Source organism: Brevibacillus sp. Leaf182 (assembly GCF_001423865.2).
Taxonomy (GTDB): domain Bacteria; phylum Bacillota; class Bacilli; order Brevibacillales; family Brevibacillaceae; genus Brevibacillus; species Brevibacillus brevis_C.
On the sequence record NZ_LMPN02000023.1, the window covers coordinates 286,317 to 615,481 of the forward strand.

At 47.3% G+C, this 329,165-nt stretch carries 291 protein-coding genes, 1 tRNA gene, 4 pseudogenes and 2 other annotated features (1 of these 298 only partly in view); of the genes and pseudogenes, 216 read left to right on the top strand and 80 right to left on the bottom strand.

Annotation, left to right across the window (positions count from 1 at the left end; translation table 11 throughout):
- The 11 genes from icd to ASG16_RS14855 all read left to right on the top strand — a co-directional run.
- A protein-coding gene (gene icd / locus ASG16_RS14795; RefSeq protein WP_048031705.1) for an NADP-dependent isocitrate dehydrogenase crosses the window boundary here: on the top strand, positions 1-1,212 show its 3' portion. Its footprint begins 72 nt before the window's first position; only the last 1,212 of its 1,284 coding nucleotides appear in the window; its start codon lies off the left edge, out of view; it ends in the stop codon at positions 1,210-1,212.
- Positions 1,213-1,264: 52 nt separating this feature from the next.
- The gene (gene mdh / locus ASG16_RS14800; protein ID WP_056496760.1) at positions 1,265-2,203 is read left to right on the top strand and encodes a malate dehydrogenase; all 939 of its coding nucleotides are present in this window, start codon (positions 1,265-1,267) and stop codon (positions 2,201-2,203) included.
- A 720-nt stretch (positions 2,204-2,923) separates the two neighbouring features.
- A complete protein-coding gene (locus tag ASG16_RS14810) occupies positions 2,924-3,619 on the top strand; it encodes a response regulator transcription factor (protein WP_007725334.1) in 696 nt (231 codons plus the stop codon).
- A 13-nt stretch (positions 3,620-3,632) separates the two neighbouring features.
- Complete coding sequence (gene pnpS / locus ASG16_RS14815) at positions 3,633-5,396, top strand: two-component system histidine kinase PnpS (protein WP_056496755.1); 1,764 nt, start codon at positions 3,633-3,635, stop codon at positions 5,394-5,396.
- Between the two features lie 108 nt (positions 5,397-5,504).
- Positions 5,505-6,161, top strand: a complete 657-nt coding sequence (gene phoU, locus ASG16_RS14820; protein ID WP_048031708.1) for a phosphate signaling complex protein PhoU — start codon at positions 5,505-5,507, stop codon at positions 6,159-6,161.
- A 237-nt stretch (positions 6,162-6,398) separates the two neighbouring features.
- Positions 6,399-7,487 carry a PRK06851 family protein gene (locus ASG16_RS14825; protein ID WP_056496752.1) on the top strand — a complete coding sequence of 363 codons (1,089 nt, stop codon included), beginning with the start codon at positions 6,399-6,401 and terminating at the stop codon, positions 7,485-7,487.
- A gap of 92 nt (positions 7,488-7,579) precedes the next feature.
- On the top strand, positions 7,580-8,524 hold the full coding sequence (locus ASG16_RS14830) for a VanW family protein (protein WP_056496750.1): 945 nt from the start codon (positions 7,580-7,582) through the stop codon (positions 8,522-8,524).
- Between the two features lie 807 nt (positions 8,525-9,331).
- Positions 9,332-9,760, top strand: a complete 429-nt coding sequence (locus tag ASG16_RS14840) for a MarR family winged helix-turn-helix transcriptional regulator (protein WP_012685124.1) — start codon at positions 9,332-9,334, stop codon at positions 9,758-9,760.
- Between the two features lie 9 nt (positions 9,761-9,769).
- A complete protein-coding gene (locus ASG16_RS14845; RefSeq protein WP_056496747.1) occupies positions 9,770-10,429 on the top strand; it encodes an HlyD family secretion protein in 660 nt (219 codons plus the stop codon).
- A gap of 6 nt (positions 10,430-10,435) precedes the next feature.
- Positions 10,436-11,665, top strand: coding sequence for an efflux RND transporter periplasmic adaptor subunit (locus ASG16_RS14850; RefSeq protein ID WP_056496744.1), 1,230 nt, complete (start codon positions 10,436-10,438; stop codon positions 11,663-11,665).
- Between the two features lie 15 nt (positions 11,666-11,680).
- Positions 11,681-13,255, top strand: coding sequence for a DHA2 family efflux MFS transporter permease subunit (locus ASG16_RS14855; RefSeq protein ID WP_056496741.1), 1,575 nt, complete (start codon positions 11,681-11,683; stop codon positions 13,253-13,255).
- A 60-nt stretch (positions 13,256-13,315) separates the two neighbouring features.
- On the opposite strand, the gene ASG16_RS30690 is transcribed toward ASG16_RS14855, so the two are convergent.
- Together ASG16_RS30690 and ASG16_RS14860 are read right to left on the bottom strand one after the other, a co-directional pair.
- A complete protein-coding gene (locus ASG16_RS30690; protein WP_157966774.1) occupies positions 13,316-13,456 on the bottom strand; it encodes a hypothetical protein in 141 nt (46 codons plus the stop codon).
- Positions 13,419-14,363: a DMT family transporter gene (locus tag ASG16_RS14860; protein ID WP_048031715.1), complete on the bottom strand. Its 945-nt coding sequence runs from the start codon at positions 14,361-14,363 to the stop codon at positions 13,419-13,421. Before ASG16_RS14860 ends, ASG16_RS30690 begins: the two co-directional genes overlap by 38 nt.
- Before the next feature lie 130 nt (positions 14,364-14,493).
- Here ASG16_RS14860 and ASG16_RS14865 point away from each other — a divergent pair, with 130 nt between their 5' ends.
- The gene (locus ASG16_RS14865; protein ID WP_056496739.1) at positions 14,494-15,237 is read left to right on the top strand and encodes an N-acetylmuramoyl-L-alanine amidase family protein; all 744 of its coding nucleotides are present in this window, start codon (positions 14,494-14,496) and stop codon (positions 15,235-15,237) included.
- Here the strand turns inward: ASG16_RS14865 and ASG16_RS14870 are convergent.
- Entirely contained in the window at positions 15,208-15,990 is a 783-nt protein-coding gene (locus ASG16_RS14870; protein ID WP_241970762.1) for a divergent polysaccharide deacetylase family protein, read from the bottom strand. The two genes, ASG16_RS14865 and ASG16_RS14870, sit on opposite strands and share 30 nt — an antisense overlap.
- A 141-nt stretch (positions 15,991-16,131) precedes the next feature.
- Between ASG16_RS14870 and polA the strand changes: the two genes are divergently transcribed.
- From polA to ASG16_RS14895, 5 genes are all read left to right on the top strand, one after another.
- A complete protein-coding gene (gene polA, locus ASG16_RS14875) occupies positions 16,132-18,780 on the top strand; it encodes a DNA polymerase I (RefSeq protein WP_056496733.1) in 2,649 nt (882 codons plus the stop codon).
- A 48-nt stretch (positions 18,781-18,828) separates the two neighbouring features.
- Positions 18,829-19,659 (top strand): DNA-formamidopyrimidine glycosylase, encoded by an 831-nt coding sequence (gene mutM / locus ASG16_RS14880; protein ID WP_056496729.1) that lies wholly within the window; start codon positions 18,829-18,831, stop codon positions 19,657-19,659.
- Positions 19,660-19,677: 18 nt separating this feature from the next.
- Entirely contained in the window at positions 19,678-20,286 is a 609-nt protein-coding gene (gene coaE / locus ASG16_RS14885; protein ID WP_048031720.1) for a dephospho-CoA kinase, read from the top strand.
- The gene (locus ASG16_RS14890) at positions 20,283-20,846 is read left to right on the top strand and encodes a lytic transglycosylase domain-containing protein (RefSeq protein WP_056496727.1); all 564 of its coding nucleotides are present in this window, start codon (positions 20,283-20,285) and stop codon (positions 20,844-20,846) included. The genes coaE and ASG16_RS14890 overlap by 4 nt, the downstream gene beginning before the upstream one ends.
- Before the next feature lie 174 nt (positions 20,847-21,020).
- Positions 21,021-22,067, top strand: coding sequence for a glyceraldehyde-3-phosphate dehydrogenase (locus ASG16_RS14895; protein WP_056496724.1), 1,047 nt, complete (start codon positions 21,021-21,023; stop codon positions 22,065-22,067).
- A gap of 61 nt (positions 22,068-22,128) precedes the next feature.
- Here the strand turns inward: ASG16_RS14895 and ASG16_RS14900 are convergent, their stop codons facing one another.
- Positions 22,129-23,262 (bottom strand): HD-GYP domain-containing protein, encoded by a 1,134-nt coding sequence (locus ASG16_RS14900; protein ID WP_048031723.1) that lies wholly within the window; start codon positions 23,260-23,262, stop codon positions 22,129-22,131.
- A 137-nt stretch (positions 23,263-23,399) separates the two neighbouring features.
- Here ASG16_RS14900 and nrdR point away from each other — a divergent pair, with 137 nt between their 5' ends.
- The 3 genes from nrdR to dnaI all read left to right on the top strand — a co-directional run bounded on the left by nrdR (position 23,400) and on the right by dnaI (position 26,418).
- Complete coding sequence (gene nrdR / locus ASG16_RS14905) at positions 23,400-23,879, top strand: transcriptional regulator NrdR (RefSeq protein ID WP_048031724.1); 480 nt, start codon at positions 23,400-23,402, stop codon at positions 23,877-23,879.
- A 151-nt stretch (positions 23,880-24,030) separates the two neighbouring features.
- Positions 24,031-25,470: a replication initiation and membrane attachment family protein gene (locus tag ASG16_RS14910; protein WP_056496721.1), complete on the top strand. Its 1,440-nt coding sequence runs from the start codon at positions 24,031-24,033 to the stop codon at positions 25,468-25,470.
- Between the two features lie 15 nt (positions 25,471-25,485).
- On the top strand, positions 25,486-26,418 hold the full coding sequence (gene dnaI, locus ASG16_RS14915) for a primosomal protein DnaI (protein WP_056496720.1): 933 nt from the start codon (positions 25,486-25,488) through the stop codon (positions 26,416-26,418).
- Here the strand turns inward: dnaI and ASG16_RS14920 are convergent.
- Positions 26,395-27,036 carry a YdcF family protein gene (locus tag ASG16_RS14920; RefSeq protein WP_056496717.1) on the bottom strand — a complete coding sequence of 214 codons (642 nt, stop codon included), beginning with the start codon at positions 27,034-27,036 and terminating at the stop codon, positions 26,395-26,397. The two genes, dnaI and ASG16_RS14920, sit on opposite strands and share 24 nt — an antisense overlap.
- Positions 27,037-27,219: 183 nt before the next feature.
- Between ASG16_RS14920 and ASG16_RS14925 the strand changes: the two genes are divergently transcribed.
- The 4 genes from ASG16_RS14925 (at position 27,220) to darG (ending at position 33,718) form a co-directional block, all read left to right on the top strand.
- On the top strand, positions 27,220-29,814 hold the full coding sequence (locus tag ASG16_RS14925) for an Ig-like domain-containing protein (protein ID WP_056496712.1): 2,595 nt from the start codon (positions 27,220-27,222) through the stop codon (positions 29,812-29,814).
- Positions 29,815-29,984: 170 nt separating this feature from the next.
- A tRNA-Ala gene (locus tag ASG16_RS14930) sits at positions 29,985-30,060 on the top strand.
- Between the two features lie 963 nt (positions 30,061-31,023).
- Positions 31,024-32,385, top strand: a complete 1,362-nt coding sequence (gene darT, locus ASG16_RS14935; RefSeq protein WP_056496709.1) for a type II toxin-antitoxin system toxin DNA ADP-ribosyl transferase DarT — start codon at positions 31,024-31,026, stop codon at positions 32,383-32,385.
- A 283-nt stretch (positions 32,386-32,668) separates the two neighbouring features.
- Positions 32,669-33,718, top strand: a complete 1,050-nt coding sequence (gene darG, locus ASG16_RS14940) for a type II toxin-antitoxin system antitoxin DNA ADP-ribosyl glycohydrolase DarG (RefSeq protein ID WP_056496706.1) — start codon at positions 32,669-32,671, stop codon at positions 33,716-33,718.
- Positions 33,719-34,001: 283 nt separating this feature from the next.
- Here the strand turns inward: darG and ASG16_RS14945 are convergent, their stop codons facing one another.
- Positions 34,002-34,745, bottom strand: coding sequence for a LytR/AlgR family response regulator transcription factor (locus ASG16_RS14945; RefSeq protein WP_056496704.1), 744 nt, complete (start codon positions 34,743-34,745; stop codon positions 34,002-34,004).
- Complete coding sequence (locus ASG16_RS14950) at positions 34,720-36,432, bottom strand: LytS/YhcK type 5TM receptor domain-containing protein (protein ID WP_056496701.1); 1,713 nt, start codon at positions 36,430-36,432, stop codon at positions 34,720-34,722. The genes ASG16_RS14945 and ASG16_RS14950 overlap by 26 nt, the downstream gene beginning before the upstream one ends.
- 270 nt (positions 36,433-36,702) lie before the next feature.
- Between ASG16_RS14950 and ASG16_RS14955 the strand changes: the two genes are divergently transcribed.
- The 7 genes from ASG16_RS14955 (at position 36,703) to ASG16_RS14990 (ending at position 47,045) form a co-directional block, all read left to right on the top strand.
- Positions 36,703-38,034 carry an MFS transporter gene (locus ASG16_RS14955; protein ID WP_056496698.1) on the top strand — a complete coding sequence of 444 codons (1,332 nt, stop codon included), beginning with the start codon at positions 36,703-36,705 and terminating at the stop codon, positions 38,032-38,034.
- 1,150 nt (positions 38,035-39,184) lie between these two features.
- Positions 39,185-40,369 carry an ABC-three component system protein gene (locus ASG16_RS14960; protein ID WP_056496695.1) on the top strand — a complete coding sequence of 395 codons (1,185 nt, stop codon included), beginning with the start codon at positions 39,185-39,187 and terminating at the stop codon, positions 40,367-40,369.
- Positions 40,369-40,851, top strand: a complete 483-nt coding sequence (locus ASG16_RS14965; protein ID WP_056496692.1) for a three component ABC system middle component — start codon at positions 40,369-40,371, stop codon at positions 40,849-40,851. The genes ASG16_RS14960 and ASG16_RS14965 overlap by 1 nt, the downstream gene beginning before the upstream one ends.
- A complete protein-coding gene (locus ASG16_RS14970; protein WP_056496689.1) occupies positions 40,848-42,794 on the top strand; it encodes a DUF3732 domain-containing protein in 1,947 nt (648 codons plus the stop codon). The genes ASG16_RS14965 and ASG16_RS14970 overlap by 4 nt, the downstream gene beginning before the upstream one ends.
- Before the next feature lie 594 nt (positions 42,795-43,388).
- Positions 43,389-44,153, top strand: a complete 765-nt coding sequence (locus ASG16_RS14975; RefSeq protein WP_056496686.1) for a hypothetical protein — start codon at positions 43,389-43,391, stop codon at positions 44,151-44,153.
- 348 nt (positions 44,154-44,501) lie between these two features.
- Positions 44,502-45,113, top strand: coding sequence for a GNAT family N-acetyltransferase (locus ASG16_RS14985; protein ID WP_056496683.1), 612 nt, complete (start codon positions 44,502-44,504; stop codon positions 45,111-45,113).
- Between the two features lie 543 nt (positions 45,114-45,656).
- A complete protein-coding gene (locus ASG16_RS14990) occupies positions 45,657-47,045 on the top strand; it encodes an SMEK domain-containing protein (protein ID WP_056496680.1) in 1,389 nt (462 codons plus the stop codon).
- A gap of 416 nt (positions 47,046-47,461) precedes the next feature.
- Here the strand turns inward: ASG16_RS14990 and ASG16_RS14995 are convergent, their stop codons facing one another.
- Both ASG16_RS14995 and ASG16_RS15000 read right to left on the bottom strand, forming a co-directional pair.
- A complete protein-coding gene (locus ASG16_RS14995; RefSeq protein ID WP_056496677.1) occupies positions 47,462-47,992 on the bottom strand; it encodes an ECF transporter S component in 531 nt (176 codons plus the stop codon).
- A gap of 270 nt (positions 47,993-48,262) precedes the next feature.
- Positions 48,263-48,838, bottom strand: coding sequence for an NAD(P)H-dependent oxidoreductase (locus ASG16_RS15000; protein ID WP_082517326.1), 576 nt, complete (start codon positions 48,836-48,838; stop codon positions 48,263-48,265).
- Between the two features lie 142 nt (positions 48,839-48,980).
- Here ASG16_RS15000 and ASG16_RS15005 point away from each other — a divergent pair, with 142 nt between their 5' ends.
- The 6 genes and pseudogenes from ASG16_RS15005 (at position 48,981) to ASG16_RS15030 (ending at position 53,742) form a co-directional block, all read left to right on the top strand.
- On the top strand, positions 48,981-50,000 hold the full coding sequence (locus ASG16_RS15005) for an AraC family transcriptional regulator (RefSeq protein WP_056496670.1): 1,020 nt from the start codon (positions 48,981-48,983) through the stop codon (positions 49,998-50,000).
- 130 nt (positions 50,001-50,130) lie between these two features.
- Positions 50,131-50,787, top strand: a complete 657-nt coding sequence (locus ASG16_RS15010) for a TetR/AcrR family transcriptional regulator (RefSeq protein ID WP_056496667.1) — start codon at positions 50,131-50,133, stop codon at positions 50,785-50,787.
- A gap of 11 nt (positions 50,788-50,798) precedes the next feature.
- Positions 50,799-51,167, top strand: a complete 369-nt coding sequence (locus tag ASG16_RS15015) for a DUF4180 domain-containing protein (protein WP_056496664.1) — start codon at positions 50,799-50,801, stop codon at positions 51,165-51,167.
- 2 nt (positions 51,168-51,169) lie between these two features.
- Positions 51,170-51,833 (top strand): annotated as a pseudogene (locus ASG16_RS15020) (formylglycine-generating enzyme family protein).
- A gap of 77 nt (positions 51,834-51,910) precedes the next feature.
- Entirely contained in the window at positions 51,911-52,462 is a 552-nt protein-coding gene (locus ASG16_RS15025; RefSeq protein ID WP_056496661.1) for a MarR family transcriptional regulator, read from the top strand.
- Positions 52,463-52,536: 74 nt separating this feature from the next.
- A complete protein-coding gene (locus ASG16_RS15030; protein WP_056496658.1) occupies positions 52,537-53,742 on the top strand; it encodes an MFS transporter in 1,206 nt (401 codons plus the stop codon).
- Positions 53,743-53,778: 36 nt separating this feature from the next.
- Here ASG16_RS15030 and ASG16_RS15035 read toward each other — a convergent pair whose 3' ends face one another.
- Positions 53,779-55,251, bottom strand: coding sequence for an MFS transporter (locus ASG16_RS15035; protein ID WP_056496654.1), 1,473 nt, complete (start codon positions 55,249-55,251; stop codon positions 53,779-53,781).
- Positions 55,252-55,467: 216 nt separating this feature from the next.
- Here ASG16_RS15035 and ASG16_RS15040 point away from each other — a divergent pair, with 216 nt between their 5' ends.
- From ASG16_RS15040 to ASG16_RS15050, 3 genes are all read left to right on the top strand, one after another.
- Positions 55,468-55,914 carry an SRPBCC family protein gene (locus ASG16_RS15040; RefSeq protein WP_056497395.1) on the top strand — a complete coding sequence of 149 codons (447 nt, stop codon included), beginning with the start codon at positions 55,468-55,470 and terminating at the stop codon, positions 55,912-55,914.
- Between the two features lie 74 nt (positions 55,915-55,988).
- A complete protein-coding gene (locus ASG16_RS15045; RefSeq protein WP_241970763.1) occupies positions 55,989-56,801 on the top strand; it encodes a DUF4253 domain-containing protein in 813 nt (270 codons plus the stop codon).
- Between the two features lie 87 nt (positions 56,802-56,888).
- The gene (locus ASG16_RS15050; protein ID WP_056496651.1) at positions 56,889-57,338 is read left to right on the top strand and encodes an SRPBCC family protein; all 450 of its coding nucleotides are present in this window, start codon (positions 56,889-56,891) and stop codon (positions 57,336-57,338) included.
- Positions 57,339-57,847: 509 nt separating this feature from the next.
- On the opposite strand, the gene ASG16_RS15055 is transcribed toward ASG16_RS15050, so the two are convergent.
- Positions 57,848-59,203, bottom strand: coding sequence for a sensor histidine kinase (locus ASG16_RS15055; protein WP_056496648.1), 1,356 nt, complete (start codon positions 59,201-59,203; stop codon positions 57,848-57,850).
- Positions 59,193-59,894, bottom strand: a complete 702-nt coding sequence (locus ASG16_RS15060; protein WP_056496645.1) for a response regulator transcription factor — start codon at positions 59,892-59,894, stop codon at positions 59,193-59,195. Before ASG16_RS15060 ends, ASG16_RS15055 begins: the two co-directional genes overlap by 11 nt.
- A gap of 145 nt (positions 59,895-60,039) precedes the next feature.
- Between ASG16_RS15060 and ASG16_RS15065 the strand changes: the two genes are divergently transcribed.
- From ASG16_RS15065 to ASG16_RS15080, 4 genes are all read left to right on the top strand, one after another.
- On the top strand, positions 60,040-60,543 hold the full coding sequence (locus tag ASG16_RS15065; RefSeq protein WP_056496643.1) for a hypothetical protein: 504 nt from the start codon (positions 60,040-60,042) through the stop codon (positions 60,541-60,543).
- Positions 60,544-60,661: 118 nt separating this feature from the next.
- The gene (locus ASG16_RS15070) at positions 60,662-63,322 is read left to right on the top strand and encodes a winged helix-turn-helix domain-containing protein (protein WP_056497390.1); all 2,661 of its coding nucleotides are present in this window, start codon (positions 60,662-60,664) and stop codon (positions 63,320-63,322) included.
- A gap of 81 nt (positions 63,323-63,403) precedes the next feature.
- Positions 63,404-64,330 carry an NAD(P)-dependent alcohol dehydrogenase gene (locus ASG16_RS15075; protein ID WP_056496640.1) on the top strand — a complete coding sequence of 309 codons (927 nt, stop codon included), beginning with the start codon at positions 63,404-63,406 and terminating at the stop codon, positions 64,328-64,330.
- Positions 64,331-64,689: 359 nt separating this feature from the next.
- Entirely contained in the window at positions 64,690-67,254 is a 2,565-nt protein-coding gene (locus tag ASG16_RS15080; RefSeq protein WP_056496637.1) for a KAP family P-loop NTPase fold protein, read from the top strand.
- Between the two features lie 88 nt (positions 67,255-67,342).
- Here the strand turns inward: ASG16_RS15080 and fakB are convergent, their stop codons facing one another.
- From fakB to ASG16_RS15095, 3 genes are all read right to left on the bottom strand, one after another.
- A complete protein-coding gene (gene fakB / locus ASG16_RS15085; protein WP_056496634.1) occupies positions 67,343-68,188 on the bottom strand; it encodes a fatty acid kinase binding subunit FakB in 846 nt (281 codons plus the stop codon).
- A 223-nt stretch (positions 68,189-68,411) separates the two neighbouring features.
- Complete coding sequence (locus ASG16_RS15090; RefSeq protein ID WP_056496630.1) at positions 68,412-69,269, bottom strand: amidohydrolase family protein; 858 nt, start codon at positions 69,267-69,269, stop codon at positions 68,412-68,414.
- Between the two features lie 14 nt (positions 69,270-69,283).
- Positions 69,284-72,379 (bottom strand): GNAT family N-acetyltransferase, encoded by a 3,096-nt coding sequence (locus tag ASG16_RS15095; protein ID WP_056496628.1) that lies wholly within the window; start codon positions 72,377-72,379, stop codon positions 69,284-69,286.
- A 759-nt stretch (positions 72,380-73,138) separates the two neighbouring features.
- Between ASG16_RS15095 and ASG16_RS15100 the strand changes: the two genes are divergently transcribed.
- From ASG16_RS15100 to ASG16_RS15110, 3 genes are all read left to right on the top strand, one after another.
- Positions 73,139-73,828 carry a hypothetical protein gene (locus tag ASG16_RS15100; protein ID WP_133257447.1) on the top strand — a complete coding sequence of 230 codons (690 nt, stop codon included), beginning with the start codon at positions 73,139-73,141 and terminating at the stop codon, positions 73,826-73,828.
- A gap of 64 nt (positions 73,829-73,892) precedes the next feature.
- A complete protein-coding gene (locus ASG16_RS15105) occupies positions 73,893-74,105 on the top strand; it encodes a hypothetical protein (RefSeq protein ID WP_056496623.1) in 213 nt (70 codons plus the stop codon).
- A 172-nt stretch (positions 74,106-74,277) separates the two neighbouring features.
- A complete protein-coding gene (locus ASG16_RS15110; protein WP_056496621.1) occupies positions 74,278-74,538 on the top strand; it encodes a hypothetical protein in 261 nt (86 codons plus the stop codon).
- A gap of 494 nt (positions 74,539-75,032) precedes the next feature.
- On the opposite strand, the gene ASG16_RS15115 is transcribed toward ASG16_RS15110, so the two are convergent.
- A complete protein-coding gene (locus ASG16_RS15115; protein WP_056496619.1) occupies positions 75,033-76,247 on the bottom strand; it encodes a GDSL-type esterase/lipase family protein in 1,215 nt (404 codons plus the stop codon).
- Positions 76,248-76,460: 213 nt separating this feature from the next.
- On the opposite strand from ASG16_RS15115, the gene ASG16_RS15120 reads away from it, so the two are divergent.
- The 11 genes from ASG16_RS15120 to mleBRB all read left to right on the top strand — a co-directional run bounded on the left by ASG16_RS15120 (position 76,461) and on the right by mleBRB (position 86,903).
- On the top strand, positions 76,461-77,657 hold the full coding sequence (locus tag ASG16_RS15120; RefSeq protein ID WP_056496616.1) for a DUF418 domain-containing protein: 1,197 nt from the start codon (positions 76,461-76,463) through the stop codon (positions 77,655-77,657).
- A 241-nt stretch (positions 77,658-77,898) separates the two neighbouring features.
- Positions 77,899-79,290 (top strand): S-layer homology domain-containing protein, encoded by a 1,392-nt coding sequence (locus ASG16_RS15125; RefSeq protein ID WP_241970764.1) that lies wholly within the window; start codon positions 77,899-77,901, stop codon positions 79,288-79,290.
- Between the two features lie 139 nt (positions 79,291-79,429).
- Positions 79,430-80,329 carry a helix-turn-helix transcriptional regulator gene (locus ASG16_RS15130; protein WP_056496610.1) on the top strand — a complete coding sequence of 300 codons (900 nt, stop codon included), beginning with the start codon at positions 79,430-79,432 and terminating at the stop codon, positions 80,327-80,329.
- Positions 80,330-80,348: 19 nt separating this feature from the next.
- The gene (locus ASG16_RS15135) at positions 80,349-81,158 is read left to right on the top strand and encodes an NAD(P)H-binding protein (protein ID WP_056496608.1); all 810 of its coding nucleotides are present in this window, start codon (positions 80,349-80,351) and stop codon (positions 81,156-81,158) included.
- 12 nt (positions 81,159-81,170) lie between these two features.
- Entirely contained in the window at positions 81,171-82,124 is a 954-nt protein-coding gene (locus tag ASG16_RS15140) for an efflux ABC transporter ATPase subunit, DrrA-related (RefSeq protein WP_056496605.1), read from the top strand.
- On the top strand, positions 82,121-82,903 hold the full coding sequence (locus ASG16_RS15145; RefSeq protein ID WP_056496604.1) for an ABC transporter permease: 783 nt from the start codon (positions 82,121-82,123) through the stop codon (positions 82,901-82,903). The genes ASG16_RS15140 and ASG16_RS15145 overlap by 4 nt, the downstream gene beginning before the upstream one ends.
- 134 nt (positions 82,904-83,037) lie before the next feature.
- Positions 83,038-84,420, top strand: a complete 1,383-nt coding sequence (locus tag ASG16_RS15150; RefSeq protein ID WP_056496601.1) for a TraB/GumN family protein — start codon at positions 83,038-83,040, stop codon at positions 84,418-84,420.
- A gap of 142 nt (positions 84,421-84,562) precedes the next feature.
- Positions 84,563-85,066, top strand: coding sequence for a tellurite resistance TerB family protein (locus tag ASG16_RS15155; RefSeq protein WP_048031763.1), 504 nt, complete (start codon positions 84,563-84,565; stop codon positions 85,064-85,066).
- A 149-nt stretch (positions 85,067-85,215) separates the two neighbouring features.
- The gene (locus tag ASG16_RS15160; RefSeq protein WP_056496598.1) at positions 85,216-85,617 is read left to right on the top strand and encodes a DoxX family protein; all 402 of its coding nucleotides are present in this window, start codon (positions 85,216-85,218) and stop codon (positions 85,615-85,617) included.
- Between the two features lie 106 nt (positions 85,618-85,723).
- The gene (locus ASG16_RS15165) at positions 85,724-85,951 is read left to right on the top strand and encodes a hypothetical protein (protein ID WP_056496595.1); all 228 of its coding nucleotides are present in this window, start codon (positions 85,724-85,726) and stop codon (positions 85,949-85,951) included.
- Positions 85,952-86,051: 100 nt separating this feature from the next.
- A complete protein-coding gene (gene mleBRB, locus ASG16_RS15170; protein WP_056496592.1) occupies positions 86,052-86,903 on the top strand; it encodes a BRB family alpha/beta fold macrolide esterase in 852 nt (283 codons plus the stop codon).
- Between the two features lie 168 nt (positions 86,904-87,071).
- On the opposite strand, the gene ASG16_RS15175 is transcribed toward mleBRB, so the two are convergent.
- A complete protein-coding gene (locus tag ASG16_RS15175; protein ID WP_056496589.1) occupies positions 87,072-88,124 on the bottom strand; it encodes a 2,3-butanediol dehydrogenase in 1,053 nt (350 codons plus the stop codon).
- Between the two features lie 336 nt (positions 88,125-88,460).
- On the opposite strand from ASG16_RS15175, the gene ASG16_RS15180 reads away from it, so the two are divergent.
- Positions 88,461-89,492, top strand: coding sequence for a LacI family DNA-binding transcriptional regulator (locus ASG16_RS15180; RefSeq protein WP_056497386.1), 1,032 nt, complete (start codon positions 88,461-88,463; stop codon positions 89,490-89,492).
- 74 nt (positions 89,493-89,566) lie between these two features.
- Here the strand turns inward: ASG16_RS15180 and ASG16_RS15185 are convergent, their stop codons facing one another.
- On the bottom strand, positions 89,567-90,304 hold the full coding sequence (locus ASG16_RS15185; RefSeq protein WP_056496586.1) for a cyclase family protein: 738 nt from the start codon (positions 90,302-90,304) through the stop codon (positions 89,567-89,569).
- Positions 90,305-90,521: 217 nt separating this feature from the next.
- Between ASG16_RS15185 and ASG16_RS15190 the strand changes: the two genes are divergently transcribed.
- The 7 genes and pseudogenes from ASG16_RS15190 to ASG16_RS15225 all read left to right on the top strand — a co-directional run bounded on the left by ASG16_RS15190 (position 90,522) and on the right by ASG16_RS15225 (position 97,628).
- Complete coding sequence (locus tag ASG16_RS15190; RefSeq protein WP_056497383.1) at positions 90,522-90,938, top strand: VOC family protein; 417 nt, start codon at positions 90,522-90,524, stop codon at positions 90,936-90,938.
- Positions 90,939-91,082: 144 nt separating this feature from the next.
- Positions 91,083-93,089: a serine hydrolase domain-containing protein gene (locus tag ASG16_RS15195; RefSeq protein ID WP_056496583.1), complete on the top strand. Its 2,007-nt coding sequence runs from the start codon at positions 91,083-91,085 to the stop codon at positions 93,087-93,089.
- Between the two features lie 50 nt (positions 93,090-93,139).
- Entirely contained in the window at positions 93,140-93,847 is a 708-nt protein-coding gene (locus tag ASG16_RS15200) for a response regulator transcription factor (protein WP_198674226.1), read from the top strand.
- The gene (locus ASG16_RS15205) at positions 93,834-95,213 is read left to right on the top strand and encodes a HAMP domain-containing sensor histidine kinase (protein ID WP_056496576.1); all 1,380 of its coding nucleotides are present in this window, start codon (positions 93,834-93,836) and stop codon (positions 95,211-95,213) included. The genes ASG16_RS15200 and ASG16_RS15205 overlap by 14 nt, the downstream gene beginning before the upstream one ends.
- A 51-nt stretch (positions 95,214-95,264) precedes the next feature.
- Positions 95,265-95,390 (top strand): annotated as a pseudogene (locus ASG16_RS31235) (VOC family protein); the annotation flags it as partial.
- A gap of 333 nt (positions 95,391-95,723) precedes the next feature.
- Complete coding sequence (gene catA / locus ASG16_RS15220) at positions 95,724-96,383, top strand: type A chloramphenicol O-acetyltransferase (RefSeq protein WP_056496573.1); 660 nt, start codon at positions 95,724-95,726, stop codon at positions 96,381-96,383.
- 81 nt (positions 96,384-96,464) lie between these two features.
- Positions 96,465-97,628: a PstS family phosphate ABC transporter substrate-binding protein gene (locus tag ASG16_RS15225; RefSeq protein ID WP_056496571.1), complete on the top strand. Its 1,164-nt coding sequence runs from the start codon at positions 96,465-96,467 to the stop codon at positions 97,626-97,628.
- Positions 97,629-97,711: 83 nt separating this feature from the next.
- On the opposite strand, the pseudogene ASG16_RS15230 reads toward ASG16_RS15225, so the two are convergent.
- Positions 97,712-98,290, bottom strand: a pseudogene (locus tag ASG16_RS15230) (arginase family protein).
- A gap of 230 nt (positions 98,291-98,520) precedes the next feature.
- On the opposite strand from ASG16_RS15230, the gene htpG reads away from it, so the two are divergent.
- Both htpG and ASG16_RS15240 read left to right on the top strand, forming a co-directional pair.
- Positions 98,521-100,401, top strand: coding sequence for a molecular chaperone HtpG (gene htpG, locus ASG16_RS15235; RefSeq protein WP_056496570.1), 1,881 nt, complete (start codon positions 98,521-98,523; stop codon positions 100,399-100,401).
- Positions 100,402-100,515: 114 nt separating this feature from the next.
- Positions 100,516-101,118: an MSMEG_1061 family FMN-dependent PPOX-type flavoprotein gene (locus ASG16_RS15240; protein WP_056496568.1), complete on the top strand. Its 603-nt coding sequence runs from the start codon at positions 100,516-100,518 to the stop codon at positions 101,116-101,118.
- Positions 101,119-101,142: 24 nt separating this feature from the next.
- Here the strand turns inward: ASG16_RS15240 and ASG16_RS15245 are convergent, their stop codons facing one another.
- Positions 101,143-101,778 (bottom strand): DUF5701 family protein, encoded by a 636-nt coding sequence (locus ASG16_RS15245; RefSeq protein ID WP_056496565.1) that lies wholly within the window; start codon positions 101,776-101,778, stop codon positions 101,143-101,145.
- A 162-nt stretch (positions 101,779-101,940) separates the two neighbouring features.
- Here ASG16_RS15245 and ASG16_RS15250 point away from each other — a divergent pair, with 162 nt between their 5' ends.
- Positions 101,941-102,648, top strand: a complete 708-nt coding sequence (locus ASG16_RS15250) for a MerR family DNA-binding transcriptional regulator (RefSeq protein ID WP_056496562.1) — start codon at positions 101,941-101,943, stop codon at positions 102,646-102,648.
- A gap of 55 nt (positions 102,649-102,703) precedes the next feature.
- On the opposite strand, the gene ASG16_RS15255 is transcribed toward ASG16_RS15250, so the two are convergent.
- Both ASG16_RS15255 and ASG16_RS15265 read right to left on the bottom strand, forming a co-directional pair.
- Entirely contained in the window at positions 102,704-104,533 is a 1,830-nt protein-coding gene (locus ASG16_RS15255) for an adenine deaminase (protein ID WP_056496560.1), read from the bottom strand.
- 336 nt (positions 104,534-104,869) lie between these two features.
- The gene (locus ASG16_RS15265; protein ID WP_056496555.1) at positions 104,870-106,240 is read right to left on the bottom strand and encodes an amino acid permease; all 1,371 of its coding nucleotides are present in this window, start codon (positions 106,238-106,240) and stop codon (positions 104,870-104,872) included.
- 418 nt (positions 106,241-106,658) lie between these two features.
- Between ASG16_RS15265 and ASG16_RS15270 the strand changes: the two genes are divergently transcribed.
- The 4 genes from ASG16_RS15270 to ASG16_RS15285 all read left to right on the top strand — a co-directional run bounded on the left by ASG16_RS15270 (position 106,659) and on the right by ASG16_RS15285 (position 110,110).
- Positions 106,659-107,402, top strand: a complete 744-nt coding sequence (locus tag ASG16_RS15270; protein ID WP_048031785.1) for a metal ABC transporter ATP-binding protein — start codon at positions 106,659-106,661, stop codon at positions 107,400-107,402.
- Positions 107,402-108,262, top strand: coding sequence for a metal ABC transporter permease (locus ASG16_RS15275; protein WP_056496552.1), 861 nt, complete (start codon positions 107,402-107,404; stop codon positions 108,260-108,262). Before ASG16_RS15270 ends, ASG16_RS15275 begins: the two co-directional genes overlap by 1 nt.
- Before the next feature lie 14 nt (positions 108,263-108,276).
- The gene (locus ASG16_RS15280) at positions 108,277-109,230 is read left to right on the top strand and encodes a metal ABC transporter substrate-binding protein (RefSeq protein ID WP_056496549.1); all 954 of its coding nucleotides are present in this window, start codon (positions 108,277-108,279) and stop codon (positions 109,228-109,230) included.
- Positions 109,231-109,390: 160 nt separating this feature from the next.
- Positions 109,391-110,110 carry a YebC/PmpR family DNA-binding transcriptional regulator gene (locus ASG16_RS15285; protein ID WP_056496547.1) on the top strand — a complete coding sequence of 240 codons (720 nt, stop codon included), beginning with the start codon at positions 109,391-109,393 and terminating at the stop codon, positions 110,108-110,110.
- 1,334 nt (positions 110,111-111,444) lie between these two features.
- Here ASG16_RS15285 and ASG16_RS15290 read toward each other — a convergent pair.
- A complete protein-coding gene (locus tag ASG16_RS15290) occupies positions 111,445-112,383 on the bottom strand; it encodes an ABC transporter substrate-binding protein (RefSeq protein ID WP_056496546.1) in 939 nt (312 codons plus the stop codon).
- Positions 112,384-112,642: 259 nt separating this feature from the next.
- Between ASG16_RS15290 and ASG16_RS15295 the strand changes: the two are divergent.
- Positions 112,643-113,020, top strand: a pseudogene (locus ASG16_RS15295) (RNA polymerase sigma factor); the annotation flags it as partial.
- Between the two features lie 55 nt (positions 113,021-113,075).
- On the top strand, positions 113,076-113,264 hold the full coding sequence (locus tag ASG16_RS30915; protein ID WP_056496541.1) for a hypothetical protein: 189 nt from the start codon (positions 113,076-113,078) through the stop codon (positions 113,262-113,264).
- Between the two features lie 600 nt (positions 113,265-113,864).
- Here ASG16_RS30915 and ASG16_RS15300 read toward each other — a convergent pair.
- Positions 113,865-114,347 (bottom strand): GyrI-like domain-containing protein, encoded by a 483-nt coding sequence (locus tag ASG16_RS15300; RefSeq protein WP_056496538.1) that lies wholly within the window; start codon positions 114,345-114,347, stop codon positions 113,865-113,867.
- A gap of 51 nt (positions 114,348-114,398) precedes the next feature.
- Positions 114,399-115,658, bottom strand: coding sequence for a hypothetical protein (locus tag ASG16_RS15305; RefSeq protein ID WP_056496536.1), 1,260 nt, complete (start codon positions 115,656-115,658; stop codon positions 114,399-114,401).
- Positions 115,659-115,825: 167 nt separating this feature from the next.
- Here ASG16_RS15305 and ASG16_RS15310 point away from each other — a divergent pair, with 167 nt between their 5' ends.
- From ASG16_RS15310 to ASG16_RS15320, 3 genes are all read left to right on the top strand, one after another.
- A complete protein-coding gene (locus ASG16_RS15310; RefSeq protein WP_056496534.1) occupies positions 115,826-116,158 on the top strand; it encodes a PadR family transcriptional regulator in 333 nt (110 codons plus the stop codon).
- Positions 116,155-117,459 carry an FtsW/RodA/SpoVE family cell cycle protein gene (locus tag ASG16_RS15315; protein WP_056496532.1) on the top strand — a complete coding sequence of 435 codons (1,305 nt, stop codon included), beginning with the start codon at positions 116,155-116,157 and terminating at the stop codon, positions 117,457-117,459. Before ASG16_RS15310 ends, ASG16_RS15315 begins: the two co-directional genes overlap by 4 nt.
- An 80-nt stretch (positions 117,460-117,539) precedes the next feature.
- Entirely contained in the window at positions 117,540-117,956 is a 417-nt protein-coding gene (locus ASG16_RS15320; protein WP_016741012.1) for a VOC family protein, read from the top strand.
- An 83-nt stretch (positions 117,957-118,039) separates the two neighbouring features.
- Here the strand turns inward: ASG16_RS15320 and ASG16_RS15325 are convergent, their stop codons facing one another.
- Positions 118,040-118,420 carry a VOC family protein gene (locus ASG16_RS15325; RefSeq protein ID WP_056496529.1) on the bottom strand — a complete coding sequence of 127 codons (381 nt, stop codon included), beginning with the start codon at positions 118,418-118,420 and terminating at the stop codon, positions 118,040-118,042.
- A gap of 158 nt (positions 118,421-118,578) precedes the next feature.
- Between ASG16_RS15325 and ASG16_RS15330 the strand changes: the two genes are divergently transcribed.
- Complete coding sequence (locus tag ASG16_RS15330; protein ID WP_056496526.1) at positions 118,579-120,309, top strand: ABC transporter ATP-binding protein; 1,731 nt, start codon at positions 118,579-118,581, stop codon at positions 120,307-120,309.
- 1 nt (position 120,310) lies between these two features.
- Positions 120,311-122,152 carry an ABC transporter ATP-binding protein gene (locus ASG16_RS15335; protein ID WP_056496522.1) on the top strand — a complete coding sequence of 614 codons (1,842 nt, stop codon included), beginning with the start codon at positions 120,311-120,313 and terminating at the stop codon, positions 122,150-122,152.
- A 55-nt stretch (positions 122,153-122,207) separates the two neighbouring features.
- Here the strand turns inward: ASG16_RS15335 and ASG16_RS15340 are convergent, their stop codons facing one another.
- The 3 genes from ASG16_RS15340 to ASG16_RS15350 form a co-directional block, all read right to left on the bottom strand.
- Entirely contained in the window at positions 122,208-122,945 is a 738-nt protein-coding gene (locus ASG16_RS15340; RefSeq protein ID WP_056496521.1) for a class I SAM-dependent methyltransferase, read from the bottom strand.
- Positions 122,942-123,700, bottom strand: a complete 759-nt coding sequence (locus ASG16_RS15345) for an MBL fold metallo-hydrolase (protein WP_056496519.1) — start codon at positions 123,698-123,700, stop codon at positions 122,942-122,944. Before ASG16_RS15345 ends, ASG16_RS15340 begins: the two co-directional genes overlap by 4 nt.
- 83 nt (positions 123,701-123,783) lie before the next feature.
- Positions 123,784-124,050: a CD3324 family protein gene (locus ASG16_RS15350; RefSeq protein ID WP_056496518.1), complete on the bottom strand. Its 267-nt coding sequence runs from the start codon at positions 124,048-124,050 to the stop codon at positions 123,784-123,786.
- Between the two features lie 283 nt (positions 124,051-124,333).
- On the opposite strand from ASG16_RS15350, the gene ASG16_RS15355 reads away from it, so the two are divergent.
- Both ASG16_RS15355 and ASG16_RS15360 read left to right on the top strand, forming a co-directional pair.
- A complete protein-coding gene (locus tag ASG16_RS15355) occupies positions 124,334-124,549 on the top strand; it encodes a hypothetical protein (protein WP_007727516.1) in 216 nt (71 codons plus the stop codon).
- Positions 124,550-124,635: 86 nt separating this feature from the next.
- Positions 124,636-125,466, top strand: a complete 831-nt coding sequence (locus tag ASG16_RS15360; protein ID WP_056496517.1) for a prohibitin family protein — start codon at positions 124,636-124,638, stop codon at positions 125,464-125,466.
- Between the two features lie 48 nt (positions 125,467-125,514).
- Here the strand turns inward: ASG16_RS15360 and ahpF are convergent, their stop codons facing one another.
- Both ahpF and ahpC read right to left on the bottom strand, forming a co-directional pair.
- Positions 125,515-127,044 carry an alkyl hydroperoxide reductase subunit F gene (ahpF, locus tag ASG16_RS15365; protein ID WP_056496516.1) on the bottom strand — a complete coding sequence of 510 codons (1,530 nt, stop codon included), beginning with the start codon at positions 127,042-127,044 and terminating at the stop codon, positions 125,515-125,517.
- Positions 127,045-127,057: 13 nt separating this feature from the next.
- On the bottom strand, positions 127,058-127,621 hold the full coding sequence (gene ahpC / locus ASG16_RS15370; protein ID WP_056496515.1) for an alkyl hydroperoxide reductase subunit C: 564 nt from the start codon (positions 127,619-127,621) through the stop codon (positions 127,058-127,060).
- 307 nt (positions 127,622-127,928) lie between these two features.
- Here ahpC and ASG16_RS15375 point away from each other — a divergent pair, with 307 nt between their 5' ends.
- Both ASG16_RS15375 and ASG16_RS15380 read left to right on the top strand, forming a co-directional pair.
- On the top strand, positions 127,929-128,420 hold the full coding sequence (locus ASG16_RS15375; RefSeq protein ID WP_048031805.1) for a PH domain-containing protein: 492 nt from the start codon (positions 127,929-127,931) through the stop codon (positions 128,418-128,420).
- A 2-nt stretch (positions 128,421-128,422) separates the two neighbouring features.
- Positions 128,423-129,943 carry a PH domain-containing protein gene (locus ASG16_RS15380; RefSeq protein ID WP_056496514.1) on the top strand — a complete coding sequence of 507 codons (1,521 nt, stop codon included), beginning with the start codon at positions 128,423-128,425 and terminating at the stop codon, positions 129,941-129,943.
- Positions 129,944-129,984: 41 nt separating this feature from the next.
- Here the strand turns inward: ASG16_RS15380 and ASG16_RS15385 are convergent, their stop codons facing one another.
- Positions 129,985-130,377, bottom strand: coding sequence for a VOC family protein (locus ASG16_RS15385; protein ID WP_056496512.1), 393 nt, complete (start codon positions 130,375-130,377; stop codon positions 129,985-129,987).
- Between the two features lie 153 nt (positions 130,378-130,530).
- Here ASG16_RS15385 and ASG16_RS15390 point away from each other — a divergent pair, with 153 nt between their 5' ends.
- Positions 130,531-131,241, top strand: coding sequence for a YetF domain-containing protein (locus tag ASG16_RS15390; RefSeq protein ID WP_056496509.1), 711 nt, complete (start codon positions 130,531-130,533; stop codon positions 131,239-131,241).
- Positions 131,242-131,275: 34 nt separating this feature from the next.
- On the opposite strand, the gene ASG16_RS15395 is transcribed toward ASG16_RS15390, so the two are convergent.
- Both ASG16_RS15395 and ASG16_RS15400 read right to left on the bottom strand, forming a co-directional pair.
- A complete protein-coding gene (locus tag ASG16_RS15395) occupies positions 131,276-132,136 on the bottom strand; it encodes an S-layer homology domain-containing protein (protein ID WP_056496506.1) in 861 nt (286 codons plus the stop codon).
- A gap of 37 nt (positions 132,137-132,173) precedes the next feature.
- Positions 132,174-133,004, bottom strand: coding sequence for an MBL fold metallo-hydrolase (locus tag ASG16_RS15400; protein ID WP_056496503.1), 831 nt, complete (start codon positions 133,002-133,004; stop codon positions 132,174-132,176).
- Positions 133,005-133,142: 138 nt separating this feature from the next.
- Here ASG16_RS15400 and hrpB point away from each other — a divergent pair, with 138 nt between their 5' ends.
- Positions 133,143-135,647, top strand: a complete 2,505-nt coding sequence (gene hrpB / locus ASG16_RS15405) for an ATP-dependent helicase HrpB (protein WP_056496501.1) — start codon at positions 133,143-133,145, stop codon at positions 135,645-135,647.
- 253 nt (positions 135,648-135,900) lie between these two features.
- On the opposite strand, the gene bluB is transcribed toward hrpB, so the two are convergent.
- The gene (bluB, locus tag ASG16_RS15410) at positions 135,901-136,554 is read right to left on the bottom strand and encodes a 5,6-dimethylbenzimidazole synthase (RefSeq protein WP_048031811.1); all 654 of its coding nucleotides are present in this window, start codon (positions 136,552-136,554) and stop codon (positions 135,901-135,903) included.
- Between the two features lie 137 nt (positions 136,555-136,691).
- On the opposite strand from bluB, the gene ASG16_RS15415 reads away from it, so the two are divergent.
- From ASG16_RS15415 to ASG16_RS15440, 6 genes are all read left to right on the top strand, one after another.
- On the top strand, positions 136,692-137,375 hold the full coding sequence (locus ASG16_RS15415) for a response regulator transcription factor (protein WP_056496498.1): 684 nt from the start codon (positions 136,692-136,694) through the stop codon (positions 137,373-137,375).
- Positions 137,341-138,774: a HAMP domain-containing sensor histidine kinase gene (locus tag ASG16_RS15420; RefSeq protein ID WP_056496497.1), complete on the top strand. Its 1,434-nt coding sequence runs from the start codon at positions 137,341-137,343 to the stop codon at positions 138,772-138,774. Before ASG16_RS15415 ends, ASG16_RS15420 begins: the two co-directional genes overlap by 35 nt.
- Positions 138,775-138,920: 146 nt before the next feature.
- A complete protein-coding gene (locus tag ASG16_RS15425) occupies positions 138,921-140,513 on the top strand; it encodes an efflux RND transporter periplasmic adaptor subunit (RefSeq protein WP_056496496.1) in 1,593 nt (530 codons plus the stop codon).
- A gap of 4 nt (positions 140,514-140,517) precedes the next feature.
- On the top strand, positions 140,518-141,249 hold the full coding sequence (locus ASG16_RS15430; protein WP_056496494.1) for an ABC transporter ATP-binding protein: 732 nt from the start codon (positions 140,518-140,520) through the stop codon (positions 141,247-141,249).
- The gene (locus ASG16_RS15435; RefSeq protein WP_056496492.1) at positions 141,236-142,447 is read left to right on the top strand and encodes an ABC transporter permease; all 1,212 of its coding nucleotides are present in this window, start codon (positions 141,236-141,238) and stop codon (positions 142,445-142,447) included. Before ASG16_RS15430 ends, ASG16_RS15435 begins: the two co-directional genes overlap by 14 nt.
- A 51-nt stretch (positions 142,448-142,498) precedes the next feature.
- Positions 142,499-142,714: a hypothetical protein gene (locus ASG16_RS15440; protein ID WP_017250899.1), complete on the top strand. Its 216-nt coding sequence runs from the start codon at positions 142,499-142,501 to the stop codon at positions 142,712-142,714.
- Between the two features lie 370 nt (positions 142,715-143,084).
- On the opposite strand, the gene ASG16_RS15445 is transcribed toward ASG16_RS15440, so the two are convergent.
- Positions 143,085-143,426, bottom strand: a complete 342-nt coding sequence (locus ASG16_RS15445) for a hypothetical protein (RefSeq protein WP_056496485.1) — start codon at positions 143,424-143,426, stop codon at positions 143,085-143,087.
- Positions 143,427-143,642: 216 nt separating this feature from the next.
- On the opposite strand from ASG16_RS15445, the gene ASG16_RS15450 reads away from it, so the two are divergent.
- The 3 genes from ASG16_RS15450 to mscL are packed head-to-tail and all read left to right on the top strand — an operon-like array spanning position 143,643 to position 145,906.
- Positions 143,643-144,491 (top strand): nucleoside hydrolase, encoded by an 849-nt coding sequence (locus ASG16_RS15450; RefSeq protein ID WP_056496484.1) that lies wholly within the window; start codon positions 143,643-143,645, stop codon positions 144,489-144,491.
- A gap of 4 nt (positions 144,492-144,495) precedes the next feature.
- Positions 144,496-145,428: a nucleoside hydrolase gene (locus ASG16_RS15455; protein ID WP_056496483.1), complete on the top strand. Its 933-nt coding sequence runs from the start codon at positions 144,496-144,498 to the stop codon at positions 145,426-145,428.
- Between the two features lie 13 nt (positions 145,429-145,441).
- Entirely contained in the window at positions 145,442-145,906 is a 465-nt protein-coding gene (mscL, locus tag ASG16_RS15460; protein WP_056496482.1) for a large conductance mechanosensitive channel protein MscL, read from the top strand.
- A 36-nt stretch (positions 145,907-145,942) separates the two neighbouring features.
- Here mscL and ASG16_RS15465 read toward each other — a convergent pair whose 3' ends face one another.
- Positions 145,943-146,716 carry a YheC/YheD family protein gene (locus tag ASG16_RS15465; RefSeq protein WP_056497381.1) on the bottom strand — a complete coding sequence of 258 codons (774 nt, stop codon included), beginning with the start codon at positions 146,714-146,716 and terminating at the stop codon, positions 145,943-145,945.
- Positions 146,717-146,888: 172 nt separating this feature from the next.
- On the opposite strand from ASG16_RS15465, the gene ASG16_RS15470 reads away from it, so the two are divergent.
- The 13 genes from ASG16_RS15470 to ASG16_RS15530 all read left to right on the top strand — a co-directional run bounded on the left by ASG16_RS15470 (position 146,889) and on the right by ASG16_RS15530 (position 160,303).
- Positions 146,889-147,713, top strand: a complete 825-nt coding sequence (locus tag ASG16_RS15470; RefSeq protein WP_056496481.1) for an AraC family transcriptional regulator — start codon at positions 146,889-146,891, stop codon at positions 147,711-147,713.
- A gap of 76 nt (positions 147,714-147,789) precedes the next feature.
- On the top strand, positions 147,790-148,155 hold the full coding sequence (locus ASG16_RS15475; RefSeq protein WP_056496478.1) for an MmcQ/YjbR family DNA-binding protein: 366 nt from the start codon (positions 147,790-147,792) through the stop codon (positions 148,153-148,155).
- Between the two features lie 5 nt (positions 148,156-148,160).
- On the top strand, positions 148,161-148,538 hold the full coding sequence (locus ASG16_RS15480; protein ID WP_056496475.1) for a VOC family protein: 378 nt from the start codon (positions 148,161-148,163) through the stop codon (positions 148,536-148,538).
- A 206-nt stretch (positions 148,539-148,744) separates the two neighbouring features.
- The gene (locus ASG16_RS15485; RefSeq protein WP_056496473.1) at positions 148,745-149,965 is read left to right on the top strand and encodes an anhydro-N-acetylmuramic acid kinase; all 1,221 of its coding nucleotides are present in this window, start codon (positions 148,745-148,747) and stop codon (positions 149,963-149,965) included.
- A 27-nt stretch (positions 149,966-149,992) separates the two neighbouring features.
- Positions 149,993-151,528, top strand: a complete 1,536-nt coding sequence (locus tag ASG16_RS15490) for an ABC transporter substrate-binding protein (protein ID WP_056496471.1) — start codon at positions 149,993-149,995, stop codon at positions 151,526-151,528.
- A gap of 72 nt (positions 151,529-151,600) precedes the next feature.
- Positions 151,601-152,542 carry an ABC transporter permease gene (locus ASG16_RS15495; protein ID WP_056496467.1) on the top strand — a complete coding sequence of 314 codons (942 nt, stop codon included), beginning with the start codon at positions 151,601-151,603 and terminating at the stop codon, positions 152,540-152,542.
- Between the two features lie 15 nt (positions 152,543-152,557).
- Positions 152,558-153,391: an ABC transporter permease gene (locus tag ASG16_RS15500; protein WP_048031827.1), complete on the top strand. Its 834-nt coding sequence runs from the start codon at positions 152,558-152,560 to the stop codon at positions 153,389-153,391.
- Between the two features lie 25 nt (positions 153,392-153,416).
- The gene (locus ASG16_RS15505) at positions 153,417-154,637 is read left to right on the top strand and encodes a serine hydrolase domain-containing protein (RefSeq protein ID WP_056496464.1); all 1,221 of its coding nucleotides are present in this window, start codon (positions 153,417-153,419) and stop codon (positions 154,635-154,637) included.
- Between the two features lie 18 nt (positions 154,638-154,655).
- Complete coding sequence (locus tag ASG16_RS15510; protein ID WP_056496461.1) at positions 154,656-155,630, top strand: ABC transporter ATP-binding protein; 975 nt, start codon at positions 154,656-154,658, stop codon at positions 155,628-155,630.
- Positions 155,627-156,595, top strand: a complete 969-nt coding sequence (locus tag ASG16_RS15515; RefSeq protein ID WP_056496459.1) for an ABC transporter ATP-binding protein — start codon at positions 155,627-155,629, stop codon at positions 156,593-156,595. Before ASG16_RS15510 ends, ASG16_RS15515 begins: the two co-directional genes overlap by 4 nt.
- A gap of 44 nt (positions 156,596-156,639) precedes the next feature.
- On the top strand, positions 156,640-157,548 hold the full coding sequence (gene murQ / locus ASG16_RS15520) for an N-acetylmuramic acid 6-phosphate etherase (RefSeq protein WP_056496456.1): 909 nt from the start codon (positions 156,640-156,642) through the stop codon (positions 157,546-157,548).
- Between the two features lie 27 nt (positions 157,549-157,575).
- On the top strand, positions 157,576-158,991 hold the full coding sequence (locus ASG16_RS15525) for an FAD-binding oxidoreductase (protein ID WP_056496453.1): 1,416 nt from the start codon (positions 157,576-157,578) through the stop codon (positions 158,989-158,991).
- A complete protein-coding gene (locus ASG16_RS15530) occupies positions 158,984-160,303 on the top strand; it encodes a (Fe-S)-binding protein (protein WP_056496450.1) in 1,320 nt (439 codons plus the stop codon). Before ASG16_RS15525 ends, ASG16_RS15530 begins: the two co-directional genes overlap by 8 nt.
- A gap of 36 nt (positions 160,304-160,339) precedes the next feature.
- Here the strand turns inward: ASG16_RS15530 and pucG are convergent, their stop codons facing one another.
- Together pucG and ytvI are read right to left on the bottom strand one after the other, a co-directional pair.
- Entirely contained in the window at positions 160,340-161,584 is a 1,245-nt protein-coding gene (gene pucG / locus ASG16_RS15535) for a (S)-ureidoglycine--glyoxylate transaminase (RefSeq protein WP_056496448.1), read from the bottom strand.
- Between the two features lie 60 nt (positions 161,585-161,644).
- Entirely contained in the window at positions 161,645-162,676 is a 1,032-nt protein-coding gene (gene ytvI / locus ASG16_RS15540) for a sporulation integral membrane protein YtvI (protein WP_056496441.1), read from the bottom strand.
- 262 nt (positions 162,677-162,938) lie between these two features.
- Between ytvI and ASG16_RS15545 the strand changes: the two genes are divergently transcribed.
- From ASG16_RS15545 to ASG16_RS15635, 18 genes are all read left to right on the top strand, one after another.
- Positions 162,939-164,213: a cation:dicarboxylate symporter family transporter gene (locus ASG16_RS15545; protein WP_056496440.1), complete on the top strand. Its 1,275-nt coding sequence runs from the start codon at positions 162,939-162,941 to the stop codon at positions 164,211-164,213.
- A gap of 249 nt (positions 164,214-164,462) precedes the next feature.
- Complete coding sequence (locus tag ASG16_RS15550; protein ID WP_056496439.1) at positions 164,463-165,371, top strand: NUDIX hydrolase; 909 nt, start codon at positions 164,463-164,465, stop codon at positions 165,369-165,371.
- A gap of 24 nt (positions 165,372-165,395) precedes the next feature.
- Positions 165,396-166,256, top strand: a complete 861-nt coding sequence (locus tag ASG16_RS15555) for a TIGR02452 family protein (protein WP_056496438.1) — start codon at positions 165,396-165,398, stop codon at positions 166,254-166,256.
- On the top strand, positions 166,253-166,966 hold the full coding sequence (gene pnuC, locus ASG16_RS15560) for a nicotinamide riboside transporter PnuC (protein ID WP_056496437.1): 714 nt from the start codon (positions 166,253-166,255) through the stop codon (positions 166,964-166,966). Before ASG16_RS15555 ends, pnuC begins: the two co-directional genes overlap by 4 nt.
- A complete protein-coding gene (gene nadR / locus ASG16_RS15565) occupies positions 166,954-168,012 on the top strand; it encodes a multifunctional transcriptional regulator/nicotinamide-nucleotide adenylyltransferase/ribosylnicotinamide kinase NadR (RefSeq protein ID WP_056496436.1) in 1,059 nt (352 codons plus the stop codon). Before pnuC ends, nadR begins: the two co-directional genes overlap by 13 nt.
- Positions 168,013-168,053: 41 nt before the next feature.
- The gene (locus ASG16_RS15570) at positions 168,054-168,641 is read left to right on the top strand and encodes a DUF1802 family protein (RefSeq protein WP_056496434.1); all 588 of its coding nucleotides are present in this window, start codon (positions 168,054-168,056) and stop codon (positions 168,639-168,641) included.
- A gap of 32 nt (positions 168,642-168,673) precedes the next feature.
- Positions 168,674-169,654, top strand: a complete 981-nt coding sequence (locus ASG16_RS15575; RefSeq protein WP_056496432.1) for a quinone oxidoreductase family protein — start codon at positions 168,674-168,676, stop codon at positions 169,652-169,654.
- A gap of 67 nt (positions 169,655-169,721) precedes the next feature.
- Positions 169,722-170,201 (top strand): GNAT family N-acetyltransferase, encoded by a 480-nt coding sequence (locus ASG16_RS15580; protein WP_056496430.1) that lies wholly within the window; start codon positions 169,722-169,724, stop codon positions 170,199-170,201.
- Positions 170,202-170,434: 233 nt separating this feature from the next.
- Entirely contained in the window at positions 170,435-170,872 is a 438-nt protein-coding gene (locus ASG16_RS15590; RefSeq protein WP_048031845.1) for an RrF2 family transcriptional regulator, read from the top strand.
- A gap of 62 nt (positions 170,873-170,934) precedes the next feature.
- Entirely contained in the window at positions 170,935-171,324 is a 390-nt protein-coding gene (locus tag ASG16_RS15595; RefSeq protein ID WP_056496420.1) for an IDEAL domain-containing protein, read from the top strand.
- A gap of 30 nt (positions 171,325-171,354) precedes the next feature.
- The gene (locus ASG16_RS15600; RefSeq protein WP_056496416.1) at positions 171,355-171,918 is read left to right on the top strand and encodes a thioredoxin family protein; all 564 of its coding nucleotides are present in this window, start codon (positions 171,355-171,357) and stop codon (positions 171,916-171,918) included.
- Positions 171,919-171,950: 32 nt separating this feature from the next.
- Entirely contained in the window at positions 171,951-173,156 is a 1,206-nt protein-coding gene (locus ASG16_RS15605) for an MFS transporter (protein WP_082195888.1), read from the top strand.
- Positions 173,157-173,313: 157 nt separating this feature from the next.
- Positions 173,314-174,699 carry a VWA domain-containing protein gene (locus ASG16_RS15610; RefSeq protein ID WP_056496413.1) on the top strand — a complete coding sequence of 462 codons (1,386 nt, stop codon included), beginning with the start codon at positions 173,314-173,316 and terminating at the stop codon, positions 174,697-174,699.
- A gap of 67 nt (positions 174,700-174,766) precedes the next feature.
- Positions 174,767-175,025 (top strand) — a binding site (T-box leader).
- A 69-nt stretch (positions 175,026-175,094) separates the two neighbouring features.
- Positions 175,095-178,175: an isoleucine--tRNA ligase gene (gene ileS / locus ASG16_RS15615; RefSeq protein WP_056496410.1), complete on the top strand. Its 3,081-nt coding sequence runs from the start codon at positions 175,095-175,097 to the stop codon at positions 178,173-178,175.
- A 184-nt stretch (positions 178,176-178,359) separates the two neighbouring features.
- Positions 178,360-178,929 (top strand): TetR/AcrR family transcriptional regulator, encoded by a 570-nt coding sequence (locus ASG16_RS15620; RefSeq protein ID WP_082517325.1) that lies wholly within the window; start codon positions 178,360-178,362, stop codon positions 178,927-178,929.
- 95 nt (positions 178,930-179,024) lie between these two features.
- Entirely contained in the window at positions 179,025-180,287 is a 1,263-nt protein-coding gene (locus ASG16_RS15625) for an efflux RND transporter periplasmic adaptor subunit (protein WP_056496405.1), read from the top strand.
- Positions 180,284-183,382, top strand: coding sequence for an efflux RND transporter permease subunit (locus ASG16_RS15630; RefSeq protein ID WP_056496403.1), 3,099 nt, complete (start codon positions 180,284-180,286; stop codon positions 183,380-183,382). Before ASG16_RS15625 ends, ASG16_RS15630 begins: the two co-directional genes overlap by 4 nt.
- 84 nt (positions 183,383-183,466) lie before the next feature.
- Positions 183,467-184,441, top strand: a complete 975-nt coding sequence (locus ASG16_RS15635) for a Gfo/Idh/MocA family protein (RefSeq protein WP_056497375.1) — start codon at positions 183,467-183,469, stop codon at positions 184,439-184,441.
- Between the two features lie 79 nt (positions 184,442-184,520).
- On the opposite strand, the gene ASG16_RS15640 is transcribed toward ASG16_RS15635, so the two are convergent.
- On the bottom strand, positions 184,521-185,111 hold the full coding sequence (locus tag ASG16_RS15640; RefSeq protein ID WP_056496400.1) for a TetR family transcriptional regulator C-terminal domain-containing protein: 591 nt from the start codon (positions 185,109-185,111) through the stop codon (positions 184,521-184,523).
- Between the two features lie 151 nt (positions 185,112-185,262).
- Here ASG16_RS15640 and ASG16_RS15645 point away from each other — a divergent pair, with 151 nt between their 5' ends.
- Positions 185,263-185,922 carry a DUF2306 domain-containing protein gene (locus tag ASG16_RS15645; RefSeq protein WP_056496399.1) on the top strand — a complete coding sequence of 220 codons (660 nt, stop codon included), beginning with the start codon at positions 185,263-185,265 and terminating at the stop codon, positions 185,920-185,922.
- A gap of 45 nt (positions 185,923-185,967) precedes the next feature.
- On the opposite strand, the gene ASG16_RS15650 is transcribed toward ASG16_RS15645, so the two are convergent.
- Positions 185,968-187,152 (bottom strand): hypothetical protein, encoded by a 1,185-nt coding sequence (locus ASG16_RS15650; protein ID WP_056496398.1) that lies wholly within the window; start codon positions 187,150-187,152, stop codon positions 185,968-185,970.
- Positions 187,153-187,200: 48 nt separating this feature from the next.
- Positions 187,201-188,094: a LysR substrate-binding domain-containing protein gene (locus tag ASG16_RS15655; protein ID WP_056496397.1), complete on the bottom strand. Its 894-nt coding sequence runs from the start codon at positions 188,092-188,094 to the stop codon at positions 187,201-187,203.
- Between the two features lie 247 nt (positions 188,095-188,341).
- Here ASG16_RS15655 and ASG16_RS15660 point away from each other — a divergent pair, with 247 nt between their 5' ends.
- The 9 genes from ASG16_RS15660 (at position 188,342) to ASG16_RS15705 (ending at position 199,337) form a co-directional block, all read left to right on the top strand.
- Positions 188,342-189,277, top strand: coding sequence for a dipeptidase (locus ASG16_RS15660; protein WP_056496396.1), 936 nt, complete (start codon positions 188,342-188,344; stop codon positions 189,275-189,277).
- A 35-nt stretch (positions 189,278-189,312) separates the two neighbouring features.
- The gene (locus ASG16_RS15665; RefSeq protein ID WP_056496393.1) at positions 189,313-190,371 is read left to right on the top strand and encodes a P1 family peptidase; all 1,059 of its coding nucleotides are present in this window, start codon (positions 189,313-189,315) and stop codon (positions 190,369-190,371) included.
- A 72-nt stretch (positions 190,372-190,443) separates the two neighbouring features.
- Complete coding sequence (locus ASG16_RS15670; protein WP_056496391.1) at positions 190,444-191,253, top strand: alpha/beta fold hydrolase; 810 nt, start codon at positions 190,444-190,446, stop codon at positions 191,251-191,253.
- A gap of 113 nt (positions 191,254-191,366) precedes the next feature.
- Positions 191,367-191,852 (top strand): hypothetical protein, encoded by a 486-nt coding sequence (locus tag ASG16_RS15675; RefSeq protein ID WP_056496388.1) that lies wholly within the window; start codon positions 191,367-191,369, stop codon positions 191,850-191,852.
- A complete protein-coding gene (locus ASG16_RS15680) occupies positions 191,849-192,373 on the top strand; it encodes a hypothetical protein (RefSeq protein WP_056496387.1) in 525 nt (174 codons plus the stop codon). Before ASG16_RS15675 ends, ASG16_RS15680 begins: the two co-directional genes overlap by 4 nt.
- A 424-nt stretch (positions 192,374-192,797) precedes the next feature.
- The gene (locus ASG16_RS15685; RefSeq protein ID WP_056496385.1) at positions 192,798-193,895 is read left to right on the top strand and encodes an NAD(P)-dependent alcohol dehydrogenase; all 1,098 of its coding nucleotides are present in this window, start codon (positions 192,798-192,800) and stop codon (positions 193,893-193,895) included.
- Between the two features lie 18 nt (positions 193,896-193,913).
- On the top strand, positions 193,914-195,374 hold the full coding sequence (locus tag ASG16_RS15690; RefSeq protein ID WP_056496380.1) for an aldehyde dehydrogenase family protein: 1,461 nt from the start codon (positions 193,914-193,916) through the stop codon (positions 195,372-195,374).
- A gap of 610 nt (positions 195,375-195,984) precedes the next feature.
- Positions 195,985-197,922 (top strand): sigma-54-dependent Fis family transcriptional regulator, encoded by a 1,938-nt coding sequence (locus ASG16_RS15700; protein WP_056496373.1) that lies wholly within the window; start codon positions 195,985-195,987, stop codon positions 197,920-197,922.
- 89 nt (positions 197,923-198,011) lie between these two features.
- Complete coding sequence (locus tag ASG16_RS15705; RefSeq protein ID WP_056496369.1) at positions 198,012-199,337, top strand: serine hydrolase domain-containing protein; 1,326 nt, start codon at positions 198,012-198,014, stop codon at positions 199,335-199,337.
- Between the two features lie 71 nt (positions 199,338-199,408).
- Here the strand turns inward: ASG16_RS15705 and ASG16_RS15710 are convergent, their stop codons facing one another.
- Complete coding sequence (locus ASG16_RS15710) at positions 199,409-199,744, bottom strand: DoxX family protein (RefSeq protein ID WP_056496366.1); 336 nt, start codon at positions 199,742-199,744, stop codon at positions 199,409-199,411.
- Between the two features lie 84 nt (positions 199,745-199,828).
- Positions 199,829-200,254: a MarR family winged helix-turn-helix transcriptional regulator gene (locus ASG16_RS15715; RefSeq protein WP_048031864.1), complete on the bottom strand. Its 426-nt coding sequence runs from the start codon at positions 200,252-200,254 to the stop codon at positions 199,829-199,831.
- Positions 200,255-200,462: 208 nt separating this feature from the next.
- On the opposite strand from ASG16_RS15715, the gene ASG16_RS15720 reads away from it, so the two are divergent.
- From ASG16_RS15720 to ASG16_RS15730, 3 genes are read left to right on the top strand one after another with little or no spacing between them, the layout of a single operon-like run.
- Positions 200,463-201,782 (top strand): ABC transporter substrate-binding protein, encoded by a 1,320-nt coding sequence (locus ASG16_RS15720; protein WP_056496363.1) that lies wholly within the window; start codon positions 200,463-200,465, stop codon positions 201,780-201,782.
- A gap of 18 nt (positions 201,783-201,800) precedes the next feature.
- A complete protein-coding gene (locus ASG16_RS15725) occupies positions 201,801-202,751 on the top strand; it encodes a carbohydrate ABC transporter permease (RefSeq protein WP_056496360.1) in 951 nt (316 codons plus the stop codon).
- Positions 202,751-203,584, top strand: a complete 834-nt coding sequence (locus ASG16_RS15730; protein WP_056496357.1) for a carbohydrate ABC transporter permease — start codon at positions 202,751-202,753, stop codon at positions 203,582-203,584. The genes ASG16_RS15725 and ASG16_RS15730 overlap by 1 nt, the downstream gene beginning before the upstream one ends.
- Here the strand turns inward: ASG16_RS15730 and ASG16_RS15735 are convergent.
- The 10 genes from ASG16_RS15735 to nikC all read right to left on the bottom strand — a co-directional run bounded on the left by ASG16_RS15735 (position 203,581) and on the right by nikC (position 212,815).
- On the bottom strand, positions 203,581-204,459 hold the full coding sequence (locus tag ASG16_RS15735; RefSeq protein ID WP_082517324.1) for a phosphotransferase family protein: 879 nt from the start codon (positions 204,457-204,459) through the stop codon (positions 203,581-203,583). The two genes, ASG16_RS15730 and ASG16_RS15735, sit on opposite strands and share 4 nt — an antisense overlap.
- A 71-nt stretch (positions 204,460-204,530) precedes the next feature.
- Positions 204,531-204,977, bottom strand: coding sequence for a hypothetical protein (locus ASG16_RS15740; protein WP_056496350.1), 447 nt, complete (start codon positions 204,975-204,977; stop codon positions 204,531-204,533).
- Between the two features lie 131 nt (positions 204,978-205,108).
- Entirely contained in the window at positions 205,109-206,002 is an 894-nt protein-coding gene (locus tag ASG16_RS15745; protein ID WP_056496348.1) for a DMT family transporter, read from the bottom strand.
- 22 nt (positions 206,003-206,024) lie between these two features.
- Positions 206,025-207,353 (bottom strand): sodium:solute symporter family transporter, encoded by a 1,329-nt coding sequence (locus ASG16_RS15750; protein WP_056496345.1) that lies wholly within the window; start codon positions 207,351-207,353, stop codon positions 206,025-206,027.
- Positions 207,350-208,054 (bottom strand): response regulator transcription factor, encoded by a 705-nt coding sequence (locus tag ASG16_RS15755; RefSeq protein WP_017250974.1) that lies wholly within the window; start codon positions 208,052-208,054, stop codon positions 207,350-207,352. The genes ASG16_RS15750 and ASG16_RS15755 overlap by 4 nt, the downstream gene beginning before the upstream one ends.
- 4 nt (positions 208,055-208,058) lie before the next feature.
- Entirely contained in the window at positions 208,059-208,853 is a 795-nt protein-coding gene (locus tag ASG16_RS15760) for a sensor histidine kinase (RefSeq protein WP_048031872.1), read from the bottom strand.
- Between the two features lie 95 nt (positions 208,854-208,948).
- On the bottom strand, positions 208,949-209,944 hold the full coding sequence (locus tag ASG16_RS15765) for an ABC transporter ATP-binding protein (protein WP_056496342.1): 996 nt from the start codon (positions 209,942-209,944) through the stop codon (positions 208,949-208,951).
- A 2-nt stretch (positions 209,945-209,946) separates the two neighbouring features.
- Positions 209,947-210,969 (bottom strand): ABC transporter ATP-binding protein, encoded by a 1,023-nt coding sequence (locus ASG16_RS15770; RefSeq protein WP_056496339.1) that lies wholly within the window; start codon positions 210,967-210,969, stop codon positions 209,947-209,949.
- A gap of 12 nt (positions 210,970-210,981) precedes the next feature.
- Positions 210,982-211,902, bottom strand: coding sequence for a nickel ABC transporter permease (nikB, locus tag ASG16_RS15775; RefSeq protein ID WP_048031875.1), 921 nt, complete (start codon positions 211,900-211,902; stop codon positions 210,982-210,984).
- Between the two features lie 13 nt (positions 211,903-211,915).
- A complete protein-coding gene (nikC, locus tag ASG16_RS15780; protein ID WP_048031876.1) occupies positions 211,916-212,815 on the bottom strand; it encodes a nickel transporter permease in 900 nt (299 codons plus the stop codon).
- A 180-nt stretch (positions 212,816-212,995) separates the two neighbouring features.
- Here nikC and ASG16_RS15785 point away from each other — a divergent pair, with 180 nt between their 5' ends.
- The 3 genes from ASG16_RS15785 to ASG16_RS15795 are packed head-to-tail and all read left to right on the top strand — an operon-like array spanning position 212,996 to position 216,723.
- Positions 212,996-214,231 carry an amidohydrolase gene (locus tag ASG16_RS15785; RefSeq protein WP_056496336.1) on the top strand — a complete coding sequence of 412 codons (1,236 nt, stop codon included), beginning with the start codon at positions 212,996-212,998 and terminating at the stop codon, positions 214,229-214,231.
- 16 nt (positions 214,232-214,247) lie between these two features.
- On the top strand, positions 214,248-215,471 hold the full coding sequence (locus ASG16_RS15790; RefSeq protein WP_056496333.1) for an amidohydrolase: 1,224 nt from the start codon (positions 214,248-214,250) through the stop codon (positions 215,469-215,471).
- A gap of 34 nt (positions 215,472-215,505) precedes the next feature.
- The gene (locus ASG16_RS15795) at positions 215,506-216,723 is read left to right on the top strand and encodes an amidohydrolase family protein (protein ID WP_056496331.1); all 1,218 of its coding nucleotides are present in this window, start codon (positions 215,506-215,508) and stop codon (positions 216,721-216,723) included.
- A 381-nt stretch (positions 216,724-217,104) separates the two neighbouring features.
- Here the strand turns inward: ASG16_RS15795 and ASG16_RS15800 are convergent, their stop codons facing one another.
- Positions 217,105-217,992: a LysR family transcriptional regulator gene (locus tag ASG16_RS15800; protein WP_056496328.1), complete on the bottom strand. Its 888-nt coding sequence runs from the start codon at positions 217,990-217,992 to the stop codon at positions 217,105-217,107.
- Positions 217,993-218,104: 112 nt separating this feature from the next.
- On the opposite strand from ASG16_RS15800, the gene ASG16_RS15805 reads away from it, so the two are divergent.
- Positions 218,105-219,487: an MFS transporter gene (locus tag ASG16_RS15805; protein WP_056496325.1), complete on the top strand. Its 1,383-nt coding sequence runs from the start codon at positions 218,105-218,107 to the stop codon at positions 219,485-219,487.
- A 12-nt stretch (positions 219,488-219,499) separates the two neighbouring features.
- Here the strand turns inward: ASG16_RS15805 and ASG16_RS15810 are convergent, their stop codons facing one another.
- Positions 219,500-220,384 carry a LysR family transcriptional regulator gene (locus ASG16_RS15810; RefSeq protein ID WP_056496321.1) on the bottom strand — a complete coding sequence of 295 codons (885 nt, stop codon included), beginning with the start codon at positions 220,382-220,384 and terminating at the stop codon, positions 219,500-219,502.
- 128 nt (positions 220,385-220,512) lie between these two features.
- Between ASG16_RS15810 and ASG16_RS15815 the strand changes: the two genes are divergently transcribed.
- Positions 220,513-221,721: an MFS transporter gene (locus tag ASG16_RS15815; protein ID WP_483296477.1), complete on the top strand. Its 1,209-nt coding sequence runs from the start codon at positions 220,513-220,515 to the stop codon at positions 221,719-221,721.
- Positions 221,722-221,789: 68 nt separating this feature from the next.
- On the opposite strand, the gene ASG16_RS15820 is transcribed toward ASG16_RS15815, so the two are convergent.
- A complete protein-coding gene (locus tag ASG16_RS15820) occupies positions 221,790-222,632 on the bottom strand; it encodes a DUF92 domain-containing protein (protein WP_056496318.1) in 843 nt (280 codons plus the stop codon).
- 176 nt (positions 222,633-222,808) lie between these two features.
- Here ASG16_RS15820 and ASG16_RS15825 point away from each other — a divergent pair, with 176 nt between their 5' ends.
- Entirely contained in the window at positions 222,809-223,183 is a 375-nt protein-coding gene (locus tag ASG16_RS15825; RefSeq protein ID WP_056496315.1) for a nuclear transport factor 2 family protein, read from the top strand.
- An 86-nt stretch (positions 223,184-223,269) separates the two neighbouring features.
- On the opposite strand, the gene ASG16_RS15830 is transcribed toward ASG16_RS15825, so the two are convergent.
- From ASG16_RS15830 to ASG16_RS15840, 3 genes are read right to left on the bottom strand one after another with little or no spacing between them, the layout of a single operon-like run.
- Positions 223,270-223,980, bottom strand: coding sequence for a B3/B4 domain-containing protein (locus ASG16_RS15830; protein ID WP_056496312.1), 711 nt, complete (start codon positions 223,978-223,980; stop codon positions 223,270-223,272).
- A 28-nt stretch (positions 223,981-224,008) separates the two neighbouring features.
- The gene (locus tag ASG16_RS15835; protein ID WP_056496309.1) at positions 224,009-224,647 is read right to left on the bottom strand and encodes a LysE family translocator; all 639 of its coding nucleotides are present in this window, start codon (positions 224,645-224,647) and stop codon (positions 224,009-224,011) included.
- Between the two features lie 36 nt (positions 224,648-224,683).
- Entirely contained in the window at positions 224,684-225,307 is a 624-nt protein-coding gene (locus tag ASG16_RS15840; protein ID WP_056496306.1) for an FMN-binding negative transcriptional regulator, read from the bottom strand.
- 102 nt (positions 225,308-225,409) lie between these two features.
- Between ASG16_RS15840 and pdxR the strand changes: the two genes are divergently transcribed.
- Together pdxR and ASG16_RS15850 are read left to right on the top strand one after the other, a co-directional pair.
- Positions 225,410-226,789, top strand: coding sequence for a MocR-like pyridoxine biosynthesis transcription factor PdxR (gene pdxR, locus ASG16_RS15845; protein ID WP_056496303.1), 1,380 nt, complete (start codon positions 225,410-225,412; stop codon positions 226,787-226,789).
- 121 nt (positions 226,790-226,910) lie between these two features.
- Positions 226,911-227,687: a MeeY/MeeF family manganese export membrane protein gene (locus tag ASG16_RS15850; protein ID WP_056496300.1), complete on the top strand. Its 777-nt coding sequence runs from the start codon at positions 226,911-226,913 to the stop codon at positions 227,685-227,687.
- A 54-nt stretch (positions 227,688-227,741) separates the two neighbouring features.
- On the opposite strand, the gene ASG16_RS15855 is transcribed toward ASG16_RS15850, so the two are convergent.
- Positions 227,742-228,983, bottom strand: coding sequence for an amidohydrolase family protein (locus ASG16_RS15855; RefSeq protein WP_056496298.1), 1,242 nt, complete (start codon positions 228,981-228,983; stop codon positions 227,742-227,744).
- Between the two features lie 285 nt (positions 228,984-229,268).
- Between ASG16_RS15855 and ASG16_RS15860 the strand changes: the two genes are divergently transcribed.
- Complete coding sequence (locus ASG16_RS15860) at positions 229,269-230,738, top strand: amidohydrolase family protein (RefSeq protein WP_048031895.1); 1,470 nt, start codon at positions 229,269-229,271, stop codon at positions 230,736-230,738.
- A gap of 56 nt (positions 230,739-230,794) precedes the next feature.
- Here the strand turns inward: ASG16_RS15860 and ASG16_RS15865 are convergent, their stop codons facing one another.
- Positions 230,795-231,577 carry an SDR family oxidoreductase gene (locus ASG16_RS15865; protein WP_056496294.1) on the bottom strand — a complete coding sequence of 261 codons (783 nt, stop codon included), beginning with the start codon at positions 231,575-231,577 and terminating at the stop codon, positions 230,795-230,797.
- Positions 231,578-231,809: 232 nt separating this feature from the next.
- On the opposite strand from ASG16_RS15865, the gene ASG16_RS15870 reads away from it, so the two are divergent.
- The 14 genes from ASG16_RS15870 to ASG16_RS15940 all read left to right on the top strand — a co-directional run bounded on the left by ASG16_RS15870 (position 231,810) and on the right by ASG16_RS15940 (position 250,165).
- Positions 231,810-232,883 carry a branched-chain amino acid aminotransferase gene (locus tag ASG16_RS15870; protein WP_056496291.1) on the top strand — a complete coding sequence of 358 codons (1,074 nt, stop codon included), beginning with the start codon at positions 231,810-231,812 and terminating at the stop codon, positions 232,881-232,883.
- Positions 232,884-233,142: 259 nt separating this feature from the next.
- Positions 233,143-233,859, top strand: a complete 717-nt coding sequence (locus ASG16_RS15875) for a GntR family transcriptional regulator (RefSeq protein WP_056496288.1) — start codon at positions 233,143-233,145, stop codon at positions 233,857-233,859.
- A gap of 26 nt (positions 233,860-233,885) precedes the next feature.
- Complete coding sequence (locus ASG16_RS15880) at positions 233,886-234,518, top strand: sterol desaturase family protein (RefSeq protein ID WP_056496286.1); 633 nt, start codon at positions 233,886-233,888, stop codon at positions 234,516-234,518.
- 489 nt (positions 234,519-235,007) lie between these two features.
- Entirely contained in the window at positions 235,008-236,612 is a 1,605-nt protein-coding gene (locus tag ASG16_RS15885; protein WP_056496284.1) for a glutathione ABC transporter substrate-binding protein, read from the top strand.
- A gap of 784 nt (positions 236,613-237,396) precedes the next feature.
- On the top strand, positions 237,397-238,983 hold the full coding sequence (locus ASG16_RS15890) for a glutathione ABC transporter substrate-binding protein (RefSeq protein ID WP_056496282.1): 1,587 nt from the start codon (positions 237,397-237,399) through the stop codon (positions 238,981-238,983).
- A gap of 100 nt (positions 238,984-239,083) precedes the next feature.
- Positions 239,084-240,655, top strand: coding sequence for a glutathione ABC transporter substrate-binding protein (locus tag ASG16_RS15895; RefSeq protein WP_056496279.1), 1,572 nt, complete (start codon positions 239,084-239,086; stop codon positions 240,653-240,655).
- Positions 240,656-240,691: 36 nt separating this feature from the next.
- The gene (locus ASG16_RS15900; RefSeq protein WP_056496276.1) at positions 240,692-241,915 is read left to right on the top strand and encodes an amidohydrolase family protein; all 1,224 of its coding nucleotides are present in this window, start codon (positions 240,692-240,694) and stop codon (positions 241,913-241,915) included.
- A gap of 847 nt (positions 241,916-242,762) precedes the next feature.
- Positions 242,763-244,337, top strand: coding sequence for a glutathione ABC transporter substrate-binding protein (locus ASG16_RS15915; RefSeq protein ID WP_056496269.1), 1,575 nt, complete (start codon positions 242,763-242,765; stop codon positions 244,335-244,337).
- Positions 244,338-244,468: 131 nt separating this feature from the next.
- Positions 244,469-245,098 (top strand): NUDIX hydrolase, encoded by a 630-nt coding sequence (locus ASG16_RS15920; protein ID WP_056497369.1) that lies wholly within the window; start codon positions 244,469-244,471, stop codon positions 245,096-245,098.
- A gap of 154 nt (positions 245,099-245,252) precedes the next feature.
- The gene (locus tag ASG16_RS15925; RefSeq protein ID WP_056496266.1) at positions 245,253-246,689 is read left to right on the top strand and encodes an MDR family MFS transporter; all 1,437 of its coding nucleotides are present in this window, start codon (positions 245,253-245,255) and stop codon (positions 246,687-246,689) included.
- Between the two features lie 147 nt (positions 246,690-246,836).
- Positions 246,837-248,087, top strand: a complete 1,251-nt coding sequence (locus ASG16_RS15930; RefSeq protein ID WP_056496263.1) for a GNAT family N-acetyltransferase — start codon at positions 246,837-246,839, stop codon at positions 248,085-248,087.
- Between the two features lie 90 nt (positions 248,088-248,177).
- The gene (locus ASG16_RS30920; RefSeq protein WP_007728597.1) at positions 248,178-248,351 is read left to right on the top strand and encodes a hypothetical protein; all 174 of its coding nucleotides are present in this window, start codon (positions 248,178-248,180) and stop codon (positions 248,349-248,351) included.
- A gap of 78 nt (positions 248,352-248,429) precedes the next feature.
- A complete protein-coding gene (locus ASG16_RS15935) occupies positions 248,430-248,906 on the top strand; it encodes a PilZ domain-containing protein (RefSeq protein ID WP_048031909.1) in 477 nt (158 codons plus the stop codon).
- A gap of 116 nt (positions 248,907-249,022) precedes the next feature.
- Positions 249,023-250,165: a DUF2087 domain-containing protein gene (locus ASG16_RS15940; protein ID WP_056496262.1), complete on the top strand. Its 1,143-nt coding sequence runs from the start codon at positions 249,023-249,025 to the stop codon at positions 250,163-250,165.
- Here the strand turns inward: ASG16_RS15940 and ASG16_RS15945 are convergent.
- The 3 genes from ASG16_RS15945 to ASG16_RS15955 all read right to left on the bottom strand — a co-directional run bounded on the left by ASG16_RS15945 (position 250,162) and on the right by ASG16_RS15955 (position 251,512).
- On the bottom strand, positions 250,162-250,479 hold the full coding sequence (locus ASG16_RS15945; RefSeq protein ID WP_056496260.1) for a hypothetical protein: 318 nt from the start codon (positions 250,477-250,479) through the stop codon (positions 250,162-250,164). The two genes, ASG16_RS15940 and ASG16_RS15945, sit on opposite strands and share 4 nt — an antisense overlap.
- 125 nt (positions 250,480-250,604) lie before the next feature.
- Positions 250,605-251,057, bottom strand: a complete 453-nt coding sequence (gerQ, locus tag ASG16_RS15950; protein WP_048031912.1) for a spore coat protein GerQ — start codon at positions 251,055-251,057, stop codon at positions 250,605-250,607.
- Between the two features lie 32 nt (positions 251,058-251,089).
- Positions 251,090-251,512 (bottom strand): cell wall hydrolase, encoded by a 423-nt coding sequence (locus tag ASG16_RS15955; RefSeq protein WP_048031913.1) that lies wholly within the window; start codon positions 251,510-251,512, stop codon positions 251,090-251,092.
- Between the two features lie 168 nt (positions 251,513-251,680).
- Between ASG16_RS15955 and ASG16_RS15960 the strand changes: the two genes are divergently transcribed.
- Genes ASG16_RS15960 through ASG16_RS15970 form a run of 3 tightly spaced genes read left to right on the top strand, consistent with a single transcriptional unit; the run spans position 251,681 to position 255,473 of the window.
- Entirely contained in the window at positions 251,681-252,097 is a 417-nt protein-coding gene (locus tag ASG16_RS15960) for a MerR family transcriptional regulator (RefSeq protein WP_007728588.1), read from the top strand.
- Positions 252,094-253,665, top strand: a complete 1,572-nt coding sequence (locus ASG16_RS15965) for a class I adenylate-forming enzyme family protein (protein WP_056496258.1) — start codon at positions 252,094-252,096, stop codon at positions 253,663-253,665. The genes ASG16_RS15960 and ASG16_RS15965 overlap by 4 nt, the downstream gene beginning before the upstream one ends.
- Positions 253,662-255,473, top strand: coding sequence for an acyl-CoA dehydrogenase family protein (locus ASG16_RS15970; protein WP_056496256.1), 1,812 nt, complete (start codon positions 253,662-253,664; stop codon positions 255,471-255,473). The genes ASG16_RS15965 and ASG16_RS15970 overlap by 4 nt, the downstream gene beginning before the upstream one ends.
- A gap of 49 nt (positions 255,474-255,522) precedes the next feature.
- Here the strand turns inward: ASG16_RS15970 and ASG16_RS15975 are convergent, their stop codons facing one another.
- Positions 255,523-256,089 (bottom strand): YqaA family protein, encoded by a 567-nt coding sequence (locus tag ASG16_RS15975; protein ID WP_056496254.1) that lies wholly within the window; start codon positions 256,087-256,089, stop codon positions 255,523-255,525.
- Between the two features lie 301 nt (positions 256,090-256,390).
- On the opposite strand from ASG16_RS15975, the gene ASG16_RS15980 reads away from it, so the two are divergent.
- From ASG16_RS15980 to rplT, 9 genes are all read left to right on the top strand, one after another.
- Positions 256,391-256,615, top strand: a complete 225-nt coding sequence (locus ASG16_RS15980) for a hypothetical protein (protein ID WP_007728577.1) — start codon at positions 256,391-256,393, stop codon at positions 256,613-256,615.
- Between the two features lie 146 nt (positions 256,616-256,761).
- Positions 256,762-257,868 carry a cyclic dehypoxanthinyl futalosine synthase gene (gene mqnC, locus ASG16_RS15985; protein ID WP_048031917.1) on the top strand — a complete coding sequence of 369 codons (1,107 nt, stop codon included), beginning with the start codon at positions 256,762-256,764 and terminating at the stop codon, positions 257,866-257,868.
- A 180-nt stretch (positions 257,869-258,048) separates the two neighbouring features.
- Positions 258,049-258,969, top strand: coding sequence for a putative sporulation protein YtxC (ytxC, locus tag ASG16_RS15990; RefSeq protein ID WP_056496251.1), 921 nt, complete (start codon positions 258,049-258,051; stop codon positions 258,967-258,969).
- A gap of 25 nt (positions 258,970-258,994) precedes the next feature.
- Positions 258,995-259,230 (top strand) — a binding site (T-box leader).
- A 60-nt stretch (positions 259,231-259,290) separates the two neighbouring features.
- Positions 259,291-261,204 (top strand): threonine--tRNA ligase, encoded by a 1,914-nt coding sequence (gene thrS / locus ASG16_RS15995; RefSeq protein WP_012685330.1) that lies wholly within the window; start codon positions 259,291-259,293, stop codon positions 261,202-261,204.
- Positions 261,205-261,338: 134 nt separating this feature from the next.
- Entirely contained in the window at positions 261,339-263,393 is a 2,055-nt protein-coding gene (locus ASG16_RS16000; RefSeq protein ID WP_056496248.1) for a methyl-accepting chemotaxis protein, read from the top strand.
- A 213-nt stretch (positions 263,394-263,606) separates the two neighbouring features.
- Positions 263,607-264,626, top strand: coding sequence for a GTP 3',8-cyclase MoaA (gene moaA, locus ASG16_RS16005; protein WP_048031921.1), 1,020 nt, complete (start codon positions 263,607-263,609; stop codon positions 264,624-264,626).
- Positions 264,627-264,892: 266 nt separating this feature from the next.
- The gene (gene infC, locus ASG16_RS16010) at positions 264,893-265,399 is read left to right on the top strand and encodes a translation initiation factor IF-3 (RefSeq protein WP_056497366.1); all 507 of its coding nucleotides are present in this window, start codon (positions 264,893-264,895) and stop codon (positions 265,397-265,399) included.
- A 30-nt stretch (positions 265,400-265,429) separates the two neighbouring features.
- Positions 265,430-265,627, top strand: coding sequence for a 50S ribosomal protein L35 (gene rpmI / locus ASG16_RS16015; RefSeq protein WP_012685334.1), 198 nt, complete (start codon positions 265,430-265,432; stop codon positions 265,625-265,627).
- Positions 265,628-265,718: 91 nt separating this feature from the next.
- Complete coding sequence (gene rplT / locus ASG16_RS16020; protein WP_047070959.1) at positions 265,719-266,078, top strand: 50S ribosomal protein L20; 360 nt, start codon at positions 265,719-265,721, stop codon at positions 266,076-266,078.
- A 109-nt stretch (positions 266,079-266,187) separates the two neighbouring features.
- Here the strand turns inward: rplT and ASG16_RS16025 are convergent, their stop codons facing one another.
- Positions 266,188-266,874: a helix-turn-helix transcriptional regulator gene (locus ASG16_RS16025; protein WP_056496245.1), complete on the bottom strand. Its 687-nt coding sequence runs from the start codon at positions 266,872-266,874 to the stop codon at positions 266,188-266,190.
- A 219-nt stretch (positions 266,875-267,093) separates the two neighbouring features.
- Here ASG16_RS16025 and ASG16_RS16030 point away from each other — a divergent pair, with 219 nt between their 5' ends.
- The 10 genes from ASG16_RS16030 to leuB all read left to right on the top strand — a co-directional run bounded on the left by ASG16_RS16030 (position 267,094) and on the right by leuB (position 277,589).
- Entirely contained in the window at positions 267,094-267,981 is an 888-nt protein-coding gene (locus tag ASG16_RS16030; protein WP_056497363.1) for a R2-like ligand-binding oxidase, read from the top strand.
- A 161-nt stretch (positions 267,982-268,142) separates the two neighbouring features.
- Positions 268,143-268,379 (top strand): hypothetical protein, encoded by a 237-nt coding sequence (locus ASG16_RS16035; RefSeq protein WP_056496243.1) that lies wholly within the window; start codon positions 268,143-268,145, stop codon positions 268,377-268,379.
- Positions 268,380-268,541: 162 nt separating this feature from the next.
- Entirely contained in the window at positions 268,542-268,784 is a 243-nt protein-coding gene (locus tag ASG16_RS16040) for a hypothetical protein (protein ID WP_056496240.1), read from the top strand.
- A 212-nt stretch (positions 268,785-268,996) separates the two neighbouring features.
- Positions 268,997-269,698, top strand: a complete 702-nt coding sequence (locus ASG16_RS16045) for a phosphoadenylyl-sulfate reductase (RefSeq protein WP_048031926.1) — start codon at positions 268,997-268,999, stop codon at positions 269,696-269,698.
- Positions 269,695-270,819, top strand: coding sequence for a sulfate adenylyltransferase (gene sat / locus ASG16_RS16050; protein WP_056496236.1), 1,125 nt, complete (start codon positions 269,695-269,697; stop codon positions 270,817-270,819). Before ASG16_RS16045 ends, sat begins: the two co-directional genes overlap by 4 nt.
- 676 nt (positions 270,820-271,495) lie before the next feature.
- A complete protein-coding gene (ilvB, locus tag ASG16_RS16055; RefSeq protein ID WP_056496233.1) occupies positions 271,496-273,232 on the top strand; it encodes a biosynthetic-type acetolactate synthase large subunit in 1,737 nt (578 codons plus the stop codon).
- 1 nt (position 273,233) lies between these two features.
- Positions 273,234-273,740, top strand: coding sequence for an acetolactate synthase small subunit (ilvN, locus tag ASG16_RS16060; protein ID WP_048031929.1), 507 nt, complete (start codon positions 273,234-273,236; stop codon positions 273,738-273,740).
- Between the two features lie 56 nt (positions 273,741-273,796).
- Positions 273,797-274,819: a ketol-acid reductoisomerase gene (gene ilvC / locus ASG16_RS16065; RefSeq protein WP_007728552.1), complete on the top strand. Its 1,023-nt coding sequence runs from the start codon at positions 273,797-273,799 to the stop codon at positions 274,817-274,819.
- Positions 274,820-274,877: 58 nt separating this feature from the next.
- The gene (locus ASG16_RS16070) at positions 274,878-276,416 is read left to right on the top strand and encodes a 2-isopropylmalate synthase (protein WP_048031930.1); all 1,539 of its coding nucleotides are present in this window, start codon (positions 274,878-274,880) and stop codon (positions 276,414-276,416) included.
- 78 nt (positions 276,417-276,494) lie between these two features.
- Positions 276,495-277,589 carry a 3-isopropylmalate dehydrogenase gene (leuB, locus tag ASG16_RS16075; protein WP_048031931.1) on the top strand — a complete coding sequence of 365 codons (1,095 nt, stop codon included), beginning with the start codon at positions 276,495-276,497 and terminating at the stop codon, positions 277,587-277,589.
- A 72-nt stretch (positions 277,590-277,661) separates the two neighbouring features.
- Here the strand turns inward: leuB and ASG16_RS16080 are convergent, their stop codons facing one another.
- A complete protein-coding gene (locus tag ASG16_RS16080; RefSeq protein ID WP_056496231.1) occupies positions 277,662-279,008 on the bottom strand; it encodes a TrkH family potassium uptake protein in 1,347 nt (448 codons plus the stop codon).
- Between the two features lie 88 nt (positions 279,009-279,096).
- Positions 279,097-280,539 carry an aminotransferase-like domain-containing protein gene (locus ASG16_RS16085; RefSeq protein WP_056496228.1) on the bottom strand — a complete coding sequence of 481 codons (1,443 nt, stop codon included), beginning with the start codon at positions 280,537-280,539 and terminating at the stop codon, positions 279,097-279,099.
- Between the two features lie 175 nt (positions 280,540-280,714).
- On the opposite strand from ASG16_RS16085, the gene ASG16_RS16090 reads away from it, so the two are divergent.
- From ASG16_RS16090 to ASG16_RS16135, 10 genes are all read left to right on the top strand, one after another.
- A complete protein-coding gene (locus tag ASG16_RS16090; protein ID WP_048031934.1) occupies positions 280,715-281,221 on the top strand; it encodes a MogA/MoaB family molybdenum cofactor biosynthesis protein in 507 nt (168 codons plus the stop codon).
- Positions 281,222-281,343: 122 nt separating this feature from the next.
- Complete coding sequence (locus ASG16_RS16095) at positions 281,344-283,122, top strand: B12-binding domain-containing radical SAM protein (protein WP_048031935.1); 1,779 nt, start codon at positions 281,344-281,346, stop codon at positions 283,120-283,122.
- A 40-nt stretch (positions 283,123-283,162) separates the two neighbouring features.
- On the top strand, positions 283,163-283,831 hold the full coding sequence (locus ASG16_RS16100; protein WP_056496225.1) for a DNA alkylation repair protein: 669 nt from the start codon (positions 283,163-283,165) through the stop codon (positions 283,829-283,831).
- A gap of 173 nt (positions 283,832-284,004) precedes the next feature.
- Complete coding sequence (locus tag ASG16_RS16105) at positions 284,005-284,622, top strand: DedA family protein (RefSeq protein WP_048031937.1); 618 nt, start codon at positions 284,005-284,007, stop codon at positions 284,620-284,622.
- 3 nt (positions 284,623-284,625) lie between these two features.
- Positions 284,626-285,009 (top strand): DUF1294 domain-containing protein, encoded by a 384-nt coding sequence (locus tag ASG16_RS16110; RefSeq protein ID WP_048031938.1) that lies wholly within the window; start codon positions 284,626-284,628, stop codon positions 285,007-285,009.
- Positions 285,010-285,103: 94 nt separating this feature from the next.
- On the top strand, positions 285,104-286,384 hold the full coding sequence (kynU, locus tag ASG16_RS16115; protein WP_056496222.1) for a kynureninase: 1,281 nt from the start codon (positions 285,104-285,106) through the stop codon (positions 286,382-286,384).
- A 125-nt stretch (positions 286,385-286,509) separates the two neighbouring features.
- Positions 286,510-288,051, top strand: a complete 1,542-nt coding sequence (locus tag ASG16_RS16120; RefSeq protein ID WP_056496219.1) for a spore germination protein — start codon at positions 286,510-286,512, stop codon at positions 288,049-288,051.
- Positions 288,048-289,208: a GerAB/ArcD/ProY family transporter gene (locus ASG16_RS16125; RefSeq protein WP_056496216.1), complete on the top strand. Its 1,161-nt coding sequence runs from the start codon at positions 288,048-288,050 to the stop codon at positions 289,206-289,208. The genes ASG16_RS16120 and ASG16_RS16125 overlap by 4 nt, the downstream gene beginning before the upstream one ends.
- Positions 289,201-290,331 (top strand): Ger(x)C family spore germination protein, encoded by a 1,131-nt coding sequence (locus ASG16_RS16130; RefSeq protein WP_056496214.1) that lies wholly within the window; start codon positions 289,201-289,203, stop codon positions 290,329-290,331. Before ASG16_RS16125 ends, ASG16_RS16130 begins: the two co-directional genes overlap by 8 nt.
- A gap of 13 nt (positions 290,332-290,344) precedes the next feature.
- Positions 290,345-291,475: a GerAB/ArcD/ProY family transporter gene (locus ASG16_RS16135; protein WP_056496211.1), complete on the top strand. Its 1,131-nt coding sequence runs from the start codon at positions 290,345-290,347 to the stop codon at positions 291,473-291,475.
- Between the two features lie 43 nt (positions 291,476-291,518).
- Here the strand turns inward: ASG16_RS16135 and sspI are convergent, their stop codons facing one another.
- Positions 291,519-291,755 carry a small acid-soluble spore protein SspI gene (gene sspI, locus ASG16_RS16140; RefSeq protein WP_047070986.1) on the bottom strand — a complete coding sequence of 79 codons (237 nt, stop codon included), beginning with the start codon at positions 291,753-291,755 and terminating at the stop codon, positions 291,519-291,521.
- 174 nt (positions 291,756-291,929) lie between these two features.
- Here sspI and ASG16_RS16145 point away from each other — a divergent pair, with 174 nt between their 5' ends.
- Together ASG16_RS16145 and ASG16_RS16150 are read left to right on the top strand one after the other, a co-directional pair.
- Positions 291,930-292,583 carry a potassium channel family protein gene (locus ASG16_RS16145; RefSeq protein WP_007728524.1) on the top strand — a complete coding sequence of 218 codons (654 nt, stop codon included), beginning with the start codon at positions 291,930-291,932 and terminating at the stop codon, positions 292,581-292,583.
- Between the two features lie 4 nt (positions 292,584-292,587).
- Positions 292,588-293,415, top strand: coding sequence for a TrmH family RNA methyltransferase (locus ASG16_RS16150; protein ID WP_056496208.1), 828 nt, complete (start codon positions 292,588-292,590; stop codon positions 293,413-293,415).
- Here the strand turns inward: ASG16_RS16150 and ASG16_RS16155 are convergent.
- Positions 293,412-294,131 (bottom strand): DUF2225 domain-containing protein, encoded by a 720-nt coding sequence (locus tag ASG16_RS16155; protein ID WP_056496205.1) that lies wholly within the window; start codon positions 294,129-294,131, stop codon positions 293,412-293,414. The genes ASG16_RS16150 and ASG16_RS16155 overlap by 4 nt on opposite strands.
- A 458-nt stretch (positions 294,132-294,589) precedes the next feature.
- Here ASG16_RS16155 and pheS point away from each other — a divergent pair, with 458 nt between their 5' ends.
- The 3 genes from pheS to zapA all read left to right on the top strand — a co-directional run bounded on the left by pheS (position 294,590) and on the right by zapA (position 298,421).
- Complete coding sequence (gene pheS / locus ASG16_RS16160; RefSeq protein WP_007728518.1) at positions 294,590-295,624, top strand: phenylalanine--tRNA ligase subunit alpha; 1,035 nt, start codon at positions 294,590-294,592, stop codon at positions 295,622-295,624.
- A 15-nt stretch (positions 295,625-295,639) separates the two neighbouring features.
- On the top strand, positions 295,640-298,063 hold the full coding sequence (pheT, locus tag ASG16_RS16165) for a phenylalanine--tRNA ligase subunit beta (RefSeq protein ID WP_056496203.1): 2,424 nt from the start codon (positions 295,640-295,642) through the stop codon (positions 298,061-298,063).
- 82 nt (positions 298,064-298,145) lie between these two features.
- A complete protein-coding gene (zapA, locus tag ASG16_RS16170) occupies positions 298,146-298,421 on the top strand; it encodes a cell division protein ZapA (RefSeq protein ID WP_007728510.1) in 276 nt (91 codons plus the stop codon).
- A 99-nt stretch (positions 298,422-298,520) separates the two neighbouring features.
- Here zapA and ASG16_RS16175 read toward each other — a convergent pair whose 3' ends face one another.
- Entirely contained in the window at positions 298,521-298,895 is a 375-nt protein-coding gene (locus ASG16_RS16175; protein ID WP_048031948.1) for a phage holin family protein, read from the bottom strand.
- A gap of 245 nt (positions 298,896-299,140) precedes the next feature.
- Here ASG16_RS16175 and ASG16_RS16180 point away from each other — a divergent pair, with 245 nt between their 5' ends.
- The 6 genes from ASG16_RS16180 to ASG16_RS16205 all read left to right on the top strand — a co-directional run bounded on the left by ASG16_RS16180 (position 299,141) and on the right by ASG16_RS16205 (position 305,283).
- Positions 299,141-301,498, top strand: coding sequence for an endonuclease MutS2 (locus tag ASG16_RS16180; RefSeq protein WP_056496200.1), 2,358 nt, complete (start codon positions 299,141-299,143; stop codon positions 301,496-301,498).
- 17 nt (positions 301,499-301,515) lie between these two features.
- Positions 301,516-301,926 carry a DUF350 domain-containing protein gene (locus ASG16_RS16185; RefSeq protein WP_048031950.1) on the top strand — a complete coding sequence of 137 codons (411 nt, stop codon included), beginning with the start codon at positions 301,516-301,518 and terminating at the stop codon, positions 301,924-301,926.
- A 279-nt stretch (positions 301,927-302,205) separates the two neighbouring features.
- A complete protein-coding gene (locus tag ASG16_RS16190; RefSeq protein WP_056496197.1) occupies positions 302,206-303,504 on the top strand; it encodes a nucleotide sugar dehydrogenase in 1,299 nt (432 codons plus the stop codon).
- A 145-nt stretch (positions 303,505-303,649) separates the two neighbouring features.
- On the top strand, positions 303,650-304,237 hold the full coding sequence (locus tag ASG16_RS16195; RefSeq protein WP_056496194.1) for a sigma-70 family RNA polymerase sigma factor: 588 nt from the start codon (positions 303,650-303,652) through the stop codon (positions 304,235-304,237).
- On the top strand, positions 304,216-304,977 hold the full coding sequence (locus ASG16_RS16200; protein WP_056496191.1) for a DUF4179 domain-containing protein: 762 nt from the start codon (positions 304,216-304,218) through the stop codon (positions 304,975-304,977). The genes ASG16_RS16195 and ASG16_RS16200 overlap by 22 nt, the downstream gene beginning before the upstream one ends.
- A gap of 105 nt (positions 304,978-305,082) precedes the next feature.
- Positions 305,083-305,283 carry a cold-shock protein gene (locus ASG16_RS16205; RefSeq protein WP_012685372.1) on the top strand — a complete coding sequence of 67 codons (201 nt, stop codon included), beginning with the start codon at positions 305,083-305,085 and terminating at the stop codon, positions 305,281-305,283.
- Positions 305,284-305,512: 229 nt separating this feature from the next.
- On the opposite strand, the gene ASG16_RS16210 is transcribed toward ASG16_RS16205, so the two are convergent.
- A complete protein-coding gene (locus tag ASG16_RS16210) occupies positions 305,513-306,340 on the bottom strand; it encodes a M55 family metallopeptidase (protein ID WP_048035739.1) in 828 nt (275 codons plus the stop codon).
- 165 nt (positions 306,341-306,505) lie between these two features.
- Positions 306,506-307,639: a glycosyltransferase gene (locus ASG16_RS16215; protein WP_056496187.1), complete on the bottom strand. Its 1,134-nt coding sequence runs from the start codon at positions 307,637-307,639 to the stop codon at positions 306,506-306,508.
- Positions 307,640-307,849: 210 nt separating this feature from the next.
- Between ASG16_RS16215 and ASG16_RS16220 the strand changes: the two genes are divergently transcribed.
- Positions 307,850-309,199, top strand: a complete 1,350-nt coding sequence (locus ASG16_RS16220; RefSeq protein ID WP_056496183.1) for a glycosyltransferase family 4 protein — start codon at positions 307,850-307,852, stop codon at positions 309,197-309,199.
- Between the two features lie 150 nt (positions 309,200-309,349).
- Here ASG16_RS16220 and ASG16_RS16225 read toward each other — a convergent pair whose 3' ends face one another.
- The 3 genes from ASG16_RS16225 to ASG16_RS16235 are packed head-to-tail and all read right to left on the bottom strand — an operon-like array spanning position 309,350 to position 313,056.
- Complete coding sequence (locus tag ASG16_RS16225) at positions 309,350-310,168, bottom strand: hypothetical protein (RefSeq protein ID WP_056496180.1); 819 nt, start codon at positions 310,166-310,168, stop codon at positions 309,350-309,352.
- A complete protein-coding gene (locus tag ASG16_RS16230; protein ID WP_056496177.1) occupies positions 310,161-311,789 on the bottom strand; it encodes a hypothetical protein in 1,629 nt (542 codons plus the stop codon). Before ASG16_RS16230 ends, ASG16_RS16225 begins: the two co-directional genes overlap by 8 nt.
- A 4-nt stretch (positions 311,790-311,793) precedes the next feature.
- Positions 311,794-313,056, bottom strand: a complete 1,263-nt coding sequence (locus tag ASG16_RS16235; protein ID WP_048031958.1) for an O-antigen ligase family protein — start codon at positions 313,054-313,056, stop codon at positions 311,794-311,796.
- Positions 313,057-313,245: 189 nt separating this feature from the next.
- Here ASG16_RS16235 and murJ point away from each other — a divergent pair, with 189 nt between their 5' ends.
- Positions 313,246-314,772, top strand: coding sequence for a murein biosynthesis integral membrane protein MurJ (gene murJ, locus ASG16_RS16240; RefSeq protein WP_056496174.1), 1,527 nt, complete (start codon positions 313,246-313,248; stop codon positions 314,770-314,772).
- Here the strand turns inward: murJ and ASG16_RS16245 are convergent.
- The gene (locus ASG16_RS16245) at positions 314,747-316,123 is read right to left on the bottom strand and encodes a phenylacetate--CoA ligase family protein (protein ID WP_056496171.1); all 1,377 of its coding nucleotides are present in this window, start codon (positions 316,121-316,123) and stop codon (positions 314,747-314,749) included. The two genes, murJ and ASG16_RS16245, sit on opposite strands and share 26 nt — an antisense overlap.
- A 204-nt stretch (positions 316,124-316,327) precedes the next feature.
- On the opposite strand from ASG16_RS16245, the gene ASG16_RS16250 reads away from it, so the two are divergent.
- Positions 316,328-317,980: a putative polysaccharide biosynthesis protein gene (locus tag ASG16_RS16250; RefSeq protein WP_056496168.1), complete on the top strand. Its 1,653-nt coding sequence runs from the start codon at positions 316,328-316,330 to the stop codon at positions 317,978-317,980.
- A gap of 57 nt (positions 317,981-318,037) precedes the next feature.
- Here ASG16_RS16250 and ASG16_RS16255 read toward each other — a convergent pair whose 3' ends face one another.
- Together ASG16_RS16255 and csaB are read right to left on the bottom strand one after the other, a co-directional pair.
- A complete protein-coding gene (locus tag ASG16_RS16255; protein ID WP_048031962.1) occupies positions 318,038-318,889 on the bottom strand; it encodes a class I SAM-dependent methyltransferase in 852 nt (283 codons plus the stop codon).
- A gap of 24 nt (positions 318,890-318,913) precedes the next feature.
- Positions 318,914-320,011 carry a polysaccharide pyruvyl transferase CsaB gene (csaB, locus tag ASG16_RS16260; protein ID WP_056496165.1) on the bottom strand — a complete coding sequence of 366 codons (1,098 nt, stop codon included), beginning with the start codon at positions 320,009-320,011 and terminating at the stop codon, positions 318,914-318,916.
- Between the two features lie 430 nt (positions 320,012-320,441).
- On the opposite strand from csaB, the gene ASG16_RS16265 reads away from it, so the two are divergent.
- From ASG16_RS16265 to ASG16_RS16300, 8 genes are all read left to right on the top strand, one after another.
- Positions 320,442-321,365 carry a 50S ribosomal protein L11 methyltransferase gene (locus tag ASG16_RS16265; protein WP_056497359.1) on the top strand — a complete coding sequence of 308 codons (924 nt, stop codon included), beginning with the start codon at positions 320,442-320,444 and terminating at the stop codon, positions 321,363-321,365.
- A 65-nt stretch (positions 321,366-321,430) separates the two neighbouring features.
- Positions 321,431-322,606: an acetyl-CoA C-acetyltransferase gene (locus ASG16_RS16270; RefSeq protein ID WP_056496162.1), complete on the top strand. Its 1,176-nt coding sequence runs from the start codon at positions 321,431-321,433 to the stop codon at positions 322,604-322,606.
- 53 nt (positions 322,607-322,659) lie between these two features.
- Positions 322,660-323,649 carry an LCP family protein gene (locus ASG16_RS16275; RefSeq protein WP_056496159.1) on the top strand — a complete coding sequence of 330 codons (990 nt, stop codon included), beginning with the start codon at positions 322,660-322,662 and terminating at the stop codon, positions 323,647-323,649.
- Between the two features lie 203 nt (positions 323,650-323,852).
- Positions 323,853-325,553 carry an AMP-binding protein gene (locus ASG16_RS16280; RefSeq protein WP_056496156.1) on the top strand — a complete coding sequence of 567 codons (1,701 nt, stop codon included), beginning with the start codon at positions 323,853-323,855 and terminating at the stop codon, positions 325,551-325,553.
- A gap of 151 nt (positions 325,554-325,704) precedes the next feature.
- Positions 325,705-326,295 carry a fatty acid metabolism transcriptional regulator FadR gene (fadR, locus tag ASG16_RS16285; protein WP_048031968.1) on the top strand — a complete coding sequence of 197 codons (591 nt, stop codon included), beginning with the start codon at positions 325,705-325,707 and terminating at the stop codon, positions 326,293-326,295.
- A gap of 117 nt (positions 326,296-326,412) precedes the next feature.
- The gene (locus tag ASG16_RS16290; protein WP_056496154.1) at positions 326,413-327,186 is read left to right on the top strand and encodes an enoyl-CoA hydratase; all 774 of its coding nucleotides are present in this window, start codon (positions 326,413-326,415) and stop codon (positions 327,184-327,186) included.
- A 52-nt stretch (positions 327,187-327,238) separates the two neighbouring features.
- Positions 327,239-328,006 (top strand): electron transfer flavoprotein subunit beta/FixA family protein, encoded by a 768-nt coding sequence (locus tag ASG16_RS16295; RefSeq protein WP_056496152.1) that lies wholly within the window; start codon positions 327,239-327,241, stop codon positions 328,004-328,006.
- A 20-nt stretch (positions 328,007-328,026) separates the two neighbouring features.
- Entirely contained in the window at positions 328,027-328,986 is a 960-nt protein-coding gene (locus ASG16_RS16300) for an electron transfer flavoprotein subunit alpha/FixB family protein (protein ID WP_056496148.1), read from the top strand.
- Positions 328,987-329,165: the final 179 nt, after the last annotated feature.

Consider the following 329,165-nt stretch of genomic DNA (forward strand, 5'->3'; position numbering starts at 1 on the left):
AACAATCCGGTCATTCCTTTCATCGAGGGTGACGGTACGGGCCCTGATATCTGGAAAGCTTCTGTTCGCGTTCTGGATGCAGCTGTAGAAAAAGCTTACAAAGGCGAAAAGAAAATCGCTTGGTTCGAAGTATTCGCAGGTGAAAAATCCTTCAACCAATACAGCGAGTGGCTGCCAGAAGATACGCTGACTGCTGTTCGTGAATACCTGATCGCAATCAAAGGTCCTTTGACTACACCAGTAGGCGGCGGTATCCGTTCTATCAACGTAGCACTGCGTCAAGAGCTGGATCTGTATGCTTGCGTACGTCCTGTTCAATACTTCGATGGCGTTCCATCCCCAGTGAAACATCCTGAATTGACTGACATGGTAATCTTCCGCGAGAACACTGAAGACATCTACGCTGGCGTAGAGTGGGCTGAAGGTACTCCAGAAGTGAAAAAAGTAATCGACTTCCTGCAAAACGAAATGGGCGTGAAGAAAATCCGCTTCCCAGAAACTTCTGGTATCGGTATCAAGCCTGTTTCCAAAGATGGTACAGAGCGTCTGGTACGTGCAGCAATCGATTATGCAATTGACAACAAGCGCAAATCCGTTACCCTCGTACACAAAGGTAACATCATGAAGTTCACGGAAGGTGCGTTCAAAAGCTGGGGTTATGCACTGGCTGAAGCAGAATACGGCGACAAAGTGTTCACTTGGGCACAATACGATCGTATCAAAGCTGAAGGCGGAGACGCTGACAAAGCACAAAAAGAAGCAGAAGCAGCTGGCAAAATCATCGTGAAAGATGTTATCGCTGACGCGTTCCTGCAACAAATCCTGACTCGTCCAGCTGAGTACGATGTAGTAGCAACACTCAACCTGAACGGTGACTATGTATCTGACGCACTGGCTGCACAAGTAGGCGGTATCGGTATCGCTCCAGGTGCAAACATCAACTACCTGACTGGTCATGCGATCTTCGAAGCAACTCATGGTACAGCTCCGAAATACGCTGGTCTGGACAAAGTAAACCCATCCTCCGTGATCCTGTCCGGAGAAATGATGCTGCGTCACCTGGGTTGGAACGAAGCAGCTGACCTGATCATCAACTCCATGGAAAAAACCATCTCCGCGAAAACAGTAACATACGATTTCGCTCGTCTGATGGAAGGCGCACAAGAACTGAAATGCTCCGAGTTTGCTGACGCTCTGATTCAAAACATGTAAGATAGATTTGGGTACAAATTTTTACACTTACATTTTTGGAGGGGAATAGTTCATGGCATTCAACCGTAAAAAAATCGCTGTTATCGGTAGTGGCTTCACTGGTGCAACAACTGCATTCATTTTGGGGCAAAAAGAACTGGGCGACATCGTATTGGTTGACATTCCGCAACTGGAAAACCCAACAAAAGGTAAAGCGCTCGACATGATGGAATCCTCGCCAGTATTAGGCTTTGATGCAAGCATCACAGGTACTGCCAACTATGAAGACATCAAAGATGCTGATCTCGTCATCATCACAGCAGGTATTGCCCGCAAGCCTGGCATGTCCCGCGATGACTTGGTTAACACCAATGCTGGTATTATGAAATCTGTTGCAGAGCAAGTAAAAACATATGCACCTAACTCTATCGTGCTCGTACTATCTAACCCAGTTGACGCGATGACGTACACCTTCTTCAAAACGTCCGGCTTCCCGAAAGAGCGCGTAATCGGTCAATCCGGTGTTCTGGATACGGCTCGTTTCCGTACCTTCGTCGCTATGGAGCTGAACGTATCGGTAGAAGACGTAACGGGCTTTGTTCTGGGTGGTCACGGTGATGACATGGTTCCATTGGTTCGCTACTCTTATGCGGGTGGTATCCCATTGGAAAAATTAATCCCGAAAGACCGTTTGGATGCGATCGTAGAGCGTACTCGCAAGGGTGGCGGCGAGATCGTAAACCTTTTGGGGAACGGTTCCGCTTACTACGCACCTGCGGCATCCTTGGTACAAATGGCTGAAGCCATCATCAAGGACAAAAAACGCATTCTGCCATCCATCGCTCTTCTGCAAGGAGAGTATGGCTACAACGATCTCTACCTGGGAGTACCGACTCTGCTCGGCACAAACGGGATTGAGAAAGTGATCGAATTGGATCTGACTGCCGAAGAGAAAGCAGCTCTCGACAAATCTGCTGACTCCGTACGCAGCGTAATGGCTGTTTTGAAATAAGATTAATAGATGTAAGGCGCCTTTCTTTGGGAAGGCGTCTTTTTTTAGGGATAAATGAAAGTTGCTGTGGTGAGGGAAGAAGCGAATTTCCAGTCTACGCTTCGGCCTCCGCCCTGCTAGGAAGATTGACTGTTCGCTTCGGAAAAAATGGCGGGAGCGCTTCAAACGTAGAAGTTTCGAGGAGGTAGTCCATGAGTGAAGCTGAAATTCCCCGCCATTTTTTCCTACGCTGAGATGGGCTCCAGAGGCGCTTGGACTGGAAATTCGCTTCTTCCACGTAGCTTTTCTTCATTTTTTGAAAGTGCTAAAGGAAAAAAGTGTGCTAGCAGTACGTTTCATCTCTCAAAAGCTTCTTTAGGTTAACTTGCATAACGCCTTACATCACGAATGCATCCTTAGCTGTACGGAAGTACTGTCACATGTTTGGAAGGAGACCGCCCGAACGCAGAGAGGATACAGGCGACTGGAAAACATGAGGCAGGGCTTCTCCCGACCACAATGGTTAGAAGACCTTTTTCATGTAGATACCTTTACCTAAAAGAGGAATACTATTGCCAAGCAAGTAAGTTCTATGTGCTCATCAGCATGTCTTTACAAAAAAATTACTTGTTTTCCGCAATGAGCATTGGCAGACTGAGTATTGTAGAGAGAAGCATTTTTCAGGGGACGTAGGTAAGAAAATCGAGCGCAAGCATTGCAACGCTAGGGGGAAACAGACAGATGATCAAAGTGTTGGTAGTGGATGACGAAGCTTCTATTGTAAAGCTATTGCAATTTAATCTTGAAAAATCAGGTTTTCAGGTCGTAACTGCTTTTGACGGTAAACAGGCCTTGGAAATGGTTAAAAGCGAGCAGCCTGATTTTATCATTCTTGATTTGATGCTTCCCAAGATGGATGGAATGGACGTATGCAAAACCTTGCGCCAGGAACGCAATAATACGCCGATCTTGATGCTTACAGCGAAAGATGATGAGCTCGACAAGATTTTGGGGCTTGAGCTTGGTGCCGATGATTATTTGACAAAGCCATTTAGCCCAAGAGAAGTTATTGCCCGCGTGAAAGCCATTCTGCGGCGGTTTCAGAACACGCCAGAAGCGACTACAGCGCCTCAAGAGGTGTTGCTCCAATTTGGGGATATTCGCATCTACCCGGAGAAGTACGAGGTGTTTTGTAAAGACGTGAAGGTTGAGCTGACGCCAAAGGAATTCGAGCTGCTTAACTATTTAGCGAGCCACCAAGGACGTGTACTGACGCGCGATCAATTGTTGAATGCTGTTTGGAACTACGATTTCATCGGGGATTCTCGAATTGTGGACGTGCATGTCAGCCATTTGCGTGAAAAGCTTGAGGATGACACGAAGAACCCGAAATACATCAAAACAGTTCGCGGATTAGGATACAAACTGGAAGGATAACGGAGGATTTACCTTGACTCGCTTTCGAATCAAACTCACTTTGACTATTTTGGGTTTAATCTCCCTCGTACTATTGGTGATGGGGATGTATTTTGCCAAAGTGCTGGAGAATTCCTACCTCCAATCACTGAATGAGCTATTGTCCCGCGAGTCGAAGCTCATCTCTCAGGCAGTCCGTTTCCCAAACGTCTTTACCGATAAGGCGACGTTAGCGGATCGGGTCACACAAGTAGCGCCAACGGATGAAGTACGGATTACCATTATCGACAAGGATGGTCAGGTGATGTACGACAACTCCTCCCACCCGGAAGAGATGGAAAACCACCATGACCGACCGGAGATGAAGGCAGCGTTAAAAGGAGAAACAGGGATTTCCCGCCGTTTCAGTGAGACGCTCGGCTATGACATGATGTACGTTGCAGTACCTGTTGAACTGAACAACGAAATATTCGGTGTTGTTCGTTCAGCGATGTCGATGAAAGATATTACCGATACGATTCACAAAATGTGGTACAGCTTGCTCACCGGTTTATTGGTTACTTTGGTAGTCGGATCGATTGTCGTTTCCCGCATTTCCTTTTCCATTATTCGTCCGATCGAGGAGATCACCCGGGTAGCCCGCAACATTACACAGCGCCAATACGAGAGCCGTGTGAGAATCAAAGCAAAGGATGAGATCGGTCAGCTTGCAGGAGCGATCAACTTCATGGCATCGAGCCTGGAGCAGCAGATGTACGAAATCTCGGAGAATCAGCAGCGCTTAGCAGGTGTGCTGACCAATATGACGAGTGGCGTGATCTTCATTTCAGAGCAACGTCGGATCATGCTGGTCAATCCAGCCGTTGAAAAGCTGTTGGGTACCGCTGGACATGAGATCGTAGGGAAGCTGCATATCGAGGCAGGCAAGAGCTTTGGGCTCAGCCAATACATCGACAGATGCCTGGACAGAAGCGAGAAGTTCCGTCAAGAGGTACACATCTATTACCCGCAGGAACGCATCCTCGACGTGAATTTTGCTCCCTATATTAACTTCAAGGGGGAGTCCAGGGGTGTAGTTGTGGTGCTGCATGACATCACAGACATTCGCCGCCTGGAGAAGATGCGTAGTGAGTTCGTGGCAAACGTATCGCATGAGCTACGCACGCCGATTACCTCGATCAAGGGCTTCACAGAAACCTTGCTTGAAGGGGCGATGCAAGATGAGGAAACATGCCGCAATTTCTTGCAAATCATCTCAGATGAGAGCGAGCGACTCTACCGGATGATCCGCGATATTTTGGACCTGTCCAAAATCGAACAGAAGCGAATCCCGTTGCATCTGAGTCAGGTTCACTTGCAGGATTTGATCAGTTCGGCAGTTGCCATCATGCATGACCAGGCACAGCGAAAGGAATTGACGATCACACTGCCTTCACCGAAGCCAGATATTTGGCTGATGACGGATAAGGATTGCTTGCAGCAGATCATCTTAAATCTGTTGACGAATGCGATTGCCTATACGCCAGAAGGTGGGAAAATCAACGTCAAGACAGAAGCAGACAGCGAAAACATCACCATTCAAGTGATGGATACTGGGATTGGTATTCCGGAAAAGGAACTCACGCGTATCTTTGAGCGGTTTTATCGCGTAGACAAGGCGCGTAGCCGCGATTCAGGTGGAACAGGTTTGGGCCTCGCAATTGTGAAGCATCTCGTGGAAAATTTGCACGGTCATATCAGTGTGGAGAGCAAGGAAGGAAGAGGGACAACCTTCACAGTCACGCTTCCCCTGACCTAAAAAAGCTACTGAAAAAACATTTACACAAACAAAATAGTAGCTTTACTTCTACAATACAATCGCCTTGTACCATTTGACATGTCAGACACTAGAAGGGGGAAGAGGGAAATGTCACGGCACGCTTTTGAAGAACAGCAGGATGTACTGCACCGCAAGCTCATGACGATGGGCACATTGGTGGAAGAAGCTATTCATAAATCCATTAAGAGTCTGGTTGAGCGGGATGCCCAACTAGCTGAACAGGTTATCGCAAGCGATCCTGTGATCAATGAGTTGGAGCAAGAAATACAGAGCGATTGCTTCCGTCTCATTGCATTGCAGCAGCCAGTCGGAGGTGACTTGCGACGCTTGGGAACAATGTTGAAGCTGGTGACGGATTTGGAGCGAATGGGTGATCATGCCGTTTCCATTGCCAAGACGACACGACGCTTAATGGCGGACCCGTACGTGAAACCCCTCATCGATATTCCGATGATGGCTGATCACGTCAAGGCTATGGTGCGCGATTGCTTAAATGCGTATATTGCACGCAATAAAGAAGCGGCAGAAGAGATTGCGGCACGCGACGACATTGTCGATAAACTTTACTCTACGATTTTCCATGATCTGATTGAATTGATGACGAAAAACAGTCAGGCCATTTCGCAAGGAACGCATTTACTTTTGGTTGCGCAATATTTAGAACGGATTGCCGATCATGTTACGAACATCTGCGAATGGATTATCTATATGTCTACTGGTAAAATGACGGATTTGAATAAATAAGACCCGAATGCCAAAAAGCCGCTGTGAGCTATGAAGAATAGCTTGCAGCGGCTTTTATAAACTTCTTCGGGTTTCTTCTCAATATTACGGAAAACATTCCGCTAAAACGCGGTCGCTCATCCTTGAGTAAACCACGATAGAGGTTTTCTTATGGTTGTAGACAGACGCCTATTCTCCCTTTTGTGCATACAATACATCGATTCAATGGCAGTAGAAGAAGTACAGGAGGGAAAGGCAATGACCACAAAAGTGCGCCACATATATGCCGCAGGGAATACTGCGCGAGGATACAAGACTTTTTATGACTCTGTATTGGAAGGCTTGGAGCGCGTTTATATTTTGACAGGGACAGTGGAAGGAATTACATCGCCACTGATCGAGTCGATTGGAAAGCAAATGGCACGAAAAACAGACGAAGTGGAGTGGATTCATTCCCCTTTTGTGAACGGACAGTTTGATGGTGTCATTTTTCCTCGCTATAAAGTAGCGATCATGGACGGAAGTTATCCTCGCATGTGGAGACCGGCTTCCCCAGGCGTAACTGAAATTCAGGTCAATTTGCAGGCGATGGTAGACGTTGATCAGCTCGTGGATGACAAAGACCGGATTGCTGCCTGGTACGAAGAGATTTTTAACAAGAGTGAAGAGGCTTATCAAGCTTTTGGCGAAGCACTGCGGATCCATGATGAGTGGGAAGCCCCTTACATTGAAAACCTGGACAGAGAAGAAGCCAATCGCGTCACGGAAGAAGTCGTTGCGCTATTCTTCGGGGATGAGCAGCTAGAGAAGAAAGCAAAAGTACGTCGTATGTACTTGGGGGCAGCCACTCCACAGGGACCGGTCGATCATATCATGAAGCTGACAGACCAATTGGAGAAGCGCTACTTCATCAAGGGAAGACCAGGCTCTGGCAAGTCAACCATGCTGAAAAAGCTGGTGAAGGAAGCCCAAACACGTGGCTTTGATGTGGAAGTGTACCACTGTGGGTTGGACCCGCACAGTCTCGATATGGTGATTGTACCTGAGAAGAGTCTTGCCATTTTTGACAGCACGGCACCGCATGAGTATTTTCCTAGCAAAGATACGGATGAGGTTATTGATATGTACGAACGCGCGATTACCCCAGGAACTGATGAGAAATATGAAGAAGAATTATTGGATATTAAGGTAAGATACACCCAAAAAATTAAAGAGGCCACAGCCAATCTTGTGGCAGCCAAGGAGCTGCGTGACCAATTAAACATCACGTATCAGGAAGCCGTTGACCAGCAACGTTTAAAGGCTGTCTCGCAAGCTCTCGTAAGCAGACTGACAAAGATGGGCTAATGGCATTCAGATGGTAGAATGAAACCCGTTCGACTGCTTATACTACAATAACAGAAGATGATCGTTGTTGGAGAATGGAGGTGAGCAGCCGGATGGGTTTTGCTATGAAGTTAGCTCTGTTACTGTTAATCAATCCCCTCGACCCAACGAATTTTTTGCAGATAGAGATGGAGAACAAGACGGTAGCTATTCTCAATCGGGCTGATTATTCTCTTCCCTTTGATGGAGTTCCTTTGGTTGATGAAAGCAAGCTTGCGCGAATGGTGGAAGAGTTGGCGAAAAAAGCGCACATTGAGCCCATCAATGCGACGATTAATAACGCCGGAGCCATCGTTCCGGAAACCAGGGGAAGAAGGTTAGATGACCTGACATTTCGCGCACGTTTTTACGATTATTTTTACGGTGCGGGAGCCGCAAGCATAAATGTAAGCTACAAAGAGGTATTCCCAAAGGTAGATACAGCGCTCATGAGTCAGGTTCGTAAAAAAAAGATCGGACAATATGCGACCTACTTCAATGCAGGTAACTGGAATCGAGTACACAACATCAAGCTCGCCTCACAGGCGATTAACAATTACGTCGTATTGCCAGGAGAAATTTTTTCTTTTAATAAGGTAGTGGGCCAGCGTACGAAAGAAAAAGGGTATTTGCAGGCACCCATTATTGTCAGGGGAGAGTTGTCGGAAGGCATTGGGGGAGGAATCTGCCAAGTATCGTCTACTTTGTTCAATGCGGTAGATCAGGCAGGTTTGCATATTATGCAGCGCTATTCTCACAGCCGAAACGTAGCGTACGTACCTCCAGGCCGTGATGCGACCGTGAGCTGGTACGGCCCCGATTTTGTATTTCAAAACAAATACGCTTATCCCGTCTTGATCCGGGCGATTGCGACCAATGGAAGCATGTACGTGACGGTTCACTCTTTTCCAGAAATGGAGCATGAGCCACGAAATGTACCAAGCGTACGCCGCGCGACCCCTGAGGAAACACCGGATGCTCCATCTATTTTGAATGAGAATGGACCGACAATCCCTTGATGGTAGGGAGTGTCGGTTTTTTTACGTCTTGGGTACGAGGCTGCTGTGGGGTGAAGAATATTTCCAGTCTAGGCTCCAGGCTCCATCCTGCTGGGGGTCAATACTGTCCGCAAGTCCCTTCTCCGCTCGGTAGGACTCCACAAGTCGCTACGTCTGTAAATATTCTTCTCTGTCGTAACTTTCTATAGAAGATTTTGAAAAAAATTTACATAACATCATAAAATCGTCTTGTCAGCACTTTTTTGTTGGGGTGATAACATGAAATATATTGTTTATTTTCTTCTAATTACTGTTGCGACGTATCTAATTTTCACTTGGCTTGCAAGTACTGCAGTTTTTATCTGGATAATATCAAGTGTAATTATTACATTGCAATTATTCATTATTGGCTTAATAAAACAGAAATCAAATAAGTAACAAATCTTTTTAGCATCGAACATTACTCAGTCCGTCAAGGAAACAGGAGAAATAAGCGAAGATCTTAGGGACACCGACCGAGGTAATGAAAAAAAGAGAAACAAGCTCTTAGCGTCCACCTCTGAGACACCCCCTGAATGGACGACTTTGGACGCGGGTTTCGCTTTTTTTTCATGGAGCCGGGCAGTCACCCCCCAGCGGGTGGACCTAGAAGCTGAGCGTTTTCTCCTGTTTCCTCCCCACCACTACAGCCCGACCAACGACTGCTTTTAAAAGCTTGCCTAGTTAAAGTTTAACCTAAAGAAATAGTTGCCACGGATAAAAAAACATCGTATAGTTTTCATGTGATAAATTTCGTACACGAAATATTACTTAAGAAAGGAGTGCGCTATGAATAAATCACTGCATATTCGGGACTTGTTAAAACGGTTGAACAAGACATTTGGAACAATGGCCACAAAAGAACTGTCCCAATATGGTGTGACTGTCCCTCAGCTAATGGTCATTCGAGAAATACATCCTGATCCCAAAACGATCGGTCAGATAAGCAAAGCCGTGGATTTATCGTACAGCACCGTTTCTGGCATCATAGATCGTTTGGAACGAGAACAACTCGTAGAGCGCGTACGTGATGAGAATGACCGGCGTGTTGTCTGGATTCGTAAAACACCGAAGATTTCCGAGCTGTTCGCAAAGGTTGATTTTTTCTCAGAGAACTTTTACAAGCGTATTTTCCATGGATTTTCCGATGAGGATTTAGACATCATTATTCAGTCGATGGAAACATTGATTGCGAAACTAGAAGAACGAGAAAGTTGAGGAGAAACCATGAAGCGAAAACTGGTTTTGTATGTCATTTTGCTCCTGTTCGTGGCAGGTGGTGGAGGAATCGGTTACTACTATTGGTATCAAGGTACGCATTATGTGACCACACAAGATGCTCGGATAGCGGGAGACATTTATCGCGTCATGCCAAAAATGACAGGCAAACTGACCGGGCTCGCTGTCAAAGAAGGCGACACCGTTATAGCGGACCAAATCGTAGGGCAGCAAGATACAACTAACGTAGCAACGACGATGCTGGAAAACAGCGTATTGCGTTCTCCTATTACAGGTACCGTGATTAAAACGCAAGCAAAAGAGGGAGAGATTGTTTCGACAGGGCAATCGGTAGCTCTCGTGATTGACGAAAGCAAATTGTACATCTCCGCCAATTTGGAAGAGACTGAGATCGAACGGTTGAAACTCGGCCAAAAAGTCGATTTTACGATTGACGCTTACCCAGGTAAGAAATTGGGCGGTCATTTGATGGAGATCGGAAAGGCGACGAATTCTACATTTTCATTGATGCCAGCGGCTAATACGAGCGGGAACTTCACCAAGGTAACCCAGCGTATCCCGATCAAAATCGCCATAGATGACACAGCAGGTCTGGACCTTGTGGCCGGACTGAACGCCGAGATCAAAGTGCACGTGAAGGAGATGTAATCAAGCATGAAAAAGACAGCACAATGGAAAACAATCGCTGCAGTCATGGCGGCCGTTTCGCTTATTGCGTCGGGCTGTAGCGAGACATCTTCTGCATCGCAAACGAGCGAGAACGTTCCTGTCGTGAAGACGTGGAAGGTGACCTCTGCCTCTACGGGCGTCATCGCCAATGGTAAGGTGGCAGCATCTGAGGAGATCCAAGTCGTTACTAAAGTATCTGGAAAAGCAGCGAGCGTGAAGGTAAAAGAAGGTGCAGTCGTCAAGCAAGGCGATGTTCTGGTCACGCTGGAGGCAGCCGATTATCAGCAGCAGATCAATCAGGCACAGGCCGCCATTTCAGGCGCTCAGGCAAAGCTGAGAGATACGAAAGCAGGTGCACGCAATGAGCAGTTGACGCAGCTTGGAAGTATTGTCACGCAGGCAGAAGCCAGCCTGAAGGTGGTCGAGAGCAATTACAATCGGATGAAAGCACTGTTTGATGCAGGCGCATTGTCCCAAGCTGAGCTGGAGAAATCTTCGCTTGAATTGGAAAAGGCACGCACAGGTCTTGAACAAGCGCAAGCCCAATACGATCTGGCAAAAGCAGGCCCAACTGCCGACACGGTAGCGGCTCTGCAAGCAGAAGTAAGCCGTTTGGGCTCCAATCTGGAGCTGGCGAAAAGCAATTATGACAATACCATTATTCGTGCGCCAATCACAGGTATCGTAGCCAAGCGTTCGGTTGATCCGGGAGAAATGGCAGCAGCCGGGACACCTCTCATGGTGCTAGTGAATATGGCAGATGTCAAAGTAGAAGCAAGCGTACCGGAAACCCAAATCAACCAAGTGAAGGTCGGTTCTACTGTTGATGTGAAGGTAGGCAGTCTCGGTGGGAAGGTGCTGAAAGGCACCGTTGAGTTTGTCTCTCCGATTTCGGATACCAACAGCAGTTCTTTCCCAGTCAAAGTGAAGGTAAATAATCAGGACGGCTTGCTGCGCGCAGGGATGGTAGCAGAGGTCATGCTCCAAGGCCAGGCAACACCAGGAACAAAATTACCGACGTCAGCCGTGCTGGAAAAGGACAGCAAGCATTACGTCTATACCGTAAACGACAATGTTGTACACCAGGTGGAAGTAGCGGTGGAAAACGCAAGCGGCGACTGGACAACTGTCACGAATGGCGTCAAAGACAATGATCAAATTGTACTGAACCCGACAGACAAACTGTCCGAGGGCAGTAAGGTGATCGCAAACTAACGGGGGTGTTGACACATGGCGGAAGCGGTGGCACACCGAGAGGAGAAAAGCGGGAACAGCGGCATGTGGCTGTCTCTTCTCGCCATCCTCTCAGGAACCTTCGTTGCGATTCTGAACAATAGCTTGATTAACGTTGCCCTGCCTGCCATGGTCAATATTTTTGGTTCGACTACTGAGACCATGCAGTGGGTATTGACCGGATATATGCTGGCAAACGCCGTCATGATTCCCATGAGCGGCTCGTTGTCTGCCAAATTCGGGGCGAAAAAAATATTTGTACTCTCCTTATCCGCGTTTACTTTTTCGTCCATTCTGTGTGCCTTGGCGTGGAGTGACTCTTCGCTGATTGCCTTTCGCGTCGTGCAAGGTGTCAGCGGGGGGATGATCATGCCAATCGGGATGTCGATGATTTACATGATCGTTCCGCGTGAAAAGATCGGAATGGCCTTGGGGATATTCGGGATTGCTTCCATGACTGCCCCGGCGTTGGGCCCGACATTGGGTGGATATCTCATCGAATTTTTAAGCTGGCAATTTCTTTTTCTAGTCGGTGTACCCTTTGGTATTTTTGCGGTAATCATGAGTATCGTTCTGCTCAAGGAAACGCCGAAAAAACCAGAGTTAAAGTTCGACTTTCTGGGAGCATTTCTTGCCATCGTCGGTTTCGGGACGCTGTTGCTCGCTTTAAGTAAAGGGCAAGCAGAGGGCTGGACCTCCTTTTTCATCGTCAGTCTGTTTTTCGTTGCCGTGATGAGCTTGATCCTGTTTGTTTGGGTGGAACTGGGGAAAGAAACTCCGCTGCTCGATCTACGGCTTTTGAAGATTCCTACCTTCACCATTAGCATTTTGACTTCTGGCTTCGTCATGATGGGGATGATGGGCGGTATCTTCCTGATGCCGATCTTCCTCCAAAACATTCAGGGATTGACGGCTATGGAGTCTGGAATCCTGTTGATGCCGCAATCGATTGCCATGGCGATCATGATGCCAATCAGCGGGAAGCTGATGGATAAATACGGGATTGGACCAATTGGATTGATCGGCTTGACCATTATGAGCGTCACGACGTTTGAACTGCACAATCTATCTGCTGACAGCATGCACTCGTGGATCGATATGATCTTAACCATTCGCGGGATTGGAATCGGATTGTGCATGATGACGCTGTCTACCGTAGGGATGAACGCCGTTCCGCGTACAAGTGTGGGGGATGCCTCTCCGCTTTCCAACGTATTGCGTCAGGTCATGAGCTCGTTTGCCATTGCGATTTTGACAGTGATCATGCAGGCGCGTCAAAATTTCCACATGGCTTCCATCTCTGACAACTTGAATACGGATATGGCGACGCAGTTTATCAGTGGTATTTCAGGAATGTATGCACAAGTAGGGGTAGATGCGGCGAGTGCGACGGGGGGAGCCAGCGCGATTTTGTACGGAATGATGGCAAAAGAATCGTTGGTCCAAGGCATCGGGGATACTTTCCTCGTCTCAGTGATCCCTATTGTCCTCTCGATTCCACTTCTGTACTTCCTGCATAAAAAGCCGAAAAAAACGCAACAGGTGCCAGCAACCGAAAAGGCAACAGCTTAATAGCAAGGGGCAATTCCGCAAGTCTTATCGAAGACTTCTTAGGAATTGCCCCTTTGCCTGTTAGGACATCATTTTAAATAACCAGTACAGAATCCGTCCTGCGATATAGCCAAGAAGAATTGTCCAGCCAATTTTCGCCCAAATACTCAGTCCCTTGACGAATTCACGCAAGCTTTTTCGGTTCTCCGGTTGCTTGTTCAATGGAGGACACTCCTTTAGCAGGTTGGTTAAAACGAATGAACACATAAATGCCGGCGATAATGATCAAGCCACCGATCCATTGCGGAGGCGTTACCACTTCGCCCAAGATAAAGTAAGCGAGAATCGCAGTCCCGATCGGTTCACCCAAAATTCCCATAGATATCGTCGTCGTATTGAGCCATTTAATGATCCAGTTAAAAATAGAATGTCCAAGCAAGGTCGGGAACAGGGCGAGACAGAAGAACCATCCCCAATCCGCCGCAGGGTAACCGACGAGCGAATACCCGAGAGCCAGATCATAGGCAACCAGTATCACGCTGGTAGCTGTATAAACGACGAGTGTGTAGGCAAAGGAGGACAGATGCTGGCGAACGTACTGCCCGACCAACCAGTAGCCCGTCACGGTGACAGCTCCCATCAATGCGAGGAAATCTCCCCATAAAGCCATGCCGCCTACTTGAAAATCTCCCCAGCCAATCACGAAGCTTCCCACAATCGCCAGCAAGCCGCCGGATAGAGCCAGAAATCGAACTTTTTCTCCAAAAAAGAAATAACCGCCGATGAATGCAAATAATGGCTGCAACGTAACGAGCACCGTAGAACTGGCTACAGACGTGTAGTTCAGCGATTCAAACCACAGCAGAAAGTGGCTTGCCAAAAAGGCCCCGGATAAAATACAGAGTAGCCACACCTTTTTGGACATTTTTCCAATCTCTGCGATGGCACCACGATTCCAGAATAAAAAAGGAAGCGTTAAGAGAACAGAAAAAATCAGGCGATACGTAGCGATAATCGGAGCAGGTGCATCCGATAGCTTTACAAAGATTGCAGAAGAGGAAATGGCGATCACCCCGATTAAGAGAGCCAAATACGGGGGAAATAACGGTTTTTCCAAAGATTGATTCATTAGTACACCTTCTTATGCGGGTAAGATCATGGTTCATTATTGTAATTGTACAGTTGGATTAAAAAATTCACAATGTTATGTGTACCTTGCCACCTGAAAGGTTTCTTTTCAATCCGGTTATCCTACAGGCATGAGAAACTTACAGGCTATCTTCCGAATCGCTGCCTTCATACTTATCCTCATCTGTATCCCGACGCGAAGCGAGGCATTGCCGCTCACGCCATTTCACATTTTGATTGATGTTGGTCATGGGGGCGTAGATTCGGGAACTTCTTATGGGGATTTGTACGAAAAGAACATCAATCTGCAAATTGCCAAACAACTGTACCAAAAGTTGACAGAAGCTGGCTATACGGTGGCCTTGAATCGGAACAAAGATATCGCACTGAGCGATGAGAATCGGTGGTTGGACAACCGATCGAGGCATATTCGGGATTTGGCACAGAGGAAGAATTTGGCAAAGGAGATCGGTCCCCAAATGTTGCTTAGCCTTCATGTAAACTGGGCGTCTAATCCGCGGCGACGGGGTGCCATTCTTTTGTACCAAGATACCGAACAAAGCTATATGCTGGCAGAACTGCTGCAAAACTCGCTGAACAAGCTGACAGGGACGAACAACCAGCCAGTCAGGGGGAAGACGTACTACATGCTGCGTCACAACTACTGTCCGTCTGTCATCGTGGAGATGGGTTTTATCAGCAATGCACATGACCGCGAAATGTTAACGAATCCCAAAGCACAAGAAAAAATCGCTCAGGCCATTACAGAAGCCGTGAGCGAGTACGTAAAGCTGTCGGGAAATCTGGAAACGGAGGCTCGTGTGAAGGAGAGCTGGTGGCGAAAATTAATGGGCAGTTTGCTGGATAAGCTTTGAAATGGTTACAAATTCGGCCTCCTTCTGAATTCGCGGGATGTACTGGCGCAGAACGGAGGCTGTTTTCTTGCCAGGAGGCCCAACATGGCCTATCGCGATACATATGGGATGATTGTGGATTCGTTTGCAGACGAGCTCCATTTGCTTTGTAATATGTGGGACAGAGTATACGTCATCGAGAAAAATTTGATTCACTGCATGGGGCACGCCCATTTCAGCCGCTATTTTCGCAGCCACGCTTTTATCAGTGGTTTTGCTATCCAGGTAAATGAGCCCACGCTCCTTGACGACCTTCATGATGATGCGCATGATTCGCTCGTCAGCCGTTATTTTTGAGCCCATATGGTTGTTCATGCCAATCGCATGTGGCACATCGTCAATCGCTTTTTCCACACGACTGCGAATCTCATCGTCAGACAGATCAGCCGTAATGGCTCCCGGTCCGAGCCAGGAGCGTTTTCCTTTCATCGGCTCCATCGGCATGTGAACGAGTACATCATGTCCTTTTTGATGGGCGAGCTCGGCATCCTGCTTCGTGCTCGGAAGAAACGGCATGACGGCAACGGTCAGAGGGACTGGCATCGATAATATTTCCTCCGTCCCTTGCATGTTGTTCCCGAAGTCATCAATGACAAATGCCATCAGCTTTTTGACAGAGGGCTCAGGGGCTGGATTGGGGGTAGCAGCCACTGGAATCGCCCCAAGGGAAAGAAAAAGCGTGAGCAGGAGCGGAATCAATTTCCTCCCATACATAAGATCACCTTCCTTGTCCATTTTTTTCATAGTCTGTACAATCACCTTGTGCTTTACCCGCCATATCTACAGCTTGGCTTTGATGTTTGCCCTATGTTACGATTAAAGATAGTAGTTTTGTAACGAGAGGGGTCGAATTCCTTGAGTCATTTTGTGTTGATTGATGGAAACAGTGTTGCGAACCGGGCGTTTTATGCGCTCCCTTTATTGTCCACATCGGCAGGACTGCATACGAACGCAGTGCTGGGCTTTACGACTATGCTGTTAAAAGTGTTGGAGGAAATGAAGCCGACGCATATCATGGTTGCTTTTGACGCGGGAAAAGTCGTGTTTCGCCATAGCGAGTATGCAGAGTACAAAGGGGGACGCAGCAAAACTCCGCCGGAGCTGTCTGAACAGTTTCCACTGATTCGGGAGCTGTTGGATGCCTTCTCAATCAAACGCTTCGAGCTGGAAGGCTACGAGGCGGATGACATTATCGGTACGTTGACGAAGCAGGCTGATGAGCAGGCTTGGAAAACGACTGTCATTACCGGAGACAAAGATATGCTCCAGCTCGTGTCTGAGCATGTATCCGTCGCTTTGACGCGCAAGGGTGTCAGCGAAATCGAGCTGTACACTCCGCAAGAAATTAACGAAAAGTACGGCCTTAAGCCGCTGCAAATAATTGATCTGAAAGGCTTGATGGGCGATTCGTCCGACAACATTCCAGGTGTCCCAGGTGTCGGGGAAAAAACAGCGCTGAAGCTGCTGCACGAATACGGCTCTGTCGAGCAAGTACTGGAAAACATCGATAAAATCTCGGGCAAAAAGCTGCAAGAGAACCTGCGTGAGAATGTAGACAAGGCAAACATGAGTAAAGCCTTGGCAACCATTTTGCGTGAAGCGCCAGTGGAGCTGGATGTGCAAGAAACTGGCTATGAAGGCTATGATGGTGTACCTCTTAGCGAATTCTTTAAAAAGATGGAGTTCAAATCGCTCTTGTCCAAGATCAAAGTGGTACAGCCAGCAGATGGAAGCGGACAAGCAGACGCCAAGCCGTTTTCGTTTGAGATGATTTCAGAGGAAAACAAAGCGGCGTACGAGTCCAAGCTGACTTCTCCAATGGCTCTTTACATCGAAATGGATGGGGAAAACTATCACCATGCGCCATTCCTCGGAATTGGACTGGCTGCGGAAGATACGGTGATGTTCGTTCCGTGGGATGTAGCCAAGGAGTGGAAGGTGCTCTGTGAGTGGCTGGCTGATCCGGCGAAGGAGAAGTGGGTATTTGACGGCAAGCGAGATACGGTTGGAACAGCTTGGCATGATTTGACGATAAAAGGCATCAGTTTTGATGTGTACCTCGCTTCTTACCTGCTGAATGCGGCTGAGAGCAACCCGACCCTGGACAGCATTGCGGCCCAATACGCACAGACACGGGTACTGTCAGATGAAGAGGTATACGGAAAGGGTGCCAAACGTCTTGTTCCTGAAATGGACGTGCTGAGCGAGCATGTGGCACATAAAGCGGCAGCCATCTGGCAGAGCGTGCCTGTACTGCGCGAGCAGTTGGCGGAAAACGAAATGGAAAAGCTGCTCGGCGAATTGGAAGCCCCGCTGAGTATGGTACTGGCTCTCATGGAAAAGCAAGGCGTGAAGGTAAACAGTGAGCGCCTCGTGCAAATGGGGGAAGACTTGGACCAAAAGCTCGCGGGTCTGACAGATCAGATTTACGAGCTGGCGGGTGGGGCATTCAACATCAACTCGCCGAAGCAATTGGGTGAAATCTTGTTTGACCGCTTGTCTCTGCCTGTACTGAAAAAGACCAAAACAGGACCTTCGACCAGTGCAGATGTATTGGAGAAACTCGCCCCGTACCATCCGATCATCGATGCGATTCTGACCTTCCGTCAGCTCGGCAAGCTCCGCTCTACGTATATTGAGGGCTTGACCAAGGAAATCCATACGAAGACGAGCAAGGTGCATACGCTTTACAACCAAGCGACTACGGCGACAGGGCGCCTGTCCAGTACGGACCCGAATCTGCAAAATATCCCGATCCGCATGGAAGAAGGACGCAAGATTCGCGAGGCGTTTATCCCGTCAGAGGACGGCTGGTACATGCTGGCGGCCGACTATTCCCAGATTGAGCTGCGGATTTTGGCCCACATTTCGCAAGACGAAAATTTGATTGACGCCTTCCAAAAAGGAATGGATATTCATACCCGCACCGCTATGGACGTATTTGGTGTGAGTGAGGAAGCAGTGACCTCGCTGATGCGCCGTCAGGCCAAAGCGGTCAACTTCGGGATCGTATATGGCATCAGCGATTACGGTCTGTCGCAAAACCTCAATATTACCCGTAAAGAAGCCGGGGACTTCATTGAACGTTACTTTGATGTCTTCTCCGGTGTGAAGCGTTGGATGGACGAGATTGTCCAACAGGCGAAGGCGGATGGCTATGTGACGACCTTGTTGAACCGCCGTCGCTACCTGCCTGATATTCGCAGCAGCAACTTCAACCTGCGTTCGTTTGCCGAGCGTACTGCAATGAACACGCCGATCCAGGGTACTGCTGCCGATGTGATCAAGCTGGCGATGATTCGCATGCAGGAGGCAATCGAGGAGAAAGGTCTCGCTAGCCGCATGCTTTTGCAGGTGCACGATGAGCTTGTATTTGAAGTGCCAGAAAATGAGCTGGAAGTCATGCGCAAGCTGGTACCAGAAGTGATGGAGAGTGCGCTGTCCCTCAATGTGCCACTCAAGGTGGACGTCAGTGACGGACGTACCTGGTACGATGCGAAGTAGGCATGCCTAGAACATAAAGATGGATAGACAACGAGAGGAGGAGGGCATATGCCAGAATTGCCGGAGGTAGAAACCGTCGTACGGACTCTGCGTGGCTTGGTTATGGGAAAAACGATAGAGAAAGTAAGTGTTCATTTGGCGCGTATTGTGCGTCAGCCAGATGACGTGGAAGCTTTCAAATCTCTCTTGGTGGGACAAACCATTCAGGATATCCAACGGCGGGCAAAATTCATTCAGTTTTTCCTAAACGAGGATGTGCTCGTGTCCCATCTGCGTATGGAAGGGCGCTATGGCGTGTATCAAGCGGATGATCCCGTTGAGAAGCATACCCATGTCGTCTTCCATTTTACGGATGGATCGGAGCTGCGTTATCGGGATGTTCGCCAGTTCGGGACGATGGATTTGTTCCCCAAGGGGAAGGAAACAACCGTCGGACCTTTGGCAAAACTGGGGGTAGAACCGCTAGATAAAAGTTTCACTCCTGAAGTTTTGGGGAAATTGTTAAAAGGACGGCCAACAAAAATTAAGCCGCTTCTCCTAAACCAGGAATGTATTGTAGGACTGGGGAATATTTATGTGGACGAGTCACTCTTTAAAGCAGGCATTCATCCGGAGAAACCAGCAGGAAAGCTGACAGATAAAGAAGTTGTCCGACTGCACGAAAGCATCGTCTCTACTTTGCAAGAAGCGGTAGAACAAGGTGGTAGCTCCATCAAGTCGTATGTGAACGGACAAGGCGAGATGGGCATGTTCCAGCAATCTCTATTGGTTTATGGACGAAAAGACGAGTCGTGTACCAAGTGCGGGGCCGAAATCATTCGGTTTGTAGTCGGCGGCAGAGGGACGCATATTTGCCCGGACTGCCAAAAGTTATCGTAGTTCGACCAAGGGAGGAGGATGGGCATGATACTAGGGTTAACAGGCGGAATTGCCACTGGGAAAAGCACAGTGACAGGTATGCTTCGAGAGCGCGGAATTCCTGTCATTGACGCTGACCAAATCGCCAGAGAGGTCGTAGAACCAGGTAAACTGGCCTATGAAGCGATCGTGCGCCATTTTGGAAGAGAAATCCTATTGGAAGATGGTCAAATTGATCGGAAAAAACTAGGTGAAATCGTGTTTTCGGACGAGTCCGAGCGTCAAAAGCTGAACGCCATCGTCCATCCCGAGGTACGCCGCGTCATGCGGGAAGAGGCCGAAGCAGCGGAAGCGAATGGAGCCGAGATCGTCTTTATGGACATCCCTCTGCTGTATGAAAGCAAGCTTACACATATGGTAGAAAAAATCGTGGTCGTCTATGCGCCCTACGAGATGCAATTGGCGAGAATGCTGGAGCGCGACGAATTGGAAGAAGAACAGGCACGAAAAAGACTGCGGGCGCAGTTTCCCATTGATCAAAAGAAGCAAGGCGCAGACTTTTTGATCGATAATTCTGGTTCGCGTGAAGAAACCGAGCGTCAAGTGGAGGCCGTATTGGCCGCGATTCGATCGGAGCGTCAATCATGAGTTTTGGCAAACGTGCAGCATTGATCCTGCTCGTTTTGGCGAGTGTATTTCTGCTGCTAAACACGCCAGTGGTGTGGAAATGGATGTACCCGATCAAATATGAGCAACAGATTGTGACTACTGCACTAAAATATGAGGTGGACCCTCATTTGGTATTGGCCGTCATTCGTTCCGAGAGTGGGTTTGCGACAGATCGCGTATCGAAAAAAGGTGCGGTCGGGCTCATGCAAATTATGCCGGATACAGCGCAGTGGATCGTCAAGGAGGCTGGCTTCCGTCCAAAGGACAGCGAATACTTGTACGACCCTGTCATGAACATCGAGATTGGGACATGGTATCTCGATTTTTTGCTGTCCCGCTATGATGGCGATATCGTCAAAGTCATTGCCGCCTACAATGCCGGTCCGGGCAAAGTGAACGGATGGCTTGCGAGTGAGCAATGGAACGGATCTCGAGACACAATTGAGGACATTCCATATGGGGAGACCCGTCAATATGTCCAGCGAGTGCTCTATTATCATGATCGTTACAAAAATATATACGACTTTCAATTACGTTAAAAATCATGAAAAGCCGCTTTCTTACTGATAAGAGAGCGGCTTTTTCCTCTTTTTTTGGGTAGGGTAAATCGTCCAAATATTTATTTTTCAGTAAAACACATTGATAATTGTGTCATACTTATTATAATAAAAGTATCAGATAAGCGTAACTCAATTCGAAAGGGGTTTCTATATATGACAATTAAAATCGGTATTAATGGTTTCGGACGAATTGGCCGCATGGTATTCCGCCGCGCTATCCAGGACCCCAACATTGAAATCGTTGCAATCAACGCCAGCTATCCAGCGGAGACGCTTGCACATTTGTTGAAATATGACACGATCCACGGACGCCTGCAAAATAAAATAGAAGTCCAAGACAACAAGATTATCGTAGATGGAAAAGCAACAGTTGTCCTGTCTGACCGTGATCCGCTGAAGCTGCCTTGGGGTGACCTCGGAGTAGAAATCGTTGTAGAAGCTACAGGCAAGTTCAACAATCGCGAAGGCGCTGGCAAGCACCTGCAAAGCGGTGCGAAAAAAGTTGTCATTACAGCACCAGCCAAAGAAGAAGACGTGACAATCGTAATGGGTGTAAACGAAGGCACCTACGACCATGCGAATCACCACATTATCTCCAATGCTTCCTGCACGACCAACTGTCTCGCACCTGTGGCAAAAGTACTCAACGATGCATTCGGTATCGAACAAGGTCTCATGACTACCATTCACTCGTTTACAAACGATCAGGTGAATCTCGACAATCCGCATAAAGACCTTCGTCGTGCACGTGCAGCTAGCGAGTCCATCATTCCAACGACGACAGGAGCTGCTCGTGCAGTAGGAATCGTTCTGCCAGAATTGAATGGCAAGCTGAATGGATTTTCACTTCGCGTACCAACTCCAAACGTATCTGTAGTAGACTTGGTGATCAATACGAAGAAGCCTGTTACATTGGACGAAGTAAACCGTGTCCTGCGTGAAGCGAGCGAAGGCAGCATGAAAGGCTACCTCGAGTTCTGCGACGAGCCGCTCGTATCCAGCGATTTCAATGGCAACGACCACTCCTCGATCATCGACGGTCTGTCTACGATGGTAATGGGAGACAATCAGGTGAAAGTGATTGCTTGGTACGATAACGAGTGGGGCTACTCCTGCCGAGTCGTAGACTTGGTTCGCCACGTGTCCGAGCAGCACAATCAAGCTGCAACAAAAGAAGCAGCCGCTGTTGGTGTAAAATAAGTAGCATAAACAAAACCCCTTTGCCGAATTTCGAGCAAAGGGGTTTTTGGTTGCTTCGTATTTACGATGAGGTAGGAGATTCTTCTAATGAGTTCACGTTAAACAGATCATCATCTTCAAAGCCAACAATAAAAAGTCGGATGTTCGCCTTGAGATCGAGGTCATAAGGGCTAGGGACATCGTTTCCTCGGCCGTCCTTTAACACTCGTACAGTGGGACGATGCGAATAGTCTGGGTCAACCCGACTCACTACCCCGACTTCTCCGGTATTCAAAACGACGCTGCTTCCAATCGGGAAGATAGCAATATGCTTGATAAAGGCATTTACGAGATGATGCTCGAACAGCGTACCGCCAGAGCCTAGTAGGTACTCGACAGCATCTTGTGGCATGTACCGCTTGCGCCATGGACGTGGGGAAGTCAATGAGTCATAAATATCACAGAGACCGACGATTTGTGCAAATTCGTGAATTTGTTTGCCGGATAATCCCTGTGGATAGCCGCTTCCATTTAGCCGTTCATGGTGCTGCAAGCAGACGTGTGCTGACAAAAGCGAGATGTCATGCTGCTTTCGCAACAAATTAAAGCCAAGCATCGTGTGCTGTTTGGCGATTTCCTTCTCTTCGTCTGTCCAACGCTCTGTTTTTAGCAACAGCTCTTCAGGCAGGCTCACTTTGCCGATATCGTGCAGCATGGCGCCTACCCCTAAGTTTATGAGCTGTGTGCGATTGTAGCCCAGAGACATGCCCACAGCAGTCGCCAGCACAGCCACATTCACGGAGTGATGGTATAGGGATGGCGAATGAGAAGAGATCGTCGTCAAATGTCCAACCATTTGCTTGTTTTGCATCAGGTCGTCCAAAATAGAACTAAAGGCACGCTGAAAATGAAGGCCCATTTCTTTTAAGGAAATTTTCCGGGCCAGCTTGTTTGAGTTTGTAATTTGTTTGATCGTCTTCTCGATGGCTTCCACAGCTACTTGTCTGGTTTGCGGGCGAATTACTTCTTCCACAACGATGTCATTGGTGCGGGGATCATCGATATACACCGAATCAACACCAGCTCGCTCTAATCCGGAGATGAGTCGCTCCGTTAATTGCATACCGGTTCCAAGTAGCACCTTTCCATCATCTGTGAAGACCGTACGTCCCAATTTCATTCCTGGCTGTAGGTGCTTTAAAGATACTAAACGCATGACTATCCCTCCAACAGTACCATAATTGTACTCCATTCGACTTATGCTTTAAATAGGTACAAGGATTGACTTGACTTCTGACAGGAATATGAGGGACACTGTAGACAAGTATTGTCAGTATTGGAGTTGATTCTGATATGCGTTGTCCATTTTGCGAATATAATGGGACCAGAGTCCTGGATTCACGTCCTTTCAATCATAATAAATCCATTCGTCGTCGCCGTGAGTGCGAAGCCTGCGAGCGCCGTTTTACTACCTTTGAAATGGTAGAAGAAACACCTTTGTTAATTGTAAAAAAGGACGGAACACGCGAGGAATTCAGTCGAGACAAGATATTGCGTGGGTTGGTGCGTGCTTGCGAAAAGCGACCTGTACCGTTGGAAGTGCTTGAAAATGTAGTGAACGACATTGAAAAAGAACTGCGTAGCTGCGGGCAAGCAGAGATCCCGAGCAATGACGTTGGGGAGAAGGTCATGGAGCGTTTATACCATGTCGATGAGGTCGCCTATGTGCGATTCGCCTCTGTATACCGTCAATTCAAAGATATCAATGTATTTATGAAAGAGCTGGAAGAGCTATTGGCACAAGCGCGAAGCAGCTCGTTTCCAAAAGAATAGATAAGCTTTTTCTACCAGACTCGCACCTTCTCTCTCGCTCTTGCGGCCAATCCGCCAGGGCTTCTTTGGCTTTCCAACTGATTTTTCCGCGAATGAATGGGGAGTCGTGCTATAATAAAAGAATCGAATTTTGTCAGGAAGGAAAGATCTGATGCGTCGTTTAGTTTGGAACGAGTTGTTGCCGAAGGATCGTTATCTGGTGCGGATGGCAAGACCGATTGGCTTTGCCGAAATGGGCTTTGTTACGCAGCTATATTTGCCGATCATCGGTGTCGAATCGTACGCTCTCTACCAACTGCTCGTCCATGGCGTGCAGGAAGTGAGCGGAGCCTCCTCGGAGGGGACCCATCGCAGTTTGATGCTGACGACTTCGCTTTCTCTGGATCGGCTATTGGATGCGCGTGAACGTCTGGAGGCTATCGGGCTAGTCGAGGTGCGCCGCAGGGAAAATCAGCAGCGTGACTATTATTACGAGTATTTGATCAAACCGCCGCTTAGTCCGGCTGAGTTTTTTGCAGACTATGTGCTGTCGTTGATGTTGTTAAACAAAATCGAAAACGTTCGTTATTCGCAATTGCGCCAGCATTATGCAGATACGCTTGGCAGTCAGTTGGATCAAGAATACTCCATTGTGGAAAACGTCACGAAAGACTTCCATGATGTGTTCCAGTCGTTGAAACCATCTGAGCTGGAAGTGAAAAAAGGATCGGAGCGCGACCAGTTTTTAACCGAGATGGACACCAGCTTCCCGCAAGCTCCGATGAAATCTGGCTACGAGGCACAAGTCAACCATTCGTTGAGTGTATCTTCACTGCGCCTGTACTTGCCGGATAATGCCGACTCGGTCAAAGTTTTGGAAGGCAAGAGCATGGAGCTGTTGTTCTCGCTTTGCCATTTCTATCAGTTGGACAGTTGGGGGATGGGGCAGGAGCTGCGTGATTGGACGCTATACAAATCGGATCGGAGTTTGGACGGAGAAGTTTTGCGCAAGCGTTTGGTACAACGCTACACAGAAGACAAGCTGTACCGAACGACGCCTGCAACGGACACGACAGGGGATGGCTTTGGACCTGGTCGCTTGCCAGAGCCAGGCAGTGAAGCCTTTATCCGTGCTTGTCGCCAGTTATCTCCGGTGACCCTGCTGGAAAAAGTCGTCGGTGGCAGAATCAGCAAGGTGTTTTTGGAACGGGCTGAAACGCTTGTTTTTGCGGATGGGATGCAGCCGGAAGTCGTCAATGCGCTGCTGCTCCATACGCTAGCCAGCATGCAAATGGAGCTGCCAAAAGCGTACATGGAGACGATTCGTGATAGCTGGAAAGCGAAGCGGATCGCGACAGTTGACGAGGCAGTCAAGCAGATCCTCGAACGTGCGGATCAACGGGCACAAACAGCCGAGAAGGCTAAAACGGGCAAGAAGGAATCTGCCCCTGTCAGACGAAACGGTAGAGCTATCTTGCAGGACAAGCTGCCAGCTTCTGTCGAGTGGCAGTTGTCGCAGGAAAAAACCGCATCCGACGCTGAAAAGAAACAGTCCATTCAGGATTTTCCAGACTTGCAGAAAAGACTGGAAACCTTGCGAAAACGGAAATAAGGAGTGTGAGGGAACGTGGAATCTATCAGTGAGTTCATGCAAGAGCTCGCCAAACGAACGCCGCGTCAGTTGCTGACACCGGATCAGCAGTTAGATAAAATGTTCCGTTCGTCAGCCTATTTAAAAGCATTTCAACAAGAGCATCCCGAATTGACCAGGGACGATTACCTTCGCTCGCTCTCCAACATCTATACGGCAGTCAAGGAGCAGTATTGGTGTGAGCGTTGTCCGGGTCTTGGCGAATGCCCGAATTTGGTCAAGGGACATAGCACGCAATTGGAGCTGGCACACCAACATATTATCAGCTCGATGACGCCCTGTTCCAAGCAACTGTCGCACGAGGAAGAGATTCGCCGCCGCCGACTGATGCGCAGCTATTACGTATCCGAAGAGACCTTGAACGCGAGCTTTGAGGGCTTGGTCATTGACTCCGGGAATTTTGCTACTGTAGATGCCGCGATTCAGTTCTGTGAAAAAGTCGGAACAGGCGAGCGGGTAAAAGGACTTTATCTGCACGGTCCGTTTGGGGTTGGAAAAAGCTACATCATGGGAGCGATCGGTCGTGAGCTCTCGGAGCGCAACGTCGCTTCCTTGCTGGTTTATGTGCCTGACTTTATCCGGGAGATGAAGGATTCCATCTCGGATCAATCGTACGCGGGCAAGCTGGAGCTGCTGAAAGAAGTACCGGTACTGATCCTCGATGATATCGGCGCGGAGAACTTGACGCCATGGGTTCGTGACGAGATTTTGGGGGTTATATTGAATCAGCGGGCAAACAACCATTTGCCTACGCTGTTTACTTCGAATTACTCACTGAGTGAACTGCAAGAGCATTTGTCTATCTCCAACGGAAATCGGATCGAACAAACAAAAGCGGCTCGCATCATGGAGCGAATCCGCCATTTTGTCGACGTTTATGAAATTTTACGCGAGAACCACCGTTCCTAGTACTTGTGTAAAGAGGCGAGAGAGCTCCCAATACGTGAGGGCGAGTACTTCTCTCGCCTTATGATACGGTCCAAACAGGACGTGTGACGTAGTCCCTACAGGTGAGGCGACAATTCCCAGTGAATCAGCCATGACCATTGCACGGGCCAAATGATAGTCGTGGCTGATGATCAGGGCGTCTTGAATATGATGTTCCTCCAAGATCTGCTGGCCGTACAGCAGGTTTTCGTATGTGCTGGTAGACTTGCTTTCTAGCAAAATATCCTCTTCGGGAATTCCTTTGGCCACCAAGTAATTTCTGCTTACAGCAGCTTCCGTGATCGTTTTGCCTTCACCGAGGCCGCCTGTGACCAATAGCTTTGATACATAGCCTTCTTCATACAGGGTCACCGCCTGTTCGAGACGTTCGCGCAGACCAGGACTAGGTCCCTCACCCCAGACTGCTGCACCGAGGACAATGCCAACGGTTGCGTGTCGTGCGTTGGCTTTCTCAATCGTCTGTTCGATACGATACCAGTTGTAGCCCGACCATATCAGACCGAGCAGCATGATACTCCCCAACACTATCCATATCCCGCGCCAGCAAGGACGCTGTGCGTTTATCGTTCGATTTTTCATTCTTTGAATTCTCCCTCGTAGTTGCTCTCTTTATTTAGACGTTTGAAATAAGGTCTAGTTACAAAGCTCGACATATGCCTGACACGAAAAACTAGTAAATTGTTACTTGCTCTTTGCCGATATAGTAATGGTGGAATGGTTTCGAAGAACAGCAAATTTCATACTTGCGAGGGAGGCTAGTTAATGTTCTGGAAAAAAACGATGCTCTTGTTTCTGGCCGTCCTGCTATTAGTGGGGACTGGGAACGCAGGGGTAGGATTGGCTGCCGATGAAATCAGCCGACTCGTTCTGTCAAAGAATGAGGTAACATTGGAAAATGGAGATTCTACCAAGCTGACGGCTACCGCTATTTATGTGAGCGGAAAAACGGAAGACGTCACCGTCAAGACAGAATGGACCACGCAAAATGCGGATGTCGCCTCTGTATATGCGGGGCAGATTACAGCCAAATCGGTAGGGAAATCGACCGTAACGGCTACGTACATGGGTAAGCCTGTTGTAGTAGGTGTAACCGTAACGAAAAAGGTAAAGGCACTGACAACAGAAGATCAATCATTGAACGTACGGATCGGCAACACGGAAAACGTAAAGCTGACAGCTGTATACAGCGATGGGACAACAGAAGACGTAACGACCCAAGCAGACTGGTCCATCGATAATCCGGCGATTGCGACTGTAGTCAACGGTGCAATCAAAGGTTTGAATTCAGGAACTGGTACCGTGACAGCGAAGTTTGGCAGCCAGACGACAACGATCTCTGTGAACGTCGAGATCGCCCACAGACTGGAGCCAAACAAAAACCAGGTTTCACTCTTGCTGAACGGGGAAGAAACAATCAAGCTCAAGGCCATTTTCCCGGATGGAAGTGTAACGGAAGACGTTTCCGACAAGGCTGAATGGTCTTCAGACAATACTGCTGTAGCCGATGCGCTCAAAGGCACAATCAAGGCTTATGGCGCGGGTACCGCAACCATTACGGCGAAGTATGGAACAAAAACAGCGACGATCAAAGTCGATGTGGATACAACGCAAAAGCTGGAACTCAGCAAGCAAAACATTTTCATGAATGTGGGCAAGGCAGAAGACATCGAGCTGAAAGCAACTTATGCTAATGGCGGTGCTTCCACAGTTGTGAATGACAAGGCTGAATGGTCCTCCGATCGCGAGGACGTTGCGTACTACAGCAACGGGAAAATCCACGCGGTGAAGTCCGGTGAAGCGGTTATTACTGCGAAATACGGAAACAAATCCGTTCAGGTACGCGTAGATGTAGAAGTACCTCGTTCCTTGTATATCGTTCCAGCTTTCCTGACGATGAAAAGCGGATCAACGAAAGACGTAGTTGTAAATGCGTCCTTCGCAAACGGAACAAGTGAAGATATCACTTCAAAAGTAGAGTGGTCTTCGGATAATGCAGATGTCGTATTTGCAAGCGGTAAGACGGTATCCGCCTACAAGGCTGGAACGGCGAATGTAACCGCTAAATACGGCGGGAAAACAGCGACACTGGTTGTCGATGTAGATGTACCGCAAAACTTGTCCGCAGATATCACGACAGTAGCGATCCCGGTGGGCGGCGCGAAGCAAGTGAAGGTAACGGCTTCGTATCCAGATGGAAGCACGCCTGCTGAAGATGTCACACAAAAAGTTGTTTGGTCATCCAGTGCACCGAACGTAGCAAGCGTGCGTCAAGGCTTGATCACAGGTGTGTCGACAGGTGCAGCGACAGTAACAGCTACATACGGAACACGCACAGTAAACATTTCCGTATCGGTTGGCGTCATGCAGACATTGACGGTAGACAAGAAAAAAATCGTGCTTGGCAATGGCAAGTCCGAAACTGTTAAGCTGACAGCAGCTTACGCAGATGGAACGACCAAGGATGTAACAGATACAGCGACATGGAGCTCGGCTTCTGCTGCTGTAGCAGAGGTAATGAACGGGAAGATCACAGCGACAGGAGCAGGGAAAACGACCATAACAGGTACCTTCGATGGCAAATCGGTTACGATTGCGGTAGAAGTAGACCAAGCGACGAATCTTTCCGTTGATCCTCGCCTGCTGATCCTGAACGTCAACGAATCAAAAGAGATCAAGCTGAGCGCAACAGACTCCGCTGGCAATTCGGACAATGTGACCAGCGATGCAGAATGGTCCTCGTCCTCGGTTAAAGTAGCAGATGTGGTAAACGGACGCGTAACTGGTCTCTCAAACGGACGTGCGACGATCACCGCGAAATACGGCGGCAAATCGATCAGCATCCCGGTAGAAGTCGGAATCGTGAGCAAGCTGGAAGCCAACAAGCGTTATGTATCTACGAAGTCGAACAGCAACGTACAAGTAACCTTGACAGCTACCTTCTCCGATGGCCGCACCATGGATGTTACCTCCATGGCTGACTGGAAGACAAGCAACTACAAAGTAGCAGACGTAACCAAAGGCCTCATCACAGGACGTACCTACGGAAAAGCAACGGTTACAGCGAGATACAACGACAAAAGCGTATCGATCCCAGTCGATGTTGATACATTGAAATACTTGAAGACAGATGTCGTCCAACTCGTGATGAGCAAGGGCGAAGTGAAACAAGTGAACGCCATCGCTACGTATGCAGATGGCTCTGAGCAAAATGTCACTAAGCCAGCTCTCTGGACCACTTCTCGTCTGTTGGTAGCCGATGTGAAAGACGGCGTGATCAAGGCGACAGGGTCGGGTAAAGCGACGATTTATGTGCAATATGGTGGGAAGAAGACACCGATTGTGGTGACGGTGAGATAGTGGATTGATAGGGAAAAGAGGGAAGCCAACCGGTGGAGATCGGTTGGCTTTTTTTCGTGGTTTTTTCAGTTGGGACGGGGATTTATCAGATTTTTTCGCTTGCAGTGTACGGCGGGCGTATGCTATACTGATTTCACTGAGGCGGTATACGCTGGAAGTACTATACATATGGGCCCTTAGCTCAGCTGGGAGAGCGCTACACTGGCAGTGTAGAGGTCGTCGGTTCGATCCCGATAGGGTCCACCATAAGAACAATTAAGGAAACGGCAGAGATGTCGTTTTTCTTTTTGAATATATGTTCCCGTACACGACAGTTGTGGAGTGCTGTGTGTTGTTGCTTAAGGAGTAGTGCTTAAAGGCACGTTTACCTAATATAGAGAACAGACTGCCCGAATTCTTTTGAGTTCGGGCTATATTTTTAGCTTAAACCAAATTATTGAACTGGAGCAAGGTGTTTAATCAGGCTTCAGCCCAACAAAAGAAATTGATGCTTCGCAAGATCATTGGGGGTATCGAAATCCGTAGGAACGGAATCAAGATTTAACTTCAAATTGCGGATCAGTCAGTTCATTGGTAGGATGGGGGGAGAGGTTGGCGGTCTGGTGGATTCGGATAAGGTGCTTGAGTAAGGTATATAGAACTAGATTGAGATGAGGCTCCTGCTTATAGAAGGTGGTCTTTTTGTTTGTTAAATTTGGAAATAATTTCTGGAATTTGAAATAGGAATAGGCTATTATTACTATAGATATCTTATTTAATCTAGATAATGTGATCGTATAGTTCCAGATGGCTAAGGCTCTTTAAGTGCATTGATTCCTATTCTTTACATGACTTTATAGGTGCTATGGTCGTGGCGTTGTCATATTGTCATCCCCTGCAATCAGAAGCTAAATTTTTAAACTCCCTGTCACGGTGATATGGAACCATTGTACCATAAAAGCGTCCTTTTTCACATCTGCACGATATGATCTCTTGGTTAACTAATCAACCCGTATGCAAATGAAGTGCTTCTGTTTACATATAAAACCATTGCTTTTCTTGATCTGATCGATTCTATGTCTGCAAACCACGAATCTGCATTTCTTTAGCTTGAACTTTCTTGTGCCAAGTTTTCAGTTCTTGTGAGTTTAAATTAAGCGAAATTTGCTCCCTAGCAATTGAATATTGCACTCTGGAAAGAATATTACAATTCCACATGAGGAGAAAAATATGATTCCAGTACAACATAACAATAGATATTTTTATCATTTTACACACATTGAAAATCTAGGGTCAATAATAGAAAATGGTCTAATTTCAACAAATGAAAAGAAGAGAAGAAAGATTACACATGTAAACGTAGCTAATGAAGAAATACAGGAACGAAGAAGTAACTCTAATGTTCCTTGTCACCCGTATGGATCTATACATGATTATGTTCCATTCTATTTTGCGGTTAGAAATCCGATGCTTCTCTCAGTTTTGAATAGAAAGAATATCGATCAGCCTCTTGTAATATTTATTGCTGTATCAGTCAACAAACTAATGGAGCATAATGTGGTTTTTACTGATGCAGCAGCGAACACCGAACTACTCCCTAACTTCTATAGCGATCCGAAAAATCTGGATAAACTGAATTGGAAATTGATTGATAGTAAGAGTTGGGGAAGCGGTACTAAGGGAGAAACGCAAGCAAGAATGGCAGAGGTATTAGTTTTAAATAATGTTCCATTAGAGTGGATAGATAGCTTTATTGTCTTCAATGAACTTTGTAAGGAGAAAATATTAAAACTTTTTAAGGATAATGACTTAAAACCACCTAAGATTAGTTATTCACCTTTTTTCTATTATACGAAATTCTTTTTTAAAGATAGAAAGTTATTTAAACATAGAAAAGATGAAACGCTTATCACAGGTCCACAGTTCTTAAAAGCCCATTTCGAACATATTACCAAGAATATTATTAAAAAACGGTCTGCAGAAGAAGCAAGCAACCCATCGTTCTTAAATGTGAAGGATGCAATTGAAAAAATAAAAAGTAACTTTAGTATTATTCCTGAATTGGATGGTATACATCAATTAGAAACTGATAATAAAGTGCATAGCAATAAAGTTTGTGAGCACACTAGCGAGGTAGTAGAAAATTTAGACACAGTTAGTTTTTATAAAGATCTTAATTCAGTAGATCAGTTAATTGTGAAACTCGCGGCATATTTTCACGATATTGGTAAAGGTCCTCATTCAAAATGGAAGAATGGTATACAAAAAGCCTATGCTGATCATCCAGCTGATTCATTAAAGATGATGGAAAGAATACTAATCGATGAATTTCGGAAATTATCCGACTATGAAATTCGGAAAATATGTTTAATAGTCGCTTACCATGACTTGATTGGTGATATACTTGGACCAGAACAGGGAAGAAGTAAAAAAGAGCTAGTTGATCTTGGTGTAGATAAAAATGAGTTGTTTATGTTAATCGCGATATCATTGGCCGATATTAAGTCAATTGATACAAATTGGTTCTTTAATGTGAAAATGAAACTTCCTAGATTCATAAAGGATATTAGTAGGGAGATTGGACAATACTAGAGCTGAAACTGGTTTTTGTTTAATTATTAAGCTAATATAGGTGTGAATAATGTTAACAGTGTAGGTGTAATGGGTGATGGTGGTGCATTGACAATAAATATCCAGAACTTTCAAGGATTATGCACTCGCTTACAGAAATAAAGAAATTGCTCTGGATAAATTAAGTTTGGGTAATTAACCAGATGATGACAACACCGGTTGAAGTATTTTACCAAACTATTAGATTAATTTACTTACCGCTATTAAAGCAAATTGGTAATACTAATTTAGGGAAGTGCAAGTAATGATAACATTAAAACAAGGCGATCTTTTCGAATCAAATGCTGATGCTATAGTCAATACAGTTAACTGTGTAGGCGTAATGGGGAAGGGAGTAGCACTCGAGGTTAAAAAAAGATATCCTCACGTTTATTCTGAGTATAGAAAAGCATGTGATGCTGGAGTTATAAAACCAGGAGTTATACAATCTATTGCTACAGAAAATCTTTTTGGTCCGAAATACATTATAAATTTCCCCACTAAACGCCATTGGAAAACAAACTCAATTATAGAAGATATAGAAATAGGACTTATCACACTTGTAGACGAAATTAAAAAATTGAAACTCCAATCTATAGCTATTCCTCCGTTAGGATGTGGTAATGGAGGGTTAGATTGGGATGTCGTTAAGCCAAAAATAATAAATGCTCTTTCTGGACTTGATAATATCGACATTACAATTTTTGAGCCAAAAGATAAAACCAGTAGTAGCTCCAATAAGATTAAGAATAATAGCGAAATAAAACCTACATTAAATAAAGAAAGATATTTACTTTTGAGTTTACTTGGTTCATATACATCTGATAATTATGTAATAACCGTAAATGAAATTCAAAAATTAGCCTATCTAATGCAAGTACAAGGACAAAAACTAGGATTAGAGTTTATTCCTTCGAAGAACGGCCCCTTTTCCGAAAAGTTAAATTTGGTACTAAAAAAATTACAAGATCACTATTTGGAAGTATATTCTATTTCGAACAAAAAATCAGTGATTCGGATCAATAATGAGTACTTGTCTTTAGAAAAAATAGCAAATATTCAAAAGCAAATTGACGAAAATACTGCTTCAATAATTAACTTTATTCGTGGATATCGAAGTGAAATTGGGATGGAATTATTTTCTATCGTTTTATGGGAGACGTTGAAAATGTCAGAATCTGATGGGCATGAATATCTTTTGGAGAATATATCAAAATGGAACTCAACTCATCACTACATTTTTAAGAGTTCCGAAATTATTAGTTTGCACGAGAGAATAAAAAGTGAGATGTCAACTTTTGTGAATTACAAATGAATGATGAATGAGAATATAATTGGTTCCGTTTAAGCAATTCATCTCCTATTTACATAAAAGTGGGGATGTTGAATTTCTACTCTCTTCCTCGAACAACTTAACTCGTTTAGGGGAAGGCATGATAGATATAATCTCAAAGTGGTTATACCTAACAAAGAGGGGGGAATTTTAGCCTAAGTGGCAGAGATGCCGTTTTTTCTTTTTTGTAATATACCGCACTTCTGTGAAAAACGGAGCGAAAAGCTAGCCTCTCCCCGCTCCGTCTATCCTTCTTTCCACAAAATTACAAATTCATCAACCCCCGAAACGCTTTCATCCTCCCCCTACTAACAGGAATATCCGTCTGACTATCATCATTCATCTTAATCAAATACGTATTATTAAACCAAGGAATGATTTCTTTAATATGCTTCACATTCAAAATATAGTTCCGATGACTTCGAAAGAAAGAGCGGGACCGATTCAAAATCTCCTCCAGCTCATTTAAGGACAAATCGCACTTGTCGATACTCTCTTTTGTCGCAACATATAAATCTTTCTCCCGTACAAATGCAAAGTAAATCTGCCCTACAGGGATCGGGATGATTTTGTTGGTCTTCCTGATGCAGATATGCTCTTCCATCAGGGGAACTGTCGCGGTGCGGTCATTCATGACCGATCGGTTCCTCAGTGTCCTCACTTTTTGGATCACATCGTCCAATTTCGATTCCATGATCGGTTTGGTCAAATAGCCCACAGCCAGCGTGGAAAAAGCCTCCAGAGCGTGTTCATGATAGGCGGTCGAAAAAACGATCAATGGAGGATTGGACATCTGATTCAATGTTTTGGCAAATTCAAGCCCATTCATCCCGGGCATTTGAATATCTAGCATAAGCAAATCAGGCTCGGAATTGATCATATGAGGCAATGCTTCCAAGGGATTGGTATAGATTGCGTCCACCTGGATATCAATATATTTTTTCAGCAAATATTCCAATTCGGAACAAATGGCTGGCTCGTCATCAATGATGATCGTTTTCAGGAGCATCTGGATGCACTTCCTTTTCAAATACGGATAACGGAGCGACAAAGGATACTACTGTTCCCAAACCAGGCTGGCTTTGAATCGTGAGGCCATATTTTTTGCCATAAATGGATTGCAGCCGTGAATGGACATTGACAAGGCCGATCCCTTTCGATTGGCTGTTCCAGATATCGGCCAAACGCTCTTCACTGATTCCAACTCCATTGTCTTCAATGCTGATTTTCACTTCATGGTCGTACGGTTCCACTCTAATCGTGAGCAGACAGTCACTAACTTTTGGAGAAAGCCCATGGTGAATGGCATTTTCCACGATCGGCTGCAAAGTCAGGACAGGCAATTTGCGTTCCAGCAGAGATTCGTCGATCTCCATGTTCACCTTTAATCGGTTGCTAAATCTGACCTTCTCGATTTCCAAATACGACTTGATTCCGTCCAGTTCTTCCTGCAAGCTGTGATGATTTCCCTTGCTTTTCAAATTGCGCCTGAAGATGTCGCTTAAATGACCGATCAAGTTTCTCGCCTGATCAGGGTCTGTACGACAATAGGACATAATCGTCCCCAAGGTGTTGAACAGAAAATGCGGATTGATTTGTGCTTGCAGGGCGCTCACCTCAGCTTGCTTCCGCATTTTCGCTTGATGCTCGATCTCCGCCAGTTCAATTTGGACCGACAGCAGCTTAGCGAGGCCGTCCACTAGCTTCTCGTTGGTCTGGGACGTCTTGGAGGAAGAGGTTTTATAGTAGAATTGCAACGTCCCGATTTTCTGGTTTTGATGATACAACGATGCGGCGCTGATCGATTTTAGGCGAGGCGGACGCGGAAGAGCAAAATCTTTATCGCACCATACCCCTGTAGGGTGGGTCAAAACAGCCTCCGCTACTTGTGCGCACAGCGTCTCTTTCTGCAAATGTTTCTCCAGTTCATGGCCTTTTGCACTGAGCAGCTTTTCGCGATCGGTAATGGCGACTGCATCCACCCTGGCCATTTCACGGATCAGTTCGGCGGTTTTTTTCGCAGAGTGTTCATTTAGCCCTGTCCGCAGATGAGGCAACGTCTGGCTTGCAATCGACAAGGCCAGGTCTGCCCCCAATGCGCCGGATTGGTCTTGCATCATTTTGAGATTTTGGAAAACGCGCGTGAAAAGCAACAGTCCTGCAATGGTCATAATCGTAGTCGGGATCGCGATTTTTACTTCCAGTTCGAGTGCCGCAGAAAAAGGCTTGGCCATGAGAAGCACCATAACTTTTTGAATGAGCTCGGCTGTAACGCCAATCAGTACGATATGCTGCCATTTCAATCGCAGCATATTCATTTTCGTACTTACGATCCCGGCCAAGTAGCCGTTCATTACGGTCGAGATGGCACAGGCGAATGCGGTAAATCCACCTAGCGAATAGCGATGAATACCTCCTATAAGGCCGGCAAAAAAACCGACGACAGGCCCCCCGATCAATCCGCCAGCGACGGCACCGACAATGCGCGTATTGGCGAGTGCGTCATTGACCCGTAGCCCATTCTCCGTTCCGATAACCGACAGGAACCCGAACAGCGTAGAGAGGATCACGATCCGCATCCAGTTGTTTTTCCCGTACACGATGTTCCGAAAGTAATCTAGTTGGCCGATGATAAGGGCGATGACTGCAATTACAGAGATGTTTTCAAGCAGTCCCAGAAGCATAGTGATTGTCATAACAGCCGCCTCCCTATGGAAAAGGGTAGCCCGATCCGGTCGAAAAATCAATGTAACTCAATTGGGTTTTTCGGCAGTTCGGATACTGTTTTTGCATATTCAGAAGTATTCAATAGATTCTAGCAAAACAAACAACTTAGAATAAAGACAGTTCTTCGAGAATCCATCCGGGTAAATATGTAAACCCTTTCAAAGCATTGTTTCATTTGTAAGCGGTTAAACGATCCCAATTGCGGATGGATTCGGGTCAAACATAAGGAGGGGGCAGCAATGAAGCCATCGAGTGATCGTGAAAATACGCGGCGAATCACAAGCAACATTTTTAAAGGTTCACTGGGGAACCTGATTGAATGGTACGACTGGTACGTATATGCAGCTTTTGCGGTGTATTTCTCGTCTCAGTTTTTTCCAAAAGGAGACGCTACCAGCCAGTTGCTGAATACTGCCGCTGTTTTTGCTATTGGATTTTTAATGAGACCGATCGGGAGCTTGCTCCTGGGCCGATACGCTGACCGTCATGGGCGCCGAGCCGCGTTGACGCTGTCTGTTACCATCATGGCAGGTGGTTCTCTGGTGATTGCAGTAACACCAAACTATGAAACCATCGGCGTGTTTGCTCCTATTATTCTCGTTCTTGCCCGCTTGCTCCAAGGTCTTTCGCTTGGCGGGGAATACGGAACATCTGCCACGTACCTGTCTGAGATGGCTGCTAGTGGTCGCCGAGGGTTCTATTCTAGCTTCCAGTACGTCACGCTGATCAGTGGACAATTGTTGGCATTGGGTGTGCAAATTATCCTGCAGCAAATACTCCCGGAAGAAGCCATGATGGCCTGGGGTTGGCGAATTCCTTTCATCATCGGAGCATTTGGCGCAGTAGCCGTGTTGTGGCTGCGTCGCAGTATGGACGAATCGGAGCAGTATACCAAAATGGAGTCGAAAAACAAAGAGAAGGCGGGTACGCTTCGAGAGCTGATGAAGCATCCGAAGGCAGTGCTGGCAGTCGTCGGCCTTACGCTCGGAGGAACTATCGCCTTTAACACCTATACGACCTATTTGCAAAAATTCATGGTGATTACGGTAGGAATGCCGAAAGAAGTAGTCAGCTGGATTAACTTTACCGCATTGCTCGTATTCGTCGTATTGCAGCCGCTTGCTGGTATGCTGTCCGACCGAATTGGACGGCGCCCGCTGTTGATTGGGTTCGGTATTCTTGGAACATTGTGGACCGTACCGATGTTTTTGCTCCTGGAACAAACAACTAGCCCATATGTCGCTTTCTTGCTGATGCTGTCTGGTCTTATCATTGTTACCGGCTATACGTCCATCAACGCGATCGTAAAAGCCGAGATGTTTCCTACCGCCATTCGCGCGCTGGGCGTAGGCTTTCCATACGGGGTGACCGTTGCGATCTTTGGAGGAACAGCGGAGTTCATCGCGCTATGGTTCAAAAGCATCGGAAACGAGTCTCTCTTCTATTACTATGTAGCAGCTTGTATTGCCATAAGCCTCCTCGTTTACTGGCGTATGGGTGAGTCGTCGAAAAACTCCCAGATCGAAGCTGAGCTGAATACTGCAAAGGACAAGCATGCTTCTAATCAATAGCTAGGGGAACTGACATTTCCAAACTTCGGTGCTAGTAGCGATTGCTTACTGAAAGATGCAAATCAACAACGATCCGTCAACTCGGTACAGAAGTAGATGTGCCGGGGGTCAGCGGTTCGATCCAACTATGCTTCACCATATAGAAGTCGCCAAACGCTTGGGTTTCCAAGCGTTTTTTTAACTGCAAATTGGACTATAGTCACTGTTAATCCTAAAAAATCGGAAAGATCAAGACTATGGGACTAGAAACCATAGTAACGAATCGCGGTGTGAAATCCTAAGACTTGAAGAGCTTTTTTTATATTTATCGTAGTTTATCTCCGCGTTCGATTTTGACCGATGTAAAGCGTATCTACACCTATATTCAAAGTAAACGACTATTGACCATCTCGTCTTCAGCAGATGGAGTCGAATCTCCACTGGGAGGATTGTATGAAATATATGATAGAAGTGCTGCAACGTTAGATTACATACAGTGAGGAAAACTTCTCCTGGATGAACGAGTGTGGCATAGAGGGGGCATATAGACATATTCTCCTTGCGTATGGTTCTTTGTATTTAGGAATAATCAGATAAAATATTCCTGAGTTTGATGTCTTACTTAAGGTTCCAGTAGATTAGATATATCATTTCCATCCCCTTGAAGTTCAAATGAGTAATGGTCGCACAGTGAATAGTAAGAAGCTTTGCAAGTTTAAGTAGTGTAGTAATTTGTCTTACTTTGCCGACTTCAATACCTTTGATGGTTTTTAATGTTGCACGGAAGCCTCCGTTAGTTCTATTGGTATCGGAAATTGGAAAACAGTTCATGGATGATATAGTTATCCTGACGTTCTTTTAATGTCTTGGTAATCAATTTCTTCAGATCTTCATTGTGGTGTGCGTTCATCGATTATTTCTCCTTAAATTAAATAGATGATTGATTAAGAAAGTGCCGAACACATTTGCTTGTGTTTGGTACTTTGCATGTGCACTGATCAAGTAAACAATCTATCATTAATAGGCTTCAGGTATATAATATGTAACTAAAATCAGGGGTATTACGACAAAAAGAACGTTTGTTTGGAAGGATTTGGTGTTATTTTGACGAAACGTGAAAACTAAAGTAGTTCTATAGTCTTGCAACTTAATTAAAAGGTGGCGATTAGTCTTGTCAACAAATATTCACTCCGCGCAAGCACCAATGCTGGGGTATAGATTTCAGCCACTTTACGCTCTATTGGTATTGTGGCGAGAAGCAGGTGATGATTTTGATCAAGTCAGTGTTGAATCTGATGATGATGTTGTACTCAAAGGTAAAGAAATTAAGCTGTATCAATTAAAGCATAGTACTGGTAAAACCGAGCGTCTTACGATAAAGAACGATGGTTTTTGGAAAACTATTAGAATATGGTCACAGTATGCTGACACTGCAAATTATGAGTTGTTCTTTGTTACTGGAGATACTGTTGCCCAAAATGATCCTTTGGTAAAACTGGTAAATGGCGACCCCGATAGAGTAGATATTATTACTTTAATGGAATCTGAAGCGAAAGCTGTTATTTCAGCAAGGAAACAAGCAGTTATTGATCAGAAGAAAAAACTACCATACGAAACAAGATTCCAAGGCTGTGAAGCCTTTTTAAAATTATCTCCCCACCAACGCAAAAAGTTGTTAGACAAAATTACGGTTCGCCCCGATAATTTTAATATTTTTGATATTCATGACCAAGTTATTGATCAACTAAGTCAAATGGTAATAAAAAAAGTGCGACCGCTCATTGCACAGCGATTGCTGGAGTGGTGGGATAATAGGATGCTTAATGCTTCTTCAGGAATTAGCAAAACAGAACTTCTGTTTCAGCTTCAAAGTTTAATAGCTCAATTTCAGGATAACAATGTTCCAGATGATTATTCAAAATTAACTCCAACTTCAATTCAATCGGAGTTAGGTGGTTTTATGGAAAAGCAAATTGATCTAGTCAATGGAGGCGATAGTAGAAAAAAAAGAGCAGCGGTAGCAAGATGGAGGGCCAGAAATCAAAGGGAAAAATGGATTAAGGACGATGTGCTTACTGCGATGGAGCTTGAAGAATACGATTTCCAATTAATAGAAACTTGGGCATATCGACATGAACCAATGAAAGAAGATTTAAAAGGGGAATCAGAAGATCTATGCAAAAAAAAAGGTCTAAAATTGCTTGAATGGATTCATGAGGATTCTCACTTGCACATTCATCCAATTAGAAGTGAATGGAAACAGCACTTTTTAATTCACGGTTCATTCCAGCAACTATCAGAAGATTTGAAAGTTGGTTGGCACCCTAGATATGAAGAATTATTGGGGGATGATTGATGATTTCTACTGACGTATTTTCAATTACTAATCCTGCTCTCGGGTCATTGGTAATATGGTCATTCTTACAAGGATATGAAGAAAACGAGAAAAGTGGCTGCCCTTTCCCTTTGATTTTCTTACCACTCCCATTAATATTATCTAAATCAATACGTGATGAATTCAAAGGAACAAATGTGGGGACTGGATTGTATACTTGGATTGCTAGAAAGCAGAACGTTTTAATCAATCTTGATTTTAGAATAAATAAATGCAGTAATTTAACAAGAAATTCCATTATTTTTGGTTGCACAAATGATATACTAGCCATTCAAGAAAATGGTAAACTCCTTTCTAACAACAGAGGAGTTTATAAAAGTCGGATTAATAGTTCTTCTGATGAGGTTAAAGAAATGATGAATGTCTCCAAGAAGTTAGGGGTTTGGTTATCACAAATTAATTCAACTTCTAGTATTTTAAACAGTTTGGGGTTAACGTTATGAAGAGATGGAATATTCGACAGATACTTTTATATAGTCATGATGGCAGAAGAAATGAAATAACATTTGATCTTGAAAAAGTAAATATAATAACTGGAGATTCACAAACAGGTAAATCAGCAATTCCTGAAATTATTGACTATGTTCTAGGATCAAGTGAGTGTCATATTCCTACATATGTTAGAAGAAGTGTAGCTTGGGTAGGTGTCTTATGGAAGAAAGATGAAACTGAACATGCTATGTTTAGAAAGGTACCAAGAGCTCCTTATGTATCGAGTAGTGAAATGCATTATCTTACAGGGAAAGTAGTGAATATCCCTAACAAAGCAAACGAAATTCCTTCTTCAACAAATTTAGATGGAGCACTTAGTAAATTTGAACGACTAATAGGAATTGGAAATGTTAAAAGTGAAGTTTTTGGATCATTAAGGGAGCGCAAGGCTGTTACTATAAGGAGTGCAATGCCTTTATTATTACAAGACGATAATATTATTATTAATAAAATTTCTCTCTTAAGAGGACTTGATGATTATAAAAAACGACAAACGATTATAGATGCATTACCATATTATCTTGGAATTATTGATGAAGATACTATGAAAAAGGAAGTTGAATTAAAACTATTAAGAAGGCAGCTAAAGCGTATTGAAAAAAACAGTACTGAGGATGAGCAAATTTTAGGAAGTATTAAAGCCCATACTTTATTGTATCAAGCAGCACAGCTAGGCCTTTGTGAAATTCCATCTTTCGGGGCTACTGAAGAAACCGTACTTAGTAAGCTAAATAATATTGCACAATGGAATCCTACATTACAGTCTTCTACTGAAGAAGATAAGTTGTCTGAGTTATATGATCAATTAAGTGTTCAACAGAATGAGGCCATTTCAATTAAAAGACGAATTAATTATGCAAAAAAATCAATACATTTTGCTGATGAGTTCGAAGACACTATTAGTAACCAGAAAAGGCGACTAGATGTCATAAGTATATTTAAAAATCCAATTGAACCAGGTTCATGTCCTCTGTGCCAACAAAATCTCAATGATGAGATTAAACCAATAAAACTGATAAATGAAACTGTAAGTAAAGTCCAAACGGATTTAAATAATATTGAGAAAGAAAGACCTAAGCTTGATGAATACATCAGCTATTTGAAAGAACTTTTAGGCTCTACAGAAGAGAAAATATCAATAATTCAGAATGAGATAGCTTCTCTTATAAAGGAAAACGAAAATATTGAGGCAGGATTAGATTTAAAAGATAGAAGAAATAGATTGGTAGGAGTTGTGAATTTTTATCTTAATTCAGTTAATAAAGTAGCAGTGGAAACTTCATCGACATCTATTTCGAAGATTTCTACATTACGAAGGCGTATAGAGGAACTAACTTTAGAACTAGATATTGAATCGAAAAAAGAAGCGCTTGAAAATGCTGAACGAAGAATAGCAAATACTGCAAAGGAGATCATTTCTAAACTTCCGTTTGAGAATAGGTATAAGGATAATCCAATTTATTTAAACTTTCGTGATCTCAAAGTTGGTGTCTCGTTACCAACTCGTATCGAATACATGAGAGATGTAGGCTCAGATGAAAACTATTTAAGTCTCCATGTTTCAATACTGCTTGCATTACATCGACATTTTGCTGAATTGAATCGACCTGTTCCGGGAGTATTATTATTTGATCAATTAAGTCGTCCTTATTTTCCATCTGAAGATGAGCCTGAGATCATCGAAATTGGAGAAGAGCGTGACAATGATACAAGGGCTTTGTTACAGTATTTTAATTTGCTGTTCGAAGAAGTTAGCCGCGGCGAATCGCTCCAAGTAATAGTAATAGAGCATGCTTATTTTAAAAACCATCCTGAGTACAAAAAAGCAGTTAAAAAGAGATGGAAGAAAGGGATCGATGGGCTGATTCCTATTGGATGGCCAGAGAAGGACTAATCACAATTAAACAGATACACTAGTACTATAGAGGATTTAATATATGAATGTTACTCAATTCAAAAACTCATTGAGGGTTGTATGCTATAGTTCAAGGTTCAGCGGTTTTTGTTCGATGAATTTGCATTTGCTTTTGTGGATAAGCAAGATGAGTATTTTTGGAGTTTAGAGTAGGATTTGTCAGCATTTTAATATTTATTCTAATGATTTTATCGTAGTAGGAGCGGTAAGCTTGGATAGTCACCAATAGTGATTTTACAGAAGTTGTACAAGTTTGATGAATCAAATCGAATGGTGTTAGAGTGATCAACTGTGAGGCACTAGTTGAAATAATTTTGCAAATATCTGTGGTAAAATCTATTCCAAAGCAAGTAATTACACTCTGTCACAATAACAAATGCAATGTAAACGCTGTGGAAACCAAATGATATCACGAAAAGATGATAAAGGAGAATTCTGGGAATACAAAGACAGTATAAATGCATCTGAAGTCACCTTTTAGGTGGCTCTTTTGTTTTCTTGATGTAAAATATAGGTAGTGAAATAATGTGTTGCAAAACTATTATTTAAAATAATTGGTTGGAGAGGGTCGATATGTCAGATCTCTTTATTGGACAAATAGAATCAAAGCTTGCAACTATCGTGAGAATGTTTGCTATGGAAGGCTTAGCCAGAGAGGTAGCTGTATTAGCAAATTCGTCCGCAAGAGTAGAACAAACTGACTATGATAATTGGAATGGTGGTATTTATTACTACACCCTTTTTTTGGAGCTGCCAATTAATTTATATGTTCAAATCAAAGAAAATACTGAGGAAATCGAAAAAAAAATAAAAGATGAGCTGTCATCAGTCATTAATTCTGGGGACTCTTTTTTTGAAAGAGTAACTATTTCACCGATACTATCTGATGATAAAGATTGGCGTTCAAAAGCGAATACTTGGTTAAACGGAAGTAACATATCCAATCAAGGAAGAGTAAGGTCTAGTAATATCGCTTCAAGAAATTGCGATGGATTACTGTTCAGGTCTCAAGCAGAAATAAAATTTTACAAAGCTTTGAAAAAATTAGGGGTATCCTTCGCTCCGCTTCCAGTGTTCATAAAGGGTGGAACTACATACCAAAGAATTGAACCCGATTTTGTAATTATTAAAGATGGCATAGTTGCAGTTGTTGAGGTTGATGGAGACACAGTGCATCAAGAGACTCCAGCTGAAGCACACACTAGAACAACAATGCTTTTACATGAAGGGGTTCACTTTGAAAGGATAAAGGCAAGCGAATGTGATACTGAGGAAAATGCCTTAAGTGCTGCGAAAAGAATAGTTTCCATCATCGAAAAAATTAAGAATGTACGCTAAAAAAATACTAATTGAGAGAGTAGATATAAGTTAGTCGAACCAATTCTTCCGCGAAGTTTGTAAATTTTCGGAATGGCCCAATCGTTTCTATCGGGCGGAGGAACAAGCGTCAAACAAACCGAGGTAGCCCGGCTGAGTGACAACATGTTCCGCGCTACTGCCCAACTTATCAAAAAAGGTCAGGAGCTTGGCGAATTCCGTTCAGGGGACCCAGACGAAATGGTCATATTTTTCTATTCGAGGCTTCACGGCCTAGCTATGATGAAATTGATGCGAAAAAGCAACTTCACGATGCCTTCTCGCTTCATCCTCACTTCTTTTCTATACAAGGAAGGAGAATAACCGGACATGTTTACAGTGATCAGGGCGGATCAAGTAGAATTCGATGCAAGAGAGCAAATGTCTCAGATTTTTGCGGAGGGATTCACGCAGTGGCTTGGCTTTTTTTCCAATGACAAGCAAACCGTTGCAAGAGCTTTTGCTCACATGTTCGTTTTGAAGCAATTTTATGTAGCGGTAACGGATGATCGCAAAGTTGCTGGTATGGCCGCATGTACGGATGGCACTGCAACTTCGGTAAAACTAAATTCAAAAGAGCTGCGAAAGCATCTGGGACTCTATAAAGGCACCCTCGCCGGACTCATTTTAAAAAGAGAATTTGAAGCTACATTGGCAGATCCCTCGCCCGTCAAATGCTCGATCGATTTCGTCGGAACGGCTCCCGAATTCAGAGGGCAGGGAGCGGCAATGGCGATTCTCTGTAATATTATGGAAAATACCCCGTATGAACATTTTCTCATTGAAGAGGTAGCAGATACGAATATTCCCGCTATGAAGCTATACCAAAAGCTAGGGTTCCAAGAATATAAGCGAAAACCTGTCCCTTTAAAAAGAGCTAAAAAAATTGGAATCAATCATTTTCTGTCTTTGAAATACGTAAAGGGTTCATCTAAAGAGTAATATTCTAGGGTTTAATATATATGGAGATTTTAGTAAACATATAGCATATGATATCACGCAAAAAGCTCGATTATGTTTTGGAAGATCGCTCACGAGATTCTATTGAGCGATTTTTATGTTTTAAGCCTTGCCAAATCGGGTTTTACTATGATATTTACTAGCTGCTGTAAGCGAGAATGGTTGCTGATTTAAGGGGACTCAGGAGAATTTTGGGTTGTTACAATTTTATACAGTATTGGCTTACAATAAATGATTTAAGAGGTAACTCGATACCATAACTATATCTTTTTTCTTCGTTATCACTGAAAAGAAAACTGACTTTTGACTTGAGTACAGGGGAATTATATAAATAATGTAATTGAAATAGAACACATCTGTGATACAAAGCAATTAACACATTGGTCTTATGTTGTTTTTACAAACGTAGCCTTTTCACCAGATGTTAAAAAGCGCAATTACACTTACTTAAATATTCATATTATGCTTAATCAGGAAGTGGATTAGATTTAAGTAAAACTAAATTTAATGTCAGGAGCATGAAAAGTGTTGAACAGACAAAAGGAAGATATGCGTATTGCCGAACTTCTCGCAGTATGGGCAGCCAAGATTAAAATAAGTAGTTACTCATCATATTTTGATATTAATAAAGTTTCGGAAGGGCTGGTATTAAAACTATTAAATTTGATATATGAATATGAGCTTGTTGATTTGAATCACAATTCTATAAATTATCCTGGTATTGATTTAGGAGATCAAACAATAGCTGGGATTGCTATTCAAGTAACTTCTCAAATGGATAATAAAAAAATTAAGCATACATTGGCAATGTTTAATAAATACAATTTATTATCATCATATCCAAATGGTTTAATAATATTTGTACTAAGTACCGAGAAGATTAACCGCAAGCGAAAGATTGAAGCCCCTTTCAATCAATTTTTTTCCTACCAAAACGGGCTCATGACTATTAATACCTTAATGAGGGATATTAGCAGAATTAAAGATGAGACAAAAAGATCAAAAATTTTATCGTTATTAGAGCAACAGTTAGGGCATACAAGTTATATGCAAACTGCATTGCAAGATATTATGACTAAAATGTCAACAATAGCAGAGCCGAATCTTCGAGCAATTGGACATTTGCTTGCTGAGAGGACACAGAAACGTATTAAAAAGTTTATTGCACTAGAAGAAGAAAGCTGGCAGCATGGTTATACACGTGGAGGGTTTGCTGGGGAATACATTGTAAAATTCCGGGATTTATATAACATGGAAGAAGATTGTAGTACAAAAATGATTCAATTAATAGCAAGCGTTCAGGAAGGTTCAGCATTAAAAGTTGTTTTCGAAGAATATTTAGAATTGGAAAAATTTCAATTTGATATGCTCGCGGAGATATTCTTTAAAGGGCAGTATGAAATACTTACCTCTACTGGTAAATCGTTTCAATTTATTTTACATTCATTACTTAATGTATTAATTGATAAATATAATGAAAATTTGTTGATTTTGAAAAAGTATTTTCTTGTAGATCTTCCGGAAATAGAAAACCAATACAAGACTGTGAACAAAGTCATTAATTTCGAGAATATTAACGACAAGGAAGATAAATTAATTGAACTACTAAATAATCTTAACGAATCCTTCGGGTTATATGTTTTCGTTGATACTAAAGAAAAGTGGATCATTGAGAGTCTAAAGATAAAGATGATGTCGTTGATTTTCTTTAGTGACCAATTAAATATGGATGAGATAAATGAGATCTTAACTGGAGGACTAGAAACCGTAAGTTTTGATGGTAAAGTATTTGCTGGATTTAAAAATCGATTTCATATTATCTTTTTGAGTAGAGTCGATTGTACAACAAAGAAATCATTATCAATTCTTCAACAAAGGAGTAATATTGAAATCTTTTATTTCGAACAATACTAAATACAACTGCTTCATATAAAAAAACCGATATGATTCAATGTTTATAGTTATTTATAAATAATAAAATATTTTCTCCATAGGTATTATTTGGGAAGGGGAAAAATAGTTTTAATACGATTCATTCTATTAACAAGTAAGGGGAAGTCTTCAGACAATATCATTTCTGCTGTAGTGGCCACTACTCTTCTTGTGCCACTTCTCCCGAAATTAAATGAAAATCTGTCTAAACTCTTGGTTAATTCAAGAATTAATCCGAATAGAAGTAGTTCTTCTAAACTTTCAAAAAACGCTCATAAGCATCTAGGATGCCCTGAGCGTTTTTAATGTTGCTAACACATCTTTAAAATATTTAACGGATTCAATTTAGACCTAAGGTAAAACAAAGCAATACATGTCAGGTGGTACAATAATTCACACTACCCTTGCCCTACAATCTTCTTCAAGCGTCCCACCAGCGGGATGACAATAACCGCTGCTACAACCACCTGCAAAACGTTCCCCGGAATGGAGCCAAACGGCTGAATCCAGTTCCCGTAAAGAATAACCTCAACAAAGTAGTAGCCCACGATCTTAATCACCAATGCAGCGACAACTGCGAGTGCGTACACAAATACCCGATTGCCAGGCATCTTTTCAGCGATGAGGCCAGCTACATAGCCCATTGCACCTACGATTACGAAGGTAAACGGCGCCCACGCTGTCCAACCAGAGATAAGGTCAAAGAGGCCCATACCAAAAGCGCCTGCGATAGCTCCTGTTTTTCTGCCATACACAAAAGCGGCGATTAAAAGAGGCACGTTACCGAGATGGATGAGGCCACCGTTACCCATGATCGGGAGTCTCAGGTTGATAAACATGGTGGCTGCGAGTGTAAAAGCGATAAAGAGTGCGTTAATAACTAAGGTCTTCGTCTTTGTTGCTTTTCTTGGTGAAAAAGTAGAATCCATATGATAGCCTCTTTCTTATAATTTTACTATTATCATACTCAGAATCAGCCACATAATAAATACACTTTGCACGATTTATTTGTCTAGGTAAATCATTCCAACGGGATAAACTAGCGAATCCGCTGCTGGAAGGCGGCCCTGCATATAGCCGCATCAAGTTTCTGGAAAGTGTGCAAAAGCACCTCGAAAAGTAAGGCAACAGGAAAAACTCAAGCAGAAATAGGCTTGAGTTTTTGTTTTGTCGCTCTGGTGCGGCTTTTTCACGTATGCTTAGGCTAGCCTCTCCCCAAGCTGTTTCACTTTCTCCAGCCACTTCTTGCGCTTTTCCTCCGCCGAGGCATTCACCCCACTGATCTCGGTAACCTTCACAGGCTTAATCCCGCAAAACTTCAAAATGTTGCGTTTCATCACGAGGTGCCCGGCTTGCCAGTAGATCAAGCGGTTGTACCAAGATGGGGTATCCATCGTCACAATCACATGCGCGGTTTTACCCGTTAACAGCTTATCCCAGAGTGGCGAACCCTCCCGATATTTATAGGCGAATCCTGGTAACAAGACACGATCGAAAAACCCCTTCAAGATAGCGGGCATCGTGCCCCACCAGGTCGGATAGACAATGACCAGATGATCCGCCCAACGGATGAGGTCCTGCGCTTCTTTTAAGTCATCCTCTAGCTCCGTTCTTTTCCGATATCCGTACTTCAAATTCGGGTCAAAAGAGATTTGGCTCAAATCAATGGTGCGAATCTGTGCTGCTTTGCTTTTAGCTCCTTTCATATAGGCGTGCGCCAACGCAGAGCAATAGCTCTCGGGATCTGGATGTCCGATGATAACGAGAATGTTCATTTTCATATCCCCCTGTAGAGTTGATTCCATAACCGACAGATCGTGGTAAACTGAACTGTATTCAGCATATCGTGTGGAATGGAGCAGATGAATGATCGAAAGCGCATAAATGTTGTGGATTCACGCAAAGGAGGTTCCGTACTTGGAAAATGCGCATGGGTTTGCGATTTCGATGGTGTATCCGATTATGAAAACAATTACTCACAGGAAGCTTGATTTTGAGCGTTTTTGTGATCATATTTCTTTCGACGGTAGCCTGCTAAAAGATGTAGAGGCGCGCATTGATGAAGCGGAGCTTGAGCGTTTGATGAAGGAAGCTGCCATATACACGCAGGATGATCATTTCGGACTGTATCAAGGACAGTTAACCGATATTGCCGATCTGGGCATTCTTGGCTATGTCATGATGCATTCGGAGAGAATCGTCGATGCATTGAAGGCTTATCAGCGGTATCACGTGATTCTTTGCAGCGGATACGAGCTGGATTGGGAAGAGCGGGGGAAGGATGTTTTCCTGCGGTTTCATAGACAAAGCCCGGGGAGCGTTTCTCGACATTGCATGGAGGATATGGTCAGCTCCTTGTACCACTTGATTGTCCATATGAGTCATCGCGCCATTCCGTTACAGGCGATACAATTCACGCACGACGCTCCGGATGATATCGTTCCATATTTGAATTTGTTCGGAATGGAGCCTTACTTTGGTGGAGAAGAAAATGGGCTATTGGTCGGCAAAGAAGTTTTGCAATACCCGATCCTGTATTCAGATGTCAGGCTGCGTAAAGCTTTTGAACCAATCGCGGAAGAAATTAGAGAGAAGCTGATCAGAGGGCGGGAATTTTCGGACCGTGTGTTTCAATGGATGATGGGATGTATGCCTGCGGCTTTTCCGACCTTGCAGCAGACTGCCGCTGCTTTTCATATGAGTACGAGATCCCTGCAAGCAAAACTAAAGGCGGAGGACACTTCCTACCATGAATTGTCCACGAATGTCCGCAAAGAAATGGCGATGGGGTATTTACAGCAAGCGGAGCATTCTATTGGAGAGATTGCGTATTTGCTGCATTTTTCAGATCCAAGCGCCTTTCAAAATGCTTTCAAGAAATGGACGGGGCTGACACCGGGGCAATATCGGATCAGTCGTCAGGCACTTGCCATGTAACGTCATGATGGAACACGCTGCGTAAGCGTGTTTTTTTGTGTTGTCGAGCCTATTTGTTTGACAAACTGGAAAATCATGGTGTACACTTTTTTTATTCCGACCGTACAGTATAAATAAACGAGGTAATATCATGCCCAAATTAGGAATGGAACCAAAGCGCCGAGCAGATGTCATCAATGCGACACTCACTTGTATTAGCAATCACGGGATTGATGGCATGACGCTGGATAAGGTGGCGGAGTATGCGGACTGCTCAAAGGGTGTCGTCACGTATTATTTTAAGAATAAGGATAATTTGACGAGTGAAGCCTTTCAGGCATTCTTGGCCTACTATGGCTTAAAAATCGAATCTGACATTGAGAACACCATGACAGCCCAGGAAATGATGGACGTTACGCTTGCGCACATCTTGCCGCCGTACGTGGACGACAAGGAAAAACGGATCAATGTTTCGCAGTTGGATGGCATCGCTGACATGTACATCCCGCATGAAGATCAAGCAAGACTCTTTGTGCAATTCTTCTCCAGAGCCGCATTGGACCCCAATCTCCAAGAAGTGGTTGCGAAAAGTTATACAAGAGATTTGCAGGGCATCACCAAGATTTTTGATTACGGCAAGCAAACCGGGCTTATGTCTGTAGAGGATTCGCAAAGCGCTGCCTACGGACTTATGGCGATGGTTGTGGGCTTGAGCTTCTTTCGAGTGGCGAGCGTTCAGCCAGCAAACGGCGAAGATAACCGATATATTTGTGAGGATTATGTGAGGCAGATTATCAATAGAAAGTGAGGAGGGTACACATGAATATTACAAAGGTAGAAGCAGCCGTGGGAAACGTTGCGATCGTGAGTGGAAGCGAGGTATTGATTATTGATGTGCAGTCAGCCCTGGATCTGATTGCAACCGTACACTATGAGGCAGACAGTAATCGTATCATTATAAATAAATCATTGATTAACGAAAGCTTTTTCGATTTAAAAACACGCCTTGCTGGCGAGATCCTGCAAAAGTTCATCAATTATCGCGTGAAAGTAGCGATTGTAGGTGATTTTTCGGTGTACACAAGTAAAAGTCTAAAAGACTTCATCTATGAATCCAACAACGGAAACGACATCTTTTTCTTGCCGACCGAAGAACAGGCGATCGAGAAGTTAAGCCAGGTGAAATAGGGATGGAACGGGCGTACACCATGGTGGACATCCCCGCAGGGCAAATTGAATTACGGGACGATCGGATAAAGGCCACATGGACAACTGAGGTGAACGCTTTTTTACTCGCACCGGTTCCTGTTACGAATGCGCTATACTTCTCGGTTGTACAAAAAGCAGTTGGACCGAATGAGCACCCGGAGGCTCCTGTTGTCAATGTCTCGTGGAACGATGCGATTTCGTTTTGCAATCTGTTATCTCAGCAAGCGGGTCTCACGGAATGCTACTCGATAAGTAAAGATGGTGAGCGTGTCGTATGGAACGGGGAAGCGGACGGCTATCGTCTGCCGACAGAGGCGGAATGGCAGTACGCGTGCAAAGCAGGGACGGGTGGTTATCGGTACGGCGAGCTCGATGAGATCGCATGGTACCAAGAGAATGCTAAGGGTACAGCACATCCGGTAGGACAAAAGCTGCCGAATGCGTGGGGGCTCTATGACATGCTGGGAAATGTTTGGGAGTGGTGCTGGGACCTTTACGATGTAAGCGTCTATGGCTCCTACCGAATTTTTCGCGGTGGCAGTTGGGCAGAAGAGGCCAGAGGCCTGTGGGGCGACTTGCCGCCGACGCAGTCACCCCACATTTCGAATTGATGATCTCGGCTTTCGTCTTGCCAGGTCCTTGTGAGATAGGGGGTTGCAAAATCCAAAAAAATCCTTTACATTGATTTTAGTTAGATAATCTAATTATATTTAGGGTGGATCATGAGCAGAAAAAACAAGAGGGAGCATACAGCCGATCAATTGCCGAAGCTTGGTATTCAGCCGTATTTGAATCTGATGGAAAAAACAGCTCTGCAAAATACGGATCGCAAATTGGCTCATTTGGGGTTATTGATGCTATGGCTGGGGGATAACGTCATAGACGTCATTGATTTGAATTTGGAGAAACTCGGCATAACGGAGTGTAAATTGGACGTATTGCTGTTGCTTACGTTACATGAAGGCAGAGAACTTATCACCCCCTCTTCGCTTGCAGACAGGCTGGGCATTCGGCGTGCTTCTGTTACAGCTTTGCTGGACTGGCTGGAAAAAAGGCACTGGATAATCAGGGAGCAAAGCACGCTGGATGGTCGCAGGATTCATGTCAAGATAACACAGGAAGGCAGAGAATTAGTAGCCAGAGCACTGCCAGTTTTCTGGTCTGCCTGCGCCTCCATTATGAGTGAATTAGAAGAGGAAGAACGGATGCTGCTGGAAAAAATCTTGATGAAGTTGAATAGCAGCATGGAAAAGAAACTGGGGGTGGGAAGATAAGATCATATTTTTTTGTGAATATAATTAGATAATCTAACTATAATGTGTGTAACTATTTAAAAAAGAGGTGTGCGATGTCACAGCGAAACTACTCACTCATGACGGCAATCCTATGCTGGTCTGGAATCGTCGTCATGTCGAGCTTATATGTTACGATTCCCCTTATGAGCATATTTTCCGATCTTTTCCATATTACGTTGACACAGGCAGCAGCAGTAGGCAGCGCATTTTCGGTTGGGTTTGCCATTGGGTGCCTGATTTATGGACCGTTGTCTGAAAAGTATGGCCGCAAAAATGTTATTGTGATCGGGCTGATTGCCCTGGCTCTCTTTTCTCTGTTGCTTGGTAGTGCAAATGATTTCGCATGGATCATTGTCCTCAGGAGCTTGCAAGGTGCTGCCGCTGCTACGTTCTCGCCTGTTGCGCTCGCCTATGCTGTGGAAATGTTCCCTGCGGCAAAACGGGTAACGGCAATCGGATTTATCAGCACAGGATTTCTAGCGGCAGGAATCATTGGTCAAGTGATTAGTACCGTAATGAGTGAACAATACAGTTGGCACGCTGTATTCTATGTGCTTGCTGCTATCTATTTCGTGACGCTACTCGTGGTGATGAAGTGGCTGCCAAAAGAAGCGAGTCCCCTTGCTACCGTTCATATTTGGGAGCCGATTAAGCAAATTCCCTCCATGTTCAAACAAAAAAATATCGTCTGGAGCTACATAATCGCTCTTGTATTGCTTATGTCATTCGTTAATATGTATACGGTCTTGGGCGGTTATTTGGCGGGACCTGATTTTGGGCTGAGCAACAAGGATATTCTGCTTGTTCGATCGATTGGTGTAGTGGGCATGCTCATTTCTCCGATGGCGGGCGGGCTGGCAAAACGGTTTGGCTTACGTACCGTGCTACGCTGCGGGTTAGGTCTGGCAGTGGTCAGTATGGCTTCCCTCGGTATGATTTCGAACTTGTCTCTTTTGATCGGTACGAGTGTGCTTTTCGTTGCCGGAATTGCGTTATCCGTTCCTTCCCTGATCACACTTATTGGACAGCTAGGGGGCAAATCGCGGGGAATTGCTGTTTCGGTTTATACGTTTATCCTGTTTTCGGGGACAAGTCTTGGGCCGATCTTGTCCATCCGTTTTATGAATATTGGCAGCTATGAACTTACTTTTGTACTGCTTGCAATCGTACTAGGGATTGGTCTGTTGGCTGCATGCCTGATTCGCAGTGATTCCGCAGTTGAGAGCATAAGCACAAAACCTCCTTCACCACTAGCATAGTGGTTGAGGAGGTTTTGTTGTTACAAATGACGGCTACTATCGATTATTTTGTTGATTCAGCAAGCGTTCTCGCTGCTTGTGCATGGCAATGAAAAGGGCAAACACGAGCAGCAGGCTTCCTGTGAACAGAAACCCTTCCTCGATGGAGAAGGGCAGCCAGCCTAAAAGGCCTGAGCCGACGACCACACCGAGAGAGAAGAAGGCGTATAAGTAACCGTGTGCTTTCCCCCGCAATTCTTGCGGCGTCGATTGAATGAGCATCGTATTGACAGAGGGAAACAAGAGAGCAAAGCCTATCCCATATAGTCCTAACATGCAGTACAATGCCAATGTCGTGTTGGATTGACCAATGAGCAACTGACTCACGCCCATGAAACCAATTCCGATGGACATCGTTTTGGAGGGGGCCACACGATCAAAAATCTGGTTGGTCGGAAGTACAAAAAGCAGGACGGCAATCATCCCAAACGTGCTCATTAATGTACCGCTTAATTTCGAATCGTATCCAAGCGATTGCACATGCAAGGGCAAAAGGTAAGCGATCACACCTTGTGAAAACATGAGCAAAAAGGCACCGCCGTAAGCCTTAATGATCCCAGCATTAAAGATCAGGGCTGAGGTTGGAACATCCTTCGTAAGCTTCTCTTTCTTGCAGGCCTTAGTGGATTGCAAAAAAATGACGGACAGGATGGCTAGGAAAAAGCCCATAACAGCTACACATGTAAAGACAAACGGCACGGAGGTTTTGCTTGCCATGATGCCGCTGAATGCAGGCCCGATAATCGCTGCGAGCCCCACGAAGGTACCGGTGAAAGCAACCTTTCGTCCTTGCTGCTCATGTGCGGTGTTATTCGCAGAGAAAGTAAAAGCAGCAGGAACGATCAAACCGGCAACAAATCCGTGGATGATTCGCACGATAATCAACAGAAACGGCTGATCGACGATGTGATACAGCAGCAAGGCGCAACTTGATAAAACCAATCCAATTAACAGAGGTTTGGATGGACCAACCTTGTCTGTCAGCATGCCAGAGATAATATTGCCAAAGGTATTAGCTAACGAATACAGACCAATGACAAAGCCTATAACAAATGAGCTGGCACCTACGGAAGCAGCAAATGTACTCATGACCGGCAGTTGCGAGAACAAATCAAAGAACGAGAAAAAAACGATGCCGTATACGAGAAGGGCATTATTAAACGGCTTCAGAGGATACACATCCTGTGCCGTTTTCAGTCTGCGATCCAGAAAAAAGTTTCCAAACGGTACAAAAGCGGCGAGTAACGCAGCTAGAGACCAGAGCAGGCTCCATCTCACGCGAATGGCCGCGTAGAGTATCGCCAGAGCATACAAGCAAAATATCCCGCCGTGAATACTTCCAGTGATGGTTACGGCTTTGTCTAAGCCCCACACGTATTTTAACGGCATCGCGATGCCCATCAATACTAATAAGGAAAGGCCATCTAACAGGCCTGTAAGACGTAAAAAGTAAATTGGATGTACCCGCACTTGTGACTCTCCTCATTTTTTATGAAGTGATGCCTCTATCCTAACATTTTTTTTGATGAAGAAAGTGAACAAATTCGGGTCATTCCTGTGTCGATATCATGAGGGTGGTCACTTTTCATTATGTGAAAAGCAAAGAAGTTACCCTATACTGTTGATAGGCGACATGGTATTCGTGAAAAGCTTGTGCTAACAAACAGGATGGGCGAGGTGTTCAAGATGAAGAATCCAAATACCGAATCAGGCAAAATGGTTGGACAAACGGCAGCGACGGGTTTCCAGGTAGGTGTACGCAGGACGATGTCCGTTACCCCGGAACAGGCATGGGCGTTTTTAACCTCGTCCGAAGGGGTGAAATTATGGCTTGGACATGTATCGGACCTTACCTTTAGTGAGGGGGAGTCCTTTACTTCCAGCGATGGAATATCGGGTCAATTTCGTGTTGTAAAGCCGCTCCGGCAGTTTCGTTTAAAGTGGTCGATGAAGGAATGGGAAAAGCCGTCCACATTGCAAATCCGGCTGCTATCCGACAAGCCTGACCGAACGACGATTAGTTTTCATCAAGAGAATTTGGATAATATGAACACAAGGGAACAAATGAAGCTTCATTGGGAAGAAGTTCTGAACGAGATCAGGAAAAATGTCTCCATGATGGAGAGGGAATAAGCATATAAACTGCACCTCCTGTTCCTATGTCTTTTTGTTCATTTCCCCTCTATCTGGAAATGGAAGTAAAATAGATGAGTAATCCTATGATTTTGAACAAAACAACAGAAAAAAGAGGTGTGACGATGGTAGAAGAGTTGTCGAATTACCTAAAGGTATGTGACATAGAAGTAGTTGCTACGGAAGATTTCTCGGTACCTGCTACAAAGGCAGATACGCACAGCATCTTGGTCCTGCCTAGCTATAATATACTTGAGATGATAGAAGAAGCGGTGGACGAAGAGGGATCACTCTCTGCTTATGTACATAACCAGCTAGCGGAAGTTCATAGCTTATCCGTGGAGGATGCTTTTCGGCGAATTGTAAACTCTCGACTTTTGTATACAGACATTTCATCCGAGTTAAAAAATTTGGATGGGAAGAACTTTGAAGAAATCTATAAGGCGTATTCCCTTATATGGGAAGGCCATGAGCTCATCGATGAACAACGCAGTGAAACAGAGACGGAATCTTTTCAAATCAGTGAAAAATGGGTGCAGGATCGATTAGAGGATGAGGCCTTGATTGTCCTGGAATTACCGTTAGCATCTGGTTATGAAGCGCCGTTGTGGGTCCCAATGGGCGGCTATAATGAATGCCCACTACCCGTTTACCAGTCCGTTATCGTAAAGCACTGGCAGGAGGCGTATGGGATCAAGATTCTCGCTGTGACAGAGGATACGTGGACTTTTCAAGCCGGTTCAAGACCTCAGACCTACCAGGATGCCCTAAAGCTGGCACAAGAGCATTTCATCTTTTGTCAGTACGTCTTGGATGAGTTTCCTTCATTAGGGCATTACGCCGATTATTTAATGAAACAGGATGTGTGGTATTTTTGGTGGGATTAACTCGCCATATTCCTGAAATATCTCCCGTGTTTCGACAATACACATAACAAGATACTAAAGAACACTGGGGGAAGGAATGAGCAAATCATGCCTCAAGGAATACATGATGTGGAGCTGAACCTGCCTATCGGGGCGGTATGGCAGTTTGTGAGTATTGTGGAGAACTGGGTTCCACTGGTACCTGGCTACATCAGCCACGAGGTAATCAATGAACGTCGTGTCGCTTGGACGTTTACAGGCGATATCGGCATTATGAAGAAAACGATCAGCCTGCAAGTGGATATCACCGAATGGACGCCTCCGACCGAGGTGAGGTTTACCTTGACGGGGATCAGTGGGAATTTCACCGGGCATGGCTACTTCCAAGCAAAAGCATTGGGGGAGGCGCGGACGAAAATGACGGGGTGTCTCGACATCACTGCACATGGTGTGAAAGGTCCCATGATCAATTCTATTCTGAAATCGAATCTTCCCAAGACAACGAGGGAATTGGTGGAAGCGATCGCAAAGCGCATAAACAAAATTACGTTTAAGTAATGAAAATGTGAATACATCTGTAAGCAGGTCTAGCCGTTAATATTTCGTAATGGCTAGATCTTTCGTTTGTTTTTCAAATCCATCTAAGTTCTACTAATTTACAGCAACGAATTATAGTGTTACATGGATATGCAAAGTAATACAAGTAAACTTGGAGGTAGAAAGTGGGAGGAAACCGGTTCTGGGAATTTTATTTGGTTCGATATTTACTAGGCACTATTTTCGATATCGTTATCTTATTTTTCTTGGTTATGCGAATGTCGTACTAGAAGCATTCCAAGTTGAAGCTTTTTTTCATGATAGCGAGGTGAACCCCCCATCCTGAATTTCGCGGATTGGGCAGAAAAAATTTGACCTTCCAGAATCGCTCCTAACGAGTTTTACGAGGATGGGGAGACATACTTGTACCCCCTAAAATCAAGGGAAAAGTCCCCTTTTTTCGGAAGGGGACTTTCTCTACACTCTGAAGCACGCCACTTAGGCGTGTTTTTATTTTGGAACTTACAAATTTAATTCTTAACAGGAAGTGCTGGCAAAAACACCGAAAACGTAGTACCTTTCCCCACCTCGCTGTAAACTTCAATCCACCCATGATGCACGAAGATATTTTGTTGTGCGATCGCGAGCCCAAGACCTGTACCGCCGCTTGGACGAGCTCTGGAATGGTCTGATCTGTAAAAGCGGTTAAAGATAAGAGCCAGGTCCTCCTCGGGTATGCCCGTTCCGTTATCTTCTATTAGGATTCGGACATACTCATTCTGGCGGTCTTGCCTGTACACCCGGTCAACATGCAGCTTTACGTATCCCCCTTGGTTTGTGTAATGGAGGGCATTGATCAAGAGATTGTAAAGAGCTTGAAGAATACGTTGCTTCTCTACGGACACCTCTATGACTTCCTCTGAGATATGCGTGGTGAGACGGATTTGCTTATCTTCCGCCAAGAATTGGGTCTTTTCCACCAACTGATTCAGAATCATGACGATGTTCTCGGTTTTCGGATACAGTTGCGTGCCCCCAGCTTCCAGCTTGGACAGATCCAAGATTTCATTCACCATGCGCGATAACCGCAACACTTCATCGAGCAGCGACGATTGCTTTTCAAAGGAAAGCGCGGTCCCCGTATCTTGGGCGAGCTCCAACTCCCCCTGAATAATCATGAGCGGTGTTTTTAATTCATGAGTGACATCGGATAGTAACTGCTTTCGGGATCGTTCCAGGCTTGTGAGGCTATCGCTCATCTCCTGTAAAGCTCTCGAAATTGCCCCGAATTCATCCTTTCTGTGAATGGGAAAGGAAACCTCTTGATTCCCGACTTTGATCAAATCGATTCCTTTGATAATCTCGCGTATTGGTCTGGTCAGCCTCCAGGATAAAATGAAAATGGTGACTAAAGCGGCAAGGCAAGTGAAGAGGATCGATACGCGAGCGATGGCAGGTACAATGCTGTACCACATCGTTTTGAATTCGTACGTTTTATATTGGGCGGCATTCATGAGATATAGCCGACCGATTTTCTGCTCGTTGTGGCCGTATAGGGGTAATTTATAGCCTTGGTCCCGGAGGTCACGAAGGCTCAAGCTCCCTTGCTGATAAAGCATCTTATCATCTGCAACTAAAGCAATCTCGACAAATTCACGGCTATGCCCGAATGCTCCGGCCTGAACCTCAATTCCATCCCAGGATTCACCGTGATTCACATAGTATTGCTCGAACTCCTCTCGCAACGAATCAAAAAGCGCTCTTTCTTCCAAATAAACTAGATCGCGATCAATGTAAAACTGGATGTGAGTGACAGCGAGTAGACAGAGCATGATGAAGACGATCAAAATGCTCATCGACAGCATCAGCTTCGTTCTAATTTTCATGGTTTGCTCCGAACCGGTATCCAAACCCGTAAACCGTTTGGATGAACACATTATGGTCGGTATCATCCTCTATTTTCTTGCGCAGCTTGCTAATATGAGAATCAACCGTTCGTTCGTCGATGACGAATTCTTCCTCAAAGGCGTGTTGAAGCAATTGCATTCGACTGTATACCCGACCAGGCTTTGATGCCAGCAGGTGAAGGAGTTTGAATTCGGTTGGAGTTAACCGCAGTTCTTGTTTGCCTTTAAATACTTGCAAGCTTTCCTCGTGAATCGTTAGTTCGCCTCTTCGAAGGACAGAAGGTCGTCCGTGGCCGTTTCCACCTTTGTTCATTCTTCGTAACAAAGAGCGGATTCGGGCGGATAGTTCTCGCAAGCTGAAAGGTTTCGTCAAGTAATCGTCCGCTCCCATTTCCAAGCCGACGATTTTATCTGATTCCTCTGTTTTGGCCGTGACCATGATAATTCCCGGCTCGCCGAGCTGTCTAAAGTGACGACATAGATCCAGACCGTTCATATGGGGGAGCATCCAATCCAGGATGACAATATCCGGCTTGATTTGGGTAAAAAGCTGTATTGCGGTTTTCCCGTCTTGTGCAGGAAAGATATCGTACCCTTCCGACTGAAGGAAGGCTTCCATCAGCGACAAGATCTTCTCCTCATCTTCCACGATCAAAACCTTGATCCCCATTTTCAAACCCCTATCTTTTTCAATTTTTTCCTATTATACAACAGGATAGGAGCGTACATAGAGCCATCATAACCTCTCCAGATCATCACCATAAGTTCGCAACATTTTGGTGGTAGCATCAACAGCAAAAGGGGAGGATGGGAAAATGAAATTCAAATTCTCGATTAAACAAAAGCAATGGATCATTACGATTCATGTTCTGTCAGTTGTATGTTGGCTGGGAGGGGCCATTTGCATGTTTGTACTCGGCTCTTACATGCTATTGTCCGGTAATGGAGAGCAGCTATATTACACACTGGACAATATGCATTTGATCGATGTGGTCTTGATTCGATATACGGCGTTGGTCACTTTACTATCAGGTATTGTCCTTTCCATATGGACACAATGGGGGCTCTTCAAACATTACTGGATTGTCATCAAGCTCATTTTGACGGTTTTCTTGATTTTGTTTGGAATCAAGTTCATGGGCAACTGGTTATCCAATCTCATTCAAGGGGCGGATCAAATGAGAATGGTGGCTCTGAAAGATGCAGGGTTTCTCATGACGAGCTATTCCTTGCTCGGGGGTGCAGTCGCAAATATCGTGGCACTTGTCTTTATGACCGCCATCTCTTATCTCAAACCGTTCGGTAAAATCAAAAAATGATCAACGCTTGAAAGGGACAGTCTGGCCATGAAAGACAACAAAATCTCGTATGCTGAGGCGTGGGGAGTCTGTTGACTCTTTGTTGACGCTGCAAGATTGGGATTATTATAATTCCAGTATGACGATGCCATTGATAACGACAAAACTATACATGCCACCGTTACGATTAAACGTCGTTACCCGTCAACGACTGATTGGACTGCTAAATGAGGGCCTACATCGGAAACTGACATTGATTTCCGCACCCGCTGGATTCGGAAAAACGACGCTGACGAGCGAGTGGCTTATGGGTTGCAATCGCCCTGTCGCATGGATTTCGCTGGACGAAGGGGATCATGGCCCTGCACGATTTCTCTCATACCTCATCGCTGCATTACAAACGATTGAGCGGAATATTGGAGCAGGCTTGTTTCTTTTGCTCCAATCCCCTCAAATACCCCCAATCGAATCGATAGTGACGACACTGCTTCATGAAATGACTGCTATTCCCACCCAATTTGTTCTCGTTCTTGATGATTATCACCTGATTAAGGCTGGCCCGATCGACGAGGCCATCACTTTGCTGCTTGAACGTATGCCTCTACAGATGCATCTGGTCATCTCCACCCGCGAGGAACCACGACTTCCGGTCGCCAGGCTACGTGCTAGGAATCAATTGACTGAAGTACGCGCCTCAGACTTGCGATTTACCTATTCGGAGACAGCAGAATTTTTAGTTAATGTCATGAATCTGCACCTGTCGTCAGAAAACATCGCCCTGCTCGAAGCCCGCACAGAAGGCTGGATTGCCGGTCTACAGTTAGCTGCTCTTTCCATGAAAGAACAAATAGATGTCGCAACCTTCCTTCCAACTTTTTCGGGCAGTCACCATTTTATCCTCGACTATCTGGTGGAAGAAGTACTTACCCAGCAACCTGCAAGGATTCAAACATTCTTGCTGCATACAGCCATCCTGGACCGATTGTCCGGTCCTCTTTGTGACGCTGTTTTGGGCCGAAGCGATATGTGTTCAGGTTCAGGCCAGGAAACGTTAGAATTCCTTGAACGCGCCAATTTGTTTATCGTCCCACTGGACAGCGAGCGGCGTTGGTACCGTTATCACCATCTTTTTGCTGATTTGCTGCGGCATAGGCTCCGTCAGCGTTTTTCATCGACAACAAGCGAAGGCAAGGGAATCGTGGCAGAATTACATACCCGTGCAAGCATTTGGTATGAAGACAATGGTCTTGAGATGGAAGCTTTTCACCATGCAGTGGCAGCCAATGATACATCGCGAGCAGCCCGACTGGTGGAGGGAGAGAGGATGCCGCTGCTCTTTCGTGGAGGGGTAGTTCCTGTACTGAACTGGCTGGAGTTTTTACCACATGAGGAGATGGATGCAAGGCCAGCGCTGTGGGTGATGTACGCCTCAGCCTTGCTGATGACCGGTCAAATGACTGGCGTTGAACCGAAATTGCTAGCCGCAGAAAAAGCACTGCAAGGTTTGGAGCCAGAAGCCAGCTCCAGAGATACTCTTGGGCATATCGCTGCTATACGCGCCACCTTAGCTGTGAGCAAGCACCAATCAGAGATCATCATGGCCGAGGCCAAGCTAGCCTTGGATTACTTGCACCCTGACAACTTGCCTGTCCGCACAGCCACTACTTGGTCACTGGGGTATGCCTATCACCTTCAGGGGAATCGTACCGCAGCCAGCAAGGCTTACCATGAGGCATTATCGAACAGTGAAAGGATTGGCCATGTCGTGATCACCATGATGGCTACGCTTGGACTAGCGAAGCTACAGGAGGCAGATAATCAGCTCCATATGGCGGCTGAGACTTATCAGCATGTACGAAAATTGGCTGGTTCCCCTCCCTTACCCGCTGCTTGTGAAGCGCATCTAGGCTTGGCCCGGATTTTTTATGAATGGAACGACTTGCATACAGCGGAGCATCATGGTCAACAGTCCATTCAATTAGCAGGTCAACTGGAACAAACGGACAGAGTAGTGGCAGCGCAGGTGTTTCTGGCAAGACTGAAGCTAGCACAGGGAGACGTTAGTGGAGCGGCTGCCATGATTGCAAATGCTGAGCATGTTGCTCGAAAGCATTGCTTTGTCATGCAGATGCCCCCTATTGCCGAAGCACAAGTCCTTATATTACTTCAGCAGGACAACCTGACAGCGGCAGCCCGATTGGCACAGAAGCACGGCCTTCCCATACTCCAAGCTCGTGTACTTCTAGCTCAGGGAGATACGTCCGCAGCACTTGCGGTGCTCGAACCATTACTCGAGCAGGCAGAGGCAAAACAAGTAGAGGATGAACGATTCAAGATCATGCTTTTGCTAGCAGTTGTTCTGCATGCGCAGGGTGATCAGGCTAAAGCTGTGCAAATGGTGAAAAACGCTTTGGGAATAGCGGGGCCGGGTGACTTTATTCGCAGTTTCGTCGACGAGGGTATCTCGATGAAAAGATTATTGTGTGATCCGGCAGTCTATGGAACGATGCCACGTTATATAGAAAAGCTGCTTTCGGAATGGAAAGAGGAAGAGCCGAAAAGGGAAGGGGGCAACTCGAATCCGTCCCACCATGCTGATTCCCTGATCGAGCCACTTAGTGAGCGAGAGCTTGAAATTTTGCAGCTCATTGAAAAAGGATTATCGAATCGTGACATTGCCCAGCGGCTGTTTCTTGCACTTAGCACGGTGAAAGGGCATAACCGGAATATCTTTGACAAGCTGCAGGTACAGCGGCGTACGGAAGCAGTCGCACGGGCTCGCCAGTTGGGCTTGTTGTAAATTCCAAAACCATACTTAAGTATCTGTATTTCAATACCGCGCTCCCGCTATACTCATGGCAAAGTAGATAGGAGGATGTCAATGAGAGCCGTAGTATGCACGAAATACGGATCGCCAGACGTTTTGGAGCTAAGAGAAGTAGAGAAGCCTATGCCTAAAGATAATGAAATCCTGATAAACGTTCATGCAACCACTGTTACATCAGGAGACTGCAGAATACGGGCCTTCAAAAGTCCGTTCTTGCTCTGGATTCCCATGCGCCTCGTGCTCGGTCTCACAAAACCGAGAAACCCTATTCTCGGTGTAGAGCTATCTGGGGAAGTCGAAGCGATCGGCAAACATGTCAAACGATTTAAAGAAGGCGACCAAGTCTATGCATTAAGCGGGATGCGATGCGGTGCGCATGCGGAGTACATCTGTCTGCATGAAAACGCAATCGTGGGGGTAAAGCCGACCAATGTAACACATGAAGAAGCCGCCGCGATTCCTTTTGGGGGAACGACCGCCTTGCATTTTTTTCGAAAAGGAAAGCTTCAAAAGGGGCAAAAAGTGCTGATCTACGGGGCTTCTGGATCAGTAGGGACCTCCGCGGTACAGCTTGCCAAGTATTTTGGAGCTGAGGTGACAGCGGTATGTAGTTCTGCCAATTTCGATTTGGTGAAATCGTTGGGGGCCGATACCGTCATTGATTACACGAAAGAGGATTTTACGAAAAAAGAAGAACGGTATGACATTGTATTTGATGCGGTTGGGAAAGCAACGAAATCGGAGTGCGTAAGAGTACTGACACCAAACGGGATATTCCTGACAGTGGATGGGCAAGGGATTGCAAAGGTGCGGACGGAGGATTTGGATTTTCTTAAAGAGTTGACGGAGGCAGGGAAGATGAAAGCGGTTATTGATAGACGTTATTCGCTGGAACAAATACAGGAGGCACATAGGTATGTGGAGACAGGGCGGAAGAAGGGGAATGTCGTGATAATAGTAGGTAACGATAACAAAGTCTAAATTAACTATCAAAATACACATATTTGGAATAAATTGAAGATGTAAAAATTCTGCAAAAATAAAATGATCCTGTGTAGCAACGTTTCCAGAAATTAAAAATACGCCTGGTGGGCGTGTTTTTTTTGCCTCTTTGAAAAAGTCGAATTAAAGAATATAGACTGATCAGGGTCAATAGGCATAATATTGCTAAGTGTTCTTCCTCGTTTAATAATTCTTTTAATTGGGTATTGATTTTTAAAGGCTAGAGTTTACTTAGATCAAGGTTAATTTAAAAATCAGTATTGAAAAAATTAGATATGGCTGGAAGAGTAGTTAAGTATCCATAAAAAACAATAGTATTTAGGGTGGGGTAAAAGTTCATGTTCGGTAAAAAACAATATTACATTATTTTTGTCATTTTAGGGCTCTTTTTCTATGGAATATGTACCTTTTTAAGAATGACTGCCCCGACAATTCTACTCAACAATATAACAAGCCTTCAAATGCAATTTTTTCTTATCTTATATAGCTTGATTGTTTTTACAATCGGGTGGGCCCTGTGGGTTCTCCCTACCAAAGTTCTGTATACGAAGTGGATTTTACATTTTATACTGCCTGCCGCTATCTTAGGGTCGGTCTTGGAATACATTATTAATGATCAAAATAAATGGTTAACGGGTTCATTCTGGTCAAACCTTTATGATATAACAATTTATCTAACTGTTTTTAATTTTTTTGTTTTGTTATTTCGAAATCATCGACAAGATAAAGTTACAGAGAGAACACATATTGTTGTTACTAAAGTGTCAAAAGACGATCATTTTATCTCAAGACCTTCACTAAGGACCGGAGCAGATGAATTAAATCGAGATGGTTTTTCCAGACACTTGGCAGCTATGTTACATGAACGAATCAACACTTCGACAGATCATGCTTTAACAATTGGCTTATATGGTCCGTGGGGATCTGGTAAATCTTCCATTTTCGATATGATTGAGGATAAATACATTGATCGAAACAAAGTGACTGTAATCCGATTTCATCCTTGGTATATGGGAAAAGATCATTACAATATCATACCTGAGTTTCTAAAACTAATGATCCACAACTTAAGAAACAACGATGCTTTAAAGGATGAATCTGATCTAATGAAACACTTAACGGAATATGTAAAGTATCTTACGCCGTTAAGTTTAAGACCACCAGGGATGATTATCAATTTTAAGGAGTTTAATAATAATCCTGAGTTGGCAAAAGAGTATGCGGAAGCCCAAACGATGAGAGAAAGGATTGTGGATTCACTAAAATCACTTCACATCCCTATCTTAGTCTTTATAGATGATTTGGATCGTTTGGATAATAAAGAAATCCAAATGGTTTTCAAATTAGTGAGATTAATTGCGGACTTTCCAAATACGACATATCTAATAGCAATGGATGAAGAAGTTGTTGCGAAATCATTAGCACAGCATTATTCCAAAGATTATGATATCAACACTGGTCTCAAATATATCGAAAAGTTTATTCATGTGCCCGTGTACCTTCCACAAGTAGATCCTGCCAAATTACATAAATTTCTACTGAGGAGAATACAGCCCATTCTTACAGCTAACAATGTTGTTTTGAGTGAAGGATTTATATGGGAAATGCTTATTCAATTTCAATTTTCACCTCGAAACATTGAACGATTAATCAATATCATTCAAGTCCACTTGCCATTGTTGAAGGATGAAACCTATCACGAAGATCTTATTAGTTTATTAGCTATTAAAGTTGATAATCCCGAGCTATTCACTTTCATATATAAACACCCAAAGCTGTTTATAGGTAAGGTAAAAGAAAAATCCAAAGAAGACGAAGCAACACTCGAGCAACTTAGAACACAATACTCTCGCTTATTACCGTGGTTGGAGCGTATGTTTCCCGGTCTAACAGGTAAATCAGCTAGCATAACAGAACACAGGCATAAAAGAATAAGTTCTGAGGTGCATTTTAATACATACTTCATGTATTCTGTTTCAGATCGTAAACTATCACAGAAGATCATAAATGCATTTTATGAGGTACTGCTCACAGGTAATCTAGATATTGCAGCAGATGTCTATAAAGAAATGGTTGTAAGTAGTAATCTTGAAGAAACGAATGTAAAACTCATGTGGGATTTAGATGATAAGCGTGAAGATCTTAATTTTAGGCTATTGACCTTTTTATTAGAACAGTTTGAAGTAGAAAACATTCATTCTTCTGTAAAAGAACTAAGGGAAGAGTTGATTCGTTCTTTACTAAATAGCGAAGTAGCTAACGATGCGCTAAATCTGATTTTTACCCATAAAGACAACCTCATATTAGCAATGCAAGCTTATAGATCCAGAGTAAATGAACTGGAAATCAAACGAATAATTGGTAAATTTATTATGACCAAGATAACTGCTAATGACTGGATAAATATGGATTACCTACACGCTAAAGCTGTATTTGATATATTGAAAGAGGTGGAAGACCTAGAAGACACTAGATTGCGATTTAAGAATTGGTTTGAGCATTTACCAGTTTGGAAGATGGCATCGATTTTGATAAGCACTTCGCTCGATGAGGAGTTAATGTTGTTCAGGCAATATGCTAATTTAATCAGTTTTGTACCTGTTGAATATATTGAACGTGATGTCAAATCATACGGAAAAATTTATGGAAGAAATGAAATAAAGCAAGCCCTAAACAATGAAGAAGATCCAGTCAAAGTTATTTTGTCGTATGTTCATAATTGGAGCTATGATTATGCTGAGTACAGTCTACGTCAAATGGAAGAAATATCTGCTGTGTGGGAAGTTGGACTGATAGTAGCTCTTCAGGAAATATCAGATTACGGACTTCCCGAACGAGCAGCAGCTATTAAACTACGCTTTGAGAATTTCCTAGAGAAAAATAAGAAGGCAATTGCTCAGTAAGATTTCAAGCAGCATAAAAGTCGCTCAGGTAAAGCTGTATTTACCGAGCGACTTTTATTTTTATATTACCTACTACTACTGTAGCCCCTTACTCATTCCGCCAAGCCAACGCCAACGTCCCCATCCCAGCATGCGCACCGATCGTGGAACTGATCGGTCCAACCAACACCTCGACATCGGAGTACTTGCTTTGAATTTTCTCTTTCAGTTCCAGCGCTTTGTCCAAGACGTTGCCATGCAAAATCTGCACGCGCTTCACGGAGTAATTTTGCTTGGCTTTCTCTAGCTGTTCCAGCATGCGCTTGACCGCTTTCCCTTCGGTACGCACCTTTTCATATACTTCAAACAGTCCATCTTTAATTTGAAAAATCGGCTTGATCTGAAGCAAATTGCCGATGAAATATTGTAGTCCGGTCATTCGGCCGCCCTTGTAAAACTGGTCGAGACTGCCTACCAGGATATAGTTCTCAAACTTTTTATATTCCTCGCGCAAGGAAGCCGCAATTTCCTGATAGCTTTTTCCTTCTTTCGCTTGCTCGATGCCATTTAAGATAATCGAGGTAATCGGGTACGACATCAGCTTGGAATCTACCGGCTCGACAGGGAAGTCTGCCATCTTGGCTGCTGTTGCACTTGTATTGTAGGTCCCACTCAGATCAGAGGAGAGGTGGACAGCAATCGCGCATTCATACTCTTCCTTTAATCGTTCGTAGAGTGTCACAAATTTTCCTAAGGAAGGCTGAGACGTTTTGGGAGCATAATTGGCCTGTACAATTTTTTTATAGAGCTGTTCAGGCGTTAAATCAATGCCGTCTTCATAAGTGCCATCTTCAAAGATAATCTCCAGTGGAACGACGTAGATGTCATGCTCTTCCATGATGTGATCAGGTATGAGCGCGGTACTGTCTGTAACCCAGGCAATTTTTTTCTTCAAGGAAACATGTCCTCCCCCAATTTAGTAGAAACCTAGTCTTGCTCTATCTGTACTAGCGAAAGCTTTGGGTCATGGTTGTCCGTTACTAACGATGTATAAGCAAACTCGCATATCTATCATAATACGAATACTGTCGTTTTTTGTCGTAAATAGAAGAAGTTTTATTGAACAAATGAAAAATCCCATGTTTCTTCGAGAGGAAGAGACATGGGATTTGTATCGTCTACTCAATCAGAGGCTTGATTTTGGGAAACACCCTCAATGCTGTCTTGTAAAACACATCCTCGTGATACTCTGCTGGGATGAGGTCTTGTACAAACTGGATATATGGCTTCACTGGCGCCAACGGCCAATCCGTTCCGAACAAAAACTTGTCGTAATGATCACAATAGGTGATCGCGTGTCGCAGATGGGAGAAGAAGAGAGGGGAGTCCGCCAGTCGCTTGCAATTGGCTGCGTCACCGACCATTAAGCCGGAGAGATCTGCAAACATATTGCGGTTTTTATAAACGACTTCTGCCCCATCGAGTACCCATGGATCGCCAAAATGGGCCATCATGAAATTGACATCTCGATGTTTTACCGCCACCTCGTCCAGTGTGAGAGGGTGGGAGTATTTTAAGAGCCCACGCTCTGAGTACGTATCGCCGGTGTGAAAGACGACAGGCACCTGGTATTTGGCTGCGAGTGCATAGGCGGGATCGTAGACGCTATCATAGGCGTAGAAGGGATAGTAGCCCAGATAGATTTTCAGCCCGACCACGTTGGGCTTTTGCAGGTCAGCTTCCAAGCGTGCCACTGCTGCTTCATCCAGTTTGAACGGGTTGATTCCCAGGCAATAGACGAACTGTGGCGGCAACTCGTCTGTCAGGTCTAGTCCCATGGGAGTGACAGCTTCCACATCGGGAAAGCCGTCTGGCTGAGTCTCTGTCAAACCCATGCCTATCCCAAGGACCACGCCATTCTCGGCATATTCTTGCAAGAGACCAGCGACGGAGTAATCGACAAACGACTTTTCTACCGCCGTCCGCTTGAATTCCTCGATATGGGATAAATGCATGTGCGCATCAATGATTTTCAATGTAAAGCCCTCCCTTATTTGGCAAAGCGAATCGCCCGTAAGTCAGATAGGGCATTGGATGGAAGCGTGTTGTCGGCAAACAGGAAAAAGACAGGCGGAGTAAAGGTAGTGCTGTTGTTTGGCAGATTCAGTTCGCGTATGACAGACGCTACGGCCACTTCCTTGTTTGCGTATACTTGGAGATCCGCCGTTTCGAGGTCAGTAACGATATGCATCTGATCCTTGCTGTTAGCTCGGCCGAGGACATAATCGGAGACTTCAAGGACATCCAATTCACCTTGTGCCAGCTTGTAGTTGAGCTCCTCGCCATTCGTACCGACGGTTTTCAGCCATACCACCTCGTCCTCGGCTCCTGGCTGCAAAAAGATGTCAGTGGCTAATTCCTTGCCAGCAAAGTACGTTCCGGTATTTTGCTCGATCGCAACTGTGTGACAGAGGACAGGTACTCCTGGCAACAGCAAGTAATACTGGTGGCAAGTCAACCCGCGATACTTCTCCTGCTTTTTCACATGGTAGCTCACCTTGATTCCTTGCCACGCATTTTGCTTGTTGTCGATTAGCTCAACAAAGGAAGCAGTACGCTCTTCCTTAACCAGTGAAAACGCGCTTAACTCTTCCATATAGTTGCCGATTCCACCTGTCCACGGATTCCACCAAGATTTCGGCTTCCGTTCTGGGAAGGCGCTATCCAGCCACTCCTGTCCATTACTTATAAGCGAGTAGAGAGTCGGAGCAAAATCTGGAGCGGCTTTGATCCGCAATCGTCCATTGTCGGCGATATAGACCTGCTGTCCCTCTTCCACTGTTTGCTCCTGTATGACCTTGCCTTGACCGATTGGGAAAATCGCGCTCTGCAAATGCGACACATGCGTGGCAAAACGTCCCTCTACTTGCACGAGGTCATATGGTTTTTCCGGCGTCTTGAAGGAGAAGCCAGATTCCGTTTCTTCCTCATCTTCTGTAAAGCTCTGCGTTTGTTCGGAAGTTGTCTCGCTCAAAAGAGATGCAGTCAGTTCTCCGTCCAAGTACTGCTGCTTGTATTCTTTCACCTGTACATCCAGTTCATCGCTTGTAACAAACGGATTTTGCCCATTGGCACTTAATTCCAGGTGAGACGTCAAGTTCAGATCTGCTGGCATAGGTTCTTTACGGGCAAAGGCACGGAACTCTTTCCAGTCAGCATAGCCACCATGTGAGAAGTGGAAGGGGCCGAACGATTTTTTTTCATGTGGAGCAAGCATGCCGAGATTGGTTTCAAGTGTGACGTACCAGCCTTGAATGTCAAAACGGTATCCAGGAGGCCAGCACATTCCCCATGGGGCCGTTTCATCCTGTGTAAACAGCCAGTTTTCACTGACTAACTCAGCATCCCAATAATCCATATCACTGCCATAGGAGGATGGTGTTTCAACATAACGCCCTTGGTACGGCACAATAGGGCGATGAAAACTGTGTTGAAAGCCTTGGTTTAGCCACAGCTCAGCAGTCAGCTTGTCAGCAGAGTGGTTTTCGATCTCCAATCCGTGTTCTACGGTGCCATCTCCGAATAGGAGTGTTTTACTGATCAGGACAATTTGCGGGTATGTCCCGGAGCGATACGTCGCCCGGATGCCGATGACTCCCTTTTCTGCGATAAACTCAACTTTCTCGGCACGCTTCTTCGAGAACTCGCTGGAAAACGGTTTGCCGAGCTTGGGATAGAGGAGGTTGGTTTGTTCCCCGCCTGTCCCGCCGACAACGGTCATCTCATTATCTTCTTTGTTCAAGTAGAGCGTATGGCGGCCATGGTAAACTTGCCAAGCTTGTTCCGTTTCTCCCGACACCATCGCACCAAGTCCCGTAAAGGCAGCTCCGATTTTTTTGGCAAAAGAAACCGATCTGCCATCTGCAAGCTTTGCCTCCACCTGCACGTTGGCTTCGTAAAAGCCGTGTTCATACAGATCAGCGTTAAGCGGCAGCGACATGCGCTCTTTGCCAGACAGTTTCAAAGTGTGGCGTTGCTCTTGTAAGCCAAAGAATGAGCAAGCAGGCAGCTCGAATGAAAATTCGGTTTCTTCCGCAAAGTTGTTTTCTACGTCCAAATAAAACAGCTTTGTCTGTCCCGGATAGGAGAGGCCAGGTACATGTAAGGAAAGGGTAGCAGGAAACTTAGGGAGGATTCCGACCTCAAACAGAGCTGCCTTGCCGTTGATCAGCAGGTGGGTACAAACACGCGGATGGGTGCGCCAGATGCTTTGCTCTTCTGTGATTGGATCGACAAAAAAGGTTGCAGACAGCGTGGTTTCACCTGTCACTGTCAGCTCGTTTTGATAATCAAAGCGGATCGTGTCGCTCGGTTGCCCGTTTAACGAAATCTGTAACGGCTTGCCCGATTTGTTGATGATCCGGTAGTGAATTTGATATTCCCGTCCAAAGACCAGCTCCAGTTTTTCCACTTCGGCAGACACGAGATAATCTTCCGTCTCGATGAGGCGCATGCCTCGACCCCGCCGTTCAAACTCCACGCGCAAGCTCTTGCCTCCTTTTGCCCAGGAGTATGTGAAGTAATCAAAGCCGTTTTCCTTGCGGCCATCCGGCTCAACGACGATCTCCCGCGTGGAGTCATGATACCAGTCAAGCTCCTCGAAATAGTGGGCGATTGCTTCGGTACGGAGCACAGAAGGAATCATGTTCATCAGATGGGTGGCGTCGTCCCGGTCTTCCCAGAAAAAGCCGAACTTCTTATACAAGGGAACAGCCTTCGTGTTTCCTGCCCACGTATACAGATCGAGCCGCGGCCAGCCGAGCTCAATCGTTTTCTCCAGTGCGCATGAAAGCAGCATCCTGCCGACCTTTTTTCCGTGATAGTCGGGACGTACATTGAGCAACGGGATGTAGAGGGCACCGGTATCTTCGCGATATTCGGCCAGGCTGCAATAACCAACGACCGTTTCACCTTCCATTGCGAGATAGACAGTGATAGCGTCAGAGGCTGCTTCTTCTTGTCTGATTTGTTCGGCTGTCGTAATCGAATTTCCGCCTCCCCAGCTATCTCGGCTGGCATTCCACATATCTGCAACCGCTGCGGCCAGCTCAGGGCGGTAGGTGACAATTGAAATTGATGCTTCCATGATTGTTAACACCTCGATTGCCTTGTTAAATTATGTATCTTATAAGAGTTGTACGTTTGATTGACAGAATTGTTGCTAGTTTTCGGAAAAAGAATGATTCAGATTGCGTCGAGGCAAACCTTTTGCTAGTCTCCGTATAGTTGTTCATTGAATATAAATAGACTATTGGCAGGATAGTATAGATCAAGAAGGTACAAGGTACAACACTAATGCATAGCTAGCTGAAGTATGCTCTAGAAATCCATTGAAGGGTTTCCGGAGCATGTTTCGTTTTGGAGGTTAAGGTAGAGGAGTGCGGTTCTAGTGCCAAATTGACAAGCCTAAACAGCAATATGTAACGTCTGTACCAATCTAGATCAGTATAATAGGTTAACAAAATAAAATAATATTATGACAAGGAGAATGAATAATATGGCAATAAAAACACTTGAAAATGCAAAGCTGTTTATAGATGAGTTTAAATAAGATGCTGAGTATGGGAAAAAGAAAATCAATCAAATGTAAAATTGCGTTAATAAAGGGGGAAATCTCGAATCACAAGAGTAATTAAATTATTGAGCAACCAGAAAATGAGGGATGATTCGTGTCAATTTTACAAGGGTGATGGAAGATCAGAATAGCCTTCTAATCCTTTAAAAGGCTATTATGAATGCTTTGTAAAATGGTGTACAATCAACAATTTCAATGTGTATAAAAGAGAAAAAGGAAATGAATAGATACTGTCCTTGTCTTCATAACAAATTGGGAAAGGGAAGGTTTATGAGCAAAAATAGTGATGTAAATTTCACCTTTGAAGGATATGTTAAGTTCCATCGTGAGATAGAGAAGCAGATTCAAGAAGTAGTCTCATCTTCTATATCATTTCACGAGACTTCCAAAAAGCTAATGGAGAAAAGAAAAAACACTCCAAAAGCTATGGGATATTTTGAAGGAAAGTATCCAAACAGAAATGCTTTACAGGACGAGTATTCGGAAATCGACATTACAAGTAGAATTTATTTTGATGAAGATAATGCAGTTGGAATATATGCCTTTATTATTTCTAAGGATGATAGGTCTGAAATAAACGAGAAAGAATTCTCAACTAGTTGGTTAAATCATCGACAAAAAAATGCTGATATGAAAATTCCAGCATATTATGAAGAGCGTTTTAACATATCAAAAGTGGCTTCATCAAATCATCAAAAATTTGGTTATAGTAAAATGCTTTATATCGGTAAGCATGAAAGTGACTTAAAAAGTCGTTTATCACAACATATTAGTTACTCATCTAAAACTACATATTCATTGCATTTAGACCTCTTTTTACAAAATAACCCCAATTATAAGATATACTATACAGTCCTTTATTCTACTGCAGAGAAAGCGAAAGACTTGAAAGTTATATTACCTCTTTTAGAGAAGGCTTTACATCGTCAATTTAATCCTCTAGTCGGAACAAGTAGGTAAAGTTATATGAAATTGTAGATTAATGAATAAAAGTATTTCTAGAAAAAATAGAGGGGGAGTAGACATGAACAAAGCTTATAAATTTAGAGTTAGAATTAACGGAGAGTATTTTAAAACATTTTATTATCATAATGCGAATGGTGGTAAAAGCTCAATAAAAAGGAAGTTGAATAGAGTATTAAAAAATCATTCACGAGAGACCGTTGAAATTGAAATATTTGAGAGATTGAGTAAGTATCAAGGTGAAGGAATCAGAAGCATTTGGAGAAAAAAATAAACTGATTTATTGTATTGATAAGTGACAAAGAGGTTCTAGGATGTGCACAGGTGGTCAAGATTTTCGCGATAGCTTGTGCTAAATAGAATGATTGCAAAATCGAATTACAAATGGTGATTAATCAGAAGGTAGAATTATTAATTAAAGTAATATAAATGAAGGAGGTATTACTATGATTGAGGTGGTTTGGAGCAGAATAACAGATTGTGAAGGACAAATATTTCGCCAACTTAGAGGCGGAGAATTTACATATCAAGTCAAAGGCAATGTAATTGAGTTCGATAGAACAAGTCGTTCAGTCTCAAAAAGCACCTTTCAAGAAGCACTAAAATATGTTCCAATTGAGAATACTGTGCCTTTACAAAAACTACAGGCTCCATCGTATTTGTTTGCAATATTAATGGACAATAGAATTAGAAAAAATGATTGGTAGATAGAGGTTACGAAATTGTGTATAAGAATAAAATTAGAGCTACTGAGGTTACGAGATAGCTGTGAAACGGAAACATATTATTGGAGATATCCATAGATATTTTCATGTACTTAAGCAGCTACTTGAAAAAAAAATGATAAGCCTATACGGGATATTTGATTGAATTTTTAGACTCACGGAACCCTTCCTTTGATTTATTTTTGCTACATCAAATGGGTGGATGAACGCAATAGAAAGTTTTCTTCAAGGTATTTGGACATACCCCAACTTCTAGAATAAAATCGAATCCAGAACCCAATCAAATTTGGTATTCAACAGAAGGTGATAAAATAGGAATAGATGGCGGGTGTGGCTATTCTGGTGGACAACTAAATGCGTTGGAAATCAATACGGAAGGATACAGGAACCACTTTGTAAAATGCTAAAATACACAGCCCCTACCTTAATTAAAAGGTGGGGGCTGTTTGATGCTTGCCAAATAATCGGCCATTTCCTTACTGTACAAGCCCCTTCAAGTAGTCCAGGAGCAGCGGATAGAAATGTGGTTTGAAGTGAACGCCGTTGTCCGCGTATTGGATTTTGTTGGCGGCGAAGACGGGTGACAAGTCCACGTAATCGACTTTGACTTCATCGGCCAACTGTTCAAGCGCTTGGTTGAAGTCCGTAATGTTCGCATACTGCGGCACTTGCTTCCGGGCGTCCTCGGCGACTGGCGGGATCGACAGGATGTGGAGCTTGGCCTTCGGCAGCTTGTTCCGGATGCTGCTGATCAGTTGGCGATAGCTCTCGACGAATTCCTGCTTGTCCGACAATGTAATGTCATTGCTGCCCAGCAGAATGAATACATGCTCCGGTGCCCGGCTGGCGAGTTTCTCGACATTCATGAGTGCGAGAGAGAGCGTCGCGCCGCTCGGGGCGATGACATTCGCCGTATCCACTTTGTTCAGATAGGACAACGCCCCCAGGATGGAATCCCCCAGGAAAACACTGTGCTTGAATGCTGCTTTGTAGGCTTCGTTCGTATCGGTGATCGCCGGACCGCGCGCCTGATTGGCCAGATCCGTTCGTTCCTTTAAATAGCTCAGCAGGATTGGGTAGAATGCGTTCGTGAAATGAGAGCCGTCTTCATCGTATTGAATCTTGTGCTGTTGGAAAAGGGGGGCAAGGTCAATGTAGTCTATTCCCTTCTCCTTCGCCATCTTTTGTAGGGCTGCGTTGAATGATTCGATCTGCGGGTTCATGGACGCACCGAACGGTGATGCGGCATCTACCGGCGTAATCGACAGCACGTAGACACGCGTCGCAGGCAGCAGTTCCCTTATACGATCGACCAGTTGAGTGTATTTCTGTACGAACGTCTTCTTCGCTTCCTCCGACGGTTCCCCGAGATCGTTTTGTCCCATTGATAGGAACAAATGCGACGGCTTGCGGCTCGTGATCTCTTCGATGTTGTCCAGTGTAGATTGGACCGTTGCACCCAATCCCCCCATAACGTTCGCTTCAGGCAGCAGGTCATCGTTCGTCAGTCCTCCGATAATGGAGTCGCCTACGAACAAGCTGCTGCCAAACAACTCCTGATCGCTGCCTGCAGGCGCCTGCGTCGTAGCGGGCTGAGTCTGCCCCATGTCGTCGGCTGCACCACAGGCGACGAGGGCCGATAGTATCGCCGCTGACAGAAAAATACATACCCATCGTTGTGCCATTTTCATACGCAATAACTCCTTCTTACAAGATAGCCATATCATAGAATAGAGAAATCAATATCGGGTGCAGATGAGATCAATATCAAGTGCAGACGAGTGATGTTCTCCTAATCGTCCACCATAGACAAGTCGCAATAAATGTAAAATTAAGGTAACGATAAGGTGCGATTTAGAAGCCATTAAGCTTAGCTCGTTACAATCAGGCTTGAGGTGATAGTCATGGAGCTAAAGCAGAATCGCGTTCGCATCATCGATGGCTTGCGAGGATTTAGTTTAGTAGGGATTTTGATGGCGAATATGCTGATTTTCCAGTATGGGATTTGGGGAAGCCAAGAAATGGATTTATACGCCCTCCCCGATTATGAAATGACTGCTTACAAGCTTGTGAAAATATTTGTGGAAGGCAGCTTTATGCCGATTTTTACTTTTATGTTTGGTTTTGGCATGATCAAGATGCAGCAAAGCTTGGCTACCAAAGGCTTGAGGCAAAAACGCTACCTTACCCGCAGGTTTTTGATGCTGATCGGACTTGGTTTCCTTCATTCGTACTTCCTGTGGGAAGGGGATATCTTAGGGTTTTATGGCATAATGGGCTTTTTTCTGTTGTTGTTCATGAACCGCAAACCGAAAACACTGCTCATTTGGGGGATTGTCTTACTCTGCCTCATCAGCTTAATGGGGCTTGCTCCAGAAGATCCGAATGATCCTGCGGGTATTACCGATCCAGCCCGTATGGAAGCGTATGTGGTCAAAACCATGACCGTCTATGGCACGGGTACATACGAGGAGATCGTCCATCACAGAAGCAGTGAAGATCCGCTTGGTTTGCCAGAATACATGATGATTGTTTTATTGTTGATTGCGCCGCTTATGAGCGCACCCATGTTCCTTTTTGGGATGTATGCTGCGAAGCGCCGGTGGTTCGAGAAGCCAGAGGAAGAACGAACCTCATATCTCCGAAACATGCTGATCTTCTTGCCAGCGGGACTTTTGTTAAAAGCGCTCCATGCGTATCTGCCGGGAACTTGGTTGAGTGGCGTCGGTGAGATATCGGGAGGAACCATTCTTGCCATCGGTTACATTTTCGCCTTTGTTTGGTTCTTTTCCAAAAACACGGAATCAACTTGGCTGCCAAGGTTTCAGGCCGTGGGGAAACTCTCCTTAACGAATTACCTTTTGCAAACCGTCATTTGTACGACAATTTTCTATGGCTACGGACTCGGATGGTTCGGAAAGATCGGGGTATTGGCTGGTTGCGGATTGGCGATCGTGATTTATGTGGGACAGCTTTTCGCAAGCCCGTTGTATCTAAAACGGTTCCGTTATGGCCCAGTCGAACGACTACTGCGTATGTGGACGAATTTTTCAATCTCAGGCAAGACAAAGCAACGCCCGGAAAAACCTATTTCTGCTTAGCACCAGAAAATAAAAACCAAGCGGCTGCTCTAATGGCTACTTGGTTTTTTGTTTGGTTTTTGGCCTCTAAAAATATGAATCCTCTTATCGGTCTCCATCATATACTGTAAATAGTTGGAAAAAGATGATCGGATGGGTCATCGTAAAGAACGGAGGATGGGAATTGGGACGTTTTCCAAGAGCAGTAAGGAGTCTTGTTTTCTTTAGCCTCTTTTGCTTGATCTTCCAAGCAGGCATATTCGTGCCTGTAAGCCAAGCAGCAAGTGCAGAGGAAACACCTGCCGCGGTAGAAACCACTGTAGATCTTCGTCACTTACAAGAAAAAGTCAATGAAATTAACGCCGAGAATTTAATCCAGGAAAAATATACACCCGATAGCTGGAGAAAGCTTGCGTATGCGTTGGATGCTGCAAAAGCCGTACTGACGAAGCCAAACGTCACCCAAGCAGAAATCGATGGTGCCTTGTCCGTGTTAGTCCTGGCAAGAGAAGGGCTGAAGAAGCAGGAAGGTACGGTCGACAAGAGCAAACTGCAAACGAAAGTAGAGGAAATTGCAGTGGAAAAGCTGCAAGAAAAAGATTACACGAGGGCCAGTTGGAAAGAGCTACAGAATAGACTGGGGCAGGCTTACTTTGTGCTGGATGATCCGCATGCGAGCCAGCCTGTCGTAGATGTTACCCTTGAGAAACTGATCAAAGCGAGACAAGATTTGAAGATTCAAGATGACGCGGTCTATAAAAGAGAGCTGAGGGCCAAAGCGAGAGAGATCGAGGACAAAGACTTGGATGAAGACGACTACACCAGATCGAGCTGGCGCAAGTTGGAAGATGCGCTTGAACAAGCGTGGGATGTCATTGACGATCCACATGCTACGCAGTCTGAAGTAGATGACGCTCTGTACGATTTGAGAAAAGCATGGAGAAATCTAGAGGATGATGATCGAGACAGAGGCCGGGATCGGGATAAAGACAGTAGAAAGGGTTCCTATAACACGCCGACAACCATCTTTTTCACTGGCGGTAGCCCTACAGATAAGAAAGTGGTTCTCCCTGCAACCAATATAAAAAGTAAGAGCCAACGTGGCTATATCAATGGCTATCCTGACGGAACGTTTCAACCGGATCGTACAGTGACACGCGCGGAGATAGCTGCCATTTTACTGAACGCTGAAATGGTGAGCCAGTCTTCTGTGAGTAAGGGAAGGTTCTTCGATGTAGCCGACAACTACTGGGCAGTGAATCCGATCCATCAAGTAAGTGCAGCGGGTATGATGAACGGCTACCCGGATGGCACATTCCGTCCATCTGCCAACATTACCCGAGCGGAAATAGCCGCGGTCATCTACAAGTATAAGGCCTTGCAAGGTGCGGGCGGGGGTACTGTCTTTTTGGATGTGAGGGGAAATCACTGGTCCTCTCCAATCATTGCAGCGGTTGTTGCAAAAGGCTACATGACAGGTTATCCCGACGGTACCTTCCAGCCAGAGAAAGCGCTGACTCGTGCCGAAGCTGTAACGATTCTCAATCGCGTGCTGAATCGCGTGCCGCAGAATCAAGTTGGCCCGCAAAGATGGCCGGACGTCGTACCTGGTCATTGGGCGTATAAAGAAATTGAAGAAGCATCCATTAAGTAACGATTTCGAAAAAGGACTCACCCTCCTGTAAAATAAGAGGGTGAGTTTTTTTATAATCCTGACACACATGATGTCAGGATTCGTGCATTATGATGATGACAGTTACCGAATAGGTGATGAACATGAGGAGTGTAAACAGATGAAGCTGGATCGATTACTTGCCATCACAATAGAGTTGATGTCGAAAAAACGGGTGACAGCAACAGAGCTTGCCGCCAGGTTTGAGGTCTCTGTTCGAACGATTTATCGTGATGTCGAGTTAATTAATCAAGCTGGCATTCCCGTCGTTTCATTCACGGGAGCAGATGGCGGATTCGAGCTGATGGAAGGTTTCTTCCTAACGAAGCAGCACTTCTCTGTGAAAGACTTTTCGGTCATATACAATCTTTTAAAAAGTACGGAAGGAGCTATCGGAGGAAAATATACAACACTTGTTCAGAAGCTGGGCAGCCTGCAGCCTGCTCTACTGAATGGGGGAAATAACGAATCGATCATTTTTAATCTGAGTACGGTAGAAGATGAAAAGGCCACTATTCACCCGCTTTCAGAGGCGATCCAGCAAAATCGAGTCACGACTTTCTTTTATGTGAGTGCATCAGGTACGGTCTCAGAGAGACGAGTAGAGCCGCTCCGGCTATTTTGGGAGCGTGGAGCGTGGTATCTTCAGGCGTATTGCTTGTTGCGTCAGGCCAATCGAATCTTCCGCCTTTCCAGGATGACCGCTCTTGAGGTGACAGAAATCATTTTTCAACCAAGAAACGACCAGACAAGCCAGGACGAAGAAGAAACGCAAGACTTTGAAGGGACACTCGCGCATCTCCGTTTTGATCCGTCCGTAGGGCTGCGTGTGTTGGAGCAATTCCCGGGAGAATGCACACATCACGGTACGCATATCGATTTGCACAAAGTTTTTTATAAGCGAGACTATGCGGTTTCAGTCGTATTAAGTTATGGATCAAAGGTGGAGATTATTTCCCCTGACGACTTAAAGGAAGACATATTGAAAGAAATCAAAGAGATTCAGCAACGCTACCAATAATTTGAGGAGGATGGATAACATGACGATTTTAGTAACGGGTGCAACAGGGACGGTAGGGAGACATGTGGTGGATCAGCTTTTGAAAAAAGGAGTCAAGGTGCGTGCCATTTCGCGAAATCCGGAAAAAGCCGACCTGTCAGCGGGAGTAGAGGTTGTAGCAGGGGACCTTGCTATACCAGAGAGCTTGGAAGCAGCACTGCAAGGTGTAACGGCTCTGCACTTGCTTGCATCTAGCTACACCTTTCAAACCGATCCGAAGGTAGTCGAAATGGCGGAAAGAGCTGGTGTGAAGCGCGTATCCGTATTGGTGAGTGCCACAGAAGGGCCTTTGGAAGAAGCATTGGCAAACAGTGGGATGGAATGGACTCTCCTGAAGCCTGTGGAATTCATGTCCAATGCGATTGTCGATTGGCAGGAATCGATTCGTTTGGAGGGAGTCGTGCGGGAGCCTTTTGGCAACGCTTTAAGCGCCAAAGTACACGAAGCAGATATCGCGAGTGTTTCTGTGGTGGCATTGCTTGAATCGGGACACCATGCGCAAAGTTATTTTCTTACGGGACCAGAGGCGATTACACGCATTGAATCAGTTCAGATAATTTCGAAAATTTTAGAGAGAGAAATTCGATTTGAAGAGCTTACGGAGGAGCAGGCGCGACAGAATTGGAGAGATCAGGGCTATGAAGAGGGAGATATCGACTTTTTCGTAGCCATGGGCAAAAATCCACCTGAAGTGGGTTACACGGTCTTGCCCACGGTGGAGCAAGTGACCGGAAAGCCTGCGAGAACGTTTGCCGAATGGGCATCCGAACATAAAAGCTATTTTGAATAAGGAGAGGCCGCTATGTCATATGCCATTGAAGTCACGAAGCTCAGGAAAACGTTTGGGGATCAAGAGGTGGTCAAAGGAATTGACTTGCATGTAAAAAAAGGGGAGCTGTTCGCTTTGCTCGGCCCGAATGGCGCTGGAAAAACGACAACCATCCATATGCTTTCCACGCTCCTTGCGCCAGACGGAGGAACAGCGCTGGTAGCCGGATGCGATATCGTGAAAAACGCGCAGGCTGTGCGCAAGAAAATAAGCCTGACGGGACAGTTTGCTGCCCTGGACGAAGGATTAACCGGATTGCAAAATTTGATCCTGATTGGCAGATTGTTTGGCTACTCTGCGAGGGAGGCCCGTACAAAAGCAAGCGAGCTGCTTCATACCTTTGGGCTTGCAGATGCCATGGATCGTACGGTAGAAAACTATTCTGGCGGGATGCGGCGACGATTAGATATCGCCGCTAGCGTCCTCACGCAGCCGGAGCTTATTTTTCTGGATGAGCCTACCACGGGTCTCGACCCGCAAAGTCGGCAACAAGTATGGGAAGTCGTCCGTACGCTTTTGAAATCAGGCACCACTGTGCTATTAACGACCCAATATCTAGAAGAAGCCGATCAATTGGCAGACCGGATCGCGGTGATCGATAAAGGAACGATGATTGCAGAAGGGACACCTGAGCAGTTAAAAGCCTCGGTGGGAGGAAAGACGTTGACGGTTCGATTGACCGAACATCTGAACAAGGAATGGACAAGCCGTCTTGTGGAAGAACATCTTCGATTGCCGATTTATCCAGATCAAGATGACCCGCATGTTTTAAGAATCCCGGTAAAAGAAGCGAGTCTGGCAAACCAAGCAATCGGGATGCTTCTGGCTAATGATGTTTCTATCGAGCATTTTTCCCTGAGTGACCCGAGTCTGGAAGAGGTGTTTTTGGCCCTGACTCATGCCGAAAAGAAGGAGGCCATCCTATGAACGCAAGTCATACGCTTAGTACCTTTGCGGCGATCCGCATCTTTATGTGGCGCACATGGCAAAACACGCAGAACAACCTTTTCATATTTTGTATGGATGCGATCCTCTCACCTGTGATGATGCTGCTTATTTTTACTTATTTGTTCGGCGGAGCCATCGCTGGTTCTACGGCAGCGTATCTCCAGTTTTTTCTGCCAGGTGTACTTGTGTTGACCATCCTTCCGATGACGGTCTATAGCGGGACGACCATCTGTCAGGATATTGCGAAGGGCGTTTATAACCGTTTTCGTACCATGCCCTTTTGGCAGCCAGTGTCTGTCATCGGTCCATTACTGACAGATGGACTACGTTATACGATTGCGATACTCGTCGCCTTTGGGACAGGAATGCTGCTTGGGTTTCGTCCAGAAGGCGGCATAATCGGCGCGACACTTGCGATGTTGTATCTCATTTTCTTCGCCTTTAGTGTGAGCTGGATTTTTTCCATGATCGGTATTTTGGCAAAGCGACCGGAGACGGTATCAGGTTCAAGTATGTTTTTTGTGTACCCATTGCTTTTTGCCAGCACGATCTTCGTAGATTCTTCCACCATGCCAAAATGGATGGGGACAATCGTCAATCTCAACCCGATCAGTATCGCAGTAGGGACGGTTCGAGGATTGATGGGGGGAACAGCTAATCTGTCTGATGTTTTGGTTGGAATCGGATTATGTCTACTTCTGATTGTCATCTTTGCTCCGTTAACAATGCGTCTTTATTTGACTAAACCCAATCGATAACGTGCGGATTCAAAGGAAAAGCGTCGACGATCAATGTCGATGCTTTTTATGTATAGTGAAAATTGTGGTATAATCTACCATTAAGATAGAATGGCATAAAATCATTCAGCTTAGAATCGAGAGGAGAAAGTTTCATGAAAGTAAACAAATGCTGGAGCAAACTGACTCGCTGGGCGGGTACAGGTGCACTCAGTTTGGCGCTTTTACTAGGGTATGTGCTTCCAGTCCACGGGCAGACTCCCGTAGCTCCCATAATCAGTCCTTGGTCGGTAACAACGTTGAACGATGGGGAGAAATACGGAATTTTCCCACTGGCGTGGTATGAAGACGGTTCTTTTCAGCAATCGATTCCTGCTGACAAGTTTCTTACCTTGATGGAAGGAACAGCGAAAAAGCTGGATCTTCTGGGACTGAAGAAGAAGAACGCTTCCTTGTCCACTCCGACAGATAAGGTCATTACGAGAGAAGCAGTCATTACTTCTTTGTACAAACTTTTGGCGAACTACGAACTGCCAGCAGCGTTCGAAATGACCGGGGGTAACCCGATTGACTACATGAAGAAAAAAGGTGTGGTCAAAGGGACAAGCGCAGGTCTCGAGTTGAATCAGCCAAGCACGGTTGAACAAGCGACGGTGATGGCGAGCCGACTGGTCGAGTTCGCATACGATACGGTGGGTGGCGGTGCCGAAGGTCTCATGTGGAAAGTGACCAACGGCAAAAACACCATGTACTTGCTTGGCTCGATTCACATGGGGATCGCAGATATGTACCCGATGCAAAAAGACATCCGGGAAGCGTATGAAGAATCGGATGAACTGTGGGTGGAAGCCGATATTATCAACGGTGACAATGACTATCTAACACAAAAGATGGTATATACGGATGGCACCACATTGAAGGATCATGTATCCGCTGAGACGTACCAAAAGGTGCAAAAATTACTTGCCAAGCTGCAACTGCCAGCCAATTCTTTTGACGCCTACAAGCCGTTTGCTGTTTCGTTGTCTGTGCCAACACTTGGTTACGTAGACAGTGAAACGGATGTTCAGTTTGCGTTGCTAACAGGCATCGACAGGTACTTCCTGACGAAGGCGATGCTGGATGAGAAGCCGATCAATGAGCTGGAAGGCATTAAGCTGCAAGCGGACTTGCTGTCAGGTGTACCAGCAGAACAGCAAGAGAAAGAATTGAACATCGTGTTGGATAGCGCTATGGCTGAAAAAGGGCTGGAGGAAAGCGCAAAACTATTAAAAGACATGCAGACAGAATGGGTAGAAGGAGATCTGAATGGCTTTACCCAGATCATGACGACGCATGGCGATTTCGGTGAAGGCGAAGTGAATCAGCGTCTGCTTGGTGAGCGAGATAAAAACATGGCTATGAAACTGGCAGAAGTGTTGGAAAAAGAAGGGGAAACAACTTCCTTTGTCGTGGTAGGTGCTGCTCACTTCTCAATGAAAGGTATGGTTATCGATCATTTGAAAGCCAAGGGCTATCACGTACAACAATTGCAATAAGAGCTAGAATAGGAAGTGTCGGCGCGCAGGCTGGCACTTCTTTTTTGTTTGCTGAAAAATTGCTTACCCTGACAAGTGTTGCTAACAATATCCAGCGAATAGTAAAATTATACTATCTTGGCATACATAGGAGGTATTTTGCGTGGGCTTGTTTGATATGTTTAAGACAGACAAAGGGGAAGAAATGACCCCTCATTTTGGATTCGCATGTTCCTTGCTCTACATGATGAAATCGGATGGAGAAATGGATCACGAGGAAATCGGTCAATTGCTCGCTGTATTGGGCGGCGAAGAAAGCAACGGCGTGATTGGTGTAGGTGCTAATAACAGACAGTTGCTCGATAACGCAATGAAATATACACGCAATAACTCCATCGAGAAATTCCTGAGCGAAGTAACTCCATTGCTTACAGATGCTCAAAAAATGTGCATCCTGGTTAACCTGATCGATTCCTCCCTGGCAGATGGGCAACCTGAGCGTGAAGAACAAGAGTTGTTTGGCAAGTTCTTGACGGCGTTTGGTATTTCGGAAGATCGTTTCCGTCCATTCTTTGAAGTAATCGTGTTGAAAAATGACCGTGGTGTGTTCGTGAATCAAAACCATCCAAAGAACCAGCCAGGTTACAGAGTTACGCTTCCTGTTTAATCTTTGATACGAATTCAGAACCTTCTCATTTGAGAAGGTTTTTTCGTTTTTAGAAAAAGACAGTTCCCCAAAAGAGCAATATAGAAGAAATGTCGCCGCTTTGATTGTGCTACGATCTGCTTAGGAAAAAAATGAAAGGTGGGACCCCCATGCGGAGTCAAATTTCCAAAACACGTCTTTGGATTGCACGGATTATGAGCGGACTTGTCATTCTTTTTATGCTTTTTGACGGTGTATTCAAACTCATCCAACCTGCTCCTGTCGTAGAGGGAACCCTCGTACTTGGCTATGCGGAGCATCACATTGGCTTAATTGGAATTCTCGCCCTTGTATCAACGGTGTTGTATGCTATTCCCCGTACAGCAGTTTTGGGTGCGCTTCTGTTGACTGGATTTTTCGGTGGGGTCATTGCTACCCAGATCCGTGTAGATGCACCACTCTTTTCCCATACGCTGTTTGCTGTCTACCTTGCTATTTTGATGTGGGGCGGATTGTGGCTGCGGGATGAGCGAGTGCGAAAACTGCTGTTCACGGTCAAAGAAGAAAAGTGATAAACCGCCAGCAAGGGATACGAACAACCATTGAAACTGCCAATCGTTGACAGATAAAATTGCATGTGGTAGGATGGTCACAACTTTATCAGGGACGGAGGGTTACGTGTGGCAAATTAATTTTTCGATACTTTATTCGCACAACACAATCGATGAAATAGTGAGAAAAGGCTATGTTGTGTGCATACGAATCGGAAAATGGATTGCCGCTACGGTAACCCAATTGAATCATGGACAAATGGGAGTGAGGAAGGCAAGCGTGATGACCTCCTTTCTTTGCATGATCTGTGAAGAGAATGGAACCAAGCCTGTACAATCAGATACTGGCATCTGATGTACGTGGTTTTCGTTTCTTCTTCCTTTTTCGATGACGTAAGCACAGGCAGCCTAGCCTGTGTTTTTTTATTTTCGTTCGTTGAGGAGGAAAACTTACAATGGCAGAACAGATTTTAAAAGTAAACGGTGTGGAAATATGTGCGGAAAGCTTTGGAAAGCCGACAGATCCGGCGATTTTGCTGATTATGGGAGCCCAGATGTCCATGCTTTGGTGGGAAGAAGAATTTTGTCAGAGAATAGCCGATGCTGGACGCTTTGTTATTCGTTTTGATAATCGGGATGTCGGACGCTCCACGACCTACGAGGTTGGTCAACCGGGTTATACGTTTGAAGATATGGCGGATGATGCGGTTCACGTCCTTGATGCATTCGGCGTACAGCAGGCGCACTTCGTTGGTATGTCAATGGGCGGAATGTTGACACAAATGATTGCATTGCGGCATCCTGAAAGAGTTCAAACAATCACATTGCACGCAACGTCCAATTTTGCTCCTGGCCTACCACCAATCGATGAGAAGCTGATGGAGTTTTTCAGCAAGATGGGGGAGATCAACTGGGAGGATGAACAAGAGGTTTTAGCAGCGGCAGTGGCGAGTTCGAAAGTTTTGATCGGCTCCAAGCATCCTTTTGACGAGGCCCGTGTTCGTGAATTGGCGCAAATCGATATCGCCAGAAGCAACCATTATGCGAGTAGAAACAATCACGCCTTTGTGACGGCCAGTGAACCGTACTTGTTGCGGACAGCGGAAATCGCTGTACCAGCTCTCGTAATTCACGGTACAGAAGACTTGCTCATCCCTTTCGCGCATGCGCTACATCTTGCGAACACCATTCCGGGAGCAGTCTTGCTCACGTTGGAAGGGACAGGGCATGAGCTTCCACATGGGGATTGGGATGTCGTTATCGAAGCGATTTTGAAACATACGCATACGCAAGAAAAGGAAGCGTAATGACACTCCTTCTCTTCGCAGAGCGCAAGGTTCAAAATCGAAGAGGGGAACGAAAAAAACGGAGCGGAAAACAGGAAGTAACCCTGCTTTCTCTCCGTTTTTTGTAGCGGAATGGGGTATTTCCTTCTGTGGAAGGAAACAGCACGATATTTATGGAATCGTTTTCGCTTATGCTCTCGGGCTAACGAGAATTTTCACCTGGTTTTTCTCTTTCAGCAGGGCTTCAAAACCATGCTCCACGATGTCGTCGAGCTTGATGCGCTGTGTGACCAGCTTGTCTGCTGGGAAAAAGCCTTTTTCCATCAGGCTGATGACGGCAGGGAATACGTCACGGTAGCCGATAATGCCTGTCATATTGCGTTCTTTCATGACGATGTGATTCGGTTTGATTGACGCTTCTCTTTCGAAGATGCTGACGATCATGATTTGTCCAGCGATTTTGGTAGATTCGATGGCTTGCGTGAGGACAGGAGGCACGCCTGTGACTTCAAAGGCGATATCTGCGCCGCCATTTGTCCGGTTGTGAATTTCCTGGACTACGTCGTATTCTTTTGGATCGATGACGATGGCGCCTAGCTCAGTTGCCTTGTTTTTGCGTTCAGGGGACAGCTCCACTGCATAAATCTCAGCCGCACCTGCTGCTTTTAGTGCTTCGATGACAAGCAAGCCGATAGGACCGGCGCCGAATACGACAGCTTTGTCACCAGCTTTCAACTGACTCGAGCGAACTGCATAAAGGGCTACGGCAGATGGCTCCACAAGAGCGCCTTGCTCATAAGAGAGACTGTCTGGGATTTTGTGGACCATGTGCTCATCGCAAGCCACGTATTCCGAGAAGCCGCCACCACCGCCGGCCAAACCAAGGAAGCCCATTTTTTCGCAAAGATTGTATTTGCCTTGTCTGCACGCAGCGCATGTTCCGCAAGCGAAAACCGGCTCGACAACGACGCGATCGCCAACCTTGATAGTGGTTACGCCTTCCCCGATTTCCACTACTTGTCCGGAAAATTCATGCCCCATTACGATCGGGGCTTTTTCGCCTGTAAGAGGATGTTCAGCTCCCTGTGGGATGAAGATCGGGCCAGCTACGTATTCGTGCAAGTCGCTTCCGCAAATACCGCACCACTCGACTCTGATTTTCACTTTACCTTTGGATGCAATCGGTTCCGAAATGGTTTCCAAACGGAGGTCTTTCAAACCGTGCCAACGTAATGCTTTCATATCTGCCATCTCCTCGTTCGATTTGGTTTCTATATGAAATTCAGCAAGTAAAATAGGAAACGTTTCCGAAAACAATATGCCATAGGTTTTGCATCTTGTCAATTTGATTTCCTTGGCAAGAGTTGAGGGTGGTGTGCAATCGTTTGAGGAGAGGATGTTGATTCTGGCTAAGTTGAGAAGATGTACACGTGTTGTGCAACAGGTACGGAGTTGCCTGCCATGTTTTGCTCACGCCTCGTTACCATTGGTTTTGTGTATGCTATAATAGCGGTAGGAAACCATATTTTAGCTCGGAAACATAGAAAACGATTCCGATATGGAAAGGAAAGCAAGGCGTTGGATACCAAAAATAAAGTGACAATAGAAGACGTTGCGAAGAAGGCTGGCGTAGGAATTGCAACGGTATCGAGGGCCATCAATGACAGCGGGGGAATCAGTCCGAAGACGAAAGCGTTGATTCTTGAGGTGATCGATGAGCTGGGTTTTATTCCGAACACTTCTGCACAAAGTCTAAAGGTGCGCCAAACCTATCAAATCGCACTGGCTGTTCCTGACATTCGCAATGCAATTATTCCAGATATCGCCTGGTCAGTCGAGCAAGCGGCCAAGCAGCATGGCTACCGCGTCGTACAAATTAATACAGCAGGAAATGCCCGAATGGAGCTTGAGACTGTGCGTGAGGTCAAAAAGCTGCATGTAGATGGGTTAATTATCATGCCGCTCGCCTATCCGAAGACATTGGTCCAGATGATTAACAAAGCGAGTGTTCCGGTTTCGATTATTAATTATGGAAAAAGGCTCGAGGACAATGTGAAAGCAGATGTGGTCAGCATGGCCCGTCAAGAGGGTCGACTCGTCATGGAGCATCTGATCAAAATTGGCCGTACGCGAATCGCTTACGCAGGTGCGCCGAAGGACAAGATCGAGGAGCGGTATTTTGCCTATGAGGCGTCGCTTCAGCACGTCGATCCTTCGCTAGTGTATTTTGGTGAGGACTTCTCGTTTGAGACGGGGCTTCGCGCTGCGGATTACTTTTATAGCCTGAAAAACATGCCAGACGCTATCTATGCGGTCAATGACATGGTGGCCATCGGGATTGTGAATCGTTTCAAGGAGCTCGGCGTCCGCGTGCCAGAAGATGTCGCGGTCGTGGGAATCGATAACAATGTGTGGACGACAATTACGACTCCGCAGATCAGTTCTGTTTCGATCATGGGGGAAGAGGTGGCACGGCTGGCGACTGAGCTTTTGCTGAAACGGATTCGAGAGCAGGGGGCAGGCGCGTACGAGCGCGTGCAGTTCGAGCCACGGCTGATTGTAAGGGAGTCCAGTGTGGCGGTTATCCGTAAATCCTCGTTGGATACGTAGAGCATTTTCAGAAGAAAAGCCGAGTGAATGACAGGTGATCGGTGATGATACCTGGCGTTTCCTCGGCTTTGTGTTTAAGGCAATATGGCAAACGAACGAACAGGAAATCCGGAGGCTTTTTCAGGCTTTGGTGTAATGTTTACAATGACAGCACCTTTGGCCGGAAGCTTGTCGAGATTTTTGAGCAGCTCAACTTGATAGGTGTCTTGATCGAGCACGAAATATTCACCCAAAAGCGCCCCGTTTTTTCGGTAATCGATCGTCGCATCCGTATCGAAGGTTTCGTGACCGACTGCTTTGATTTGTCTTTCCGTGAATAAAAATTGTAAAGCCTCCAAAGACCAGCCCGGAGCGTGGTTGTTGCCATCTGCATCCTTATTGTTGAAGGTTTCCACATCTGGCCAGCGTTTGCTCCAATCTGTGCGCAAGGCGACGAAGGAACCGCTCTCGATTTGTCCATGCTCGGTTTCAAAACGCAAGATGTCTTCCACGGAAAGCGAATAGTCGTTGTTGGCTTCCGCCTCTTTTGATTTGTCGATGACGACGAGCGGCAATACGAGTTCCTTCAGCTCGATCTCGTCCAGGTAACGCTTGTTGCGCACAAAGTGAATCGGTGCATCCAAGTGCGTACCGTACTGTCCAGGAAAAGAGAAGCGCTGGGCAAAGAAGCCGTCGTCATGTGTGAACAACGTTTGGAATTCGGCGGCGTCAAAGGCATGGAAGTGCGGAGATTCCGGACCGAATGTGTGCGTGAGATCTACCCATTCCTTTTGTTTTAACAGGGTAATTGCTTGAATCAAATCGTTTGCCATGTACCCACCTCGTTAATGATTTTAGAATTTTCGCACTTGTACAACCAAGTTTATCCAATACTTTATCGGTTCTAATTCCGAGTGTCAATATCGCAATAATATGAATGAATGGTTTAACGCAAAATAGCAATCGGGAAGAAGCCTTTGTGCATGATTCTGCTATTCTTAAAGGAGAAGAATGAGTATCATCCAAACAAAACGCGAAGGAGAAATTCCCATGACAAAAGAGCTTTGGATCAATTTGCCCGTCAAGGACCTCGAAAAGTCCAAATCGTTTTTTGCCGCACTCGGATTCTCTTTTCATCCTCGCCATGAGAACAGCAAAGATATGGCGGGCTTGGTGATTGGCGAAAAAAACATGCTCATCATGCTGTTCCCGGAGGCTACCTTCCAAACGTTTACGCAAAATGAGCTGGCAGATACGAAGCGTGGAACAGAAGTGTTGTTTTCGATCGATGCCGAGAGCAGGGAAGAAGTGGATGAGTTGATGCGTCAGGTGGTAGAGGCTGGGGGCACTGTTTTCAGTGAGCCGCGGGAGCATGGTCCGGGGATGTACGGAGCAGGCTTCGCTGATTTGGATGGTCATCGGTGGAATGTGCTGTATATGGATATGAGACTGATATCGACAGAATAGAGAATCGTACCCCTGAGAAATCAGGGGTTTTTGCATGAACAAGTAAAAAATTCATGTTCTATTAAGGTTGTATAGAAATGCGATTAAGATTGGTCGTTTACTCTTTTAGAGAAGGAAATAAGGGTAAAGGAGAGGAGCAATCTTATGAAAATGTTTTCGAAGTTACAGACATTAATGGCGACTGTACTTGTAACTACTATGAGCGTCAGCCTTGTAAGCGGAGTTGTTTCTCCAACCAAAGTGTTCGCATCTTCTGTATCTGGGCCGGATGATCCGAGAGAGGTAGAGCAATTTGCAGATGAATTTTTTAACCAGTCAGAAATTAAGAACAACATGGCAGGAGCTACGTTTGTAGTTGTAAAAGGAGACAAGGTTCTTTTTAAAAAAGGGTATGGATATGCGGATGTAGAGAAGAAGATTCCGGTCGATCCTGATCGGACTGTATTCCGTGTAGCGTCAGTATCCAAGGTTATTACAGCTACAGCCGTTATGCAATTGGCGGAGCAAGGAAAAATAGATTTGAACAAAGATGTATCCGCATATATGGGGGGTGCCCAGATTCCGAATAAGACAGGCACTCCTCTTACAATGAAACATCTGTTAACGAACTCCACTGGATTTGACTTTGGAGACACTTCTGACGGTTCAACAACCGACTTGAAACGGGAGGTTTCTTTAAAGAAATTCGTTATGGACAATCTCCCAAATGTCATTCGCAAGCCAGGAGAGTTTTACAGATATGACAACCTCGGCTTCACCATTCAAGGTTATGTTGTAGAACAAGTAGCAGGAAAACCATTTGGAGAATACGTGCAGGAACGCATCTTTAAGCCACTTGGCATGGAAAATAGTGATTTTCGACTGACGCCATCAATAGTCAAAGAGTTGGCTGTGCCTTATAATCTTATCGGACAGCCGATCCCGACTTATGCAATGGTACCAACTGAGCTTCCTGATGGTGGAATGCTCTCAACTGGTTCTGATATGGCTAAATTCATGATTGCTCATCTCAATAAAGGAAAGCTTGGGAATGCGACGATTATGGAAGAAGAAACGGCGGCAGAAATGCAGAGACCTCATCTTTCCGTGCATCCAAAGCTGAATAACATGGCGCTTGGTTTCGAATATGCCAACCAGCAAAATTACAATGGACAATATGTTATTGAAAAAGCAGGGGATTTACAAGGATACCATACCGGGATGTGGTTGATCCCGGAAGAAAAAGTGGGAGTATTTGTTACAGTCAATAAGGACTACGAAATTCGTATACCTTTGATTAAAGCGTTTATGGATCATTACTACCCGAAAAATGAGCAGAAAAGGGGAGCGTTTGCGTTAGCGAAACAAGAACTCACGAAGTTTGAAGGGACATACAGCGATTTGCGAAACCGGATGTGGACGACTCGTATACGTGCTGAAGGCGGCAAACTCATTGTAAAAGACTCGCTGGGAGAACATGTCCTATATGAGGTGGAGCCACTCTTATTCCAGGATGAACAAGGTAGTAAAGCTGCTTTTAAGCTGAACGATCACGGAGATGTGCAGGCTTTCTATTACGAGTTAAAATCAGATAGTTGGGCAGAAAAAATGCCTGAGTCGCAACGTTATCAGGATGTGGAGAATGACCATCCATATGCGTCCTATATTTATCACCTGAGGCAGATCGGTGTCTTTGCTGATATGGAAGGAGACAATCGCTTTTCGCCCGAACGACAGATAACAAAAGGAGAGTTTGTTGGCTGGTTCATCAAGTGGAGTGGCATTGCCCCATCAAAGCATAAACCGATTTACAAGGATCTTTCAGGTAACAAGTATGCGCGGGAAATTCAAGCAGCTTACGAGTTAGGTTTACTAAAAGCATCTGTTGATGGCAAATTTTATCCGAACGAGCCATTGACGCGTCAAGAAGCAGCAACCATCGTATGGCGCATGGCATTTGGCTATCTTCATGCAGAGCCGAAAAAAGCCAAGTTGAGTGGTAGGACAGATGCTTGGGCTTTAGAGGGAGTCCATTTCGTAGTGGCAAAAGGATTATACGGACCAGAAGTGGTGAAAGGCAGAGATGGCAGTCTCGATTATAAATCAGAGCAGCTGATGGTAAGGAAAGAAGCGGCTGCGTTACTATCTCGGTTCGCAGACCAATTATTTTAGTGTACAACAAGCCGTGATTTCTTGTTTGTGCTTCGTTGAGACATGAGGCGATGGAGGGAAGTACAATCAAAACGATACTGATCATCGACGATGAAGCACAAATTCGTGAACTACTCAGTATTTATTTGAAAAATTACGGGTTTGCTACTTATGAAGCAGGTAATGGGGTTGATGCGCTGGCTGTATTCTCAAACGTGCAAATCGATCTGGTTATTGCTGATATTATGATGCCGATGATGGATGGATACGAGTTATTAAAAAAGATGCGACATATTTCCGAAGTTCCGTTTTTGTTCCTGTCCGCGAAATCGGACGATATGGATAAAATTATTGGACTGCAGCTTGGCGCTGACGACTATGTGGGGAAGCCTTTTAACCCCATAGAAGTCGTCAGCAGAGTTCAAGCGTTATTCAGAAGAATGGATGTATTTTCTAAAGGTGAAAAGCAGAACCATGAAATCATACAAATTGGTGATGTCATGCTCGATTTGGTGAGCTGTAAGCTGTACAAAAGTGGACAGCAGAAAGAAGTGACATCGTACGAGTTCAAGATTTTGTCTTTACTGATGAAGCATGCGGGGAGAGTTTTTACAAAAGCATCCATTTACGAGCATGTTTGGGGGCAGGAATACATAGGGGATGAAAACCTCATCATGGTCTATATCAGCAAACTCAGGGAGAAGATTGAGGATAACCCAAGAAAGCCAGTTTATCTTATTACGATCAGGGGGTTAGGCTACCGTTTTGAAAAAAAATGAGAGCATCCCCGACAAGCGGCCGTTAAAACAACTGTTTTTTCGGCACTATGTTGTGATAAGCGGTTTGTTCTTATGCACGATTATGATTGCTCTTTTGGGGACAGACCTGTTGATGGACAACTATTTTGATAAATCTCCTGATTTGACCCGAGTGGACGGCAGTAAAATATACCAGTACCCTTTTGAAAAGATTGATGGTCGGTTGTTAGACGAGTACGGCGGCTGGTTCGAGATCGTGGATGAATCGGGGACAGTCATCTATGTAAAAGGCAACAAGGAAGACAATATCATGACATATAACGATGGAATGCTGTACGCTAAAGTGGACATACTGCGAAATGATGATTCAATTTTCTACCATGCCTATCAAGCGCAAGGGCCAGAGGGTGAAAACTATGTTCTGTTATGGAAAATTCCTGAGCGGTCGGAAATTATATCATTGGCGCTTGGAATCTTAATAGCGTTGTTTGTCGTTCTGTTGTTCATCGCCCTTTATTTCTACACCCGGTACTCCGTCTTGCAGATGAAGAAGCCTCTCCGGCAAATTGTAGAGGGCATTAAAGAGATGGAAGGCTTCAATTATCAGAAGAGGCTTACATTTTCGGCTGAAATGGAATTTGCAGAAATCCGAGAAGCATTTAACGGAATGGCAGAACGACTACAGCAGACCTCTGCAGAGAAAGAAGCGGTAGCGAACAACAAAAGAAACATGCTGTTGCATTTGTCTCATGATCTGAAAACACCGATTACCTCTGTATTCGGGTATTCTCAGTTGTTGCTGGATAGGCCGGAGCTAGAAGAAGAGCAAAGGCGTCAGTATGTTCAATATATTAACGACAAATCGTCTTATATGGCCCATTTGATTCAAAATTTGTTCGAACTGGCAAAGCTGGAAGACCAGCACGTGAGACTGGATCAAGAAAAGGTGAATATTAGTAAGTGGTTTATGCAACTTGTTGCGGAATTTTATCCGGAAATAGAAGATAGGGGATTTCAGTTGGAAGTGAAAATTCCAGAGGAGCCGCTGTTTGTCATGTTCGACAAAATGCATATGAACCGCGTTATTACGAATTTGATCGGTAACTCGCTAAAACATAATCCGCCGGGAACGCAGCTATTCGTTTCATGCGAGAAAATAGAGACCGGCGTTGTTCTGTGGTTGGGTGATAACGGTACAGGTGTTCAAGAGAATGTTAGGGAACACATTTTTGAAGAGTTCATAAAAGGGAGTAATCCTGTGAAAGATAGCACCGGACTCGGTCTAGCCATTTGTAAAAAAATTATAACGTTACATCAGGGGACCATTCATTTGGAAAGAAATCAACGGTATACGACTCTTTTTAAAATAACTTTGCCTCTTGAATGAGAGGTTGGCTGTCACGACGGTCGTTTTTATCATCTATTAGTGCGTTAGGTGGTACAGGCTGGGTGCTTTGTTTTTAGTGAGCCTCGGGAGCAGTGTCCGGGAATGTATGGGGCGGGGTTCGCTGATTTGGATGGTCATCGCTGGACTGTGCTGTATATGGATATGAGCAAAATATAGATGGAGTAAAGGTACAATGACTGGAAAAGGAGCCTTCCAAATGGGGGCTCCTTTTCCAAAATGAGAGTGTGGGCGCGGATTATTTACTCGTATAAGTTGAGAGAGAACCGTCCGCTAATAAGACGTTGTAAGTACGGTGTAGCATCACCACTGCCTCCGCTCGTGTGAGTGGATCGTGTACAGCTATACACTACACAGGCTGATGTCAGGAAGAGATGCAAATGGTATGCTGGAGGGGTAAGGCAGGATTGGAGAAGGGGATGGTGTTATGAAAAGGACACGCAAAATCACCTCCTAAAATCATCATGTTTTCGATTTTAGGAGGGATACCCAATGAAATTTCAGCGAATCGATCTAAATAATTGGAGCAGAAAGCCTTATTTCGAGCATTATCTGAACCGAGTGAATTGCACCTTCAGTATGACTGCCAATATAGATATAACGGAATTGCTCCCCGCTCTACGGCAAAAGGGGATGAAGCTGTATCCGGCTTTTCTGTATATGGTGACAAATGTTGTCAATGCGCATCGTGAATTTCGAACTTCCTTTCATGCGAATGGCGAGTTGGGCTATTGGGAGAGCATGATACCCAGCTATACTTTTTTTCACCAGGACGATCAAACTTTTTCTACGATGTGGACGGAATTCGCTGACGAGTTCCCTATTTTTTATCAAAATTACGTAGCGGATATGAAACAGTACGGGGACAACAAAGGTCTTGTGGCGAAAGAACTGGAACCGCCTTATACGTTCCCTGTCTCGTGTATTCCCTGGGTTAGCTTCAGTGGATTTAATCTGAATATCTCGGGAGATGGGCGGTATTTGCTTCCAATCATTACAAGTGGAAAGTATTTCGAGCAAGAAGGCAAAACGTTATTGCCTGTTTCTTTACAAGTCCATCATGCGGTTTGTGATGGCTATCACGCCAGTCTGTTCATCAATGACTTGCAAAATTGGGCAACAACTTACAAGGAATGGTTAGGTGTCGAGTGAATTGGCTCGTTTGGTATGCTTCTCCTTCCTAATCTCTTCCAATCATTTATAATAACGATAGGAGAATTGGGAGGAGAAGGAATGAATAAAGAATTGGTAGGGAAAATCTTCGGCTGTATCGTTTTGGGTGCGATTATCACTGTGATCGGAGTCGTGGCGGTGGTGATGACTGCCCTGAACGCAGAGGGAAGAGTTTATTCCCTTCTTGTCGCTGTCACAACAGTTGTTTTTATCATTTACATCATCGGACAAATGTTCGCCCCACAAAAGAGTCGGTTATGGAACCGAGCCCTCTTTGTTTATTTTCTCTTTTGTACGCTGCCCGTTGCAGGATATGAGATCAGCAGCTATTACCATAACAGCATTCCTGTGGTCAGTGAGGCAGAGGTCGATCTGGAACAGTATAAACCGTTTGGTGCAGACTCTAAAATTCAAAAGCTTGATCAACCTGCGACACTGTCGTTACAGTCTGATTTGCCCAAAATAGATGGGGCGACGGCTTTATATCCGCTGTACGCTTCCTTTGTGCAGGCTGTTTATCCCGAGAAAGATTACGACCTTTACGACAGCGAAGTCATGGTAAGTAAGACGCCAAATGCGTACGAAAACTTACTGGATGGAAAAGTCGATATCATCTTTGCAGCAGGTCCTTCTGAGGAACAGCTTTTAGCAGCAAAAGAAAAAGGCGTAGAGCTAAAACTGACACCAATCGGAAGAGAAGCCTTTGTCTTTTTTGTCCATGCAGAGAATTCTGTTCAGGGTCTCACTACCCAGCAGATTCGGGGTATCTATGCGGGAGACATCATTTCCTGGGATGAAGTCGGGGGCGGGTATGAGTTTATTCGCGCCTTTCAGCGTCCTGAAAATAGCGGAAGTCAGACGATGCTCCAGAAGATCATGGGAGATAAAGAGCTCATGACCGCGCCGCAAGAAGACGTGGTAACAGGAATGGGTGGAATCATCGAGCAAACAGCCAACTACAAAAATTATTCGAATGCCATCGGTTACTCGTTCTTGTTTTATGCCACGGAGATGGTGCGAAATGGAAACATTCGTCTACTCGCAATAGATGGGGTAACGCCTAATAAGGAAACGATAAAAAACAGAGCGTATCCGTTTGCGGCCGAGTTTTATGCAGTGACTGCTGGGACGGACAATCCGAATGCAGAGAAACTGATCGAATGGATTTTGTCTCCACAGGGACAAGAATTAGTAGAAAAAACGGGTTATATTCCAGTGAAATAATAAGTAGCAAGTAAAGGAGACCCTTGGGCAATTGACCCGAGGGTTTCTGTTTCTCTCCATCTTCATTCTCAAGCTCTTGAACTTTACTTACTTAACATAGGTATTTCTCCAAGCAGTTTCTTCAAGTTAATAGAATCCCAGGGCATATGCTCAGTAATACCTAATCCAACTACATCTGTTTCTTCAGATAGTTCTTTCATCAGATGAAGTAGTTGAGGGATTTGCATTGTTCCTGCTGTTTTAATACCTAGCCTTTGAATGATTTCTGAATCTTACTCTGTAGGAGCTTCTAATCCCGCCATAAAGATATTTTCAGGCTTTAGAGGGATTTCCACATGTTTTGCGAACTCTTCATCTCCTTCTCCCAAAAGATTCCCAAGAGGTAATGTATGTCCGTAGTCATACCCAACAATCCTAACCAAATCACTGTGAGCATCAATGATATGATGAGCAGCCTCTACTTGTTCAAGTAGTTGTTTTCTCCCATAAATACCGTTCTCGTTTTCAAGCGGAGTTCCATCATAAGCTCGAACTGGTATATGAATAAGCGGTTGATCATTGTCCGGAGCTAGCCACGCAAGCAACTCGGCTCCAAGAGAGTAGTTAGGGTTATTTCCCCCTTGCCATTGCGCCATTAACAGGCGTATTGTTTTTTTCGTAATGGTTGTCTCTCCTTTTCTTCAAAGTAAGGCTAGTATAGACTGACCAAAAATAAATAAGTAGTACGCTCTTTAATGATAGGTACTATCGAAAAGGATAGTGTAACTTGAACAGCTAGTTCATATTGACAGAAAAATCTAAGACTGTTATAAAAATAGTAAATAGCACTCGCGAGACGAGAGTGCTAAAATTGAAGAGGAATACATAAGAAGTCCGGAAGGGTGGGTATTTCATGGAAAAAAAGCAGTTCCAAGCAGAATCTACACGTTTGTTGGAAATGATGATCCATTCTATTTACACACAAAAGGAAATCTTTTTGCGTGAGTTGATTTCCAATTCTAGTGATGCGATTGACAAAATGTACTACAAATCGCTCGTCGATGATCAATTGGTGTTTGATAAAGAGAACTATTTCATCAAAATAGCGGTTAACAAAGATACCAGAACTTTGACCCTGACAGATACCGGGATCGGCATGACGCAGGATGAACTGGAAAATAATCTGGGTGTCATTGCGAAGAGCGGCTCGTTGGCGTTCAAAAAAGAAAACGACGCAAAGGATGGCTACAACATCATTGGTCAATTCGGCGTAGGCTTCTACTCGGCTTTCATGGTTGCCGACAAGGTTACGGTCATCAGTAAGGCACTGGGCAGCGACAGTGGATACAAATGGGAGTCCAGCGGTGCGGATGGCTACACGATCGAGCCTTATCACAAAGATTCTGTCGGGACCGAAATCATTCTCGAAATCAAGGAGAATACAGAAGAAGAGAACTACGATGAGTTTTTGGAAGAGTACCGTTTAAAAGCGATTATCAAAAAGTACTCTGACTTTATTCGTTACCCGATCAAAATGGACGTTACGCAGCATAAGCCAAAAGAGGGCAGCGAAAACGAGTATGAACAAGTGACGGAAGAACAAATTGTGAACAGCATGGTTCCGATTTGGCGAAAAAATAAAAGCGAGCTGACGACTGAGGATTACGAGCAGTTTTATGCGAGCAAGCATTACGGCTTCGACAAGCCGCTGGCGCACATTCACATCAGTGCAGATGGAGCCGTTGTTTATCAGGCGATTTTGTACATCCCGGAGAGCATGCCATTTGATTATTACTCGAAGGAGTACGAAAAAGGTCTGGAGCTGTATGCCAACGGTGTACTGATCATGAACAAATGCGCGGACCTGCTTCCAGACTACTTCAGCTTTGTCAAAGGGATGGTTGACTCCGAGAGCCTGTCGCTCAACATTTCCCGTGAGATGCTCCAGCATGACCGTCAATTGAAGCTGATTGCGAAAAACATCACGAGCAAAATCAAAAGCCAGTTGCAAAGCTTGCTGAAAACAGAGCGGGAAAAATACGAGCTGTTCTACAATTCATTTGGCAGACAGCTAAAATACGGCATGTACAGCGACTACGGAACGCATAAAGAAACGCTGCAAGACCTGTTGATGTTCTACTCTTCCAAAGAGAAAAAGCTGGTGACGCTAGAAGAGTACGTTGAGAGAATGCCAGAAGATCAAAAGTACATCTACTATGCATCCGGCGAGTCGATCGAACGAATCGAAAAGCTGCCGCAAACAGAGCTCGTATCCGAGAAAGGCTACGAAATCCTGTACTTCACAGATGACGTCGATGAGTTCGCGATCAAAATGATGATGAACTACAAGGAAAAAGAATTCAAATCGGTATCGAGCGGCGATTTGGGAATCGAACCGGGCGAAGAAGAAAAAGCAGCCGAAGCCGAAAACGAGAACAACAAAGAGCTGTTCGACTATATGGCATCGCTGCTCGAAGGAAAAGTTAAAGCCGTAAAAGCTTCCAAGCGTTTGAAGTCACACCCTGTCTGCTTGTCGACAGAGGGTGATGTGACGATTGAAATGGAAAAAATCTTGAATGCGATGCCGAACAATCCGAATGTGAAGGCGGACAAGGTACTGGAGATCAATGTGAACCATGCGGTATTCCAGTCATTGAAAGGTGCCTTTGACACGGACAAGGAAAAGGTCAATCTGTATACCGCCCTCCTGTACAATCAGGCTCTCTTGATCGAAGGCTTGCCGATTCAAGACCCGGTGGAGTTTACGAACGACATTTGCAAAGTGATGGTGTAAGGCAAAACAGGGGATGCGATTCCAGCATCCTCTTTTTTTTCGCATTGATTTTCCCAATACAAGAGATTTATGATGGAACGCAAGGATATACATAAAGAGAGGAGAGTAGAACCTATGTGGAATCCGTTGGAAGTAAAAGATCTCATCACCAGTGCAGAAGAGCTGAAAAGCCTTGTAGGAGAACCGCACGAGGCGGTTGTGAAAAAAAGCATCGCGCAGGTAGAGTCGCATGTGATCCATTACGTGTCCATGTCGCCGTTGTTTTTCTTGTCTACAGCAGATTCTTCAGGCAGATGTGACGTTTCCCCGCGAGGCGACGAGCCGGGCTTCGTTAAAGTGCTGGATGAGCACCATATTATTTTTCCAGAGCGAATGGGGAACAGACGGGTCGACTCTTTACTGAATATCATCGCAAATCCGCAGGTGGGTATGATTTTCCTGATTCCTGGTCTGGAAGAAGTGTTGAGAATTAACGGATCAGCCCGGATTACAAAAGATACAGAGCTACTCGCCGCGCAAGAATGGAAGGGCAAAACAAGCGGCATAGGCGTGATCGTGAAGGTAGAGGAGTGCTTCCTCCATTGCCCGCGCGCATTTAAACAAGCAGGCCTGTGGAAGACGGATTCATGGCCAGAAAAAGAGGCGATGCCTTCGATGCTGGAAATGTTTCGCGCTCATTTGAAAATAAATGGCGTTCATTTGAATGAAAAAGAATAAGAAAGAAAAAACCTTGAAAATGCTTCAAGGTTTTTTTTCGTCCAAACGAGCTTGGCAAGAAGCCGAACCGAGCCATGTATGTGGATTGCCGGCCCAGCACCAGCCTAGCTTTGGTTTATTTTCGCTGATCCACATGGCCGTTACGCGTCGGTCGCCACAACGGGAGCCGAGCAGTGAAAAGCCGTTATTTTTCTTTACCCGATCCGGGAAGTGAGTGATCAGGGCAATCCCTTCCTCCAGTGTGAGAGGGGAACGCTGTTGCTCCAAGAGGATGGGCATAGCGTCATTAGGTGTGATGTTCAGCGTCTCTTTTCCCGTATCTATTCCGGTCATCAGGTAAGCCATTCCTGTAGGAATCTCGATGCCCTCGATAGGTGTAAACCGCCGGATTTCTTCTGCATCCATGACACTGAAGCCAGCTTTCTTTTTCCGCTCGATGGCTTGCATCGCTTTTTCTCCGTCGAACCAATCACCTTTCACAACGAGAACAAAGGGGACGAGGCCCTCTTGCTGGTCGTCTTCTCGTATGGGGAGAGCTTCTGCCAGTGGTTGCAGCGGGGCCAGATTTTTCCTAAACTCATCTGCTGTCATGCCCGCCATTTCAGGATAGCCCTTTTGAATGAGCGTTGTCAGTTGCCGTTCGAATTCAGCTTTGTGCATGGGGTAATGCGCCTCCTTCCACTTGTCACATTCATCTTACAACATTGGTGCTAATTAAAAGGTTTACCCAAAAGAAAAGGAATAAAGCAGATTCGGATTGAAGTAACTTTATAACTAAGCTTTAATCTTTATGGAAGAAAATCAGGAAGGAGGCTAGCTGCCATGCGTCCCATTGATATTGCACGTAAGCTAAAGCTGAGTACAAGTGCCTTGCGCAATTATGAAGCGCATGGGCTGGTTCCGCCTGTGGAGCGGTCAGAGAGCGGCTACAGGAAGTATACGGAGGAACACGTCGCTTATTTTACATGTATTCAAGCCATGTCTCCTGGCTTTGGGATGGAAGTTACGGCGCAGGTGGTGCGGCTGATCCAGGATAGACAGTTGCAGGCTGCTATGTGGCGTGTGAATGAGGTACAGGCTCATTTGCAACGGGACAAGCAGTTAGCCGAGCGAAACGTGGCAATGCTTGAAGACAGGCAAGCAGGGAAGGGGGAGGAAGCTGGAAGCAGCGAATGGATGACGATTGGAGAGGTAGCAACTATGACTTCATTGCCCAGCTCAACCATCCGCCACTGGGAGAAGGTTGGACTCATTACGACATCCCGCGATGAGAAAAATGGCTACCGTCTCTTCAATCGCTCGCAAATCCGCAAAATCATGCTGCTGCGTACGCTGCGACCTGCTGTCTATTCCTTATCGGTTGTGGAGCTAAAGGATGCCATCACGAACATGAATGAAGAGGATGTGAGAGAGGCGCGAAACATTGCTTTGGAAACGTTGCGCTATCTGGATCAGATGAATCTCGTACAAACGCGTGGGGTTTTCTATTTCTATCAATTATGCAAAGTGGTTAAGTTGGTCGAAGAATGAGATGCCAAAAGAGAAAACCCTCTCCTGCACATTCGCAAAAGAGGGGATGTCATCGTTATTCCACAAACAGTGATACTCGCTCAAATCCCGCATCTGAAATGCGAATCAAGCCCGTATCCGATATGTGCAAGGTCGGAATGACGACCAGAGCAAGCAAGGACAACGTCATAAAGGCGTAGTTCATCGTGCAGCCCGCCTTCACCAAGGCTTGGCTAATTTCCATGGATTGCTGCACAACTGTTTCATAAGGCTCGGTCGACATCAGTCCAGCTAACCGCAGCGGAAGCTCCACAATTTCGCCGTCTCCAGTTACGACAGCGATACCGCCTTGCATGCTGATCACAGCATTGGCTGCTTGTGCCATCCGCTCATCGTCGTTTCCAATGACAAGCACGTTATGGCAGTCATGGGCGACCGTCATGGCAATCGCTGCTGGCTGGTTAAATCCGACATTGCCGACAATCCCGATGCCAGAGCCACCTGTTTTCCCATGGCGTTCGAAAACAGCCATTTTGCACAAGGTGCTCTCGGGCGTAATCTGTAGCTCGCCATTTGCGACAGCCACATCGACAAACACTTCGTCCGTCTCTACGTGATTTTCGCGGACAACAGCGACGCGCGTCTTGATCGTCCCAGACGGAACAGGGGTCTTGATGATGAAGTCAGATGGAGTGAGCTCAGCCTTGATTTTCACAGAGTTGACAGCAAACGCAGGGTACGGGAACGGAGGAAGTTCCAGCGTCATTTCACCGTTTTCCGCCACTACTTCACCACGCGCGATCGTCGTTACGACATTTACATCAGCTAGATTTCCGTCGAGCAAAATGATATCAGCGATAATACCCGGTGCGATTGAGCCTACATCTCTTGCGACACCGAATCGTTCTGCTGTATTGATGGTCGCCATCTGGAAGGCAGTAACGGGCTTTACCCCTTGCGAGATCGCGTGTCTGACGATGAAGTTCATATGTCCTTCTTCTTTCAACGAATCACAGATGCGGTCATCGGACACGAGCATCATCCGGCGGGAGTCAATGCCCTGTTCAGTGTGTGCTTTGATCGTTGCTGCAACATCGTGCCAGGCAGAGCCGCGGCGCATTTTGGCATACATGCCGAGGCGTACGCGCTGTGCGACATCTTCGCTGGTCACACATTCATGGCAGCCGGTTACACCCGCAGCGGCATAAGCAGCCAGACGCGGGTCACTTGACGGCCACGTATAGTGACCATCCACTACTTTTCCTGCCCGCAGTGTCGCTTGAATCTCTCCAATCATTTTCGGATCTCCGTACACGACACCCGGGAAATTCATGACTTCTCCGAGTGCGATCATATCTGGTCCCCAGCTCAATGCTTCCGCGACCTCCGCTGGCCCGAATTCTGCCCCAGCCGTTTCAAAAGAAGCATCCGTTGAAGGGACGCAGGAAGCGACCTGCATGTAAGCAGCCATCGGAGTTTGTCTCGCCTCGTCCAGCATGATGCGCAAACCAGGTAGACCGAGAACATTCGAGATCTCATGCGCATCGAAAAAGCCGCCTGTCGTTCCGAGCGGCAATACCGCATTGGCGAACTGCGTCACGGACAGCATGCTACTTTCGATATGACAGTGCCCGTCCAACAGTCCTGGAGCCATATACTTTCCTTTTGCATCAATGATCCTGGTGGATTCATCCGTCATCCCTTCCACAAAAGGACCGACATAGGCGATACGGGTGCCAACGACAGCCACGGACATATTCGGCAAGATTTCACCGGAGAGAACATTGACGAGAGTGCCGTTATGGATGAAGAGGGTCGCTTTTTTCTCCCCTCTGGAAAAGGCAACGAGATCAGGAATGCAATCTGCAAGTGGAGGTCTTGCAAAGGACGAATGCTGCTGTGTCATGTTTACTATCACCTCATGCTGGATTTGGTTTTTTACATATCGTACACATCGAAGCGGAAGGAAGCTAGTTTTCTTTTGAAAAAATTGAAAAAGAAGGTGCAGTGGATGACAAGAGTAAAAGTCACATACATAAAAATATCGTCCTACCTAAAGCTGTGCGTGGGAGCTGGTGTTTCAATCGGGGCTTTGGATGGGGCATTCCGTTTATGTACTATCTCAAATGCAAAAAGGGTCTTGTGATCGAAGGGGTATTTGAAGGGGAGCAACGCGAGGACATTTTAAAATAAAGCACCTCCCATTTTCACTGATTTTGAAAGTGAAAACAGGAGGCGCTGCTTAGTGTTCTGCTACTTCTATTTCATTTGTCTTCGTTTTCCGAAGTTTGTAAATCGCAACGAGTAAAATAAACCACACAGGTGTGATGAACAAGGCGACTCGTGTATCTTCCGCTAGAGCCAGCACGACCAGAATGAAGGCAAGGAATGCCAGGATCAGGTAGTTGGCAAAAGGATAGAGCGGCATTTTAAACGAATTCGCTTTTGCTAAATCTGGTCTCGTTTTGCGATATTTCAAATGACAGATGACGGTGATTCCCCAAATAAAGATAAAGCAAACAGTCGAAACGCTAGTGATCAGTGTAAATACGCCCTCAGGCATGACGTAGTTCAATACGACTGCGATCAGAATGACAACCGTCGAAAAGAATAGTGCATTAGCCGGGACCTTGTTGGCAGTCAGTTTCGTAAGGGGCACAGGTGCATTCTTTTCTTTGGCCAAGGAGTAAACCATCCGGCTTGTACTGAAAATGGCGCTATTACATGCGGAAGCGGCGGATGTCAGTACCACGAAGTTGACGATACCGGCAGCGGCTGCAATGCCAATCGCTGCGAAGACCTGCACGAATGGACTCTCCAACGGGTTGATCGCGTTCCAAGGATAAATGCTCATGATGACGATGAGTGCGCCAACGTAGAAAATCAAAATCCGAATCGGGATTTGGTTAATCGCTTTTGGAATGACTCGTTTTGGGTCTTCTGTTTCACCGGCTGTCAGCCCGACGAGCTCGATCCCAACAAATGCGAACACGACCATCTGGAAGGAAAGAAGGAACCCATTAAAGCCGTTCGGGAACATACCACCATGACTCCAGAGATTCGTGAAGCTAGATGCACCTGCATTCGTAGAAAAGCCCTTGATGATCATGAAGATACCGACAAAAATCAGGGCGAGAATCGCGATGACCTTTACGAGCGCGAACCAAAATTCCATTTCTCCAAAAAGCTTCACCGTAGCCAGGTTCATGATTAACAAAATCACGAGGGCAATTAAGCCTGGCATCCACTGCGGTATTTCCGGAAACCAGTATTGCGTATACAGACCAACCGCTGTCAGGTCAGCCATGGCGATCGAAATCCAGCAAAACCAGTAAGTCCAACCCGTGACAAATGCGGCCATATTCCCCAGATAATCTTTGACGAAATCCACAAAAGAATGGTAATTCAAATTGCTCAAGAGGAGCTCCCCGAGTGAGCGCATGATTAAAAAGCAGATGATGCCCGTAATCAAGTAAGCAAATAAGATGGATGGGCCGGCCAAATGAATCGATTTTCCTGCGCCCAAAAATAATCCTGTTCCGATTGCTCCACCGATCGCGATGAGTTGTACGTGTCTGTTTTTTAGACCTCTCTCCAATTTTTGATCCTGCATACGATCCACCTCTTTCTATTTTTAGTTAGTTTTTAATTTTTAGATTTTTATCAAACAGATAATGTTCATATTAACATAACTATAGTTGTTTCACATATGTTTATTTATTTTTATAGAAAAAAAGCTTTTAATTATGAACGAAATAGGGACATTTTGGAAGTGTTGGCTCCTTTGAACAAGGAGCTGCACTTTTTTTGTATTTCAGAAAAAAGAATATATTGACATGAGAATGGAAATCATTTAATTTTGCGTTAGGGCAACTTTTTTATACGAATGCATATTAGTTTGTTCTGGTTAATATTATTGGTACAAGACTACATTGTTGTGTGTGGGCATATGTGCAAGGAGGAATTACCCGTTTCACCATCGGTTTTTGGGCGGGATCATATAACGGGCTATTATTTGGAGGGAAAAAATCATGGATTCTGCTATCGCTGTAAGGGACCTGCATGTCTCTTACTTTGGGAACGAAGTTGTTCGGGATGTTTCGTTTGATGTTGAGCTAGGGAGCATGGTTGGGATCATCGGTCCAAACGGGGCGGGGAAGTCAACCCTGATCAAAGCGCTCTTGGACCTCATTCCGAGAGATAAGGGGAATGTGCGGATTTTTGGGAAAGAGACTAATGAATTCCGGAAGAAAATCGCCTATGTACCACAGCGGAGCATGATTGATTGGACGTTTCCGATCACGGTCATGGATACAGTGCTGATCGGTACGTATCCAAGTGTCGGACTGTTCAAACTTCCGAAAAAAAAGGAAAAAGCGTGGGCGCTGGAATGCCTGAGAAAAGTGGGGCTGGAGGATTTTCGCGACAGGCAGATTGGGGAGCTCTCCGGCGGGCAGCAACAGCGTGTCTTCCTGGCAAGGGCACTTGCGCAAAAACCGGAGCTGCTACTTCTGGACGAGCCGTTTGTGGGGATTGATGTGGCGAGCGAGGACACCATCATTCGTATTTTGAAAGAGCTGCAATTTCAGGACAAAACGATTGTCGTCGTCCATCATGACTTGTCCAAAGCATATGCGTATTTTGATCAGCTTCTTCTAATGAACAAAGAATTGATCAAGTTCGGTACGGTCGATGAAGTGCTGAATCGAGAAGTCATGTCGAGAGCATATTCCTATCAGCTACCATTTCTCGAAAAGACCGAGGTGCTTGCATAATGGATTTCTTGATGGCAATTGGACAGTATGAGTTTTTGCAAAAAGCATTGTTTACATCAGTAGTGGTTGGGTTAATCTGTGGCGTCATAGGAAGCTTTATCATTTTGCGGGGAATGTCCTTGATGGGGGATGCCATCTCACATGCTGTTTTGCCTGGGGTGGCCCTCTCCTATGCTTTTGGAATCAATTTCTTCGTGGGCGCTGTTTTAACGGGTGTACTCACCGCTGTTGGAATTGGCTACGTGAGCCAAAATAGCCGCATCAAGAACGACACGGCGATTGGAATTTTGTTCACGTCGGCCTTTGCGATCGGGATCATTATGGTTACGATGCTGAAAAGCAGTACCGATCTATATCACATTTTGTTCGGGAATGTATTGGCTGTGCGTTCGTCAGACATGTGGGTGACGGTTGGCATCGGGGTCATCGTCATCGTGACAGTCTACGCTTTTTTCAAAGAACTGTTACTGACTTCGTTCGATCCGACCATTGCGGCTGCCTACGGTTTGCGTAACAACCTCATTCACTACTTGCTGATGACATTGCTGACGATGGTAACGGTTGCTTCCTTGCAAACCGTAGGAATCGTATTGGTTGTCGCCATGCTGATTACACCGGCTGCTACCGCTTATCTTTTGACGGACCGTTTGTCGATCATGATCTTTTTGGCCGGCGGTTTTGGGATGCTGTCTTCGGTTATCGGTCTTTATTTTAGCTTTACTTATAATTTGGCCTCTGGTGCCACGATTGTCGTGGTTGCAACTGTGTTCTTCTTCCTGGCCTTTCTCTTCTCCCGAAAACACGGGGTGGTATGGAAATCAATCCGAGCTCGCCAAAAACGAGTCGAGCTCTCAAAGTAAAGGAGAATATCGTCATGAAGAAGTGGAATCTGTTTTTTGTTTTTCTAGTCTCAACCGTATTAATGGCGGCGTGTGGTGCTCCGCAAAGTGCGAACGAGCCCGCACCAGCAAAACAAGACAACAGCGAGAAGCTGCAAGTGGTCACGACGTATTCCATCTTGTATGACATCGTAAAAAACGTTGGGGGAGATCGGGTGGAAATTCACAGCCTTGCTCCGATTGGCTCCAATCCCCATGAATATGATCCATTGCCTGCTGACGTGCAAAAAACGACGGATGCAGACGCGGTTTTCTACAACGGACTGAATTTGGAAGCAGGTAACTCCTGGTTCGATAAACTGATGACCACAGCAGGTAAATCAGGTCCAGATGCACCTGTATTCCGACTCAGTGAGGGTGTAGCGGCCAAGCACTTGACCACCAAAGGCAAAGAGAGCGAAGAAGACCCGCACGCTTGGTTGGATGTACGCAATGGGATCAAGTATGCGGAGAATGCAAAAAATGCCCTGATCAAGGTGGACCCAGCGCACAAGGAAACGTATGAGCAAAACGCCAAGAAGTACATTGAACAGCTAGCTGCTCTGCACGAGGAAGCGGTTAAACAATACAACCAGATTCCGAAAGACCAGCGTTTGCTTGTGACGAGCGAGGGAGCGTTCAAATATTTCAGCGAAGCGTACGATTTTGAAGCGGCATACATTTGGGAAATCAACTCGGAGAACCAAGGAACACCAGAGCAGGTCACGCAGGTGGTCGATACGATCCGAGCGAAAAAAATCCCGGCTCTGTTCGTAGAGACGAGTATCGATCCCCGCAGCATGGAGATGGTATCGAATGAAACGGGTGTACCGATTGTCGGGAAAGTATTTACGGACTCTCTCGGAAAGCCGGGAGAAGATGGCGATACGTACATCAAAATGATGGAATGGAATATCAAAACGATTTACGAAGGATTGACCAAGAAATAAGGTTCGTAAAAGCAAAGCACAGCTCTCCTAATCAAGGGCTGTGCTTTTAAATTCTTCCACTGCTTAACATCTTTCATCAGATTGAGGTATAATAGACTAGTGTGTAAAAGGAATCCGGAGTATTCATATTTAATCTGTCATATTGAAAGAGAGTGGGATTATGGGTCGTAAGTGGAATAATATTAAAGAGAAGAAAGCTTCTAAAGACGCGAGCACCAGTCGTATTTATGCGAAGTTCGGGAAGGAAATTTACGTGGCGGCAAAGCAAGGCGAGCCGGACCCAGAGTCCAACCGTGCTCTGAAGGTCGTCCTGGAGCGTGCTAAAACGTACAGCGTACCGAAAGCGATTATCGACCGCGCGATTGATAAAGCAAAGGGCGGCTCTGATGAAACCTTTAGCGATCTGCGCTATGAAGGCTTCGGGCCAAACGGTTCCATGATCATCGTGGATGCACTGACCAACAATGTAAACCGCACAGCTCCTGAAGTGCGTGCTGCTTTCAACAAAAACGGCGGTAACATGGGCGTATCCGGTTCGGTTGCTTACATGTTTGATCCAACAGCGGTATTTGGTTTGGAAGGCAAAAGCTCTGATGAAGTATTGGAAATCTTGATGGAAGCGGACGTTGACGTGCGCGACATTTTGGAAGAAGACGGTGCTGTCATTGTTTACGCAGATGCCGAACAGTACCACGCTGTACAAGAAGCACTCAAAAACGGCGGCGTCACAGAGTTTACCGTAGCTGAATTGACTATGCTGCCACAAAACGAAGTAACGCTGACTGAAGATGTACAAGCGCAATTCGAAAAGCTGATCGATGCTTTGGAAGACTTGGACGATGTGCAGCAGGTGTATCATAACGTTGATTTAGGTGAATAATGTTTTCTATGGAGAAGACCTTTGTTTTAGGACAGAGGTCTTTTTTTATGTGCTGCGTATTGGCTGCGGTGAAGAGAAGAATATTTCCAGTCTAGGCTCCAGGCTCCGTCCTGCTGAGGGATAAGACTGTTCGCTCCGAAGGGATTTGCGGGGAAACGCAAAAGTGGTAGCCGCTTCGAAGCACGGGCACGGTTGCGTTTCTGTTGCCCGCAAATCCCTTCTCCGCTGGGTAGGACTCCACAAGTCGCTACGTCTAGAAATATTCTTCTCTGTCGGAACTTCTCACATTCTTCAATCTTTTAGGTAGTTAAAAGATCGGTAAACACGGAAGCTCGTAGAGGAAACAGGAGAAAACAGCGAAGATCTTTGGGACACCGACCGAGGCCCAATGCAGAAAGCGAAACACTCTCTTAAGCGTCCACCTCTGAAAAGGCATCTTGAAAGGACCACTTTGGACGTGCTTTTTGCATGGAGTCGGGCAGTGAATCCCCCAGCGGGTGGGACAAGAAGCTGAGCGTTTTCTCCTATTTCCTCCACACCATTACAGCAACTACAAAAGGTTTCTAAAATGTGGCTGCGGTGAAGAGAAGAATATTTCCAGTCTAGGCTCCAGGCTCCGTCCTGCTGAGGGCTAAGACTGTCTGCTCCGAAGGGATTCGTGGCGAAACGCAAAAGTGGTAGCCGCTTCGAAGCACGGGCACGGTTGCGTTTCTGTTGCCCGCAAATCCCTTCTCCGCTCGGTAGGACTCCACAAGTCGCTACGTCTGGAAATATTCTTCTCTGGCGTAACTGATTAAATTCTTTCAACTTTTAAGGCTTTTAAAACCCGTTTAAAATGGAAAGCTCGCAGAGGAAACAGGAGAAAAAAGCGAAGATCTTTGGTACACCGACCGAGACGGAATGCAAAAAGCGAAACACGTCCTTAAGCGTCCACCTCTGAAAAGGCATCCTGAAAGGACCACTTTGGACGCGGTTTCGCTTTTTGCATGGAGTCGGGCAGTGAATCCCCCAGCGGGTGGGACAAGAAGCTGAGCGTTTTCTCCTGTTTCCTCCCCACCACGACAGCTAATCAAACGGGTTGTAAAAAAATAAAACCGCCTCCATAAAGGAGACGGCATATATCGAGCTCGTTAGTTTTGAGGTGTTACCGATCATCACGTGCGACGCATCTACCTCCAGTATGAAGTTAGAAGCTTAAAGCAGTGTACGGTTTCCCTTACTCACTAGGTGATCGTGTAAATCATCCATGGCACATCGCCTCCGTAAAGGACTACAGCCTGATTGAGAACACACCACCGAGCTCGATGAGTATAGTATGAGCAAAGCCCATCTTTTTATTCACCCATCTTCAGCATCTGTTTTCGAATCGCATTTAAAAACGATTGGTTGCTGTAGGCCGTGCCACCAGCCAATCCCGGTTCAACTGCATTCATGTACATTTGATTCGCTTTGACTGCGCTGAGGTTTTTCCATGCAGGCTGCTCTTGCAACTGCTTGAAAGCGGGCTGGTCTTCTTTGTTGACCATCACAAACAAGTAGTGGGGATCTTCTTTCGCCAAAGCATCCATTGAGAGTGCGGTACGCTCCTTTATATTCGCGACGACATCTGGGACAGGCAGGGCCAGGTCCGTATATAACAGGTAATTGTACCGTTCATCCTTTGGATAGGCGTAGAAGGAGCCTTCTTGGAACCACAGCGTCAGCACTTTCTTTTCTGGAAGTGGGGCGAGCTTGTCGCGGAGTTCCTGTGCGTTTTGCTTCACTTTACCTACGAAAGTATCCAAATTGGCATCTTTTCCACGAACATCAGCGAGCAGACGCAAGTTTTCTTGCCAATGAGCTCCGTTCGTTGAGACGGGAATGACGGATGCAGCCGTTTGTAATTTGGCCAAATCTTCCTTGGATGTCTTGTCAGTTGTCATGATGACGTCAGGTTCGAGGGCAACCAGCTCACCTAGGTTATCTGCAATGTTATAAGGAAGATGCTTGGCATTTCTGATCATGGCTTGATATTCCGCAGGAAACTTTCCGTTTTTATCCATTGTTGCTGCGACGGGAGGGATTCCCAGCAAGAAAGAGTCTTCATACGAAGCAGGGAAGCCAACGAAAACAATATCTTTGGTTCTGGCCGGAATTGTATAAGTGTTGCCAAGGTAATTGATCGATCTGGTCGGTTTCGCTGCCGCTGAATCGCCCGTTTGTCCACCATTGCCGCAGGCTGACAGGACGAGGAGCAAAGCGACAATCGGGATAGCTAATAGCCGTTTATACATACAGGTCACTCCGTTCTTACTTCTTGTGTTATCAGGAAAGTAGCAGGACTCATGTAAATTATAGGCTACCCGATCCATCCGTCGCTGTTGCATTCCTGAACATTTTCAAACATTCTGCTGTAACCTTTTTCCTACTCAAGACACTAATTGGTATCCGAGAAAATTTTCGCTATAGAAAAGTAGTTGATCAGCCGACAGCAAGAGAATGGAGGAGGTTTTTTTGCGAGTGATTCGATCGCTTGAATGATTTGAAGAGCGATCTGACGTGAAGACATGGCTGTTTGCGATCGCGAAGCATACAGCGATGAATTACTATCGAAAACGCAAGTGGCAAAAGCTGTTGTCAGGGGACTGGCTGTCTGTCGTGATGCCAGCCTCGGAAGGGAATCTGGCACAGGAAGCGGAAAGCCGGGAGGACGAGCAGGAATTGATTGCCGCGATTAAGGTACTGCCACCGCATTACCGCATGGTTGTCATTCTGCGTGGCATTAAAGAGTACAGCGACAAAGAGACAGCCGAAATACTGGGTTGTTCAGAATCAAATGTGAAAACGACGATGCACCGGGCACTGAAGTTGCTGCATGGCAAACTGTCGAATACGAAGAAGGGGGAGTTGTACAGTGGATTGGCAAAATGAACGAGATATGCTGGAATAAGAAACAATTCGGGTCGGCAAGAGGAGACGGCTGTTCATGAATCTATTGAAAGCGGGGATGACAGCAGTCGTGATCGCTTCTGGCTATAGCCCATTCATTACGCTAACGGGCAGTTATGTTCAACAAAGGCGTTCAGATTCCTATCAAGACATTCTCACAGGATGCTTGCCCAAGCAGTTGAACAAGTTATTGCATACGATACACCATAATCAAATTCGATTATAGGAGGTGTATCACGTTGTCATGTTCGTGTGGACGTGGGGGAAAGTTCCGCAAAAAGAAGCACAACAAATTTGACCCAAATCGCATGATCAGTACACGAATTGGAAATGGCATGCTGTCTGTTCCGGCATTTATATGTAAAGGTCGGAAACGTCGTCGCAGAGCAGGAATAGATTCTGTAAATATATACCATGATCTCCATTTTACGATCACCCAATTCGAAATCTCAGGGAGTGCCGAACCATGCACTTCATTAATTGCTGTAGGAAAAAGCCTTACCGATGCCAGTAATTGTCTGTTGAAAAATCGTTTTGTATTACAGGACGCAACACAAATACGTAAGAGATTTGTAAGATTCTCCTAAATATTTGTCGGAAACATTTGCGATATATCCTACTGCATTCTCATCAATGCCCACTTTCAGGTCCGGTTATCGAACCAAAGGACCCATAACCTTATTACAGTATAGGGTTCGATAGTTGAACTGTTAATAGAATGGCGGACACATATTATACATGTACAATATGTGTCCGCCATTTATTTTACTGTCTTTTTCAATTTAGGTCTTGATAACTAATTGTCCCTGGTTTTTCGCTATCTCTCTTATTTGAAGAGCGGAACGTAAATATCAATTTCATTGTCTTCTTGCTCTGGCTTGTAGCGCTCGTCCCAATACTCAAAATCAAATCCGGCATAATCATATCCTGACTCGCAGAGCCAAGACCCGTAAAGAAAACTATACGTATCGCCCAAGTTTGTCTCAGGTCCCTTGTGTGTTACTTTTGCAAATGTCCCCGCAGGAATCGTGTGACTGACCATCCCTTCAGGAATATCGGCGAGGCTGGAAACTTCGACGCCAATTAGGGTGGTAAAAGGATCTACCGCCGCATCGAAGTCATCTTTGTCAGGATAGATTTGGATCAGGTATTCGCCATCACCAACCTGATTTTGAATCTCGCTTTTTCTAGCTCGCAAAGCTTCAGTCGTAGTAGCGGAGAGTTTTTTGCCCAAGTCTTCTGTCACATTCGCCGTAAAAGTGATACCAATTACGTGTGTTTCCTCGCGGGTGAGAATGGATGGCTCCATGAAACAACATCCTTTCGTGTAGGAGAATAGGGAACAGAGCTAAGCCAGCTGCTATTTCAACTCTCTAGCATATATCTTCGTCCCATCATGCGTAAACGTACCGATATATTTCTTGCCACCTACCGTATATTCCATAGAAACGGTTTCCTTTCTAGGAGGCGTGAGCAGCTTGTGCGGAAACGGGAATGGCTGTTTGTTCGCCACGTCTGCAATGATCTGTGTGTCTGTATGAAAAAGCTTGCCAGTCTGTTTCAATTGCTTGAGTTGCTCTGGTTTATCCAGCTTGTAAGGCAGAGTCGTGGTCGGTTTGTCCATCGCATTGATTTTCTGGAAGAAATACCCGTCCTTTGTTTTCGACACCGCAATAAACTGTCCGTCACTCGTCTCTTTCAGAAAGGCATACTTTTTCGAAGCGAATGTCCCTTTTTTATTCATCAATAAGTAAAATTCTTCGTTGTCCTTTTTCCCGGAAATGATAAAAACTCCCGAATGGATGTTGGATTCCACCTTGTAATTTCGGGATGGCTTCAACACGACTTTTCCTTCGTGCGTAATAAAATGGGTCATGCCATTTATTTTCACGCGATGCAATCCTTCGCTGTATCCCATGTACTCATCAAAGAACGGCTTTGCGTGTATTTTGCTATTCATATCTTTTAAACCAAATTTGTAGGATAAAACCATGCCATCCTTTACGTTACGTTTGACAAAAGGGTAGTGATGAATATCGAAAGTTTTTTCTCCCGTATGCTCACTCGAGATTGGAAATAGTTCCTCATCTGTGATCTGCTTGGATATTTTCGTGCGAGCATTGTACAGATAAGAGGTATAGCTTGTGGGAGAATACAAAAACCACTCTCCGTCTATTTGCGTGAAGTAATCGTTATAGGTGGTTAATTCCTGTGTGTTGCCTTGTTGATCGAAAATAATAAACGAGCTGTTACCAAAGTGGGTAATAATATGAAAAAAGCCATACCCGTTTTGCAATGGACTGATGTAGCCTGGATATAATAACGCTTCCTGCTGATCGATTACTTTCCCGGTAGGAGAAACAAGGGCAAAATGAGGGAACCATTTCTGCTTGAACTCTTTGTAATAGGGATCATTCGGACTCGAGCCTGCAAATGGTACGAAAAATGGTTCCGTTAGTCCAGGTGGTACCTGAATCTCTTTTTCTGTCGGAACGTACTTGAGTACTGTCGTTTCCGGTCTGTCTGAACGGATGGCATTTTCGGAATGTGCGACAGAAGGAACAACTGATAGAGTAAGGCTCAGAGCTAACAGAATGTTGACGTAGTTGGTCTTTTTCATAGGTGGAATCACTTTCTCTTTCCATTTTTGTATGTAGAAGGTAGACGCTTCTCGAAAGATGAATGTCACGTATGTGTTGATCTTACAAGATTTGGATGATAGAATTGTATACATAGATTTATGATGTATTGTTTATCTAGGTATACAGAGTTAAATCGGGAGGCACTATGAAAATCAATAAGGAGCTTTTAAAGGGCAGTACCGTGATCCTGATCTTGACGATGCTGGATCGAAAGGAAATGTACGGGTACGAGATCGCCAAAGCCATCGAGAAAGAGTCAAATGGTCTATTTACGCTAAAAGAAGGGACGTTGTATCCAATCCTGCATGCGCTCGAAGCGGAGCGTTATGTGGAAGCGTACTGGGATGAGAAGGATGGAAGGAAGCGTAAATACTATCGGATTACGGCAGAAGGTCGCGGGCAATTGAAGGAGAAAAAGCTCGAGTGGCATACGTTCCGCGATGGGATTGATCGGGTGCTAGGAGAGGAAAGAGCATGAAGCAGACGAGTACACATCCATTGATTGCCGACTATCTCGATCAAGTATGTCGCCATGTGCGGGCAACGGAAATGCATCGCAGAATTCGGGATGAGCTGGAAAGTCACCTGCTTGATTTGATGGATGAGCAGATGGACGAGGGCGTGGAAGAGGAAGAAGCGGTGAGGCAAGCCATTTTGCAAATGGGGGATGCTGCTGCGGTTGGGAAGCAATTGCATCGGATTTATAAGCCCAGAGTGGAGTGGAGACTTCTAGTGTATGTGGTGGCTTTTCTGGCTGTTGGTCTGTTTACGATGTATGGAACTCCGGTCAATTTCTTTGAGGAAAAGCTGGACAAGTATTGGCTTTCCGCTCTATTGGGTATCGGAGTGATGCTTGTGGTGGCTTTTACAGATTATCGCAAGCTATTGGCATATTCATCGCATGTATACGTGCTGACTGTAGGCGTTTTTCTTTTTGCTTTTTGGTATGAATATTCCGTTTACGGAAGGGTGATTGTGCCTATCTATCGTTTTGGAATTCCTGATTTCGGTACGATTTCCATGTATTTGTTTCTTGTAAGCGTCGCAGGTATGCTACTTACGAGGGCGTGGCGCTTCCGGAGCACTGCTTCTAAGCTGATTGTGTTTGTTTTGCTGCCCACTATATGTTTGCTGCTGACGCAACAGTATTTGAATCTTAAGCTTTACTTATTTGGTTTTGTTGTACTCTTGATGTACACGAAGACAGTTAAGAAAGAAAAGCTCCCCCTTTACATCACGTCTGTTGGTGCTTATGTAGCTACCTTGTTATTGGATTTCCACACTTTTGATAACTTGTTGGACTGGATGCAACCGATGAAAGATCCTGAAGGAGGCGGTTATTATTATCTCCTAGCGATGGATACGATTCGCTCGGCAGGTTTTTGGGGAAAGGGCTTCGGTACGCCTTTACAATTCCCTCGAATAGACTCAGATTTCAAGTTCACGTATTTAATCCATAGCTACGGTTGGATTGCGGGACTCGTGATCTTGTTGTTCGTTACCCTGTTTATGATGAGACTGGCTCGGATTGCCAAGGAAGTGGACGAGCTGTACGGCAAGCATCTCATTGTCAGTATCGTTCCTTTGTTCTCCGTGTACTTCTTATGGCCACTGCTGATGTCAACAGGCATGTTGCCAGCCGCGGATCTTGAAATTCCTTTTCTCAGCTATAGCAGAATAGGAACTGCTTTGGCTCATTTCGCTGCCCTCGGTCTCGTTCTGAGCGTCCATCGGCATAGAAACTCAATAGGAAAGCCACATACCTACATGGTAAAATAGCAATCCATAAGAAGCCTCGGGTAATCGGTAATGCTAGGATATAGACATCAAGGAAAAACAAACCCGAGGAGGAAGTACAGATGGCTTTGCAATCCAAACAAATTTTCGTCAATTTACCAGTGAAGGACCTCAACAAATCCATAGACTTTTTCACGGCAATCGGCTATGAATTTAACCCGCAATTTACGGACCAAAATGCAGCATGCATGGTGATCGGCGAAAACATTTTTGCCATGCTGCTCGTTGAAGAGTTTTTCCAAACGTTTACAAAAAAAGAGCTGACGGATGCAACCAGAAGCACCGAGGTTATTGTCGCGTTGTCGGCTGACAGCAGAGCGCAAGTCGATGAGATCGTAAACAAAGCATTTGCTGCGGGCGCAACTCCATCGAAAGACCCGGTTGACCATGGCTTCATGTACGGCTGGAGCTTTCAAGATTTGGATGGCCATCTGTGGGAGTTCTTGCATATGGATCAAGGCGCTGTTCCACAGGAATAAAAGAAATATAATACGAAATGAGGGCAAAAAGCAGGGGATCGAAAAAGGGATTCCAGCTTTTTGCCCTTTTTGTCAATTTCAATTCAATACTGGCACATCCCAAGCGGATTCCCGTCTGGGTCAAAAAACGTCAGCACCTTCGTAGACCCAAATCCATCAATCGGGGTTACTCGTACTCCACGTTCTGTTAATAGTTGGTGTGCCGCTTCAATGTTTGCGGGAAGAAAATTATAGTATTTGTCGACACCAAAATGATTTTCCGGAAATGTCATAGGCTGATGGTTCTCTACGCGGACGAGACAGATCACGGTGCTTGATTCATCGGAAATCCGCATGGTGACCGCTTCCTCTTCTACAAACAAAGGTCTGCACCCAAGCTTTTCTTCATACCATTTTGCAGAGGCACGCGGGTCCGTCACAGGTATAAAAACCCCTTCCATGCCTTTTAACAGTGATTGAACCATCATTTCATCTCCCATTCGACGAAAAATCTATCGCCTATCATTTCGACGAAGATGGTAGGAAAAACCTGTAAGCCCCACACTTTCCCTTTGACAATCTCTCGTGACATTTCGCTAGCTAAGCGTTATCTTTTACGTAAGAACACAGATGGGGTGAACGGATGCGCTTCTACACAACATACATAAAAAAATACGGCGTAGTCGCCGGGATATCCATGTTTTTTCTGGCTTTGGAGGCGGTATGTGATCTTTTGCAGCCGACGATCCTGTCGCACATTATCGATACGGGTGTAGCAAAACGGGATATGGACTACGTGCTCAAGACAGGCGGGCTGATGCTGCTCGTTACGGCGTTGGGGGCAGTCGCGGCATCGATCCGCAATGTGCTGGCCACATACGTCTCGCAAAATTTCGGTGCACAGTTGCGCGCAGATTTGTTTGCAAAAGTGCAGTCCTTATCCTTTGAAAACTTGAACAAGTTCGACAGAGCCTCGCTCGTGACACGTCTGACCAATGACGTCAATCAAGTGCAGATGTTTGTAAACGGCATGATGCGAATATTCGTCAAAGCGCCGTTGATGTGTATTGGCGGATTGTTTATGGCAACCCAATTGAACGTGGATTTGGCTGTGATTCTCGCAATTGTCGTGCCCGTTGTGGGTCTGTTTATTTTCTTGAATATGAAAATCGGTTTTCCGTTCTTCCTGAAGGTACAGCAAGCACTCGACAGGGTGAACGGTGCGATGCGCGAGTATTTATCTGGCGTACGAGTTGTTAAGGCATTCAATCGCTTTGGTTTTGAACGTGGCAAGTTTACACGGGCAAACGAAGAGCTGCAATCCAAATCCGTATCGGCTACGCGGGTAATGTCTATCTTCAGTCCAGCGATTATGCTGACGATGAACCTCGGAATTGTCGCGGTCCTCTGGCTTGGGGGGCTTGGCGTAGAACAGGGAAGCATCGAGGTCGGTCATATCATCGCGTTTACGAACTACATGACGCAGATTTTGTTTTCACTCATGATGATTTCCCTGGTATTTAACATGTTCGTGCGGGCCAAAGCATCGGCCGGACGCATCGGGGAAGTATTTGCTGAGGAAAACCAAATGAGCTGGAAAGAGGAACAACCTCACGAGTTTTTAGGCCAAAAGGGGCGCATCGACTTCGAAGAGGTCAGCTTCTCGTATGATGGAGAAGGCGGTCAGCAAGTACTCAAGCAGATTTCGTTTACTTGTCTGCCTGGGGAGACAGTCGGGATTATCGGGTCGACAGGCTCTGGAAAAAGCAGTTTGGTAGGCTTGATTCCACGGTTTTATGATGTAACGGAAGGCACGATTCGGGTAGATGGCATCGATGTACGAGACATCGAACCGAAGAGATTGCGTGAAAAAATGGCGATTGTACCGCAAAAAACAATGCTGTTTACAGGTACGGTGATGGAAAACATTCGTTGGGGCAAGGCAGAGGCGACCCACGAGGAGGTCAAGCAAGCAGCACGTATGGCGCAGGCTCACGAGTTCATCTCCACCGCTCCTGAAGGCTATGAGACACGCGTAGGGCAGGGAGGAATCAACTTCTCTGGAGGACAGAAGCAGCGTATTTCCATAGCCAGAGCCTTGGTGAAAAAGCCGGAAATCCTCATTCTCGATGACAGTACAAGCGCGGTAGATGTGGCGACAGAAGGGAAGATTAAGGATGCGCTTCGAGCCTATGCGTCTGGGCTTACCTGCATCTTGATCGCACAGAGAATCACCTCCGTCATGGATGCGGATAAAATCATCGTACTCGACAATGGAGAAGTCGCTGGCAGCGGTACGCATGACGAACTGATGACCTCTTGCCAGGTCTATCAGGAAATCCTTCAGTCACAAATCGGCCGGGAGGTGAAGTAAGGTGAGTCAACAGAAGCAACAACCGGTCTTTTCACCAAGACCTGGCCGAGGGTTTGGACATGGTGCTGCCAGAGGTCCAGTGAGTAAGCCCAAGAATTTTTCGGGTACGCTAAAAAGGCTCTGGGAAGCTTTTGGCAAAGAAAAAAAGCTGCTGCCTATTGTATTTGTCATTGTTTTTGTCGATGCACTACTCATGCTGTCTGCGCCTTATTTGATCGGAAAGTCGATTGATGCGATGACAGGTGGCGAGGAAGCTCTTAGCTTTTTGTCTATCATCATTCTTGCCTTGCTCGGCTCTTACATCTTGGATGGGGCACTGACGTTTTTGCAAAGCTGGTTAATGGCAGGCATCTCGCAACGGATCGTCACGAATCTGAGACAAGCCCTTTTTGACAAGCTGCAAAAGCTGCCGATTGCTTATTTCGATTCGCGAACGCACGGAGAGTTAATGAGCAGGCTCACGAATGATATCGACAACGTCAGCAACTCCATTTCTCAATCCACAACGCAATTGATGTCAGGAGGGATCGTGCTCCTCGGTTCGCTGGTGATGATGCTCGTCTTGTCTCCGATCCTGACACTCGCATGCCTGATCACAGTGCCGCTTGTGTTCCTGCTTACACGCACGATTGCCAAAAGAACGAGCGTCCTGTTCAAAAATCAGCAGATGGAGCTGGGCAAGCTGAACGGGCACATTGAAGAGACGATTTCAGGCATTCAGGTGGTGCAGGCCTTCAATTATGAGCAGAAGGCCATTGAGGACTTTACGACGATCAATGACCGGCTCTGCAAGATCGGGATGAAGGCACAGGTCTGGACTGGCTTTCTCATGCCGATTATGAACGTTATTAACAACCTCGGCTTTGCCATGGTGGCGATTGTCGGAGGCGTTCTCGCTGTAAAAGGATGGATCACAGTAGGTGTGATTGCGAGCTTTCTCAGTTATTCCCGCCAGTTTGTCCGTCCGCTGAACGACCTTGCGAACATTTTCAATGTGCTTCAATCCGGTGTTGCTGGGGCGGAGCGTGTATTTGAAGTATTGGATGAACAAGAGGAGCCGTTGGATTCTCCGGTTGCCACTGTGCTTGCACAGCCAAAGGGCCATGTTGTTTTTGATCAGGTCAGCTTCGGCTATCGTCCAGATCAACCGATTTTGAAAAATATCAGCTTCGAAGCACAGGCAGGGAGCACCATCGCGTTAGTCGGTCCGACAGGTGCAGGCAAGACCACCATCGTGAATTTGCTCACGCGGTTTTACGATGTGACCTCAGGAACGATCTTTTTGGACGGAAAAGACATTCGGGAGTATTCTCGAGATAGCTTGCGGCGCAGCTTTGGCTTTGTTTTGCAGGATACGTACCTGTTTTCCGGTACCATCAAGGAAAATATTATGTACGGCAAGCCAGATGCGACAGATACGGAGGTAGTAACCGCTGCGAAAATGGCGAATGCGGACGTGTTCATCAATCGGCTCCCGATGCGTTATGATACGATGCTGACGGAAAATGGGGGCAACCTGAGTCAGGGACAACGCCAGCTTTTGGCAATTGCCCGTGTCATTCTCGCCAAGCCCTCGCTGCTCATACTTGATGAGGCGACAAGCAGCATCGACACACGGACAGAGCTGAATATCCAGGATGCGCTCCTCACTATTATGGAGGGGCGTACGAGCTTTGTGATTGCACACAGGCTTAATACCATTCGGGATGCCGACACGATTATGGTCGTGGATCGGGGAGAGATTGTGGAGAAAGGCAGCCACGATGAACTTATCGAGCAGCAAGGTACCTATTATCAATTGTTTTACAACCAGTTTAAAAATCTGGAGGCTGCTGGGGAATAACAGAGCACCCCGTTCAAACACGGAAATGACGTGGAGGACGGGGTGCTTTTTTCGGTTAGGATGCTTGCTTTCTGGCGGCGATCAACAAAAAGATCGGCCGACGGACTTCGTCTCGCATCCCGGGTATATCCAGCATTTCTTCAGGAGGACCAGGTTCAGCGACTTTTGTTAGGTGAAATCCGGCAGCAAGGAGATCGTTCATATAGCTCGAAAACGTTCGGTGATACTTGACGACTTCATGATCCAGAAAGGTGGTTTGCCGGATGCCTTCCTGCTGATAGTTGTCCACTGGCCAGTGCAAGCGTTCGCCCCTGGGTCCGTAATGCCAGTCCTGTTCAGCCAGAGCAGTGAAGACGGGATGCTCCACGGAGAAAACGAAGGAACCTCCAGGAGCAAGACAGTGATAAACACGTTGGCAAAGCAAGTCAAAGCGCTCCACATAATGGATGGCCAAGGAGCTGATGACGACGTCGAATTCCTCTGAAGCAAAATTAATGTCTTCTATCGGAAGGCGGAGATACTCGATGGCGGGATCCGTTGTCGTCTCTCTGGCACGAGCCAGCATTTTTTCGGAAAGGTCCACACCCACAACGGAGCGGGCCTGTTGCTCACGCGCATATCGGCAGTGCCAGCCGAAGCCACAGCCTAGATCGAGCACTTTTTTCTCGCGAAGGGAAGGCAGTAGCTCCCGAAACGCGTGCCATTCTCCCGCGGCGTTCAGTCCCTCAACCGAACGAGCCATTTGACTGTATTTGATGAAAAAACCTTGCTCATCGTATTTGTTCTGTTTCATCCGTTCAACACCTCCTGGGTCGGGTCGTAGGCTTGGATTAGTTCCCGCAGCGCTTGTTTGACGTCCCCCTGAAACAATCCACCGTGATAGCAAATTACTTGCTCGATGTCATAATCGAGCAAGAGGCGGACAGAGCGAATCGCTTCCTGCATATCCAGCGTATAGGACGGATTGGCGATGTCGAGTCTACCGTCTTCGATTACAACAGCATCTCCGGCAATCAGCGTTTTGCTTGCGATCACATACAACGAAATATGTCCCGGCATATGTCCAGGTGTGTGAATGATCTCGATGCCACCACACCAAGGAAGGAGTTCGTGATTCGTTACGGTTCGATCAACCGCAGTGGGCTCGATGGACTGCAAAAAGCGAATAAATTCCTTAGCATGCTGTTTTTCACCCGACGACAGATGGTCCAGTGTTGCTTGCGCCTGCTCCAATCGCAAAGAAGTTTTTTGTCCGGCGATGTATGGTGCTTCGGATTCGAAGGCGATGATTTCGAGGTGTGGATAGCTTCTTTTTAACGCTGCCAAAGATCCGATGTGATCCATATCGTGATGTGTCACAATGACCTTCGTAAGGTCGTCGAGCGTAAGCTGTTGCTGGTGTGCGGCCTCCTGAAGCAGTAGCAAAAAATCTGGATAACCACAGTCGACAAGGATCATTTCATGTTCATCCTTCAGCAGCACCGGGGTAATGACCTGTGCAGATCCATTGTACATAAACGAAATGGCGAGAAAGTGAATCTGGTTCATACGTTGTCCCTCCTGACTGACTGATCTTAAAAAGGAGTGTAACGCAATTAGGGAACAGACACACGGTCGACCTTTTCTCTGTCTCATTTATGTCCACGAATAATGCGCCGAATACTGTGTTCGGTCAAGTAATGTTTCTCGGCGAGCATTTTAACAGAAGCCCCTTCGCGATATGCCTGCCAAATCGCTTGATTGCGCTCACTCAGCCATTGCTTTGTGTCTGTGGAGGCGCCCCATTGTCGTTTGTTTTCGTGGTGGATCGGGATGTACAAGTAACTTCCTTGTACATAATGCTGAATTTGGCGCAGCAGTTCGTCTGGCAGTAGGTCTTGTGCATTTTTGTATTTCATGTGCTTTGCTCCTGTCTATATAGCGTGATGGGCGTATATAGATGAGCAAAGAGATCCTCAACTAAATATTGGGAAGGCTCTGAACCAAGAGAAAGGAACTCTTTGCTCAGAGCCGCATTCAGCTCTTCGTACACAAGGGTCTAGCATATGAATCATCTCCCTTCTTGTCTCTATAGTAGTGAGAAAGGGGAGTTCCTTCAATAAACATCTTTTCCTTGATTACGAAAGAAAGGGTAAGATGAGAGGGATGCGTAGATTGTTTTTGGGATGGAGATGAGAAAAAATGAGTCTTGGCGGTTTTCAAAGCGGCTTTTCCGCTCGCAAGGTACCACGTTCGGAAGTGCGCTGGGGACAGTTTTTAATATGCAATCACGGGTGTGAGGAAGTCATCCAATTGATTTCGCATGTATCTGGTGAAGTCGAATTTGAGCTATGCAAAATAGAGGCAGAGCGCATGGCGCATGTCCTTTTGGAAGCTTCGAAAGCAGAGCGCTCCTGACATGTATTTTTCATAAATTTCTTGAAACTTATACCCCACTCCCTCGTATAAATGAAAGAGCATGTATAGATAGAGGGAGGACGAGTATGAGCGACAAAAATGTTGTAAAAATGAGTCCCTTTCAAGCAGGAGGAAAGCTGATCGCCACGATTGTGATACTGGTAGCGTTGGTCTTGCTTGGCACGCAATCTTTTACGATTATTTCCGCTGGGCATAGTGGAGTTGTGCTGCAACTGGGAGCGGTACAGCCAAAAGTGCTGCAAGAGGGTATGCATTTTAAAATTCCGTTCATCCAAACCGTGGTACCGATGGAAGTGCGGGTACAAAAATCAGAAATGAGCCAGACATCCGCTTCACGTGACCTGCAAACCGTATCTACGACGATTGCTGTTAACCATCATTTGGATGCAGAAAATGTCAATAAACTGTATCAGCAAGTGGGATTGGAGTACAATAGCCGAATTGTTGATCCTGCCATTGCCGAATCATTTAAAGCCGTGACCGCTCAATACACAGCAGAAGAACTGGTATCCAAGCGTTCCGAGGTCAGCCAAAAGGTAAAAGAAGTCCTGCATAAAAAGCTGTCAAATTATAACATTATTCTCGACGAAATCAATATTCGCGAGTTTACCTTCAGTGATGAATTCAACCGCGCCATTGAATCCAAGCAGGTGGCCGAGCAGCAAGCGCTCAAATCGAAGCTGGATCTGGAGCGGATCAAGATCGAGAAAGAGCAAGAAATCACGAGAGCAGAAGCACAGGCACAAGCACTGCGGCTGCAAAAGCAAGAGGTTACGCCAGAGCTGATTCAGCTCAGACAGATCGAGGCCCAACTCGAAGCGATCCGCAAATGGGATGGAAAGCTGCCGAACGTAACGGGTGGAGCTACTCCGTTTATCAATGTGGGTACCCCATAACGGAATAAATAAACAAAGCCACTCCCTTGAAGAGGAGTGGCTTTGTTCTTAGTTGCGGATGAGATAATCGAAAGCTCCCAAAGCCGCAGTAGCACCAGATCCCATCGAAATGATGATCTGTTTATAAGCACTGTTCGTGCAATCACCGGCTGCAAAAACACCAGGGATGTTTGTAGAACCATGGCTGTCTACCACGATCTCACCAAAGCGAGTGCGCTCAATCGTGTCGCCCAACCAATCTGTATTCGGTACCAGACCGATCTGTACAAACACACCTTGCAATTCAATGTGCTTGGTTTCACCTGTCTCACGTTCGATGTAAGAAATGCCGTTTACTTTATCGGTACCCGTAATTTCTTTGGTTTGAACGTTTTTGAGTACAGTGACATTCGGCAGACTGTAAAGACGATCTTGCAATACCGCATCAGCTTTCAGCTCTGGCGAGAATTCCAGAACGGTTACATGCTTCACAATACCTGCGAGATCAATCGCTGCTTCCACACCTGAATTACCGCCGCCAACAACTGCGACATCTTTGCCGATGAACAAAGGACCATCGCAGTGAGGGCAATAAGCTACACCCTTGTTCTTGAACTCTGCTTCACCTGGTACACCCAGATTCCGCCAACGAGCACCTGTCGACAAGATGACTGTCTTACTCTTCAGAACAGCTCCGTTTTCGAGTTCAACTTCGATGAGATCCTTCTTCTCTAAACGCTTGGCGCGTTGCAGCTTCATGACATCAATGCCATACTCTTTCACTTGCTTTTCCAAGTTGGCTGCGAGCTGAGGACCTTCAATGTATTTCACACTGATGAAGTTCTCAATGCCCAATGTGTCATTGACTTGACCGCCAAGACGTTCAGCAACGAGACCAGTACGAATCCCTTTGCGTGCTGCATAAATCGCCGCACTAGCACCTGCTGGGCCACCGCCGACAACAAGCACATCATAAGGGTCTTTATTGTCAAACTCAGATGCGTCCGGAGCAGAACCCAGCTTGGCAAGAATTTCTTCCACAGTCATACGGCCGCTTTCGAAAAATTCACCATTGAGGAAAACGCTTGGCACAGCCATCACGTTTTTGCTCTCTACCTCGTCCTTGAATACGGCACCATCAATCATTGTATGAGTAATACCAGGATTGAAGATACTCATCAAGTTCAGAGCTTGGACAACATCTGGACAATTGTGGCAACTCAAGCTGATGTAAGATTCGAACTTATATTCACCACGAAGGTCTTTGATTTGATCAATGACACTTTGCTCAACCTTTGGAGCTCTTCCGCTAACTTGCAAGAGAGCCAATACTAAGGAAGTAAATTCGTGACCCAGTGGAGTACCAGCAAAAACGACGCCAGTATCTTCACCGACACGGTTTACGCTAAAGCTAGGTGTGCGAGTTAGTTCTGCCTTCTCCACACTGATCTTCAACGACATGCTGGCTAACTCATCAACCAGTGCAAGCATCTCAGAAGATGCCTCATCGGTGCCTGCACTGACTTTGAGTACAATATCGCCTTCCAAGAGCTCGAGATATTGTTCTAGTTGCGCTTTGATTTCTTGGTCAAGGGCCATTATCTATCACACCTTAAATTTTGCCTACGAGATCAAGGCTTGGTTTCAGTGTTTTGCCGCCTTCTTGCCATTTTGCTGGGCAAACTTCACCTGGATTGTTGCGAACGTATTGTGCTGCTTTGATTTTGTTGATCAGAGCACTTGCATCACGGCCAATGCCACCTGCAGTAATCTCAACAGCTTGGATGACACCGTCTGGGTCGATGATGAATGTACCGCGATCTGCCAGACCTTCAGCTTCGATCAATACGTCGAAGTTGCGGGAGATCACATGGGAAGGATCGCCGATCATGATGTATTCTACTTTACCGATTGCTTCAGAGCTGGAGTGCCATGCTTTATGAGTGAAGTGAGTATCTGTAGAAACGGAGTATACTTCCACACCGAGTTCTTTCAAAGTTGCATATTGGTTTTGCAGATCTTCGAGTTCAGTAGGGCAAACGAAAGTAAAGTCTGCTGGGTAGAAGCAAACTACGCTCCATTGACCTTTGAAGTTTGCTTCAGTTACTTCGAGGAATTTACCTTTTTGGAATGCTTGTGCTTTAAAAGGCAATACTTCAGTTCCGATGAGTGACATAGTGTTAGCTCCTTTATATGTTTTTTGTATTTACATATTCAGGACATGCGTAACGAGGCATGCTTGAATATAATTTACAATGATTATTATTTAATAAATGATTCAGTAAGTCAAGTTTTTTATAATGATTATAATGTGATAATTTTTACAAGACGTTTTAACCATTATTTAGTATGATTCGAACGGCATCAGAGTATTCGTTTGCTGTGCGAAAAATTGACCATTCGTGCGTAGAAACCGAGTGGATTGTTTTACGTATGAAATAAAGAGCGAATTGACAGCGGAATAAACATACAGGAGTGATGATATGCCATCTCCCATTAGCGCACCGCAAAAATGCTTGTCCAAGGACGCGTTCAAGGTACAGCTTATTACCGAGGGGATTACGGTTGTGATCGGGCTTGTGATTTTGGCCGTTCTTTATTATCTAGATAATCGTTTTGCCTGGAAGGAATGGATCGGATGGAGTTTGCACGGATTGCTCGTTATCGGTGTGATCGCGACGATTTGGTCTTTTGTCGAGCCGTATTTTTTATACAAAAGCTGGCGGTATGATATCGATGAAGATTTCCTGCAAATGAAATTCGGGGTGATCACAGAGAGACATTTCCTTGTCCCCATGACGAAAATCCAAGCAGTCTCAACGAAACAAGGACCGATTTTACGAAAATATGGACTGTACACCATCTCGATAAAAACAATGGGCTCCTCGCACGAAATTCCAGGATTGCCGGGGGATGTCGCTGCTCAATTAAGAGAACAGATTGCACAATACGCCAAATTAAAGGAAGTGGAGTAGCGATGGAAGCAAAACGATACCATCCACTAACTATCCTTTTTGATCTCATCATCCAAGTAAAGCATCTGTTTTTTCCTACGTTGATTTTGTTTGTGTTCAATTATGACTCGACAAACGCATTCATTACATACGGGAGAATTGTTTTTTACTTCTATGTAGGAGGGATGCTGGTCTATCTGCTTTTGAAATGGGTCTCGTACAAGTATAGGCTGGATGAAACGGCTTTCCATCTATACGCAGGGATTTTTACGAAGACAAAGCAGACCATTCCCTTTGCCAAAATCCAAAACGTCAATCGACATACGACGTTGCTGCACCGGATTTTTAAAGTGACCTCTATCCGATTTGAGACAGGGGTGGTTGGCGATGATTCTAGAGTGGAATTCGCGGTGATTTCTCTGAATGAAGCAGATCGACTGGAGGCTTACACGAAACAGGAAATGCGTTTAGAAAAAGAGCCTGAAGCTGAAGCCGAAGGGAAAGAAGGAGACGCGACCTCTTCGGGGGAAATCGGTACGCCGTATGCCACTCCTGAGCGAATCATTCACTTTACGCCAACGAAAAAAGAGATTATCAAGGCTTCCTTCACTTCTCTCAGCTTTCTCGGGATGATTACGCTACTGATATGGGCGTATTTCAAGCTCACCGAATATATCGACGTGGAGGAGCAGGTAGTAGGTATTTATTCGCTGATTACAAGTTCGTGGATATGGATCACGCTGACAGCCGTTGGACTACTCGTCCTATCCATCGTATTCGGCATGGTTACGACCTATATTCGTTATGGAAAATACGAGATTTCGTCGGATCATGAGCGGATTTACATTGCCAAAGGAGTCATCGAAGAAACAGCTTTTTCGATCGCAAAAGAGAGAGTGCAAGCGATTAAAATCAAACAATCCTTGTTAAAGCGCATGCTGGGTCTCGCTGAAGTCAAGCTGACGGTTGTCGGCGGGGATAGTGATTCGGATAAAGATAAGCAGGATGTCAGCTCGCTCTATCCATTTTTACCGGTAAAACGTGCGTATGAAATGATCTCAGAAATATTGCCTGCGTATGAAGTGACGGAAGAAATGACGAGTCTCCCCCAAAAATCGTTATGGGTTCGCTTGGTCAGATCGAGCTGGATTTGGATCATTGGCACAGGTGCGCTTTCTTATTTCAAGCCGAATATGTGGGGGTGGGAGCAAGCGTGGTGGGTCATATCCATTGCGTTGACACTGATCATCCTGGCCTTTGAAGTCATTGAATTCTACAACACCCGATACACCTTGAATGATCACTTTATTCAGTTCCAAACAGGGAGCCTAACTACGACGCTATTTGTCTCCAAACGAGAAAAGATTATTGAGGTCAATGTCAAAAGAGGCATCTTGCAAAAACGGCTAGGGCTTGCTTCGATCAAAACGGTCAATCGCGCCAAACCAGTGAGTCATAAAGGGGTGACAGATGTGCCGTTAGAGTTGGCGGATGGGTTTTATCAGTGGTATATGGGACGTAGAAAAGAGATCAAAGTAGAATAGAAGAAGAAGGGACGTAGAAGGAAAAGGCGAATCTTTTCCCTCTACGTTCTTGTGCTTTCAAACAGCTCCAGCCATTCCCCATCCGGACCTTTGAAGAACATATAACGCGAGCCGTTCGGCAATGTGGTTATTTCCTGATCGATAAAGGATACAGGTAGTTGCTTCAAACGGTCGATTTCAGCTTCGAGGTTGTCCACAGCAAACGCCAGGTGGTGGACCTTGCCCTCTATCGGCAGAGAATCGTTATATCCGTGAATGAGCTCCAGCTCTGTCTCTGTGCTGCCCGGAAATCCAAGCAAAGCAAGGGTAATGACTCCGTTGGAATGAGCGAGCTTGCCTTTTAGCTCCATCCCAATCACTTCGGTGTAAAAGGCAATCGAGGCCTCCAAATCTTTTACCATTAATCCCACATGCTCCAGTTTTTTGATCGCCATATCACTTCATTCCTTTCTACAGGTCTGATTTTTTCTATTGTAGAAGAATTTGAAGAAAAAGTCTGTATGCCCAAGTAGTCATGATAGGTTTTCCAATGATGAACATGGCTATAATTGGGCTATGGTGCAAATTTCGTCATCCCGGGGTGGAGCATGGAATCTATTGTGGAAATGATTGCGAGAGCAGTACTGGCTTTTGCGATCATGATGATCATTACAAGGATGTTGGGCAAGCAGACGATTGCGCAAATGACGTATCATGACTTTGTCGCGGCGATTACTTTGGGGGCGCTGACAGCAAATCTTGCTTTTAACAACATGATCAAAATATCGCATATGATCGTGACGTTACTCACTTTCAGTGGCATCGCCTATTTGCTCATGATCCTTTCTCTGAAAAACCGGAAAATGCGAAAATGGTTTTCGGGTCAACCGACGGTGATTATCCAGGATGGAAGAATTCTGGAAGATAACATGGGCAAGCTAAAGCTGTCTTTGGATACGCTGAATCAAGAGCTGAGGGAAAGAAACATTTTTAATATCGAAGAAGTTCAATATGCAGTGCTGGAGTTGAATGGGGAGATATCCGTTCTAAGAAAACCGCAGTTTTTACCTGTCACTCGTGGGGATTTGCACCTGAAAACGGGGAAGAGACAGACATTCCCGATTGAATTGATCATGGATGGGCAAATCATCCAGGGCAATTTACGCCAACATAGCTTAACCATTGAGTGGCTACTCTCACAGGTGGGCAAAAAAGGCTTAAGTGTCGCAGAAGTGAATTACGCGGTAATTAGCTCCAATGGACAAATTTACTTTGATCCGTATGATGACCATATCAGCAATCCGATCGACAAAGAATAAGGATTCGCAAAAAAACCTCCGTGATGGAGGTTTTTCATTTGCTCGAGTATTGGCTGAGTGTTCCTGATTGCTTCAAATAGGTATAAAATCTGTGCAAAATAGTGACAGCTTCTGCACGAGTCAGCATGTCTCCACCCTCGAACTTGCCGTTCCATGCAGTCATGATCCCTGTTTTTTGCAAGAGGGCGAGATTGGTTCCGAGGATTCCGCTGTAGTCATCCGTAAACAATATTTCATCGCCATTTTGGCCAAAGAGAAGCGGATACAGGATGTTCGTTTGGTCTCTCCCAGCTTCGTTGTACCGACCATCCTGCTTGAAAAAAGCTTCAGGCGAATTTGGGTCAAGCGAATACTGATTCAAGATGATGGGAATATCCCGCATGCCAGAAAGGATTTGTAAGACCTCTGCCGCTGGAATGTCTTGGTTTTCTAACATAAAGACGGGCAGGATGTTTGCCGCACCAATTCGATTTAGTTTCGTGTCTGGGTAAAAAAAGTAGCCGTTGGAAGAATAGTGGACAGCGTTCCACCAGTCTCTTGTGACGATCGAGCTGATCTCTGTGTACGCCCAGTGATTTTTGGGCACGTCGGCAAATCGCTCGATGCGATAGTCGCTGTAATCTGTCTTTTGGTTAGCTTTATACGGTCTGTAACGATCAAACAGGCGATAGATCATGACGGTCAATTCTGCTTTGTCTACCAATCTTTCAGGCTGAAAGCGTCCGTCAGGATAACCGCTAACAACCCCCTTATCTACCATGAAGGAGATCGAATTCATGGCCCAGCCGTATTTCTTCGGATCGACATCATGAAATTTCGGTGCAGCATGTGTAATCGTAGGATAAATACCGGATAACCCCAGAATGAGTGCAAGTAATACCGTGATGACTTTCATATGTTCTCCTCTCTTTTTTCTATGAAAATGGTAAGGATTATCCTTCCAGTATACTATCCGGTGTTGGAAAAGGAAGGTGTTCTGCAAGAACAGATGTGACGATATGCAACGAGTCAAACTCGCCAGATGAAGCCGTAATGATCGGCGGTTTAGAGGTAAACAGTTGCTTGTTAATTGCATGGGGAGAAAGCCCTTTGCTATGGAAATGCAGGATTTCCCCAGACAGATTCTCCAAATACTCCAGCTTTTGTTGCAAGCGTGTTTTCCCGTCTGGATGATATCCGGAATGGGCGCAAAAGATCGACTGGAAGTCACACGCGAGGACCTTACGAAGGGAATTCATCAAGGTGGGGATCGATTCTTCTCGTAATATGACCTTCGTTTTCACACCCATAAAAAGATCACCACAGAACAAGCGACCGGTCCTTTCATCCAATAAGGCTATATGGTCATGGGCATGGCCGGGGGTATCAAGAACTTTCCATTCGATGGAGCGAGAGTGATGGACGTCACCCAAAGGTTGGGCCAGAAACGGATCGCGAATCCCCCAAGTAAGCTTACGGTAGAAAGGATATTGTGCTTTTTGCGAGCAAATGTCCACCCCTTTTTCGTGAATGAAAAGAGGGACCTGCTTGTGCTGGGCAATCCACGAGGCGGTACCGACATGGTCTTCATGGCTGTGCGTCAGTACGACCGAATCAAACGAGGCTTCCTGAAACCTGTGAACGAGAGCTTGCTCGAGTACTTTCGGGCCAGTATCAACCAGCATGCCATCCGTCACATAGACATAAATCCCTGATTCCCAATCCCCTACTCGAACAATCCCTTCCAGACATGCCACGTCTTCCTGATGATGAATGTGAATCATGCCGCACACCTCCCATCGTGATGGAATCATTATACTATTGAATGATTATTCAGTCATTTTTCTTTGCGATCCACACTCATCCTTCATCCCTGTATCATGTATGATGAATAGGGATGATTGCTCGTATGAGGTGAAAACATGAATGCATTGCCAATAAATGAAGTATTGCCAGAGCTGGTAGGCACGCTGTGCAAAGAGACGAATGCAGTATTGGTCGCTGCTCCGGGTGCGGGGAAGACGACGAGGGTACCACTGGCCTTGCGTGAAGAAGCTTGGTTACACAATCGTCGAATTGTAATGCTGGTCCCGCGCCGACTGGCCGCACGTCAAGCTGCTACCTACATGGCTGCCTTGCTGGGGGAAGAAGTTGGACAAACGGTCGGATACCGGGTCAAGCGCGAGTCAAGAGTAGGGCCAGGCACTCGGATTGAAGTGATTACAGAAGGAATTTTAACGAGAATGCTACAGGATGATCCAGAGCTATCTGATGTCGGTCTTGTTATTTTTGACGAGTTCCACGAACGGAATTTGCACGCGGATTTAGGACTGGCCCTAAGTCTTCAAGCACAAAGCTTGTTTCGGGAAGACCTGCGAATTCTCGTGATGTCCGCTACGCTCGATGCCGAGCCTGTGTCAGCCTTGCTGGGGAATGCTCCTGTTATCAGTAGTAAAGGCAGGATGTTTCCGGTGGAGACGCGCTTTTTGACTTCCCCGATGGAGGGGCGTCTGGAGGAAGCGGTGGTCCAGATGATCTTCCAAGCGTTGAGACAAGAAGAGGGAGATATGCTCGTCTTTTTACCAGGAGCCAAAGAAATTCACCGGGTCCAAGGTTTGCTTGAACAAAGCGGTGTGGGCACGAATATCCGGATTGCACCTCTTTACGGAAACTTGTCGCAAGAGGAACAAGATAAGGCGATCCAGCCCGGGAAAACAGGGGAGCGCAAAATTGTCCTCGCCACCTCTATTGCTGAGACGAGCTTGACTGTCGAAGGTGTGCGTATCGTGATTGATAGTGGATTAAAACGGGTCCCGCGCTTTTCTCCACGAACTGGGATGACGAGGCTGGAGACAGCAAAGGTATCAAAGGCATCCGCAGACCAACGCCGAGGAAGGGCTGGACGGCTTACGCCCGGAGTCTGCTATCGACTGTGGACAGAGCAAGAAGATCGCATGCTCATTCCCCAGCAGACACCTGAAATTATGGAAGCGGATCTGGCTGTGCTCGCTTTGGAGCTGGCTCTGTGGGGTGTTGGGTCGTCGGACGAGCTGGATTGGCTGAATCCCCCGCCGAAGCCAGCGATGGCACAGGCTCAAGAGCTGTTGCTTCAGTTGGGCGCATTAGATGAGCGGAAGCAGATCACACCACATGGACGAGTGCTGGCTGGGATGGGTGTGCATCCGAGATTGGGCCACATGATTCAAAAAGCGAATGAGCTGGGGGAAGGGGAACTGGCTTGTGAGCTGGCTGTCCTCTTGGAAGAACGAGATATTGTGCGGGGGCGCCAAGCGTCAGCAGATGCGGATATGCGTTCGCGTGTTGAACTGCTTCGTCAGGTAGCAAACAAACAGAGTGAGGCAGTGGAGCTTCCGATTGATGTAGGAACATGCAAAAGACTTTGGAAGGAGGCAGCGCACTTCAAACGGGGATGGGCAAACAACCAGTCTGGTGACACCTCCACGCGTACAGAAGCGACGGGAAGACTGCTGGCGTTTGCGTACCCGGACCGGATTGCCCAGCGAAGGGCAGATGGACGTTATTTGCTTCGCAATGGGCGCGGGGCGGCTTTTTCCGTGCAGCAACCACTGGCTGCTTCGCCGTATATTGTGGCAGCAGAACTCGATGACCAAGGCGCAGATAGTCGGATATTACTGGCGGCTAGCGTGGAAGAAAGCGAGCTGTTGAAGGATTGTGCGATGCAGATTACCGAACGAATGAACGTATGGTGGGAGCATACAGCGGGGGCAGTTCGCAGCCGCAAGCAAAAGCGGTTGGGGGCGATCTTGTTGGCGGATATAGCTGCGGAGGCTTCCCCAGATGAGGTGTTAACAGCGTTTTTGGACGGAATAAAAGAAGAAGGCTTGGAGATTTTGCCGTGGAATCGGCAGGCGAGACAGTATCGGGAGCGTTTGCTCTTTATGCAACGTCTGGAGGAAGGCTGGCCGAATGTGGAAGATGAGGCACTACTTGTTTCCCTGGAGGAAAGGCTCGCTCCCCATGTATATGGTTTCAAACGAAAGGAAGACCTGCAGTCGCTGTCAGTGGCGACGTTGCTAGAGAGTATGCTGTCATGGGAGCAGCGCAGACAACTAGACGAATACGCTCCGACTCATGTGATCGTCCCGAGTGGCTCCAAAATTCCTGTCGATTACAGCGATCCAGCAGCACCGGTGCTTTCGGTCCGGCTACAGGAGTTGTTTGGTTGGCAAGACTCTCCGCGAATAGGCAGAGGCAGAGTGCCACTGACATTGCACCTGCTTTCGCCGGCTCATCGTCCGGTACAAGTGACACGGGACTTGGCGAGCTTTTGGGCACATGCGTATTTTGAAGTGAAAAAAGATTTAAAGGGCCGTTATCCCAAGCATTATTGGCCGGATGATCCGCTAGCTGCCATTCCAACAAACCGGACGCGACCACGCATATAAATCGATTCGCTAGGTATATTCGGGCATAGAGGGGGGCATCGCGTCAGGTGAAATTTCCCATTTTGCTAGTTCCATGTTCGTGAGTCACGTCAATTGTGAAACCTTCTTCGTGTTCGGGCACGTCAGGAAGATACCGTGAATCACGTACTACCCCCTCTATTTCTTAGGGCTGCCTGTTACAACAGGCGGTCTTTTTTTTGTAAAAAAAAGGTGCCGCAGTTGCAGCGCCCTTTCTTTCGTATGAGGTCAAGGCTTACGCTTTGTTTCCCCACTGCTCCCGATAAATCAACTGTTGCAGGTCCTCGCGTTGTCTCCATTGGTGCAGCTCCAAGAGTGGACGTTCCGGATAATGATCCGTGTAGCCGATCGACAGCAATGCGACAGGATCGATATGCGGCGGTATGTTCAGGATACGACGCACGTCGGCCTTCTTGTAAAAACTGACCCAGCCCATCGCCAAATCTTCTGCGTAGGCTGCCAGCCACATGTTTTGGATCGCACAACTGACAGACATAATATCTGTTTCCGGGATAGAATTGCGACCGAGTACATGGTCTCCGCCACGTGTAGGATCACAAGTGACACAGATCGTGACAGGCGCTTCCTTGATTCCTTGAATTTTCAGCTCTAAAAAGGTCGATTCTCGTCCCGTTCCTTCGTAGTGGATGGCAAGTGCCCGGCGTTCTTTATCCGCACATTCTGCAAGAGCTTGTTTGGTTTCGTCGTCTTCCACCAGGACAAAATTCCAAGGCTGCATGAATCCGACAGAAGGAGCATGGTGGGCAGCAGCCAAGATCATGGCAAGCTTTTCCGGGGCGACAGGGTCTTGACGAAAGGTACGAATATCGCGACGATTGCTGATGGCTTTATACAACCCGTTTTTTTCTTCCGCGGTTAAGCGTTTCATGAGAAAAACCTCCCTATTTGCATTCCGGTCTCTTTATTTTACTTACAAAGTATGCTTCCTTCCAGACATCTACTTGACATATTCATGTCCTACGCTAAAGAGGAGGTTAGTCCGAGCAGAGGGGAGATAGTACGAGCATGCAAAACATCTTAATTGTAGAAGACGAGTTACCCATCTCTCGGGTATTGAAGGCGTATTTGGAAAAAAACAACTTTCAGGTTGAACAGGCATTTAACGGCGAGGAAGCAGAGCGGAAGTTTGATTCACTCAATCCTGCGCTGGTCTTGCTGGATGTGATGCTGCCTGGACGAAGCGGATGGAGTATTCTCGAATATATTCGGGCGAAAAGCTCGTGTCCTGTCATCATGCTGACAGCGTTGGGACAAATCGATAACAAGTTGGCGGGTTTGAACAAAGGCGCCGATGACTATATCACCAAGCCCTTTATTGCCGACGAAGTGGTCGCTCGCGTACATGCAGTATTACGTCGCTCGAAACAATTGTTAGAAGGCAATCATGTGAAGCAGTTTGGCAGTCTGAAAGTCGACTTCAAGGCTTATTCTGTCATGCTGCATGGCATCGAACTGGCGTTTACGCCAAAGGACTTGTGTCTGTTTCTTTTTTTAGCGCAGTACAAAAACCAGACGTTCACCAGAGAACAGCTCATCGAGCAGGTGTGGGGAATGGACTACGAAGGAAGTGATCGCGCAGTAGACCTCGCGATCAAGCGCATCCGGCGATCTTTGGAGAATTGGCCGACATCCGAAGGGGAAATCCGTACTTATCGTGGCTTGGGCTACAAGCTGTGCGTATATGAGTGAGAAAAAACGCACCTCGTTGTTTCGGTATTGGACGACGCGATACTTGATCATCTTGTGTATCGGCCTTTTCGTGATCGGGATTGCATCCAGCTACTGGATTTCTTATAGCGAGACTCAAAAACGCCTTGATTTTATGAGACTGATGGCAGCGGAAGTAGCGGATCGGGTCGTTGATGTGGAAGGCAAGGTGAAAACGGCTCCGTTTTTGTTTCGTATTGTGGACAGTCGCCAGGAGTCACTCGGCGTCAATTACAAGCCAATCATGATGATTTTAGATGAACACAAGCAACCCGTATTTGGCGTACCTGGTCCTTTTTCAGGGGAACTGAAGCGTATCGCGCCTGATCTGGTGGATGCGGATGACAGCCTGTCACAGTTCGAGCTTGCGCGGGGTGACGAAGTGCTTTTCGTGAAGGAAAGCATTAAAGTTGATGAGCGAGTGGTTGGATGGGTCATGCTGTTCACCCCACAAAAACAGGTGATACGCGGCATGACTGAATTCCAATTGCTCGCGATCATGCTTCTGGGTCTCGGCTTACTTGGCTGGCTCGTCATATATTTGCTGACGAAAAAGCTGTCTCAGCCGATTAAGGATGTGGCAGACGCTGCCAAGCAAATCGTACTGGGAAACTACGAGATTCAATTGGATAAAAACAAGCGCGAACAAGAAGTGTATGAGCTGATTCATACCTTTGAAGAAATGGCAGAACGATTGAAGCAGTTGGAAATGATGCGTACCGAGCTTTTGGCAGGGGTGACCCACGAACTCAAAACACCTGTTACGTCCATCAGTGGGCTGGTACAAGCCGTGAGGGAAGAGGTTGTGAGCGGTGAGGAAGCCAAGGAGTTTTTGGATATTTGTACGAAGGAAACAACACGTCTGCAAAAGATGATAGAGGATTTGCTCGATTTTAACTCGTTTGCTGTGGGTGACATTCGTATACGTCGGCAACCCCAAAACATGCAGGAGCTGATTCGGGAAGTTACGCACCAATGGAAGATTGTGCAGGAAGAAGAAAAGCTCAGCTTGCACATCGAAAATACGTCTGAGCCAATGATGATAGAGACCGACCCGTTGCGTGTGCAGCAAATCATGTACAATCTCCTAAACAATGCAGCACAGGCGATGGAATCGGAGGGACGGATTATTGTGTCCCTATCTGCATCAGCAGATGAGATTCGCATTGACGTGAAGGACAATGGACGTGGGATACCGATAGAGGAACAATCTTTGATTTTCGAACGATTCTACCGGGGCGAGGACAAGAAGCACATCGTCCGTGGGTTGGGGCTTGGTTTGTCTTTTAGCAGAATGATTGCCCAAGCATTAGGAGGTATGTTGATCCTGACGGAGAGTACAGCGTCAGGCAGCACCTTCACGTTGATTTTACGCAAATAAAACAGGCATGCTTGAAAAAACGATCTGGTTCACTCCGGTCGTTTTTTTGTGTCTTTATCTGACTTTTCCCTGACGTATTCGTTCCGTATAGTGGTCGCAACCAAAAAGACAAGTCTTCAATCAAGTAGATGGTAGGGGGACTGAGCGTGACTCACACGGAGAAAAAGAGAGAGTTGTTTTCGAAGGCAGGAAGCAACAAGAGAAGGTGGATCGTTGGAGTTTTGGCTGTCGGGGTCGTGCTCGTTTCAGGAGCTATATTCGGCTACCAGTCGTTTTTTACCCCACAAACGGCGCAGGCCGCTTTTCAAGTGGAGACGGTAAAAAGGGGAGACATCTCAGAAGTCGTACAGGCATCAGGCACTGTCCAGGCTTCCAAACGCTCGTCTCTCTCGTTTTCTGATGCAGAAGAAGCCAAGGATGCGATTTCTACCATTCAGGTCGGCGTTGGTGATGCCGTGAAGGCAGGGCAAGTTCTTGCGACGATGGACGATTCCGTAGCGAGAATCCAGGTGACGAATGCGGAAGCAAATCTTTTATCGGCGCAAGCCAAGCTAGAGGAGGCACAAAAGCGCAAGAGTCCCGCAGAAATCACTTCTTTGCAAGCTGCCGTCAATCAGACCAAGAACGAATGGGAGCTCGCCAAGCAAAACATTGACGGGAAAAAAGCGGCGAACGACGTAGAGAAGGCAAAGGCAAACCTGGAGAGTGCCCAGAAGACGTACACTTCCCAGCAGGCCTTATTTGCGGCAGGTGCGATTGCCAAGAGTGAATTCGACAGTGCTCAATCCTCGTTGGATCAGGCTCAGCGTGATTACAACAATGCCATATTGACAGCCGGACAGACGACAGGGCAGGCAAGTGTGAAGGTAGAGCAGGCATTGGCTGCGTATCAAACAGCGCAAGAAGCGTTACAGGAAGCGAATGAAGGCCCTGATGCCGCCACAGTATTATCGGCCAAAGCAGCGGTGGAACAGGCAAAAGCGGGGCTGCAACAAGCACAAAAGGCACTGAGAGCAGTTACCTTGAAAGCACCAATGGACGGAGTGATCGTCCAAGTGAATGGCAATGTAGGCGAAATACCCGGCAATAATTTCATTATCATGGATAATTCGAATAGCGGAGATTTAGAGGTATTGGCCCAGATTAGCCAGAGTGACATCGGAAAAGTACAGGAAGGCTTGCCAGTGACGTTTACGACGAGTTCTTATGCGGATGAGACGTTCCGTGGAAAAGTAAAGCTGATCTATCCAGAAGCGAAAACTGACGCTGGAGTCACCACTTACGATGTGCTTTTGTCTGTGGCAAACCAGGATAATAAATTGAAGATCGGGATGACGATGAACGTCGCGATCGAACGGGGAACTCATAAAAATGTGCTCGTGGTACCTGCGCAAGCGTTGCAAACGCAAAATGGCAAGGATGGCGTGTATGTGCTAAAGGATGCTGCTGCACAACAAGCTGGTGAAGGAGCTGAAGGGAATCAGGCTGAGGCGAAGCAAGCGAATAACATCAGTGGAGGCAAAGAGGGCAGAGCGAATATGCCGTATCGATTTGTTCCGATCAAAATGGGATACTTCACTGCCGATCAGGTAGAAGTGACGGAGGGGCTTACCGAAGGAGAGCGTGTCGTCATCCTCGTGAATACACAGACCTCATCTGGAACGAGTCAAAATGGAAATCGAATGGGCGGCGGTATGCCGGGATTCGGCGGAATGGGCGTCCAGATAAGGGGACGGTAAAAAGATGAAACCGGTCATTCAAATAGAAGAGCTGAGAAAACAGTATGTCATCGGAGATCAGGAGATTTATGCGCTCAGGGGTGTCAGCTTATCGATCGAGGAAGGAGATTTCGTGGCAATCATGGGGCCGTCTGGTTCAGGCAAATCTTCCATGATGAATGTAATTGGCTGTCTGGATAAGCCCACCTCGGGAGAATTTTTTTTAGACGGCTATCCTGTATCACAAGCACATGACGATGAATTGGCGGTCATCCGCAATCAGAAAATCGGCTTTGTTTTTCAAAATTTCAATCTGTTGCCACGTACAACCGCAGTGGAAAATGTAGAACTGCCTCTTTTATATGGAGGCACATCTGCACGGGAACGAAGAGAAAGAGCCATCCGGGCATTAACGAGTGTCGGACTGGCAGAGCGATTAAACAACAAGCCCAATGAGCTGTCAGGTGGGCAGCAGCAGCGCGTGTCAATCGCGAGAGCTCTCGTCAATGATCCCGTCATCCTGTTGGCAGACGAGCCGACAGGAGCGCTGGACACGAAGACGAGTGAAGAGATCATGGGTATCTTTCAAAAGCTGAACGATGCGGGCAAAACGGTTATTTTGGTGACACATGAACCTGATATTGCGGAGTATGCGAAGAGGATCGTCCGGTTTCGTGATGGGCAAATCATTGCGGATGAAGTGGTGGAGGATCGCAGGGGGGTGTCGATGGAGGGTAGAGCAGATGAGCTTTATTGAATGTGTACGCATTTCATTTCGCAGCATCAGGGCAAATGGCTTGCGCTCCGTTCTCACGATGCTGGGAATTATCATCGGTGTAGCAGCTGTTATCGCGATGGTGGCGATCGGAGAAGGGACTTCCACGTCTGTTGCTTCGCAGATCAATGGTTTAGGGAGCAACCTGCTGATTGTCACACCTGGTCAGGCGACACAAGGCAGGGTAAGCCTTGGAGCTGGCTCTCTGAATACGCTGACGATGGCAGATGCAGAAACCCTGATGCAAAAAGAGTCCATTTCGGGTGTGGCTCCCAGCGTCAATGCGCGGGGGCAGATTGTCTGGGGAAGCAATAACTATTCCAGTATGCTCGAGGGGACGTCAGCCGATTTCCCTCAGGTGAGGAATGTAGAAGTTGGACAGGGGCGTTTCTTTAGTAACTTTGAAGTGAAGATGCAATACAACGTGGCAGTCGTGGGGACAGAGGTGGTCAGCAACCTGTTTAAAGGAGCGAATCCAGTAGGGCAAACCGTTCAGATTAACCGGATTCCGTTTACGATCATCGGCGTATTGCAGAGCCAGGGAAGCTCAGGCATGACAAACAACGACGATCGGATCATCATTCCGATTACTACTGCGATGAACAGGTTGACCGGAGGCAAAAATGTGAGCTCGATTTACGTCTCGGCAGCATCGTCAGACTTGATGGAGAAGGCGCAACAAGATGTACAGCAAGCCCTTCGTGCCAATCACAAGCTACGGCCACAAGCAGCCGATGATTTCCGTATAACGTCCCAGTCAGACATTTTAAGCACGGCACAGTCAGTCTCCAGCTCGATGACCGCGCTTTTATCTGGCATTGCAGCCATCTCGCTGATTGTTGGCGGGATTGGCGTAATGAATATTATGCTTGTATCGGTCACGGAGCGGACACGAGAAATCGGGATTCGCAAGGCGATTGGAGCCAAGCGGGGCGATATTCTCCGACAGTTTTTGATCGAAGCGGTTACGCTTAGCCTGATTGGCGGGGTGATTGGTATTGCCTTAGGGGTAGGGGCGGCGTTTTTGGTTAGCAAGCTTGGTCAGATGGCGACTTCAATCAGTCTGTCTCCGATTATGTATGCGTTTTTGACCTCTACATTGGTTGGTGTCATCTTTGGTGTGTATCCGGCGAGAAAAGCAGCACAGCTCAAACCAATTGACGCTCTGCGGTATGAGTGAGTGTGTAATTTTACCAATCCGGGCATACTAGCCGTGAGAGGTGTTGGTCTGATGGAAAAAAGCGTTCAATTTTCCGTACCATGGCGAGAAGCGACACGCATTGTGAAAAGGATCAAAACAAGCAAATTGCGTTATTTTGTCAGACAACAAGAGGGCAAGACCAGTGTTGCGTTCGTCTTTCCTCGAGTTAGCGTCAGCCAATATGTCTATTTGTATATCATTTTTGGACCAAGAGCTGCTGATGTGCTCAATAACGATAGCAAATAGAATGATCCCTGATGGCCTTAAGCAGGCGTCAGGGATTTGTAATAATTCACAGGAAAACAAAACCTGACACTTTTCGATAGGACTGTTTCATAGTACAATTCGAATATGAACGAACTTGGGGAAGTTCGGGATGGCGGCACCCAATCTGTGCAGAAGGGCCGCCTCTTTTTTTACTATTGTACAAATGTTCGTTTTCGACAGCATTTTTGCTCAGAGGATATAATAGGTACAATTACCTGAATATACAACTGGAATGAGTGGGTAGTTAGATATAAACTATGCTTATTCACGTAAATACAACGTACTACTCTCTCCCAAGATTTGATCTTGGGGCTTTTTTTGTTCAAAAACGATGAAAAAAAGCCGTTTCTCATGACGGCTTTGTTATCAATAGGGTAGGTTGAAAGCTTCCTTTCAGCAAGGCATCGATCAATTGCTCCTGTGTGAGAGAAATCGTGATGCCCATTCTAGGCAGATCGACAGAAAAAACATTCTCTCGGTACAAATACCAGAGATCGCCTGTCGGCTCAATAGAATAGACGTGTATATTTTGGTGTGAATGCTGGCCTGCCTTTTGGATTTCCCGCAACGCTGTAAACATTTCTCCCCAAATAGGCAGATAAGGCTTCGTTTGGTGCTGTACAATCGCTTGGATCAGTTGGTTTTTCACGAGAGAAATAGCATCCATGGTTGAGTGGTTCAACGAAAGCATGACCGTTATACTCCTTTTGCATGGCTTGGCGCATTAGTCTTGTGTGATGGCGATTTTTGTCGAAGTTATGAATAAGTGTAAAATAGTTATCCGCTCGATGCAAGAGAAGAGAAGGCAGAGATGAGCATTTGGATATTTGACGGTTGCTGCTGATTTGGATAGCATAGGAAAAGCGGTTTTGACAAATGGCAATAGCGAGAAGCGGGAGATGAGATTGTGGCAAAAAAACACCGGTTGATCATCGAGTTTTGCGGTGGATTTGGTCAAGGGCTGGCCTTGCTGTATGCTTTGCGGTCGCCTGATGTTCAAGTGGCAGGAATCATTTGCAGAGACACGCAGTCAAGCTTGGCTAGGAAGCTGATTGATTTTGCACAGCCAGGCTATGAAATTCCAATCGTAACAGGTGCCAAGCAACCGCTTTTCTCAGGAACGATAGAGACGACCACCTCGGAAGGTGTAAGGCTCCTTGTAGAAAGTACGCAGGATGAGGAAAGTGACTTGACGCTCGTGACGTTTGACCGTTTGACGACGCTAGCTTTGGCTGTCGCGCGTGATCCACTGTTGGCGCGTAAATTTACGCGAATCGTGGTGCAGGGTGGAGCCATACGTGTACCAGGAGATGTTACGGCCATTGCTGAAACAAACATGCATGGTGATCCGGAAGCAGTTGCGCTCGTTTTGGCAGCCGGCTTGCCGCTTGTGCTTGTTCCATTAGATACAACCAGCTTGTTTCGTTTGACGGAAGAGCAAGTACATACACTGGGAAGTCTCGCACAAGCAGTTGGCCTGATCGATAGAACGACGACGTCAGACATACAGTTCGCCGCTTCTGCTCGTGCACTCCATGCATGGGTAGCGATGCTCGCGGCTCTCTCGCCTGAAAAGATGCGGATGGAGCAGATGAAGCTCTCAGTCGAATGCAAAAGCGAATGGTCACGCGGTGCCATTCTAGCCGATCTGCGGGCGAAACCGAGTGTAGGAACCGATACGGCCGTATGCGTTGAGGTTGAGATGGCAGAGGCAGAGCGCTTTTTGCAAACCGTTTTGGATCAGGGAGGGGTATAAGCGCATGGAAAAAATCATTTTGGATGTAGATACCGGGATTGATGATGCGCTGGCGATTGCTTATGCCGTTCACTCGCCTGCTCTTGAAGTGTGTGGGATTACCACGACTTTTGGCAATATTACGGTGGAGGAAGCAACACGCAATACCTTGCAGGTGCTAGAGCTGCTGGATGCCTCTGCGATTCCTGTCTATCAGGGGGCATCGAAGCCGATTGTTCGCGACCTCACAGGAAAAGCAAGGCTGTTCCACGGTGAGAACGGGCTGGGCAATGTCGTCCTTCCTGCGCCATCGACAACGGCTCAGCCACAGTGTGCCACACAATATCTCATCTCTGCAATTAAGGAACATCCGCACGAATTGACACTCGTGACCGTCGGGAGCATGACCAATCTGGCGCAGGCGATAATGGCTGCTCCAGAAATCGTATCCCTTGTCAAACGAGTGGTCGTGATGGGAGGCGCTGTAACAGTGCCGGGCAATCGCACGCCTGTAGCGGAGGCGAATATTTGCGCCGATCCGGAAGCCGCAGCGTATGTCTTCCAGTCTGGTATTCCAGTGACGCTGGTAGGTCTGGATGTGACGATGCAAACGCTGCTCACCCGCGAACACTTGCAGGAGTGGAGAGCGAAGGATACACGCTTGAGTCATGTTTTTGCGGATATGTGCGAGGTGTACATGAATGCCTACGCCACAGTAGGCAATTTGCGCGGCTGCGGTCTGCATGATCCGTTGGCCGTAGGTGTCGTCATCGATCCGACGTTTGTGAAGGCAGTCCCAATGCATGTTGCGGTAGATACGTCCGGGGGAGCCAGTGACGCCCGTACGATTGGGGACAGACGGGAATATCCAGCGCATCCACCGAATGTGGACGTGTGCCTGGAGGTTGACCATGAGCGTTTTGTCGGTCATTTTCTGAAGTACGTACTAGGTAATTAAGGAGGAAGTTATTGTGTTAAAAGAATTTAAAGAGTTTGCGTTAAAAGGAAATGTGATGGATCTCGCAGTCGGTGTGGTCATCGGTGGGGCTTTCGGGAAGATTGTTACCTCGCTTGTTAATGACATCATTACTCCTATGATCGGATTGCTTCTGGGCAAGGTGGATTTCTCCGGCTTGTTCATCAATTTGAGCGGGGTTCCTTATAAGACGATCACCGAAGCAAAAGCAGCAAAAGCTGCGACGCTCAACTACGGATTGTTCCTCAACTCTGTGATTGATTTTGTCATTATCGCCTTTTCTATTTTTATCGTCATCAAGCAGCTCAACCGCTTCAAACGCAAGCAAGAAGTGGAGAAAGCACCTGAGACAACGAAAGAATGCCCACATTGCATCTCTGCGATTCCGATCAAGGCTACACGCTGCCCGAACTGCACGTCCATGCTGGAGACAAAAGGAACGGCATTGGCACACGAATAAGACCCATACACGAATCAAACGAACAGAGGAGGGCGATTATGCCTTCCTCTTTTTTCGTTTCACGCGGTTTTTGTACTGAGAGTGAAGTCTTTTAATCGTATGGTAATAAGTCTTGTCTTTGAGCTTGGCAAACAGCCCGTGGGAAGGAAAGTCGTAATTGACCTCAATAATGGAGAGGTTTCCAGCTTTATCAATGGCAAAATCAACGCCGATTTGCGCACTGTGCCGATATTTATTAAAGTGGGCACATACACGGTGACTGATCTGGATCAACTGAGAGACGACACTTTTCAATTTGGCTGGCTCGACTGCGCCAGATTTTTTCAAGGCATGCGGGACTGTGACGGCATATCCGCCGCCGCGAGCGACATTGGTAATGATACTGTCAGCACCGGCTACCTTGGCTAGCATGCCGGCATATTGCCATTTGCCCAAGCCATTGCGCATCATCATGACGCGAATATCAAAGGGGCGGCCATCGATTTCAGCTAAATCCAGCCCTTTTTGAATCACATAATTTTTTTCCGTACACTGCGCGGCGAGCTGCTGCTTCAAGTCAGCCAAAGAATCTGCCTGCATAGGTTCTCCGCGCTCCTTGACAAATTGATAGCCCCCGCCATCCGTTTTCCAGACACGAATAATGCCTTTCCCCATATGGGTTCTCGTCGGCTTGATATAGACGGTAGAATACTTCGCTACATATGAATCCAAACTGGCGGCCTGATATAGCGAAGTAGGCGGCAGGTAAGGGCGAATGTAAGGACTTTTTGAAAAGAACTGATGAAGGCTCCACTTGGAGGAGGAGATCACATCTTGCACCTCACTTTGCGAAAAATCCATTCGTCCCAGCATATGCAGAAGCGTTCGCGACCGTTTTTATTTTGAAAGGGGACGTTTTTCAAAAATGGCCAAGGACTTAAGGAGGAGTTAAAGAATTATGGGGGAATATATGTTCTAATCATAAGGGAAGGATGGCGAAAATATGCGGCAATTCCGTCCGGTGCAACCTCCGACTCTGCAACGAGCGAGCGCCCAAAATGCCTATCGCTACCAAGAGTACATGCCCAGCAAATGTCTGGTGAACGATATCGCTTGCTACTGGACATCAGAGTACGACGGCAAAGGGATAGCACCTGCAAGCCGAGTCATACCCGATGGATGCATCGATATCATTTTCAATCTCGGCGCCACTTCCTATCAGAAGGGGGCATTTTTAACGGGATTGATGAGGACGTACGAGGTGATCCCATTGACCGAACCACAATCCTTAATCGGCATTCGGTTTTACGCTGAAGGAGCAGCTCGCTTTTTGCGCTACCCTGTCGCCATGATCAACGGACATCATCCCAATCTGGAAGATATCTGGGGCAAAGAGGCAGATGAGGTGATAGAAGGCTTGCTCGAAGCTTCCGACACAGCGGAGCGAATCGCTTGGTTGGAGCAGGAGCTTATCAAACGCTTGTGGATGGATGATCCAGCAGACCAGTTGCTTTTGACGAGCATGAACTATTTATATGAATACAGAGGAAATCTTTCCATGGCCGCGCTTGCCGAGAAAGTGAATTATAGCGAGAGAACCTTGCGCAGGACATTTCAACAACAGTTGGGAATGAGCCCGAAGGAAATGGGCCGAATCATTCAATTTCAAGGGCTGCTGCAAATGCTGGCTAAGGGAACATGCACTTCGTTTACAGATGCAGCTCTCCAATGTGGCTATTACGATCAGTCGCACTTGATCAAGAGCTTCCACACTTTTTACGGTGTAGCTCCAAGTAAAATGGTCTCACCAGATCGTGCGAATCGATAATCTTGAAAGGTTGTCCGTTTTTTACAATCTTCCTTTTGCGAGATGCGTTACCTTAAAGAAAGGATGGTGAATTCATGTGAATGAACAAACATTAGATACATATTGCCGAAAGCAGCCCGGTGCCACCCATGACTATCAGATGGATTGGGAATGCGATCGCTACCATGTCGGAGGCAAAATATTTGCCATGATCGGAGGCGATTCCAAAGGAGTTCGCATCCTCACCTTGAAATGCGATCCGATGCGTGCGGAGGAATTGCGCGAGACCTACGAAGGGATCGTCCCCGGCTATCACATGAATAAATCCCATTGGAATTCTGTCTACTTGGATGCGGACATTCCCGAAGGCTTATGGGAAAGGATGATCGAGCATGCGTACGATACGGTGCTCCAAAAACTGCCTAAGCGCGTCCAGCAAGAAATCAAGAACGAACAGGAGTGAGTAATGTGGGAATCAAGCTTGATATGGTAGGGATAGTCGTACAGGACATGAAAAAAGCGTTGGATTTCTATCGGGTACTCGGCTTCGATATCCCCGAGGGAGCAAATGAAGAGCCGCATGTGGAGGTAGCGCAGGACGGTGTTCGTCTGGCCTTTGATACAATCGAAGTTGCCAAGGGTGTGTATGGGGGATGGGAAGCACCTGTCGGGCATCGGATTGAGCTGGCTTTTTTGTGTGAGGATGCTGCGGCACTTGATGCGTTGTATACGAAAATCGTTTCACATGGCTACGAGAGTCACCGTGAGCCGTGGGATGCGTTCTGGGGCCAGCGGTATGCCATCGTGAAAGACCCGGATGGGAACCTGATCAGTTTGTTTGCGTAATACGATCCTTACATAAGAGGTCAAGCCGAGCCTATGTGAAAAAGGTTCGGCTTGTTTGCGTTTGTGGACGGAATCATTGGTTGTTGTTTCAGGAAATAAAATTTACTAATAATCGATTGACTTGTGTAATTTTGCTACATATAATGAAAGCGATAACAGGAACGAATTTTTCAACGATTCTCGATTCTCAAATGGGGGCTTTTGACATGGATCAACCTGCAAAATTGCTCGATTATCGTGCGAAAAATGAGCATGTACTCATCGGCCTCATGTCGGGTACTTCGCTGGATGGCATTGATGCCGCACTTGTAGCGATCCGCACAGATGAACAGGGCGAGATCGAAAAGGTGACTCTCCGCGACTTTTTTTATATGCCATACTCCGATGACTTGCGTGAGTGGGTCATGAATCTGTGCAGTGTAGAAACAGCGAGAGTGGATCAGTTGACTGCGGTTCATTACGGCTTGTCTGAATGGTATGCGTATGCGGTACAGCAATTGATGCAGAAAGCTGGAGTAACGACAGCCGAAGTAGACGCAGTCTGTATGCACGGACAAACCATTTGGCATATTGCTGGGCGCACACCATTTCCCGGACCACAAGGAATAACAGAGGTCAGGGCGTCCTTGCAAATCGGCGAGCTGTCCACACTGGCAGAACGTACGGGTATTCCGGTAGTGGGAAATTTCCGCGCTCGAGACCTGGCTGCTGATGGAGAAGGAGCACCGCTTGTTCCGTATGCCGACTATATTTTGTTCCGCCATCCGCAAAAAGGCAGACTGCTGCAAAACATCGGTGGAATCGCTAATGTTACATTACTACCTGCAAGTGCAGCTATCGATCAAGTCGTCGCTTTTGACACGGGCCCTGGCAATATGATCATGGATCAAATCGTTCAGCTCATGACCAACGGACAGATGAGGTATGACGAGGGTGGCAAGCTGGCCGCAGGTGGCACCGTCTCTTCAGTGCTACTGGAAAAATGGTTGCAAGACCCGTATTACCAGATCAAGCCACCGAAAAGCACAGGCCGCGAAGTATACGGCAAAGCTTTTGCCCAAGAGCTGTTCCGTGATGCGAATCAACTCGGGATTAGTCAAGCGGATCTGTTGGCAACCGTGACAGCATTGACTGCCACGACAATTGCGAACGCCTATGTGCAATTCGTATTACCAACAACCAAAGTGGAGGAAGTGATCGTCTCAGGGGGAGGCGCTCATAACCAGACGCTTCTCGCCATGCTGCAGCGTCAATTGCCGGTTGGAATGACCGTGATGACAGCGCAGCAGTTTGGGATGCCTGACGATGCGAAGGAAGCCGTCGCTTTTGCCATTTTGGGTCATGAGACACTAATGGGACGACCATCCAATGTGCCATCCGTAACAGGGGCGAAGAGGGCCGTACCGTTAGGAAATATATGCTTCTAACATGAGATCAACAGAGGGGGTAACATCGTGAAAAAACGAGTATTGGCAGGCTTTTTCCTATCATTGTCTCTCGTGCTTTCCGCTTGTTCTGGTGGAGGAACAGCACCCGCAGAGCAAGGCAAGTCAGCAGAAGGACAAGCAAAAACAGAACTGATTGTGGCAGCCGAGCAAGAGCCAGTGGGCTATGACCCGCATAAGGTTCCGGCGGCATCCAGTGTGCGCGTCTATGCGCTCATTTACGATAGCCTGACCAAGTTGGACGAGAACATGAACATCGTACCGAACCTGGCAGAGAAGTGGGAGATTGCGCCAGACGGAAAAACGCTCACGATGTTCCTGCAAAAAGGCGTCAAATTCCACAATGGCAAAGACATGACGGCAGATGACGTAAAATTCAGCTTTGAGCGAATCATGAACCCAGACACGGGTTCGATCGCGAAATCGTATTTTTCCAGCGTAGAAGCAATTGAAGTGAAAGATCCAACGACGGTTGTCTTCAAACTGAAAAATGCGGATGCCTCATTCGTTGCAAATACGGCAAGTGCCTATGCTTCTATCGTGCCAGCAGGCTCCACTGATCTTACCAAGGAAGCAATCGGTACCGGTCCATTCAAAATGGAAAAAAGTGAGTCGGGACAATATGTCCTGCTGAAGAAAAATGCGGATTACTTCAATAAAGAACTGCCAAAGGTAGAGTCCATCAAGTTCCAAATCATGAAAGACGAGGCGGAGCGACTCGCTGCAATTCGCTCCGGTAAAGTTGACATCAGCATGGTGTCTGCTGATTCTGCGAAGCTTTTGGAAGGCAAGCCAGGCGTACAGATCAAGAACTACCAATCCCTGGAGTACAGTTACCTGGGGATTAATGTAAACAAAAAGCCTTTTGACAATCCAAAAGTGCGCGAAGCGATCAGCTATGCCGTTGACCGTAACCAAATTATCCAGACTGTTTGGAAAGGGGAAGCGACTCTGACTGGTCCGATCGCTCCTGCGCTGACCAACTCGGCTTTGGACCCTGCTACTTATCCGACCTACAAAACAGATGTAGAAAAAGCGAAGCAATTGCTGGCAGAAGCGGGCTATCCAAACGGTTTCGAGACCCAAATCGAAACAGCAGCAACTTACCCAGATATGGTAGAAACAGCACAAGTGATTCAACAACAGCTCAAAGCAATCGGCATCAATGCGAAGATCAACCAGCTCGAGTGGGGGAACTACATCGATACGTGGAAATCCAAGGACATGAACTTGATGGTAGGCCGCAACACTTCTGGTGTAGATGCTGACCGTTCCATGCGCTTCTTCTTCTCGACAACTGGTTCTGCCAACGTGTGGAACTACTCCAACCCGGCCTATGATGAGCTGGTACAAAAAGCACTGACGACAATTGATCAAGCAGAGCGCAAAAAGCTGTATGACGAAGCACAAACCATGCTGGTAGCAGATGCACCAAACCTGTTCCTGGCATCTCCGAAAAATTACTACGCGGTTCGTGACAACATCGATTTCATGCCGTCCGCAGCGGGCGAAGTATACTCGCTGATCAAGACTTCGATCAAGTAATGTAGCATACGTGTGATGAAGGCTCCGCCAGAGGTTAGGCGGAGCCAAGTTTCTAAATATGGAGGGAAACTCGTGGGATCTTATCTAATCAAACGTGTCGCCAGCCTGATTCCCATCCTGTTTGGCATATCTGTTTTGATCTTCACGATCCTGCATCTGGTGCCGGGCGATCCAGCTTCCATCATGCTAGGAACGAATGCCACACCGGAAGCAATTGCGGCGTTGAATAAAAGCATGGGGCTGGATCAGCCGTTGATTAACCAGTACCTGCATTGGGTCACAGGAATCCTGCAAGGGAATTTTGGCGTATCGGTCCACACAGGAGAAGAGATTTTGCCCCAAATTCTCAAGCGTTTTGCCATCACCATGCAACTGACTGTATTTGGCGTTCTGATTGGGTGGGTACTCGCGATTCCGTTCGGGATTCTCTCGGCCATTCGCGCTCATTCCAAAACAGACATCGTGGTTCGTGTGTTTACATTGTTAGGCATTTCGGTGCCGAACTTTGCCATCGGGACCTTGCTCTTGCTCGGTTTTTCGCTTTATTTCAATTGGTTCCCGCCCATTGATGTGGTGAACTTCTGGGACGATCCGATCGAGGCGTTCAAAGTATTCATACTGCCTGCAATAACGATGGGGATTGTGGTGGCTGCTGGCGTGATGCGGATGACTCGTTCCGCGTTTTTGGAAACCATGGACAAAGATTTTATTCGGACAGCGCGGGCCAAGGGTAACAGTAAGTGGACAATCGTCATGGGCCATGCGTTCCGCAACTCTTCGATCCCGATCGTTACGATCGCAGGTATGCAGATCGGTTACCTGCTGGGCGGGTCTGTGATCGTCGAGCAGTTGTTCTCGATTCCTGGATTGGGCCAGTACATTCTGGAAGGAATTTATCAGCGGGATTATCCGGTTGTACAGGGAGGCGTTTTGTTCGTCGCTCTGGTGTTTGTCCTGGTCAATCTGCTCATCGACCTGATCTATACCTGGATTGATCCACGTATCAAGTATTGACAAGGGGAATGCGACATGAGCACATTTCGAAAGCGTTTTTTGGCGAATAAGACAGCCGTCTTCTGCTCCATTTTGCTGGCGTTGCTCTGCTTGACGGCAGTGCTGGCTCCGGTGTTGGCTCCGCATGACCCGACACAGATGTTTCAGGATCATCGGATGGAAGGCAGCTCGGGTGAGTTTTTGCTAGGTACGGACCAGTTTGGTCGTGATATTTTGAGCCGCATCATCCACGGTGCACGCGTATCGCTGGTTGTCGGGCTTTCTGCCGTTCTTGTCAGCGCCGTTTTCGGTACGCTGTTTGGCTTGATTGCTGGCTACTTCGGGCGCTGGATTGACGGTTTTATCATGCGCTGTATGGACGTTCTGTTTGCTTTTCCGGAAATATTGCTGGCGCTGGCGATTGTTGCCGCATTAGGACCAGGAACTTTTAACACGATTATGGCTATCGGGATCGTGAACATTCCGATCTTCACCCGGACGGTGAGGGGAGCGGTTCTCTCTATCAAAAGTTTGGAGTATGTAGAAAGCGCTCGTGCCATCGGTGCGAGTACACCGCGTATCTTGTTTCAGGAAATTTTTCCGAATGTAACCGCACCGCTGCTGGTTCAATCCTCTCTGGCGATTTCAGGTGCGATCCTGACAGAATCGGCCCTCAGCTTTTTAGGCTTGGGGATTCAGCCGCCAGACCCGTCATGGGGCGGAATGATTTCAGAGGCGCGCCGCTATATGGAGCTGGCTCCGGGCATGATCATCTGGCCCTGTATTGCCATGACGGTGACGATTCTTGCATGCAACATGTTTGGGGATGCCGTCCGTGATATTCTCGACCCGCGTCATCGTGGGAAATAGGAACGATAGGCAGAGGTGAGAACGAATGAACGAGCAACAGATCAGAGAACGAATGGAGTCCAGTCTGGCGCAAGGGATTCATCAGGGCATTTTTCCGGGAGGCGCTGTCAGCCTGCTGCGAAAAGATGCGCCTGCTGTGACAGTCTGCATGGGAAAAACAAGCGATGAACACGATGGAAGGCCGGTTCATAGTCAAACGCTTTACGATATGGCCTCTTTGACCAAGGTGATGGTGACTTTGCCGCTCATCCTCATCAGTGTGCAGGAAGGCAAGCTCTCGTTAACTGACTCCGTGACGACCTACCTGCCAGAATTGACGAGCGCTCACGATCAGGAACGCAAAGGGCAGATCAAAATCATTCACCTGCTCACACATACATCAGGACTTCCTGCATGGCGTCCGTACTTTTTGCTGGGGAACAATCGGGAGGACTATTTGCGGTTGATCGCAAACGAGTCGATGCTGGATGACCCAGGGCGTAGCGTTGTGTACAGCGATTTGGGATTCATGCTGTTGGGCTTTTTACTGGAGCGTATCTGGGACGAGGAGCTGGACGCACTTTCGAAGCGACTGATTTTTCAACCGAGTCGAATGCTTCATACGAGCTACTTGCCGCTGGAACAATCACGGCTGCAAGGAATGGACATCGCTGCTACGGAAAAGGGTAATGGCTTTGAACAAGAGATGGCAGTAACTTTCATATCAGAGCTGGCAGAAGCCAGACATCCTTTGGCATTGGAATGGCAGCAAGCCTTGACCGGATACGGTTGGCGAGAAGGCGTTATTAGTGGCACTGTTCACGATTGCAACGCCCACTATGGCTTGGAAGGTGTCAGCGGGCACGCGGGACTTTTTTCCACCTTGGCTGATACAGAGCGCTACATGCAGATTTGGACGAGTGGGAAGGCTTCCGTACAGCTTGATCCGACGCTGTATGCCTTGGCTACTCGCTCACTCACAGACTATTCGATTCATCGCAGAGGATTGGGATGGATCATTTCCCCGACAGGTTGTTCCTTAGAACAGCTTGCCGCAGGTTGCAGTGGGGGAGACCTTGTTTCGGAACGCGCCTTTGGGCATACCGGCTTTACAGGAACGTCGATCTGGTCGGACCCTATGAGAGATGTGACACTGATTACATTGACAAACCGCGTGCATCCTGTCGCGAGCCCATTGATTGGGGCGTGGCGGACCGCTCACCATAACCGATTATTTTCTGTAATCAAACCTGACCGCACATCCTGATGAAAAGGGGGAGTACTCATGGCAGCAATGCTTACGATTGATGATTTGCGAACTTCTTTTATCCAAGCAGGCAAAAAGCTGACCGTGATCGAGGGTGTCAGTCTCTCTGTAGAGCCTGGTGAAACCGTCGGTGTGGTCGGTGAATCCGGATGTGGAAAAAGCGTGACCAGCATGTCCATCATGCAGCTCTTGGGACGGAATGTGGAGATGACCGGGAGCATCCGTTTTCAAGACAAGGAGCTGCTCTCACTTACGGATAAACAAATGCAGACGATTCGCGGCAATCAGATCGCAATGATTTTTCAGGAGCCGATGACTTCGCTCAACCCATTGCATTCGATCGGCAAACAGATCAGCGAGCCCTTGCGTCGGCATCTCGGACTGTCCAAACAGGAAGCCAAGCGACGGACAATCGAGCTTTTGAAAGAAGTCGGGATTCCGCGTGCTGATGAAATCATTTCCGACTATCCGCACCAATTGTCAGGCGGGATGCGTCAACGTGTGATGATTGCGATGGCGATGTCTTGTGCGCCCAAGCTCTTGATTGCCGACGAACCGACGACGGCGTTGGACGTGACGATTCAGGCGCAAATATTGGAGCTCATGAAAAAAGTCCGGCAAGAGCAAGGCACTTCCATCCTGCTTATCACACATGACCTGGGAGTCGTGGCGGAGATGTGTCATCGCGTCATCGTCATGTATGCAGGTCAAATCGTAGAGGAAGCCAACGTCAAGCAACTGTTTGACGAGCCCAAGCATCCGTATACGAGAGGGCTTTTGAAATCGATGCCTTCTGTCAGTGTCAACCAAGAGCGTTTGGATGCGATTCCGGGCTCAGTGCCCCTTTTGAGCGAAATGCCTGCGGGATGTCGTTTTGCACCGCGCTGCTCACAAGTCATGGATATTTGCCGCGAGAAAAACCCAGAGCTTACGCCTGTCGCAGATAACCAAAAGTGCCGCTGCTGGCTGTATCGCGAGGAGGACGTGCAATGAGGCAACCACTGCTGGAAGTCAAATCATTAACCAAGCATTTCACGAGCAAGCAAGGATTCTTCGGCAAGGAGAAAGTCGTCCGTGCTGTCGACGGAGTCAACCTGACTGTTTACCCGGGCGAGACTGTCAGCATCGTAGGCGAATCGGGTTGTGGGAAGTCCACGACAGGACGTTGCATTCTTCGCCTGATTGAGCCGACTGATGGAGAAATCTTTTTTGAAGGACAGGATATCCGCAAGCTCAATGAATCAGAGCTGCGCCGGGCTAGACGCAACATGCAGCTCGTGTTTCAGGACCCGTTTGCCTCGCTGAACCCGCGAAAAACAATCGGTCAGCTTTTGGAGGACCCACTCATCATTCACGGCATCGGCAATTCAGTAGAACGCCGCAAGCAAGTCGAGGAGATGATCCAGATCGTCGGCCTCTCCAAGCAGCAGTTGGATCGCTTTCCGCATGAGTTTTCCGGTGGTCAGCGCCAGCGGATTGGCATCGCAAGGGCATTGATTTTGCGCCCGAAGCTGATTGTGGCCGATGAGCCTGTGTCTGCTCTTGACGTGTCGATTCAGGCACAAATTTTGAACCTGATGCAAGATTTGCAAAAGGAGTTCAATCTGACGTATTTGTTTATCTCGCATGATTTGAGTGTCGTCCGCCATATTTCGGACCGGGTAGCGGTTATGTATCTCGGAAAAGTGGTGGAGGTAGCAGATAAACAATCGTTGTACGAGAAACCAACACATCCCTATACACAAGCACTGTTATCAGCGGTGCCTGTACCGAATCCCCATTTGACGACCCAGCGGATCATTTTGGAGGGAGACCTGCCTAGTCCAGCGAATCCGCCGTCTGGCTGCACATTCCATCCGCGCTGCCACCATTGTATGGACATTTGCAAAACGGTCGCTCCTGTGGCTAGCGAGGTATCAGCAGGGCACTTTGTCACTTGTCATCTGGATCAGTCATGAAGTGAGCATGGGGCAGTAAGATTGAAAAGGAGGTTCGATAGAGCATGAATCTGGAGAACTTGCAAGCATTGACGACTGAAGGAAAAAACGAGGGCAGTAGTGATTTGGATCAATTAAGTGCCCGAGGCATTGTACAAATGATGAACGATGAAGACAAGAAAGTTCCTTATGCAGTTGAGCGCGTCCTCGATCAAATATCCGATGCAGTAGAGGTCATCACACACGCATTGGAAAAGGGCGGAAGACTGTTTTACTTTGGTGCTGGAACGAGTGGACGTTTAGGGATATTGGATGCATCCGAGTGTCCGCCGACCTTTGGTACCCAGCCTGAGCTCGTTCAGGGTGTGATTGCAGGCGGACCATCCGCAATGGTACGCGCGGTAGAAGGAGCAGAGGATTCTTTTGCATTAGGCCAAGAAGATGTGCATAAATACGGCGTGACCAAAAAGGATGTGGTCGTAGGAATCGCAGCCAGTGGACGGACTCCTTATGTACTCGGTGTTTTGGCAGAGGCACAGAAGATCGAAGCCAAGACAATTGCTGTCTCTTGCAACAAGCCATCGTACATCAATGAGGGCGTAGATGTAGCGATTAATGTCGTCGTAGGACCGGAAGTATTGACCGGATCGACGCGGCTCAAGGCAGGAACGGCCCAAAAGCTGGTGCTGAACATGCTGACAACAGCGACGATGATTCGTTTGGGCAAAGTGTACGGGAATCTGATGGTCAGCGTGCAGGCTACAAACCTCAAGCTGAAGGAACGAGTAAAGCGGATCATCATGGAAGTGACCGGAGCGAGTTACGAGGAAGCGGAGCAATTGGCAGATCAGGCAGACGGTGATGCGAAGACAGCCATTATCATGAAGCTGACCGGATCGAGCAGGGAAGAGGCCACTCGTTTGTTGAATGTTACCAATGGAAGAATTAGGGAAGCCATTCAGCAGTTGGACTAAGTTTTTGGGAAAGGATGGAGAGATTCCATGTTGCCAGAATCTATACGCGAAGAGCTGCGTGCCATCGTCGGAGAGAAAAACTGTCTCGATAAACAGGAAGCATTAGTCGCCTATTCGTATGACGCGACGCCGATGCAGCAAGCATTGCCGGATGTGGTCGTCATGCCGAAGAGTACAGCCGAAGTCCAACAGGTCATGCGAGTTGCAGCACGACATCACATCCCGATTGTGACGCGTGGAGCAGGCTCTAATCTATGCGGCGGAACGATACCAGTCGGTGGCGGAATTGTCTTGGTGTTGAGCCGGATGAATCAGATCGTAGAGATTGACGAGCAAAATTTGACGATAACGGTGCAGCCAGGAGTCCGAACGGTCGACATCCATCAGGCGGTAGAGGCACTCGGTTTGTTTTACCCACCCGATCCAGGCAGCATGGTCATCTCCACGATTGGCGGGAATATTGCGCTTAATTCGGGTGGACTGCGCGGGCTGAAGTATGGAACAACCAAGGATTACGTGCTGGGTCTCGAAGCTGTGCTACCGAACGGTGAGGTCATCCGTACCGGGGGCAAGCTGATGAAGGATGTGGCGGGCTATGATCTGACGAAGCTCTTGGTCGGCAGCGAGGGCACATTGGCGATTATTACCGAGGCTATTCTCAAGCTGATTCCGAAGCCGCAGACACAGCGGGTCATGCTGGCGATGTTCGCCGATATGGCACAGGCGGCGAGGTCTGTTTCTGATATCATTGCCAATCGCATCATTCCCGGCACGCTTGAATTTCTTGATCAGGGCACGATCCGTGTTGTTGAGGATTTCAAACAGATCGGGCTTCCGACAGATGTGGCGGCGATACTCCTGATCGGGCAGGATGGAGAGCCGCAGACGGTCGATCGGGACATGGAGCGGATCGCTGCGATTTGCGAGAAGAATGATGCCGTCCAAATCAAGGTAGCGACGACAGCGGAGGAAGCGGATGAGGTAATGACTGCCAGACGCAGTGCGCTCGCCGCATTGTCCCGGATGCGCCCGACGACCATTTTGGAGGACGCAACCGTTCCCCGCGCCGCGATTGCGCCGATGGTCGCCGCGATCCAAGAGATTACAGAGCGTTACGGACTGCAAATATGCACCTTTGGCCATGCAGGAGACGGCAATTTGCATCCGACCTGTATGACAGACGCTCGCAACACGGAAGAGATCGAGCGTGTCGAGCATGCCTTCGAGGAAATTTTCGCGGCGGCAATCGAATTGGGCGGAACGATTACGGGAGAGCATGGCGTAGGGATCGTCAAGGCACCGTATTTGGAGTGGAAAGTAGGAGCCGCAGGTATGGAGATCATGAAAGGCATCAAGCATGCTTTCGATCCTCACAATCTCCTGAACCCTGACAAGATGTTTGCCAAACAGTCCCGGAACAGAGTGGTGGTCCATCGTGCTTAAAGAAGCCTTGGTAAATAAACTCGATTACGATGAACTGTCCAACTGTATGCGCTGTGGCTTCTGTCAGCCAGCCTGTCCGACCTTTCGGGAAACAGGCTATGAGGCAGCTTCGCCACGAGGTCGCATCGCCTTGATGAAAGCCGTAGCAGACGGCGTCATGGAGCCGGACAAAGATTTCGTCGACCAAATGAATCTGTGTCTAGGCTGCCGAGCATGTGAGCCGGTATGCCCTGCAGGTGTGCCGTACGGTCAGCTAATCGAGCAGACGAGGGAAGCGATCGAAGAGGTGCAGGAGCATCCATGGTGGGTCAAAGCCGTCCGCAAGCTCGCGTTTTTCCACCTGTTTCCTCATCAGAAGCGTATGTACCAGCTCGGTGGATTCTTGCGCTTCTATCAGCGCTCAGGTGTACAAAAAGCCGTTCGCAAGCTGGGGGTGTTGTCCATCCTGCCTAAGCAAATGCGGGAAATGGAAGCGATCATGCCTGAAGCATCTGGGAAGGGTATCGTGGACTTTTTCGGTGGCACGGTAATTCCAGCCGTAGGCGAGCGCAAGTATCGCGTAGGAATGTTTCACGGCTGCATCATGGATGTTTTATTCCATGAGACGAATCGCAACACCGTGCGGCTTCTGAGTGAGGCAGGCTGTGAGGTCATCATCGCTCCAGACCAGGTGTGCTGCGGTGCTCTCCATGCACATAGCGGTGAGCGTGAACAGGCTCGCCATCTGGCGCGAAAAAATGTGGCTGCTTTTCACAAGGCTGACGTGGATATCATTGTATCCAATGCAGGCGGTTGCGGGGCGATGCTGCAAGAATACGACCATTTGCTGGTGGAAGATGCCGAGTGGCAAGAGAAGGCACAATGGTTCGCTGCACGCGTGAAGGATATTAGCGAGGTGCTTGCACTCCTCATCGAGCCAAAAGCATGGCAGTCATTGCCACAACGGATCACCTATCAGTCCTCCTGTCATCTGCGCAACGGGATGAAGGTGACAAAAGAACCAGTGAACCTGCTGCAAGCCATTCCGGGAGCCACATACGTACAGCTCCGCGAGGGAGATCGCTGCTGTGGCTCTGCGGGCATTTACAACCTGGTGCAGCCTGAGATGGCCGGGAGCCTTTTGGATGAAAAAATGGGTCATGTCGCGGCTACACAAGCAGATATTCTCGTGACCTCGAATCCAGGCTGTCTGTTGCAAATGAAAGCAGGCATTCATCGAGCTGGACTGGAAGGAAAGATGGAGGCCGTGCACATCGTCGATTTATTGGCGCGTGTACAGCAGGAAGAGAAGTCCTTGTCTACCCCAGAGTGAGTGGGGAGGACAAGGGCTTTTTCCGCTTAAGAGAGGCTAGCTGTTTTGTACTTTTTCCTGATCGTAGATATCCAGCGCGGCTTGAACGGCACGTCCTGCATGTACACGGGCTCCATGCCGGATGAGAACCGCTTCCAACGCCCCTAGCACATGCAAAATATTTTTCTTCCGGCAACTGTAGCCCATTGTGCCAATCCGCCAGATTAGCCCTTTTAGCGGCCCGAAGGAACTGGCAATTTCAATATGAAAATCTTCGAGCAGCATAGCGCGGACTGACTCTCCGTCTAGCCCCTCAGGAATTTTAATGCAGGTCACGACGGGAAGCTTGCAACTCGGATCGCCGTAGAGCTGCAATCCCATCGCCAATACACCAGCGACCAAGGCTTGTTCATGCAAGCGATGTCTGGCGAATCTCGCTTCCAGACCTTCTGTGAGGGCAATGCGCACACCCTCGCGCAAGGCGTACAGCATCGTTGTCGCCTCTGTATGGTGGTTCAGCCGCGTAGGTCCCCAGTAATCCATGAGCTGGCTCAAGTCAAAATAGTTGCTGCGGATCGTTCGGGTTTGAGCAGATTTCGGAGCAGACGGATCAGCGAGTCCACGCTCAATTTTTTTCCGTTGGAGCAAGAGTGCTTCTACACGAGAATTAAACGTGATAGGAGCCATCCCAGAGGGGACAGACAAGCATTTTTGCGTGCCGCCAATACATGCGTCGATATACCAATCATCTACCATCACTTCTGTTCCGCCAATCGAAGCGACAGCATCGACGACAAACAGGACATCCATCTGGCGGCAAGCTTCTCCGATTTCTTTCAAAGGCTGAACACATCCAGTGGATGTTTCGCCATGAACCATTGCTACGATTTTGGGCTGAACCCGCTCGATTTCGGCAATGACGTCCTGCGGTTCAAAGACACTTCCCCAGCGCGTTTCCATCGTAATCACATCTGCGCCGTACCTTTCCGCAATTTCCGTGAGCAAGTGCCCGAATCGTCCATAAATGGGTACAAGCACTCGATCTCCTGGTTCGATTATGCTACACAAAACGGCCTCAATGCCCGCCCGGGAAGTGCCATCAATAGGGAATGCCCAATGATTGGATGTCTGAAACAATTTCCGAAGCATTTCCATTGTTTCGTTCATGATGTTCGTGAATTCCGGATCGAATTGTCCCAAAATGGGTGAACCCATCACGCGAAGAACACTAGGCTCAGCCTCGACGGGCCCTGGCGTCATGATTGTCCGGTGTGAAGTGGTCAGTTCTTTGTATGCACTCATAAGCTCTCCCCCAGCTCTATCTATATCAACAGCCGCAGCACTACCGATCCTTTGTGCCCATCAAAAATCTATTTTGAAATGCAAGAAACCAGCTTTCCGCAGCGCCTCGTAAATGATGACGAGCGCTGGACCGAGAATCAGCCCGAAAAATCCCATCACCTGAAATCCGAGGAACAAGCTGACAAGTGCGGCCAGGGCGCTAATTCCCAGATTAGATGCGAGTACCTTGGGCTCAATAATGCGGCGGACGACCGTAATCACCAGGAAAATGACGATCAGGCCGATTGCCAAATAAGAGTTGCCCATCAAGAAGTTGTAAATAGCCCATGGGACGAGGAACGAGCCTGCGCCCAAGATGGGGAGAATATCGACGAAAACGATCATGAGCGAAATGACGGCTGCATATTTGACCTGCAAAATGAGCAATCCCAAAAAGGACAGCGTGAACGTCATTAGGCTCAAGATGATTTGCGCACGTAAAAAACCAAGGGTGGCACGGTTCAATTGAGAGATAACCACCTCGACCTTTTCACGAGCAGATACCGTGAACATTCTCATGAAGCCAGCACGCAATTTCGGCAAATCGAGACTGATCAAAAACAAGGCAACCAAGTAAATAATTGTCGAGATCAAAAAGCCCGGAACGATGGCTGCTACACCGAGAATGCCTTTGGCAACCGTGGAAGCTGAAGTAAGCGCCCAGCTTTTCAGCCCAGCGAAGACACTCTGGATTTCCGAGACGGTTTCGGCAGGTAACGATTCATAGTAAGTTTCCCAGCTCATTAAATAGGACTCGACCAACTCAAAAATATGCTGCGAAAAAGCAGGTAATCGCTGAGCCAAATCAATTCCCTGAATCACGATCTGCGTGCCTATCCAGTACAGTACGATCCCAAAAGAAACGAGGAAAAGAAAAAAGGATGCGATTACCGCACTCATCCGATTCATTCGTAGCCTTTTGATAAGAAACAAGACGAGCGGCTCAACCAGAATTGCTGTTAACAGTGCTAGCAAAAAGGGGACGGAGTAAGGTAAAAGAAACAACCCGACTGCCAGAACTAGTAGCAGGATGATCATTTTCCGAATCGTCATGACTGCGCTCCATTCTGAATGAAAAATCGCTGAAAACTGATTCCCTTATTTTATCATTTTTCCAGAAACGAATACAACGAGCCCAATTATATCGCGATTCGATAGAGATTATCAGAAAAAATAAAGAAATGAAAAGAATACAAAAAAGGGGAAAACACAAAAAGTCATGATATGATGCTCACCTATATACCACTTAAGCTTGATGCGTATAAGCATATCGGCTTGAGAGTCACATCTTAATCTTTCATAGCGAGGTGTCAGAATGAAGCGGTTTGGATTAGCGATGCAGATTGTCGTCGGTCTCATTCTGGGTATCCTGGTGGGTGCTATTTTTTACGGCAACCCGGCAGTGGCGACCTATTTACAGCCTATCGGTGATATTTTTCTCCGATTGATTAAAATGATTGTCGTTCCGATCGTTGTTGCCACGCTTATTGTGGGCGTAGCAGGCGTAGGTGACATGAAGAAGTTGGGCAAAATCGGTGGTAAGACAATTCTGTATTTTGAAATCGTTACCACGATTGCCATTATCGTCGGTCTTTTGGCGGCGAACATCTTTCAACCGGGTCTCGGTGTGGATCGAACAGTTCTTACCAAGACCGATATCCACAAGTATGTAGACACGGCAGAAACGACACAAAGCCACGGCATGGTGGAAACATTCGTCAATATTGTGCCAACCAATGTGTTTGATGCACTCGCTCGTGGCGACATGTTAGCAATTATTTTCTTCTCCGTTTTGTTTGGACTTGGTGTAGCAGCGGCAGGGGAAAAAGGAAGGCCTGTTCTCAACTTCTTCAATGGAGTTGCGGACGCGATGTTTTGGGTTGTTAACACGATCATGCGTTTTGCTCCGTTTGGTGTTTTCGCACTGATTGGTGTTACCGTTTCCAAATTTGGTTTGTCTTCTCTTATTCCTTTGGGGAAACTTGTTATTTTGGTTCACTTTGCCATGCTGTTCTTCATCCTTGTGGTATTGGGCATCATCGCACGTATCAGCGGAGTCAAAATCACTTCCCTCCTGCGCGTACTGAAGGACGAGCTGTTGCTGGCTTACTCCACTTCCAGCTCCGAGACTGTATTGCCTAAAATTATGGAAAAAATGGAAAAGATGGGCTGTCCGAAGGCGATCACGTCCTTTGTTATTCCGACAGGCTACTCCTTCAACCTGGATGGTTCCACGCTGTACCAGGCACTTGCTGCTCTGTTCATTGCGCAAATGTATGGTATTCACATGCCAATCAGCACACAGATTACGCTGATGCTCGTACTGATGGTTACGTCCAAAGGGATCGCTGGTGTACCGGGAGTATCGTTCGTAGTACTGTTGGCTACGCTCGGCTCTGTAGGTCTCCCAGTCGAAGGTCTTGCTTTCATCGCCGGTGTAGACCGTTTGATGGATATGGCTCGTACGGTTGTTAACGTAGTAGGTAATGCGTTGGCAGCAATCGTGATCTCTCGTTGGGAAGGTCAGTTCGACAAAAAGAAAGCAGACGATTATGTTCAGGCTGTAAAAGCCGATCCAAGTGCTGCTTAATAGAAGCTATTAATGATTTTAAGAAGCCTCCTGTCAGTGAATTTAGCTGGCAGGGGGCTTTTTTTGCATGGGGTTAAAAAGTAGCTGGGGTGGTGGGAAGAAGCGGCTTTTCGGCTACTTACCATGCTCATACTTTTTTTAGTTGACACCAAAAACAGGAAAGAGTAATATGATACCAACAACTTGATAATAACATTTTGTTAATATCAAAAAGACAACAACAATTCAACAGCAAAAAGAGGCGATTGGATGAAAGATAAATCACATGTAAATAAACGAGGTCAAACCGAACTGGAGTACTTGGAGGTTTATGATGTCAGCCAATTCGAGCGACCGTCTGTGACAGTCGATATGCTGGTATTCACCGTGATGGATGAGCTGGAGGAGAATTACCGCAAGCTCTCGCCCAAGTCGTTGAAAATATTGCTCGTGAAGCGTGGGGAGCATCCTTATATCGGCCAATGGGCGTTGCCAGGTGGGTTTGTTGCACCTGGGGAGAGTCTCGAGGAGGCAGCCAGACGCGAGCTGCGTACAGAAACAAACGTAGACGACATTTACTTGGAGCAGCTCTACACCTGGGGCGATGCGGGCAGAGATCCTCGGACATGGGTCATCAGCACATCGTACATGGCCTTGGTAGACAGCTCGTCTTTACAGCTACAAGCAGGGGATGATGCAGATGAAGCGGAGTGGTACCGCATTGAGGACAGGTGGGTGAAAGAAACGAAGACGGCGACTATTGACGGCTCCATTACTGAAAAATGGCTGGAGCTGCGCCTTGTACATGAGAGCGAAGAGCTGTCTGCCACCATTAAGATCACCAAAACAGTAATGGGTCGCACCGTACGTGAGACACGCGAAATTGTAGAGACGAACAACATCGCTTTCGATCACGCCAAAATCATTCAATACGCACTGGAACGATTGCGTAACAAGATTGAATACACGGACATCGCCTTTTCCTTAATGCCGGAGCTGTTCACGCTAAGCGATCTGCAACAGGTGTACGAAGTGATTTTGGGACGTGAGCTGTTGGCTGCGGCATTTCGCAGGAAGGTAGCCGACAAAGTGCTGGAAACGAATCAATATCGAAAACATGCCGGGCACCGACCATCCAAGTACTTCCGATTTAACCCGGAATGGATGGATCAGACGTAGCCCCGTACCAGGGAGGAAATCACAATGAATCAGGGACACAATCGAAGCGTGCGCGTACGAATCGCGCAAGAGACGCTGCAAATCATAGAGCAGGGCTACTACGTGAATAAAGCAGGAGAAAAGAAGAGCATTAAGGAGGATCTAGCTGCTGCCATCAGCCAATCCATTCTGTATCGTCCACAGGATTTGGCAGCAGACTCAGTGCTATTGCTATCGAATCAAGCAACGGCTGCACAGCTACATGCCAAAGTCGAGGTAACCTCGGAATCCAGTCTGGATGCAGCCAAGCGCCTCGCCGTTCACGAGAAACGAGCAGATACCGTTTGCTTGAATTTTGCTTCCGCCAAAAATCCGGGCGGAGGTTTCCTTGGGGGAAGCCAGGCGCAGGAAGAGAGCTTGGCGCGTTCCTCCGGGCTGTATCCTTGCATCGTGCAGATGCAGGAAATGTACACCTATCATCGTCAGTTGAAAACCTGCTTTTACTCCGATTACATGATTTACTCACCGCGTGTTCCTGTGCTCCGCGACCAAAGCGATCAGCTTTTGCATGATCCATATCTCTTGTCTTTTATTACGGCGCCTGCTGTGAATGCAGGGGTTATCCGTGAGCGAGAGCCTGAAAATATCGCGAAGATTGGCCCTGTCATGAAGGAACGCATTCGAAAAATCTTGCGGGCAGCAGCCATTCATAACCACCGGACAGTCATTTTGGGAGCGTACGGCTGCGGAGTATTCCGCAACAAAGCGGAGGACGTAGCAGATTACTTTGCGACTGTTTTGATTGACGAACAGTATGCACAGCTTTTTGACCACATCGTTTTTGCCGTCTATGACAATTCTGCGCGCCAGGAAAACCTGCGAGCGTTCAAGGAGAGATTCGCATGAATGCGAAAAGCACCGGCTTTTTAGCAGACTGGAATTGGTTTGAAAAAATTTGGCTCATCTCGTTTACACTCGTTACCCTCTATTTGTATTTCGCATTGGATGATACATTCATCGGCTTGATCGCCTCCTTGACAGGGATGCTGAGTGTCGTGCTCGTCGCCAAAGGCAAGACGTGGAGCTATTACCCGGGTATCATCAATGTGGTTTTGTACGCGTTCGTCGCCTATGGGCAAAAGTACTATGGCGAAGTAATGCTGAATCTTCTCTATTTTTTGCCGATGCAATTCATAGGACTCTACCTGTGGCGTAAAAACCGCGTGTCCGAAGTGAAACAAAATGATGTCAAGATTACCGTTTTGTCCAATCGGGCACGCATCTGGTGGACGATCTTGAGCGTCATTGCAACGGTCGCCTACGGATTTGTATTAAAGCAAATGGGCGGGGCCTTGCCTTTTGTCGATTCCTTGACGGCTGTGCTCTCCGTCATCGCGATGCTTTTCATGGTGAAGCGTTTGGTCGAACAGTGGGTGGTCTGGATCATCATTGATTTGTTCACGATCTACATGTGGCTGGTGGCGTTTTTGAAGGACGGAAGCGATATCTCGATGCTTGTCATGTGGTCCGCTTATTTGGTGAATGCCATCTACGGACTGATGAACTGGGTTCGGCAGTACCGCAAGCAAAGGGAGGAGCAGACATGGGTGGCGTAGGCTTCATTGGCGGCAAATTTTTGCCACTGCATCAGGGACATGTATACGCAATTACACAGGCGGCCTGCCGCTGTGACGAGCTGTACGTCGTTCTCTCACACAGCCCTAATCGTGACCGAAAACTGTGTGAAGAGGCAGGGATCAAGCCCATTCCCTATGAAGTGCGCTTGAGATGGCTGTCCACACTGGTCAAGGACATGGAGAATGTCCGAGTCCTAGCAGTCGAGGATCATGCGGATAGCGACGAGAGCTACGATTGGGAGGCGGGAGCAGCGGACATCAAGCGCAAGATCGGGAAAAAAATCGATCTGGTTTTCAGCTCCGAGTCCACCTATGATCCGATTTTTCGCCGCTTGTACCCGGAGGCAGCGCACATCATACTCGATGAATCGCGCAGCCAAGTGCCGATTTCCGCTACCCAAATTCGCCAAGAAGGGGTCTACACCCATTGGCAGCACATCCCTGCTGTTGTTCAGCCCTATTTCGTCAAAAAGGTAGTAGTGGTAGGAACAGAGAGCTGCGGGAAATCGACCTTGACCCGTTATCTTGCGAAAATCTACAACACCGTGTTTGTCGAGGAGTATGGGCGCACCATCTGCGAAGAGGTCGGGGGCTGCGATACGATTTTGACACCGGAGTATTTCCCGCATATCGCGTATGGACACAAAATGAAAGAGTACGAAGCGCTCCAGAAAGCCAACAAGCTCTTGTTCATCGATACCGAAGCGATTGTCACCCAGTTTTACTCCGAACTGTACACCGGGCAAACCTTCCCTGTCCTGGACCAGGTTGCCGAAGAGCAAGCGTATGATTTGTGGCTGTTCATGGAGCCAGATGTCGCGTGGGTGGATGATGGACTGCGTGTGCATGGAGAGGAGCCAGTACGCCTGCACAATCATGAAAAGCTGCGCCAGATGCTGGATGAGCGTGGAATAACCTACGTGACACTGCGAGGAAATTATGCCGAGAGACTGCAAGGAGCGATGCAGAATGTCGATCAACTGTTGAAGACGGCTTCTCAACGAGCTGGAATTGGGCTAGACTAAAGTCATCAAACGATTCTGACAGTAGAAGGGAGACGTGCTGCATGCAGTCGATCGTACAGCCACTATCCCCCCTTAGCTTGAAAGAATGGGCAGTCGCCGTCAAAGCACTTGGAGAAGGTGAGCAGATCATCACGATCCGCAAGGGTGGATTATACGAAGAAACACGAGAATTCCGCTTGGAAAACAATCAATTTTATTTGTATCCGACCTATGAGCACCAGAAGCGCGACATGGTAAAGGCAGACTACCAACACCTGTTGGACGCGACCCTTGAAGGCTGGACAATGGACAAGAAGAGCGTGACGATTGAATATTTTGCCGAAGTAACCGATGATGTTGAACTGATGGACGATGCCAAGCTGCGTGCGCTTTCGCCCTTCCACATCTGGACGGATAATTTCGCAGATGTGCGCTTGCATTGGAAGAAAAAACAGCCGCTGCACATTTTGTTCGTGCGGATGTATCGATTAGAGCAGCCGGTAGAAATCCCGATTGACGCTGCTTATCAAGGCTGCAAATCTTGGCATGATCTATTGGTGGATATTCCGCGAGCTGCGTTTACCCCTGTGCTTTCCGACGAGGAGTTCGCAGCCAAAAAAACTACGATCATGACTATTCTGCAAAGCTAACATTTCATTCCAATCTTGTCTGGAGGGTTCTCATGAAAGCGATTTTGGTAACGGAATTAGGCGGTCCGGAAACGATGAAATATACCGAAGTCGAGATGCCGAGCATGTCACCTACTCAGGTCCTGATCCGCGTCGAGATGACCAGTGTCAATTTTGCCGATATCAAATCACGATATGGAAAAAAGGGAGCAGCCAAGCTGCCGTTTATCCCGGGACTTGATGCGACTGGTGTGATTGAACAGGTGGGGACAGAGGTGCATAGCCTGAGGGTGGGACAACGAGTCATCGCTTTTCCGACCAACGGATCGTACGCCGAATATATCGTGGCGGAAGAGAGCTTGACCTTTGCACTGCCAGATCAAATCAGCACGGAAACAGCAGCGGCTTGCCCAGTCGTGTCATTTACTTCGTACCAGCTACTGGCGAAGGTTGCCCGCATTGCCAAAGGGGAGACCGTACTGATTCACGCTGCGGCAGGCGGAATCGGAACCACGGCCATTCAATTAGCCAAGCTGCTGGGAGCAGGACGTGTCATTGGCACAGTTGGTAATGAAACAAAGGCGGAAATTGCCTTGTCAGCCGGTGCCGACCATGTCATTTGCAATGATCGCGAAGATTTTGTGGAAAAGGTACGTGCGCTGACGGATGGTGCGGGAGCCGATGTCATTTTGGACTCGATTTCCGGAACGGTGAGCGAGCGTAGTCTCGAGTGCCTCGCTTGGTACGGCCGACTCGTCCATTTTGGCAATGCCAGCGGCGAAATTGGTCAGATCAAGACGATCGATCTGCATGCAAGCTGCCGTTCTGTATTAGGCTTCAGCTTTGGTACGACACGCAAGCTTCGTCCGCACTTGTTGCAGGATACAGCCAAGCAAGTCTTGGAGTATTTGGCGAATGGTCAGCTCGACATCAAGATCGGCAAGCATTTTGCATTGGAAGAAGCAGCAAGAGCCCATGCGTTGGTCGAGAGCAGGGCGAGTACGGGGAAAGTACTGCTGGATGTGCGTTCGTAACGATGTGGAGCCCTTGCTGACTCAAAAGCGGGGGCTTTTTCTTTAGCATTTTGGAGAGGTGAATGTTATGCAGATGATTTCAACAAGCGAACTGGACAAAAATGTCATCAAAGAATTTTTCATCAAACACTGGGGAAGTCCGCAAATGGTCATCTCCAGTGGCGTCTTCCAATGCGATGCGCTGGACGGCTACGCAGTGAAAGGGGAAGATGGTACGATCAACGGCTTTATTTCCTATGTACTCGAAGATCGGGAATGTGAAATCATTTCCTTGGACAGCGTGATCGAAAACAAAGGAATCGGGACCGCCCTTCTCAGTCAAGTAGAGCGGACCGCCAAAGAAAAAGGCTGCCACCGCATGAAGCTCGTCACCACCAACGATAACCTGCACGCCATGGGCTTTTACCAAAAAAGAGGCTACCAGCTTCACGAGCTGTACATCAATGCCGTGGACAAGGCCCGCCAAATCAAACCAGAAATCCCCCTGATCGCAGACAACGGCATCCCCATCCGCGATGAAATCCTTTTTATAAAAAAACTTATTTAAAAAAGCCACGCAGAAGCAACTGTTGTCCGAAAGCGCAGGTACATGTTTGGAAGGAGACTGCCCGAACGCAGTGAGGAAAAAGGCGACTGGAAAACATGTGCCTGCGCTTCCCCCCGACCACCGCAGATTGAAAACCTCCGGTTTTAAAAAAAGTTTGCCTCCACACAATTGTTGACATTCGTAACTGTACGAATTATTATTACAGTACTCTTCGCAAGGAGGCCGTCTGTGACGTGAATAGTGAATTTACCATAGCTGTTCACAGCTTGGCTTTGTTGGCTCATATCCCAGAGCATATGGCAAGCAGTGAGCTCATCGCAAAAAATGTATGTACGAATCCTGCCAGAATTCGAAAAATCATGAGCATTCTGCGTAAGAACGGATTTGTGAAGACCAAAGAGGGAATTGGCGGCGGTTATATACTCGCGTGCGACCCGAATGAGGTCACCTTGGCTGAGATATATCGTTCGATCTCGAACGGTACGCTGAAGCCGCACTGGTGTTCGGGAGATCCGCAAGAAGCGTGTCAGGTTTCTGCGAATATGCACGGAGTCATGGATCAGATTTTTACCGAAGCAGAGATGTATTTTACGAAGTATTTGGAACAAATCACGATCCAGACCGTATTAGATAAAGTTCGTCAAGGATGTCAGGAGAATTCGCAACAGTAACCTTACAAATTTTTAACGTGGAAACTGTAATAAATTCCGTTACAATTAGGAGGTGCACGAGAATGAATCGAGATGAGTTATTGGAAGTCGGAGAATGGATATTGGGCAAAACCAAATTCGGCGAATTAGTTCAAGGCTTCGTCGAAACAGATGATTCATTGCGAGGTACCGCGAAAGTTTATGTGGTTCATTGCGACAACGAAGAGACGATCGGCAAGCAGGTGGTGATTCCAAGACAGTGGATGGAACGCATTCCGGTAGGTTCTTTTGATGATGAAGAGCACATGCATGATCTAATCGACCTCGCCCTCGCAACCAAAGATAAAGAGTGGTTTATGGACCTGACTGCCAAGGCAAGCACCATGAAACAGACGTCAGGGAAAGAAGCCCGCAAAACAAGAAGCTCTTCCATTCGCAATCGCTTGGGAACTTCTGCTATTTGGGAGCAATAATTTTTTACTATACCGAGAGGAGTACGGAGTATGTCTAACGTGAATCATAACAGTTGGTTTGAAAAAGGAATGAGCTTTGCTGCGTACAAAGAAAGCATGAACGTCAACAAAGAAGAGCTGTCCCGCGTATACGATCAGCTCACATTTACTGACGAGGATCTGGCTGTCTGGAAGGATCTCTCCCAGCGCAATTGGAAAGGGGTCGTGCTGACCGCAGACTGGTGTGGGGATGCTTCTTTGTGCGTTCCTGTCATTCAGCGAATTGCCGAGGAAAGCAACATCGAATTGCGCTTTCTTATCCGTGACGAAAATCTGGAGCTGATGGATCAATATCTGACCAATGGCACAGCACGTGCGATCCCGATCTTTATTTTCCTCGACCAGGATGGCTACGAGGCAAGAGTTTGGGGACCGCGTTCTCCAGAAGTGCAGGAAATGATTACGACGGCCCGCGCAGGATTGCCTGCTGCTGACGCTCCTGATTTTGAGGAGAAGCAAAAGGAGCTGTATCGCAACTTCAAGCAGACGATTTCAACAGACCCAGCCATTTGGCGCACGGTAATTGAAAGTGTGAAAGCGAAGCTGCAAGGCTAAAGAGAAAAATCTATAAGAATAGGACTGGATAAATGAATATGAATGCACAAGAGAATAGTCAGCGACCGATTCTCTTCCTAATGATCAACATGTTTATCGCCATGCTGGGAATTGGCTTGATTATTCCGATTTTGCCCGAGTTTCTCAAAGAGTTCGGCGCGGGTGGGGAGACGGCTGGATACTTGGTGGCGGCCTTTGGTGTGACCCAATTTCTTTTTTCTCCGATTGCGGGGGAATGGTCGGATAAGTACGGTCGTAAAATCATGATTGTAATGGGACTTGTCCTGTTTACGATCTCCAATCTGGTCTTTGCCTTGGCTGAACAGACTTGGGTGCTCTACCTTTCTCGTCTGATCGGCGGGATCGGGGCAGCAGCGATGATTCCGTCCATGCTGGCGTATGTAGCAGACATTACGACAGAGGATAAACGTGGAAAAGGACTGGGGATGCTCGGAGCTGCCATGTCGCTCGGATTTGTTATCGGGCCTGGTATTGGCGGATTTTTAGCAGAGCTTGGCTTGCGTATGCCGTTCTATATTTCTGCGGCAGTTGGTGCGGTAGCCACACTCGGTTCCATCTTTTTCTTGTCAGAATCACTTCCGAAGGAAAAGCAGCTTGTGGCACGAAACGCCAAAGAGAAGCAGGAAAACATCTTCGTACAACTCGGCAAGTCATTTCAATCGTCTTATTTCATCATGCTGGTGCTGGTCTTTACGATGACGTTTGGCTTGGCGAACTTCGAAGTTATCTTCCCGCTGTTCGTCGATGCGAAGTTCGCGTATACTCCGCGTGATATTTCCATCATTATCACAGTGGGAGCACTTGCTGGTACGATTGTGCAGGCAGCGCTGATCGGCAAGCTCATTACTCGTTTTGGCGAGAAGAAGCTCATTAACTGGACGTTCTTCTTGTCTGCTGTATCGATGGTGATGATGCTCTTGTCCGGTAACTTCTGGTATATGCTGATTATGACGGTTATCTTCTTTACCCTGACGTCGATTATGCGTCCGGCGATCAACACGCTTATCTCCAAGCGAGCAGGGGATGAACAAGGCTTTGTAGCAGGGATGAACAATGCCTATATGAGTCTGGGAAATATTTTTGGCCCAGCAGTGGCAGGTACGCTGTACGGGGTTCATTTGAACGCACCTTATTTGTTCGGCGCGATTATCCTGGTTCTCAGCTTGTTCTTGTCGCAAGTGGAAAGCCGTCGCAGCGTGAAAAGGGCAGTGGCTTAAAAATTTTTGTAAGAGGAAAAGAGTAGCGCAAAGTGTGGAAACGCTTTGTGTTGCTCTTTTTTGTGTTATAGGAAAAACGGCCTACATCTTTTATAATTTGTTCGAACTGGAATGATTTAGCATAATGTAGGGTGGAGTAAGAGGAGGGGGAAGCTTTTTGAAGAAATGGGCATCGTTTATTGTGTTTCTTATGCTAGTGATGACGGGCTGTACAGATTCTGATCCTGCGCAAAAAGACACTGCTGCGACACAACAAACCGCAAACTTACAAGAGCAGACGAAAACGCCTGAGCAGACAACTTCAGATACATCCACACAAACGCAGACCAGAGAGCCGCTGCCTCCTGTCAAGCGCGAGTTAACGGCATTTGAGCTCGCATTGGCAAACCAGGTGGTGGGGACGTATGCTAGCGAGAATTACGATGAAGAGAAGGTCAAAAAAGAATTGGATAAGCTCCCAGCTACACTTACATCGGAGCAATATCTCGATGAACTGCTGAAATTACTCGGAGAGGACTACCGCCCGTTTGTACTCGCGTTTGCGAATTTTGATTCCAGTGTAGACGTTCACTTGCAGCGTCCGACTGAGGAGATTACCTTGCCGGAAACGCAAAAAACGCATTTTGCCTTGCTGATCGATGCGAGTGGCAGCATGAAAGGAAAAGTCGGCAAAAAAACGAAGATGGAGGCAGCTCGAGAGGCGATTGACCAATTCGCGTCAGTCCTTCCCAAAAACGCGACGATTTCTTTACGTGTATATGGGCATAAAGGAAGCGGCAGTGACCAAGACAAAGCGTTATCATGCGCCAGTACAGAGACCTTTTATTCGGAGACGGGTTATCAGAAGGAAGCATTTCAACAAGCATTGGGCAAAGTACAGCCAGCGGGCTGGACACCGATTGCAAAAGCGCTACAAGCGGTGCAAGAAGATATTCCTGCCGGGACAAACGAAACATTCGTGTACGTGGTGAGCGACGGGATCGAAACGTGCGGAGGAAATCCCGTAGAAGCAGCCAAAGCACTGAACCAGTCGAGTATAAAGACCGTAGTGAACATTATCGGTTTTGACGTTGATAACGAAGGGCAGCGTATGCTCAAGCAAGTGGCGGATGCGGGAGCGGGGACATACATAACCGTGCAGGATGAAGAGGCTTTGAAAAAGCACCTTCGGGGCGAATACGACAAGCTCAAGCAAGCTTGGTATGCGTGGAAGGAAAATGCCAAAGAAGACGCACTCAGTCAAAAAGAAGCGAAGAAAAAACTCGCTGAAGATACCAAGGAAAAAGTAAAAGCGTTGGTGGAGGAAGAAAAACAAAGATTGCTGGACGCCAGGGAATATTTGAAAGAGAGATTTAACGGAAAAGGTGGAATTATGGATACCGATACTGCCATTATCGACCGGAAGCAGGAAATATGGCGATACGCTGTGGATACAGGCAATGGGCTATGGAGAGATTCCGTTGACAATGGCAATCAGGAGTGGCGTGAAGTCATTGAGGAAGGACAACAAGGGGTTCGGGACGCAAACGACAAAAGACCTTGACCGTAGTACGCTCGCTTGACATTTTTTTGAAACCAGTGTAAAAAATATAGTAACGAAAATAACACCAACAAATTCATTGACGAGAAAGAGTAAGCTAATCCCCTTGTTCCCCAGAGAGTTGGCCCTTGTGCTGAAAGCCAACGTTCAAGACTTAGCCGAAAATCCTCTCCGAGAAGGAAAGCTGAAGCATTTGGAGTAAGCTGACCCGGAATCCCACCGTTACAAGGGACGCGTATGATGGTACGTAGTAGAGGTGCCGAAATGACATGATAGCATGAAGATTTCGGAACAAGGGTGGTATCGCGAGATCAAATCTCGTCCCTTAGGGGGCGGGATTTTTTTGCGTTCTATGAACCTACACTTCTACGCAAACTACAGAAGAAGGAGTGTACATGATGAGGAAAGTAGACGTAAAAGAAAAAGCAAGGACACGAGAGTTGCGCGTTCTGAATCAGTGGAGGGAGGACGACACGTTCCGTAAGTCGATGGACAATCGGCTGGGAAAGCCAAACTTCGTCTTTTATGAAGGACCTCCGACTGCAAATGGACAGCCGCATATCGGCCACGTGCTCGGAAGGGTCATCAAGGATTTCATCGGACGTTACAAAACGATGTCCGGCTACCGTGTCGTCCGTAAAGCAGGTTGGGATACGCATGGTCTCCCGGTAGAGCTTGGGGTGGAAAAGCGACTTGGCATTTCTGGCAAGCAGGAGATCGAAAACTACGGAGTGGCCAAGTTCATCGAGGAATGCAAAAACAGCGTATTCGAGTATGAAAAACAATGGCGCGAGCTGACGGAAGGGATCGCTTACTGGACAGATATGGAGCATCCATACGTCACCTTGACTAACGACTACATCGAAAGCGTCTGGCACATCCTTTCTGAAATTCATAAGAAAGAACTGCTATACAAAGGACATCGTGTCAGTCCGTATTGCCCGGATTGCCAGACGACGCTTAGCTCCCATGAAGTGGCGCAAGGCTATGAAGACGTAAAGGATTTGAGTGCGACGGTCAAATTCAAAAGCAAGACAAGCGATGACATCTTCCTGGCGTGGACGACGACACCATGGACACTTCCGGCGAACGTGGCTTTGGTTGTCAACAAAGAACTCGATTACGTGCGGGTGAAGCACAAGGATGAAGTGTACGTCGTAGCAAAAAATCTCGCGGAGAAAGTGTTCAAGGAAGACTACGAGGTTTTGTCCACGCACAAAGGGGCAGAATTCGTCGGTACCCCGTATGAGCCGCCTTTTGGCTATATCAAGGTAAACCATGGGCATATCGTCGTCGATGCGGACTATGTCAGTGATACGAGCGGAACTGGCATCGTGCATACTGCGCCAGCGCACGGGGAGGATGACTATCGCACGACCCGTCAGCATGGTCTTGATTTTGTGAACGTCGTGAATTTGGCTGGCCGCTATACCGAGCAAATCACAGATTTCGCGGGTCGTTTCGTGAAGGATTGCGACGTCGATATCGTAAAGGAACTGTCTCATCGCGGTTTGTTGTTTTCCAAAGAACGCTACGAGCACAGTTATCCGTTTTGCTGGCGCTGCAAATCACCACTGCTCTACTACGCGATGGAGAGCTGGTTCATCAAAACGACAGCGATCAAGGATCAGCTAATCGAAAACAATAGCAAGATCGACTGGTATCCGGGCCACTTGCGCGAAGGGCGCTTTGGGAAATTCCTCGAAGAGCTCGTAGATTGGAATATCAGCCGCAATCGGTACTGGGGGACGCCACTCAATCTATGGCTTTGTCAGGATTGTGGCTGTGAATATGCGCCAGGCAGTGTAAAAGAGCTACGTGAGAAGTCTGTGGCGCCACTTGACGAGAATCTGGAGCTGCACAAGCCGTTTGTGGATGAGGTGAAGCTGCGTTGCTCTTGCGGCGGTACGATGGAGCGGACTCCTGAGGTCATTGATGTGTGGTTCGACAGTGGCTCGATGCCGTTTGCTCAGTACCATCATCCATTCGGCGACGAAAAAGTATTCCAGGAGCAGTACCCTGCCGACATCATTTCGGAAGGAATCGATCAGACGCGGGGCTGGTTCTTCAGTTTATTGGCGGTTTCTACTCTGTATAACGGAAAAGCGCCTTACAAGGCGGTCATCTCTACCGGTCACGTTTTGGATGAACACGGTCAGAAGATGTCCAAAAGCAAAGGAAACGGGATTGATCCGTGGGAGGTTATCGAGGAGTTCGGTGCAGATGCGTTCCGGTGGGCGCTCTTGTCTGACAGTGCGCCGTGGAGTAGCAAGCGTTTCTCCAAGCGGATCGTCGCCGAGGCGAAGTACAAAGTGATCGATACGATCCACAACACGCATGCTTTTTACTCGCTGTACGCTTTGATCGATGCATTCAAGCCAGAAGAGCATCTGCCACAGCCGCCTGTAAACGATTTGGATCGTTGGATATTATCCCGCTTGAACTCCACCTTGCAGCACGTGGTAAAAGGACTGGAAACCTACGATTTTATGAATCCGGCCGGGCATATCGAAGCGTTCGTCGACGAGCTGAGCAACTGGTACATCCGTCGTTCGCGGGATCGTTTCTGGAGTAGCGGGATGACACCTGACAAAGTATCTGCTTACCAGACCCTACGGGAAGTGTTGCTGACGCTGGCGAAGATGATCGCACCTTACGCACCGCTGATCGCAGAAGATATGTACGGCAATCTGGGGGGAGAGGGCAGCGTTCATTTGACAGACTATCCGCAGGTGAACACAGAAGCAATCGATGAAACCCTTGAGCGGGACATGGAAACGGCTCGACAAATCGTGGAGCTGGCACGAAATGTCCGCAACGAAACTGGACTCAAGACTAGACAGCCTCTGTCCGAGCTGATCGTATCGATGGAGCAGCCATTTAACCTAGAACGATTTTCTAGTATTATCCAAGACGAGATCAATGTCAAAAACATTCGGGTGGAGCAAAGCGACAGCAGCTTCGTGACGTATTATTTCAAGCTCAACCTGAAGGTAGCTGGGAAAAAATACGGCAAGCTCGTTGGGCCAATTCAAGGGTATCTAAAAGAATTGAACGCAGCAGATGCACAGAAGGCAGTAGACAATGGCTACTTGGATGTGGAGGTCGCAGGAGAGAGCGTGCGGCTGACACTAAATGAGCTGCTCGTGGAAAAGCAAGGGAAGCAAGGCTTCGCTTCTGCATCTGGATATCAGCTCCACGTGGCCTTGAATACGACACTCACAGAAGAGCTTGAGCAAGAAGGCTTGGTTCGTGAAGTCATCCGCGTCGTTCAGGACGCGAGGAAAAAGCTGGATTTGCCCATCGATAAACGTGTCCAGCTCACACTGGATGTGGACGATGAGATGCGAGCTGCGTTGGAGCGTTTTGATCATGTTTTACGTGAGAGTGTACTCGTTTCGGACGTGTCTTTTGCAAAAGCAGCAGACATGGAGAACGTCTCGTTCGGAGACAAAACGTTTGGCTTGCACATCGGGTAACACAGCAGTTGGATAAATAAAAAGCGAGGGAACATGGTTGGTATACCGGCTCCCTCGCGTTTTTAAAATCAGTCTTGTAATATCTCTGGATCATCCGTACACGTGCCATTTGACACCCCGGTAAAGCGTATACTATAATTCTCCACAGAATGAATATTCATTCCGCTAGAAAGGAGTCATAAACTTGTCTGAATCCAAACGAGAATTAATCATGAATGCAGCGCTCGCTCTGTTTGTAGAGCGCGGTTTTGATGGGACGACCGTTCCGATGATCTCCGAAAAAGCAGGAGTCGGTGCCGGTACCATCTATCGTTATTTCGAAAACAAGGAAGCGCTCGTCAATTCGTTGTATCAAAAGTATGTGGGGGAGTTTCTTGAGGGACTCCAAGATGGCTATCCTCGTACAAGTGACGACATACGTGAGCAATTTCGGTATATTGCGAAGCAGACGATTCGCTACTCCAAAAGCAATTTGAGCGCCTTGTTGTTCGTGGATTCCCATACAAATGGTCACTACCTGGACGAAGCCAGCCGAGATGCATACATGAAGATGCGCAAATTTTTATGCGAGTTCATTGAAAAGGGACAAAAAAATAAGGTCATTCGCCCGTTGCCAGCGGATGCATTGATTGCGATTATCGATGGTGCATTCATTGCATTATACAAGTGCATCATGGCTGGCGAAATAGAAGAAACCCCGGAGTTGCTTGCAGGCGTAGAGGAAGCTTGCTGGGATGCGATCAGAATTCATTAGTTCTGATCCTTCTTTTGGCCAAAACGGAATGAATGTTCATTCCGGTAAATCTTTTCCACAGAAAAAGAGAAAAAATGGATAGGAGTGAGTCGCTCATGAATAAGTCGATAAGAAAAAGGTTTGGGCTTTTGGTGCTTGTCTCCCTCGCAGTTATGGTGTCGGCTTGCACGAACAACAACGATGTGACCTCGTCTGCCGGGAGTGAAGCCCAAGCTGAGGCTGAGGCCAAAATCGTAGAAGCGCAGCCGCTTCAGCTGAAAAGCTTTCAATCGACGAGTGAACTGTCGGGGACACTTGCGCCCATCGAAGAAACGACCGTTTCTTTTGAAGTAGCCGGTGAAATCAAGTCGATGCCATATAAAGAAGGAGACGCAATCAAAAAAGGAGATGTGCTGGCCCGTCTCCATTCTGCTGACTACTCCCTCCAGCTCGCATTGGCAAATGCTAATGTACATGGGGCGAGCGCCCAGCTTTCCAAAGTAAAAAACGGGGCGCGGGAGCAAGAAGTTCAGCAAGCAAAAGTAGCGGTCGAAGCGAAGAAAATCTCACGGGATCAAGCGCAGAAGGATTATCAGCGCATGGAGCAGCTCTTTAAAAATGGGGCAATCTCCGAAACCGAATTTGAAAATGCCAAGCATGCCTTTGAACTGACAGAAAAAGATTATGCAACAGCGCAAGAGACACATTCGCTGGTGATAGAAGGCGCTCGTACTGAGGATATCAGTGCGACAAACGCCAGTTACCAGGGAGCTACGGTGACCCGAGATCAGGCTGCAGCTACTTTGGCAAAAACCGAGGTGAAGGCGCCTATTCAGGGAACCGTGCTGGCGAAATTGGCTGATGTAGGGAAGTTGGCAAGTCCAGGGGCTCCTGTCTACCGGATCGGCAACATCCAACAGCTTAAAACAGTTTTGCCCGTACCTGACAAGGACATCTCATCGTGGAAGGTGGGAGATGAAGTCGAGATTCGCTTGTACGAGGAAAAACGAAAAGGAAAGGTAACCAATATATATCCGGCTACGAACGAGCAGACGGGCACGATCAGCGTAGAAGTAGTCATCGATAACACCAAGAAAGACTGGTTTGCTGGGCAAGTTGTCACTGCAAAGCGAACCCTGTCGCAAAAGAAAGGGATTTTTGTCCCTGCGGAAGCAGTTTTTAGCCGAGGCTCGGAGCCTTATGTCTTTTTGCTAACGGATGGAAAAGCGATCAAGACAACTGTCACGATTGGTCGGTATGTGGATAATCATTTTGAAGTTACAGTCGGCTTGAAGGAAGGGGACATGTTGATTAGGAAAGGCGCTGATCGCTTGCTTAACGGGGACGCTGTTACCCTAAAAGGAGGCAATCAGCCATGATCGAGTTTTTCATCCGAAAGCGCAAAATCACCCTCGTTTTCTTTACAATGCTCGTGCTGATCGGTTTGTCCATTACGGTTTCACTGCCAAAACAGGAGCAGCCAGACATCATTGTCAGCATGGCAACGATCACCACGGTTTATCCGGGAGCGACTCCAGAAAAGGTTGAGCAGACGGTCACGAAGAAGCTGGAAGAAAAAATCAACGAAGTTCAGGGCATTAAATCGCTTAGCTCCGAGTCCCGTTCAGGCGTATCGATTATCCATGTGAAAACCGAGAATGACGTAGTGCCGAAAAAGGTGTTTGAAGATGTAAGAAAAAAAGTGAAGGATGCAGAGGCCGATTTACCGGATGAAGCAGAGCAACCCATCATCAATGATGACTTGAGTCGTACGTTCATCCAAACCTTTCAAGTCACAGCCGACTCTTTTGAAGAGGTCCTTCAATTACGCGATACACTGGATCTGTGGAAGGATCAGCTACGAACCGTTCCGGGCGTTTCCGATGTAACCATTCAAGGATTGCCCGAGCAAGAGGTGAAAATCGCTGTCGATGCCAAAAAACTGCAACAGTACGGCATTTCCTGGGCGCAAGTGATGAATGCTGTGCAAACAAAAAATGAAACAACGCCCCTCGGTGATGTCGACATGGATACGCGTAAATACCAGCTCACGTTGCCTGTCTCAAGCGATGTAAGGACCTTTGAAAAGGTAGTCGTAACACGTACGCAGGAGGGCATGCCTGTCTATTTAAAGGATATTGCCTCCATTTCCGACAGTACCAAACGGGTGGAATACCGGACGTACTATAACGGGAAGCCTGCTGCGACGATTAGCATCAATGCCGAGCTGGGAAGTGACGTTCCAAAGGTACATAAAGCAGTCAATGAGAAGCTCGCGGCGCTGGAAAAGAGTCTACCGTCATGGGCGAACAGAGAACCCGTGTTTGCGCAGGTGGATCAAATTGACAGTGTTTTTACTGAATTGTACGTGGAGATGATCATTGCCATCGTAGCGGTTCTTTTCATTTGTATGCTTGGATTGAATTTGACGACATCCTTGATGGTCGCATTGGCAATTCCAATCTCACTGGCCGCAGGGATGGTAATCCTGCCGTTTTTTGGCATTACGCTCAATCAGATGACCGTATTCGGGCTTATCATTGTTCTTGGTATTTTGGTTGACGATGCAGTCGTAGTGAATGACAACATTGAGCGAAGGCTAGCTGTGTTGGGAGAGGACCCGTATACCGCTGCTGTAGCAGGGACGAAGGAGGTTGCGGTCTCCATCATTACGGCTACCCTGGCTACCATCTCAGCGTTTGGTCCGATCATGTTTCTCCCAGGTGATGCAGGCCAGTTTATTTTTCCGGTACCACTCATTATCATCTTTACGATGGCGGCCTCGATGTTCATGTCCCTCACCATTATTCCGATTTACCGGGAATGGAACGAGCGAAGGAACAAGAAGCGGAGCAAAACAGAGACAGACTATCGGAAGCCAGCTGGCTTGCTGGGCAAACAAATCGATACCTTGACGAATTGGTATGGAGATCGTCTACTGAAAGCCATGCTGAAAAAACCGCTGAAAACAGGAGTCAGCGGGATACTGATTGCTACTGCGGCCTATGGGCTCGTAGTGTTTACCCCAGTTCAGCTCTTCCCGGATGCTGACAGGCCACAGATGGTCGTGAATATAACGACGCCGGTGGGCGGTAATTTACAGAAAACGAATCGGATTGTTCTTGGTGTTTCCGAATGGATTTCGCAGCAGGCACATATTCAAAAAGTCTCGTCTTTTGTAGGGGGAAACGCACCACAGATGCTGCCCTCTGCGCCGCCAGTGGGAACCGGAGAAAATGTCGCGCAATTGATCGTCACATTTGACCATAACAAAATGGATGCGCGAAAGGTGCTTGTGCCGTGGTCCGAGCAGTTTAAGATGATGTATCCAGAAGCGAACATCATTCCTTACAGTGCGAAGGATGGTATGTATACGGGAAGTCCGGTAGGGATTCGGGTGTACGGGGAGGATTTGCAGGAGCTGTACACGATTTCAGAGCAAATCAAAAAGCTCATCATGGAGATAGAAGGAACTTACAATATCAACGACACGCTCGGAAATGAACAGTATTCGCTCCAGTTCCAAGTGAACCAGGGAATGATGGATAAAAAGCAGATCAATGAAGCCGATTTGACCAGAACATTGCGCTTGATCAGCCAAGGGATTCCGATGGGGCAATTTGACAATGGGAAAAATTTGATCGATATCACGCTTGTAGCCGACCAGTCGGGAATGACAACAGAGCAAGCCTTCGCGCAGCTCACGGTTCCGAATGCGCGTGGACAGCTCATCCCGGTTTCGCAAATAGCAGAAATGAAGCCAGACTTATCGATTCAGAGTATTCCTCGTTACAATATGTCGCGCAGCGTCACCATCACGAGTGATGTCCGAGATCGGACGGCCGCTGAGGTGATGAGCGAAGTGACTGCGAAAATGGAGCAGTTGGAATTGCCAGACGGGTATGCCTGGAATATAACAGGTGAAACAGAAGAGGAAGCGGAAATATTGCTCGATTTGGGAGTGCTTGCGGTCATTGCGGTCTTCCTTATCTTTTTGCTGATCGTCGTGCAATTTAACTCCTTGTCTATTCCTGCTTTGGTGATGAGTACGGTGTACCTCGCAATCGCGGGCAGCTTGATCGGACTATTCATCACGTCGACACCGATTGGATTCATGACGGTAGCTGGCTTTATCGCATTGGCTGGTATCGTCGTACGAAACGGAATTGTCTTAATCGAGTTCATCGAGGAGGCGAGGCATGAAGGCGTCTCCCTGCATGATGCGGTGATTGGAGCAGGGAAAGCACGGCTGCGGCCGATTCTGCTCACGACCTTCGCTGCAGTAGGAGGTCTGTTACCGATGGCGATTAAGGGAAGCGTGCTGTTTAAGCCCCTCGCCATTACGATCATTTCTGGCTTGCTGTTCTCGATGCTGCTCACGCTGATTGTCGTTCCCTCTCTCTATACAGTCGTAGCCATCCAAAAGGAGAAGAAACGGGCAAAAAAGGAAGCGCAGAAGCAACTGACAATCTGAGCTTTTCAGAAGGAATGTTCAGATGAATGGAGAAAGGGGTAGAGGCACGAAGACGAACATTCACCAGGAAGAGAGGAAATGCAGATGGACCAAGTGAAATGGAACGTTGGGGTGATTGGGGCAGGCGTCATGGGCGAGCGCATGATGAACGCGATCCGTACCCACGAAAAATTTCGAGTAGCCGCAGTGAGTGATGTATCAGCGGAGAGAGCACAGGAAGCCGCACAAAAGTCCGGTGATGTGCCTTGGTACACAAATTATAAGGAATTATTGAAAAAGGTAGAGCTGGACGTCATCTATTTGGCGGTTCCTCCCAAGTTCCATCATGCGATTGCTCTGGATGTACTGGCACACAAAAAGCATTTGCTCTGCGAAAAGCCGTTGGCTAATTCGTTGACAGAAGCGCAAGAAATGCTGGAGACAGCAAATGATGCGGGGGTTGTCCATGCGATGAACTTCCCGCTCTACTATCAAGGCGTTTTTCCTGAACTCTCCCGCAGACTCGAAGAAATCGGAGATGTCTGCCGCATCGATATCCTGACGCATTTTCACCAGTGGCCGCGTCCATGGCAGCAAACACCTTGGCTGGCTGGTCGTGAGCAAGGCGGTTTCATCCGTGAAGTGCTGCCTCATTTCACTCACCTGACCTACGAGCTCTTCGGAGACCTGCATGTAGTCCGCTCAGAGGTAGACTATCCAGCAGATCCTGCGCTATGCGAAACAGGTGTATCGGCCTTCCTGCGTCTGACAGATGGTACCCCGGTTACGATCAATGGCTTGGCGGGTATTGCGCATCAGGAGCATTTGGACTATCGCGTGTACGGGTCAAAAGGGACGCTGAGTGTCGTGAACTGGAGCAATCTGTTTGTGGGTGGACACGGCGAAGCGCTCGTTCCCGCTGAAATTCCTCAGCAAGACCGTCTCTCCCTGTTGTTGGATGAGCTGTCCATTGCGATGAATGGTGGAGATGCTAGGCTGGTTACGTTTGAGACAGGCGTGAAAGTACAGCAAGTGCTGGAAGCATTGCTCGGACATGAAAAAGTACACTACATCAAATAGAAAGTAGCAGGAACAGTCCATGAAAGAAGAGCAGGTAGGCAGGGAGATCACATCCTGCGCGCCTGCTCTTTTCTTGTTGCTAAGGCTTGTATGTCTGTAAAAGCTGCTCAATTTGCTTGATGGCAAAATGGACATGCTTGTTGTCGCGGGTGAGTCTGCTTGCCATGATGGCTCCTTCAATGGAAGAGAAGATAACCGATGCGACTGCTTCTGCTTCCAATTCGGAACGAAATTCTCCCTGGGCAATTCCTTCTTCCAGCAATCCCTGCATGAAGGATATCGTCTCTTGGTAAGCGGCGACGGCATAATCGCGAAGAACAGGGAACGAATGGTCACTTTCGACGGCTGTGTTGAGAAGCGGGCAGCCGCCTTGGAGCGGGGGATTGTTTACCGCATCAGAATATACCTTTGCCATGGCTACGAGTTTTGCAGCGGCTGTGTCCTGTTCTTCTAGCGCAGCAGCAAAATGTTCATTCAATACTTCACCAGCATATTTGAAGGCCTCTATTGCTATTTCATCTTTACTGGAAAAACCTCTGTAGAGAGCGCCTTTGGTAAGGCCCGTAGCATCCATGATGTCTTGCATGGAGGTTCCTGTATAGCCGTTTTGATTAAACAGCTCTGCTGACTTCCGGATAATATGCAGCTTTGTTTTTTCGCCTTTTCGCATCGCGATAGTCCTTTCATTCGGCCAACACGGTCTATATTCGTCCAAGTTATTGTAACATTTCTCTCGTGTACGAAAGAAGGCATTCATGTAAAATCAAAAAAGAGACCGAACCGTTCGGTCTCTAAAATCGAACAAAGGGTTGTGAGGCAGGATGAACCGTATCAAACCGTATTCGATTGTCATTTTCGTCGCATGTATAGCGATCACGTATGCACTCGTGCAAAACTTTATCATCGATCCAGAAGCGAAAGGCTTTCTCAGTCACAAATCTGCTTACAACAAAGAACGAATGAACACATCGATCTGGCTCACGGTCATGTATGTTCATTTGGTTTTCGCCCTGATTGCGCTGGTCTGTGGAGTGGCTAACTTTTCGGACAAGCTGCTCGCACAGAACCGCAAGCTACATAAAGTAACAGGCTATGTCTATCTTTTTAGTGTGTTGGTTGTCGTAGTTACATCCGGTTATATGGCCCCTTATGTAACGGGCGGAAAAGTGGCGAGTTGGCCATTTCATTTATTGAACATCATCTGGCCTGCTATCACCATTACGGCGCTTGTCAAAATCAAAAAGCGTCAAGTCATGAAGCATAAGGAATGGATGGTCCGGAGTTTCGTCTTCTTGTTCACCAACATGCTGATTCATCTCGTGAAGCTGATCGTAGAGAAGGTAGTAGGATTGCCGTATGAGCTCAGTTATACAATCGGTGTATATGTCGCTCTGATTGGACTTGTCGTGACGGCGGAGGTCATTATTCGTACGAAATTGCGCGCGCCGAGAAAAGCAAGGGAGCGGCTCAGTGCTTCCTAGTAAAGCTTCGCATCAGAACCGACGAGGTTAGGCTGATGCGAGGCTTTATTTTTGTTGTAAAATACTCGGTTCGATTGCATAGGCCAAGTCGGGATGTTCCGGAGCAATTGATTTCAGTGAAATATTGATTATCTTATTGATTATTTTTTTTGTTACTTCATTCTTAACTTTTTTGTTTTTGATATTTTTTGTTTTTGATTTTTTATGTCTGTTATTTTTGGAATCATCTGTTTCGTCTTCGGCATTGTTTCCAGATTTGACTTCGACCTCCTGGAAGGTAACATCCATATCACCTTGAAAGAACAATTTATTTGCTGTTCCCTTAAAATCATAGTAGTCGTCTTCGTTCAGGTTACTCAGGTTGACCAATCTATCGACCAGCAGTTCGATCTCGGGTTGAAGAAGATCTTGAGTAATTTTAGTAATGGGGTCATCCTTCCAAAATGTATTAATTGATTGTATGTCATTTGCAAAGCCAGCTATTGTATGCCGATCATAAATGTGCTGCCAACAACTTTGGGGGATAATCACGTGGAAAGTAATTTTCTCGTCATTTTCGTATGTATCGGCACTTCCAGTGATTCGGCCTTTGCCCATTGCTTTGTGGGCGTTATCGGACAATTCGGTAGATCGCTCTAATACTTTATAGTTAGTCACCATATAATCCCAAGTGAAGCTTGTTTCTGACAAAGCAGGATATTTGCCTTTTGACTCCGATAAATTTTCTGGCTTTTTGTCTAGCCATTCGCTAGGAACACGTTTCACATTCTTCACCTTGATTTGTTGCTGTTCCCCTTCATTATTGGTGTATGCTTCCTTGGTTGCAAAATAAAAAGTTTTCTTGGATTCGGAAGCAAGTTTGATCAAGTCCAAATGACCCGTAAAATTTTCAAGTGACTCTTGTGATATGGTATGATCCAGTTTCATATCTTCGTTCGTTTGGTTACGAGCTTTTTCTCTTCGACCGGTATTATGCTTGTCTTCCCCTTTAAAACGTTGTATCGGTTCGCCGTTACGATTCAGTGAACTTGTTTTTTGAACAAATGCTGTTCTTTGTCTCTGGGACTTCATTAACTGAATCAAAGCTCGATTTCCAATCGACTTCTGCAGTTGGATGAAGTGCGACTGGCTATCCGGTATGACGGATGGAGCAGTTGGAGGGAGGACTTGTTGTACGGGCAGCCGCCGATCAGATGCTTTGGCGGAGTGCTCGATTTTGTGAGACGACATGGGAAATCACCTCCAGGGGATCTGAATGAATAGAATGTGGCGGCTAACCTACTGCTGCAAGGCTTTGCTCTGCATCAAAAAGTCGATAAACGTACGCATAATCCCGTGAACAGGTGTATCCTTGAGGTAAATCAGCTCGAAGTTCCGGTTGATTTGCGGCAGATTCAGGACGTCTACTTCTTGCAGATCTCCTTCGCACAAGTCTTTGGAGATGGCAAAGCGAGGTAAAAAGGCGATGCCCAGCCTTTGTTTCACCATCCGCTTCACGACCTCGATGTTGTCAGCCTCCATGACGACATTGTTTTGTAGCTGAAAATGGCTGAATGCATTGTTGATCAGCTTCCAGTCGAGCGAGCCCCGATTGAACAAGATCAGTCGCTCACGTGCGACTTCTTCAATGGAAACCTGATGGCGGAAAGAGAAAGGATGGTCGGGATAAATCGCTAAGACCATGTCGTCCGGCATCAGTTGAATCCGGTTAATCTGTGGATGGGTAACGGCACGAGCAATTCCGAATGACACCTCGTGGTTCAGAACCATATCCAGCACCTGATGAGAATGCCCGGTGAGGATCGTCAGCTTGATTTTGGGGTACAGTTGCTGGAATTGCTGGACGAGGTCAGGCAAAATGTAAAAGGCGGAGACAAAAACGGTGGAGATAGTCAATTCTCCCTCTACATCGCCTTGCGATCGCTGAATCGCTTGTTGTCCCTCTTGCAGCATGTGCATGATGTTTTTCGCATAGGGAAGGAACAGATCGCCTTCCTTTGTAAGAGAAATCGTATGACCCGTACGTTGAAACAGTTTACAGCCCAAAGTTGTCTCGAGTGCCTTGATCCGCATGCTGACCGTGGGCTGTGACAGATAGAGCAAATCAGCCGTTTTGCTGAAGCTCCCGGTCAGGGCGACAAAGATGAATGCTTCCATTTGCTCCATATTCATGAGTAGTGGCTCCATTATGTGAATTTTCAAATCGCATAGGAAAGTTTACGTGCTGCACAGTGTAAAAGCGACCATACTTAAACTTTCCGCAAAAACACGGCCGCTCCTCCTCAAACAAGCCTCGATAATGTTTTCTTAAGTGACTTATAGCAATAATTTATTGGATTCGCTCTCCAAAATACATTACCTTAACATTAACAGAATAGGTAGTGTTCTCAAAGGAAATTAGCACAAGGGATGGATACAGATGACCAAGATGCCGATTATCGATTTGCACTGTGATGCACTTCTGAAAATTTGGGAGAAAAATGGGGCTCTGTCCTTTGCGGATGCGGACGAGCTGGACGTCAACAAAAAACGGTTACACGATGGCGGGGTAAAGCTACAGTGCTATGCCATCTGGACATCACCTGAATTGTCCACGGAGCAACGTTTTCAAAAAGCTTTGGATCAAATTCATTACTTTTATTCAGAGGTGCTCGGAAAACATCCAGAAATGAAACAAATCCGTGATTGGAGCGATCTCGACCATTTGCAAGAGGGCGAGATTGGAGCGTTGCTGACGTTGGAAGGTGTTGAGCCAATCGGCAACGATTTGAAGAAGCTGCACATTTTGTATCAGTTAGGGGTTCGCTCTGTGGGCCTCACCTGGAACTTCGCGAATCTCGCTGCGGATGGTGCGCTGGAACCGAGGAATGCCGGACTGACGACTTTTGGCAAGGAAATCATTCAGTTCCACAATGAGCATAAAATGTTGACGGACGTCTCGCATCTAGGGGAGGGTAGCTTCTGGGATACGATTGAGCTCGCTACATACCCGATCGCGAGTCATTCGAATGCACGGACGATCTGCGACCATCCACGCAATCTTACGGATGAACAGGCAAAAGCGTTATTTGCGAAAGGCGCGAATGTACATGTCGTCTACTGCACCCAGTTTATCAATGAAACGACACCAACCACGATAGATGATCTGATCAAGCATATCGATCATTTTTGTTCGCTCGGTGGCGTGCGTCATATCGGGCTAGGATCAGACTTCGACGGCATTACCGCAAAGGTAGTGAACTTGGAGCATGCGGGTCAGAGCCAAAACCTGATCAATGAGCTGCTCAAGCATTATAAGGAAGAAGAGGTGCGCGGGTTTGCCTACGAGAACTTTCTGCGCAATCGTCCCGTGTAAGCGATCGGCATAGCCTTACGAAAGGAATGGAATGCATGACGAAAAAAATTCGGCAGCTCGGTGCGACAATCGGGAGGCTGCCGGTCGGTGAGAAAAATGACATTACGGATGTAGCCGGAGTCCGAGTGGGACATGTGACGATCCAGCATGAGCTGGACAACGAGGACTATGCATGCACCGGTGTGACAGCCATTTTGCCACATAGCGGTAGCTTGTTTCGCGAAAAGGTAACCGCAGCCAGCTATGTGATCAATGGCTTCGGCAAAACGACGGGACTCGTGCAAGTAAATGAGCTGGGGGTATTGGAATCGCCGATCATGCTCACGAATACGTTTTCCGTTCCCGCAGTTACACAAGGGACTCTTCAATACATGCTGGATACGAACGAAGAGATCGGGGACACGACCGGGACGATCAATATTGTCGTGGGCGAATGCAATGATGGCCATCTCAATTCCATACGCCGCTGTGTCGTGCGCCCGGAACATGCTAGAGAAGCGATTCTGAACGCAACGGACCAGGCCGTAGAAGAAGGCGCTGTCGGGGCAGGGACGGGGATGATTGCCTTTGGCTATAAAGGTGGTATCGGCTCGTCTTCTCGTATCGTGGTGGCTGAGGAGCAGGTCTATACATTGGGGGCTTTGGTACTCAGCAACTTTGGCAACAAGAATGATTTCTTGGGAGCAAATCTGTTTACAAGCTGCAAAAGCAGTGAAAACGCAGTAGAGAAGTCCGAGGATGGCTCCATCATCATCGTACTGGCGACAGATGCGCCGCTCAGTGATCGACAACTGCTTCGGGTAGCAAAGCGCGCAGGAATCGGTTTGGGACGCACGGGGAGCCATTTTGGGCACGGGAGCGGCGACATCGTTATCGCTTTTTCCACAGCACAAAAAATTCTACATCAGACAACAGCCGTTACGGAAACGCGCGTGCAACTACGTGAGGATCACCCGATCATGAACGAGCTGTTTGCTGCAGCAGCAGAAGCGACAGAAGAAGCCATCTATCATTCTCTTGCGCAAGCAGTCACGACTAGGGGAAGAAAAGGACGCATCGTTCATGCGTATCCAAGTCAAGGCATAGGAGAGTAGTAACATAACCCTACAACTGGTGACATACCTTGAGTGTAAAGAGGTGCATGGTGTGAAACAGGAGGTAGGGTTATGTATATCGAAGTCGAAAAGGGTGTCACGGTTTTTGTTGAAGACCTCAACCCTGGCCCGAGTAGCAAAACGATTTTTTTCGTTCACGGCTGGCCGCTCAACCATAACATGTATTCCTACCAATTCAACGTACTTCCCCAGCACGGGTTCCGTTGTGTTGCCATGGACATCCGCGGCAACGGCCAATCAGACAAACCGTGGAGCGGCTATACGTATGATCGCTTAGCAGATGATATCTATGTCGTTTTGGAAGCGTTACAGATAAGGGATGCCGTCTTGCTAGGTTTTTCAGTGGGTGGAGCCATTTCGATTCGGTATATGTCTCGTTATGAGGGGCGTCATATTTCCAAGCTAGCGCTAGTGGATGCGGTTTCTCCTTCCTTTGTGAAAATGCCGGATTCTCCATACGGCGTCCCAAAGGAGCAGGCGGATGCGCTGATTAGTCAGATGTACGCCAATTTACCTGAGTTTTTAAACACGGTTTCTTTGCAGTTTTTCAACCGAAATTTAGGGACTGCTACGCTTCAGTGGTTTGTAAAAATGGGGCTGGATTCTGCTTCCTATGCGCTCATCAAAATATTGCAAGCAGCATCGAGAGAGAATGTAACAAAAGACTTGAGTCAAATTCGTGTGCCAACCGGAATCTTTCATGGGATTCACGATCAATTGATTCCATTCAAAAGCGCCGAGCTTACCCAGCAGCAAATCAAAGGGTCGAAGCTGTTTCCGTTTGATAACAGTGGACACGGCTTGCCGATTTGTCAGGCGGATGATTTTAATAAGAAGCTGATGGAGTTTATTAACTCTTGATAAGGAGAGGTTTAGAAAGCCGATATTTCTGCCTTGGTGCAGGATATCGGCTATTTCTTTTAGAAATTACCAAAATATAGTTTTCAATAGACGTGGAAAAATAACGAGTAAGGATGGGGAAATTGAAGAAGAAACTGTGGATCTCTATACTACTTATAGCAATATTTGTGGGAGGTTTTTATTTCCTTGTGAAAGGTAATCCGCCATTGGATGTTGGTACGCTTGCTTCAAGCAATGATCATAAATCTGTTGTTGTGGGAATGGGTAATAAGGGCTTTGGTGAAGTGAAAATAATAGATGTCTCGGTTAATAACAATGAAAAACCATCAAAAACAAAAGTACAGGTTAGTAATGCTTTACAAGGATTCATCGTAACTGACGATTATGATAATAAGGAATCAATACCCTATGGATTTCAGAATATAGAGGATATAGCGATGAAAGCTGGCACATCTGAGGGTACTGCTACGAAAAACGATGAAATTTATGGACTTAGTGTTATTCATCATGAAGCGATAAACAGAGTCAATATAAAGTACACCTATCTGGGAATTACATTTGATGAAATGGTGTTCTTTCAAGCGGAGGTAAATCGATGAGCCAAATGAAAGTTGTACCTGTCGAAGTTCCCTGGATGATCAGCCCCTCACATGATTTCGTCGGTTTTACTGGTTATGAGGAGCGGGAAGTAAGCGTGGAAGTGATGTGTGGATATAATCAAAAGCGCTACGATAAAGTCTTGTCTAGGCTGCAAGAGCAGTATGGGGAGGACATCCCGGACGACGAATACAATAAGGCGGGCAGTGCTATCATCAAAATTACTTTCCGGCCAATTTGTCTTTTTACGATGTACGGTAAAATGCAGGGCTACGAGCGATATGATTTCAGCATACTCGATCAGTACTATGATGGGAGACTGTCTTTTCGTGACGAATGGGACAAAACCGATGTTTGCCCAAACCCAGGATTTTACGAAGTAGTGGAGTCAAAAGTAAAAGAAGCATTTGGCTTTACGTCCCCTAAAGTAAAGCATTGGGTATTATGCGCGCATGACTCCTGTATCGATGTGTTGGCCTATTCATTTGAATGGGAAGAGGTTGAATGGGGGAAAGCCAAATAACGGTCTCTCCCAGCTAGAAATACCTAGGAAAAATCAAAAGGCATTGCCCGTTCTTGCAAACAAGAGGGCGATGCCTTTGTTTTTTGGACTGAATTGAACAATTTGTTCAATGCGAGCTAGACAATTTGTTCAAATCGTTCAAAGGCAATCGAACAATGTACACGTAGAAGAAGTACGGATAGCGTCCAGATTTCGCTTATTTTCAGACGAAAATATGTTTGGCATGAAAATTGCTAATAGAATAATCCTCGGAGAAGAGAAACGATTACGTTACTCTCGACGCACGACACTCGATTGGATTTTTCTTCATTTCCTACAGCAAGGTGTTATATTCATGTGTTTTTACGAAATCATAAATGAATCTGGTAGGTTAATCTTCGAAAAATGATCGAGTGGTGCGAAGAAATCACCGGAGGGATATTTTATGCAAATGAAAGCTGCTGTTACTCACTCAAAAGGTGAAGAATTTCGTATTCAAACGATTCAACTCGATGAACCTAAGAATGGAGAAGTTCTGATTCGCGTCGTAGCTTCTGGAATTTGCCACACAGATATGATTGCGCGCGATCAAGAATATCCCGTTCCACTTCCAGCCGTTCTGGGCCATGAAGGTGCAGGTGTAGTTGAAAAGGTAGGCGAGGGTGTTACCTATGTACAGCCTGGTGATCATGTGGTGCTCGGTTTTGCCCATTGCGGAAAATGCCACTATTGCTTGAGCGGACGTCCGTATGTATGTGAAAGATTTTTCGAGCTGAACTTCCTTGGCAATATGGAAGATGGGACAAAAAGACATCACTGTGAAGAGAAAGGATTGTCCAACTTCTTCGGTCAGTCCTCCTTTGGAACGTACACGATTGTAAACGAGCGTAATTTGGTGAAAGTAGACAAAGATGTAGATTTGGCTCTTTTGGGACCGCTTGGCTGCGGTATTCAAACAGGTAGTGGCACGGTCATAAACAGGCTGAAACCAGAGGCAGGATCAAGCATTGCCGTGTTTGGTGCAGGAGCGGTTGGGCTTAGCGCGATCATGGCTGCGAATGCAATTGGTTGTGGTACGATCATTGCGGTCGATGTGCATGATAATCGTCTTGAACTGGCAAAAGAACTGGGTGCGACCCATGTCATTCATGCGCGAAACGTTGATCCGGTAGAAGAGATCAAGAAAATTACCAATGGCGGCGTAAACTATGCAGCAGAAACTGCTGGTCGACCAGGCGTATTGCGTCAAGCTGTCGATGCACTCACATTTTGCGGAGTCGTAGCGCAAATCGGGGCACCGCCACTCGGAACCGATGAGAAAATCGATACGAACGACTTGCTCTTACTCAACAAAACCATTACTGGCGTAGTAGAAGGGGCTTGCGTACCGCGCATTTTCATTCCGCAGTTGATCAATTTGTACAAGCAAGGGAAATTCCCGATGGACAAGCTGGTAAAATTCTATCGTTTCGATGAAATCAATCAAGCGGTGGCCGATTCTCATAGCGGTAAAACAATCAAAGCAATCATCAAGATGGACTAAGCTAGGAGGACACTTCATATGAGCAACATTTTCAACGAGTACACAAAACAATACATTGATGGCGAATGGCGAGAAGGCAAGAGCCAGAATAGCTATACCAACCGCAACCCATACGATCAATCCGAGCTGGTGAGCATCAAGCTGGCTACGGTTGAAGATGTAGAGCAGGCGTACGAATCTGCAAAAGCAGCACAAAAAGAGTGGGCAAAAACGAATGCGTACGTTCGCTCTGGCATCATTCACAAAATCGCAGAAGCGGTAGAAAAAAATCGTGAGCTGCTCGTGAATATTTTAGTCTCCGAGACAGGCAGCACATTTGCAAAAGCAAACGCGGAAGTTGATTTTGTGGTCGGCGATATTAAGGAATACGCGTCTTTGCCATTACGGATGAAAGGTGAAATCCTGCCTTCTTTTATTCCGGGCAAAGAAAACCGCGTCTACCATCTGCCAGTTGGGGTAGTAGGGGTAATCAGCCCGTTTAACTTCCCGCTGTACTTGTCTATCCGCGCTATCATCCCTGCTTTGGCTACTGGTAACGGCGTTGTGGTCAAGCCGGATCTGCAAACGTACATCTCCGGTGGATTGGTCATCGCGAAGCTGCTCGAAGAAGTGGGATTGCCAAAAGGCTTGTTTAACGTAGTCGTTGCAGATATTGCGGAAATCGGCGATGCCATGATTGAAAATCCGATTCCAAAAGTCATTTCCTTCACAGGCTCTTCCGCTGCTGGTCGTCGAATCGGCGAAATCTGCGGCAGAAACCTGAAAAAAGCTTCTCTGGAACTAGGCGGAAACAACGTGATGATCGTCCTGGAGGATGCAGATGTCGAGCAAGCGGCAAGTGCGGCTGTCTTCGGGAAGTTCCTCCACCAAGGACAAGTTTGCATGGCGTTGAACCGCATTATCGTTCATCGCAAAATCTATGATCAATTTATTGACGCTTTCGCCAAAAAAGCTTCCGTCATCCAAGCGGGCAATCCAGCAGACCCGAATACCTTTGTCGGTCCGCTTATTAACGAAAGACAAGTGGATAAAATTCAAGGCTTGGTCGATCAAGCAATCGCGGAAGGTGCGCGTGTTATCAAACGCGGTGAAGTGAAAGGCACACTGATGGAGCCAGTGATTCTGGCAGATGTCACAAATGATATGGCGACAGCTAAGAATGAAGTATTCGGTCCTGTTGCCAATATTTTGCCGGTGGATAGCGAAGAGGAAGCAATCCGCATCGCAAACGAAACTGATTTTGGCTTGAGCGGATCATTGTTTACACGGGATTTGGAGCATGGCGTAGAAGTCGCTCTGCAAATCGAAACAGGTATGATGCATATCAACGATCAAAGCATCAACACCGAGCCAAACGTACCATTTGGCGGAGAAAAATCATCCGGCTTGGGACGCCATGGTAGCGATTGGTCCCTGCATGAGTTTACGTCTCCACGCTGGGTATCCGTTCAGAAGGAAGCTCGTCCGTTTCCGTTTTAATTATGAAATGTCAAATCCCCTCGGTTCAAAAGGCCGAAGGGATTTGTTTTGTTTTTTGTAGCTGTAGCGGGGGAAGAAGCGCATTTCCAGTCTACGCTTCGGCCTACACCCCGCAAGGGGGATTGACTGCCCGCTTCGGAATAATTTATTCCTACGCTGGGACGGGCTCCAGAGGCGCTTTGACTGGAAATGCGCTTCTTCTACGCAGCTTTTGTCAAAGTCTTTGTTCGTTTATTCATGAGGGGATGCAATGATCTCGCAAGCTTTGCATCGAAGTATTTTCGTAAGCTTAACCTAAGCAGTAATCTTTTAAGCGAGTACAACCACCCAAGCTGGTAAGAGAAAAAAGAAGAAATAAGCGAAAGTCTTTGGGATACCAACCGAAGCGCAATGGAAAAAGGAAACCTGCCTTTAGCGTCCACCTCTGAAATACTTCGCAGAGACGCGACTTTGGACGCGGGTTTCTTTTTTTCCATGGAGCTGGGCAGGGATGACCTCCTAGCAGGTAGCCCAAGAACTTGAGCGTTTTCTTCTTTTTTCTCCCCACCACTATAGCCCGACATAGAGGTATAATAAAAGAAGGAGAGATAACTAGACGGGAGGGTAGGCTATGTACAAAAATCGGATAAAGGCTAGAGATTCGTTTCTCTCAGCCGGACAGGTAAAAGCTGATGTTCCCGTCAGTATTTCTGAATCGTGGAGCAGGAGCCTGTCCTATAAAATCGATCCGAATTTGCGAAAAACGCCTGAAGTACTCAACCAAATGGATGTCCACATACTACAGGAATCCAGCCTGTTATACCATGCATATCAATCGATTATTCCAAAGATCCAATCTTTCATCCATACAAAATATTCCATGATACTAGCGGATCACAAAGCGAGATTACTCCATGTCAATGCCGACCACCAATTGATGGAGTTGTTAACCAGCTTCAATGCGGTTCCAGGCGGAGTGTGGAGCGAGGAGCTATGCGGAACGACTGCGTTCGGCACCACCCTCGTGGCGGGACAGCCAGTCGTCATCCACGATGCACAACACTTTTGTGAGAGCTGGCAAAACATTTCCTGCGCGGGTGTGCCGATTTTTCATCCGATCACGAAACAGGTGATTGGCGTATTGGATTTGACGAGCTTTGCACAAGATTTTCCTGCCCATGCCTTAGTCTTAACGCAAACGGTCGCGAAAAGCATGGAGATGGAGATTTTCAATCAGCTTCAAATTCATCGATTGTATCTTGAAAATACGTTTTTAGAAAAAGAGTTGTCCATTTCCAATGATTTACTGGTGGCCATTGATTTGGAAGGGCAGATCGTACGGAGCAATGATCCGGCTACAAGCGACCAGCAAGAGTGGTACCACAGATTCGACTGGCAGCACTTCTTCCAATCCTGTCAGGAGCAATCGGACCTTTCCTTGTTATCCACTATCGTTCCGGTTGAGCGGCCTTTGCCTTTTTCGCCTGATCCTGCTGCAGGCAGACTTCAGCTCGTGTTTTACAAAAATCGGTTGATCGGTGCGCTTATTCAAATGCGTCGTCAACCTGCGCGTTCTGCGAAAATCGTTGGAATTGCCGATAGTCCATCCCAAAATCGTGGACTGCCGAGCAAGGGAACTGCGAAAGAAATGGTGGGGGAATCACCTCAGTGGCTTGGGTTGCTGCAAAAATTAGACAAGGTCGCTGGGCGTGATATGTCTGTGCTTTTGATCGGGGAAAGCGGAACGGGAAAAGAAGTGCTATCCCAGTACATTCACGAACATAGCTTGCGAAGACATAAGCCTTTTGTGGCGGTAAACTGTGCAGCCTTTGCCCATGATCTGGTGGCGAGCGAGTTGTTTGGCTATGCACCGGGGACGTTTACGGGCGGCTTGAAGGAAGGAAAAGTGGGGCTGTTTGAAGCTGCGGATGGGGGCACCTTGTTTCTGGATGAAATCGCGGAGCTCCCATTACCCATTCAGGCCATGCTCCTGCGGGTATTGCAGGAGAAGCAGGTGACCCGCATCGGAGAATACAAAGCTCGTCCTTTGGACATTCGGATCGTCGCTGCCAGCAATAAGGATCTGAAAAAAATGGCAGACGCCGGACAATTCCGTTTGGATCTCTACTACCGGTTGAATTCGATAGAACTAAAAGTCCCGCCACTGCGCGAGCGAACAGAAGACATCGTCCCAATGGCCGAACACTTTTTGGGCGCGCATAGGCACGGTTCGTTTGCATACCGCTTGATGCCCGACACAATAGACGCACTACGACTGTACGATTGGCCGGGAAATGTCCGAGAGCTGAAAAATGCGATCGAGCATGCTGTCGTCTTTGCGGAGGATGACCGAATCTTCCCATGGCATATACCGGATATGATCCAGGAGTCAACAGGGACAACAGAAGACAGTAAGCAGCTTTTACAGCCCACGCCGCTAGATGATGAACGTACGCAAATCGTGGAAGCATTGAACGATAGCCGCTACAACTTCACGAAAGCAGCGAAGCTGCTGGGGATTTCACGGGGCACGCTGTACAATAAAATGAAAAAATATGAGATTACGTAGAAAAGGAGTGTTCCGAAGGCATGTTGAAAGGCTTTTGGAACACTCTTTTTGCTAACTAGAATCTAATAGCCGAAGGCAGGGGAATAGGAATGGACCACGCGAGTATTTCAGCTCTGGAAGCATTTGTGCAGCAGTTCATGGAGAAGGAAAAGGTGCCGGGGCTCTCTATTGGCATCTCCCGGGATGGTGAGACCATCTATCAAAAAGGCTTTGGTGTCACCGATCTGGGGACGAATCAGCCAGTAACACCCGAGACTATTTTCGGCATTGCTTCGGTTACCAAATCGTTTACGGCTGCAACCATCATGCAGCTCGTAGCAGAAGGCAAGCTGTCTGTTGACGACTCAATTCGCAGCTATTTGCCTGATTTGCAAGTAAAGGGAGACATACATACTGACAAAATCACGTTTCACCATTTGCTCTCCCACACTTCAGGTGTTCCACCACTGCTTCGCCGTGAAGAACTGACGAAACTTCCCGAGCATATTGCCTATTTGAACGAAGTCCAATTTGACCCCCTTGGTGTGCCAGGTGAGTACATCAGTTACAGCAACGACATGTTTCTCCTGCTGGGAGCCATTATCGAGCGTGTCACTGGGCAGCGCTACCGTACCTATGTAACAGAACGTCTGTTAGCACCGCTCGAAATGAATCGCTCGACGTATAACCTGGAAGAAGTCGCTCGCTTTTCCGATGTCTCGGTCCCTTATGTCAAAGGGGAGGTGCAGCAACTAAAAAAAGTACCGTGGCCCTCGCTCGGCAATTATGAAGTGGGGGGAGGCATCCGCTCCTGCGTCGTTGACTTGCTAAAATACGGTCAGCTCTATATTCATGCCGGGCGTTACAAAGAGAAGCAGGTCGCAGATGGAGCCTCGCTTAGAGCCATGTGGCAGCCGGTTCATCGACTGACAAAAGACGCCTGGTACGGATATGCGCTCAAAACAACGCCCAATTATGCAGGAAAAACGCTAGTTGAGCACGGGGGCGGTCAGCCCGGGGTGTCGTCGAACTTCGGGTTTGTACCGGAAAAAGGGCTGGTCGTCACCGTTCTTTCCAACCTGGAAAACGTGCCAATTCGCAACGTCTGGCTGGCTGCTGTGAATGCTTCCCTTGGTTTGCCGCTTGCACACAAAGAAGACGAAGCTCCGCATTATTCGCCAACGAGAGAAGAACTGGAGAAACTCGTCGGGACGTACATGTCAGGGGAAGGCGGAAGATTGCGACTCTTCCTTCGAGATGATACTCCTGTTGCAGAGGTAGCTGGTGTTGAGTACGAATTACGGGCCAGCAGCCACGATACGCTGATCGATGTACAAAACGGACAACCCCTGCGCTTCTTTTTCAAAAAACACAAGCAAGCATGGGCGGTCCTCATGGGGCTGAGGATGCTCTGTAGGAGTGAAGACAAGTTCTAGACTGACTCCATAAATGAAACAGCGGCGAGCCAAGACATGATCATAAAGTCTTGGACTCGCCGCTGTTATGACTAATAATGATACATCGAGATGAAAAAGGACAGAAAGCAAAGAACGAGCGCCGGTATTGCTTTCGGAAAAGGATCTCTAGCTATCACAAGTAGGATGAAAGCAGCTACCAACATAGTCACGCCTAAAAGCAATCCTGATAGTAATGCAGCGATCGAAAACCATATTCCAATAATCAAGCCAATGGAACTGATGATCTCAATAAAGCCCGTTAAGAAGTTAAAGATGGGAGGGAGTCCAAAGCGGTCAAATTCATTCGCCATTTTACCGGAAATAATTTTTGTACCTGTAAACATAAAGAAGATCGCAACGATGACTTGCAAAACGATTAGGGTCATGACAGCTTCCTCACATTCATTGTTCAGTATCAATTGAATGTATGCTATAGCATGTATTTACTAAAAAAGTATTTGCATCTCCATTTATTCATCTTTTACTACTTGATAGAGCTTGTCTAGCAATGCATGTAATTCCGCAATCTCTACATCGGTAAGGTTTTGCGTTACATGGCTATGCGCTTCGGTAACGACGGGTAGAAGCTTTGATTTTAGCTCCATCCCTTTGTCACTCAGCAACAAGTTATGAGAGCGTTTATCCGCGTCATTTAACGTGCGAATAACGATTCCCTTTTTTTCAAGCGAGTAAATCATTCTAACGACGGTGGTTTGATCGCGGTCAATCGCATCCGAAAGATCCTTTTGTGTGATCGCTCTTTCTCCATCCATGACACTAAGAATGCCCCATTGCTCTGGCGTGATCTCAAATTGTTTTAACCTCTTCTTAAAATAGTTCGTCATTTTCATATCTGTTCGGTGAAGAAGAAATCCGGTCAGATTGAATAATTCCATAGAAAATCCAACCCCCTTCATTTATATGCTGTAGCATATAAAATGCTAACGTATTTATTCCAGTTAGTCAAATAAATAGTGTCAGGAAAGCCTCACTGAAAAAAGAGTAAAGAAAACGAAAAAACTGGTAAAGATATTAAAACTTATAATTCAGAATATTTAATATAATACGAACTGTCTTACAAAAAGATCATGAGGGGGTTCGTGTATGGGATTTCGTTCCTGGATTTCTGTGGCGCTCCAATTAACGATGGCGACAGCATTGCTTGTAGGCTGTAGTCAGCCAGCGGCCACTCCTGACTCAACATCGCCGTCAGGTGCGAATGGCGTCACGCTAAAAATGGTAGAGAGCATTACTAGCCCACAACGAACTGCGCTTTTAAAAGAAATGCTAGCCCAGTTTGAAGCGAAGAATCCGGGGATCAAAGTCGATCTGATTTCACCGCCATTTGAAGGAGCGGATCAGAAGATCACACAGATGCTGATGGCAAAAGAAGAGCTGGACGTGCTAGAGGTTCGCGAATTCAATGCCAAGCAGTTTTCGATGAACGGCTTTATTGAAAATTTGAAGCCCTACACAGAGAAATGGAAAAATTACGATCAGCTAACTGACGTCGCCAAACGTCGAGCCACTTGGGTGGACAAAACTCCTTATTACATTCCGAATGGACTGTACCAGCGCGTCTTGTATTATCGGACGGATTGGTTTAAGGAAGCAGGGATCGAGGTGCCGAAAACGTGGGATGAGCTCTTGATCGCAGCCAAAAAGCTGACGGACCCAACCAAAAGCCGCTACGGGTACAGCTTCCGGGGAGGTGCGACCGGGTGGGATTACGCACTGATCACCATGTGGGCCTACAACGGGACAGAGGTCGACGCTGACTCCGCCTTTTTCATGAAGGATGGACGCACACTCTTTTCCACGCCGCAATCACTAGAAGCGATGCAGTATTACAAACAGCTTTACAAAGAAGGTTCTCCAAAAGATTCTGTGAGCTGGGGCTTTCAGGAGATGGTACAGGGCTTTGTAGCCGGTTCGACTGCCATGCTGATTCAAGACCCTGACGTCATCGATGGAGCCAAGGAGAAGATGCAGGAAGGGACGTGGGCGACCGCTCCGATTCCGATTGGCCCTTCAGGTGTCGCGCAACAAGTAGTCGGTGGGCCGGGCTGGGGGATGACTTCGTACTCGAAGCACAAGGAAGAGGCGTGGAAGCTGATTGAATTCCTCTCTGATCCTGAACAGAGCACTCATTTTGCGAAAAAGACTTCCACGATTCCTGTCGTGAAAAGCGCGGCAGAAGATGAATTTTACAAGACAGGTTACTTCCAGCCGTTTATTGAGATGAGCCAGCAGCCGACGAAGTTCCTCGACGTTTCACGTCCTGTGGACTACAAAGGCTGGGGAGCTTGGCAAAGCACGGCAGACAAAGATATTCAGAGCTTTTTGCTCGATCAGCTCACCGCAGAGGACCTGTTGAAAAAATGGGATGAATACTGGACAAAAGAAAAAGCCGAGCGAAAGTAGACGTGGGGGGATGGTAGCTTGGACACACAAAAACCCATCGTCATGACGACGAAGCAGGTTGTGCCGGAAGGGAAGAAATCGTTCCGAATCTCCAAAGAAGGTCGCTTTATATTTTTGTGCCTTTTGCCCGCCCTTTTGTTTGTTTCGGTCTTTACGTATTATCCACTCGTGCGTGGAATCATCATGTCTTTTCAGAACTACACGCTCTTTGACTTGATGAATATTCAGTTCATCGGGCTGGACAACTTTGTGAACGTACTGACAAGCCCAGACTTCCCTCGTGTTGCCATGAACAGCTTTTACTGGGTGTTTTTCTCGCTCGTTTTCCAATTGCTGTTTGGATTCATGCTGGCCCTCTTGATGCGTAAAAAATTTCGCGGGAGAGGGATATACCAGGCGTTTGTTTTTTTCCCGTGGGCGATGTCGGGCTTTCTGATTGGGCTGATTTGGCGGTGGATGTTCAATGCCCAGTTTGGCGTCATTAACGATTTGCTTCTGAAAACAGGTCTGATCGATGCGCCGATCTCCTTTTTGGCGGACGGAACTTGGGCGATGGCTGCCGTCATTATCGCGAATATTTGGTATGGCGTCGCGTTTTTTGCCATCATGATTCTGGCTGCCCTGCAATCGATCCCGGAGGAGCTGTACGAAGCGGCGGCGATGGATGGAGCGGGGCGGATTCAGCAGTTTTGGCGGGTGACACTGCCGTATATCATGCCAACGATGCTGGTGACGATCCTGTTGCGGGTCATTTGGATTCTCAACTTCCCGGACATTATTTACGCGATGACGAATGGAGCTCCCGCAGGCTCCACGCATATATTCGCTACCTACATGATCGATAAAGTCATCTTTGGACAAGACTACGGGCAAGCCTCGGCGGTGGGTGTCATCATCGTGCTGATTTTGATGTTATTCACGATCTTTTACGTGAAAGCGACCAAAGTAGAGAAGGGAGGGGACTTCTGATGCACCGTGAACATCTAGGGTGGAGGACTGCCAGAGCGATTGTATTGACCTTGTTTCTTGCGTTCGCGATTTTCCCGCTGTATTGGATTATCATTACGTCGCTCAAAGGTCAAAAGGAAATCTTCTCGCTCCCGATTCAATATTGGCCGGAACAGGTGACACTGATCAACTACTTGGAGATCTTTCAGATTTCTCACTTTCAGGTGTATATCTGGAACAGCTTTCTCGTTTCCTTGGTCGCTTCGGCTATGGTCGTGTTCATCGCGATGCTCGGCGGCTACGTGTTGGCCCGCTTTTCATTTAAAGGGAAGCGGCAGGTGATGTTCGGATTTCTCGTCACCCAAATGATCCCGATGTTCATTGGCATGGCGCCGTTGTACATGATGATGTCCAAGATGCACATCTTAAACAGTCTGTTTTCGTTGATGCTCATCTACACGGTCATGCTAATACCGTTTTGTACGATCATCATGTCTGGCTTTTTTCAACGGATACCCAACGCCTTGGAGGAAGCAGCGATGATGGACGGCTGTTCCCGGTTGAGCGCCCTGTTTCGCGTCATCGTGCCGATCATGCTCCCCGGAATTGCGGCCACGTTTATTTTCGCCTTCGTGCAATGCTGGAACGAGCTGATTATGGCCGTTCTGTTCATTGATGAAGAGTCAGTCAAAACGATTCCGGTCGCAATGAATGCCTTCATCAAAAAGTACGATATCGAGTGGGGAGCGATGTCGGCAGCTACGGTGCTGTCAGTCATTCCGACGATGCTGTTGTTTGCCTTTTGCCAAAAGTATTTGGTGGAAGGGCTCACACAGGGTGCTGTAAAGGGCTAGATGTAGTCCCGCATGCCAGCCTGGTACGCTGTCTCATCGTCGTTTTCCAGACCAAACAGCGCTTCTTCCAAGGCAAATGTACTGCGGTAAAATCTCATTCTTGTCATCACCTGCTCAAGCTGGGGGTACACCGGAGTGAAATGCTGCAAAAACGGTTCGCCATAGCTCGCATAGAGTCCAGCGAGGTCGTATGCCGGATCGCCCACACCGGAGCCGCCAAAGTCGATGATGCCTGTGATACGTTGTTTTGCCGGGGAGTACAAGATATTCCCTGTGCCAAAATCTCCGTGAGTCAAGCAAGGCTGAAAATCAAAATGGGCAGGGTCTGCCAGGTACGATTCAAACCGCTCGGCCACATCCTTTTTCGCTTGCTCACGCATCGCTGGGAACAATTGCGAAACAATCTGTTCATACAGCTCAGTCAACTGCTTGACCATGTCAAAATCGCCAGGGATAAGCTCCGGGAGCAAGGAGGAGACGGGTAGCTGGTGCAGTTCATGAAGAAATTGTGCAAGCTGGGCAGCGACAGTCGGTACCGAGTTTTGACGAGAGGCTGCTTGAAAAGCTTCGCGGGTAAAAGGCTCACCTTCGAGTAGCGGATATCCGACAAACACCCGCCCAGGTAGTTCCTCGGCAAAGGACAAATAGAGCGGAGCCGGAATCGGCAGGGAGAGATATGGTTTTACCGTGCATAAAATGTTCGTTTCGACCTTCAGTTGCTCGATTCCGGCCGTATATTTCGGAAAGCGAAACACGTATGCGTCATTGACGATGAGCACATCATTGTTTTGACCCATTTCGTTAAAGTAGGCGGAAGTAATGGTCAATTCCGGATAGGTTGCTTGAATGTGCTGGATATACGCTTGCGTTGTCATCATGATTCTCCTTCCAATACCCGCATTTCGAAAAAAGAGCACTCTCCCCTAAGGAAAGTGCTCTTTTGTATTTACGATGCTGCCAGTTCAAATCTGACGAGCGTTTCTTTGGTGTCCGCGAGCTTTTCTAGTTCAACAATTCGCCAGTTAGGGGAGATTGTCCTGCGCATCCACGCCAAGGCATCGTCTGGCAAGCGAACGTGGTGCAGCGCTGTTTCCTCGACTTGATAATCGCGCTCCGCTTGGATGTTGTAGCGCTTGTTCAGTAAAAACTTGATCCCGTTAAAAGTGGTGAACTTGATCTGATAGCCTTCGCGAATCGCAGCTTCCAGCGTAGAGGGATCATTTTTGGACAGTTCAAAGAGATGGGTGTAATCGTACTTACCGCCCTCCACGTCCGAAAAAGGCGCAGGGTCACCTGTTCTCAGCTTGTGGATGATTTCTTCATCGACGAATCCATGGGAACGGGCTGCTTCTAACAGCATCGTTTCCCATTGGGATAGTTTTACGGTAGACATGGACTGTCCCTCCTCTTATCACTCTATAAACAGATATCGCCAGCCCTTCTTCTAGTATAAAGCAATGAAATTGTACTTCTCAACTACAATTCCGACTGTTTTAGTATGAAAAGTGCGGCGAACTGCTTTACTCAGGATGAAAGCGAGGAAAGCTTCTTCTTTTCACGTGGCTCCTTGGAGGTTGTGGTCAAGGTCACGCCCGCGATGATGAGAATCGCTCCGAAAAACTGTACGGCTGTTACAGGCTTTGCCAACAATAACAAGCCAAAAAGCATGGCGATGAACGGTTCCAGATTCGCAAACATCGCGGCTTTGGCGGCACCTACCTTCTGAAGTTGACTGTTCCAGATTAGAGTCACTATGCCGTGCATGACGACAGCAGTGACAAACAAGAGAAGCCAGGATGAGAGGCTCGTGCTTACCGTGGCCGTAGGGATGCTGATCAGGACAAAAGGCAGCATCGATCCGAAGCCGATCAGATTGGATACAAGTGTCGTCACGAGTGGAGGGAGTCGATGTCCCAACAACCTGACGAGTATGATCGAGGTAGCGAACGTCAGCATCGTCAATACAATCCAGAGGATACCGACATCAAAATGCAGCTCTGCCCCTGTATAAATGACGAATAAAACACCTGATGTACCGATCACCGAACCGATTGCCATGCGACCAGTCAGGGATTCTTTCAAGAACAAGGCAGCCAAGAGAGCCGTTGTAATCGGCGTCAGCGCCAGGATGAGGGCAGAGGTGGTCGGATCAGCAGTAACGAGCCCTTTGTAAAAGGACCACTGGTTGATGAATACGCCGACTACTCCCAGTGCCGCGAGCAAGAGCCAGTCCGTACGAGAGAGCTTTGGCATTTTCAGACGCCCTTTGGACCAGATGAGCAGAAACAACACGATAAACAAGAGACGCATAGCCGACAAAAAGAGCGGAGAAAACTCAGCGACAAGCATTTTCCCGAAGACGAAATTGCTGCCCCAAGCGGTTACGCAAAAAATGAGCAGCAAGTAGGAGCGTAGCATAGGATTCGTTCCTTCCTGTGGGTCAGCGAGTGTGATCCGGCGTTCGGATGTACTGTTTCCATAGCCAGGTCATGCACAAGTAGGCCGTTAAGACCAGAGCTGTACATAAGGAGGCAATCCAGATTGCCATCATCGGATCGACGTACATCCGGCTGCTATAGCCTGCGACGAATCCCATTACTGCGCTGATCAATATGAAAGTAGGTGCCTTCCCCTTCGTCAACACGATGACGACGATAGGCAAAAACAGCGAGGCATACATAATGCCAAAGAAAAACAGCAAATCCAGCAAGGTCGGCTGGAAGTAGATCGTCAAACCATACGAAAGCGCACCGATGGCAATGGCAAGGATGTAGCCCAAACGGATTTTTTGCCGTTCAGAAGCGTCTGGGCGGAAGAGCTGGTAGACGTTGTTGACCATCAGACTGATCATGGAATGAAGACCTGCACCAAAAGCGGACATGATCGCACCAAAGGCACAGAGGACAAATAATACAAGCAATATCATCGTGTCAATCTTGCGTACGAGATCAAACAACAGCGAGTAAATATCATCAAAGCCGCCCGTAAAAAGGACGATGATGATCAGCGAGGAAAACGCCAGTGGTACGGTTGCAAAAATGAGTCCGGACACCAGAAAGGTAGGGACGATCTTTTTCTCTTCCATCATATAGAGCCGCTGCCACGATGCCTGATCGACAAAGACTTGACCAAACCCAATCAACAGCCCGGTAATGATAAAAAATAGACCCTCGTTGTTGTTGAGCACCAGAAGGTAAGGATGGTAAAGGCGCAGTCCGTTATAGACGTGCTCGACCCCTTTTCCGACGAAAAAGTAGACGGGAATCAGGATGATGGCTGCAAACGTAATGACAATTTGCACGATGGCAAAACGATGGATCGAGCGGATACCTCCGATGCCAGCAAACAGCACACAGAATCCAAAAAAGCAGAGCAAGCCGAGCGGGATCGGTAAGCCAAACAAGATGTTCAACAATACGCCCCCAGCCATTCCCTGGACGAACATCGCTTCAATCGTGGTAATCAAAAGAATGATGATCATCAGCCAGTAACCAAACGGATGCAGCTTGTCTCGCATGTAATCCCCGATGGTCATCCCTTCTGATAACTCACGGCGGACCTTACGCCCAAGCAGGCCAAACATACTGAGGGCAAATGCTCCCATCAAAGCGAAGCCGATCCCGCCAAATATCCCGTATTTGACGAGTGCTTCCGGTGAACCGAAGATTGTGTTTCCGGTCACCCAGCGGGCGAGGATCGAGACGACTCCAAGCCCAATGCCGATCTTTGCTGCACCTACCACGTATTCGCGAAACGATAAGTAGGTCAAGATGCATTCCCCTTGTCCCGGTATTCTTTCGGGGTTTTCCCCACTACCTTGCGAAAAATGGTGCTGAAATAGTGTTGGCTGTTGAAGCCAGTCCGCTCGGCAACGGTCGATATGGACCAATCAGGATGAGCGATCAGGAACTTCTTCGACATTTGAATGCGGTACTGCATTAAATACTCAGAGAATGAGACGCCTACTTCTTCATGAAAACGGCGGCTCAAATACGTCGGATTGATATGGACCTCTGCGGCAAGATCAGCCAAATTCAGCTTTTCCGCGAATTTTTGATGAATGATGTTCATCGCATCGGAAATAATTCGTGTGTAAGCAGAGAGGGCAGGGCTCTTCTGATATTTTTTCAGAATGTCGACCAGCTCGCTCTCAATGACGGGCTTCGTGATGTAATCCACGACACCGAGACGGATCGATTGCTTGGCATAATGAAAATCTTGATAAGCCGTTACAATGATGAGCTCGATATCTTTGTGCTGGGCTCTCAGCTCTTCACCAAGCACCAGCCCGGATTTCCCCGGAAGATTAATGTCCAGAAAGGCGAGATGAAGAGGAACCTTCTGGCTGATCGCCATGGCTTGACTGCCATCTGCGGCCTTGTAGAATTTCCACAAGGGGAACATGGGCTGAATCAAATACTCGAGTTGGTCCAGCTCCAACGGTTCGTCATCCACGAGTAGTACGTTCATCTTCTCACCTCAGATCGATTTGTTCATACGTACAGGGCCACCTGACAGACACAAGAGTTCCTCCCTCAGCTATCGGAGCTAGCTCCAGATGTGCATGATCACCAAAACAAAGGTGGAGCCGCCTGCGGATGTTGTCCAACCCGTGACCGCTCTTCTCATGTGGCTGTTCAGTTTCGATCTCACTTTCATTTTCATTCTGGATTGCTGTGAGTCCGGAAGAACCGTTGTCGATGACCGTAAGCAGGACATCGTCATCTTTTCGGCTTATGCGGATGTCTAAGGTAGCTTCGCCCATTTTTCGTTCCAATCCATGCTTAAATGCGTTTTCCACGAGCGTCTGTAAGACGAATGGCGGAATGGATGCTTGCAAGAGATCATCTGCACAATCCAGTTGAATCCGGAGCCGATCGCCGAAACGCAGCTTTTGAATCTCCAAATATTGCTCCGTGTACGTAATTTCCCGCGCCAATGAAATCAACGGCTCAGTGGATTTGTATTTGAATTTGAGAAACTGGGAGAGGACTTCGAGCGCTCTCACCAGTTCCTTCGTTCGGTTCAATCGCGCTAGACTCAGAATGACATTTAGCGTATTAAACAAGAAGTGAGGCTGGATTTGTTGATTCAACTGATTGTAAAGCGCTTGCTGCAGCTCTTTTTCCAGCTCGATCTTCAGATTCTTGTTCTCTAAGAGATCAATCCGTTTCTCGAAAATGAACAGAAACAATAAAGCAATAGCTCCTATGATAGGAGCCAAAATAAACAGCAGAATGAGTAATGTGAAACCTTCGAAGCTTATCATGAGATCCCTTCTGTATGGATAGATTTTGCAGTTATCATCATATCATGCTGCTTCGTGATCTCTTGCGTTTTTAGAAAATTTTAATCTCTCTATGATTAGACTTGGGCAAGGTGGCACGCAACTTGGTGTGTGTCGTGCAGGCTGGTCAAGCCAGGTACTTCTGTTTTGCAGCGATCAATCGCATACGGGCAACGCGTATGGAAGCGGCAGCCCTGCGGTGGATTGATGGGAGAAGGTACATCTCCGCGCAGAATGATTCGCTCCTGCTTTTTGTTGATGTCCGGCACCGGGATCGCAGATAAGAGTGCCTGCGTGTAAGGATGCTGCGGGTTGTCGAACAGCGACTTTTTATCCGCGATCTCTACCACTTTACCGAGGTACATGACCATGACGCGATCGGAGATGTGGCGAACGACGCCGAGGTCATGGGAGATGAACAAATAGGTCAGCTTGAATTGCTTTTGCAACGATTTCAGGAGATTCAAGACTTGAGCCTGAATGGATACGTCGAGTGCCGATACGGCTTCGTCACAAATGATTAGCTTCGGTTGCATCGCGAGGGCACGGGCAATCCCGATCCGTTGGCGTTGTCCGCCGCTGAACTCATGCGGGAAACGGTCAATTTGATCCGGACGCAAGCCTACATAGCCGAGCAGCTCGATAATGCGCTCGCGGCGTTGATGCGCAGGTACGATATTTTGGATCGCCAAGGCTTCCCCGAGAATAGCAGATACAGATTGGCGCGGGTTGAGCGAAGCAAATGGGTCCTGGAAAATGACCTGCAAATGCTTGCGCATATCCCGCATTTGCTTCTTGGACATCGCCAGCAGATCTTGTCCCTCGAATAGTACCGTTCCGCTCGTCGGTTCATCCAGACGGAGGATGGCACGACCGGTAGTGGATTTTCCACAACCGGATTCGCCTACAATGCTCAGTGTTTCACCTTCATGGATCGTGAAGCTGATGTCATCCACGGCTTTTACATGGTTGACGGTACGGCCTAAAATGCCGCCTTTGATCGGGAAGTGCTGCTTGAGATTTTTTACTTCGAGCAGTGGTTTTTTCGTTGGATTCGCTTGTGTCGTCATCATGGTCATACCCCCACTTCCGTAGCAGTCTTGGTGTCGCCGTCCCACTCTGACGTATACATCCAGCAGCGTACTTTGCTTCCGTCTGCATACTCCAAGAGCTCAGGAAGCTTCGTATTGCACAGCTCTGTTGCATGGGGGCAACGTGGAGCAAATCGGCATCCAACTGGCATGTTGAACGGACTTGGAACGTTTCCTTTAATCGCTTGCAGCTCTTCCACGTCCTCATCCAGACGGGGGAGGGAGTTCATCAGCCCTACTGTATAGGGATGGCGTGGATTCGCGAACAGGTTTTGTGCAGTTGTGTACTCGACGACTTTTCCTGCGTACATGACCGCAACGCGATCGCATGTTTCCGCAACGACGCCAAGATCGTGGGTAATCATGATAATGCTCATGCCCATTTCGACTTGCAGCTTTTTCATCAGTTCGAGAATCTGAGCCTGAATGGTAACGTCCAAAGCTGTTGTCGGTTCATCTGCGATCAAAATTTCTGGGCGGCAGGCGAGAGCCATCGCGATCATGACACGCTGGCGCATACCACCAGACAATTCATGAGGCTCTTGAGTCGCGCGTTTTTCCGGGGAAGGAATACCAACCAGACGCAGCATGTCTACTGCTTTGTCCCACGCTTCCTTGCGTCCCATGTTTTGGTGCAGGCGCAATACTTCTGCGATTTGCTCCCCAACCGAATAAACCGGATTGAGCGAGGTCATAGGCTCTTGGAAAATCATCGAAATCTCGTTGCCGCGGATCGAGCGCATGTCTGCTTCTGATTTTTTCGTCAGGTCTTGCCCTTTGAAAAGGATTTCTCCTCCTACAATTTTTCCCGGAGGACTGGCAATCAAACGCAGGATCGAGAGGGAAGTGATACTTTTTCCACAGCCCGATTCTCCTACCAGACCTAGTGTCTCTCCTCTATTTAGAGAGAAATCAACGCCGTCCACTGCTTTACTGACGCCATCTTCTGTGAAAAAATGCGTTTGCAGATTGCGAACGTCCAGGATGATATCTTGTTGTTCCGGCATGGTGATCCCTCCTTAGTTCAGATCAATTCGTTTATTGAAGTAGCGATACAATACATCGACGAGCAGGTTCACGAACACGAAGATAATGGAAGCGATCAGTACGCCGCCTTGTACGACAGGCAAATCACGCATGCGGATCGCATCGACGATCAGGCGACCCAAGCCGTTGATGGCAAATACAGATTCTACGAGAACCGTACCACCCAAAAGGAAGCCGAACTGCAAGCCAACGACCGTAATAATCGGGATCAACGCGTTTTTCAAAGCATGCTTGTAAATGATGACTGTTTCACGCAAGCCTTTTGCTTTCGCTGTGCGGATGTAGTCTTGACGCACGACGTCGAGCATACTGGAGCGAGTCATACGAGCAACGATAGCAGCCCCGGCGGTACCGAGTGTGATTGCTGGCAAAATCATGTGCTTCCAGGTGCCCCAGCCAGCAACAGGGAAGAGTTGCAGCTTGACAGAAAACGTGTAGATTAAGCTCAAGCCGAGCCAAAAGCTTGGCAAGGATACACCGAGCAAGGCAATAACCATGATCGTAATATCAGCAGCAGAGTATTGCTTGGTAGCAGAGATGATTCCCGCGATCATCCCGAGGACAACCGTTACAAAAATACTGGCAACGGCGAGCTCGATGGTAGCAGGCAGGCGCGCCATGATCTCATCCCACACGGGAAGATTGGAGCGAAGTGATGTACCTAGATCGCCTTGGAACACGTTGGCGACATATTGCGCATATTGAACCATGATCGGCTGATCCAAGCCGAGTTGTGTACGCATTTTTGCAATTGTTTCTTCAGAAGCGCCTTCACCAGCAAGCAATACCGCCGGGTCGCCAGGAACCATTTGCATGATCAAAAAGACGACCAGAATGACACCGAGCAGGACGGGAATCATTTGCAGCAGGCGACGGATAATGTAAACAAACATGTAGCATTCCCTCCTATTGTTTCATTCGTGGATCGAGAGCGTCCCTGAGGCCGTCCCCAAAGATGTTGAAGCCGAGAACAAGAGTGGCAATAGCGAAACCAGGGAACATGGCCAGATGCGGAGCGGTAAACAAGAAGTCGCGTCCGTTACTGAGCATGGCGCCCCACTCCGGCAGAGGAGGCTGTGCTCCCAGTCCGAGGAACGAAAGGCCAGCAGCGGATAAAATCGCAGTAGCTAGGCGCATCGTTGCCTGTACGATAATAGGAGACAAAATGTTTGGAAAAATGTGTTTAAAGATAATCGTGAAGTCATTGGCACCGAGTGAGCGGATCGCATCGATGTACTCCAGTTTTTTCACGGTCAAAGTAGAGCCGCGGACGATCCGTGCAAATACAGGAATCGAGAAGATACCAACGGCGATCATAACGTTAAAGAGACTTGGCCCTAAGGCACTGACGATGGCCAGAGAAAGCAGGATTCCCGGGAAGGCGAGCAGGACATCGATGATACGGGAGATAACGGTATCTACCCAGCCTCCGTAGTAACCGGATAATAAACCGAGAATAATTCCGAAAAATGCACCAATAAAGACGGCGACAAATCCGACGGACATCGAGAGCTGTGTTCCGTATAAAAGACGGCTCATTACATCCCGACCTTTGTCATCGGTACCCATCCAGTGTTCAGCAGATGGTGGTTTTAACTTGTTAACCAAGTCAATCTCATAGGGATCGTAGGGAGCGATGAATGGTGCCAGCAGGGCAATCGCGATGTAAAAAATCACGATACAGCCGCCTACCATGGCGAGTTTGTTTTTTCGTAGTTTCCTGTAAAAAGTCCGCCATCTGCTAGGGCGTGCAGCCGCTGCTTTCGGCGGAAGAGCTTGATTGGTTGGCGCGATCTCAACCTTCATGGTGTAACCCCTCCTTTGCTTACGTCAAAGTTATCAGAAAAATGTACGAAGTAAAGGCAATTTGAACAAGTCGTAAAAATAGTGAAAATAGACGTAAAGATTGTGCAAATCAAGTCTTCCGGCTTCCTAGATAATGGGGGAGAAAGGAATGGAGAGAGACAAAGAGAGGGTGGATAATGGATGGGCGTTACCTATTGGTTGACCAATGTTCGTTTGGAGACGGGCTACCGTCGGGAAAACGGTGTCGTCACGGGGACAGAGGCATCCTTGTTTCACATTTTGGTAAAAGACGGAAAATTCGCGCGTATTGTACCGGCGACAGAGAAGCTTACAGATGGTATTTTGCAAAAGGATGCAAAAGGCTTATTGGCACTCCCATCTCTCGTAGAGAAGCATGTTCATTTGGACAAGACGCTTCAGGGAGAACCATGGCGGGCTGTCATCCCTGTGTCCAATATCATTGAACGCTGCGAAATTGAAAAGCGCACACTGCCGGGATTGCCGACAACTACACAAGAGCGTGCGGAGAATCTGTTGGAGATCCTCTTGTCCTATGGCTCGACACACGTGCGCACACATGTGGATATTTACCCGGAAGTGGGAATCTCCAATTTGGAATCAGTAAAAGCAGCATTAGCAACCTACGCGGACCGAGTCACCCACGAGATCGTGGCATTCCCGCAGCATGGCTTATTGCGTACAGATGCAAAAGCACTCTTGCGTGAAGCATTGCGCCAAGGTGCGACTCATGTCGGGGGCGTGGACCCAGCTAATGTGGATGGCGATATAGAAGAATCCTTGCACCAAATGATGGAGCTGGCTGTAGAAGCAAACGCAGGTGTCGACTTGCATTTACATGACCCAGGGCATTTGGGGACCTACACGATGAAGCGACTGGCAGCCATGACCGTAGATGCTGGCTGGCAAGGCCGCGTAGCAATCAGCCATGCGTTTGCGCTCGGAGACATCCCTGTGCAGGAAGCAGAAGAGATGGCGACGATCCTGCGGGAAGCAGGCATTACGATCATCACCAGCGTGCCATTTAGCCGCGTCATTCCACCCGTACAGCTATTGCACCAAAATGGTGTAGACGTTGCGGTCGGCTGCGACAACATTTTTGACACGTGGCAGCCATACGGGAATGGCGATGTGTTGGAGCGCCTCTGGCGACTGGCTGAACGCAATCGTTGGCTGGACGAGTTGTCCCTGTCTCAATCGCTGCGTTTTATCACAGGTGGCAAAACGACGCTGGATGCCAACGGAACTCAGTTGTGGCCTGCACAAGGCGAAGACGCTAGCCTGATCCTCGTGGATGCGACCTGCTCGGCAGAAGCGATCGCGCGCCGTGCAGATCGACACGCTGTATTCTTCAAAGGCAATCTCGCTTCTGGTCAAGTGGAAGAAGTGAACGTTTAAGAGGGGTGAAAAGCCGGTGAAATCTTCTCCTTATTGGATCGTCAACGCTCGATTGGAAAGCGGGTATGAGTGGGAAGAAGGCGTGATCAGTGGAACGCGGACAGAGCTGTGCGATTTGCTCATTGAGAATGGAAAAATCACACGCATTGTCCCTTCCAGTGAGATTTTGGAGGATGGGCTGCCAAAAAAGGACGCGAAGGGCTTCCTGATCTTGCCGTCTATGGCCGAGAAGCACATTCATCTGGAAAAAACGTATTTCGGCGGCCCATGGAAGGCAACAACTCCCGTAAAAAGCTTGTTCGAACGCCACGCTGAGGACAGAGGGCTGTTGCCGATGTATCTCAAGCAGGCTCAGACAGGAGCAGAAAATATTCTCTCGCTGCTGGTGGAAACAGGGGTTACGCATGTAAGAACGCATTGTCATGTGGACCCGCAGGTTGGTCTTGGGTTTTTGGAAGGAATGAAGAGTGCATTTGAGACATATGCAGACCGTGTCTCCCACGAAATCGTTGCTTTCCCGCATTATGGCATGCTGCGTACTCAAGCGCGCGACATAGTACGTGAGGCGCTGCGTCAAGGCGCCACTCATGTAGGCGGCGTCGATCCAGGTGGAGTAGACGGCGATATCGAGCGTTCCCTGCAAACGATGCTAGAGCTGGCAGTCGAAGCAGATGCCGACATTGACATGCATTTGCATGATCCGGGGCATCTCGGCGTGTTTACGATGAAGCGCCTCGCTGCTCTGACAGAAGAAGCAGGGTGGCAAGGACGTGTCACGATTAGTCACGCGATGGGATTAGGCGATGTTTCGCAGGAGGAAGCCAGAGAGCTGGCACAACGACTGGCTTCTCTTGGTATCTCCATTGCATCGACCGTGCCGATCAATCGCCCGACCATTCCGATTCCGTTGCTGCATCAAGAAGGAGTAGCGGTCATGCTCGGCAACGATAGCCTGACAGACAACTGGACACCCTTTGGCAGTGGAGACTTGTTGGAAAAAGCAGGACGACTGGCTGAACGCTTCCGCTTGACGGATGAAAGATCATTAGGCGTAGCACTCGGGTTTGTAACAGAAGGGCGGATCACTCTCGATGAAAGCGGGAATCGCCTGTGGCCACTGGCTGGAGATGAGGCGAGCCTGATGGCGGTCGAAGCGACATGTTCAGCAGAAGCTGTTGCGAGACGTGCAAAGCGCAAGGTCGTTCTTTTCCAAGGCAACCGGGTAGCGGGTGAGTGGTAGAACTACTTTTAAATAGAAAGGATGTCATGGATAGATGTCTACAGCCTATTGGATTACCAACGTCCGCTTGGAGAGCGGATATCGCAAAGAAAATGACAAGGTGGTTGCTACAGATACTGAAGTGGCGCATCTATTAATAGAAGACGGACGAATTGCACAGATCGTGAGTGGAGCTGCTCCACAAACTGAGCTGCCAATGAAGGATGCCAGCGGTCTGTTGGCACTGCCGTCATTTAGAGATATGCACATCCACATCGATAAAACGTACTATGGCGGTCCTTGGAAAGCCGTGACACCAGTGAAAAACATCTTGGGGCGACTGGAAGAAGAGAGCCAGCTCATGCCGAAGCTGTTGCCAACCGCACAAGAGCGCGCAGAAAAAATGCTGGAATTGCTGCTGTCCGCAGGCTCCACCCATATTCGCTCCCATTGCAATATCGATCCGTACATCGGACTTAAAAACCTGGAAGCGACCATGGCAGCTCTGGAAACCTTCAGCGGCAGATTGCATTGCGAGGTTGTAGCCTTCCCGCAGCAAGGTCTCCTGCGAAGCAACCAAGTGGAGAACATCCGCCAAGCCTTGAAGATGGGCGCGACCTACGTTGGTGGTGTAGACCCGGCGACAGTGGATCAAAACATCGAGAAATCGCTCGCAACTATTTTTGAGCTGGCAGTCGAAGCGAATGCACCAATCGACGTTCATTTGCATGACCCGGACCATCTCGGGGTGTTTACATTCAAGCGTCTGGCTAAAATGACCGAAGAAGCAGGATGGCAAGGTCGCGTTACCATCAGCCATGCAAACTCCCTTGCTGACATCAGCCTGGAAGAAGCAGGTGACGTAGCTGAAATGCTCGCTGGCTTGGGCATTTCGATCACATCCACTGTACCCGTGAACAGAGGAACAATTCCGATTCCATTGCTGCATGAGAAAGGCGTTTCGGTTTCTCTCGGAGACGATAGTATTACTGACCACTGGTCGCCATTTGGACAAGGCGACAGCTTGGAAAAAGCAGGTCGCTTGGCAGAGCGCTTCCGCATGCAGGATGAGCGTTCGCTGTCCCAAGCACTGGGCTTCATTACAGGCGGGAAGACGCCGCTGGATAAAGAGGGCAACCGGATGTGGCCGAATGTTGGGGACGAGGCGGATATCGTATTCGTTCACGCATCCTCGGCAGCAGAAGCAGTTGCACGCCGTGCGAAGCGTCAAGCAGTGATGTTCCGCGGGAATGTCGTTTCTGGGGCTTTGTAAAATCGAAAAGGAAATCTTTAACAAAAACAGACACGCGAATGTGACGTGTCTGTTTTTTGTTCAGCTATTGGGAGATGCCTGCACCTAAAATGCATGGCACCAGCATAGAGGATCATCTCCCCCACAATGAGGGCAACAACCTCCTGTATAGCGAAGGCGAATTTGATCTGAATGTAGCACACCATAGTCGGTAATCGGTTCGACGCCCGGGATTGGTTCGTCTGGAATCTCGCGCACTTTCATGTCCGACCACTTTCCGCTCCAGGAACATATACGGCACGTTAATCTCTCTGCTGTAGGGTGCAACGCATTCTCGATGACGATCATACATTCTTGACTGTTGGTATTACAAGTTGGACAATCGTGAAGTTTCATGATTCATCACCTCTCAAGTTTGCATACATCCTCAAAATAATCGACAACAACCTCACGGAATTCTTGGGCAGCTCGCGAAATGTACCGACTCTTGTGCCATAATAAAGCGATTTCCCGCACCAATTCGTGATTCTCTACTTGGAGATACCTGACTTGTTCGCGAGAATACCTTGCCGTGCTTGGTATGAAGGCTATGCCAATTTCTGCTTCCACTAGCTGAATCAGCCTTGCAGGTTCATCTCCCTCATACACATAGGTAGGTACGAATCCAACCGACTTGCATATTGCGTCTACGAAATCGCGTGTACCGTACCCTTTCTTTACACCGACAAACGGTTCATCCTTCAGCTCTGTCAAAGATACGATACTTCGGTCTGCCAGTCGATGTCCCCTTGGAACGGCTACGAGAATAGGGTCAATGAAGACGATTTGACATTCAATGTCATCGTCTTGTATAGGAGGGGAGGACAAGCAAAAATCGACCTCTCCTCTATGAAGAAGCGTAATCATTTCCTTTGTGGAGAGCATTTGTACATGGAATTGGATATCGGGCCTCTTTTTCCGAAACTCTCGAAGGATATTGGGCAGCGTGCTTGCAGTAGTCACCGCCAATTCAAGCGTGCCATGCTCCGGGTTGGACAAATCGCGAAGCTCCAGTTTCCCTTGTTCCAATTCAAACAAAGCTCGTTCCACCCGGCTGAGGAATTTGCTTCCGAACTCATTCAGTCGTAGCTTTCTCCCTGTACGATCAAAGAGAGGGACGCCCAGATCCTCCTCCAATCGTTGAATCGTTTTGCTTAGGGACGATTGGGTCACATGCAGGCTTCGTGCAGCTTCGGTCACATGCTCCATACGAGCTACGGTAAGAAAGTATTGCAGTTGAAGAAGTTCCATTTCGCTCCTCCATTCATTCCTTTCAATCCATGAAATCATAACATGAAATGCGTTGGAGTAAATGTTTGGTTTCCAGTACGATATCATCAATACGCTTTAAGGAGGGCTGAAAATGGGGGCTCACAACAGGTGGTTGATGATTTCCGTTGGACTAGGGATATTGTTGAACCCATTAAATTCTTCGATGATTTCTGTTGCGATTGCAAGGCTGCAAAATGTGTACCGTCTTGACTTCACGGTTGTTTCGTGGATTATTTTCTCGTTCTACATTGCGAGTGCAATCGCTCAACCTGTCATGGGAAAGGCAAGTGATTTGTTCGGCCGCAAGAAGATATTTCTTACCGGACTTGTGGTATCTTTCGTAGCTTCCTTATTGGCTCCATTATCACCAAACTTTGGGTGGCTCATTGTATTCCGAATTGTGCAATCGATCGGAACAAGCATGATGGTTGCGGTTGGAATGGCCATTGTACGAATTCATATTACGGAGAAACAAGCAACGGCGCTTTCCGTACTGTCCATATTCCTATCTGGAGCAGCAGCGATTGGACCTTTTATTGGCGGGGTGTTGCTTCATTATTGGGATTGGTCTGCGATCTTTCTCATTAATATTCCGTTCGTGGTGGCGAGCTTCCTGTTAGCTTGGAGGATGATTCCAAAGGATGAATCGAAAGCATCTGTTGCACATGACATGTCCTTTCGAAAATGGTTGGAGTTGATTGATGCAACAGGGATCGTGCTCTTCGCAGTGGGACTGGTTGCACTGCTCGTGGGATTGCTTTCAGCAAAATCATCGGGACACGTCACATGGTGGCATATCTTGGTTGGAGGGATCGGCCTTGTTACACTGGGGGTTTTCGTACGACATGAGTTAAAAACGACTTCTCCGTTTATTCCTCTACGGACATTTGCCAAATATCCTGCGATGACGTGGGTCAATATCGAATTCATGCTTGTTAATGTCCTTTTTTATTCGCTTTTTTTCGGGCTTCCGTCCTACTTGCAAATGGTTCGTCATCTCAGCGAGTTCCATACAGGAATTCTCATGCTCAGCTTAGGTTTATGCTCACTCGTTGTGTCTCCACTAGCAGGACGATGGATTGATCGATCAGGACCTCGACCGGCATTGTTCGTATCCGCCATGCTTATGACATTTGGGTCATTGTGGCTTGTGATGTTCAAGCAAGATTCACCTGTGATCAGTGTGTGTGTGGCGTTAGTAGCATTCGGTATTAGCAATGGGTTAAACAATGTCGGAATGCAAGCAGCCTTGTTCAAAAGTTCTCCAAAAGAAATCATCGGAGTAGCATCCGGATTATTCCAAACATCCAGATACCTGGGTACCATTCTCTCCTCGTTGTTGATCGGCATTGTAATGGGAGATGCGTTTAGCGCCGAGGGGTTGCAAGCGCTTGGCATGATCCTCTCGACAATCGCATTGTCTTTGGTACTCATAAGTTGGCGACGGGAATCAAGGCAAGTGGGGGAGTCGTAGGTTCACCCAACCCTATTCAAAATCACAGGCGTGGTTCATAACAAATTGTTTGAATTTTGCAGTGGCAGGTGATAAATATCTCCCTTCTACCCAAGCAATTCCAATTGTCCGTTGGCACTTCGGGCTTTTGACAGGGATTTGTGTAATCTTACTCTGGTCCGTTCCCTTTAAATTGGGCAAAAGGGAGATTCCCAGTCCAGCAGCGACTAGGCCTGCAACGGTATCTGCTTCCTCACCTTCAAATGTAATGGGAGGTGTAATTCCCGCTTCTTGAAACAATTGCTCGACAGTGATACGAAGGGAGTAGCCTTCTTTTAAATGGATAAAGGATTCATTTGCAATCTCTTCCAACGTAATCGAGGTACGATTTGCATATTTGTGGTCTTTCGGGACAATCACAAAAAGCTCTTCATTCCAAAGCGGCTTCCATACAAAGGGAGATTTCATATCCATAGGAGCAAGTAGACAAAGATCAAATTCTCCTCCTTGCAACTGATTCATAAGCATATGGGAGGGACCTTGTCCGAGTCGAAAATGAACATTTGGGTAGTGGGAGCGAAAAGAAGCCAGTAAATCAGGGATACGACTGGTACTTAACGTATGCAGAAACCCAAGAGACACTTCTCCCTTATCTGGTTCAAGTAAATCCATGATCTCTTGTTTTCCTTCATGAAATTCCTTCATCATAGTTTCGACTCGCTTTAAAAAGAGATGACCATATTTATTGAGCCGAATCGAACGTCCCTGACGGTCAAACAGGGGTACGCCTATTTCATCCTCAAATCGGGCAATCGAACGACTTAGAGCAGACTGGGAAATCGAGAGAGCTTCGGCAGCATGTGTCACGTGTTGGATTCTTGCCAGGGTTTGGAAATATTCGAACTGTTGCCATTCCATTCGAAAGCACCACTTTCCGTCCGGATTTTTCATTACATAAATGCATGGAAAACATGATTATAATGAATTATACATCATAGATAAATGGTGATACCATAAAACCATAATCATCCTGAAATGATATGGTGATGGACATGATACAACAAGGCACGCCACTCTTCCGCAAAACCAGCTTTGCTTTCTTTGCCGCTGGTTTCAATACGTTTGCTATTCTTTACTGCGTACAGCCATTGATGCCGGAATTTTCAAAGGAATTTGCGGTTAGTCCAACGACAGCAAGCTTTTCCCTCTCGATTACAACCATGGTTCTTGCCGTTAGTATGCTCATTTTTGGGTCGTTGTCTGAAGTATGGGGACGCAAGCCGATCATGATCGTTTCCATGCTCGCTTCATCTGTGTTTTGTATTCTCACAGCATTCAGTTCGAATTTTCATGTTCTCCTGGTATTGCGAACGATTGAAGGAATTTCATTGGCGGGTTTACCCTCCATAGCAATGGCCTATCTTGGAGAAGAAATCGAATCCAAAAGTTTGGGAGCGGCTATGGGTCTCTATATATGCGGAAATTCCATTGGGGCTGTGTTTGGTAGGGTTTTCTCAGGAATGATGAGTGACTACTTCGGCTGGCAGATCGCAATAGGGGGGATTGGTCTCATCAGCTTGGCTGCCACACTGATTTTTTGGAACACCTTACCACCCTCACAAAATTTCAAGGCACGTCCATTCGTAATGAGTAAGTTGGGTCTGTCTTTAATGGACCATCTAAAGGCTCCAAGTCTCATTTGTTTATTTGTCATCGGCTTTATCCTTTTAGGAAGTAATGTAGCGTTGTTCAATTACATCGCTTATGTCTTGCTCGAAAAGCCTTATTCACTCAGCCAAACATTGATAAGTTGGACATTTTTAATTATGATCATCGGAATGTTCAGCTCTGTCTGGACAGGAAAACTAATCGATCGTCATGGTAAGCAAAAGCTGTTATTCATAAGCTTGTTTCTCGCATTGATCGGCGTCTGCTTGACGTGGGAATCGAATCTCATTCTAAAAATAGGAGGACTTGGATTTTTTACTTTTGGATTTTTTGGAGCGCATGCGGTTGCAAGTAGCTGGGTAGGACAGCTTGCTTTACAGAACAAAGCACAGGCCTCTTCTTTGTATTTATTTTTCTACTATACGGGTTCAAGTGTAGGAGGGACACTCGGCGGATTGTTTTGGTCCGCATACGGATGGGGAGGCGTCATCAGCATGAATGTCGGCTTTCTCCTAGTTGGCTTCATACTTTGGGCGTGCGTCTCAAAAATGGTTCAGAATGCGAAGAAAATGACGAAAATAGCCTAGACTTGTGCCCAAAAATAAAGAAACGGAAAAACTCAGTATCGTTTGGTGATACAAAGTCTTTCCGTTTTTTATTGGTCAAACGATAACCCGAATGCCAGCGCCAATAAGACGGCGAAAGCACCACCTGCAAGCGAGCCTGCGACATTGACGGCATCGTTGTTCCAACCAGCGCGACCGCGGATTCGCACGGCTGGCTTGCCGCAGTGACGAGCCTGTTCGATTTCACGCCCGCAAGCATCACAACGGTACATTTGCTGCCATGTCGCACCGATCCATGAATCAACCAGTGACCCTACCATGCCCGCCAGTCCTGCTATGCCAATCCAGGCTGCCAGTCTGAGGGCAGGTGTGAGCCCATCCGGCGCGGGTTGACCGGGTATCGCAAGCAGCAACCACGCTGCACCGCCGATAAATAGTCCCCCAGCCAGCGAAGCACCCATGCCCAGGCCAGAAATGCCGCCAGAAGTGCCGGGCGGAACACGTTGACCCGTCTTGATCGATCTCGGGGGCTTCCGGCTCAATCCGCCGATTTCTGTCGCCCATGTATCGGCTGTTACCGCCGCCATCACGCCGAGGAACGCGTACCACCAAAGCGGATGCGGCCACGCCCAATTTGCTACACATAACAGGAGCCCGAGTCCGCCGTTTGCGAGCACCTGCCCGGCATCGCGTCTCCCCGTTTTCTCATAACCGCTCTCCGCCTCTTGCTTTTTATGCTTTTTCCACTTGGACAATAAAGTGGACGAGACAAAAAAAGCGATGAGGGAGCCGAACCAGATAGGGCTTCCGAGTGCATACATCACAGTGCCCAGCATCACCGCCGCCAAAAAGCCGGAACCGGACAACGACCGTTTTACATAAGCCGCTCCCGCAATCCCAGCGCTGCAGGCCAGACCGATTAACCACTCCACAGATTCCGCCTCCCTTTACTTTGAACTATTATACCTCAACGTAGCAGGCGAGATGAGCGGTTTCTTTCGCAAGCAATGAAGGAGTTTATTACGAGAACGTTAAAACATGTAAAAAGTTGGGCATAGATAGACGTGTTGTACGAACGGGTATCATAATAAAGAAAGGATGATCTGTGATGAAGACTTCTCTTAAAGAGAATGCAGTCTCATTTTTGCAACTGGTAGCGTCGGGGAATGTGCGAGAAGCATACCAAAGATACACTGGTCCGAATTTCCGCCACCATAATCCCTTTTTCCGTGGCGATGCTCATTCGCTCATGCTCGCAATGGAAGAGAACGCCGCAAAGAATCCTCATAAGATTCTCGAAGTGAAACGTGCCATCGAAGAGGGGGATATCGTTGCCGTTCATTCTCATGTGAAGCAAAACCAAGAGGATCTCGGGGGAGCTGTGGTCCATATCTTCCGTTTTCATAACGACCAAATCGTCGAATTCTGGGATGTAGGCCAGCCCATACCGGATGATTCTCCCAATGAGAATGGAATGTTCTAACGTCAGGATATGGTTGTTGAGCAAGCGGGCATTGATCGTTTCATAAACAAAGAGAATGGCAGCCAGTGCATTTGGCTGCTGTTTGTTTAACCAAAGATGGTCATTTCCTTATGATTGATATCTAGCACTTCCATTTTCACCATACCGCCAAGATGATGTGGCACGATATCAGACAATTCTTTTAGCGCCAGATGGAATTCATCGCTTCTTGTTTCATCTACTAATTCCATACAGAGGAATGCATTTTTCGTATTTTCTGTTAGCATCGTCCTCTGAGCTTCACGCCAATTCCAGCATCTGCATATGGCACCGACATCATCTTTATAAACAATTTCCCCTTCATATGGCGAAGCATTTTCATCCTGTCCCAATGGGAGAAACGGTTCGTTGCCATTTGCCTGCGTCAGGCGAATATCGCCTACAAAAGTATCGATATCTTCTCCACCACACGGAAGGCCATAACGCAAGGAAATGGAATTATAGATGTCAACAAGCGGGTTTATTGTTCCGATCGGATTGCCATTTTTCACTCTTTTTAATAAAGCTTCAATGGAACACCTTGCCCCTTTCTTAGTCTTGAATTTCTGAAAAGCTTCTCGCCAAACAGAAATGACAGGATTACTGCTGAATTCCTCTAGACGTAAGAATTTATGCGCTTCTTTCTCTGCCTCTTGCAGCAGCCTCTCGTATTTTTCAACGTCCCTAATTGAATTATCAATTCCCTCGCAAATCACGATGCCTATTTTTGCATGCGGAAATAACGACCAAAAATCATCTTCAATGATAAAGCTAGTCATAACCTATCTCTCCGTTTCATTTCACTTATTATGTTTTGGAGGGGCTCGCAAAGGCGGAGAAAATTCCTAGAGCAATATAGAAATAACCAGTTATCTGATTCACTACCTTTGAACTCGCCGTACTACTGACAATCCGCTTTCTCATGCTTGCTGCGAGAACGGCATACAGACCATCGCTAACAAAAGCGAGGATAATAAATATCGTTCCTAAAAGCAAAAATTGAACCGTGACTGACCCAGCAGTAGGTGATATGAATTGCGGAAAGAAGGCTAAAAAGAAGAGGGCTGTCTTAGGATTCATTACCTCGACAAGCGCTGATTCGTAAAAAATCTTTCGTAATTTTTTGCGAGGGGCTTTTGGAATGTCAGAAGCCGTTCGATCCGCTTTAGAAAATAAAGTCTTACACCCCAGATAGATAAGATAAGCAGCACCCAAGTATTTCACGATATGAAAGGCTGTTGCTGATGTCATAAGAATCGCAGAAACTCCGATTGCTCCAGCTAAAACGTGAACAGAACCACCAAGAGACACACCAAGAACAGATACCAGACCCGCTTTCTTTCCTTGATCGATACTTCTAGCCATAATATAGAACACAGCTGGTCCGGGTATGATTAACAGCGTAGCAGCGGCAATGACAAATAGCCAAATAGTTGAGAACTCCATAAGATGCAACTCCTTGTTGTATTTATAGGCGGCTGATCATTTAAATAACTCCCTCCGTTGCTCACGCAGCCACTGAGCAACCTGAATTTCCTCTTGATCATTAGATTTTTCAAGCTCTGCCACAATCGATTGATAATCGGTGTTGTTGCGATTTTGGCTCATTTTGGCTGCCCCTTGAATCGAGGTGATTTCAATCTCAAAACCAACGATTCCTTTCATTTCTCTCTCAAGCAATTCAGGATCAAATGTATCCCAGAGTCGACCATTTTCGCGGTGAGATTCATAGTGGGTAAGCATGGTATCCAAAGCCGACTTGAGTTCATCCTTCGTGAGGATACGTGCTGTCCCATACGCATGTACAGCGAGATAGTCCCATGTGGGAACCTGTTCACTCTCATACCAGCTTGACGAAATGTAAGCGTGCGGTCCTTGAAAAATCAGCAAAACATCTCTATTAGTATCCAACGTTTTCTTCTGCATGTTTCCGTATGCGATGTGCCCAGTCGCATAGATTTTCCCTTCCTCTTCACGAATTTCCAACGGGATATGCGTAGCCAACGGGCGATGTTCATCAACTGTAATCAATAGGGCAAACGGGTTAGACTTCATCATTTGAACTGCCTCATCATGTTCCATCCGATATTGCTTAGGAATGTACATAATAACCACCCTTTCAACTTGTATTTGAAACAAGAGTATGATACAAACTGACATAAAAAAAGATACAATAGTAAACAAATATACATGTCAGAAGGAGTGCAAATGAAAAATACCATTTTTACCTTCAAAGATAATTCTCCTAAATACAAACAAATCTACGAGAAATTTAAATCATTTATAGAGCAAGGCGACATAAAGGCGGATGAGCCATTGCCCTCCATTCGTCAACTTGCAGATTCCTTACATGTCAGCCGTAATACAACATTAATGGCGTATGAACAGCTTGTTGCTGAAGGGTATATTCGTGGAGAAGGCCGAAAAGGTTATTTTGTAAATGAGTTAGAGCCCGTTTTATTTCAAGAGGCTCGCAGCTCTACTACTCACAAGCATACAGAGCCAGTACCACCTGTTCGCATTGATTTTCGCGCAGACGTCGTCGATCAAGCGCATTTCCCTTTAAAAACGTGGAGGAGGATATCGAATCAAGTATTAACGGAAAAGGACAGCTTTCGGTACGGGGAGCCTTTTGGTGAATGGAGCCTACGTGAGCAAATTGCAGCCTATTTACTCCAGTCTCGTGGGGTGAGAACTGAACCAGATGCCATCATTATCGGAAGTAGTACCCAACAAATGCTTGTCTATCTCGGTCTTGTCCTGAAAAATGATTTTTCTAGCATCATTGTAGAGGACCCTGGTTATGATGGTGCCAGGAAAGCTTTTCAATTAAATCGTTTTACACTGGAAACGTTACCCGTTTATGAGACAGGTGCTGATTTTTCACACTTGGAACATATGAAATCACGATTGATATATGTGGCACCGTCCCATCACAGTCCATATGGGGTAAGTATGCCCATTCAACAAAGGCATGCACTCATCCATTGGGCCAAAAATAGGCAAGGATATATTATCGAAGACGATTATGATAGTGAATATCGCTATACCCAACAACCATTTCCGGCTCTCGCTTCCATCGATTCAACGAGAGTGATTTATCTTGGAAATTTCTCGAAGTGCTTTCTGCCAGGTATTCGTTTGAGTTATATGGTGTTGCCACAGCCGCTTATCAACTGTTATAAAAATCAATTCGCCCATTTCGAGAGCACGACTTCACTCCTTAGCCAATTCGCCATGGCGAAATTTATGGAGGAAGGAGAATGGAATCGCCATATTAAACGAATGCGTCTGGTTTATAAACGAAAAATGCAGCACTTCGCTAGTGAATTACGGAAGCATTTCAACCAACATATTTCTATCATTGGCGAGCAGTCTGGATTGTACGTATTAGTCAAAGTACACGTGGAGCGTTCAGAAGAATGGCTCATTCAACAAGCGGCCATTCAGGGAGTTAAAGTCTATCCTACCTCACTCTTCTTCATTAAAAACAAAACCGATCAACCAATGATGAAACTTGGTTTCAGTAATTTAACAAGTGATGAAATCCAGCTTGGTGTGAAGCTCTTAAAAAAGGCGTGGTTTTAAAATTCATTAACATAAGTATATGTTTATATGCTTATAACCAACAGGAATACAGTATACTAGAAAAAGAGAAAGGATGGATTTACCACAAAGAGGGATAGGACTTACATAAGGGGGGACTGGAATGGATTGGGCTATGATATTGGAGTATGGATGGGTGCTACTTGTCCTGATTGGCCTAGAAGGGATCTTGGCGGCAGACAATGCTTTGGTGATCGCAATTATGGTGAAGCATCTGCCAGAGAAAGAGAGAAAGAAAGCTCTATTTTATGGGCTTGCCGGAGCCTTCCTGTTTCGTTTCGGTTCGCTGTTTATCATTTCTTACCTCGTGGACGTATGGCAAGTCCAGGCAATCGGGGCAGCTTACCTCCTGTTTATAGCCATCCACCATATCGTGAAGAAATTTATATTGCGCAAAGATCACAATAAGGAGACTGGCACCGAGAAGCAAGGCTCTGGATTATGGATGACGGTACTGAAAGTGGAATTAGCGGACCTTGCCTTTGCTGTTGACGCTATCCTTGCTGCTGTTGCTTTTGCGGTGACACTCCCGGAGACGTCATTACCAAAAGTAGGTGGATTGGATGGCGGGCAGTTTGGTGTCATTCTAGCAGGTGGGATCATCGGTTTAGTCATTATGCGATTTGCCGCTTCTTACTTTGTCGGATTGCTGCAACGCAAGCCCGGAATAGAGACAGCCGCATTTTTGATCGTCGGCTGGGTTGGAGTCAAGTTGGCCGTATACACACTGTCGCACCCTGAGCTAGGATATTTGGCAGCTGATTTTCCAAAGTCAGTCGCGTGGAAGGCAACGTTCTGGACCGTTCTTCTCTTGATCGCTGTACTGGGTTGGTTCTTATCTAAAGAGAAGGAATCTTCCTCCAATCATCCTGTGGCTTAATATCAGACAAGATATAAAGAGGCTTCGCCCAAATCGGCGAAGCCTTTCCATCTATTATCTGCCCGCTTCCATTCTCTCCAAAGCACCATGCACAATTTTCCCTTTAAACATGACAGCAGCCCGACGAGATTTTCTCGCAATCGCTTCCGCAGAGCAGGAGCTTTCTGCAAACACGATGCTTGCCTCGTCGCCAACCTTTGGCCATGCGCGGTTGCCATCTTTATCGAGCGTTGTTTTTCCTCCGGTGATGAAGTACAAGGATTGCACCAATGATTTCTCATCGACCCAACGGTAGCGCTCGACCAGACGGTTTAGCTTATCCAGCATATCGCCTGTGCCATATGGCGACCACGAATCGTAGAAACCATCGTAACCAAGCGCGACATGTACGCCTTTGGCATGAAGCATCGGAACAGGTGGCATCGCCCGATTAATCGGAACGGTCGTCATGATCATCGTTCCCAGCTGGGACAATCGATCTGCCATGTCCGAGCTTTCCTCCATCGACACATCTCCGAGCGCAAAGGCATGACTGATGGCCATACGGTTCTGCCAGCCAGCTTCCTCGGTCAGATCGAGTAGTCTTTTGATCGTATAGAAGCCGAGTGTCCCCGGATCATGCAGGTGAATATCAACATCCGCATCTGCTTCCACCGCAATGTCCATCATTTCACGCAAGGAGCCCTCCAATTCATTATCAATCCCAGCCGGGTCCAAGCCCCCAACAAGTGTAGCGCCTTCCTTCATCGCTTGTCTCATCAAGGAGCTTGCTTGTGTGCGCAGGAGCCCCTGCTGCGGGAAAGCAACGATTTCATACGTCAGGCGATCGCTGTACTCTTCCAGGGCTGCACGCACACCCTCCAGGTTTTTCAGGCCGATGTAAGGATCGATGTTGACGTGTGTGCGTACATGTGTGGCACCGCCTTTGATATGCAACTGGAGCATCGCTTGTGCGCGCTCTTTGGTCGTCCCAGTTATCAGCGGCATTTCTTTTGCTTCGAACTCTAAGCGATCGATCAGTTTTTTCGGAGGAAGGCAAGACTTCCAGGTTGCGCCCGCATACGTTTTATCCAGATGATTATGCTTTTCAACAAAAGAGGGGAGGGCCAATAAACCTTTTGCATCTTCTTGCGGTAAAGTGGTGTCGAGTGGTTCGTTCGCGGAAACGATCTCTGCGATTTTGCCGTCTTCGATTTTCAAATGACAGATTTCTGAGATTGTGTGAAAGACGCCGTCTTCCCCTGTTTCAAATCCTTTATCGAGAAGTACGTTGGTTAACCAAAAAGCTTGCATCACTAGAAATCAGCCCTTTCTCTATCTTGCAAGTAGTGGATGAGAGTCCAATCTAGGTGTCTCTGTTAATTGTAGTGAATATTTCGAACAAAGTTGTTCATCTTTTTTACTAGTTTTTGCATGATCTTTACGTATTGCTTGGAATCTTGCCTGTTTTCGAAAAGGAGTAAAGATTGTGCAAATACACGTAAAGGTTTTGAAACAAATTTTACAGAATATTTCCTATAATGACAAAGGATACAATGGAGTGGAGAGGCCGGAACGAGAAAAAGAGTAGGGAGGATCATCATGAAAAAGAAAATAACCGCAAAATATGTCATCGGTTTTGACGGCGAAGATCATGTGATTATCAAAGATGGGGAAGTCGTTTACGAGAATGACACCATTGTGTATGTGGGGCACCATTTTGATGGCGAGGTAGATGAAGTGATCGATGCTGGCAATGCAGTAGTCAGCCCAGGCTTCATTGACCTGAATGCGTTGGGTGACATCGATCACGACATCGTACATCTGGAGCAAGCTTCTGCGAGAAACAAAAATATGCTCTGGTCGGAAGACTACTACCGCAAAGGCTACCATGAGGTAATGACCCCTGAGGAAGAGGCGTTCAAATCGCTTTTCGCCTACAGCCAACTGATTCTAAATGGGGTAACGACAGCCATGCCGATTACATCCGTTTTCTACAAGCGCTGGGCGGAAACGTATGAGGAGCTGGCAGCAGCAGCCGATCATGCAGGACGCTTGGGATTGCGTATGTACATGGGGCCGAGCTATCAGTCCGGTATGCGTGTCGTGAAGGCAAACGGAGAAATCGAGGTACTGTGGAACGAAGCAGAAGGACAAGCAGGTCTGGAGCGGGCTGTACAATTTGTCAAAGATTTTGATGGGGCTCACAACGGACTCATCCGTGGAATGCTGGCACCAGAGCGAATCGAGTCACAGTCTGTAGAGAACCTGATCAACACAAAGCGCTACAGCGAGGAGCTCGGTTGTCCCATCCGTCTGCATGCCGCACAAGGTCTCTATGAATATACGGAAATCCATCGTCGTCACAACAAATCACCGATTCAGTTCCTGAATGAGATTGGCTTTCTCGGAAAGAAAACGGCAATTCCGCACGCACATTTCATTCCAGGCTTTAGTAAAGCAAAATTCGGAGAGGGAGACGATTTGGCGATCCTCCAAGAGACAGGTACGACCGTGATTCACTGCCCGCTCGTAGTCGGTCGCCACGGTGAGGCACTCGAATCGTTTGCCCGGTACAAACGCCGGGGCGTCAACATCGCGATTGGAACCGATACGTTCCCGCCTGATTTCATCCAAAACATTCGCACAGCCAGCATGCTGTCCCGTTTGGTGGAAGGCGATGTCGCGGATTCCAGCTACGCGGATATTTACCGCGCAGCAACATTGGGCGGCGCACGTTTCCTTGGCAGAGATGATCTGGGACGATTGGCGCCGGGAGCAAAAGCAGATATCATTGCCATCGATCTGGACGGTTTCCACATGGGTGCGGTTGATGATCCAATCCGTACAATCATTACGTGTGGCTCAGGTCGTGATGTGAAGCTCTCAATCATCGCTGGACGCACCGTAATGAAAGACCGCCTCCTGCCAGGAGTGGATCTGGAAGAGATCAAAGCAAAGGGACAGCGTTATTTTGACAAGATGCGTTTGGGCTACGTAGAGCGCGACTATCAACAACTGGGCGAAAAAGAGCTGTTCAAGCCTTCTTTCCCAATCGTGAGCAAACCATAGACTGAACAAAAAGAAGAAGCACAATCTGCTAGAAACGGCGGATTGTGCTTTTTTACTTACCGGATGAACCCGCCTTCGGAATGCATAATCTGTCCAGTGATCCATTCCGCTTCGTCACTTGCTAGAAAAGCGACAAGACGTGCTGCATCCTCGGGCTGTCCGATCCGTCCCAAAGGAAATCGCTGCAAAATGTTTTGTCTGATATCTTCGGTTATCCAGCCTGAATCGGTGGGCCCAGGATTTACAGCGTTGACCGTAATCCCTCGTGCAGCCACTTCGGCTGCCAGTGTCGTCGTAAGAGCATCTACGGCTCCTTTTGTTGCGGCATACGCGATCTCGCCGACCATCGGGCCTTTGGACTGACCAGATGTCATGTTGATGATTCGGCCTCCGCGTTGTTGAGAGAAGCGACGTGCAAATTCCACACTGAGCATGGTGGTTGCCCGCACATTGATGGCATAATGTGCGTCCAAACTGGCTGTATCCAGTACCTCGTAGCCGTCATTTGTCGAGTAGCAAGCGTTGTTGACGAGGATGCTTGGTTCGCCCAGTTGCGCTGTAGCTGCGTCGAGCACCTCCTTGTACGCATCAGGCTGTGACAGGTCGATCTCGATCCCGGCACATCTGACTCCGTAGCGTCTGATCTCTTCCTGCAAGATTGCGGGTTCATCCTTTTGCATCCCATACGCCATTGATTGGTCATAGGCGGTCCAATACGTATGGAAAATATCGGCGCCGTGTGAGGCCAGCATTTGACAGATAGCAGCCCCAATTCCTTGAAGGCGGCTGGCACCTGTTACAATGGCAATCTTTCCGTGCAAGCGAAGGTGTGTGGTCATACATATTCCTCCTCATTTCTGTCCCTATACATTCTTTTCGGGATATCTATTCCTTTCATCCTGCATACGAAGTAAAAAATCAATCACGAAAATTTTACGAAGTTTTCGCTAAATAACCATAAATTGTAGGGGGAGGAGAAACTTACGCTGGAAATCATGCAAAATTGTTGCTATTTTGTATATATAGGAAGTTGTTCAAATCGTGGATTTAATACTAAGGGAGATGTAGAAGATGGAGTGTCAGTTAACAATTACCCGGACAGAACAGAAAAAAGAGAAACCAGCATCTGACAAGCTGGGGTTCGGTGTTCATTTTACCGATCATATGTTCACCATGGATTATACAGAAGGTAAAGGATGGCATGATCCACAAATCGTTCCTTACTCTCCGCTGACATTGGACCCGGCAGCAATGGTGTTCCATTACGGGCAAGCTGTATTTGAGGGCTTGAAAGCTTATCGCAATCAAGAGGGCAAGGTTCGCTTGTTCCGTCCTGATCAAAATTTCAAGCGTATGAACCGTTCATTGGAGCGTATGAGCATGCCGTTGATCGACGAGGAATTCATGGTCGAGGCATTGAAACAGCTGGTGGCAGTAGATAAAGAATGGATTCCAACAGAAAGCGGACAGTCTCTCTACATTCGTCCCTTCGTAATCGCGACAGAGCCATGCTTTGGTGTTCGCGCTTCGTATACGTATAAATTGGTGATTGTACTCTCCCCAGTTGGAGCGTACTATGCAGGTGGCATGAAGCCCGTAAAAATTTACGTAGAAAACAACTATGTGCGTGCGGTAAGAGGCGGAACAGGAAACGCTAAAGTGGCAGGTAACTACGCAGGCAGTCTGAAAGCACAAGTGGAAGCAAAAGAAAAAGGCTATGAGCAAGTGCTGTGGCTCGATGGCGTTGAGAATAAATATATTGAAGAAGTAGGCAGCATGAACGTGTTCTTCAAGGTAAAAGGGGAAGTGTGGACCCCAGCATTGAACGGCAGTATCCTGGAGGGTATCACGAGAGATTCGACCATCCAATTGCTCAAGGACTGGGGAATTCCAGTCGTAGAGAAGCGGATTTCCATGGAAGACCTGTATACCGCTTACGTCAACGGTGAGCTGGAGGAAGCATTCGGTACCGGAACAGCGGCTGTTATTTCCCCAGTAGGTGATCTGAACTGGAACGGACATCAGATGATCATTAACGGTGAAAAAACAGGGGAATTGACCACGAGACTGTACGACGAGATGACAGGAATCCAGTACGGTGATCGTGAAGACAAGTTTGGCTGGTCGGTAGAAGTAACAGAATAATCACGCCAGTGAAATAAGAGGCATAGCCTTCTCTTTTTCGAAAGAGGGCTATGCCTTTTTTGATTCGGTATTTCTCGACGCCATCGGGTCAACCTGTCGAGCTGGCTACAAGCCGGTGAAGGAACACTCAATTTCGCGCAGGTACTGGTAAGTCGCAGTATTTCACCTATTGACAGAAGATGTGTAAAATATTACCTTTTGTGGTAATACCACAAAAATTTGTTGTAGGACCAAGGGCCAGCAGCGCAGGGAGGCGACAATGACATTGGAGAAAAAAGGGGGAAAGAAAGAACGGTCGTCGGATCAAATTGAGATGAAGTTAATCAAGGCCATTTTGACCCGAGAGTATCCTACAGGAAGTACGCTGCGGCCGGAACGGGAGTTGGCAGAGTACTACGGGGTAGGTCGGCCAACCGTTAGAGAAGCACTGCAACGTTTGGAAAGGGATGGCTGGATCACTGTGCGGAAAGGACATCCGGCAATTGTCAACGATTATTGGCATCAAGGCAATGTAATGACCCTTGTCCATATCATTCAAAACCACGAAGATGTTACGGATGAGTTTATTTCGTACTTGCTGGAACTGCGGATATCGTTGGCGCCTGCTTACATTCGTAACGCGGTTGCTACTCATCAGCCGAAGGTAGTCGCATTGCTTGCCAATCTCGATCAACTGAAACCTGATGCTGATGGTTATGCAGCGTTTGACTGGGAGCTCCAGAAAAATCTGACGAGGCTTTCCCCAAATCCTATCTATTTACTGATTGTAAACAGTTTTGATTCCTTTTACCTAAAAATGGCGAGGCGGTATTTTTCTGTCCCGGAACACCGCGAGGCATCTTGGCATTATTACCATGAATTGTTGAATGTCGCTTTACAGGGAGATTACATCGAAGCAGAGCGTGTAGCCAGAAAGGCAATGGAAAACAGTTTGGAGCTGTGGAGAAACCGAACCAAGTTGGAACAAGATAAGTGAAGGAGCACAAGAGGAGGGCGGTTCTGTTGAAGGCAAAGTTTCTAAAGGAATTCTTTACGTTTCCGGATATCCTCATCATGAGCATTCTATTTCTGATTAGCTTGTCTTTCACTCTTTCTGGCTGGTACCTATTGGAAACATGGGTGGCACTCGTGGCGGGGATGATTGGATATGCGGCGAGCGAATACTTGATTCATCGATTTCTCTTTCACCTCAAACCGCCTCGAAATCCATTTTTTCTCCATTTGTTAAAACGCTTACATTACGATCATCACGCCGATCCGAACAACTTGCACCTGTTGTTCTTGCCCGTGTGGTACAGCTTTCCGCTCATTGCAGGAACCGGAGCCGTTTGTTATCTGTTTACTTCTGACGTGATTGTGACCAATGCCTTTGTTACAGGCGTGATAGGATTTTTGCTATTTTATGAATGGACGCATTATATCGCCCATCGTCCGGTTCAACCCATATCTCCATGGGGGCGCTGGATGAAAAAGCTCCATCTATGGCATCATTTCAAAAATGAACATTACTGGTACGGTGTTACCAGCCCTGTCTTTGACATCATGCTGGGAACTTACAAAAACGAACAGGATGTTGAGAAAAGTTTAACTGTGAGGGATCTGGAAAGACGGTGGGACAAAGATGTTGAACTGTAAATGGCATATTTCGAAATTTTTTGCACGGCCATCCCTTTTTTGAGGGATGTTTTTTTCTTTCTAGTTTTAGAAGCTATCGATAAACGCCAAAGCTAGTGAGAAGAAAAAGCACAGGGCTCGCAGACCTTGAAAACGCCTACCCAGTCGGAACTTAAAAAAGGGGACAAACGCTTGTCGAACACTTCTTCCTCGAGAAACTTCCGCCCGTACGGTGGCTTTGGCTCGACGGTCCCCTTTTTAAGTGGAGACGTCCAGTGAATCCCCCCTGCTGGCGTGTCAGAGTCGAAGAGAACTGTGCTTTTTCTTCTCCTCCACTATGTAGGCACTAGGCACCTTCAATAGAGTTATTTTGAACATTCAAAAACCACATGGTAAAGAAAATGAAAAGAAAGGTAAAGATAATGAAAAGATTAATAGTGAGAAAATTAGTAATATTTAGTCATGTCATATTCTTTTCATTCTATCATCCAGAATAAGGGGGCATTCACAGTGAAGAAGAAGCACATGCTAGGATCTATTCTTGCCCTGTCTGTCTTGCTTTCCACAGTCTTGGCAGGCTGTGGTGGCAGTCAGACATCCAGTGGGACGAATTCCGCGTCCAACTCCAATCAAGCTTCGACTAGCCCCGCGTCTTCATCGGCCGCAGCGGGTGGAGGCGGTACCTTGATTATTGCGCGCTTGTCCGATGCGAATAATTTGGACCCGCATTTCAGTACCCAGATTAATTCCATGGCAGTGACGCAGCACAAGCTCTATGAAGGTCTGGTCATGATGGATCGGAATAGTGAGTACAAACCTCTTTTGGCAAAGGAATGGAAACAAAAAGACGATGTCACCTGGGAGTTCACACTGCGTGACGGTGTTACCTTCCATGACGGTGAACCCTTCAATGCTGAGGCTGTGAAGAAGACAATCGACCGTATCTTGGACAAAGACAATCCGACTCCCAAAGCAAACATGTTTGGTATGATTAAAGAAGTGAAGGTCGTAGATCCACTGAAGGTAGATATTATTTTACATTATCCGTTCGCAGGACTCCTGTCTGTACTGGCGAGTGCCGAGGGTGGCATCATCAGTCCGAAGGCGATTAAGGAATTTGGCAAAGAGTTGTCAAAGAAACCAGTAGGTACGGGGCCGTTTATCTTTGAATCGTGGACGCCTGGACAAGAAATCGTCATGGTGAAAAATGAAAAGTATTGGGGCACCCAACCGAAGCTGGAAAAAGTTGTTTTCAAAACTATTCCTGAGGATGCGACACGCGTAGCCATGGTGGAAACGGGCGAAGCCCATGTCGCAGAACAGCTTCCGGTCACTGAACTGGAGAGGGTACAGAACTCGCAGAGCATGTCTTTGGGACGGTTCGAATCATTCGCAGTTGACCACATCGGGATGAACGTCAAACAGAAGCCTTTTGACGATGTTCGTGTCCGTCAGGCCATCGCCCATGCGATCGATAAGGAAGCGATTATTAAAGGGGTATATAACAATGTCGGTAAAGTAGCCATCTCGTCGTTAGGACCAAAAGTCATCGGCTACAGCCCGAATATTAAAACGCCGGAATACGATTTGAACAAAGCGAAGCAATTACTCACCGAAGCAGGCTACGCCAACGGATTCAAGGCAACCATCTATCTTAATGACAACAAGGCACGGATCAATGTGGCCGAAGTGCTGCAATCCCAACTGAAGGGAATCGGCATCGACTTGCAGATTCAAGTGATGGAGTTCGGGGCATATCTGGAGTTGGCGGCAAAAGGTGAAGCACAAATGTTCATTAGTGGCTGGGGTAATGCGACCGGGGATGCAGATTACAACCAGTACAACCTCTTCCATAGCACGTCAGCAGGTGTGCCAGGCAACCATTCCTTCTATAATAATCCGAAAGTGGATGCGCTGATTGAAGCAGGTCGTAAGGAAAAAGATCCAGAGAAGCGCAAGGAAATTTACGCAGAGGCCCAGCAAATCGAGATGGAGGAGGTGCCGTTGCTGCCATTCCGCAGCAGTGAAAACCTCGCAGCCATCGCAAAAAATGTACAGGGTGTGTACATCAGTCCATCCGGGTACATTGACGTGAGCCAAGTGACGATTCAATAGCAGGCGCATGAGACCTTCTCTAACAAATGGAGAGGGTCTTTTTTTAGTAGATAAGAATTTATAAAAACTCATATCCCTTTGGGTACGAAGGCTTCACCAAAAATCTTGGCGAAGCCAGTATTGTGGCTGCGGTGGGGAGAAGAATATTTCCAGTTTAGGCTCCAGGCTTCGTCCTGCTGGGCGCTAAGACTGTCCGTTCCGAAGGGATTCGCGGGGAAACGCAAAAGTGGTAGCCGCTTCGTAGCGCAAGCACGTTGCGTTTCTTTTGCCCGCTCATCCCTTCTCCGCTTGGTAGGACTTCACAAGTCGCTACGTCTGGAAATATTCTTCTCTGGCGTAACTGATGTCTTTCTTCAAAAAGCTCGTTAAACACAAAATGCTCGTAGAGGAAACAGGAGAAAGAAGCGAAGATCTTTGGTACACCGACCGAGACGGAATGCAGTCGTACAGTGAATCCCTAGCGGGTGGGACAAGAAGCTGAGCGTTTTCTCCTGTTTCCTCCACACCACTACAGCAACATATACTCCAAGTCTATTTTTACTGCATTATTCGCACAAAAGTAGAAATACTGAAAAAAAAAAGAGTAAAGAAAGTGAAAATACAAGTAAAGAGAGTGAAAATACAATGCCAGAATAGTGGGTAAAATGAAATATGTGCGAATGGTCAAAATATTCAAGTACATCTGGCGCAAAAAACGGTCAGGACCGTTTTTTTGACCGCAAGCGGTCACACAACATTTATGAAAAACGTCGAGACGCTTTTCACAAAAGAGGGGGATCACTACATGAAAAAGACGCGCTTTTTCCAGACGCTGCTTGCCATGACCGTTGCGGTTTCTACAGCGTTGGCAGGCTGCTCACAAGCACCTGAAGCAGGAGGGAGTACCAATTCTTCAGGGCAAACCAATGCTTCATCACCAGCTGGTAAAGAAGGCGGGACACTCGTCGTTGCCCGTTTGTCTGATGCGAACAACCTTGACCCACATTTTCTAACGCAAATCAACTCCGCTGCCATCATTCATCATAAGGTATACGAGGGTCTTGTTCGGATGGACAAAGAAAGCAAATATGTAGGCTCACTCGCTACCGAATGGAAGCAGCTCGATGACGTGACATGGGAATTCAAGCTTCGCTCCGGTGTGACGTTCCACGATGGCACGCCATTCAATGCGGAAGCTGTGAAAAAGACGATTGCTCGTGTCCAGGACCCGGCAGTAGGCTCTAACCGCGCCAATTTGTTTGAAGCCATCAAAGAAGTAAAGGTCGTGGATGATACAACAGTTCAATTCATCCTGCACTATCCATACGCACCACTCTTGTCCGTGCTCGCCAGTGCAGAGGGTGGAATTTTGTCACCAAAAGCGATCGAACAGTATGGAAAAGACTTGACCAAGCATCCCACGGGAACAGGGCCTTACAAATTCGAATCATGGACACCAGGTCAAGAAGTCGTCCTGGTGAAAAACGATAACTATTGGGGCGAAAAACCGAAGCTGGACAAAGTCGTCTTCAAGACCGTTCCAGAGGATACGACCAGACTCGCGATGGTCGAGACAGGAGAAGCGCATGTGGCTGAGCAATTGCCAGTGACAGAAGTCGATCGGGTGAAAAATTCTCCGAGTATGACACTTGGTCGTTATCCTGCTTTCGCTAGCGATCATATCGGGATTAACAACTCGAAGAAGCCATTCGATGATGTGCGTGTTCGTCAAGCGATTGCACATGCGATCGATAAGAAAACTATCATTCAAGGGGTTTACAACGATGTCGGGACGGTTGCTCATTCTTCTATCACCCCGTCCATGGTTGGTTACAGCCCGAATGTAAAAGACTTGCCTTACGATCTGGAAAAATCCAAAAAGCTGTTGGCGGAAGCTGGATACGCAAACGGCTTCAAAGCAACCATCTACTTAAATGATAACAAGGCACGAGTTAGCTTGGCAGAGGTGCTGCAGCAACAACTGAAACAAATCAATATCGATTTGGAAGTGAAAGTGCTAGAGTTCGGTGCTTATATTGAAGCAGCCAACAAAGGCGAAACAGAATTGTTCCTCAGCGGTTGGGGCAATGCCACAGGCGATGCAGACTACAACCAATACAATCTGTTCCACACGAAGTCGCAAGGGGCAGCCGGCAATCATGCTTTCTACAGCAATCCGGAAGTGGACAAGCTGATCGATGAGGGCCGCAAAGAGAAAGACGAAGAAAAACGGAAACAAATCTACGAAAAAGCACAGCAAATCGAAATGGACGAAGCGGCAATGGTACCGTACCGCTTCTCAGAAAACCTCGCAGCGATTCAAAAAGGCGTAGAGGGAGTTTGGATCAGCCCGGCAGGACACATTGAGATCGACGATGTAACGTTGCCATAACTTTTAGCAAAAAAATGCTTCATGATCAGCATAGCTTCGCCCATTGGGAACGAGCTATGCTGATTGATTATACAAAGAAGAATAAAATGGGGGCGAGTCTATGAAAAAACAGAAGATGCTAGGTTCAATGCTGGCAGGTATCCTGAGCGTTGGCCTCGTGCTTACAGGCTGTTCAACAGGTACAGAGCAAGGTGCGGCAGGGACTCCGACTGCGAAGGAAGCACCGGCAACTGATCAGACGCTGGTGATTGCACGGCAGTCAGACGCAAACAATCTAGACCCGCACTTTATTTCAGCGATCAATGCAGCGAGTGTGGTCCATCACAAAGTGTACGAAGGCCTCATCCAGCGAGATGATAACATGGCGTTCAAACCGATGCTCGCCACGGAATGGAAGCAGTTGGACGATGTCACCTGGGAGTTCAAGCTGCGTCAGGGAGTCAACTTCCACGATGGTACGCCGTTTAACGCCGAAGCGGTGAAAGCAACATTCGCACGCGTCCTCGATGAAAAGGTCGCCTCTCCACGTGCGTCTCAGTTCAAGATGGTATCGGAAGTCAAGGTAGTGGATGATTACACCGTTCATTTCAAGCTAGCCTACCCGTATTCCCCATTACTATCGATCCTCGCCAATCACGAGGGCAGCATCATTAGTCCAAAAGCAATTGAGCAATACGGCAAGGAGCTGAGCAAGCATCCCGTTGGTACAGGGCCGTTCGTATTCGAATCGTGGACACCTGGTCAAGAGATCGTGCTCGTGAAAAATGAAAACTACTGGGGAGAAAAGGTAAAATTCAAGAAGGCCGTCTTCAAAGTCGTACCAGAGGACACGACACGCGTAGCCATGGTAGAGACGGGAGAAGCGCATATTGCTGAACCATTGCCGGTGACAGAAATTGACCGCGTCAGTAATTCCCCTCATATGAGCTTGTACCGCACAGAGGGCTTAGGGACAGATTTCATCGGGTTCAATACGAAGAAAAAACCGTTTGACGACGCTCGTGTTCGCCAGGCGATCAACTATGCGATTGAGACCGATGCGATCATCAAAGGTGTGTACAACGATGTCGGAACAAAAGCGAATTCTGCAATGAGTCAGAAGGTTCTTGGATACGATGAGGCGTTAAAAGGATACGAGTTTGATCCGAACAAGGCGAAGGCTCTGTTAAAAGAAGCAGGCTATCCGGAAGGCTTTAAGACAACCTTGTGGACAGGCGATCGCAAGGAACGGATTAATGCTGCGGAAGTGATCCAGTCCCAGTTAAAGGGGATTGGCATTGAAGTAGAGGTAAAAGTGCTAGAGTATGGAGCCTATTTAGATGCAGAAGACAACGGTGAAACAGAGCTGTTCATCAGCGGCTGGGGCAATGCCACTGGAGACGCTGACTACAACCAGTACAATCTGTTCCACTCCAGCTCGTTGGGCAAAGGCGGAAACACAACGTTCTACGTGAATAAAGAAGTGGACAAGCTGATCGAAGAGGGGCGCCGCGAGCAGGATACGGAAAAGCGCAAGCAAATCTATGCAAAGGCGTTGGAGATTGAAAAGCAAGAAGCACCAATCGTCCCAATCCGCAATCTTGAGCATGTCGCCGCAGTCGCCAAAAACATCAAAGGCTTCTGGATCAGCCCTTCTGGGTACATGATGATCAATGGCATTACGATTGAATAACGCAAACATTTAGAGAGAAAAGGATGGAGACGGAGCATGAAAGAAAGCTTGTGGATCAAAAATGCGAGTCTGGAATGTGGTTATACAGAGGCGAATGGCATCGTGACGGGAACAAAGACGGAGTGTTTTCATGTCTTGCTCACGGACGGTCGCGTGGAGAAAATCGTACCTGCTACTTCTGATATATCCGATGGGGTATCTGCGTGGGATGCACAAGGCCTATTGATGCTTCCTTCTTTCCGGGAAATGCACATTCATCTGGACAAAACATTTTATGGAGGCCCGTGGCAAGCCGTTCTTCCTGCTCCCAATCGTTTTTTTCGAATCGAACAAGAGCAGGAACTGCTGCCCCGCCAGCTTCCTGTAGCTCGTGAGCGTGCAGAAAAGCTGCTGGAGTTAGTGCAATCACACGGTGCTACTCACGTGCGAACCCACTGCAACATTGACCCGGTCATTGGGATGAAAAACCTGGAAGCCACATTGGAGGCACTGGCAACTTATCGTGAAAAACTTTCCTGGGAAATTGTCGCGTTTCCCCAACATGGCTTGCTGCGAAGTGATTCTGTTTCCCTCGTTCGTGAGGCGATGAAGCATGGAGCTGGCCTCGTCGGTGGTGTCGATCCCGCCACGTTTGACGATGATATTGAGAAATCACTTGATACAATGATGGACATAGCAGTGGAAGCAAATGCGGATGTTGACTTGCACTTGCACGAGCCTGGACATTTGGGTGTTTATATTATGAAAAAACTGGCTGCTATGACGAAGGATGCGGGGTGGCAAGGTCGAGTCACTGTCAGTCATGCTTACGGGCTAGGAGAGGTTCCGACTGCTGTGGCAGAAGAGGTCGCGGAGCTTTTTGCCGAGCAGCAAATCGCTATCATGTCAGCTGTCCCCATTGATATGCCGACCATCCCGATTCCGTTGCTTCATGCCAAGGGCGTCCATGTTGGTTTGGGCAATGACAACATCACCGATCATTGGGACCCATTTGGAACTGGAGATATGCTGCAAAAAGCAAACCGTCTGGCTGAACGGTTCCGATGGATCGATGAGCGATCTCTATCACGTGCACTGGGATTCGTTACAGGTGGCTTGACTCCACTGGACCAAGCTGGGAATCAGGTTTGGCCGAAAGTCGGAGACGAGGCCAATGCGGTTTTCGTCCGTGCCAAATGCTCCGCCGAGGCTGTGGCCAGACTATCTCCGAAGGAAGCAGTGGTTTTCTCGGGCAAGATGGTTTGGCAGAAACAATCATAAAGATAGCAAGATGTGATCCGATCTTCCAAGGCTTCTTGGGGAGGTCGGATTTTTCATTTGTTAATAAAAGTAGCCGTAGTGAAGGAAGAAGCGCATTTCCAGTCTACGCTTCGGCCTCCGCCCCGCAAAGGGGATTGACTGCTCGCTTCGGAATAAATGGCGGGAGCGCTTCAAACGTAGAAGTTTCAAGGAAGGGTTTCATAAGTGAAGCTTAAAACCCCCGCCATTTATTCCGAAGCTGGGTTGGGCTCCAGAGGCGCTTGGACTGGAAATGCACTTCTTCTGGCGTAGCTTTTGTAACATCTTGAAAGGCAGGCAATACAAGATGATAAAAGATTACTTAACTAACTATAAATGATTTTAAAACAAATCCATTCATTAGAATGCAGACAATCATCAAGAACCCTCAATCATTTTCTTATGGCCTTTCATACACAGATCGGGAAAATCAGCAAAAGCTACGTCCAAGAAGCGGGTTTCCAGTCAAAGCGCCTCTGGAGCCCGACCAAGCGGAGGGATGAATGATGGGAGCGTTTTTAGCTTCAACGTGCGAATACATCATCGAGGCTACCACTTTTGAAGCGGCTCCCGTCATTCATTCCGGAGCGGACAGTCTTCACCCCCAGCGGGGCGTAGGCCGAAGCGAAGACTGGAAACACGCTTCTCCACCGAAGCTACGATATCAAGTGTATTTTCAAGCTTTTTAATCTGCACGAAATTAAATAAAAGTAAAAATATTATAAATTGATGTAAAGATGCTGAAAGGTTCGGTTGAAAATCTACCGTATAATGCAAATAAGAAATACATTCAGAATTTTCGACGGTATTCTACAGGGGGTAGACACAAATGAAGAAAACGCGCATGGTCGGTTCCTTGTTGGCTCTGACATTGACGGTTAGTGTTGCGCTGACTGGATGTGGTGGTGCGAGCTCGGAGCAATCCGGTTCGACGAATACAACTGCTACAGAAGCTCCGAAAGAAGGAGGAACCCTGATTGTAGCCCGCAAGGCAGACGCCAACAATTTGGACCCGCATTTCATCTCTAATATTCCTTCGGCAAACTATGTGTATGGAAAAGTGTATGAGAGCTTGGTTTCTCGCGATAAAAACGGCGAGTACAAGCCTACACTCGCTACTGAATGGAAACAGCTTGACGACCTGACATGGGAGTTTAAGCTCCGCGAGGGCGTTACGTTCCATGATGGTACACCCTTTACAGCAGACGCTGTGAAAAAGACATTCGAACGTGTACTCGATCCAAAGGTTGCATCACCGCGTGCATCTAACTTCTCTATGATCAAAGAAATCAAGATCGTGGATGACAAGACTGTACATTTCGTGCTGGAGTATCCTTTTGCACCGCTGCTCTCCATCTTGGCTAGCTCAGAAGGAAGCATTATCAGCCCGAAAGCAATCGCCGAGCATTCCGATACATTGGCGAAGCAGCCTGTGGGAACCGGACCTTTCAAATTTACAGCGTGGGCACCAGGTCAAGATATGAAACTTTCGAAAAATGATACCTACTGGGGTGAAAAACCAAAGGTAGATGAAGTAGTATATAAGGTTGTTCCAGAAGATACGACACGCGTAGCGATGATCGAAGCAGGCGAAGCGCACATCGGCGATCAGCTTCCTGTGACAGAAGTAGAGCGCGCACAGGCATCTCCTGGCATGAACATGGTACGTGCAGAAGGCTTGGGTGTGGATTATATCGGCTTTAACGTGCAGAAGAAGCCATTTGATGATGTACGCGTACGTCAAGCTGTCGCACATGCTATCGAAAAACAAGCCATTGTGCAAGGGGTATACAACAATGTGGGAACACAAGCTGTTTCCTCGATGTCGCCAAAAGTAATCGGCTATAACCCGAATCTCCAGGATTACTCATATGACGTCAATGCAGCAAAAGCACTGCTTGCAGAGGCAGGTTACCCGAACGGCTTCAAGACGTCTATCGTGACAGACGACCGTAAAGAGCGCATGAACGTAGCAGAAGTCATCCAGTCACAGTTGAAAGGCATCGGCATTGATTTGGAGATCAAAGTAATGGAATACGGTGCGTATCTGGAGCACACAGACAATGGTGAGCATGCGATGTTCATCGGGGGCTGGGGTAATGCAACAGGGGATGGCGACTACAACCAGTACAACGTCTTCCACAGCACTTCGAAAGGCAGCGCAGGTAACATGGCGTTCTACAACAATCCAGAGGTAGACAAGCTGATTGAAGAAGGGCGTCGCGAAAAAGATGCGCAAAAACGCAATGAAATTTACGCAAAGCTGCAAGAAATCGAGTTGAAGGAAGTACCGATTCTTCCAATCCGCACGATTGACCATGTGGCAGTTACATCCAAGAATGTAAATGGCTTCTGGCTGAGCCCTGTTGGCTACTTGATGCTGGATGAAGTATCGATCAACTAATGGTGAAAGAAGGGATGGCGTTTGTCGCTGTCCCTTCTTTCGTCACGTCAATAGAGAGGAATTTACGCTCTGGACCGGGAATCTAACTTGGGGAAAGAAATGTGCAAGAGACAAGTCATGGGGTGGAAAACATGCCGGAAGAGCAGCTAGACATTTTTGACGAAGCAGGACAGCACATCGGGGTAGAAGCGCGTAGCGAAGTACACCGCTTGGGGCTGTGGCACCAAACCTTTCACTGCTGGATTTATCGCGTAGTAGATGACCAGATCGAATTGTTGTTCCAAAAAAGACATCCACAAAAGGATACTTGTCCGAACTTGCTCGACATTACCTCTGCCGGTCATCTTCTCGCTTCGGAACAGCCATGTGACGGCGTGCGGGAGTTGGAGGAGGAGCTAGGCTTGTCTGTGAGCTTTGAGGAATTGGATAGGATAGGCGTCATTCGTGATGTAATGGTTGCCCCCTCTATCATGGATAAGGAAATGTGCCATACATTTTTGTACGAATGCGATCAACCCTTACGCGAGTACCGAGTACAGGAAGAAGAAGTCACGGGGTTGTTTTGGGTCAGTCTGCATGAGCTAGAGCGATTGTTTGCGGGCGAGATCGGGCAGATGAGGGTGAATGGATTTTTGCTAACGGAAAATGGCGAGCAAAAAGATACAGCGATGATCACGGACAAAGCTGACTTTGTTCCACATGAGGTGCATTATTACCAGCAGGTGTTTGCAGCAGTGAAGCTACGCGCAGCCAATCAATAACCCTGATCGGAAAAACAATTCCTCGCTTGTCATCGACAAGACGAGGTTTTTCGTTGGTTGGAAAGATTGGCGAAAACATGTTCCCTAATGTGGTATACTAGACAATGCTTTTTCGCTGCTCGCGATCATGCGTAGTTAGAGAGAGGAGATCGAGATGAGACTACAGATTATGATTGCCCTTATGCTCTCGACATTCCTTGCTGCGATGGAAGGAACGATTGTGAGTACAGCCGTACCACGTATTACAAGTGATTTGGCAGGCTTTGAACAGGTGAGCTGGGTATACGCCATCTACATGCTTGCTACTGCCGTATCTGCTCCCATTTACGGCAAGCTGGCTGATTTATTTGGCCGGAAGAACGTTTTATTAATCGGGATCGGCATCTTTTTGTTAGGTTCCACGCTCTGTGGAGTGGCGACGTCGATGTGGCAGCTCATTGTATTCCGTGCCATTCAAGGCTTGGGGGCAGGTTCCGTCATGCCGATTACGATGACCATTATCGGAGATTTGTACACCGAGCAGACTGCCCGAGCGAAAGCGCAGGGCTGGATTAGCGCTGTATGGGGACTTTCCGGTGTGGCAGGTCCGCTGGTCGGAGGATTTTTGGTCGATACACTGACGTGGCGTTATATCTTTTTTCTTAATTTGCCTTTTGGCCTCGTATCGTTTTTTATGCTCGTCTTTTTGTACAAGGAAAAGCTTGCCGTCAAAGAAAAGCGCCATATCGATTATCCGGGAGCGCTTATTTTTTCGATCGGGACCATCGCCTTGTTGTATGCCTTGCTAACAGGTAGTCAGAATCAATCCTGGGCCAGTCCAGTGACGATTTCCTTGATCGTATTTGCTTTGGTGACCTATCTGGTGTTTGTATCGGTGGAAAAGAAATCACCTGAGCCACTAATTCCGCTTTCGCTTTTTACCAATCGAAACGTGGCCATGACCAATCTGCTGACACTCTTGACCAATGGAATTGTAATCAGCATGGTGGTGTACTTGCCGATCTGGAGCCAGGGAGTCTTGGGAGAAAGTGCGACAATGGCTGGCTTTGTCCTGACGCCGATGCCAGTTTGCTGGACGATCGGCTCTATCCTTGCCGGGAACATGTTAGGCAAGCTGCGAGCTGAACAATTGTTTATCGCAGGAACAGCCGTTCTGACGGTAGCGACAACATTGTTGAGCTTCTTGTCCGCTCATTCAGCGGGATATCTCATTTATGTGGCTGTAGGCTTAATTGGTTTGGGAATGGGACTCATTTCTCCGATCATCATGGTAAAAATTCAATCATCCGTTGCAGTCGACAAGAGGGGGACAGCGGTTGCCCTCAATACGTTCACGGGTACATTTAGCCAAACCTTCGGGGCAGCCGTATTCGGAATGCTGTTCAACATGGTGACTGTAGCAAGTGGTCATGCGAATTTAGGAGCTTCCTTTGAACACGGATCGGTTCCAGTGGCACAGTTGGCACAGATCCGAGACTTATTGGCTAGCGGTGTTCATGTGGTCTTCACAGGCACTTTAGTGCTTGCGATAGGCAGCTTTGTTCTGGCGCTTGTGATCGCAAAAGGAAGCCGAGTCAAACAGACACACTAATTCGAAGACGTCCGCCGAGTGCGGGCGTTTTTTCAATAATTGGTTACAGTTTTCCAAAAAATACAAACTTCATATTGCCAGTTGCTACATTCATCGTTACTATTTTCCTAGATGCCCAAATTCTTGCGGACAGGAGTGCATGAGACGATGGAGGAGATTCGACCGGTTTCAATTGACGATATCGATGAGGTCGTTAGGATTGCAGCGATGAGTTACCCTGGAAGCAATCTACTGGGTGCAGAGAGCAGGCAGCGATTTGCCGAACGCGTAAGGGAGACGATCGAAAATGACCCACACGTCAGCTACCACGGATGCTACCGTGATGGACGACTGGTGGGGATTATGAAATGGTACGATTTCCCCATGAATGTTCACGGTACACCGCTTTTGACTGGTGGGATTGGGTTGGTCGCCGTGGACCTTTTGCATAAAAAGGAAAAAGTGGCCATGTCGATGCTGCAAGGTTTTCTTTCCAGCTATCGGGAGCGGGGAATCTCGCTGGTCTCTCTCTATCCGTTTCGTGTTGATTTTTACAAGCAAATGGGTTTTGGAATAGGGACCAAGGTTCATCAATACAAGTTCAAGCCGTCCAGCCTGCCGTTTGTAGGCAAGGACAAAATCGTCTATATAGGGAAAGAGGACAAAGAAGAACTGTCTGCGTGCTATCATCGTATCGCCCGTCAAACCCATGGCATGATCAAGCGAACAGATCGAGAGTGGGACAGACTCCTCGATAGTCCTGAAATGATTACTGTCGGCTACCAAAAGGAAGGGAGGCTAGGCGGCTATCTCGCTTTCCAGTTCCAGAGCGCCCATGAAAAAAACAAACTTTTCAACAACATAGAAGTAAGGGAGCTTCTGTATGAGAGCCGCGAAGCACTTGCACAACTGCTCTCTTTCCTGCGCAGCCAGGCCGATCAGATTCAACGGATTGAGTTTACGACGCCGGACGAAGATTTTCACTTGTTGCTATCTGATCCGGGCAATGGAACGGATTCGATCTTGTGGAGCATTTATCATGAGAGCCATGTATCCGGAGTCGGTCTGATGTATCGGATCATTGATGTGCCGGGATTTTTCCGTCAGCTCTCGCACCACCGTTTTGGTTCGGAAACGGTAAATGTAAAGCTGACGATCCGCGATTCGTTCTTGCCTGAGAATGAAGGAACATGGCTCATCAAGTTTGTCGATGGACGTCCGGAATTAGGAGAGGCAGTAGAGCCTGATGTTACGGTGCAGCTAGATATTTCGAATTTTTCTTCGCTCGTGATGGGGGTAGTAACTGCCCGAAAGCTGCATCAATACGGCCAGTTGGAGCTGGATGCCCCAGAAAAGCTACCCATTTTGGATAGACTGTTTGCTGTTTCCGAGAAACCGCGAAGTGTGACAACCTTCTAGAAAAGGAGGATTGTCACGTTTTTGACACATTTGGTTATCTTATGATGCTTCCTCCCATATGTTGTTAGTAAATGGGAGGAGGCAGGTTTTATGATCTTTCTTACACTGGTTATCTTTTTTGCATTTCTTTTGATTGTTTGGGTGGTCGTTAGACTCCTCTTCCGGCTGGAAAAGCATGATTCCATCACACATGATGAGAGAGAATTATGGAATCGCTTTCAGGTGAAAGAGCAGGAGATCAAATACCGAAAGCCCAAAAAATAAAAAGAAAGGCGCCAAGGTGACAGGCGCTCTTTCTTTTGCGTCTTTACCCACTATGAGAAGAGAAAGAAGGAGAAGAAAATGCCAGGTAGATCAGAGGGGCATCAACGTGAATTTTTTCGCTTACGTCTAGAATACGCCCTCTGTGCAGACATGACCATTGTGCTGATCAAAGGGAAAACCATGGAGATTGGGAGCACGCAGGTATTGATCGAGGATATCGGGGCAGGTGGACTTCGTTTTCTTTCTCACCTCAAAATGCCGGCAAATGATCAGCTCGTTCTGCAGTTTGCGACGGAATTGTGCGGACAGGCTCTGAAAATGTACGGCCATGTAGTCCGCACGATTCCGTGGGAAACGGACTATTACGAATACGCTGTACGGTTTACTATGGAAGAGGAACAACATCTGGAGATTAATCGCATGGTAAACCGATTGGCGATCCGCTATCGGCAGAAGCGGACAGCAACAGAAGGACGTTTCTATAAAGGTGACCGCCTGGCATTTTTAAAAGAGTTGGCTCAAGCAAGTCTTGCGATGCGAGCCAGTGAAGCATAGACAAAAAGGCTTTCTGTTGTGCGAATAGACAACAGGGGGCTTTTTTGTTTGACATAAAACAAACACAATGATAAGTTATCTATAATAAATTAAACGAATAAAGGTTGTGTTTATATATGGGTCTTCATGAAGCATTTTGGAGCGCTTCCCTTCAAGAGTGGAAGCAAGGCTACATCGAACAAGGTGAACATTTTATGTGTTTGCTCTGTGGGGAACAGGTGGAGAAAGGAATTATTTATCCAGTGGAAGGTGTCCTGTACGAAGCGTCCCGGTTTATGCGCCATCATATCGAGGCTGCGCACGGTTCAGTCTTTACTCACCTGAGCCAGTTGGATAAACGATTGACGGGCTTGTCTGATCATCAGGTGAATCTGCTTCGCCTCTTTTATCAGGGCAAGACAGACGCCGAGGTTCAAAATGAAATGGGGATCGGCAGTGCATCGACGATCCGTAATCACCGCTTTGCACTCAAGGAAAAAGAACGTCAGGCCAAGGTGTTCCTGGTCATGATGGAATTATTGCATGAAGCGGATAAAAATCAATCGTCCAACGATGCCAAATCAAGCAAGCAAAAGAATACCTCGAAAGATGGCGATGCCGCAGAGTATGCCGCGATCGTAAAGAGGTTCTTGCCGAATGGACTATCAGGTCGATTAGAGCGCTTCCCGCGTAAGCAAAAGCATAAACTCATCCTCCTCGAAGAGATTTCCAAAAAATTTGAGCTCGACCGTTTCTACACTGAGCGAGAAGTGAATGAGATTTTGGAAGGTCTCTACGACGATTATGTGACCTTGCGGAGATATTTAGTCGATGTTGGTCTGATGGATAGACAGGCGGATGGCAGTCAATATTGGCGGATCGCAGTGGAAAATGAAGGAGAGGATCGAGGGGCGCAACAGATGAATCGCAAACAAGAGCTCAAGCAGATGTACAAGGAAGTAGAAACCGATGCAGGCGTATATCAAATTAAGAACAAGCAAAATGAAAAAGTGTTCATCGCCAGCACGAATAACCTAAAAACGATCAACGGCAGAAAGTTCATGCTTCAGCATGGTTCACATCCTAATCGTGAGCTGCAAAAAGACTGGGATAAATACGGTCCGGACGCTTTTGAAATCGAAGTTCTAGAAAAGGTGGAGAAGAAAGACCATCCGTATTTTGATGGGAAGGATGCCCTGGAAAAGCTCGAAGATAAATGGATGAAAAAGCTGGCGCCATATGGTGATCGAGGCTATCACGTGCAAAAAGATCCATCCTAGTCTCGTCTATTATCCAGCATGCGGAAGCGCTCCAAGTGATCCCACAGGCCTTCCTTTTGCAAGACCTGGATTTGTTTTTCGCCCAGTAAATCAAAATGTGGGAAGGGCGCGCGGTTATGAATGTAGACAGGATCGAGCCCGTTGGCTAGGCACCAGTCTGTGAGTAGTGAATAATTGGCACAGCCTACTTTTGTAACGGTTTTGATTCCGGGAAACCGGGGGTCCAGCCAATAGTGGGTGAGAAATGCCAATTCTCCTCGACTAACGGCTTGTTTCCAACGGTTCAGTTCTTCTCGTGTAATCCCAAATGCCACTCTTCCTCATCCTTTGCAAAGCAGTCGTGTTTCTCACTCATTAATAGCATGGAATGGTAGAAACGTCAAAAAGACAGTTCTCCCCGGGCATAGCCGACGGAAACTGTCTTTTTGTGCTTGGCTGCTTACCGAACTCCTGTTGGAAGCTGAGGCGGGACGTAATTCAACTCTTCGTCCGCGGTGATGTAATCGGTGTTGACCATGAGGAGCAAATAGCGCTTGCCGGTTTGCGGATCGCTGATAATAATGTGGTCGCGACCAGCCGTTTCGAGGACGCCACGAAAAATTTTGGCGTTCCATTGGCTGTTGTTTTCAAACGTTTGGTACACCGTAATGACCTTGCCTCGATTCAAACGAAGGATGTTTTCGATGTACGATTCTTCCAGCACTTGCCCGGGAGTAATGGGCATTCCAGGAATCAAGGCTCCGCTTGGCTGCATCGGAACCAGTTGAGGTTGCTGCTGCTGAATCATCTGCTGCTGTTGTTGAGGCATGCCGTATGGATACTGTGCGGACGGGTACATGTCGTAACCGTATTGTTGTTGAGGGTAACCAGTGTAAGGCATTTGTTGACTCATGATGAACTCGCTCCTTTATCTATCTAATTCTTTTAATAGACGCGTGGACAATCTGCTGGTGTTGGAACGAAGAAGCAGTGTGCCTTATAGCGACCGGAGTTTTGTTGATCCCACCAGGTAGGAGGACAGTTTCCAGCAGGACGGTAGAACCACAATGCGTTGCTCGCAGGGCGGGTTTTCTCTCCATTGACTGCACGCTGTGCCAGTCTTCTGTCTTTTTCCCTGGCCCGTTGATAGAAATACGGCTTCTGGACCGCTTCGAATCCTCCCGGAGATTGATAGACCATGTCACGCATGCTGCGAATGTTTTTGAAGTCAAGGCAGTTACCTAAAATCCGATTTACTCCAACGTTGCCAACCATCAACATGCCCAACTCACCTTCACCCTCAGCCTCGGCCCGAATCAGTCTGGCAAGCATATCTACATCACTGGAGTTCGCTTTGATGACGGCCATTGCTTCACCTCCTTCCACAAAAATCACAATAACAATATATGGGCGAATAATAGATTGGTGATTGGCCCGATAAATTTTTCATCAAGTTGACGTTTACGTAAACGGCAGTTACAATCGTTTTATTCGGTAAATTTCGAATTTTATAAATGTAGGTAAGGGGCGCTGGACATGAGCAGAGAAGGAATACAGAAGGAAGAATCGTGGACCATCTCTGATCTTGCTCAACAATTAGATGTCAGCACCAGAACGATTCGGTACTACGAAGAGCTCGGTTTGATTTTTCCCAGTCGAACAGAGAAGGGAAGCAGGCATTATAACCGCAAGGATCGTGCCCGGCTACGACTCATTCTGCGAGGGAAGCGCTTCGGATTTTCGTTGGATCAGATTCGCGAGATGATTGAGCTGTTTGACGAGGATCGTACAGGTCGTGCGCAGCTTATGCGAACGATTGAGTACGGCAACCAAAAGCTGGCTGAGATCGACGAGAAAATCATGGAACTCCGACAACTGAGAGAAGACATTCTCGTCTACAAGCAAAACTTTGAACAAAAATTGCTTGAAGAAAATGAGGAGGAGAAACGATGAACGTATCAGCTCTGCTCGCAGTAAACGGAAGGAAATATCCGGACAAGTCCGCGCTGATTGCAGGAGATGTAGAGGTCAGCTTTTCCCAGTGGGACACACGCTCTACTCAGTGGGCTTGCCATTTGCAAGAGCTTGGCATCGAGCAAGGGGATCGGGTTGTCATGCTGATGCCCAATTGCCCGGAGTTTGCCATTTTGTACGTCGCCGTCATTCGCAGTGGTGCCCTCGTCGTACCGATCAATGCACGCTCAACTCAAGAAGAAGTACGACATATATGTGAACATGCCGGAGCAAAGGCACTTCTTGTTCATGATGCCCTCGTGCCTATCGTGAATGAGTGGGTCCTTCAAACGCCACAGCTTGTGGCAATCAAAACAGGTCCGAGCCAAGGGGATTGGCATGGAATCGCTGACTGGGATGCCAATAACGTGTCTTTTGATAAAATGAATACGCTTTCTTCACAGCCGTATTTGGCGAACATGAACGAAGATAGCGAGGTCAGCATCCTGTATACTTCTGGTACGACTGGACGCCCTAAAGGGGTGCTTTATACACATAGAAACTTATTGACGGTCGCGAAAATGATGTCGATTGAACTGACGATGACACATCATTCACGAATATTGCATTTGATGCCGCTGAGTCATTCGGCTCCCCTCCATCTCTTTTTCATCGCAGGGCTCATGCTTGGCGCCACTCAGGTAATGGCCTTGACCTTTTCGCCGCAGCTTCTTTTGGATTTGGTGCAGCAGCATCGTATTACGCATTTCTTCGGAGCGCCAGTGGCGTATTTGTTGACGATGAAGCATCCCGAGTTTGCGGCGTACGATTTGTCTTCCATCGAACATTGGATGTATGGCGGCGCTCCGCTGTCCAAAGAGATGGCTTCGCTCATGGAAGAAGCATATGGACGCGATAAACTGGCGTGCGTCTACGGCTTGACGGAGGCAGGGCCGACCGGAATGTGCCTCTTGCACCGAGAGCATCCGGATAAAATCGGCAGTATAGGCAATCGTGGTGTATTGTTCGTCGAAATGGAGGTTGTAAACGAGCGAGGAGAGCGATGCACCAGTGGCGAAGCGGGTGAAATTCGCTTGCGGGGAGAAGGGACAATGAAAGGATACTACAACAATCCAGAGGCGACAGCAGAGACCATACGCGATGGTTGGGTATACACTGGCGATATTGCACGCGTAGATGAGGATGGGTTTCTGTGGATGATTGATCGCAAAAAAGACGTGATGATTACGGGAGGGGTAAACGTCTACCCAAAGGAAATCGAGCAGTTGTTGGAGCGTCATCCGTCGATTGGCGAGGTAGCTGTTGTTGGTTTGCCGCATCCTGAGTGGGGTGAGACGGTTACGGCTTATGTGGTACTGAAACCAGGAGTCGATACCAATCGTGAGTGGCTAGAGGAAATCCAAGGTTCTTTGCGTGGTCATCTCGCCGATTACAAGCTCCCTCGACAGGTGAATATCGTTCCTGCACTGCCGCGGAACACGAGCGGAAAAGTCCTGAAGCATGTATTGCGTGATGTCAGTTCCCAAAAGGAAGTGGAGCTGCGATGAGTGATTTGCAAACGAGCATCGATCAGCGAGCATACAGCGACAATATCCCGCATCCGCGTACGCCACAGGGGCAAAACTTTTTCAAAGCAGATCCCAACCTCGATTACTTACTGGAACGTTATCTCCCTGCTTCCATGCATGAATGGGCCAGACAGCAGTTGAGCTGGCTAGGTGCGCAAGTGGCAGGACCCATCGATGAACGTGCTGCTTACACAGACAGAGAAGGGAAGCCGAGATTGCGCAAGTACAATCGGCTGGGCGAGGACATTTCCGAGATCATTACCAATGAAGGCTACAAGGAAACCGTAGCAGAAGTGTACGGAGCAGGCATCGTCAGCTACTTGTATCAAGACATACCTGAGTTGGGGAGAAAAGCACCGTACAGCTATTCCTTTTTCATGGGCTATCTCGTGAGTCAGTCTGAACCGGGCTTTTATTGTCCTGTTACCTTGTCGATGTCAGCCGCTTATTTAATTGATCGTTATGGCAGCGAAGGACAAAAGGAGCAGTACCTGACAGGGCTGACCTCTCGCGATCGTACTCGCTTGTATGAGGGGGCTACTTGGCTGACGGAGAGACAGGGCGGTTCGGATGTCGGTGCGAATTTGACTGTAGCAGAGCCAGTAGCAGGTCGGCCGGGTGTGTACCGATTGACAGGAGAAAAGTTTTTTGCGAGCAATGCGGGAGCATTTGTTGCGACTGTATTGGCGAGAATCGATGAGGAGAAACCGGGGACAAAAGGACTTGGACTGTTTTTGGTGCCTTGGATAAAGCCTGACAATGAACGCAATCATATCCAGGTCCGCCGTCTGAAAGACAAGCTGGGCGTCAACGCCGTACCATCTGCGGAGATCCTGTTGAACGGGGCAGAGGGTTATTTGATCGGGGAGCCTCAGAACGGCTTCAAGTACATGGCAGAAGCCCTGAATCTCTCTCGCATTTGCAACGCGATTGCTTCGATTGGGATCATGCGTCGAGCTTTTTACGAAGCGAAGTATTATGCCGAGCAACGTCGTGCATTCGGGAAACCAATCGATCAGTACCCGATGGTAAAAGAAATGCTGGTCAGCCTCTTATTGGATACGGAGGTAAGCACGGGTGCGGTGTTTGATATGATTGCTGTTTATGATCGCTTGCAGTCTCATTCCGCCAGCAAAGAGGATAACGCGCTTGCTCGCTTGCTGATTCCTTTACTGAAATACCGTACAGGGGAAGAGGCTGTCGAATCGACCCATACCGCAATCGAAATTCATGGCGGTAACGGTTATATCGAGGAGTACGTGACGCCGCGTCTGTTGCGTGATGCGCAAGTTTTGACCGTATGGGAAGGCACCTCGAATATACTCGCACTCGATATTTTGCGTGTGATGCAAAAAGAAAACAGCCACGAGGTGTTTAGCAGATTGCTTCGGGAGCGCATAGCTGGCTGGAAGCATGCCTTTTCACAGCCGCACGCCGAGTTGATTCGGACAGAACTGGCCATTCTGGAGGAAAATATCGCCTATCTCATGCAGCAGACCCACGATTATGTAACATACAAATTAAAAACGCTCGCAGACCATATGGTAGATTTGTACACCTTAACTTGCATCGTTAGTGAGGCAGAGGATCAGGTGACACGAAAGGGAAATGCGCGCAAATACATTTTGGCAAAGCTGTATGCCGATAAGCATTTCTATTCACAAGAAAAGCGGGGGATTCAAGCCGATTCTTTGCTGGATGTACAGTTCTTCACTCAACTGGTGGAGTATCAATTTGTCAGCGTAGAAGAGTTTGCCAAACAGTCCGCTATTGTTCCGACCCGATAATCAAAAAGCGCCTAGACCACTTGTTGGGTGGCTTGGGCGCTTTTGATTTTTACGCATACCGCTTGCGGCGCATACTCCAAATAAACCAGATCGCAGCAACCACTGTTGCGACCGCCAGCAGCGTGATCTCAAAGTATTCATCGATCAGAACCTTTGCGTGTTTTCCGTATAAATAAAACAAGGTGCCAATCAAATAAAACTTCAATCCCCGCCCGATGATCGCATAAAACATGAGCTTGGTCAGCGAGTAATTGAATACGCCAGAGAGCACAGTGAAAACCTTGAAAGGAATGGGGGTAAAAGCTCCGATCAGTACGGCAGCATCCCCGTTTTTTGCGAATTTTTCCGTCGCTACAATGACCCATTTTTCAGGGAGAATCTTGTGCAAAAGTGGTTTTCCCAGCCATCTTCCCAACAAAAATCCGATAGGGGCGCCGAGGACGGAAGCAGTAAAGGCTACTGTCGCAAACTGAATCGCTGAGTCTGGATCGAGCAGACTCATCGCAATTTGCATAAAAAACGGAGGAATCGGACTAATAAATGAGTCCAAAAATGCCATGGCAACAAGTCCCCACATCCCATACTGCATGAATAGCTGTGTGATATGTTCGAGCATGAGCATCTCCTTAGAAGGTTTTTTCTATTGTAGCTATCCTATGCCAGTTTGTCCAAAGAAAGACCAAAACGGAAGTTAGATGTCGAAAGGGAATACAAGGAAGATTAATGCTTCCACTGATCATCACCACGTTATTGTTCATCTTTGTACAGGTGAGGTTTTTCAAGTCGGCGATTGTCCACATAAGTTTGGCGATTTTACTGGATATAAGTTGGTAATGAAGTCCTTGTTTTTCATTGACGCTAGGAAAGATTATCCACTAAAATGAAGGGAAACAGGACAAACATCATGGGAGGAACCAATGAAAACATTGGGTTCGGGAAAAGTCGTTTTCTATGCGCCAAACGGGACTAACTTGCAATTGTCAGGGGAAATTGACGTTCGTGGTGATCGGGTATCCATAACAGAAATTATCTATTTTAATGGTCAACCAAACGGAGCACGCGAAACGAATTTGCCACTCGCGCAAACCGTGATTTACTGGGAGCCAGAAGTATACGAACAGATCGGATATGAAGAACAATAAGAATCATTGCGATTCCAAGCCCTGTCTCTTGCAGGGGTTTTTCGCGTACGGCAGCGAATCTGCCAGCACCTCGGGCTATAGCCGATGTCCCGGTATTGTGTTATGATGTGGGATGGAATTTACGTATGGTACAAGGAGTGATCCTTATGATCGATTCTATATTGGAACGTGCTCTCGCAGGTGAACGACTGGGTCTCGAAGACGGTCTGGCTTTGTTTGCGAGCAATGAAATCGAAAAGATCGGACATTACGCTAATCTGGTCATGCAAAAGCATCATCCAGAACCGATTGCGACTTTTGTCATTAGTCGCAACGTCAATTACACGAACGTATGTGACACGTATTGCCGTTTTTGTGCCTTTTACCGTCGCCCGGGCTCTTCTGAAGGATACGTTCTCCCCAAAGAAACGATTTTCCAAAAAATTCAGGAGACCGTGGACGTTGGCGGTACAGAAATCTTGATGCAAGGCGGTACCAATCCGGATCTGAAACTGGATTATTATACGGACCTCTTGCGTGAGATCAAGCAACGCTTCCCGCAGATTACGATGCACTCTTTGTCTGTAGCGGAAGTGATGAAAATCGCGGAAGTTTCCAACATGTCTGTCGAGGAAGTGCTGAAAGAGCTGAAGGCAGCAGGTCTCGATTCCTTGCCGGGAGCGGGCGGCGAAATCCTCGATGATCGTACACGTCGGAAGATTTCCCGTTTGAAGGGTTCTTGGACAGAATGGATCGACACGCAAAAAGCTGCACACCGTGCAGGTTTGCCTGGCACTGCTACGATGGTCATTGGTTTTGGGGAAGAGATGGAGGAGCGCGTACTGTCCCTTCTGCGCATTCGTGATGCTCAAGATGAGACAGGCGGCTTCAAAGCGTTCATCGTCTGGACCTTCCAACCGGACAACACCAACATGAAGGCAGTCAACAACACGCCAGAGGAGTACTTGAAAACACTGGCAATCAGCCGCCTCATGCTGGATAATATCGAAAACTTCCAATCCTCCTGGGTGACGATGGGCCCGCATTACGGTCAGCTTTCTCTCTCTTATGGGGCGAACGATTTCGGCCAAACCATGATGGAAGAAAACGTTGTTTCCGCAGCGGCATGTACGTACAAGGTCAACACGAACCAAATTTTGGAGCTCATTCGCGGCGCAGGCAAAATTCCTGCACAGCGCAACACACAGTATGACATTCTGCGCGTTTTCAAAGACGGCGAGATGGCAGAACGTGATTTTGTCATGCAAAACTAAATAACCTACAGACGCTTCTCTGCCCCCTTCTAACGAAGGGAAACCGGCAGGGGAGCGTTTTTTGGTTTTTGAATCAGGAACTTTTTACCTGCAACCTTCCCTGAGTTTCCAACCGTTTAAAAGTATATCGCTCCTGACGGGACATATACTGTAACTACAATGGCGGTTGGGGGGATGGTTATGCAGACGTTTCGCGTATTGCTGGAGAATGTCCCTGAGCATTGTGACACGTATCGGGCTATCGTAAATGAGATGACGGAGCGGGTCAACACTGCACCGGTGCGCATTACATACAGGGAGCAAGAAGAGAATGGATACCTCTTGTTCTACTTTCAAAGCTGGTGTGAGACTGAGTATGACGCGCAGACCATCGAATGGGCGAGAGCCTTCGTTGCTCTTACATTAGCCGAATGGGTCATTCAGGTGAAAGAACCGAAAATTATGGAAGAAATGGCCGCTGACTTACTTGCTGCCGAACAGATGGAAACCGAGTGGGCAGAGATTTTTCCTTATATTCAACGCATGTGCCAAGAAGTCGAGCTAGATGGCAGGGAACTGCTAACAGCTACAACTCGCAAGGCAAACGTATATCGCAACGTTTTCACCTATCTGGAGGGAGAGCGAACGATCAACGTCTTGGGCTTCGTCCGGTTCCGATTGCAGGAGCATTGGAACGAGCTGTTCGAACTCGTGGAAACTGGCATTGATGAATATCTGGAAGACAAGCAATACCAAGAGTTCGTCGAGCTGTTGCGCTATTTCATTGCTGTACAGGAAACGAAGCAGGAAGTCGTTCATGTCGTTCCTAGTGTGGACAAACCTTTCCATCTTTATGATAAAAAAGGGGATCGACTTTGGCTTGAACAGTTGGATACCGTTCTGAACATGGATGAACAAAAATGCAGGGACGAGGATTATTTGGTCAGTGCTTTGGTTACACTGGCTCCTGAGAGTATCGTGCTCCATATGGCTTCGGAAAAGCCTGGGCTTGCACAGACGATCCGCAGTATTTTTGACAGTCGGCTCATTACTTGCCACTCTTGTTCGCTTTGCCTATCCGAGCGACGCGTACTTGACGGGAATAATCCCTCTAAACTATAATAGCAACAACAACTTTACATCGCTTATAAATACGATGAGAAGGACACGGACAATAGTAAGGACGCTCTAGAGAGGCGAGCCACAGGCTGGAAGCTCGCTGCGGACTGTTATTGATCTACCACCTTCGAGTAGCTACCGGGAACGAAGCGTAGGCTTTTACTATCGGTATGCCGGTTAAATACCGTTACATGGAATGAGGAGTCTGTTTTTGTGAACAGACTTGAAGTAGGGTGGTACCGCGAGAACACACTCGTCCCTTTTTGGGGATGAGTGTTTTTTTATTTTCTCAACCAAACAAGATACAGGAAGGAAGAATCCGCAGTGGCACAAATTCATGTTACTTTCCCAGATGGAGCCGTTCGTCAATACGACGCTGGGATTACTATCGAAGACATCGCAGGCTCCATTAGCTCAAGCCTGAAGAAAAAGGCAGTAGCTGGTAAAAAAGACGGCAAGGTTGTCGATCTGTACACAGAACTCACAGATGACGCAGCGATTGAAATTGTTACCCTCGATTCTGCTGACGGCTTGGAAGTATACCGCCACAGTACGGCTCACTTGCTCGCTCAAGCGGTAAAACGCATTTACGGCGCTGAAGTGAAGTTCGGAATCGGTCCTGTGATCGAAGATGGCTTCTACTACGACATGGATATTCCGGTTTCCCTTTCCCCAGAGGATTTGGGCAAAATCGAAGCAGAAATGGAAAAAATCGTGAAGGAAGACCTGCCGATTCGCCGCAAAGTCGTAAGCCGCGAAGAAGCAACTGCGATTTTCCAAGAACTGAACGATCACCTGAAGCTGGAGCTGATTCGCGACCTGCCAGAGGATGCGACTATCACGCTGTATGAGCAAGGCGAATTTTTCGACCTCTGTCGTGGTCCGCACTTGCCGTCCACTGGCTTCATCAAAGCATTCAAGCTGATGAGCGTGGCAGGTGCATACTGGCGCGGAAAAGCAGAAAACCAAGTTCTGCAACGCGTATACGGTACAGCTTGGCCGAAAAAAGCAGACATGGATGAATATCTGCACTTCATCGAAGAAGCGAAAAAGCGCGATCACCGCAAATTGGGTAAAGAACTGGGATTGTTCATGTTCTCCGAGGAAGCACCAGGAATGCCGTTCTACCTGCCAAAAGGCTTCACTGTTCGCAACGAGCTGGAGCAATTCTCCCGCCGTCTGCAACAACTGGCGCAATACACCGAAGTGCGCTCTCCGTTCCTCATGAACGAACGTCTCTGGAAAGAATCCGGTCACTGGGATCACTACAAAGAGAACATGTACTTCTCTGAAGTAGACAACGCAACATACGCCTTGAAGCCAATGAACTGCCCAGGTCACATGCTGATTTATAAAAACGAGATGCATTCTTACCGCGACCTGCCAATCCGTTACTCCGAGTTCGGGCAAGTTCACCGCCATGAGTACTCCGGGGCACTGAATGGAATGCTGCGGGTGCGTACCTTCTGCCAGGATGACGCGCACGTTTTCGTTCGTCCTGATCAGATCGCGAGCGAAATCAAAGGCATGATCACTTTGATTGATAGCATCTACAAGGTATTTGGCTTCGAATACAGTGTGGCTCTGTCCACTCGTCCGGAAGATTCCATGGGATCTGATGAGCTGTGGGAAGCAGCAGAAAGCTCTCTGAAAACAGTGTTGGAAGAGCTCGGTATGGCCTATGAAATCAAAGACGGAGACGGTGCATTCTACGGACCGAAGATCGACTTCCAAATTACCGACGCGCTGAAACGCCGTCACCAATGCGGAACAATCCAGTTGGACTTCCAAATGCCTGAGAAGTTCGACCTGACTTATGTCGGTCAAGACAACGAGAAGCATCGTCCAGTTGTCTTGCACCGTGCAATGTATGGCTCCATGGAGCGCTTCATTGGTATCCTGATCGAGCACTACGCAGGTGCATTCCCGATCTGGTTGACACCAATCCAAGCACGCATCATGAACATCAGCGAAGTGCACATGCCATATGCAGAACAAGTAAGAGAAAAGCTGCAACAAGCTGGCATTCGTGTAGAGCTGGATGGCCGCAATGAGAAAATCGGCTACAAAATCCGAGAAGCACAAGTTGAAAAAATCCCGTACATGCTGGTCATCGGTGAAAAAGAGGTGGCTGACGGTACGCTGTCCGTCCGCAAACGCGGAGTGGGCGATGAAGGCGCGATGACAGTGGATGCGTTTGTAGAGAAAATCCGCGCTGAAATCAATGAAATGAAGTAAAAGTGTATAGAAGTAGAGCCGTCCTGAATTTTCAGGCGGCTTTTTTCATTATACGTTTACTTTGAAAAAAGAATGGGAAAAGGATGTAGGGTAATGGTACTCATGGACATCAAGAAGAACTGCGGGGGATACGTATGCGGGTAAGCATCAAGCAAAGACTGATAGCAGCATTTCTTGCCATTATTTTAATCCCGATTGGAGTGATTAGCTCATTTGTATATGTCAGTATGGAGGAGCGAATCCAGACTTATTTTATTGAATCCTCGACAAAAGAAGTGGCTCAAGTAGACAACGCGATTAACTTGTATTTCGACTCGATTCGTGAAAACGTAAACCTGATAGCAGGCAGTCCCTTATTAAAAAGTGCAGATAACACCATCACGACGTATATGGACAAACCAACCAAAACCAAGCATACGCCGCTGCAAAATGGCGGGGTAGAGGCGGCCATTTTTCAAGATTTCCTGCGATTTGTCGATTCTCATCCGAATACCGCATTTATTTATTTAGCGACAAAATACGGAGGATACATACAGTGGCCGACAGATGATGTCATTCCGAATTACGATCCGCGTACAAGGGATTGGTACAAAACCCCAATGGAGAATCCCGGTAAAGTGATCACGACAGATCCGTATCTCTATTTGGGCGACAACAGTATCGTGATCAGTAACGTGACGATGCTAAAGGATGACAAGGGTGAACCACTTGGCGTTGTTGGACTGGATGTGAATTTAAAAGGACTAACCGACATTCTGAAAGAAATTAAGATCGGGAAAACGGGTTATCTCATGCTGGTTGGCAAAGACGGAACGATTTTGGCTAATCCCAAGAACCCCGAGCTCAATTCGAAAAACCTGAAAGATACGCAAATTCCTGAATTGGCTGCGATCGCAGAGAATACCTCCACCAGCTTTGCGGTCACGATGAACGATACCGAGTATATGGCTAACGTCTTTACTTCAGACAAAACCGGTTGGAAATATATTTCGTTTATTGAAAGAGCTGAGCTCTCTGTTGAAGCCAATCAAATCGGTTTCATCATCGGGGCATTGAGCGTTTTGTTTGCTTTACTAGCGATTGTCGCTTCCATTCTTTTCTCGCACAAATTCACCAAGCCATTGCTTGCTATCGTTGATCAGATTGCGCAGATCGGACGTGGTGACTTTACAGGTGAGTTGCCCAAAAACCTTTTGGGAAGAAAAGACGAAATCGGCATGCTTGGTCAGAGCATTCAGGTGATGCAAGTATCTATCCAAGGACTCATTCGGGAAGTCCAAAAAGCGGTTAATACACTCTCTACTTCGTCAGACAACATATCGGTTCGCTTGGCGGACAATGTAGATGCTACGAACAAGATATCTACTACCATACAGGAAGTAGCAAGCGGGGCGCAAAATCAGCTCAGAGGTACCGAAGAATCTGCAAGAGCGATGGAAGAGATGTCGATCGGCATCCAACGTGTGGCGGAGACAACCTCCATCATCTCGGAAGCATCTACATGTACGGCGGATGAAGCGCAGCTAGGAAATCAGTCCATCCAAAAAGCGATCCAGCAAATGGACTCCGTCCGTGGCTCTGTGGAACATTCTGTATCCGTAGTCAAGCAATTGGGTGAGCGATCCAAAGAAATTGTGCAAATCATTGACGTGATTACGGGAATTGCTTCCCAAACGAATCTGCTTGCTCTCAATGCAGCCATCGAAGCTGCCCGTGCGGGAGAGCATGGACGAGGTTTTGCTGTCGTAGCAGATGAAGTGAGAAAACTCGCTGAACAATCTGATGAGTCTGCTCGGCAAATCGCCAATCTCATTCAGGAGATCCAAGCAGATACGACCACGGCGGTCAACTCGATGGATTCAGTCAATCAAGATGTTCAGGATGGATTGTCTACTGTACTGGAGTCAGGAGAAGCCTTCCAACGTATCTTACAAGAAATTCAACAGATGACCGATCAAATACAGGAGGTATCTGCTGTCTCTGAACAGATGTCGGCTGGATCAGAACAAGTAGCAGCATCTGTGGACGAGACTGCTCAAATTGCAAGGATTTCAGCGAGCAATGCCGAAAATCTGGCTGCTTCCTCCAAAGGACAATTGGCCACTATGGAAGAGTTTGCCGTTTCATTTGAATCCTTGAATCAGATGGCTCGCGAACTGGAAAGAATGATTAGTAAATTTAAGATATAAGAATGCATAACGAAAAGAGTGCGAATGTCGGGAGGTATTCGTACTCTTTTTTTTGCAAAGTGGTCCCATTTATGACAAAATGTGCGGTTTGCGTTTGAAAATTTGGCTATTTCGATTTATGATAATAGACTGGTACTAAGTCGAAATGCGATATTATAGTAATGATGAAGAGAAAAAGTTGTCATATATAGATAAAAAGGAGAGTGAACACCTATGCCAGATAAAGTGCTTGATTTACGGAACCGTCCTCTCCGAGATTTACGAATATCTGTCACCGATAAATGTAATTTTCGTTGCCGTTATTGCATGCCTGCCGAAATTTTTGGACCGGATTTTGAGTTTTTGCCGCAAAGCAAGTTGCTGACCTTTGAGGAGATCACCCGTTTGACCCAGATCTTTACTTCGCTTGGGGTCGGGAAAATCCGTATTACCGGCGGAGAGCCATTGATGCGCAGAAATTTGCCTGAATTGATTCGAATGATACGTGAAGTGGAAGGCGTTCAAGATATTGCGATGACGACCAACGGTTCTCTCTTGTCCCGCCATGCTCATGCACTAAAAGAAGCAGGTCTGGATCGGGTCACGGTCAGCCTGGACAGCTTGGATAATGAGCGTTTTGGGATGTTGAATGGAAGAGGCTATCAGGTCGATGCCGTGCTGGAAGGGATTCGTGTTGCAGCAGATGCCGGGCTGCTGGTTAAGATCAACATGGTGGTACAGCGCGGAGTCAATGATCAAGATATTTTGCCGATGGCACGGTACTTCCGTGAGCAAGGGCACACCCTTCGATTTATTGAATTCATGGATGTGGGAAACAGTAACGGCTGGCGGCTGGATCAAGTCGTACCTTCCCGTGAAATTGTGCGCATGATCCATGAAGAGATGCCGCTGGTGGCGACTGAAGCGAACTACTATGGAGAGGTGGCTTCTCGCTATCGCTATGAGGGATCGGACCAGGAGATTGGATTGATTTCATCAGTGACCCAAGCTTTTTGCTCCACTTGTACGCGAGCTCGCCTGTCGGCAGAAGGGAAATTGTACAACTGTCTTTTCGCTTCATCCGGAGATGATTTGCGCGAGCCAGTCCGCGATGGACGCACGGATGAGGAGATTCGCGAGCTGATACGTGCGATCTGGGAGCGTCGTGACGTGCGCTACTCGGAGGAACGACTAAGTGAAACGCCTGGTCTCGCCAAGCGTGAAAAGGTCGAAATGTCCCATATCGGGGGATAATTAGGTATTAGCCTTGACAAAACCCAAGCTACCTTGTAATATAAATTGCGTGTATAAACAACACTTCATACTTCGAGAACAAGCAGAGGCGCCCAGCTTCTCACCTGGGTCGACGTCGTATACGACTGTTGACAGGTAACTCTTACGCAAGGATCCTCGGATCCGATGAAATTGCTTAGGTGAGATATGTGCGGGCGCAGAATGCGTTCGCACATTTTTGTTCCTTCTCGAAATTGACGGGGGTGGCAAGTATTAGCAAGGATCAAATGTTAATTAACGAAGCGATCCGTGCCCGTGAAGTCCGTTTAATCGGTGCTGACGGGAGCCAATTGGGAGTCGTACCTTTTAGGGAAGCATTGCGCATTGCCCAGGAAGCTGAATTGGATCTGGTAAACGTTGCTCCTACAGCCAAGCCGCCTGTATGCCGTATCATGGACTATGGAAAGTTCAAATACGAGCAGGCGAAAAAGGAAAAAGAAGCGCGTAAAAACCAGAAGATCATCGAGCTGAAAGAAGTGCGTTTTTCTTCTAACATCGAGGAACACGATTTTCAAACAAAGCTTCGCAACGTCCGCAAGTTCTTGGAGGATCAACACAAGGTGAAGTGTACGATCCGTTTCCGTGGACGTGAAATCACCCACTCCGAAATTGGACTAGGCGTTATGGAACGTGTAGCTGCCCAGTGTGAAGATCTCGCTTCGCCTGAGCGCAAGCCGAAGATCGAGGGTCGCAGCATGATCATGATTCTGGCTCCGAAAGCGGAAAAGCAGTAAGATAGTAGTTTAGACAGGAGGATTTTTCAGATGCCTAAAATGAAAACCAACAAGGCCGCTGCGAAACGTTTCAAAAAGACTGGAAGCGGCCAATTGAAGCGCGACCGTGCGTTTGGTAGCCACTTGTTCGCTAACAAATCGACGAAAGCTAAGCGCCACCTGCGCAAAGCTGCACTCGTTTCCAAAGGCGATCAAAAACGTATTGAGCAAATGCTCACTTACCTGTAAGTTTTTCTTTATTACACACCATTACGCAGCATGAGCTCCCTAAGCGCCTAGCAGTAGGCCGCCATGCTGGAAAGACCAGGAGGAGTTTAGTATGCCAAGAGTAAAAGGTGGCATTGTTACACGCCGTCGTCATAAGAAAATCCTGAAGCTGGCGAAAGGATACTTCGGTTCCAAACATCGCCTGTTTAAATCCGCTAATGCGCAGGTAATGAAATCCCTGCTGTATGCATACCGTGACCGTCGTCAAAAGAAACGTGATTTCCGCAAACTGTGGATCACTCGTATCAACGCACAAGCTCGCATGAACGGTCTGTCCTACAGCCGTTTGATGCACGGCCTGAAAGTTGCTGGCATCGAAGTTAACCGCAAAATGCTGGCTGACTTGGCTGTTAACGACAAAGCTGCGTTCAACGAACTGGCAACAGTTGCTAAAGGCAAACTGAACGCTTAATTTTTTATAGAAGAGCCGATCTTCCCGTTTGAGGGCAAGGTCGGCTTTTTTGTTTGAGTCAAAGAAAAAACAACCGGGATCACGTTCGGTTGTTTTTTTCTATTTCTATTCAACAAATGATTCGCTGGCGAATAGCGTCTGCCACACCTTGTGCGCGATTTTGCACACCGAGCTTTTTTAAGGCGGACTTGATGTAATCCTGCACGGTAAACTCACTAATTCCCATCCAGTCCGCCATCTCCCTAACGCTTTCGCCCCATGACATCCGCTGCATGACTTCGACTTCTCGGCGTGAGAGCTTGACGGTTTTAGGGCGAAGGGAGTCGGTTGCCAATACTTTGCCCAGCATCATACAGTACGCGCTCAAAGATTGCACCAATTGATGGTTGATGCCAGAACAACCGTCCTGATGCCAGGAAATACCGGCGTAGCCGAGTACGTTAGGCCCGTAGCTGATGGGGAGAATGAGCGCATAGGGGGCGCCGTAAACTAAATTGGGCGGGAACTGACGAATCGCCTCAGAATCTAGCAAGACGGCCTTCTGTTCACGGATCGCATGCTGAATGAGGGGCATGTTGCGCATGTCCACCCGTATATCGCGGATGGAGCATAACTCTTGGTCAAGGATCGACCATAGTCCCTCACCCATTTGACTGAGCGTCGAGTAATTGCACAGAATGGCCCCCATGAAAGGAAAGAGATCTACGAAGCCACGTACAGCAAGCACCAGTTTCTCCTCGTAAAATGTCGTTTCTTCGATTCGATCGATGTACATGTTCAGCTCTGGACTGACCATGGAGTGATTGCCACCTCCATTTGAGTGATGAACACCCCCTGATTTTTGGGGATATGAACGATCGTTCAGTCTGACCTATAATCAACCTACAGCGCCTTCATTTTATCAAACCGCTGATCGGAGCGTAAAGAACGGGATTGGTATAAATTGACAATTTTATGACTTCTTTCATTCGCTCGGAATAGAAGGCGTATGAGAAAAAGGAAAGGTTGGATGGGGATGAGGAATGGTTTTGTTTCGACCAGCCAAAAAGGATTGAATCAGGAGCTACTGCCGTACCAATTGTATCAAAAAGCGAAGAGATACGGCATTTGGAACCCGCAGGACATTGATTTTACGCAAGACCGCGAAGATTACGCGAATATGAATCCGGAACAGAAGGAAGAAACCTTGGGGCGAATTGCTGGTTTTCTTGGTGGGGAAGAGGCAGTCACCCTCGATCTTTTGCCTTTGATCATGGTCATTGCAGAGGAAGGGCGATTGGAGGAAGAAATGTATTTGACGACCTTCCTCTTTGAAGAGGCCAAGCATACGGAGTTTTTCCGGTTGGTTCTCGACAACATCGGCGAGTCAGGAGACTTGCATCATTTTCACGATGATAGGTACAAGCGAATTTTCCATGAGATCTTGCCGAATGCACTCCATCGTCTGCTGACGGATAAATCCCCCGAAGCCATCGCAGAAGCTTCCACTGTCTACAATATGTTTGTGGAAGGCGTGCTCGCAGAGACAGGCTACTTTGCGTTTTACGAAGCACTCAGCAAAACAGGGCTCATGCCTGGTTTAATGCAAGGAATTGGGTATTTGAAGACAGATGAATCGCGACACATCAGCTACGGAACATTCCTGCTACAGCGATTGATCTGTGAGCATCCCCATATTTACGATGTCATTGCCAAAAAGATGGATGAGCTAGCTCCAATGGCAAGTCATCTGTACGACTGGATGGATGACCCACAAGGGGTGAGTGCGTTCGGAGTGAAGGTCGCTGATTTGCAGCAGTTTGCGAAAAAGCAACTAAGCGTGCGCATGGAGGTACTTGCCCGAGCAAAAGGGCAAACGATTGAAGAGCTGTATAAGCATACAAGAACAACGATCGATGTGTAAGAAAAAAAGCGATCTCCGCTTACAGAACTGGGCTCTGGACCTAAAGCAGAATCCGCCCAAGGTCTGAGCAAAAAACAACCTCTCGTCCGTTTTGAACAGCCTGGCTGACCCCTTAAAATAAAGACATCAAAGGAAAACATTGGATAGGGAGAGAGACCAAAATGAGAAAACAAAAGTGGATGATGATGGGAATGACAGCAGTTGTTTGTTCAGCGATGTTCGTGCCAGGGGCGTTTGCCAAAGACAAGGATGACTCATATTCCGTGACGCCTTCTATCTTCGCGCCTGGTCCGTCCTCGGCTGCGGTAGTCCAGAAAACAGATGCGGTAGCGGGCACACAATCAGCAGGAAATGCGTTTACTTTCGCTCCAATTGTAAACGAAAAAGAAGAAAATTAATGGGCTTGAAGCATCCGTACAGGATGCTTTTTCTTTGGAACGAAACGGATGTAAGCCTCAAGTCTGACAAAAAAACAATCTTTCGTCCGTGTCAAGCAGACTCCCCAATGCCATACAATAAAAAGCGTTACAGGAAAACATTGGATAGGGAGAGAAACATAGATGAGAAAACAAAAATGGATGATGATGGGTGTAACAGCAGTAGTTTGTTCAGCGTTGTTCGTGCCAGGAGCGTTTGCGAAAGACAAGGATGATTCTTACTCGGTGCCGCCTTCCTTCGTAAGCCCTGGTTCATACGCGATACCAACCGTTCAAACGGTTCATGTGGCCGATGCTAAAAAGACACAACAAATCGGCCCTTCGTTTATTTTCGCCCCGGCTGTAAACGAAAAAGATGAAAAATAAAGCAGCAGAAAGCTGTCAGACCTTGTCTGGCGGCTTTTTTTCTATAATAAACGTCTTGACGTTTTTCAGAAAAGCGGATGCGACTGCTTGCGGTCAACCAAACGGTCATGATCATTTGGTTTGGGCGAGTGGGATATAGGTGGACGATGCGCCACTTCCAGTCACTAGGCATATGATGGTGGGTGAAACCTAGCAAGAGAGGAGCTTCGCTGATGAGTAATCGCCAAAAAATGGCGGATGAGGAAATACAGGAATGGGCAAGCCGACTGGAAGGGCAGGCGCCGCAGGACGTGCTTGTGAACGCCGTCGATAATTATGCAGCCAGTCTAATCCTAGCTGCCAGCTTTGGCGCTGAAGATGTCGTTTTAATCGACATGCTGCACAAATTGGCTCCCACCATTCCTGTATTTTACCTCGATACCAACATTCATTTTGCTGAAACGTATGATACACGTGACAAGCTGCAAGCCAGATACGGCACGACATTTATTCAAGTGCAGCCACAACTGACGCTAACCGAGCAGGCAGAAAAACACGGAGACAAACTGTGGGAGAGAGAACCGAATCTTTGTTGCGAGATTCGGAAGGTAGAGCCGTTAAAGCGCGTCCTGTCCAACTATCAGGCGTGGATTACAGGCATTCGCCGCGAGCAATCACCTACCCGAGTGAATACCAAAAAAGTGGAGTGGGACGAAAAATTCAACCTGGTTAAATTCAATCCGCTAGCAGATTGGACGGAGGCCCAGGTGTGGGAATATATCCATGCACATGATGTCCCTTACAACCCATTGCACGACAGGAACTATCCAAGCATCGGCTGTCGAGTATGCACGCGCGCTGTCATGCCTGGCCAAGATTCTCGATCCGGACGGTGGGCTGGCTTCGAAAAGACCGAATGCGGTCTGCATAAATGAACAGCGCAGGAGGGAAAGACGTGAAGCAAATGATCTTGCCGCACGGGATCAAAAAAGCCATTATCGTGGACAAATGGACCCTGTCGGACATCGAATGTCTTGCTATCGGAGCATTTTCGCCGCTGACTGGATTCATGGAAGAGGCGGATTACCACACTGTCGTGGAAACGATGCGACTCGCCAATGGCACGGTGTGGCCGTTGCCAGTGACATTGGCTATCGATGCAGATGAACACAACGATCTTGTCCCTGGTGACAGTATTCTGTTACGTGGGGAAGATGGAGTGGACTATGCGATTTTGCAGGTGAAAAGCTGCTTTGTGCCCGATAAAATGCGTGAGGCCGAGCTCGTTTTTCGCACGCTGGATCTCGCTCACCCCGGTGTGAAAAAGCTGTTTGAAAAGCCAAATCTATACGTAGGTGGGCCTGTAGAAATACTGCAAAAGCCACAGCCTGAGCGCTTCTCCGATTTTTATTTGACGCCGGCAGAAACGAGAGAAAGATTTCGAGAAAATGGCTGGAAAACGGTGGTTGGTTTCCAAACGCGCAATCCTGTTCACCGGGCGCATGAATATATTCAAAAGGCGGCATTGGAGATTGTCGATGGCCTTTTTCTCAACCCATTGATGGGGGAAACGAAATCAGACGATGTTCCTGCACAAGTACGAATGAAAAGCTATCTCGCCCTTTTGGAAAATTACTATCCGCGCAACCGTGTACTGCTCGGCGCTTTTCCGGCTGCTATGCGATATGCGGGTCCGCGTGAGGCGGTCTTCCATGCATTGGTACGGAAAAATTACGGTTGTACACACTTTATCGTCGGCCGCGATCACGCAGGGGTAGGTGATTACTACGGCACATATGATGCGCAACACATCTTTTCCGAGTTTGCGCCAGGTGAGCTCGGTATCCAGCTACTCTTTTTTGAGCACAGCTTTTACTGCAAGGCATGCCAAGGGATGGCAACGACCAAGACGTGCCCGCATGACAAAGAATCTCATATGACTTTATCGGGAACAAAAGTGAGGGAAATGTTGAGAAACGGGATCACACCACCTCCGGAATTTACACGTCCGGAAGTCGCAGCGATTTTGATAGAGGGATTGAAATCCCCGCACTAAAACGGAACCGAAAATGCGGGAGAGGGACGGCATTGCTGTCCTTTTTCCGTTGCGAAAAATCGGACAAGTTTTTCTGTTTCCAGTGAAAAACGTCTCGCCGTTTTTCATAAAAGGATACGCGAACGCTTGCGGTCAACAAAAGAGTTTTGACCGTTTTTTGTATCCGCTTTCACGCAAAAACCGCGCTGTAAAGCCATTTCCTACTGAGCATTCGTTCGGACGAAAGTCCAGTAAAATCTTTTTGTTTTCGTTGACACCCCCTAGGTGCCTAGCTATAATCAGACGTAACACTTTATTCTGACAACAACAATATTGAAAATATTGTTTTAATAGTAGGCCAAGACGAGGATGGTGCACGTTACCCCTTTTACAGAGAGCCCTGATGCTGAGAAATGGGTATAGGGTACGTCGCATTGCTCACCTCCGAGCCGTTTAGCTGAAACTTGCTTTGCAGGTAGTAGGCCAAACCGCTTAACACCCGTTAACGTGTTACAGTCCACATTTGCTGTGACTGGCTGAGATCGGCTGACCGTGAGGCGCCGATAAAGTTGGGTGGTACCGCGAACCCTTTCGCCCCAAAAGACATGGAAATAAAACCGTGTCGGGGCGAAAGGGTTTTTCTATGTGTCTATAGTTATTTTCAATACCTGTTGAGAATTGGGAGGAGGAGAGGTCAATGAGTGTTGAAATGGCCGAATTGCAGAAAAAGAACGGCATTCCACCGATTCAGTTCGGGGAAGAAGTGTCAGGAGCAGAAACGCTGCTGCGCTGTTTAATCCTGGAGCAGGTCGAATACATTTTCGGCTATCCAGGCGGTGCGGTGCTCCCCATTTATGACTCCTTGTACGGGAGCTACTTCAAGCATATTTTGACTCGCCACGAGCAAGGCGCTATCCACGCTGCTGACGGATATGCCCGAGCGACAGGCAAACCGGGTGTTTGTATCGCTACTTCCGGTCCGGGAGCAACGAACCTCGTAACGGGGATTGCAACCGCTCAGATGGACTCGGTTCCGCTGGTCTGCATCACGGGTAACGTGGCACAGTCGCTGATTGGTACGGACGCGTTCCAAGAGGCGAATATTACGGGAATTACCATCCCGATTACGAAGCACAGTTACTTCGTTCGCGACATTCGCGATCTTCCACGGATTGTGAAGGAAGCTTTTCACATCGCAACAACCGGTCGTCCGGGCCCAGTATTGATCGACATTCCCAAAGACGTCGCCAATGCGAAGGCACCATTTACCTATCCGGATAAAGTGGAGATTCGCGGTTACCGAGCTTCACTCGTACCAAGCGACGAAGAAGTACAAGGGTTTGTAAAAGCCGTTAGCGAAGCGAAGCGTCCAGTCATTTTGGCGGGCGGGGGAATCATTGCAGCACAAGCAGAGAAAGAATTGCGCGACTTTGCTGAAAAAACACGCATCCCTGTGATTAACACCTTCATGGGATTGGGCGGTTTCTCTGGAACACACGAGTTGTCGCTGGCAATGCCCGGGATGCACGGAAATTACACAGCGAACCAAGCGCTCTTGAATGCGGATTGTGTAATTGGTCTGGGAGCACGCTTTGATGACCGGATCACGATGGGACGCACGAAAGAGTTCGCACCAAAAGCCCGCATCGTACACGTCGACATCGATCCAGCAGAGCTGGGGAAAAACGTAGAGACTGCCGTAACAGTAGCGGGCGACGTGAAGAGCACGCTGGCAAAAGCAATTCCGCTCGCAAAGGCTTGTGATTCGGAAGCGTGGATCAGCCAGTTGAAAGAGTGGCAAGTACAATATCCGTACAAGTACAAAAAAGATGGCGACGTATTGAAGCCGCAAGCAGTCATTGAACTCTTGTACAACTCCACAGATGGGGAAGCGATCGTCACAACAGACGTTGGACAACACCAGATGTGGACAGCTCAATACTATAAGTTCAAGCACCCGCGCTCCTTTATCTCTTCCGGTGGTCTCGGCACGATGGGCTTTGGCTTCCCGGCAGCAATTGGTGCACAGATCGCTCACCCGGATCGCACGGTAATCTCCGTCGTTGGGGATGGTGGATTCCAGATGACCAACCAGGAGCTGGCAATCGTCTCCCAATACAACATTCCGGTCAAAGTAGCGATAGTGAACAACCAGTGCTTGGGAATGGTACGTCAATGGCAGGAGCTCTTCTACGATAATCGCTACAGCCAAATCGATCTGACATGCAGCCCGGATTTTGTCAAGCTGGCGGAAGCCTATGGCGTAAAAGGCTTGCGAGCAAGCACGCCGGAAGAAGCCGAAGCAGTTTGGGCCGAGGCGCTTGCGCATGATGGACCAGTCGTGGTGGACTTCCGTGTGGCACAGGAAGAAAACGTATATCCGATGGTTGCATCAGGCAACACACTAGATCAGATGGAATTGGGGGACGATTAGGATGCAGCAACATACCATTTCCGTACTCGTCAACGACCAACCAGGCGTTTTGACCAGAGTGGCGACACTGTTCGGTCAACGCGGCTTCAACATCGACAGCATTACGGTGGGAGGCACGGAAGAACAGGGGCTGTCCCGGATGATCATTTCAACCGGGGGAGATGACCGCCAAATCAATCAGCTCATGAAGCAATTGCACAAGCTGATCGATGTCATCTCAGTCACGAATCTCAGTGAGAACCCTTTTGTTTCAAGGGAACTGGCACTGATTAAAGTGACGGCATCACCCAGTCAACTGGCAGAGTTAAACGGAATTGTCGAGCCGTTTCGTGCCGCGATCGTCGATGTGGGGCCTAGCTCACTGATCGTGCAAGTCACGGGTGACACCGAAAAGATTGATGCGCTGCTCGTACTATTACAAAGCTACGGCGTTATTGAACTGACAAGAACAGGTGCAGTAGCGATGGCGCGCAGTATTGTTCCAGCAACAGCCGCAGCAACGGTTTAAAATGCAAAATTTCAGAATAAAAATTCAAACTAAACATTTTTAGGGAGGCTATACAAATGGTGAAAATGTATTATGAAGCGGACGTAAAACAAGAGGTACTGCGTGGGAAAACAATCGCAATCATCGGTTACGGTAGCCAAGGTCATGCACAAGCACAAAACCTGCGCGACAGCGGTTATAAAGTAGTTGTGGGTCTGCGCCCAGGGAAATCTTGGGATGTAGCAGCAAAAGACGGCTTTGAAGTTTTGACAGTAGCAGAGGCAACCAAACGCGCTGATGTAGTACAAATCCTGATGCCAGATGAGCGTCAAGCACAAGTATACCGCGACGAGATTGCTCCAAACCTGAAATCCGGTGCTGCACTGTGCTTCTCTCACGGCTTCAACATCCACTACGCGCAAATCGTGCCACCAGCGGATGTAGACGTAATCATGGCAGCGCCAAAAAGCCCGGGTCACCTGGTTCGCCGCGTATACCAAGAAGGCTTCGGCGTACCTGGTTTGATCGCAATTTACCAAGATGCAACTGGCAACGCGAAAGATCTCGCACTTGCCTACTCCAGCGGTATCGGTTGCACAAAAGCTGGCGTAATCGAAACTTCTTTCCGTGAAGAGACAGAAACAGACCTGTTCGGTGAGCAAGCAGTATTGTGCGGTGGCGCAAGCGAGCTGGTAAAAGCAGGCTTCGATACATTGGTGGAAGCAGGTTATGCTCCTGAGATCGCCTACTTCGAGTGCTTGCATGAGCTGAAGCTGATCGTTGACCTGATGTACGAGGGTGGCTTGGCTCGTATGCGCTACTCCATCAGTGACACTGCTGAGTACGGTGACTACAGCACAGGTCGTCGCATCATCACAGATGAGACTCGCAAAGAAATGAAAAAAGTATTGGCTGAAATCCAAGACGGTACATTCGCTCGCAATTGGATCTTGGAAAACCAAGCAAACCGTCCTGGCTTCACTTCCCGTCGCCGTCTGGAATCCGAGCATGGCATTGAGGTAGTAGGGGAGCAACTGCGCGGCATGATGTCTTGGATCAACAAAGATACGAAAAAAGAAGAAGCGAAAATCGGTCAATAAATAGGCGTGTAAAAAACGCATATATAAATGTAGGGAAAAATGTGGAGGTGAAAAGTTCATGCGGACCATTGAGATTTTTGATACGACACTGCGCGATGGGGAGCAGTCTCCGGGCGTCAATATTAGCACGAACGAAAAGGTGGAGATCGCCCTTCAACTCGAGAAGCTGGGCGTAAACAGAATTGAGGCGGGCTTCGCTGCTGCCTCCCCAGGTGACCAAAAGTCTGTGGCCGAAGTTGCAAAACGGGTGAAGAATGCAACCGTCGTCAGTCTGGCTCGTGCCGTAAAAGACGACATGGATAAGGCATACGAAGCGCTTCGCAACGCACAAAACGCTTCCCTCCACGTCTTTCTCGCAACATCTCCGATTCACCGTCAGTTCAAACTGAACATGAGCAAAGAAGAAGTCCTTGCTCGGGCGGTGGAAGCAGTTACTTATGCGAAAAAGTACTTTACGGAAGTCCAGTTTTCCGCAGAGGATGCAGCGCGTACCGAGATCGACTTTTTGGCAGAGGTTGTAGAGGCGGTCATCAAGGCTGGGGCTACCACGGTAAATATTCCAGATACGGTTGGCTACATGACGCCGTATCAATACGGAAACATTTTCCGTGAGCTAAAAACACGGGTACCTTCTACTGATCTGATTCGTCTGAGCTGCCATTGCCACGATGACCTCGGGATGGCTGTCGCCAACAGTCTCGCTGCTGTCGAGGGTGGAGCTACGCAGGTCGAGGGCACCATCAATGGAATCGGAGAACGTGCTGGAAATGCTGCTCTGGAAGAAGTGGCGCTTGCGTTGGAGACGCGCAAGGATTACTACCAGGCGACGACCAAGCTGAATTTGAAAGAAATCGCACGGACTAGTCAGCTAGTGAGCCGTTTGACAGGGATGATCGTACCAGGGAATAAAGCAGTCGTGGGGGCAAATGCTTTTGCACATGAATCTGGTATTCATCAGGATGGCGTGTTAAAAGAAGTCACCACGTACGAAATTATCCGTCCGGAATCGGTTGGCTTCAAGTCAAACAAACTGGTTCTCGGCAAGCACTCTGGTCGCCATGCTTTCAAGGAAAAGTTGGTTGATCTGGGCTATCACTTGGAGCAGGAAGAAGTAAACGCGGCGTTTGCAGCATTCAAAGTGCTGTGCGACAAGAAAAAAGAAATCACGGATGACGACATCCTCGCATTGGTCGACTCCAAGATGGTTCGCGGACCAGAAGCGTTCCAGTTGGAATCCGTACAGCTCGCTTACGGCAACATTTCCGTTCCGACAGCGAGTGTGCGACTGGTTCGTGCCGACGGATCGGTATGCGAAGAAGCCGCATGTGGAAATGGATCGGTTGATTCCATCTACAAAGCGATTGACCGCGCTACCGGAGAAGAAGTTACCCTCGTCGATTACAAAATCCTTTCCGTTACTCACGGGCAAGATGCGCTGGGTGAAGTGTTTGTTCGTCTGCAGCAGGGCGATCTGATCGTTACCGGCCGCGGCGTGAGCACAGATGTGTTGGAAGCGAGCGCAATCGCCTATGTACGGGCAGTGAACAAGATCATGGAGCGGCGTGGCGAGCCCATGCCCGTCAGTGCAACGATATAAAGATAGGTCAAATATGGATAGGATCATAGGAACCAGCAGCGTTCGGAAACCATTACGTATAGAAAAGCGGGATAAACGATGAAGAAAAACTATCGCATCGCCGTTCTTCCTGGAGACGGTATTGGACCAGAAATCATGCAGGAAGCGGTCAAAGTCCTTACACTCGTAGGGGAACTTGAAGGTGTCACTTTTACATGTGAAGAAGGCCGAATCGGTGGTATCGCAATCGATACGGATGGAACACCATTGCCAGAAGAAACGGTAACGCTGACAAAGCAAGCGGATGCTGTGCTCTTGGGTGCCGTTGGCGGGCCGAAGTGGGATCAGAATCCTGGGCATCTTCGTCCTGAAACAGGGCTGCTCGGTATTCGCAAAGCGCTCGGTTTGTTTGCGAACATTCGCCCAGCTACCATGCACAGCTCTCTGGTCGATGCTTCTTCCCTCAAGCCAGAAGTCGTTTCTGGCGTTGACTTGATCGTTGTACGTGAACTGACCGGGGGGATTTATTTCGGTGAGAAAAAACGCTATGACGGTCCAAACGGTGAAGTCGCAGAAGATCAATGCATCTATCATGAAGCGGAAGTCGAGCGAATCATCCGAGTCGGTTTCGACATTGCGCGCAAACGCCAAAAGCGTCTCGTATCTGTAGATAAGGCAAACGTTCTCGAAAGCTCCCGCCTCTGGCGCAAGGTAGCCGAGCGAGTAGCGGCGGACTATCCAGATGTAGAGCTGTCTCATCAGTTGGTAGACTCCTGCGCGATGCAGCTCGTGCGAGAACCAAAGCAGTTTGACGTCATCGTGACGGAAAACATGTTTGGCGACATCTTGAGCGATCAGGCAGCGATGCTGACTGGTTCGATTGGGATGCTGTCCTCGGCGAGTCTGGCAGCAGGCAGCTTTGGCCTGTATGAACCGGTTCATGGTTCTGCCCCTGACATTGCTGGAAAAGGCATTGCCAATCCGCTGGCAACCATTCTGTCTGTAGCGATGATGCTTCGTCTCTCGCTTGGCATGGATGAAGCGGCAGCAGCAGTGGAAAACGCAGTTTGGTCCGTACTGGAAGCAGGACATCGCACAGGCGATATCGCGGCAGACAGAAGCAAAGCGATTGGTACAATCGAGATGGGCCAACTGGTTCGCGACGAACTGTCCAAACAGTGGCAAAAACAATAAATCATACACAAAACGAAACCCTGCCAAAGTCCTTTCGGTGCTTTGGCAGGGTTTTCTCCATTTTTATACGGCTTATCCGATGGTGATCCTCCCTTTTGGATAGCGGAAGTACTCCTTCTGTTTGCGTTGTGCGAGGGCAAAGGCAATCGTGAGGGGGCCGAGCCGACCAGCAAACATCGTTAATATGATCAGCGTTTTTCCGATCGGAGTCAGATGAGGGGTCAGTCCCATAGAGAGTCCGGTCGTAGCAAAAGCGGAAGTAACCTCGAATAGGATCATCTCAAAGCGTGCTCCTGTCTCGGTAATCGAGAGGACCATCGTCATGACAAGCACAATGAACAGGGCAATCATGGTCAGTGTCAGCGATTTGTAGACCATGTGTGGCAGGATGCGTTGCCGGAAGAAGATGACATCTTCTTTTCCTTTAATTTGGGCAATAACAGCGCCAATCAGTGTGGCAAAGGTCGTCGTCTTGATACCGCCTCCCGTCGAGCCAGGAGAAGCACCGATGAACATTAGGATAATAAGGAGGAAAAGCGACGACTGATACATATCCCCGATATTCAATGTGTTGGAACCTGCCGTACGGGGTGTAACCGATTGATAGAAGGAGCCGAGCACTTTGCCCATCATGGATAGGGGCTGCAACGTTTTGGGATTGTTGTACTCCAAAATAAAAATAAGCACTGTCCCTGCCGTAATCAAAAGACCGGTTGTTGTCAGTACGACTTTCGTATGTAATGACAAGCGGCGGTTATGACGATAATCGTATATTTCGCTGACAACGATGAAACCAATACCGCCAAGTATGATCATCAGACAGACGACGAGATTGACGAGCGGGTCCTCCACATAGGCTGTCAAGCTGGCGAACTCGCCCATCAGGTCAAAACCAGCGTTGTTAAAGTTAGAAATCGCATGGAAAAAGCCGAAGTAGATCGCTTTTTTCAAAGGAAAGTCAAAGGCAAAACGAATAGAGAGAAGCACTCCACCTATAAACTCAGTAAGGGCAGTAAAAACGAGAATCATTTTGGCTAATCGTACGACACCTTCTATCGACATCTGATTCAGCGATTCTTGCAGGATGAGCCGTTCACGCAGTGAGATTCTTTTACGCATAATCAGTGCGAAAAAGGTAGCGAACGTCATAAATCCGAGACCGCCAATTTGGATGAGCGACAAAATGACGAGTTGACCAAAGGTAGTGAAAGTCGTTCCAGTATCGACGACAACCAAGCCTGTTACACATGTAGCAGAGGTGGCTGTAAACAGAGCGTCAAGCCAATGCAGACCAACTCCATCAACTGTAGCGACCGGGAGTGTCAAAAGCAGCGCTCCCAAGAAGATAATCAAGGCAAACCCAAGAACTAGCGTTTTTGGTGGATCAAGGTGAAGCTTTTCTACGATTTTTTTAATCATAGCAGGTTATACCTCGGCTTTTTTCGAGTCTAGTGAAAAGGAAAAGAGGGGAAATCCATCTCTTAGTATGGCATTTCCCTTGGAAAACTTACCGAAGAAGAGCAGCACCCAATCGGTGAAGCCAATGTTTCAACTCCCGTTCTTCCAGTGGAGCAAGCGGGAAACGGACAGCCGGGCAGCGCAGAATATCCGCAGGCTCATCCGCTACGCGAAAAGCATGGCCACCAGTCAGCTCGAGACCCTCCTCCCGCAGAATAGCGACGACTCTCTCTTCCTGTTCGGTTGCTCTTGCGGTTGGCGTTCCCCATTTGATCCACGTATTTAACCCCCCTGCAATCGGGTACATTCGTGCGTGCTCAGGGAGCGCATGGCGTCTTTCCTGCCACAGTCGCAGGAAGCGGGTCTGAAACAGGGCGCGACGATCCGTCAGAAACTCTTCATAAAACCACGGATCATCGAGGAGTCGAACGGCAGATTCCACGACGAGTAAGGATGGCTCCGCTCCTGTCATGGAGACAAGCTGACTGTAGCGCTCCAATTCGTCATCTGATAAATCAGAAGGAAGCATTAGCAAGCCCAATTGCAGATCGCGAGCCAGCGTTTTGGATAATGAATGCAGATAGTAGACCTCCACAGGGCTTTTTGCCTGCGCAGCCATCTGGTACAGCGGAACACTTGGTTCTTCAAACCAGAGATCGCCATAATGGTCGTTTTCCACAAGACGGACGTTATGGCTCTGCGCCCATTCGAGCAAATCTTCCTTTCGTTTCAATGAATAGCTAATACCGGTAGGAAAGTGATAATGCGGGTTAATCAAAAGCCAATTCGCCGGGTAATGCTCCTGCTCTTCCGTGAGAGCTTGAATACAAACGCCTTCTTCATCCATGCGAATCGGACGAACGGTAATCCCACACTGGCTCAACAGGCGAAGAAATACGGGATAACTATACTCCTCTACATAGACGACATCACGTGAATTCATGACACGCTGCGCAAGAAAGGCGAAGCCGCTCGTGCTTCTATTAAATAGCAGGAGGCGCTCAGGCGAGTGAGGGAGCCCTCTGCGGCCGAGGTGATCGGCAAAAACCTTCGCAGCTTGTGTACGCCTGATTTTCTTTTGCGCGGACGGTTCATCCAAGACGGTCAGGCTCTCATAAAAAGCACCACGCAAACGCTTCACCAGCTCTTCGCTTGGACGAGGGGAGGAATCAGCGAGGGAAGCGATCGGAATATCTGTGAGCGGGAGGCGATTTTCCAAACGAGCTTCTTTGGCAAGCTGCGTCAAGTAATAGCCTTTGCCGTGCACAGCTTCCAGCCAGCCTTCCAACGCAAGATGATCGTATGCTTTTTTGACTGTCTCCAGCGAGCAGCCGCTAATTGTTTTCATATCTCGCAGTGATATTAATTGTTGTCCATCTACAAGAAAGGCACCACGCAGAATTGCTGTTTTTAATTGCTCAGCGAGTTGTACATAGATCGGTGTGTGCGATTGTTTGTGGAAATGAAAAGAAAAATACGGTCGCTCTGGCATTCGCGCACGCCTCCTTGTCTGTCGAAAAAATAGCAGTCATCAGCATTATATAGGAAAGCGAAGCATCTCGGGTATAGGGAGTGAAGAAATTGTTGCCGGAACGACGAGGGTATTGGAAACCCGAACATGGTATCATAAGTAATAGGTATATATTGAAGAAAAGAGGAAATTACGGATGAGTACGCAGGAACACAAGGCGTTATCGCCCAAGCAAGTCACATGCATGGTCATTACCGTTTCCGATACCCGGACAGAGGATACAGATAAAAGCGGACAGTTAATGAAAGAGCTTTTGACGGAAGCGGGTCACAGCGTTGCCCTGTATCAAATAGTAAAGGACGAGCCTGTACAGGTCATTGCAGCGATCGAAGCGGGAATCGCACATGAAGACGTTCAAGTCATTCTTCTTAATGGCGGTACGGGTATTTCGCCAAGGGACAATACCTTTGAGGCTGTTTCTGGCTTGCTTGATAAAGAAATGCCGGGGTTTGGCGAGCTGTTTCGGATGTTGAGCTTTACAGAAGACATCGGTTCGGCAGCGATGCTCAGTCGTGCGATTGCAGGGACGCGGAAAGGGAAAATGATTTTTTCCACGCCAGGCTCGACAGGTGCGGTGCGACTAGCAATGAATCGGTTGATCGTGCCAGAGCTGGGGCATGTGGTGCGCGAATTAAACCGTTAACGATTTGCCGTTAGTAGTCTCGTATGGTACTGTTACGAAAGGAAAAAGATCGGTCAGACCATGAACCATCGATTGCAGATGGTTTTTTGATGCCGAATTTTGCAAGGAGAGTAGACCCATCCATGAAGATTTTACTATCGACCTTAAACGCCAAGTTTATTCACTCCTCACTCGCTTTGCGTTATTTGCGAAGCTATGCCCAGGAAGCATTTCCTTCGATTGAGCTGGTGGAGTATACCATCAACGATGTGACGTTAAATATAGTAGCAGATATACACAAGCGCAAGCCCGATGTCGTTGCATTTTCCTGTTATATCTGGAACATCCGCGAGACGCTCAGTGTCATGCGCACGCTGAAAAAGATTTGCCCGGATGTTCCGATTATCCTCGGCGGACCAGAAGTGACCTACGATGCGGACGAATGGATGAAGAAGCATCCTGAAATCGATGTCATCTGCATTGGTGAAGGGGAGCAGACCTTCTTGGAGCTTTTGCAGGTGTATCAGGAATCAATGCAAACGAATCAGCCTCCACGCTTGCGTGATGTAGCTGGAATCGCTTATCGCGAAGAGGAGTACGTGCGTTTTTCCATGCCGCGTGCGCAAGTTGAAGAGATGGACAGCATTCCTTCCCCATACGCGGACCATCTGGACGAGCTGAACAACCGCGTCGTCTATTTTGAGGCATCCCGTGGGTGTCCGTTCAAATGCCAATACTGTCTGTCTTCGATTGAAGACGGCGTCCGCTATTTCAGTCTGGAACGAGTGAAAGAGGATCTCATGCGTTTGATCAATCACGGCGTCAAAACGATCAAGTTCGTAGATCGCACGTTTAACATCAATAAAAAATATGCGTTGGAAATCTTTCAGTTTTTGATCGACAACCACAATGGCACGATCTTTCAATTCGAGATAACGGCAGATATTTTGCGGGCGGACGTTCTCGACTTCTTGACCGAGAACGCACCGCCAGGCATTTTCCGCTTCGAGATTGGGGTTCAGTCCACGAATGATGAGACCAACCGCCTTGTTCAGCGGATTCAGCGCTTCGATCGCCTTGCGCGTACAGTGACACAGATCAAGGATTCGAAAAAAATCGATCAGCATTTGGATTTGATCGCTGGTTTGCCTGAGGAAGATTATGCGTCTTTCCGCAAAACCTTCAACGACGTATTTGGCCTGCGCCCAGAAGAGCTCCAGCTCGGCTTTTTGAAAATGCTCCGCGGGACCGGTGTTCGCGCGCGTGCTGCTAATCACGGCTATGTTTTTATGGATGAGGCTCCTTATGAAATTTTGGGGAACAACGTCCTTTCCTTTGATGACATGCAAAAAATCAAGCGTGTAGAAGACATTCTGGAAAAGTACTGGAATGCGCACCGGATGGACTATACAGTGGAGTGGCTGTTGGCAAATCAATTCGAAACAGCTTTTGACTTCTTCCAGACATTTGGCGACTATTGGGAAAATCAAGGCTGGAGCCGAATCGGTCATCAATTAGAGGATTTGTTCGTGCGTTTGCAGAAGTTTTTGCAATTCCAGCAAGTGGACGGTATGGGGCATGTGCTCAGCATGATGAAATTCGATTTCCTGCGCAACCAGAAGCATCGCCCGCGCAAGCTGTGGTGGGAGGATGTCATGGACAAGGAAGAGATGCAGCAGACGTTTGCTGTCCTAACTGAGCAGCGTGAGCGACTCCGCGATGATTTTGCCGCACATGCTGCATTGGAAAAAGATTATTTCAAGCACACGCTGACTGCCAAGGTGACTTTTGACATTGAAAAATGGATGGAGACAGGTGAGTTTGTCGAGGGAGATTTTACCCTAGTCGTGTATTATCCGTACAAAGACGAAGCGCAAAATGCTTTTGCTGTCGTCAAGCAGGACGTCCAAGTAGCAGGTTAAACCACCGGAATATCAGATGAGTTGGGTGGAGGAGACGCAGATGAACGCAAGCGAGTATACGAAGGCTGTCGAGGAACGGTTGCGTGTCCATGGTGATTCGATTGTGGCTGGTCCAATGGAACAGTACATGAAAAATCATTTTCCCTTTCTGGGGATCAAATCACCACAGCGCAAAGAACTGACCAAACAAATCTTTCGTGATTATGGTGTACCCGAAAATTGGGAGCAGGTCGTTGGTTCCTTGTGGGCTTTGCCAGCGCGAGAGTACCAGTATGTAGCGCTTGACGTACTCGAGAAGTCCAAAAAGCGTCTCACCCCTGACCATCTCCCGTTCGTTGTCGAACTTATCACGACAAAATCGTGGTGGGATACCGTGGATTATTTGGCTTCCCATACAACGGGCAGATTGTTTGCCTTATATTCCGAACTGATTGAATCGAATACGACAGCCTGGATGAATGGAACGAACATATGGCTGCAACGAACGGCGATTTTATTTCAGTTGTCATACAAAGACAAGACAGATCAGCGACTGCTCTTTTCCTTGGTGGAAAGATGCGCGGATTCCAAAGAGTTTTTTATTCAGAAGGCAATCGGCTGGGCGTTGAGAGAGTATGCGAAAACAAATCCCGACGCCGTACGTGAATTTGTAGAAGCTACGCCACTCGCGAGTTTGTCCAGACGTGAAGCGCTCAAACATCTAGCATGATAGAGTCGTCTAGCGTATCTGTGCTTGATAAAATACGTACATCTATTGCAAAATAAACAAGTACCTTTTTGGAGGTTCATTCGTAATACATAGAGTCAGATATCGTGCGATGCCATAGCTGCTAGTATGTCAAGAAATGAACGCACTGTGGCAAGGATAGGGGATTTTGCCTCATGGAAGTCGACCTGCTGATGTCAATCATAGAGCAATACGGCTACGTAGCGATTTTTTTCCTGCTTTGGCTGGGGATTGTAGGTTTGCCAATTCCTGATGAGCTGGTTGTCGCTACAGGAGGATTTCTTGCCTCCATCGGCGTGCTAAACCCATGGTATTCATTTTTGGCGGGATATTTAGGGGTTGCCTCCGGATTGACAATTGGCTTTTTACTTGGAAAGTACTTTGGGAAACCGATATTGCAATGGCTGTGCAAAACCGAGAAAATGAGGAACGCCGTGAATCGATCAACGGGCTTGCTGGAGAAGTATGGTACTACTGCTCTTTGCATCAGCTACTTATTCCCGGTTGTTCGTCATGTCGTACCTTATTTGGTTGGGCTTGGCGGTATGACGTTCCGTCGTTATGCGATGCTGTCTTATCCGATCGGGTTGGTTTGGACCATCGCCTTTTACTTTCTCGGCCATGTATTCGGTAATAATGTGGAAGCAATTATCGAAGTCATCCGTAAATACGGTTTCTACGCTTTGCTGGTGATTGTGGTTGTTTTGGGTGTGGTATTCTTCGTACGCAAGCAGTTCATGGGAAATCGGGCATATCGGGCAAAAGGAGATTAAGAAATGTACCATCAACAATTAGCTGCCCATCGCCGCAATTTCGTGCTGGTGCTCATCATAAGCTGGGTACTCCTCTTGGCAGGATACTTCAATTCGAATGTCTGGGTGCTGGCGGCAGGAGCTTTGCTGGTGAATGGCTATGCTTATTACCTGATGCAGACAGACAAGCGTCTGGCGAAAGAAAAAGGTTTTCGGGTTCCGGAACTGAGCCTTTTGCTGGTCGCATTTTTAGGAGGAGGGATTGGTGCGCTTGAGGGTATGCTCATTCAACGGCATAAGACCAAGCATATCTCTTTTCTCATCCTGCTCCCGCTCTTTTGCATCGCGCAAATCTTGCTAGTCATCTGGTTAACGCAACTATACTTGGATAAAAATCTCGTGTCGTAGGTGACACGGGATTTTCTTTTTTCGAATGGGATTCTCTTGTTTGAAAATTCAGCCTATAATAAGGAGAACGATAGCACAAGCTGAGGAGGTAGCTATGTCTCAATCAAGTCCCCTGACGAAAACGTACGCTGAGCAATTGGATGCACAGGACGAACTCGCGAGCTATCGCGAAGAGTTTTATCTGCTTCCGAGCCTCTATTTGGATGGAAACTCGCTTGGCCTCATGTCAAAAAGAGCGGAAAAGAGCGTCATGGATATGATGCAGTCTTGGAAGGAGCTGGGTGTGGAAGGCTGGACAACGGGTAACCATCCGTGGTTTTTCTTTTCGGAGAAATTGGGAGAAATGAGCGCGGCACTTGTAGGGGCAAGCCCCGAGGAAGTGATCGTAACGGGTTCTACGACGATCAACCTCCACCAGTTGGCAGCTACCTTCTATCGTCCGGTTGGGAAGAGGACAAAAGTGATTGCTACCGAGCTGGATTTCCCTACCGATATTTATGCACTCCAGAGTCAAATGAAGCTCCATGGGCTAGATCCGGAAGAGCATTTGGTCCGGGTAGCTTCAAGAGATGGCCGCCTGATCGAGGAAGAGGACATTATCGATGCGATGACGGATGAAGTAGCACTGGTAATCCTTCCAACGGTTCTGTATCGCAGCGGTCAACTGCTCGATATCGAACGATTGACAGCAGCCGCACATGAGAGAGGGATTCTGATTGGTTTTGACGGATGTCACTCTGTAGGCGCGATCCCGCATTCCTTCAGCGAATGGGGAGTGGACTTTGCCTACTGGTGCAACTACAAATACGTAAATGCAGGGCCTGGAAGCGTGGGCAGCCTATATGTCAACCGCAAGCATTTTGGCAGGGCTCCGGGATTGGCAGGATGGTTCAGCTCGAAAAAGAGTAAGCAATTTGACATGGAACATACGCTGGATGCATGCGAAAATGCGGGTGCTTACCAGATTGGTACCCCACATATGCTGAGTCTCGCCCCACTGCTTGGTTCCCTGGAAATGTTCCAGGAGGTGTCCGTGGAAAAGCTTCGTACCAAGTCTCTCGGCTTAACGCGGTTCATGATGGATTTGATCGAGGGGGAGCTGGCAGACATGGGTTTTACGATTGCGAACCCACATGAGGATGATCGCCGAGGTGGGCATGTCAGCCTTGAACACGATGAGGCCATACGTATATGCAAGGCTTTGAAGGAAGCGGGCATTATTCCTGACTTCCGTGCACCAAACATCATCCGGTTAGCCCCCGTTGCTTTCTATACGACTTATACAGAGGTTTGGGAAAGTGTCCAGATCTTAAAAAAGATTATGCTGGAGAAGAGCTACGAGAAATTTGAAAACAAGCGAGAGGTAGTTGCTTAGCAGGTCCGACTTAGGTTGGACCTGTTTTTCTTATGGAATAAGCCTTTTACGGATTTCCTTTCCATTATTGGGCACACTATCCGTACCTGTCGGCAGACTACATTCCATGGATAAGGGTGAGCAGCTTGAGCCAGTTTTTTCAAGCATGGAAGAAAAGAAAAGAAGCCCTCCAGTCAAAAACGTTGGAACAGCACTCTGACAAGAGCATGGAAAGCGTATCGGATGTTGCGCTCACGACAAATGTGGAAGAAAATATCCAATTGATTCAAGCGCAATTTGGAAAGTGTGACGATCTCGTTGTTCGTCGTTTTCAAACAAAGTCGAAGGCACAAGCCGCTATCGTTTTTATAGATGGCATGGTGGATCGCAATGTCATCAGTGATTTTATCATTCGCTATATGACGACTCCCGATATCACCTATCAAGATCCGGCGACAAATGAGCTGGATTTGACAGACAAACTGAGGCAGATCGTCCGAAATATTTTGTCTGGATGTGCGGTACTGATCATCGATGGATGTCAAAATGCTTATTTGAATAACACGAGAGGTTGGGACAGGCGTTCAGTGGAAGAGCCTCAGACGGAATCAGTCGTACGAGGGCCACGCGATGGCTTTTGTGAGACGTTGTGCGTGAATTCAGCACTGATCCGCTTCCGCTTGAAAGACCCGAATCTCAGAGTGCGTCATATGGTTGTCGGTGAACGAACACAGACTGACATTTACGTCATGTACATCGACGGTATTGCGTATCCCCCGATGGTGGAGGAAGTAATTGCTCGAATAGAGAGTAATGTTCGTGTGGATGCTGTGCTGGAGAGCGGGTACATCGAACAAATGATCCAGGATCGGAGATGGTCCCCCTTCCCGCAGATTCAAAATACGGAGCGCCCTGACAAAGTAGTGGCCAATCTTTTGGAAGGGAAGGTAGGCATTCTGATAGACGGGACTCCGTTCGGATTGATTGCTCCGGCTGTATTTTCGCAGTTTTATCAGAGTCCCGAGGATTATTACGAGCGATTTTATATCGCGACCTTGATTCGTTTCATTCGGATTATTAGTATCAGCATTGCCTTGCTGTTGCCTTCTCTTTATATCGCTTTTAGTTCGTTTCATCCAGAGATGATCCCTTCTCGTCTGGTCATTGCGATGGCGGCAGGACGATCTACCGTTCCATTCCCTTCTTTAATCGAAGCCCTGTTTATGGAGTTGGCCATTGAGATATTGAGGGAAGCGAGTGTGAGGCTGCCGGGGCCAATTGGTCCTACGATCGGGATTGTTGGAGCACTGGTGGTCGGAGAAGCGGCGGTAACGGCCGGGCTTGTCAGTCCTGTCATGGTAATCATCGTGGCTGTGACGACAATCGGCTCGTTCGCATCTCCCAGCTACAGTGCAGCGATTGCCATTCGTATGCTCCGCTTCCCGGTTATGATCTTGGCAGGGATGTTTGGTCTTTACGGTATTATGCTGTTTTTGATCGTCATCCTCATTCACTTGTCTTCACTGAAATCGTTTGGAGTACCCTATATGAGCCCGCTCAGTCCGCTCAACCTGAATGGAATGAAGGACTTGTTCATACGGGCCCCGCATCATCTATTGAAAACAAGACCGATGATGTTTCATGTTCAAGATAAAATCCGGATCAGAGAGGAGGAGAAGCCGAAATGAGCAGGCGGGAGGGGCACGGCTGGCACCAGAATCTATCGATGTGGCAGCAAATTTGTCTCATGACAAGTACCTTAATCGGTGTCGGCGTATTGACCCTTCCTCGCACGACCAGCTCGAGATTATTCGAGGCAGGCTGGATCGCCCCTCTGATTGGCTCAGCAGGTGCGTATGTCTCCTTATGGTTAATTGTCAAATTAAGCAGGCGTTACCCGGGAGAAACCTTCATTGAATACAGTCACAAGGTGTGGGGATCTGTCAGACGGCCTTGGGTGGGCAAAGTGTTCAGCCTCCCTTGGATTTGTATCTATCTGGTATACCTGTATTTTTCCACGGCAGTCGTCTCGCGTGTGTTTGGCGAAGTGGTTGTGACTTCCGTTCTTTTGCAAACGCCATTGGAAGTTATGCTTATCACGATGTTTTTACTGGTGCTGTTTTTGTCCATGCATGAGTTGGAAGTGGTAGCGCGAGTGAACGAGCTGCTGTTTCCTTTAATTATCTTGCCGCTTCTTTTTATCGCGCTTGCGTCGTTCCAAAAAGCGGAGTTTGGGAATCTTCTCCCGATTAATCATGTGTCGATCCGTTCAATGGTAGAGGGGGTATACGAAGGAATTTATTCCTATTCCGGTTTTGAAATTATGTTCGTCTTTTTTGCCTATGCACAACAAAACACGAACAGGGAAAAGGCGGGATTTTATAGTCTGTTAATTGCAGCATTACTTTACATGTTAATTGTGGTGGCGGGCATTTCGGTATTTGGGTACGAAGAGCTGCAGAGGGTGACGTGGCCGACACTTGAATTGGTCAAGACGACGCAGGTGCCAGGATTGATCTTGGAACGTTTGGAGTCCGCTTTTTTGGCAGTGTGGGTTGCGGCTGTTTTTACTACGGTAGCCAATGCGTATTACGCGGTTGTTTATTCGCTGAGACAGTTGTTTCGCAAGGGAATCTGGTTTCAAAGAATCGTGGCTTCTATTCTCCTCGTCCCCTTATACTTCTTTGCGCTCATTCCTCAAAACATCACGGAAGTATTTAAGTTAGCGTCGTTGTTGGGGTTGTCTAGTCTGGTCATTAATTTGCTTATCCCCGTCGTTTACTGGATAGCAATCCTCATCCGCGACATGGTGACCCGACGAGAGGGGCGGAATATCGATGGGTAAGTCTCTTAGATACGTCGCTTTACTGATCATCTGTACAATTTTGCTGACAGGGTGCTGGGACAGACGTGAATTGGAGGAACGCGCATCGGTATTGGCCATTGCAATTGATCAGGATGAAAAGGATGAAAAGCTGTACAAAATGACCGTTCAAATCCCGATTCCCATCAAAATCGCCGGGAGCAGTGGGAAGGGGGGAGGAAGTGGTGCGGATGCCGTGAAGATCATGAGCGTGACAGGAAGAACGGTGACAGATGCTTCCAACAACTTGCAAATGCAGTTGAACCAGCGATTGTTTCTTGGACATACGCGTATTCTTGCCGTAAGTGAGGAGGTCGCTAGAAAGGGAATCCAGGACATCATGGACAGTTTTCGTCGCGAACCGCAAATACGGAGACTTCTGTGGCCGATCGTCGTGAGGGGCAAAGCGTCTACCTTGCTGGAAATCAAACCGAGAATCGAGCCGATTCCAGTCGTCTATATGATGGGGCTGATCGAAAATGGCATGAAATTAGGAAGAATTCCAGACCAAACGTTGGGCGACTATTTCAATCAGACCTCTAATCTAACCATGGAGCCGTTTTTGAATTATGTAGAGGCAAGAAAGAATGAGGTGAGCTGGAAAGGGGTTGCTGTTTTTCGCGGACACAAGATGGTGGGGAAATTGGATCACTTACAAACATGGATATTGCTCCAACTGCGAAATGAAAAACCGGGTGGAGACATTGTGATTCCGTTGCCAAAAACCAAGAACGGATATGTGAGTTTTCGTCCGCATTTTGTAAAAAAAAAGGTGATCATTCACCAATCCTCTTCCGCTACTTATCATTGCGAGCTCCAAGGAGATATTGTCGAACTCACAGAAGACCTAAAAATTCCGCCAGAGCAATTCGTCCTGCAAATGCAAGCGCTTATCAAAAAAGAGATGGAAAACCGCGCAAAGAAGCTATTACAGCAATTACAAAAGCAGTACAATAGTGACATTTTGAAGCTGGGCCTTACACTGCGTGCGAAGCATTACCAAGACTACTGGAAAACTCACAATTGGAAGCAAGATTTCAGAGATTTTCCGGTTCGCGTTACATACACAATCAAGCTTCGCCGTCTTGGTATGGAAATGCAATAGGAGAGCGATTACTGTGGAGAATCAGAAAAGTAATTTTAGTACCTGGCAACTGACAAGCATTATGATCAGTTCGATGATCGGGGTGGGTATTCTTATCATCCCGCGAACGGCAACCGAGCTTCTTCGTCAAATGGGGTGGTTTGGACCCGTTGCAGGTGCTATCATAGCATCCGTGGCTGTGGCGGCTATCGTTTATTTAGGCAACCAGTTTCCTGGCCTTACCTTTGTCGAATTTATGCCGAAGATATTTGGTGTTGCCATCGGTACCCTGTGTGTGTTTCTTTTCATTCTCTACCAGTTCCTCAATGCGGGAATCACAGCCAGATTGTTCGGGGAAGTCGTCGTAACCTCCGTATTGCCGCAAACACCACTGGAAGTAATTATCATCACGTTGCTATTGTTGGTCATGTTTCTTTGTTGTCATGAGATTGAAGTTGTGGCAAGGGTAAATGAGCTGTTGATTCCTTTCCTCCTGTTGCCGTCTCTCTTGGTTCCGCTCGTATCCTTCTTGAACGCAGATTGGTACAATTTATTGCCATTTCAACTGGAGTCATGGACAGATGTCATAAAAACGGGTCTGGATACGTATACGCTCTACACCGGGTATGAGCTGTTAATGGTTTACTTTGCCTTTGCTATTCCCGGGGCAAGGCTAGGGATGGCAAGCATGACAGGTATGAGCTTTGCTCTTGTCGTTTATGTGATCACAGTTGTCGCAGGAATTACTGTATTTGGCTATGAAGAATTGCAGAGACTTGTTTGGCCTACACTTGAACTGATCAAGGTAACGCAGAAAAGCGGCTGGTTTTTGGAGCGTTTTGAGTCCGCCTTTCTTGCGATTTGGGTTGCTTCTGTATTTACAACGATCGGGAATATGCTTTACGCGACGATTTTTTCCTTGCGACGCTTGTTTCACAAAGGCATTCGTTTTCAGCGAATCACCGCGATTGTGATCATGGTGCCACTCTTTTTCCTAACATTAGTGCCGCAAAATATAGTGGAGTTGTTTTCTTTTACAAAGTATTTGACGGCCGTAGGATTTTTGATAACCATCCTCATCCCCCTCTTGCTGGCAATCACCCAATTCATGCGCAATCAGTTCAACAAAGGTCGGGAAGTTAACAATGAAAAGGGAGGGACATAGCAGTCCCTCCCTTTGTAGCTTTATTTGTTTGATGAAGACGTGGTTAGATCGGTTTTTCGGCTTGCTCAGGCAAGTGTTCCGCGATAGTTGTAATCATGGATTGGCGTGAGGATGCATCGCTGTTTTGCCACAGCACTTCAAACAAAACACCTAAACCCGGGAGTGTCTTCTCCTGACCACTTGCGATAGCATCACTGATGGTTTCTTCCACTGCGTTTGGATCTGAGCCTTGCATTTTGTACATGATCGCTTGACGTAAGTTGAGTGAGGCAATATTCATGACCGTGCTTGCACCTCTCTTGTGGGAATGAATTAATCATGAAATAGTATTTGTAAACGCTGATTTGTGCATACCATGCTTTTCGTACAAAACGTTCATGAGCATTTTGTGGCGGATGTTTTGGTTGTGCTATAATGCTTGATATTGGTAAGTTCCGTAAAGGAGAAGATTAACATGTCCAAGCAATTTGCCATTATCGGGATGGGACGTTTTGGTTCTAGCGTGGCGAGAACGTTATACGAGATGGATTATGAAGTCATGGGAATAGATGAGAACGAGGAGCGTATTAACGAAAATATTCAGTACGTAACGCATGCGGTAGCAGCGGATTCTACGGATGAACGCGCTTTGAAGGAAATTGGCATCCGCAATTTTGACGTTGTCGTCGTGGCCATTGGGGTCGATATCCAGGCGAGCATCCTGACGGTATTGACACTGAAAGACTTGGGCGTCAAAAAGATCGTAGCAAAAGCACAGAATGAGCGTCATGGACAAGTATTGTACAAGGTAGGAGCTGACCGTGTTGTATTCCCTGAGCGTGACATGGGGGTGCGGGTCGCTCACAATCTGATCTCCTCTAACGTTCTTGACTTTATTGAGCTGGCAGAGGACTACAGCGTGGCGGAGGTAGTCGTGTCGTCCAAGCTGGTCGGTCAAAACTTGCGGCAACTGGATATTCGGAAAAAATACGAAGTCAACGTTATTGCCATCAAAAGCGGAGATAAATTCAACATCGCTCCTAGCCCGGATGAAGTCATCCAATACGGCGACGTGCTTGTGGTGATCGGGAACAACAAAGACTTACGCGAATTTGAGGAGCGGGCATAGGTTTATGACAAATGAAATCATTACTTCGATACAAAACCCTCTGGTAAAGCGATTGCACCAGTTGCTGTCTCGCAAAGGTCGGGAGGAGCAACAGCGTTTTCTCGTGGAAGGGGCGCATCTGGTAGAGGAGGCGTTAAAAAGCGGGGCGGAGGTAGTCACGGTTATCTACGATCAGCAGCGTGACATGGAACCTGCCTGCCAACGTGCACTGGCTAATCATCCGGAAGCTGTTCAGGTCATTGCTGCATCAGAGGCAGTGCTGGCGAAGCTATCCGAAACCAAGTCCCCACAAGGAATTGTAGCCGAAGTGAAAAAAACAGCAGCAGATTGGGCCGAATGGGTAGATAAGAAGAGACAGGAACAAGACAGCTTGTTGCTTCTCTTTTTGGACGAAATACAAGACCCGGGTAACCTCGGCACGATCTTGCGTACAGCAGAAGCCGCAGCAGTCGATGGTGTCGTACTTGGAAGTGGCAGTGTGGATATTTACAATGGAAAAGTAGTACGGGCCACAATGGGAGCACTGTTCCGTATCCCGGTCTTTACACAGTCGTTAGTCGAGACGGCAGATGAATGGAAGGCAAAGGGAGGGCGAGTTCTGATCTCTTCCTTGGAGCAAAACAGTGTATCCTATGACGAGGCTGATTATGCTGGTCTGACGGCATTGGTCATCGGCAATGAAGGAAGAGGCGTCTCTAAAGAGATGTTTGCCAGGGCAGATCAATTCGTTCACATCCCGCTTTATGGCGGCGCAGAGTCATTGAATGCAGCAGTTGCGGCGGGAATTTTTGTCTATGAGGCACAGCGCAAAAGAAAAGATCGGCATGTCTAGCCGATCTTTTGCTCGTTCTTTTTCTCTTTATACTCTTCGCGCGCGAGTTGCCATTGATCTTGCGCCATCCGGATAATGCCGCTCTCAATGGTGTGGTTGCGAAAGGCGAGTGCCTTGCCAAAATACTTGATGGCTAAGTCAAACTTTTCGAGTCTGCGGTAGAGCTCACCAATCAAGTACAGCAAGCGGACTTCGGTCATTTCCTTGTCGCCGCGTGTATAGTCGGAATGAATATACGATTGTTCATATTCTTCCACGGCCATATCGATAAACCGCATTTCTTCCGTGACATTTTTCTGGAATCGATAAAGCCATGCGAGGCGCAAATACAGACCCGCTTTTACGGAATGGGGCTGATCCGTTAGTTCAGCTGCGTAAATGGCCAGTTTGTAGCTGACAATGGCTTCTGGTACATGACGAACATTGCCAAAATCTTTTGGCGTCCATTTCGAGGAGATTTGTTCATCCACAATCTGCTTTTGCCAAGGGGCGAGCTTGTCCCGGAATTGATCCGTAAAGGCGAAGCCGCATTCAGGGCAGACATTGACGGTATATATAATGGGATTTAAAGATTGCTCTTTAAAAGTGGTATAAAAATCGCTGTCGCGATGAAGCATCGTCAACGTGCCGCTTCTGATCCTTTTGGTCGAAAAGGTCGCTTGGCAATGGCGACAGTTGCTTGTCTTATCGTAAAGGGCGGAAACATTATCAATCATGTCAAAATCCCCTTTCGAATGGGTAACATACACATGAAAGCACTCTCTTGATATGTAACATTTGTAGAATTGAAAGTTCTCTCTTGTTGCGCTATAATTTTCCTTACGTCACAATTATAACGTAAAGCGATGACGGAGACTAGTACGCAGGACCTATCTGTTTTTTCAGGGAGAAGATGTCACAGACTGCGAGCATCTTTAACATGATAGCTGCCGAATTCACTCCAAAGCCGCACTCTGAACCGCTTTTCGCGCAGTAGGAGCAGCCGGGTCATACCCGTTACCAATGATCTGAAGTGAGACAAATGTCTCTTTCCACTAGTGATATTGTCATGTATTTGTCACAGGCTGGAAGCGAATTGTCTAACAAGGGTGGTACCGCGAGAAAAAAGTAACTCGTCCCTTTTCTGGGGCGGGTTTTTCTTTTTTTTTACAAACGAAAAAAGGAGCGATTCGAAGTGCAAACTCGGTTGCAAGAAATGAAAGAGTCCGCACTGGGCCAAATCAGCCAAGTGACAGAAGCCGCACAACTTCAGGATTTGCGCGTCAAATACCTGGGGAAAAAGGGCGAGTTGACAGAACTGCTACGCGGTATGGGCGGCCTTTCGCCAGAAGAGCGTCCAGTTGTCGGTCAATTGGTAAATGAAGTAAGGGAAGCACTGGAGGCAGCGTTCTCCGGCAAACAACAAGCATTTGAAGAAGCGGCTCTCTTTGCCAAGCTTTCTTCTCAAACGATCGATGTGACACTGCCAGGGCGTCCAGTACCAGCAGGCACCATGCACCCGCTCTCTCGGATCATTGAAGAGATCGAAGACATTTTCATCGGCCTGGGCTTCGAGGTGGCAGAAGGTCCTGAGGTCGAAATGGACCACTTCAACTTCGAGATGCTGAACCTGCCGAAAGATCATCCGGCGCGCGATATGCAAGACACGTTCTACGTCACAGAAGAGCTACTGCTCCGTACGCAGACATCTCCTGTGCAAGCACGTACGATGCTGAAAAAAGAAGGCAAGACCCCACTCAAAATGATTTGTCCGGGTAAAGTGTATCGCCGCGATGATGACGATGCGACACACTCCCACCAATTCACGCAGATCGAGGGTCTCGTGATTGATAAAAAAATCGGGATGAGTGACTTGAAAGGGACCCTGTTAACGTTTGCTCGTCAAATGTTCGGGGAAAACCAGCAAATTCGTCTGCGCCCAAGCTTCTTCCCGTTCACGGAGCCTTCCGTAGAAGTAGACCTGCAATGCTTCAACTGCGGCGGTCACGGTTGCCGTGTATGTAAGCAAACAGGCTGGATCGAGATTTTGGGTGCTGGTATGGTTCACCCGCGCGTACTGGAAATGGCCGGCTACAACCCTGAGGAAGTCAGCGGATTTGCATTCGGTATGGGTGTAGAACGAATTGCGATGCTCAAATACGCGGTGGAGGACATCCGCCATTTTTATACCAACGACGTTCGTTTCCTGCGTCAGTTCAATCGAGGCTAGAGAGGAGAGGCAAAGATGAAGGTATCGTACCAATGGTTATCTGAATACGTCGATCTGAGTGGAACGACGCCCCAGGAGCTGGCTGAAAAGCTGACTCGTAGCGGGATTGAAGTAGACGCAGTTGAATCGCGCAACGCAGGTGTATCCGGTGTTGTGATCGGTTATGTAAAAGAACGCAGCAAGCACCCGGATGCAGACCGTCTAAACGTATGCGTCGTTGATGCAGGACAAGGAGAAGACCTGCAAATCGTTTGTGGGGCAGCGAACGTAGACAAGGGACAAAAAGTTCTCGTTGCCCTGATCGGTGCAAAGCTCCCGGGTGGTTTGAACATCAAGCGTTCCAAGCTGCGCGGTGTAGAATCTCAAGGGATGATCTGCTCGGCAAAAGAACTGGGCTTAAACGACAAGCTTCTGGCAAAAGATCAGCAAGAAGGCATTATGGTCTTGCCAGCGGATGCGGAAATCGGAATGGATGCTGTTTCGTACCTCGGCCTGGATGACTATGTGCTGGAATTGGGACTGACACCGAACCGTTCGGATTGCTTGAGCATGCTGGGGGTTGCTTACGAGGTAGCCGCTATTTTGGGCAAAGAAGTGGTATTCCCGCAAATCGAGCTGACCGAAAATGGTGGCGACAACCCGGTCCAAGTCAAGATCGAAGCGACGAATGAAAGCTATCAATACCATGGTCGTCACTTCACCAACGCCCAAATCGCGACATCTCCACAATGGATGAAAAATCGCTTGATGGCAGCGGGAATTCGTCCGATCAACAACGTAGTAGACGTAACGAACTACGTCCTGCTCGAATACGGTCAGCCGCTGCATGCTTTCGATGCGACACAGGTAGCTGATCGCTCTATTGTCGTTCGACTGGCAAACGAGGGCGAAAAGCTCGTGACATTGGACGATCAAGAGCGCACGCTGGATGAGCAAACCTTGCTGATTGCCGACCAGACCAAAGGCTTGGCGATCGCAGGGGTAATGGGTGGAGCGAACTCCGAAATCACTGGCGAGACGAGCGAAATCATTCTCGAAGCAGCTTGGTTCACGCCAAAAACAGTACGCCGCACAGCTCGTATGCTCGGCATGCGTACAGAAGGCTGCGTACGTTGGGAAAAAGGCGTTGACCAAGCACGTGTGCAGGAAGCGGGAGAGCGCGCTGCTGCTCTGATTCAGCAATTGTCTGGGGCAACGGTATCCAAAGGAATCAGCTCTGCTGTTGTAAGCGAAGCTGCGCCTGCTGTTGTTTCCGTTACGCTTGCAAAAATCAATCAGCATCTCGGAACCGACATGTCGGCGTCTGATGTATCGCCGATTTTCGAGCGTCTGCAATTCCCGTATGATGTAGCGGGCGACAAATGGACGGTAACCGTTCCAACGAGACGTGGCGACATTACGCTGCCAGAGGATTTGGTGGAAGAGGTTGCACGTCTGTACGGCTACGACAACATTCCGACCAGCTTGCCTTCTGGTTCAACCACACAGGGACAGTTGACAAAAGAACAGCAATTGCGCCGTACGATCAGGCATCATTTGATTGGTACTGGCATGAATGAAGCGATTTCCTATGCACTGGTTCATCCAGATCGTGTTGAGGCAGTAGCGGGTCTGCATCAGGAGAGAGTAAACCCTGTTGCGCTCATGATGCCAATGAGTGAAGACCATAGCGTATTACGCACGAGCTTGATTCCTAGCCTCTTGGAAACAGTCGCTTACAATAAAAACCGCCAAAACCACGATGTTGCGATTTTCGAATTGGGCCGTGTGTTCTTGACGAAGGAAGAAACACTCACACAGCTTCCAGAAGAACGTCTGTATGTAGCGGGTGCATTGACTGGACAATTGCTCACACAAAACTGGATGGGCGCTAAGCAGCCTGTTGATTTCTTCCAAACCAAAGGGATTGTCGAATCACTCTTCGCTCGCTTGGGTATCCAAGGTGCCGAGTACAAAGCCGTCCAGGACATCGCAGGTATGCACCCAGGACGTACCGCGGAAGTATGGGTAGGCGAAAACCGTCTAGGGTACCTGGGGCAAGTTCATCCGGGCACAGAAAAAGCGTATGATCTGTCCGAAACGTATGTATTCCAGTTTGATGTAGCTACTTTGATTGATGTAGCTGCTGAGGTAGGGCATTACAATCAATTGCCGAAGTCCCCAGCGGTAACGCGTGACTTGGCTCTTGTTGTGGATCGCAGTGTAGCTGCTGGTGCATTGGAAGCAACGATTCGTGAAGCGGCAGGTGAGTTGCTCGAGTCCGTCACCCTGTTCGATGTATACATGGGTGAGCGTATTGCCCAAGATAAGAAGAGCATGGCATTTGCCCTCGTATTCCGTCACGCAGAGCGTACTTTGCAGGACGAAGAGATTCAACAAGTGACCAGTGCTGTCATCGAAGCCCTGAAAAACAACACAGGCGCTGAACTGCGCATGTAAGATTGCTTGACGAAATCTGACATTTTCAGTAACCTAAAAAAGGATAAAGTAGAGCAAAGGTCGCAGTAGGGAGGTACCTCTCGTGCAAGGTGATGGGAAAAATCGTTTGACGGTGGACATCTTTGGCCAACAATACCGGCTCAGTGGAAAGGCAAGTGTCAATCACATACGCATGGTGGCCGGTTTCGTTGATGATAAGATGAACGAAATCGCAAACGGCAACCATCGACTGGATACTGCCAAAATTGCCGTACTTTCTGCGGTCAATATCGCGGATGAATACTTCCGCTTGCGTCAGGAGTACGAAGAACTGCTGAAAATCATTCAGGAAGAGGCAAAGGCTAAACCGATAGATTAAGGAAAAGAGGGGCTTGAATGCCTCTCTTTTTTTCACGTTGTAGGTAAAAGGAGAAGAGCCACCCCGTTTTTGATGGGATGGCTCTTTGTCGCATTTTGCCTATGTCTCCTGCTTGTTCCCGGCATCCCCATTGCGCACGTCCATGTGGGTTTTGATCGGGATAAACAAGTCGATGATCCCGATCACCAAGGAAGCCAGAAGCGCTCCAAGAATCGTTACGCGGAAGCCAGAGACGATGAACTGAGTGAGATAAATCACGACGGCACTGACCAAGAAGCCGATAATACCACGATTGTACGGCGAAATTCGATCTCCGAAAATGGCTTCTACGGCCCAGCCAATCAGAGCGATGACAACGGCCGCGAGCAGAGCTGTCCAAAAACTGCTAACCGAAAAGCCGGGGACCAGAAAGCCGACAAACATCAGGACTACGGCAGCGACGATAAAGCGGACGATATGGCGCATGATCGTCAAGTGTACTCCTCCTTTAGAGTTGTTTCACCTTACATTCTCTCACGCAAAGAGTAGATCTATGCCCAACGAAACCGTGTAAAATTATCCTTCGCCGATGATGCCTGTCTGAGGCTATCCGTTGCCCAAGTTTTCTAAGCTCCGCAGCCATGCTATAATGGGGAGATATCGTAATGATTGCCGGTATAGACCGTCGCTCCCGCCCGCACGGTACAACGGTCGCCGCTGGATAAAGAAGGAGGAGCACAGTGGAACAACGGGTTTTAAAAACGTTAGAATACGATAAAATAGTCGCCCTGTTGATTGACAAGGCATCTTGCACATATGGTAAAGAAAAAGCAGCAGAGCTGATTCCATTTTTACGCTTGGATGAAGTCATAACCGCTCAGCAAGGGACTGAACAAGCAGCGACCGTGTTACGCCTGAAAGGCAGCGTGCCTCTCGGTGGCATTCGCGATATTCGCGGTCCCGTACAGCGCGCCAGATTGAACGCCATGCTCGCCCCGATGGAATTGCTGGATATCGCCAGCACCGTAATGGCTGGACGCAGGCTCAAAACGTTTTTGCTCGATATGTGTGAGGATCACGAGCTGCCATTATTGCAACAGCAGGCAGAGCGTATTGAGGGCCTGCGCGAGTTGGAAACCGAAATTCGTCGCTGTGTTGATGAAAATGGCGATATTTTGGACAGCGCGAGCCTTGAATTGCGACAGGTACGTCAGGAGATTAGACAGGTCGAGTCGCGCATTCGTGAAAAGCTCGATCAAATGACACGTTCGTCTACGTACCAAAAAATGCTGATGGAAAACATCGTTACAATTCGTGGCGATCGTTTCGTTATTCCGGTGAAGCAGGAGTATCGTTCTGTATTTGGTGGAATTGTTCACGATCAGTCTGCATCTGGGGCGACGCTCTTTATCGAACCGGAAGTGATCGTCGAGATGAACAACAAGCTTCGCGAGCTTCGCTTGCGCGAGGAACGTGAAGTAGAGCGTATTCTGTATGTGTTGACGGAGCAGGTATCCTTTGCGGTAGAGGCTTTGATCGAGAATACAGAAGCGCTGACGGAGCTTGATTTTATGTTTGCCAAGGCTCAGCTTGCCTGGAGCATGAAGGCGATCTGTCCACGCATCAATGATCGCGGGTACGTTAACATGCGCAAAGCGCGTCATCCACTCATTCCACGAGAAGTTGTCGTTCCTGTAGATGTGGAGCTGGGTGGAGAGTATCAGGCGATTGTTGTGACAGGCCCGAATACAGGCGGAAAAACCGTTTCCCTCAAAACAATCGGACTGCTGTCCTTGATGACCATGGCAGGCTTGCATATTCCGGCAGAGGAAGAGAGCGAGATGACCGTATTCTCCTCCGTTTTTGCCGATATCGGGGATGAGCAATCCATCGAGCAGAGCCTGTCTACGTTCTCGAGCCATATGACCAATATTATTCAAATCTTGGCGAAAATGGACGACAAGAGCTTGGTTCTGTTTGACGAGCTAGGCGCAGGAACAGACCCGACAGAGGGTGCTGCTCTGGCCATGTCTATCATCGACCATGTGATTGATTCCGGCGCGAGATTGGTCGCAACGACTCACTACAGTGAATTGAAGGCGTATGCCTACGATAGACCCGAAGTCATCAATGCCAGCGTGGAATTTGACGTACAGACGCTGCGTCCTACTTATCGCTTGCTTATCGGGGTGCCAGGTAGGTCCAACGCATTTGCCATCGCAAGACGTCTGGGATTGCCGGAACACATCATTGATGTCGCACGTGGCTCGATCAGTGAGGAAGACAATCAGGTCGAGAGCATGATTGCTTCGTTGGAGCGCAATCGCAAGTCGGCGGAAGCGGACAGGTTGGCGGCAAAAGCGGCACGCGAGGAAGCGGAAGAGCTGCGTAGACGGCTGGAAGAAGAGCGCGCACAATTTGCCGAAGAGAAAAACAAGCGAATGGAGCGAGCAGAAGACGAAGCGCGAATTGCCGTCCAACTCGCAAAAGAAGAAGCGGAAACGATCATTCGCGAGCTGCGCGAAATGATGGCAGAAGGCATGGAAATCAAGGAGCATCGTCTCATCGATGCGAAGAAGCGCTTGGGCAATGCCGTTCTTGAGCTAGAGAAGGAAAAGGTGAAGAAGCCGGCAAAAGCAGTTCGTGCCACACAGATCAAGGTGGGCGACGAGGTAATGGTGACGAGCTTTGGACAAAAAGGAACCGTGCTGGAAAAGGTAAACAATGAAGAATTCCTCGTGCAGATCGGGATTATGAAAATGAAAGTGAAGCGCGATGATATGCATGTACAAAACTCGATCCAGCAAAAACCGCAAGCGGCTCCGTACACCTCTGTGAAGCGTCGCAGTGACAATATCAAGATGGATCTCGACTTGCGCGGCTACAACGTCGAGGACAGCATTCGAGAAATCGATCAGTTCTTAGATGACGCGCTGTTGGCAGGCTTGCACTCGGTTTCCATTATTCACGGACACGGGACAGGGGTACTGCGCAAAGGCGTGCATGAGTATTTGAGAAATCATCGTAATGTAAAATCCTTCCGCTTAGGTGGTCAAGGAGAAGGCGGCGTAGGTGCTACCATTGCCGAATTGAAATAAGAGGTCGGGAGGGACATATGGAAAACCTTCTACACAATCCATATTTTGCAACTGCAGCTTATTTTACTGTGTCTGGACTGGCGATGGTTTTATTCTTAGCCATTTTTGAACTAGTGACGCGTTATCGTGTTTGGGAAGAATTGAAGCGTGGGAACATGGCAGTAGCAATGGCAACAGGCGGGAAAATTTTTGGGATCGCGAACATTTTCCGTTATTCCATTCAGGCGCATTTGTCTTTGGGCGAGGCGTTGATTTGGGCGACATTCGGATTTTTCCTGTTGTTGTCTGCGTACTTCATTTTTGAATTCATGACTCCTACCTTTAATGTTGATCAGGAAATTGCCAAAGATAACAGGGCCATTGGCTTTATTGCGATGGTCCTGTCCATCGGTTTCTCGTATATCATAGGGGCATCCTTGCCTCGTTAGACGGGTTGAACGTTATTTCAAACGAGAGTATAATTTGATTTGGCGAAAGAGTACCAAACTATTCTGCCCAATCAAAGTCCTTTTTACGAAAAAGAGGACAAGCCAAGATTGTATGGGGGAGGAACAGCCTTGGAAACGTTGTACAAGGTCCTCATTGGATTGTGTGTGCTTTTTATCGCTGCAGGTGTTTACTACCTGTCCTAAAAATATGCGCAAGTTGGCCGCGTGACTTTTACAGTCATACGGACCTTACTTAGAGTGTGAAAGAGGAGATACGCAATGACTCAACCTGTACGCGTAGCTGTTGTGGGATTGGGGTTTGTAGGCTTGCCGTTGGCGCTTACCTATGCCATGAAAGGAGCAAACGTCATCGGTATTGACGTCGTACCGCATGTCGTCGATGAGATCAATGCGGCACATTCCCATCACCTGGAGTCCTATCAGGGAAAAACGTTGCCAGAGATCCTCAAAGAGCAGATTGAAGCAAAACGTTTCCGTGCAACGTCTTCCTACGAGGAAGCTGCTGCGGAAGTCCATAACTATATTGTAACAGTCGGATTGCCTGTTCATAACGGCGATCCTGATCTCGGACCGCTGAAAAGCTGTGCACAATCGCTCGGTCGCGTACTGAAAAAAGGCGATACCATCATGATCCGCAGTACCGTCGTACCAGGAACGACAGAAGATGTAATTCTGCCGATTTTGGAGGAAACAAGCGGTCTCGTTGCTGGTGTCGATTTCTACCTGACATACTGCTCGGAGCGAATTGCAGAGGGGCGTGCTTTTGAAGAGTTCATCCATATGCCGCTCGTTCTGGGTGGCATCAATGAACAAAGCGCTGAAAAAGGAAAAGAGTTGTTGTCCTTCATCAGCGAGACGGACATCACGATCACGGATATCCGTGTAGTTGAGACAGCAAAAGTCATCGAGAACATCCAGCGTGATGTGAACATTGCGATGGTACAGGAATTTGCTCGTTTCTCCGAGGCATTCGGCATCGATACGTTCGAGCTGATCAAGGTTGCCAATACGCACACGCGTGTAAACCTGTTATCGCCAGGACCGGGTGTAGGCGGCTTCTGCTTGCCGAATGCGCTGTACTACTTGCAGCCGAAGGCACGCGAATTGGAAGTAAACATGCCGATTCTGCAACTGGCTCGCAATACGAATGATGCAGTACCTGAAGTGTTGATCAGCATGCTCGAGCAAGCCTTGAAGAAAAATGGCAAGACATTGGCAGGAAGCCGCGTAGCTGTATTGGGGATGGCGATGAAAGACTTTTCCAATGACGACCGCGTAAGCCCTGTCCACGATCTGATCAAGCTGCTCATTACAAAAGGAGTAGACGTTCGCTCCTACGATCCGGCTGTTCCGACTGTGTATGATCATAAGGTTGACAGTCTGGACCAAGCAGTGAATGGAGCAGATGCGTTGTTCCTGACTGCTGTGCAAAAGGAGTTTGCTGAGGCGGATTGGGCTGATGTCGCTGAAAAGATGGCTGACGCGCCGATCCTCTTCGATACGAAGAACCGGATCCCACGTGACCTTGTCAGCAAGGCGACTGTGGTGCGCATTTAATTCTTGAACAAGTTACACTGATTCATACGAGAAAACCTCTCTAAACGCACGTAGAAGCGTTTGGAGAGGTTTTTTTCATAAAGTAGTGAACCATATTGAACGAGAGAGCCAATACAAGGTGTATACAATTTCAGGGGGCCCTCCGATGAATGATCAAATGTTAGAACTGTGGCTGGACCGTTTGCTTGATGGAGACCAAGAAGCTTTTGAGGTGGTCTACAGCATGACACGGACAAAAATTTACGGTACCGTAGCAGCCATGGTCACGAATAAAGAAGATGTTCATGATATTGTAAGCGAAATCTACTATCAGTTATGGCGATCACTGCCTGCCTATGATCGCAAGCGTCCGTTTCTTTTCTGGGTGAATGGGATTGTCATTAGACAGGTGAAAAACTGGCGTAGACAGATTTGGAGAAGATTCCGTCTGTTGGAACGAAAACAGAGCTTGGAAGAAGAACAACATGTCGAAACGCCGGATGAGCCAATGCTTGCGATGGAGTCTGTCACAGAGATGCAGCAAGTAATCCAAAAGCTGCCATTCAAGCTGCGGATTGTCGTGATTTATCGGTATTACTACGATTATACGTACGATCAGATTGCCGAACTGCTGCAAATACCTGTGGGGACCGCAAAATCGAGAAATCATCTGGCATTAAAGCGAATCCGCGAGTGGATTGACGTCGAATGGAATGAGGAGGAACTCCAAACATGTCTATCGAAAAAATCATAAAACAGTCACTCACCAAGCAAATTGACGAAACCACGATCCCTGATGAACTCGACCAGCGCGTCAGGCAGTCCTTTCATCGCTATCACGAAAAAAAGGAGCCTGTAACGATGAAGAAAAAATTAGTTATGATGGGATTAGTTGCTGCTATTATACTGCCGACTGGAGTATATGCGGCTTTAAATGGAACCTCTTATTTTGCAGACAATCCAAAAGACTTGAACAATTTGGTGGGTGAAGAGGTTAAGCGAGCAGCGGCAAAAGGGTTGTCCATTCCGATCGATCAAAAAATTACCGATCAGGGGATTACGATTCATTTTACGGAAGTGTATGCGGAAGATAGCAAAGTTCTGCTGCACTATCGCATTGAACAACAAAATGGAGAACTGGTGCCTTTCGAATTTGATACGACAGGTTTAGATGTGGTAGGCGAAGCAAATGGCAATCCCGTGTACCAGGAAAAAGGCTTGGAAGGTACAAGTGTCCTAAACTTTTTCGGGACCAAAGAGGATAATATGCCTTTCTACTTAACAGACGAGTCCGGTAAGGAAGTAGAGGTGGGAATAGCCGATCATAACAAGCCAGAGGGCGTTCTTGCCTTCTCAACGCTTGAATCCAAGCTACCACAACCACTCACTTTAAATATCGATGTGAACCGGATCGGCAAAACAAAGGGCAACTGGAAGGGACAATTTATTGTGGACCAGAGCAAAGCCAAAGAAGCAACAGAGGCTGCGAAGTAGAGAAAAAAATTGGGTCACGTATAATAAGCCTCGTAAATGGCAATAGTAACCGAGGTAAGACAATATTTCAAATGTCATGTAAGGGTTACATGCTAGGAGGCAAAAATGGAACGTGGAAGAGTAAAGTGGTTCAACAGTGAAAAAGGTTTCGGTTTTATCGAGCGTGATGGTGGAGATGACGTATTCGTTCACTTCTCCGCTATTCAGGGCGAAGGGTACAAATCCTTGGACGAAGGGCAAGAGGTTGAGTTTGACGTAGAAAACGGTCAACGAGGTCCTCAAGCGACGAACGTTCGGAAACTATAAAAGCTGAAACGACAAGCAGACTCAGATGATGGGTCTGCTTTTTTATTTGGCTTTTAAGTAGCTGCAGTGGGGAAAGAAGTGAATTTCCAGTCTACGCTGCGGCCTACGCCCAGCCCAAAGAGGGATTGACTGTCCGCTTCGGAATGAATCACGGGAGCGCTTCAAAAATCTCCCGCCAAAATGGAGAACGGAAGAACTGATCTCAGCCCTTCCGTTCCTCCCTTATCTTTTAAAAAAATTCAGCACCTGACGCCAGGTTCAGCATGGCGCGCATCGTTTTGTACATATCTTGCGGGTTGGCTGCGTTGTAATAAACCATGTTTGTTGCTGGTTCATAGCGCGTTCCCGGGACAATTGCGGCCATCTCTGCTTGTCCTGCATGGGAGAATTCCATCGCCAACTCTACAGGTACAGCTGTACGGAATGGCTGGATGTTGTTCCGGTTGCGCAAGGCATTGGCCGTCTTGCGCTTCAGTTCAGCGGTCGCTTCTTCACGCGAGAGACAGATAGCAGCCGTGCGGGATACAGCTTCCTTCACGATCGCTGTTTGAATCCCTGGAATCAGTTCCTGTGCCTCGACGGCGATGAGATTATCACCAGACACCATGACAACAGGAACGTTGTGCATGCCCGCAATCGCTGCGTTAAAGCCGAACTCACCCACGACTTGTCCGTTAATATACATATTGTGAACTACACCTGACATCGTATGACTGAGCACGCCAGGAATCCCTTGACGGGTATGATAGCCGATAAACATCGCAGCATCAAAGCTCTCATCGAGTCCCTGCATCATAGATGAATCGCGTGGAGAACCTGCCAACAGTCTCGCTTTAGGATGCAGCTTTTCCCAGAGAATGTTGTTCATCGTGTTGTGACTGTCTGCTACAACAATCTCCGTTACGCCAGACTCAAGTGCAGCTTCAATAACCGCATTGGCATCGTCCGTCATAAACTGGCGACCACGCTGATAGTTAACCCCCGAATCCGGGTTAATATAGCTCGTATCCACAATGCCTGAAATACCTTCCATGTCTACCGAAAGAAATAGTTTCATCTTCATTTTCACCCTTTCTGTCTGGAGCAGCTTGCTATACAAAATAGTTCCAATTCATATGTAACCAGATTGATCATGAGTAGGCAACCATAAAAACAGATTCTTCAAACAAATCATATGAAAAAAAGCACGATGCTCGCTGTTCGCGTTTCACCGTGCTTTTCGTCATTTCAGTAACGTACGATAAAGAGCAACAATTTGTTCGGTCATGAGTTGAATGGTAAAAGTGGACTCTACTTTTTTTAGCGCGTTTTGCACCATGGTCTCACGCAACTGTGGTGAAGTCCAAAGCCGTTCCATTGCTTGCGCCAACAAAGCCGGATTTCCCGGTTCGACGATCAGCCCCGTTTCGCCATCGAAAACAAACTCTTTCACACCGCCGACGTTGCTGGCTACGACAGGAACCTCCGAAGCCATCGCCTCGATAATCGTATAACCTAGCCCTTCGTACAAAGAAGAGTGGACAAAGCCATCTAACGCATGCAAGCACGCAGGAATATCTTGCCGAAATCCAGCAAAGCGAACATGCGATTCCAGCCCCAATTCTTTTACCTTGGCTTCGAGAGCAGCACGTTCAGAGCCGTCTCCGATCAACACGAGATAAGGGGCCTCTTTCTTGTCCGTCACAAGCGTATGAAAAGCATCGAGCAGAATCGGAAGGCCTTTCACGGGAACAAAGCGAGCTGCTGTTCCGAACAAAAAGGCATCCTCTGGTATGTTCCATTCCGCACGCAGTCGATTGCGGTCATTCTCCCGTAAATGGTTTTGCCGATAAGGCTTCATGTCCATTCCGTTATAAATCACGCTAATGTCAGACGAGCGAATACCCTGCCCCCGCAAAATATCGGCAATCGCACCACTGATCGCGATATAATGACGGTTCCAATGTCTCGTGCTCATTTCCATTATGCTGACAATGGCATAGGCCAAGGAGCTTGTATAATCATAACGGAGTGAGCTGTGAACAGTGGTTAGTAAAGGCACCTTCATACCGAGAGCTGCCAATCGGGAAAAGAAATTGGCTTTAATCCCATGCGTATGGATAATCGCTGGCTGGAATGTGGAAAAGGCATTCCGCAGAACCTGTAGCAATCGTAAGTCAAAACGTCCGAACTGATTCAGTGTAATGACTTGGACCCCTGCTTCCCGCAATTTACTCGCGAAAAGAGAATCATAGAAGCATACGACTGCGACATCTACTTCGTCGACTGAAAAAGTAGTGACCAAATTGAGAATATGTTGTTCAGCACCGCCAAATTCCCCCCCGCCAATCACGTGGAGGACTCGTAATTTGCTCATCTGAATTCACCCGAATCGTAATTAAAAAACCCCTACTGAGGTATGTACATGGAGGCACGACCGAATAGAGGCGGTGTACCGAAAAAATGAACGATCATTTATAAACAAAGCCATTTTCACTATAGCAGATGCCTGCTAGATTCGCAATAAGACAGCACTTATGGTATCGTTGATGATGGAAAATTGAAATGGAGAAGGACGGTTACGTAAATGAATACGCACAACGTGTTGATCATATGCTACATATTTCCTCCTATTGGTGGAGGCGGCGTGCCTAGACCGTTGAAAATGGCCAAATATTTGGGGGAGTTTGGCTGGAATGTCCATGTGCTGACAGTAGATCCTGCTTATCATGCAACACTCGATCCATCCCTTTTGGCACAGTTGCCGAGTGATGTCGCCATTCACCGTGCAAAGGAGTGGCAGTTGCTGCCGAATCGAGGGGGACAAGCTGCATCAGCAAGTGCCAATACAACGTCCACACCATCACAACCGTCGTTTAAGGCGAAGGTAAAAAAACAGGTCGTCAATGTGCTGAAAAAAGTAAAGCCATACTTGTTGATTCCAGACGACCAAATCCTGTGGATGCCGAATGCGCTTAAGCTGGGACGAGAAATTATGCGCCGTGAAAAGATCGACGTGATTTTTTCTACATCGGGACCTGTAACGAACCATTTGATTGCGAAAAAGCTTTCCCGTGAGTTTGGGTGCAAATGGGTAGCAGATTTCCGTGATCCATGGACGCAAAATATGCACACCTCTGGCATCGAATGGCGAGAGCGCATGGAAGAGCGAATGGAGGAGGCAGTGATGTCCCAAGCGGATGCGATCACGACCGTTACCGCAACCTTCGCCTATAATTTTCGCGAGAAGCACCAGGATCGCATCAAGCGGATGGAGCTGATCTACAATGGGTTTGATCAGGCAGATTTTCAAGGGTTGGCTCCCAGCCATGCTGCTCCGGACAAATTTCATGCGGTGTACGCAGGTATTTTGTATCAAAAGCGCAACCCGCGCTTACTCTTGCAAGCCATCCGGGAACTCATCGATGAAAAAGCGGTGGACCGAAATGATCTCTTGCTCAGCTTTGCCGGGGTGTTCGATTATCCGGGGTATTCCGAAAATCGCGACTGTGTAGATGCATTGGGTCTGGATGACATCGTTCGCGTATTGGGGAACCTGCCGCATAAAGAAGCACTCGGATTAATGAAAGGCGCGAATGCCCTCTTGCTGATCGGGGATGTGTCCGCTGACGCCGGAGCGTATATTCCGGGCAAGCTCTACGAATACATGGGGATTGGCAACCCGATTCTTGCTCTGAACAAAAGAGGCGAAGCGACAGAGATTATTGAAGATTTCCGTCTCGGGCAAGTAGCCGATCCAGAGCAAAAAGACGAAATCAAGCAAGCGTACCTGAAGTTGTATCAGGAGTGGAAAGCCCAAGGACAAACGGGTAGTGAAGAACGCGGAGCGGATTTTGCAGAGCGTGTGAAACCGTACGAGCGCCGTGAACAGGCGAAGCAATTGGCGCAATTGATGGATGAACTGGTAAAGAAATAGGACAGCATAGCCCCGGAGCCATTGAAGGCTGCGGGGTTTTTTTCGTGACAGACATACTTCTTCTGCTTCAAAATAAAAGGACCCGACGATTATCGCCAGGTCCTGATTCGTACCAATCAGTCTGCTGCCACGTAAAGGTAGCAGACTTTTTTAGTACAGCAAATATTTTTCTACTTCTTCCGGCTCCTTGATGTGAATGCCACCAGTGTCATCATACTTATAGAGGTTGAACATCACTTGCTGGTCCATCGTTCCTGCTTCAGGCAGCGGGAGAATGATCCACGTCTCGTACTGGTGGATCAGACGGTCTTCCTTGCCGAACCAAAACGTTGTCTTGATCGTGGATTCCTTCAAGATGTAATCCAGATCAGGGCGTTCTCCCAATTGCTTTTTCAATGGTTCAAACAGGGGGCTTTGACTATTTTTCAGCCATTCTGCTCCTGTCATTTTCAATTGGAACGGAACGCTGACGACGCCAATTACTTTTTCCTCAGGCAATTGGACGGCCTGGTCCATGAAAGGCAGCCAGTCCTCGAAGCCTTTCAATACGTCGAAGGCAAGCGGCTCATCCGGAGCGGTGACAAACTGCTCGTTTGCCTTGATGTAGCGCTTGTCATGAATCCGATAGTACGAATACGGCTGGGCAGCGATGCGGGCATCCACATTGTAACCTTTTCCGTTGATGACAGCTCCATTGAACATGCTTGTTGTGGAGCGTGAGAGGATCGTATTTTTTACATAGCCCTTGTACCAGTAGGTCTGTGCCTCTTTAGCCGTCTTGCCTTTTTCCAGAGCCGTTTTCAGCCACTCTGCACCTGATTCGGTTTGGACGGTGGTCGTTTGATCTGGCTTCTGGTCAAAATTGGTGGTGGCAAAAGCCTTCGTACCTGATTCGTAGGTGCAGCCACCGAGCAGGGAGGCTGTGCAGATGGCAGCGAGCAGTGCCCATGCTTTCGTAGCTTTACGCATGGCGGAACCTCCTTACGACTCCGTATCCCAATAGTCCCACAAAGAGTGCGATTGTGAGTCCGAATACCGGAATGTTGTGCTGCTTGAACACGAGAATACGATGTGTATTGTACATGTTCGCAACGATTTCGTTTTTCTTGTCGCCGTCGATGTCGCCGATTTGGACATTGATCAGCGGCAAGTAAATGCGCCAGTTTTGTTTCAGACCCTCTGGCGTGTAGTCATAGCCAGCCAAATAGCGAGAATCTGTGGTACTTACCCAGCTCCTTGCTTTGGCTATGATCTCAGGATTTTCGTTGTTGCCGATGGTAGCAAAGTTAGAGAAGCGGAAGCTCTTGTCGCGATCTCCACTAGCCCACAAAATCTCCCACGTGCCGTCCGGCTTCGGCTTCAAGATGTACGAAGGCTTTCCTGCAACGAGGAGTTCATCGACCTTGTCGTTGTCGATATCGGCAGGAATGAACTCGCCTGTGGCCAATTCAGCCTGTTTGCGTGTCAGTGTGTACGATTCTGTCAGTGTACCATCTGGCTCGACAGACAGAACACTCAGGTGCTCACCCATGACAACGAGTCCCTCGCGGCCATCAGGCAGCATCATGGTGGTCATCAGCTTGGTTGCTTTTGTCGTACCGCCAAAAGGCTTGCCATCGTAGTTTCCTGTCAGCATACCATCCTTGATATGCAGATCCGTGTATTTCGAGCCGAGTGTTTGACGCAGGTCCATACTGCCTTCGTTTTCCGCCAGCAGGTTTGCGATGTTTTCCATATCAAGCATAAACGCACGATATGGTGCCGTTCCGATTTGCAGCATGCCTTCCGCATATGGTTGGCGTTGTACATTCGGTACCAATTGACCGTCTTTCATCGTGTAATACGGGAAGCCCGGGTAATCGGTCGGCAATTTTTCCTTGATGATCTCCATGGTATCAGCAGGAATCTGATCATTCGGCATCCGCACCATTTGGCCGTCTTTCCAGGTCAGGACGTAAAGAGAAACAGGTTCCGCCTGCAAATGGCGCAGCTTCTCTGCCATTGCTTTTTTCTCTTCCTCCGTCTCTGGCTTTTCAATTTCTTCCGGCAGTGGAAGCTCCTCGGCATTGCCGTACGTGATGATCTCCATGCTGCCATCGCCATTGACGTCGTGCAGTGTGAGCGGGAAGTAATCCACCCAATCACCGTTGTACAAACGGTCAGATTCGTATTTCACAGTAAAGTGACTGAGTGCAGTCAATGTATCCCGGTTGAACGTGACATTCGCTAAAAGAGCGATCAGAACCAACGAGCCGACTGCACGCCAGTTGAGGCGCCCGTACCATTTCACGAGAAGGGCAATCACGATGATGGCGATCACTCCACCGATCAGGAGAGCAGCGGTTGTTTTCACATCGACGCGTGTCAGTGCCCGATCCAAGAGCAAGAAGCCGATGGAAAACACCAACACCTGACGACGTTCAGAAGGATGCACCACAAAGTAGCAAAACGCCAGCAGTGGCAAGAATATGAGCAAGGCGATCCAGGTTAAATCAAGGAACGCAGGCTTGACGAGCAAATGGTAAATGAGAAACAGGGCAATGGCGTACAGAGCCCAGCTTATCGTTTGGAGAATAGGATTGCGGCGCATGCGTTCACCACCTTTTATTTTGTGTCTGGTCGACGAATAATGCGCACAGGAAGCCGCCAAACAGCCAGAAATAGAGGGCCATGAACGGCACCTCGAAAATGTTTTCCACGAGGTTATGCGTTGCTACGGCGATTAATCCGCCCAGCAGTCCGAGAATCGCGAAAAAGTGCGGCGAGCCTTGGAGGTTGCGGATAAGTCCGGCGCCATACTTGAACATGGTGATGACAGTTCCGATTAACAGGATGATCCCGATCAGACCGTATTCCGCCAAACTTTTGAAGAAATAACTATCTGAATAAATGGTACCGAAATGGCGCGCGGCAACTGCTCCGCCGTGATGACCGAGACCGACGCCGAACAAAGGCTCGATGCGCATCTTGTCATAGGCTTCGCCCCAACGACCAATGCGTCCGCCTTGGCTGCTAGATTCGAAGTATTCAGGTGTAAAGAGTGTGAAAATGCGATCTTTAACTTTTCCGACAAGTGGTACAGAATCAGGAACGAAGAACAAGGCTACAACCCCGATAATCCCTGCGATCACCAAGTACCCTGCAACTCGTTTGTTCCATATGTAGAAGCAAACAAATGCAGCAAAGGCAAGGGCAAACCAGGAACCGCGGGAACTTGTTAACAGCATGGCGAGCAAAGTCGTCAGCGCAACGATGGCCCAAATCCATTTTTGCTTGCGATCCTTCGCTGTCATGAATAGACCAGCGGCAATCGGTGTAACCAACGCCATATAGCTGCCCAATACGTTCGGGCTCGTTACGAAGGAGAATGCACGCGTTGTAACAGCTTCCCCTTCTTGTACCCATGATTCAGGTGTTTTGACGCCTACGATGACTTGCAAGACACCATACAGTGCCGCTATGAAACCAACCAGCACAAGTCCCTTCATGAACTTGTCCAGGTCTTCCATCGACTTCAATAAATAGAAGCCCATGAAAAAGGCGAGGATGTACTGGTAGACGGAACGGAATCCTTCTACGCTCGCTTCCCAGTTCGCCATGTCTGTCACCATGATGGCAACTCCGAGGATGAAAAAGGCTCCAAGCCAATGTTTGATTCCAGGCATCGTCCGATTTGACTGTAAAAACGCAACGAATGTAAACAGCATCAAGACGATGAGCAGTCCTTCATCCCACAAAGAAGATATGACTGGAATCGGTAGAATCTGTCGCAAGACGTAATCGATTACTGGATAGGCCAACAGCAAATACAACCAGGTAGTTGATTGGCTTCCCCACTTCAACACGGTTTCTCTCATTTTTATTGTAGTCCTCCTACAGGTAAGGATTAACCTATCTATTATAATGAATCTGACAACCAGGTAGCAAGCCGGGGGGAAAGAGGTTGGTAGGAACGATAGAAATAAGATATGATAACTAGGTAGTTTGAGGGGTTAGAACCAAGCCTGGAACGTAGGGTTTCAAATAGGGATAGGAGAAAAGTGGATATGAGTTTGTTAAAAATTGCTTCCATGATTGTCGTGCTGACTCTCGTTGGAAGGCTTCTGGGCTTTTTTCGCAGTGTGTATGTATCCAACTTGTACGGTACTGGCATGGAGGCAGATGCGTTTAATATCGCGGCAACGATCCCGCTGACGCTCTTCTTGGTCATACCGGGAGCGGTCAATGCTGTGCTGATTCCGACGATGCGCGGCATGATGGAAAAAGGAGAGCGGACGACTGACTTATATCAGAAGATGCTCACGATCATTTTGGGTATATTCGTTGCTCTGTCTGTCTTAGGCGTTGTCTTTTCTTACCAGCTTGCTGCGATGTTTGGACTGACTGGTGAGAAGCTGGAACTCACGGCTAACATGCTGCAATGGATGTGGCCATCAGCTATTTTCATTGGGTTAACAGGGCTGTGGTCGAGTATCTGCAATGCTCACCAGCATTTCTTTACACCGACGCTTGGTACGGTAGTCAATGGAGCTTTGGTAATTGTCAGCATGTATGTGCTCGTGCCGATGTATGGTCCCATTGGACTGGCGATGGCTACGACAATCGGTTACTTGGGTGCACTGTTGCCGATTCTCCCGACTTTGCGCGGATTCGGCTATCAGCAACGCTTCTCTTTCGCTTGGCGAGAGGATGCTGCTCTCAAAGGGATGGGCGAGCGTGTCATTCCGATTTTGATTGGCGCGGTTGTAGCCCAGGCCACTACCTTTTTGGAGCGAGGCTTTGCAGAAGGACTCGGAACGGGTGTCGTTTCCGCTCTAGCGAATGCGAACCAGATCATGCAATTGCCTCTGGCGATCTTTGTTGGGGCGTTTACGTTGCCGTTGTTCCCACTGTTGGCTAGTCACGTCAAGCGGGGGGAAATGACGGAGATGAAGCAAATCCTGCAAAAGGGACTTGCCTATCTCCTCATTTTGCTGTTGCCCGTGACGGTTGGACTGGCCCTATACGCAGAGCCTATCATCCGACTAGCTTTTGAGCGCGGTGCGTTCGATGAGCGTTCTGTCGCTTTGACAGCGTGGGCACTGCCGTTTTACGGCGTGGGACTTTTCTTTTTAGCGTCGAGAGACTTGCTGACTCGCGCCTTTTATGCACTGGAAAACACGAAGACACCCGTTATTATCGGGACGATCGGGATCGGTGTGTATGCCCTTGCCAACTGGTTGCTTATTCCACTGCTTGGTCATGGCGGAATTGCCCTGGCTCATGCAGTTTCAGCTATCAGTCAAGCACTCCTGCTGTTTGTTTTGCTATGGAGGGCGGTAGGAAGCCCTGTACGAGCGAATTTCCTCATGACTGCCGGGAAAACCATTGTGGGCTGCGCAGTCATGGCCGGTGCAATTTTGCTCGTCGATCCATGGTTATCCACATGGCCTGTCTGGTTGTACTTGCCGCTAGGAATTATCGGTGCAGCTCTTTTATATCTCGTGGTGCTCATTTTGGTTCGCGAGCCACTTGTATCAGAGCTGCTGCAAAAAGTACGCAAGCGGTCTACTCCAGCGGGAGGGCGCTCGTAAGCGGGAATTCCCGGATTGCATAACGAGTCTTTCCCGAGCTGGCGGGGGGAATGGTCTCCACATAAGAAACCTGGATGCTCACTTGACCTAACGCCGAGCGAATGCCTGCTAAAAGCTTGGCTTCATCAGCAGGTAAAAAACGTTCGGGCTCCTTCACCAGTCTCAGGCTCAGTCGCTCCGGCTCATGCTGGACGATCTGGAAGGTGCGGAAGCTGTCCATATTGCGCACGATGTGATTAAAATAATGTCCGTGCACGTAACGTCCGTTTAATGAGAGGAACATGTCGTCTTCTCTGCCGTCGATCGAAGCAAGAAGTGGAAAAGGGAGATGGCATGAGCAGACTGAATCAGAAAGCGCGACGACATCTCCTAATTGGTAGCGCAGGCGGGGCATGACGGTATTGTGCAGGTCTGTGACAAGCAGCGCTCCCGGGTGCCCTTTATGGACGGGAATATACGTAATGGGATCAACTACCTCCAAATAACAGTTCCCGGAAAAGGCATGCATGCTCCCGGCCTTGCATTGATAGGCGATAATTCCACCGTCACGGGCGCCGTATTCATTCACAACAGGCGCATGAAAAGCTTGGGCAATCGTTTGCCGCTGGTGTTCGTGCAGGCTTTCTGCTGTAGAGACAACGGCTTTGAGCGGGATTCCAAGTGTCATGCCGCGTCGCAGCATCATCGTGGCGAGCGTATGAAGCGCAGAGGCGTACCCGTATAAATAAACTGGTTGGAAGTCCCGAATGAGACGAAGGTTTGCTTCCAAATGTCTTTCGTCCAGTTCATAGGCAGAAATCATCAAGCGGTTCTTCAACCAGCGCTCCTTCCAGCGGTAGCGGCGAGCTTGCTGGGCGTTTAATTCGAGTGGCGAACCCCAGATCATGACACATGGGTCACCTATGCGAATGCCGTACCAGGATAGCCCCAACCAGCGCGCAGCTTCATATCGCTCGACAGTTGGGCGATCGAGATAAAAATGGGTAGGTTCACCTGTGGAGCCTCCTGTACGATTTCCAATGAGCCCGCTTGTTTGTAGGCCTTGGCTCATATATTGATCAGCGTTTTGCCGAAAGTGTGCTTTGGTCAGAACAGGAATACGCTGCAAAAAACGTTCAGGCATCTCGCGCATTTTGCTCCAGTCTAGGGCGAAGGCAGCGTAGGCTGGTACGTTTTGTGTCGCATGATCGAGTAGCTTCACCAGCTTTTCTCGCTGCTGCACGTTAAGTGCTTCGGCAGATAGATGCTCGGCTGCTTGCAATTCTTTCATGTAAGGACGGATGCGATTTCCTTTCAAAGCCTCCATTAACGGCCACTGTACATGGCGGATCAAAAATCCGATTGTGGGCATAATTTCCCCTCCTACTCACAGATCACACAGGCAGACGATTAAAAAAAATCAATGCAATCTGTTTTTCACCAGTATTCCTGCGAAATTCCATCGATATACCTGTTTGCTGGAAGAGGGAAATGATAGTAGGATAGAGAGTGGGTTCATGTCGATTGGTGCTGCCCCACGGGTATCCAGTCAAAGAGACGAATAAAGGAGTTACCCATGTTGAAAAAAAGTCATTTTCTCGCGGGAGCGTTGATCTTAGCCATAGCGGGGATTTTGTCAAAAGTTATCGGGATGTTTTATCGGATTCCGCTTCAGGAGATAGTGGGCGACAGAGGCCTCGGACTCTATCAAGAGGTATATCCTCTCTACCTGACCTTTCTCATATTGGCGACAGCAGGTGTGCCAGTAGCGTTGTCCAGGGTGATTGCAGAGGCATTGGCTGAAGGAAAACAAGGCTCTATTGGACAAATTTTGGCCCGAAGCATGGTCATGATGGGCGCCATCGGATTAGTCTTGTTTGCGCTCCTGTACATCAGCTCTCCACTCATCGCAAAGCTCATGGGGAATCCGCATTTGATTGAGCCGATTCGAGCGATTTCCATGTCGCTGCTGTTCGTTCCCTTGATTGCGGTTATTCGCGGCTTTTTCTACGGCCATCAAAAAATGTTGTTTGTCGGGCTCTCGCAAATCGTAGAGCAGACGTTGCGTGTCGTATTTATTTTAGTAGCTTCCCTGTATCTGGTGTCACTCGGTGAAGATACCGATACCGTAATTACCGGAGTCAATTTCGGTACGATGATCAGTACGTTTTTAAGTCTCGGGTTTCTAGCATTGCTCATGTGGCTCCACAACCGGAAAAATTCCGTCTTTAGCGGGGCTGAGTGGGGGCGTCTTACTTGGTGGTATGATCGTGCCTTTTTCGTCTCGATGTGGCGAATTGCCTGGCCGATTTGTATCAGCGCCTTAGTTATCCCGATTTTCAGCCTGACGGATTCCTTCCTGGCGATTAACATCTTCCGCTACATATGGAATGTAGACGGTTTGACGGCGGATACTTGGTTTGGCATTTACAGCAGGGGAGGACCACTTCTGCAAATGGCGAGCTTGTTCGGATCGTCGATTGCCCTCTCGATCGTGCCTGCTATTGCCGAAGCGATCAGACAAAAGGATCAGGAACGGATTACGACCTTGACCAAGCTCTCGTTGCGCTTTGCTTGGCTAATCGGTCTACCTGCCGGTCTTGGACTGACGGCTGTAGCTGAAGGGGCGAATCTGGCGTTGTATGGTGATATGGAAGGCACGCGCGCAATGGCGATTTTAGGCATCACAGCGATTCCGCTTTCCTTGTTGCTTGCTACAAACGGTATTTTGCAAGGGATCGGCAAAGAAAAAATCCCAGCGCGTCATCTGCTGTATGGTGTCATTGTCAAAGTACTGGCGACACTCGTGTTTACCTCCATGTTTGGTATGGATGGCTTGTCCCTGTCATGGCTGGTTGCTACTGCATTTGTCTGCGTCCTGAACATGCGCGTCATCAACCGTTTCGTATCGATTCCGATAAACTGGCGCTTCGATACCATTTATCCGTTACTGGTAGCTAACCTTATGCTGATTCTGGCTTGGGGAGCGACAGAGGCAGTTGATTTCCTGTTCAGGGGAAGAGAACCCGTGCGCATTCTGGGCGCGATAGAAACCGTGGCTGGAGTCGGTGTAGGACTCGTTGTTTACTTGGGACTGCTGATCCTCATTCCACTCATTGAGGATAAGGAGCTGGACTGGCTGCCAGGCGGAAACAAGCTGCGCGCCTTTATCCAACTCGTTCGGAAGAAGCAGGCTTCCTCGTTAAAGTCCAATACAAATAACGATTAATCGAGTCGAAAAACCCCTTTCTCCACAAACGGAGGAAGGGGTTTTATGTGATCTTGCTTATTTTGTTTTCTGATAAACACAGACGACCATCTTGACGAAAAATTCACGGGTAGCAGGTAATTTCGCCAAGGACTGCAACTGATTTCGCAACGGAATCTCTCGCTGGTAAACAGCAGGCTGTACCACGCCTTGTTGAATTTTTCGAAACCGTTTGATCGTCATGCGATTGATGTACGAGATCGTATCTCTGCCATCAGGAAGCTTGTCGAAGCGAAAAGCAATCCGGTCAGAACCGTCTGGCAAGTCGCGGACTAGCTTTTTATAGGCGTCTATCAAGGCTTGCTCCGAGAAGAGAGCATGCACCCAAGGAATCCCGATTGCATCTGACAAATGGGCACCGTATGGATGATAATACGGCGGGAAATTGATGTAGAGATGCCCGCCAGGCTTCAAGACCCGAAAGCATTCCTCTAGCGTTTTTTCCGGTTCGCCTACATGCTCCATCGCGTCATTCATGATGATCGTATCGAACGTGTTGTCGGGGAAGTCCATTCTCGCGGCATCACCAGTCATGAAGGAGACGAGATGATCCAGTCCTTTTTTCTTCGCGAATTCATTTCCTTCCTCCGCGTAGTGGGGGACGATGTCGATGCCGATCATTTTTTTAGGGCCATAGGTGGCGTAATAACAGGTTTTTCCCCCGCCGCCACAGCCAATGTCCAAAACCGTTTTGTCACGGAACATTTGCTCCTGTGAATGGAAGGGGAGGAAAAACTGAATGGTTTGATCCCCTTTTTGAAATTGCCATTCCGTATAGCTCATTTCCCCGTTGTTTGCTAGGTTGAAAGGGTGAACGGGGAGAGGAAATAATCGATTTAAACCAAGTAACACTTGTGAAGAAAAGGACATGATGTCCTCCTTTCCAGGTCAGCCTTATTTACGCAGCGCCTGTAAAACAAGTTCACTGCTTTTGGAAGCTTCGATCGCTAACAAATGGGAATGCTTCGTTACCACATCAATTTCGTGATCGAGGTTGTCCAGTTTTTCAGCGAGCAAGGTCAAAAGTGTAGTTTCATCGAGCCCAGTAATATGACCAGCATTGGGCATTCCAGCCCGTTCAACGAATCGATCGATTTTCGGATCGTAGGAGATGCCGATAAAAGGGATTCGCAGCATGCACGCAAGAATGAGCGAGTGAAGCCGCATACCGACGACGTAGTTGCATTGTTTCAGTACCGACATAATGTCATGAAAAGTCACAGGTGCATCGAGAAGACGTGCTCCTGGTTGGCTCATCTGGTCCATGATTTCCTGAGACGGTGCCAAATCACTAGGGACATGCATCGGCAGGAAGAGAACATTCCATCCACGCACGATAAACCAATCTGCTGCCCGGGCTATCTTCTGTTTGAATGGCTGTTCCTGTTTCCAGTCCCGGACAGAGATGGCGACCAAGGGCTTGGAAGGATCATCAAACATACCATGGAGCAGCTCTTTTCCCCGTTGATCTGCAATATCGTCTGGGGATATCGTCAGAGCAGGGTCAGCTGTTATATAGATAGGGGCTTTTTTTACGCCGCAGGCTTTGAAGTCCTCCCCTGATTCGTAGTCGCGAACCGTGATGATGTTGACGTGATTCACCACGCGTTTAATCATCGTGCGACTGAGCGATTTGAGGATGGGGCCAAAGCCTTGAGCGTAAAAGACCACGGGTTTACCTAAAAGCTTGGCAATGGTGACGATGCCCAAATAGTAGAGGACACTGCGCGGACTGGTTACATCCTGCATCAGTGTACCGCCGCCCATCACCAGCATGTCACTTCGCGAAAGCTCGCGGACGATGGTTCCAAAGCTCCAGCGGTTATAGGCTTCAATCCCGAACAATTCCGCAGTCCGATCAGGCTGATTGGACAAGACGGCGAGAGAGATATTTGGTTGTTCCCGCTTAAGAGAGCTGATGATGCCGTACAGGACCACATCGTCTCCGGCATTATTAAAGCCGTAGTACCCGGAGATGAGAATTCGCGACATGGAGTGAACCTTCTTTCTATATCAAACGTACAGGAAAAATACATTCTCAAGTATAATCGAGTAAACAAGGGGAAGTAAAGCAACCACAGTAGAAAACTTCACGCCCCAATTGTTTGGACAGATACAGTGGGTGCAGCGCGGTTCGTAGGGTATAATGATGTTGTTCCGATTTACGAGAACATATAGAGGAAACCCATACCGAACATGCCGATGCCAAGAACGATGAGGGCAATCATGACGATGAAAAGCCCCTTATTTTTGCGGCGACGGTAAAAAAATTCGTCAAACATGGTAAGCCTCCCTGCGGTTATGTTAGTCCATTCTACTATCATACCATGTTCTCTATCATCCTTGCCATCCACATATGAGTGAATAGATGTCCGCAAGAATAGGAGCGAATGACAGCAAAAGGGAAGGAGCATTTTTCATCATGGAAAGCATGTGGCTCAAATACACATTACTAGTGGAACCTGAGATTGAGGATTTGTTTGTGGCAGAGGTTTTGACCAGCTCCTACACGCTTGGCTGGATCGAACCGCAAATCGAAGTACTGACAACGGAAAACGGATATGATTACGCAGAAAATACGGAAGGTCCACTTGTTGGGTATTTATTTGAACCCCAGCACGATCGTGAAGAGGAGCATGTAGCTCGCCTGAAGACCTACATTCAGCGCTGGAATGGACAAGTCACCATTAAGGAAGTAGAGCTCGTAGCTGAAGAAAATGAATCGTGGAAAGAGGAGTTCCGGGAAGTCAAGATAGGCGACTGGTGGGTTGCACCAACATGGACGGACCCCGCAGCACTGGAGTCCGCACAGCATATCCTATGGATCGATCCAGGTGCAGCCTTCGGAACCGGCTATCATGGAACGACGCAGGACATTCTATTGTTTTTGCAAGGAATGGACCTGGAGGGTAAGCGAGTCATTGATGTAGGAGCTGGCTCAGGAATTCTCTCTTTGTACTGCGCTTTGAATGGAGCGAAGCATCCTGTATGGGCAGTTGATATTAATCCACAAAGCGAGTATCAGGTTCTCGTCAATGCGACCAATAACCACCTTCCAGACCACGCTGTACAAGTCGTGATTGGGGATGCGAGCGAGGAAGCTGTGAAGTCCCAATTGCCTGACCAAGCTGATATCATTCTGGTCAACATCGGAGGCGATGAAAATGTCGCGATGCTTCCGATGATTACGGAGCGAATGGCTCCTGAAGGAATTTTGATTCTCTCGGGAATTGTCGAATGGAATCGGGAAGCGGTCATCGCCACATTTGAACAAGCAGGCTTCCAAGTAGAGAAAGAAAGCCAAAAAGACGAATGGGTTACCGTTGTATTGAAAAACATCGCTTAGAACCGTCTTGTAACTTCCGTGTGAGACAATATAGAAAATAGGGTACTCAATGGAGGGGAAAACTAATGGAGCAGGTTGTCATTGCTGCTGCCGGACGTACGCCAATCGGTACGTTTGGTGGCGTCCTGAAAGATGTAAGCGCTCGCAAGCTGGCAGAAACCGTCATTCGTGGTGTCATGGCTCGATCTGGTCTGGAAACTTCTCAGATCGATGAAGTCATTTTAGGGAATTGCATTCAGCGGACAGACGAGCCAAACATAGCGCGAGTGGCAGCATTGGATGCAGGCTTGGGGAAAGAAGTGACAGGCTACACGATTCAACGTCAATGTGCATCCGGCATGCAAGCGATTGCGAGCGGCGCTTCCCAGATCCTTTTAGGCGACAGTGAAATCGTCCTGGCAGGCGGCGTAGAGAGCATGAGCAATGCCCCGTATGTCCTGAAAAATGCTCGCTGGGGCAAACGATTGACACATGGGGAAATGACAGATGCGATGTGGGAGTTGTTAACAGACCCACACCATCAAATCCTAATGGGCGAGACGGCAGAACGTCTGGTCGATCGTTATGGGATCACGCGCGAGGAGTCGGATGAGATTGCCTTGCGCAGTCAGCAAAATGCGATCCGAGCCATAGACAGCGGTTTGTTTGCCGAAGAGATTATCGGGGTCCCAATTAAAAAGCGCACCGAAGAAATCATCGTAACGGAAGACGAATTCCCTCGCAGGGGAGTGACCTTGGATAGTCTCGCGAAGCTAAGACCCAGTTTCCGTGACAATGGTACAGTGACGCCTGGCAATGCCTCCGGGCTCAACGACGGAGCGTCCGCAGCCGTTTTGATGAAAGAAGGAAAAGCGAGAGAGCTCGGGATCGAACCACTCGGCAGAATTGTCTCGTGGGCAGTAGCGGGGGTAGAACCCGATTTGATGGGATATGGACCCGTTCCAGCAGTGAAGCGTGCATTAGCAAAAGCCGGTTTGACGCTTGCGGATATCGAACTGATCGAAGTAAATGAAGCCTTTGCCGCGCAATACCTCGCCGTGGAAAAACTACTGGAGCTGCCGAGGGAAATAACGAATGTGAACGGAAGCGGCGTCGCACTCGGTCATCCTGTCGGTTCTACTGGCTGCCGAATCATCGTAACCTTGCTGCACGAAATGAAGCGACGACAATTGAAACGAGGCTTGGCTGCCCTGTGTGTTGGCGGCGGGATGGGTATGGCAATGGTTGTCGAACGCCCATAGGTTTAAACGAAGTCTCCCCTGTTAAAAATGGAAGCAAAGGGGGAGGCTTTGTCATGTTTATATGGTCTTTTTTCAAGCGACATGGAAAACAGATTGCGTTTCATACCTTATCCTGTTTGGCGATCGGGGCGTTGCTGCTGGTTGCCTACAGTGCCTATCAATATAAGCAAATGACAAATCAGTGGTATGCTCCGATTGATGGAGCCAAAGGGAGCGCAAAACAGGCAACTGTTTCCCTTCCTCCACGTAATCTTTTGACAGGAACAGAGCCGTTGAAGCCTTTCGTCGCCCTGCTTCTTGGTGTGGATAGTCGAGACGGGGAAAGTGCACGTTCAGATACAATCATGCTTGCGGCGATTCATCCCGGGAAGCAATCGGTCTACCTTTTGGCGATTCCGCGTGACAGCTACATGGAGCTCCCGGGAAAAGGATACGACAAAGTGAACCATGCGATGGCTTTTGGTGGTCCAAAGATGGTGAAAGAGTCGCTGGAAAAATTTTTACAAATAAAAATTGATCGGTATATCTCCGTAGATTTCGATGGCTTCCGCCAAATTGTGGACGAGCTGGGAGGTGTCACTGTCGATGTGAAGAAACGTATGAAGTACAGCGATCCGAGCGACGACACGTACATCGACATTCAACCAGGGCTGCAGACTTTATCAGGTGAGCAGGCATTGGATTACGCTCGTTATCGCAAAAGTGATTTAGGCAAGGAAGACAGTGATTACATGCGGATTGACCGACAGCAGGAGATTCTCACAGCATTGGCTTCAAAAGGCACCTCGCTCCAATCGTATACCAAGGCATTTTCACTCATGGAAATACTGGGTCAGCATGTGAAAACGGATCTCACCGAGCAGGAAATCGCCTCTCTGTTATTGTCCTATGGCGATGGAACTCCGAACTCCATCCAAGCTGATACATTGGTCGGGCAGGATGAACGCATTTGGCATAATGGTATTGTTGGCTGGTATCATCTCGTCCCAACAGATGAGCGGGAAAGAGCACGCCTGCAAATTATCAAGGAAGTAACACCGTAAGATATATCGAGCATAAGGGCAAAGGACACGGCTGTCGTTAGGGGCTGTGTCCTTTTCTCGTCGAATAGTATTGTCCCAGATGGAAAGCACATGATTTTAGTTGGAAAATTGAATATGTTTCGAATACAATAGTCATTAGGAAGAGATTATGAATGTAGATCATAGGGAGAGGCAAGGCCATTTAAGGGATGGAGGGAATGACCATGTCAAATGCCAAGCCTTGGATTGCCAATTACCCGCCCGAAACTGCGCCGTCATTGGATTACCCCCGTGTTCCTTTGACGCATTTTCTGGAGCAGTCTGCAGCTATGTATCCAGACAGTAACGCGATCTATTTCATGGGAAAAAGCATTACGTATCGAGAGCTTTTGCAGTTGTCATACCAATTTGCCAATGCATTGATCAAGCGCGGTGTAAAGAAAGGCGACCGCGTGGCGATTATGCTGCCAAATACTCCTCAAGCCGTCATCAGCTACTACGGAGCGCTTTTTGCAGGCGCGATCGTGGTCATGACCAACCCGCTGTATACCGAGCGAGAATTGATTCACCAAATGAACGATTCAGGCGCCGAGACCATCATCACACTGGATTTGTTGTACAAACGTGTTACCCAAGTCCGTGCATCTACCTCACTTCAACGAATCATCATCACAAGCATTGGCGATTTCCTTCCCTTATTGAAAAAATGGCTATATCCGTTCGTGCAGAAGAAACAAGGACAAAATCCGCAGGTTACATACAGCGCAGATATTGAGCCTTTTCTTTCCGTCCTAAAAGAAAGCGCTACCAAGCCTGTTGAAGTACCAGTCGATCCGAGCCAGGATATCGCGCTCCTCCAGTATACTGGGGGGACAACAGGTGTTGCCAAAGGTGTCATGCTGACGCACGCCAATCTCATTGCGAATGCAATCCAGTGCCAAGCGGTCCTTTACAAGCTGAAAAAGGGAAAGGAACGGATTTTGTGTGTTCTCCCATTGTTCCACGTGTATGGGATGACTACCGTGATGAACAAAGGCATTTGTATCGCAGCAGAAATTATTCTCGTCCCCAAATTCGACGTGAAACAAATATTTGAGATGATCGACAAGCGCAAGCCTACTCTTTTCCCAGGGGCACCAACCATGTATATCGGTCTCATCAACCACCCGGACTTGAAGAAGCATGATCTTTCTTCCATCGACGCATGTGTCAGTGGATCAGCTCCGTTGCCAATCGAAGTCAAGCTCAAATTTGAAGAGTTGACGGGCGGCAAACTGGTCGAGGGTTATGGGATGACGGAGGCTTCTCCTGTAACACATTCCAATCCGATTTGGGAAAAAGGCATTACGGGAAGCATCGGAATGCCATGGCCAGATACGGATTGCCGAATTGTGGATACGGCAACGGGAGAAGAGATGCCCCAAGGCGAGGTCGGGGAGTTGGCCGTAAAAGGACCCCAAGTCATGCTCGGCTATTGGAATCGCCCAGAAGATACCGCTGCCGTATTAAAGGATGGCTGGTTTTTGACGGGAGATATGGGCTATATGGACGAAAACGGCTATTTTTATATCGTAGATCGCAAAAAAGACATGATAATAGCCGGTGGCTTCAATATTTATCCGCGCGAAGTAGAAGAAGTGCTGTTTGAGCATCCCGCCATCCAGGAGGCAGCAGTCATCGGTGTCCCAGATCCGTACCGGGGCGAAACAGTCAAAGCATACGTCGTATTCAAGGATGGACAGCTCGCGAGCGAAGAAGATCTGGAAGCGCATTGCAGACAGAGACTTGCCGCCTATAAGATTCCGAGACAATACGAGATTCGTACAGATTTGCCCAAAACCATGGTCGGAAAAGTATTGCGTCGTCAATTACAAGAAGAAGACAAGAAGAAAAGAGAAGCCCAGGAAGAAATCAAAACGAGCTAGTAGCTGATGTTTTGAGGCTTGCGATCCCAGGCGGAAAGCGGCCTTTTTTGCTGACCTCTTGCGATTGACAGAGGAGTGGCCCTGTATTACACTAATTATGAATGAATGATCATTCATTTCGTCATCAATGTTAGTAAACATGGAGGTAGTTATGGCAAAGAAAACGGGGGAAAAGTATCAAGCCATTATTGATGCTGCTGTTCGAGTAATCGCCAGACAGGGCTATTACAGTGCCCAGGTATCGAAAATTGCGAAAGAGGCGAAGGTAGCAGACGGCACCATATACCTCTATTTTGAAAACAAGGATGATATTTTGATATCACTGTTTAACGAAAAGATGGGCCAGTTTGTGGAGACAAACCGCAAACACATTTCGGAAGCGACGACCATTGAGCAAAAGCTGTATGTACTCATTCATGCACACTTGAGCCAGCTATCCAAGGACCATGATCTGGCAAAAGTGACGCAAATCGAGCTACGCCAATCCAGTCCGATCATTAGTGAAGGAATCGGCAACGTGATGAAGCAGTATTTCAACCTCATTGACGAAGTGATCGTAGAGGGTATGGAACAGGGCGTATTCCGATCCGATCTCGAGGTGCGGATTACGCGCAAAATGATTTTTGGAACGCTGGACGAAGTGACGACATCTTGGGTGATGAAACAGTGCAAGTACGACCTTGTCTCTTATGTTGATTCCATTCATAACCTCTTCCTGCTTGGTATGAAGGGAAAAGAATGAAAAGAAAAGCTTTTTTTGCATGAAAACGTTTGTTACAATGGAAACAGCAAGACTGAGCGATCGCTCGGATTGAAAAAGTAGCTGTTTTATATATGGAGAGAGTTTGGGGGGAGAGGAATGGCGTCGCATTGGAATGTAGAAATCGTTGATCGCGTTGCTACGGTTACGATTAGCAACCCGCCTGCTAACGCACTCAGTCAAGCAGTGCTCGGTCAATTGAGTGAACTTTTGGACCAGTGGGAAAATAACGATGAGATCAAAGCGATCGTTTTGACTGGCGAAGGTCGGTTTTTCATTGCAGGAGCGGACATCAAAGAATTTACCCAACTGAATCGGGATAATGCGGAACAACTGGCGAAGAAGGGTCAAGCATTGTTCAATCGCTTGGAGACGTTCCCGAAGCCAATCATTGCAGCAATTAACGGCGCTTGCCTTGGCGGAGGATTGGAGCTTGCGTTGGCATGCCATATCCGCTTTGCAGCACCTGAAGCCAAGCTCGGGCTGCCTGAGCTGAATCTCGGACTCATTCCTGGCTACGGTGGTACGCAACGTTTACCACGTCTGGTTGGTCGTGGCAAAGCGACACAAATGATTCTCACATCCGAGATGATCGGTGGCGAGGAAGCTCTGCGTATCGGTCTTGTGGAAGCGGTTTATCCCGTAGAGCAGTTGCTTGCAGAAGCGCAAAAGCTGGCGGCTGTTTTCGCAAGTAAGAGCGCGATTACCCTGAAGTTTGCCCTAGCGTCCATCCATAACACAACGGAGCTGTCGTTGTCACAAGGCTTGGAGCAAGAAGCAAAGCTCTTTGGCGATGCATTCGCGACGGAGGACGTAAAAGAAGGCGTGACTGCTTTTCTGGAAAAGCGCAAGCCGCAATTTGCAGATCGGTAGTTAAGCATATAGCTTCACAAGTATGAGGTACCACTAAGGAGGAGGCATCCTGATGAATATCGTGGTTGTGTTGAAACAGACGTTTGACACAGAAGAAAAAATCGTCATCCAAAACGGACAAATTTCCGAAGATGGCGTTGAATTCATCATTAATCCCTACGATGAGTACGCTGTAGAAGAGGCAATCAAGCTCAAGGAAGATCATGGCGGCGAAGTAACCGTAATCAGCGTCGGCCCAGACCGTGCTGAAAGTGCACTGCGCACTGCTTTGGCAATGGGCGCAGACAAGGCTGTTCTGGTGGATGACGAGTCTCTGTTCGGAGACGAATTCACTACCGCCAAAGTATTGGCTGCTGTAGCGAAAAAGGTTGGCTTCGATATCATCATTGGTGGACAAATGGCTGTAGACTCCGGGGCTGGCCAAGGCGGTCCTCGTCTGGCAGAAGAACTGGGAATTAACCATGTATCGACTGCTGTGAAGCTAGAGGTGGACGGGACGAACGTACGAGTAGAGCGCGATGTAGAAGGGGACCTGGAAGTCGTGGAGACGAGCCTTCCTGTTTTGATTACGGCTCAGCAAGGACTCAACGAGCCGCGCTACCCTTCTCTCCCAGGGATCATGAAAGCGAAGAAAAAACCATTGGATAGACTCGGCGCAGACGATTTGGGAATTACTGCGGATGAGGTAAAAGCAAAGACAGAAATCGTCGATCAGACATTGCCTCCGAAAAAGCAGGCGGGTCGCATTCTCTCTGGCGAATTGGCAGCTCAAACGTCGGAATTGGTGCAACTGTTGCGCAATGAAGCGAAAGTGATCTAAGCGAGAGGGAGAGGATATCCATGAAAAAAGTACTTGTATTGGCAGAAGTACGTGACGGACAACTTCGCAACGTGTCGCTGGAAGCATTGACTGCAGCACAAGCATTGGCTGAGGGCGGCGAAATTGTAGCAGGTGTATTCGGAGCAGATGCAGCAACGCATGCAATGACATTGGGTCATCACGGTGCGAGCACGGTGTATACGGCTGATCATACAGCGTTGGCACAGTACACGCCAGATGCGTATGTACAGGCACTCACGCAGTTGATTGAGCTGGCTTCTCCAGATGCAGTAGTTTTGGGGCACACCGCGATCGGTCGTGATATCGCACCTCGCGTAGCAGCGAGACTTGGTTACGGTCTGGTTTCGGACGTAACAAGTGTAGAGGCAGGCCCAGTATTTGTTCGCCCGATCTATGCAGGAAAAGCAACGCAATCACGCAAATTCGTTGATGGAACAACATTTATTACGATTCGTCCAAACAACATTGCCATTGGCGCTGCTGACTCTTCGAAAACGGCAGTGGTGGTTCCAGTTGAATTGGAAATCAAGGATTTGCGTACGATCGTGAAAGATGTTGTAAGAAAAACAAGCGGCAAAGTAGACCTTTCCGAAGCAAAAGTCGTGATTTCAGGTGGACGTGGCGTGAAGAGTGCAGAAGGCTTCCAGCCGTTGTACGATCTGGCGGAAGTGCTCGGTGCGGCTGTTGGTGCATCTCGTGGCGCTTGCGACGCAGACTATTGCGACTACTCCATGCAGATCGGACAGACAGGTAAGGTTGTAACACCTGATCTTTACATCGCATGCGGGATTTCGGGAGCGATCCAGCACTTGGCTGGTATGTCCAGCTCGAAGGTTATTGTTGCCATCAACAAAGATCCGGAAGCGCCAATCTTCCAAGTGGCTGATTACGGTATCGTAGGCGACCTGTTCGAAGTACTGCCATTGCTGACGGCTGAGTTTAAAAAAGTGTTGGTATAACAGAAAGACGGTAACAAGGCGCTCCTTTTGGAGAGTCGTGCAAAATACTCTCTATCTTGAAATGAGACGTTCTCTTTTGGAAAAATTCGGTCCGTAGGACCTAAAAAATGGAGGCTACCTCATGCTGAGGTGGCCTCCATTTTGGTTTGGAGTTTTATCATTCGCTTTACATTTACTGT

What these genes read in the sequence shown, in the direction of transcription:
- ASG16_RS15870 (WP_056496291.1), top strand. Translation starts at nt 231,810, where the DNA reads ATGGAGTGTCAGTTAACAATTACCCGGACAGAACAGAAAAAAGAGAAA.
- ASG16_RS14830 (WP_056496750.1), top strand. Translation starts at nt 7,580, where the DNA reads ATGGGTTTTGCTATGAAGTTAGCTCTGTTACTGTTAATCAATCCCCTC.
- ASG16_RS15580 (WP_056496430.1), top strand. Translation starts at nt 169,722, where the DNA reads ATGCAGATGATTTCAACAAGCGAACTGGACAAAAATGTCATCAAAGAA.
- ASG16_RS16220 (WP_056496183.1), top strand. Translation starts at nt 307,850, where the DNA reads ATGAATACGCACAACGTGTTGATCATATGCTACATATTTCCTCCTATT.
- nadR (WP_056496436.1), top strand. Translation starts at nt 166,954, where the DNA reads ATGGGTGGCGTAGGCTTCATTGGCGGCAAATTTTTGCCACTGCATCAG.
- ASG16_RS16035 (WP_056496243.1), top strand. Translation starts at nt 268,143, where the DNA reads ATGAGAAAACAAAAGTGGATGATGATGGGAATGACAGCAGTTGTTTGT.
- ASG16_RS15500 (WP_048031827.1), top strand. Translation starts at nt 152,558, where the DNA reads ATGAGCACATTTCGAAAGCGTTTTTTGGCGAATAAGACAGCCGTCTTC.
- ASG16_RS15840 (WP_056496306.1), bottom strand. Translation starts at nt 225,307, where the DNA reads ATGTACATTCCTAAGCAATATCGGATGGAACATGATGAGGCAGTTCAA.
- ASG16_RS15070 (WP_056497390.1), top strand. Translation starts at nt 60,662, where the DNA reads ATGACGATGCCATTGATAACGACAAAACTATACATGCCACCGTTACGA.
- ASG16_RS15010 (WP_056496667.1), top strand. Translation starts at nt 50,131, where the DNA reads ATGCCCAAATTAGGAATGGAACCAAAGCGCCGAGCAGATGTCATCAAT.
- ASG16_RS15000 (WP_082517326.1), bottom strand. Translation starts at nt 48,838, where the DNA reads ATGAACATTCTCGTTATCATCGGACATCCAGATCCCGAGAGCTATTGC.
- ASG16_RS16085 (WP_056496228.1), bottom strand. Translation starts at nt 280,539, where the DNA reads ATGCCAGAGCGACCGTATTTTTCTTTTCATTTCCACAAACAATCGCAC.
- ASG16_RS15245 (WP_056496565.1), bottom strand. Translation starts at nt 101,778, where the DNA reads ATGCACAAAGCTGAATTCGAACGGCAACTGACAACGCTCATTCAAAAG.
- coaE (WP_048031720.1), top strand. Translation starts at nt 19,678, where the DNA reads ATGGGCATGATACTAGGGTTAACAGGCGGAATTGCCACTGGGAAAAGC.
- ASG16_RS15305 (WP_056496536.1), bottom strand. Translation starts at nt 115,658, where the DNA reads ATGAAAAAGACCAACTACGTCAACATTCTGTTAGCTCTGAGCCTTACT.
- ASG16_RS15075 (WP_056496640.1), top strand. Translation starts at nt 63,404, where the DNA reads ATGAGAGCCGTAGTATGCACGAAATACGGATCGCCAGACGTTTTGGAG.
- ASG16_RS14920 (WP_056496717.1), bottom strand. Translation starts at nt 27,036, where the DNA reads ATGAAAAATCGAACGATAAACGCACAGCGTCCTTGCTGGCGCGGGATA.
- ASG16_RS16025 (WP_056496245.1), bottom strand. Translation starts at nt 266,874, where the DNA reads ATGGTCAGTCCAGAGCTGAACATGTACATCGATCGAATCGAAGAAACG.
- ASG16_RS15785 (WP_056496336.1), top strand. Translation starts at nt 212,996, where the DNA reads ATGGGCGTTACCTATTGGTTGACCAATGTTCGTTTGGAGACGGGCTAC.
- ASG16_RS15065 (WP_056496643.1), top strand. Translation starts at nt 60,040, where the DNA reads ATGAAATTCAAATTCTCGATTAAACAAAAGCAATGGATCATTACGATT.
- ASG16_RS14850 (WP_056496744.1), top strand. Translation starts at nt 10,436, where the DNA reads ATGAAAAAGACAGCACAATGGAAAACAATCGCTGCAGTCATGGCGGCC.
- ASG16_RS16045 (WP_048031926.1), top strand. Translation starts at nt 268,997, where the DNA reads ATGAGTAATCGCCAAAAAATGGCGGATGAGGAAATACAGGAATGGGCA.
- ASG16_RS15145 (WP_056496604.1), top strand. Translation starts at nt 82,121, where the DNA reads ATGAACGCAAGTCATACGCTTAGTACCTTTGCGGCGATCCGCATCTTT.
- ASG16_RS16250 (WP_056496168.1), top strand. Translation starts at nt 316,328, where the DNA reads ATGTTGAAAAAAAGTCATTTTCTCGCGGGAGCGTTGATCTTAGCCATA.
- ASG16_RS15680 (WP_056496387.1), top strand. Translation starts at nt 191,849, where the DNA reads ATGAGCCAAATGAAAGTTGTACCTGTCGAAGTTCCCTGGATGATCAGC.
- ASG16_RS16000 (WP_056496248.1), top strand. Translation starts at nt 261,339, where the DNA reads ATGCGGGTAAGCATCAAGCAAAGACTGATAGCAGCATTTCTTGCCATT.
- ASG16_RS15015 (WP_056496664.1), top strand. Translation starts at nt 50,799, where the DNA reads ATGAATATTACAAAGGTAGAAGCAGCCGTGGGAAACGTTGCGATCGTG.
- ASG16_RS15640 (WP_056496400.1), bottom strand. Translation starts at nt 185,111, where the DNA reads ATGCGAAAAGGCGAAAAAACAAAGCTGCATATTATCCGGAAGTCAGCA.
- ASG16_RS15290 (WP_056496546.1), bottom strand. Translation starts at nt 112,383, where the DNA reads ATGTATAAACGGCTATTAGCTATCCCGATTGTCGCTTTGCTCCTCGTC.
- ASG16_RS15310 (WP_056496534.1), top strand. Translation starts at nt 115,826, where the DNA reads ATGAAAATCAATAAGGAGCTTTTAAAGGGCAGTACCGTGATCCTGATC.
- ASG16_RS15355 (WP_007727516.1), top strand. Translation starts at nt 124,334, where the DNA reads ATGAGTCTTGGCGGTTTTCAAAGCGGCTTTTCCGCTCGCAAGGTACCA.
- ASG16_RS15805 (WP_056496325.1), top strand. Translation starts at nt 218,105, where the DNA reads ATGGGGGCTCACAACAGGTGGTTGATGATTTCCGTTGGACTAGGGATA.
- ASG16_RS16195 (WP_056496194.1), top strand. Translation starts at nt 303,650, where the DNA reads ATGAATGATCAAATGTTAGAACTGTGGCTGGACCGTTTGCTTGATGGA.
- ASG16_RS15315 (WP_056496532.1), top strand. Translation starts at nt 116,155, where the DNA reads ATGAAGCAGACGAGTACACATCCATTGATTGCCGACTATCTCGATCAA.
- ASG16_RS15150 (WP_056496601.1), top strand. Translation starts at nt 83,038, where the DNA reads ATGAAAGTAAACAAATGCTGGAGCAAACTGACTCGCTGGGCGGGTACA.
- ASG16_RS15300 (WP_056496538.1), bottom strand. Translation starts at nt 114,347, where the DNA reads ATGGAGCCATCCATTCTCACCCGCGAGGAAACACACGTAATTGGTATC.
- ASG16_RS15630 (WP_056496403.1), top strand. Translation starts at nt 180,284, where the DNA reads ATGATCGAGTTTTTCATCCGAAAGCGCAAAATCACCCTCGTTTTCTTT.
- ASG16_RS15955 (WP_048031913.1), bottom strand. Translation starts at nt 251,512, where the DNA reads ATGGCCGTCATCAAAGCGAACTCCAGTGATGTAGATATGCTTGCCAGA.
- ASG16_RS15895 (WP_056496279.1), top strand. Translation starts at nt 239,084, where the DNA reads ATGAAAAAACAGAAGATGCTAGGTTCAATGCTGGCAGGTATCCTGAGC.
- ASG16_RS15340 (WP_056496521.1), bottom strand. Translation starts at nt 122,945, where the DNA reads ATGAAACAGAACAAATACGATGAGCAAGGTTTTTTCATCAAATACAGT.
- ASG16_RS15100 (WP_133257447.1), top strand. Translation starts at nt 73,139, where the DNA reads ATGAGCAAAAATAGTGATGTAAATTTCACCTTTGAAGGATATGTTAAG.
- ASG16_RS15600 (WP_056496416.1), top strand. Translation starts at nt 171,355, where the DNA reads ATGTCTAACGTGAATCATAACAGTTGGTTTGAAAAAGGAATGAGCTTT.
- ASG16_RS15175 (WP_056496589.1), bottom strand. Translation starts at nt 88,124, where the DNA reads ATGAAAGCATTACGTTGGCACGGTTTGAAAGACCTCCGTTTGGAAACC.
- ASG16_RS15390 (WP_056496509.1), top strand. Translation starts at nt 130,531, where the DNA reads ATGGAATCTATTGTGGAAATGATTGCGAGAGCAGTACTGGCTTTTGCG.
- ASG16_RS15130 (WP_056496610.1), top strand. Translation starts at nt 79,430, where the DNA reads ATGAAGCTGGATCGATTACTTGCCATCACAATAGAGTTGATGTCGAAA.
- ASG16_RS15445 (WP_056496485.1), bottom strand. Translation starts at nt 143,426, where the DNA reads ATGCTTTCGTTGAACCACTCAACCATGGATGCTATTTCTCTCGTGAAA.
- ASG16_RS16080 (WP_056496231.1), bottom strand. Translation starts at nt 279,008, where the DNA reads ATGATTAAAAAAATCGTAGAAAAGCTTCACCTTGATCCACCAAAAACG.
- ASG16_RS15110 (WP_056496621.1), top strand. Translation starts at nt 74,278, where the DNA reads ATGATTGAGGTGGTTTGGAGCAGAATAACAGATTGTGAAGGACAAATA.
- ASG16_RS15760 (WP_048031872.1), bottom strand. Translation starts at nt 208,853, where the DNA reads ATGATAAGCTTCGAAGGTTTCACATTACTCATTCTGCTGTTTATTTTG.
- ASG16_RS15690 (WP_056496380.1), top strand. Translation starts at nt 193,914, where the DNA reads ATGAGCAACATTTTCAACGAGTACACAAAACAATACATTGATGGCGAA.
- ASG16_RS15400 (WP_056496503.1), bottom strand. Translation starts at nt 133,004, where the DNA reads ATGATTCACATTCATCATCAGGAAGACGTGGCATGTCTGGAAGGGATT.
- ASG16_RS14985 (WP_056496683.1), top strand. Translation starts at nt 44,502, where the DNA reads ATGTTTACAGTGATCAGGGCGGATCAAGTAGAATTCGATGCAAGAGAG.
- ASG16_RS14900 (WP_048031723.1), bottom strand. Translation starts at nt 23,262, where the DNA reads ATGCGTTTAGTATCTTTAAAGCACCTACAGCCAGGAATGAAATTGGGA.
- mqnC (WP_048031917.1), top strand. Translation starts at nt 256,762, where the DNA reads ATGATCGATTCTATATTGGAACGTGCTCTCGCAGGTGAACGACTGGGT.
- ASG16_RS16235 (WP_048031958.1), bottom strand. Translation starts at nt 313,056, where the DNA reads ATGAGAGAAACCGTGTTGAAGTGGGGAAGCCAATCAACTACCTGGTTG.
- ASG16_RS15055 (WP_056496648.1), bottom strand. Translation starts at nt 59,203, where the DNA reads ATGAAAATTAGAACGAAGCTGATGCTGTCGATGAGCATTTTGATCGTC.
- ASG16_RS15190 (WP_056497383.1), top strand. Translation starts at nt 90,522, where the DNA reads ATGACAAAAGAGCTTTGGATCAATTTGCCCGTCAAGGACCTCGAAAAG.
- ASG16_RS16290 (WP_056496154.1), top strand. Translation starts at nt 326,413, where the DNA reads ATGGCGTCGCATTGGAATGTAGAAATCGTTGATCGCGTTGCTACGGTT.
- ASG16_RS30915 (WP_056496541.1), top strand. Translation starts at nt 113,076, where the DNA reads ATGAATCTATTGAAAGCGGGGATGACAGCAGTCGTGATCGCTTCTGGC.
- mutM (WP_056496729.1), top strand. Translation starts at nt 18,829, where the DNA reads ATGCCAGAATTGCCGGAGGTAGAAACCGTCGTACGGACTCTGCGTGGC.
- ASG16_RS15395 (WP_056496506.1), bottom strand. Translation starts at nt 132,136, where the DNA reads ATGAAAGTCATCACGGTATTACTTGCACTCATTCTGGGGTTATCCGGT.
- ASG16_RS16030 (WP_056497363.1), top strand. Translation starts at nt 267,094, where the DNA reads ATGAGGAATGGTTTTGTTTCGACCAGCCAAAAAGGATTGAATCAGGAG.
- ASG16_RS15025 (WP_056496661.1), top strand. Translation starts at nt 51,911, where the DNA reads ATGAGCAGAAAAAACAAGAGGGAGCATACAGCCGATCAATTGCCGAAG.
- mleBRB (WP_056496592.1), top strand. Translation starts at nt 86,052, where the DNA reads ATGGCAGAACAGATTTTAAAAGTAAACGGTGTGGAAATATGTGCGGAA.
- ASG16_RS15825 (WP_056496315.1), top strand. Translation starts at nt 222,809, where the DNA reads ATGAAGACTTCTCTTAAAGAGAATGCAGTCTCATTTTTGCAACTGGTA.
- ASG16_RS15700 (WP_056496373.1), top strand. Translation starts at nt 195,985, where the DNA reads ATGTACAAAAATCGGATAAAGGCTAGAGATTCGTTTCTCTCAGCCGGA.
- ASG16_RS16215 (WP_056496187.1), bottom strand. Translation starts at nt 307,639, where the DNA reads ATGAGCAAATTACGAGTCCTCCACGTGATTGGCGGGGGGGAATTTGGC.
- ASG16_RS15970 (WP_056496256.1), top strand. Translation starts at nt 253,662, where the DNA reads ATGAGTGATTTGCAAACGAGCATCGATCAGCGAGCATACAGCGACAAT.
- ASG16_RS14855 (WP_056496741.1), top strand. Translation starts at nt 11,681, where the DNA reads ATGGCGGAAGCGGTGGCACACCGAGAGGAGAAAAGCGGGAACAGCGGC.
- ASG16_RS15685 (WP_056496385.1), top strand. Translation starts at nt 192,798, where the DNA reads ATGCAAATGAAAGCTGCTGTTACTCACTCAAAAGGTGAAGAATTTCGT.
- murQ (WP_056496456.1), top strand. Translation starts at nt 156,640, where the DNA reads ATGAATCTGGAGAACTTGCAAGCATTGACGACTGAAGGAAAAAACGAG.
- ASG16_RS15645 (WP_056496399.1), top strand. Translation starts at nt 185,263, where the DNA reads ATGAACCGTATCAAACCGTATTCGATTGTCATTTTCGTCGCATGTATA.
- ASG16_RS15505 (WP_056496464.1), top strand. Translation starts at nt 153,417, where the DNA reads ATGAACGAGCAACAGATCAGAGAACGAATGGAGTCCAGTCTGGCGCAA.
- ASG16_RS15635 (WP_056497375.1), top strand. Translation starts at nt 183,467, where the DNA reads ATGGACCAAGTGAAATGGAACGTTGGGGTGATTGGGGCAGGCGTCATG.
- ASG16_RS15275 (WP_056496552.1), top strand. Translation starts at nt 107,402, where the DNA reads ATGGATTTCTTGATGGCAATTGGACAGTATGAGTTTTTGCAAAAAGCA.
- ASG16_RS15030 (WP_056496658.1), top strand. Translation starts at nt 52,537, where the DNA reads ATGTCACAGCGAAACTACTCACTCATGACGGCAATCCTATGCTGGTCT.
- ASG16_RS16245 (WP_056496171.1), bottom strand. Translation starts at nt 316,123, where the DNA reads ATGCCCACAATCGGATTTTTGATCCGCCATGTACAGTGGCCGTTAATG.
- ASG16_RS15160 (WP_056496598.1), top strand. Translation starts at nt 85,216, where the DNA reads ATGCGGAGTCAAATTTCCAAAACACGTCTTTGGATTGCACGGATTATG.
- ASG16_RS14950 (WP_056496701.1), bottom strand. Translation starts at nt 36,432, where the DNA reads ATGACAATCACTATGCTTCTGGGACTGCTTGAAAACATCTCTGTAATT.
- ytvI (WP_056496441.1), bottom strand. Translation starts at nt 162,676, where the DNA reads ATGACGATTCGGAAAATGATCATCCTGCTACTAGTTCTGGCAGTCGGG.
- nrdR (WP_048031724.1), top strand. Translation starts at nt 23,400, where the DNA reads ATGCGTTGTCCATTTTGCGAATATAATGGGACCAGAGTCCTGGATTCA.
- ASG16_RS15455 (WP_056496483.1), top strand. Translation starts at nt 144,496, where the DNA reads ATGGAAAAAATCATTTTGGATGTAGATACCGGGATTGATGATGCGCTG.
- ASG16_RS16265 (WP_056497359.1), top strand. Translation starts at nt 320,442, where the DNA reads ATGGAAAGCATGTGGCTCAAATACACATTACTAGTGGAACCTGAGATT.
- ASG16_RS15755 (WP_017250974.1), bottom strand. Translation starts at nt 208,054, where the DNA reads ATGAACGTACTACTCGTGGATGACGAACCGTTGGAGCTGGACCAACTC.
- murJ (WP_056496174.1), top strand. Translation starts at nt 313,246, where the DNA reads ATGAGTTTGTTAAAAATTGCTTCCATGATTGTCGTGCTGACTCTCGTT.
- ASG16_RS15665 (WP_056496393.1), top strand. Translation starts at nt 189,313, where the DNA reads ATGACGAAAAAAATTCGGCAGCTCGGTGCGACAATCGGGAGGCTGCCG.
- ASG16_RS15470 (WP_056496481.1), top strand. Translation starts at nt 146,889, where the DNA reads ATGCGGCAATTCCGTCCGGTGCAACCTCCGACTCTGCAACGAGCGAGC.
- ASG16_RS15835 (WP_056496309.1), bottom strand. Translation starts at nt 224,647, where the DNA reads ATGGAGTTCTCAACTATTTGGCTATTTGTCATTGCCGCTGCTACGCTG.
- ASG16_RS16230 (WP_056496177.1), bottom strand. Translation starts at nt 311,789, where the DNA reads ATGCGCCGCAATCCTATTCTCCAAACGATAAGCTGGGCTCTGTACGCC.
- ASG16_RS16200 (WP_056496191.1), top strand. Translation starts at nt 304,216, where the DNA reads ATGTCTATCGAAAAAATCATAAAACAGTCACTCACCAAGCAAATTGAC.
- ASG16_RS14970 (WP_056496689.1), top strand. Translation starts at nt 40,848, where the DNA reads ATGAAGAGATGGAATATTCGACAGATACTTTTATATAGTCATGATGGC.
- ASG16_RS14865 (WP_056496739.1), top strand. Translation starts at nt 14,494, where the DNA reads ATGAGAAACTTACAGGCTATCTTCCGAATCGCTGCCTTCATACTTATC.
- ASG16_RS15360 (WP_056496517.1), top strand. Translation starts at nt 124,636, where the DNA reads ATGAGCGACAAAAATGTTGTAAAAATGAGTCCCTTTCAAGCAGGAGGA.
- ASG16_RS15435 (WP_056496492.1), top strand. Translation starts at nt 141,236, where the DNA reads ATGAGCTTTATTGAATGTGTACGCATTTCATTTCGCAGCATCAGGGCA.
- ASG16_RS15430 (WP_056496494.1), top strand. Translation starts at nt 140,518, where the DNA reads ATGAAACCGGTCATTCAAATAGAAGAGCTGAGAAAACAGTATGTCATC.
- ASG16_RS15270 (WP_048031785.1), top strand. Translation starts at nt 106,659, where the DNA reads ATGGATTCTGCTATCGCTGTAAGGGACCTGCATGTCTCTTACTTTGGG.
- ASG16_RS15050 (WP_056496651.1), top strand. Translation starts at nt 56,889, where the DNA reads ATGCCTCAAGGAATACATGATGTGGAGCTGAACCTGCCTATCGGGGCG.
- ASG16_RS16070 (WP_048031930.1), top strand. Translation starts at nt 274,878, where the DNA reads ATGCGGACCATTGAGATTTTTGATACGACACTGCGCGATGGGGAGCAG.
- ASG16_RS15320 (WP_016741012.1), top strand. Translation starts at nt 117,540, where the DNA reads ATGGCTTTGCAATCCAAACAAATTTTCGTCAATTTACCAGTGAAGGAC.
- ASG16_RS15040 (WP_056497395.1), top strand. Translation starts at nt 55,468, where the DNA reads ATGAAGAATCCAAATACCGAATCAGGCAAAATGGTTGGACAAACGGCA.
- ASG16_RS15795 (WP_056496331.1), top strand. Translation starts at nt 215,506, where the DNA reads ATGTCTACAGCCTATTGGATTACCAACGTCCGCTTGGAGAGCGGATAT.
- ilvC (WP_007728552.1), top strand. Translation starts at nt 273,797, where the DNA reads ATGGTGAAAATGTATTATGAAGCGGACGTAAAACAAGAGGTACTGCGT.
- ASG16_RS15810 (WP_056496321.1), bottom strand. Translation starts at nt 220,384, where the DNA reads ATGGAATGGCAACAGTTCGAATATTTCCAAACCCTGGCAAGAATCCAA.
- ASG16_RS15865 (WP_056496294.1), bottom strand. Translation starts at nt 231,577, where the DNA reads ATGACCACACACCTTCGCTTGCACGGAAAGATTGCCATTGTAACAGGT.
- ASG16_RS16130 (WP_056496214.1), top strand. Translation starts at nt 289,201, where the DNA reads ATGGGTAAGTCTCTTAGATACGTCGCTTTACTGATCATCTGTACAATT.
- ASG16_RS15415 (WP_056496498.1), top strand. Translation starts at nt 136,692, where the DNA reads ATGCAAAACATCTTAATTGTAGAAGACGAGTTACCCATCTCTCGGGTA.
- ASG16_RS15745 (WP_056496348.1), bottom strand. Translation starts at nt 206,002, where the DNA reads ATGCTACGCTCCTACTTGCTGCTCATTTTTTGCGTAACCGCTTGGGGC.
- infC (WP_056497366.1), top strand. Translation starts at nt 264,893, where the DNA reads ATGTTAATTAACGAAGCGATCCGTGCCCGTGAAGTCCGTTTAATCGGT.
- bluB (WP_048031811.1), bottom strand. Translation starts at nt 136,554, where the DNA reads ATGAAACGCTTAACCGCGGAAGAAAAAAACGGGTTGTATAAAGCCATC.
- htpG (WP_056496570.1), top strand. Translation starts at nt 98,521, where the DNA reads ATGGAAAAAAAGCAGTTCCAAGCAGAATCTACACGTTTGTTGGAAATG.
- ASG16_RS16275 (WP_056496159.1), top strand. Translation starts at nt 322,660, where the DNA reads ATGTTTATATGGTCTTTTTTCAAGCGACATGGAAAACAGATTGCGTTT.
- ASG16_RS15515 (WP_056496459.1), top strand. Translation starts at nt 155,627, where the DNA reads ATGAGGCAACCACTGCTGGAAGTCAAATCATTAACCAAGCATTTCACG.
- ASG16_RS15555 (WP_056496438.1), top strand. Translation starts at nt 165,396, where the DNA reads ATGAATCAGGGACACAATCGAAGCGTGCGCGTACGAATCGCGCAAGAG.
- ASG16_RS15595 (WP_056496420.1), top strand. Translation starts at nt 170,935, where the DNA reads ATGAATCGAGATGAGTTATTGGAAGTCGGAGAATGGATATTGGGCAAA.
- sat (WP_056496236.1), top strand. Translation starts at nt 269,695, where the DNA reads ATGAACAGCGCAGGAGGGAAAGACGTGAAGCAAATGATCTTGCCGCAC.
- ASG16_RS15850 (WP_056496300.1), top strand. Translation starts at nt 226,911, where the DNA reads ATGGATTGGGCTATGATATTGGAGTATGGATGGGTGCTACTTGTCCTG.
- ASG16_RS16040 (WP_056496240.1), top strand. Translation starts at nt 268,542, where the DNA reads ATGAGAAAACAAAAATGGATGATGATGGGTGTAACAGCAGTAGTTTGT.
- ASG16_RS16100 (WP_056496225.1), top strand. Translation starts at nt 283,163, where the DNA reads ATGAACGCAAGCGAGTATACGAAGGCTGTCGAGGAACGGTTGCGTGTC.
- ASG16_RS16270 (WP_056496162.1), top strand. Translation starts at nt 321,431, where the DNA reads ATGGAGCAGGTTGTCATTGCTGCTGCCGGACGTACGCCAATCGGTACG.
- ASG16_RS15670 (WP_056496391.1), top strand. Translation starts at nt 190,444, where the DNA reads ATGTATATCGAAGTCGAAAAGGGTGTCACGGTTTTTGTTGAAGACCTC.
- darG (WP_056496706.1), top strand. Translation starts at nt 32,669, where the DNA reads ATGATAACATTAAAACAAGGCGATCTTTTCGAATCAAATGCTGATGCT.
- nikB (WP_048031875.1), bottom strand. Translation starts at nt 211,902, where the DNA reads ATGTTTGTTTACATTATCCGTCGCCTGCTGCAAATGATTCCCGTCCTG.
- ASG16_RS15655 (WP_056496397.1), bottom strand. Translation starts at nt 188,094, where the DNA reads ATGAATATGGAGCAAATGGAAGCATTCATCTTTGTCGCCCTGACCGGG.
- nikC (WP_048031876.1), bottom strand. Translation starts at nt 212,815, where the DNA reads ATGAAGGTTGAGATCGCGCCAACCAATCAAGCTCTTCCGCCGAAAGCA.
- ASG16_RS15890 (WP_056496282.1), top strand. Translation starts at nt 237,397, where the DNA reads ATGAAAAAGACGCGCTTTTTCCAGACGCTGCTTGCCATGACCGTTGCG.
- ASG16_RS15965 (WP_056496258.1), top strand. Translation starts at nt 252,094, where the DNA reads ATGAACGTATCAGCTCTGCTCGCAGTAAACGGAAGGAAATATCCGGAC.
- ASG16_RS15135 (WP_056496608.1), top strand. Translation starts at nt 80,349, where the DNA reads ATGACGATTTTAGTAACGGGTGCAACAGGGACGGTAGGGAGACATGTG.
- ASG16_RS15225 (WP_056496571.1), top strand. Translation starts at nt 96,465, where the DNA reads ATGAATAAAGAATTGGTAGGGAAAATCTTCGGCTGTATCGTTTTGGGT.
- ASG16_RS15285 (WP_056496547.1), top strand. Translation starts at nt 109,391, where the DNA reads ATGGGTCGTAAGTGGAATAATATTAAAGAGAAGAAAGCTTCTAAAGAC.
- sspI (WP_047070986.1), bottom strand. Translation starts at nt 291,755, where the DNA reads ATGAATATTGCCTCACTCAACTTACGTCAAGCGATCATGTACAAAATG.
- ASG16_RS16255 (WP_048031962.1), bottom strand. Translation starts at nt 318,889, where the DNA reads ATGTCCTTTTCTTCACAAGTGTTACTTGGTTTAAATCGATTATTTCCT.
- ASG16_RS14860 (WP_048031715.1), bottom strand. Translation starts at nt 14,363, where the DNA reads ATGAATCAATCTTTGGAAAAACCGTTATTTCCCCCGTATTTGGCTCTC.
- ASG16_RS15575 (WP_056496432.1), top strand. Translation starts at nt 168,674, where the DNA reads ATGAAAGCGATTTTGGTAACGGAATTAGGCGGTCCGGAAACGATGAAA.
- ASG16_RS15250 (WP_056496562.1), top strand. Translation starts at nt 101,941, where the DNA reads ATGCGTCCCATTGATATTGCACGTAAGCTAAAGCTGAGTACAAGTGCC.
- ASG16_RS15185 (WP_056496586.1), bottom strand. Translation starts at nt 90,304, where the DNA reads ATGGCAAACGATTTGATTCAAGCAATTACCCTGTTAAAACAAAAGGAA.
- ASG16_RS30920 (WP_007728597.1), top strand. Translation starts at nt 248,178, where the DNA reads ATGATCTTTCTTACACTGGTTATCTTTTTTGCATTTCTTTTGATTGTT.
- ASG16_RS15860 (WP_048031895.1), top strand. Translation starts at nt 229,269, where the DNA reads ATGAAAAAGAAAATAACCGCAAAATATGTCATCGGTTTTGACGGCGAA.
- ileS (WP_056496410.1), top strand. Translation starts at nt 175,095, where the DNA reads ATGAGGAAAGTAGACGTAAAAGAAAAAGCAAGGACACGAGAGTTGCGC.
- ASG16_RS16225 (WP_056496180.1), bottom strand. Translation starts at nt 310,168, where the DNA reads ATGCGTAAAGCTACGAAAGCATGGGCACTGCTCGCTGCCATCTGCACA.
- ASG16_RS15345 (WP_056496519.1), bottom strand. Translation starts at nt 123,700, where the DNA reads ATGAACCAGATTCACTTTCTCGCCATTTCGTTTATGTACAATGGATCT.
- ASG16_RS14965 (WP_056496692.1), top strand. Translation starts at nt 40,369, where the DNA reads ATGATTTCTACTGACGTATTTTCAATTACTAATCCTGCTCTCGGGTCA.
- ASG16_RS15380 (WP_056496514.1), top strand. Translation starts at nt 128,423, where the DNA reads ATGGAAGCAAAACGATACCATCCACTAACTATCCTTTTTGATCTCATC.
- ASG16_RS14895 (WP_056496724.1), top strand. Translation starts at nt 21,021, where the DNA reads ATGACAATTAAAATCGGTATTAATGGTTTCGGACGAATTGGCCGCATG.
- ilvN (WP_048031929.1), top strand. Translation starts at nt 273,234, where the DNA reads ATGCAGCAACATACCATTTCCGTACTCGTCAACGACCAACCAGGCGTT.
- ASG16_RS15720 (WP_056496363.1), top strand. Translation starts at nt 200,463, where the DNA reads ATGGGATTTCGTTCCTGGATTTCTGTGGCGCTCCAATTAACGATGGCG.
- ASG16_RS15975 (WP_056496254.1), bottom strand. Translation starts at nt 256,089, where the DNA reads ATGCTCGAACATATCACACAGCTATTCATGCAGTATGGGATGTGGGGA.
- ASG16_RS15115 (WP_056496619.1), bottom strand. Translation starts at nt 76,247, where the DNA reads ATGAAAATGGCACAACGATGGGTATGTATTTTTCTGTCAGCGGCGATA.
- ASG16_RS15715 (WP_048031864.1), bottom strand. Translation starts at nt 200,254, where the DNA reads ATGGAATTATTCAATCTGACCGGATTTCTTCTTCACCGAACAGATATG.
- ASG16_RS15830 (WP_056496312.1), bottom strand. Translation starts at nt 223,980, where the DNA reads ATGACTAGCTTTATCATTGAAGATGATTTTTGGTCGTTATTTCCGCAT.
- ASG16_RS16095 (WP_048031935.1), top strand. Translation starts at nt 281,344, where the DNA reads ATGAAGATTTTACTATCGACCTTAAACGCCAAGTTTATTCACTCCTCA.
- ASG16_RS15935 (WP_048031909.1), top strand. Translation starts at nt 248,430, where the DNA reads ATGCCAGGTAGATCAGAGGGGCATCAACGTGAATTTTTTCGCTTACGT.
- ASG16_RS14925 (WP_056496712.1), top strand. Translation starts at nt 27,220, where the DNA reads ATGTTCTGGAAAAAAACGATGCTCTTGTTTCTGGCCGTCCTGCTATTA.
- ASG16_RS15195 (WP_056496583.1), top strand. Translation starts at nt 91,083, where the DNA reads ATGAAAATGTTTTCGAAGTTACAGACATTAATGGCGACTGTACTTGTA.
- ASG16_RS15375 (WP_048031805.1), top strand. Translation starts at nt 127,929, where the DNA reads ATGCCATCTCCCATTAGCGCACCGCAAAAATGCTTGTCCAAGGACGCG.
- ASG16_RS15485 (WP_056496473.1), top strand. Translation starts at nt 148,745, where the DNA reads ATGGATCAACCTGCAAAATTGCTCGATTATCGTGCGAAAAATGAGCAT.
- ASG16_RS14910 (WP_056496721.1), top strand. Translation starts at nt 24,031, where the DNA reads ATGCGTCGTTTAGTTTGGAACGAGTTGTTGCCGAAGGATCGTTATCTG.
- ASG16_RS16280 (WP_056496156.1), top strand. Translation starts at nt 323,853, where the DNA reads ATGTCAAATGCCAAGCCTTGGATTGCCAATTACCCGCCCGAAACTGCG.
- kynU (WP_056496222.1), top strand. Translation starts at nt 285,104, where the DNA reads ATGTCTCAATCAAGTCCCCTGACGAAAACGTACGCTGAGCAATTGGAT.
- ASG16_RS15625 (WP_056496405.1), top strand. Translation starts at nt 179,025, where the DNA reads ATGAATAAGTCGATAAGAAAAAGGTTTGGGCTTTTGGTGCTTGTCTCC.
- ASG16_RS16110 (WP_048031938.1), top strand. Translation starts at nt 284,626, where the DNA reads ATGTACCATCAACAATTAGCTGCCCATCGCCGCAATTTCGTGCTGGTG.
- leuB (WP_048031931.1), top strand. Translation starts at nt 276,495, where the DNA reads ATGAAGAAAAACTATCGCATCGCCGTTCTTCCTGGAGACGGTATTGGA.
- rpmI (WP_012685334.1), top strand. Translation starts at nt 265,430, where the DNA reads ATGCCTAAAATGAAAACCAACAAGGCCGCTGCGAAACGTTTCAAAAAG.
- ASG16_RS15280 (WP_056496549.1), top strand. Translation starts at nt 108,277, where the DNA reads ATGAAGAAGTGGAATCTGTTTTTTGTTTTTCTAGTCTCAACCGTATTA.
- ahpF (WP_056496516.1), bottom strand. Translation starts at nt 127,044, where the DNA reads ATGGCCCTTGACCAAGAAATCAAAGCGCAACTAGAACAATATCTCGAG.
- hrpB (WP_056496501.1), top strand. Translation starts at nt 133,143, where the DNA reads ATGAATGCATTGCCAATAAATGAAGTATTGCCAGAGCTGGTAGGCACG.
- ASG16_RS15920 (WP_056497369.1), top strand. Translation starts at nt 244,469, where the DNA reads ATGCCGGAAGAGCAGCTAGACATTTTTGACGAAGCAGGACAGCACATC.
- ASG16_RS15605 (WP_082195888.1), top strand. Translation starts at nt 171,951, where the DNA reads ATGAATATGAATGCACAAGAGAATAGTCAGCGACCGATTCTCTTCCTA.
- ASG16_RS15440 (WP_017250899.1), top strand. Translation starts at nt 142,499, where the DNA reads ATGGAAAAAAGCGTTCAATTTTCCGTACCATGGCGAGAAGCGACACGC.
- mdh (WP_056496760.1), top strand. Translation starts at nt 1,265, where the DNA reads ATGGCATTCAACCGTAAAAAAATCGCTGTTATCGGTAGTGGCTTCACT.
- ASG16_RS16090 (WP_048031934.1), top strand. Translation starts at nt 280,715, where the DNA reads ATGAGTACGCAGGAACACAAGGCGTTATCGCCCAAGCAAGTCACATGC.
- ASG16_RS14890 (WP_056496727.1), top strand. Translation starts at nt 20,283, where the DNA reads ATGAGTTTTGGCAAACGTGCAGCATTGATCCTGCTCGTTTTGGCGAGT.
- ASG16_RS15980 (WP_007728577.1), top strand. Translation starts at nt 256,391, where the DNA reads ATGAAAACATTGGGTTCGGGAAAAGTCGTTTTCTATGCGCCAAACGGG.
- ASG16_RS16300 (WP_056496148.1), top strand. Translation starts at nt 328,027, where the DNA reads ATGAAAAAAGTACTTGTATTGGCAGAAGTACGTGACGGACAACTTCGC.
- moaA (WP_048031921.1), top strand. Translation starts at nt 263,607, where the DNA reads ATGCCAGATAAAGTGCTTGATTTACGGAACCGTCCTCTCCGAGATTTA.
- ASG16_RS16295 (WP_056496152.1), top strand. Translation starts at nt 327,239, where the DNA reads ATGAATATCGTGGTTGTGTTGAAACAGACGTTTGACACAGAAGAAAAA.
- ytxC (WP_056496251.1), top strand. Translation starts at nt 258,049, where the DNA reads ATGCAGACGTTTCGCGTATTGCTGGAGAATGTCCCTGAGCATTGTGAC.
- ASG16_RS15200 (WP_198674226.1), top strand. Translation starts at nt 93,140, where the DNA reads ATGGAGGGAAGTACAATCAAAACGATACTGATCATCGACGATGAAGCA.
- ASG16_RS15120 (WP_056496616.1), top strand. Translation starts at nt 76,461, where the DNA reads ATGGAGCTAAAGCAGAATCGCGTTCGCATCATCGATGGCTTGCGAGGA.
- ASG16_RS15080 (WP_056496637.1), top strand. Translation starts at nt 64,690, where the DNA reads ATGTTCGGTAAAAAACAATATTACATTATTTTTGTCATTTTAGGGCTC.
- ASG16_RS15660 (WP_056496396.1), top strand. Translation starts at nt 188,342, where the DNA reads ATGACCAAGATGCCGATTATCGATTTGCACTGTGATGCACTTCTGAAA.
- ASG16_RS14870 (WP_241970762.1), bottom strand. Translation starts at nt 15,990, where the DNA reads ATGTATGGGAGGAAATTGATTCCGCTCCTGCTCACGCTTTTTCTTTCC.
- ASG16_RS16185 (WP_048031950.1), top strand. Translation starts at nt 301,516, where the DNA reads ATGGAAAACCTTCTACACAATCCATATTTTGCAACTGCAGCTTATTTT.
- ASG16_RS15710 (WP_056496366.1), bottom strand. Translation starts at nt 199,744, where the DNA reads ATGACCCTAATCGTTTTGCAAGTCATCGTTGCGATCTTCTTTATGTTT.
- ASG16_RS15325 (WP_056496529.1), bottom strand. Translation starts at nt 118,420, where the DNA reads ATGGTTCAATCACTGTTAAAAGGCATGGAAGGGGTTTTTATACCTGTG.
- ASG16_RS15735 (WP_082517324.1), bottom strand. Translation starts at nt 204,459, where the DNA reads ATGACAACGCAAGCGTATATCCAGCACATTCAAGCAACCTATCCGGAA.
- ASG16_RS16205 (WP_012685372.1), top strand. Translation starts at nt 305,083, where the DNA reads ATGGAACGTGGAAGAGTAAAGTGGTTCAACAGTGAAAAAGGTTTCGGT.
- pheT (WP_056496203.1), top strand. Translation starts at nt 295,640, where the DNA reads ATGAAGGTATCGTACCAATGGTTATCTGAATACGTCGATCTGAGTGGA.
- ASG16_RS15350 (WP_056496518.1), bottom strand. Translation starts at nt 124,050, where the DNA reads ATGAAATACAAAAATGCACAAGACCTACTGCCAGACGAACTGCTGCGC.
- fadR (WP_048031968.1), top strand. Translation starts at nt 325,705, where the DNA reads ATGGCAAAGAAAACGGGGGAAAAGTATCAAGCCATTATTGATGCTGCT.
- phoU (WP_048031708.1), top strand. Translation starts at nt 5,505, where the DNA reads ATGTCACGGCACGCTTTTGAAGAACAGCAGGATGTACTGCACCGCAAG.
- ASG16_RS15675 (WP_056496388.1), top strand. Translation starts at nt 191,367, where the DNA reads ATGGGGAAATTGAAGAAGAAACTGTGGATCTCTATACTACTTATAGCA.
- ASG16_RS16125 (WP_056496216.1), top strand. Translation starts at nt 288,048, where the DNA reads ATGAGCAGGCGGGAGGGGCACGGCTGGCACCAGAATCTATCGATGTGG.
- ASG16_RS16155 (WP_056496205.1), bottom strand. Translation starts at nt 294,131, where the DNA reads ATGATTGATAATGTTTCCGCCCTTTACGATAAGACAAGCAACTGTCGC.
- ASG16_RS15385 (WP_056496512.1), bottom strand. Translation starts at nt 130,377, where the DNA reads ATGGCGATCAAAAAACTGGAGCATGTGGGATTAATGGTAAAAGATTTG.
- ASG16_RS15770 (WP_056496339.1), bottom strand. Translation starts at nt 210,969, where the DNA reads ATGCCGGAACAACAAGATATCATCCTGGACGTTCGCAATCTGCAAACG.
- ASG16_RS15570 (WP_056496434.1), top strand. Translation starts at nt 168,054, where the DNA reads ATGCAGTCGATCGTACAGCCACTATCCCCCCTTAGCTTGAAAGAATGG.
- ASG16_RS16210 (WP_048035739.1), bottom strand. Translation starts at nt 306,340, where the DNA reads ATGAAACTATTTCTTTCGGTAGACATGGAAGGTATTTCAGGCATTGTG.
- csaB (WP_056496165.1), bottom strand. Translation starts at nt 320,011, where the DNA reads ATGTCGCGAATTCTCATCTCCGGGTACTACGGCTTTAATAATGCCGGA.
- ASG16_RS15900 (WP_056496276.1), top strand. Translation starts at nt 240,692, where the DNA reads ATGAAAGAAAGCTTGTGGATCAAAAATGCGAGTCTGGAATGTGGTTAT.
- ASG16_RS15545 (WP_056496440.1), top strand. Translation starts at nt 162,939, where the DNA reads ATGAAGCGGTTTGGATTAGCGATGCAGATTGTCGTCGGTCTCATTCTG.
- ASG16_RS15940 (WP_056496262.1), top strand. Translation starts at nt 249,023, where the DNA reads ATGGGTCTTCATGAAGCATTTTGGAGCGCTTCCCTTCAAGAGTGGAAG.
- ASG16_RS14845 (WP_056496747.1), top strand. Translation starts at nt 9,770, where the DNA reads ATGAAGCGAAAACTGGTTTTGTATGTCATTTTGCTCCTGTTCGTGGCA.
- ASG16_RS15510 (WP_056496461.1), top strand. Translation starts at nt 154,656, where the DNA reads ATGGCAGCAATGCTTACGATTGATGATTTGCGAACTTCTTTTATCCAA.
- ASG16_RS16190 (WP_056496197.1), top strand. Translation starts at nt 302,206, where the DNA reads ATGACTCAACCTGTACGCGTAGCTGTTGTGGGATTGGGGTTTGTAGGC.
- ASG16_RS15240 (WP_056496568.1), top strand. Translation starts at nt 100,516, where the DNA reads ATGTGGAATCCGTTGGAAGTAAAAGATCTCATCACCAGTGCAGAAGAG.
- ASG16_RS14995 (WP_056496677.1), bottom strand. Translation starts at nt 47,992, where the DNA reads ATGGATTCTACTTTTTCACCAAGAAAAGCAACAAAGACGAAGACCTTA.
- ASG16_RS15550 (WP_056496439.1), top strand. Translation starts at nt 164,463, where the DNA reads ATGAAAGATAAATCACATGTAAATAAACGAGGTCAAACCGAACTGGAG.
- ASG16_RS16145 (WP_007728524.1), top strand. Translation starts at nt 291,930, where the DNA reads ATGTCCAAGCAATTTGCCATTATCGGGATGGGACGTTTTGGTTCTAGC.
- ASG16_RS15060 (WP_056496645.1), bottom strand. Translation starts at nt 59,894, where the DNA reads ATGGGGATCAAGGTTTTGATCGTGGAAGATGAGGAGAAGATCTTGTCG.
- ilvB (WP_056496233.1), top strand. Translation starts at nt 271,496, where the DNA reads ATGAGTGTTGAAATGGCCGAATTGCAGAAAAAGAACGGCATTCCACCG.
- ASG16_RS15045 (WP_241970763.1), top strand. Translation starts at nt 55,989, where the DNA reads ATGAGTAATCCTATGATTTTGAACAAAACAACAGAAAAAAGAGGTGTG.
- ASG16_RS14955 (WP_056496698.1), top strand. Translation starts at nt 36,703, where the DNA reads ATGAAGCCATCGAGTGATCGTGAAAATACGCGGCGAATCACAAGCAAC.
- ASG16_RS15525 (WP_056496453.1), top strand. Translation starts at nt 157,576, where the DNA reads ATGTTGCCAGAATCTATACGCGAAGAGCTGCGTGCCATCGTCGGAGAG.
- ASG16_RS15730 (WP_056496357.1), top strand. Translation starts at nt 202,751, where the DNA reads ATGCACCGTGAACATCTAGGGTGGAGGACTGCCAGAGCGATTGTATTG.
- ASG16_RS14945 (WP_056496704.1), bottom strand. Translation starts at nt 34,745, where the DNA reads ATGCTCCTGAAAACGATCATCATTGATGACGAGCCAGCCATTTGTTCC.
- ASG16_RS15255 (WP_056496560.1), bottom strand. Translation starts at nt 104,533, where the DNA reads ATGACACAGCAGCATTCGTCCTTTGCAAGACCTCCACTTGCAGATTGC.
- ASG16_RS15930 (WP_056496263.1), top strand. Translation starts at nt 246,837, where the DNA reads ATGGAGGAGATTCGACCGGTTTCAATTGACGATATCGATGAGGTCGTT.
- ASG16_RS14810 (WP_007725334.1), top strand. Translation starts at nt 2,924, where the DNA reads ATGATCAAAGTGTTGGTAGTGGATGACGAAGCTTCTATTGTAAAGCTA.
- ASG16_RS15650 (WP_056496398.1), bottom strand. Translation starts at nt 187,152, where the DNA reads ATGTCGTCTCACAAAATCGAGCACTCCGCCAAAGCATCTGATCGGCGG.
- ASG16_RS15875 (WP_056496288.1), top strand. Translation starts at nt 233,143, where the DNA reads ATGACATTGGAGAAAAAAGGGGGAAAGAAAGAACGGTCGTCGGATCAA.
- ASG16_RS16105 (WP_048031937.1), top strand. Translation starts at nt 284,005, where the DNA reads ATGGAAGTCGACCTGCTGATGTCAATCATAGAGCAATACGGCTACGTA.
- ASG16_RS15095 (WP_056496628.1), bottom strand. Translation starts at nt 72,379, where the DNA reads ATGGAAGCATCAATTTCAATTGTCACCTACCGCCCTGAGCTGGCCGCA.
- ASG16_RS15925 (WP_056496266.1), top strand. Translation starts at nt 245,253, where the DNA reads ATGAGACTACAGATTATGATTGCCCTTATGCTCTCGACATTCCTTGCT.
- darT (WP_056496709.1), top strand. Translation starts at nt 31,024, where the DNA reads ATGATTCCAGTACAACATAACAATAGATATTTTTATCATTTTACACAC.
- ASG16_RS15705 (WP_056496369.1), top strand. Translation starts at nt 198,012, where the DNA reads ATGGACCACGCGAGTATTTCAGCTCTGGAAGCATTTGTGCAGCAGTTC.
- ASG16_RS15960 (WP_007728588.1), top strand. Translation starts at nt 251,681, where the DNA reads ATGAGCAGAGAAGGAATACAGAAGGAAGAATCGTGGACCATCTCTGAT.
- gerQ (WP_048031912.1), bottom strand. Translation starts at nt 251,057, where the DNA reads ATGAGTCAACAAATGCCTTACACTGGTTACCCTCAACAACAATACGGT.
- ASG16_RS15800 (WP_056496328.1), bottom strand. Translation starts at nt 217,992, where the DNA reads ATGGAACTTCTTCAACTGCAATACTTTCTTACCGTAGCTCGTATGGAG.
- pdxR (WP_056496303.1), top strand. Translation starts at nt 225,410, where the DNA reads ATGAAAAATACCATTTTTACCTTCAAAGATAATTCTCCTAAATACAAA.
- ASG16_RS14975 (WP_056496686.1), top strand. Translation starts at nt 43,389, where the DNA reads ATGTCAGATCTCTTTATTGGACAAATAGAATCAAAGCTTGCAACTATC.
- ASG16_RS14840 (WP_012685124.1), top strand. Translation starts at nt 9,332, where the DNA reads ATGAATAAATCACTGCATATTCGGGACTTGTTAAAACGGTTGAACAAG.
- ASG16_RS15815 (WP_483296477.1), top strand. Translation starts at nt 220,513, where the DNA reads ATGGACATGATACAACAAGGCACGCCACTCTTCCGCAAAACCAGCTTT.
- ASG16_RS15915 (WP_056496269.1), top strand. Translation starts at nt 242,763, where the DNA reads ATGAAGAAAACGCGCATGGTCGGTTCCTTGTTGGCTCTGACATTGACG.
- pnuC (WP_056496437.1), top strand. Translation starts at nt 166,253, where the DNA reads ATGAATGCGAAAAGCACCGGCTTTTTAGCAGACTGGAATTGGTTTGAA.
- pucG (WP_056496448.1), bottom strand. Translation starts at nt 161,584, where the DNA reads ATGAGTGCATACAAAGAACTGACCACTTCACACCGGACAATCATGACG.
- catA (WP_056496573.1), top strand. Translation starts at nt 95,724, where the DNA reads ATGAAATTTCAGCGAATCGATCTAAATAATTGGAGCAGAAAGCCTTAT.
- ASG16_RS15330 (WP_056496526.1), top strand. Translation starts at nt 118,579, where the DNA reads ATGCGCTTCTACACAACATACATAAAAAAATACGGCGTAGTCGCCGGG.
- ASG16_RS15765 (WP_056496342.1), bottom strand. Translation starts at nt 209,944, where the DNA reads ATGATGACGACACAAGCGAATCCAACGAAAAAACCACTGCTCGAAGTA.
- ahpC (WP_056496515.1), bottom strand. Translation starts at nt 127,621, where the DNA reads ATGTCACTCATCGGAACTGAAGTATTGCCTTTTAAAGCACAAGCATTC.
- ASG16_RS14825 (WP_056496752.1), top strand. Translation starts at nt 6,399, where the DNA reads ATGACCACAAAAGTGCGCCACATATATGCCGCAGGGAATACTGCGCGA.
- ASG16_RS15140 (WP_056496605.1), top strand. Translation starts at nt 81,171, where the DNA reads ATGTCATATGCCATTGAAGTCACGAAGCTCAGGAAAACGTTTGGGGAT.
- ASG16_RS15265 (WP_056496555.1), bottom strand. Translation starts at nt 106,240, where the DNA reads ATGCAGGATCAAAAATTGGAGAGAGGTCTAAAAAACAGACACGTACAA.
- rplT (WP_047070959.1), top strand. Translation starts at nt 265,719, where the DNA reads ATGCCAAGAGTAAAAGGTGGCATTGTTACACGCCGTCGTCATAAGAAA.
- ASG16_RS15740 (WP_056496350.1), bottom strand. Translation starts at nt 204,977, where the DNA reads ATGTCTACCGTAAAACTATCCCAATGGGAAACGATGCTGTTAGAAGCA.
- ASG16_RS16150 (WP_056496208.1), top strand. Translation starts at nt 292,588, where the DNA reads ATGACAAATGAAATCATTACTTCGATACAAAACCCTCTGGTAAAGCGA.
- ASG16_RS15105 (WP_056496623.1), top strand. Translation starts at nt 73,893, where the DNA reads ATGAACAAAGCTTATAAATTTAGAGTTAGAATTAACGGAGAGTATTTT.